Genomic DNA, 429,473 nt, shown 5'->3' on the forward strand with positions numbered 1-429,473 from the left:
GAGGCAAGCTTTGACATATAACGTATCAATTCTGGTTCAAATAATTGTTTCTCTACTTTCAGATCGCCTTTAAAACGTATGGATTCAGGAATATCTTCAAAAAGAGCCTGAACAGAGTCCACTCCTATCGTTTCAAGCATTTCTTTCCTGTCCTGATCAGTTGTTGGCAAGTAGCGATGTTTCATATGTTCTCTCCTCCTCAGTATCCGGTTATTTTTGACGTTTATAAAATGGTGATGGTACAACCTTTGCTTGTACACGTTTGTTGCGAATTTCTACCTCAATCTCAGTATCTATTTCTGTATACTCTATCTTAATGAGCGCTAGGCCAACGTTTTTCTTTAGGGTAGGAGACTGTGTCCCTGTTGTCACTACACCAATCATTTGGTCCCCTTTATAGACTGAATAGTTCGTCCGAGGGATTCCTCGCCCAATCATTTCAATCCCAACTAACTTTCTCTCCAGCCCTTTTTCACGCTGACGAATGAGAGCAGATTTGCCAATAAAATCGGCCTCTTTTTTCGTTTTAACAGCAAAACCGATGCCCGCTTCAAGGGGAGAGATATCCTTTGTTAATTCTTGCCCATAAAGAGCAAGCTTCGCTTCAAAGCGGAGCGTATCACGTGCGCCCAGTCCACACGGCAAAACACTTTCAGGTTCTCCCGCAGAAAGGATCGCTTTCCAAAGCGTTGGAGCATCTTCTGAAGCAGTATATAGCTCAAAACCGTCTTCGCCTGTATACCCTGTTCGAGAAACGAGTGTGTTAACATCTGCGATCAAGACATTACTTTGAAATTTAAAGAAGCCAATCGATGAAAGATCAGTATCAGTAAGTCGTTGCAAAATGATTTCGGCTTTCGGACCCTGAATAGCTAATTGAGCCATCTCATTTGAAATGTTGTTAATTGAAACTCCCTCAACGAGATGCTTTTCTAGCCAGTTAAAATCCTTTACCGTGTTAGCAGCATTTACGACTAATAAGTAATGTTCATCAGAGTGTTTGTAGACGAGGAGATCATCCACTGTACCACCATCTTCATAACACATTGCCGTATATTGAGCACTATTTTCTTTCAGTTTGCTTATATCATTCGTCATCATTTTCTGAAGGTAATCAAGCGCATGTTCACCTTGAACATCAATTTCTCCCATATGAGAGACATCAAATAAACCAGCTCTCGTTCTAACAGCTTCATGTTCCTCTTTAATACTAGAAAATTGAACCGGAAGTGCCCAACCACCAAAATCAATTGTTTTAGCACCCATTGACTTATACGTTTCAAACAACGGGGTTTTCAATAATTCGCTCATGTTATTCCCTCCTAAACATTCATTTCAACCTATGTCATCTCATAGGCACCTGTTTCAAAAACCAACCTTGTGATTTAAAGCATAAAAAAGGACAGAGAAACCCGCTATTAGTAGCGCGTTTTCTCTGTCCTTTTGACCTGAAAGTTTCTTCTCGCACCTTGCGAGAATTACATCTTTGGCGGCTTCAGAAGCTCTCTCCAGAGGTGCGTCTAGCAAGAGTCTTTTTGCCTGAGAGATTCACAAATTTGTTTGCTCCTTCGGCGCTGCATCTAGCAGTCTCTCCTCTTGCTTTCATTCGCCTATTTTCAGTTTTAAGGTATTGGATGATACCGATTGATTCATACTATTAATGCTTTCGATTTCAATCCTACCACTACCATAGTGGCGTTGGCAACAATCTTTTTAATAATAAAAGTATTTTAACTAATACACTAAACACGAACAATATTATACATTACTCAAACATCATTCGTAAATGACGTTTTTAAAGAAAGGGTTTTCAAATTGAGAACAGAACTACAATTCAGTCAAGAGTGGACAAATCACTTTCTTAAACAAATCGATGAGGATGGACCTTGGGCAAACTGGGAACTTTTCAAACTCGCCATTGAAGCTGAACATCATCGAGCCATCCCATCATTTACTGGTTTACAAGCTCCTTCTCACCTTCCTCATTTAACACCTCACCCCTACCAACTTGAAGCAGCCCGTCGAGTTGTAGAGGAGATGAATGGAAAAGCGATTCTAGCAGATGAAGTTGGTCTCGGAAAAACAATCGAAGCTGGTCTGATTATCAAAGAATATATGATTCGAGGATTAGTCAAAAAAGTACTTATTCTTGTCCCAGCTTCATTGGTGTCTCAATGGGCAATTGAGCTTAATACAAAATTTTATATTCCTGCCGTCGTCCAAAGAAAAAGCTATGTTTGGGATCAATGTGACGTTGTCGTTTCCTCAATTGATACAGCGAAAAGAGAGCCACATCGGTCCATTGTTTATGAACAACAATATGACATGGTCATTATTGATGAAGCACATCGTTTAAAAAACAGTCGAACAAAAAACTATGAATTTGTGCAACATCTACCAAAGAAATTCTGTCTTCTTTTAACAGCTACCCCCGTCCAAAATCGCCTTGATGAAGTCTTTAACCTTGTATCCTTACTTAAACCAGGTCATTTGGGTAGCTTTGAAAATTTTGAAAAGGATTACAAAAGCAAAGAAAAAAATCCAGAAGACGAGGAGAGACTTCGTTCTCTCATAAAGAAAGTAATGGTAAGAAACCGCCGTGAAGATACAGGAATGGAATGGCCAGAACGCATTGTAAGAACTGTCCCTATTACTTTTTCACCTGAAGAAGAAGATCTTTATCGTTCAGTTGAAGCGTTGAAAAAAGAACCAATTTCTACCCGAAGTCAATTTTCCATTATTACTTTATTAAGAGAAATTTGTTCAAGTCGTGAAGCTGCCTATATGACGTTAAAAAAAATGCTCGAAAAAGAGACTTTGGATGAAGTCACACAAACCTTCATTCATTCCTTGATTAAGAAAATTGAAAGTGTCCCTACAAATTCAAAAGCTGAAAAAGCGCTTGAATTAATTCAGTCGATTGAAGGGAAAGTCATTATTTTCACGGAATATCGTGCAACCCAGCTCTATTTACAATGGTTTTTGAAAGAGCATGGCATCACCTCTGTTCCTTTTCGAGGAGGATTTAAACGTGGAAAGAAAGATTGGATGAGAGAGCTATTTAAAAACCATGCAAAGGTCCTTATCGCTACAGAAGCTGGTGGAGAAGGAATCAACCTTCAATTTTGTCAGCATGTGATTAACTATGATCTTCCCTGGAATCCTATGAGGATTGAGCAGCGCATTGGTCGAATACACCGCCTTGGACAAGAAGGTGATGTTCACATTTATAATTTTGCTACCAAACATACCGTGGAAGAACATATCCTTACGTTGCTATATGAAAAAATCCAACTGTTTGAAAGTGTCATAGGGCAGTTAGATGAAATCTTAACACGACTTGGAATGAGGGATATCGAAAAACATATTTCTGATATTCTTCTTCACTCTGAAAGTGAGGGGGAGATTCGTATAAAGATGGATAACATGAAAGAACTTATTAATTATCAAAAGGAGGATTCAAATGCATCAAGAAAATATTCATAATTATTTACGTTCCTACTTTCTTGCAAATGACTGTCACATCCTACAAGAAAAACCGGGCCTCCTGAATGTTCAACTGACCATTGAACTTGATAAAGAGTTAATGAACCGACCGTTTTATTGGCACTATCTTGAAAAGACTGGTGGAACACCACGACCGATGAATCTCACGTTAATTACTAATCAAAACGTTGAAGAAAATGGGGAATTTGTTCATTTTGGGGCACCGAGACTTCATCAAATTTTTTCATCCACAAAAAAACTCGCCTCTTCCATTCGTCTTTATGAGGAGGTGCAAACGAGTTTTCAACAGCAGTACCCTCTTCATCCTTGGCTCGGTCTTAATATAAAGATTTCCTATCAATGTGATCGAAAAAAACACCGTCTTCTTTCACTTGGTCTCCACCTTGTTAGTGGAGCGGTAGTCGATGATTTCCACAATTTATTACTTAAAAAAGCACTTACCCCCAAAATCCCGGATTATGCTTTTACCGTCACGCCTATTATTAAGCCTGCAAGTGGCTTAAAAAGACTTGAAGGAGTCGTTGAAATGTTGCTTGCAAAGGAGGATGTACAATGGGCGGAAGAGGCACAAATGAGATGGGCTTCTGATCAACACCTTCTTGATCAATTTTACCTGGGTAATACAAATGATCAACGGTATGAAGTAGAAAAAGAGGCATTAAGGAAACAGTATGAACCAACCATTACTGCAGAAATCATTAATGGGGGTATTTTCCACCTTGTTCCTGGCATCGAATCACAACCATACCCCACTTAAAAAAGCTCGGACTCAACTGTCCGAGCTTTCACGTTTCTTTTTCTTCATGAACATGGATACTGACATTGGAATGATCCCAAACCACCGAAACAAAAATGGTTGCTTCTTTGCCTTTTTTACAGCGCGCTGCTGCTGTCTTTCTTCTTTTGGCTGATCGATATATGAGATAACTTGTTGTGTCATATATTTCACAAGATCATTTGATGACATTCTGATCACCCTTTTATAATGGACTTCTTCATAAAGGGTGCCCAATTATGATATGTTTTAACCAATTATGCTACAAATGTCGGCAACAATGTCTTTCACTGTACGATTCGTCGTTTCGATTTCGTATTCCGCTTCACGGTATAAGGGCAGTCGCTCAGCAAAGATCGTCTTCACTTTATTCTGTTTGTTACCTCCAGCAAGAATTGGCCTTGTCGTATCATCTTCTAATCGTTTCACAATTTCGTCAGGTTCACAATGTAAATAAATTAATGTCCCATTCTGTTTCATATAAGAACGATTTTTTTCGTTTAAGACAATTCCCCCACCTGTGCTAATAATAATATTTTTACACGGTAGATTTTCAAGAGATGCGGTTTCATAAGCTCGAAATGCTTTTTCGCCCTCCTCATCAAAAATAGCTGAAATGGTTTTGTCCTGCATTTTTGCAATATGCTCATCCGTATCAATAGCAGGGACACCTAACTCTTTCGATAACGCTTCAGCGACGGTTGTTTTACCTGAACCCATGAATCCTGTTAAGTAAATTGCTTTCATGTTTATCCTTCACTCCATTCTACGACTTCATGCAATGTTTGATTGTATTGGATCACCGCAAAAATATGCGTTTCATTTCGCGTTGTGCCACTTAATGTTATGTGAACAATTTCTGAGGGAGAAGACTGAATGGCAGCACGAACCGTGCCTTCTTCATAATTAAATGTTTTCTCAGTCGTTTTTGCACCTGCTTTCTGTATATATGAAATTGTATCTTTCATTCCTAGCACGAGCAAGGACTGCTTTTTGAACTGTTCCTCTTCACGGTCTAGAAATGCCCGTTCGTTTGCTGTTAATTGCCATAAATGAAAAACGAACCCAAGCAGAAGTGTACTGATTAGCATCATCATGGCAGTCATATATCCCTGCTCATTCAACGGCTCAAGACATTTGAAAACAAACCTGCTTTTCCTTTTTTCCATTATTCAATTCCACCTCGATCATGACTTTACTGCCTGTAATTTCGACCACAAATCCCCGAACTTCTTGTAACACAATTTCATGACCGGTGTTATTGACACGCCTGCGAATAGAAGAACCATACATTTCATACTTAACCATTGTTCCATCTTTTTTTGTTACATCTACACTCCCTCTACTATGCGCTACATTGGCCGCTTCTCTAACTTCTTTCGAAAACAAGTGAAAGAACAAGCTAGCTTCCTCCTGTTGAAAGTCTGCCCCTGCATCATGGAGCGCTGCGCTCATTAATAAAGGTATCACCCAAATAATAGACAATAGGATCGTCAATGTAAGCATTAGCTCAAGTAAGGTTAGCCCTTTTTCATTCTTCATGGGGCAAGCTTCTGCAGATCAGGTTATCATTCTTGTTCTGCTCCTTATAAGAGATGCATAACTCAGTTGGGGTTTCCATAATTGAGAAAGACACGCCTTCCACTATCTTTTCTCTTGGTGGTATACCCCGATTTAGAACGAGATCATTCCAACAGTTATCAAGAAGGATAACAGCATGCTTTCGCTTAAGAATTGCCATTCTTTCTTCATAAAGGTGCGTGTATATGGGTAATACACTAGAAGATAAAACTGTTAAAATTGAAAGGGCTATTAAAGCATCAAGCAAGGAATACCCATTACAACTTTTTAATATAGAAACGCCCTGCCCCCACCTGTACAACAAGCTTGTATTCCTCCTTACCCGTCTTCATATAAAGTGTTCCTGCTTTTTGAACATTTCCATTCCCGCCAAAAACAATTTGATACCCCATCGTTCCCTCATCAATCGTGATGTGTTTTGGAATTTTAGTTGTTTTTACAATCGAGGATGCAGTACTTTGAATGCTATAAATTCCTTTACTTGGTGAAATGGAGAAACGATAAGATGAACCATTTACATAAGCTAGTTCCTGCGTATACCTGAGATCTGATTGGATATCTTCAAGGAAATGTTTTGTGGAAGAAGCATTTTGCGTAGGTGTAATATGGAGAAAAACCAGAGTTAAAAGAAGGGATAAAATAGAAAGAACCATCATCATTTCAATAAGGGTATAGCCGAGTGAATTTAAGCAATAATGAAATTGTTTCATTCACTAGTAGCTAATGCTACTTTCCCATCAGTAATCGTTAACGTCTCTCCTCCGGGGCATGTCGTTTCTTCCATGTCAAGATAATCGCCTGCTACTAGGTCATCAATCGAAGCAGGAAGTTTATTTTCGTTTGCTTTGTATGCCGCTACTTGAGTTTGAGCCACTTTAATCGTTGCCTCACAACTTTTTTCTTCAACTACATCGTTATTTTTCGTTAGTCCAGGCACAGCAATTAAAAGAAGTACCGAAATAATCATAATCACAATCATCATTTCAATAAGTGTAAACCCTTTTTCTTGTTTAAGCATGCGCAACCACTTTCTTAATTTCATCAAACCAATTCCCCCTTAAATATTTTGCAAATAATAAAACATCGGCATAAGAATGGACATAAACATCAACATAACAACAAGCCCAACTCCGACAAAACTAATAGGTTGCAAAATCATAAACCCTTTTTTCACGAGTTCTTCAAATCGTTCACCGACCACCTCCCCATACAAAATAAGCTCTTTTCCAAGATTGCCACTTACCTGCCCATGCATTAAAATTTCTTTGAACTCAGGAACATATAAACTTGTTTGATCAAACAAAATTTCCAACTTCTCTCCACGCATTAACGATAGCGATACACGTTTCGCTTCTTCTTGAAAGAAAATGAAATGAGACTGCTTTGTTAATAGCGAAAAAGCCTCCGCAATAGAAAGACCACTTTGAAGTAAGAGACCTAAGTGAAGTGAAGTATGATGAGTGAGGTAGAGAGGGACAAAGAGGCGGACGAAGGGAATTTTACTAAAAATCAGCATTTTCTGTACCGCAGACGTTTTTTTGTTTTTAACTACAGTTGAAAGATAAATCGCAATGGAAAGCCCAGCACAACCGATCACAATAGCAGGCATAAAGCGAACAAGTTCCATGAAGAATCTCGAAATAAAAGGGAGAGGAACATCGAGGGTCTTATATAAAGCGTTAAATTGTGGCAATAGGTATTTTCCTACTACAAACAACATGATGGCTGTCATCCAAAACAAAAAGATCGGGTAAGCAAGGGTACTACGCAAGCGTTTTTGCCATTCACTTCTCGTCTTCATTAATTGTCCAGATGCAGATATACCTGTAGCGAAATCCCGCTGTTCAGACATATACAAGTAAGACAAGATATCAACTGGAAACTGAAAATCAGCTAGAACGTCATGAAAGGAATCCCCTCCTTTTAGCCTTACAATAATCATTTCAATATTTGTCCTGATATGATCATTCTGATATAAAGCATAAACTTCCAGACATTTCGAGAGCGTATACCCCTCTTCAAGCATCTTCCCTATTCGTGAAAGAAAATCTGCCTTTCGATCAAGCTTCCATTTGGATCGTCTCACGGTTAAATAATCCCAACTCCTTCTCAACGGTTTCCTTCTGAATATAGCCTAGTGCATAGGCTCTAAGAATATAGTCTTTGATAGTTGATTGACCCGGTATGGTTAAAAGTTCAGGGTAATCGAGGGCTTTCTGAAGATGGAGACCAGCGAGGATTTCGACCACAGCGAGCTTTCTACGAGTTCTCCTTTTAAGACATTCAAGAGAACATACATCACAGTAAGGACACTTTAAAGGTACTAACCGCTGAGTTGCAACCCCTCTTAGCGTCTGGGTGATGTTATGAAGAGGGATCCCGAACTCCAGTAATCTCGGAATACATTCCAAAGTACTACCCGTATGAAGAGTGGAAACAACCAAATGGCCTGTCATACTAGCTCGTATGGCGAGTTGAGCCGTTTGTTTATCGCGTATCTCACCCACCACAAGAATATCAGGGTCATGCCTTAAACTGGCTTTAAAACCTTCATAATAAGAAAGCCCAGCTTTTTCATTAACTTCCATTTGAATAAAATCTGGATTTCTCTTTTCAATTGGATCTTCGATCGTGAGAACACGTCGATGGCGCTTTACGCTTAACGTTTGAAGTAAGGAGTACATCGTTGTCGTTTTACCTGATCCAGTAGGACCTGTAATCATAAATAAACCGCTGTTACAGCTAACAATTTGAAGAAGTCGGTTTGCAATTGAGGGAAAAAGAAAAAGTTCTTTAAATGAGTGGGTTTCGTCTTGGGGCAAAATGCGAATAACGAGACTTTCGTGGTAGGGCGTTGGGATTGTAGAGAGACGGAGATGAAGTTTCCTTGGGTAAAGAATCATATCCATGGCACCATTTTGTGGACGACGTTTTTCACCAATGTCCATACCGCTCAGAAATTTAAAGTGCGACAACACCTTTTCAGCAACGACCATTGGCAACCATAATGCATCGTATAATCGGTTATCGACGCGAAATTGAATGGATGCTCCTTTCTCTTTAGGATGAAAATGAACATCTGATGCCCCTACCTCCATCGCTTGTTTAATAATGTCTTTGCCCTTTTCTTCTATATTTAGCAAAAACACACCTTCCTTTCGTCAAATTTCACGATTTATAAAATCGTAAAGAAAAGGATTCGCCAGGTTTCTGGTAAATCCTTCTTTGAAAATCATTTTTTAAACAATCCATTAATTTTCTAGAAACTTCTTTATGCTTTCTTTAAACAGCTGATTTTCTTCAAGAAAGGGATAATGATTGCTTTCTTCAAAAATAACTAATTGTGCATGAGGAATAAAATTGGCCATTTCTTCAGAAAAAGGAAGGGGACATTGCACATCATATCGCCCACACGCAATGAAAGTAGGTGTGTTCACGAGATGCAACTGTTTTGTTACATCAAATTGCAATATTTCTCTTGCAAAAAAATTCATTCGAGCTGCTGCCATCTTTTTATGTATTGATTTTGAAAAAAAAGACCTATAGTGATCTGGTTGATAGAGAGAAAGTTTTGTCCGCTCCTCAACAATTTTTCGCCGTTTGTTTTGCTCGAGATAAGGGTCTTTTAACCGTTCAATATAGTTTTGCATCAACTCATACTGAGGATGCCTATAATGATAGATACAAGCGGAAGAAGATGTTGCATATTCCCTCGCAGCAGCCCCTACAATCAACAGAGCGACGAGGGAATTGGATGCATGAATACCATAAAGGCAGCCAAGCATTCCTCCTGTTGAATGGCCCGCAAATATCCATCTTTTAATTTCAAGTGCTTCACGTATACTCTCAAGATCAAATACTGTTTCAAACATGAAGAATTCGTAAGGAAAGCTGACAGAATCAGAGTTACCCGATCCTTTTAAATTTACTAAATACACGGTATAGTCTTTTGTGAAAACATCGGCGAAATAGTCACCGCTTTCATTAAATTCAGAGTATAGGTGGGTCACACATAGCGGTGGGCCATTTCCTTTTACAAAAATCTCAAACCTACCTCGCTCTGTTTGGACAAAAAGTTGTTCCCACATTCTTATTCGCCTCCATCCCTAATATAGTTAAAGCTTAAATGCTGATATACTACTCAATGACAACTGCAGTACCATAAGCGATAATTTCTGACGCACTTGCCATAACGGCTGAAGATTGCAATCTAAAACCTACAATGGCATTTGCTCCCTTATCTTCAGCATCTTTTACCATTCTCGCTATTGCCCTCTGTCTGGCTTCTGTCATCATTTCTGTATATTCAGTAATTTCCCCACCGACAATTGTCCGAAGACTTGCAAGAATATCCTTCCCGACATGCTTCGATTGAACAGTACTTCCTCTAACATATCCAATGACTACTTTTATGTTTTTGTTGGCTACGTAATCAGTAGTGACGATCATCATCATTTTGTTCCTCCTTCTCTATTTTTCTTCGATCCTTTATTAATAAATAAATCAAACAACCAAGTGAAAGCGCGTATCCAATTATCACGAAAGGTACCCAGAAAGGTTTAATAAAAAACATGATAACAATCAACGCTTGAAAAATAGATGCTCCGATCAACAGAATAAATTTCAATGTGCTTATCACCTACTTCCTCACTTCAATAGAATAACGTAATTAGAACAAATCCCCCCACCTATTTTTAACAATTTACGCAATAAAAAAAAGCGATACGCAGAAACCTTTTCCGCATATCGCTGTGACATAGATTATGATGTTATCTTATTCACCTAAATGACTGGACATTCCATCCTTCTTTGAAAAATAAGTATAAATTCTTAAGGCGTCGCTCATACTACTAGTGCAAGAATTTAGTGGGCTATAGCCAAGCGGTAAGGCAACGGATTTTGATTCCGTCATGCGTTGGTTCGAATCCAGCTAGCCCAGTTAAGAAACAACGGCAAGTTTCTTTTTACGTTGTTTCAGATTTTGTAATCCTGACTTGTTATAACCAACAATTAATTTCTTTCCATTTGTAACAATTGGTCTTCTTAATAGCTTTGGTTCGTTATGCATGAGCTCAAGCATTTCACTAAGAGTAAGATCGTCAATTTCAACATCTAGTTTCTTGAACGAGCTACTTCTTCTTGCAAGAATTTCTTCAATACCATCAGTAGATAATGTAATAATTTCTTTCAACTCATCAATTGAAGGCGTATCTTTAAATAAATGGCGCTCTTCAAAATCAACACCATTCTCTTTTAACCATGCTTTTGTTTTTCTGCAAGATGTGCAACTTGGGTACGTATAAAACAATAATTTATCTTCCAATTTAAATCCTCCCCGATTCGTTTTCCGTTGATAACTAACTTTACCCACATTATACAACAGTTAAACAAATATTGTACAAGAAAAAGATTTGTATTTTTGTGAACGATTTGGGATAATAAATTGGAACCCTTTTCAGGGTAAATAAGGAAAGTCATTATTTTGCCATGAGACTAGCATTTACTTTTCCACAAGAACTCATATATAATACGTTATGTATGGGGAATGAACGAGCAAGGGAGGAACTTTTATGCCTAGAATGTACCGAGTTTTAGCTTTCTGGACTGGTATTTTCTCACTTATGGGCTTTATTGGTGAGATGCCTGTATTGGGATTGCTGTTCCTTGGCCAGGCCGGCATGTTTTTAGCGTTAAGTTATTTAAACTTAACAGAACGTACTTATTTGTATATTTTTGGTGTATACTTAACTTTGTTTATGGTCGGTTTTTCCTACTGGTCAGTGTTCATGATGACGCCTGGATCAGGTGGTCATTAATTGGAATGAAAAAAGACGATGCTTACACATCGTCTTTTTTCATTGGCGCTTTTCTTGTATCATGACGAGAAATTGATTTGACTCTGCAAGCCACCTTATTGCCCGATTTTGTTTGTATCCTTCGGAAAAGGGGTTACTAGGATTCGTTTGCTGAAGAAATCCAAGCAATCCTTCTTTTAAAAGAAACTCCCCTTGAGGCATACAGTTTACCCACTTCATTCCGTGACTCAGACCTATTTTTTTAATTGCATCAATGTGAACATGAGTGGTTATATCCATTTCCCCAGGGAACTGTAAGACGTTCTCAATCAATTGATGATTTCTATATCCCCTCAGGCTCCCTCTTCTTCGTTCAGGGGATTTCCACTCTTCGTTTGTATAACCGTAATCTACTGTAACAACCTTCCCATTAGCTAACCAGGCTCCAATTTCATCCAACCATTTCCCCATTGCAAGGGGGATTTCAATTCGCTGACCATCACTCAGTTGAAGCTCGTGACGAAGCATCCAATTCTTAATGGCAGGGTCTGTACAGGGAATGTACACCTCTGTAAAACAGTTACACTCATCCAAGCCAACACACACTTCAACAAGTTCCTGTTGTTTTTCAATGACACGAACAGGAAACGCATCTAGCAGTTCATTTGAGAAAAGGATGCCATTTAATTTCGGCAGCACTTTTTTAATTGAAGACAGCGAAGGATAGATTTTTACAGGATGTCGCTTTGTACGGTTTGTAATTAATTGCTGATGATATGGACTGGACTCCAATACAAAATAACGTAACTTTTCATAAAATTGATGGTCCAGAAATTTTACTTCATCAAGAAAGGAAGAAATGAATTTTCCATCACCTGAACCCGCATCAACAATGACCGGAGCATACTCGTTGCTCTGTATCTCATTTATGAGGACTCTGGCCATTACGCGCGAATAAACGTCATGAACACTGGTTGAGGTAAAGAAATCACCTCTTCTACCAACTTTGGGTACATCCTTCTGATAATAGCCAAGAAGTGGATGATAAAGAGAAAGGGTCATAAACCGCTCAAAGGTAATAAACGCTTCAGAGCTACACTCAATTTCACTAAGGATGACATTTTTTAATGACATTTTTTATAAAGAAAAGCCATTCAGAAATGGGTTTTCAGTCATCTCAGCTTCAATTGTTGTAGTTGGTCCATGTCCAGATGCCACAATTGTATGTTCTGGAAGTATCATAAGGCGATCATGTATGCTCTTTAGCAATTGTTTATGATTTCCACCCGGAAGATCTGTTCTTCCTATACTCCCTGCAAAAAGCGCGTCACCTGAAAAGACAATATTCGCATTCTTGAAATAAAACGATACGCTACCTGGTGAATGCCCCGGCGTCTCGAGTACTTTAAATTCGAATGATCCAATTTTCATATCCCCTTCGCCCTCAAAGAGGTGATCAGCAGACTTGCCTGAAATGTTTTCGACAACAGGGAAAAGCTTCGATCCATTTAAAGATGGGTCTGAAAGCCAGTTGGATTCGTATGTATGCACATAAACCGGTATCTTATAAGTTTCCCTTAATAAATCCACGGCTCCAATATGATCAAAATGAGCGTGCGTTAACAGAATGGCCAATGGTTTTAATTCAAGGCTCTCGACTTTCCTCTTAATCCTCCCGCCTTCAGCACCAGGATCAATGAGAAGGGCATCTTTACTTTCGTTCCATATAATTCCAGCATTTGCCTGCACAGGTCCGACAGCCATTTGTTTCCACTTCATTACGTTCGCCTCCATTGAAAGATTATGTTTCTTATTCTACACTAAACAAAAGATGGATTAAAAGGAGATGTTTCAACTGAATATTGTGTTTGGCGTTGAAATGAAACCACCTGTTGATAAACTCCCTGGTTTTATTGCCCAACTAGTCAAGAAAACAGCTGAATTAGCTAAAGTGTTGGATCGAGATAAACAGCTAGTCATCCTATCTACTGAAGAAGAAGCAAACGCGCTTCAGAACTATTATCAATCGAAAGGTGTACTTGAGGGTTTTTACCCACTAGTTTACCTATCTCAATCTTCGGAATTAAAGACCTCATTTGCAGATTACGGATTTATTTCTCAAAATAATGAACCCTATCTTTACAAAGAAATGGTTGCTTCCTTTATGATTCAAAAAGGAGAAAACCAGCAGAGGGAAATGGCTCTTCTTCAAATGGAAGAACATCTTATTTGCAAGGATGAAAATCTTTTTTTTATTGATCGAATGCACATTGAATTAATGGAAGGGATCGCTCGAGCATACAACGTTGAACTTACATTTTGGAGCGAATAACACCTCGACAAACGAAAAGAAAACGGTTAAAATAAGAAAGGACTTATTGTACATACCAGAAAGTTTAAAAAATTTACGATTCAACCATGCAACAGCCATTTTACGGGTATACTGATAAAGAGTGCATGGATAGGGAGGTATTCCAAATGGGATTAGCAGTTATTTTTGCAATCGTTACTTTATTTTGCGTTTGGGGCGTTTTTCGATCTCTTCGCGAAAAGAACTTTATGGGCCTTGCCTTTGCGGGATTAACAGTACTTGTATTCGGCGCCTTTACTGTTGCTACAATGATCGATATTCTTTTCGGTTCTGGTGGCGGCGGAGGCCACTAAAAAAACAGCCATTTTGGCTGTTTTTTTATATTCCGTCTTTTGGAATTGACCCTCTAAATACGTTCATTACACGGACATTTATTTTAAATGTCTTTTAACTGATTCGAGTTTATCATCCATTCTTACCTTTTTATCTCGTCGGTCATCAATTCGTAAATTAGTAGCTACACGCTCGATGCCAGCTTGAAAAGGCGCCTCATGGATCGCTTTAACGACATCAAGAAGATCAGAAATATCTCCTTCAATAAGAGTACTCATAGGTGTTAAACGATAGGTAATGCGATCAGAAAAGGATTCAAGAATCTCCTGTACATCGGCTACATACTTACTAACACTTGGTGTTTCTGTTCCAATTGGTATGACGGTAACATCTACAATTGCCACTATTTATTGCCTCCCTTTCATTCAAGTAACTGCATTTTTCGATTAAAGAAAAACCGATACGTTACTAACGAAATAATCATCGCACAGATGGAGACAGATGAAAAGATACTAATTGAAATCACGATCTGATAGCGAATGGCTTCAATAGGCGAAGCCCCTCCAAGGATTAATCCGGTCATCATCCCAGGTAATTGCACAAGACCGATTGTCTTTAAAGAATCCACGTTTGGAATCATTGCAGCGCGAATCGTTTTCCTAATAATCATTTGGGAAGCCTGTGAAGCATTCGCTCCAAGTGACAGTGCAGCAAGAATTTTTCCTTTACTATCGTGAAATTCATTCTTCATTCTTTCAAACGCAAGACCGGTTGCAACCATGCTATTACCAATAATCATTCCACTCATCGGAATGACCTGTTCAGATTGAAACGGAATAATATTAAATAGGATCCAGAGAGACAAAACAAACACTTCGATTAAAATAAGCGATGAAAGCGACAGGAGAAAAGCGTACGGAATTCCCTTCCCTCTCTTTGCTGCTTGAAGAGAAGCAATAACAAGCATAACAGCTACCCACAACCCTACTCCTTGCCAATCTGGCATTGAAAACAGAAATGTGAGAACATATCCTATCAAAAACAGTTGAACAACGCCTCGTATAGAAGACCAGATAGCTGACTTCCCAATCCCTAGTGAGAACAAATAAGATAGTGATACAGGAATCATGACAAATAAAATCATTGTAAGCAAAGAAAGGTTCGATATATTTGTCATAACTTATCCTTCAAAAAAGTGCTTTAAGGCAGCAGTTTTCGGGTGTTGAAATAAACTCGCGGTTTCGCCTTGCTCTTCAACCTTCCCCTCATTCATAAAAAGGGTATAGCTTCCGAGTCTTTTTGCTTGCTTAAGATCATGTGTAATCATTAAAATCGTCTTCCCTTCTTCTTTCACGAGCTTATGTAGCAATTCTTCCATTAACTCCACCGTCCGCATATCAAGTGCACTCGTTACTTCGTCTAATAATAATACCTCAGGATTATTAGCAAGTGTTCTTGCAAATGCCACTCGCTGCTGTTCACCACCAGATAAATTTTCTACTTCTTTCGTTAAAAACTCTTCAGATAACTGCACTTTTTCCAATAATTTCACACCGTCATTTTGCTCCCATTTTTTTCGAAGCGAAGGTCCAAATTTTAGATTCTCTTCTACAGTTCCATCAAATAAATGAGCCTGCTGAAACACCATACCAATGTTTCGACGCAGCTCAGAAATAGGAAAATCACTAATTTTTTTCCCTTTAAAGTGGATTTCTCCCTTATCCGGATCTTCTAGTCTATTTAGCAGAAGTAACAAACTACTCTTACCAGCACCTGAAGGTCCGATGATTGTCGTTAAACTTCCTTCCATTAATGAAAAGTGAACATTGCTAACCCGTTCATTAGATACATGATCTACTTCGATTAGTTTTTTCATTGAACTTCCTTTCTTATCAATCAATCGGATTGCTTTACCCTAAACATTTCACATCATTCTCGAAGTCCATTGCTTAGTCTATGTATTTTTCCCCTACTCATTCGAAAAGCAAACTTTTTCACACAAAAAAACCCTGCAAAGGCAGGGTTAAGGTTTCATAATCGGCGTCTGCTTTGTACGAAAAGCAGCATGGTTCGTAGGTCCAATTCCTTTTCCTATCGGAGTAGCGTGTGTAATCGCAGTTGTAATAAAATCTTTCGCAAAAGATATTGCTTCTGGGATAGAGTTCCCCTTTGCAAGCTCAGCTGCAATACAAGCGGAAAATGTACAACCTGTGCCATGTGTATGTTTCGTCTCAATACGCTTTGATTCATAATGATAAAAGCGATTATTTACGTACAGAACGTCGATTGAGCGTTCACCCGTCATATGACCTCCTTTTATCAGAACAGCCTTTGCCCCACTTCCGTGTAGAGCTTTCGCTGCTTCCTCCATTTCCTTCACAGAAGTAATGGTTCCACACTTTAGTAGCTCGGCTGCTTCAGGAAGATTCGGTGTAATGACAGTCCCAAGTGGAAGGAGCTTTTCCTTCATTGCTAATATCGCATCTTTTTGTAGAAGGGATGCCCCACCCTTAGCAATCATCACAGGATCAATGACAAGATTTGAAACGTGATATTCTTTTATTTTATTCGAAACCGTAAGAATAATTTCGCTCGAAAAAAGCATACCTGTCTTAGCAGCGTCCGTTCCAATATCGGAAAGGACAGCATCAAGCTGCGTCTGCACAGCTTCGGTCGATTGGGGGTATACATGATGGACCCCAAGTGTATTCTGAGCCGTAAGCGCTGTAATTGCACTCATGCCATACACATTGCGTTCTTGAAATGTTTTTAAATCAGCTTGTATACCAGCTCCCCCTCCACTATCTGAACCAGCAATCGTTAGCGCTTTATACATTAATAACCTCTCCTTATTGAATAGACTGAAATCGATTAGGATTAAACTGGCCAATCTCGATTCGCTGGGGAATCTGATCGATTTCATCAGCAACAATTTTAGCCGTAATTGGACTTAGCAAAATACCATTTCGATAGTGTCCAGTCGCCAAAATAATTCCTGTTTTCTCCACTACTCTTCCAATTAGCGGGAAACCATCCTGCGTAGCTGGTCTTAAACCAGCCCATTTATGAAAAGGTTCCATTTTTTCAAGAACTGGCATCACTTTCTTACTCCACTTTTCTAAGCGGCCAATTCCATGCATTGTTACGTTTGTATCGAAATCAGCTATATCCTCTGAAGCGCCAGCGACTACGGACCCATTCGCTTTCGCAACCAGGTAACCCTGACTTGTAAAAATAATGTGATTTAAAGTCGGCGCCTCATAGGCACAAATTTGTCCACGAATTGGAAAGATAGGTAATGTACAGCCAAGTTCGTTTTCCCAATACATTGACCATGCTCCTGCTGCAAGGACGACCTCATCACTCTCGATTCGTTCATTCTTCGTCACCACATCCCCATTCTCAAGTTTCGCCTCTCCAGCATTTTCAACGACGCGTACACCTAAACTTCGGCACGCTTGTAAAAGCGCAGCCACATAGCCAGGGGCATAGATATGTGCCTCTTCTGGACACCATAATGCCGCAACTACGTTTTCCGACAGTTCTGGTTCTTTTTCTCTCACTTCTTCTGCTGTTAAGAGCTTCGATTTAACATGAAACTTCTGTTGCCACGCTTGCTTTGTTTCAAGGGAAAGTCGATCGGCTTCATGATAAATGCAGTACAAACTACCACTTTCGTTATACTCAAAATCAATCTCTGAATGTTGTTTCACTTCTTCTTGCCATTCAGGAAAAAGTTGTAAACTTCTTTGACATAGTCTGAAGAAGTCATCTGGGTCTTCTTCAATTTCTGAATAAGGCGCAAGCATACCTGCAGCTGCACCAGAAGCCTGTCCACCACATCGCTGCGCTTCTACTACAGTAATCTCGTGCCCTCTCTTACGACATTCAAACGCAATGGATAAACCAATCACCCCGCCGCCAATAATTGTAATTCTGGCCATGATGCCCCTCCTTCACTAGTTTTGAACTGGACTACTAGCCGTCGCATACTTCTTTTTAGGGATTCGTCCCGCCATATATGACAATCTTCCTGCATGGATCGCATATTTAACGGCTTCTGCCATCATGACTGGATTTCTAGCTTTGGCTATCGCTGTATTTAACAATACTCCATCTGCGCCGAGTTCCATGGCTTGTGTAACATCAGCAGCACTTCCTAGGCCAGCATCTACAATTACTGGCACTGTAAGCTTCTCCGTTATCCGTTCAATATTATAAGGATTTAAAATGCCTAGACCTGTTCCAATGGGAGACCCACCTGGCATAACTGCCGCAGCACCAGCTTCCTGTAATCGATAACAAATGGCAGGATCATCTGATGTGTACGGCAACACAATAAACCCTTCCTCCGCTAAGATTTCCGTGGCTTTCAGTGTTTCGATTGGATCAGGAATGAGCATTTTTTCATCCTGGCTCACTTCGATCTTGATCCAATCACTTAGTCCAGAGGCTTTTGCTAAACGAGCGATTCGAATCGCTTCTTCAGCTGATGTTGCCCCCGAAGTATTCGGTAAATATTGAAAAGGCTTTTCAATATGTTGAAGAATAGCATCTTCGTCTGGCGCTGAAAGATTTACTCTTCGAATTGCGAATGTCAGCACTTCAGCTTCCGAAGCCTCAATTGCCTTATTTTGAATATAGGGATTCGGGTATCTTCCTGTGCCGAGAAAAAGCCTTGATGATAATTGTTTTCCAGCTATGGTGAGTGCATTCATCATTTCATTAACCCCCTCCTACAAAATGAACAAGTTCAATTCTCATGCCATCATGAACGTTTGTATCAATCCAGTGCAAACGATCAACGATTATTCCATCCACTTCTGTGACAACCAGTCCTTCTTGCAAACTAAAATGTTTCACCACATCCTTCAACGTAACGACATCCAGCTCGTGCTCTTCTCCATTTATTTGTAACCTCACTTCTCGATCACCTCACTTGTTATCGCCTGCTGGAATAGTTCACATGTGCCTTTCACATCATCACTTCCTACCACTTCGCTAATCACACAAATACGCTTTGCGCCAGCACGCAATACGTCAGAAACATTGTGCAGTTTTATACCTCCAATTGCTACAAATGGAATGGAAATTTCAGAATTCACTTCTTTGATATAATCCGTCGTAACAGGATCGACCACATCACTTTTGCTATTAGTCGGAAAAATTGGACCCGCACCGATGTAATCAGCCCCTCCTTTTTCTGCAGCATGTGCTTCCTCAATACGATGAGTAGAAATTCCGATTATTTTATCTGGTCCTATAACCTTTCTTGCCGTCTCTAGAGGCAAATCATCTTGCCCTAAATGGATCCCATCCGCATCAACAGCTAACGCGATATCAATATGATCATTCACAATGAAGAGGATCCTGTACTTTTTTGTTAATGCTCTTAACTTGAGTGCTTTTTCAAGCACAACTTTTTTTGGACTTGTTTTATCACGAAGCTGAATAATGTCCGCTCCACCCTGTATGGCTTCCTCCATTACCTCAACGACATCTCGACCTGGATGAAATTCTTCTCCTGTAATCACATATAGTTGAAACTGTTTCATGACTGTCTTCCTCCAATATCGTTATAACTTACTTCACATTTCTGTAAAACTGAGAAAAAGACGCTAGAACGTGAAAAAACCCCCATTCCGCGTATGGAATGGAGGTAGTATAAACTCACTGCTACCGACTTCCCTACGCTGGTATCAACCAGATCAGGTTCAAGGGTAAAAGAAATAACGGTTTCTTTTTCTCAGCCTTCCCTTACATGAAGGCACCCCTAGTCTTAGAAATTATGAAATTAGTTTTATTATGACAAAAAAAATCTTAGAATTCAAGCTCCCTACATATATAGGGAAGACAGAAAGATGCCTATCGTATTTTGGTATATCTCGTTAAATTGGCTAACTGGTAAAGGATTCTCTCCTTTTCCGATTTCAACGGTGAAACCCGGTTTTCTAAAATCCTGGATAAACCAATCCTTATAACCTGCAAAACTATCAACATACCGAATGGGGAGGTAGCCGCTTAACCGAGAAAATTCTGATACAAGAATTTCTGATTCAGGGGGTTCTAGTCCTTCAAATCCCCAAAAGATTACTTCTCCCTGTGAATGGAATGCTAGCGCTCTGTCAAAATTTTTTCTGGTAGTTAAATCAGCAATGGCAATGGCTTCCGGTTCAGTAAGTGGTGCCTTTCCCGGGTAATTTCTTGGAGAAGGCTTTGTTGGTTTACGGGCAGCTTCCACATCCCATTTAGCTGGGTATTGATTATTCAAATCCACGCCTCGAATGTTTGCTTTCCAACGACTAAATTGGTCATTTCCATTGTTTATTTCATTTGCTAAAGAGCGATATGGCTCCTCTTCTGGCAATCCATTAATAACGAGGTCAACGCCATCTGGATTAACCATAGGTACGAGTGACAAAGAAGTGGATTCATAAAGAACAGGAAGATAAACCCCACTAAGCTGCTGGCTACTTGTTAATTCTCGAGCATAATCATCGACAAATTTCATGATTAAAGTCGTTGTTAACCACTCATTTGCGTGAAAAGAGCCATTCATGTGAACTTTTTTCTCACCAGTTCCTACCACCAATTCAGGAATAGGTTTTCCCATCACTGTCTCACCGATAAGTCCTTGCTTAATAAATGGGTAGACACCAAGTATTTTGCGGATATCCTTAGCAAGCGTCCCGTAATCATAACTTTGATTGGGGTTTATCAGTGACCACGTGACACGAATGGGGATGTTCACTTTCTCCCCTGGCTTTAGCGAAAATGGATTTTGATCATTTAATAATAAAATTCCATCTAAAGGTGCTCCATACCAACTCGCTAATTTCCATAAGGTATCCCCTTTTTTAATCGTATAACTTTTTGTTACATATCCAGGGATCTGTATTTGCTCTCCAATCATTAATTGATCTGGATTTTCAAGATTATTACTGTCTAAAATAAGACGGAGCGGTATTTCAAAAACTCGACTGTATTTCCAAAGGCTGTCCCCACTCTTCACTCTTATCTTCATGTTTCACCCTCCCACATGGCATATCCTTCTTACAATGATATGTCCAAAGAAGGGACTCGTATGCTTCGTGAATAAAGGTTTTCTATTAGCATTGTCTATTTAGTTTGGAAAAGCAAAAAACCACACTTTTTAAAAGTATGGTTTTCCACATGTTCTATTTTCCCACTTCAGTTTGTTGTTCCCCATTATGCTTTCCTAAGAAACGAAGGAGATCGCCGTAAACAATTTTATCTGAATAAGCGAGGTCTGTCTTTGCCTTCTCCATGTATGGTTCACAAGTAGCTTTATCCGTTTCTTCTCCAGTTTCTTTATTATAACAAACATTTTTAGTATAAAGATTGTCTTCAGTGATAAAACTTCCATCACGAAGAATTGTAAAGTTATCTTGTTCTTCAGCAAACAAATCATTGCCGAACTTAATCATGTCTTTTGTCTCAATTCCAAGAAGGTGCATGATCGTAGGCTTTAAATCAATTTGGCCACCGACCTGTTCCATCACTTTCCCATCCTGGCCAGGGATATGAATAATGAGAGGCACTTTTTGTAATTCTGTCGATTCAAACGGAGTAATTTCTTTTCCTAGAAACTCACTCATTGCTTTGTTATGGTTTTCGGAGATTCCGTAATGGTCACCATACATAACGAAGATTGAATCTTCATAAAGTCCTTCTTCTTTCATACGCTCAAAGAATTTTTTAACCGCTTCATCTTGATAACGAACCGTTGTAAAATAACGATTTACAGTGCCGTCATCTGACGTCCACTCTGGAATGTACTCATCTTCTGATTCAAGAGTGAAAGGAAAATGATTTGTAAGGGTAATGTATTTCGCATAGTAAGGTTCAGGTAAGGTTTCTAAATATTTGATGGATTGATCAAAAAAGTATTCATCTTTCAATCCCCATCCGATTGAATTATCAGGGGTGACCGTAAAGTCATTGATGTCATAGAACTTATCGTATTTAAGAGAGTCATACATCACATCACGATTCCAGAAGCTTTTGTTATTCGCATGGAAAACTGCATTATAGTAGCCATTTTCACTTAAAATTTCTGGAGACGCGTTGTATTCATTTCCTGAATGCGTAAAGAACACCGCACCACTCGGTAGTCCATACAGAGAATTCTCAAGAATAAACTCAGAGTCAGAAGTTTTCCCCTGAGCTGTTTGATGATAGAAATTAGGGAAATAATAACTTTCATCAATTAGATCATTAAGGAATGGGGTTATTTCCTTCCCATCAACCTCTTCGTTTATCACGAAACTTTGCGTAGACTCTAGAGAGACAAGTATAAGGTTTTTGCCTTCTGCTTTACCAAACATTTCAGGGTTTGGTTCAACGTGGTTCGCTTTCACATAGTTTTCGATATCAACAATTTCACTACCGTCAGCAAAAGCTCGTTGTGCCTTCGCTTTCGATTGAAGAACAGCATCATAAACATGATAGTTGTAAGTACCGATATATTTGATAAGCATTTCACGATCAAACGTTCTCGTTAAAAGCTGAGGACGCTCGGTTTCAGCAAGGCCTACATTAATAGCAAACAGAGCAATTGCGCTTGCAAATACGATTGCTATTTCTTTTTTCTTAACAGTATATGTTTTAGATTTTCTTACAAACAAATAAACAGAAAGAAGAATAACATCTAGAAATAACAAGAAATCAAACCCGCTTACAAGCTCAGCAATACTGCCGCCAAGTTCGCCCATGTTATTTGTTTGAAAGAGCAACGGTATCGTGATGAAGTCAGTAAATTCACGGTAATAGACAACATTTGCAAACAAAATAAATGAACCAATGAAATCAATGACCAGTAACACTCTATTGCGGTATTTAGGTGAGGCAAATAATGCAAAACCGAGGAATAGTAGGACGGAACTAATTGGGTTTAAAAGTAAGATAAACCCTTCCATTTTATTTTCAGGTTCAATGTTAAATGCAAATTCATACACTAGATACGTTTTTAACCACAGCATAACTACTACTACGAGGAAAAACGAATACTTATTTTGTAGCTTTTTCATGATTTCTTAGTACCTCCTTAGTTGAATATAAGGAAAAGCTACCATATCTTTCTACGACCATACATAATCGCTATGATAGTATGCTTTCGAAATTTAATCAACTAACTTTTGTCCTTATTTTAGTATTTCGTTCAACAATATTTTGATTCTATTTAGCGCGTCCGTTATTAATAACGAATAAGTCGTCCAAAAAGTTTCATCTGTGCAAAAAAATCATAAAAAAAGAAGAGATCAGGCTCTAGTGATCTCTTCTTTACCCCTGTGACAATAGGAATAAACGCGAACAATTAGGACTAATTCACTATCTTTGTTTTCACTAACCATGCCCCACCGATCACACCAGCATCATTCCCAAGTGTTGCAATGGCAAAATCAGAGCCTTCCGTCACCCTAGGTAAGGCATATTTTTCAAATTGGTCTTTTAATGGGTTCAATAAAGCATCTCCCGCTTTTGAAACCCCTCCACCAATGACAATTTTCGATGGATTTAAAGCATTCGCTAAATTAGCAATGGCTAATCCAAGATAGAAGGTGACCTTGTTTACTACTTCTTCAGCATAACCATCACTTGCTTCAGCGGCTTCAAAAATGTCACGGGAAGTTAGTTGATTTTGTTCCTTATATGTACGATAAAGGATGCTATCTTGATTAGAGTTAAGGTTCTCCATCGCAATACGAACGATACCAGTGGCAGAAGCAACGGTTTCAAGGCAACCGGTTTTACCACAGTTACATGAAGCACCACCTTCAGGGATGGAGGTAATATGTCCGATTTCTCCAGCCATTCCGTTCGTACCATGAATGATTGTCCCATTTGTAATAATGCCACCGCCTACTCCAGTACCAAGCGTTACACAAAGCAAATCACGTGCACCATCGCCTGCGCCTCGCCACATTTCTCCGAGAGCTGCAATATTTGCATCATTATCAATGATAACAGGTAAACCTGTTTCAACTTCTAGCTTGTCTTTTAGAGGGAAATTTCGCCAGCCAATATTCACAGCATGGTAGATAAAGCCTGTTTCCATCTCAATAAATCCTGGTGCGCCCATTCCAATTCCAGCAAATTTTTCTTTGCTTAACCCCATCTCTTCCATTTTATCGTCAATTGCTTTAGCGATATGCATGGTAATGTGACGACCAGCTTCCGATTTATCTGTCGGGATTTCCCATTTCTCTTTAATTTCTCCGTAAAAATCCAGGAAGGCAAGCTTGATTGTTGTCCCTCCAAGATCAACACCTATCAACCATTTTTCTTCTTTCATCATCATTCACCTTTCTAGCTCTCGCCTTTATTTTAACGGAAAGCCTTTGTTTTCTAAAAATTTCTTCATATACGTACGAACAGGAGTCGTTAACTTATGAGCCATCATCGCTGTCCATCCACCTGTACGCTGCCCAGCAGTTCGATCGGTATAATATGCTGAAATGACATCATCATATTTCATTAATTCCTCTTTAAAAACTTCCTCATTCTGTTCATATTCATCAACATGGTAGATGTTCTCTAGAGGCAACCGTGGTTTCACGTCTGGCTCCTGATCCGGATACCCGACGCAGAGTCCAAATAGCGGTACAACATATTGAGGTAAGTTCAACAAATCATTTACTTTTTCAAGATCATTTCGAATACCACCGATATAACAAATACCTAGACCCATTGATTCAGCAGCTATACTTGCATTTTGAGCTGCAAGAGCCGCATCAATTAACCCTACCATAAACTTTTCAGTTGATTGAACTGTCTCCGTCACATCGGTTCCGTGCATTTGTGAAGTAGCTTGATGGCGATTATAATCAGCACAAAATACGAAGAAATGACCATTTTTTTCGACATAACTTTGTCCACCTGCTAACTCCGCTAATTGCTTTTTCTTCTTCTTATCTTTCACACCTATAATGGAATACGCCTGTATATAACTTGATGTAGAAGCAGATTGCGCTGCCTTAACCAGTGTATGAATTTGTTCTTCTGATAGGGGCTTATCCTTAAACGCTCGTATTGATCGATGAGCGAACATCGTTTCGATCGTTTCATTCATGTTTGTCTCTCTCCTTGTTGATTTCATTTCGTAAGATCATTCTGGCGACAAGGTAATCTTCTTTTTCAATCATTTTCATTTCATATAATTCTTGTACCTCATCTTCCATTAACTCAAGATCCCCGAGTCTACTACCCGTATAAATAATCATGCCATATCTTTTTAACAGTTGCTGAATATCGTAGAATGTTTTCATTTTCCTCACCATTGTTATTATAGCAAGCCAGAGCCTTAAAAAAAATCAATACGCACAAAAAGGACACATTCTTTACTAAAGAATGTGTCCTTTAACGATCCGGATCTTTCGGATGAAGTACGGTAGGTCTTCTATTTTTCAGAGGCATTGGCGAGCGAAAGATAACATCTCGAAACGCTCGATAGGAAAATGGGATAAACGGCCATAGGTATGGAATATGAAAAGACTTTGTACGCAATAACAACAGCATCCATAGTGTAAAACCAACTACAAATCCAATCACTCCGAAAGCGGCTGTTAAAACAAGTAACAGTAAACGGAATAGTCGATTGGCAAGGCTTAATTCATATGACGGCGTAGCAAAAGTTCCTAAAGCGGCAAGGGCGAGATATAAAATGACTTCATTAATGAATAACCCAACCTCTACCGCTACTTGGCCAATTAAGATAGCCGATACAAGGCCGAGCGCTGTTGCTAAAGAGGTAGGCGTATGAATCGTCGCCATTCTAAGAATGTCGATGCCTAGCTCAATCAGTAAAAATTGCACAAAAAGGGGTAAGGTTCCCCCTTGATCCACGCCAATGAATTGCATATTTGATCCCAATAACCTTGGATTTGTAGCAAATAAATACCATAGAGGTAAGATAAAAATACCAATCCATACAGCAATGAAGCGTACCAGCCTTAAGTAGGCACCTACAAGTGGCTTTTGGCGATATTCCTCTGCATGCTGCAAATGATGCCAGAACGTAGTTGGCGTGATAAGTACACTAGGAGATCCATCCACGTAAATGAGAACATGTCCTTCATATAAATGAATAGCAGCAGTATCTGGTCGTTCTGTATATCTTACAAGCGGATACGGGTTTAAATGCCTGCCGCAAATAAACTCCTCAATCGTTTTTTCACCCATCGGTAACCCATCAGTATCAATTTTACTAACAGAGTCCTTAATTCTTTTTACTATTTCAGGGTCTGCTATATCCTCAATGTAACTAATGCATATGTCTGTTTTAGACCTTCTACCAACTTGCATATACTCCATTCTTAACGTTTTATCTCTAACTCTTCTCCTCGTCAGCGAGGTGTTAAACACAATCGTTTCAACAAATCCATCTCTAGCCCCTCTAGTGACACGCTCTAAATCCGGCTCCTGAGGTCCACGAACAGGATATGTTCTTGCATCAATCATGATGACTTCACTCATGCCTTCCACTACAAGAGCTGTCGGGCCTGACAGAACAAGATCCATCACGACATCTAGATCTTTCTGTCGATCAATTTCAACGTATGGGATATGCACTTTCATAAGTTTTTCAAGCGGATCAGGCTCAAGCTGATCGGGCTCAAGTCTGGATAACAACTTCATTAAATAATGTAAAATGTCGTCCTTTACAAATCCATCAATTAAGAACATTGCCATTTTACGCCCAGCATAGTCTAAATCAAGTTGTATAACATCAAAGCTTTTACCGACTCCTAATTCTTTATGAAGAAAGTCTACATTTTTTTCAAATGAATGACTAACAGGATGAATAATTTCTTTTTGAGACATAGGTCCCCCTCCTCATTTCCATCATTCACCAATTCCATTCGATACATACCTATCAAATCATTAGGCATAAAAAAGCCAGCCTTCATTTGAAAAGGCTGGCTTTTACTTTAATCGATCATAGAGGATAACAGATAGCGATATATGAGATGAGCCGTATGAAGCATTGAATCTTGATGTGTACGTTCATAGGCATGAGAAGCATCGATCCCAGGTCCAATTAGTGCGTGACGAACATCAACTCCAGCACGGATCGCCGCAGATGCATCTGAACCGTAATAGGGATAAATATCAAGCTTGTACTCAATTTGATGTTCCTCTGCAAGGCCGACCAAGTGCTCTCTTAGACGAAAATGATATGGTCCGCTTGAATCTTTAGCACAAATGGAAACGGTATACTCATCTGATGATTGTCCATCGCCAAGCGCTCCCATATCAACTGCTATGTATTCCACCGTCTCTTCGGGAATATTTGAATTTCCTCCGTACCCTATTTCTTCGTTATTGGAAATTAGGAAATGCGTTGTATGAGGTAGCGTTTTGTTTTCTTGCTTCAATTTCTTAATATTTGCTAGAAGCAGAGCAACACTTGCTTTATCATCTAAATGCCTTGACTTAATAAATCCACTGTCTGTCAACTGTACCCGAGGATCAAAGGAAGTAAAATCTCCCACGCGAATTCCTAATTTCTTAACGTCTTCAGCGTTATTCACCCGTTCATCCAAGCGCACTTCCATATTTTGCTCATCTCGTTTAACCTCACCATTATTTTTGTAGACGTGAACAGACGTCTGATGTAAAAGGATTGTACCAGTAAAACGCTTACCATCTCCGGTAATGATTTCACAGTATTCGCCTTCAATCGCATTAAAGCGAAAGCCACCAATTAAAGATAAACGAAGACGACCATCGTTCTTAATTTCTTTCACCATAGCTCCCAGAGTATCGACGTGAGCTGTTAACATACGCTGTCGAGACGAATCAGCGCCTTCGATCGAAGCAATAAGTCCACCTTTATGATTTCGTTTCGTTTCTACCCCAAGCTCTTGCATCCTACCTTCCACCCAACTAATCACTTCATCTGTATATCCTGATGGACTTGGAATACTGACTAATTCTTTGGTTGTTTGGAGAAGTTCTTCTGCATGAAACAAGTCTTTCACTGCTACCATCCTCTCAAATTAGCTTTCTTTAGGAATAAAACGGTTTTCATATTTTGATTTTCTACCTCATACATATGATGACAAGCTTATTGAATCGGAGGGTTCCGGATGATCAAAAGAATTCACTACGTTATCATGCTTGGTATGATTGGTTTTTTTGCGCTCATCCTTGTTAATACTAGTGGCAATCCTGTGAGGGAATCATTTACTTACTTCCCTCCCGATCCGGTGGTCTCATTTGATTCAGCTAGTACATCTCTTACTATTTTAACGCAGGAAGATGAAGATGAATACACATTGAACTGGAAGACAGAGTCAACTCTTTCAGAAACTGCCTATCTTCGTCAAGATTTATCATTTCTTTATGAAGAGGGTCGTCTAATTGATTCCATGTCTACTTGGAAGGAAAATACTGCAACAATTCGTCAAAAAAAAGAAATTACAAGTGAAGACAGTGGTCATTACGAAGCCCTCACTTACCATTACGGAGAAATTCACTACCCAAATGATGTGATTAAAAGCGCTCAAAAAATGAGCTATAACCAGCTTTACGTGATTGATTCACCCATGACACCACTCGAATCCTTCACACAAGCTACAAGCGAAGAAGAGAAAGAGTGGCAATACATTCTTGATCATGCGATGGATCAGCAAGCGCAAATGGTTTTTAAATCAATGGTTGCAGAATACAATCTTCATCCCGAAGATTACACAATATTGCCACTCACCTCATTAAATCACTATCAAAACGAGCCACTACCTGGTTTATCTCGGAAACAAACCACCGATGCCATTGGAGGAATCTGGGAAGGCTTATATAAAAACTACTTTCTTGGCATCTTGCTTCCAAATGGTTCTACTGAAACGCCAATTGGAAGTACGATTCCAGTCATCCTACTTCATAAACAATCACCTTATCTGCTTATCCTTTTTCAAATGAAAAGCGGTAAAAACGTTGAGTTAATTCAATACCTTAATGAGCCTTTACTAGAACGGAAAAATAAAGATCCAGCAGTGCAATAAAATAACGTTTTTTCTTAAACAACTAATAATTGCATTAATTCATCATAAGTATCGATTTCGGGAACTTCATTTGGAAGCTCAACCTTTTCGTTGCGAGAATTGAAATAAATCGCATCAAACCCTGCTTCCAATGCAGGTTGGATGTCATGCTCGAAGGTATCACCTATGTAGAGATAGCGACCAGATTGATCGTGAACGTAGTGAAAAATAGACGTCCCCGGCTTTTCCATTCCTATAGCTTCAGAAATAAAGATGTTTTCACGTGGAATCCATTGAAACAACTGTAGAGCCTCTATCTTTGCTGTTTGAGTTTCTTTCCCACCGTTTGTAATTATCCCTAGTTCAATCCCTTTCTCCTTTAATAGTGTTAATAGAGACGCACTACCATTATATAGCTTTGCGAAAGAGGCAACTTTCGATTGGTATTCTTCTTGAAACGCTAATGCTTCTTTTTTAGAGCATGATAAATCAAAAAATTCGTTCGTTTTACAAAAGCGATTAACCTGGTATTCTTGTCTTGACCATTCTCCCTTTTCGTAATTCTCCCAAAATTGATCACAATGATATTTGAACACACTGAACCATTTATGAACAGAAAGAGAAGAGCTTTTTTGGTGTAACATGGACTCTGCACAATGTAAAATCGTTTTATGAAAAGCTTTTTCATGATCGTAAAGGGTATTATCTAAATCAAAATAAACGTGTGTATACTTCACTTTATTCGCCCCCAATCTGAGTAAATAATAATCGATCGTTTCTTCTTATTTTACTCTTTTCTATTTTTAGAAGAAAGAAAAAACCTCCACCCTATAAGGCAGAGGTTATGATAAAAACGAACTGAAAAGTTTGTTTCTTAAACCTGGGAATTTTAATGAGTTGCCGACAACAAAACGCCTAATAACTGCAACTCCCAGCAAACCGTTTAACAATCGATAGCGGTATTCATAAACGACGACGACTAGAGATAAAAGAACAAGTACCTTCGTTATTTTCATCATACGCCTCCTGAAACTGTACTTACTTCTACTGTTTGCAGGTTATCCCGTTTTTATCCGTTCATTTTTGGAACTGCAACTTCAATTTTCTTGTTATTCCAATAGCCGAGGATCACTGTAAAGATTGGTGATAGCCACAAGAATATCGCAAAAGGTAAGTAAGAAAGTACTGATACACCAAGTGTTTCTGCAAAAAAAGCTCCGGAAACACCCCAAGGTATTAGAGGGTTAATAAGTGTACCCGCATCTTCAAGAGTTCGGGATAAAAATTTACGATCAATGCCGGCTTTGTCATAAAAAGGCTCAAACGTCTGACCAGGAAGTAGAATAGATAAGTACTGTTCACCGGTTAACAAATTCACTCCAATAGCAGATGTTGCTGTGGCAGAGATTAAATGACCCCGCCTATTTAAAAGGTTGGTTAAACCACTCATAAGCGATTGAATAATTCCCATCACCTGAAGAACGCCTCCAAGTGCAAGTGCTAAGATAATAAGAGATACGCTCCACATCATCGATTGAAGTCCACCTCTATTGACAATTCCATTGACAAGATCACTAGATGTTTCGCTAGCAAATCCGTTTTGCATTGTTCCAATAATCGAAGTTGCTGAATATACCCCTTGGGTTAGCATTGCCACAATTATCCCTGCAAGTAGTCCAGCAAATAAAGTGACGAGAACTGGCACCCTTTTTACTGCAAGTACAAGCACGATGAGGGGGGGAACTAACGTCCATATTGATATGGTGAATTCACTTTGTAGAACCCTCATTGCTTCGTTAAGATCGTCTGGTTGCACGGAAGATGACAAATTTTTACTCATAATAAAAAAGAAAATAATCGTTACAATAATAGCTGGAATCGTTGTTTGCATCATATGTCGAATATGGGTGAATAGATCTACTCTTGCTACTGCTGGAGCGAAGTTAGTTGTATCAGAGAGTGGTGACATCTTATCACCGAAACATGCACCGGAAATCACTGCTCCAGCTGCAAGAGCAGGATTAACACCCATTGCCGCTCCTATCCCCATCATCGCCACGCCAATCGTACCAATGGTCGTAAATGAACTTCCTGTAAAAGTTGAAACAATAATTGTCACAATTAAGGCACTGATGAGAAACCACTCAGGTTTTATAAACTGAAGGCCGCCATACAGCAAGGTGGGAACCGTACCACTCTGCATCCACACAGCAATCATCATCCCTACTACAAAAAGAATAAGAATTGGTTTTAAGCCCGTCGTAATACTTTGTAGTAAAGCCTTCTCGATCTCTTCCCACTTCATACCAAGAAGCAATCCCAAAATCCCCATCCCTACTACGCCAGCAAGTAGAGGAATATGTGGTTCCACTTTTAACCCAATAATACTAAACAACATCCAACTCATTAATAGCGCTATAACAATCAGCGCTATTGGAAATGATATTTTTTTCATGATCTTTCTCTCCCTCGATCTATATTTTCTCATATCTTAGTTTTGCTCTATCTTTCTTTTCCCATTAAAAAAAGCCCTTCAACAATTGAAGGGACGAATTTCTTCGCGGTACCACCCTTATTGACAGCGTTAGCTGCCCACTTATATCCTCTTTAACGAGAGGATTCCGCGCACCTCGCTCATCAGATGTAATTTCACTTTTAGACGCTCTGGTTTACAGCGACCACCAGATCTCTACTGCTGCTCTTCTTAAAAAGCTACTTGTCTGAATCTTCACTTTTGTGCTTTTATGCTTTTGTGCGTTTAAGTAATATGGTTATTCTATAATTGAATCTGAGGGATGTCAAGGATAAGAATGAAGATGTAAAAAAGCACCAGCCACAGGGCTGATGCTTTTTTACATACCAATATACCTTGTATAGAGTGCTTTTGCTCGACCACGATCTTCTGTTCCTTGAATCAGTACCCGCCCATCTGGGAATAGCACGAGCTTTTCTCCTTCTTCAAGTTGCGCTTTTAGTAAGAAGGGGGTTTTCTTCACTTTTGAGGTTTTTTCTAGCTTTAATGCCCATTCTTTTAAGTCAAAGTGACTTTCCAACTGGATTTGAATCGTTTCTCTCCCACATAGTGAGGTGATATCCTGCTTTGCTCCACTTTTTAATGATGGATATTCATTTGTTTGACAAGTTGGACATCCTTTTTTGGGTGATGAAAATTTCATTGCATAATTGTGATTGTGCCATATATCCATTGTTACTAGGCTTCTATGAAGCTTCTCACGATTACCAGCTATATATTTCATAATCTCCGTTACCTGATACGATGCAATAATATCTACGATGGGAGAGATCACACCGATTGTATCGCAAGTCTCCCCTGTCGTTCCTTCACCTCCCTGAATAAAGCAACGAAGACAAGGTGTTTCTCCTGGAACAAATAGTGCTGTCATTCCTCTTGAACTAACTGCACCACCATAAACAAACGGAATATTATATTTGAAACAAGCGTCATTCAGAAGGAATCGTGTTGAAAAATTATCGGTGCCATCCATAACAAAGTCTACGTCTTCTATTAGCTTGCTGACATTGCTTGCATTAACGTCCACTACCATCGCTTCTATTTCAACAGAGGAGTTCATTTTTTCAAGTTTCTTTTTTGCAGCAATTGTTTTCGGTAGCGCTGAAGCCACATCCTCTTCATCAAATAACATCTGTCTTTGGAGATTACTTTGTTCAACATAATCACGATCAACAATCCTTATATAGCCAAATCCAGCACGAACAAGGTGATTGGCTATAGCGGTGCCAAGTGCCCCCATGCCAACAATAAGGGCGCGTGATTGACTGAAATTCTTTTGCCCTTCTTCGCCTATAGGGGTAAAAAGCATTTGTCTAGAATATCTTTTAAAGTCACCCATTTAATCTGTCTCCTTTTTTGACCAGGTTATATTCTTCTTTTGTATTTACATTTAAAAATTGATTTTTGTCATTCTCAACTTCGACATAAAGCGGATCAATGGAATCGAGTAAATCGTTCATTCTTTTTCTCCCTGATATAAGAAGTTGTTCGATAATTGGTTGACATGAAGAATGGTAAATTGCACAAAGAGGCTGACGTCTATCAGAACTGACAGGTACCACCGCCATAGCAGTAGGGTGTTTATTCAGTTCTTGTATTAGAAACGAAAATAAACCCTCTGTTACTAACGGCATATCACAAGCTACTGCAAAATAATAATCCCCACTCGTATGCATAATCCCAGAATAAATACCTGCTAGTGGCCCCATCCCCTGGAAAACGTCCTCATCTTTTATCACTTTCAGATCTCCAGCTGTTTCCAAAATGAATTTCTCTAATAAATTTGCTTTCGTAACAATGATCGCTTCATCTATTACGGGATAAAGTTGATTAAGAACCGCTTGATAAAAGGGTTTATTGTGAAAGGAAGCAAATGCTTTTGGAGATCCAAACCTTCGAGATTCTCCTCCTGCAAGCAATATACCTATTATTCTCATAATATCCATGCACCTCCTATAAGAGCACCAATAACGGAAGAAGCGAAATTAACTACATCATTATTAAAACCTTTTACGCCACTAAGTTTATCCGTCTGCTTTCCACAATGAGTGCGCCTCTCAGTTCTTGTTCCACAACGTAGACATTGAAACTCCTCCTGCATGGTAGCTCCAATCAGCGTATCGCTTAAACAACCGACAAAACCAGCAAACGTCACAACAGCTGCTGCTTGATAGGAGAGGTCAAAAACGAAAGAACCGACTACACCTATTAAAGCAGATCCAAGAAAAGATGCCACGACACCTAGCATACTTACTGCCCCAGAAGTCCCTGCAGGAACGATTTTCAAAGTTTTTATATGAAGTGGTTTTCGTGTTGAGAGAACACCAAGTTCAGAGGCCCACGTATCAGAATTAGAAGTGGCAATCGCACTTAAAAAAATGAACGTCCATACCTCTTTAGGAAAAATGACCATCATCACTCCAGCTAAAGCAGCCACCCCACCGTTAGCAAGAACCTGATACTGATCTCTCGATGCACCCTTTTCTACGATTTCTTCAATACCACCTTTTTGTTCAGATTGATATTTACTCCATACCGTGGAAGATAGAAAAAAGATCCCGAGAAGCAAAAGTCCTTTCCAGGCAAATCCAAGCGCAATCATACACCCAACACCTGTAGCCGCAAGTGCACCTTTTTTTGAAAGCGCTTGGACTTTGTAACCTAGAAAACCTGTCAGAGCACTAATAAAAATATAAATAATCATATTATGTTAACAATTTGTTCATTTGTAATAATGGCTTGTACGGGTAAATCAAACGATTCGGTTGGTACTTTTTCAACGAGTTGAAACTCATAAGCAAGCGAAACAGTTGCGTTTGAATACTTTTTCAAGTATCGATCATAATAGCCTCCGCCAAATCCGATTCTAAAGCCATGCCGATCAAAAATAAGCCCTGGTACAAGCAATAGGTTTATTTCCTCAGGAGGACATAGCGCTGTTTGATCTGGACGTGGTTCTTCCAGACCAAAATACACACTCTCTAACTGATCCCACTCTGTTAGATAATGAAAGGTCATCTGTTTTGTCTTAGGATCGCATTTTGGTACTGCTACTCTTTTGCCATCCTCCCATGCTTTTTCAATAATTTCTTTTGTATTAATTTCACCTTTCATTGCAACTGTTAACCCAATGGTTTCTGCTGTATTATAAGGTTCATATGTATAGAGGCGGTTTAAAATTTGTTGATCGAGAAGTGCTTTTTCTTCAGCACGAATTTCGTTTATTTTCAATTTCATATTCGTTCGCCACTCATGTTTTGATTGCATCATCATTCCTCCTCATTTCCTCTCTTACTAGTCTACGGGAAAATGTGCAAATAAAAAAGCAGTAGGATATCCTACTGCTTACTTAGTTTCGCGATGTAACGTCTGCTTTTTAAGTCTTGGGCTGTATTTTTTAAGTTCAAGACGATCAGGGTTAGTACGTTTGTTCTTCGTCGTGATGTAGTTACGATCGCCTGTTTCAGTGCAAGCCAATGTAATTTGTACGCGCATGAATATCCCTCCAAATCCTATCAAACTGTTCATTTAACAACATACTTTATTATGATAACAAACATATCTCATTCAATCAAGTTGTTTTTGTTGTGGAAAGTGCTACATATTTTTCAAGGTAGTCTTTCACCACATCCACAAACGTAGCATGCGACCATGTAAGCGGGGCAACGGATAGAGGTTTCCCTGAATAAGGATGGACCTGTTCTGGTAGTATACCACTTGAAAGGGCCTGCTTATATACCCAATCAATATGATGTTTCGCCTCACGTAATTGTTTAAGCGTTTGAGCACGAGAAATTTTCCATTTAGCCATCCACAGCGTACAGATAACCCATGGATTCCCCGGTACTTCTTCAACATTCTGCGATTGTTGGAAGTAATAATCACTAACATACCGTGCGATTCCACCAATGCTCGTTTTGACAGAAAGTTTTTTTTCGATTTGTTCCATCGTGCGAATTATTCGAGGATCATCAGCAGAAAAAACCCCAAATGCGAATAAACCAAACAGGCTGCTTTCAATCGTGTAATCTTTCGTTATTTCACCTGTTTCCTGATTACGATAAAGCCCTCTTAAAAAGCAGGAACTTTTTTCGTCATAAAGATGTGTCTCAATCCCCTTTTTAATCCGCTCTGCCCCTTCATAATAGCTCTCCGCACGATCATCCTCTCCAAACAACCTTGCGAACGAATGAGCTGCCATTAGCCCCCCATAGCAAGCTGATGCTGTAAAACTAAATACACCAAACCTTTCTTCCCAAAGATCATAAGAAGGGAGTGGAAGATCGAGCGTTTCATCCATAAACTGCAACAGAAACTTTGCACCTGGTCGAACTAAAAACTTATAAAGCGATTGTGCAAATTCAATATCACCAGTCGATTGATAATGTTCCCAGAACGCCCAAAGAACAAGAGCCGTCTCATCTTCTTGGATTGGAAGCTGAGGTTGCTTCAAACGATCGACATAAGGATGCCAACTCGATCCTACGGAACCATCAGGATTGTATTTATGATGTAAATAGCCATCTTTTGAAAGCAGTTCAGTACAGCAGCGATAAAAGTTCGTAACCATTCCATGGTACCCGGCTTTAGACATCGCAGAAGCAATTAGTGCCCCGTCCCTTGGCCACATATAACTATAGTGGTCTCGATTATAATGTAAGATATCTGAATCGTTCGCAGCAATAATCGTGCCATTTTGGTTTGTTTGCGTTCGGACTATTAACAAACTTCTTTTATAAAGAGCAAGGATATCTGGCTCTAAATCAGTCTCTGGTAGCACAGATTTATTTACCCAACGATTCCAATACATTCGGATTTTCTCAACCGTTAATTTGGTTCCAATCTCACTCACATACTCATGAATGCTACTTACTTCTTCTTTTGTCCTACCAACTGTCATCCAGTAATAAGCTGTTTTTTGCTCATGTGGTTCTAAGTTCGTTTCGAGTGAGAAAGTGCTATCGACTGACCCTTGCGCAATTGGATTGACGTGTAAATGTCCATCTTCTGCATCACGCCACGTGCCTTCAGCTGCCTGAAATCGTTTCACCCCAGTGGTGTACTGGTTAATTCCTTTCCCATCTAGCTCGCCATTAAAAAGAAAATACCTGTAGCGTTTATAATGAATCACAGACTTTGTATCTGGACAGAAGTAAGCTGTATCGCCTACTTCTGTTTCATAAATATTTAAATCTTGATGGAAGAAGAGTCTTACATCGCGACTTTGATTTTCAAAATTAACAATAGTAATTTTACGAATCATCAGCATCTCACGTTGATGCACGCCTTCTTCAAAAACTAATTTAATTCCAAGGTGAGGATGTACAGCAGTACTGTACGTAACGAGAGTATCTTGATCATAGTTAGGTTGGATCTCCCATTCCGATGAGTGAAGCCATGAGAATTTACCATCAACCCATACGCCAATTCGGTTAGCATGGCCTTGTACATGATTTTGTTGTCCCACATAAGGATAGTAAATATCTCGAATTTGAAGAAACTGATCCATATTAATGAGCAGTTGACCATTTCCAATGACTAAGTGTCTTGGCATCTTACTCCCCCCTATCCATCTCCTACACTAGTCTATTGCAGAAGTGGACAGGTCATTACTCATGGTTCTTATATAAAAATAAAAAACCGCTTTTAGCGGTTTTTTATTCAGCGTCTTCTTTGTATCCAATTGGTTTCTTGGCTTCTTCTTTTAAATCAAAATAAGCATCCAAGACACGCCCACCAATTTTTTTATTTACATAGCCAGAAGAAGAATCATTCACTTCTGGAATAACAACAGAGATCGCTACTTCTGGATTGTTATAAGGAGCATAACCTACAAGTGTTAAATTATAGCCATCGCCAATTTGTGCAGTACCAGTTTTTCCGGCTGCTTGATAATCATCACTTTGGAAATATGGATAATGTGTACCTGCAGTACCGTTTGCCGTATTCATTACCATCCACATACCCTTTTGAACATGCGCAACTTCATCTTCACTCATTTTAATTTTATTCAGTACTTCAGGGGTATTTTGAAAAAGAATGGTATTAGACAAACCATCTTTTTCAGAAGGCTCATGAACTTCTTTTAGAATATGAGGTTCAATTCGATATCCTCCATTAGCAAGAGTAGAAGTATATTGAGCCATTTGCATAGGTGTATAGGTATCGTACTGCCCTATGGCAAAATCAAGAATTTTCCCGAACTCACTCAGACCGCCATTCAATCCTGCACTTTCCCCAGGTAGGTCAACACCGGTTTTCACACCTAGACCAAACTGAGAGAAAGATTCTTTTAGTTCATCATAGGCTTTCGGGTCATAACTACTACTTTCGTATGGAGCATAATCATAACCAGCCATTTTCATGGCAACTTTCCACATATATACGTTTGATGATCGTTGTAATGCAACTAGGTCTGAAATTGGTCCCATTGCATTAGCTGTATAGGATGACTTTTTACCTTCGTCTTTAAAGTATAATACTTCGTCTACTAGGGTTGTATAAGGTTTAATAACCCCATACTGATAACCTGTTAACACCGTCGCTCCTTTAACAGTCGACCCCATCGCATACGAGTCCCCGATAACTCCAAAAGTACGGTCTTTGAATTCTCCATTGCTATATTCTTTACCTGCTAACGAAAGGATTTCACCGGTATTCGGATCCATCATGACAACATATCCTCTTTTTGCTCCATATTGCCTCGCATCGTTAAGCTCTTCATCAAGAATTTTTTCGACTTTCTTTTGAAGATCAATATCTAAGGAAAGGACCAAATCATTTCCTCTTTGTCCTTCAATCACATTCGGTTCACCTATTGGTTCACCAGATTTATCTGTTACATACGTTTGCTTTTCTTTTTGCCCTTTTAAATATTCTTCATATTCTTTTTCTAGATAGCTAATCCCAACTTTATCGTTTCGATCATAATCTCTCAAACCAAAATAATTTAGCTCATCTTTAGGGATCGGTCCTACTCTGCCAAAAATAGTTTGCAATGTATCTCCATAAGGGTATTCTCGCGTAGCATCCGCTTGGATTTCAATACCCGGTAACGATCCAAGATTTTCACTGATTTTTGCAATTTCATCCTCCGTCAAACCGATTTTGATTGTTTGAGATGATAACGCATATCCAGTATCCATCGCCCTTTTTATCGCTGCCACTTCTAACTCTTCCGGATTGTTTTTAATTTCATCTAGATCCTCATCAGTAATGCGGTCGATTTGAAGTTGATATGCTTCACTTGTCTCCAATTCTTCCCATTCTTTATCAGTTAATTTTTTCTTTGCCTTCTCTGGATTCGTTACGATCCAATAATCCTTAAGATCACGATCAATGACATCATCTGTATCTTTATCGATATAACCTGCTAATTTTCGGGCTAATTCAAGTCTTTCTGCTTGTTTCGTATTCTGTGTCCGAATATATGTAAGCGCAAATTCAGGATTATTATCGACAAGAACGCGTCCATAACGATCATACATTTTCCCACGAGGTGCAGTTGATTCTGCCGTCACGTTCTCTGTTTGTTCAGAAACACGCTCGTATTCTTCTCCATTAACAATCTGAATAACACCAAGCCGAAGAATTAAGGTAGAAAACAAAAGGAATACAGTTAAAAACAATATATTTAGCCTAAAAGGTACATGATTTTTCTTTTTCTTAGCTTTCACGATAGACTCCCTTCCCTCAAACAAATATAGACACCTGTTCCAGACAGGTGCCTCTGATCTCTCTTCTTCTTACTATACTTAGGGATAATAAAAAAGTAAAGGGACTAATGAGCTATTGTAATGGGTCTGGAGAAGGGTCGGCTACTGTAGCTGAAGTAGGTTGAAGCCTTCTCACAAAAAGGTAAATGAACGAATGTCCCGCCCCAACAATTAATAACAAGATGGGGATGCTTTTTTCATCGTTAAACAACTTCACCGCTGCTAAGAACAAGAGAATGGAAACAATTCGACCAAGGTTTAAGTAGACCTCACGAACAACAATATACTCAATGCGCATTTCAGCAGCATTCCACGCCTTGCCAATCACATCATACGTGAGAGAAATGTACGGAACAAGGAGAAGTGGATAAGCAAGAGAAATACACACTCCATACGTTAACAATCGCGCAAACGTTAAATCCGTAACGAGCAGAAAAACAGACGCATAGAGAATAAGGCCACCATATAAAATGGCTTTTTTGCGGAATCTCGGCTTTATTAGACGGGTGGCCAAGTAGTAAGCTAGAAAAGATACTGCAGAATTCACTAGCCCAAATGTTCCGATCGCTAGTTCACTTTCTGTCGTAATAAAAACAAGCACAACAATAATAAAAATGAAAGTTCCTTCACGTATGCCTTGAAAAAAATGAGCGTGCAAGATATTTAGCCAGTCAGCATTAATTTTCCTTTCTTGAAAAACTCGCGTAAAAGAAAAATTCCCTTTAGCCGATCGACGTTCAAGAAAAAAGCTTAAAATAACAGCGGCAAAAAACAAAGCAAGTGATACGCCAAAAATGACTTTATAACCCGTAAATGCTTCCAGACTTGAAATAATGACACCTGCAAATATCGGCCCAATCATACCGGCAAATGAAGTAAGTAAACCGAGAAAACCATTAAAAAAATCTCTTGTTTCCGGCTCCGTAATTTCGAATGTTAACACATTAAACGCCAGCCAATAAAAACCAAACCCAATTCCAAGTAATGCACCAAGTAAAACCAGTAAATGGCTCGCATTTTGACCTAAAGAAAGTACGGTTATATAAAAAAGAGCTAGAAAGATGACACCAATTCGTAAGACAATCACTCTGTCCATTTTCTTCGCCCATCTACCTGCAAGGATAAAGGTAAGTGGCTGGCTAATTACTGCAGCAAGGTTATATATCCCGATATCAGCAAATTCCCCGGACTGTTTCCACAAATACACATTCACAAACGTATTTGAAAGCGCAATGCTCAGAGCATATAAACCCCCGATTGTTAGCAATAACAATAAATCTTTTGTTACTTCTATCTCGCCAATCATATGTTTTATCACTTTCATCTGAAACTCCCCTTTTTTCATCCACCCTTATTTTGACTTAATTCCTGCTCGTTATGCGGACGAATCAAAAAGGATAAACTATGTTTAAAAGGGGACTGGTTATGTATTATTTTCTATATCGAACGGACGATCTTAATGAAATGCTTCGAGATCAATTATTTCAACACATTGAACTCCAGGTAAGTGAAGATAGAAATTCGTATTTTATCAATAAAATGACACACTATTTAAGGATCAACTATCGAAATCAAAAGATCTCATTAACCATATCAGATAAACAAATCCTTCTTTGTTCACCAAACGATTTTGAAAACGGGTGTAGTTTCACCGATTTTTTAATAAATTATATACTTGATCATTTTGGAGCAATTTATACAATGATCGAATGATATAAAAAACTCCCCTGGCAATTCTGCCAGGGGAGTTTCTTGAATAGCTTTATTTAGCTGCTTCGTAACGCTTAGCAACTTCATCCCAGTTTACAACATTCCAAAATGCACTAATGTAATCTGGACGTTTGTTTTGGTACTTAAGGTAGTAAGCATGCTCCCAAACATCTAGGCCTAGGATCGGTGTAACACCTTCCATAACTGGAGTATCCTGATTAGGTGTGCTTGTTACTTCAAGCTCTCCGCCTTTTACTACTAGCCAAGCCCAACCTGAACCAAATCGGCCGGCTGCAGCATTAGCAAATTCTTCTTTGAAGCTTTCAAAGCTGCCAAATTTCTTTTTAAGCGCTTCGCTTAGATCACCAGATGGCTCTCCGCCGCCGTTAGGGCTAAGAAGTTGCCAGAATAGTGAGTGGTTCGCGTGTCCGCCACCATTGTTACGTACAGCAGTGCGAATGCCTTCAGGAAGTGCATCTAGATTGCCAAGAAGATCTTCTAGACTTTTTGATGCGTGCTCCTCATGACCTTCAAGTGCACCATTTAATTTTGTTACATATGCGTTGTGGTGCTTGTCGTGGTGGATCTTCATTGTTTCTTCATCGATGTGTGGTTCTAGTGCATTGTAGTCGTAAGGTAGTTCTGGTAGTTCAAATTTAGCCATTGTGAATCTCCTCCTTAAATTAATATGTAACTTGCTGTCAGGGCAACGTTCATTGCCACTTGAACATGATGTCGTCACAAGTTTACACTAGCAGATTTTACATGCGTTTTCAAATAATAAACCTTTGAATTACCGCAACACAAGTAAATTTTCCCCACGAAGGATAGAATTAAACATACCTATGAAGAAAACACAAAAAAACTCGCCATATTATGACGAGTGGGATCTTTATTGAGTGGTGGCTCCGGACGGAATCGAACCGCCGACACGAGGATTTTCAGTCCTCTGCTCTACCGACTGAGCTACAGAGCCAAATATGTATAGCGATTTTGGTACTAGCCTTAAACTCTAGCGCAGAAGTAAATTTGACGCAGTCAAATTTATAATTGGTTGCGGGGGCAGGATTTGAACCTGCGACCTTTGGGTTATGAGCCCAACGAGCTACCGAACTGCTCCACCCCGCGATAATATGAATGTAATAATGCAACACTTGCTACACTATGCAGCGCACTGTTTCTTCCTCTACAAGGTTATGCTTCGAGGCTTATCCGTCGAAACAACTCGAAGTTGATTCTTAGATGTAACGCTCGTTGCTCCACCCCGCGACAATATGAATATGATGATATTGCATTCTTTTTACAAACCATTTAGAAAAAATGGAGGAGGAAGAGGGATTCGAACCCCCGCGGGCGACTAAGCCCCTGTCGGTTTTCAAGACCGATCCCTTCAGCCAGACTTGGGTATTCCTCCGATATGCATTTGGTGGACCCTGCAGGACTCGAACCTGCGACCGGACGGTTATGAGCCGTCAGCTCTAACCAGCTGAGCTAAGGGTCCTTATGTAATTAGTGGGGCGGCTGATGGGAATTGAACCCACGAATGCCGGAATCACAATCCGGTGCGTTAACCACTTCGCCACAACCGCCAAATTGTCTCGTTAAAATAATTGGTAGCGGCGGAGGGGATCGAACCCCCGACCTCACGGGTATGAACCGTACGCTCTAGCCAGCTGAGCTACACCGCCATATGGCTCCACAGGTAGGATTCGAACCTACGACCGATCGGTTAACAGCCGATAGCTCTACCACTGAGCTACTGTGGAATATCTCTTAACGACAAGAACTAATATACCATATATTTTAAAGAAGCGTCAATACGTTTTATAAATTAAATTGAAAAGTATTATAAAACAATGATAGGAACACTATATCACTCTTTTATTTTAGCATCAATAACTACAAGACATAGACTAAAAATACGATGATCATCCCTGCTTGTAGCACGCCTTTCATTACTGCTCCACCAAGAAAACCAAGCAATGATCCTACTCCAACTTGCACTGACTCTTTAAATGGTTTTCGATGAATCAATAACTCTGCTACTACTGCTCCTATAAATGGTCCAAGAATAATCCCAGCGAATGGAATAAGGAATGGGCCAATCAACAAACCGATTGTACTCCCCCAAATAGCGGCTTTCGATCCTCCATACTTTTTGACACCAAATAAATTACTCGCATAATCTGCCACGAATAATAAAAGAGTAAGTAGCACCTGAATGATCCAGAAAGAAAAGGTCAAGGAATTGAAATCATAATAGATTCCATACATGATAAAACCCACATAAATAAATAGGACTGCTGGAATGATTGGATAAATTAATCCGACAAACGCAATTGCAAAAGAGGCAATGACCAACCCCCATACTAGAATATCCATACCTTCATCCTCCTTCAACTTTAGTCTATTTTATCGAATTTTCTATTTACCTTCTATATAAGAATGTAAAAATTCTCTACAAAAATAAAAAGAAGCAGAGGCCATCCTCTGCTTCCAATGGTTATTCTTCTCCAATAACGGCTTCAGCGATATTCACCGCATGATCACCAATGCGCTCAAGGTTACTAATAATATCAACAAAAACAATTCCAGCACTTCCCGTGCACTCACCTTCATTTAGACGAAGGATATGCTGTTTACGAAGTGTTCTTTCCATTTTGTCAATCTTATCTTCGAGCTTCACAACTTCCTGCGCCTTAGCCACATCCCATTTATCGAGAGCATCAAAAGCTTCATTTAGTGCAGAAAGAGTCAGATTAAACATTTCATCAAGGTCTTTCATAGCAACGTCCGTCATTTTCACTTTGTTGCTAATTTGATAATCTACCAGTTCTACCACATTCTCCATGTGATCACCGATACGCTCAATATCACGAACAGAGTCCATTAACATCCCGTGACGTGTTGATTCATCTCCTGATAGAGAAGTTGCTGATAGCTGAATAAGGTAGTCTGTAATCTTATTATCAAGATTGTTAATCGCTTCTTCATACTGAGCCGTTTTTTCTGCGCTCTTTTGACTTTTCGATATTAGATAGTTAGAAGCTTCCTTAACACCTTTATAAGCAAATTCACTCATTCGAATTACTTCTTCTTTTGCCTGTCCTAAAGCGACAGAAGGTGAACGTTCAATGAATACTGGATCCAGGTGTTTTGGTTTATATTCAATCGTTGCATCATCACCAGGTATAATTTTCGTAACAAGAAATGCAAGCCCAGCAATGAATGGGAATTGTATCACCGTATTCGTAATATTAAAGATACCGTGTCCAAATGCAATTGTCATTTCTGGTGTCAAATTTAACGAATCTCTAAGATACTCAATAAATGGTGTATAGGCGAACAAGAAAATTAAGAATATCGCCGTTCCAATTAAATTAAAAATAACGTGAGTCAGTGCTGTACGTCTAGCCGCAACAGAGGCACCGATTGAAGCAAGAACTGCTGTAATAGTTGTTCCTATGTTATCTCCAAACAAAACTGGTAAAGCTGCTTGGATATCCATTGCATTCTGTGAATAAAGTCCTTGTAATACACCGATTGTGGCACTGGAACTTTGAACAATAACTGTAAATACTGTTCCAATTACAACGCCTAATAACGGGTTCGAACTCATGTTCAATGTGAGTTCATGGAAAGCTTCGAGACTACGAAGTGGTTTCATTCCTGTACTCATTAATTCAAGTCCAAAGAATAACGCTCCAAAACCAAAAACAATTTGTCCTGCATAATTAACTTTCTTGTTTTTAAAGAAGAAAATTAATAGTGAACCGATCGCAATAATTGGAAGGGCGTAATCTTTAATAGGAAAACCAATAATAAATGCTGTAACAGTTGTTCCAATGTTTGCTCCCATTACAACGCCAATTGCTTGCTTTAGAGTCATAAATCCTGCGTTAACAAGCCCGACTGTTAAAACTGTTGTTCCTGAACTACTTTGGATGAGAATCGTAACAATGACCCCGGCGAGTACACCCATAAATGGGTTCGTCGTAAAGCGATCAAGTATGTCTCTTAATCGATCCCCTGCTGATCGTTGAAGGCCATCTCCCATATACTTTAGTCCAAACAGGAAAATACCAAGACCTCCCACAAACTGAAAGATCATCTCCTGAACGTTGAGTTCCATCATTTCAACCCCTTGCACCATGTTTTATTTTTTTCGACAATACTCAACAAAGTCCCTTGTCTATTATCTACATCGCTCCCCTCTTTGTAAAGAGTTAATATAGAATTGTAAAGATATTATGATTTAATCAACTTTATTTCAAGAAAGTTTCAGCAAGTTTATTGTTCCCCTCTCCTTTTATAAGATAAACTGGTTTAGAGGATTAACCTCACTCACCCAGAAAGGAGATTCTTCATTTGAACATTTTTAAACAGCTATATTATAGCCTATTCTCGCCTAAAATGATGGCGCGTTTTCGGTTTCAAAAACTAGGAAAACCAATCTTATATGTCTTTCTCCTTATGTTTCTATCATCCGTACCGATAGGCGTCATGACTGCCGTTTCGTTTACAGATGCTTACGAAAATCTAAAAACACATATGTCGGAATTACCTGACTTCACGTTAGAGGACGGCTCCTTAACAAGCGACCAGTCCGAACCACTCATCAAAGGAGAAGATGAGAACACATTTATTTTTGATACGACAGATGGAATTAAACCCGATGATCTGGACTCATACGATTCAGCTATAGCCTTTCTAAAAGATCGGATTATCGTAATGGACAACGGAACGAGACAGGAGTTTAATTACAGTAATTTCAGCTCAATGACTTTTACGAAACAAGATGTTAGTGAACTCACTAAAAATGTGGATGATTTACTTCCTATTTTTGTCCCATTCTTAATCTTTTTGATTTATTTATTCCAGACTGGCCTTAAATTTATTGGAATTACGGTTTTAGCGACAATTGGGTTATCCCTAAAGTCCCTTGCCGGCAGAAAAGCCTCTTATAAACAGCTTTGGGTCCTATCTGTTTATTCGGTTACGATCCCAACCTTGTTTTTCACCATTATGGCTTTAATAAAAACATCCGTGCCTTTTGGATTTGTTCTCTATTGGTTTGTAGCAATATTGCTCCTTTACCTAACCATTAAAGAGATTCCTCTTCCCAAAAAGCGCGTAACAAATGAACGACCAAACAATCCTTCTGAAGAAAAATTTTGATTATTTCCTCAAATCACTTGCTTTTCGCTTTAAAGTGATGTAGATTATGAAAAAAGCGACTCAATAAAATTCCATATACTTTCAATTCTTATCAAGAGAAGCAGAGGGACTGGCCCAATGAAGCTTCAGCAACCACCGGATATTTTCTGGAAAGGTGCTAACTCCAGCAAGTTGAACTCAACTTGGAAGATAAGAAGAAGAGCAACCAAAGTCTTCTTCTTATAGAGGGCTTTTTTTTATTGCCCTTACTCACAGAAAAGGAGATTGATTATGTCAAATAGCCATTACAATACATTACTTGCACAGTTAGGTAATAAATCAGACCCCATAACAGGTGCTGTGAATCCCCCCGTTTATTTCTCTACTTCCTATAGGCATGAAGGGATTGGCGAATCTACTGGTTTTGACTATTCAAGGACGAAAAACCCAACTCGCTCGATTCTCGAGTCGGCAGTAGCTGAACTCGAACACGGGGATCAGGGCTTCGCATTTAGTTCTGGTATGTCAGCCATTCAAGCCATTATCTCACTTTTTAATAGCGGTGATCATATTCTCGTTTCAGATGATCTCTATGGAGGCACCTATCGATTATTCGCTCACGCTGAAAAGCATTTTAACTTATCGTTCACTTATTTCGATAGCCAACAAATAGAGACAATCTCACCATTAATAATGCAGTCAACAAGGGCCATCTTTATCGAAAACCCTTCAAATCCGCTAATGAAACTAACCGATGTTGAAAAAATCGTATCCATTGCCAAAACATACAATTTACTGTCTATCGTGGACAATACGTTATTCACTCCTCTTCTACAAAACCCTCTTTTACTAGGGGCAGATATTGTCATTCATAGCGCAACGAAATACCTTGGGGGTCACAATGATGTGCTTGCAGGTCTTGTCATTGCCAAAGGAAAGAGCCTTTGTGCTGAAATTGAACAGTATCAAAATGGTGCCGGAGCGGTTCTATCCCCGTTCGACTCATGGCTGCTCATTCGAGGTATGAAAACATTGCCTCTTCGACTAAAGCAACATGAGGAAAATGCGAAAGCTGTTGTAGCGTACTTAATTAAACATGAAGCCATCACAGAGGTTTTTTATCCTGAAAAAGGCGGAATGCTTTCATTTAGATTACAGTCTGAAGAATGGATCGATCCTTTTCTTAGGAACTTGAAGCTGATTACCTTCGCTGAAAGTCTCGGAGGCGTTGAAAGCTTTATTACTTATCCAGCCACACAAACACACGCCGATATTCCAGAAAAAATCAGACTGGAAAAAGGGGTTTGTAATCGGCTATTAAGATTTTCGGTTGGAATTGAAGAAATCAACGATTTAATTCGAGATCTGGCTCAGGCGCTAGTAATTTTCAAAGAGGATGGTGTGCGACATGACGACTAATTCATATACATTTCAAACAAAACTTCTTCACAATGAACATAAATTTGATAAAAGTACAGGAGCTGTCAGTGTTCCAATTCAACAAGCATCTACCTTTCATCAATTAGATTTTGATCAGCCAGGAAAATATGATTATAGCCGCTCTGGCAACCCGACCCGTGAAGCTCTAGAAGAAACGATTGCAGACCTTGAAGGTGGCGTTAGGGGGTTTGCATTTGCTTCTGGCATGGCTGCTATCGCTACTTCTTTTATGCTGCTTTCACAAAATGACCATGTTTTGATTTCAGAGGATGTTTATGGCGGTACTTATCGGATGATCCACGATGTTCTCTGCAGATTTGGCATTAGTCATACGTTTGTCGATATGACTGATTTAAATCAAGTTGCGAACGGGATTCAACCCAATACAAAAGTAATCTATATCGAGACACCTTCGAACCCATTGCTCAAAGTGACTGATATTCAAGCTGTCGTTAAGTTAGCGAAAGCGAATAATTGTTTAACATTCGTTGATAACACTTTTATGACGCCTGCCCTCCAAAGACCACTGGACTTCGGCGCTGATATCGTTCTTCATAGTGCAACAAAATTTATTGCAGGACATAGCGATGTCGTTGCGGGTCTTGCCGCAGTTAAAAATGAAAAGCTAGGTGAAAACCTTGCTTTTTTGCAAAACTCTTTCGGATCCATTTTAAGTGCTCATGATTCCTGGTTAGTTCTTCGCGGATTAAAAACGTTACATTGTCGGCTCGAGCAATCTTCAAGATCGGCTTTCAGACTAGCACACGCACTCCTTAAAGAGCCGCTTGTAGAAGAAGTTTATTATCCTGGATTCTCTTTCCACCAGGGCCATTCGACTCACCTTTACCAGGCAGCGGGTCCTGGGGCTGTTCTTTCTTTTCGGCTACCTGATGAAAACGCGGTTCGATTGTTTACAAAGAACGTACAACTCCCAGTTTACGCTGTTAGTCTTGGTGCGGTTGAATCGATTCTTTCTTATCCAGCGAGAATGTCTCACGCATCAATGTCAGCTGCCGAACGAAACAAACGCGGGATTACAGATGGCTTGTTACGCTTATCTGTTGGGCTTGAAAATGCGGATGATTTGCTTCAAGACTTTAAACAAGGGTTTGCTACCATTACTAAACTTTACGCCCCTACAGCCGGAGGTGCTAAAGGATGAGCTTGCTTAAAGATCTCGAACACAAACTTTTGATTGGTGACGGTGCGATGGGAACCCTTCTTTATTCATACGGCATTGACCAATGTTTTGAAGCGCTCAACCTTTCACATCCGGAGGAAGTATTAAATGTTCACCAAGCTTATGTTCATGCCGGTTCAGATGTGATTCAAACCAATACGTACGGCGCGAACTATAGCAAGCTATCACGATATGGCCTTGAAGACCTAGTAAAAGAGATCAATAAAGAAGGCGTTAAACTCGCTCGAAAGGCTGCGACAGACTCTACTTACGTTCTTGGGACAATAGGAGGAATACGAGGAATAAATACACGATCGACTCCCCTTGATGAAATTAAGCGTAGCTTTAGAGAACAGCTATATTGCCTTCTATTAGAAGGAGTCGATGGTCTTTTATTGGAAACATACTACGATCTAGAAGAGATCCTAACCGTACTTAAAATAGCTCGAAAGGAAACAGATTTGCCTTTAATTGCACAAGTTTCTATGCATGAGCCAGGCATTTTGCAAGATGGCACTTCACTTGCTACTGCCTTAAAACAGCTTGAGAATGCTGGAGCTGATGTAACAGGCGTTAACTGCCGACTTGGCCCTTATCATATGATTCAATCATTAGAACAGGTACCTCTTTCAGGTCGTTTTCTTTCTGCCTATCCTAACGCGAGTTTACCTGATTATGAAGAGGGGCGTCTTGTTTATCCTACCGCGCCAGATTATTTCAAACAAAGTGCAGAAGCCCTACGTCAACAAGGCGTTAGACTTATTGGTGGTTGTTGTGGAACAACTCCTGAGCATATCGCTGCTGCAGCTAATGCACTAAAGGGCTTAGAACCTATTACAACGAAAAAAGTGACTGTTAACGAAAAAGAGACTAGGATCATCAATTTTGAAGAAGATAGGTTGCCTCACTTACATGAAATAGCAAAAAAACAGCGATCTGTTATCGTTGAGCTCGACCCTCCAAAAAAATTATCGATTGATAAATATCTTGAGGGAACAAAGGCGCTACAAGAAGTTGGCGTTGATGCGATTACGCTGGCAGATAACTCTCTTGCCTCACCGCGAATTTGCAATACCGCCATGGCTTCTATGATTAAATCTCAGCATAATGTTCGACCACTTGTTCATGTTGCCTGTCGGGACCGGAATTTAATTGGGTTACAATCCCATTTAATGGGGCTTCATACCCTTGGAATTAATCAAGTGCTTGCCGTAACGGGTGACCCTACTAAAATCGGCGATTTCCCTGGCGCTACTTCAGTTTATGACGTCTCATCATTTGACCTCATTCGTTTAATGAAACAATTTAATCAAGGACGTTCATTTTCTGGTAAATCACTTGGAATTAAAACTTCATTTTCCATAGCAGCCGCCTTTAATCCAAATGTACGACATCTCGATCGAGCTGTCGAGCGACTCGAAAAAAAGCAGCAGTGTGGAGCGGATTACTTTATAAGTCAACCCATTTACAACGAAGAACAGTTACGTGAAGTCTATGAAGCGACGAAACATTTAACTTGTCCCATTTACATTGGCATCATGCCGCTTACAAGCTATCGAAACGCTGAATTTCTCCATAATGAAGTACCAGGAATTAAACTTTCTGATTCCATTCGCAATCATATGTTACACGCTAAAGATTCAACGCAATCAATTGAAGCAGGGCTTGCAATTGCGAAGTCGTTAATTGATGCTGCTTTTGATTTGTTTAATGGTATTTATTTAATTACCCCCTTCTTACGGTATGAATTAACCGTAGAATTGACGCGATACATTAACGAGAAAACTCGGCTTGAAGAAGAAAGGAAGAATCGAAATGGCCTACACCTCATTTGAAGATCTACTTACGAAGAGAATCCTTGTTCTAGATGGAGCTATGGGAACAATGATTCAACAAGCTAATCTGACTGCCACTGATTTTGGTGGTGAAGAATATGATGGCTGTAATGAATACTTATCCATAACTAGGCCAGAGCTCATCTCCTCTATTCATGATGAGTACTTAGCTTGTGGGGCAGATATTATTGAGACCAATACCTTTGGAGCAACGGATCTTGTTTTAGATGAATATGATCTCGGTCACCTTGCAGAAAAGCTAAACTACACATCTGCAGTGCTTGCAAAAGAGGCTGCTGCTAAAGTAACAACGACAGCTAAACCGCGGTTTGTTGCTGGTGCCATGGGACCAACTACCAAAACATTATCGGTTACCGGTGGAACGACTTTTGAATCACTTTCGAATTCATATGCCTTGCAAGCTAAGGGCTTACTAACCGGAGGCGTCGATCTTCTATTAATTGAAACAAGTCAGGATATGCTTAACGTTAAAGCTGCTTATATTGGTATTTCAAGAGCTTTTCAAGAATTAGAAAAGACTGTTCCTTTAATGATCTCTGGAACGATTGAACCGATGGGCACTACACTCGCTGGTCAAAGCATTGAGGCATTTTATTTATCGCTTGAACATATGAATCCAGCAGTCGTTGGGCTAAATTGTGCAACAGGACCAGAGTTTATGAGAGATCATCTCCGCTCCCTTTCTGATCTAGCTACAACTTCAGTAAGCTGCTATCCCAATGCGGGCCTTCCTGACGAAGAAGGAAATTACCACGAAACCCCCGAAAGCTTAGCAGCTAAAATTTATGGCTTTGCTGAAAAAGGGTGGCTTAACGTCGTTGGGGGCTGTTGTGGCACAACTCCTGCTCATATTAAAGCCATTTCCAAAGCTGTAAAAGGACTACATCCCAGAAAAGCTCCTGCGAGTCATCCTCATGCCATTTCTGGAATTGAACCCTTTGTTTACGATGAAAGTACCAGACCTATACTTGTTGGAGAACGAACAAATGTGATAGGTTCACGTAAATTCAAACGCCTTATCACAGAGGAAAAATTTGAAGAAGCGTCCGAGATTGCTCGTTCACAAGTAAAAAAGGGTGCACAGGTGATCGACATTTGCCTGGCAAATCCAGACAGTGATGAACTTAGAGATGTAGAGAATTTTATGAAATATGTTGTGAACAAGGTAAAAACCCCTCTCATCATTGATTCTACAGACGATGCGGTTATCGAAAAAGCCCTCTCTTACTCACAAGGGAAAGCAATCATTAATTCCATTAATCTTGAAGACGGTGAAGAACGTTTTGAAGCTGTCGTTCCACTCATCCATAAGTATGGCGCTGCTATAGTGGTTGGCACAATTGACGAAACCGGCATGGCGATAACAGCAGAGCGTAAGCTCGAAATCGCGAAACGCTCTCATGACTTACTCGTTTTTAAATATGGTCTTAACCCATCAGATATTATTTTTGACCCGCTTGTTTTTCCAATTGGTACTGGTGATGAACAATACATTGGTTCAGCTTCCGAAACGATCGAAGGAATACGACTCATTAAAACCCAATTGCCCGAATGCCAGACAATCCTTGGCATAAGCAATGTTTCATTCGGCCTTCCTCCAGTAGGAAGAGAAGTATTAAACGCTGCCTACTTGTACCACTGTACAAAAGCCGGATTAGATTATGCGATCGTGAATACTGAAAAGCTTGAAAGGTACGCTTCTATTTCTGAGAAAGAAGGACAGCTTGCAGATGACCTCCTTTTTCAAACAAATGATCAGACTTTAGCAGATTTCACTGCATTCTATCGAGGTAAAAAGAAAGAAAGTAAAGTGCAGACTTCCACGCTCACACTTCAAGAACGTCTTGCTTTATATGTTGTCGAAGGGACAAAAGAAGGACTTATACCAGATTTAGAAAAAGCGTTAATTGACTATCCTTCGCCTCTTCAAATTATTAATGGGCCATTAATGAAAGGGATGGCAGAGGTTGGGAAATTATTTAATGATAATCAATTAATTGTCGCCGAAGTACTTCAAAGTGCCGAAGTCATGAAAGCTTCTGTCGCTTTCCTTGAACCTCATATGGAAAAAGAAGATTCTTCAAGCTCTAAAGGAAAAGTACTTTTAGCGACTGTAAAAGGTGACGTGCACGATATTGGCAAGAACCTGGTCGAAATTATTTTAAGTAACAATGGTTTCGAAGTCGTTGATCTTGGCATCAAGGTTACACCAACAGACCTTATTAAACAGGTTCAAGACCACCAGCCAGACTTTGTAGGTCTTTCTGGTCTACTCGTCAAGTCTGCTCAGCAAATGGTGTTGACTGCTCAAGATATGAAACAAGCTAAAATCTCGATACCCATAATGGTAGGTGGTGCCGCCTTATCGCGAAAATTTACTGACAATAAAATTTCAGCTGAATATGACGGGCCTGTTTTCTATGCAAAGGACGCTATGGAAGGGTTAGCACTCTCCAACCAGTTAAGTAATGAAGAAGAAAAAAGAAAGCTCGTAGAAGAACACACGATTAAAAAAGCTTCAACTGAGTTGCAACCAAAACCAATTTCAAATGGGGGAACAGCGGTTGCTGTTAAACCAATCTCGACTGTGTCAACCGATATACAGGTTTATAAACCGTATGATCTAGAACCTCACATTTTAAGAAACTACTCGGTTGCACACATCGAACCATACATCAACATGCAAATGCTAATCGGTCATCATCTGGGACTTAAAGGAAAAGTATCAAGACTACTTGCAGAAAAAAACGAGAAAGCCGTGCATTTAAAAGAAGTGGTGGATCACCTTTTAACACGAGCCAAGATTGAAAGGTGGATACAACCTTCAGCTAAATATCAGTTCTTCCCAGCGCAATCTGATGGAAATGATATTATCATTTACTCTCCTCATGATCATGAAACGATCATTGAACGATTTTCATTTCCTCGTCAACAAAAAGAACCTTTCTTGTGTCTTGCTGATTACCTTCGTTCAGTATCAAGTGGCGAGATGGACTATGTTGGATTTTTTGCGGTTACAGCAGGAAAAGGCATTCGAGAACGTTCAGTAGTATTAAAAAATCAAGGGAGTTATCTCGAAAGTCATGCTTTACAAGCCCTTGCGCTAGAAACCGCTGAAGGTCTTGCCGAACACGTTCATCAATTGATGCGTGATAAATGGGGATTCCCTGACCCGACGGATTTCACAATGCAAAATCGCTTTTCAGCAAAGTACCAGGGCCAGCGTTTTTCATTTGGCTATCCCGCTTGTCCTGAACTTGATGATCAGAATAAACTTTTTAAACTTATCCATCCTGAAGATATTGGGGTAGAACTCACAGATGGATGCATGATGGAACCGGAAGCTTCTGTTACTGCTATGGTTTTTGCCCACCCAGAAGGAAGATACTTTAATGTTTTATAAGAAGGAAAAAGAGGAGCCAGGGCTCCTCTTTTTCCTTCTTATTACATCATCAATCCCATCATGACAAACCGTTTATGTATACATCGAGACTAATCCATTTCAGGTGCTCCGTTTAATGCATGATTCATAGCTCTTTCTAATACCCTTCTCTTTTCACTTCCGCTTATGTTTTTCCTCTTTATGGCCAACCGTTCTTCATATAAATACTCCAAACGTTGGCTATATGACTCATCATACTTATACGAGAGATCATCTCGTATTTTTCTTGCAAGAAGTGGACTTGCTCCACCAGTAAAAATAGAAATAATTAGTCTCCCTCGCTTTAGCGTAGCAGGCAATGACACGTTCCCTCGATCCGCCTGATGAGAAGCATTAACTAGCTGAGTGTCTTTTGCTTGATGAATGACAAATTCGTTCACTTCAATTGAATTTGTCGCTACAATAATTAAAAATGCGTCGATTAAATCACTCGCCCTAACTTCCCGTTCAACGAGAGAGATACTGTCGAAATTTACAAGTTTTTTGATGTCTTCATTCATTTCAGGACTTATTACTGTAAGAATCGCATCACACCCGAGTAAACCTCTAATTTTTCTTAACGCGATACGGCCTCCTCCCACTATAACGACACGTTTTCCTGTTAAATTCAAAGAGACGGGATACTCGCTCATACCGTTACCCTCGCCTCAAATGCTTCTGCCACTCTTTCTTTTAATACATCTTTTAATAATTCATGATAGCCAAGGTAATGACACAGATAAAAATCCGGACCATTCTTTTCTAGTCGACTTATGGTTTGTTCCATTTCCTTCATTAATATACCTGTAAATAAAAGATATGGTATGACAAATACCTGACCATTTGCACCTTCTTGAACCTGTTTAATACCTTCCTCAAATGTTGGTTTCGCCGCCGCAAGATAGCATACAGACACGTTTTGAAACGGCATCTTCTCACGAATCAAATTTGAGATTTCATGAAAATCGCTTAATGTATCCGGATCACTACTCCCTCTCCCCACAAGAAGCGCACTAGCATCATTTCGTAGAGCAACACCCGTTTCCATTACTCTTTCTTCAATAACAGAAATCAGCTTATCATGAACACCTAAAGGACGACCAAGGTAAAAAGTAACCCACGGAAATTCTTCAGAAATACGTTCTACTTCGTTTGGTATATCCTTTTTCACATGAGTTGCTGCTAAGAGTAAAACGGGCACTACGACAATTTCTTTCGCACCTTTATGAATGCATGTGGTGATACCTTCATATATATTAGGTTTTGAAAGCTCAAGAAAACAGGTTTCTTGAATGGGATAAGAAAGTTCTTCTTTGCATTTACTAACAAATTCGATCGCCTGATTTCTCCCCTCCTTCACTCGGCTTCCATGACAAATATAGAGAACAGCTTTCACGATTACTCACCTCCTATAGTTATAATGCGCTAACAACCGTCTTTGTCACTTGTTGATCTTCAAAGGACGTCTCAAACCATTTCAATTTCGATCTCATGTTTACAACTTCACCTACAACAATCATACTAGGATTTTGAATTTCCGATTTCTTGACATCTTCTACGATTGTTTCAAGTGTTCCCGTCACTGTTTGTTGAGTTTTTGTTGTCCCCCAATGAATGAGAGCAACAGGAGTCTCTTTATCCCTACCGTATTTCAAGAGCATTGAGCAGATATAGGGTAAATTTTTCACTCCCATATAAATAGCCAGGGTATCAATTCCCTTTGCGAGGCTTTCCCAGCGTAATTCTTCTTCCTCACCATTTTTACGGTGTCCTGTTACAAAAGCAAAGGTAGAACTTAATTCGCGATGAGTGACTGGGATGCCGGCATACGCTGGAGCTGCAATCCCTGAAGTGATACCCGGGATAACTTCAAACGGGATACCGTGTTTCGATAGGGCTTCAGCTTCTTCACCACCCCGACCATACACAAAGGGATCACCCCCTTTTAATCTTGTTACGATTTTTCCTTTTAGCGCATGTTTCACGAGAAAACGATTGATGGTTTCCTGCTTTAGAGTGTGGTAATCTGGTAGTTTCCCACAATAAATTAGCTCCACGCCTTCCCTAGCGTACGCTAATAGTTCTTTGTTAACGAGTCGATCATAAAGAATGACATCTGCTTCTTTAATGCATTTGACACCTTTTACTGTAATTAAATCAATGTCACCTGGTCCTGCTCCAACTAGGTATACTTTCCCCATTTCATTTCCTCCTCGACAACGCGTTTTATTTCACAAGATCTAACGATTTACGCTTGATTAAATCCTTCAGGTGTAATCAACTGATGGTTCTCTAAATAAGAAAGAACGATTTCTGCACATTTTTCTCTAGTTTCACTGTACGTATCAACGACCAGTTCAGGATTTATTGGTTCTTCATAGGGAGAAGACACACCTGTAAAATGAGGAATTTCTCCATTACGAGCTTTTTTGTATAAACCTTTAGGATCTCGAAGTTCACACTCATTTAAGGGACATTTGACGTACACTTCAATAAACTCATCTTTTGAAAGAAGTTCACGAACAACCTGTCGGTCACTCTGAAAAGGAGAAATAAAAGCAGTAATTGCAAATTGACCGCTATCAACAAGTAACTTGGACACCTCTCCGATGCGTCTTATATTTTCCTTTCGATCTTCTTCTTTAAAACCCAGGTCTTTATTTAATCCTTGTCTGATATTATCTCCGTCAAGTACATAACTTTGAACGTTTAATTCGTGTAGCTTTCTTGAAACATCATTCGCTAACGTTGATTTTCCTGATCCCGACAATCCTGTAAAGAAGAGAACAGCACTTTTGTGCTGGTTCCTCTTCTGTCTCATTTCTTTCGTTACTACTGTATCGTGCCATGTTAAATGATTGTTGACCGTCATCCCGAATCTCCTCCTTATGCTTTTACTGCCTTTTTACTCATTCCTTTAATAAGGATGTCAACTACCTCAGGACGACTGAACGTTGCAGGAGGTTGCTCTCCATTACGTAAAAGCGCCCGTACTTTCGTACCAGATAAAATCACGTGATGTTCCTTCCCATGAGGACACGTCTTCGCTGAAGCCATGCTATCGCACTTCTTGCAATAGAAACTATGTTCAAAAAAGAGAGGTGTGATTCCCAATTCTTCACTTGAAAATTGGCTGAAGATTTTCTGTGCATCATACGTGCCATAATAATCACCTACACCAGCATGATCTCTTCCTACAATAAAATGTGTGCACCCAAAGTTTTTGCGAACAAGTGCATGAAAAATGGCTTCTCTTGGTCCGGCATAGCGCATCGCAGCTGGAAAAACACCTAGGTGAACACGATCTGCAGGATAATAGTTTTCAAGCAAGACTTCATAACTTTCCATACGGATTTCAGCTGGAATATCATCTGACTTTGTTTCACCTACAAGTGGATTTAAGAACAGCCCATCTACCGTTTCAAGCGCGGTTTTTTGGATATATTCATGAGCACGGTGCACAGGATTTCGTGTTTGAAATCCAACTACCGTATTCCAGCCCTGATTTTCAAAATATGCTCTTGTTTCAGCTGGATCAAAATGATAGCGGTCGAATTGGCCTTTTTCACTTCTTTTAATGAGCGTAATAGGTCCACCAATGTATACATCTGGCCGATCAAAGACCTTTTTCACCCCAGGATGATCGCTGTCTTCTGTTAAATAAACTTGTTTTGCCTCTATCACCTTATTTGGTTTATAGATAGATTCTACGGTTACAGTTCCATACACCCTTCCTTCGCTAATCAGCTTCACTTCATCACCCAGGACTATTTCTCCAACCACCTCATCCCTCACTGGTAATGTGATCGGTATACTCCACGGTAATCCGTTTTCTAATTTAAGATTATGAACGACAGAAAGGTAATCATCCTCATTAAGGAATCCTGTTAATGGACTATAAGCCCCAGTTCCGATTAATTCGAGATCGCTTAAAGCGGTTTTATCTAATTCAATTTCTTTATGAATTTCATCTACCTTTTTATCCGGGTTAAATCGATTGATTAACTTACCACCGTGTGCATGAATTGTTGTCATAGGAATCCCTCCAAAATAAAATAAATTATAAACTTTCTTTTTCTTGTAACGTTCTTTTTTGCGTGCGAATCGATCGAATTAAACTTCCCGATCCCACTGTCGCAAGGATAACGCTTCCGATTGCAATTAACGTGTATAAATCACTTTCTAGAAAAAGTTTAATCATGCTGTAAGAAATGACTAATGAAAAAACCGGAGAAACAGCCCACACCTTTAACATCCTTGTAATGACATCTTTTTGCCAAAGTTGAAAACCATCTTTCGCCGTTCCGATCCCAATGATTGAAGAAGTGGTGATTTGTGTAAGTGGAACTGGAATTCCAAATAACGAAGCACCTATGACAAGTCCAGCGCTCGTACTCGATATCGCACACCCTTCACCTAAAGAAAAACGAGTAATGCGGTAGCCATTCGTTTCAAGAACACGTTTTCCAAATACAAGTGCACCAAGCGCCACAAATGCTCCTCCTAATAGAGCTCCATGCGAGAGAGATAGAACCCCCGCTCCGACAAGGGGACCAACCGCATTGGCAACGTTATTCATTCCAGCTGAGAAAGCCTCAAGAAAACCAGCTAAAATTAAAACGATGGTAAGGATTTTTTTCCATTGTGAAGTTAGTTTGCAATGCCTTCTTATAACGGCCAATCCTTTTCCTACTACTAAAGCTGCCACAAAGGCAATTACAGGGATGATGATCCACAAGAGCATAATGACCAAAATATTTTGAAAGAACAATGCACGATAAGCAATCCCTACTCCTACCACCGAACCAACAGTCACCTCGCTGGTTGATAAGGGGATTCCCATCATATTTGCTAAAAAGAGTGCCGTTGTAGCCGCTATGAAAATAATGAGGATTACTTTTAAACTAAGCACGGAAGATGGGATAATACCACTCCCCATCGTCTTAATGACATTTCCCCCACCAAAAGTTGCTCCGGCTACAATGCCAATTGCACATACTCCTAAAGCTGTATATCTATTTTTAATTGCTCCTGCTCCATAAGCCACACCCATCGATGCCGCAGCTCCACTTGCTCCAATATTCATAGCAAAAAATAGCGCCACGATAATAACGAAAGTCGTCATCGGCTTGATGCCGAATCAAGATGCAATCCGCATTCTGTTTTCTCCTGATTTGCCCATCTCCCAGCTCTAGAATCACTTCCATTCAATACACTCTCCGTGCATACAGCACAGCCAATACTCGGATATCCTCGATCATGAAGAGGGTTGTATGGTAAGTCTTTCTCGTACACATATCGCCAAATTTCTTTCCACGTCCAGTGAATCAGTGGACAAACTTTAATCGACTTGAATTTCTGATCACGATTTAAAAAATTCGTTTTTTGCCTAAGAGGGGACTGTTCTCTTCTTAAGCCTGATATCCAGGCGCTTACCCCATCAAGTTCTTCATGTAATGGAACAATTTTACGCAAGTTACAACATTGACCTGGATCACGCTCCCAAAGCGCTTCTCCTTTACTTAACGCCTGTTCCTGGACAGACTCTTCTGGCTGCTTCATTTTTATCTGAAGCTTTGGGTATTTTGCTTTGATTTTCTCAATCAACTCATACGTTTCTTCAAAATGGAGACCAGTATCTAAAAATACAATCTCCGCCGTCTCGTTCACTTGAGATATTAAATCAATGAGAACCACACCTTCCACACCGAAACTACACGCATAGACGATATCCTCTTTATAAGTTCGATAGGCCCAATCCAGAACTTCTAACGCACCTTTTGTATTTGAATGCTGATTGAATTCCGGCTCCTCGCCTGACCAGCTATCATATAACCACTCCATTACATAACCTCCTATTCCATTCACCTTATGCTAAAAAAGAGGCAGTCCTAACCAAACTGGTTAGAACCGCCTCTAGTTTCTCTAGTCAGCGCTACGATTAAAGTCGTTCTTTTTCATTTCTTTCAAGTTGAATGACCTTACCATCTTGTATAACGAGTGTAATCGATCCATACTTCAACGTACTCAGCATTCGTTCAATACGTGCTGCAACGTCTGAAAAGTTTTGCTCTTTGCTCCCCATCTTGCAACCTCCCTTACTTCATAATCTCTAGGAGAGGCTAAACAACTAAAAAAGCCTTCCCAAATTGGAAAGACAGACCAAGTTACCTTGATTCAGCTTATCTTCCAAAATGGACTCCATTTTGCTGGAAGTAGCACCTTGCCTCGCAGGCAGGTTGCTGGACGTCATAGGGCCAGTCCCTCGGTCTCTCTTGATAAGTTATTTTCTAAATCTTAACTATTATCAAACAATCTGTCAACCCTAGTTTAGAGATCGGGATAAACGGATTAGATAAATGTATGAAAAAAACCCCGAATCTATGACTCGAGGCTTACTTTTTATATTGGATGACGTCTGCTTTCCTTCTTTTCTTCTACAACAATTCGCGTTCCATCTACTGCTGTAACCACAACCACCGTATCTTTATCGATCCAACTTCCTGCTGAAATGGCACTATATTTTTTTTCGTTCATTTCAATCGTTCCGCTCGGTCGAAATGGCGTAATTGCGATGGCAGTTCCTCCTACCAAACCTTTATACTCTGCATTCATTGAATTGTATCCCATTTCACTGCTAAGGCGGTCCTTTAACGTCATCTTTGTCCACATGGATCTGGCAGGAAACACCTTCAAAAATAGGAATGCAGCTGCTGTACCAATTAAAAAGCCACACGATACAAGCAGTCCATACAGAAAAGTTGGTGAAGGGATTGCTACAGCCGTTACCATCATCGCTAAACCGATCAAGCCAAACGTTCCATCATTTAATAATTTGCCATCCAAGATGACCAACCCGAGTCCAACCGCAAATACAAGTCCCATCCAGAACATAGAAGATAGGGATGTTAAATGAAAACTAAAATAGAAAGTAAGCATTAGGATTCCAATCAATCCAAATATCCCTTTTACTCGAACAAGCAACTCTCCGAATAAGAAAAGCACGCTAAGTAGGACAACAAGAAAACCAACTGCCGGCAAAGATAGAATTTCCATCCTCGCTCCCTCCTTTTCCTTCCCTTTCTTATACGATTAAATAGGAAGAAAGTTTCAGCCCATTGTCACTTTACGATTGAAATACCCCTTTTATGCCATCTATAAGCGCAATAAAGAAATCAATAATTTTTTGAATAAAGGATTGTGTTTCTTCTTTGTTTAAGAATTCATCTAGATTCTCCCGGGCATTTTCAAGCTGACTTTTCATTTGGTCCCAATCAATATCCAGGTTCTTCATTCGATTAAACAGCGCCACCAGGCCGTCTAGCTCTTCTTGAGTTAGTTCAATTCCTGAATCACTTGCAATTTGTTTAATCCTCGTTCTCAAATCTTCTTCTGTTTCAGGAGGATTTGAAGCAATGTCATCTTTAATTTTCGTCATTAGCTCTGTTGCTTTATCTGCACCAATACTGTCACTTAATTTTGCTGTTGTTACCAGCTCTTCATTTGCGACTTGCTTTTGCTCTTCAGGAATGACTTCATCTGAGCTTAACTCATAAGCTTTGATTAAACCAGTTAAAGCTGCTGTACCAGATACTTCCGTTGGGGCTGTCACATAAATATCTGCATCTTTAACTCCTGCTGTAATTAAGGCATTGGCATACATTTCATCTGTAACCCAATTGATATTTTTCGTTTCAACGCTTAGTCCAGCATCTTTTTCACCAATTGTAATCGAAGAGGAAGATAAGGCACGAGTTCCAATTAAGGCTTTACTAATATAGTTACCAAGGTATTTATGCTCTTCTTCATTTGAAACAGTTACAGTCATAACATCTTCTGGCGCATTCATTTCTTCTAGTAACGTTTCCTTTTGCCCTTCTGACAAATCTTCACCAAGTGTGACAATGACATCACCAACGCTAGCATCGGCGAACGTTACAATAGGCACGATGGACATGATCAACAACATCGACAGAAAAAATGGCATTACTTTTTTAAACATGTTTTGATCTCCTTTTTAACATAAGGCTTGCTTGATGAGACTTTCAAACTTCTCATCTCCTTGTATTCTACTCGACACTGGTTCGAAAGAAAAGATCATTCATTAAGAAACCTGTCATATCATGGAAGGACAAGCATATCTTTATAGAAAGAAAAAGAAGCTGAAGGGGTGGTGAGCGCAATGAAAAAGTTGCTAATGGGAATCCTTTTTCTCCTTATTCTTCATACTACTTATTATGATTTAACTACCGGTACGCTCCCTCAACCAAACGTGGAGCCTGAAGCTGCAGAAGTCATCGCTCCCCAACAAGGTTCTGCTCCCTATGTGGTTTATCAGATCAAAGCCGGTGATACAGTTCTTTCTCTAGTGGAAGAAGCAAACGGCTCGGTTCCTGTGTCGATTGAAGATATTGTTCATGATTTTGAAACATTGAATCAAATTCCCCCTACAAAAATACAAATAGGGAAAAAATATAAAATACCAACTTATCCCAATACATCCGCTCAGTGATTATTTCTTGTCAATAGCTCTCTAAAGTTGCTACAATGAGATAGTATTATAGATGAGTCTTATTCCCTACTAAGGGAGCATATAAAAGCGATCTACATCATGAGGTAAGCAATCCTACATGTAAAAGGAGCGATTTTCGCATGAATGAAATTACACACCGTAGTAAAACAAGACCTGTTAAAGTAGGTCCTTTAACAATAGGCGGTAACGATGAAGTCATTATTCAAAGTATGACAACCACTAAAACTCACGACGTTGAAGCAACTGTTGCTGAAATTAACCGTTTAGAAGAAGCTGGATGTCAGATCGTACGTGTTGCTTGTCCTGATGACCGAGCAGCAGATGCGATCCCAGAAATCAAAAAAAGAATCAATATCCCTCTAGTCGTTGACATTCACTTCAACTACAAGTTAGCTCTTAAAGCTATTGAGGGTGGAGCTGACAAGATTCGAATCAACCCTGGTAACATTGGACGCCGTGAAAAAGTGGAAGCAGTAGTGAAAGCAGCTAAAGAAAAAGGGATTCCGATTCGCATTGGGGTAAATGCTGGTTCACTCGAGCGTAAAATTCTTGAGAAATATGGATATCCCACTGCTGAAGGCATGCTTGAAAGTGCCCTTCACCACATTAAGATCCTTGAAGATCTTGATTTCTACGATATTATTGTTTCCATGAAAGCTTCTGATGTACAACTTGCGACAGAAGCTTATGAGCTTGCAGCACGTTCGTTTGATTATCCACTTCACCTTGGAATTACAGAATCAGGTACACTGTTTGCAGGCACAGTCAAAAGTGCTGCTGGTCTAGGCGTTATCCTTTCAAAAGGTATTGGTAATACAGCGCGTATATCACTAAGTGCCGACCCAGTGGAAGAAGTGAAAGTGGCTAGAGAACTTCTTAAATCATTTGGTCTCGCTGCCAATGCCGCCACATTAATTTCTTGTCCAACGTGTGGGCGTATCGAAATTGACTTGATTTCAATTGCAAATGAAGTGGAAGAGTATATTTCAACAATTAAAGCACCGATTAAAGTAGCTGTGCTTGGCTGTGCAGTAAACGGTCCAGGAGAAGCACGTGAAGCAGACATTGGTATTGCCGGTGCCCGCGGAGAAGGTCTTCTTTTCCGCCACGGAGAGATTATCCGCAAAGTTCCTGAAGAAACAATGGTAGAGGAACTGAAAAAAGAAGTGGACAAAATAGCTGAAGAGCATTACAAAAAAATGGAAGAAGAAAAAGAAAAAGCGGAAGCTAAATCTTAATAAACTTCTATGATTGATAGGAAAAGCCAGGCACTCATGAGTGCCTGGCTTTTCTATAAAGGTTTTTCACTAAAAGAACGGTGCGAAGAATAAGCTGATAATCATTGAAGCGGCACCGACACCTATTGCCCATGACCCTAGCGTTGTCAGTCCCTTTCTCCTAGCAACAAATCCAACGACAATTCCCGCTGCTCCAAGAATGACGGGAAGGATAAACAGTGAAATAACGGATAAAGCAAGCGCTGCTACACCAATACCTACTCCCGTTTTCTCCTGTTCCTGTCTTTTAGCTTCAAAGTGTTCATGATGCTCTTCAGAAGTTGGACGTTCATTTTCAGGCGACTGTAAATAAGGACGGTCCATTACACCAGGAGCTACTTCAGCTGCTGCTTCTTCAGAATAATCCTCTTCATCAGCGCGTACTTCTCGCTCCTCAATTAGGTCCAGATCCTCATCTTGTCTGTCTTCTGTCATATACATCCCTCACTTTGCCTTGTTGTGGAGCATGCTTAGTATTCGTTAGGAAGGCAAAGAATATGTTTAAGATTTCAGTAAGATCCTTCCAAACCTTCCGTTACCTCATTACTTCTATGTTATGATAATAAAAGAGCTTTCAAAAAGGGGTTTTACCATGACAATTAAAAGACTCGGACTTGATATTGATGGTACAGTCACAAGTCCCAAAACGTTCCTACCTTATTTAAATTCATCGTTTAATAAGCAACTGTCTTTAGATGATCTCACAGAATATAACCTTGCGAATATTCTCGGCATTCATAAGGATGAATTTATCGAGTGGTTAAAAGCCAACGAACAAAACATTTACGCCAACGCGATGATCGCGGACAACGCACACCCAACTTTAGAAGCATGGAAAGGAAACTACGACCTTTTATACATTAGTGCACGTGGCAATCACCTTCTTGAAACAACAAGAGATTGGTTTAATGCAAATTCCATACCATACCATCACATTGAGCTAATTGGAAAACATGATAAAATTGATTCCATTAAGAAAAATCGTGTGGACGTATTTTTTGAAGACAAACATGACAATGCTTGTGCAATCGCAGAAGAGTGTCAGATACCCGTTATTCTTTTTAATACACCTTATAATCAGGGAACTGTTCCTGATCATGTTTCACGGTTAGATTCGTGGCCAGAAGCCCGTTATTGGCTTCAACAATATAATAAAAACGGTAGAGCGTAAGCTCTACCGTTTTTATTGCGATTGACATTCACCACAACGTCCATACACTTCAAATTTATGCCCAGTTACTTCAAAACCGGTGTCCCCTACTGGAATATCTTCCATAGGACACGACTCAATATGACTTGTTTTACCGCAATCCAAGCAAATGAGATGATGGTGATGGCTTTTAGTTGAACAGCTAAGACGATAGCGCTTTTCACCATTCCACTCCGTCTCTTCTAATATGTCTAAATCGGCAAATAATGTTAGATTCCGGTAAATTGTATCAACGCTCAATCCCGGATAATTTCTTTGCATATCATTTAGAACATCCCTCGCTGAGAGATACCTCTTCTCTTTCGCAAATAACGTAACAAGATCTTCTCGCTTCTCAGTATATTTATAGCCTTTTTCTTTAAGAATACGCAATGCTGTAGAGACATTCATATTTCCACCTCATCATGTTAAGATTTCCATTGTTTCATACGCTTGAACAACAGAACAACTAGCAAAATTAATGCTGATAATAATACAATTGTGCCACCTGGTGCTATATCAAGATAATAGGCCAGAATGAGGCCTCCTAGGACAGCTACTTCACCAAAAATAATTGAATACACAATCGTCTGCTTAAACCCTCTCGCTATACGAATGCTAGCCGCAACAGGAAGGGTCATTAGAGCCGAAACCAAGAGGACGCCTACAATTTGCATAGAAACCGCAATCACAAATGCCACGAGTAAAATAAAAATAAAATGAATCCATTTTGCTCTTACCCCTGATACGTTTGCTTGTTCTTCGTCAAAGGAGAGAAAGAACAATTCTTTATATAGAAGCGTTACTACAATAACAACAATAACCGTAATGACCGCAACAGCCGATAAATCACTTCGGCTGATCGCAATCACACTTCCAAATAAATAATTAAAAAGATCCGAATTAAAACCATCCGCTAATGATAAAAAAACAACACCAAGACCAATCCCGCCAGAAAGGGTAATTGGTATTGCTAGCTCTTCAAAATGCTTATAGACTTTTCGAAGCTGCTCAATAAATAACGAGCCAGCCGCTGAAAAACCCATCCCCATATAAACGGGGTTAATACCTTGCCAAAATGTGAAATACTTACCAAGAAGCAGACTAGCAGCAATCCCAGCAAGCGTGATATGTGATAAGGCATCAGCGATTAACGCTTGTCTTCTCACCACAATAAATACGCCGAGTAGTGGCGCAATAATTCCGATTAAGATTCCTGCCAGAAAGGCGTTTTGCAAAAACTCAAATTTCCATAAAGCTTGAATCATTTTCTAAATGCCTCCATGATCATGATCGTGACTTAGTACGTGAACATGATGGCCGTAAAATCCTGATACTTCACGTTCATTAAACTGTTCAAATTCATTTGTCTCTCCATGAAAATGAAGCGTTTTGTTTAAGCAAGCAACGTGCGTCACTTTATCCGTAATCGTTCCGATATCGTGTGTCACAAGAAGTAATGTAATCCCATTCTCCTTATTCAACTTGCCGAGAAGTTCATAAAAATCACTTGTAGAGTTTGCGTCTACTCCAACAGTTGGTTCATCAAGAATAAGAACCTCCGGCTGACTAACCAAAGCTCTTGCAATAAACACTCTCTGTTGCTGGCCACCTGAAAGCTCCCCAATGTTACTTGAAGAAAAGTCACTCATCCCTACTAATTGAAGGGCATCCATTACCGCTTTTCGATGAGGGGCCTTCATAAATTTAAATAAACCCAACTTGCTCGTTAATCCCATTGATACAACTTCAAACACAGAAGCAGGAAAACCAGAATTAAAGCTATTGGCTTTTTGTGAAACATAGCCAATCTTACTCCAATCGTGGAATTTATTTATCTTTTTTCCAAAAATTTGAACATTACCTTTTTGTGGTTTCAACAAGCCAAAAATCAGTTTAATTAATGTCGATTTTCCAGATCCATTTGGTCCAACTAGACCCACGAAGGCCCCTTCTGGAATCGAAAAAGAAATGTCTTCTAGAACATAACCATCTCCATAGTGGAAAGAAACGTTCTGAAGATCAATTAAATTATTCGGAGTACTCATTTTATTACCTACCATCTATAAGAATCATTACGATTTACATTATATAGTATACATGACATGAGGAGGGTTTGTAAATTTAAATCCTGATGTATCTCCCCGTTTCTCTCTTCAGGTATAATGAAAACAAAATTTATTTTCAGAAAGGAATTTCATCTTGTCTCAAAAACCTTACTATGCTGTTATTGACATGGGTTCAAATACGATTAGACTTATGATCTACTGTATAAACGCTTTCGGAGAATTAGAAGAAGAACAAAATTTGAAATACTCGGCACGGTTACGTACGTACCTCGAAGATGACTTAACCATTAACAAAAAAGGTATAGAGATTATTCTTAAAACGCTACGACATTTTCAAGTAATAACGAAATCATTTAAATTGAAAGATGTTCCTATTATTGCCACGGCAGCAGTTCGCCAAGCTAAGAACCAAAATGAAATTCGTCACATGATTGAAAATGAAACTGATTTTCAATTTAAGATATTAAGTGAAAAAGAAGAGGCCTATTATGGTTATCTTTCAGTCATTCAAACAACTAATCTTGAAAATGGATATACCATTGACATCGGGGGAGGTAGCACAGAAATTACTTATATGGAAAATCGGAAAATGATCCATTTTCACAGTTTTCCGTTTGGAGCACTTACACTTCAAAAAGAATTTATTATTAATGAGAAACCATCAAAAAAAGAATTAGCCAAACTTAGACAGTTTGTGATAGAACAATTTAAGCTTATTCCATGGATTAAAAATAGGAAGCTGCGAGTTGCCGGAATCGGCGGTAGCGCACGTAATTTATCCTTAATTCATCAAAAGAAGAACGACTACCCCCTCTCCGGTATTCATCATTATGAATTTCCTACTGAGCAAATTGGAACAATGATCGATTTCTTAAGCGAGATACCATTGAGTAGTCGAAAGAAAGTTGATGGATTATCTAAAGAACGAGCCGATATTATTATCCCCGCGGTTCAAGCAATTGAAGCCTTTACTTCATATGTAAATGCTCCTGAATTTCTCATGTGTAGAAAAGGATTGCGTGAAGGATTCATGTATGAAAAGCTCATTACAAGTAACATGAAAGATCGATACCCTAACATTACAGAGCGAAACATCGATGCATTGAAAGTAAAATACAACATAAATGACACCAAGGTTGAAGCAAACAAAAAGATCACTCTGATGCTCTCAAAGACACTTCTTGATGAAGGCTACCTAAGCTTTGAGGATGCTAATTGTATGGAGAGTATTCTTTTTCAAGCCTCTCAATTAAGTTATCTTGGGGACCATATTGAGAGTGAATCGGTAAGTCAACATACCTACTATATTTTATCTAATACTGCTCTAGATGGAATGAATCATAAGCAGCGAATCATTCTAGCGCTTCTGGCATCCTATAAAAATAAATCAACATTTGAACATTTTGCAGCTCCCTATTCATCCTGGTTTAAAGAAGGCGAATTAAATCAAATTGAGTTACTTGGAGCCATTTTAAAACTCGCATACTTTTTAAACACAACCAATCGAAATATCGTTGAACAAATAACGCTTGAAAATAAAAAACACGATTCCTTTACCCTAATGATTGGTTGCAATGATGAGTTTTTATTTGAGCAACAAAAATGTGAAAAGCACATTAAGCATCTTGAAAAAGCACTTTCCATAGAGGTGACCTTAAACTTCCGTCTTTTGTCATGATTTTTACATTATCCTTACAATTCAATTAAGTAGAACGGGTACTTTTTCTGATAAAATGGGCTTAACAGCTCTTGTAAAGGATGATTAGATGACAGACTACTTAGACCAAAGCTTAGAAAAAGTAGATATTGCTTCTTCCAATTATTACAACAATAGAGAGTTAAGCTGGCTTGGTTTTAATGAAAGGGTTTTAGAAGAAGCGATTGATATGCGCAATCCCCTTTTAGAACGTCTAAAATTCCTTTCCATTTTCAGCTCCAATTTAGACGAGTTTTTCATGGTTCGCGTCGCAGGTCTTAAGGACCAAGTGGCTGCTGGATTTGAAAAACCTGAGAACAAAGCTGGATTAACCCCTAAAGAACAGCTGGCCAAAATTTTCGAAATTAACCATAGGCTCGTTAATCATCAATATAAAACTTTCACCCATACACTTCTTCCTTTATTGCAAGAAGAAAACATTCATATGCTTAAATGCGAGGAGTTAACGGATGCTCAACTCACCTTCGTTAATGACCATTTTGAAAATCAAATTTATCCGAGTTTAACGCCTATGGCGATTGATGCGTATCGCCCATTCCCTGTTATCCCAAATAAAGCTTTAAATATTGCTGTCATGCTACACAAGGAAAATGAGGAAACGTCAGAAAACTACCTAGCTATTGTACGCATTCCACCTGCACTTGATCGTTTTATTGAGATTCCCTCTTCTGGATCAAAACGATGTTTTATCCTTTTAGAAGATGTGATCAGCCATAATTGTTATAAGCTTTTTGAAGGCTATCGAGTTATTTCTACTTCTCAATTTCGCATTACCCGTAATGGAGATTTATCCATTCACGAAGAAGGCGCTCGTGATCTCCTTGAAGTGATTGAAGAAGAATTGAAGAAACGCAAGTGGGGCTCTGCAGTTCGACTTGAAATTAGAAAGGATTGGAATGATAATGCTGCCACTCGTTTTCTAATTGAAAAGCTTGAGCTTCATGAGAAAGATGTATATATAGTAGATGGTCCAATTGACCTTTCATTTTTATTTGGGTTTTACAAGACGCTAAGCGATACCCACGCCCATTTACGTTTTGATAGTCTCGTTCCCAAAATTCCACGAGCCCTTCAAAACGAGCGATCCATATTTTTAACTTTATTAAAGAAAGATGTGTTCCTCCATCATCCCTTTGAATCATTTGATCCGATTGTTGATTTTATTAAACAAGCTTCAGTTGATCCTAAAGTTCTAGCGATCAAGCAAACCCTTTATAGAGTGAGTGATGACTCCCCCATTATTAACGCTCTTGCTAAAGCTTCAGAAAATGGAAAGCTTGTCACAGTTTTAGTAGAATTAAAAGCACGGTTTGATGAAGAGAACAACATTCAATGGGCAAAAAAGCTTGAAAAGTCAGGGGTAAATGTTATCTATGGCATGACTTCTTTAAAAACACATAGTAAAATTACCCTCGTAGTACGCAAAGAACGGAATGTCATTCAGCGTTTCGTTCATCTAGGTACTGGAAATTACAATGATGCGACGGCAAAAATTTACACGGATATGGGACTTTTAACTTCAAATCAACAATTAGGCATTGATGCTACAAATTTTTTCAATTATTTGAGTGGCTATCGTACCAAACCTGATTGGTATTATTTTTCCATCTCCCCTGGTGAAATAAAAGAAACATTTATAAAGCTGATCGAAAAAGAGATGGAGCATCATAAAAGAACTGGCCGAGGACGCATCATCGCTAAAATGAATTCACTTACAGATAAAGACCTTATTATGCAGTTCTATAAAGCTTCACAAGCTGGAGTGAAAATTGACCTTATCATAAGAGGGATATGTTGCCTTCGACCGGGAATAGAAGGTGTGAGCAGTCATATTACTGTTCGAAGTATTGTCGGACAATTTCTTGAACATACCCGTATTTTTTATTTTCACCATAGCGGAGAGGAAAACATCTATCTTTCATCAGCAGATATGATGACACGAAATATGGATAAACGAATCGAAATCCTATTTCCTATCCTTCAATCTAACCTTAAGCAAAAAGTAAGAGCTACATTAGATTTAATTCTAAAAGATAATGTAAAAGCCAGGATTCAGGATAGTAAAGGCATCTATCACTATGTAGAAAAAAAACCAAATGAACCCTTTATTAATAGTCAACAAAAATTAATGCAAAATCCCTTTTCTTATATGTAGCACAAAAAACCTCAGCTATCCTTGGATAGCTGAGGTTTTTTTGTGCTTCTTTAGATTGAAGCATAGGTGCTTTTTAGCTTTCATCACATTTCATGATGGCTAGCCATTTCTTTTATTTCTTCTGAGTAACTGCTTTTTGGTGTTCCTTTTTCTGCTACATAAGCTTTCAATCCACCGATGCCACGGTTATACGCTGTGAGAGCCTCATCCCAATTCTCATATTTGTCATAAAGATAATCAAGATACGTCACAGAAAGCGTAATTGAAAAATAAGGATCAAACAATTTTTCCTCCGAGTAGTCAACGCCAGCCATTTCAGCTATCCACGGAGCCGTATTTTTCATAAATTGAGCCATTCCATAGGCATGCCCGTATTTAGTTTCGGGGCCAATCAACTTAGGATCAAACGTATTACCTGTCTCAACCTTTAGAAGTTCATAAACTACTGCAGGGTCGATATCAGCTTTCATTGACTGGTAAGTTAAGAATAATCCCCACTTCTCGTTAAACTTTCCGCCACTATCGCGATAGAAATGCTCTGCGTAAGCTTTCGCCTGCTTCCACTCTTTTACACTCACGGATTCCATATCAAGTGAATAACCCGTTTCTTGCTCTAATTTACTTATTGCAGTCTGTGTTTTGATCTGATCGTTCTGAGATGATTTTTGATCCAATTCTCCCACTGTTGTTTTCGCATCGGCAACTTGCTCATTGAATAAATGAGATTGTACAAGAACGATTACTAAAACAAGTGCTAGAACAATTGCAGTGATCATTGACAGAGGTTTTTTTAGGTTGGTTTGAATAAAATTAATAGTGTTGCACTCCTTTTCAACTGGTATTAATAAAGCTGAAGAGCACCAGTTAAGGTTATACCCTATCATTTTTTTCTCAAACCTTTCTACTATTTTGCTCAATCCCTCCCTTTATTCTCTAAGAAAAAAGCCCCCGAATATGGAGGTCTAATGGATAGGTGATTTAAATTTAGCCCCTCGCGTTTCCTGGGTATTCATAATTGTAATAAACGCCTGCGGGTCAATATCATAAATAACGCTCTTTAACTTTGTTACTTCTAAGCGAGTAATCACAACATAAATCACTTCTTTCTCTTCGTCAGTATACCCGCCTTTACCAACTAGTTTTGTCGTTCCTCTTCCCAATCGATCAAGAATGGCATCAGAGATCTCTTCATACAAGTCAGAAACAATTAATACTGCTTTTGTTTCATCAAGACCTTGAATGACCGTATCAATCGTTTTAAAAGCAATATAGTATGCCATAACGGAATACATCGCATTTTCCCAACTGAATACAAAACCCGCCCATGTAAAAATAAAGATATTTGTAAACATAACAAATTCCCCAATGGAAAAAGGAATTTTTTTTGTCAATAAAATCCCTAATATTTCTGTCCCGTCCATTGAGCCCCCATGTCGAATAACAAGTCCAACACCAAGCCCTAAAGTCAGTCCTCCAAAAACAGTGCCTAAGATTGGTTCAGTTGTAAAAGGGGCCGTATGATGAAGAAACGTCTCGAAAGTTGCAAGCCCAATGATTCCAAATAGAGTTGAAAAAGCGAAAGTTTTCCCTATTTGCTTGTAGCCATAATACATAAACGGCAAATTTAAAACAACAACTAAAATCGCAAAATTAAAGGGTGTGAGATGATCGAGGATCAAAGAAACGCCGATTATTCCTCCGTCAATTAACTGATTAGGTACAAGAAATAATTCGATAGCGGCTGCAGCCAAAAAAGCGCCGATCATGATCATAAGTAACCTGTAAACTAAATGCGTTTTACTTTCTTTCCTATGCTGTTTTTTTTCCATTACACCCTCCAGAAAGTTCCAAAGTAAGGATCTTATAACTTATTATATTAAAATTCTGCTTGTACTAAAAGACAGGAAAGGTTCCGGCACGATTTTGAACACCTTCACAAGAAGGTTGCATAGTATGAGATAGGCAAAGGGGGCATCGTGATGAATCCTATACAACTTCAACTTGTAAATTTCAAATTAAATCGCATTACCACTGAAGAATTGCTTCAGCTATCTAAACAATATGGTATTACACTTACCGCAGATGATGCAAAGAAAATTGTCCAAATATTAAAACAAGAAAACATCGATATTGCGAATCAAACACAAAGAAAGCGGATTTTAATGAAAATCAGTCGTGAAGTGAGTCCTTCTGTTGCATCTCGCGTGAACAAATTGATTTCATCTTTTCTAAATCAATAACAAAAAACCGCTAAACAGCGGTTTTTTGTTAGACAGTCATTAACTTATTTTTCAGATCTTCATCAAACCTTTGATTACGAAGCATTTCAATTTCAAGTTTGTATGGGGCTTTCTTATTTTTCTTATCTTCCCCTACATATGGGGTTTCTAGAATTTTCGAAATCTCTTTTAATTGAGGATGATGAATCACTTTATTTAATGCTTTGAAACCAATGTAACCAAAACCTATATTCTCATGACGGTCTTTTGCTGCTCCACGTTCATTTTTACTATCGTTTACATGAAGAACTTTCAATCGTTCAATTCCAATAACGTGATCAAACTCATTTAAGACACCATCAAAATCTTCAACGATATTATACCCGGCATCATGTGTATGACACGTATCGAAGCAGACAGATAATTTGTCATTGTGGGTTACTCCGTCAATGATTTGAGCAAGCTCTTCGAAGTTTCTTCCACACTCAGAACCCTTCCCTGCCATTGTTTCTAAAGCAATCTGAACCTCTTGATCTGGTGTAAGCACTTCATTTAATCCTTCGATAATTTTCTTGATTCCTTTGTCTGCTCCAGCCCCTACATGGGCACCAGGGTGTAATACAATTTGACGGGCACCTAGAGCGTGAGTGCGCTCGATTTCAGAACGAAGAAAATCGACTCCAAGCTGAAACGTTTCTGGTTTTGTCGTATTTCCAATATTAATAATATATGGAGCATGAACAACAATATCTTGAATGTTATGTTCTTTCATATGAGCAGCACCTTTTTCGATGTTCAGCTTTTCAATTGCCTTTCTTCGTGTGTTTTGAGGGGCTCCAGTATAGATCATAAACGTTGTAGCTCCGTATTTAACTGCTTCTTCACTAGCTCCAAGTAGCATTTTATCACCGCTCATTGAAACGTGAGATCCTATTTTCAACATTCTCTTCAATCCTTTCTTTTTTGAATCGGTAAAATCATTTGATTTCAATAGATCCTGCAAAAGATAATAAAGCAGACAAAAACCCTCTGTATTAAGAGGGTTTTTTGAATTATTTCCTACCACGCTTTTGCTGAATTCTATCGCGCTCTTGCTGCATTTTCTTTTTGTATCCTGGTTTAACTTTCTTAGGCTTTGGTACAAAAACTTCTGGTTTTGATGACGTTGGTTTTTTACGAGGTGTTACTGGCTTCGCTTCAACCCATTCACCATTCTTAACCTCTTTGTATGAGATACTAATTCCTTTTGCTGATAGCTTTTGGATTGCCTGTTGATCAGAAGGTTCTGCTAGCGTATAAGCAATCCCGTCCTGGCCGGCACGTGCTGTTCGTCCTACACGGTGAATGTAGAAATCAAGATCCTTTGGCAATTCAAAATTAATAACGTGTGAGACGCCCTTAATGTCGATACCCCTTGAAGCAAGGTCTGTTGCAACAACATACTGACATTCTGCTTCTTGAATTTTCTTCATAATTTGCTTCCGCTGACGAGCTTGAACACCGCCATGAAGTCGCTCCACATTATGACCATTTTCAATTAAATAGTCAGCTACTTCATCTGCCGTTTGCTTCGTGTTTGTAAAGACAAGAGCGAGGTAAGGATTAATCGCTTTTGTAACATTAAGCAATAGCTCCTTCTTCTCACGATAACGCGCTGGGATAAAAATATTTTCTACTTTATCTGCCGTTACTTGTTCCGCATTCACTTCTACGAACTTGGGGTTGTCCATATACTTCTTCAAGAATGGTTGCAAACGCTTTGGAATCGTAGCAGAAAATACGAGCATTTGTAATTCTTTTGCCATACGGGAAGCAATATAATCTACATCTTCAATGAACCCCATGTCTAACATTTGATCTGCTTCATCTACAACAAGCATTGTAGCAGGAAAAACGCTTAATGCCTGTTCTTCTACGAGATCTTTAATTCTACCTGGCGTTCCAATAACGATATGAGGCGTATTTTTCATACGACTAATCATACGTTTACGATCCGTTCCACCCACGGCTTTCTTAATAGAAATAGCTTCTTCTTCAGGAAGTGGGGCAATTAATTTTAGTGCCTCATTGTATATTTGGTCAGCCAGTTCACGAGTTGGTGCTGTAATCACTGCCTGACACTCATTCTTCTCACGGTCAATTCGGTGAATAAGTGGGAGAAGAAAAGCGAGTGTTTTACCAGAGCCTGTTTGCGATTGCCCAATGGCGCTCTCACCATTACGTATAGCTGGCACTAACCTTTCTTGAATTTCAGTCGGTCTTGTGAATTTCTGAGCTACTAGCGCTTCAATTAAGAAAGGCTTCAGCCCTAATCTATCAAATTGTTTCATTATTATTGTTCCTCCATCCATTAATCCACTTTGTATTATAAAACAAATTCACTTAAAGTGCCATACGTTCAGGAAAGACCTTGCAGTCTGTTTGTGCGGACTATCCTTACAATGTATGGAACAATCGCGCTTTTTCTTTAAAAGGAAAAATCAATAAAACCTTATCTACTATTTATATTTCCTATTATAACCACTCTCACACGTTCAAATTATCAGCATATCTTAATAGTACCAACAGCTTATATTGGTCAAGTTATAAGAAGGAGGGTATGACATGAATCAATTTCCTCCCTCCCCTCAAAGTGGTCCTGGTCCTGGCATGGGCTTTCCATTTTCCGGCGGAGGGTTTCAAGGTCCTGGTCCAGGCTATCAACAGCCTCCACAATCTGGAGGACTATTATCTCGATTTTTAGGAGGCGGTGGAGGTCAGGCGAGCGGGGGGCTCCCGATGCCTCCAGGTTCATTTCCAGCAATGCGCGGGGCGGTTCCTGGCTTTCCTCAGCAGGCTGGAGGGATGCTATCAAGATTTCTTCCCGGTGCTGGTCAGGGTGGCATGGATATGATGGGGATGATCCAAAACGTACAAAAAGTAATGCAAGCAGCCGACACCATTAAACCGATGGTACAGCAATACGGCCCAATGGTTAAACAGCTTCCAGAGATGATTGCATTGTTTAAAGAATATCAAAAATCCTCCGGGGAAACAGAAGATGAAGACGATGATGCGGCAGAGGAACCAACTAAAAAAACGAAGAAATCTCCAACGAAAAAAAAAGGTAAAACCCCTCCAATAACGCGTGGTAAGAAAAAAGCGAAACCGAGTTCAAATGAAAAAAATATGAAATCAAAGCCTAAACTCTATGTGTAACAACGTGTTTCGTTGAGTTATCTCTGTATCTCCTTTATAATTGAGGAAGATCAGTTATACAACAATCCATACATGGATTGAGGAGGTACTCGATGAAAGTAACTAAAATTTCACCTAGAGGTTATTGCTATGGCGTTGTAGATGCAATGGTGATTGCACGTAATGCAGCCCTCGACAAAACTTTACCGCGTCCGATTTTCATTCTCGGGATGATCGTTCATAATAAACACGTGACAGATGCATTTGAAGATGATGGCATTATTACACTTGATGGGCCCAACCGGATGGAAATTCTTAAAAAGGTAGAATCCGGAACTGTTATTTTCACAGCTCATGGTGTTTCACCTCAAGTGCGTGAGCTTGCAGAAGAAAAGGGTCTTACCGTGCTTGATGCTACGTGTCCTGATGTGACGGTAACGCATGATTTAATTCGTGAAAAACAGCAGGAAGGCTACCACGTGATTTATATTGGTAAAAAAGGACACCCGGAGCCTGAAGGGGCAATGGGGATCGCTCCTGAAATTGTGCATCTTGTGGAAAAACCTGAAGAAGTCGATGATTTAGAAATTGATAGTGAAAAAATCATTATTACAAATCAAACCACAATGAGCCAATGGGATGTACAAGAAATTATGGAAAGAGCAACTGAACGCTATCCACATGCAGTTATCCATAATGAGATTTGTAACGCTACTCAGGTGCGCCAAGAAGCTGTCGCTGAACAAGCTGGCGATACAGATTTAGTTCTTGTCGTCGGAGATCCAAAAAGTAATAATTCGAATCGACTAGCACAAGTTTCGATTGAAGTGGCTGGAACACCCGCCTATCGAATTGCCGACATTTCGGAATTACAGCTTGAATGGCTTGAAGGCGTTGAAAAAGTAGGTGTAACTGCTGGCGCCTCTACACCAACTCCAATTACGAAAGAAGTTATCCGTTTTCTTGATCAATATGATCCCAATAACGAAGAAACCTGGACACGTGAACGAAATGTCCCATCGTCCAAGATTCTTCCAAAAGTAAAGGTGAAAAAATAACAAAATCCCGCCGGTACCGGCGGGATTTTGTTATCTAAATTGAAAGGGGTCTGTTCGTTCTTGAGAAGAGATAACGGTTGTATCGTAACGCTTCTCTTCTAGGAAAGTTTGTAACTTTTTTCGTACACCTTCAATCATAATTTTTTCAATGTTATGTCCCGCATCGATAATTTGAAGCCCCTCTATCATAGCATCGTGAGCTACATGGTAATATATATCGCCTGATACAAATACATCAGCGCCACTAAAACGAGCAGCATGGACAAACTTATTCCCATCTCCACCTAGAACAGCGACTTTTTTAATCGTCGATTGAAGATCACCAACAATTCGGACTCCTCCAGCACCGAGCTTTTCTTTCACGTAATCTGCAAAGCTTGCTAATGTCATCTCCTGTTCAAGATGACCAACTCTACCTAAACCTAACTTTTCTGGTTCATTATCTAATGGAAAAATATCATAGGCTATTTCTTCATAAGGGTGTGCCTTTTTTATAGCATTCATGATCTTAGATTGTTGATCTTCATAAAAAATACTTTCAATTTTCACTTCTTCCACAGATTCTATCGTCCCTGCTTCCCCAATAAACGGCTTCGCCTCATCTGTAGGTTTAAAACGACCTGTTCCTTGAGTGGTAAACGTACAATCACTATATTCCCCAATAGAACCCGCTCCTGCACTTGCAAGGGCCGTACGCACCTCTTCTTGATGGGATGCCGGTACGAACACAGCAACCTTTTTAAGCGTGCGTTGGAAGGTCTCTATGAGGACACTTGTATCCTTCAATTCCAACGCTTCTGCTAACATATCGTTCACTCCGCCTGGTGCTACATCCAAGTTCGTATGAGCAGCATATACGGTAATATCATGCTTGATGAGCGTTTCAATCATTTTACCCTGTTCAGTGTCTAAATTGATTTTCTTAAGTGGTCGATAAAGAATTGGATGATGAGCTATAATTAAATCGACCCCTTCACGCACCGCTTCTTCAACCACATTGGGAAGCACATCAAGGGCGGTCATCACCTTATTAATTTTTTTGTTCAAACTGCCGACCTGCAACCCAATTGGGTCCCCGTCTTCTGCATATTTCTTTTTAGACCATGCTTCAAATTCTTGAATAATCGCCTGACCTGAAACTAGCTTACTCATGAAAGAACCTCCTTAATGATGTCACGTTCGTTTCTCACCTGGGCTTCTTTATGTGAAACACCTTCTGTATTGGATAGCGACATTAAAATCCGTTCCCTCTTTGTTAATTCATTTTGCCATTTCTTTCGGAAAGCCTCATTTTGCTTTTTTAAAAGAAACGGGCCAACCAGCATACTTTTAAGCAATTCCTTAGGCCCCATACCTTCGTATGGTCGTTTACCATTTCCAGAATCAAATACAAGCACCTCGTACACTTTCTGATCTTCTTCAAGAATACATTCTTCAACCAATTCCCAATTTAAATCAGAAAGTCGTTCACGTAGAAGGTGGGCGGCAACATTAGGTTGTAAGACAAGCCTCTTTACATTGGTTAGCTTTTCTTGCCCCTCTAATAGTATATCTCGAATAAGCTGACCGCCCATTCCAGCAATTGTAATAACATCTACTTCACCAGGAAAAAGAACTTCAAGACCGTTCCCTTTACGTACTGCTATTTCTTCTGTAAACCCACTACGTTTAACCTGATTTATGGCTGATTGGTAAGGACCTTCGTTCACTTCCCCAGCCACAGCTGAAGCAATGATTTGTTTATTCATTAGATAGCAAGGTAAATAGGCATGGTCCGACCCTATATCCGCGATTCTACTCCCTTCAGGTACAAAACTTGCTACCGTCTTCAATCGTTCTGATAATAATTTATCGTTCATTTCTTCACCTTACCCAATTTTCTTCTTTATAGTTTACCCTTTTCACATACTTGATATCGATGTAAAAGGAAATCGTACTCCTTACAAATAGAAAAGCTTTCTGTTCACACAGAAAGCTTTTTTCACTTCTTATTTTTTCTCAGATAGCCACTGAGCTACTGCTTCAGCCTGTTCTCCTTGAATAACTCCCGCAGGCATGCCTCCACCTTTACCATTTTTAATGATGTCGAGAATTTCATCTTTGGAGTATTTACCTCCAACAGCGTTTAAAGCTGGGCCTACCTGACCGCCAAGATCGCCACCGTGACAAGATGCACAGTTTTGAGAGTAAATATCTTCTGGTGCTGATGCTTCAGCCTGCTCTTGCTTTTCGCCTTCGCCCTCAGCGCTCTCTTCGCCGCCCTGCTGCAATGCCCAGAAAGAAACACCAATAATGAGAATTAATCCGATAACGGCTGTCCATGCAAATGGAATGAGCGGATTCTTTTTCATTTCTTTTCCTCCTTGTACCGATTCGCTGATGTCGTTTTCCCCAATTATGTAAGAGTAAACAAATCATAACTTATTTTACTTGAAAACGCTATGAAAGAAAAGGGGAAGCGCGGCAAATCACATATTTGTCATAGTTATTATCTATCTCTATGATAGCAAATTTTTCAAATAAAACAAACGGCATCAGCACAATCGCTGATGCCAGGCTTTGTTACTTATTATTCTACTCCAGAATGTAAATTAGCCCATTTCACGACAGATTCACGTAGTTTATATTTCTGAATCTTTCCAGACGCAGTCATTGGATAATCTTCTACAAAAAAGACATGAGAAGGAATTTTATATCTTGCAATTTTCCCTTCACAAAATTGCACAATATCTGCTGGTGTAATCGTTTGATGATCGTTCAATTGAATACATGCCACGACAATCTCACCATACTTCTCATCTGGAACGCCGATAACTTGCACATCTTGTACAGCAGGATGTGTGTATAAAAATTCTTCAATCTCTCGAGGATATACGTTCTCTCCACCGCGAATAATCATATCTTTTAATCGCCCAGTAATTTGAACATACCCGTCTTCGTTCATTTTAGCTAAATCCCCAGTATGTAGCCAGCCATCTGAGTCCAGCACTTGTTTGGTAGCATCGGGCATTTGATAATACCCCTTCATAACGTGATATCCTTTTGTGCATAACTCACCTACTTGATTGTTTTGCACCTCTTCAGTTGTTATAGGATCCACTATTTTTACTTGGACGCCAGGCAAAGCTTGCCCCACTGTATTCACCCTAGCTTCAAGAGGGTCGTCAGTTCTTGTTTGGGTAATGACTGGAGATGCTTCCGTTTGACCATAAGCAATCGTAATTTCAGTCATATTCATTTTGTTCATTACTTTTTTCATGACTTCTATTGGACATGGACTGCCAGCCATAATTCCAGTGCGAAGAGAACTTAAATCGAACGAATGGAACTCGGGTAGATTTAGTTCAGAGATAAACATTGTAGGGACCCCATGAAGCGCTGTGCACTTTTCCTGCTCAACTGTCTTTAATACCAGTTTAGGTTCAAATTCGATGATAGGGACAATCGTGGCACCTGCAGAGAAAGCTGCTAAAGTACCAAGAACGCAACCAAAACAATGGAAAAAAGGGACAGGAATACAGAGACGATCTGCTTCCGTAAGCTTCATGCACTGACCAATTTGATACCCGTTATTTAGAATATTGTAATGAGTGAGCATAACACCTTTCGGGAAACCCGTTGTGCCTGATGTATATTGCATATTAATCACGTCGTCAGGATCTAGCTGACTACTTCTTTTCGCTAACTCCTCTTCGGTTATCGATGACCCACATTGAATAAATTCATCCCACGTCATCAAAGAAGGTGGAGGATTACTACCAATAAAAACAGCATTTTTTAGATGAGGAAGATCATGAATCGCACATTTCCCCTTGCTTATTTGATCACCGTCCTTCGTTAGGTTAAGAAAAGCTTTAGGATACGAAGTGCCTTTAAAACCATCTATCAAAAAAAGGTGTGTGGCATCCGATTGTTTAAGCACGTATTCAAGTTCAGTCGATTGATAATTTGTATTAACGGTAACCAATACAGCACCTATTTTAGCTGTAGCAAATTGCAAAAGGAGCCATTCGGGGACATTTGTTGCCCAAACCGCAACATGCTCACCTTTCGCCACCCCTAAGTCCAGTAGCGATTTTGCAACTCGATTAACTTCCTGATTAAATTCATAGAAAGTATAGCGAAGGTTTTCTTTTGCATACACGACAGCTTCTTTCGTGCCAAATTGAGCAACTTGTCTTTCAAGCATTGAACCAATTGTCTCATGAAGCAATCCTGTCATACCCGCACCTCTCTTCTCAATGTAAGTCATAATGGTCTCTTAAAGGACAAAAACCTTTCTAACCGAGCGCTCGTTCAGCTTAACAACCAATTTCCCGAGCAATAACCATGCGTTGTATCTCTGACGTTCCTTCTCCAATTTCAAGTAATTTCGCGTCTCTAAAATAGCGCTCTACGTGATAATCACGCATATATCCATTTCCCCCATGAATTTGCACAGCTTGATCACAAACTTCCATACATATCTCAGACGCATATAACTTACATATCGAAGCCTCTTTTGTGAATTTCTTGCCCTGGTCTTTTAACCAGGCAGCTTTATATACCATCGTCCGTGCCAACTCTATTTTCATTGCCATATCTGCTAACTTAAACTGAATCGCCTGAAAACGTGAAATCGACCGACCAAATTGCTTCCGTTCATTTGCATATTGCAAAGCCTTCTCATAAGCTGCCTGCGCAATTCCTACCCCCATTGCACCAATTCCGATCCGACCGCCGTCAAGCGTCATAAGGAATTGTCTAAAACCATCTCCACGCTTTCCAAGTAAGTTCTCTTCCGGCACTACGACATCTTCCATAACGAGTTCTGTCGTGTTAGAAGAATGCAATCCCATTTTCTCGTAGTTATCTATCACCTTAAAACCAGGTGCGGAAGTAGGTGCGATAATGGCACTTATTTCTTTATCACCGTCTTTTCGATTTGTTATTGCGGTTAAGGCAAGGTGATCGGCATAAGAAGCATTTGTAATGTAACATTTACTACCATTGATGGTCCATTCACCATCTTTAAGAGAAGCTTCTGTTTCCGTACCACCTGCATCTGACCCTGCATTTGGCTCAGTTAAACCAAAAGCACCTAACGATTCGCCGGAACAAATTGGCGTAAGGTATTTCTGCTTCTGTTCTTCTGTTCCAAACAGATGAAGTGGCGCACCACCAAGTGATACGTGTGCTGAATATGTAATTCCAGTTGAGCCACATGCTCGACTCAATTCCTCTACCACGATAGCAAAACTGATCGTATCTGCTCCCCCACCACCATATTCTTCTGGAAATGGAAGACCCATAATTCCTAGTTCGCCGAGCTGTTGGAAAATTTCTTTCGGAAACCTTTTTTCCTTATCTCTCTGTTCCGCACCTGGTGCAACCTTTTCATCTGCAAACTCTCGAATCATTTTTTGAATCATTTTTTGTTCTTTCGTTAAATCAAAATTCATGACCACTAACCTCCTGTAATAAAAATACTACCAATTTGAATGCGCTTACATTTCATTATCTCTTTTAAGTTCGATTTTTTCAACATTTTAGAAAATAAAAATAATTATATCTACTATTTATTTAATACTCTCCTTGCTAATCCACTACTCTGATAGGAAAGTCGGTTTCTAAATTTAAAAGGTCCATTTGCAAAACGAAAGAAAAGTCAGTAAAATAAATGACAAGAAATGTATTCTTACATCGCAATGAGAATTCTTATTTCATTCAGCTCAATAGGAATGCGAAAAAAGGGTAAAAAAAAACTCTCCAACTGCATAAGTAGTCAGAGAGTCATTCACTTTATTCCAGAAAATCTTTTAACCGTTTGCTGCGACTTGGATGGCGAAGCTTGCGTAAAGCTTTCGCTTCGATCTGACGAATACGCTCACGCGTCACACCAAAGACACGTCCTACTTCTTCTAGTGTTCTTGTTCGTCCATCATCTAGTCCGAACCGAAGTCTCAATACGTTTTCTTCGCGATCAGTCAGCGTATCTAACACATCTTCAAGCTGCTCTTTCAGTAATTCATAAGCGGCAGCGTCAGATGGGGCAAGAGCATCCTGATCTTCAATAAAGTCGCCAAGGTGAGAATCATCTTCTTCACCAATCGGGGTTTCTAATGAAACTGGTTCTTGTGCAATTTTTAATATTTCACGGACTTTTTCCGGCGATAGATCCATTTCTTTACCAATCTCTTCAGGAGAAGGTTCACGGCCAAGATCCTGAAGAAGTTGACGTTGAACTCGAATTAATTTATTTATTGTTTCGACCATGTGAACCGGAATACGAATTGTTCTTGCCTGGTCCGCAATGGCACGAGTTATCGCTTGACGAATCCACCACGTTGCATAGGTACTAAATTTGTACCCTTTACGATAATCGAATTTTTCAACTGCTTTAATAAGTCCCATATTACCTTCTTGAATTAAGTCTAAGAAGAGCATGCCTCGACCAACGTATCTTTTCGCAATACTAACAACAAGTCGAAGATTTGCTTCAGCGAGACGACGCTTAGCCTCTTCGTCGCCTTCTTCGATACGTTGTGCTAGACTAATCTCTTCCTTTGCAGAAAGAAGGTCTACACGGCCAATCTCTTTAAGGTACATACGAACCGGATCATTTATTTTGACACCCGGAGGAACACTTAAGTCGTTCAAATCAAATTCTTCTTCTTTATTAACTTCTTGAGGCGAAGGATTATCAGAAGTATCTTCGATAACTTCAACACCTTGTTCCTCTAGATATTCAAAGAATTCATCCATTTGATCGGAATCCTGTTCAAATGGGGACAACCGTTCTACGATCGTAGAGTAAGTAATTAAGCTCGTCTTCTTACCAAGCTCTACTAACTGCTCTTTCACTTGATCGATGGTTAATTCACCTTCTGCCGGCTGGCGAGTTGGTTTTTCAGCCATTCGATCCCCTCCTTCCATACATCTCAACAATAAAAATTAGTTGCATTCTTAAAATGAATTTTTTAAGTTCTTCTTCATTTCAAGAATTTCCATAGCGATCTTAGCTGCCTGGACAAAGTCTTGCTTCATTTCCGCTTCTTTTTTTTCTTTTTCTCTCTCTTCTATCTTTATCCATTCTGGATAATTTAACACCTGTCGAATATAATCATGAAGTTCTTTATCCGACACGTCATTATTTAAATCCATCATGGCCAGTTCAGAAGCAATTTTGACAAGGTTAGGATCAGTCAGCTGCTCCATGAATTGACTCACGTCAGCTTCATGGCCGTTAGCATAAAAGCTATACAGATATGCAGCGATCGCACTATGCTCGTCAATATTAAACGAACCGCCAACCTCTTCCTGTACTTTTTCTGCCACTTCCAGATCGCGCATCATATAAGCAAGTAGTATCCGCTCTGCATTCTGGAAAGCAGGCAAGAGTTTTTTCTTAACATAGAAATTTTTCCTAGCATTATTATCCCTTTTAGGAGGAGCATTATCCTTATTTTTCTTCCCCTCTTTAAAAAATTGGGAAACCTGCTGCTTTAAAGCATCGAGCGAAATTGAGAACTCATCCGATAGCTGCCGTAAATAGTGATCTCGTTCAACAGCATTAGGAAGACCGCTAATTTCTTTAAGTACTTCTTCGATATAACGGATTCGTTCTCCTTCATCCGATAGGTTTTTTCCTGATCGAAAAACCTCCATTTTGAAAGCCATTACTGTTGACGCTGCCCCTATTACATCCTTTTCAAACCGTTCTGCACCGTAAGTTCGGATATAGTCATCGGGATCTAGTCCTCCTGGCATTTTAGCGATTCTAACGTAACAACCCGCCTCCATTAATTCATCTGCGGCTCTAGTTGCAGCACTTATCCCAGCTTTATCTGAATCATAGCAAATCACAACCGACTCAGTTTGTCTTCGCAACAGCTTTGCTTGATCTTTAGTTAATGCTGTTCCAAGACTTGCTACAACGTTTTGTACCCCATTTCCGTATGCTGTAATCACATCAACATAGCCTTCCAACAGGATAGCCTGGTCTTTTAAGCGAATGGCTGAGCGAGTCAAATGAAAACCATAGAGAAACTTTCCTTTTTGAAAAAGCTTTGTCTCTGGACTATTTAAATATTTCGGTTCGCCTTCTCCTATGATTCTTCCCCCAAAAGCAACGGGTCTTCCTTTTGGATCCCAGATTGGAAACATAATGCGATTTCGAAAGCGATCGAAATATTTCCCATCAAATTCCCGTTTAGAGAGCAACCCTGCGTCAGCTACTTTTGAAAGAGGATACTTTCTTTTTTCCAAATAAGATGTGGCATAATCCCATGAGTCGGGTGCAAAGCCTAACTGGAATTTTTCAATCATCTCTTTTGAAAATCCTCGTTCATTAAGATAGGTCCGAGCTTGTTCGCCTTCAGGTGTCTTAACCATGCAGTGATTATATAGCTTCGCTAGAAAATCGTGGGCTTTATAAATAACCTCATTTTCAGAAGTAGCTTTTGCGCTGCTGTTCTGGTTCTCCTGTACTTCAGGCAAATCAATACCAGATTTTTGACCTAATGCTTGAACAGCCTCTATAAAATTATACCCTTCGATTTCCATTAGGAATGAAAAAGCGTTACCGCCAGCACCACATCCAAAACAATGGTATATTTGTTTATCAGGCGCTACTGAAAAGGAAGGCGTACTTTCCCCGTGAAAAGGGCAAAGGCCAAAGAAGTTTCTTCCTTGTTTCTTCAGTTGGACATAATCACTAATGACATCAACGATATCTGTCGAACGGCGAATCGCTTCAATTTTTTCTTCTGGAATTCTGCCACTCATGTTTTATCACCAACAGATTCTATAGTTTCGACAAATAAAAATAATCTCCTTCATAATTCGACAATATTTTAATTAAGGCTTCTCGAAATTGAACTCGATCATCCCCAGTGAACTTGCGTGGACCCTTTGTATGCTTACCAGCTCTTCTACTTTTAGAAGCTAAATATCGCGTATGTAAAAGAGTCGAGATGTTCTCTTCTGTATACCGTTTCCCTCTTGGAGATAGAACAAAAACACCTTTTGGAAGGAGCAAACTTGCAAGACCATAATCCTGGGTTATCGCAATATCCCCTTTTTTAGTATGGCGATGAATATAGAGATCTGCTTCTTCTTTTTCAGAGTCTACCATAACCCACTTCGCCTGACGGAACGTTGTGCTCATATGAGCATACGAAGCAACAAAAATCGTTTCAGCATCTGAAAGGGCTTTTTGAAAAGACATGATTTCTTCTTTAATCAATACAGGACATGCATCCGCATCGACAAAAAGCGTCAGTTTCTTTTTCGTCATAATTCTCTATTCTACATCTCCCTGAGTTATCCTTCTTTTGAAATTTATGTTTTAACTTTCAGAATTTTAGATTGAGCTATTTTAGATCGCTACTAAATTCTTCTAAAAGCCTTCTTTATTGATTATAGACAAATTTTATTGACAATATTTGATTATATACTAAAAATATTAAATTGACCAGATAAAAACGATAAAAAAACGCCATCATCAAGATCATTTTTGTCTCAATGATGGGCATTTTATTATAACCTGTGATTAAGATGTATGTTTCCCTTTATGCAAACTTAAAATTAAATTTGCTGTTTCTTCCACTGCCCGATTGGATACATCAATGACTTGGCAGTTCATTTTATTAATGATGGTATCAAAATATTCCAGCTCATCTTTAATTCTTGTCATGTTAGCATAGCTAGCTTCTGCATTTAAGCCTAGGGCAATAAGTCTTTCCTTACGAATGTTATTTAACTTTTCAGGACTAATCTTGAGTGCATAGCATTTGCCTTCTGCAACGGTAAACAATTCCTCTGGAGGATCCACTTCTGGAACTATTGGCACATTTGCCACCTTTAGTCTCTTATGGGCTAAATATTGAGATAATGGTGTCTTAGAAGTTCTAGAGACGCCTACCAGTACGATATCTGCGAGAGCAATTCCACGTGGGTCTCTTCCATCATCGTACTTAACTGCAAATTCAATCGCCTCTACTCGCCGAAAATAGTCTTCATCAAGTTTATGTACAAGCCCCGGTTCATTCCGTGGTTTTTTTCCTATAACAGCCTGCATGTGATCAATCATTGGACCAACTATATCGACCGCTTGAATGTTCTCTTTTGCTGCGACGTCAAGAAGAAATTCTCTTAATTCTGGAACTACCAGTGTAAAAGCGACAATGGCTTTTGTTTCTTTCGCAAGCGTCATCACTTCGTGAATGGTCGCCGTATCCTCAACATAAGGAACTCTTCTCACATCAAAATCGGTTGGATCAAATTGACTCGCGGCTGCTTTAACAACTAATTCTGCTGTTTCACCAACCGAATCAGAAATAACATATACGATGGCACGGTTCGTTGAATTCGTCATATAAACCCCCTAAGCTAAATAATTTCATCTTTGGCAAGATCCACTAGCGCTCGTGTAACATTTGTTTTTGTTATTCTTCCAACAACCTCAATACCGTTTTCAACTTCTTTCACAATTGGCAATGCATCAATCTGTTTCTCAATTAACTGATTGGCTACTTCAATTAAGAGATCTTCTTTTTGGCAAACAGTAATATTCGGCATTCTCGTCATAATGATGGTTACTGGAATACTTTCGAGATTTTGCTTACCCAGTGCAGCTCTTAAGAGATCTTTCCTAGATAAAACACCTACTAGATGTGCTAATTCATTTACTACAAACAATGTCCCAACATCTTCTAGAAACATTGAGCAGATGGCATCATACACACTTGCATTCTCTTGTACGACTACTGGTATTGATTTATACTCATCAACTTTGATCTTTCTAATCTTCTCCGTTAGAAGTTGCGAACCCGTTTTACCTGTATAAAAATACCCGACTCTTGGCCTTGCGTCAAGGTAGCCTGCCATTGTTAAGATTGCAAGGTCTGGTCTAAGCGTTGCTCTCGTTAAACTGAGCTTTTCAGCAATATGTTCGCCAGTAATCGGCCCTTCATTTTTTACGATCTGAAGGATTGTTTCCTGTCTATTATTTAATTGGATAAAAATCACCACCTTTAATAAGGTTATACTTTATTTTCATTATTATATACGATTATACCATTTTAACGAAAGTACCCCACATCATTTTATCTCATTGTAAATTGACTAGCTCACCAGACTAGAATGGCTAATCATTTTGCGTAAATAAAAAACCTGCGGATTTAAACTCCACAGGCTAATTATTCAAGATTGAACCGATCCAACTGATCCAAAAATCGTTTTGATTTTAAATAGAGTCCAGAATAAGCATCGAAATAAAGGTTAAGAATTTGTCTAATTTCTTTTTTCGTTTCTTTTTTTAAAGAGATATTTCCCAACCTTCCAAGATCAATATGAGCAAATAAATGAAGAAGCTCTGCTGTTCGCTTCATGATTGGTATGTGGTAAGGGTCAATTGAAAGGCAACGATGACAAAGCAATCCACCTTCGTTAATTGAAAAATAAAATTTTCCTTCAGGAAGCCCACAGTTTGCACAACGATCTAGCTGAGGAGTAATTCCTGCAACGCGAAGCATTTTTAGTTCAAATATAAACAGAATCACTTCAGGGTCCTTCTCTTCATCCAATTCATGAAGAACTTGATACAACATTTCAAACAAATAGGGATTCGGATTTCTTTCTTCCGTTAATTTATCAACTAACTCTGCTGCATAAGCAGCATAAGAAGTGAGAAATAAATCGTTTCGAATGGAGCGAAATGAGTCAATTATTTCTCCCTGGTTTAATCCGCCTAATCCAGTTGTATGCTGATAGAGATACTGGCCATATACAAAAAGTTGAGAAACAGCAGAAAGACGGCTTTTTGGTTTTTTTGCGCCTCGTGCCATGACGCCAACCTTACCCGTCTCTCTAGAATAAATCGTCAGTATTTTATTTGTTTCACCATAATCCACGGTTCGAATCACAATTCCTTCAACCTTCTTTAACAAGAACTTTCACCAACCGTTTCCTGTTACAATTCCAAAAGGTCAAGTGAGGCGAGTTACTTCCTCTACATCGGCGAGAGAATCATTTTCTTCATCATTCGGTGTTTCTATTTCCTTCAAAAGAAGATAAGTATCAATGTTTCCTGTTTCACAAAATATTTTCCAGGTAAACTCTAACACTTTAGATCCCACCTTTCATTTTGTAAAAAGTTTATCTCTTACCTCTAGCTTGACCTTACATAAGTCGGTTTATGTGATGGAATTTTTAACAAAATTTCACTTAATAGTCATCTTCACGGTAACCATAATCACGTAATGAAGACGGCTTGTTACGCCAGTCCTTTACAACCTTCACCCAAATTTCCATGAATACTCGGGAACCTAAAAGGGCTTCAATATCTTTTCTAGCGCGTTTTCCTACTTCTTTTAGCATCTTTCCTTGTTTTCCAATAATAATGCCTTTTTGAGAAGAACGTTCTACTACAACAGTCACGTGAATATCAATAACGTCAGAACCTTCTCGTTTTACCATTTGTTCGGTCACAACGGTAACCGAGTGAGGAATTTCTTCTCTCGTTAAATGAAGAACTTTCTCTCTTACAAGTTCTGCCACAATAAAGCGCTCAGGGTGGTCAGTTACGTGATCACTTGGGTAGTATTGTGGTCCTTCTTCAAGGTAATCAACCACTTGCTCTAGAAGGGTGTTTACATTATTTCCTTGTAAGGCAGAAATCGGTACAATTTCTGCAAATGAATATTTATCTTTGTAAAAATTGATCATTGGAAACAGTTGGTCTGGGTGAACCTGATCAATTTTATTAATCACTAAAAATACAGGACTTTCTACGTTTTGCAACCGATCAATAATATACTGATCACCAGCCCCATATCCTTCTTCTGCATTTATGACAAATAAAATTAAATCAACTTCATTTAACGAACTTTGAGCCATTTTGATCATAAAGTCACCAAGTTTGTGCTTAGGTTTATGAATACCCGGTGTATCAATGAATACTACCTGAGCATCGTCCCTTGAATAGACACCCTGTACTTTATTTCGAGTGGTTTGTGCTTTATCACTCATAATCGCTATTTTTTGTCCAATTACTTCATTTAACAAAGTCGATTTTCCTACGTTTGGTCTCCCGACGATTGATACAAATCCTGACTTAAACACTTCTTTACTCATTCAAATCCTCCGGTGAAAATGCGCCAGGAAGTAATTCACTGACGGTTAATTCCTGTATTTTTCCATCTAAGTTAGTTAAAATCACTTGCATTTCTGGGTCGCATAGTTCTGAGATAACTTGTCTACATGCTCCACAAGGTGGTACAGGACGCTTTGTATCAGCAACCACAGCTATAGCTTTATAGGATTTATGTCCTTCTGAGTAAGCTTTAAATAAAGCTGTACGCTCAGCACAGTTGCACATACTATAGGCCGCATTTTCAATGTTACATCCACCGAATACTGTGCCATCCTCTGAAAGCAGTGCCGCCCCTACTTTAAACTTTGAATAAGGAACATACGCCCTTTCTCTTGCCTTTTTAGCCTCATCAATCAACATTTGCTTATCCATTATTATTCCTCCTTATGACTGAAACATCTGTGCAATCGGTTCAAAAAACAGAAGGAAACCGATTATAACTGAAATAATTGCAAAAAGAAAGACAGCTGCAGCGGAAACATCTTTTGCCACTTTCGCTATAGGGTGTTCTTTTTCCGTAATTAAATCAATCGTTCGTTCAATGCCCGTATTTAGGGCTTCCAAACTTAACATAATACCGATTACGATTAGCAATAAACACATTTTAATGGCTGATAAATCCAATATGACCCCTGCTATAATGACCGCAGTACCTGCTAATAGATGGAAAAGAAAGTTTTGTTCATTTTTTATTAAGTAACGAAATCCTTGCGACGCATAGAGAAAACTTCGTAAAAACCGGATGTGACGGGAACGTTTATCTCGTGAGGCCATATTGCTCTAGTAGCACTTTTTGTTTACCGAACATTTCTTTCTCATCTTCTTCTGTCATATGGTCATAACCAAGTAAATGGAGGAACCCATGAACACATAAAAACCCGAGTTCGCGTTCAAAACTATGCCCATAATCAGCAGCCTGCTCTTTTATTTTCGGGACAGAAATGACAATTTCTCCAAGTAGGTGGGGGATCTGTTCATCAAATACGATCGGATCATCACCTTCTTCTTCATCATCAAGTGCAAAGGAAATAACATCAGTAGGCTGATCTTTCCCACGATAATCACGATTAATCTCCGTGATTCGCTCATTATTCACAAACATAATGGACACTTCGCTTCCTGCTTCAACCCCTTCTTCCTTTGCTGCATAGCTTAATAATTTTTTAAGCATTTCGAATTGCTCTTGTGTTAGTGTTTCTGTTTCGTCAATAAAATCGATTGTTAAATTCATGAAGTCACCTTCTTTTTTATTTCTGTCGGATATTCGATTCGACTGTGAAAAATGCCGTTTAACGTTTCAAGAATCGTTTTTGCAACGATATCAAGCTCTTTAAGCGATAAGTCACATTCATCAAATTGACCGTCTTCTAATCTTTCCGTAATGATTTTTCTTACAAGTGATTCAATGGTTTCTGGATTTGGTTTCGTCATCGATCTGACGGCTGCTTCAATGCAATCTGCAATACCTACAACGGCTGCTTCCTTCGTCTGGGCTCTTGGACCAGGATAGCGAAATTCCTTCTCTGAAACCGGCTGACTCACTTGTTCATTTGCTTTGTAATAAAAATATTTTAGAAGCGTCGTACCATGATGCTGTTCAGCAATATCTACAATTTCTTTTGGCAAACGATGCATCCTCAGCATCTCAGCTCCATCAGATGCATGGGAAACAATGATTGTTTTACTTAAATGTGGTGAAATTTTATCATGTGGATTTTCCATATTCATTTGATTTTCAATAAAGAAGTGAGGTCGTTTTGTTTTTCCTATATCATGATAATAAGCACCGACTCTCGCTAGTAGACCATTCGCTCCTATGGATTCACAGGCTGCTTCCGACAAATTGGCAACCATGACACTATGATGATACGTGCCAGGCGTCTCTACGAGAATTTTTCTAAGTAAGGGATGATTAGGATTTGATAACTCAATTAACCTTGTAGTCGAAATAATGCGGAAGCCAGCTTCAAAGAACGGCATTAATCCCAGCGTTAACATTGAAGATAGAAATCCAGATGAAAAGGCAAAAACAAAGTGATAGCTAAGTTCGATGCCACTATATTGTCCGTTCTTTAACATTAATAATATAGCCACAGTGACTATGTTTATTAATGAAACAAGTAAGCCTGCTTTAAGAATATTGGATCGATGATTTCTTTTACCAAGGAAAAATACGCCTGATAGCGAACTCATCAATACATAGAATCCAAGCGAAGCATTCATCGGTCCAGAAATTTCACCATTGAAAAACACGCCAGCACAAACACCAAAGAGGATACTTGAAGCAATGGCTAATTGTTCGTTAAAAAGCATTTTAATCAGCATGGAACCTACGGCTGCCGGAACGATATAAGCTATTCCAGGAACCTCTATGCCTTGTAATAAGCTTGATAACTTTAGCACCATAAGTGTGCTAAAGTAGATTAAAACAAGGATAAGTAGATTTGTATTTGAAGAACGCACGCGTGATTTAACATCTTGAAAGAAATAATACAAATATCCTGTGAGTAGCAACACAAGAAGGGCTAAACCTACATACGGAACAGCATCGAATCCTTCATCAAGTAACCCCGCAAGCCGAAGTTGTTCCATTACTTCCCGGTTAATCATTGCGCCTTCTTCTACGATGATTTGGCCTTCGCGTATCATGACAGGCTGAACAGCTTCAATCGCTTCTTGACGACTTTGTTCTGTTTGTTCTGGATCAAGAAAGTAATTTGGTACAATACTTTGCTGTGCTACGGTAATCATAGCTTTCTTTTGGTCAGTAGGGAGCGATGTGAGAGACAATCGATCTTCAACATCCGATTTAGATTGCTCTAAATTATCAATTGATACTCGATCTGTCATAACCTCCATTACTTCCGATAACGTTAGTTCCTTTATTAAACTAATTTGTGAAGGTTCCGCCTCAATTAACGGCTTCAAAGTATCCTCGGAAAGTTCGTCGGACATTGAAACTGAGATGATTGATTTGAGTTCTGACACTTTTTCTTGAGTGGTTTTTTTCTCTGGTTCATTTTTCTTTACCTTCTCAATTCCAGAAAACAAATCATTCAATTTATCAAACTGAGACTGAGAAACTTGATCACGGTAGACATATTTCGCATCAATTTGTGCAGCCTTTGACCGCTCATCTTCAGTAGCTGTTTTATTTTCGATCGTGATTGGTGAAGCGATATCATGATCCGCTCTAGAATAAAGGGAAACATTCAGTGACTCTGGTATTACATTGGAAAGCATCGTTAAATAAAAAATAAGCGCTACCAAACTATAAAGCGACCACTTGATCATTTTAATTCGTTCGATATTACGGAGATTATTCTGCAGCAGGTGCTTAATCTTCGCAATCATAGCTTCCTTCACCTCATAAGTTCTGGCCTTTACTACTCTTCTTCATATTTTATCAGAATTCCCTAATAAATGGAGCACAATCTTTTAAGAAGTACCTCCATCGTGCCTACTTCTTTTAAACACGCTTCAGCTTCTATCGAGTAAGGCCAAGTTAAGAGATAAGGCTCAAAAAAGGCCCGTTTTCAAACGGACCTTTCTACCTTATTTCGTTTCATGTTCATATGCATCAATAATGCGTTGAACGAGTGGATGCCGGACAACATCAGTCTGCTGAAGGTAAATAAATGAAACATCTTTGACTCGTTTAAGGATTTTTTCTGCTGCTGCTAGACCAGATTCTTTCCCTTTTGGTAGGTCAATCTGTGTAATATCACCAGTAATAATCATTTTTGAACCAAAACCTAATCGTGTTAAGAACATTTTCATTTGCTGAGATGTTGTATTTTGAGCTTCATCTAAAATAACATAGCTGTCGTCTAGCGTACGACCTCGCATATAAGCAAGCGGAGCAATTTCAATCGTACCTCTTTCAATAAGACGCGTAGTTTGTTCCACACCTAGTACGTCATGTAAGGCATCATACAAAGGACGTAAATAAGGATCAACCTTTTCTTTTAAATCTCCTGGCAGAAAGCCTAAACTTTCTCCAGCTTCAACTGCTGGACGAGTAAGAACAATTTTCTTCACTTGATTATACTTCAGTGCTGTTACGGCCATAACCACTGCAAGATACGTTTTTCCGGTTCCAGCAGGTCCAATACCAAACACCAAGTCAGTTTTCTTCATTGCCGATACATAATGGCGCTGACCAAGTGTCTTCACCTTAATCGGCTTTCCCTTCGCATTTGTAGTGATTTCTTCTTGATAAAGCTCTAGAAGTTGGTCAAGCATACCCTGTTGCACTAATTGGCACGCGTAAACAACGTCCCTTCCAGAGATACTCGCTCCTCGTTTAATAAGCGTGTGAAGAGTATGCACGACTTCTTTTACCATCGTAACATCTTCTTCATTCCCTCTGACAGATATGCCTTCTCCACGAGTCACAAGTGACACTTCAAGTGCTTCCTCGATTATCTTCAAATGCTCATCGCCAGGGCCAAATAAGCTCTGAGCCTCATTAGAATTTTCTAGCTGTAATGTAAGATCAACATATGATTCTGACAATAGACCTCAATCTCCTTGAATAATCGGTATGTTTTTCCCAATCTCTTCTATAATTTCATAGTGTATCTTTACGTTTACTTTACCATTCTCTACCTCATGGTGCAAAATCTTTTCCTCTTTAATTTCTGCATTTTCGGATGTTTTACTTAAAATATCTTCTCTACTAACCTGACTAGCTGCCAAAAGCGCTTCCTTTTCGGTATACTCTCTTGTTACTTCTTTGGTTTCAAGGAGCTCTTTTGTTTGAAAGGACAGAGGCATTTCCCATTTTAAGAAGCGTAAATTCGTTTCCTGAACGATTGTTTCATATTGAGAAAACTCCGGTTTTGAAAACCCCCATACTGGGAGGTGAAATCCAAAAATACCAAACGAATATTTCGCTTCTTTTTCACCAGTATTTGTTTCAAAAGTTGATTTTAAAGGGATGGATACATCTGTTACATACCATGTTTTCCCAAAAACTTCTCCTCTTGCAGGCACGAGCTCACTTTTATCTTCTTTTCCAATAAATCCCGAAATAAGGAGTTGACCTGGTTTAACATAATCATTTTCTTTTACTTGTACCTGGCCTTCCTCAACATAAATTTTAGTAATGATCGCTTTTTTATCCGCAACGATATGCCTTGCATTTAAGGGTGGTTGTTTTTCAGGCAATTGCTTTTGAACGACCTCAAAGTGATAGGTCGAACCACTCCTTTTCACACCTACCCATGTAATTTCTTCAAGACTCTCAGTCATTTTCTGCTGTAGCTCCTGGTTGGTTGGCAACTGAAATATAAACTCTCCTCTTTTTACTCCAAGTTCTTCAGCTACTTGCTTTAACTTATGCTCCACTTCAGGTGTAGCACCATTCACGGTGATCGACCATACCATGTTCGATAAGATCAATATGAGCAAAATACAGCTGATGACCCCACTCAAGAACCCTCTAGAATAGACCACTTTTTTCACTAAAAACGGAAACCCTTTTCGAGCAGTAATGCGAACTTTACATCTTGTCCTCTTTAAATGCGGTCTGATTCGTTTAATGTCACCCGTGTAGAGAGATAAAAGAATTGTGTCATTGTTCACACGTGAGATGTCCCAAATCGGAATGTGATATTCAATACAACGATTAATGAAAAGTTCGGTATACGATCCGACTACTTTGATTCTTACATATCCAGAAAAGAGTTCTTTAATATATTCCTTCATAACAGCCTCCCGTATAGTCAGCCCGAGAATATCGTAAGGCTTTTATCAGTTTTTAGGTTTATCTAAGTAGGAAACATGTTCAATTTTACCTTCAAGTAAGATTTCCTCGGGAAGGATGGTTTTCAACATAAAATCCTCTCCTCTAATAACCAATTGGCCATTTTTAAGAAGAAGGCGAACTTCATCATTAGAGAATTTGAGTACACCTTGATGGTTCTCTATGTAGATATGCAGTTGCCCAACCATTGTGATCCGCGGCAAATCCATGACCGCATCTGCAGGAAGCTCTAATCTCCTCGTTAACCAACCTTTTAGATTGTGCTTCCATTTTGCCATGGATACTCCCCCCTCTCCTCTAATCTTTATGACCGAAACCACAAAACTATCCCTCTTACATGAAAGAACAAATCCGTGAAATGTTTGGAAGATAAAAGATAGTTTAAACACAAAAATCCCCGCCAGAAATTTCTGACAGGGGAGTAACCTCTTTCATTTAGTCATTTAAATCGTACGAAACACCCTTAACTAAATAGAAGATGCTTTCACCAATATTCGTAATGTGATCTGCATATCGTTCGATATATCTCGAGGTAAAGGCCATTTGCATAATATGTTGAATTTGCTGAGGATTATTAGCTGTTTCTTCTAATAGCTCTCTCGTCACTTCACCATATTTCTCATCAATCTTATCATCATTTGAAGCCAATTCTTTCGCTAGTGAAATGTCCTCTGTTTCGTAGGCTTTTTTCGCAATATCCACCATACCCATAGCAAGATTCGCCATTTCTCTTATTTCAGGATTGATCGTGATATTATGATGAGCACCTAATCGTTTTGTCGATTTCGCAATATTTTTAGCATGATCAGCCATTCTTTCTAAATCTGCTGAAATTTTAATTGCAATAATCAATCGTCGTAAATCAGTTGCTACAGGCTGCTGTTTCGCAATTAAGATCATGGCTGTTTCATTGATCATTTGCTCTTTTTGATTAAAAAAGTGATCATTATCTATAATAGACTGGGCCGAATCGATATCTTTTTCAAATAGCGCATCAACGGATTTCTTTAAAACGTCCTTGGTATCTTCTGCTAATTCTGCGATTTTCACCTGTAATTCATTTAATTCCTCTGTAAAGAAACGTCTTGTCGTCATCTCTAATTCCTCCTATTAACCGAATTTACCACTAATGTAATCTTCTGTTCGTTTGTCCATTGGATTAGAGAAGATCTTATCCGTTTTATCAAATTCCACAAGATCACCATTTAAAAAGAAGGCTGTTTGATCAGAAATCCTTGAAGCCTGCTGCATGTTGTGCGTCACGACAACAATCGTGTATTTGTCCTTTAAATCATGGATTAATTCTTCTACTTTTAGAGTTGAGATTGGATCAAGAGCAGACGTAGGCTCATCCATTAAAATAACATCAGGCTCTACAGCTAGCGCACGAGCTATACATATACGTTGCTGTTGTCCACCTGACAAACCGGTTGCGCTTGTATGCAAACGATCCTTTACTTCATCCCAAATAGCGGCTTGCTTCAAACTCTTTTCCACTATTTCATCCAACTTTTTCTTATTTCTGATACCTTGAATTCGCACTCCATAAATCACATTCTCATAAATAGATTTTGGAAATGGATTGGGATGTTGAAAGACCATTCCTACATTTGTTCTTAGCTCTTCCGCTCGATAATTTTCTAATATATTATTACCATTATATTTTATTGTTCCAGAGACTCTTACTTTAGGGATCATTTCCACCATTCGATTAAGCATTTTAAGAAATGTTGATTTTCCACACCCTGAAGGTCCAATAATAGCCGTCACTTCACGATAAGGAATCTTCATACTCACTTCAAATAGTGCCTGGTTATCTCCATACCAGAGATTTAAATTCTCGACCTCATAAGAATAATTCCCCATATGATTTCATTCCTTTACATTTTCATAAGAATTTTTTCCAATTGCTTATATAATTAACGCAATGATTGCATTCTTTTTGAATTTAATAATGATACTATTCCCGATTCAGCTAAATTTCCCTGTTAAATATTCTTCCGTTCTTTGTTCTTTAGGATTTGTGAATAACTGAGAAGTTTCACCATACTCAATTAATTCTCCGTTGTACATAAAAGTAGTGTAATCAGAAATTCTAGCAGCCTGTTCCATATTATGAGTCACAATTGCAATCGTATAATGCTGTTTTAATTCAATAATCAAGTCTTCTACTTTCGCACTAGAAATAGGATCTAGAGCAGACGTTGGTTCATCTAATAAAAGCACCTGTGGCTTCAATGCAAGGGCTCTTGCAATACACAACCGTTGTTGTTGTCCACCTGATAAGGACTGTGCAGAGCTATTTAAACGATTTTTCACTTCATCCCATAAAGCCGCTTGTTTTAAAGCCGTCTCCACAATCCCCTGTATCTCGCTCTTTTTAGTACGATAAAACTTTAGAGCATGAGTTAAGTTTGTAATAATCGGTTTAGGGAATGGATTGGGTTCCTGAAAAACCATCCCAATTTCTTTTCTTAAAGAGACGACATCGATTTTTTTATCTAAAAGATTAACGCCATCATACATGATTTCGCCTTTGTAATGAGCACTATCAATTTGATCATTCATCCGATTAATCGTTCTTAATAAAGTCGATTTACCACAACCAGAAGGACCAATAAAAGCAGTCACTTTATTTCCTTCAATCGGCATTGAAACGTTTTTAACTGCTTCTTTATCTCCATAAAAAACACTTAGATTTTTAATATCCATTAAAGGGGAAACGGAATTTGCTTCCTTCTTCTCTTTACCTAGATCGCTTGCTTGCACGACGCTTCAACTCCTATTTTTTACCAGAAATTTTAGCGAAAATAACTCCGCCAATAATTCTTGCTGATAAATTAAATATTAATACAAAAATAATTAAAACTGCCGCGGATCCATTTGCAATCTCAAGAACATCTGGCATGATCCCCTGCGAGTTCACTTTCCAAATGTGAACAGACAGCGTTTCTGCTGAACGAAATGGATTAAGCGGAGATGTCGATTCAAATGGATTCCAATTTGTAAAATTTAAATTTGGTGTTGAAAGACCAGCTGTGAATAATAGTGCAGCTGCTTCCCCAAATACTCGTCCTGCTGAAAGGATAACACCAGTCAAAATTCCTGGAAAGGCCGCTGGTACTAGAACCGTTTTGACAGTGTGCCAGTGCGTGATACCTAAAGCCAAACTTGCATTTTTTTGTTTAAGTGGAATCGAACGAATCGAGTCCTCTGTTACACGGACAATAACTGGTAAATTAAAAACGGTTAATGCTAGAGCACCAGCAATAATGGAGTAACCTAACCCCATGTACTGTACAAATACGAGTAAACCAAACATACCTACTACTATTGAAGGAAGAGAAGAAAGAACCTCTACACTCGTTCTGATCACATTTGTAATTTTACCTGGCTTAGAATATTCTGCTAAATAGATCCCGCCGAGAACACCAAGTGGCACAGAAAATAGCATTGTCATCATTAGAATATAAAATGAATTCCACAGCTGATTCTTAATTCCTCCGCCTTCCTGAAATGAACTAGAATTTGAGCTTAGAAATGACCAATCTATTTCCGCAAAACCATTCGTAAGGATATAGCCTAATAAATAGACTAGAGTTGCTATCATAACGACAGCACATAAGATAAATACTGAAGTTGCAATGTTATTACTTATACGCCTGTTCATTTAAACTTTCCTCCTTGAGGATATAAAACGGATAATAATAATAAATACATAAGACATTACTAGTAAAATCAATCCTAAGGACCATAGTAGATTATTGTGTAAGCTACCATAGGTTGTATGTCCCATGCTTAGGGTGATAATTGATGTTAATGTTGCTGCCTGATCTGTAATCGATTCAGGTAAGGCTTTCGAGTTACCAATTACCATTTGTACAGCTAAAGCTTCACCAAACGCTCTCGCCATTCCAAGCACAACAGCTGTAGCAAGGGATGGCATTGCCGCTGGTAGAATCACTTTATAGATCGTTTGCCACCTTGTTGCGCCCAAACCGTACGATGCATCTTTAATATCCTGTGGGATAGATTTTAGTGCATCTGCAGAGATACTTGTGACAGTAGGTAGAATCATGACACCTACAACAATCATGCCTGCTAATAAACTAAAGCCTATTCCACTGGAGTGCTCTCTAATCAGCGGAACAATAACGGTTAACCCTATAAGCCCATAAACAACCGAAGGAATACCTACTAATATTTCAATAACGGGTTGTAATACTTTTTGACCCCATGTTTTCGCAATCTCTGTCATAAAAATCGCACTACCAATTCCAAGGGGAGCAGCAAATAAAGCAGCAAGGAATGTTACCGAGAAAGATCCGAATATAAATGGAAATGCGCCATAAGCGACGTCACCTTCTCCTGAAGGACTCCACGTTAAACCTGTTAAAAACTCACCTACATTCACGCCATTTACAATAAAGGATTGTAGCCCTTTTATTGTTAAAAACAACGTGATTGCGATCGTAGCGATAATAATTAAAACTGCGCAAGAATAGACTACAACTTTCCCTCTTAACTCATTTCTTTTAACTGACCCATTCTTATTTTTGATAAGTCGATGAGTTGAGCTGGAGGTTGAAGAATAATTACTGTTAGACATAGCGATCCTCCTATTTATCATGGGAAACGGGCTGACCCCCACACTGGTTTTTTAGAACCAGGATACAGAGCCAACCCTATTAATGTTTCCTATTTAAAACTTAATGCTATTTTCTTAAAGATCTGATTGATTACCTTCAGCGTCGCGTTCAACCTTCATTTCGCTTGCAGCGATGTAGCCTTGTTCAGGTACAAGTGAAGTTTGAATTTCGTCGCTCATCATGTAATCAAGGAATGCTTTTTCAAGACCTTCTGGCTCACCTTTTGTATACATGTGCTCGTACGCCCAAATTGGGAAGTCACCTGTTTTTACGTTTTCATCAGTTGCTTCAACGCCATCAATAGCCATTTTCTTTACATTTGAATCTGAGTCATCAAAGTAAGAGAAAGCAAGATAACCTACAGCCCCTGGAGTATCGTTAACGATTTTTTTAACAGTGTTTGAAGAATCTTCAGTAATACCTTCAGCTGGAGTAGCACCATCTAGACCAAATTCATTGAATGTTGCACGAGTACCAGAACCATCAGGACGGTTAACAAGTTGAATTTCCATATCTTCTCCGCCAACATCTTTCCAGTTAGTCACTTCACCAGTAAATACTTTAATAAGGTCTTCTTTAGAAATGTCAGTAACGCCAGCTTCAGCATTTACTGCTGCAGTCATACCTACAACTGCTACTTTGTGATCTACAAGCTCACTTGCTTCAATACCTTCTTTGGATTCAGCGAAGTAGTCCGCATTACCAATATCGAAATTACCAGCTGCAACTTCAGAAAGGCCAGTACCGCTACCGCCACCCTGAACGTCGATTTGAGCATCTGGGTTATTTTGTTGGAATTGTTCAACTGCAGCTGCTGCTAGAGGTTGAAGTGCACTTGATCCACCTACGATAATAGAACCTGATACAGCTTCTGATGATCCTTCTTCGCCACCGTTACCGTTAGAAGAATTATCATTTCCGCCGCCACAAGCAGCAAGTACTCCCATTACTAAAACGAAAGTAAACATAATTGCTAAGCTTTTGAACTTCTTCATTTCTTTGTAACCCCCATTTATTCTGAAATTATTATCAGCTGGCTTGACCAACTCACAAATACAATACTAACCGAAGATTTTTAACTCCATATGAATCGAATGTAAAGGTTTTGTAAATTGCGGAATTTGTAGTTTAAAAAAGAAATCCATCTAATTACATCCTTGTTAAAAGCATCTTCAGGTCATTATAGGTAGTATGCCTTTCATTTCACAGATTAACCATTACTCAATGATCATTATTTATCGGTACATGCTATAAAATGACATAAAAAAACAGGCTATAAAGGATTCACCTTTTAGCCTGTTAAAAACACTATTACCTTCTTTGAAATCTTGCACTGTTATTGAAAGGATGGGGCTTCTTAGATCTTGGTGGGCCCAGAATCTCTGACCAAAGCACACCATTTCGTACATCGTTTTTACTTAAAGATAAGCTTCGATGTTTCTGATTCCTTTGTTTCCGAACAGATCTCTGAACTTTCAAATCATACTTTGGTTTATCACGATCAGATATTCGCTCCAACGCCTCTTGGTATGCACTAACCCTATCAGCATTGTTCCCATGGCTTTCTTCGGTATGATTTTCAGAGCTTACAGATTCAGATTGCTGCTTATTCCCTTCTCCTGCGTGACGACGCGTTTGAGAGGGCTTCTTATTTTGATCTTCTTCATTTCCCATTCGCTTAAAGAAACTAACAATTCCTCCAATGGCGATAATAACAAATACAATATTATTAAGAAGCAACTCAATCAGATTATCCAATACTTTCACCACCCGAACAGAAGGTAATAAAAAATTTAGCGATCATCCTCATCTTCTTCCTGATTCGGCTTACCGATCATGTCTCTCATATCCGTATCCGCTTCAATATTCTTGAGATTCATATAATCCATCACACCGATGTTACCAGAACGAAGTGCTTCAGCCATTGCCATTGGTACTTCTGCCTCTGCCTCCACAACTTTTGCACGCATTTCTTCTACGCGAGCTCTCATTTCTTGTTCTTGTGCCACTGCCATCGCGCGACGTTCTTCTGCTTTTGCCTGCGCAATATTCTTATCTGCCTCAGCCTGATCCGTTTGTAGCACCGCACCAATATTTTTACCGATATCAATATCCGCAATATCAATAGATAGAATTTCAAATGCTGTCCCTGCATCCAGTCCTTTTGACAAAACCGTGTGAGAAATCATATCAGGATTTTCAAGAACTTTCTTGTGATTTTCAGAGGAACCAATCGTACTTACAATACCCTCACCTACACGAGCAATGACAGTATCTTCACCAGCACCCCCTACAAGACGATCGATGTTGGCACGTACGGTAATTCTTGCTTTTGCTTTTACTTCAATACCATCCATTGCAACACCTGCGATAAATGGTGTTTCGATCACTTTAGGATTTACACTCATTTGCACAGCATCTAAAACATCTCGACCTGCAAGATCAATTGCCGCACAGCGTTCAAAGCTAAGTTCAATATTAGCTCGATGCGCTGCTATTAGCGCATTTACAACCCGGTCAACGTTACCGCCAGCCAAATAATGACTTTCTAATTGATTTGTATTTAATTCAAGACCTGCTTTTACTGCTTTAATTAACGGGTTGATCACGCGCGATGGAATTACGCGACGAAGCCTCATACCTACTAGGTTAAATATACTCACACGAACTCCCGCTGCTAGTGCTGATATCCACAACATGACAGGTACAAACGTAAAGAGTATAGCTAAGCCGATAATCACTAACCCTACAATTACCAATAATCCTAATGTACTAGTGTCCATTATTTTCCTCCCTGTTACCCCTTATTTACTTGCTCTTACAACGACTCTAGAGCCATTGGTTTTCACAATTTTCACTTTTGTGCCAGATGGTAAATAACCACCTTCTGTCACAACATCCATTCGCTCATCTCCAAAATCTGCAATACCGGATGGTCTTAGCGGTGTAACAGCGGTGCCCTCCATACCAATCAACTCATTTCGAGTAGCATTCGAAACATACCCTAATTCTGTTTTTGTAGAATCAGAAAGAATGATTTTTTTGAAGAAACCTTGATAGCCGAAGATCCGAATAAACAGGTAGGAACCTCCAACTGTAACTGCAACTGCGATTAGAATCGCTAATAAGACGTATTGCATGGACTGCCCTGAAGCAAGAACGATACTTGCAACTACCCCAACTACACCAAGAATACCGAATATCCCAAAACCAGGAACAAACACTTCTACCACAATGAGTACAACGCCTATTATTAATAAAAGTAAGGATTCCCATCCAGCAAATCCGGCAATCATATGACCAAAGAAAAAGAGAAGTAAAGCACCTGCTCCCATAAATCCTGGTACACCAAATCCAGGCGAATACAGTTCCAATACTAGACCTAGGCTTCCAATTGATAATAAAATCGGGATAATAATTGGATTTGTTACGAATCGTGCAATCCTTTCTGCAATACTCACTTCAGCATCATTAATTTTGGCATCTTCAAGATCAAGCATGCTAAGTAATTCGGTACGATCCTCCGCTATCCCTTCTGCGTATCCCACCTTTACTGCTTCCTGGTCACCAAGTGTAAGCAGTTCTCCTTTTGGAGCGTTATAATCCGGTAGGTCAACGTCTGGATCAGCCATAGCTAATGCATATTTCGGATCGCGATCATTGAGCTCTGCAGCCGATTTCATTGCAGCGTGCCAAAAAGACTCCGCTTTTTTATCAGCTGCATTTCCTGCCTGGTCAATAATAGCAGCAGAACCCATTAAAGCACCGGGTTCCATAATGATTTGATCAGCATTTAAAGCAATGTAAGCGCCTGCTGAAAGGGCACGATTGGAAACATAGGCTGTGATTGGAACATCTGACCCTTTCATAATTTTAGCGATGTTGTCAGCAGCATTTACTGCTCCACCTGGTGTATTAATTTCTAATACAATATGATCAGTGCCCTGATCCTCCGCATCTTGAATTGATCGCTTTAGAAAGGCCTCTAATCCACGTTCCACTTCTTGTTCAACAGGAATGAATGTAACAAGATCGCCATCGCCCTTACTTAATACAATATTTCCTGCAAACGGAAGAATAACCATCACCATGAAGCAAACAGATACAAAGAAACGCATTGTATTTTTTATGATTGTGATCCCTCCCTCCAACTATTTAAATATACGGATGAGGCCAACATAAAGTTTCAGTCTTATGTAAAATAATTAAGTTTAGTATGACAAATTAAGTTACCAATTACTAGCTTATGAATAAAAATACGCTTCAATTATTGAAATGAAATTCGTACGAAACGCATTTTATATAGAAAAACACGCCCTGTTCATACAGGACGTGTTTGCGCTTCATCATATTTATCCCACTCTTAAGGTGAAGTTTTTTCATTTCCTTTTCTGTAAAAAAGAAAAATCATCTTCACCTTAAGGTCCGATTGTTTCAACTAGTCACCTTAAGGAAATACGTTATCTCCTAAGTTGAAAGTATCACTTTATGATAAGTTCTTTTGTACAAGACGATTAACAAGTCCGCCGTCCGCTTTGCCTTTGACACGAGGCATAAGCGCACCCATTACCTTACCCATATCTTTCTTAGAAGAAGCTCCAGTTTCAGAAATCACTTCCTGAACAATCTGTTCAACTTCATCTTCAGAGAGTTGTTTCGGCAGGTAGACAGATAAAATCGACAGCTCTTCATCGAGATTCTGCACAAGATCACTTCGACCAGCTTTTTCAAATTCAAGGAGGGAGTCTTTGCGTTGCTTGACTTCGCGAGTGAGAACGGTAAGTTCTTCCTCTTCAGTTAGTTCATGACCCAACTTAATGGACTCATTTTGAAGTGAAGATTTCACCATCCGAATAACAGATAGTTTGTGTTTCTCTTTGTTCTTCATCGCTACTTTCATATCTGCTGTTAAACGGTCATTTAGACTCACTGACCTAACACCCTCTCTTAGAACTTACGCTTTTTCCTTGCTGCCTCAGATTTCTTTTTACGCTTTACACTTGGCTTTTCATAGTGCTTGCGCTTCTTAACTTCAGCCAAAGTGCCTTCCTTAGAAACCGTTCTCTTGAAGCGACGCAGAGCATCATCGATCGACTCGTTCTTACGCACGCGAGTTTCCGCCATCTCTATCCCTCCCTCCAAAACATACACAATCATAACACATGACTTTCTATCAAAGACATGTCACCTGCAATTATAATACATCCCGTCCGTTTTATCAACATTTCTTTGATTAAATTTCTTTTTAAAACTTCTTTCCAATTTTTAAAAGAGAAGGCTCACTTGTTTCCATATTAAACGGAAATACCCTTAGTCAAAAAATAAGGAGCATGTAGATGGAATCTTGTCCATAAACTTTATAACGGAAAGGAGAATTTATTAAAAATGAGTCCATATCTCGCCTCTTTTATCGTCTTTATAAGTATCTTTCTTTTTGGAATGACCATACTTCGTATTGGATTAAATTCGATCTCTACTTCAAAGTTACAGAAGTGGCTTTATCTTGCCTCTTCTACACCAGTTCGTGGTTTACTAACAGGAGCACTTGTCACTGCGATCTTACAAAGTAGCTCTGCCGTTATGGTCCTAACCATCAGTTTAATTGCGGCTAGGCTACTTACATTTAGACAGTCCATCGGCATTATTCTCGGTACAAATATCGGCACAACACTAACTGCAGAATTAATGACGCTTAATCCAGAAAACCTAGTATTACCGTTATTACTTACCGGGTTTATATTGCTTCAAATGCGCCATCAGATCAGTTTTAGTATAGGAACTGTATGCTTTGGGCTAGGCTGTATTTTTGTATCGATGCATGGACTCGAAGCGCTAGCCCTCCCTTTATCTACCCTTTCCTTTTTTGAACATGTGATTTACGAAACAAATTCCAGTTTGCTATATGGAATTGGCATTGGAACGATACTTACTGCTCTTATTCAATCAAGTTCAGCCACGACAGGAATTACAATGGGATTTATTAATCAGGATCTCCTTTCCCTACCCGCGGCTATTGCTATTTTGTATGGTTCAAATGTTGGCACATGTATTACGGCGTTAATGGCTAGTATAGGTAGCACCAAGGAAGCAAAACTTGCCGCCTATGCGCACGTTTGGATCAACATCATAGGTGTTATCCTATTCTTTCCATTAATTGGATTGTTCGGCTCATTTGCAGCAAGCTTAACCTCTTTCCCGGACGTTCAACTTGCACACGTTTCCATTTTATTCAATGTACTTTCCGCGTTTTTATTTTTACCATTTACCGGGTTCTTCGCCTTATCGATTGAAAGGTTACACAATTATAGATTGAACTAAAAAACCATCACTTTTTATAAAAAAAGTGATGGTTTTTCAATTTAATTAATAATCTGTATCAGCCGTTTCACCTTGAACAATTTTCACTCCAGCACTCGCGCCAATACGTGTAGCACCAGCATCAATCATCGCTTGAGAACCTTCTAAATCACGAACGCCTCCAGATGCCTTTACGCCAATGTTTGGTCCAACGGTTTTTCTCATCAGCTTAATATCTTCTACTGTTGCTCCACCGGTTGAAAAACCTGTTGAAGTTTTTACATAATCAGCACCCGCTTTAACGGAAAGCTCACATGCACGTGTTTTTTCTTCATCTGTTAACAGACAAGTTTCGATAATAACTTTTACAAGTGCTTTGCCTTTTGCTGCTTCAACAACCGCTTTAATATCTTGCTCCACAAGTTCATTGTTACCGTCTTTAAGTGCGCCGATATTAATAACCATATCAACTTCAGTAGCACCTTTTTGAATGGCATCAGTTGTTTCAAATGCTTTTGTCTCAGTTGTAACGGCTCCTAATGGGAAACCAATAACGGTACAAACTTTCGCTTCTGCTCCTTCTAACTTCTCGGCAGCAAGCGACACCCATGTAGGATTTACACAGACAGAAGCAAAGTTAAATTCTCTTGCTTCTTCACAAAGTTTTTCAATTTGCTCTCGACTTGTATCTGGTTTAAGCGCAGTGTGGTCAATCATTTTTGCTAGTTCTTTATTCATGATCGTCATCCTTCCAATTCTGTTTAAATAACCTATTCTATTCTAATCTCTACATTAAAATGAGGCAACTGCAGCGGTGGGCTCATCCTCATTCATAACACGAACAAATTGTCCTTCGTTATAAGGATATCCTGCTTTTGTAATTTTCACTTTAACGATTTTTCCTATCATTGCTTCAGATGCTTTGAAAACCACTTTCATATAGTTCGCTGAATAGCCAACATATAAGTCTGAATTTGGATCATCCTTATATTTTTCTTCAGGAATGACCTCAAGAACTTCTCCTTCATAGTGAGAAGCATACTCTTTTGCAAGCTGATTGGATAACTCAATTAAATGATGAACTCGCTTGTTTTTAATTTCATCATCAACCTGATCTTCCATACGAGCAGCAGGGGTACCAGTGCGCCTTGAAAAAGGAAAAACGTGAAGTTCTGAGAATTTATGTTTGGCAATAAAGTTATATGTTTCTTGAAATTCTTCTTCTGTTTCACCTGGAAAACCTACAATAACATCTGAAGTAATCGCAAGTCCTGGAAGAGCTTTTTTCAAACGCTCCAAGCGCTCGCCAAACATTTCCATTGTATACTTTCTTCTCATGCGCTGAAGTACCGTGTTTGATCCTGATTGAAGAGGAATATGCAAATGCGGAACAACTTTTTCCGACTGGTTTAATACTTCAATCACTTCGTCCGTTACTTGACTTGCTTCTATCGATGAAATGCGAATTCGTTTCAAACCTTTTACTTTTTCATCAAGATCTCGAAGAAGCTGAGCAAAATTATAATCCTTTAAATCTTCTCCATATCCCGCTGTATGAATACCAGTAAGAACGATTTCTTTGTAGCCTGCATCAACAAGTTGCTGTGCTTGTGTAATGACAGCTTCAGGCTCACGAGATCTTAGAAGTCCTCTTGCCCATGGAATTATGCAGAAGGTACAAAAATTGTTACAGCCTTCCTGGATCTTAAGAGAGGCACGTGTACGATCTGTAAATGCAGGAACTTCAAGTTCTTCATACACACGGGCTTTCATAATATTTCCTACCCCATTCACAGGCTCTCGTTCGCGTTTGTATTGCTCAATGTAATCAAGCATTTTAACGCGATCCTGCGTACCTACTACCACATCAACACCAGGAATTGCCATAATTTCAGCAGGGGATGTTTGAGCATAACAGCCAGTCACGCAAATGACAGCATCAGGGTTTTTACGGATTGCTCGACGAATAACCTGTCGACTTTTTTTATCTCCCGTATTTGTTACAGTACAAGTATTTATAACGTATACATCAGATGCATGATCAAACTCTACTCGTTCGTAATCATGATCTTTAAACAACTGCCAAATCGCTTCCGTTTCATAGTGATTCACTTTACAACCTAATGTATGGAATGCAACTGAAGGCATATCATCACCTCATTAATTCAAAATGATAAGAAATTGCTGCTAGTACATACATAGCAGCCGTTTCTGTTCGTAATATTCTAGGACCAAGTCCACATGAAGAGAACCCAGCTTCTTTCAAAGTCGCGACTTCATTTTCTGATAGACCGCCTTCCGGACCAAAAACAACCATTATTCGATCGTTCCAATTTGCCTCGTGAAGCGTTTGAACGAGCTTAGCAGACTCTCCTGCTCTTGCATCTTCTTCGTAAGCAATTAATTTATAATCATATGATTCGCTTGTCTTAATCAATGAAGATAGAGAATGAGGCATATCAATAGCCGGTATCGTTGTGCGATGAGATTGCTCAGCCGCTTCTTTTGCAATCTTTTTTAATCTCTGCAACTTTTTTGCACTTTTTTGCTCATCCCATTTTACAACAGAACGTTCAGCTTTAAAAGGGATAAACTGATCTGCTCCAAGCTCTGTTCCTTTTTGTATGACCGTTTCAAGTTTGTCGCCCTTAGGTAACCCCTGTACAATTGTCACGTTAACAGGTAAGCGCTTTTGCTCGTCAAGCCACTCTTTTGGTGTTGCTTTGATGAATTCAGTTGAAAGCTCATCTATTTCGCAGATCGCTGATTCACCGTCTTCTGTACAACAAATAATCTGGTCTCCAGCGCTCATCCTCATTACTCTCGAAATATGCTTGACATCTTCCCCTTCAATCATAACATGATCCTGATGAAGCTGAGATTTAGAAATAAAATAGCGTTGCATCAATCTCTCTCCTTACTCGTGCGGCTTTCTCGCAATGAACGCAACCCAATCTTCCATTTGTAGCGTTTCTTCAATTTCCATCCCCTGATCCAAAATCGATTGTTTTACTTCTTGCTTCTTGGCCGTAATGATACCAGAAGTAATAAAAGCGCCACCCGGCTTTAGAACCCTTGCAACGTCATCAGTAAAACGAACGATAATTTCGGATAGTAAGTTCGCAACAATCACATCATAAGTTTGTTCCACACCTTCTAAAAGGTTGTTTTGACTCACATTAATTTTGTGATGAACTTTATTAAGTTTCGTATTGAGAGCAGCGCTTTTCACAGCTATTTCGTCCAAATCAAGAGCATCTACTGAATCTGCTCCCAAACTCGCTGCTGCTATACTTAAGACCCCAGAGCCAGTACCGACATCAATGACACGCTGTCCTGGCTGAATAATTTTCTCAAGTGCTTGTACGCATAAAACCGTTGTCGGATGTGTACCAGTTCCAAAAGCCATACCAGGATCTAACTCAATAATAATTTCATCTGTTTTCACCGGCTGATAGTCTTCCCAAGTGGGTGTAATGGTAATGCGTTCAGAGATTTTGACAGGTTTATAATATTTCTTCCATGCTGTAGCCCATTCTTCCTCATTCACTTCACTAATTTGAACCGTGTTATGACCTAAATCAATATCATAGACAAGCAATCCATTAATTGCTTCTTTAATTTGTTCAACCGTTTCACCAAGAAAACTATTGACAGGTAAGTACGCCTTTAAAATAACGCCTTCCTCAGGATAATCATCAGGATTAAGCTGATATACCTCTCCGAAAGTAGTATCCCATACTTTCACAAGATCCATCGGGTCTTCAATCACTACCCCACTGGCTCCTGCTTCATGTAGAATGTTTGATACCGCTTCAATTGCTTCGTTTGTTGTATGAATGCTAATTTCAGACCATTTCATTCATTGCCCACTCCTCTTTTGGATCCTTTTTTTCGGAAAGGAAACAGGCAGGCCATGTTGTACGGCCTGCTTGCTACCAGCTTTCATCTTGCTTATTCTCCCTTAAATGCCTTTTTAACTTTTGAGAAGAAATTCTCATGTTGTTCATCAGGCACCTGTCCGGAAATTTCACTAAATTCACGTAAAAGATCTTTTTGACGCTCAGTTAAGTTTTTAGGTGTAATCACCTGAATTTTAACATGCTGATCTCCCTGACCGTATCCTCTAACATTTTGAATCCCTTTACCCTTCAGACGGAAATTTGTACCGCTCTGGGTTCCAGCTGGAACTTTAAGCTTTACTTTTCCATGTAACGTCGGAACTTCAATCTCATCACCAAGACCCGCTTGAGAGAACGTAATTGGCATTTGACATAGTACATCATCACCGCTACGCTCGTAAAAATCATGTGATTTCACATAAACAACAACAAACAGATCTCCTGGAGGGCCACCATTTACGCCCGCTTCACCTTTACCAGTAATCCGAATTTGTTGACCTTCATCAATACCAGCAGGAATTTTAACGTGGATCTTTTTCTTCACTTCCACTTTTCCTTTACCGCGGCAAGTCTTACACTTTTCTTTAATAAGCTTACCTGTTCCTTCACAGTGGTGACAAACGCGACGATTCACAACGCGCCCAAACGGCGTGTTTTGTTCAACGTTTAACTGGCCTGCACCACCACAGTGATGACATGTTTCAGGCGAAGTTCCGGGCTTTGCACCAGAACCGTCACATGTCGAACATTCCTCTTCTTTTGGTATATAAATATCCGTTTCTTTACCAAAAGCCGCTTCCTCAAATGTTAATTCCATCGAATATTGAAGGTCAGCACCCTGTCTTGGTGCATTTGGATTGCGTCGGCCACCGCCACCAAAGAACATATCAAAGATGTCGCCAAAGCCACCAAAATCAGCTCCGCCTCCGCCAAAACCTTGGTTCGGATCCGCATGCCCAAACTGGTCGTATTGAGCTCTCTTTTGCGAGTCGCTTAATACTTCATATGCTTCTGTCACTTCTTTAAATTTTTCGTCTGCACCAGGTTCCTGATTAATATCAGGATGATATTGCTTGGCAAGCTTGCGATAAGCTTTTTTCATTTCAGCTTCCGAAGCATCTTTACTAACGCCAAGCACTTCATAATAATCTCGTTTACTCATCGTATCCACTCCCGATTCTCTTCACATAACGTTTATCATATCATTGAGTTTATACGCTCTGCAATACTATATCGTTAGCACCAGTGAACGTTAACAATTATTGGAAGGAGTTTTCAACTGAAACACTAAAAAAGTGACATCAGCATGTCTCTCCAATAACCTAAAAAGTCCAAACCTTCCTTGTATGGAAAAACGTGATTTGTGATTATTTCTATAAGATCTTTTATATGAACCTCTCAACATCAACGTCACTTTGTCAACAAGTAGTTAACAGTTTAAACGAAAAAAGTCAAAGTCAAGATACGCCTGACTTTGACTTTTTTTCGTATCATTTTCTTACTTTTTGTCGTCGTCTACCTCTTCGTATTCAGCATCAACAACGTTATCATCTGCTTGCTCTGCTCCGCCTTCTTCGCCAGCTTGAGCTTGTTGAGCTTGTGCAGCTTGCTCATATACTTTCATTGAAAGAGCTTGAACGATTTCTTGAAGCTCATCTTTCGCAGTGCGAATCGCTTCAATGTCGTCATTTTCAAGAGCTGCTTTCACTTTATCTTTCGCTTCATTAGCTTTTGTTACTTCTTCTTCCTCTACTTGACCTTCAAGGTCTTTTAGAGTCTTCTCAGTAGTAAATACTAGCTGATCAGCTTCATTGCGAGTTTCAACTTCTTCACGGCGTTTCTTGTCATCTTCCGCGTTCGCTTCAGCATCTTTCACCATGTTTTCAATCTCGTCATCAGAAAGACCGCTTGAAGACTTAATCGTGATTGACTGTTCTTTATTCGTGCCAAGATCCTTCGCACGAACATTCACAATACCGTTTTTGTCAATATCAAATGATACTTCGATTTGCGGCGTTCCTCGCGGAGCTGGAGGAATATCAGTCAACTGGAAACGACCAAGCGTTTTATTATACTGAGCCATTTCACGCTCACCTTGCAGGACGTGAATGTCTACTGAAGGCTGGTTATCTGCCGCTGTTGAAAACGTTTGTGACTTACTTGTAGGAATCGTAGTATTACGCTCAATGAGTTTTGTAAATACGCCACCCATTGTTTCAATACCAAGAGAAAGTGGTGTTACGTCAAGAAGAACAACGTCTTTTACGTCACCAGCGATGACACCAGCTTGAATAGCTGCACCAAGAGCAACCACTTCATCAGGATTTACCCCTTTGTGTGGATCTTGACCGGTTTCTTTCTTAATTGCTTCTTGAACTGCAGGAATACGAGTAGACCCACCAACAAGAATAACTTTGTCAAGTTCAGAAGGAGACATGCCAGCATCTTTAAGTGCTTGACGAGTAGGCGCCATTGTACGCTCTACCAAGCTTGCAGAAAGTTCTTCGAATTTAGCACGAGTTAGGTTTAGCTCAAGGTGTTTCGGTCCTGAAGCATCTGCTGTGATAAATGGAAGAGAAATTTGTGTTTGAGCAACTCCTGAAAGATCTTTTTTGGCTTTTTCAGCAGCGTCTTTCAAACGTTGTAGTGCCATCTTATCTTGACCAAGATCTACACCAGTATCTTTCTTAAATTCAGCAACTAAGTGATCGATGATCACCTGGTCAAAGTCGTCACCACCAAGACGATTGTCACCAGCAGTAGACTTAACTTCAAATACGCCTCCACCAAGTTCAAGGATTGATACGTCAAACGTACCACCACCAAGGTCAAATACTAAGATTGTTTGATCTTCGTCTTCCTTATCAAGACCATAAGCAAGTGCTGCAGCAGTTGGTTCGTTTACAATTCGCTCGACTTCAAGACCAGCGATTTTACCAGCATCTTTTGTTGCTTGGCGCTCAGCATCGTTAAAGTAAGCAGGCACTGTAATCACCGCTTTTTCAACACCTTCTCCAAGGTAATCTTCAGCATAAGATTTTAGCTTTTGAAGAATGATTGCAGAAATTTCTTGAGGAGAGAAAGATTTACCCTCTACATCTACTTTATGATCTGTACCCATATGACGCTTAATTGATTGAATTGTGTTCGGGTTTGTAATTGCTTGACGTTTTGCAACTTCACCTACAAGGCGTTCTTCATCTTTAAATGCAACGACAGATGGCGTTGTACGACTACCCTCTGGGTTCGGGATAACGGTAGCTTCTCCGCCTTCCATTACTGCAATACAAGAGTTTGTTGTACCTAAGTCAATACCGATAATTTTACTCATTACATTCTACCTCCTATTTCTTAATATGTAGTTAAGAGCTTACCTTTACCATTGCTGGTCGAAGGACGCGATCGTTTAATTGATAGCCTTTTTGTAAGACCTCTACAACCACATCTGAATCATGTTCATCAGATTCAACCTGCATAACAGCCTGATGGAGATGCGGGTTGAATGCTTCTCCTACAGTACCAATTTCTTCTACACCTTCATTTGCAAGTGCTTCTTTCAGTTGACGATACACCATTTCCATTCCAGTTAGCAATGACGTTACTTGCTCGTTATCACTTTGAACAGCTAACGCACGTTCAAAATTATCCATCGCTGGAAGTAACCCTTCTGCTAATTTCTGAGAACGGTATTTTGCATCTGCACTACGTTCTTCACGCGTTCTACGGCGGAAGTTATCGTATTCTGCCTGAGTGCGCATATATTTATTCTCAAGCTCTTCTACTTGCTGTTGCAAGTTCTCAAGCTCTTCATTTTCATTGGTTTCAGATACTTCAATCACTTCAGGTTCATCATTCTCTTCAGCATTTTGCTCAAGATTCTCTTCCTCTTCCGTTAGAAGTTCTTCTTCCTCTTGATGACTGTTTTGCTTTTCCACGAATTTCACCTCCCTATCGAAATATACCAAATCATTCGCTCATAGAAAAGGATGGAAGAAATGTTTCTCCCACCTTCTTCACTATTACCAAATTACCAGTGTTTGAAACTTTGATATCGATCTGTAAGTGTCTTAGTCAGATCATTTGCTAGGAAACCCAGAATACTCATAGAGCGTTGATACTCCATTCTAGTCGGTCCAAGTAAAGCGATAGAACCCATTCGTTTCCCTTCAATAAAATAATCTGCTGTCACAATACTGCAATGTTGCATCGCTTCAAGATCATTTTCTTGACCAATTTTAACTTCAATCCCGTTTTTCTCTGGACGAAGAATATTGTACATGACATCATCTTGTTCGAACGTATTAAGTAATAACCTGACTTTGTCTATGTCCTTAAACTCAGGCTGAGTAAGAATATTTGTCTTACCTCCGTAATAAACTTTTTCTGCATTCGTATAGAGGAAAAGACTTTCAAGCATAGTGTTTACTTGATTGTAATTCTCGATATGCTTCTTCAAAACAGTTGCCATTTCTTTCATCATGGTAGACTTCAAGGAAATAAGTGGAACATCCTTCAAGCGCTCATTCATAATGTTAACAACTTTTTCAATATCAGACATGCTAACCGAAGGCGGAATCTTCATCGTTCGATTCTCAACGTGTCCGCTGTCAGCTACTAAAATAACGACAGCTGTATCCTTGGATAGTGGAATGATTTGTATTTGGCGAAGTTTCGTTTCAAAAACTTCAGGTCCAAGAATGATTGACGTATATTGAGTAAGTTCAGAAAGAATACCCGCAGATTGCTGAATCACTTTTTCTACTTCCACCATTCTCTCAGCAAAAAGAGAATGAATGTTATTCACATCTTTCTTGGAAAGCACGGGTGGAGATAGAAGATGATCCACGTAAAAACGATAGCCTTTTTCGGATGGTACTCTGCCCGATGAACTATGCGTTTTCTCGATATAACCCATCTCTTCAAGATCTGCAAGTTCGTTGCGGATCGTTGCAGAGCTAAACGTAACGTCTTCACGTTTTGAAATAGTGCGTGAGCCAACGGGTTCAGCCGTCTGAATATAGTCGTTAATTAACAACTGCAAAATGAATAGTTGACGTTCTGTTAACATCTCCTCATCACCTCTGTTAGCACTCTAAGGTACTGAGTGCTAAATCTAATAATAAGGTAACAGAAACTTATTTTAGTTGTCAATCATTACGTTAATCATTATTCTCCCCAAACATTAGTTTATAGGAAAAGGGCATGAATTAGTCATCCTTACAACCAATAGGTGATAAGCGATACTACTAAATCGCAAGAAATTCTTGAAACACTTCGTTACCTAAAAAGAAGCCTTGTTCTGTTAAAGCAATATGTGTTCCCGTATCCTGGATAAGTTGATTTCGTACTAACTTATTGATTTGCTCACTAAATACTTCTTCGATTGATTGATTGAATTTCTTTTGAAATGTTGCTTTAGAGACCCCTTCTTTCATGCGAAGTCCCATGAACATCTCTTCCTCCATCCGCTCATTTTCCGTGAGCACATTGTCATCCATATATGGAAAGCCGCTTTCATCGATCTTCGTCATATATTGTTTGAGAGGACCGGCGTTTGCTCTTCTCACTCCATTGATATAGCTGTGAGCACCTGCCCCAATACCGTAATACTCATTATTTTTCCAGTACGTAATATTGTGTTGGCTTTCATAACCTGTTTTCGCAAAGTTACTTATTTCATATTGCATTAAACCGACTTCTTCAAGACGCTTGATTAGCAGCTCATACATATCAGCTTCCGCTTCTTCTGTAGGTAAGGGTAATTCCCCTTTACGCCACTTATTGTAGAAGACAGTTTTTTTCTCTACTTGTAACGAATAAGAAGAGATGTGTGTAATGCCCAATTCTATCGCTTTCGTAATTGACTCTGAGAACTGGTCAATCGTTTGATCTGGTAATCCGAACATAAGATCTAACGAGAGATTCACAAACCCCTCGCTCTGTGCCATTCGAACAATTTCTCCAATCTCTGCAACTGAATGGCCTCTACCAAGTTTATTTAGGAGAGAATCCTGGAATGCTTGTGCTCCTATACTTAAACGATTCACCCCATAAGCCTTCATAATTCTAAGCTTTTCTGGTGTAACGCTACCTGGATTTGCTTCCATTGAAAATTCAACAGTATTCGATAACAAAGAACCAAACCGATTCTGAACGTCTTTTAAAAATCGTTCAAGTTGTTGCTCATTTAGCGCTGTAGGCGTGCCTCCTCCGACAAAGATTGTCTCAATGCGATCTGTTGGAAACTGTTCAAGAGTATGCTTCATTTCCAAATCCATATGAGCCAAATAATCATCTACAGGCTGCCCCTGCATAAACACTTTATTAAAATCACAATAGTGACAAATATAATCGCAAAACGGAATGTGTAAATAAACAGCGTTAACCATTTCAATCACTGCTTTCTGACATAATGTAAAGACCGCAGAAACGCTCTGCGGTCTTCTAACCTACATAGTATAAAAATCAACTTAGCACTTCAACTAAAGCACCTTAATTATTTTTTGAGTTGTCTTGACGAAGAACAGCCATAAACGCTTCCTGTGGCACTTCGACTTTCCCTACTGTTTTCATTCGCTTTTTACCTTCTTTTTGTTTCTCAAGAAGCTTACGCTTACGGGAAATGTCCCCACCATAACATTTGGCAAGTACGTTCTTACGCATCGCCTTGATGGTTGAACGTGCCACAATCTTTTGTCCAATTGAAGCTTGAATTGGCACTTCGAATTGCTGTCTTGGGATTAGATCTTTCAAAGTTTCAGTGATATCTTTCCCACGATCGTAAGCAAAGTCTCTGTGTACAATTATAGAAAGCGCATCAATTTTCTCAGCGTTAAGAAGAATATCCATCTTAACTAAGTTTGATGCTCGGTAACCAATCAATTCATAGTCAAAGGAAGCATACCCTTTCGTGCTTGACTTCAATTGATCGAAGAAGTCATATACGATTTCAGAAAGAGGAATATGATAAACAATATTAACCCGACTTTCATCCATATACTGCATGTCAATGAAATCACCGCGTTTGCCCTGACACAATTCCATAATTGCTCCAACATAGTCGTTAGGCGCCATGATTGTTGCTTTTACATAAGGCTCTTGTACTTCTGCGATGGATTGCGCATCCGGCATCATAGCAGGGTTATCAATAATAATTTCTTCTCCATCAGTAAGTTTCACCTGGTAAATAACACTAGGTGCTGTCGTGATGAGGTCAATGTTAAACTCTCTTTCAATTCGCTCCTGAACGATTTCCATGTGAAGAAGACCGAGAAAACCACAGCGGAAACCAAAACCTAGTGCCTGAGACGTTTCTGCTTCATATTGAAGAGAAGAGTCATTAAGTTCAAGTCGTTCCAGGGCTTCACGTAAATCATTGTACTGTGCCGAATCTACTGGATACAGACCACAATACACCATTGGATTCATTCGACGGTAACCGGGAAGTGGGTTTGCAGCTGGATTTTTCACTGATGTAATGGTATCACCGACGCGAGAATCCCCAACATTCTTAATGGCAGCAGTGAGAAATCCTACATCACCAACAGAAAGTTCCTTCTTAGCGACTGGCTTCGGATTAAATACACCTAGCTCATTCACTTCAAATTCTTTTCCTGTAGCCATCATGCGAATTTTATCACCAACTTTTACAGACCCTTCTGTTATTCGAATATATGCAACAACTCCTCTATAAGGGTCATAGAGAGAGTCAAAGATAAGGGCTTGTAACGGACCTTCAGGATCTCCCTGAGGCGCTGGCACTTTTTCTACAATTTGTTCTAAAATGTCTTCGATACCAATTCCTGACTTAGCAGAAGCGAGTACAGCTTCAGAAGCATCCAATCCAATAACATCTTCTACTTCTTGGCGCACTCGTTCGGGCTCAGCGCTTGGCAAATCAATTTTATTAATAACTGGCAGGATTTCCAGATCATTATCGAGAGCCAGATAAACGTTTGCTAACGTCTGGGCTTCAATCCCTTGTGCTGCGTCGACAATTAACAGGGCTCCTTCACAAGCTGCAAGGCTTCTAGATACTTCATAAGAGAAGTCGACGTGACCTGGTGTATCGATTAAGTGAAAAATGTATTCTTCTCCATCTTTCGCTGTATAAGTAAGTTGAACGGAATTCAGTTTAATCGTAATGCCTCGTTCACGTTCAAGATCCATCGCATCAAGCGTCTGATCTTTCATTTCACGGTCAGTTAACGCACCTGTCCGTTCTAAAATACGGTCAGCAAGAGTCGATTTTCCATGGTCAATATGTGCGATAATGGAAAAATTTCGAATCCTGGACTGTCTTTTCAATTTTTCTTCAAGGTTCATCTACTAATCACTCCTAAGGCGAAACTACGCTATTATAGATTATAGCAATACCGCTGTCTAGATTCAATCCGCAATCCGCCTATATCTTAGAAGTTCAGCTTCCACACACCATTTATCCTTAGTGAGTAAAGGAAAAACGAACAAAAAAAGGGCGCAACTGCGCCCCCCTTTACTTTTGAAAAAATGATAATAGTGTTGTAATTACCGTAAATACAAATGCCAAAATCGCTTGAATTAGCGAAGAAACCCACTTGCTTAAAATGCTACCTAATTGTCCTAGCACATTAAATTCATTTGCATGTTCAATTGTTTTTTGCTTACTTTGTAAGTCATGAGGTGTAACAGAAGTGCCAAGGATTTCAGCCTCTACACCGTTCGAAGTATTAATCTGAAAAGCACCTGTACTTTCACTTGCTTGCATGCTATTCATATTTTTAGAAGCTTGCTCCATTCCAAGAAGTACTCCAAATAAAAGCAATGAAACAAGAAGAAAAGTTTTCAGAAAAAACGTCGCCATCTCTCCGGCTCCTTTCTGATTAAGCCTGTCCCTCTTATACGTATGCCTAATAATCATTCATATGACTAGTGAGTATACATACCACTATTCTGCTGATCCACATCTCCATGAAGGCAACTATTAAGCCCTCCCGAAATCACATTCGCCATATCCTCTATAAAGACGTCCACTTCTTTTGGAGTAACCATTAAGTTATGCCCCATTGGTGCAAGAACTTCACGTATTAAGTTTCTCTTTTCTTCCTCTTCAAGCGTACCAACCATCCCCATAAACGTTTGTCGTTTCCCTTCATCCGGCAAATCTTCTTCTGTAAACGTTTTTCTTTCTCCAAAAGTCATGCCAGCTGGTGCTAGAGATTTTGATGGTTTACCTTTTTCTTTCAGCTCTCTTCCGAAATGTTTTAAGATAAAATCGATTGTATCACTCGTAATGGAAACCGCATCGACAACAGTCGGAATGCCAATGGCGATGACAGGAATGCCTAGTGTATCAAAACTTAACTCTTTTCGTTTGTTCCCTACGCCAGATCCAGGATGAATACCTGTGTCGGATATTTGAATCGTAGTATTTACGCGTTCAATTGAACGTGATGCAAGAGCATCAATCGCTATGACGAAGTCTGGCTTCGCTTTTTCAATAACACCATGAATAATATCACTCGTCTCAATTCCAGTAATCCCCATTACACCAGGGGTAATGGCACTTACCGGTCGAAATCCATCTGAAACTGTTTCAGGTTGGAGCTCAAATAAATGGTTCGTTATAAGCAAGTTCGATACCACAAGTGGTCCAAGCGAATCTGGGGTAACATTCCAGTTCCCAAGCCCCACTATTAAACAGCTCGCTTCTTTGGTGATATTCTGTAGCTTTAAAAATGCAGCGAATTCATGGGCGAAAACATCTTGAACAGTCTGTTGAAGAGCTGAGTCTTTTTTTCGAATTCCTTGCACTTCAAAAGTTAAGTAGTGTCCAGCTTTTTTACCAATTTCTTTCTCGCCCTCTATTGTGACCTCTACTGTTGTAATATTTACACCTTGTTCATTTCTCTCTTTCACAACAACGCCCTTTAATCCGTCAGGCTCTTCCTTCATACTCTTCGCTTTTTTTTCTTTCACCATCTCTTGCGCTTCGACTGCAAGATCAGTTCGGACTTGATATTTTTCCAGTTCAATGCTTCCCATCAGATCACCTCTTGTTCTATCTGTTACCTGTTAGCGTATCCCCGAAAGAAGGTTTTCATTCTCTATTGCAATTCGTTGACCTATTTGATAGAATGTTTCTTGTTCTATGCACGGATATGACATGGAATTGTTAAGCCTTGCAAGGAGGTGAAAGGTATGCCAAACATTAAATCTGCGGTAAAACGCGTGAAAACTTCATCAGATCGTCGCGCTAATAACGTCGCTTTCAAATCTGAAATGCGTTCTGCAATCAAGAATTTTGAAGCGAAAGTAGAAGCGAAAGACGTTGAAGCTGCAAAGTCAGCTCTTAGCCAAGCTTCTAAGCGCATCGACAAAGCTGCTGACAAAGGAATCATTCATAAAAACACAGTAGCACGTAAAAAATCTCGTCTTACAAAAATGTACAACGAGATTTCTGCGTAATTCCTTTATAACGTTAAAAGCTGTTGGGATCTCCCAACAGCTTTTTTATGCATTCTTAATTTTCGTAACTAACAATTCAAGAATAAGCCTTTTATCCATTTTGCCTGTTTTCATTTCATAATCGGATTCTGCAATTTGATCTAGAATATAGCGTAGTTTTTCTTCTTCAAAACTGCGACTTTGTTGTTGAGCAATTTTCACCGCATACGGATGCAACTTAAGCGTAGAAGCCATTTGCTTCTGTCCATATCCTCTTTTTGAAAGTTCACTTACCTGATAGATGATTCGGAATTGCCTACCGATTAATGAAAGAATTTTGATGGGCTCTTCATTAATCTTTAATAAATCATATAGAATACGGAAAGCTTTGTTTAAATCTTGTCTGACGATACGATCGATGAGGGCAAAAATGTCATTTTCTAACGTTCTTGCCACAAGAAGGTCAACGACCTCCGCATTCACAATGCCACCTTCCCCCACGTACAGCGCCATTTTATCAATTTCCTGTCGCAATAACATTAAATGACTACCGGTTAATTGAACGAGCCTTTCTTCGCCTTCCTGATCAAGAGAAACACCTTGTTCCTTTGCACGTTGCTGAAGCCATTCCCCTAGATGACTTTCTTGAAGTGATTCTGCTTTTACAAAAGCTCCCGCTTTCTTAATCGTTTTTACCAATTTCTTTCGCTCATCAAGCTTTTCATAAGGTGCCTCTATAACAAGAATCGTAAAAGGAGATGGGTTTTCAGCATAGCGCTGAAGCGAATCGAGATCATGCTCAACTTTATTCTTATCCTTTACTGCTGTTAGAAATAAGGGGTTCTTTAATATAATGACGCGCTTTTCTCCTAGAAACGGCAGAGTTTCAGCATCTTCTACTGCTGCTTGTACTGGGGTTTCGTTCAAGTCATAATAAGCAAGTCCAAATTCTCTTTCTTCTTCTGGAAGCGCATGATCAATAATCATTTTTTGCAATTCATCAATCAAAAATGCTTCTGTTCCTGTTAACAGGTAAATGGAGTCTAACTGATCCTGTTTAATTTTTTTCTTTAAGTCTGAAATGGACATCTATGTACACCTCGTTTTCATTCGTCCATTTCTATCCTAATCCGTCAAAACGATGTTGGCAAGTAGAAAAGGGAAGCCGGCTGCTATAACCAGCCTCCCATTTATAGTAAACGCTCCTTCGTAAGGCCTAGGACTCTTACGAAGCAACGATGTTCGGTTTGTAGTAGATAGGATATCCTATGCAAACTCAAAGTATGGGTGACAACTCTTTACAGGAAAGGGAGTGATTCTTTCGCATAATTTTATTTCACTAACTCCTGATCAGTTGTTGAAGAATAAAGACATAAAGTGGAATACATGATACAATATTGTTTGAAATGTACCTTTTTAGGAAATCCCCTACATAACGACTACATAAGTAGTGAACAATGAATACGAAGGGGAAAGCAGGAGGGAAGGCAAATGAACGAGTTTGAAAAAGATGTTCAAGCTAAGGATAATGACGCTGTTCAGTCAGCTGTCGGCTTTGCAGTACCATTTTTATTCTTTTCCATCATTTTCTTCACGGCTGTAATCATTAAAGCTCTTGGCTAAATAGACTGCCTTCTGGCAGTCTATTTTCCATTTAGCATAACGGACCACTCTCCAGAGTTATGCCATTTATAAGTGTATCGAATTGTACCATAGACGTCTGTTCTAAGAATGGAAATACCGAGTTCTTTATACCGATTTACCACTTCTTCACTAGGGTGCCCGTAACGATTGTTTTCTCCCACTGAAATGATTGCTAACTTTGGGACGATTGTTTCTAGAAACTCCTTTGAACTAGAAGTGGAGCTTCCGTGATGCCCCACTTTTAGCACATCAATTTGAGAAAGAGATACTTTAGACAGTAGCTGCTGTTCCCCCGCCTCTTCAAGATCACCTGTAAACAGCCAGCTGTATCCACCAACATTGGCTTGCATTATGATACTCCCATCGTTCTCCTCCTCCGTTTGGAGCGCCTGAATAATCGTAAACTGCGCCTCCCCAACGGTCCACGATTGCCCCTCTTTTGCATTTGAGACAGATACCTTATTTGATTTTGCAGTTTGTAGTAACTTCTTTTCGATTTCTGTCTGTTCTTTACTTCGATCAAGCAACATTTTTTTTACAGATATTCCTTCTAAAACTTCAATCGCTCCACCTGCGTGATCAAAATCACCATGAGAAAGAATAAATAAATCAACCTCACGAATGCCCTTCGATTTTAAATAAGGAAGAACAATATCACGTCCAGTATCGAATATGGAATCCCTTTGCCTCCATTCTTCATCTTTTCCAAAACTCGGCTTTCCCCCTGTATCAATTAAGATAACCTGGCGTTTAAAAGGAAGTGTAATTAAGATGCTATCTCCTTGGCCAACATCAATGAACGTAATTTCCCCGGCTGGACTTAAATAGGGAGCAATATATAGAATCCCACAATAAAGCAACCAGATGACACCCGCTTTCATCATCCCTCCACGCTCCCATAACAGTGCTATAGAGAAACAGATTACAAAAGCAAGAATAAGTCCACCTTCTGACAAGGCTCCAAATATTACGTTCATATTTAACTCCGAAAGAAACAAAAAAAACTGATGAATAAAGCTGATCACCTTAGAAAGTAGTTCAGACACAACTGTAAAAAGGAATGTAAGAGAAAGAAAATCGAAGAAGAAAAGCAACAACAGTGTTGGTAATACAATAATTGAAATAAATGGAACGTACAGGAGGTTTAACCCTAAACTAAGAATAGAAATTTGAGAGAAGTGATAAATGACTAGTGGAAATGAAACAACTTGTGCGAGAACTGATAAAGCAAGAAGTTTAGTAAATGGATGGTGGTAACGCTTTAAAATTGTTTGAGAGGAAACGATTAAAGCAAATGCAATAAGAAAAGAAAGCTGAAACCCAATATGAAATGCATAGTAAGGATTTATTAACAGCGTCATTAAGCAAGCTACCGCAATGCCATCAAGAGGGTTAATCTTTAACTGATAACGCAAACTAAGAGCAACTGCCATAGCCATTATGGAAGCCCTTACTACCGATGGCGCACCGCCTGTAAAGATGAGATAAAAAGGATAAAAAAGGAGCAGTATACTATACGCTTTCTCTCTTGTCACGCCGATTCGTATTACGAACCAAAAAAATAGCCCTCCTATAACACCTACATGTAAACCAGATACAGCAAGTACATGACTAAGGCCCAATTCTTGATAAGCTTCAATCACATCTGTCGGTAATAAACTGCGATCTCCAACCAATAAAGACGCTGCAATACCTTGCAATTGAATTGGGTAATTTAATGCAATATCTGACACTACCTTTTGGCGATATTGATGGATTTTAGTAATAAAAGATGGAGATAAAGACTCACATGAAGGGCTTTCATTCAGTACATAAATCCAGTGAATTTTCTTATGATAAAGGTAACGTTCGTAGTTAAAAAGGGAAGGAACTCTTAGAGGTGATGGGGGTTTAAGTGATCCTGCCAATGAACAGGAGTCTCCAACTTGTAAAAGTTTCAATTCATTCTTTTCTTTTTCAGTTGCGAGGTAATACTGTACCTTTAATTTCTCCGAAGCTGTTGCCGCTTCGAAAGAAAGAGAATCGCCTTCCATTTGAGGAAGCGAGGTGATTTTTCCTGTTAAAGCTACTTCTCCTTCTTTTAATGATGTGAAATTAGCGTCATTCACAAAAGCTGTATAACTAAAAAACAGCAGGAAGGTAAGGCCAACAAATAGCATTAGCCTCTTCTTATCCCTCCATAACCAAAGCAACAAAACAATTCCTACGCAAACGGCATAGAAGGAATCGACACCGATCACGCCAAGTAGTGCAGAAAGAGCAAACAACCATATGTTTCCTTTCATTACATACCGTATAATTTGGAAGCTTTCTCATATAAAGGCTTTACTTCAGTTGCATCAACACCTGCAGCCGATAGCTTATCTAATAAATCAGCGGTTAAATCAAGTTTTTCTTGACTATTCGTATCAAGAATCATTTCTTCAAGTTCTACCTGCCTAACCACTACACCAGCATCTTCAAATAACTCTACAGCATAGGGATGATTTTTATAATCTTCGGCATAAATGACTGTTTTAATTCCCGCTTGAATAATCGCTTTACAACAATTAATACAAGGGAAATGAGTAACATATATCTCCGCGCCAGTAGTTTGTACACCAAATTTAGCACATTGGATAATGGCATTCATCTCGGCATGAATGGTTCGCACACAGTGATTATCAATGACATAACATCCTTCGTCTATACAATGAACCCCGCCAGAAACAGATCCATTGTATCCCCCGGCAATCATACGTTTGTCTCTTACAATTGTTGCGCCAACAGTTAAACGAGTACACGTGCTTCTAAGAGCAAGCAAATGGCTTTGAGCCATAAAATACTGATCCCACGAAATACGTTCCATGGTTTTCCCCCCAATGTTTTTATCTTCTATTAGTTTGATCGAAATAATCCTTCTCGTCAATCACTCATTGTACCGTGATTAAATCCTTTAATTTCTCAAAAGTTTTTTCGCCTATTCCACTTATATTCTGCAGATCCTCCACAACACCGAATGGCCCCTCTTCTTCTCTATACTGAATAATTGCCTCTGCTTTAGCAGGACCTATCCCAGGAAGTTGTTGAAGCTCGGTAAGATCAGCCGTATTAATTGAAATGAGAGAGGTTTCATTTTTAGCACTACTTGCCACCGGTGTTTCCCCTAGTAACGGAACGTAAATCATCATCTCGTCAGTTACTTTTCCAGCGAGATTAAGCTGGGTTTGATCTGCTTCTTTCAGAAATCCGCCGGCCTTTTGAATCACATCCTTTACACGCCCATTTGTATGTACTTCATATACACCGGGTGTAGTGACTGCTCCCTTTACATCTACTAGGACGATTGCACTCTCATTTCCTAAAGATGTAGGAGAAGCATCTTTTACTTGCTCTTGCTCCACCGATACCTCTTCTTCAAATGGAAATGGTTCTTCCTTGCCACGAGGCACATCATAATAAAAAAATAAACCAATTCCAACTGTGAGCAAAATAAGACAGAGAAGTACCTTTTCACGTGGGGTTAACGCTTTAAGATGGTTCATTACGCCTTCATACCTTTCGAATGTTTCTTCATCATAAACATATAATGAGACGTTCTTACATATGTTGTAGGAGAAATGTGTTTGGAAGGAGGGGGAGTTCATTGAAAATCGGTGTTATTGGTACCGGCAATATGGGGACCATACTTGTGTCTTCCTTTATTGATTCTTGCGCCGTAATACCTTCCCATCTCACAATTGTGAATCGTTCAAGTGAAAAGGCTATAAAATTGAAGCAACAATACCCGTCATTACAGGTCGTTAAGAGCGCAGATGAAGTGGTAAAAAAATCTGACATGATCTTTATTTGTGTGAAACCTCATGAATATTTCCCGCTGTTAAAAAAAATGCAGTCTAATCTAAAACAGCAACAATTAATTGTTTCAATTACAAGCCCGATAAAGGTTAGTGAGATTGAATCCTTTGTCGGTTGTGAAGTAGCTAGAGCCATTCCAAGCATTACGAACAGAGCACTTAGTGGTGCATCACTTGTCACGTTTGGAAGTCGTTGTTCCGAAGCCAACAAAGTGAAACTGCTTTATTTAATGTCACAAATTTCTACACCGATTGAAACAGAGGAAGAAATCACGAGAGTTTCCTCTGATATCGTGAGTTGTGGACCTGCTTTTTTAAGTTATTTGATCCAACAATTTATCGAAGGAGCAGTGACAGAAACGAACATATCAAATGAGCAAGCGACAATCCTAGCAACAGAAATGCTTATTGGCATGGGAAAACTTCTTGAAAAAGATTATTTTTCTTTGGAGACTTTACAACGAAAAGTGACCGTAAAAGGAGGCGTTACAGGAGAAGGATTGAAAGTTCTCGAAGCAGAAACAGGAGAAATGTTTCATCATTTGATTCAGAGCACTCATAAAAAATTCGAGGAAGATCGAGAAGGCATCAAGCAGCAAGTAAAGGAAGAATCAAAGCAGAAATAAAGTGGTCTGTAGTTTGATTCGCTACGAATATAAAAACTCCTTTAATTGAAATTAAAAAAGAGTGATTTCAGATGAAATCACTCTTTTTCTTACTTAACTGCTCTGAAGAATATGCGCTCAGATGTTGATTTGGGTGGATTTGAAGTGAAATCAGCCGTCACACAAATCATGTCAAAACCCGCTTCACTTAACCAATTTTTATATTCTTCAATTGAAAATGTTCTTTGATAATGCACTTCATCAAACCGTTCATATAATCCCTCTTCATTTTCAACAAAGAAGCTAAGTTCATGTTCAACGGCCCCTTTTTCTTCACCAGCAAAGCTGTTCCATATATAGGAGATGTCATCTTCACTACTTGAAAAAGTGTTCCCTACAAATAAGGATTGTATCTTATATAAGGAATGAACATCGAACAAAACAACACCACCAGGTTTTAGGTGTTGATATACCTTTGATAGAGTGGCTTGAACCCCTTCAATGTCACTTACATAATTTAAAGAATCACAAAAAATTGTAATGACATCATACAGCTCTCCCGTATCAAGCTCTCGCATATCTTGCTGTAAAAACTTGATAGGAAGTTTTGCTTGAATCGCTTTGTCTTGAGCAACCGAGAGCATATGTTCAGATAGATCAACCGCCGTCACTTCAAAACCAACTTGAGCAAGCAGAATGGAACATTCACCTGTTCCCGAACCCAAATCAAGAACTTTACCAGTATCAGCTTCCTTTTTTACCAGGTCTACCCACTCACCATATGGAGCTTCTTCCATTAAACGATCATAAACATAAGAAAAGCGTTCATATGATTGCATCTTAAGCTAGAATTTCCTCAAGTGGTAAATGCGGAGCATCTCCCCAAAGCTTCTCAAGGTTATAATAGTGACGTTCATCCTTATGAAAAATGTGAACAATCACGCTTCCTAAGTCTACAAGAACCCAGCGAGCCTGATCATAACCTTCAAGTCGTTTAATATCCATCCCTTGTTCTAATGCCTGATCTTTAATTTCTTTCGCAATTGCTTGAACTTGTTTTTCTGAATTCCCGTGGCATATTAAAAAGTAGTCCGCAATTAAGGAGATTCCATTCATATTAAGAGCTACGATATCTTCTGCTCTTTTATCGTCAGCTGCCCTGGCAGCAAGGTTAATCATTTGCTTTTCATTCATTTAGTTTCCTCCATTTCTTCTCAGGCGTTTAAAGAATTTACAATGCTGTTGTACGTTAAGAACGTCGCCGGGTAAACGGGCTGATTCTTCTTCATTAAAAACTGCACAGTATTCCTGAGAGACAACGCAATTGCTTGGTCAAGATCTTTTTGCACAACTTCTCTAACTTCATCTACCCCAGGAAATGACCTGCCTGGCTCAATGTAATCAGCAATAAACACACACTTTTCCATTAACGTCATATTCGGACGACCTGACGTATGGTATTTAATCGCATTTAGAATCTCTTCATCTTCTATGCCTATCTCACTACGCACTAAATAAGCTCCAACCGGAGCGTGCCAAAGTTCGGGTGAATACTCGAGTAGATCTTTTTTGAGCGGCTGCTCAAGTATAATTTGGCGCATTTCATCCTTCGGCCTAAACTTTGCGTAATCATGAAAAATAGCAGCAATTTCAGTTCTTTGACGATCTGCCCCGTATTTCTCTGCGAGCTCAACCGCTGTATCCGTTACCCCAATTGTATGAACATAGCGATGCTCTGTTAAATGGGGCTTAACAATTTTTAACGCTTCAGTTCGATTCATATAATCCCTCCTCTGCAATAAAAGTTCGGACGGATTCAGGAAGTAGATATCTTACGCTCTTCTTTTCGTATAAATTTCTTCTTAATTCACTTGACGAGATATCGATTTGCGGCACATCAATAACGAATACGTTGAACTGCTCCTTATCTGGATGATAACCCGGTCGATTCACTCCAATAAATGAAATCATACGAGACAATTCATCAATGCGATGCCAGTTTGGTAAATCCTCAATCATGTCTCCACCAATGATAAAATAAAAATCGATCGCGGGATAATTCTCTTTCAAAATTTCAATAGTATCAATCGTATAAGACCGGTCATTACGTTCAAATTCGATTAACGAAAGTTTGAACTGAGGATTCCCTTCAATTGCGAGTTGAACCATTTTAACTCTTTGATGATTATCAGTAATATCGTGACCATTTTTATGAGGGGGGCGATGGCTAGGCATAAACCATACTTCATCAAGCTTACATGTTTCAAGCACCCCTTGCGCAATCGTTAAATGTCCAAGATGAGGGGGGTCAAATGTTCCGCCAAGTATGCCGACTCTCAACCTTTTTTCCTCAGCCATTACGGAAGAATAATTTCTTTATTCTCTTCTGATTCTTTATAAAGCACAATCATATTACCAATAATTTGAACGAGCTCTGCTCCAGTTGCGGTGGATAATTGCTCTCCTACACTATTACGATCTTCCTCACAATTTTGAAGAATGCTTACTTTAATAAGCTCTCTCGCCTCTAACGCTTCTTCAATTTGCATTGTCATATTTTCATTAACGCCGCCTTTACCTACTTGAAAAATAGGATTAAGACGATTCGCTTTTGCACGTAAAAAACGTTTTTGTTTACCTGTTAACATGAATATCCTCCTAACTCTTTTAAAACCGCATTTCTCATTCTTTGTCGATCGGGAGTTATTCCTGTCCACTTTTCAAAAGCAAGAGCTCCCTGTTCTACAAACATGGAAATGCCATTATCTGTAACCGCGCCTTTTTGTTTGGAAAGCTTTAACCATTTGGTTTCAAGCGGATTATAGATTAAATCACTTACAACTGTACCCTCGTTTAACCTTTCTACAGATAGAGGCATCCGATCTAGATGTGGACTCATACCTATAGAAGTAGTATTAATCACAACATCAAAGTGATGAAGCTCGGCTTCCGCCTCTTGGAGTGTTATTGCATTCGCAGAGGTATACGAGTTGCAAACACTCGAGAGATTCTCTGCTTTCTCAAGTGTACGGTTTGCTAGTGATAATGAAAGTACACCAGCCCTAGCAATACTAACAGCAACAGCACGAGCAGCGCCACCCGCTCCAATCACAAGGACTTTTTTGTTTTCCAAATCGTTTTCTTGTAGAAGCGTAAGTAAGGAAAGTAAATAACCTTTCCCATCAGTGTTAGTGCCAATATATTTACCATCCTGCTTGTATACAGTATTGACAGCACCAATATCAAGAGCTTCTTGTTCCACCTCATCGAGTAATGGGATAATGGCAACTTTGTGAGGAATGGTCACATTGAATCCTTGGATATCAAGCATCTTCATTGCCTCCACGCCATCCTCTAACTGTTCTGGTGAAAGATCAAATGCCTGGTAATGATGTGATAAGCCAAGCTCTTTAAACTCACCGTTATGCATCATTGGTGACATCGAATGCGCGATCGGATGACCAATAAGTCCATATAGTTTTCCCATTACCTGCCTCCTAAATTAATGATTTTCGGATTGAAACGCCAACGCCTTCAGGAGCATAGGCCTTAACAGTCGTCCCATTACCGGATACTGTCACCCATCCAAGTCCTGAAAAGACGATATCCATTTTTTCTTCCTTAATTCGAAGCTCATGTCCTACTAATGCAGGAAGCTCCTTTTTGGTTTGATCACCAGGAGGATAAAGTAGTTCACCAAGATGGTCTCGATAGAGCTCATCAGCTTTCTCCATTTTCGTACGATGAATATATAGTTCATTCGATAAATGACAAATAAAGGACTGTCTTCCACCCTCCACAAAATCAAGACGTGAAAGTCCTCCAAAGAAAAGAGTTTGTCCTTCATTCAATTGAAATACCTTTGGTTTTATTTCTTTTTTCGGGCTGATTAACTTTAATTCTTCAGCATTTACATAGTGAGCCATCTGGTGGTGATTAATAATTCCGGGCGTATCATATAACGTATTCCCATCATCGAGCGGAATATCAATCAAGTCAAGCGTTGTACCTGGAAATTGGCTAGTCGTAATCATTTGTTCTTCATCGCCGCCAAATTCCTGTATTAGTCGGTTTACAAACGTTGATTTCCCTACATTCGTACACCCAATAATATAAACGTCTCTTCCGTCTCTCAGACGATCAATTTCAGCAGCAACGTCCATCACACCATCGCCTTTATCAGCGCTCATTAACCTAACATCCGCTGGCTTTAATCCGTTTTCTTTGGCACTCGATTGCATCCACTTGATAAGCTTTGACTTGTTCACAGATTTAGGTAGTAGGTCAACCTTGTTTCCAACTAATAAGACAGGGTTTCCGCCTGCAAAACGCTGAATACCCGGTAACCAGCTTCCATTGAAGTCAAAAATGTCTACAATTTTAACGATTAGAGCATCTGTTTGACTAATTTCATTAAGGATTTTCAAGAAGTCATCATCCGTTAAAGAAACATCTTGAATTTCATTGTAATGTTTCAAACGGAAACAACGCTGACAGATGATTACATCTCTCTTAAGCGCAGAAGGTGGGGCGTATCCAAGAGCGTTTTTATCTTCTGTTTGAATGTGTACCCCACATCCTGCACAAATGATTTGTTCATTATCCAAACCTATTCCTCCCAATTTATTTTCCCTTTACGCTTCATCCAAGCAAGGAAAACACTTTCCATTCTTCTATTAAATTTCGTGAAAAACCCATCCGTTTTAGCTACAGGAACAACAAGAATTGTATGAAGACCCATTCGATTTCCTCCAACAACATCTGTGAAAATCTGATCTCCTATGACAACTGTCTCTTCTGCTCTAAGCTTCATATCTTTTAAAGCTTTGCGAAACGCTTTTGTCATCGGCTTCCTAGCTTCATATATAAAGGGTACCTCTACAGGAGAAGCAAATTTCTCCACTCTGGTCCTATTATTATTCGAAACGATGGTAACAAGAATATCTTCATCACTCATTTGTTGAAACCATTTTAATAGTTCAGGGGTAGCATCTGCACGATCCCATTCCACAAGTGTGTTATCAAGGTCAGTGATAATGCCTTTTACACCCCGTTCTTTTAGTAGCTTCGGACTAATCTGAAAGATGTCTTGCACATGTTCATTTGGTAGAAACGTATTTAGCAAATTGCAACACTCCTAGTATTAGTGACATCCCTATTGTATCAATATTTTCATTACGCACAACTATTAACTTACAAACATATTCAATGAAAAATAACGATATGAAATCAAAATTTTTCGACAAATAATGTCATTTCCAAAAGTTGTGGATAACATTACTAACATCATTAAACCATTTAGCCATTGTAAATAAGTAAGATATAAACACTATACCCACAAATTATCCACTCTTAACTGTGGATAACGGAACGGTTGTTCTATAAATCGTTCCATGGTAAGCTAACTGCAAATAAAAGATCCACATACAAATTATGCGGAGTAATCGGAGAATAGAACCTTATTTTGGAGGTGCATAATCATGGAGAAGTTATCAGATGACTTGTTGATTGAATCCTTTTATAAGGCAAAGGAACTTAAACTTAGTAGCGAATTCATTCACCTTATTCAACGAGAGATCCAGAGACGTAGACTTGATAAACAAGTATCGCTCATAGGAATCTAACATTTGCCAACCTTGATTTTATCTAGGGTTGGCTTTTTGTTTATTTTCCTTAAAATAACTTCCCCACGTAGACTCCCACTCTTCACTACTAACTTCATTTTCTTCCTTCATTTTCTTTGCACTTCTATATTGATGAGGCTCTGTTAAGAAAACAGCGGCCACTCCTTCAGCCTGTAGTAAGTCATGGTACTTTGATAGCAAAGAATCAACATCTCTTCGCTTATAAGCAAAAGGTTTTATTGCAACAACTGTTTGCTTATCACGAGACAGAATAATGACATCATTAATAGCTGATTCATTTTTCATCGTTTTTCGTATAACTTCTATAGAACTCCTTGGACTATGTTCTTTCAATAACGCGGCTCCAAGTGGTTCAACTTCAATCGCCCTAAAATACTCTCTTGGTTCGAATGGTGACGGATCCTCGGATTTATATACGCTTTGACAGGCCGTCAATAACATAATAATAGGAAAAAGAATAGAAATGGATTTTATCATGTGTATTCCCCTTTCGCAAATAGAATCGGCGTTGTTTGGAAAACTTATACGAGAAAGTTGTATTTTCAAACATGAAAAGTTGATAAATGTGTCGGTTTTTGATTACAATTGAGTTATTGCAATATGAGTTCATTTGAACTTTTATCATATTGAGCATTAGTGGGGAGGTTTTTGTAGAATGCTTCATGCAGCTGTCTTGCTACCTTTTCTGGCAGCGTTTTTCATCCCGTTGATTTATCGGGGCGTGAAACAAGTCCATTTAGGATGGTTTGTTCTTTTAGTTCCGATTCTTTTGTTCGGGTATTTTCTAACATTTATAAAGGGAGTTATGCAGGGTGTACATACACTAAAGACGTTTGAGTGGATTCCTTCACTTGGCGTGAACGTTACATTCTATATTGATGGTCTTGGCCTATTTTTCGCGCTTTTGATCACTGGAATTGGGTCGCTCGTCGTCCTTTATTCCATCTATTATTTAAGTAAAGCGGAAAAGCTTGGCCATTTTTATGTTTATCTCCTATTGTTTATGGGAGCTATGCTCGGAGTTGTGTTATCAGACAATTTATTTGTCCTCTATACCTTCTGGGAACTAACGAGCATTTCATCATTTCTACTTATTGGCTACTGGTACCAAAGAGAAAAATCGACTTCAGGCGCCCTTAAGTCCATGATGATTACTGTATTCGGTGGGCTTGCCATGCTAGGTGGCTTTTTATTAATGGCCGACATTACAGGAACGGCAAGTATTCGAGGAATTATTGAAAATGGGGAAATGATTGTTAACTCTCCTCTCTTTCCATTCATCCTTATACTAGTTCTTCTTGGAGCCTTTACAAAATCGGCTCAATTTCCATTTCATACGTGGTTACCGGATGCTATGGAAGCACCTACGCCAGTCAGTGCCTTCTTACATTCGGCTACAATGGTTAAAGCAGGGATCTATCTCGTTGCCAGGTTAAGCCTTGTCTTTGCTGGAACGGATCTTTTCTTTTTAATTGTTAGTGGCTTTGGCCTACTTACACTTTGTTGGGGTTCCTATATGGCCGTTACACAAACCGATTTGAAAGCGATTCTTGCCTATTCCACGATCAGTCAACTTGGAATGATTATGGCGATGTTAGGTTTTGGAACCGAGTTAGCTATTCTTGCTGCCGTATTCCACATTTTAAACCATGCAACATTTAAAGGAAGTCTATTCATGGTCGCAGGTATCATTGATCATGAAACGGGTACGCGGGATATTAGAAAGCTGGGCGGGCTATTTACATTCATGCCGATTACCGCCTTATTAGCTTTCTTTGGTACATTTTCAATGGCCGGTTTCCCGCTTCCATTTTTAAACGGATTCTTAAGTAAAGAAATGTTTTTTGATTCATCACTTCATTTCGAAGATGCTTCCACAATTGTTGAAGCAGTATCACCTTTCTTCCCATATTTTGCTGTTGGTGGGAGTATTTTCACTTTTGTGTATTCCATCATGCTTTTCTTCCGTACGTTTACTGGAAAACAGCGTGGGACATTATCGAAGCAACCACATGAAGCACCGATCGGAATGCTTCTTTCACCTATGATTCTTGTTCTGCTAGTCGTTATCATTGCGTTTATTCCGGACGCATTTGGTCATGCACTTCTATCGCCTATGGTCGATGCTGTTAACGGATCAGTAGGAGAGACTCATATTAAATTCTGGCATGGCTTTGGACCAGCGCTTTATATGAGCCTTTCTGTCCTTATTCTAGGTACTGCTTTGTACCTTGCCCGAGAAAAGTGGCAGCACATCTATAAAGCTTTCCCTGGTAAATTATCGGCTGCAAAAGCTTATGACGGACTCATAAATGGGTTGCTCCGCGGCTCAAGAAAACTAACAAACGGATATATGACGGGTTCTCTTCGTCATTACATGATTTACATTTTCGTCTTCTTTATCGCATTAGTTGGTATCACTATGAGCGTAACTGGCGGCTTTCAAATAAACTACAATGATCTGGCACCAATCGCTGTACCGGAAGTAATGATTGCGATCGTCATGGCCGGTGCTGCTTTCGCTACGGTCTTTATGAAGAATCGCATTGCAGCCATTTTAGTTCTTGGAATCGTTGGATATGGACTTTCGCTTCTATTCGTCTTTTTCCGAGCACCAGATTTAGCCCTCACTCAGCTTATTGTTGAAACAGTCACTGTCGCTTTATTTTTACTTTGTTTTTATCACTTACCTAACTTTGATAAAAAGAAAGAATCCAAAAGAACCAATGCCGTTAACTGGGTTATTTCGATATCAGTCGGTGTTCTTGTCACAATGGTTGGTATCGCTTCTCATAGCACAAAGCTTTTTGAACCGATCTCCGATTATTTCCTAAAGAACTCTTATAAATTAGGCGGAGGAGACAACGTGGTTAACGTCATTCTTGTTGACTTCCGTGGACTTGATACGATGCTTGAAATCCTTGTACTTGGACTAGCCGCTCTTGGGATTTATACAATGATTAAACTTCGTCCGGGTAAGAAGGAGGGAAATGATTAATGGAAATCATCATGTCTATACTTGCAGGTATGCTTTTTACTGCAGGAGTGTATATGATTTTGCAGAAACAAATTCTTAAAATCATTATCGGTACGGCACTTTTGTCCCATGGGGCTCACCTATTTATTATTACAATGGGAAAATTGAATCGAGGAAAACCACCGATTCTATCTGAGGGAGTAACGAACTATGTTGATCCACTTCCACAGGCACTTATTCTAACTTCCATTGTTATTAGCTTCGGTGTGACTTCATTTCTTCTTGTGCTAGCGTATCGAACGTACCAAACGAATGGTACCGATAATATGGAGAAATTGAGGGGTAATGAAAATGAGTAACTTAGCAATACTTCCAATTTTATTGCCGCTCTTAACAGGGATTATTCTTGTATTCTTGAATAAGCGGTTACCACTTGTACGATTGATTACACGCATTATGGTTTTAGTCAATCTTGCTGTTGTTTCCATCATTGCCTTTAATGTTATTCAAAATGGTACCATCGTATTAAAAGCAGGTGATTGGACTGTGCCTTATGGCATCGTTCTTGTAGCTGACCCACTTGCTATGCTACTCGTCGTAACAGCGAATCTCATTTCGGTTGCATGTGCTTTCTATGCGTTTAAATCATTGGATGAACATCGTGAAAGATACTACTTCTATCCGCTTTTTCAGCTTCTAATCGCAGGGGTAAGCGGGGCCTTTTTAACAGGAGACTTGTTTAATTTATTCGTATTCTTTGAAGTTCTCCTGATTGCATCATATGGGTTGATTGTTCTTGGAGGTACAAAAGAGCAGTTTAGAGAATCATTTAAGTACATTATTATTAACTTGTTCTCTTCCATGCTCTTTGTTACAACCGTATCTTTTCTTTACGCAGTAGTTGGAACGGTAAATATGGCCCAATTGGCAGAACGGGTAGGAGAAGTTCAACAAGATGGCGTGTTAACTACCATCGCTATTCTCCTCCTTATCGTATTTGCTACTAAGGGTGCCCTCTTCCCACTCTATTTCTGGTTACCTAAGTCTTATACTGTTCCACCAACCGTAATATCAGCGTTATTTGGGGCGCTTCTCACAAAAGTAGGAGTTTACTCGATCCTCAGGGTATTCTCGTTAATTTTTGTCTACAACCTGTCTGTTACGCATCAGATTTTATTGATACTCGCAGGTTTTACGCTTGTTTTTGGTGTAATTGGTGCTTTGTCAACGAACAATGTCCAACTCATTATCGCCTACAACATTATTCCAGCGGTAGGCTATATGATTCTAGGCATTGGCGTTTTCTCAGCCACTGCACTCGCAGGCACGGTTTATTATCTTCTCCATGATATGATTATAAAAGCAGCGCTCTTCTTTCTTGTGGGTGCTATGGTTGCTTATTCCGGCACTTCAGATTTAAGAAAAATGGGCGGCATTATTAAAAATCAACCACTACTTGGTTGGCTCTTTTTCATTGCCGCTCTTGCACTTGCAGGTTTACCACCATTTAGTGGATTTATCGGTAAGCTTTTGATTCTAAGAGGAGCATTTGAAGAAGGTCATTATGTACTGGGCGTAATTGGTTTAGTGACAAGTCTATTAATTCTCCTATCTGTTATTCGAATCTTCATCAATGGATTCTGGGGCGAGCCTAAATCGGAATACGTATCAAATGGAAATCCCGTTCAAGGTAAAATCTTACCAGCGGCATTTTTATTGGTATTCACCGTATTACTTGGACTAGGGGCAGAGTTTGTGTATCCGACTGTCCAAACCATTGCAGATCAAATGATTGATCCAATAAACTACATTGATTCCGTTATGAAGGAGTAGATGGCATGCCTATACAAATTATAATCAACCTAATCATTGCCGTTCTCTGGATGTTCCTTTTTGAAAGCTATTCGTTTAGTACGTTTTTTATCGGCTATTTATTTGGTATCGGACTGCTTCTTTTAATGGAGCGGTTTATACCAGATCGCTTTTATTTTTATCGTCTCTGGGCGATTATCAAATTGTTATTCTTGTTTATTAAAGAATTGATTATGGCGAATATACAAGTCGTGAAACTTGTCTATAGTCCTAAGCATAAAATGAATCCTGGTATTATCGAAGTTCCTATTGACGTTCGCACAAACTGGGAAATTACTATGCTCGCCAATTTAATCACCCTAACTCCCGGTACGTTAACCGTATCCGTCGCGCCAGACAACATGCATATCTATATTCATGCGATGGATGCTCCTGATGCTGACGAAGTGATTAAAGAAATTAAAGGAACATTTGAGAAAGCCATTATGGAGGTGACAAGATGAGCTCCCTTCTATCTACTGTATCAACAATCTGTATCGTCATTATTGCGATTTCTACCTTGTTCTTACTATACCGTGCGATAAAAGGACCTTCTAATCCTGATCGGGCAGTTGCACTAGATACAATTGGAATCAACCTAATGGCAATAGCTGGAATTCTAGCGATTAAGCTAGAGACTGCCTATTTCAATGATATTATTCTTCTCATTGGAATACTTGCTTTTATAGGAACAGTAGCTATTGCTAAATTCTTGGAAAAGGGTGTTATCATTGAAAGAAGTCGTGATTAGCATTTTCATGCTTATCGGTACGTTTTTCCTTTTTTCTGGGGCGCTAGGAATATTTCGACTTCCTGACGTATACACTCGTCTACACGCTGCATCTAAAAGTGCAACGCTAGGAGTTGCAGGAATTCTTATTGCTGCTTTCCTTTATTTTATTTTCAAAGAACAAATGGTGAGCGGTAAGCTTATTTTGGGAATTATTTTCATCCTTATGACAGCACCGGTCTCTGGACATATGATTTCTAGAGCAGCCTATCAAAAAGGAGTCCCTTTATGGGAAAAAACGAAGAGAGATGACCTCGATACTGCACAACAAAAAAAAGCAAGCACAAACAAGGGATAACCCCTTTGCGTGCTTGCTTTTTTTAAAAGAGCAATTCTAACATCTGTAATTTGCATAATAATAGTATCCTCCGCCGATCACAAGCAATAAAACAAGTAGTACAACGATTAAAGCAAAGTACCCTCCTCCATAGCCTGGATATGGATATGGGTATGGCGGATAGGGATAACCACAGCCAGGATAGCCGTAACTCATACGCCCCCTCCTTTTCTCCCTTAGGCATTCTTCTGCTAGATAGTATAGTCTATGAATGACTCGAATAAGATGTATGGACATTGGCGGAGTTTTCTAAATTCATCACTACCGCTGTTCATCTCTTTCCTAATGCTCTACAATTAAGAGGGATATAAAGCCTTGGAATTACTAAAAGGGGTCGATACCAATGACAACATCAACGAAAACCATAACACCCAGCTATGACCCATGGGAAGCCTATATGGATGTTGAAGAATACGGAAGTATGGTTCTTTCCAATATTGAACTAACAACAACTACATTATGCAACATGCGGTGTGAGCACTGTGCAGTAGGTTATACTCTTCAACCCAAAGATCCTGATCCGCTTCCACTGGATCTTCTGACTAGTAGACTGGACGAAGTAGAAAAACTTCGTGCACTAAGCATTACAGGTGGCGAGCCTATGCTATCTATGAAATCGGTGAAGCAGTATGTGGCACCACTACTTAAATACGCACATGATCGAGGTGCTCGTACGCAAATCAATTCAAACTTAACGCTTGACCGCAAGCGATATGATTTGATTTTGCCTTATTTGGACGTCTTACATATTTCGCATAACTATGGAAGCATTGACGATTTTACGGATATTGGTTTTGCGGTAATGGATCGCAAACCTGCCCTCGCTCAGCGTGAAGCTTATTTTCATCGAATGGTTGAAAATGCAAAAGATTTAACCTCTAGAGGGGTTATCATTTCAGCAGAGACCATGATTAATCGAAGAACCCTTCCAAATATCGTAAGCATTCACAATCAAATTGCAGAGATGGGCTGTCAAAGGCATGAAATCCATCCAATGTACCCATCAGATTTTGCATCTGGTCTTGATATTGCTTCACTAGAAGAAATTCGTGAAGGGATACATCGCCTATTAGATGAACGCGATCCGGACGTCTGGTTATTATTTGGTACACTTCCGTTTTACCCATGTAGCTCAAATCCAGAAGATCTTAACCTTCTTGAAAGACTATACGCTGAGCCAAATGTAACTGTTCGAAATGACCCGGATGGTCGATCAAGATTAAATATGAATATTTTCGATGGAGAGATCATTGTGACAGATTTTGGTGACACTCCTACACTTGGTAACATTAAAAACACAAATTTAAATGACGCTTACCAAAAATGGCGGGATAGCAAGATCTCCAAAAGCATCAGCTGTCATTGTCCAGCAGTTAAATGTCTTGGACCAAATCTACTTGTAAAAGATGCTTATTACAAAAATGTTAATTTTTCACAAAAAGAAACGAATATCACCCTCTAAACCTCCACTTTTGGGGGTTTTTTTTCTCATTTTTTATTCTATAAGCAAAATCAGCTTTCACATTACGATAGATAGGGTATAATACCTATCGTAATCAATAGGAGTGTGATATTCGTGAGGAAAAAAGCATGGATTCTGGTTCTTGCTGCCGGATCTCTTATCGTTTTGCTTGCACTGGCTGAAAATCAAACTGATTTCCTTAGGACCAATGCAAATGAAATGCCTGAGAACGACTCAGAATCCAAGAAAAAAAACATTACGTACTACACAAAATATTATCAAACGAAAAAGAGTATCTACGACTCATACACTCACAAAGACAGTGAGACCATTTTTCTTGGTGATAGCTTAACGGATTATTATGAATGGGGAGAAGCCCTCAGTGATCATGAAGTTTTAAATCGAGGTATAGCTGGTGATACGACTACTGGCGTACTTAACCGAATTGATGAGGTGGTCAAAGCCAAACCGGATCGAGTGTATTTATTAATAGGGATTAACGATATGATTGCTGGACAACCCGTTAATAAAATTGAGACAAATTATAAACAGATACTCGATATTCTTAAAACCAGATCACCAAACACAAAGGTCTACGTCCAAAGTTTGTTCCCCGTTAATACGGCTTTAACTGGACATCCTTTAAATAATGGTACAATCCGCGATTTAAATAAGCGTTTAGAAGATCTCTCCAACCTGTATGACTATCAGTATATAGATATCTATCCTGAGCTAGTAGAGTTTGGACAGTTAAATAAAGACTATACATTCGATGGTCTTCATCTTAATGGAGAAGGCTATAAAATTTGGACTCGAAAAATTCTTTCTACCTATAATACCAATAAAGATACTCAAGAATAATTCATTTTAAAAACCTTATTGCTTTTTCGCTTTTGTGTGTTAAACTACAATAGACCAACCTTAAAATGCTTCGGAGGGAAACCTTCGGAGTTTCTTTTTTTTTCCAATTCAGCTTGGTTCTTTCATTCGGTACTTTTGCGAAGGGAACACCGCTAAAACTTGTTCCGTCTTAAACGTTCGCACAGTCCTCCTCAAGTAACAATATCCAGTTATACTTTGTTCGGTCACTGAATAGAGCTTAACAATTCTCTTACTAACTTTGTTATCCTTCGATAAGTAGATCATTTCTACATTTTTCTCATGTTCAAGGAATTTTTTCATTCTTTTAAACATAATCCATTTCCTTTCTGTACGATCGTTTGTTCTTATTATATGACGAACATATGTTCTTTACTACAATTTTGTTTTGATTTACCGTTATCAAAAGAAAAGCCCTGCCTATGAGCAGGGTTACGTACTACTTTCTTTTCGATTTCGATAAAATTCATGAAACAACTTCATTAACGCACGCTTTTCAATTCTTGAGACATAGCTCCTAGAAATACCAAGCTGTCTCGCGATTTCTCGTTGTGTTAATTCTTTTTCTAGATTTAAACCAAACCGACCTACTATTACTTCTTTTTCCCGATCATCTAAAATATGAATATACTCATAGATTTTCTTTTTCTCCATATTAAGCTGAATTAATTCTACAATATCTTCCGTTTCCGCTTTTAACACATCAATGAGAGAAATTTCATTTCCTTCCTTATCCTGACCGATCGGATCATGTAAAGACACATCTTTTTTTGTCTTTTTTAAAGCTCTTAGATGCATAAGGATTTCATTCTCAATACATCTGGCTGCATAGGTTGCTAACTTAGTTCCTTTATCTGTCGAATAGCTTTCAATTGCTTTGATTAAGCCAATTGTTCCTATAGAAATGAGATCTTCAGGATCTTCGCCCGTATTTTCAAACTTTTTCACAATATGGGCTACGAGACGGAGATTGTGTTCGATGAGGCGGTTTCTTGCATCTTCATCTCCTTCAGCCATTAATTCTAAATACTTTCTTTCATCTTTTCTTGAAAGAGGCTGAGGAAAAGCATTGTTTTTCACAAACGAGACAAAGAAAAGAACTTCCTTACACATGTAAGCAAGCGCTGCCAGTAAGGACACATACTCACCTCCCAATGATGGGCTGTTACTATATCTTAAGTTTATGTAATAGCCTACCCCAGTGTGTCTGTCCTTGTGGAATTCTCATTCAAAAAAAAGAAGACGTCCCCTTAAAAAGGAAACGTCTAGTCACTCGTTCTGATCTCTCTTCTTATCTCTTGCCCATTTCTCAGACATATACTCCTCACGTAAATAGCGATGATGGGTAGAATACCGCCCATACTTCATCCTGATTATCGCAAGAACTGCAACCACTCCTCCGACTCCCGTTAGCTCAAACCATTCCATACACTGCCACACTCCTCTTAAAACAGTGTATTCAAAATGCTCCCCTATTGGTTCCTCTCAAATAGTTGTCTAAGGGTTTCATCATTGACGATGAGATCAGCTAATTGATACTGATCCAAAACCTCAAAATAAGCAGACAAAGCCGTATGAAGTACGTGCTTTAGTCGACATGCTGGACTAATGACGCATGAATTGTTTTCTTTATCAAAACACTCCACTAAATTAAAATCTTCCTCCGTACTTCTTACCACTTCTCCGACATTGATTTTTTCAGGAATTCGGGCTAATCTTAACCCCCCGTTTCTTCCTCTAACCGTTTCTATATAACCTTTTTTTCCGAGCTCATGTGCTACTTTCATTAAATGATTTTTTGAAATTTGATAAGCATCTGCAATTTCTTGAATGCTTGCCAAGTTATTTTTTTTCATACTCCCAAGGTAAATCAGCATTCTTAAAGAGTAATCCGTATAATTTGTTAAACGCACGGCTATTCAACCTCTTTTCGCTCCAATGTTCATAGGTCTATTTTATCACATCTTGAGAAACTCCACTTTCCTTCATGCTTTGGTAAGATGTGAACATTTTATTAAAGATGCATTTTATATATTGCTTTTAAGTTAAGGAAGCGATAACATAAAGATATATTTAAAATGCATCTTTAAAACGGAGGTTATTTCCATGTTATCATCCCATACGATTGCAACAATTAAGTCCACTGTGCCTGTACTTGAAATCCATGGAACTGAGATTACAAAACGCTTTTATACTATGCTTTTCAACAACCATCCTGAACTGTTAAACATTTTCAATCATGCCAACCAAAAACAAGGAAAGCAGCAGCAGGCTCTCGCGAACGCAGTTTATGCTGCCGCTAAAAACATTGATCAATTAGAAGCTATTTTACCAGTTGTAAAACAGGTGGCTCATAAACATAGAAGCCTTGGTGTGCTACCGGAACATTACCCAATTGTTGGTGAATATTTATTAAAAGCCATTAAAGATGTTCTAAAAGATGATGCTACTGAAGAAATTCTTCAGGCATGGGAAGAAGCATACGGGGTTATTGCTAGCGTTTTCATAGACGTGGAGAAAGAAATGTACGAAGATGCTCTCAAACAGCCTGGCGGGTGGGAGCTGGAACGTGTTTTCGTTGTCGATCGTAAGGAACAAGAAAGTGACATTATCACATCTTTTTACTTAAAACCACTTGACGGAAAACCACTTGCATCATTTAAATCCGGGCAATACATTAGCGTAAAAGTCAGCATCCCAGGAGATGAATTCACCCACATTCGCCAATATAGCCTCTCAGATGTACCTGGAAAACCTTATTACAGAATTTCAGTAAAAAAAGAAGTGGGCACGTCCAATCCTGATGGTATTGTCTCAAATTATTTGCATGATTACGTAGAGGTAAATGATAAGCTTAGCATAACTGCCCCAGCAGGAGACTTTTATTTAGAAGAGGGATCATCGCCAATTGTTCTCTTAAGTGGAGGGGTAGGAATTACGCCGATGCTTAGTATGCTAAAGAGCAGTGCGCTTCAACATAGAAAGACGACATTTATTCATGCAGCAAGAAATGGAGATGTTCATGCTTTTCACAATGAAGTTCTTTCTCTAGAGCACCCTTCTCTTAAATATTATGTCTGTTACGAAGCACCTACAAACAATGATAACGATAAGAAAATCTTTGATAAACAAGGATTCATCACAACCGAATGGCTAAAAGAAGTATTACCACTTGAAACAGAATCAGAGTATTATTTCTGTGGACCCCTTCCGTTTATGAAAGCTGTAAAAGTTGCCTTAACAAGTCTGGGTGTTGAAGAAAAGAATATGCATTTTGAATTTTTCGGTCCTGCTGTTGCCCTTGAACCTGCCATGTCTTAATGAGTTATTGAAAGAATAAAGAAGCGCCTGAATGGCGCTTCTTTAAATAGTAATAATAACCTTTTGATTTCGCTCTTTAATAAATGACGTAATTTCTTCCCAATCGTTTTCGAACGGTATATAAGGAACAAAGATCGGTTTACGCGTATTCCCATTAATAATCGCAACTACTGGTGAACCGTTTACTTTCCCAAACATTACTTTTTTTACAGAAGAAAAAGCCACACTTCGACGACTCAATCCTAGTACTTTATGTTCTATACGATACTCGGTTAATTCAATTCGCTGTGTTCGAATGCACAAGCTAAGAAATATACAAAACGACACATAAATGAAGCCAATCAACATGAAGGTTTGCCAACGTTCGAATGATAAATCACCTTTGATCCACATCAGTAAGGTACCAAAAGAAACGACAATGCCATAAACGAGAACCATGAATAATTCAATGGCTTTTACTCTCGGGTAATACGATTTGATTACCTTCATGATCGTCACACCTTTACTTGGCTAGATTCATGATTTTTAATTATTTTAACAAGGGAAGTCGACTTTGTATATATTTTCTAAAAGCGAATAAATTTTATAGACTTCCGGCTCATTTATGCCCTTCTCCTACGTAAAGCTCCATGGACTTCACTCTTACAGTCGACAGGATAGGTGTTAGCTCTGGTAACAGCTTCTTTGCGAACCTCCAAGCATTGTCTTCTATTTTTAGTGAGATTTGCTTTTTTTTATTTGGAGACAATGCATTTGCCCTTTGTTTTGCTAAAACAGCAAGGGTCTTATCAGCGGCGTGCCCTAGTTCGTGCGCCACAATAACAGTAAAGTATTCAAACAAATAATCATCTGAACCGAATAAAAGAACACATTGCTTCTTTATCTCCTCTAAATAAATGGTAATCTTGTTCGTTTCTAACGAATATTTCCCTCCTATTAACCGTTCACCTGGGAATCGATCGGTTATGTGAATGGATACATTAATGTTAGACCTCTGCTGTAGTTTGCGTACGATTGAATGAAGTACAGCGTCATCTTCTCTCATGAGCGAAACTCCTTTATGATAAATATGACTCGTTCGCTCTATTCATACGCAAAAAAAAGAGACCTTATTCAGGTCTCGTTCCAATCTTATTTCCACCAGTTATCAAAAATGGTAGCTGCCATATTGCGCTTATGTTTTGTTTTGCTAAAATGATTTTCGATGGTTCTTGCTGCTTCTTCAGGTACTTCTTGACCTTCCAAATAATCATCAATGTGCTTATAACTTACTCCTAGTGCTTCTTCGTCTGGAAGAGCAGGTCGGTCATCTTCAAGGTCAGCTGTAGGTACTTTTTCAACAAGATGATCAGGCATTCCGATGTCTTCAAGAATTGCTCTACCTTGACGTTTATTTAAACCGAATAGCGGGGTAATATCACAGGCGCCGTCACCATGCTTCGTGTAGAAACCTGTTACGGCTTCAGCAGCATGGTCGGTTCCTATCACCAGCTTTTTCTCATCCCCAGCAATATTGTATTGAGCAATCATTCGTTCTCTTGCTTTATTATTGCCTTTTGTAAAATCCGTTAAGTCATTTCCCGTTGCTTCAAGATAGGATGAAACGGATGCATCTACAGCAGGTTTGATATTGATCGTAACCGTTTGATCTGGTTTAATAAATTTCAAAGCAGCTTGAGCATCGTCTTCATCTTTTTGTTCTCCGTAGGGTAATCTGACGGCAATGAAGGAAGCATCTGTTCCTTCCTCCCTTAGCTCTTCAACAGCCATCTGAGCGAACCTGCCAGCAAGTGATGAATCTTGTCCTCCAGAAATGCCCAAAACAAACCCTGTCGTCCCACTCTTCTTTAGATATTCCTTTAAGAATCCAACTCTTTTCGTCACTTCTTCTTTCACATCAATTGTTGGTTGCACACCAAGTTCTTGAATGATTTCTTTTTGCATCTCTCTCATCCTCAATCACTCCTTTGAAATACCACAACTTATATTTTTATACATTAAGGGCTAGTAATCAATACCCTTTCGATTCTTTTTAAAACTGTTTTCAGATATGTACTTTCCTATTGTGAATCGAAAGAATACATTTCATACAATACATTAAAATGCATAAAGAATTCATTAGCGATTTATCTCATTTTCTTACCATTGACGTTGGTTCATAACAAAAAAGGCAGGAACAGCTCCTGCCTTTGGAAATTAATAATGGATATAGAAGCTTTGCTTGTATCGGTTGTCTTCAATTAAATCCTGTCTTCTTTTATAGTCTAATGCATGATCAAGCGTTTGCCGATAACGATTGATCGAGACAGTAATGGTGACAAATACTAAGTTTACAGTCATTCTTATCCACTCCTTTCTTCATTGTTTGTTTCAGGTCAATCCTTTCTCTACCGTAATCCATTTTTGAATAGCGCATTTTCTTAAGGCGTATCTCATCTTTTCTCTCCCTTTCATTACGTTATTAGAACATCCAGAATTGTTTTTCGTGAACCTGATCCATTTTTCTTCTTACTTCCAAGTAACGTTTTTCTTCTTCTATCGTTCGCTCATGAACGCGTATACCAATCGTGACAAATACTAAATTAATCGTTAACATGATCATTTCTCCTTATTATTGGGAATTAGGATAACCACATCGAAGCTCGGTCTCGTTTTGCTTCAGCTTCTGAGATGTGTTGGTGAATGGAGCGCTGATGAAGTTCAGATGATAAACTTCGATCAAAAACGCTTTTCATTTTTGTTATGATCATTAGATGGAATGGCAACATGTTAACGACCTCCTTTCAAATTCATTTATTTCAGGGGACCCACTTTCTCCTTTTCTCAACCGGTACCATCAACAGGTTCTTGCTTATCATGCTTCTTCCTCCTCTCAAAATTTGGACACAAAAAACCGCAGGGTATGAGCCTGCGGCCAAAAAAGACATAGAAAAACCGCAGGCAACGACCTGCGGTTTTTCAATCCGTTAGTAAAAAAGGATTCCTCTTAATGAGGCGCTGGTCGAACAGAATATTCATATTTAGTTACAGCAGCTTTTACTTTTGAAATCTTCATCATTCTGTTCGACCTCCTTTTTTCATAATTGTTTACAAAGGTAAGTATATCCATCACTTCCTTTTTTGTAAACCTTTTTTACTAAATTACCTAAATTTTTTATAAAAAAGAATAGTTTCGACAATTTCCGCTACAGTTCTTCCCTTTTGTTTTTCCATAGAAAGCATGAAAGTTCTGGTAAAGAGGACATACATATATACAAAGTGGAGGTGAACATATGCTGAACGTAACAACAATCGTCCTCTTTATCATTGGATTCCTTGCTGTGTTTGGGGTAACGGCTACAATTCAAATTAGTTTTCAAATGAAAAAATGGCTAAGAGATATTGAAAATGCAGAAATACAAAGTGATTCCACTGCTTATACTGCCACATGGATTCAAAATGTCATCAAGGAATACAAAGCTTACCATCTAGCGGGCGTCTCGCAAGTTAATACCCAAGCTCTGATTGAAAAACATTTCTTCAAAGAATCAGTTCCTTTGTTTGGATTTGCCCGTGTTCCTGCAGGAGGTATGATGCGCTTTATGCAACAGCTCCCTCCTACTTCCATCATCATTGGAATTTTAGGAACATTTATAGGACTCACCCTCGCCATATCATCCATGCAAGAAACGCTGATGTTTCTTTCACAAAAGCCTGAAGATGCTAACTTAAATCTTGCTTCTGTCATTGAAGCCATTTCTAGTCCTTTTCAAGGGATGAGCGTTGCTTTTATTACGAGCATAGCTGGTATTGGAAATGCTCTTTTTTTAACGCTGATACAAAACGGAGTGTTAACGAATGGACGCACGACAGCTTATTATTTAGAAAAGATCATATCAGATTGTGAGTCGCTTCTTGATCATAATTTGAATGCGAGCTTAACGCAGGAAAAACCGCATGATGAAATGGAACGAATTTTAGATCGTTTAGCAGGAAGAATTCAAGAAAGTTTTCACGAAACGCTGGGAGACTTTTCAACGAGCATGGTACAGTTTACTTCTGGATTAGAAAAGGCCATGCAGGACGTTCAAGCAACATTATTATCGCAACGCGAATTTACGGAACAATTCTCAAATAGCACGACCACTTTAGAAGCCTTTAGTGCCAAACTTCAAGATTCATTTACACAACTTGATACCGTACAAGAAAAAACAACGAATGGGATTATTGAACTTGGCAATCGCCTAAAAGCACTTGAAAGCCAGCTACAGTCTTTGTCAAAGCATCATGAAGCAGGACAGCGTAAATTCGAGCAGCTCGTTCAACGTTCCGATCAATTAATCAAAGATACCCAGAAAAAATCAGAAGAGACGGGTCAGCATTATTTGAGAGGATTAGATGAGCAAATGCAGCGCTTTCAAGGCTCACAAGAGGAGCTTGAGCGGCGTGTTCATCAAATGCAGGACGAATGGTATTACCGCTACCAGGATAAGCAGAATCAATATGGAAGAGCATCTCAAGAGTTTGCTGATTCCGTATCCCAGCTTGAGAAGGCATGGTACAGTTCTCTCGATAAAATTAAACGTGAAGCCCTTGAACCCATTATTCATCGAATGGAACGAGATCAGCGTGATCAACCGCTTCAGCATGAATTAAGAGCCTTATCAAACAGCCTTGATTCCCTTTATCAGGGGCTAGCTCGAGAATTGAAAGATATTCAACATCAGCTAGCAGAGTCACATCAGCTACAGTTACGGCTTTATGAAGAACAAATGCGTCGCCAATCGATGACACAGCAGCCGATTCAATCAAGAATGATTGGTGACAATCGATGAAAAATAGAAAAAGACGATTTCAAATTCAGGGTGATGAAGAACACTATTGGCCCAGTTTTGCAGATATGATGGCGATGATCGTTCTTGTTATGCTTTTTATTGCGATTATCGCTTTCGTTCAAATGATCTACGACGCCTACGATCAAACCGTTATGAAACAAGAACTTGCGAAAGTAGCTGACGTAAAAAAACACATTAGTGATTTAATTGAGAAACAATTAGAAGAAAATGTTGGAAAAGACAAAGTTGTTCGTGGGCCAAATAATACGATTTCTGTGGAAGGAGATATTTTATTCGATACAGGAAGCGCTGAAATTAGCCCTAAGGGTAAAAAAGTTTTAAACGATCTAGCGGATGTTTTTGCAAATTTAATCGATGAAGAAGATATTAGTCAATATCTCTATATCATCTTAATAGAAGGGCACACTGACAAAGTTCCTTATGATAATTGGAAACTTTCTGCTGATCGGTCTGTAGCCGTTGTGAAAGAACTGATGAAGGCGAATCCAAAGCTCAATTCACCTGAATACGCAAAGTATTTAGCTGCAACTGGATATTCAGAATACAAGCCGATTGTCGAAGAAGACAGTAAAGAAGCCTATGAGAAAAACAGACGTATCTCGTTCCAAATTATTCTTGACGACGAGAAGTGGCAGGGGCGTTTGAAAGAAATTATGACGTACTAATCTTACTAGGTAGAATCTAAGAATAACAAAAGCCGCTTCCCAATTTGGAAACGGCTTGCTGCGATTCATTTATACATTAAGAGTTGATATTTTGCTCATTAATTTTTTTCTGTATAGCAATGGCACGGGAATAAAAGAAAATAGCAATTCCCACTAATAGAAATCCGCCACCCGTTAAAATAAGGGTTGCACCGTCTGTCTTCCCTTCAACAGGAAGAAAAGAACCGATATATAAGAAAACACTAAGACTAAGCAATACAAACGCAAAACGTTTATAATCTGTCATTTTGTCTTGAAGTTGCTTCATAGCGCTCACCTCTCTCGGCTTTTATTCTATCATACATGACCACATAACTAGAGATGTAAGTCTTTCCAATCGATTAAAAGAGCCCATATCTGGATAATCCAGATATGGGCTTACTCATGTTATGATAAAGCGTTTGAAAGATCTTCTATTAGATCTTCTGCATCTTCCAATCCAACGGAAATACGAACGAGACCTTCTGTAATGCCAAGCTCAGCTCGTCGATCTTTTGGAATAGAAGCGTGCGTCATTCGAGCTGGGACAGAAATCAAGCTTTCTACCGCCCCTAAACTTTCCGCTAACGTAAAATACTTCACTTTCCTTAATAGCTCATCTGCCTTTTCTGCGCTTCCAATATCAAAGGAAATCATTCCACCGAATCCACGTGATTGATTCACTGCAATATCATTTCCAGGATGTGTGCTTAGTCCAGGATAGTAGATTTTTTCAACGGAAGGGTGCTTGCTAAGGAATTGAACGATTTTTGCAGTGTTTTTCTCGTGTTCTTCCATCCGTACACCGAGTGTTTTCAATCCCCGAATCAGTAACCATGAATCTTGTGGTCCAAGAATAGCACCTGCTGAATTTTGAACAAAATGAACTTCCTCTGCAAGCTCCTTAGAATTAACAACCACAAGACCAGCCACAACATCACTATGTCCACCTAAATATTTCGTTGCTGAGTGAAGCACGATGTCAGCCCCGTGATCGATCGGGTTCTGCCAATATGGTGTATTGAACGTGTTATCAACGATCGTTAACAGGTTATTTTCTTTTGCAAGTTTCGAAATGGCTTGAATATTAGTAACCTTCAAGAGCGGATTCGTTGGTGTTTCAACGTAAATGGCTTTCGTATTATCTTTTATCGCCTCTTTTACAACTTCTAAGTCAGTTGTATCTACAAATGTAGATTCAATGCCAAGACGATTTAATACTTTTGTCATCACGCGATAAGTACCGCCATAAACATCATCTGTCATCACAACATGATCTCCAGAATTGAACATCATCATCACAGATGAAATGGCTGCCATACCAGATCCGAACGCAAACCCTGCAAAACCATTTTCAAGGTCTTTAATTAGCTCTTCAAGAGCGTGACGCGTTGGATTCCCTGTTCTAGAATATTCATAGCCGTTGAACTTGCCAACCGCTTCTTGTTTGTATGTGCTAACCTGGTAGATTGGTACTGAAACTGCACCAGTTTGCGGATCACCAGTAATCCCACCATGAATAAGTTTTGTTTTTGGCTTCATTTCTTAAATGCCTCCCTGATAAATCTTCTTACTTAAGTATCGTTCACTACTATCCGGAAAGATCGTAGCTATATTTGTTCCCGGACGAGCTTGCTGTGCTTCAATAAGAGCTGCTTCAAGGGCCGCACCGGAAGAACTACCTACTAAAAGACCTTCTTTTTCAGCTAGTTCTTTAACACGCCTAAAGGCCACTTCATCTGTCACAGTATGAATGCTATCGAAATATGCCGCATCCATGTACTCAGGAAGAAACTCCATACCAATCCCTTCCGTTTTATGAGGACCAGACTCTCCACCGTTTAGAATGGAGCCCTCAGGTTCAACGATGACGGTTTTAACGGTTGGGTCCTGCTCCTTTAAATAGCGAGCCGTGCCCATAAATGTTCCACCAGTACCTGCCCCAGCTACAAAAACGTTAAGTTCCCCATCAAGCTGCTTCCACAATTCTGGTCCAAGCGTTTTATAATAAGTAAGAGGATTAGCAGGATTTCCAAACTGACGTGGCATATATGAATTGGGTATTTCCTCAATTAGCTCTTCAGCTCGAGCAATTGCGCCTTTCATCCCTTTTTCAGTAGGGGTATTTACGATTTTAGCACCTAGTGCTCGCATTAAATCCTGCTTTTCCATACTGAACTTTTCTGGGACGACGAACATGACAGTATAACCCCGATTTACCGCTGCAAGAGCAAGGCCAATACCAGTATTACCTGCAGTAGGTTCGATAAATGTGCCTCCTGGAGCTATTCGGTTATGATCAATGGCTTCTTGTAATAATTCCTGACCAAGCCGATCTTTAATGCTGCCTCCTGGATTATAAAACTCAAGCTTCGCAAAAAGGCGAACGTCCTTGGGTAAATCAAAATGATGGAGCTCGATGACCGGGGTACGGCCGACGAGCTCATGGATATTTTGAAAGATTTCCATCATATGAAATCCTTTCTACTGAGCAAACACAATATGCCATTCATCACGATGTGTTAGCATTTCGTCTGCGATTTCTTTTGCTCCTTCTAAACTATGGTTAGCAGCCCAACCGCATTGCACTTCATTACATGCTGGTACTTCATCCGCATTTAGCACATCCTGCAATGTTTTCTCAAGAACTTCTAGGATTTCGTCATAGTTTGAGTGATTGAGAACCGCTAAATAAAATCCTGTTTGACATCCCATTGGTCCAATATCAACGACGTTTTCCATATGGTTACGAATATTTTCTGCCATTAAATGTTCAATGGAATGAAGACCTGCCATTTCCATATGTGCTTTATTTGGTTGCTTAAAGCGAATATCGTATTTATAAATTTCATCACCATTTGGTCCCTTTGTTACACCTACAAGGCGAACATATGGGGCGGCTACTTTTGTGTGATCAAGATTGAAACTTTCTACATTCATTTTTTTAGCCATTTTTACTCAACTCCTCCACTAGATTTAAAATTAAGTTTGCCGAATTAATTGAAGCTGTTTCAAGAAATTGATCGAAAGAAATATTTGATTCTTTTCCAGCAATGTCAGAAAGCGAGCGAATAATAACAAACGGTGTGCCGAATTGATAACAAACTTGTGCAATTGCTCCTGCTTCCATTTCAGCAGCATCAAGATTGGCAAGCTTGGACCTGACATATTCCACTCTTTCAGCATCATTCATAAATGAATCGCCTGTTGCGATCATTCCTTTTACTACTTGATGCTCCGTTACTTTCTCGGCACTTCTCTCAGCCGCTTCTACAAGCATACTGTTTGGTTCATAAAGAGCCGGCATTTGTGGAACCTGACCATATTCGTAACCAAAAATGGTGGCATCCACATCATGGTAGCGAACTTCTGAAGAAATCACGATGTCGCCTACTTTTAGTTCAGGGTTAAATCCACCTGCAGAGCCTGTATTTAGAATATAATCTGGTTTAAATAGTTGATTCATTAATGTTGTACCGATGGCCGCATTCACCTTACCAATGCCTGATTTTAAGAGAACAACCTCCTGGCCATCAATGCTTCCTGTAGTGAACTCAGATCCTGCAATCACCTGTTCTTCTCTGTGATCGAGACGGTCACGTAAAATTCTTACTTCTTCTTCCATTGCTCCAATAATACCGATCTTCATGACGTACTCCTTTACTTGTTCAGTTTTTAACGGCTTCCATCAGCCAAACAAAATCATTTAGCTGAGTAAACACAACTCGAAATCCGTTTTTTTGAAATAGTTCCTCTAAAACTGGAATGGTTGTGTAATATTCCGTTTGCAAGTCCTGTAGCAAATTGTAATATCCTTTTGCTTTCACTTTCTCATGCATCTTTATTCTAGCATTCTCATCTTTGAATGCTGTATCCGCAAATACAATTTTATCATTTTGCCCCAGTAGTTGGCTATATTTGTGAATGGCGCTCTCTTTCTCTTCATCAGTAAGATGGTGAAATGCATAGGTACTCACGATTGTTTGCACAGGTTTTGTTGGAGTTGGAAAAGCCATAAAATCGCCATCATGAAACGTGATGCCAGGTAGTCTTTCACTCGCTTTCTCTCTCATTGCTTTAGATGGTTCTACCCCAGTTACGTCCAGTCCTTCTTTGAGTAAAATAGACGTTAAATTCCCTGTTCCAACACCAAATTCTAATACGTGGCCAGAGGAAGCTTGAGCAACTGCAGATAAAATTCGATCGTACCCTATAAAAACGTCACGATATTCTTCATCCTGTCCCGCTACTGTTGTATCGTACGAATCAGCCCAGCGCTCAAATAAATCAATAAATTCTCTTCCCATTACTGTCACATCGCTTTCCGAAATTTAATTCATAGTATTAAGGTATGAATAATATGCATTATGGTTCTAACTTATCATATTCTTTTTTTAATTTCAATTTGTATGATTTAACAAAAATGTGTAGACTGTTAATGGATCGCATTTTAAGGAGGAGCAACATATGAGTTTTTCGCTTGAACGGATCGATGATAAAGTAGAATTCTTTGAGGGATTTTCACTTGAAGAAATAGAGAAAAAAATTCAAATCCAGATTGATAACAACCGGGCTTTGCTATTACAGGTTCACTCTGTTCAACATCACGCCATTACACATGAAAAAACGGGCAGACCTTACTATTCTGCTGTTGTTCATTTTAAAGCTAAATAAAAAAGCAGGAGCGTACGCTCCTGCTTTTTTGCTATTCTGGTTTAACACTAACTGGTTTCCAACCCTTTCCATCAACCCACTCAAGTTCGATGAAATAAACCTGATTTCCGGAGCCAGCTTTACTTACACGTGCAAATGACTGTTGAGGTCCGCCGTTGCCCCCTATTTTCCAAATCGTCATTTCATCTGCAGACATTCCCATAACAGATTCAACAGCTTTTAACTTTTCATTCCAATCAACTGAACCAAGATCATAGCTAGAAGTATGGGGGCCTGACTGTGTTGTACCTACAGGTTCCCAGGGGCCTTCAAGGTTTGGTTCGCCTGGTTCTTGATCAGTCTTTTCCTTTTCTTGCTCTTCTTTATCCTGATCCTCTTTATCTTTATCCTGATCTTTCTCTTCGTCAGCATTTTCTTCTTTCGTACTATCTTTATCAGTGGCGTTATTCGACTCTGAATCACTATCCTCTGAATCTTTCGCTTCATCAGAAGTAACGCTATCGTCACTGGTACTATTTGATTTTTCATTCGAATTCGTTTGTGCGGTTTGTTGTTCTTCACTTGCTGTTTGTTGAGAGTCGTCACCAGTGAAAACAATGTTGGCAACAAGTACAAGTATCACTGCGAGAACAATTCCAATTAAACTATTTAGGACGATATTTTGTTTTCTCTTTGAATGACGGTCCCCATATCGTGATCTCAAACCTATCCACTCCTCTATTTAGCTGTTGTTCTTATTTTACCATCTCTAAATGATTCGTAGAAGGCTTGACTTTTGTATCGTTTTTATCTTTTAAATTGGTGTAAATCCTTCACAATAGTAGCAAATGCTTTGTATGCACGGTATTGCTCTTCTTTTCGTTCGAAATCAACAACCACTAGAGCATACTGTGGATCATCATATGGAAAATATCCAGCAAACCACTGATGATCATACGGCACGTCTTCACCAAGTTCGGCCGTACCCGATTTTCCTGCTACTTGATAAGGTAAATCACTTAAAAAAGTGTTACCCGTCCCACTCACGACTACTTCTCGCAGTGATTCTTGCAGAGATTTAATGACGCTATTCGAAAGTTTTTTATCATGACTTATTTCCTTGAAGCTAAGGAATGTTGTTCCATTTCGATATAAAAGATCGCTAACGACTCTGACATCTTTCGATTCTCCCCCTCTCCCAATTGTGGCCATCATATTAGCGAGTGCAAGGGGACTTACTTTCACATTTAATTGACCAATAGCTGTTTGGTCGATTGCTTTACGTATCTTCTTATCTTTTTCATCCTTAAAAAAAATCGGGCTAGACTCATCAGGAAACTGCTTAAAATTCTCATAATGATAGAGCTTATCTTCCCATCCAACCGCTGTTGCTATTCCAAGTTTTTCTGCGGTTTTCTCAATGACTTCGGGATCTGTCTTTATCAGCTCTTCAGCAAGTTGTGTGAAGGTGGCATTACAGCTTTTAGCAAAACTCTCTTTAAGGTTAAGCATACCTAGCTTACGATTTGCAATGCCATCACGATACAAGTTTTGGTCACAATTAAACAGTCGCGTCTCTTTAACCCCGCTTTCATATGCAGCTGCAAGAATTAAAGTTTTAAATACAGATCCCGGGAAGTACCCTTTCACCATTTGATTCTCTGCGCCTTTTCCTAGAGGGTCTTCTGAATCAAATAATGGACGGCTCACCATGCCAATGACATTATTCGACTCGATATCGATGAGAACAGCGCCCCCATTCGTAATACCTGAGTTATCTACCGCTTTCTCAAGACTCTTTTGAATTTCTGTATCTAATGTGGTCTTTAATTGTAGTGGATAGAATGAATCTGTATTTGAGAAATATTTTACATCAAGTCCAAGAAGAGGGTTCCCCTGACGATCCGCATGGTAAAGAAGCGTTGTATCCCCTTCAGATAGTAAAAAAGGGTCAAAAGAAAGCTGAAGACCCGATATACCTACCTTTGTCTCTTTATCAATTGTACCCTCAGCCCATTTTTCTGGATATTTCGCCTGAATTAATTCCGGGTTTGGCCTTACAGTTCCAATAACATGAGTCGCTAACGGATTTTCATTTACCGGTTTATTCACAGCATAAACCCCGGGAATACTTTGTTCATTTATTTGTTTCATTTGTTCCATCGTTAATGTTTTCTCAAAAGTAAATGGCTGTATTTTCCCTTCAAATGAGCGTTCAATACGCTCAGGAGGTACGTTGATAATAGCGGCAACCTCTTCAATCGGCCAATCTCTTTCTTTTAGAAAAGGAAATAAAACGAGTGCCGGAATCGATTCACTCATAGGTATGCCGTTTCGATCCAGTATTGTTCCCCTTCCTTCATCTAACACGTAGGATTGAGTCCGTTGGTGAATACTTGACTCAATTAAATTCACGTGATGTTTTGAGTAAGATTCCGTTTCCACTAATTGAAGTTGAACCAATCTTCCGATCAACAAGATCATCCCACATAAAAGGAGGAGACCAGTACCGATCATCCTTCTCTTCATCATTCCTCTCACCTCTGTAAGAGTTTCGACGAATGTGCTCTATTTCAAACCTTTCAGAATGATTTGGTCAAATCCAGTAAAACGTGAAAAACATTCTCAAAAAATAAAAAAAAGACAGCCTGAGCGGCTGCCATTTCCTTCTTACATTTAGCTTACTTCTAGAATTTCTACGCGGATTTCTCCACCAGGAGTTTGAACATTCACTTTTTCTCCAATTTGACGGCCAAGAAGGCTTTTCGCCATTGGGGAATCATTTGAAATCTTTCCTTCAAAAGGATCGGCTTCTGCACTACCTACGATAAAGTATTCTTCTTCATCACCGTCTGGAATTTCAACGAATTTAACACGCTTACCTATTGATACTACATTAGATGAACTATTGTCTTCTTCAATAATTTCAGCGTTACGTATCATATTTTCAACTGTTTGAATACGTGCTTCTACAAACGCTTGCTCATCTTTCGCAGCATCGTATTCAGAATTCTCAGAGAGATCTCCAAAACTACGCGCTACTTTAATGCGTTCTACTACTTCTTTTCGTTTTTCTGTCTTTAGGAGGTCAAGTTCTTTTTCAAGCTTTTCTTTACCATCCTGTGTCATGTAATACTTTTTATCCTCTGCCATTTCATTCACTCCTTCTTCAATTAAGGGCATCAATCGTAATAAACTGTATGAAAAAAAGAGGTAAATATACCTCGTTTAATCGTTATAACATCGCTTTTTCTTCGAGTATCGTATGAATCTTCGTAACCATTAGGTCAATTGCAACCCGGTTTTGACCACCTTCAGGTACGATAATATCTGCGTAACGCTTCGTCGGTTCAATAAATTGAAGGTGCATTGGACGGACTACTGAAGTATACTGCTCAACTACTGAGTCAAGCGTTCGTCCTCTGTCACGAATGTCACGAACCATTCTTCTTAAAATACGCAGATCTGCGTCAGTATCAACAAATAGCTTAATATCCATTAAATCACGAAGTCGTTCATCTTCAAGAATTAGGATACCTTCCAAAATAATGACATCTTTCGGTTCGACAGGGATAATTTTATCAGATCTTGTGTGAACTGTATAGTCATAGACTGGTTTTTGGATCGGTTTATATAACATTAACTCTTTGACATGCTCAATCAAAAGGTCATTATCAAAAGCAAGTGGGTGGTCATAGTTTGTACCAAGTCGTTCAGGCATTGACTTTTCACTCTGATCTTTGTAATAAGAATCCTGTTCAATAACTAAAACGGACTGATCGGCAAACTGTTTGAAAATTTCTCGTGTTACAGTGGTTTTACCAGAGCCTGATCCTCCAGCAACACCAATTACTACGGGTCTATTAACCATAATTCTTCCCCTTCTATTATAGAAAAACCGCCCGTACATGTGTACGTCGGCTTTCCTTCTTCATGAGTTTTTACGCTGACTAACAGCTAAACCATCTCCAATAGGATAAATCGTTGTATCTAGATCGGGATGGGAAATTAAAAATTCATTATAATGTCGGAGCTTCTTAACCATTGATCTAAAGCGTTTTTCCTCAATTTCCTCTTCCGCTACCATGCCTCTAAAAAGGATATTATCAGAAAAAACGACTCCGCCTTTTTCTAACTCCTCATAAAATTCATCAAAAAAACGTTGATACTGACCTTTGGCAGCATCAATAAACAGAGCTTGATACGAACCATGGCTTTTTAGCTCATTAGCAAGATCGAAAGCATCACCATATAGAACAGTAATTCGATTTGAATAGCCTGCTTTATCAATGTTTGCGATCGCTTCATTATAACGAGTTTCATCACGTTCTACAGTAAGTATTTCAGTTTCCGGCAAACGTTCAGCCATACGAATCGCTGAGTAACCGATGGCTGTACCAATTTCCAATATTCGTTTCGGTTTTAAGAAGGAAAGAAGTTGAAGCATAACATCGAGGCTCGTTTGTTCCATAATAGGCACATGATTCTCTTCAGCATATTCTTCTATTTCTTTTGTTAAACCTTCTCGTTTCGGCCGTAAAGATTCCAGGTATTGTTCCACATGATCGGATATCATGATCGGTCCTCCTTCATGTAACCCGAATAATTTTATCATAATCGAAAGGGGAATGGTAGTCTTACTCCCCATTCCCCATAAATTTCTTATTCTTTTTTCGCTTCTTCTTCTTCTTTCTTTTTATAATACTCGTCCCATTCCTTTTTATACTTCGCTACTTTTTTATTGTGTTCTTCATTGGTCTCTGAAAACAACGTTTCACCACTTGGTCGAGCATAGAAATAAAGGGCATCAGTATCAGCCGGTTCTATCGCTGCTACAATTGAAGACTCACCAGGATTCGCAATTGGTCCAACTGGCAAACCTTTTTGCTTATACGTATTATATGGCGATTTTAAATCAAGATCGTCTTGAGTGATTTCACCGGATTGTTCTCCTCTTGCATAAACAACTGTAGGGTCTGTTTGTAAAATCATGTCCTGATCTAGGCGATTGTAGAACACTTTTGAAATCTTTGTTCGATCTGCTTTTGCAGAAGCTTCCTCTTCAATAATTGATGCGAGTGTCATCAATTCATGAATGGAGTCATCCCGCTCGTCTATCTCAGAACGATACTTATTTAGCACACTCTCCGTTTTGTCTAACATTTCTTTTACTACCGCTTCGACTGACGGCTCTTCTTCAAAATCATAAGTGGCAGGGAAAAGGTAACCTTCAAGCGGATGGCGAATCTCATCATTAAGAATATCATCTGTTAAAAACCAATATTCATTAATTAAAGCCTTAAGATACTTTTCATCATCTAACTGTTTTAGAACTTCTTCTTTCTTCATATCTAATTCCTTAGCAATACGTCCAGCAATGTCTTCCAACCAAATTCCTTCTGGTACAGAAATTTTAGCAACGGCATCCTTCATTACTTTCCCACTTTTCATAATCGCAATGATTTCATCCATCGTCATTGATGGAGATAGCTCATAATCTCCAGCTTGAAAGCCGCTCTCATTCTTATATTTCACATAATAACGAAAAGCTGTCCCGTCTTTAATAATTCCCTCTTCTTCGAGAGTTTGACCGATCGAAGAAGTTGAAGACCCAATCGGGATCGTCACAGCTGTTTTCGCATTGCTATTAGGATCCACTGGCTCAAGAATATTTTTTATGTAGAAATAACCGCCTGTTATAACGGCAGCCACCGTTATCGTTAGAAGCAATAAAATGATAAATACGATTTTTCTTACTGTTTGATTTTCAGTTTGGCGCTTCATAAGCTTCTCTTTATAAAGATCTTTAAAATCAGACACGCCGCAGCCCCCTTTCGTCTTCACCTATTATACTACAAGTCGACATATTGTCAGCGGTATTGCTAACGTTCGTCATATTTACTCCAACATGTATTATACAAGTTAACGATAAAGGTTTGTAGTCATTTCCAAAAATCAGTCACAAATCCTTCTCTTTAGTTGGCATTTATTTTTCCGCCCGCCAACGCTAACCATAAAAAAAAGCTACCGTCACCGGTAGCTTTTTTTTACTTTATTCGTTCTCTTCTTCTTCAGAGAATGTGTTGAGCATTTCTTCAACCATTTCCCATTCTTTATCTGATTCGATCGGGAAAAGCTTATAGTCACGTTCTTCGTTATCTTCTTCTTCATAACGGAAAGCGTAAACTTCAACTTCTTCTTCGCTATCAGCCTGATCAGCTGGAACAACAGTCATATAAGATTGTCCGTTCTCAGCTACATCAAAAGTAAAGAGAACTTCAAATAAATGTTCGTCTCCATTTTCATCTGGAATGATAATGCGTTCTTTTTCCTCCATGTTTTCACCTCATTAATTTTGCTTGCTGTCTAAGTATCCTTGCAGAATCATAACAGCAGCCATTTTGTCGATCACTTTTTTCCTTTTCTTACGACTCACATCAGCACTGATCAGCATGCGTTCAGCAGCAACAGTTGTTAATCTTTCATCCCACATTTCTACTGGCATATTGGTACTCGTTTGAATAAGCTCCGCAAATGCCTGGCAGGCTTCACCACTCGGACCAATTGAACCATTCATGTTTTTAGGAAGTCCAACAACAATCTTGCTGACATCATTCCCATTAATGATTTCCATTAAACGATCAGGAATCACATCCTGCTTATCTGGGTCGCGTTTCACTGTTTCTAATCCTTGTGCCGTCCAACCCATCGCATCGCTTAGCGCGACACCGATTGTTTTCGTACCGACATCCAATCCAAGTGTTTTCATGCTGTCTCCTTATCTCTGATGATGAGTAAGATACGATTTCACAAGCTCTTCAATTAATTCATCACGTTCAAGTTTCCGAATTAAGCTTCTCGCATCATTGTGTCTCGGAATGTAAGCCGGATCCCCAGAAAGGAGGTAACCCACAATCTGGTTAATCGGATTATAGCCCTTTTCTTGGAGAGCGCTATAGACTGTGAGCAACACTTCCTGGACATCGTGATTGTATGCGTCGTCTGGAAAATTAAATTTCATTGTTTTGTCCATCGAACTCATTCCTTACACCTCTTTCTCCGATCCCCATCTAGAATCGTAACTAGTCAACTAATTCTTATTGTACACTACTAAAACCAAATTAGGAAATGGATTTCACCCAATCTGTTGCATATGCCAGCGCCTCATCTAGCTTCTCAGGATTTTTTCCGCCTGCTTGAGCCATATCAGGGCGGCCACCTCCGCCACCACCACAGCGTGTCGCAAGCTCTTTAATTAACTTCCCAGCATGATAACCTTCTTTCACGAGATCATCAGTAATACCAGCAGCAAGCTGAACTTTCCCATCTGCTCCACTTCCTAGGACAACAATCACGCTACCAATCTGAGCTTTTAAATCATCGACAATGCTACGAAGGTTATTCATATCCGTATCAATTCGTTTCGCCACAACTTTCACACCATCAACTTCTTGTACATCCCCTGCCATTTGTTTCGCTTCCACATTCGCAAGTTTTGATGTTAGAGAATCATTTTGGCGCTGCAAATCACGTATTTGTCCAAGTAGCGCTTCTGTCCTTGATGGGACATCCTTCACATTTGATTTTAACAAGTCTGCTGTGTTTTTCAAAATCGATACTTGCTGATTCAGAACCTGGTAAGCACCTTCACTCGTTACGGCTTCAATACGACGAGTTCCAGCACCAATTCCGGATTCTGAAATAATTTTAAACAAACCTATTTCAGCTGTGTTTTGAACGTGTGTACCACCACATAATTCAAGGCTGTAGTCACCAACGCGTACAACACGTACAGTATCTCCATACTTCTCACCGAATAACGCCATTGCGCCCATCGCTTTTGCCTCATCAATCGGCTTAACCATCGTATTTACTGGAATGTTAGCCCAAATTTGATCGTTTACCTGCTTTTCGATCTCTTCAAGCTCCTCTGATGTGATTTGCCCAAAATGTGAGAAATCAAAACGAAGGCGCTCGGAACCGACTAGCGATCCAGCTTGATTGACATGGTCACCAAGGACATCTTTTAATGCCTGATGGAGCAAGTGCGTTGCCGTGTGGTTTTTCACAATAGCGGAACGGTTTGTGCGATTAATTTCAGCCGTTACTTTTGCACCTGTTTTTATGGAACCAGATTCGACAACAGCTGTATGGACGTGTTGTCCGTTCGGCGCTTTTTGGACATCTGTTACGCGAAGCTGAACATCTTCCCCACGAATAATGCCTGGATCTGCAACCTGTCCACCGCTTTCTGCATAAAATGGGGTGCTTTGTAAAATAACTTGAACTTCATCGCCTTCTGTTGCTACTTCCGTGAGCTCTTTCTCTTTCACAATGGCCACGACTTCCGTTTCAATAGTTCTTTCTTCATAACCAACAAAATCACTCGCAACGGAGATGTCACCTAGTGCACCACCTTGAACCTGCATGGATCCAACATCTTGGCGAGCTTCACGAGCTCGCTTACGTTGCATACTCATTTCCTGCTCAAAGCCTGTCCGGTCGATTTCCATACCTTCCTCTTCAGCATATTCTTCTGTTAGTTCAACAGGGAATCCGTAAGTGTCATAAAGTCTGAAGACATCGCTACCTGAAATGACACCATTGCCAGCTGCTTTTTCTTTCTTCATAATATCTGAAAGAATAGCAAGTCCCTCATTTAAGGTTTCGTAGAAGCGATCTTCTTCATTCTTAATCACCTTCTGTATAAATTCTTTTTTCTCATTTACTTCTGGATAGAATTCCACCATGATGTCTCCCACTACAGGGACAAGTTCGTACATGAATGGACGGTTAATGCCAATTTGCTTCGCAAAACGAACAGCTCTTCTAAGCAACCTTCTTAATACATACCCGCGACCTTCGTTGGATGGAAGGGCACCGTCACCTATAGCAAATGTCACTGTCCGAATATGATCAGCGACTACCTTAAATGCTGTATCCCCTTCTCTAGAATCTCCATACTTCACTTCAGCCATTTTTTCCGTTTCACGAATTGTCGGCATAAATAAATCTGTATCATAGTTCGTTTTTGCATCTTGAATAACGGATACCATTCGTTCAAGGCCCATTCCCGTATCAATGTTCTTCTTTGGTAACGGGGTATAAGTGCCATCCGGGTTATGGTTAAATTGAGAAAACACTAGGTTCCAGATTTCAAGATATCTCTCGTTCTCACCGCCAGGATAGAGTTCTTCTTCTGGATCTTCATAACCGTATTCTTCACCACGGTCATAGAATATCTCGGTATTTGGTCCACTTGGGCCTTCACCAATATCCCAAAAGTTTCCCTCTAAACGAATAATACGTTCTTCTGGGAGTCCAATCTTTTCACTCCAAATCGTATAAGCTTCCTCGTCTTCTGGATGAATGGTTACCGATAGTTTATCAGCTTCAAAACCGATCCAATCTTTACTCGTTAAAAATTCCCATCCCCATACGATCGCTTCTTCTTTAAAATAATCTCCGATTGAAAAGTTTCCAAGCATTTCAAAAAAAGTATGATGACGTGCCGTTTTCCCTACATTCTCAATGTCATTTGTACGAATGGATTTCTGGGCATTCACAATTCTTGGGTTATCAGGGGTGACGCGACCGTCAAAATATTTCTTTAATGTTGCAACTCCACTATTAATCCACAATAACGTTGGATCTTCATGAGGCACAAGTGATGCACTAGGTTCCACCGAGTGATTTTTTTCTTTAAAGAAATCGATAAACATCTGTCTAACATCAGCTGATGATAAATTTTTCATTCGAAACATCCTCCTTCAATTCTAATTGAAATCTAGCGCTATCTTTAGGTGGCGTTTTTTTACATACAAAAAAACTCCCATCCCTGAATAAATCAGGGACGAGAGTTGTGTTTTTCTACTCACGCGGTACCACCCTGGTTATAGGCAAGTTCGCCTATCACCTCAAGCGACCGTAACGAGGTCGAGACGGCGGGGATTAATCCGCACTCAGGATTAGCGTTCTGCTGATCTTATTCTAAAGCTCTTTCAGCCGGGGAGCTTCTCTCTAGTGAATACATCTTGTACTCAAGAATAGGGGTCAACATACTGGATCCGTCAATGTGTTTGTTTCTTAATCTCTGAAATAATTATAGTCAGAGCTTGAATCGTTTGTCAATTGCTTCGTTCATCTTCGTTACGATTGAGAATGAGCGCCTTTAATACCGCAAGAGCGGGAACTGCGAGTATTAGTCCAACCACTCCACCAATTTCTCCTCCTGCGAGCAGACCAAAGATGATAATAACAGGATGAATATGCAAACTTTTCCCTACAATATAAGGCGAAAGGATATTGCTTTCAATAAACTGCAAGACAACAATGACAACAATCGTAATGATCGTCATTTTCACTGAAACCGTCGATGCAATTAATAGGGCTGGTGCCGCACCTAAAAAAGGACCAAAATAGGGAATGATATCTGTTACACCAACAATAATACCAAGCAGGATGGCATATGGAAGCTTGATTAGCCAAAAACCGAGCGCTGCGAGAACACCAAGTACACTAATGACAAAAAATTGACCTCGAATATAATTTCCAAGAGATTCATCAATTCGAATCAATAAGTTTCTACCCGGCTTTCTCCACTTCGGAGGTGTCACTTTCCAAGCAGTTTTCTTTAACGTTTCAAAATCTTTTAGCAAATAGAACACAATAAAGGGGATGATCATGATAATAAAAAAAGAACTTAAAAGCTTTTTTGCTAATTCAATTCCAAGGGTTAACGTACGGTTAACAGCTTCCTCCACATCTTGAAATGTTTGATCCACTTTTTCTTGGAGCGCAGGCGGTAAGTTAGCTGTAAAATCATAAGTATGGTGCACCGCATCGCGATACATATCGATAAACATTGGTACGTTCTCCATTAACTCTTGTGACTGTTTCACAATATGGGGAATTCCTTTTACGATGGCGTACCCTGTTCCCCCAAAAAAGAGTACATAAATCAAAAGTACAGCTACTCCTCGTGGCAGCCCTTCTTTATGAATTTTTTCAACAATCGGATGAAGTAAATACGTAATAAGCGAAGCAATTAAAAATGGAACGATTAATACCGTTAGGACATTTAGGACCGGCTCCCAAATTGGTGCTAACTTTAATAGCAAATAAACACAAAGAAAAACAAGCAGAAGGGTAGTTAAATAAATGAGCCAATTAAGGTTCCATTCACGCTTCACACTCGATCCCTCCTGCTATCACGCCATCTACAGTTCCACTCGCATATCATAATCTTCAAATAAATCATCAAGGGATGTAAGGGAACCATCTTCTTCTACCTGATGAAGTGAAAGAACGCCTTTAATCACAGACATTTCCACAAAGCAGTTCCAACAGTAGAATTGATTGGCACCGATTTTCCCTATATTTTTACTTTTGCAATTTGGACAATGCATCTCCATATATGCCTCCTAATCCAGCTATTTAAGAAGATATACTCCATCCTGCCCATCCATCGACCATTCTATACAAAAGTCACTCCATACAAAAACACCCGGGAAGTTAGTTTTTTAACTCTAACTTCCCGGGTGCACTACCGAAGCTCTCTGAACTTTTTAAGTCGACTCTTCAGTAATCGTTTGTTCACCGATCATTTCCTGCAATTTCTCCGTTAGCTGTGTATTTCGAACCTGATCGTCTTCTGTGTTTATGGCAAGCTTAATCGCCTCTTCTTCACCACATAAAATCAGAAAGTCCTTGCTTCTTGTTACGGCAGTATAGAGAAGGTTCTTCCGTAACATTCGATAATACCCTTTTACAATAGGAAGGACCACAATTGGAAATTCACTACCCTGCGATTTATGGATGGAACAGCAATAAGCATGTGTTAGTTGATTAAAATCGGGTCGATCGTATACCACTTCCTGTCCATCAAAAGAGACAACAAGCTGATCCTGTTTTTCTACATTTTCTTTTGCAAAGAATACAGAAACAACTTCACCCATATCTCCGTTGTAGACGTGATCTTCTGGATTGTTTACCAGTTGAAGAATTTTATCTCCAACTCGATAAACGAGATCTCCATGTATAAGCTCTCTTCTCTGTTCTGTTGGTGGATTAAATAGCTTCTGAAGCTCCTGGTTCAATCGATCTACGCCAGCTGAACCTCGATACATGGGAGCAAGCACTTGAATATCTCGAGGGGAATACCCTTTTTTTAAGGCGTTTCCGCACACTTGAGAAACAACATCAATAATCTGTGTTTGTGTGCATGGAAAAAACCTTCGATCAGGAGTTGGTTTACGAAACTCTTCTGGAAGCTTTCCTTCTTTGATCGAGTGGGCAAGATCTATAATCGAAGAACCTTCAGCCTGTCGATAGATATCTGTGAGTTTACTAACTGGAAGGGCGTGAGAATCAATCATATCTTTTAGAACTTGCCCTGGTCCTACTGAAGGAAGCTGATCTTCATCACCCACAACGATCACCTGAATTTGAGAAGGTAACGATTTAAATAATTGATTGGCAAGCCACACGTCTACCATTGAAACCTCATCGACAATCAATAGCCTGCCTTCAATCGGATTATTTTCATCGTGCTCAAATCCAGCTTCTCCCTTCCAACCAAGTAATCTATGTATCGTAAAAGCTGGCAAACCTGTCGCTTCACTCATGCGCTTTGCTGCTCTTCCAGTTGGAGCGACAAGTAGAACAGGAAAGGGATTTTCCTTCGAATAATCTTTAGGCTCAAGAGAGAGTCCATTTAATTCGGCATAAAGCTCAACAATCCCTTTTATAACCGTTGTCTTTCCTGTACCCGGTCCTCCAGTTAAGATCATAAACGGAGACGCTATCGCTTTTTGTACAGCTTCTCGCTGTGACGGCGCATACTGAATGCCAAGTCGTTCTTCGAGATCTCCAAGTGCGCGATAAAATTCGGATTCAGGAAAAGAGTCCGCATACTCTGTTTGCGACATTACCTGATTTAATCCTGTTACGAGCCCTTTTTCTGCATAATAAAGAGAGTGCAAATAAATTCTTTCACGATCGAGAATGAGTTTATCGTTTTCGTAAAGAAAAATGAGTTCTCTTGAGATATCCGCTTCATCAGGTACATCCCCTAGCAGCTCATTCACAGAACGAATGAGAGCATCGTACTCAAGATAGACATGGCCTTCCTGTAACGTTTGTTCATTTAACGTATGAAGACATGCTGCTCGAATGCGATCGGGGTGCTTTCCTTCAATACCAATTGATCTACCCAAATCGTCTGCCCGTCGGAAACCAATCCCTTCTACATCTTGGATAAGCTGGTATGGATTTTTCTCAACGATTTCTAACGTTTCTTGCTTATACGCTTTAAATATTTTCATCGATAGCCTTGGCCCAAATCCTAATTCAGTTAAACGAATCATTATTTGATCAAGACCCTGATGTTCCATAAGAGAGTCGTATAATCCCTTCGCTTTTTCTTCAGATAGTTTTGGAACCCGGCTTAGTACTGAGGGATCACGCATGATCTTAGCAATCGCGCGTTCTCCAAGTACATCAACAATCGATTCAGCTGTCTTTTCACCAATTCCATGGAATAAATCACTTGATAAGTATTGGACGAGCCCTGGCTTTGATTCCGGCATCTGTCGCTCAAATGATTCCACAGCGTACTGTTTTCCATATCGAGGATGATCCGTAAACCGTCCGTAAAAGATATACGTCTCATCTTCAAGAAGTCGCGGAATCATGCCATTCACCACAACTTCTTTCTCATCGTAGGCTTCATTCGTATCTGATATTCGAAGTCTTGCCACCCCATACAAACTATCTTCATTGAAAAAAATCATCTGTATCGGTCTTCCTTTGATATAGCCCTTTTGTGGCTGATCCATAAGATCTTCTCTCCAATAACTAAAAATTTAATTGTTATTGTTCATCGCTTGCTCCATTTGCTTTTTACCGTTACCTGCTAGAAGATGATCTGGTTGAATGTCAAGGGCACGATCAAAACAAGTTAATGCTTTTGTGAGCTGTTCCTGATAGGCGTAGCTAACGCCAAGATTAAACCACGCATCGGCATGCTCCGGGTCCTCTTGCACAACTCTTTCAAACTGAGGAAGCGCTAAATCAACCGATCCTTGTTGTGCTAGACAAAGAGCATATTGAAAACGTGCTTCTGAGTCTTCTTCATTTAGTTCAACAGCACGTTGGAAGAACGGAAGCGCTAAACGAAGGGCATCCTGCATCATAAAGCATTGACCCATCATAAAGTGAACATCGCTTTGATCCAAACCCTGCTGAATCGCTTTTTGATACATGTCTGCAGCGTCTTTGTATTGTTCTAATTCAAAAAAAGCATTCCCCGCTCCGTAGTATGCTGTACCTTGCGTTTCATCTAAATCAATCGCTTTTTCAAAATACGCGACTGCCTGCTTTACTTCTCCAGCTTGCGCCAAAAGATTTCCAATATTTGTATAAGCAACCGGATCGTCCGGGTTTTCTTCAATCGCTTCGTAAAGTAACGTAACAGCTTTTTCTAATTCTCCATTATTCATTGCTTCAATCGCACGTTCATTTTTTTGACTCATCATAAAAACTCCTTATTTCTTTCGCTTATTATCTAGTTTAGCATAAGTTAGCTGTAGATTCTTCACCTCAAAAAACAGCCTCATTTCTTTTCGAAATGAGGCGTTTCTTTAAACGTATGTGAGTTCACTTGCGTTTTTAAATACTTGATCAATGGTAGCTCCACCGAGACATTCATCCCCATTGTAAAATACAACGGCTTGTCCTGGAGTGATCGCACGAACCGGCTCATCAAACGTTACTTTCAAACGATCATCATCAAGTTTTTCCACTTTAACACCTGAATCTTTTTGGCGATAGCGGAATTTTGCCGTGCATGTCATGACATCATCCATTGGCAAATTTGAAACCCAGCTTGAATTTACGGCAATAAGGGAATCAGAGTAGAGTAGTTCATTGTGGAATCCTTGATCTACATAGAGAACATTGTCTTCAAGGTTCTTTCCAACAACAAACCAAGGTTCACCGTCGCCACCAATCCCTAGACCATGTCGTTGACCAATTGTATAATACATCAGCCCGTCATGCTGACCTTTTTCTTCTCCTTCAAGCGTCATCATCTTGCCTGGTTGAGCTGGAAGGTATTGTCCAAGAAATTCTTTAAAATTACGCTCCCCTATAAAGCAAATTCCCGTACTATCTTTTTTCTTAGCTGTAGCAAGGCCTGCTTCTTCTGCAATTTCTCGCACCTTTTTCTTTTCGATGCCACCAAGCGGGAACATTACTTTCGAGAGCTGTTCTTGAGTAAGCTGGTTCAAGAAATATGTTTGATCCTTATTATCGTCTACACCACGAAGCATTTTCACTTCCCCATCACGTTCGACCACCTGTGCGTAGTGGCCCGTGGCTAGATAATCCGCACCAAGGGTAAGGGCATGTTCAAGAAATGCTTTGAATTTAATCTCTTTGTTGCACATGACATCAGGATTCGGTGTACGGCCACCTTTATATTCATCTAGGAAATAAGTAAAAACCTTATCCCAATATTGTTTCTCGAAGTTGACTGCGTAGTACGGAATGCCGATCTGGTTGCATACACGAATCACATCATTGTAATCTTCTGTTGCGGTGCATACCCCGTTTTCGTCGGTGTCGTCCCAGTTTTTCATGAAAATGCCGATTACATCATAGCCCTGCTCTTTTAACATTAGTGCAGCGACTGATGAATCAACACCTCCGGACATCCCAACCACGACTCGTGTTTCTTCATTCTTTTTTGTTGTCATGGTTGCACCTCCTCTTCTTTAACACATATTGTGCCCTGACTATTTTATAACTTCTTTAATCGATTGACAATCTTAACGACTTCACCGGCTGCTTTCTTCGCATCATCAATCGTATTTCCATATCCAAAACTAAAACGAATTGCGGTTTGAGTACGCTCGCTATCCCCATACATAGCGGTTAACACATGAGAAGGTTCATGCGATCCCGCTGTACAAGCCGAACCGCTTGAAACAGCAATTCCTGCAAGATCAAGGTTCATTAGCATAGGTTCTACCTTTGCATCCAGAAAGCTAACATTCAAAACATGAGGAAGCATGTGCTGCTCATCTCCGTTCACCTGATAGGAAAGAGATTCTTCTTTGAATGTATTTAGCATCACTTGCTTCATATTTTGATAAAGCTCAACTTTTGCTTCTCGGTCTATATGCATCAGCTCGGCTGCCTTCTCCATACCAACGATTCCAGCTACATTTTCCGTACCGGCACGACGCTTACGCTCCTGCTCTCCACCATAAGAATAGGGAACAAGTTTTGTACCATCTTTTACATAGAGAAAACCTACACCTTTTGGACCATTAATTTTATGAGAGGAAACAGAAAGCAGATCAACTCCTAAATCCTTCACATTCATGTTGATTAACCCATACGCCTGCACGGCATCTGTATGAAAGATAATGCCAGATTCATTTGCCATTCTAGCAATTTCTGAGATGGGCTGCACCGTACCTACTTCGTTATTTCCATACATTACCGTAATCAAAATCGTTTCAGGACGGATCGCCTTTTCAAGCTCAGCTATCGAAATTCTACCCTTCTCATCTACAGGTAAATACGTGATATCAAAGCCTTCTTTCTCAAGTCCTTTACACGCATTGAGTGCAGCATGATGCTCAATTACTGTTGTGATAATATGATTTCCTTTAGCAAGGTTTCCTTTAGCAGCTCCTATAATTGCTAGATTATCTGCTTCTGTCCCTCCGCTTGTGAAAATAATTTCATTAGCTTTTGCATGAATACTACTTGCAAGATTGTTTCTTGCTTCATCAAGCGCATGACGCGACTTACGACCGAACTGATGTATACTTGAAGGATTACCAAAGTCACTTTTTAGTGATGAAACCATCGCTTCAATCACATCGGGATGAACCGGTGATGTTGCAGCGTGATCCATATAAATTGCACTCATTATTAGTCACCTCTTACTACCAGCAACAAGCTGGCTACTAAATATAAAACATATAGCTGTCTTGCTCTCCTTCACCTTCATAAGTTGCAAGATCTTCTAGTGTTGTAGAATCGAGAACGTCTTTCACAGCATCTCTTATTTTTAACCACAAATCTCGTTTAGCAGGTTCTTCATCATCCATTACTTCTACGGGACTTATTGGTCCTTCTAGCACGCGAATAATATCCCCAGCTGTAATTGAGCTCGCTTCTTGAGCAAGAATATAGCCACCATACGCCCCACGCACACTTTTAACGAGACCAGCATTACGTAATGGGGCGACAAGCTGTTCGAGATAATGCTCTGATAAATCTTTACTTCTTGCAATGGATTTCAAGGAAATAGGTCCATCACCGTGCTTTTTTGCTAACTCCATCATAATGGTTAATCCGTATCTTCCTTTTGTCGATATTTTCATTTCTTCCACCTCTTTCTATCAATCGAGCGACAACCGCTTTACACTGTGGCAAGGAATAACCAACGATCGGACCAATCGTTATACAAAACAAAAGCGTCCCAATATTAACCGGCCCTTGCAATAACCACCCAAGAAAAAGAACCACCATTTCCATTGAAAGGCGAATGCGTTGTACTTTCCAACCCGTGCGCTCCGTTAAGACAAGCATTAAGCTATCTCTTGGTCCTGCTCCTCTATCTGCCGCAATATAGAGCCCAATCCCATAACCCATAATAAGAATACCACTAATCAGCATAACCAATTTTCCTGGTAAATGATCAGGGGTTTTAAGAAAAGGGAGCCATAAATAAATGTCAATAAAAACGCCAACTAAAAGCATATTAAGAAAAGCACCAAGTTTTGGCCATGACCGTTCCAATAAAGAAGTTGCTCCAATAATCACAAAACCTATGATAATGGACCACGTACCTATCGTTAATCCAAACTGCTGGTAAAGTCCGATGTGGAAGACATCCCACGGAGCACTTCCAGCTTGTGCACGAATCATGAGAGCAATTCCAAAAGCCATCACTAAAAGACCTGAAACAAAGATTCCCCAGCTCATCCAGAACCAGGATATGCCTCTATTCGCTTGTTTCATTTCATCCCTCTTATCTCCATCTAATCTCATCTATCTAGCTATTAATTCTGTTAGTAAACCTTCGCTATTATAGCACGAACCGCTTTTTCTTGCATTTCCAAAACCCGTATAGTATGTTTCAACTAACTAAGAAAGGACGGGTGTTTTATGGATTTATTTGATTATCCAAAAGATAAAAGCAACACTTCTTCAGGACCGCTCGCTAGCAGGATGCGACCGAGATCAATAGAAGAATTTATTGGACAGGACCATATTATTGGCGATGGAAAATTATTAAGACGAGCCATACAAGCTGATCAACTAACACCTATGATTTTCTTTGGTCCGCCTGGAACGGGTAAAACAACCCTTGCTCGCATTATTGCGAATACGACCTCCGCACATTTTGAACAGCTAAACGCCGTAACATCTGGCGTAGCTGACATTAGAAGATTAACCTCTGAAGCAAAGGATCGTTTAAAGCTTGATGATCAAAAAACCGTTCTCTTTATTGATGAAATTCATCGATTTAATAAATCACAGCAGGATGCACTTCTCCCTTTTGTTGAAGATGGAACAATCGTATTAATTGGGGCTACTACAGAAAGTCCAATGTTTGAAATTAACGCAGCATTGCTTTCGCGATCAAGATTATTTCGTTTTGAACATCTTAATGAAACAACGATTAAGAATATTCTTTTTCAGGCCATTCAAGATAAAGATCGTGGGTTTGGAAAATACAATATCGAAATAGAAGAGGATGCTATTAACCATCTGATTGATGTTTCAAATGGAGACGCTAGAACCGCGCTAAACGCACTGGAACTAGCCGTTCTTACCACGACACCAAATCAAGACGGGCAACTCATGATTACACTCGCCATTGCAGAAGAATCCATTCAACAGCGTGTACTTCAATATGATAAAGATAGCGACAATCACTACGATACCGTTTCAGCTTTTATTAAAAGTATACGAGGATCAGATCCGGATGCTACGCTATACTGGTTAGCTAAAATGATCTATGCAGGAGAAGACCCTCGCTTTATTGCGAGACGACTCTATGTTCATGCCGCCGAAGATATTGGACTTGCTGATCCGAACGCGCTTCTCGTGGCACATGCTGCCACCTATGCAGTTGAATTTATCGGCATGCCAGAAGCTAGAATTCCACTAGCTGAAGCCGCGTTATATCTTGCAACTGCTCCAAAAAGCAACGCTGTTATTTCAGGAATAGACGCAGCTCTTGCCGCAGTGAAAAAAGAAAAAAATGGAACAGTCCCCCTCCATTTACGTGATTCTCACTATAAAGGTGCTTCTGAACTCGGCCATGGGATTGACTATAAGTACCCACACAATTACCCAGGAGGCTATGTCCCTCAACAATACCTCCCAGATCATATGATTAGAAAAACATTCTACAAACCTACTGAGCGCGGACACGAAAGAACGATCCTAAAAAGATTGGATTATTTCGCAGAGCGTATCAAATCAGATAGCAAAAAATCGTAACAGCAGGCATTGTGCTCTGCTGTTTTTTCTTTATTCTTGCAATCTATCTCAAATTTACAAGACTTCTGTATAAATTCTTTCAGACTGGCAAAGCTATGATTACTTTCAAAACGCAAAATTGTTAATCATATAAAGGAGCTGAAAGAAATGAAAGTAAGACAAGATGCCTGGTCTCATGAAGATGATTTAATGCTTGCTGAAACAGTGCTGCGACACGTAAGAGAAGGTAGTACACAACTAAAAGCCTTTGATGAAGTAGGTGACCGACTTAGTCGCACTTCAGCAGCCGTTGGATTCAGATGGAACGCCATCGTGAGAGAGAGATACGAACAAGCTCTAAAACTGGCGAAAAAGCAGCGCAAAGAAATGAAGCGTGCAGAACGTAGACAACCTGAATATACAAAGAGAGAATTGCATAAGCCCGTTTCACACCAAGAGCAACGACTCTCACAGCCATTACTTGACACACCAGTTCAAACAACGGAACCTTCAGTAACTAAAAAGCAACTAACAATGAGAGAGGTAATCACATTCTTGTCTAACCTTGAACAGTCCGCATCCTCAACAAACAAACTAAGAACGAACCTTGAGAAACTAGAATCGGAGAATCAACATATAAAAGAAGAAAACACCCTGCTCCATCAGAGAATCAAAACACTCGAAAACGAACAACAAGTCATGAAAGAAGATTACCAATCCCTCATTCAAATCATGGACCGTGCCAGAAGAATGGTCGTCCTAAACGACAACGAAGACCAAAACGTCCCAACCTTCAAAATGGACAAGAATGGGAACTTAGAAAAAGTCGCGAGGTAAAAAGAAAAGCGGAGACGAGCGTTTAGAAACGGAGATATTGGAACTCTTGAACTAGAACACGCCCTTTGTGTTCTGGTGAAAGAGTGAAATATCGCAGTTTCTGCGAGTCGTAGCTGGATCTACGAAAAGCGAAAGTGGGCGTTTAGACACGGCAGGCACTGGAGCCTTTTCGTTTGAACACGCTCTTTGTGTTCGGATGAAAAGGTGAAGTGACCGAGTGTCTGCCCACTGCAGCTAGATCTACGAAAAGCGGAAGCGCCCGATTAGCCTCGACAAGCGCTGGAGCCCCACAAAAAGAACACGCTCTTTGTGTTCATTTTGTGGGGTGAAGCGATCGAGAGGCTGGGTGCTGCAGCTAGATCTACGAAAAGCGGAAGCGCCCGTTTAGACACGGCAGGCCTTCAATTCTATAAAAACAAAGAAAGCATCCACTCAAAACATGAGCGGATGCTTTATTAATTGTCATAAAAAAAGAAGAGCCCCAACTGTGCCGTCCTTTCCATAATTGTTGAACCTGCATTGGCAGGTGGGTGCCCTATTCCATTCTCCGTACGTCCTCAGCTACCGAGGCATGTACTTTGAACGGAAAGAATCAGGCTCCCGTTGTAAAAGTGTTGGCTCAAATTATTATGGAAGTAAACGTACACTTCAGGACTCTTCGTTAACTTGTAATTGAATTATAGCAGACCTTCAAACCGATTTCAATCTTCGTGCATTAGGTCCATTTTATTATTTTTTTATTCCTTTTCAGCAGCCACTGGCTTCTTAGCAAGCTCAAGGTGAAGCTCTTTTAACTGGTCTTCGCTAACTGGAGAAGGTGCTTCTGTTAACAAGCAACTAGCGCTTGCCGTTTTAGGGAATGCAATCGTGTCGCGAAGGTTAGTTCTACCAGCTAGCAACATCACAAGACGATCAAGACCGAATGCGATTCCGCCATGTGGGGGTGTTCCATATTCAAATGCTTCCAGTAGGAAACCAAACTCAGCCTCTGCTTCTTCTTTTGTAAAGCCTAGCGCTTTAAACATTTTCTCTTGAACATCCCGTTGGAAAATACGCTGTGAGCCTCCACCTAACTCATAACCGTTTAGAACAAGGTCATAGGCATCTGCACGAACTTTTCCAGGCTCTTCCTCGAGAAGATGAAGATCTTCTTTCAAAGGCATTGTAAATGGATGGTGTTCAGCAAAATAGCGATCTGCTTCCTCATCATAACTCATCAGCGGGAAGTCCATGACCCAAAGGAAATTAAACTTAGAATAGTCAATAAGATTAAGATCTTTTCCAAGTTTTGAACGAAGAGAACCGAGACTATCTGCTACGACAGATTTACTGTCAGCTACGAACAGAAGAAGGTCACCTGCTTCTGCATCAAAAGCTTCTTTCAGTTGCGCAGTAAGAGCTTCGTTAAAGAATTTAGAAATAGGTCCTTTCAAACCTTCTTCTTCCACTTTTAACCATGCGAGACCTTTTGCTTTGTATGTTTTCACATATTCTGTTAAAGCATCGATATCTTTACGTGAGTATTCGCTAGCAGCGCCTTTCGCATTAATTCCTTTAACAGCTCCTCCAGAAGCAACAGCTCCAGAGAACACTTTAAAATCAGAGTCTTTTACAAGTTCTGATACGTCCACAAATTCCATCTCAAAACGTGTATCAGGTTTATCAGAGCCATATCGATTCATCGCTTCGGCATGAGTCATACGCTGGAACGGGGCATTTATTTCTATCCCCTTCGTTTCTTTTAATACCGCGCTCATCATTTCTTCCATCATTTTAATCAAATCTTCTTTCGAAAGGAACGATGTTTCAATGTCGACTTGAGTAAATTCAGGTTGACGATCCGCTCGAAGGTCTTCATCACGGAAGCAGCGAACAACCTGGTAATATCGCTCAAAACCTGAAACCATCAATAGTTGCTTGAACAGCTGAGGAGACTGTGGAAGCGCGTAGAATTCACCTTCGTGAACACGGCTTGGAACAAGATAGTCACGAGCTCCCTCAGGGGTACTTTTCGTTAGCATTGGTGTTTCAATTTCAAGGAATTCATTTTGATCTAAAAAGTCACGTATTACCTTTGTTGTGCGATGACGAAGCTTGAACGTTTCTTGCATCACCGGACGGCGTAAATCCAAGTAACGATATTTCAATCGGATATCTTCGCCAACCTCTACGTCGTTTGCAATGCTAATGGGAGGATTTTTAGCTGCATTAAGAATTTCAAGTGATTCAGCATGTACTTCAATGGAGCCTGTTGGAAGATTTGGGTTTACTGTTCCTTCTCCACGTGCCACCACTTTCCCCGTTATGCCAAGAACATATTCATTTCTTACATTTTCCGCTAGTTCTAGAGCTTCTTTTGATAGATCCGGGTTAAAAACAACTTGTACGATCCCTGAACGGTCTCTAAAATCAATAAAGATCAACCCGCCAAGATCACGACGTTTTTGAACCCACCCTTTCAACTCGACTGTTTCTCCAATTTCATTTTCACGAATTGTTCCGCATGCATGGCTTCTTCCGATCATTCTCCAACTTCCTCCTTTAATTTCTTAACAAGATAGCGATCTACTTCTGAGAGGCTTATTGCTTCCTGCTCACCAGTGTTCATATCTTTTATATTAATTTCATTTTTCTCGATTTCTTCATCACCTAAGATGGCAACAAATTTTGAGTTTAGTCGATTAGCCGCTTTAAACTGTCCTTTCATCTTCTTATCAAGATAGTCACGCTCAGTGGAAAGTCCAGCTTTTCTAAGTGTTTGAACAAGACCGTTAGAAACTTTCTGTGCTTCCTCGCCCATTGTGACAACATAGCAATCAATCGTCTTTTCGATCGGTAGGTCTACGCCTTCTGCTTCTAACGCCATTAACAAGCGTTCAATACTCATCGCAAACCCAATTCCTGGCGTTGATGGGCCACCCATCTCTTCAACTAGGCCGTTATAACGACCACCACCGCTAAGTGTGGTAATCGCACCAAATCCGTCAGCGTCGCTCATAATCTCAAATGCCGTGTGATTATAATAATCCAGTCCACGTACAAGGCGATCATCAAGAACATATTCGATTCCCATTTGATCCAATGCTTCTTTGACTTTAGCAAAATAAGTGGAAGAATCTTCATTCAAGTAATCAATGATAGATGGTGCAGTCGCCATTAATTCATGATCACGATCCTTTTTACAATCCAAAATGCGGAGTGGGTTTTTCTCGAGACGACTTTGACAGTCACTACAAAACTCTCCAATTCTCGGTTCAAAATGGTTAATAAGTGCTTCTCGGTGAGCTTCACGACTTTCTTTATCGCCAAGACTATTCAAATAAAGCTTAAGTTTTTTAAGCCCCAATTCTTGATACAAGCTCATCGCAAGAGCAATTACCTCTGCATCAATAGAAGGATCATTACTACCAAGCGCCTCAATCCCGAACTGAACAAACTGTCTCATACGTCCTGATTGAGGCCGTTCATATCGAAACATAGGGCCGATATAATACAATTTAACGGGCTGCTCAGGTAAACCGTACATTTTGTTATTCACATATGCACGAACGGCTGAAGCCGTTCCCTCAGGACGAAGTGTTAAGCTACGATTTCCTCGATCTTCAAATGTATACATTTCTTTTTGAACGATATCTGTTGTATCGCCAACACCGCGTTGGAACAACTCGGTGTGTTCAAAAATGGGTGTGCGTAGTTCATGATAATTATATCTACGGCAAATATCTCTCGCCTTATTTTCAATGTATTGCCATAACTCTGAAGTTCCAGGAACAATATCCTGTGTACCTCTAGGAATTTGAAAACTCATTCTTTATCCTCCTTTAATCACTTACAAGAAGCTCTCCTCGACTAAACTGAAGCAGTAAAGCTATTTTTGGATACAAAAAAACTCCCATCCCTGAATCGAAATTCAGGGACGAGAGTTACCCGCGGTGCCACCCTAATGGAAGGACGAATCCTTCCTCTTAAAACAGTTAACGCCTGTTTACGTCATCCCCTACTGAGTGACCTGTTCGGAGACGATCCTTGGAAGTGTCTTTCAAAAAAGCGGTATCGAGAAATGCTCTCAGCCTAACGGCATTTCCTCTCTGCTCAACCCTGACTTTTTTTACTTTTCTTCCTCATCGGAGCTTCGTATCGATTTACTGAATTGTTTTCTATCATACGAGTCAGCGTTTTTTTTGTCAAGTGTATTAAGGGTAGTTTTACCTTTTCATTTTTTGTTTCATGATTTTAACACTTTTTAGCGAAAGACCAAATTCTTCTGCAAGTTCCATATTTGACAAACACTGTTCTTTTTGTAGAAAATCATGAAAGTCGACGCCAAATTCTGGTTGGGACATGTTGTAGCTCATCATTTCTTTATTCGTGGATCGCATGAAAGCTCACCCTCTTCGTATATTATTTTCTTAGTTTCACCAAAAATCAGTGGTTTTACAACTAAACGAAGGAATCTTTTCATCCGATAAAGAAATTATCTAAGCTAAGGTTTATTGAAAGGAGATTTCCATTGAAAAGAACGATTTTTATGGCCTTATTTTTCATAGCGATTCTTACTCCTCATACAGTATCAGCTAGCAGTGCTTTTTTCGAACAAACGGTTAATGTTCGATCACAAGCATCTATTTCGTCTACAATTATTGCTCAAGTGCATCAAGGCGACAAAGCAACGATCATGGAGAAGCAAGATGATTGGCTATATGTAGAGCTTGCTACGGGAGAAAAAGGTTGGGTAGCTAGCCGGTACGCAAGGTTAACGACAGATACAGAAAATGAGCAAACGATTCAATCGACTGTATCTGATTTACAAGTACGATCTGGTCCAGGCAAAGAATACAAAACTCTTGGAAGTATTTCTCAAGATAGCGAATGGAACGTTTTAAGGAGCGAAGGTGATTGGATTTCAATCGATTATAACGGACAAACAGGTTGGGTGGCTTCATGGTTAGTAAATTCAGCGTCTCAAGAGAATGAACAGCTCTCCGGTACAAATAAAGAAGTCATGACACGACTGTTAAATGTTCGAGAAATGCCTGGAACAGAAAATCGCATTTTATCTCAGCTTCCTTCAGGTTCAGTCGTCGAAGAAATGAAAACAGAGAATAATTGGAGTTTCATCCGATATGCCAATGGACAAACAGGTTGGGTGGACAGCACCTACTTAAAAAATACCGACAAGAAGGAAGAAGAAGGATTTGCAACGATCCTTTATCACGCAACGAACCTTAGAAGCGGTCCAGGGTTAAGCTATCGTGTGATTGAGCAAGCAGCGACCCATGAGCGCTACCAAATCGTCGAAATGGAAGGTAACTGGTATCGCATTCTCCTTTCTGATGGGCGTACAGCTTACGTAGCAGATTGGGTCGTTACCACCGCTTCAAAACTTTCAACTTCACCCGCATTCAATTCAGGAAAAACAGTCGTTCTCGATGCTGGGCACGGTGGCTTTGATAGTGGAGCCTTAGGAGTTACTACGCTAGAAAAAATTCTTACGCTTAAAACCACCACCTCTATTGCTGAAAAATTAAAAAATGCAGGTGTAGAGGTTATTTTAACAAGAAATGATGATACCTTTATTTCCCTTGCAGAACGAACGATGACATCCGAGCGCTATCAGGCAGATGCTTTTATTAGCATTCATTTTGATAGCACTGTCGATCCAACGGCAAATGGTACCACTACTTATTATTACGAGGACGGAGATATGCCACTTGCCACGGCGATCCACACTGAGATTGGCGACGATACTTCACTCCGAGATCGCGGCATACGGTTTGGAAATTACTATGTACTTCGAAATAATCAGCAGCCTTCCGTTCTTCTTGAGCTTGGCTTTCTTTCTAACCCATGGGAAGAGCAATTAGTAAATAGGGCAGCGTATCAAAATAACATAACAACAGAAATTTCAAATGGCATTCTTACTTTTTTGGAATGAGCGAAACATCGAGATTTCAACAATATAAGCTAATATAGCAAAAAAACAAATAGACAAATAGAGAAAAACCGCGCCCAAAAGGAACGCGGTTTTTCTCTATTCTTTACTTTCCATCACCAGAGTGACCGGACCATCATTCGTAAGCTGAACATCCATCATTTCTCCGAATATTCCAGTCTGTACGTCGAGGTCTTCTTTTCTAAGTAGCTCATTAAACTTCTCATAGAGAAGAATGGCATCAGAAGGCTTAGCTGCCTTCATAAAATTAGGACGCCTTCCTTTGCGACAATCCCCGTATAGAGTAAATTGTGAAATCGAAAGAATGGCCCCACCTTTATCTTTAACAGATAAATTCATGCGATCATTTTCATCTTCAAATATACGAAGGTTAGCAATCTTAGAAGCAAGATAAGCGGCATCTCCCTCTGTATCTTCGTGAGTGACGCCTAGAAGAACGACAAGTCCAGAATCAATCTGGCCTGTAGTCTCGCCTTTCACGGTGACTGAGGCATGCTTAGAACGTTGTATAACGGCTTTCATGAAGAACTTCCTTTCTACTTTACTGCATAATTCTGCGCACAGCATAAATATCTGGAATGCGCTTCACTCGCTCAACGACTTTCTGAAGATGAGCGGTATTCCGGATCGAAACGGTCATGCTGATCGTAGCCATTTTGTTGTTATCTGATCGACCAGAGACGGACGTCATATCCGTTTTAGTTTCAGCGACAGCTTGAAGAACTTCGTTCAAAAGCCCACGGCGATCAAATCCGCTGATTTCGATATCCACATTATAATTTTTGGGAGAGTCACTTTCCCATTCAACCTCTAAAAGACGCTCCTGCCCATTCTCTTCATTTACATTAGGGCAGTCTTTCCTGTGAATCGATACTCCTCTTCCCTTAGTAATGTATCCTACAATATCATCACCTGGAACAGGGTTACAGCATCGTGAAAGACGGATGAGCAGATTGTCGATCCCTTTCACTCGCACACCAGATTCTGCTCTCTTCGGAGGACGTGAAGGTGTATGTGTCTTACCTTCGATAATGGACTTCGCTAACTCTTCTTCCTGCTCTTTCGTCCGTTCTTTACGAGCTTTATCTGTCAGTCTTGTCGCAATTTGCGCAGCGGTAATTCCACCATAACCAACTGCTGCATACATATCTTCTTCACTTGTAAAGTTGAATTTTTTTGATACATTCGCTATGTTATCTGCTGTAAGAACAGCTTTTAACTCAAAACCATGGTTTTTAATTTCTTTTTCTACTAGTTCACGGCCCTTTTCTACATTTTCTTCACGCTTTTCTTTTTTAAACCACTGTTTAATTTTATTCTTAGCGTGAGAACTTTGACTAATTTTGAGCCAGTCTTTACTAGGACCATAAGAGTGCTTCGAAGTGAGAACTTCAACAATATCGCCGGTTTTTAATCGGTGATCGAGTGGTACCATTTTGCCATTCACTTTGGCACCAATACAATGATTACCGATTTCGGTATGAATACGGTAAGCGAAATCTAGAGGCACCGAGCCAGTTGGCAACTCAAAAACGTCTCCTTTAGGCGTAAAAACAAATACCATATCACTAAATAAATCAATCTTAAGTGATTCCATAAATTCTTCTGCATTAGATACATCATTTTGCCATTCAAGGATCTGTCTAAACCAAGAAAGCTTTTTCTCAAAAGAGCTATTCACTTGATTTTCGTCGCCTTCTTTGTAGGCCCAATGCGCAGCAATCCCGTATTCCGCAACTTTGTGCATATCAGAAGTTCGAATTTGCACCTCGAGCGGATCACCTTTTGGACCAATAACAGTCGTATGAAGCGATTGATACATATTTGCTTTTGGCATAGCGATGTAATCTTTGAAACGCCCTGGCATAGGCTTCCAGCAAGTATGAATAATACCTAGCACAGCATAACAATCTTTAATGCTGTTTACGACAATACGGACCGCTAGTAAATCGTAAATTTCATTAAATTGCTTATGTTGCTTAGCCATTTTGCGATAAATACTATAAATATGTTTGGGACGACCAGAAATTTCCGCGTCAATAGACACTTCTTTAACACGTTCTTGAATTTCATCCACTACTTCGTGCACAAATCCTTCACGCTCGGCTCGTTTTTTCTGCATTAAGTTCACAATACGGTAATATTGCTGTGGATTTAAATAGCGAAGTGCTGTATCCTCCAGCTCCCACTTAATGGTGGAAATCCCAAGACGATGCGCAAGCGGCGCAAAAATTTCAAGTGTCTCATTTGCCTTTTGCATCTGTTTTTCTTTTGGCATGTGCTTCAATGTCCGCATGTTATGAAGACGATCTGCCAGTTTAATGAGAATGCACCTGATATCTTGTGCCATGGCAATCATCATTTTACGATGATTTTCTGCTTGTTGCTCACGCTTTGATTTATACTTGATTTTTTTCAGTTTTGTTACGCCGTCGACAAGCATGGCGAGTTCAGGACTGAATTCATCAGAAATTTGCTCAAGCGTTACGTCAGTGTCTTCGACGACATCATGAAGAAAGCCCCCTGCAACTGTAACGGGGTCCACTTCAAGATTCACAAGAATGCCAGCAACCTCAATAGGATGAATAATATAGGGTTCACCCGATTTACGGTACTGGCCTTCATGTGCGTTTCGCGCGTATTCATATGCTCTATTAAGATAGGAGAGATCGTCTTCAGACAAATACTGCTCCGCTCTTTCCATCACTTCTTCTATCGTCATCAAATCACCTTGATTACTGTTGGTATATTGCTTCTATTATCGTTAAAAAAAGTCAGCATGTAAAGAGATTAAGAGAAAAATGTCGTTTTTCCCACTTGTTCATACCAAAATCACCTTGATAAAGGTTCATAAAGAGAAAGAGCGTCCGGTAATTCGGACACTCCAGTCTTTAGTATGTCATTAACGTAAAGATATCATGACGATCAAGATTTTTACGACCTTCAAGATAGGAAAGTTCAATCATGAAAGCAAGTCCTACTACGACTCCTCCAAGCATTTCTACAAGTTCAATTGTCGCATTAATCGTACCGCCTGTAGCAAGTAAATCATCCGTGATTAAGACTCTTTGCCCCGGTTTAATCGCATCCTTATGAATCGTAAGGACGTCTTTTCCGTATTCAAGACCATAGTCTACTTTAGCTACTTCACGTGGTAATTTGCCTTCTTTTCGAACAGGCACAAAACCAACACCCAGGATATATGAAACTGGGCATCCTACGATAAATCCTCTTGCTTCTGGTCCTACAATAACATCAACATTTTTATCTTTCGCGAAATCCGCAATATCATTTACGACTCCACGATAAGCTTCGCCGTTTTGCATTAACGGAGTGATGTCTTTAAAACGAATACCCTCTTTCGGATAATCTTCAACCACTGCGATATAATCTTTATAATTCATTTACTTAATGGCCTCCTCAGTGCTATTGAAACAATTAACTGATTGATCGAACCAACTTTTCAAAGCATGATAGGAGGAATAGCAAAAATCATTTTCGAGCTTTGCCTTTTCAAGCTTACTCCTATACGTTTTAGAAGAAGTTAATTCCGTTTTGACAGATTGTGGATTTAGTGAAATCAGTCCATTATCCATTGTAACAAAATCTAGCTCAAAAAACACCTCTGACATAAAAGGGACCGTTTCTTTTGACCATCCTTTATGTTTGGCGAGTTTTTCAGCATCCCGTAAATGGAAACTCCCTTTTTTCATTAAAAAAGCATAGAACCATTTGAAATCTTCCCGTGACGGTAGGGTTGAGAAAAAATGATCTTCCTCATGTTCAAATACTGCATACGTACGATCTGGTAAACCGCCTGAGCGAAATAGATTTACAAGCTCTTCTTCTAGGTCAGGAAGATCAAGCAGCATCACATACTTTTCCTCAAATGATAAGTCTTGTTCTGAAGGATTAGTCACAACATAATCCTTCCAGTTATCAAGACCAAGTTTTGTGACCGTGTTATTTTGAAAAGCCACCATAACGAGCTTATCAAGAGGAAGTGTTTCCAGGCGTTTCGTTAAATCGCGTATGCCTCGGTAATCAAAAAGCTGCCATTCATTGACTGCAATATCTTTCACAAAAATTTGTGGTTTTCGAAGTCCGTTCCACTCATTGACAGTGAGCTGACCAATCACACTTACAGCTGCTCTTGAGGCAATTTCTTCAAAAGCATAGCCAAAATGAAAGCCTACTCCGTCAAGCGTTGAGCCATTTTCCTCAAGTCCCACCTTTAAATGATTGTCCTGACTACCAATTCGTCGTATTTGCGATAAATGAACATCTTTAAGCATCACAACTGGTTTCGGATTACTCACACCGAAAGGCGCTAGAAGATTCATTTCTTCAATCGTTTCGAGCGTTACATCTTCTACATGACAGTGAAGATCAACTTTGGTAAGCGGAGTTAGATCTTCATCCGTTAATTTTTCCAAAGCCTGATTGTTTAATCTTGATCGCAATTGATCGAGGTATTCTAGGTCAATGGTCATTCCCGCCGCCATCGGATGTCCACCAAAATGGGGGAGGATATCTCTACATTCTGAAAGATTCGCAAACATATCGAACGCTTCGATACTACGAGCGGAACCTTTTGCCACACCTTTTTCTCGATCAATACTCATTACAATCGTTGGACGGTAATATTTCTCAACCAGTCGAGAGGCGACAATCCCTATGACGCCTGCGTTCCATCCTTCTCTCGCAATAATGAGAACGCGATTGTTTTCATCACTTAAATGATTCGTTTCAACTTCTTCGATCGCTTCTTTCGTCATCGTATTTACAAGCTCTTGACGGTTTTTATTCAGAGCATCGATATCAGTGGCAAGCTGTTCTGCTAGCAACGGATCATCTGTTGTAAGTAGTTCAACAGCGGGATCTGCACTATCCAAACGTCCTGCCGCGTTTAGCCTTGGGCCTATTCCAAAACCAAGGTGCTCTTCGTTTAACTCCTGACCTTTCAAGCCACACACGTCCAAAAGCGCTTTAATTCCAGGTTTGCTTGAATTTTGAAGTGCTCGGATCCCTTCACTTGCAAGAAGACGATTCTCATCTTGAAGAGGAACTAAATCCGCAATTGTACCCATAGCAGCAATTTCTAGTAAATGTCCTGGAATCCGACCAAGTAAGGCGTGGGATAGTTTAAAGGCAACACCTACACCTGCTAGTCCCTTAAAAGGATAAGGGCAACCAGGTTTCTTTGGATTAATCGTTGCATAAGCATCTGGAAGTGCAGGTGGTGGCTCATGGTGATCAGTAATGATGAGATCAACACCTATTTCCTTTGCAACTTCAGCCTCATGGACTCCTGAAATACCGGTATCTACCGTTACAATTAGCTCATAACCGTCTTCTTTCGCCTGCCTAAAGGCCGCTTCGTTCGGGCCGTATCCTTCTGTAAATCGATTGGGGATATAGTAATCGAAAGCCGCACCAAGCTCACGTAACGTGTAAACTAATACGGTTGTACTACTCACTCCATCTGCATCATAATCCCCAAAAATTAGAATGCGTTCTTCAGAAGCGATTGCACGTTGAATTCTCTCAACCGCTTCCTTCATCCCGTCCATTAAGAACGGGTCATGATAGGTTAAGTTCTCTTTATATAAAAATCTTCTTGCTTCCTCTTCTCCACTGATACCTCGATTCACTAAAAGCGAAGCAGCAAGTCGAGAAATACCAAGTTCACTCTGGAGCCGATCAATGCTTGTTTCATCTGTTTCAGCTAGTTTCCAGCGCGTTTTAGACCTTAACATCGAATCACCTCTTAACCTGTTCATTATATATAGTTTACAAAGGTTTGACCATAGTTCAAGAAGAGGAATCTTATTCAGGTGCGTTTATTCACACTAAAAAAAGCCCTGATACAATCAAGGCTTTCACATTTTTTTATTCCCCGTCAGTTCCTGTTCCTTCATCCATTGCTTCTCCATCAAGTGGCGTGTGCACCGCTTTTGTTTCGGAAGCAACCGGCTCAGATTTTAACTTCTCATTTTCTCTTTGCAGCTTTTTAAGTTCTCTTTTCATTTTATAATATTTTACCATCCCGAATCCAAGGACAAGAATGGCTCCCATCAATACTGATCCTAATATAACAAGCACAAGTGGCCAATCGGAAGTACCAAACACGTAATTGACTTGAACTGGATCTACGTTCACAACAGAAAAAACGGCAATAATAAGGGCAAATAAAAGTGCTACAACTAATCCCCACTGTCCCTTCATTTTAATCTACCTCCTCTACTTCAATAACTTAATCCGTTAGCTCTTTTTTTCCTTTGGTTCATATGGATTTATATGCACTAACACATCATGAACCTCTTCCTCTTTAAGAAGGCGTTCCTTTACTGCCTTACCAATGTCATGGCCATCTTTAACAGAAATATCAGGATCTACACCTAACTTAATATCAATAATAACATAGTGCCCATGCTCTCTAGCATAAAACTCGTCGAGATTAACAACGCCCGGCATACCATTAATAACTTCCTTATACTCTAACGTATCTTCCTCATGTAAAACATGATCTAGCGTTGTGTGGATGGAATCATATCCAAGCTTCACAGCCATTTTTGCAATCAATACTGAAACAAAAATCCCTGCTATTGGATCAGCGTAAATAAGCCATGGTAAGTGAAGCTTACTTCCTAAAATGGCTCCCGCTATCCCAATTAAAACCGCTATCGAAGAATAAACATCTGAGCGATGTTCGTATGCATTAACGATTAGCGCATCGCTATTTATCTTTTTACCCAATCGGAACTTATATTGAAACATTACTTCTTTCACTACGATTGAAATTAACGCACCATACAGCGCAAGTGTTCCTGGAGCCTCGATTGGATTAAAAATCGCTTTCCCAGAACTGATGCCAATTTCTACTCCAACGAGTAATAACAAAACAGCCACGATAATAGCTGCGATTGACTCCGCTTTTCCATGACCATAAGGATGATCTTTATCCGGAGGGAGTTTCGCTGCCCGCAAACCTATAAAAACCGCAAAAGAGCCAGCAACGTCGGATGCCGAGTGTGCCGCATCTGCGATAAGAGCTCGACTATTGGAAATGGAACCAATCACCCCTTTTAATACGGCTAGTAAGATATTTCCCAGAATACCAACGATGGCTGCAATTTCTGCTTTTCGAAATCGTTCTTCTTTATTCATTTCTCCACCTCTTACAAATCCATTCCATTCATATAGCTTTTCCCTGATCTTAGGATCTCACACCCTACTTTAACATGGAAAAGCCATGGCCTAGGCCATGGCTTTCCTTCCTAAAGTATCCTATATCTTATACTTCACTTTCAGCAGGAGTGAATTTTTTCTTTTTCAACTGTTTTCCTTTCCACACTGCCCAAAGTTGAGAGGCAATAAAGAGAGAAGAGTATGTTCCGGCAACGAGACCAATCAATAGTGCAATCGCGAATGGTCTAATTGCTTCTCCACCAAAAATTGTTAGAGCAGCGGCCGCAAACACAACCGTAAGAACGGTATTAATCGAACGAGCAAGCGTTTGAACGAGACTTTTGTTCACCACACGTGCCACATCTTCAAACGTCTTTACTTTTTTCTCGAATTTCATATTTTCACGAATGCGGTCGAATGTCACGATCGTATCGTTAATGGAATAACCAACAATGGTCAACACTGCCGCAATAAATGTAATGTTGACTTCAATCTGTAGAATGCTGAATACAGCAATAATGAAAAATGCGTCATGAAATAGCGCCACAATCGCTGCGACACCTTGCAGCCATTCAAAGCGAATCGCCACGTAGAGAATAATCCCAACAGATGCTATAGCAAGAGCGATGAAAGCATTCTTAGCTAAATCGACAGCTACATCCGGGGAAACGGTACTAATATTAGGTTCAGCTCCGTACAGTTCTGTGAAATGATCTTTAATTATGGCAATCTCATCTTTTCCAAGCTCATCTTTAAATGCAGCAACTGCCATATCACCGCCACCTGAAAGCGTGACGGATTCAGGAGCAAATCCAAGATCATCAAATTCTTGGCTCACTTCTTCTGTTGTGAGCTTGTTATCTGATTGGAGATCCACACGAGAACCACTTGAAAAATCAATACCAAGATTTAACCCAAAGATCGCAATTGCTAAACCACCAAGAACAATTAATGCAAGTGAAATCGCAAAAAATTTATTCCGATGTTTAACGAAATCAAACTTAGTGTCTCTTATTTTAGAGCTCATCGATTTCACTCTCCTTTACGCCAAAAAGTCCGGGCTTCTTATTCAGTGCCCTGCTCTTGACCCATAGGCCGAGAAGAATCCGAGAACCCCACACGGCAGTCAAAAAGCTAACGACGATACTTGTAATTAACATAACCGCAAATCCTTTAACTGAGCTTGTCCCGTATGCAAATAGAACACCAGCAGCAATTAAAGTGGTAATGTTCGCATCAAAAATCGTTGTAAAGGATCGTCTTCCTCCAGCTTTAAAAGCTGACATAACCGATTTACCTGAACGCAATTCTTCTTTAATCCGTTCATAAGTAATGATGTTAGCATCAACTGCCATCCCGACACCGAGTATTAATGCGGCAATTCCCGGCAGAGTTAACACAGCATGCATCCAGTTAAACACAACAAGAATGAGATAGATATAGACGCTTAACGTAACGACAGCGATTGCCCCAGGCAAACGATAGTAAAACAGCATAAATAAGAAAATCAAGCCGATTCCAATAAATCCAGCCATTACTGTTTTATCGAGAGATTGCTCCCCAAACTGCGCGCCAACTGACGTTGAATAAATTTCATCAAGCTTTACAGGTAACGAGCCTGCATTTAATAGGTCTTTTAAATTTTCAGCTTCTTCTAACTGAAATGGCGGTCCAGATATGATGACGGTATTTTGAGAAAGTACTTGATTAACAGCAGGATCTGAAATGAACTTCTGCTCATCAGCTGGTTTTGTTACTTCCTCTTTATATGAATCGCCTTCTTCATAATCAAGCCAGATGACAAGTCGATTATCTGGTGGAGGCAGCTGACTAATTTCTCGCGTAATGTTAGCAAATTGCTCAGGTTTTTTTAATGTTACTTGAACGACTGGCTGATTGTTATCAAATACAACCTTCGCCGCTCCTTCTTTTAGATCCGCACCACTCATCTGCTCTTTGTCGTCCGTCGTACGGAACGTTAACTCCGCCTGGGTAGACAATAGCTCACGTGCCTGATTCTGGTCTTTCACTCCAGCAAGCTGCACGCGAATGCGATCATCGCCTTCGATTGTAATGCGGGGTTCTGAAACCCCAAGTACATTAATACGTTTGTACAGGGCACTTACTGTACTGTTTAACAAATCCTGACTAAGTTCCTGTCCTTCTTGAGCTGGTTCTACTTCATAAAGAACTTCAAATCCACCTTGTAGGTCAAGCCCTAATTTAATGTCTTTTGTAACACCCATGACGGTTGTTCCAATTAACCCGCCTAGCAAAAGGACGATCAGAAAGAACGCTACGATCCGGCCTTTTTTCACCATAAAAAAACTCCTCTCTAAACCCCCAACATTCTTGCTTATGTAAATCGCTTAACACACAATACTAACTATTATATCGAATGATGAATTTTTCTGTCAATTTCAGTCTTTTTAAACCGTGTTTTCAAAGGTTTTTGTTCCCTTATAGGCGTGGATGGTTAACCAATTCATATATTCGTTGACGGATAAACGCATTATTTCGTTCACCAATTGATGCAATTTCATTTCTCCTAGTTCATTGTTTTTTTCAAAACGTGCAAGGAGACACTCCCAGATTTCATCCATCGTCGCACCACTGTATCCTAACAAAAGAAATTCATCTCGCTTACTTTCAAGTGCTGGGGATACTTCTTTCTTCCAATCATTCATCCCTTGGTCTCCTCTCTTATTATTCTCTTCCAATCATTAATAATCAACCAAGCGTTAGCCTATCCAACTTAAAAAATCGAATAAATTGCTGCTCCTACTCCAAGTCCTGCAATAATGACACCCGTTAGGATGGATAGAAAGGCATATTTAAAACGAATGGCAAACAGAGCTGCAGCAACACACGCACTATAGGCTCCTGTCGTCGGAAGCGGGACAGCGGTGAACAAAATCAGCCCAATTGCGCCATACTTATCAACGTTTTTACTTTTGTTAATCGTTCTGTGGTAGAGCCAATCATAAAACCGTTTATAGATCTTGAATTTCATCAACCAATTACTTAAAGGATGAAAAAGAAGAAGTAACGGAATAATCGGCAATGCATTTCCTAAAAGGCTCAGTGAGAAAGCCTTAAAAAATGAAAAGTCAAACGTATACGCAAGAGGTATTCCACCCCTTAACTCTAATATTGGAAGTGCAGAAATCACAACGACAATCACTTCCTGAGGTAGAAAACTAAGGTTCTCTACAACAAACTGTTTAATTTCTTCTTTCATTAAAACACTCCTATATGCCTGTCATGCTTTGTCCCCTAATAAGCATATACATAGTGATAAAAAATATCTAGACTTTTCTACAATTTCTCAGGTGTATTCTGGATAGAAAGTAGGGAGTATATGTCAAAGCAAACCTTTCTTAGAGGGACACTGTTTCTCATCTTAGCTGGCTTAATCACTAAGGTATTAGGATTTATTAACCGTATAGTGATGGTTCGTGTGATGGGAGAAGAAGGTGTCGGTCTATATATGATGGCCGTACCTACCTTAATTTTAACGATCACGTTAACACGAATGGGGCTTCCTGTGGCAATCTCAAAAATGGTAGCCGAAGCAGATGCGGAAGGGAATCGTCAGAAGATTAAACAGATATTAATTGTTTCCCTTTCCATTACAACCGTTCTTAGCGTTATCTTTACGACGATGATGATCGTTGCAGCTCCTTTTTTGTCAAAAGAGGTGTTCACAGATGAACGGACATTCTATCCCCTTGTTGCCATCGCTCCAGTTGTCTCCATCGTGGCCCTTTCATCAGTGTTAAGAGGATATTTCCAGGGGTTACAAAACATGAGGCCTTCTGCTTACTCTCAAGTCATTGAACAGATCGTACGCATTTGCCTCGTGGCAGTTCTTACAGGAGCCTTTTTACCATATGGGGTCGAATTTGCTGCTGCTGGTGCCATGATTTCTGTCGTTCTCGGAGAACTGGCTTCACTTCTTTTCATGTTTTCCATGTTCAAAATGAAGAAGCGAATTAAAGTAAGAAGCGGTTTTTTCACTTATTTAAAAGGCGGCAGAGAAACTTTTAACAACTTAATGAGTATATCTTTACCTACAACTGGAAGCCAGCTCATTGGTTCTTTATCTTATTTTTTCGAACCAATTATGGTAGCCAGAAGTCTAGCGATTGCAGGAGTTGCTACTACGCTTGCTACGAAACAGTATGGTCACTTAACCGGACTTGCGATCCCACTTTTGTTTCTTCCAACCTTTATCACCTATTCTCTACAAGTTTCTCTCGTACCTGCTATTAGTGAAGCACATGCTCAGAAGCAGTATAAACAAATTCAACATCGGTTAAGTCAAGCGATTAGACTTTCGATGGTGGCAGGTGGCCTTTCGGTTGTGATCACTTACATCTTTGCCGTTCCTCTAATGGATATCATGTACAACGCTCCTCATGTCGCCATTTATGTACAAGTTATGGCCCCTTTCTTTTTCTTCTATTATTTTCAAGGGCCGCTTGCAGCCGCTCTTCAAGCATTAGATTTAGCTAAGGCTGCTATGATCAATAGTTTTATTGGCGCTGGAGTTAAACTGCTCGCCATCTTCTTTCTTGCATCTCGACCTGAGTTAGGCATTATGGGAGCTGCACTTGCCATTGTTATTGGTATTCTTCTCGTCACCCTTCTCCACTTCGCTACTTTAGTAAAAGCAATCGGTTTTTCACTCGTAATAAGTGATTTTTTAAAAGGCGTGACATCTATTCTTGCAACTGGAATCGTCGGCCATTTTCTTTATCAAACTTTCTCTTCGTCTGACTTACCTGGAACGATTTTCGCAATCACTGTCACTTCAATCATTTATTTTGTGATTTTACTAGCGCTTGGACTTATTAATCGACATGATTTAAGAAGAATGCCTTTCGTTGGTAAATTTATTCGCTGAATGTTTAACTAAATTCACCTAGGAAAAGTAACCGTTACGGTTACTTTTTCTCATTCTTTAAATCAATAAAAAAACTTCCATTTTTATGGAGAGAACAAAATGAAATCCGCTTTATATCTTTATGGCCCACTTTTCTAAGTTCTTGTCTAAGCCATAGCGCTGTTTTTCCAATTCGTTCAAGATGTTCCTCTTGAACCTTGCCATCTAGAATGAGAGGGAGAGGCATTAAGGTTGCCGGCTCTTCTTTTTTGTTATCTTCTTCTTTTTTAATAACCGAGAGCTTCCCAGAAGGTTCTAGGATTGCAAACTCTACATCTGAGACAGATGCAATGTTGTTCTCCCTCAATTGAATCAGAAGATCATCAAAGTTATAGCGCTGTTTTTTCATTTCAGTTTCATCAATTTTGCCGCGATCGATTAACACGGAAGGTTTACCATCCACTATTTCACGTACTTTTTCACTTTTTAGCGACACAAAAGCCATAAAGATCTGTATTAATACAAGTACCACCATTGGAACCATTGTATTTAACATTGGTGTCTGTGGGTCTTCTATAGACATGACAGCAAGTTCAGCAATCATAATAGATACTACAAAGTCCAGAATACTTAACTGGCCGATCTCCCGTTTCCCCATCACTCTAAAAACGAAAATAATAACAAAATATAAGACGAGCGTTCTTAAAATAATTGTCATGTATTCCATCCTTAATCCCTCCCTTCGAGCTTGTTTTATATAGTTTAACCAGCTTTCCTTTCTACATGAGGGAATGTATTGGAAATGGATGAGACGTTCAGAAAACAAAAAAACTTCCCTAGTAATAAGGAAGTAAGTATCTGAAATAGATGTAGACAGTGCTAATAATAAGCGAAAGAAAAACAACCGGTAGTCCAATTTTAAGAAAATCAATAAACTTCACTTCTTGTTTATCTTTAAGCGCTAGCCCAGCTACAACGACATTTGCGGATGCTCCGATCAAGGTTCCATTCCCACCTAGGCAAGAGCCTAGAGCAAGCGACCACCACAACGGATCAAGATTTGTCATCCCATAGCCCGAAAACTCTGTAATGACAGGAATCATGGCTGCTACAAAAGGAATGTTGTCTAAAAAGGCAGAGAGAATACCAGCCCCCCATAAAATCACAAGAGAAGTCTTTGGCAAATCACCATCTGTATATAACAGGATGGCCCTGGCAACTTCATCAATTATCCCTACTTCCTCTAGTCCACCAATAAGAATGAAAAGTCCCATAAAGAAAAATAGCGTAACCCATTCAATCGATTCAAAAACTTCTTCCACCCTGTGTTCTTTTTGAGTGATCAATAATAAAAGAACAGCGCCAGCCATTGCTATATTTGTCAATTCAGTATGTAGGATGGGATGTAGGAGAAACCCTGCTATTGTCATTAGTAGAACAGCTGAAGACTTGTAAAGCAGCGGTCCTTTTTTTAAATACTGATTGGCGTCAATTTTCAATAAAGACTGACGATGCGCATCATCTACAGTTAGTCTCTTTCGAAAGAAAAACAGAAGTGCTGAAATAATGACCGCATAAATGACGACAACAACTGGGGCAAGGTTATAGAGGAAATCATTAAAATCAAGATGATCAACCGCTTGACCAATCATAATGTTTGGCGGGTCACCGATTAATGTCGCCGTGCCACCTATATTAGAGGCTAAGATGACAGTTACTAAAAATGGCGTGCTTGTAATTTTTAATATTTTTGTCAGAGTAAGTGTAATCGGAACAAGAAGAAGAACGGTTGTAACGTTATCTAATAGCGCAGATCCAATCGCGGTTAACGTGCCAATAACAGCAAGAAGTGGCAAGGGTTTTCCTTGGACTTGTTGTGCAAGATGAATCGCAATGTATTCAAATAACCCATTTTGACTCGTAATGGAAACGAGAATCATCATGGAAAACAACAGGGCAATTGTATTCCAATCGACGTGGTTCATAAACGCTGAATCCGTTGTTGTAATTCCCCCGAGTAACATAAGTAATCCGCCACCACAGGCCACGATCGCACGATTGATTTTTTCAGTAATAATCCCTATGTAAGCAAGAACAAATATGGTGAGCGCAATCATCATGTCCAATCCATACTGCCCCTTCCCTGTCCTGTTTCTAACATCGTATGACGGGCTGTCCGAATTCATGAATAGACTTCTATTTCATTCTTCGTCGAATACAATGTACAAACTATCTCGTTATAAGGGGGATGAAAATGAGATCCAAACATGCGCTCTCAAGTATGGGATCGGGCTTACTGACAATTATTGTTATTGTTCTTGCAACTAGCGTCCTTTTTTCATTAATTCTTCGTTTTACTTCGGTATCAGAGCAAGGAATGAATCCGCTCATTGTTGTGGCAACTGTGATTGCCTTCTTTATTGGAGGCTTTATTTCCGGCGGTAAAGGTGGCGAGCGCGGGTGGCTGCTTGGCGGCGGAACAGCTTGTATGTATATTATCCTACTCTTCCTCATTCAATATCTGGGATATCGTGTAAACATGAACCTCGAACAACTGCTTTACCATGCAGGCTATGGTCTCATTTGTGTCCTTGGAGGAATCATAGGGGTTAATGTTAAAGGAGGAAATCATCGCGAAGCATAGAAAAGGAGCGCCCTCTTCCTGAGGACGCTCTTCTTATTACTTGCTATACTCCGTAATTGACTCGCGGATAGCCGCTCGATCAAACACCATTTTTGTACCGTCAGTTGTACGGAGTGTAATTGTACCTTCGTCCATTGCATCGATAATACCGTGCATTCCTCCGATAGTTACAACTTTATTCCCTTTTTCTAGGCTTGCTTGCATTTCTTTTGTTTTCTTTTGACGCTTCTGTTGTGGGCGAATCAAAAGGAAATAGAAAATCGCAAACATTAATAGAAGCGGGACTAAATTCATTAACGTAGAACTCATAATCTTTTCACCCCTTTCTAGCAGTTACACAATCTATGGATTAAAAGTTTTTCGCATTTGGTTTATTAAACCCATACTGTTCAAAAAACTCAGCCTTAAAATCTAGAAGACGGTCATCCATAATCGCCTGTCTAACTTGCTTCATCAAGTTTAACAGAAAATAAAGGTTATGGTAAGTCGTTAAGCGAAAGCCGTACGTTTCGTTTGATTTCACAAGATGGCGAATATACGCTCTTGAGTAATTTCGACAAACGTGACAATCACAATTTTCATCAAGTGGACGGAAATCGCGTGCGTATTTTGCATTTCGAACCACAAGTCGACCGTTACTCGTCATCAGTGTTCCATTGCGCGCAATCCGCGTTGGAAGCACACAATCGAACATATCTACTCCTCGAATCGCACCATCTATAAGAGAATCGGGTGATCCAACACCCATGAGATAACGCGGCTTCTGAGATGGAAGATGAGGCGTCGTAAATTCGAGAACACGATTCATCACATCTTTTGGTTCCCCAACGGAAAGCCCGCCAATCGCATAACCTGGAAAATCAAGCGACACAAGATCTTCGGCGCTTTGCTTTCTTAATTCTTCATACTCCCCGCCTTGAACAATACCAAATAATCCTTGTATATCTTTACGTTCATGAGCTGTTAAACAACGCTCTGCCCATCGACTTGTCCGCTCAACAGAACTCTTCATATAGTCAAATTCGGCTGGATAGGGAGGGCACTCATCGAATGCCATCATAATATCAGAACCAAGGGCATTTTGAATTTCCATTGCTCCTTCTGGAGAAAGGAAAAGCTTTTCACCACTTAAATGATTACGGAAATGGACGCCTTTTTCTTCAATTTGTCTGAGATCACTTAAACTAAATACCTGGAAGCCACCGGAATCAGTCAGGATAGGCTGGTCCCAGTTCATAAACTTATGAAGACCGCCCGCTTCTTTGACGATATCGTGTCCTGGACGAAGCCAGAGGTGATAGGTATTACTAAGAATAACCCCCGCTCCCATTTCTTTCAACTCTTCCGGACTCATTGTTTTAACCGTTGCAAGCGTTCCAACTGGCATAAACATCGGCGTTTCGAATGTTCCATGTGGCGTATGCAGTTTACCAAGACGTGCACCACTTTGTTTACACGTTTTAATTAATTCATAGCGGATTGGTTCCGTCATTTCTTCGTGCTCCCTTCCAAAATCAACATGGCATCACCGAAACTAAAGAATCGGTACTCTTCTTCAACGGCCGTACGATAAGCGGAAAGCACAAAATCTCTTCCCGCAAGGGCGCTTACGAGCATGATCAATGTTGACTGAGGAAGGTGGAAGTTTGTAATCAGTCCATCAATTGCTTTAAACGTATAACCCGGGTAAATAAAAATTTCAGTCCAACCAGATGCTTCTTCAAAACGCCCATTATGAGCTGATGCTACGGTTTCAAGCGTTCTCGTTGAAGTAGTCCCTACCGAGATGATCCGACCACCCTCTTCTCGTACTCGGTTCAACAGGTCCGCCGTCCCCTTCGTCAGTTGATAAAATTCCCCATGCATTTCATGTTCAAGAATATTATCCACTGAAACTGGCCTGAACGTACCAAGCCCAACATGAAGGGTAATAAATGCTATATGAACGCCTTTGTTTTCGAGACGCTCAAGCATTTCCTCAGTAAAATGCAGGCCTGCAGTAGGGGCAGCAGCAGATCCCCTATGCTTTGCAAAAACAGTTTGATAACGCTCTTGATCATCCAACGTTTCTGTAATATATGGAGGAAGAGGCATTTCGCCAAGCTGATCAAGAATTTCATAAAAAACGCCTTCATACTTGAACTCCAATACTCGCCCACCATGTTCGAGTGACTCTTTACATACAGCTGTAAGACGTCCATCACCAAATGAAATCACAGTGCCTGGCTTCACTCGCTTGGCAGGTTTTACAAGCGTCTCCCATTCGTCTTCTTCCATTTGCTTAAGCAGGAGAACTTCAATTTTTGCACCAGTTTCTTCTTTTGATCCGTATAATCTTGCTGGCATGACACGCGTATCATTCAATACAAGACAATCACCCGGTTGGATATATTCCTCCAGGTTAGAGAATTCTTTATGATGAAGCTTTTGTTCCGCTGGATCTAAGATCATCAAGCGAGATTTTGTCCGTTCTTTTAACGGGGTCTGCGCTATCAAACGTTCGGGAAGTTCAAAATCAAAATCATTTACGTTCATTTTTTTCACCACTATTTCTAAAAAATGTTCAACTTTATTGATTTTACCACAGCTCAACAGGTCCGCGCACCCTTAAGGGGCAGTTCCCCACCCTACCAGTTCATTACTGGTAGGTGGACAGCTCCCCCTTATCTGAACTTACCTATAATAAAAAAGAGAAGTGACAGGACGATACTAACCACAATCGAAGTAACAATCGGAAAAAAGAAGGTAGTGTTTCCTCTCTTAAATACCAAATCACCCGGTAATTTACCGACAAAGGACCACAAAACTCCAATAGCTAAAAAAGCAAGCCCCAACACGATAAATAGCTTTGAAATGCCCATCGTTACTTGGGAGCCTCCAAGCCAAAGTGTTCATACACTTGATGTGTCACCATACGACCACGAGGGGTGCGCTGAAGAAAGCCAATTTGAAGAAGATAGGGCTCATATACATCTTCAATCGTATGACTTTCTTCTCCAATCGTAGCAGCAATCGTATCCACTCCCACTGGCCCGCCACGGAATTTTTCGATAATCGCTAACAAAAGCTTGTGATCGATATGATCGAGTCCAAGCGGGTCCACCTGCATCATCTCGAGGGCCTGTGCAGCAAGTGAAGATGAGATCACCCCATCCCCTTTTACTTGAGCAAAATCCCTTACCCGTTTTAACAGGCGATTGGCAATTCGAGGTGTGCCGCGAGAACGGCGAGATAGCTCCGCCGCTGCATCCGGGGCTATTTCCACATTAAAGATATCAGCTGTTCTTAAAATAATTGTTTGCAATTCATCTTCTAAATAATATTCTAGTCTGCTCAGAACACCAAAACGATCTCGTAAAGGAGCTGTTAATAACCCCGCTCTTGTTGTCGCCCCAACAAGTGTGAATGGTGGTAAATCTAGCCGAACCGACCTGGCTGTTTCTCCCTTACCAATGACAATATCCAAACAATAATCCTCCATAGCGGGATAGAGCACTTCCTCCACACTTCTCGGAAGTCGATGAATCTCATCAATAAACAACACATCTCCCGGTTCCAGCGCCGTTAAAATAGCCGCTAAGTCACCTGGACGTTCAATGGCAGGTCCTGATGTGGTGCGCAAGTTCACTTCCATTTCATTTGCAATGATGGCGGATAAAGTCGTTTTACCGAGACCTGGAGGACCATATAACAACACATGATCGAGAGGTTCTTCTCGCATTTTTGCCGCTTCAATAAACACTTCAAGATTTCGCTTTACTTTATCTTGTCCAATATACTGACTTAATCGCTGAGGACGGAGGCTATATTCCACGGATGAGTCGTCGCCGACCTGTTCTCCGGAAAGAATGCGATCTTCCACGTTACTCCCTCCTTATTGCTTCAGCATAAGCTGAAGAGCTTTCTTAATATACTGATCGGTTGTTAGCGTTTCTTCTAGGAGTTTCGGTTTAACCTTCTTAATTTCTCGTTCGGCGTATCCGAGAGCCTTCAAGGCTTCTAACGCTTCATCAAGTTCATGAGCGCCCTCTTCTGGCACCTCATCAATAGCAAATAACCCTTCGGTTGGGGCTCCAAAACCTTTTAGCTTCCCCTTTAAATCAAGGATAATTTGACGTGCGGTTTTCTTTCCTACACCTGGAAACTTGGTTAGGAATTTTTCATCTTCCATCTCAATCGCACTTACCACTTTATCAGGTTCACCAGTTGCTAAGATCGCAACAGCTCCTTTAGGACCAATACCTGATACATTTAAAAGCTTCTCAAACAAAAGGCGCTCTTCTCGCGTCGGAAAGCCATAAAGAGCAATTAAATCTTCTCTCACGTAATGATGGGTAAAAATTTGGATCGATTGATTTCGATATTTCTGAAACTCAAATGGGTTGCCACAATAGATTTTATAACCAATCGCATTGGACTCCACCACAATGTATTCTGTATCAATATATTCAACCGTGCCTTTAATATATTCAATCAAAGCTACTCTCTCCCCTTGTACATACGAACATGTATTTCTATCTCTCCATTCTACCATAAAAACATGAAAAGCGGAGCGGGCCGGTTAAAATCCGCAGGATGTTGGAACCCATGAGATTGAGACGGTTTTTGTCTCATTCGATTGGGTGAAACAGACAGAGGATTTGGCCCGCGCAGCTAGACATGAAAAGCGGAGATGAGCGTTTAGAAACGGAGAGATTGGAGCGCTTGACCAAGAGTTACTATTTAAATGCAAAAACCCGTCCTATTGGACAGGTTCGCTTTTAATTTTGGAAAAAGATTGAATAACATCTTCAAACTGGTACCATGACTCGACCGGAATGCCCTCCATAAGCTGTTCGCGCCTTTGACTTTCAAGCTTTCCAACGTCAATTTGGAAGAACGTCTGAATGACTTTTTCATCGGCAGGATCGCCATCAAAAATGGTTAAAATACCATCCTCCGTTAATCCAAAATGGCCATTTTGTTTACTAGCTGGCGAAATATCTTCAAAATTTCGCTCAAAAACCATTTTCCCTTCTTCCTGATCAAGAAGTTGCCAGTCTGCATATTCACTCCATAAATCTTCCATTGACCAAATCGTTTCATACACCGATCGTTTTGTAGTCACACCGTCTGCATAGTTTGTTCGTAACTCAACTTCAATAATTAAAGGACCATCCTCTTGCCCAACCTCTCTTTTTACCGCTAACCCGTTTTCAGGGTAGAAAGCCTCAACTGAGTTTCCTCCAAAGACTACTAGACAACCTAAGAGAATGAGTGGATAAAGGATTTTCATATGTTTCCAACACCTTTCTTCCATATACAAGAAGTTCATGCCGTTAGCGTTTCCAATTTAGCAAACTGTATGCATCAAAAAAGCTACAGATAATCTGTAGCTTACAGTTGCTCATAAACCTCATCATTTATTTCTGCATTGTGATAAACTTCTTGAACATCATCATTATCTTCAAGTTGGTCAATGAGTTTCACCATGTCAATGCCATCATTGTCTTCTAAAGGGGTATACGTTTCTGGAATCATCGTTATTTCAGCGGATGAAAAGGTCAAACCTTTCGCTTCTAACTGCTGTTTAACGTACCGGAAATCTTGCGGATCTGTATAGATTTCATAGGCTTCTTCCGTCGTTTCCATTTCTTCTGCACCGGCTTCAATAACCTGAAGCATTAATTCTTCTCCATCAAGTTCATTTTCAGAGCGATCTAGAATGAAAAGACCTTTCCGATTAAATAAAAAGGAGACGCATCCATTTTCACCCATATTCCCTTTATTTTTACTAAAAGCATGACGTACATCTGCCGCAGCACGATTTTTGTTATCTGTTAGCAATTGGACCATAATGGCGGCTCCTCCTGGTCCATAGCCCTCATAAGTCACATTCTCGTATTGGACGCCGTCTAGGTCGCCTGTCGCTTTTTTAATTGCACGATCAATGTTATCGTTCGGCATATTTGAGGATTTTGCTTTATCAATAGCAAGCCTTAAGGAAGGATTTGTTTCTGGATCGCCACCGCCTTGCTTTGCGGCGACAAAAATTTCTTTAGCTAACTTCATGAATACTTTTCCACGTTTCGCATCCTGGGCGTTTTTTCTACGCTGAATATTTTTCCATTTGGAATGTCCTGCCATCATTAAGAACTCCTTTCAAACGTACTGATTCCATTAAACGTAACATAAGAATCATTTAACCGAAAAGCGTTCTGCATATGTAAACGAGCAGGCTTCAGCCCGCTCGTTATTCTAATTACTTGTTGTTTTCAAAAGGTCGTTTTGCTGCATTGCCGATATCATTTAGAATCGCATTAACATCAGACTGAACTTCTTCAAAACCTTTGCCATCTGCCAGACGATTGTTCACATCACCCATTCGGCCAAACACATCTTCATCCGTTGAAATCGAAATATTTTTCTGCTTAGTCACTTTCGCTACTTCGCTACGGACTTTATCTTTTACATCCGCATCATTTTTGTCATTCGTATCGACGCCGATCATAATCTGATCTCCGTATACAATAACACGAGAGTCATCCACGTTTTTAAGCTTATTAATGCGCTTCGCAAGTCGTTTAGACAATTCATTGTCGTAACCTGAATAATTATCATCGGTTCGCATGTAACCTGGTCCATTCATCCCATTACGTTTATCAATTTGCTTTCTATCTGGGGCTTTAACACCATTTGCATAATCGCGATCCACCATGTCTGTAACGGGACCTTCTCGGTAGTCCCCGTTATTATTTTCACTAGTGTAGTATCCAATCGGACGTGTGGAATCATTATAACGCGTATCCATTGCCTCATTATCAGCCGTACATCCGATTAACCCACCAGCAAGCATCATTGTAGAAAGCGTCAGTATCGTTTTTCTCAAATTTATAACCTCCTTTCACCTTTAGAATGTGAGGAGGCTGATGTTTTTAATCTGTTAGTTCTAGGTAACAATGGTACTAATTAAAGTACAGTATGGACAAATTCGGCACGTTTTGAATGGTGTTCTTCAGTTTTTACTAACAATTCATTTCTTCCACTAGGATTCACTAACCATTCCCGGTAAAAATCGGCAGGATAGGCAAGCAGTTTTCTAAGATAAGGGGTTTCAATACATTGACGTAGCGGATAAATATACGATTCTTGCCATTCATCTAAGGACCAATTACAGTGAGGAAGCATTCGGTTTAATAGCTGTAAATAATCATATTCGCGTGGTGCATAGCTAATCAAATCGCCATCAATCAGTCGTAATTGATTCCTACTAAAGATGAAATTATGGTGTGCAGGGTCGCCGTGAACAATATAGCGGTAACGTAAAGCAGTTTCTTCAAGTCGTGCCACTTCTTTCATTTGCGAGACAACATGTTCACCTATTGACAAATAAAAATGGATAAGCTTTTCTTGCTGAGGAGGATACACATTGCCTTCGATATCTTGTTTAAAACGAACGAAGCGGTTCCTCCATTTTGGAATAAGCGCAAGCGTTGGAATATCATCACAACTCGTCCCTTGAACTTCTTCATGAAAATGTGCAATTTTCTCAACCGCAAGATGACGATCTTCCTTTAAAGCATAATTAAGCGCTCGTCCTTCTATTGTTTTCATGCATGCGAACGTAAGCCCACCACTTTCTTTTATCCATTCGCCATCCGAGAAAGGAAGATAAGAAACAAAGGATGATGCAACGGAAGAAATTTTAATTTGTTTAAAGACGGTCTCTTTTCTTGGTGCAGCTTTCAAAAAAACAGCTTCTCCATTGTTAGTTATAGCTCTCCAAACAAGTGGATTAATTGGATTTATTTGGATAAAAAAGGGGCGTATCCCTTTTAGGATAGCCCCCTCCCTATGACTAGCGTGATTCCGCATAGCTACTTTCCATTCCCATATAATCCATCATTGGAGCCTTATTAGCTCCCTGAACGTATCCAGGGTTTGCATATGGAGCCATTTGTTGATACGGAGAGACTTGACTCCCCCCACACCCGCAGTTATGCTGCTGATACATCGGCTGAGTTGGATAGCCAGGAGGCATCATCATTCCACCTACATTTTGATTCGGATAACCATATGCCCCCATCACAGCTTCTGGATATTCTTCATTGCCATACGGCGCCATTCCATTACCATACCCCATTGAGGCTCCGGCTACGTTCTCGTTTGGATTCCCCCATGATTGCATGCCCGCTACTGAGCCAGGGTAGCCTCCATTATTCCCTTTTTGACCGTAACCTTCATATGCTCCGGCCACGTTTTCGTTTGGATTCCCCCATGATTGCATGCCCGCTACTGAGCCAGGGTAGCCTCCATTATTTCCTTTTTGACCGTAGCCTTCATATGCTCCGGCCACATTTTCGTTTGGATTCCCCCATGATTGCATGCCTGCTACTGAGCCAGGGTAGCCTCCATTGTTCCCTTTTTGACCGTAGCCTTCATACGCGCCGGCTACGTTTTCGTTTGGATTCCCCCATGATTGCATGCCTGCTACTGAACCAGGGTAGCCTCCATTATTTCCTTTTTGACCGTAGCCTTCATACGCGCCGGCTACGTTTTCGTTTGGATTGCCCCATGATTGCATGCCTGCTACTGAGCCAGGGTAGCCTCCATTATTTCCTTTTTGACCGTAGCCTTCATATGCTCCAGCTACGTTTTCGTTTGGATTCCCCCATGATTGCATGCCTGCGACTGAGCCAGGGTAGCCTCCATTATTTCCTTTTTGACCGTAGCCTTCATACGCGCCGGCTACGTTTTCGTTTGGATTTCCCCATGACTGCATGCCTGCTACTGAGCCAGGGTAGCCTCCATTATTTCCTTTTTGACCGTAGCCTTCATATGCTCCTGCTACGTTTTCGTTTGGATTTCCCCATGACTGCATGCCTGCTACTGAACCATTGTTTCCTTTTTCACCATAGCTTTCATATGCTCCTGCTACTTCAGAGCTTTCTTCGCCCATTCCATAATTGTTCATGTTCGCTCCAGCTACGTTTTGGTTCGGATTGTTGTAAGCTCCAGCTACGTTTTGGTTATTAGGATAGCCCATGTGAGCTCCGCCTACTGATGTTGGGTAGCCTGGATAACCACCGTTATATTCTTTATTCGCATAGCTCATGGTCCCAGCTACGTTGTTATTAGGGTATCCTTGATTCATTGGTGGCGGTGGCATTTCCATTGATGATGATTCATACTCACTGAGCACTTCCTCATCATTCATTGGATAAAATAAATTCTCTGCTTTATTTGCTTTTTCAACAGGTTTTTTTTCAGCGATTTTCTTCGCTTTCTCAACCGTTTTTTTCTCCGGTGCTTTTTTCTCTTCAACTTTCTTTTCAGGCTTTGTTTCTTTTGGTTTCACTTTCTTAGGCTTTTCTTCCTGAGGCATCATATTCATGTTCATGTTCATATTTAACCCCATGTTTAACTCATTGTTAATCGGCATTGTCATGGACGGTTTTTCTTTCGGCTTCATCGGCGCTTCTTTTTTCATTGGCATTTCTTTTTTCATTTCTTTGATCGGCATTTCTTTCTTCTTAACCGGAACGCCACCTGATGGAACTTTCACTTTCATACCTGGCATAATCATATTAGGATTTTTAAGCTGTGTATTAACAGCTTTTAATTGCTCAAAATCAACACCATATTTTTTAGCGATTTTCCATAACGTATCGCCTTTTTGAACAACATGTATTTTCAACCTAAAAAACTCCCTCCTGTAATCAGTACAATGAAATTCAGTACAGTGTATGCATGACTGGGCAGATTGCTACCTTTTTGAAAGGATAAGATCATCACATTAATATGCAGGAGAGAGTGTGCCTATGAGTCAGGAGAGTTATTAATATTAAAAAAAGGAATCAAACCTATTGTCTGATTCCTTTTTTTCTATGCACGTTCGAGCATACGATCCAACGCTTGATTTGCGTAATAAGCTGCTTCTGCCTCTACTTTAATTTGATTGGTTTTCTTTCCTTGCTGAACTTCTTCAAGTGCCCAGAGGAGATGCGGTAAATCAATACGATTCATGGTTAGGCATGGGCACATGTTTGGGTTTAAGGAAACAATTGTTTTATTTTGATGTTGCTGTATGATGCGGTTAACCAGGTTCATTTCCGTACCAATCGCCCACTTTGAACCTGGTTTTGCCTGTTCGATTGTCTCAATAATCATTTTTGTAGAACCAGAGAAATCCGATCGTTCCACTACCTCAAAACTGCACTCAGGATGAACAATGACATTCATATCTGAAAAACGCTGTCTTACTTCTTCTATGTTTTCAACAGTAAATTTCTCATGCACTGAGCAATGACCTTTCCATAATATCACTTTTACTGCATCAACATCCCCTTCGTACTCTAGCGTATCGGTGATTGGATCCCATACAGCCATTGCTTCTAAAGGAACACCAAGTTCGTAAGCGGTATTTCTTCCGAGATGTTGATCTGGCAAAAACAATATACGTTCTTTCTGAGTAAAGCTCCAGTCTACCATCGCCATTGCATTAGATGATGTCACTGTTGCGCCTCCATTTTTCCCAACAAACGCTTTTATCGCAGCCGTTGAATTGACATACGTTAAAGGAAGAATCGTATCACCAAAACGTGATTGAAGCTTTGTCCAGGCGCGCTCTGTTTGATAAATATCAGCCATGTCTGCCATTGAACAACCTGCTCGCATATCAGGAAGAATCACTGTTTGATGGTCTTCTGTTAAAATATCAGCGGTTTCGGCCATGAAATGAACCCCACAAAACACGATTGCTTCTGCTTTTTTATTTCGCGCAGCTAACTGTGCCAGTTGAAGAGAATCTCCTGTATCATCTGCAAACTGAACAACTTCATCTTTTTGATAATGATGAGCTGGAAGATATAACCGATCTCCCATCTCTGCTTTAATTGCTTCGACCCTCTTTACCATCTCTTCTTCTGATAGGTTTTTATAGTGTTCGGGTAGTCCAGGCTTCGTTAAGGCATTTAAAATACTCATTTTATAATTCCCCTTTCATGCGTAAGCTAATATCAAGGCTTTGAACAGAATGAGTCAAACAACCTAGTGAAATCATGTTCACTCCTGTTTTCCGAAAAGATGCTAAGTTATCAAGCGTAATCCCCCCTGAAGCTTCCGAGATGAGCGGTTCAGGAACTAATTTCGTGTACGCCTCTACTTCTTTTGGTGAACAATTATCGAACATAATTACGTCAGCTTGAACCTTTACAGCTTCAAGCACTTCTTTTTCAGTTGATGTCTCAACTTCAATTTTAGTCATATGTCCAAGACGGCTCCTAACATGTGACACGGCCCCTTCAATACTCCCAAACTGTGCAATATGATTATCTTTTAGCATCACACCACCATCAAGTGTTATCCTGTGGTTAACCCCTCCTCCACACCTCACTGCATACTTTTCATACATGCGAAGGCCTGGGGTCGTTTTGCGCGTATCACAAATACGAATGGAAGTATCATCAAGAAGTTCAATTGCACGAGCTGTCATTGTAGCCACGCCGCTCATTCGTTGAATTAAATTTAATATAACGCGCTCCCCCGTCAGTATTGCTCGAATATTTCCTTTTATAGATGCAATAACATCTCCTTCTTCAACAAGATTACCGTCCGTTACGTTTACTTCAATGCGACTCGCTTCATCAAGCATTCGAAAGCCAATTTCAATGACTTCTTTACCACAAAAAACGCCGCTTTCCTTCGAAATCAAAACCGCTTCTGCTTGCTCATCTTCAGGAAATAGTAGCTCGCTCGACAAATCCGAAGTTCCCAAATCTTCAATAAAGAATTGTTCGAGATCTTTTCTGACTTTTAACCCAATCATCTTGATGAATCCTCCTAAGTATTCTTTTTTGCTTCCATTCTTGTAGCTGTAACGGAAAGTCGGCTCGATAATGAGCGCCCCTGCTTTCTTTACGTAAATAAGCGGAAGTCGCCATTAGCCAGCTGACCAGTCCCATATTCGCTCGTTCAAGTGACTGAAAATCTAACTTACTAACTTCATTCATCATATCCGGTTGGAGTAACTTTATCGCAAAATCTAGCCCTGCACTTGTTCGTTTCATACCTACATACTGAGCCATAACGTTTTTTAATTCCGATGTACTTACAGACGGCTCTTTCAACCTTGTTTCTTGCTCTTTTATTTCGCTTGTTGGCACATTTCGATGATGGTGCAATATCCACTCAGCTGCTTCATATGCAAAAACAATACCTTCTAGAAGAGAGTTACTTGCGAGACGATTGGCCCCGTGCACCCCTGTATGGGCAACTTCACCAAGAGCAAATAATCCATCAAGAGAAGTTCGCCCAAACTGATCTGTCATCACACCGCCCATAAGAAAATGCGCACCAGGCTTTACAGGAATCATCCTCTCGCCTAAATCTACGCCATGTTTTTGACACTGCAACGCAATTGTCGGAAATCTATCTTCAAACTGCAGTATGGTTGAAATATCGAGGTACACTTGGGAGTTTTCATCTTGAATCGCTCTCGCTACAATATCTCTTGGCGCAAGGTCGCATTGCTCGTGCTTTCCTTCCATGAGACGACTCCCACTTGATGTGATCAATGTGCCGCCTTCACCGCGAACCGCTTCAGAAATTAAAAATGACCGATCAGATATGCCTGCATACATCGTTGGATGAAATTGCATAAACTCAAGGTCTGTTAATTTAGCTCCAGCTCGATAAGCCATGGCAAGCCCATCCCCAGTAATCGCTGAATCATTTGAGGTGACGGGGTAAAGCTGCCCGGCTCCTCCCGTTGCAAGTATGGTATATGCCGCCTTCACTATTATGATTTCTCCGTTTTGATTTAGGACTTTGACGCCCGTGCATTTCCCTTCATCCATAAGGAAATCAATCGCCATGTGATCCTCAAGAATGGTACATCGTTTTTTTATCCGGTGTATGAGCGTATGAATGATTTCTTTTCCCGTAGCATCTCCACCAGCATGAAAAATTCGCGGTATACTATGGGCCCCTTCTTGACATCTTTTGTATTCTCCATCACTGCTTTTATCAAACTGTACTCCCAGATTAATAAGATGCCTGACTTGCATTGGACCCTTTTTAACGAGCAGCTCTGTTAGTTCTTCGTTATTATGAAAGACGCCTGCTCGGATCGTATCAAAGAAATGATTGGTCCAGCTGTCCTCTACAGTCATTGCTGCTGCAATTCCACCCTGTGCAAGCTTCGAATTGCTTTTACCAAGAGTCGACTTTGTGATAATCGTCACATTCTTTTCCAATGAAAGACGTTCAGCAGCCATCAACCCAGCTACGCCACTACCAATCACTAATACTTCCGTGCTAAACAGCTCCATGAAACCCCTTCTCTCACTATACGATATCAAAAACACCCACAAAACTTAACATGTGTCTTGACACCTATATTTACATATATTTTAATAAATAACAAGACTGAAAATGAGGAGACAATATGATTTATTTAGATTATGCCGCTTCAACCCCTATGTCCGATACAGCAATACACGCTTATACGCAATCCGCTAAACAATTCTTTGGAAATACTGAAAGTGCTCATAACGCTGGAACTGACGCCACTTATTTATTAGAAAATGCTCGGAGCTCTATCGCCTCGCTTATAAATGGCGACCCAAACGGTGTATATTTCACTTCTGGTGGAACGGAAGCTAATGTTTTAGCACTTCAAAGTATAATTAACTCTTTTACGAGAGGACATATCATTACAGCAAGTGCTGAACATTCTTCTGTACTGAATACCATTTCACAATTCAAACAAGCAGGATACGATGTCACATACGTTTCATATGACGAAAGCGGCCAAGTGTCTGTAGAGCGAATTCTAGAAGCCATACGGGAGGACACTATTTTAGTATCAATTGCTTTTGGAAACAGTGAAATTGGTACACTTCAACCTCTTAAAAAGATTGGTATGGAGTTAGCAAAACGCCGTATCCTTTTTCACACAGATGCTGTTCAAGCGTTTGGAAAAGTAAATTTAGACGTATCTGAAATGCACCTTTCTGCCGTATCTCTTTCTTCTCATAAAGTGTATGGACCAAAAGGCGTAGGCGCTTGCTATATCGATCCCTCAATCTCCTGGAAGCCAGTTATGCCAGGAACGGTTCATGAAAAAGGATTTCGTCCTGGCACTGTGAATGTTCCGGGCATCTTTTCTTTTGCAGCTGCAGCAGAGGAAGCGGTCCATCAATTAAACACGTATCAAAAAAAGCTTACAAATTTCCGCTCTCACCTCCTGAACCGATTGGCACATCCGAATATTGTCATCGAAGGGAAAGAGGGACTCCCCCATATTATTGGAATTCGATTAAAAGGGATTGAAGGACAATATGTGATGTTAGAGTTAAATCGGATTGGCATTGCAGTCTCAACTGGGTCAGCTTGCACCATAGGTCAACAGCAACCTTCCAAAACATTACGTGCGATGGGAAGAACAAATGATGAAGCAAGAGAGCTCGTTCGTATCAGTCTTGGATGCAACACAACTCTAGAAGAGATCGAAAAAACGGTAGACGGAATTTATGAAATCCTTACACGCTGTTCCGTAACAAAGATATAATAAGGGTGGAGAACATGTTCTTGGAAAGGGGTCTTCAGGTATGGGACAAGGAGAAAAAATATTAGGAGAGAAGCGAAGATCGCTCTTACTTCAGTGGTTAAAAGAGAGCGAAAAACCATTAACCGGAAGTGATTTATCTAGACGAACGAATGTTAGTCGACAAGTCATCGTTCAGGATATTTCGTTACTAAAGGCAAGAAATGAACCGATTATCGCGACATCGCAAGGGTATATAATGTTTAGTACAGATCATAAAGACATGAAACATGAACAAGTTATAGCGTGTAAACATTCACCAATCGATACAAAAAAAGAGCTTTATACCATTGTAGATCATGGAGGTACTGTGAAAGATGTTACAGTTGAACATCCATTGTATGGTCATTTAACGGCCTCCCTTTTCGTTGGTAATCGTTTGGAAGCAGACCAGTTTCTAGCCAAACTTTCGACGACAAACGCCTCCCTTTTGTCGGAACTCACTTCGGGGGTACACCTTCATACCATTGAGGCGAATTCCAAGCCGCAACTTGAAGCGGTCATTGACGCATTAAAAGAACAAGGATTATTGTTAGAACAAGATTAACTTAGCGATTCTCACGAAAAAAGAACGGCTCCTCAGCCGTTCTTTTATCTATTAGTCAGCTATTTTTTTGGTTCACAACAAAGCAAGGATATTCGCCAAGCACAGAGATGCCAATGCCAAGTGCTTGAATTTCCTCCATAACACCTTTTAACAGCACATCTCGATTAGGTCGCTCTACATCAATAATAAAGAAATAATTTCCAAGCCCTGTTTTCATCGGACGTGACTCGATTTTTGTTAAATTAAGATTGCGCCACGCAAATGCCGCAAGAACTTGATGGAGTGCCCCTGGATAATCTGAAGGAAGAATGATTTTGTATGTGACGCGATCTTCCCTGAACAAAGGTGTTCTCGGCAAGGCTTCAGCTGTTTTGTGCAATACAAGAAAACGCGTATCGTTGTCTTCGGTATCATGAATATCAGCTTGAGCAATCGTTAATCCGTATTTTTCAGCAGCGAGTTCATTTCCGATTGCAGCTTCATCAATCTTGCCTGAGTGCTGAACATATTCCGCAGCAGCACTTGTTGAAGCAGCATTACTCAGTTCAGCTTCAGGTAGCTCCTGTTGAAGAAAAACATGACATTGAGCAATCGCATGTGGATGGGAAAGGACATGCTTTACCTTTTTCCAATCCTGTTGGTTAGGATGAATAAGCAGGTGCTGTCGAATCGGTAAGACGAGTTCTCCGACGATTGGTAGGGAAACTTGTTGTGAAAGAAGATCAAGCGTCATATTAACAGAGCCTTCAATCGTATTTTCAAGGGGAACCACCCCATAATCAACGTCTTCGTTTTCTACCGCTTCAAGACAGGCGCGAATTGTTGGAAACGGCGTGCGTTCCTCCTCTTGGAATAGCGTTTTTGCTGCGATTTCAGTAAACGTTCCTTCTGGTCCAAGAAAACCTATCTTCTTTTGCATATCCACATTCTCCCCCTATGCTCCTGATCCAATAATTTCTGCATTGTTAACGGCTTCTATTTCTTTAATTTTCTCAAGTAAACTGTTTAAGCGAAGATTGGCTTCACCTATTTCCATTGTCAAGATAACCGTAGCATAGCCCTGTAGAGGGATCGTTTGATTGATCGTTAATAAGTTGCAACCAAGCTGCGCCACTGTACTGAGTACCCTTGAAAGTGCGCCTGAACGATCTTCTAGGTGAACAGAGAGCGTGACAATCTGTTCAATGATCATTGTATGAAACGGTAAGATGGTGTCGCGGTATTTATAAAAAGCACTTCGACTAACTCCTACTTCATCTATGGCCTCTCGTACAGATTCCACTGTTCCACTTTCAAGAAGAAGTTTCGCCTGTAGTGTTTTTAACATTGAATCAGATAACACATCTTCTCGAACGAGATAGAAATTCTTGTCTTCTTTGCTCATGCTTCCCCTCACCTCTATTTCGGCCAGCTACGGCCCATATTTGTAGTTACTATGTAAAAAAGACCGTCCATCGATCTGGACAGTCTTATCCGTTCATCAGTCTACGAACTCAAATTCGAATTCCAGAATTCGAACCGCATCTCCGTCTTGTGCTCCACGCTCACGTAGCGCTTCATCAATACCCATGCTACGCATTTGTTGTGCGAACCTGCGGACGTTATCTTCTCGGTTAAAGTCTGTCATCTTGAATAGTTTTTCAATACGAGGTCCATTCACGACGAACGTACCATCGCTATCACGCGTCACAAAGAACTCTGGTGCACCTTTTTCGTGACGATACATCACGCGCGTTTCTTCTTCCTTCTCTTCATCAAGAGGGAATTCAGGTGTTGTTTCAAGCTTATCTGCAATTTCAAACAGAACTTCTTGCACACCCTGACGCGTTACGGCAGAGATTGGATAGATAGGGAAATCTTCTTCCAGTTTTTCCTTGAAGATTTCGAGATTTTCCTGTGAATCTGGAAGATCCATTTTATTCGCAACGATAATTTGTGGACGTTCCATTAACCGCATTTTATACTGCTTTAATTCATCATTGATCTTGATATAATCTTCATACGGGTCTCTGCCTTCCATACCAGACATATCAATCACGTGTACGATTACGCGCGTACGTTCGATATGACGCAGAAACTGATGACCAAGGCCAACTCCTTCATGAGCTCCTTCAATTAGTCCAGGTAAATCAGCCATCACAAAACTGCGGCCATCTTTCGTATCAACAACGCCTAGATTCGGTGCAATTGTTGTAAAATGGTACGCTGCAATTTTCGGCTTTGCTGCAGACACTACAGATAAAAGAGTAGATTTACCAACACTTGGGAAGCCAACAAGTCCTACATCGGCTAACACCTTAAGTTCTAATGTGACATCTTTCTCTTCCCCAGGCTCTCCATTCTCAGAAAGCTCTGGAGCAGGATTAGATGGAGAAGCAAAACGTGAGTTACCGCGACCTCCGCGACCTCCGCGAGCCACTGTTGCACGCTGACCGTGTTCCGTTAAATCAGCAATCACTTCTCCAGTTTCCGCATTTGATACAATTGTACCAGGTGGAACTTTAACCACCATATCTTCTGCGTTACGACCATGTTGATTCTTTGAACGGCCGTGTTCACCGGTTTTCGCCTTAAAATGACGATTGTATCGAAAGTCCATCAGTGTACGAAGACCTTCTTCTACTTCAAAAATGACGCTAGCGCCTTTTCCTCCGTCGCCACCTGCAGGGCCACCATCCGGTACATATTTCTCACGACGGAAGGCAACCATACCATTTCCGCCATCGCCTGCTTTTACAAATACTTTGACCTGATCTACAAACATACTTTCACCTCATTTAATCAAAAACGTGCTAACTAGCTCCTGTTCCGTTTGCTCTAATTCAATCAATTTAGCGCTTTTAACCTCAGGATTCTCGAACGCCAGCTTGAGCTTGTTTTGATCGGAAACTTCACCCTGAAAGTCAAAAACAAGATGAATTTCTTCATGGTACAACTGAAGCGTTAATAACAAGTGGTGATCCGCAGGTACATTCACTTGGGAATCAAGCACTGCTGTACATTGAGCGATTAACTCAATGAGATCCGCTTCGTACGTGCAAATATCATACTCGTCTCCGATCACTTCAAAATCCAACTGAAATAAATGGTTACACCAGTTAAACGTTAATATATATTCTGCAAGTTTCGGAGCATTTAAATTCGATAATTTTGCTTCCTGTCTCGACTGGATAATAATTTCTTCGATAATTTCCTTTGCCCTGTCCACATGATCCAGTGCAAGGTTGCCTTTGATCAACTGCAAACGATTTAACCAATCATGACGAGAATGGCGCAGAACGTCAAAGGTATTCCACTTTTTAGACATAATTGCACTCCCAATGCTCTAACCATTTCCTTCATTATAACAATAGATCATTTCTGTATGTTACTTTGACTTAAAAGAAAACAATCTTACGCGAATTCATTGTGCATCGTCACTTATCTAGCTCATTTTCTTCATTATATCAAAAAACTCTAACCGTTCGGTTAGAGTTTTTCTTAAGCTGCTTATGCTTCTTTAGCAACTGGATATACACTTACTTGTTTACGGTCACGTCCAAGACGCTCGAATTTCACAACGCCGTCGATTTTCGCATATAGAGTGTCGTCTCCACCGCGGCCAACGTTTGTACCAGGGTAGATCTTAGTTCCGCGTTGACGGAAAAGAATCGAACCGCCGGATACGAACTCGCCGTCTGCGCTCTTCGCGCCAAGACGCTTGGAGATTGAATCACGGCCGTTTTTTGTACTACCTACACCCTTTTTCGATGCGAAAAACTGTAGATTCATTTTCAACATATTGTCCCACCTCCTATGTGTGAGTAATTTGAATGTGCTTGCCGTATTCCTCGGCAATAGCGGAAATGGATACTTCCATTCCTTGGAGAAGAAGTTGAACATTCTCACCAGTACGCTGATCCAGATGACCTGGAACGGTACAGCTAAGGTAGCCACCTTCATCCTCCATATCAACTATGAGAGTTACATCGCAAAGGGATTCAATCGCATTCACTGTCCCGATCGACACGGCAGAAACACCTGCACAGACTAAGTCATAGCCATAAGGGCCAGACTCAGCGTGTCCTGAAAGAGAAAATGAATGGATGCGATTGTCAGAATCTCGCTTCAGATTGAAACGTATCATCTTCGTGATCCTTAAGCGTTAATTTTGTCGATAACTACTTTAGTGTAAGGTTGACGGTGTCCTTGCTTACGACGGTAGTTTTTCTTAGGCTTATATTTATAAACCGTGATTTTCTTACCTTTACCGTGCTTGTCAACTTTACCAGTTACAGTAGCGCCATCTAGCATAGGAGAACCAACTTTAATATCGTCTCCACCAACCATTAGCACACGGTCAAAAGTAACCGTTTCACCAGCTTCAGTGTTTAGAAGCTCGATGTAGATTTCTTGACCTTCAGTAACCTTGATTTGTTTACCACCAGTTTCAATAATTGCGTACATACGTGCACCTCCTCTAATACTAAGACTCGCCATTGCAGGTGCTAAAAATAGCTTAAAAACCTGTTTTTGAGCGGTTGTAGCTCTTTGGGTGCTTCCAAACGAACTAACCACTAAATCATACCACAGCGAAAATTGCGGTGTCAATGCAAGAAATCCTACTTCTTACATTTCAACTTTAAATAAGCTTACTTAAGGGAAGACCTGCTTTCTTACGCTGCATCTCAAACAACCCAAGCCTCGTAAAGCCTCCAACCTTTAACCGTTTGTCCGCTTTTTCCTTCTTCTTCATCTGGATCAATAGTGCTTCGCGTTCTTTCTCATCAACCCTTAAAAAATCAACAATAATCATGCCACCAGTATTCCGAAGTCGTAGCTGCCTTGCAATTTCATCAATCGCCATCATGTTTACTTCAAGATGTGTCTGGTTTTTAGTACTTCTTCTTACGCCGCCACTATCTACATCAATGGCCGTTACTGCATTCGTTTCTTCAATATGAAGGGCTGCTTTCCCCATTTTGACTGTCTTCTCTATGCCCTGAATCGTTCGCTCAAGAAGCTGAATCACGTTCTCACTTTGCTCCTCCGACATCACTTTCGCACCTTTTGCCAACAAAGGCAGAAAGGTTTTCACAGCATCCACTTCATTTGTAGCAAGTTCAGTTACTCGATGAAGGGGATAGAGCTTGCTAATTCGTTCAGCAAGTCCACCAGCTTTCTTGATCACACTTGGAGCCCGCACCTCTTCGGTAGATTGAAGAATCCGTTGCCATTCTTCTCGAAGATGTTCGATCTCCTCTATAAGTGCTTCTTTACTCAAATAGGCGGCACTTGTCCGAAAAATAAGTCCTTCTTGTTCGAGACATTGTTCGTAAGCGATTTGCAGAAGTTCTTCTCGCATTGCTGGCAACTGCTTAGATACGGCGGAATAGCCAGCGTACGGCATATAAACAAGAGATGCTCCAGTTAATGAAACGAGTTCTGTCACTATCGGCCCTTTTCGATCCACACCAGGGTGTTTAACTTGAACAAGGATCGACTGTCCTTCTTGAATACAAGTAGAAACAGCCAGCATCCGTTCACCGGCTGTCTTTTTTTTCTGTGCGCAAATCAATTCATCCCCATTTAATAAACCAGGTTTTCCACTACCTAAGGAGACAAATGCAGCATTTTTATCATCTAAAATGGAAGAAACTTTCCCGAATATCAGATCTCCCTGATCCGGTTTTCTTTGACAGGAGGCTTCTCCCCAAATGTCAGTAATTTCTTGATTGTTTACGATAGCGGCTGCCTGCCACTCCTTTTTTTTAAAAACGATAAGTTCCATAGCCGCTCTCCTTTACGTCCTTTTCTTTAGTTTACCTAAATAGCGTTCCAACTGCACACCCAATTTGATTCTTTTTAAAAAAGGCATGAAGTAAAACTTTCTCATCTGCCTCAATGTTCAGATCTTCTATCACAATTTGATAGTGATAACCACGATAAAACGTGGCGAGAAGTTCAGTCAATTTCATGTCAGGGGCTACCGAAACAACCTTTTCCTTTCCCTTAATAGAAGTTGAATAACGTTCAAGCAAAAAGCGCAAATAAATATAATGATGATGTTTCCATTCTTTGAACTGTGATACTGAAAGAAAAATGATGACCATCCATAGATTTAAATGAAACGGAAAATAAGTCACCGTCGTAAGAACTAAGAGACATAAACAAATTAATGAAGAATGAAGCATCACCTTATGAGATACTTTAAACGGATAGCGAAGGGAGTAAAATAAAAAAAGAAGCTTACCACCATCAAGTGGCCATATGGGCAATAAATTAAAAAGGAGAATCATTAGGTTATGAAGAAGGAAGAGACTGAACATTTCATCCCATAATCCTAAATAGTAGAAAATGGCACCGCCCCCAATCATCCAGACATGTTGAAGGGGACCAGCAAGTATAACAATTAGTTCTTCTTTAAATGGACGATTTCCATGCTCATCTACGACAGCTACCCCACCAAATGGAAGAAGAACAATTTCTTTTAATCGCCATCCAAAAAAACGAGCTGCTCCCGCATGCCCTAACTCGTGAATCAGGACAACCACGAACAGCAGCAGCATTTCTCGAAAACGCCCTGTTAGAATAGAAAGACCTATAGTCATCCAGAAAAGCGGATGGATCGATATCTTTTTTAACATTATTCGATTGGGACAACTTGAAGCGGATCAATAAACGCTTCGTTTTTCTTTATGGCAAAATAAAACGTTCCAGTCTTTCCATCTTCAGAGTTTGAAACGCTCCCAAGTTGATCCTTTGTTTGAACAAAATCGTAAAGAGAAACATCAATTGAATCCAGCATTCCATACCATGACTCGCTTCCATCTGTATGCTGTAGAACAACGGTCTTCCCTATCCCATCTTTATCTCCTGCATAAGTGACAACCCCTGCATCAATCGCTTCAACTCCTGAACTGAGTACGGTTTCAACCATAATTCCTTTGCCGGTCGTTTCAAAATCCTCAAGTACCTGTACCTTTCCACTAGCAGGTAGCGCATAGACAGGGGCTTCAGCATTCAAGTTCGTTTCAGGAGTTGTCGGAAACAAAGCCACAGGATTTCCAAACTTTCCTTCATACCAATCTTTCACAGTGGCAAACTGGAATTCTTCCGCCATCATTTCAGTAACGTAATCCTGAGCTGGAACGAGACGATCACTTTCTGCTTTAAATAAAATGCCTGCCCCCAAAAATAAGCAGGCGGCAATCATCGCTCGCATTAAGAAACTTTGCTTATTAAATAGCGGGTGAAGCTTCATTTCGACATCTTGTTTCGAATACGAAGGTATATGATCATGATTTAGTCCTTGTCGAGAGACTGTACGCAACGGTTGACGTTGTTTCTTTCTCGAATGGAGTCGCCTTCTCACATCATCCAGATCTTTCCGCATTCCTCACCCATCCTTCCTATAAGTAGTATTCAGTTTATGACTTGTCCTGAGTGGATATGTCAGTTGAATACGTAGAAAAGAATGGTTTCCTTCATACCAAAGCACTTGTTTAGACCACCAATGCCGTGCTTTCTTCAATAAAAAAATCCCGGCCGCAGCCGAGATTTAAGAACGAATTCCAAAAAACTTTTTCACTTTATTAAACACGCCTTTTTCTTCTTGAAGAGAAAGAAGCGGAACTGATTCACCTAAAATGCGTCTAGCGATATTACGATAGGCAATAGAAGCTTTTGAGCTAGGATCGAGTGCAATCGGTTCACCTTTGTTTGAAGCGGTAATGACCGTATCATCATCTCCAACAATGCCTAATAGGTCAATTGCTAGAATCGAAACAATTTCATCGACATCAAGCATTTCGCCGCTTTCCATCATATGATTTCGAATCCGATTCACGACAAGCTTCGGCGCTTCAATGTTCTCTTCTTTTTCGAGTAGACCGATAATACGATCGGCATCTCTTACCGCTGACGTTTCAGGAGTCGTAACAACAACGGATTTATCTGCACCAGCAATCGCATTTTTAAAGCCCTGCTCAATACCCGCCGGGCAATCGATTAACACGTAATCGTAATCCTGCTTTAGTTCATCAATAATTTTTTTCATTTGCGCAGGCTGCACAGCGGATTTATCTTTCGTTTGTGCAGCTGGAAGCATGTAAAGCGCTTCAAAGCGCTTATCTTTAATTAAGGCTTGATGAAGCCGACACCTTTCTTCAGCTACATCGACGAGATCATAAATAATACGATTCTCAAGCCCCATCACTACATCAAGATTTCGAAGACCGATATCCGTATCAACCAGACATACTTTTTTCCCCGATAGTGCAAGAGCTGTTCCAATGTTTGCTGTCGTTGTGGTCTTACCCACACCACCTTTTCCGGAAGTAATGACGATAGCGTCTCCCACACAACATTCCCCTTTCTGTCTACAACCTAGTCAAATTCGGTCGTACTTTGGTCAGTATTTGAACGCGATCAACGCTAATTTCAGATTGACCGTCTTTGACAAAAGCACATTCTGCTTCATGAATGCTTGCGCTTACTTGATCAGGCGGCCTACTGATAAGATCAGCAATTTTAAGCTGGGAAGGTTTCATCACTGCAGCTGTAATAACCGCCTCGATATCCCCATAAGCTCCTGCATGGGCAATGCCACGAAGCGTTCCCATTACAAAAATATTGCCGAAGGCTTTTACGGTGCCACCTGGATTCACATCTCCGATAAGAAGCAAATCTCCATCTACTTCAAGAACTTGTCCGGAGCGAACCGTCCTCGCTACGGATGTAATCGTGGATCTTTTGCGCTCTTCTTCTGCTTCATCTCGTGAGATAACATTTGAATCAATGCGATCAATTTCAAGATTTTGCTTTGATTGGATCATGGCTCGAAGTTCTTTTTCCTGCTTTTCAGTTAAATACCGATTGCCAATTTTAAGCGTAACGGTAATCGTATGTCCTTCTGTTTGCTGAATATGTCGAGCGGAAAGTTTTTCATCAAGCTCATTTATAACATCACGAAAAGCGCAGGAATCATCTAAAATCAGATTCAGGCCGTCTTTCGTTCCTTTAATCGTTACAAAATGCTGCGTTTGCTTTTGTACCATAGACAATTTCATTCACCTCAACATAGAATAATTCAACGTTGCTAAAGGAAACTCCTTCTTTTGGCCTGATTTTCTTGTCTACGGCTTTCAGATAAATCTTCAAGCAACCGTTTTACAGGGTAGTAAACAATAAGCAAAAAGATTCCATTTAAAAGTAAGGAAGGTAGGTAGCGACTGTAGAAAAAGGAATGGAAAGATGCGTCCGTTACATTAATTAAAGAAAACAATTCATACACATAGAATTCCACCATCGTGACGCCTAATAAACCAAGTATAAGGGTCGTAAACCAGTTCAAGTGAAAAACTTTCGATAAATAACCGATTATGTAAGCTGCAACCGACATTCCAAACATATATACCCCAACAAGATCTGTGTAAATCAAATCATGTAGAAGACCAAAAACAACACCGTATAGAACGCCATAAGCTGGGGACAACACCATTCCAATCATGATGACAACCACCGTCACAAAACGTGGAATGAGTTGAAAGTCAAAACCGTATTGTTCAGGTGCAAACACCTGAAAAACAGTGCCTTCCAGAAGAAAAAGAATAAATAGCGTTCCGACTAGAAAAAAACGCCTCATTCTTCTTCACCTTCCCCCTCATCAGGATTTACGTTTTGTGCACCGCGATCGATAATCATGACGTTGTTAATATCATACAAGTCAGAAGCTGGTTTCACATAAGCAGTTTGCGTTGTCCCAACGTTATCCGTTTCAATATCAACAATTTCACCTATTACAATGCCGCGTGGGAAAATCCCCCCATTACCCGCCGTAATAACGGTTTGGCCTTTCTCCACTTTCGTATCTACTGGAATTTTTGAAAAAAGCAACACTTCTTTTTCCGTATCATATCCTTCGATTGTTCCGAAAACATTGTTATCTTCCTGCGTCATTGCGGCAATTCGATTCGTACGATCAACGTCACTAATAAGTTGAACAGTTGAAGAGAAGGGCTGAACGTTTTTCACTTTACCTATTAAACCATCTGGCGTCGCTACAGCCATATCTGCTTGTACCCCATCCTGTTCTCCCTTATCAATCGTTAACAAATCATTCCAGCGGTCAGGTGACCGGGCAATCATATTTGCATGAAACGTCTGATAGTTCGAGAGCCCAGTTGAAGAATCAATGTTTAACTCGCTTTTTAAATCTGCATTTTCTTTCTTAACAGTTTTAAGCTCTTCTGATACGGCAACAAATTCATTGAGCCTCGACTTAAGTAGCTCATTTTCTTCATACATGTCTTTCATATCTCCAATACTCTCAAATAAACCCGCTACTGAATTAGCGGGTTTATAGAAGATTGATTGAAGCCAACCAATGGAATCTTTGAAAAACTGCTCAGGCATTGTAAGCGCATCGCGTTCTTTCATGGATGTACCGATTAACGCAACTAAAATAATAATGCTCACAAGCAATACAATGAGACGTTTATTTGAAAAAAATTGTGGCATGCGTTACACCTTCCAACTACTTCTGTTTTGAGCGGGAAGTTATACCAGCTCTAGATTTGAACAAATGAATATTTTCAAGCGCACGCCCGGTACCAATCGCAACGCATTCAAGCGGATTCTCTGCAACAATAACAGGCATTTTTGTCTCGTCACTAATGACTTGATCCAAGTTCCGAAGTAGCGCTCCGCCTCCTGTAAGAACGATGCCACGATCCATAATATCCGCTGCAAGCTCAGGCGGTGTTTTCTCTAGCGTTACTTTTACAGCTTCCATAATACTATTAACTGTGTCACGTAGCGCCCCAGACACTTCATCAGCAGAAACGCTGATTGTTTTTGGAAGTCCTGTTACTAGGTCACGTCCGCGAATATCCATGGCATCAATGCCTTCTGTCGTTCCAGCAGAACCAATTTCAAGTTTAAGCTGTTCAGCCGTACGTTCACCTATCATCAAATTATACGTTTTCTTCACATACTGAATAATAGACTCGTCCATTTCATCTCCAGCAATGCGAATCGATTCACTCGTTACAATCCCTCCAAGAGAAATGATGGCAACTTCTGTTGTTCCCCCACCGATATCGACAACCATACTACCGGTCGGCTCCCAAACTGGTAGATCTGCCCCAATCGCTGCTGCAAAAGGCTCTTCAATCGTGTAAGGTTCACGTGCGCCTGCCTGACGCGTTGCATCTTCAACCGCTCTTTTTTCAACAGCTGTAATACCTGAGGGTACACAGACCATTACATTAGGCTTTCGTGCAAAAACAGAACGATTTTTCTGTGCTTGCTGAATGAAATATTTCAGCATCGTTGCCGTCGTTTCAAAATCAGCAATTACGCCATCTTTCATTGGACGTAGGGCCACAATATTCCCCGGCGTACGACCAATCATGTTTTTTGCATCGTTACCAACTGCTTCAATTGATCCTGTGTCTGTACGAAGTGCAACAACTGATGGTTCGCGAACAACGACACCTTTTCCTTTTACATATGCCAGCGTGTTAGCTGTACCTAAATCTATTCCCATATCTCTTGAAAATCCACCAAACATTTATGTTAAATCTCCCTTCAATTCAAGCAAAACTCATAAGTATGATTATACTGCATCAGTATTAAAAACGGTAGTGGGAAAACTATTCCACTGCCTATACGTATCCTTTTTCTTTTAAACTAATAAACTTCTGATCTCCGATAATAATATGATCAAGCATATCAATACCAAGCATTTTACCACACTCTGCGAGACGTTTTGTCACTTCAATATCTTCTCGACTTGGTGTCGGATCACCGCTTGGATGGTTATGAAAGCAAATTAATGATGCAGCCGATCGCCTGAAAGCCTCTCGAAAAACTTCTCGAGGATGCACGATAGACGCATTTAAGCTTCCGACGAATACCGTTTGACGATGTAAGACCTGATTCTTCGTGTTTAAGTATAAACAAACAAAATGCTCTTGTGATAAAAAGCGCATGTCTTCCATCACATAATTCGCACCATCTTCCGGTGAACGAATCGTATAGCGTTCCTCCATTTGAAGACGACTCACCCTTCTACCGAGCTCCATCGCTGCAATGAGTTGAACGGCTTTCGCCGTGCCTACGCCATTTAAAGAGGTTAATTCTTCGATACTTGCATCTTTAAGCAGTCGCAGCCCCTCAAAATATTGAATAATGCGGTAAGATAGCTGCAGGACAGACTCCTGCTTTGTCCCGGTCCTGAGAATAATCGCCAATAGCTCTTGATTAGACAATGTCTCAGGACCCTCCTTCACAAGACGCTCTCTCGGGCGCTCCTCTTCAGGATAATCGCGAATCATTAACGGTGTATTAAGCAACACGCTTCCTCCCTGGATTCATCTTCGTGTCTGACTAACGCTGAATCTCCGGAAAAATTCCAAACGCCTCAAGTTCTCGAAGCGTTTTGGAAATCGGAAGCCCTACCACACTATAATAATCTCCGTGAATACGTTTCACAAAGGCGGCACCGAAACCCTGTATACCATAACCTCCCGCTTTATCAAACGGCTCACCGGTATTGAGATAATTCTCAATATCCGCATCTGTTAAGTCCCAAAATTCTACTTCAGTTGCTTCATAGAACTGTGACCGTTGCTCGCTGGATAGAATGACCACACCTGAATAAACGATATGTGTTCGACCAGACAAAGCTTTCAGCATCTGCCTCGCATGCTGGCGACTTTCTGGCTTCCCAAGTACATCGTGATCAAGTGTGACAACCGTATCTGCTCCCAGGACAATCGCGTCCGAGGCATTCATAAAAACATCGTTCGCTTTCCCAAATGCAAGCTGTTTCACAAGTTCAGAAGGGGGCACAGATTGAGAGTGATGTTCTTCAAAGCGGCTAACAATAATCTCAAATTGGAGGTTCACTTGCTCTAGAAGTTCTTTTCTACGTGGAGACCCTGAGGCTAAAACGAGGCGCTTCATTTTACCACCCTTTTTGTAAAAGATTCACAAGTGGGAAAAGGGCTTGATAATAGCTTATCAAATCCCTTTTCTTTCCACAATTTAATTTTTTAACGTTTCTTTACATTTTTCGTTTCACTTCGATTCTGTATGTGCATACAGTTAAAATTTGTTTAATCTTATTATTAATTCGTTAAGAGCAACCCTTTCAGGAGGGTCGCTCTTAACACTCCTATCATATCGTACCGTTTATTCATTCACTCCGCAAATATCAGACTATTCCAATCCCTTTACAACTTCTTGATACGTTGCTAGCGCATCCAATAAATGTTGCTGAGCCACCCACAACGAAGGGACTGTTTCTTCCGCTGAATAATCTTCCATTTCTTTTGAAGCAGCATTAAGGGCTTCTGCTAATGCTTGTCCCTCACTTGCTTCCCAGTCCTTTATTCCACTCCCTTTTTCATTCCAGGTTTGGATCGCTTTCTTCACTTCCGTTACCTTTTTAGTTGAAACTTTTCCCTCTGATAAAGCAACAAGGTCAAGCGTCGTTAGCTGTTCAATTAACTCCTTACTCTCTTTCAAATGATTGGCCATCTCTACGCTCGCCACCGCTTTTTTTCCATCCACCGTCCATAACTTTTTATATACCTCTTGTCCATTGCTTTCAAAGTAGGATGCAAGGGCATCCTGACCTTCCACAGAAGGCGATACACCAATAATCAAGAAATATTTTTCTCCTTTAAAAATCGTCGCAGGTAAGCCTTTCTCTTTTAGTTTATCTTGAAATTCCTTCGCGGCCTCTTCCGTTTCATATGCACCGGACTGCACGACGTGTAGGTCAAGGGATAAGTCTGTTTCACTAGCTACCACGGATGCCGCTTCATTCGATTGATCGATAGGCGGCGTGGCGACACTCTCTCCACCAAAAACCATTAATAAACCGAATCCAAATAAAACCCCAAGCGCAATAGCAAAGACTGCTGAAGCGACAACTTTTTTATGGAAGGTGACCACCGACTTCTTATGAGCCACAAGATGCTTTTTCTTTTTGCGTCCTACTGGTAATCTCGAATTCTTCTTTGACTGCTCAAAAAATGAAGTTGCTTTTTTCTGACTATGTCGTTTTTTTAATTCTACGATTTTTTTAGCATCTCGTCGCTCAGGTAAAATCCATTCGAATTCTTTTTCCTCAGCCGCTGCGCTTTCTTTATGTGTTTCTGGAGTCTTATGGACCTCATCATTTAATCGAATCGAAATCGTTCGTTTCTCCTTATCCATTCCCATCCCCCTCAAGTACCGGCTTGTACTACAGTCTATGAAATCTCATGAAATGCTAGAACTGAAAATACTAGAGTTGGAGGACAGCATAAGAAAACTCATCCGTGAAAATATGTATCCATAAGAAGAATAAATTTGAAAAAAATGTGTCCTATAGAGCACATTTTCTTCTATCGAACACTATTCGGCGCCACTTAATCTCTTAAGAGGTATGGTTTAGACTAGTCTATGTCTAGAAAAGTACAGGTTTCAGTAGAAAAAAAGATGCCCCCTATTCAAAACAGGAACATCTTTTTAAAATTTGCCTTGTCTTTTTTAAATTCCCTTTAAACGTGATAAATCTTAATAAGTAAGGGTTTAAAGTTAAGCTAACTATTTTATTTGAGATCAGACAAGGCGAGTGCCCGCTATTCATTTTCATCAAAGAAAATTTAAATACAATTGTAAGAGTTGATCACCATAAAAATAAGTTATAAGTGATCCCAACGCCACAAAAGGACCAAAAGGAATATACTGCTTCCTTTTTACTTTTCCAATCACTATCCCAGTGACTCCAATAATCGTCCCAAATAAAGTAGAAAAGAAAAAAACGATAATTAATTCTTGAAAACCAAAAACAATGCCTAGCACGGCAAATAATTTAATGTCACCGCCTCCCATTCCGCCCTTACTAACCACAACGATTAAGAGGAGAAACAAAAAGCCTCCAACTGCTCCTATTAAGGGACTATACCAAGGATCCATTGGAACAATAATACGCCCCAAAACAAAGTAACCTGCAAAAAATATAAGAATGTGATCAGGTATTAACATATAAATAGTATCTGAAACAAAGATAATAACAACAAGCGAAATCAATCCATAGGAAATCAACAATTCTTTTGACCATCCTACCAAAAAAGGTGCGGTTGCAAAAAGAAGAGCTGTAACAAATTCAACCAAAGCATAGATAGGGGATATACTTGATGAACATCCCCTGCATTTTCCTCTTTGAAATAAATATGAAAAAACAGGAACAAGCTCGTATGGTGAAAGCTTACGGGCACATGTTGGACAGGATGAGCGAGGAGTAACAATTGATTGTTTAACAGGCACACGAAGACCAACAACATTGTAAAAAGAACCAAGGACAAGACCAATTAGAAATAAATAACCATGTAACAAAACTCCCATTTCTTTCATCCTTATTTAGATTATTTTTCAAAAAAATGATGGTAGTTTTAAACTTATTCTTCTACTTATCGCTAACAACCTTTAGAAATTTTATACAACTAACTCGTTATTAGCATCCTTGCTGTGCAACTGTCTAGTGCATGATTAAGGTAATACGAAATAAAAACCCCTATCCTCCGCATTGTGAAGAATAGGGTCTAACTCATCCAACATAGCTCGCAACACGGTTCCGTCCCTGCTGCTTTGCACCAGTATACATCGCCCGATCTGCATTTCGTATCAACGTTTGCGCATCCTCTCCCTGTTCAGGAGCGGTAGCAACTCCAATACTCGCCGTTACGTAAATGACCTGACGATTGCCATTATCAAGATCATTAAAGATTTCAAAAGGTTCATCTGCGATCTCACATCGTAAGTCTTCAGCAACTTGTAAACTCTCATTATGGGAATGGCTTTCTAGGAGAATTACAAATTCTTCTCCTCCAAACCGGGCAACGGTTCCTCTTTCTCCAATCTCTTCTTCAAGGCGACTTGCCACTCCACAAAGTACTTCATTACCGCTATGATGACCAAACGTATCATTTACTTTTTTGAAATGATCCAAGTCGAGCAAAATGATAGAAAATGGATCGGGATCGGTGTCAAAACGTTTGTATTTCTCATCCAATAATTCGCCAAAAAATCGGAAATTGTACAAATTGGTTAACGGACACCGTTCACTTCGTCTTTTCGTCTCTTCATAATGCCTCGCATTGTCAACCGCTACCGCTAAATAGTTCGCTAGAATTTGAAGAACAAGAATATGATGTTTTTCATATGACCGAACGCGATCGGTTGCAAGGGTAATGATGCCGACAACCTTCTTATTACGCTTCATCGGTACTGATATAACAGCGTTCGCTGTATGGGGGAGAATACCCGAAGTTAGATTTTTCCACTGAGCCCGTTTTGTATATAACCGACTGCGTCCACTCCGCCAGACTCTTGAGCTAATCCCTTCTTCAAAAAGACGATCATCTCCATTATCCCGAACGCCTCTCCCCTTTTCAAAGCTCTTAATAATCGTTAGCTTTTTTACCTGCTCCGCATCCATGATGTATGCATAATCCACGACAAACATATCCTTTACTTCATTCAAAAATAAATGCAGTATTTCGTCCGTATCAAGTGACTGCGTAATTTGCTGACCAATTTCACTCGTTTGTTGAAGCAAATCGTTCACTTTTCGACTCGAGTAGTACAACCTGAGCATAAGAGATGCCAGAACAAAAGGTACCCCGACAAAGAAGATCGCAATCGTGCCAAGATAGGTATGTAACATATACAAGAGGAAACCGACCGGAAGGGTTACCCCTGTCGATATCGCTTCCCAAAGCATATCTTTCCCAAAAAATTTCGTGTTAACATCTTTATAAATGTAAATACGTAAAAAATGAAGGAGGATTTGATTAACAATGATAAGTGAAAGAATATAGCCAATAGAAGGAACCAGCTGAGTAATTGCATCGCCAGAGAATTCACCCGTAGAACCTCCAAGTAAGTAGAAAAGTCCTCCTGATACGAGGGAGACAATCATAAACATGAGCATATTAACAGGATAGCGGTGACTATCTTTCCTCGTAACACGCAAATTCAACAAGAATACGAGAATCGCTAACTGAGTTAAAATCGTTTCCACAAATAAACCGTATCTTAGAAAGACTGCTAATGATATTCCCTGGATAAAAAAAAGGTCCGTTCCTTTCACATTGATTGGCATCATGGCAACAACGGCAAGAAGTACAAAGAGCGCAAAAATATCGGCCATGTTCCCTGTAAAATCCGGGGGAAAGAAATAGAACGTTGCAAAAATGAGTAGTGGCCAGCAAAAAAGCCATACAATCCAGACGTTACGTTTCATTGTTGCCGTCAATTATTTCCCCCTCCATCTTCCAGTTATAGAAAGAATATTTTTCCATTCGCATGTTGTTACGTTCCATTTTAGCAAAAAGTAGCGAAAAAGTCCTATTTTTTTGCATTAAAATTCTAATTTTTTAGAAAATAGCGGACTTCAGATACAAAGTAGAGAGAGCCTGTTATTAAAAGCAAGTCATTTGTACCCATTTGTTCGATGGTTGTTTCAATTGCTCTTCTCCAGTCTTCATCATAAGATTTGCGTGAGAAGGTTGCTCGTTGGAATAAATTCTCAGCTGAAATCGCCCTTGGGAAATCAAAGGTGGTAAAGGTAATCGCATGAATGTGCGGATAGAGCGGCTTTAACATAGATTCAATATCTTTATCTCCAAGTGCGCTGAAAATAACGTGAATTTTCGCCTTAGCGTAATGCTGTTGCAAGGTTCTTGCAAGACTTTCAACACCTTCAGGATTGTGTGCACCATCTACAATAATAGGTGGATTGGAATTAAGCTGTTCAAATCGTCCTGGCCACGCTGCTCTTGCAAGTCCACGCTGAACCATATCTTGTTCAATATGGAGTCCATAAAAAACACGCAAGTATTCAAGCGCCATGAGCGCTGCTCCTGCATTTTTCACCTGGTGCTCACCTTTCATCTGAATGTGTAGATCACCGAGTTTACGGTAAGGAGATTCGAAAGAGAAATGCTCTCCTTCATCATCACCCCTATGTTCAACTATAGAAAACTCTTCATTCAAACGATAAATTTTCGTTTTTTTAGATTTTGTTGTCTCATGCAAAAGCATTAACACTTCTTCTTTTTCAGCCGTCGTCACAAGCGGAACCCCTGACTTAATAATCCCCGCCTTTTCATAAGCAATTTGCATGAGATCACTACCGAGGATATGAGTGTGATCATAGCCCACATTTGTAATCACACTAACGAGTGGATGAATAATGTTCGTAGAATCAAGCCGTCCTCCTAGACCAACTTCCATTAATACAAGATCTGGGAAGGCAATTGTTCCAAAGTACATGAGTGCAATAACGGTTATTACTTCAAATTCAGTTGGAGAACCAAGTGGTGAAACGGATGCCACCTCAACGAGCGGCTGAACACGATTACAGAGAGCGATTATGTCTTCTTCATTAATTGGTTTCCCATTCACAGCAATGCGTTCTGTAAACGATTCAATATAAGGAGATGTAAACGTTCCTACTTCATAACCTGACTCTTCAAGCACCGTCCGCATGTAAGTTACGGTTGAACCTTTTCCATTCGTCCCACCAACGTGCACCGTTTTCAACCGTCTTTCTGGGTGATCAAGTTGTTCGAGCATCCATTCCATTCGCTCCAAACCGGGCTTAATGCCATGATTTAACAAACTATGTATCCAATCTATTGCCTCATCATATGACTGAAACATTCTTTCTCCCCCTTAAAAGAAGACGAATCTCTAAGAAGAGATTCGTCATTTTCTTATTTTTTTAGTTCATTAATGCGCGCTTCCACGTTACTTCTTCTTTCAAGATAGTCTTTTTCTTTCGCTCGTTCTTCTTCAACGACTTTCTCAGGCGCTTTACTGATAAAGCGTTCATTTGCGAGTTTTTTCTGTACACGATCAACTTCAGAATCGAGCTTTTTCATTTCTCCTTTTAGACGCTCAATTTCTTCATCAATGTTAATTAAGCCTTCAAGCGGAAGGAATAGCTCTGCACCAGATACAACAGCCGTCATTGATTTTTCAGGTGCCTGTAGATCTGCTGAAATGGTTAATGTTTCAGGATTACAGAACCGCTCAATGTATTGGCTATTTTGTTCAAGCTGCTTTTGGGCCTCTCCAGATTTTGGTTTAATACGAAGCTCAATCGGCTTGCTAGGTGCTACATTCATTTCAGCACGAATGTTTCGAACCGAACGAATAATCTCAGTTAGGAGCGCCATGTCAGCAGCTGCTTCAGGGAAGTGCAGCTCATCACTCTTCACAGGCCAGCTTGCAACAGTAATTGACTCTCCTTCATGCGGAAGGTGCTGCCAGATTTCTTCAGTAAGATACGGCATGAATGGATGAAGGAGGCGCATGGTTTGGTCTAGCACATAGGCGAGAACAGATCGCGTTGTTTTCTTCGCTGCTTCATCTTCACCATATAGCGGTAACTTCGCCATTTCAATATACCAGTCACAGAAGTCATCCCAGATGAAGTTATAAAGGTAGCGGCCAACCTCACCAAATTCATAGTTATTAATCAGGCGCGTTACTTGTTCGATCGTATCGTTTAAGCGAGTTAAAATCCATTTATCAGCTGTAGATTTCTCACCTGTTAGATCAAGCTCTTCATAGGTCATGCCATCCATATTCATTAAAGCAAAACGTGAAGCGTTCCAAATCTTATTCGCAAAGTTCCAAGTAGACTCTACCTTTTCCCAATAGAAGCGAAGATCCTGACCCGGAGATGAACCTGTGGATAGGAAGAAGCGAAGCGAATCTGCACCGTACTTCTCAATAACATCCATCGGATCAACACCGTTACCAAGCGATTTACTCATTTTACGTCCTTCAGAATCACGTACAAGACCATGAATCAATACATCATTAAATGGACGTTGCTCTGTAAATTCAATGCCCTGGAAGATCATACGCGCTACCCAGAAATAGATGATGTCATAACCCGTTACAAGAACGTTCGTTGGGTAGAAACGTTTAAAGTCTTCCGCGTCTTCATTCGGCCATCCCATCGTTGAAAATGGCCAAAGTGCCGAACTAAACCACGTATCAAGTACATCTTCGTCTTGCTGCCAGTTTTCAATATCTGTCGGTGCTTCCAGTCCAACGTGAATCTCACCCGTTTCTTTATGATGCCATGCAGGAATGCGATGCCCCCACCAGAGCTGTCTCGAAATACACCAGTCGCGAATATTTTCGATCCAATTCAAATACGTTTTTTCAAATCGTTCTGGAACAAAGTTAACCTTTTCCTCTGATTTTTGAAGCGCAATTGCCTGCTCGGCAAGAGGTCCCATTTTAACGAACCACTGAGTGGAAAGGTACGGTTCTACTACAGCACCGCTTCGTTCAGAATGTCCAACAGAATGAACGTGCTCTTCAATGTTGAAAAGAATGCCTTTTTCCTGCAAATCTTTTACTAACTGTTTACGACATTCAAAACGATCCATTCCTTGGTAGTCACCAGCATTCTCATTCATTGAACCATCTTCATTCATGACAAGGATACGCTCAAGGTTATGACGGTTACCGATTTCAAAGTCATTAGGGTCATGGGCTGGCGTGATTTTAACAGCTCCTGAACCAAATTCCATGTCCACGTAGTCATCTGCCACGATTTCAATTTCTCGCCCTACAATTGGTAAGATCGCTTTCTTTCCAACAAGGTGCTTGTAGCGCTCATCTTTAGGATGAACGGCAATTCCTGTGTCACCTAGCATCGTTTCAGGACGCGTTGTTGCAATTTCGATATGGCCTGAACCATCTGCTAGAGGATAGCGCATATGATAGAAGTGTCCTGTCACTTCCTGGTGAATCACTTCAATGTCAGAAAGAGCTGTTTTTGTTTGAGGGTCCCAGTTAATAATATATTCCCCTCGGTAAATTAAACCTTTTTCATAAAGCTTAACGAACACTTCGCCAACCGCATCAGAAAGACCATTATCAAGTGTAAAGCGTTCCCTTGAATAATCTAATGAAAGTCCAAGCTTTGCCCACTGACTCCTGATAAATTCTGCATATTCCTCTTTCCATTCCCAGGACTTCTCAAGGAACTTCTGACGACCAAGATCATAACGAGATGTTCCCTCTTCACGAAGCTTGCCTTCTACTTTTGCTTGGGTCGCAATCCCAGCATGGTCCATTCCAGGAAGCCAGAGAACATCGTAACCCTGCATCCGCTTTACTCGAGAAAGAATATCTTGAAGCGTTGTATCCCAGGCATGCCCTAAATGAAGTTTACCTGTAACGTTCGGCGGGGGAATTACAATTGTATAAGGCTCTTTGTCTTTATCACCTGTTGCCTCAAAAAATTTACCATCTACCCAATACGGGTACCATTTCTGCTCGGTTGCCTTCGGGTCGTACTTCGTCGGCATTGTTAGCTCTTTATTCACCATTGCCACTCTTCCTTTCCATTCAATAAGTCTCAGGCGGTTTGCATCGGATTTCTCATTCCGTTTTCAGCTAAAAGGATTTTTTGAACAACAAAAAAACTTCCTCCATCCTTAGAAAAAGGACGAAAGAAGTATTTTCGCGGTACCACCTTTATTTACAGCTAAATAAACGTTAGCTGTACGCTTCATTCGAATAACGGGATTACCGGATTCTCCTACTACTCGTTCAGAGAAACAGCTCAAGGGCGACTTCGAATGTTACAATCCTGAGAAATCTTTCAGCGGACGATTTCTCTCTCTGAAGGGTTCACATTCTACTACTCCCTATCTTTGCCTGTCGACTATTTGTATAAATAAGTTTACCGTGTAGATTCAAGATCGTCAAGATGCTAAGCGCCCTTTTTCATAGCTTTGCCAGTTCTCTCCCTTCTTAATCACCCCATCCGCTTTCGTACATAGACTGTTTGTAACGGCAGATGAAAAAAAAGGGGAATATGCTATGAAAAAACGTTTTGGGGGAATGAATCGCTATCAGCTTCCGCCGGCTGTTTATAAATTCAGGGACATCTGTGCTCAATTCGTTCCGCCTTTTATTGTGTTTCAGACAATTCGAACGATCCTTTTTCCAACTTCGGTCGATGTGCTTATCCTCATTATCCTTGTAGCACTAGAAGTGTGTTTTTATTTTGAATGGATCTAAAATGTTTGCAGAACATGGTCGATGCCATTCATCACTTCTATTTTTTTCGTGAATAACCGGACATGCTTAATATGGGGCCAGTGCTGGCGGTTCTCATTGAATCGGTAGACACTATTAAAAACGGATTCCGGGAAATATAAATAGCTTGCAAGGAGCTCTTTCTCTTCTTCTAATAGCGAAAATTGGGATTCATATCGTCCAATATGTGCCGTTGTTGTGGCAGGATTGAACTGAAATGGATGCACAGATGATCGAATAAAGTAGGCAAGATCCCGCACCGGTGTATCAATCACAGCTCTCTCGAAATTAATAAAGTAGCCTCGTCCCCCGTTCATCACATAATGTGATAGAGAGCATTTTCCATGGCAAAACACCGATCGGTATCGTTTCGCTTCTAGGACCTGCTCATACCATTGGTCTAATCTTGTTTTAGCAAGATCGCAATATTTCATTAATCGATGAAAATGAGTCACAAAAGTGAGTTCAAACGGCGAGAGATAGACACGTTTTTCGATTGAGTTTACGTATTTTTCCATTTCAAACTGTCTGCTCTCTCTCATTAAGATCATTTTTTGGTACGATTGTTTGATTACTTCTTCAGAGAAAGCTTGATCTCTGGCAGTGTACCCATGGAGTTCTGCAAGATTTAAAACGAATTGCTCTTCTTTTTGCGGAGCGTGTCCTTCGCCTCCGTCCACCCATGGAGTTAAATAAGCCACTCCATCTTCTGTAAAAACAAAAGCATCGCCGTATTTGGTTCGTTCAATAGGTACAAAACTGGCAAATTGAAGCTGTTTCAATCGTTCCTCAAGGTATAAAATACGATCCATCTGTTCTTTCCCTAGCTTTGTCTCCTTTAAAGCAAACGAGCCACGTTCTGTCTCAATCTTTGTCACTTTCCCCATTCTCACGACACGTTCAGGATATAAATCATATTGAAATAGAAGTGCTGGATCACTCATGAACCGCCATCCTCCCCTCCAAGATGGAGAGCTCCGCTAAACCCGTAATCACTTTCATCGCGTCCCACTTTTCAATAAACTCTTTCATCAGACGATCCACGTTGCTCCCCTCATTTTGTAGCGCCTGAATACACGTTTTCCATTCCCACGGCGCAACGATTGATTGGACAAATGCACTTCTACATTCTCGATCAATTTCACTTAATAAAGCTTTAAAACAGTGGTTAAAGTCATCTCGTTTTTTTCTTCTATACCACGTATACACTTCAGTTGAAAGGACTTCACACACAGAACGAGGTGCTTCGTCACTGCATTCAAAGTAAAGCTGACCCATCATTTCTTTTAAAGAATAGGATGAAAATGGAATGGTGCCATTTAAAATATCGTTATGATAGCAAAGTCGTTTTTTCACATCTGGAATTAAGCTAATAAGAAGTAGGTAAGAATCTGGATATCGTGACTTAATGGCTAATAACGATTTGACCGTTTCTCTGTAAGGAAAATGTGTATAATCGTGTCTTCCTATCCCACACCTGACGATGGAAGAAAGAAGATACCCTTCCATTTCTGGATATAGCTCCAAAGAAAAATCATCTTCCACAAAATCGTGAACTGTTAGATAACCTTGATCTATTGGAATAAACGCCTCTTGCTTCAGAGTGCGAATCATTCGATTACACAAAATCCCAGATGTAAAAAAAAGGCGGTCACGGAAGTTGAGATGATACTCAAGCAAATCCCGCTCCCGCCAGTATGATACCTTTCGCTTCCCTACATGGGTCATCATTACTTCAGGTCTACGCACCCACCTTAGTTCTCTTAAACCATACTTTTCTTCGATAAGCGTTAATAAGTCCATCTTCATTACTCCTTTTTACCCCGCCAATAACACAATGCATGAACAGTGGGGCAAGCGAAGTTATCGATTGATAGGTATATAGAGAATCTGACCTTCTTTTACTTCTTCTTCTTCAAGACGGTTTACACGAGCTAGATGACTTGGAAGAACACGGTATCGTTCAGCAATTTCAGTTAATGAATCACCAGGTTGGATGATGCACATTTTCATTCTTGAAAATTGCTCTTCTTCCTTTGTCAGCATGCTTGTTAAATAGAGAGCATTTTCTTCACGTGGCGCTTGTTTCTCTTCTTCGTAACTTTCTACCTCTTCATAATCAACGTATTCGTTGTGACTAGAGCGCGTTTCTTCTACGATCGGCTGATTGTTGTATTCAGTTGACCCATCTATTTGATGAGCCATTCGTCTCAGAAAGTCATATGTTGGTTCTTGATATGCTTCCTGCACTTCTTCTTCTTCGCTTGAATAATCAACTTCAAACTGAGTCAATTGAGCTCGCATATCTACCTGAGGTGATCGTAAATGAGAGGTCTGTTCAAGTGATTCTTCCTGATGATCGACATATTTTATATCATTCTCCCAAACATTCTCTTCCTGATCATATTCGCTTTCTTCATCCTCATACACTTCCGATGAATCACTGTCTATTTCTTCACGATTTAGATCACCCTGAATTCCACTAATGGATATATCAGCTTTCAACTGAAGGCAATTTTCGTCAACTAGCGTGTAATCAAACGTATCGACCGTAACAAAAATATCTTCAAGACTTCTTACCCGACTTGCCGGAATGGTAATATCTACAGGAAAGCGGTGGCCCATTGATGCCGTTCCATCTTCTCTTACATGTACTTCGTGAATCGAGCGATAAGGAGAGTCCTCATTCATTACTTCCTCGCCATTCTGATCACGCTGCAAGTATTCTCCCGTTAAATATAAACAGCCTTTTACTGCTACATAATCTTCATACTCTTCAATTGAAATTTCAGGATCAAGTGAGATAGATAGAACCTCTTCAACTTCCTGTCCTTTCTTTAACCAGACCTGCTCCTCTACGGAGAAATGCAAATATGAGCCTTCAGGCATGCTTTCTCCTCCTTTCAAACATTATCCATACATTACACATGTATGAGTAATTCACAGGAATATGTCTACTTTGAATAAGAATGAGAAAGTTATCGTTGTCTTTAGATTAGAAAAAGCTACTGACAAATATGCCAGTAGCTTTGGGTTAAACAAGCTTTGAGAAAGCTGCTTCTGCCGCAGCAATTGTTTCATCAATATCATGCTCAGTATGTGCTGTAGAAAGGAACATTCCCTCAAATTGAGATGGAGGAAGGGAAATTCCTTGAGCAAGCATCTCTTTAAAGTAGTTTGTAAAGTGATCAAGGTTAGAAGAAGATGCCGTTTCAAAGTTAATAACGTCCTCGTTAGTAAAGAAGAACCCAACCATAGATCCGGCACGGTTAACCGTGTGAGGGATGTTATATTTTGCAGCCGCTTTTGAAAGACCTTCTCCAAGTTTTTCTGCTTTACGTTCAAATTCCTGATAACTCTCTGGTGTCAGTTGTGAGAGCGTTTCGTAACCTGCTGTCATCGCAAGTGGGTTCCCACTCAGTGTACCTGCTTGATAAATCGGACCGCTTGGAGCAATTTGTTCCATAATTTCCTTTTTACCACCATAAGCGCCAACCGGTAAGCCGCCACCAATTACTTTCCCAAGACAAGTTAAATCAGGCGTAACATTATAGTACCCTTGCGCGCAGTTGTAACCTACGCGGAAACCAGTCATCACTTCATCAAAAATAAGAAGTGTGCCATTATCCTCTGTAATCTTACGAATTTCTTCAAGATATCCCTGCTGAGGCGGAACGACACCCATATTGCCAGCTACCGGCTCGATGATCACGCCAGCGATATCATCTCCGAACTCTTGGAAAGCATATCGAAGACTTTCGAGATCATTATATGGCACTGTAATCGTATTTTTAGCAATTCCTTCAGGCACACCCGGGCTATCTGGAAGGCCAAGCGTAGCGACGCCAGATCCCGCTTTAATTAACAAGGAGTCACCGTGACCATGGTAGCAACCTTCAAACTTAAGGATTTTATTACGACCCGTGTAACCTCTAGCCAAACGCAACGCACTCATCGTAGCCTCTGTTCCAGAGTTTACCATTCGCACAATCTCAATTGATGGCACTCGTTCAATCACAAGCTCAGCAAGTTTTGTTTCATATTGACTCGGTGCACCAAAGCTTGTTCCAAGCTCCGTCACCTCTTTCAGTCGATTCACAACCTGTTCATCAGCATGACCAAGGATGAGTGGACCATAAGAGAGTACGTAGTCAATATATTCATTCTGATCGATGTCGTAAATTTTAGAGCCTTTCCCTTTTTCCATAAAAATCGGATCCATGCCAACAGATTTAAACGCCCTTACAGGACTATTTACGCCACCAGGCATCACTTTAGATGCTTCTTTAAAAGCTTCTTTGGAACGATCATAATTACCCATTTTGTAGTCACTCTCTTTCAGTTCTATTGATCTAGCCAGCGAGCAGCGTCTTTTGCAAAATAAGTGATGATTAGATCTGCTCCAGCACGCTTCATGCTTGTAAGTTTCTCAAGAACAACCTCTTGTTCATTCAGCCATCCATTTTGACTGGCTGCTTTTATCATGGAATATTCCCCACTTACGTTATACGCAACCATCGGAAGCGGGAAGCGATCTTTGAGTTCACGAATGATATCAAGATAAGAAAGGGCCGGTTTCACCATCAAGAAATCTGCACCTTCTTCAATGTCGCTCTCTGCTTCTCGAATCGCTTCAAGTCGATTGGCAGGGTCCATTTGATACGTTTTCCGGTCTCCAAATTGTGGGGTACTGTGTGCAGCATCACGGAATGGGCCATAAAATGCAGATGAAAATTTCACAGCATAGCTCATAACAGGAACATCAACGAATCCAGCTTCATCAAGACCCTGACGAATCGCAGCCACAAAACCATCCATCATATTAGATGGAGCAATGATGTCAGCCCCCGCTTTTGCTTGAGAGATCGCTGTTTTAGTTAGTAGTTCAAGAGACTCATCGTTTTGCACGTAACCATTCTCAATAACACCACAATGCCCGTGATCGGTATACTGACAAAGACATGTATCTGCAATGACTGTTAACTCAGGAAACTCTTCTTTAACTTGGGCAATCGCTCTTTGTACAATGCCAGTATCGCAGTAGGCTTCTGATCCAACTGAATCTTTATGATTTGGAACGCCAAACATCATAATGGACTTTATTCCAAGATCCACTACTTCACGAACCTCTTCATTCAAACGGTCTAATGAATAGTGATAGACACCAGGCATTGAAGGAATTTCTCGTTTTACATCCTCTTCTTCAACTGCAAAAATCGGGTAAATCAAATCCTCTTTATGTAAATACGTTTCTCTAACAAGCGATCTCATTGATTCAGATCGTCTTAAGCGACGGTGACGGTGAAAGTTTGCTGTTTCCATTATCTTTTTACCTCCTAGTTATCAAAGAAATCCTCCAGGCTTTCAAGCATTCCTTCAATGGTATATTGTTCAGGAACGACGTGCGGTGCGATTCCATATGATCGCAACGTCTTCTCTGTAACCGGTCCTATAACTACTATTGTGATCCCTTTGAGCTGATCTTTCAAATTGTTCGCACCAAGAAGTTGCGCACAGTGATGGACTGTTGACGAAGAAGTGAACGTCATCACATCACACTCCCGATTTTCCACTACCTCTATTAATGCTGCCTTAGATTCAAATGGAATAACGGTGTCATAGATAGGTAAATCAGTGACGTCGTACCCTAATTCACTTAATTGCCCTGGTAATGCCGCTCGCCCGAGATTTCCTCTTGGTAGTAGTATCTTCTCCTTGGGCTTAGCTTGTTTAGCTAGCGCAGAAATAAGTCCTTCAGCTACAAAATCATCAGGCATGAGATCAATTTGGATTCCATACCGCTTAAGTGCTTTTGCTGTTTTGCTTCCAACCGCGCCAATTTTTACACCTTTAGGGATTTTTACCTGTCTTAAGAAAAAACGTACGCCATTGGCGCTCGTAAATAAAACCCAGCTATACTGGTTCAGTTGAAGCGAGTGTAATAATTGGTTTCGGGGTTCGAAAGAAATAAGAGGGATTTCAATCGAAATTCCCTCTTTTTCTTCAATTAATTTCGTAAATGTAGCTGCCTGCTCCCGAGCTCTCGTGACCAACACACGCTTTCCTGAGAGCGGAGAACTCATTGATCCAATTCCTCTTTCACACGATCAAGAATATCTTTAGCACCCTGTTCCTTCATTCGATTCGCTAGCGTATTCCCTACTTGGATTGGATCAATGCCCATTTCCATTTCTTTAATAATAACAGACCCATCAGGCTCTCCAACCAACCCGGTTACCGTGATCGTTTCACCGCTAAGTGTAGCATGACCAGCAATAGGGACCTGACAGCCTCCTTCGAGCGTATGGAGGAAAGCACGTTCTGCTAATACTGTTTTTGTCGTTTCTTTATCGCTAAACTTCTCTAGGATGCCTCTTAACTCTTCGTCGCTTTCTCGACACTCAATCGAGAGCGCCCCCTGTCCTACCGCTGGCACGCATAAATCAGGATCAAGATACTCTGTTACAACTTCTTTTGACCACCCCATGCGATGAAGGCCTGCAGCGGCTAGCACAATAGCATCGTAATCTTCATCTGTTAATTTACGGATACGCGTGTCGATATTTCCGCGAATCCACTTAATTTCAACATCTGGACGAATGGCTTTTAATTGTGCCCCACGTCTAAGACTACTTGTTCCGATTACGGCACCTTCTGGTAGTTCTCTAAACGTTTTTTTAGACTCAGAAATGATCACATCGCGGTGATCTTCACGTTCTGGAATACAACCAATCATGAGCCCCTCAGGAAGAACAGACGGCATATCTTTCATACTATGAACCGCCATATCGATTTCACCGTTTAACATGGCATCTTCAATTTCCTTCACGAACAATCCTTTTCCACCTACTTTGGAAAGAGTAACGTCAAGAATTTTGTCACCACGTGTGACGATCTCTTTTATTTCAAAGTCCACCCCAGGATTTAATTCTTTTAACTGGCTGATCACCCACTTGGTTTGTGTGATCGCTAATTTACTTCTTCTTGAGCCAACGACAATTTTACGCATGAACACTCCTCCAACCTTTCAGCTCTCCCTTACACATACCAGAAATGGAATTCTGAAAATGTTCCAGAAAGGAAGACATTAATTAATACAATTAGAAACGCCGCAACGTTCCATAAAGCGAGGGATCGCCCCTCCATCTCTCTAGCCACTTTCTGATATAAATACATACTGTAAGCGCCTAATACAAAAAAAGAAATAATCACCTTAGCATCAAATAAACTAAATTGGTCCACCTTTAGCATGGCCCAGACGATTCCTAATATAAGACTTAATAACAAAAGAGGGACGCCGAGAACGCTACATAAATAGGAGAGCTTCTCAAGTTGTGATAGGTCACCAAACCTTCTTAATCGCTTACTCCATTTTTTCCCTTTTAACATGTGATAAACAATCAAATACATGATTGAAAAAATAAATGAAAGTGAAAATGCCCCATAAGATAAAAACGCCATTGTAATATGGATAATCGATAGCTCAGACATGAGCTGTTCTGTTAACAAGCTAGAAGCCTGTTCGCGAGTAGCAAATAAATTAATGGCCATAATGCTGAAACCGAGTACATTTGCAAAAAAGACAAAAAAATCGACTCGAAAAAACCAATTAATCAAGAGCGATAGTGAGACAATTACCCACGCATAAAAAAATAACCCCTCAAAAGGTGTTAAAATCGGGAAACCGCCAATTTCAATAATCTGCGTTATAAGAAACGCACTTTGCAGCACCCAGACAATAGAAAGCAACCAGAAAGCAAACTGATTTACTTTCCGGTTGTTCTGCAGAAAATCAATAAAATAACCCAGTACACTAAGGGCATAAAGTAGTATGGTTATATCATAAAGCCAGCTGGCGTTCGTCACAAATCATGTCTCCTCTCCTAGGAGCGCAACTGCGATGCCTGTAATAAAGGGGAGTATTCAACGGATTCATGCTGCCTTTTTTCTTCGTTTTCTTTCACTCGTTGCTTATGGAGTTCTCTCTCAATTTCTTCTTCGATCGCAAAGATTTTCGTGAAGATCTCAAGCGACTCCTCTGCATTCGGCTCTGCGGCCATCTCCTTTACCCGAACAATAGGATCACGTAGCAGCTGGTTCACTATACTTTTCGTATGTTTACTCAACACTTTTCGTTCTCGATCAGTTAAATCAGGAAGCTTTCGCTCGATACTCTTCATTGTTTCAGCTTGAATCGAAAGCGCCTTCGTACGAAGAGCCGTAATCATCGGCACGACGCCAAGGGTATTGAGCCACTCTCGAAAGAGCACGAGGTCTTCTTCAATCATAAGCTCAATTTTCTCTGCTTCCTTCTTGCGCTCGGCAATGTTTGTCTCGACAATCCCTTCTAGATCATCAATATCGTAGAGAAAAACGGAATCCATATTATTGAGCGAAGGATCAAGATCTCTTGGAACCGCAATATCCACCATAAATAGTGGGCGACCTCTTCGCTTTTTAAGCAACGGTTTCACATTTTCTTCCGTTAATACATAGTTCTTAGATCCAGTAGAACTAATCAGGATATCAGCATCAGAAAGCGCAATTTCAACCTCATCCATCGAGCGAGCCTGTCCTTTAAATCGTGAAGCAAGTTCCGTTGCTTTCTCAAGCGTTCGATTTACTACCGTTACTTGATCCACCCCATTGCTTTGCAAGTTTTTCGCTGTTAGTTCACCCATCTTACCTGCACCAAGAATAACAACATGTTTATTTTGAAGTCCACCAAAAATTTTCTTAGCTAATTCAACGGCAGCATAACTAACCGAAACGGCATTTTCTCCAATTTCTGTTTCAGAATGAGATCGTTTCGCTAGCGTAATAGCCTGTTTAAATAGCTGATTAAAAATCGTTCCTGTTGTATCAGAACCCTGGGCAAGTAAAAACGCATCGCGTACTTGTCCTAAAATTTGCGTTTCTCCTATAACAAGCGAGTCGAGACCTGCTGCAACACGATAAAGATGTTCTGTCGCCGCATCGTTTTCACGAATCACAAGATAGGGGGAAAACTCATCTTTATCAATTCCGAACCATTCAGATAGAAAAGCTTTTGAATAATATCTCCCTGTATGAAGCTGATCGGCAACCACATATAACTCAGTACGGTTACATGTCGACAATATCACGGCTTCTAGAATACTTTTAGAGTGACGCAACTTATCTAACGCTTCAGGCAAATCGTTCTCCTGAAAGGAAAGTTTCTCTCGTATTTCCACAGGGGCTGTTTTGTGGTTCAACCCTACGACCAGGATGTGCATCGTTCCACCCCCAAAAAATTGTTAACCAAACCTAATCTTTTGCTATCATCTATCACTAGTATAACATGTGAGAAATTACACAGAGTTATGAAATGTGAACAGACTATGAAAGCAATTATGATATGATGAAGAAAGAATTATCTCTGCATATTATTAGTAATCATACAACTATTAATGTACCAGAAAATCAAATGTATAGCAAAACTTGCGTATTTCTTACAATAGGAGGATTTTCATTGAAACGTCAAAGTATTTTTCCCGGTGTTTTGTTTATTGGAATCGGACTTTTTTATTTATTTCAAACGCTAAACCTTCCTTTTTCTGATCAGCTTATGAACTGGCAAGTGATTTTAATCGTCATAGGTCTTGCCATGATTATTCAAGGTTCGATCACAAAAGAAGGAAATATGCTTTTTCCGGGAATTTTGCTTCTTGGACTTGGTGTACACTTCTATTTTGTTACGAAATTAGCTGTTTGGCCAGATAGCTGGGGAATGTATACACTAGTCTTAAGTGCGGCTTATTTGGTCACATACTATAAGACAAAAAAAAGCGGTCTCATTCCCGGCTTACTTTTACTTGCTATTTCCATTATCGAACTTCTTTATTCTGGCTTAGAACTGTGGCTCAATTCCACCTTTTCCTTTGTAGGAAAGTTCTGGCCACTTGTTCTGATTGCCATCGGAATTTACCTAGTTTCGAAAAAAAAGTAAGGAGCACTGGGCTCCTTACTTTTTTTATAGCTTCAGTTATAAAATAGAACTTAAAAAGTCCTGTGTTCTCTGTTCCTTTGGCTCACTAAATAATTCTTTAGGATGGCCTTTTTCTACAATTTTCCCATCATGCATATAGACAACCCAATCGCCTACCTCACGCGCAAAACCCATCTCATGAGTAACGACTACCATCGTCATCCCTTCTTTCGCCAGTTCTTTCATGGTTGAAAGTACCTCTCCCACTAGCTCGGGATCAAGTGCTGATGTCGGCTCATCAAACAGCATGATATCAGGTTTCATTGCAAGCGCCCTAGCAATCGCAACTCGCTGCTTCTGTCCGCCGGAAAGCTTATTAGGATAGACATTCGCTTTATCACCAAGGCCTACTTTCGCAAGTAGTTCTTTCCCTTCTTTTTCCGCCTGGGCTCGCTTTGTTTTCTTAACCGTTAACGGCGCCTCAATTACGTTTTCTAAGACGGATTTATGTGGGAAAAGGTTGAAATGTTGGAACACCATACCCACGCGCTGCCTGACTTTGTTTAAATCGTTTTTTTCAGGGTCAATGGTTTCCCCTTCAATAATGACATTACCACTGTTTTTGATCTCTAAAAAATTCATGCACCGAAGGAGCGTACTTTTTCCGGAGCCACTGGCGCCGATAAGTACCACAACGTCACTTTCATTTACTTCAAGATCAATGTCCTTTAAGACATGAAGATCTCCAAACGATTTATTCAATTTCTCGACACGGATCATTTCAGATTTCTCTACCACGGACAACACCTCTTTCGTTCTTAATCACTAGCTGATAAACGTTTTTCAAGGAGATTAACAAGAAGCGTGAAGATTAGTACAAGAACTAGATAGTAGACCGCTACGATCAGTAGATACGTCATCTCATCAAACGTTCTTGCCCCCTGAGTAGTTGCAACGCTAAATAATTCTGGAAGGGCTATAAATGCTGCTAGAGAGGAATCTTTTAATCCAATGATAAATTGATTACCAAGAGGCGGCAAAGCTCGTCTAAATGCCTGTGGAAGAATAATACGGCGCATCGCAAGCGTATGACTCATTCCAAGAGAGCGACCAGCCTCCATCTGACCTTTGTCAATGGATTGAATGGACCCACGAAAGATCTCTGCAATGTAAGCCCCGTTATGTAGGGCGAGTCCAATAGAAGCAGCCCAGAATTTTGGAATGTTAAACTCGGTTAACCCAAAATAAAAGATGAAAATTTGAACAATAAGTGGTGTACCTCGAATAACAGCAATGTACACATTTGCGATCCAATTCAAAATTTTTGATTGTGATATTTTAAATAAAGCAAAAAAGAGGCCAATAAATACAGCAATTAAAACAGATACGAACGTAACGCGAATCGTTAGCCAAAGACCTTCAAAAAATACAGGATAACTTTCTAGTAGCGTTTCAAAAAAATGAGCAAAAGTTGGCAAGTGCGATCAGCTCCTTAGAATTCAGTAACATTACAGGTGAAAAAAGGAATGTGCGCACCGCACACATTCCTCATACTTACTCACTTTCAGGATTCTGGGTGATATCGACTCCGATGTATTCCTCACTAAGTTTTTTTAACGTACCGTCTTCTTTTAGCTCTTCTACCGCTTTGTTAACAGCATCAAGAAGATTTGAGTTTTCTTTCTTAATTGCGACAGCTTGTTCACTTGTTCCAAGCTGCTCTACTTTTTCAATTTCAAATCCTTCTTCCATAGCCTGCTTGCCTGTAATATCATCTGTAATTACCGCGTCATGCTTTCCTTCGCTTAGTGCGCGTAAAGCAGTTTGGTCACTATCATAATTTGAAATCTTATCCGTGTATTCTTGTGCCGTTTTTTCATAAGTAGAACCTTTTGATACAGCTACGTCTTTGCCGTCAAGATCTTCTACGCTTTTAATATCGCTTCCAGGTTGTACATAAAGAACCGGTCCAGAATAATAGTAAGGCTCACTAAAATTCACGGCTTCCTTACGTTCATCTGTAATCGTATGGCTAGCCACCGCTGCGTCATAACGACCAGACTGAATGGCAGATACCATCCCGCTAAATTTAAACTTTTCTACTGCAGGTTCAAGATCGAGCTTTTCCGCAATGGCTTTACCCACTGCAACATCGAACCCATCAAGATCGCCATTTGCATCTACTGTACTAAATGGTGGGAATTCTCCTGAAACGACATAGCTAAACTTTCCATCTTCCGTTAATTCAAGTCCGTCGTCTCCTTCAGAGCTAGATGATCCATTACTTTCATCATTCCCTCCACACGCTGTTAAAACAAGAATAAACATTAACATTAGTGCGGTTAGAAAACTCCATTTTCTCTTCATCATCACGCGTCCCCCTAAAACGACTTTTTCTTATATGCAGTTCGAATTATGTAAACTGCAACACTTTTATGATACCAATTTTTAGACATTTCTTTCAATTCTGACTTGTACGGTCTACACCTCCTATTTTGGACTAAGACTTGATTAAAGCTAAAGAGCGTACTCATTCTTCTGTTTCCTCCATTATCATTCCATTCCCTTTCCAATTGATTGGAAAACATATTTTTCCTAATAATCAGAAAACGATTCGCGTATAAAAAGCCCGGTCTCTTGACCGAGCTTCACTTTATAAATATGATTTAATCGCACTCCAAACATCTTCTTTTCCTTGTCCAGTATGAGAAGAAAACGTAACAAGTCGATCTGTAGGTTCAATCTTTAATGTCTGACTTACCACTTTTAAATGTTTTTGCCATTTACCTTTAGGTATTTTATCAGACTTCGTTGCTACTACAATGACTGGAATTTCATAGTGCTTTAACCAATCATACATGACAACATCATCATTTGATGGTGCATGGCGTAAATCAACAATCTGAATGACCGCTTTTAACTGATCGCGATCTGTCAAATATGTTTCGATCATACGCCCCCAGGCATCTCTTTCTTTTTTAGATACCTTGGCAAATCCATAGCCAGGAACATCAACAAAGTATAATAATTCATTAATAAGATAGAAATTAAGTGTCTGAGTTTTCCCAGGCTTTTGTGATGTTCTAGCAAGGTTCTTACGATTAATCAGTGTATTAATAAGAGATGATTTCCCTACGTTTGATCGTCCAGCTAAGCCAATCTCTGGTAAGCCTTCAATAGGGTACTGCTCTGGTTTAACGGCACTGATAATAAAATCTGATTTTGTTACTTTCATTTATTCTCCCCCACAAGTGCGGTTTTTAACACTTCGTCCAGATGTGACACTGGAAGGAATGTTAAATCTTTGCGAATGCTTTCTGGAATATCATCCAGATCTTTCTCATTTTCTTTCGGCATAATAATGGTTGTTAATCCGGCACGGTGAGCACTTAACGATTTTTCCTTCAGTCCACCAATCGGAAGAACTCTGCCTCGTAGCGTAATCTCTCCAGTCATCCCAACGTCTCTACGAACAGCTTTACCTGTTAACGCAGATACGAGGGCTGTAGCGATTGTAATTCCTGCAGAAGGACCATCTTTAGGCGTGGCTCCCTCTGGAACATGAATGTGAATATCATTCGTTTCATGGAAGGTTGGATCAATCGACAGCTCTTCTGATTTTGAGCGAATGTAACTGAATGCAGCCTGCGCTGACTCTTTCATCACATCGCCAAGTTTTCCGGTTAAGATCAGCTTGCCTTTTCCTGGTGAGAGCGACACTTCGATGGCCAGTGTGTCGCCTCCTGCTGTTGTATAAGCAAGACCTGTTGCGGTACCAATCTGATCTTCTTTTTCCGCTTCGCCGTATCGGAATTTCGGATGACCGAGCAGCTCTTCTAGCATGGATTCAGTAACAATTACACGTTTCTTCTTGCCTGAAACGATCAACTTTGTTGCTTTACGACAAACTGTTGCGATTTGACGTTCCAAATTACGGACACCAGCTTCTCTTGTATAATGGCGGACAAGCTTATAAAGGCTCTCTTCTCTGATTTGAAGGTTCCCTTTTTTTAAGCCATGTTCTTCAAGCTGCCGTGGCACAAGATAATTCTTAGCTATGTTGACTTTCTCTATTTCGGTATAACCCGCAATTTGAATTACTTCCATTCGGTCTAGAAGTGGCTCTGGAATGGTAGCAAGGTTATTCGCCGTCGTCACAAACATAACCTTTGAAAGATCATATGGCTCCTCAATATAGTGATCACTAAACGTATTATTTTGCTGTGGATCCAAAACCTCCAACAATGCTGAAGATGGATCTCCACGAAAGTCATTTGACATTTTATCTATCTCATCCAAAAGAAAAACTGGATTAACTGTACCTGCTTTTTTCATGCCTCTAATAATACGTCCTGGCATCGCCCCTACATACGTCCTACGATGTCCACGAATTTCTGCTTCATCCCGCACACCACCAAGGGAAATACGAACAAACTCGCGACCGATTGATCGTGCAACGGATCTTGCAAGTGATGTTTTACCAACTCCTGGTGGTCCCACTAGACAAAGAATTGGTCCTTTTAATGATTTCGTAAGCTGCTGAACGGCAAGGTATTCAAGCACCCGCTCTTTCACTTTCTCAAGGCCATAATGATCCTCATCAAGAATTTTTTCTGCATGATTAATATCAAGGTTATCTGTTGTCTCTTTCGACCACGGTACTTGAATTAACCAATCGATATAATTCCGTATGACAGAACTTTCAGCTGAACTTTGGGGAATTTTTTCATAGCGATCGAGCTCTTTATAGGCCATCTCTTGAACGTTCTCAGGCATATTGGCTTCCTCAATCTTTTCTTTTAAAGAAGCAATTTCACCAGTTTTGCCTTCTTTTTCACCTAGTTCTTTTTGAATAGCTTTCATTTGTTCCCGAAGATAGTATTCTTTTTGGGTTTTTTCCATTGAGCGCTTCACTCGCTGGCCAATTTTCTTCTCAAGATCAATAACGTCTTTTTCATTTTGAAGAATTTCAATCAACTTATTTAATCTTTCATATGAACTATACGTTTCAAGGATGTCTTGTTTTTGACGAATCTTCAAAGATAAGTGAGAAGCAATAATATCAGCTAGTCGCCCCGGCTGTTCAATATCACTGACTGAGGCAAATGTTTCGGCCGTCACTTTTTTAGAAACTTTAATGTATTGTTCAAATAAATCAAGAACAGTACGCATTAACGCTTCTTCTTCCACGTTAACATCTGCACTTTCATCAATTTGTTCAATCTCCACTTCATAAAACTCTTCAGTATCTTTAAATTCAATGATCTTTCCTCGCTGAAGCCCTTCAACGAGTACACGAATTGTTCCATTTGGTAATTTCAACATCTGCTTAACAGTAGCAAGTGTTCCAATCTCATAAATATCGCTTACTTCAGGTGTTTCAATTTCGACTTCTTTTTGCGTAGATAGAAAGATCTTTTGATCATCCATCATAACCTTTTCAAGTGCTTGAACCGATTTATCTCGACCAACATCAAGATGCAGGACCATTGATGGATAGACGAGCAACCCTCTTAAAGGTAGCAACGGTAGTGTTTTATGTTCATTTTTCAATCATGGCACCTCCAGACAACAAACTATAAAAACGGGATATCATTCTTTTTGAGCCGACCTTATACTAGTGATAAGTTGTACTTCATTGTATCCTAAGTTTCTTCTACTTGTCTAATCATCCCTGCTCAAACGATAAAAAAACTTACTTATAATAGAATAATCGCTTTATTGCTGACTTTTTTCACAAAAATATGTTTAGAAACAGTTTCCTTAATAGAAAGCAGATCTTTTTATTTTATCATTTTTATCTGGTAAGGATGTACGAAGTGATCAGCATACAAAGAAAATCCCCGCCCTCTTAACTTCCGGGCTGGGATTTTCCAATAACGATGGAAGGGAACTCTTGTGGATGTTCTGCCATAAACGCCGCATCGAATACTTCTGAAAGGTGCGCGACGGGCACAACTTTAATACCTTTAATCACTTGGAGCATTTCCTCATCGTTTTCTTTTGGAATAAGCGCTATTTCAGCTCCAGCATCACGAGCAGCTGTCACTTTTGCAAAAACTCCGCCTACTGGTTTTACAAATCCATGAATACTAATTTCACCCGTCATGGCAATTTTATTGCTCACAGGACTCCCCTTAATTGCTGAGTAAATTCCTGTTGCAATGGCTACGCCAGCAGAAGGGCCATCTACTGGGACACCCCCAGGAAAATTGATATGTAACTGATAAGCATCAACGGGAATGCCCATGGACTGTAATACAGTCATCACATTTTCTACAGAAGATTTAGCCAAGCTCTTTCTACGAATGGACTTTGATTGATTACCAATGCTTTCTTCTTCTACAATTCCTGTTATCGTAACCGATCCTTCTTTTTCAATCTTCCCTTTTACAGCAGTTACCTCAATCTCAAGTAACGCACCAGTATTAGGGCCATAAACGGCTAACCCATTCACTACGCCAACCGCAGGATAAAGCGGGATTTTTCTTTCTGGTCGCGGGGTGAGTCGACTCGCATGGACGACCCATTCCATATCTGCAGCTGTTATTCGATCGCGTTTCTCAGTAATGGCTAGGCCAGCAGCAATTTGCATTAAATTAACAGCTTCACGACCATTTCTTGCATATCGACTGACACGTTCAATCCCGTCCTCATCAAGTGTGAGATTTAACTTTTTGGCTGCTCTTGTTGCAATGCGAGCAATCTCATCCTGACTTAACTCGCGGAAATAAACTTCCATACACCTTGATCGAATAGCAGGAGGAATATCATCAGGGGTTCTAGTTGTGGCTCCGATCATCCTAAAATCTGCCGGTAATCCATTTTGAAAAATATCGTGTATATGATTCGGAATCGTCGTATTTTCTTCATTATAATAAGCACTCTCAAGAAAAACTTTACGATCTTCCAACACCTTTAATAACTTGTTCATTTGAATCGGATGAAGCTCACCTATTTCATCAATAAACAGAATACCGCCATGTGCATTAGTAACGGCTCCCTGTTTTGGTTGAGGAATACCTGCTTGTCCCATTGCACCTGCCCCTTGATAAATGGGATCATGAACAGATCCAATTAACGGATCTGCTATTCCCCTTTCATCAAACCTTGCCGTTGTTGCATCCAATTCTACAAAAACAGCTGACTGCTTGAAAGGCGTTCCGAAATTACGTTTGGCTTCTTCAAGGACTAGTCGTGCTGCCGCCGTCTTTCCGACTCCAGGAGGACCATAAATGAGCACATGTTGGGGATTTGGACCACAGATCGCCGCTCTTAAGGTACGAATTCCTTCCTCCTGACCCACGATCTCTGAAAACCCTGTAGGTCGAATGCGTTCAGATAGCGGTTCGCTTAAAGAGATGCTTCTTAACCGTCTTAAGTGCTCCATTTCTTTTCGTGATTCCTTATCTATAGAAACTTTCTGAGTTCGCTGATTACGAAGTAAATTCCAGAAATATAATCCTATCACAATCCCGAAGAATAATTGTATTGCTAGTGCTATCCCTGTCCAATTCATACTTCTACCTCCTGAAGAATAATCAATAGCACTAGTATCTCCTGAGGTTTGGTTCCATAAACAGGAAAATATCAAAATGAACTGACGATCATCAAGAAAAGATAGAGATTTCAAATTCAGGCTCCTGCATGCAGTACCCCTTAAGCGTGGTCCAACAAGTAAAAGAAAAAAACCAACCACTTTAGCGTGGTTGGTTTTTTTATTAAGCACTTTCTTTTGGAGATTTCTTATCTTCATCGATGACAGAGCCATCTTCGAGTATTAATTTTGGTGTCGTTTTCTCGCTTACTGTAGAAGCAGATAATACACACTTTTTAATTTCTTCACGTGAAGGAAGATCGTACATGACATCAAGCATGATCCCTTCAATAATGGAACGAAGTCCACGTGCGCCTGTTTTTCTTTCAATTGCCTGTTTTGCAATCTCAACGAGGGCATCATCCTCGAATTCAAGCTCCACATCATCAAGCTCAAGAAGCTTTTGGTATTGCTTGACAAGAGCGTTCTTAGGTTTTGTAAGAATTTCTACTAAAGCTTCTTCATCAAGCGGCTCGAGGCTTCCAATAACAGGAAGGCGACCAATAAATTCAGGGATAAGTCCAAAACGAAGCAAATCTTCCGGAAGAACTTTACCTAGGTATTCACCTGGTTTAAGATCCTCTTGTTTCGCTTCACCGCTGAATCCAATAATTTTCTTACCTAGACGTCGCTTAATAATTTGCTCGATACCGTCAAATGCTCCTCCACATATAAAGAGGATATTTGTTGTATCAATTTGAATAAATTCTTGATGAGGATGCTTTCGGCCACCTTGAGGAGGAACGCTAGCTGTGGTACCTTCAAGAATTTTAAGAAGCGCTTGTTGCACACCTTCACCAGATACATCACGCGTAATCGACGGATTCTCAGACTTTCGAGCTACCTTATCAATTTCATCAATGTAGATAATGCCTTTTTCAGCTTTCTCTACATCGTAATCTGCTGCTTGAATTAGCTTAAGAAGGATGTTTTCAACATCTTCACCAACATATCCTGCTTCTGTTAATGACGTTGCATCTGCAATTGCAAAAGGTACGTTCAGAATTCTAGCAAGCGTTTGTGCAAGAAGTGTTTTACCACTACCTGTTGGCCCGATTAGCGCAATATTACTTTTCGCTAGCTCAACATCATCTGGTTTAGAAGATGCATTGATACGCTTATAGTGGTTGTAAACCGCTACTGATAGTGACTTCTTAGCCTTTTCCTGCCCAATGACATAGTCATCAAGAATCTGGCAAATTTCATGAGGTTTCGGTACTTCTTTGAAATCCACCTCTTCTTCAGTTCCAAGCTCTTCTTCAACGATTTCAGTGCAAAGTTCAATACACTCATCACAGATATAAACACCTGGTCCTGCAACTAACTTACGGACTTGATCCTGTGTTTTACCACAGAAAGAACACTTAAGTTGTCCTTTTTCATCGTTAAATTTAAACATGAATTCACCCCTAACCTTTGATCTCGATGAAACCCGAGTAGGTCTATCTGGAAAAGGAACTCCGTCTGTTCATTTGAACGTCGATTACAGTAATAGCAATCTAAACGGTTATCCACCACTGGTTTCTCATCCTATTTATGTATTGAAATTGTATCATATAACGCAAAAGGATACGAAGTAAAACGACTCTTTATAGCTTATTATGTAACGAGTAATTGTCCTACTACTATGTTTAGCAACTTTGTGTGATTTCATTACTACTTCTTTTTGTAAAAACAAGGCGCAGTAAGCGCCTTGTTTCAAATAAGCCAGTTTAATCGCTTCTATTATGCTTTTTTGCTGTTATCTACAAGAACGTCGATTGCTTTACGGATACGTAGGTCACCTTTTAGTGCATCAGTGCCACCTTGCATCATAAGCATTTGACGAATTTGTTCTTCTTCCATGTTGTACATGGCAGCCATCTTAGAAAGTTCTTCATTTACTTCTTCTTCAGAAACTTCCACGTTTTCAGCATCCGCAATTGCTTCAAGAGTTAGGTTTGTGCGCACGCGCTTTTCACCGTCTTCTTGCATTTGTTCACGAAGTGCTTTCTCATCTTGTCCAGAGAACTGGTAGTACATTTCAAGGTTCATACCTTGTTGCTGTAGACGCTGCTCAAATTCTTGAAGCATACGATCGACTTCTGCATCTACCATAGCGGATGGAAGATCAATTTCACTGTTTTCTGTAGCTTTTTCGATCAACGTGTCTTTCTTTTGAACATCAGCATCTTCTGCTTTTTGTTTCTCAAGATTATCTTTCGTTGTTTTCTTAAGCTCATCAAGTGTTTCAACTTCTTCGTTTACATCTTTAGCGAATTCATCGTCAAGTTCAGGAAGCTCTTTACGCTTAATGTCATGAATTTTCACTTTAAATGTAGCTTCTTGTCCAGCAAGATTTTCAGCATGGTACTCTTCAGGGAAAGTTACTTTAACTTCCTTCTCAGCGCCAGCTTTCTCACCAATCAATTGCTCTTCAAAACCTGGAATAAACGTGTTAGAACCGATTTCTAGTGAATAGTTATCGCCTTTTCCACCTTCAAATGGTTCTTCACCAAGGAAACCTTCGAAGTCAATAACAGCTGTATCACCTTCTTGAAGCTCGCCATCTTCAACAACTACAAGCTCAGCTTGCTTTTCTTGAAGTGACTTAAGCTCTGCTTCCACTTCTTCATCTGTAACATTTGTATCTTGTTCATCTACTTCAAGACCTTTGTATTCGCCAAGTTTCACTTCAGGCTTAACCGTTACAGTTGCTTTAAAGATCAAGTTTTGACCTTTTTCCATTTGCTCAACGTCAACTTCAGGACGATCAACTGGCTCGATACCAGATTCGTCAATTGCTTCTGAATAAGCTTTAGGTAGAATAATATCAAGAGCATCTTGGTAAAGAGATTCTACACCAAAACGTTTTTCAAAAAGAGAACGTGGCATTTTTCCTTTACGGAATCCAGGTACATTCACCTGTTTTACAACTTTTTTGAACGCTTCATCTAGCGCATTATTTACCTCAGCAGCGTCTACCTCAACAGTAAGAACGCCCTGGTTACCTTCAAGCTTTTCCCAATTTGCAGTCATTTACACATTACCTCCAACAATAAATATATTTCCACTAATCGAGCGTTTAAAAAAGATGACGCTTCTTGGAGTATAAAAGCGTCTACTGTCTTTTAAACGGTCTCTTTTACTAGTAAATATGGGTTTGCAACTATTGTATTATAACATAGAACAGCGAGTTTTCAACACATACAGCGTGAACGAAAACCGGCTAGCCATAGTACAGCTTAACGATAATGGAGCGTTAGCGCAAGCAAAACCATTTTCTTTCCATGTATTACTATTCGAACGGTCGATAAAACGGCTGATTTTCAATGTTCATGATTCGATTGGCAGCGACTTCAAATTCAGAAGGCTTCACTTCGTAATAGGTACGAAGTTCCTCATTCGACACATCTTCCCCATTCATTTCAGCTGCTACCTTATGAACAGCAGCTGCCCACACGGAACTATTTGAGGGCTCAGCTTCAAAGGGTGAGATTGCAAATAAATAATGCCACCAAATTTGCATGCACATTTCAAATAGAGCTGGGTTCCCCTGTTCAACAACGTCAGAGAGTTTAGCCTTTACACTTAGAGAGAAATCCTGTAAAAAGATATCCTTTAACGTAGCAGGATTTACTGTAATTTCTCTTCCGAACTTATGTACAACCACTTCTTGATCTAATTCCTTTTCTCTCAACACTTGTAAAACTAAACTTTTAAGAAGGGGATCTTTGTTTGTTGCATTTAAATATGTAAGGTATACGGGGAGAGACTTACTTTCATCTACAGTGCTTAACTTTTGAATGGCTAACCACTGTTTTTCCGTCTTATCGCTTTCAAGATAAGCAATAAGCTTGTCAACGTCTTCCTCCTGACCAGCATCATCATCAATCTCAGCATCAAGATCATAGCTTGTCATTTGTCTGCTAAAATGAAGCAGCTGGTAGAGCGACTCTGCAATGCTAGACGGAAGCTGATTTTCTTGTAATACCGCTTCAATCATCGTAACTACTTTCTGATACTTTCCAAGCTGAACTAAAATTGATATGTATACTTGAAAAATGTCGTAATAGTCTCCGATCCCCTGCTGCATCATTGTTTCGCAGCGTTCAGACGCTTCATTCAAATCGCCCATCTCTACCAGGCTTAAGACCATTCCAAAATGGCCCTGCGGATGATCCGGTTCGATTTCAAGTAGCTGACTAAAATGTTCGTGTGCTTCTTGTATTTCTTTAGCTTTAAGTGCTGCCATTCCTTTTTCGACAAGTTTGCCTGCCACGTTTGGAAAATAAACTATTTTCCTTTCATCCTTTTCTTTATCCATGACGTAATCGCTCCACTCTCTTATATTCTCTATGAAAAGAGTTTACAGCAGGAAAGGCGCAGCTACGATTAGGTATCAGTTTATCAGTATCCACCTGTAAACTCAAGCTGAAGCACGCTACTGGAATGTGAAATCCTTTTACCTCTCCATTTCTAGTTGCTGTACCAGCTTATTAGAGATAAATGATACACAAAAAAAGCCATTCTATCACATAGGATAAATGCCTTTACAAAATAGATATTATGGTGTCCCAGGCAGGATTCGAACCTGCGACCCACAGCTTAGAAGGCTGTTGCTCTATCCTGCTGAGCTACTGGGACTTGTTAATAATGAATAGAAATAGATCAAACTGTCTTTTTTGCTTTCGGTTTCTAGCGACATTTATTAATATAACGGACTGCCTTAGTAAAGTCAATAGAAAAGCCGAAAAACACAGCAAATGCTGTGTTTTTCTTTCTATGAAAGAGAAAATGTTTTGGAAATTTCCTCGACCTTTCTCCCATTTTCATCATAATAATCAACTTGAACCGCCTCATTTATCCACTCTACAATGGCATATGTTTGGATTGTCGGCCTTCTTGGAAGTTTAACGCTACCGGGATTAAGGAAAAGCGTCCCGTCTACAAACTCGGTTAGTACTTCGTGAGAATGCCCAAAACAAACAAGATCAGCATGCTCTTCTTGTGCTTTGTAGTGCAACTTCATTAATGTCATCTTCACATTATACAGATGACCATGTGTGGCGAAGATGGTTTTATTTCCTACTGTGTGGACGAGCTCATCAGGATATCGGTCATCAAAATCACAATTCCCTCTCACTCTTACCTCGAACGGAAGCATATCTGATGCATCATAATCAAATTCAGAATCTCCACAGTGAATCATGCATGCCACTTCATGCTGATGTCGCTCGACAAGATCCTGTAATTCTTCCTCAGAACCATGGTTATCGCTAACAATAAGGACTTTCATTTTACGCCACCTCTTTTCGTTAAAATAGCTCTTTGAACACCTCTTCTAAACGGTCTAGCGCTTGTCCTCTATGAGAAATCGCATCCTTCTCCTCAGGAGAAAGCTCAGCCATCGTTTTATCATAAGAAGGAACATAAAAGATTGGGTCATATCCAAACCCATAACTTCCAGATCGTTCATACGTAATCATGCCATTGCACGCCCCAGAGAATATCTCAGTATTTTGACCGGGAATCGCTACTGCCAGGAGACAATGAAAGGAAGCATTGCGCTTTTCTTTCGGCACATCCTTCATTTCTTTTAAAACTTTATCAATGTTCGCTTCATCATCTTTCTCAGGCCCTGCATAGCGTGCAGAATAGACGCCAGGATCTCCATCAAGCGCATCAATCACAAGTCCCGAATCATCAGCAATGACAGGATGATTTGTTAGTTTCATAATTGCTTCCGCTTTTAGAACGGCGTTTTCAGCAAAAGTGCTTCCAGTTTCAGCCACATCAGGAGCGCCTTCAATATCTAATAAAGAAAGGACACGTAGGTCATCAGATTCAAATCTACGCTTGAATTCTTTTACTTTTCCTTCATTTTGTGTAGCAATAAGAAGCTTACGCATTAGATGATGGAGCCTCCTTTATTTTCATCGCGAAGTCACCAATCACTTCAGCTTGAATCTTGATTAATTCCTCAACCCCTGCTTTTCCAAGGACCAGCATTTCATTCAGTTGATCCATATTGAATGTTGCTTCTTCTCCTGTTCCCTGTAATTCAACAAATTCTCCGCTACCTGTCAGTACAATATTCATGTCAACTTGAGCGGAAGAATCTTCTCTATAGCATAAATCCAATAACGCTGAGCCATTTTTGTCTATGCCAACCGATGTAGCAGCAAGAAAATTAGTAATTGGCATTTTCTTAATTTGCTTCCGAGCCATTCCTTTTTCAACGGCAATGGCGAGTGCCACGAACGCTCCAGTAATAGAGGCAGTACGTGTCCCACCGTCCGCTTGTATGACATCACAATCAATCCAGATGGTACGTTCTCCAAGTGCTTCAAGATCAACTACGGTGCGTAGCGCCCTTCCAATTAAACGCTGTATCTCCATTGTGCGACCAGCCACTTTCCCCTTACTTGATTCCCTTATGTTTCGCTGCTCTGTCGCACGTGGTAACATCGCGTATTCTGCTGCAATCCATCCCTTACCTTGTCCGCGCATAAATGGAGGAACTCGATCCTCAATAGAAGCTGAGCAAATTACTTTAGTATCGCCTACAGTTATCAAAACAGAACCTTCTGGATGCTTTATATAGTCTCTTTCAATATGTATCGCTCTCAATTCATTTTCCTGACGCCCATCTACTCTCATACTTGTCCTCCTAATAACAAATCGTTCACTTTTAGCCGAAGTCATTCTGTTCGATTATCCTTTACCTTTTTCCATTAACATGGAAAAGAGGCAGTTTCCCTGCCTCTACATCCTATCATATTCTATTTTAAAAACCCACTTTGTTAACGTCTTCTGGCCTTGAAACTGGTTCACTCAAAGCGTTTCCTGCTTCATCCATCACTTCAGGATGTCCATCTACTGTTATGGCTACTTCATTTATATCTGTTTGCTCAGTTAACGAAAGCACAAGGCTATTTAACAAGTCTTGCTGGAGAACCATTTCTTCTGATCCAGTTAATATGGCTTCATTAAAATCTAGAGTTAATAATCCGTCCTTTTCATTTGCACCAAGTAATTTAATATCTTTCGAAAACTGACTAAATAATCCAGATTGAACAGGTGGTCCTTCCATCAAACCTTTTAAAACACCTCTTACATCGTTCGATGCACCTTCCATACGCTTTGTTACCGGCACATAATAGGAATAGTCTTCGTTTTGAGCCATAAAGTAAACCGTAATATCTTCGCTATTGGAGACATCTACAACGTTACCCATTTCATGATTGATTCCGTTAGCTCTGCTCACACTTTCACCAATCGGCGTGCCATTAACTGGCATTTCTGTTTGATCATAGCCATTGATTTGAATTTTCACTTTCTTAACGCCATCAAATTGAGTAAGCGTCCAAGTGACAGCTTCAAGAATTTGTTTCTCATTTTCAGCTGCATAGTCTTTAAATTCGTTTGAAAAATCCACAACTAACGTCTCATCTACCTGATCAATACCCTGAACCACTGTTCCTGCAGGTAATACTGCTTTAAACCCGTTCGGAAGCATTTCAGTTACAGGACCATCAATCACTAGGTATTCAAGCACCTGTTTCGCAGCACTTTCCACTGCCGGAAGTTGGAAACTCTGAGGTACCACCATTCCATTTGCATCAAGTAGATAAAGCTGACGCGTTGTCATTCCCGTTGCTTCTTCCGAAGGTTCTTCTCCTGTCGCCTCTTCTACCTCTCCTTCCTTAGTTGCACCAGTCTCCTTATCCTGCATTTGCTTTCCGTCCTTAACATAATCAACTTTTGGAGGATCGATCTCCTTCAACGACTTCTCAAAACCGAAACCACAGCCAGATATTGTTAATATACATGAAAGCAACAATAGCACGAATCCAATTCCGCGTAAACGCATAGCTATCCCTCCCCGGATGGTTTGTACTATCATTTATACGAGTTATATTTCAATTTATACCTTCTTGGTCACAATAACTTGTATACCTTTCACGTTATAAGATAAGAATTGCGTGATCAGTTTTCTTTCATCAATTCCACCAATATGTATATAACGGCCACGCAATCTGTTAGTGATTCCTGCTAAGCTCTTATAATTGTAACAGCAGTATGAATAGAAATATAAAAAAACTCTAATCCAAAATGGATTAGAGTTCGATACGCTTCACATTTGTTACAGGATAATCTAGCCAGTGACTTGCAATTCTTGTGAAGTTGTCGATTGATCCTGTTGTTAAAAATGTGTGAGATGGGCGTTTATCTCCAGTGTATAAAAGCGAGCTATACTCTAAGATCCCACTCACTTCATAGGCCGTCTCATCCCCAGAACAAATTATCGCTGTCTTTTCTCCCATCACCGATTGGATAACCGGTTCTAATAATGGGTAATGGGTACAACCTAAAATTAATGTATCAATCCCTTTATTTAGTAAAGGAGATAGGGTATTTCTAACAGTCTGATACGTTTCTTCACTTGAGAGATTACCGGTTTCCACAAGTGGAACAAAAGGCGGACAAGCAAGGCTTTCAACCTTAACATCATCATCAATCGCTTTAAGTGAATATTCATATGCCCTGCTTTTAATTGTACCTGCTGTGCCAATGACCCCAATGTATTTACTCGTTGTTTCTTTTAGAGCGCTTCTTGCACCGGGATGAATCACGCCTCTAACTGGTATATTGAGTTCATCCTGAATTTCTTTCAATACTACCGCAGTGGCTGTATTACAGGCAATAATGAGCATTTTAATTTGATATTCTTCTAAAAGATAATTGGTCATTTCCCAAGTAAACTGCTTCACTTCACAAGCAGATCTAGGTCCATATGGACACCTTGCCGTATCACCTAAATAGACAATTTCTTCTTTGGGTAATTGACGCATAATTTCGCGAGCTACCGTTAAACCGCCAACCCCAGAATCGATAACCCCAATTGGTTTTTTCAAAACAATTCGCCTCTCTACTTACCGGTCCTATTCGCTCTTTTTCATTTCGTCATAAAGCAAATGCAAACTTTCTTCCAATGCTTTTACTTGATCACCTGAAAATTTCTGAGTAATCCTTTCCAAATAGACCTGTCTTTTATGAATAACCTTTTTGATAATGTCATTTCCCTTTTCAAGTATATGAATTCGTACAACGCGACGATCATGTGGGTCTTTGACACGTTTTACTAAATCCGTTTTTTCCATTCGATCTACTAGATCCGTCGTTGTGCTACAAGCAAGGTACATCTTATTTGATAGCTCACCAATGGTTAAGTCCCCATATTCTGAAAGCCATTGGAGTGCGAGAAATTGAGGAGGGGTAATGGAAAATTCACTTAAAAGTTCACGTCCATTTTGCTTAATGATTCCAGCCACCATTCGAAGTGATTTCTCTATATCAACAATTGAAGCTGGTTGTCTCGTTAATTCTTCAGACATCTAGTCTCCCCCTTACGGTATCTTATAATCTATTTTGATTGGAAGCGCCTTGAAATGCAAGAAGAGTGTATGATTTATTATGCAAGTTCCAACCATTAAAGCGAAACATCCAAATTTTCCGATCACGATCCAAAACATTCAAAACCCAAATCCCACGATTCGCCATTTGGACTCGTTTGCGGATGATAAACAAAAAAAGAGCTATAGTTTCCTATAGCTCTTCCGTTGCGAAATGTTCTTGTACGTAAGAGATCACTTCTTCATTTGTTGCTAGTGATAGAATATGATCAATATGAGAAGAAATTTCTTCTTTTGATAGCTTCGTCATTTGACTTCTAGCAGGCAAGATAGACGTTGCACTCATACTAAACTCATCCAGCCCAAGACCAAGAAGGATCGGAATCGCGATTTGGTCTCCTGCCATTTCTCCACACATACCTGCCCACTTGCCTTCTTTATGAGCGGCATCAATAACCATTTTCACAAGTCTAAGAATAGCAGGGTTATATGGTTGGTACAAGTAAGATACTTTTTGATTCATACGGTCAGCAGCCATCGTATATTGAATAAGATCATTTGTTCCAACACTAAAGAAATCAACTTCCTTAGCAAAAACGTCTGCCATAGCAGCAGTTGCTGGAATTTCAACCATCATTCCAATTTCGATGTCCTCTGAAACCTGAATCCCTTCACCAACTAGCTCCTCTTTAACAGTTAGAAGCATTTCTTTTGCTTGACGGAATTCACCCACAGTTGCAATCATAGGGAACATCACTTTCAAGTTTCCGTATACACTAGCACGTAGTAGTGCGCGGAGTTGTGTACGGAAAATCTCCGTTTCTTCCAAGCAAAGGCGAATCGCACGGAACCCAAGGAAAGGATTCATTTCTTTTGGAAGATTTAAGTAAGGTAGCTCTTTATCTCCACCGATATCAAGCGTACGGATGACAACTGGCTTGCCGTCCATTTTCTCTAGAACTTCTTTATACGCGTTAAACTGTTCTTCTTCTGATGGCAATTCATTACGTCCCATATAAAGAAACTCAGTACGGTAAAGACCAACACCTTCTCCACCATTTTCAAGAACCCCTTTAACGTCTTCAGGTGTTCCGATATTTGCTGCAAGTTCAACATGTTTCTCATCTTTTGTTGTTGTAGGCTCATTTACAAGCTTCGCCCATTCTTGCTTTTTGGCTTCGAAGTGTTCTTTTTTCTTCGTATATTGTGCGATTTCTTCCTCAGTAGGATCAACAATCACATTACCATCGATTCCATCAATGATCACAATCTTACCTTCTACATCTTCTGAAGTAATTGTTTTCGTTCCAACAACAGCCGGAATTTCCATTGAACGAGCCATGATGGCAGAGTGAGATGTTCTCCCACCAATATCAGTCGCAAATCCTTTAACAAACTGCTTGTTTAATTGAGCAGTGTCAGAAGGAGTTAGGTCTTCTGCTAACACAATCACTTCATCTGTAATCGCTCCAGGAGAAGTAAATGTCACGCCCAGCAAATGAGCAAGCACACGTTTAGATACGTCTCGAATATCTGCAGCACGTTCCTTCATGTACTCGTTATCCATATTCTCAAACATGCTAATAAACATATTAGATACGTCATTCATTGCACTTTCTGCGTTCACATTATCATTGTTCACTTTATCTTTAACCGCATTCAACAACTCTGGATCAGATAAAACGAGAAGATGAGCAGCGAAAATCGCTGCTTTATCTTCTCCGAGCTGTTCATTGGCGTGGTTTTTAATTACTTCGAGTTCTTCTTTAGCACGATGAACGGCCGCTTCAAAACGTTCGATTTCAGCACCTGCATCAGAAATTGAGGTTTGTTCAATTTCAAGAGCCGGGTTTTCGAGTACGAACGCTTTAGCAATAGCTATCCCCGCAGAAGCGCCAATTCCAGTCAACTGGTTAGACATTATTTGCCTAGACCTTCGTTTTCCATAACTTCAGTTAGTCCTGCAATCGCCTCATCAGCATCTGATCCTTCTGCTTTGATTGTGATTTCAGAGTTTTGTTGGATTCCAAGGCTCATAACACCCATAATGGATTTCAAGTTAACAGACTTCCCGTTATAATCAAGTGTTACGTCAGAGCTATATTGACCTGCTTTGTTTACTAGTGCAGTTGCTGGACGAGCGTGGATACCTGATTCGCTTGTTACTGTGAAATTTTTCTCTGCCATTTTTAATTCCCTCTTTCAATTTGTTATTTTTTATTTGGATATTGTAATAATATCTTTGTCTTCCCGAGAAACAGTGCCTTCTTTTGAAAGGTCAATCGTTTCCCCCTCTTCAAGGTTTGTGAACACAATAGGCGTAATGGTCGAAGTTGCATTTTCTTTAATATAAGGAAGGTCGACTTTCATAAGCTTTTGTCCCTGCTTGATTTCATCGCCTTCGCTAATAAACACCTCGAACCCTTCACCTTTGAGGTTAACTGTATCAATTCCAACATGAATGAGAATTTCACGACCATTAACTGACTCAATTCCAATTGCGTGCTTTGTTGGGAACACATTCATTATTTTGCCATCAACTGGTGCGACAATCAAGCCATCTGTCGGTTCAATTGCAAAACCGTCACCCATCATCTTACCAGAGAATACCTGATCAGGCACTTCGGTGATTGGCATGATTTTTCCTTCTATAGGAGCAATAAGATGATCTTTTCCTTTAACACCAGAAGGTTTTTCAGATTGTTCTTCTTTCTTCTGATCTTGAAGCGGTTTAGGGGTTTTTCCACTCATAATATCTCTGATTTGTCCCTTCAACCCATCGGACTGTGTACCAAAGATTGCCTGAATGTTATTCCCTACTTCCATAACACCTGATGCTCCAAGACGTTTCAAACGCTTCTTATCCACTTCGCCTTTGTCGGCAACAGAAACACGAAGTCGTGTAATACAAGCATCAAGACTTGTAATATTGCTTTCACCGCCGAGAGCTTGAAGCACATTATAAGCAAGAGCCGTATTTTCCTGTCCGTCGTCAGCAATTTCCTCTTCTTCATCTTCTTCGCGTCCAGGAGTCATGAGGTTAAACTTGCGAATCGCAAATCGGAATCCGAAGTAGTAGATTAAAGCGAATACCAACCCTACTGGAATAACGAGCCACCATGCGGTTCTTCCTTGTAAAACTCCAAATAGAAGGAAGTCAATGACACCACCGGAGAAAGTCATCCCAATTTTAACATCTAGCAGTGCCATAGTCATAAAGGAAAGTCCTGCAAAAATCGCATGAATTCCAAATAGAACTGGCGCAACGAATAGGAATGAGAATTCAAGTGGTTCTGTAATACCCGTCAAGAAAGATGTTAAGGCAGCAGATCCCATGATCCCAGCTACAACCGCTTTCTTTTCTGGTCTAGCTTCATGATACATGGCAAGGGCTGCCGCAGGAAGACCAAACATCATAAACGGGAATTTACCAGTCATGAATGTACCAGCTGTAAGTTCAGCACCATCTTTTAATTGTTCAAAGAAAATCTTTTGATCTCCTCGGATAATTTCACCAGCAGCATTAGTATACTGTCCAAACTCAAACCAGAATGGTGAGTAGAAGATATGGTGAAGTCCAAATGGAATTAATGAACGTTCGATAACACCGAATACAAATGCTGCGAGAGCAGGATTTGCATCAAGCATGTTGTGTGAAAATGCATTAAGACCTGATTGAATTGGTGGCCATACAAAAATCATAATTACACCAAGTATCAAAGCTGATACCGCGGTAGCGATTGGAACAAAACGTTTCCCAGCAAAGAAGCCAAGATATTGAGGAAGTTGAATATTATAATACCGTTTATACATATAGGAGGCAAGAATACCGACAATAATTCCTCCAAATACCCCTGTTTGAAGGGTAGGTATACCTAACACATTGGCATATGATGCGCTTTCAGCAACTTGATCAGCAGAAACACCTTCAAGTACGCCCATCGTGATATTCATAACAAGGAAACCGACAATTGCCGCAATACCTGCAACCCCGTCTCCATCAGATAAGCCAATTGCTACACCAACCGCGAATAAGAGAGCAAGGTTAGCAAATACAATCCCACCAGACTCTTCCATAACGGTAGCAAGTAATTGGAACCATTCTGCAGACATGAATGGTAACTTTTCTAGCAATGTTGGGTTTTGAAAAGCGTTACCAAACCCAAGTAGTAAACCTGCAGCAGGTAAAATCGCAACTGGTAGCATTAACGCTTTACCAACGCGTTGTAAAACCCCGAAAGCTTGTTTAAACATTTGTTTTCCTCCTTTTATTTTTCCCCCAAAAATTACATATAAAAAAGGCATGAGTGATGGAATGCCAATTCAATCAGGATATACTATACCCCAATTCAATATTGTCATTCCGGTTTCACTCATGCCTGATCGTATCAGTAACACGTTACCGTTAAGTATTAAGTTATTTAGGAGAAAGCCTTTGCAAGTGCATTGTTAAGTAAACTGCTTCTGCATCAGGAAAATTCGTACGAAGATCCTTTTGCATTATTTTAATCAACTTCCATGAAAGATTATAGCACATTGGATATTCTTCTTTCAATACTTTTTCTAAACGTTCATGTGCTTCAACCGGCTGATTTGATTCACTTCGTTCAATTGCATGTCTGAGGTGACGCACAAGCCGTAAGTAATCAACTCCCGTACGATCAATATCGATGTGAAGTGACTCTTCAATAACATTGACAAGCTGACTCATCAAAGCAGAATATTTGTTTAGCTCCCCTACACTACGGTTTGTTATAGCGCTATGAATATGCAACGCAACAAAGCCAATCTCTCCATCTGGTAGAGCAACGTCTAATTTATGATTAATATGCTGAATGACTTCTTCAGCAATCGTATATTCTTTCGGATACATCGTTTGTGTCTCCACTAGAAAAGGGTTTTTCACATCAAGCCCTTGACTTAGACGTTTAATCGCAAATGAAAGATGGTCTGTTAATGAAACATGGATATGCTCATCTAGTTCTGCATTTAACTTATCACTAATTAAAGAGATTGTCTCATTCATTATGCCAATAAATGATTCTGGAACATGCGGAAGCAATAACTTATACTGTTCCTGTTCATGTTTATCTATAAGAACAAAATACTTGTCCACTCTCGATTCATCTAGTCTTTCACCCTGTTTCTGATTAAAGCCGATGCCTTTTCCAGTCAAGATCACTTCATTACCTTGTTCAGATATGGCGATCACGACGTTGTTATTCAGAATTTTTTTTATTTCAAATCCACCATTCATGTTCAAGTTCCCCTCATTAAACCGGTTTCATTTGTGATTATGAACGTACTAATAATAGTAAATTACAAAGTTTACGTCAATGAGAAAACGTTCCAATCGACCACTTCCCCCCATATTAACTGTTTTAGAATCATATTTCACCATTATCGACCATATTTCTTAAACATTATTATTAATGGCCTTTCTTTATTTACCAAATACGCTAAGGTGTTATTCTAAAATACCATCGAAACGGTTTATACTCTCAACTATAATAAAAGGAAAAACCGGCTTTGCTAAGCCGGTTTCACTAAATTTCTAACTCTCCCAGTCGAAGCAATTCAACAACAGCCTGAGAACGCCCCTTTACTCCAAGCTTTTGCATCGTGTTCGAAATGTGGTTCCGAACTGTTTTTTCACTAATAAACAGTTCTTCTGCGATTTCTCTTGTTGTTTTGTCTTGAACAAGCAGTTCGAAAACTTCTCTTTCTCTTTTGGTTAATAGTGGCTTTGGTCGGTAGTGGTTCCCTTTCAACATTCCACCCTCCTCGATAGGGCAACAAAGCTACTTCAACTGAAATCATATAGTCCATACAATATATGAAATTCTTTCATACGTGTTACATCCATTCACATTTTTATCCAAAACAATTGTAGAAAACCATTTTGACAAGCTTCGTTCTTGTTCATCATTTCCTGAGAAATATCGAAAAAGTTTCCTTTTAAATTTGCACTCAAAAAAAAGACCCCCAGTGGGGGGCTTTTTTAGCGATCACTTCCAAAGAAGTTTTTAAATGTTTGAAGTGAGGTGGCACGATTCATTGCAGCGATTGACGTTGTCAAAGGAATTCCTTTCGGACAGGATTGGACACAGTTTTGTGAGTTACCACAGTTCGCAAGTCCTCCATCTCCCATTAATCCTTCAAGACGCTCTTCTTTATTCATTGCACCTGTAGGATGGGCATTAAATAAGCGAACTTGAGAAACAGCTGCAGGTCCAATGAATTCAGAACGACTATTTACGTTCGGACACGCTTCAAGACACACACCGCAGGTCATGCATTTTGATAGCTCGTAAGCCCACTGACGCTTATTCTCCGGCATTCTTGGTCCTGGCCCAAGATCATATGTTCCATCAATCGGAATCCAAGCTTTTACTTTCTTAAGCGCATCAAACATTCTGCTACGATCGACTGCCAAATCTCGAACGACAGGGAATGTTGTCATTGGAGCCAAACTGATCGGCTGTTCAAGTTGGTCCAATAGAGCTGTACAAGATTGACGAGGCTTCCCATTAATCACCATTGAACAAGCTCCACATACTTCTTCAAGACAACCCATTTCCCAAATAACCGGCGTTGTTTTTTCACCTTTCGCATTAACAGGGTTACGACGAATTTCCATGAGCGCAGAAATGACGTTCATGTTCTGGCGATATGGAATCGTAAATGTTTCTTCATACGGTGCTGACTCAGGTCCATCCTGCCTCTTTATTTTAAGAGTAACGGTTTTCTTTTCACTCATCATTTATTCCCCGCTTTCTTCTTAGAATAATCACGTTTACGAGGTTTAATTAATGATGTATCAACTTCTTCATAGTAGAACTCTGGTTTATTGTTAACTGCATCGTATTTTGCCATCGTAGTTTTGAGGAATTCTTCATCATTACGTTCAGGGAATTCAGGTTTATAATGCGCACCGCGACTTTCATTACGGTTTAAGGCTCCAATTGTAATCACTCTCGCCAACTGCAGCATGTTAGATAATTGCCGAGTAAATGAAGCCCCCTGATTACTCCACTTGGATGTATCATTAATATTAATGTTCTCGTAACGCTCCATCAACTCTTGGATTTTCTCATCTGTTTCCTTAAGCTTGTCGTTGTTTCTTACAACTGTAACGTTAGCAGTCATCCATTCGCCAAGCTCTTTATGAATTTGATAAGCATTTTCTGTTCCATTCATCTTCATAATGGCATCTTGTTTTGCCTGCTCTTCTTGCTGGTGCTTCTCAAATAGAGAAGAAGAGAGGTCTTCTACAGTAGATTCTAAACCATTAATGTAGTCCACCGCGTTTGGTCCTGCAACCATGCCACCATAAATTGATGATAAAAGAGAGTTTGCTCCCAGACGGTTACCACCATGTTGAGAGTAATCACACTCACCAGCTGCAAACAAGCCTGGAATATTCGTCTGCTGATTGAAATCAACCCAAAGGCCTCCCATTGAATAATGAACAGCAGGGAAAATTTTCATAGGTACCTTACGTGGATCATCACCCATGAACTTTTCATAGATTTCAATAATACCACCAAGTTTTACATCAAGCTCTTTTGAATCTTTGTGAGAAAGATCAAGGTATACCATGTTTTCTCCATTGATGCCAAGCTTCTGACTAACACATACATCAAAAATTTCTCTAGTCGCGATATCGCGCGGCACAAGATTTCCATATGCAGGATATTTCTCCTCAAGGAAGTACCAAGGCTTACCGTCTTTATAAGTCCATACGCGTCCACCTTCACCACGTGCTGATTCACTCATGAGGCGAAGCTTATCATCTCCAGGAATAGCGGTAGGGTGAATTTGAATAAATTCTCCATTTGAATAAATGGCTCCCTGCTGATAGAGAGCACCAGCAGCAGACCCCGTATTAATGACAGAGTTTGTACTCTTACCAAAGATAATACCAGGTCCACCTGTTGCCATAATAACCGCATCAGCTTCAAAGCTACGAATTTCAGAAGTGGTTAAATTTTCACCAACTACGCCTCGACAAACACCTTCATCATCAAGAATAGCTGATAAGAATTCCCATCCTTCATACTTCGTTACAAGACCTGCGACTTCATGGCGACGAACTTGCTCATCAAGTGCATAAAGAAGCTGCTGACCAGTTGTTGCACCTGCAAATGCAGTACGGTGGTGCTGTGTACCGCCAAAGCGTCTAAAATCAAGTAGACCTTCAGGTGTACGGTTGAACATAACGCCCATACGATCCATTAAGTGAATAATGCCAGGTGCAGCATCACACATCGCTTTTACTGGAGGCTGATTTGCAAGAAAGTCTCCTCCATAAACCGTGTCGTCAAAATGTTCCCAGGGAGAGTCACCTTCCCCTTTTGTATTAACAGCCCCATTAATTCCACCCTGTGCACATACAGAGTGAGATCGTTTCACCGGAACGATGGAAAGTAGATCCACATTCATTCCTGCTTCAGCAGCTTTGATGGTAGCCATCAACCCTGCCAGGCCGCCTCCAACTATTACTAATTTACCTTTACTCATAAGAACGGTTCCCCCTTAATTGCTGGCTCTGTCTGAAAAAGTATGTATCAGACGTGGTGAAGACAGGTCACTTTCTTAAACAAATGCAAACAATGCGCGCATGCCTACAACTGAAAGTGCAATAAAAATAATCATTGTGACATAAGTCATCGCACGCTGTGATTTAGGCGTTACTGTAAAGCCCCAGCTCACAAAGAACGACCATAGGCCATTAGCGAAGTGGAAGACAGTACCAAGTACACCGACAATGTATAAAATCATCATTGCAGGATTTGATAAGATATCAACCATCATTTGGTAGTTCACTTCAGCTCCCATTGCGGCCTGTATTCTCGTTTGCCAGACGTGCCATGTTACAAAGATTAATACGATTACGCCTGAGATCCGCTGCAAGTAAAACATCCAGTTACGTAGATAACCATATCGGCTTACGTTGTTTTTGGATTGAAATGCGATATACACACCGTAAATCGCATGAAATAAGAGCGGTAAAAAAATGACGAAAATTTCGAGCACATACCTGTAAGGAAGGCTCTCCATAAAGTGCGCTGCGTCATTAAATGCTTCGGGCCCTCTTGTTGCAAAATAGTTAACTGTTAAATGCTGAATAATGAAGAGTCCGAGTGGAATTACTCCTAGAAGCGAATGCAATTTTCGGCTTACAAAGTCTCGACTTGCGGCCATGTTTTGTGTGTCCCCCTTTTAAGTTGTTAAGCTACCATCTGCCAGTGCATTTTTTCTATTAAAGAAGTCTTTGCATGCACAGAAATCATCGCTTTCTGTCGATTATATTGTGACATACCCATTGTACTCCCATCATTTAGGACCGTCAAGAAAACGCGTACATTTTGACTTTTCGAAATTGGTTTGCAAGACTTGCATTTCTAATGATTGAATACGCTTCCTTTGTTGTAAATTCTATCGATTGTGCTATGGAGGATTTTACGTTTAAACGTTATAATTATTTTGTAGAAAAGCTGGGAGGAATTTATGTTTAAGAAGCGTACAAACTCGATTGATTATAGTCATGAACTAGAAACAACTGCTTTTGGGTATGAATTCTACAGAGAAATTCTTATTCCAGAACTTCTTGGGAGCGAGCAGCCTGCTGTTTTATATTGGACAGGAAAAGAAATGGCCAGACAGTTTCCGCTCTCCTCTCGAGAAGAAATCGAAGATTTTTTTCACCGTGCAGGCTGGGGGAAATTATCCCTTGCTCAAGAAAAAAAGAACGAAGCGACGTTTGACCTTCAGTCAGACCTGATTACTGAGCGAAAGAAAACGAGCCGTATAGGCTGTTATCAGTTAGAAGCAGGCTTTCTTGCTGAACAATATCAAAATATGCTTCAATGTATAGCAGAAGCCTATGAAACTGATAAAAAGAACGAAATTCAGTTTACAGTCAAATGGGACCCGAAAGATCAGATTAAATAGAAAGGAGACCACCGCGTGGTCTCCTTTTCCATTACATTTGATTAACTGGCGTTCTTTCATCCAGTTGAAATTTGTCATGAAGCGACTCAATGGCATAAATCATTTTCTCTTCAGGTACGATCGTAGACACTTTAATTTCTGAAGTACTAACCATCTTCATTTCAATTCCATGTTCAGCAAGAACTTCAAACATTTGTGCGGCGACACCTGGATTAGAAATCATGCCAGACCCTACAATTGAAACTTTAGCTAACTCTGATTCATGATAGATCTGTTCATACGGCAGCTTTATTTTAATACGACGAAGTACATCTAGCGTTAACTCAAGCGATGCTGTTTCAATTGAAAATGAAATACTCGTCGTATTCTTTTCTCCAGTACTTTGAATGATGACATCGACATTAATGCCGTTTGCGGCAAGTGATGAGAAAAGAGACGGGAGAGTTGTGATTTCATTTGGTAAGCCTGAAATCGTTATTTTTGTAACATTACTTTCAAAAGCAAGACCTCTAACGACTAAATTTTGTTCCATTGATACGACCTCCTCAATTAACGTTCCACGTTCATTCGTAAAGCTTGAGCGTACCTCAAGCAGGATATTGTAATTTTTTGCAAATTCGACTGCTCTAGGATGCAAGACACCAGCGCCAAGATTGGCTAGTTCCAGCATTTCATCATAAGAAATCGTCGAAAGCTTTCTTGCACCTTTCACATAACGAGGATCAGTCGTATACACGCCGTCTACATCTGTATAGATTTCACAGCGATCCGCTTTAAGAGCAGCTGCAATGGCAACAGCTGTTGTATCAGAGCCACCGCGTCCAAGCGTAGCAATGTCAGAGGTATCCGTTAGTCCCTGAAATCCTGCCACAATGACGATCTTCCCTTCAGCGAGGTGTTGATTCATCCGCGAAGCATCTATATCAAGGATTCTTGCATTGCCATGAAGCGTCTCCGTCTTAATTCCTGCTTGCCATCCAGTTAATGAAATAGCATCGTATCCCTCTTCATTCAAGGCCATTGATAATAGGGCAGTCGTCACCTGTTCTCCAGTCGTAAGAAGCATGTCAAGCTCTCTTGCAGATGGTTTAGCGGTAATTCCTTTGGATAACCCCACAAGTTCGTCCGTTGTTTTCCCCATTGCGGATACAACTGCTACAACCTCGTCTCCATTATTTACTGCTTCCATTAGTCTTTTGGAAACATTTTTAATTTTTTCTACATCCCCAACAGACGTACCTCCGAATTTCAATACACGTAATCCCACTCTCTCCATCCTTTCTTATACAGCTTGGTTATCCTTATGCGTTTTAATCGCATCTTACTTATACTCACGAATTTAAGAGTCGAAATGGATCAAACATCGGCAAAGATCAAAAACGATGCTTCCTATACTTTAATTAAGTAATACCAATATTAAAGTATAAAAAAACAACAATGAGAAAGATCTCACTGTTGTTTTCATAACAAATCCAAGAAAACGTCCCTTTGTGAGATAGTTCTCCATCCAATTCCCGGGAAGGTACTGGATGACAGCTCTGCACCTATTCAATACAGATCCAGCTTCAGACGGATAAGCGTCTTTCCACTTCGGCAAATTCCCCTTTCAACTACGATCAACGAGTCTTAACACTCTCCCGTAAGCTTACTAATGGTTTTTGCGCCTCTACCATCACTTCAACTTTCGAAGTGTGGAACTATTAAATTTCACTCATTATAACGAACTTAAGTAAATGCCGCAAGATGTTCTTACAAATTAATTTGATTGATTTTCAAATCGAGCTACGACTTCCTCTGCGACATTCATTGGTAACCCAGCGTTGTGAAGATCCTCCACACTCGCTTCTTTCATCTTTTTAATGGATCCAAAATGATTTAGTAGCTTCTTTTTTCTTTTCTCGCCGATGCCCGGTATATCATCAAGGCTAGATTTCAGCATTGATTTTCCCCGAAGTTGTCGGTGAAACGTTATCGCAAATCGGTGAACCTCATCCTGAATCCGCTGCAAAAGATAAAATTCCTGGCTATTCCTTGGTAAGAATACACCTTGTGGAGGATCACCAATAAGAAGATGAGACGTTTTATGTTTTTCATCTTTCGTAAGAGAGCAAACAGGGATATCAAGACCGAGCTCATTTTCTAGAACGTCCTTGGCTGCCTGAATTTGAGCAATCCCTCCGTCAATAATAATTAAATCAGGAAGTGGACCGCTTTCCTTTAACATCCTCGAATATCTTCTTCTCACCACTTCTTTCATCGAACCAACATCATTTGGACCATCGACCGTTTTTATTTTGTATTTTCGATATTCATTTTTCTTTGGTTTCCCATCCAGAAAAACAACCATTGCTGAGACGGGATTAGTTCCTTGAATGTTCGAGTTATCGAAAGCTTCAATTCGTAGTGGCGCATCAATCCCTAACTGATCACCTAAATTTTCTACCGCATCAATGGTTCTTTTCTCGTCGCGTTCAATTAACGAAAATTTTTCCTTAAGGGCAATGCTCGCATTTTTCATCGTCAGCTCAACTAGTTCTTTCTTCTTACCACGTTTTGGCTGAAGAACAGGAATTTGAAGAAGTTCTTCAACCATTTGCGCATTTACCTGTTGAGGTAGCAAAACTTCTTTTGGTTTAGGATGATTTTGCTGAAGATAGAACTGACCGATATAGGTTAAAAAATCTTCTTCAGCATCGTTATAGAAAGGAAATAGTGAAACATCCCTTTCAATTAACTTACCCTGTCTTACGAAGAAAACTTGAACACACATCCAGCCTTTATCGAAACTGTAGCCGAATATATCTCGATCAATTCCATCATTGGATTGGATTTTCTGAACTTCCATAACCTTATCGATATGAAACATTAAGTCTCGAAATTCCTTTGCACGCTCAAAATCCATATTTTCAGATGCCAGCATCATTTTTCGTTCAATGTCTTCTTTTACTTCTTGATGGCCACCATTTAAAAATCGGGTTATTCCATCAATCATCTCTTTATTTTGTTCCTTCGTTATGTCATTTACGCAAGGAGCAAGACATTGTCCAATATGATAGTAAAGACAAACTCGATCAGGCATCTTCCGACATTTTCGTAGCGGATAAAGACGGTCTAATAGCTTTTTCGTAGCACTAGCCGCATAGGCGTTTGGATATGGCCCAAAATACTTTCCTTTATCTTTTTTAATTTTGCGCGTCGTGATTAATCGGGGTTGTTCTTCAGCGGTTATTTTAATGTAAGGATAGCTTTTGTCATCTTTGAGCATGACATTATATTTAGGATCATGCTTTTTTATTAAGTTTAGCTCTAGAATAAGTGCTTCGAGGTCTGTTGATGTGACAATATATTCAAAATCTCGAATCTCGCTTACTAGGCGCTGGGTTTTTCCATCATGCGATCCGCTAAAATACGAACGCACTCTATTTTTTAACACTTTCGCTTTCCCGACATATATAATTGTTCCCTGGCGATCTTTCATTAAGTAACAACCAGGTTGATCAGGAAGGATCGCTAGCTTATTTTTTAGATGTTGTTCCATGTTGACTCACCTCTTTACTCCCTTTCAAGGCGTATCTATGTTCCCCTTTTATTGTAACACAACCACTCTTTTCTGATTACTTCAGAAACTCGTATAGCACAATATCATGATATACAGGATCAAATAGCGGAGAGGAGTGAAAGGTTTGGATTTGTTTTATTTGATCTCGAATGGCAACTCCCTGACTTTCAAACCCTTCAACTACTTGCTCGGTTAAAAACACGCGATGATCATCATAATAGTTAATATCTGCGAGAAATGTTGAGTAAGTGAAGATTTGTTCATGTTCAAAAGGTACACGGTTATAAGACATTACCCTTGTTTCTTCCCAAGTATACACAATAAGCGGTTCATTCTTTTCTTCAAGGTAGTCGATTAATTGATAAACAGCTGCTGGATTGTTCGCTTTACTGAGCGTTGTATAAGAGTACGTTGATTGCACACTGATTACGACAATTAACAACCAAATGATTCTTTTCGACACATCTCTTTGTTTGTTTACTCCCAACCATAAAAACCCAAGCAAAAACATTCCTGGAAGCGGAAGAATGTGGCGGGGCTTATCAATATTCTGTGCAAATAAAGCCCATACACCATAACTAATGGTCATGCTAACAAATGCCCATCCAAACCATGAAACTTCTTTACTCCACCTACTTCTTTTCATTCCATTTATGATTAAGTATACACAGAGTGTTAAAAGCGATAGCAGTACGAAGAGGTGTTGCCCCCCAACCCCTGTCCAAACAATATTATTTAGAACTAAATGAGATAGACGCCCAAAGAACGGGATAGATGCAGAAACAGCCGTTCCTCCCCATTCTTCAAAGTGACCTTCAGAGAATCCTAAAGCGAGCTGAAGAAATGCGGCGACCCCTCCTTCTGAAACAGCAAGACCCCCGATCCATATTAATTGAAAAATAGCTGCCAATAACATTTGGAATATCAAAAAAGAGACATACTGTTTTGTCGTGTAATTCTTTTTTCGGTGAATGAATAGCAACACGAGGCCAATTCCAAACGGAATATACGATAATCTTATCCCTAATAATAAACTAAAGATAAACGAAGAAATGATAACTCGAACAGCTGAATGCTTCTTAAAAGCTTGTTGTAGACTCCACATATACCACCAAAGGACAGCAACCGCTGAAGCTTCACTCATCGGTTGAACGGTTAGCACATTTGTAAACACCATAGATTGCATAAGAGCAACTGCTACAATGCTAAACGTCTTTGATAAAAACGATCGACTTATTTTATACATCGGGTATATGGCAAGGAACATAAGAAGAGAATTCCATGTGGCAAGAGCTTGAGCCGGGTTTGATATCCACTTATTTAGCCAAATACCTCCCAGAATGAAATAAGGATATCCAGGAAAATGCGGTTGCATTGCAAATAAATCAAAACGATTTAGGGCTAAAGTAAAATCAACCTGATCCCAGGAACGTGGGTACTCGATTGCATAAATGAATCTCGACCAAATGATAAAAATTAGGCTAATGAGTGACACAACCCATGCCACTATATACACAGCATGACGTTCCTTAGAATGATTAGGAGCTCGATTCATTTTGTATCATCCTTTACTTTTTTCAAAAGAGGGTGCGAATTTGAACAAGCACGATTTGCTTACTATTGAAGAAAAAAAGCACAAGACGATTGAATTCGCCTTGTACTTAGTGAGCTTATTTTATTGCAGATTCCTTCATCTCGTTCGTTGCTTTAAAAACGGCTTTATTATTCGATTCTTTCACTTCTGCTTTTACAGGCTCTTTCTGATGATTCACGAGCAAGTAAATCACAGCAAAATAACCGACATAGGCAATAATTTCTTCGATTGAAGGCATCGATGAATACCCAAACAATGCTTTAAAGAAAATACCGATATCACCTGAAAGCAATGGGGCAACTCCATGATCTCGAACATAATGGGCATAGTCGATGGGATGCTCTGGTAAAAACCAGGTTAAATCGTACACGTGAGGCATGACGCTTCCAATTAATTTAATATCTTGCATCATGGAAATTCCCTGTACAAACAGTCCACCGGCAATAAGAACTATGAATATGCCAGTAATTTTAAAGAAAGATTTAAGTGGAATGCGCATCGTACCTTTAAAGAAGAAGTATGAAACTGCGGAAGCAATCAAAATCCCGGTAATCGCTCCCCACCCTTGAAACCCTTTACCAATATCGCCTCCGGTAATCGCTGCGAAGAAGAAAACTGTTTCAACACCTTCTCGAAGAACAACTAAAAAGGAATGAATCACCATACCAATAACATTACCTGTGGTAATATATTCGGTCATTTTCCCCTCAGTTTTCCCTTTAAGGTTTCGACTATGTGAAGCCATCCAAAATACCATTTGCGTTAAGAGAACAGCTGAGATAAGCATAATGGAAATTTTCAGATAGATCTCGCTTCCCATTGCAGCGAATCCTGTGAAAACAACCTGAAACAGCATAGCAACGCCGACACTTGCTACAACAGCAAGACCAGCCCCTAACCAGACAAACTTGTTATACTGGCACTGTCCCATTCGTTTCATATAGGTTGTTATGATTCCAATAATGAGAAGTGCTTCAAGTACTTCCCTGAACATGATCAGTAATGCCTGAATTTCCATTAAACTTTCCCCTTTCTACAAACAAATGCTTAGCGGCGACGTTTTCTTGCAGTGTAAATTACAACTCCCACGATAATAACGACAAGAATAATGAGAGGAAGCCAATTTGATAGCTGACTTAAGTCAGTCCAATCAGTTTTTTCACCCGTAGTTTCCTCTTCTGTCGCACTTTCACCAAAGTGGCCAATCTCCACTGATTTCATATCAAAATGATCTTTTAGTCCGTCAAGTATGACTTTCTTACTTTCAGCAAATTGTTCTTCATTGGATTCTTTCTCCCCAACTCCAAATAGACCTGGATTACCGAGAGAATCAAGTAAAACTTCAAACTCATTTTTTATTGTGTCATCAAGTTCTGCGTTTGTTTCTTTGACTACTGGAGAGAGCGTTTTATATGTAGCATCTGCTTTTCCAACCAGTTTTCTCGTCGTATCATATTCTTCAAAATCACTTTCAGCGTTTTCAAGTCGTCTAGAAATATTAAGCACGAGAACTTGCTGCATGTTTGTGATCACAGCTTCTTTGTCCTCATTATCTATTTCATTTTGCACAGCTTGAACTGCATCATCACCCATATGTAATTGAATTTCGTCTTTGACAGAAGCGAATATTTTGTTCGCTTCTTCAAAATTTGGAGGAGATTCATTTAATTTAGCAGACATCTCGCTGTATGCTTCAGCTACTTTTTCTTCGGTAGGATCACCATATGAATAGGCTTGAGCAAGATCTGGTACAGCAAGTGTACAAATAAGAGTTAACAAAAAGACTGATGATAGAATGCGTTTTTTCATTTGAAATCCTCCTCATTGATAATGATAATGATTATCATCATTGAAGTCAATAACAGATTGGCGATTAGTGCGACTTTTCTGCCAAGATAGCTTCCACCCTATTTACGTCAAGTTCATGAGCACGTACATCAATCGCTACCTTCTTTACAGGTCGTGTCATTTCTTTGAAGATTGCAGGTAGAACCGAAGTCAAATAGGCTTTAAATTTAATATAAGATTCGCCTGTCGAACGAACTTGATACGTAATTGGTACTTCTTTCACCCTAAATCCTTTTCGCACAAGATTTAAAGTAAGCACCTGAGCATAGTTGTAATCATGTATAATTTCACTATGTTCCATTGCTTGTCTTGAAAAAACTCTCATCCCCGATTGACCGTCATAGATCCACTTCTGTAAAAGAAGCGATTGAAGGAAGGTAAAACAATAATTGCCTAGTCGTCGATGTAATCGCATACCATCAATCGTTCCTTTGAAACGTGACCCCATTACATAGTCTGCTTCCCCATTAAATACAGGTTGGAGAAGATCAGGTAATTGCCACGCTGGATATTCATTATCAGCATCAAGCATAACGCCGATATCTGCACCAAGTTCAACTGAGTAAGAAATTCCTTTTCGAACAGCTGCACCAAGCCCCTGATTCTTATCAAAGGAATAGATGTAGTCTGCACCGGCTGATTTTGAAACTTCTACCGTTCGGTCAGAGGACCCATCATCGATCACGAGTACACTTACGTGAACGGTGGGGTGAATATCTCTTGGGATTTGATTAATGACTTCCCCAATAGAGTCTTCTTCGTTGTGTGCAGGTAAAAAAACAATGACGTGTTGCTTCATTTCATAACTTCTTCCTTTCTATCTTGAAAAGCTTCATCTAAAATGACTCCTCTACTATGCGATGGAGTTGGAGCTCCAAGTAAATGCGCTACAGTCGGTGCTATGGACGTAAGGCTATGTTTTTCTTCAACGATTTTTCCTTTGGCAATCGATGGTCCATTTAAGAAAAATGGTACGAAACGTTCCCCTTCATCAAGATGCCCGTGTCCCCCGATGCCATCCGCCTGACCGTGATCTGCGCACACAATCAACGTTGTGTTTTCCATAAACCCATTTTCCTTTAGGAAGTGAACATACTCTTCTACTAATTTATCGGCTTCTTCAATTTTTTGAATATAATCGTCATAAAGTACACCTCGTGCATGTCCTGTTTGATCTGTCCCAATAAGCTGTACCGTAAAGAAGTCAGGATTTTTATCAAGCATGATTTGACGAGCACCCTCCATAATCTTCGTATCAGCTACGTCATTGTTCATGACAGCTGTTACAGTATCAACGTCAGTACCCATGGCATCAACCAAATGGGCAATACCAAGAAGCCTTCCTGTCTTACCTACCTTCCGTAGTGAATCAAAGATTGTTTCTACTTTCACCCCGAGATTCCAAACCATATTTGACTTAATACCGTGTTCAAGTGGATATGTACCTGTCATCATGGAAGAGAAACAGACAACTGTACGGGCTGGATAGACCGTTTCCATTTGACTGTATTCTGTCCCATTTTTCTTTAAAGAATCAAGGAATGGGGTGTTCGCTTCCTGAAATCGCTCTTTACGCATCCCATCAATGACAATCATAATAACGCGATCGTTTGTCACCGTAGCTTCAACTGGTTTGGTGTAATCTTGTTTCACTGCCGGCTTCCAATCAAACAGGTATCGGTGAAGGATAAAGCTAAACAACCAGACTCCTGCATAAAAGAACGCAAGTGTCATCCAATCAAACGAACCCCCGCTCGCTAAAGATGTGTCAATAACTGCTGTCCAAATCGACAGAATCAATAAAAATTTGGGTAGCTGTTCCTGTGCGTTACCGCTCGTAGAATCACTATTCTTAAGCACTAGCTTCCAGAAGCGAGTGAAATTAAGCCAGCTTGTTCCAATACGAAGGTGATAATAGAAGGTGCCCCAAAAAAAGATTGTAAAGAAAAAATAAAGACCGATTCCTAGCATAGCTGCTGGATATGAAAACTGATCAAAAATCAATAAATAGCCTACGAGTGGTAGCCACAAATAATTTCGTAAGAATAACGGATAGTCATAAACATAATAAAGTACGAGAAGTGGCAATACAGCCATAAACCCTAGTAAAAATGCTCCCCAAAACGTGGTGGAAGTCCAGTGGGTAATTGATAATAACACCATCGTACCCGTCACAAAAATGGGCGTAAACGGCTTCCCTTCATTCAGAAGATTCCAGCATCTTGCTGCTATTTTTTCAAATTTCGAAGCTTGTTTCATGATGTTTCCCCTTTCTTTTTCATAAACGATTTCAACTCTTGAATTCGAAGAGGGTAAAGATAGAATGCAACTAAACCGGCGATATAAGAATAAGCATATTTAAAAGCATGCGTAACTAGCGCAATTGAAAAGGCTTCTTCCCATCCAATACCAACCTGATGTAGTGAGAAGCTCATCACACTTTCATAAGTGGCTAAACCACCAGGAGCAAGCTGGAACACCCCTGACCCAACCGATAAAGCGGTTACCCACATAGCGTCTAAATAGGCAAAATGATGGTTAAAACCAGCAACGGAGTAAACGACGATTCCTTCAGCTATCCAGCTGAGACATGAAATGAGAACGATAAGAACCATGTAAGGGGAGCTTAATAGTTTCTTCAAAATAGCGAACTGTTTAGACAAAAAACCAGCATTCGTTTTTTTTCTTACATATAGGATTAAAGTGAATCCGCTCACTATAAAGAGCGTTAGCATTCCTAATAAAAACGTTGTGCTAACCGTTATCCCAAAAAGCTCTGCGCCAATAATGGCAAAAACACCAAGCCAGAAAAGATCGATCGCTCGTAGAATGACAACAGATTGAACAGAAGTCGTCCATTGTCCTTTTTGTTTATGGGCAAGAACCCCCATTCTTACAGCTTCTCCTCCCTTAAACGGTAAAAGATGATTAAAGAACAGGCTATAAAAAATTCCTGCCAAATAAACTCTCATGGAAATGGTCCTATCAACAAGTAACCTCCAACACAAACCCCGTAATAAAAAAGAGCACGTATACCCGATAACCATTGCAAATACTAAGCCTGGATGATTAGTCAAACCGTTCGTAAGTGCCGTTAGGCTAGACAAGTTAAATTCATTTAATAGTAAAAATCCAAAGAGATAGATTAGGAACAAGCCAAATACCCATTTTATTATTCGTGATAGCTTTTTGCCCATTCAATTGTCCTTCTTATCCCCTCTTCAAAGGTAACTTCAGGAGAATACCCCAGATCTTTTCGTGCCTTACTAATATCTCCCCACGTATGTCGAACATCTCCTCGTCGAAACGTGCCTTCTCTTACCTTTGCTTGTGGAAAATAGTTAGTAAGTAGATCAATTAGCTCAGTAAGAGAAACAGGTTCTCCTGAAGCCAAGTTATAAGTCTCAGTTATCCCCTTCTGGTTAAGAGCTAACTTTATCCCATTTGTAATATCATCAATGTATGTAAAATCTCTTGACTGATTCCGATCATATACTGTAATTTCCTCGCCTTTTAAGAATTTTTCAGTAAATAGCGGTATCGCCATATCCGGGCGTCCCCACGGTCCATATACTGTGAAAAATCTCAGTATTGTTAATTTGAAACCATAAAGTGATTGATAGGCGTGGCAAAAAGATTCCGCTCCAGCTTTCGCTGCTGCATAGGGTGATTTCACCTGTCCATTTGCTTGTTCTTCTCCCACAGGTCCTTCTTCTCGATTTCCATATACAGAAGAAGAGGAACCAAATAAAATATGAGGAACGCCTGTTTCTCCCGCTGCGCTTAACACATTAACAACTACTTTTATATCCTGATCAATATAGTCATGTGGGTGTTTCAGTGAGTACTGAACGCCAGGAAGAGCAGCAAGATGAATGACTTTATCATAACTGTGGACTTCAAAATGATTCATCGTCTCTTCAGCATCTAATAAATCAAATCTATGTAAGCTTATAGGACCAATTTTATTAATTTCATTGAGATGCTCTATCTTTCGTTCAATATGATAATAAGATGAAAAATGATCAATAATGGAAACATGATGACCTGCCATTAATAGCTTCTTTGCCAGGCTACTTCCTATAAATCCTGCTCCTCCGGTAATGACTACTTTCATTTTTATGCACTCCCGCTAAATTCAAATCGATGAACTGCTATCACAAGCGAAATGGCCGCAGTTAGCGGCCATTTCAATCTAAAGCTATTCTACTACACTTTTACATGCGCTCAAAATTTGTTCACTATCGTTGATTCATCAGCATTGTTACTGAAAAAAGCATCTTAATATTTCAGCTCTTCTTGTTCTCTATTTCTTTTACTTCAGACAATGTCTCCAATAAAGAATTACAAACTATTTTCAAAATGCCGGATTGTCCATGCTGATTATATCGAGAACGATTATCAGTGTCAATAGCTTTTCATTTCTATGAAGATACAAAAAACACCCGAATCTGGAAAACAGATTCGGGTGTTTTAATCACACATTCTTATTGATGCTTAGAAAGCGTTTGTGCTAGTGCTTCTTTCGGTTGGAAGCCGACAACCTGGTCAACAACCTCACCATTTTTGAAAACGAGTAGTGTCGGAATGCTCATTACACCGAATTTGCTTGCTGTTTCCTGATTTTCATCAACGTCAAGCTTTACAACTTTCACGTCGCTCATTTCAGAATCAAGCTCTTCTAGAACTGGAGCAATCATTTTACAAGGACCACACCATGGTGCCCAGAAGTCTGCAAGAACGAGACCTTCACTTGTTTCTTGTGCGAAACTTTGATCTGTTGCATGTACAATAGCCATACTGTATCTTCCTCCTTAAACATTTATCACTTGAGAATACCAGGTTAAGGCCGGTTGCCTCAGTGTGCTCTGCCATCATGATCTTTATCAAATGGCACAGAATGAGTATATCATTAATCCTCTTTATGATTCCATTCTTTTGACTTACATTCATTCTTCCCTAACTTTTATATAATAAAACGGTTAGTCCAAAACAGGACTTGATGAATCTTCATAAAAAAAGCGAGCTCGCAGCTCGCTTTTCTCTTAGCTTGTTTGTAACACTTTCTTAAATTCCTGCGTAAGCAGAGGAACGACTTCAAATAGATCACCAACAATGCCGTAATCTGCAACATTGAAGATACTTGCTTCAGGATCCTTATTAATAGCAACAATTACTTTTGAGTTAGACATACCTGCTAAGTGTTGGATCGCGCCCGAAATACCACAAGCAATATAAAGGTCTGGCGTTACAACTTTACCTGTTTGCCCAATTTGAAGGGAGTAATCACAATAGTCAGCATCACAAGCTCCACGAGACGCCCCTACAGCAGCTCCGAGAAGATCAGCAAGTTCTTGTAACGGTTCAAAACCTTCTTCACTTTTAACGCCACGGCCTCCAGCGACTATTACTTTTGCCTCAGAGAGATCAACACCAGAAGTGGACTTACGAACGACTTCTTTCACAATTGTTCGAAGGTCCTTAATTTCTACACTCTCTTCAAATACTTCCCCAGAGCGTGATTCATCGCTTTCAAGTGCTGTAATGTTATTCGGACGAATTGTAGCAATAACAATTCCTTCTTTTACTTTCTTCTTCTCAAATGCTTTACCAGAATAGATTGGTCGTGTAAATACAACTGTTTCTCCATCAAGTTCGATACCTGTCGCATCAGAAATTAATCCAGCGTCAAGCTTGCTCGCAAGTCGAGGTGCTAAGTCTTTACCCATTGAGGTATGAGGCATCAAAATTGCATCTGGATCAACGCTCTGAACAATTTGTAAGAATGCTTGTCCGTACCCATCACTTGTATAATTTTTCAGTTTTTCATCTTCTACTTTAATGACGCGGTCTGCCCCATAGTGGAAAAGTGGATCTGTTAAGGAACTCACGTTTTCTCCTGCTATTGCTGCTATTACTTCACCGCCAGCTGCAATTTCTTTTCCAGCCGCAATTGCTTCAAATGAGACATTTCGTAATTCATTGTCACGTGCTTCTGCAAATACAAGTACTTTTTTAGCCATAGTTGATCCCCTCCTATATAACTTTCGCTTCCTGGCGAAGTAATTTCACTAATTCTTCTACTTGATCTCCAATTTCACCTTCAAGAACTTTCCCTGCTTCTTTCTTTGGTGGCAGATAAACTTCAATTGTTTCTGTTTTCGCTTCAATTTCATCTTCATCAATATCAAGGTCATCATAATCAATTTCTTCTAGAGGCTTTTTCTTTGCTTTCATAATCCCCGGAAGCGAAGGATAACGTGGTTCATTGAGCCCTTGTTGCGCCGTAACAAGTAGAGGTAGTTGCGCTTCAACAACTTCCATATCACCTTCCACATCTCGTTCCATTGTTGCTGTTGTGCCATCGATATCAAGCTTCGTAATTGTTGTGACGTAAGCGATTCCAAGTTTTTCAGCAAGACGCGGACCGATTTGACCCGTGCTGTTGTCGTTTGATACATTCCCACCTAGGATAATATCGTATTCTTTGTCTTCAAAGTAAGCTGCAAGAAGGGCAGTCGTCGTATACTGATCACTGTCATCAAGTTCTTCATTGTTAATGAGAACTGCTTTATCTGCCCCCATTGCTAGTGCTGTGCGCAGCTCTTTTTCAACTTCTTCATCACCAATGCTAACCACAGTTACTTCTCCACCATGATCATCACGTAGCTGAATGGCTTCCTCAATCGCATACTCATCATATGGGTTGATAATAAACTCAACGCCTTCTTCGCTAATCTTTCCATTTTCAATCACGATTTTTTCCTCTGTATCGAAAGTTCTTTTCATAATGACATAAATGTTCATATCTTTATCCCTCCCTGAATTAATTTACCTTATTTATCTTGAAAGTTTGGCTGACGCTTCTCAATGAAAGCTTGAATTCCTTCTTGTCCATCCTCGGAAGCGAATGCCTTTCCAAAATACTCTCTTTCTTTTTGAACGCCTTCATCGAATTTTTCATTTTGTGAATAAGTAAGTAACTTAAGAGCATAAGAGACAGCTACTGCACTTTTTTTAGCAATTTTCTCTGCGAGTTCCTTTGCTTTTGGCAACAACTCTTCTTCGCTGAAAGCTTGATTGGCTAACCCAAATTCTACTGCATTACTTCCTGAAATAGGTTCACTCGTTAAGAGCATTTCAGCGGCTTTTGCTTTACCAACTAAAGCTGGAAGTCGTTGGGTTCCCGCAAATCCTGGAACTAAGCCAAGCTGCAGTTCAGGCAGCCCAAGTTTTGCATCTTTTGTGACATAGCGAATGTGACATGCCATCGCAAGCTCTAGTCCTCCACCAAGAGCAGCTCCATGTATAGCTGCAATGATCGGCTTTGAGAACGCTTCCATTTTGTCGAATAATTCTTGGCCATAACGACCCAGATCTGCAAATCCTTCTTCTGTACTGACCGTAGTGAATTCTTTGATGTCAGCACCTGCAGAGAAAAATCTTCCTTCACCAGAAATCAAAATTACCTTGGTATTAGGATCATCTTCAAATTGAGTGAATGCTTCTGACAATTCTCTCAAAACGTCTGAAGCAACCGCGTTAGCAGGCGGACGATTTAACGTGATATGTGCTACTTTGTTTTCATTCGAAATCTTAATGAACTCCACTTCTCCACTCCTCTCAGAACTTGCTACCCCGGTCTAAGCCGGGATATCTATTTATTTGCTTAAGCCGTTAATCAAAAGGTGATGAAGTGGCTTAGCAAGTGGTTCCAATTCAAATTTGTGGTCTTTCATAACCCAATTCGTAACGGTTTCATCAAGGGTTCCAAAAATCATTTGTCTCGCAAGGCGTATATCTAGCTCCTCAATAAATAATCCTGACTTAATCCCTTCATGTAAAATGTGATCTACGAGAGTTAAGTATTTTTTTAATACTTCGCCAATTTGTGCACGAAGGGCTTTATTTGTTTGTCTTAATTCTAGCTGTGTTACAATCGCAAGCTCATAGTCAGAGCCGAGGTGCTTAAAATGCATATCAATAAGTGTGAACAATTTGTCCATTGCATTTTCTTTCTTTGCAATTTGTTCCTCCGTCTTATCAATGAAGCTACCCATTTTTTTCTGAAATAACGAAATTAACAAATCCTCTTTATTTTTGAAATAAAGATAGATTGTACCATCTGCTACTCCGGCCTCTCGCGCAATTTTAGAAACCTGCGCCTGGTGGTAACCATTCTGGGCAATAACCACGACAGCTGCATCAATGATTTTATCGTATTTCGGACCCCTCTTTTTCCCCTTTTCAACCATATAAAGTTCTCCTTTGTTCATTATCCGGCACTCATTCAAAATGAATGAGCATTCATTCATAATCTTATTGTAGCGATAGGACTACCCTATTGTCAATATCTGATTTCTGAACGAGCGCTCGGTTGGAATTAGGAGCTTTTTGCAAATTAATCATATCACAAAAAAGCAGAAATGTGCGAATTTTTCCAGAATAACCTTTACTTTTCTTTATTTATTCACTAAAAAACCAACCCTATATGGATTGGTTTTCTTTTGCTCGTTCTTCATCAACAAGTACACGCCTTAAGATTTTTCCAACAGTAGTCTTAGGCAGTTCTTCTCTAAATTCATACAACCGAGGAACTTTATATGCAGCTAGATACCGACGACAATGCTGATTTAATTCCTCTTCTGTTACATTTTTATTGGTTTTTAACACTACAAACGCTTTGACAGTTTCACCCCGATAGGCATCTGGTACACCGATGATGACTGCTTCTTGAACAGCTGGGTGTTCATATATCACTTCTTCAACCTCTCTAGGATAAATGTTATAGCCTCCCGCAATGATCATATCCTTTTTCCGATCGACAATATAGAAATACCCTTTCTCATCACGGTAAGCCATATCTCCCGTATATAGCCATCCATTTTTTAATACTGCTGCTGTATCATCTGGACGATTCCAATATCCTTTCATAACTTGTGGACCTTTTATAATTAACTCTCCAATTTCCTTTATCTCTGCCTCCTGGTCTGAAGCATTAACAATTTTCGCATCTGTATCCGGCCACGGCACACCAATACTACCTACAACCGCCCCATCTAAAGGATTAGAATGTGTGACAGGGGATGACTCCGTTAAGCCGTAACCCTCAACAAGGCGCCCGCTTATTTTCTCTTGAAACTTCTGCTGAATTTCAACCGGAAGTGGAGCAGACCCGCTAATGCATGCTTTGATTGATGATAAGTCATAGCGATCAATATCTGGATGGTTTAGTAAAGAAATATAAATAGTAGGGGCGCCAGGGAAAAGAGTTGGTTTTTGCTTTTCGATTGTTTTTAAGGTATCCTTTGGATCAAATTTCGGTAGGATAATCATTTTTGCTGCGTACATAATTGATAAATTCATGACACATGTCATGCCGTATACGTGAAAAAAAGGTAGAATGCCAAGTACTCTTTCCTCTCCATACTTTGCATCATGTATCCAGTTTTTACATTGCATTGTGTTTACCACAAGATTGTAATGAGTTAGCATAACTCCTTTAGCAAGCCCGGTCGTCCCTCCCGTGTATTGAAGGAGAGCCAAATCTTCTCTCGCATCCACATCTACCTTGACCTCTTCATCCTTACCTGATGCGATCCATTCTTGGAAGGTATGAATTTGATCTGTTGCAGGCATTTCCACAAGTAGCCCCTGTTTTTTTTGTTTTTGTACCAGGGGATAAAGCATATTCTTAGGGAATGGTAAGTAGTCTTGAATCTTTGTTACCACGATATGTTGCAACCTTGTTTTATCTTTTACTTTTAAAACTTTAGGCAATACGAGATCAAGGCAAATCATCATGTTTGCCTGAGAATCAGCAAGTTGATGTTCAAGTTCTCTTTCCATATAAAGGGGATTTGTTTGGACAACGACCCCTCCTGCCATTAGCACTGCGTAGTAGCTAATAACTGCTTGTGGACAGTTTGGCAGCATGATTGATACTCTTCCACCCTTTTTAAGGCCATTAGTCTGAAGCGAATGTGCAAGCCGCCTCGATCGGGTAAAGAGTTCTTGAAACGTAAGTTCCTTCCCAAGAAAGTGAACGGCTTTTTTGTTAGGGTGCTTTGTAGCAGCATCGACAAGATAAGCATGAAGGGGCTTTTCTTCATATTGGATTGAAGTTGGGACACCTTCTTGATAAAATCTATACCATTCTTTTTCGGGCAATTGCGTCATTTTTCATCAACCTCCCTTTCACTTCTCCTCCCAAACCAAAACTCTCTCTATAAGATAATTATAATGAAACCGTTTCAATTATCCTATCTTTTTTTGATTTTTTTGAATACATTGGCACTTTTCGTCGTAAAAAGGAGACGAGCATAGTAGATAAGTAGGGACAATTCCATAAAAAAAGAACAGGCTCAGATGCCTGCTCTTTAGACTTAAACGAAATAAATCAAATATACGATTCCTGCAATAAAAAAGATTCCCGATACAACCATTAGTACTTTCCAAAGTGTCTCCATAAAGTGCTCCTCTTACGAAATCCCTGCCCCAATAACAAAAGACAGTCCAATTGAAATAACCATTGAAATAAATCCTACGGCACGATTATCAGCTGTTATTTCTTTATCAATTCGAAACTTCGGTGTTAAAAATTCAAATGTAAAATAACCAATTAATAAAAGGACAAATCCAAACACGCCCCAGCCCATCATGGTAACGAGGGAATCATTATGCTCAATCGAAAAACGAAAAATATTGGCGATCCCAAAGATCTTTCCGCCTGTTGCCATTGCTACGGCTAAATTCCCTCTTTGTATTTCCTCCCAGTTACGATAAGATGTCACAAATTCAAAGACTGCTAAAAACACGATCATACAAACAATCACAACGCTATAATTGGCTGCGGTTTGAAAAGCTACACTATCCCAAAGTTGTTCCATCGCGTAATATCCTTTCTCTACTTCAGTTCAACAACGGTAACTCCACCGCCACCTTCATTCATACCACCCATACGAAGGTTTTTCACTCGAGAATGTCGTTTCAACCACTCATGAACACCTTTTCTTAGCGCCCCAGTCCCTTTTCCGTGAATAATTGAAACCTGGTGATACCCTGCCAGTAAGGCATCGTCAATATAACGCTCTACTTCCATTTGAGCATCTTCGTATCTTTTCCCTCTTAAATCAAGCTCAGTTTTGACCTGACTACCTTTCCCACGTACTGTAACGAACGGTTTGCGTTCTACCGCTGGTTTAGATTTAATGGCTTCAAGGTCATTGGATTTTACTGTCATTTTCATAATACCTAGCTGAACCTGATATTCGTCTTTTCCTATTTTATCAACGATATGACCTTTTTGGTTAAAACTAATTACCTTTACTTCATCCCCAGGTTCATAAGCTTTCGCCTGAGCTTTCTTAGGTTTTGGCTTCGAGGTTTTTAATTCGGGTTTTGCATCCTCTAGTTGCTTCTGTGCATCAATTAGCTGATGCTCTTTGACGGCGCCTTTTTGGAAAGTACGCAGGTCATGAATGATTTTCTTTGCTTGCTCTTGAGCCTTTTCTACTTCTAGGGCTGCTTTGTGCTCTGCTTCTTCCAATAAACGATCACGTTGTTTTTCAAATTTTTCAAGTTGCGTCTCTAAATCTTTCTTTAATGACTCAGCTTCTTTTCTGAGCTCAGTGGCATTCTGACGATCTAATTCTGCCTGTTTTTGGCTATCTTCTAGAGAAGAAATCATCCGATCTACTTTGTTACTTTCACTAGAAATTTGAGACCGTGCATCGTCAATAATATCATCCATTAAGCCAAGGCGTCTGGAAATTTCAAAAGCATTACTTCGCCCCGGAACACCGATTAACAGCCGATAGGTCGGACGTAACGTCTCTACATCAAATTCAACACTGGCATTCATAACACCTTCACGATTATAAGCAAAAGCTTTTAATTCACTATAATGAGTTGTCGCAATCACCCTGGCCCCACGATTGTATACATAGTCAAGAATAGAGATGGCAAGTGCAGCGCCTTCCTGAGGATCAGTACCCGCTCCAAGCTCATCAAAAAGGACAAGGCTATTATGGTCGATATTCTTAAGAATCTGCACAATATTTGTCATGTGCGAGGAAAACGTACTTAAACTCTGTTCAATAGATTGTTCATCACCAATGTCTGCAAAAATATCCTGAAAAACAGCCATTGTCGAGCCCTCATCAGCTGGGATGTGTAAACCAGATTGCGCCATAAGCGTTAGCAGACCAGCTGTCTTTAACGTTACAGTCTTTCCTCCAGTATTTGGACCTGTAATGACTAACGAGGAATAATCCTTTCCAAGATAGAGGGAAGAAGGTACTACTTCGTCTTGAGGAAGAAGTGGATGACGTCCCTGTCTAATTTCTAGCTCTCCCTCAGCATTCATTGATGGATTAGTTGCTTTTAATTCGTTCGCATATAAAGCACGGGCAAAAATAAAATCAATGTCAGCAAGCACGTCCACATTATGTCGAAGCGTTTCAGATGACTCAGCTACGCGTCCAGTTAATTCAGTTAAAATCCTCTCAATTTCAAGCTTTTCTTTCACCTTTACTTCTTTTAACTGATTGTTAATCGAAACAACCGATTGCGGTTCAATAAATAACGTTGCGCCAGAAGAGGATTGATCGTGCACCATCCCACCAAATGAACCTCTATACTCCTGCTTAACTGGAATAACATAGCGCTCATTCCGGATGGTAACAAGCGCATCTGAAAGCATCTTTCTAGTACTTGAAGAGCGAATAAGGCTTTCTAATTTTTCGCGCACTCGTGATTCAAAACTTCGAAGCTGAGTTCTCAGGCGCCGGAGTGCATCGCTAGCCGAATCAAGCACTTCTCCATCTTGATCAATACATGCGTTTATTTCCCTTTCAAGCTCGCTTTCGGGCATAATTTGCTGAACTAAATTTCCAAAAAGGGGCAGCTCTACGCCATCATCTATCATATTTTCAAGAAACGTCTTAAATCTCCGCCCCCCATAGATCGTACTTGAAATATCGAGTAGCTCAGAAGGGTTTAACATACCCCCAATCTCCGCTCGCTTCACACTTTGTCTAATATCGCGGATACCACCTAGAGGAGCCTGTCCACGAAGGCGGATAACTTTTCTTCCTTCTTCTGTTCCTTCCAATTGATGGTTCACATCCTCTAGTGAAAACAAAGGAGTCAATTGCTCCACTTTCTGTTTTCCTAAGGATGATGACACATGTTTACCTAGTCGTTCTTTGACTTTATCGTACTCAAGTAGCCGTAACACTCTTTTCTGCAATGGTCGTTCCTCCTAAAAAACGGAATTATTTTAGTGATGCCGATGAAAGAAAGCTTCCAACTCTTTCGCTGTATAAGTATTTAACACGCTTTCTTTTCGCAGCCATCCCCTTCTTCCTGCCGCTACGCCAATCTTCATATGTTCAAGCATCTCCATATGGTGGGCATCTGTATTAATCATGATTTTAACATCATTTTCTTGAGCTTTTTGTAGCCATTCAGCTGCAAGATCTAAACGATTTGGATTTGCATTTAACTCGAGTGCAGTATCTGTTTCCCTGGCAAGTTTTATTAGCTTCTCGTGGTTCAAAGCGTATCCTTTTCTTCTTCCAAGTAACCTACCAGATGGATGGGCGATCAGATCAACGTGATGACTCCGAAGGGCATTTTCAAGTCTCATCATAATCTTATCCTCATCCTGAGAAAATGATGAATGGATCGAGGCAATAACAAAATCCATTTCCGAAAGCATTTGATCATCATAATCCAACGTTCCATCCGGAAGGATATCCATTTCCACTCCTGCAAAAATTTTAAAATCACTCCACTTTTCATTCAATCGGTTAATTTCCTCTCGTTGCTCTCTCAGCCTCTTAGGTGTTAGTCCGTTCGCTACTTTTAAATATTGTGAATGATCGGTGATCGCAATATAAGAATATCCCTTTTCACGTGCTCGTTCTGCCATATCTTCAATTGTATATGCACCATCACTCCATGTGGAGTGCATGTGCAAATCACCTTTAATATCTCTTAATTGCACAAGTTCGAATTCGCTATTCTCTGCCTCTTCAATTTCTCCACGATCTTCACGAATTTCTGGGGGAATATAAGAGAGTCCAAAGTGATTATAGAATTCTACTTCAGATTCAAAAGTTAACACCTCACCTGTTTCTACAGACTCTACCCCATACTCACTGATTTTTTCGCCTTTCCTTTTTGCTATTTGTCTCATTTTCACATTATGAGCTTGTGAGCCAGTGAAATGATGAAGTGTAGAAGCAAATTCCTTAGGTTTTACAAGTCTAAAATCTACCGAAACGCCATAATCATCATCTAGTTCAAGCGTAATTTTCGTATCCCCTTTGACAATCACTTTTGAAATACCATCAAGATTAAGGAGTTTCTCAGATACGTCTGCAGCTGCTGAAGTAGCAATGATAAAATCAAGATCTTTAATTGTCTCTCTGATCCTACGTAGGCTTCCAGCCCGAGCAAACTTTTCAATTTGATCAAATTCAGTTAATTGTCGTTCAATCTTCTCTGCGAGTGGTAACATGTAAGCGATTGATAGACGTTCAGGTCTTTTGCCGGATTCATCAATGGCCGCTAAAATCTTCTCTTCACTTTTCTTACCAAATCCAGGTAATTCTTGTATCTGATGAGCCTCACATGCTTTCTTTAATGTAGCCATATCTACCACACCAAGCTCTTTATATAACTTAGCAAGTTTCTTTCCACCAAGACCTGGTAATTTTAATAAGGGAACAAGTCCAGATGGTACTTCTTTTTTTAGAGCCTCTAGCGTTTCTGATTCACCATTTTCTAGAATTTCATTAATAACAGCTGCCGTTCCCTTTCCAATTCCATTAAGCTCTGCTGGATCATCAATTTGCTCCATGCTCCGATCGTCAGTCTCAAGCGCACGGGCAGCTTTACGAAAAGCAGAGATTTTAAAGGGATTCTCACCCTTAAGCTCCATATAAACTGCAATATCTTCAAGAAAGCGAATCACATTCTTTTTATTCATCCTGTCATCACCCTCCATTAAAAGTTCTTTACTACTATCGTATCCATTATCCCAAACAAATCCAATTATTTTATACCGAAAAGCGGAAGCGCCTGGTTTCCCCCGACAAGCATAAGACGAGCCTAACTGTGGCGCTTTTTGCCACAATTAGGATTGGCTTATGACCTCGAGGGGGAAGGCGCTGCAGCTAGACACCGAAAAGCGGAAGCGCCTGGTTTCCCCCCGACAAGCGCTGGAGCCTTTCGTGTTCTGACAAACAAATAACCCTTCTAGTTGAAGGGTTATGCGACATGAGTACTCCATAAATCTTTAATTTGCTCTGTTAGCACAGGGGTGTGCTTAACAATACTTTCTGCAAGAAACGAGTTTGAAATGGCAGTTTGGACCGATTCATTCGGGACAAGCGCTGCAAGAAATAGAAACAAGAATACAACAACGTATACTTCTACAAAACCTAATATGCCGCCAAGCCAACCATTCACTGTTCTTAAAATAGGGAGATCTGCAAGAAAATCGAGCATAGACCCAATAATCTGCATAATGATTTTAGTTCCAAAAAACAATAGCGCAAAGGCTATACCACTGTAATAGGTAGCTTCTAAATTAATCGCATCAAAAACCATTGCGGTTGAAGAAGCTTCATTTCCAAAGGACGGATATGGAATCCATAATTTCAAATGTGGAGCAAGATCTTTAAAATACATATACGCCACAATAAATGAAACAATGAATCCAGTTAAATGAACAACTTGTAGAATTAACCCTCTACGTAGACCAATAAGAAAGCCTCCTACAAGTACTATTAAAAGGATGAGATCAACCATCTATCGTTATTCCTCTTCTCTCAGTTTTTTCTTTAAATCTTCAAGTTCTTTCTTAATCATGACATAATCATTCACAATATTTACCGCTGTAAGCACAGCGAGTCGCTTTGTATCTAAATAAGTATTCATTCCTTTAATCTCATTCATCTTCTCATCGACCAATTTCGAGACCTCAAGAATATGTTGATGACTTTTATCACCGACGATTGTATATTTTTCACCATAGATTTCTACAGTTGTACGAACTTTTCCATGACTGTCTGTCACCCCATAAGCCTCCTATCACGAGAAAGAATCCTAACTTGTATCATAGCACGAAAATAAGTGTTTTTGAAATACAGCGCTCCTGAACCATTCTTCTTCGTTAACAGATTCTGATATAATAGGATGCAAGCATAGTTCAAAAAGGAGTTTTGTTATGTCACAGGTTGTCTTAACTGTATCACCTTCCATTATGAATGAAATGAAAAAGAAATACAACAGCCACTTAAGGGATAAACAACCGCCAGGGAGCGTTTTTGTTGCGAAAACTTCCAACTGTACTATTACAGGGTATAAATCTGGAAAGGTTATGTTTCAGGGGGGAGCGGCAGAACAAGAAGCAAAACGGTGGCAATCGAGTGGAACCCTGAGTCCAAAAAAGCCTGGAACAAAAAAGAAAACGGTTGGAGATCACCAATACGCACCTCCACCGACGATCTCAACGTTATCTGCCATTGGTAGTGACGAAGTAGGAACAGGGGATTTCTTTGGTCCAATGACTGTGGTTGCTGCTTATGTTGATAAGAAGCAAATGCCATTATTAAAAGAACTCGGTGTAAGAGATTCGAAGGGGATGAAAGATCCCGAGATCATTGAGATCGCCCGAAACCTCATCAAGACAATCCCTTATAGTCTTCTTATTCTTCCAAACGAAAAGTATAACAGCATGCAAAGAAAAGGAATGAACCAGGGGAAGATGAAGGCTCTTCTACATAATCAGGCCATTCATAATGTGGCTCGTAAAGTTGACGCATACGATGCGATCTTAATCGATCAGTTTGCAAAACCGGAAATTTATTTTAACTATTTGAAGGGTCAATCAACGGTCATTAAAGAAAACGTCTACTTCGCCACAAAAGCAGAAGAAATTCATTTAGCAGTTGCAGCAGCTTCAATTATTGCCAGATACTCTTTTGTCATGGAAATCGACCGTCTTGGAAAGGAAAACAATGTAAAACTTCCAAAAGGAGCTGGCCCTGCAGTAGATAGTGCAGCGGCGAAATTGATCCAGAAACACGGCGACCAGGTTCTCGAAAAAATAGCTAAAATGCATTTTGCGAACAGTATAAAAGCAAAGAAGATTGCGGATCAAGCGCGTAACTAAAGAATTACGATAAACCAAAAGCTGGCTCAATTTGAGCCAGCTTTTTGATCTTATAAATAGAGCTGTGGTCCTTCTAACCCATCTTCAGCTAATAACATGATAGAAGTAAAATAGTGAAAGAACAGATCGCGATCGACATCATCCACCACCGTAACTTCACGACCAGTATCCTCGAGAACGGTTCTTCCCTGACTTACGCCAGATTTCTCCACCCGACAGTTTACTTTTCTTGAAGAAATAAAGGATTGCGGAGTGACTGAAACAGTCGTAAGGACATCCCACAAGTAATAAGTCGAGTTGGTCTCAACGTGTACAAGAGGGGGACACATGGCATAACATTGCCCGATAAAATCGACCCCAATATTTTTTCGCTCTGCTGCCCACATGTTTCTGACGTCATTTGTTAGAGGTACCTGGTTCGTGCTTTCAAGCGCCACCATTTCAATCGTAATAGATGTATCAAAGACAGTTGCAACCGCTTCTGGATCCCAGAACGCATTCCATTCTGCCGTCCCATCATGTTCAGGTTCTTCTACATTACCAACCTCTAAAAATGTGCCACCCATCCATACTAACTTTTCAATTTTTTGTTCAACGGCTGGTGCTACCTCTAATGCTCTAGCAAGATCAGTTAAAGGGCCAGTAAAAAGAAGCGTTATTGGTTCTGAGCTATTCTCAAGTACATCAATTAGGTGCAAATGAGCAGGTCTTTGTGACATTGGTGTATTCACCTGATTTGCTTCATTTAGAATTGGTAAAGCATCAACGTAAAAAGCATGCATGCGCCAATCTTTAGGAAACGGATTAACCCCTCTTGAATTTGAAGCCGCTACATTTAAATCAATCCCTTTTCCAAAGCGATCAATGATTTTTCTACTAGCTGAAACAGCTGGTTCTAAATAGCAATCTGCTGGAATAACGGAAACCCCGGCAAGCTCAATTTCTTCCATGTTTAATAGCAGAAAGAGTGATGCTAAGTCATCTACACCGCCGTCATGATTAAAGTAAACCTTTGTTTTCTCCATGTACATCCTCCTGTGCTACACTCTCATGTCCTTTCCTACCGTCTCTACCAAACGCCATTTATATATTATCCATTTTACTCATAGTCCTGTTATTTCCGGTAACAGGGTAGAAACGTGCAGGCCAATTCCCGACATATATGAGTTTTTTATTAGTTAATCACTTTGTACTCTAGCAGAGGGCGAATAAGGAAGCAACATGTAATATTTTGTCGAACGCTTACATTTCAGATGGGAATATTCGAAACATTGTTACTTTAATAATAGGTCTTGCTACCCACTAATTCTTCTGATAGATTGATGACTACAACTTCACATTTATCTCTATATAATTTTGGAAATAGGGTCCAAAGAGTTTCTACCCGGCAACCGAGAATTGCTGGACTATAGGGAAAGTATGGCATCATCATTCAGACAAGTATGTTCTGTTTTTTTCGTGCCGAACTTCTTCCTGTAAACTCGGACTTTTCTATAAAGGACGGGTTTTTTATTTACCCGTTTGTGAAGGTACAATTCTTTTTCAGGGGGAATCAGACATCATGAGTATTTTAACAGGACTACTCTCTATTATTGGCGTTCTAGCCATCGCATGGTTAATGAGCAATAAGAAAAAATCAGTAAAGTGGAGAACGATCGGGGTCGGTATTCTTATTGAAGGTCTTTTCGTTCTATTCGTATTAAAAGTGAATGCCGGGAAGGTTATGCTAGAAAAGGCTTCCGCTGCTGTACAAAACGTGATCAATTATAGTAACGAAGGGATTCAATTTGTATTTGGAGGATTATACGAACAAACAGATTTAACGTTTGTTTTTGCGATCAACGTCCTCGCTGTCATTATTTTTATTTCAGCTCTTGTCTCAGCACTTTACTATATGCGTATCATTCCTTTGATCGTTCAAGTTATCGGAGTTACCATCGGGAAATTGATGGGTACTACAAAGGTGGAAACGTTCAATGCTGTCGGAAATTCGTTTCTAGGTCTAGCTGAAGCACCTTTACTTGTAAAACCATATTTAAAGATGCTAACTAGATCAGAAATCTTTGCCATCATGGTAGGGGGTACAGCATCTGCAAGTGGAGCGATTCTCGTCGGTTATTCGCTTATGGGAATCGAGCTAAAATATTTATTAATCTCTGTCTTTAGTGTTCCTTTCGTCTCGCTGGTTATTTCTAAAGTGATGGAGCCGGAGACTGAAGTATCTCAAACAAATGATAAAGTAAAAATGAAGAAATCAGAACACGCAAACGTTTTTGAAGCGATTGCGGAAGGTACGGTAAGTGGCGTTATGCTTGCCCTGAACATCGGTGGCCTTTTGATCGCTTTTATAAGTATCCTGGCTGTAGTTAACGGCATGTTAGGTGTAGTAGGAACTGACCTTAGTACTATATTAGGTTATATTTTCTATCCATTTTCACTTCTTGTTGGTATTCCAGCTGATGAAGCTTTTCGTGCCGCCTCCATTATCGGCACAAAAATGTCGATTAATGAATTTGTTGCCTTTCAAAATTTAACGACGATTCAGGATCAGCTCTCTGATAAAACAGTGGCCATTCTTTCTGTAGCGCTATGTAACTTTGCCAACTTCTCATCGATTGGTCAATTGATTATTGGACTTGGCTCACTAGAACCCTCAAAGCGTTCACAAGTATCAAAGCTTGGATTAAAAGCCATCATCGGCGGAACTCTCGCCTCCTTTATTACGGCTATATTTGTCGGAATGTTTATGTAAAGCTTGCATTAGAAAAGCCTCCCGATTGGGAGGCTTTTCTTACTATTGACGAAGGGCAGCTCCAAACTGTTCTTCTACTGCTTTAAGAACACGGTCATGTGCTTTCTTTACTTCTTCTTCCGTTAATGTTTGTTCAGGATTGTAATATCTAAGCGAGAAAGCGAGTGATTTTTGACCTTCATCAAGATGTTCCCCTTGATAAACATCAAATAATTGAATCTCAACTAACTTCGATCCACCCGCTTCTTTAATGACGCGCTTTACTTCACCTGCTTCAAGTGACTCGTTCACAACAAGTGCCACATCTCTAGTAACCGATGGGAAACGAGGAAGCTTCTTGTATTTAAGATGAGCAACATCCGCTTGAAGTAATTTCTCAAGGTTGATTTCAAATACGTATGTTTCACTTAAATCAAGTTCTTTCTCTACTTCAGGGTGTAGCTGACCGATATATCCGATTAGCTCTTCATCAAGATAAACAGCTGCAGTGCGACCCGGGTGAAGCTTAGGCTCTTCTGCACGAGCGAAAGTGAGACGGTCTTCCACACCAAATTCAACGGCAAGTTCTTCAAGAATTCCCTTTACAACAAAGAAATCTGCCGCTTTCTTTTCTTTTTGCCACAGATGCTCTTGCCATAGTCCTGACACCACGCCAGCAAGATGTTCTTGTTCAATCGGAAGTTCATCACCTGGTAAGAACACGGAAGCCGTTTCATAGAAAGCAATATTCTCTAACTGACGGTTACGGTTATACTGAGCGACTTCTAATAGATGTGGGATTAAACTCGTTCTAAGTTCACTTCTTTCTTCACTCATTGGCATCGCAAGTCGCACAGCTTCTACTGACTCATCCGAGAAGAAAAGGCGCTTGGATGGTGACGTCAGTGAATACGTTACCGTTTGGTATAGACCTGCACCTTCAAGAGTACGGCGAAGGTGGCGGCGTTTCACTTGATATTCAGACAGCTGTCCAGGTGTACTTTCGGTCATAGGTAACGTTGCAGGGACATTATCATATCCATAAAGACGTCCGACTTCTTCGATTAAGTCCTCAGAAATCGTAATATCCGGACGGCGTGGTGGTACTTGAACCGTAAACGTGCCACCAAAATTTTGATAAGAGAATTGCAAGCGCTCAAAAATAGCGGCAACTTCTGTTTCTGTAATTTCCGTTCCAAGAACTTGATTAATTCGATTGACTTCAATGCTAACGTCAAGCGCTTCAATTGTACGAGCTCCTTGTTCAGCAATGCCTTTTAGAACTGTGCCACCAGCAATTTCTTGAATAAGCTGGGCAGCACGTTCGCTTGCGCCGACAACTCGATTTCGGTCAATCCCTTTCTCGAAACGAGCACTTGAATCACTTCGAAGACCAAGATCTTTCGATGCTTTTCTCACAAGCTTACTATTAAAATAAGCTGCTTCAAGTAAGATCGTCTTCGTATCCTCTTTCACTTCAGAGTCAGCCCCACCCATAACACCAGCAACGGCCACAGGTTTTGAACCATTTGTTATGACAAGGTGTTCACTTGAAAGCGTACGTTCCACATCATCAAGCGTGATCATTTTCTCGCCATCAGTGGCTCGGCGAATAACGACTTCCTTTGATCCAAAACGATCATAATCAAATGCATGAAGCGGCTGTCCATATTCAAGTAAGACGTAGTTTGTAATATCAACAACGTTGTTAATTGGACGAATACCAGCAGAAACAAGACGATTGACAAGCCACTGTGGTGAAGGTTTTATCGTTACATCTTTAATCACAGTCGCACCGTAATAAGGATTATCTTCTTCATTCTCTACACGAACGGACACATAGTCTTCTACGTCTTCATCTGAACGAACAAGCTCTGGTGACGGGAGGTCAATCGAACGATTTAACACTGCCCCAACTTCATAAGCAACACCGATCATATTCATCGCATCCGCTCTGTTTGGCGTAAGACCAAGCTCAAGAACTTCATCATGAAGATTTAAGTATTCAAGTGCATCTTCACCAGGAGTCACATTTTCACTAAAAACAAAGATACCGTCAGCATATTCTTTTGCAACCAATTTACTTTCGATTCCAAGTTCTTGAAGCGAGCAAATCATACCGTGAGAAGCTTCTCCGCGCAGTTTTGCTTTCTTAATTTTAAAATTGCCTGGGAGTACGGCTCCAACTTTCGCAACGGCCACATATTGTCCCCGTGCAATGTTTGGCGCTCCGCAAATAATTTGGACTGGCTCTTCCTCACCGATCTCCACTTTACAAATATTGAGTTTGTCAGCATCAGGATGTTGCTGACATTCAAGAACGTGACCAATCACCACTCCGCTAATACCTTTGTTCAGCTGTTCCACTGTCTCAACCTCAATACCACCTTTAGTAATCAGGTCTGCCAGTTCATTAGCTGAGTAACTATCTAAATCTACATACTGCTTTAGCCAATTCATTGATACAAGCATTTTTTCTCCTCCTAACCAAGCGTTCTATAGTGAGTTAAATTGTTTAATAAATCGACTGTCATTTGTATAGAAGTGACGAATATCATCAATGCCATACTTCAACATTGCAATTCGTTCAGGTCCCATTCCAAACGCAAAACCAGTCACTTTCTCTGGATCAAACCCAGACATGCGAAGTACGTTAGGGTGTACCATACCTCCACCAAGAATTTCGATCCAACCCGTTCCCTTACAAACAGAACAGCCATCTCCACCGCAATTAAAGCAGGAAATATCCATTTCTACGGACGGCTCAGTAAATGGGAAAAAACTAGGACGAAGGCGAATTTCTCTCTCTTCTCCGAACATTTTCTTTGCAAAAGATTGAAGCACGCCTTTTAAATCACTCATGCGCACATTCTCACCAACCATTAATCCCTCAATTTGCATAAATTGATGAGAGTGTGTCGCATCATCAGTATCACGACGGTAAACTTTCCCCGGGACTATAATCTTAACTGGCCCTTCGCCATTTAATTTCTCCATTGTTCTAGCTTGCATCGGTGAAGTGTGCGTACGTAATAGCGTTTCTTCTGTAATGTAGAAAGAATCCTGCATATCACGCGCCGGATGATCTTTCGGAAGGTTTAGCGCTTCAAAATTATAATAGTCCGTTTCGACTTCTGGCCCTTCTGCAATCGAGAAGCCCATACCAAGAAACAGGTCTTCAATTTCTTCAATTACCCTTGTTAATGGATGATGGTTTCCTCTTTTCACTGGACGACCTGGTAGAGAAACATCGATCGTCTCCTTCTTTAATCTTTCTTCTACGGCTGCTTTTTCTAAACGAGCAATTTTCTCCTCAAGTTGATCCGAAATCGCATTTCGTATTTCATTTACGAGCTGCCCCATTTTAGGACGCTCTTCTTTTGACAATTTTCCCATCCCTTTGGAAATTTCGGTAATCGGTCCTTTTTTTCCTAGAAACTTCACTTTGATATCCTGTACTTCCTTCATAGAAGAAGCTTGCTGTATTTCCGACAGCGCTTCTTCTTTTAACGCTTGTAAACGTTCTTGCATCATTTCAACCTCCACTTCATAGTTAAGTTGCTTCCTTTAGGCAATAAAAAAATCCTCGCTCCCCAGCAAGGGGCGAAGATTTGATTTCGCGGTACCACCCTAATTCACCGATAGATTTACTCTACCAGCCTTAAGCAAAGAATAACGGCTTGTAAACCGATCCGCTTTCGTACGAACAAAGCGGCAACTCCAGAGTGAATTCGGCAACGTTCCTATAGAAATGCTTCCAGTCGCGGCATTTCCTCCCTAAATAGGCAGTGGTAGCTTACTACTCTCTATCATTGTTTTTATCATATATAAGATGCTTTTAATTATAGAAAAAAAATGCGGCCTCTGCAAGTACAATTATGAAGGTAGTAGCCCATACATTAAAATCCCTGCAGCGACAGCGACATTAAGCGACTCTGCTTTCCCATAAATCGGAATATACACCTTCTCATCAGCAAGGTTTTGAAGCTCTTTCGATACTCCGTTTGCTTCATTACCTAGAATAACCGCAAACTGAGATTGCCCTACTAACTCTTGGTAAGGAGTACCCCCGCTCACTTCAGTCGCATAGATCGGCATGTTAAGCGCTTTGAACTTTTGTACTTCTTCTACCAGGCTTCCCTTTTTCACTGGGAGATGATAAAGCGAACCCTGTGTGGAACGTAACACTTTACTATTATACGCATCTACTGTCCCCTGTCCGAGAAGAATCCCATCGTATCCTGCACTATCTGCTGTACGAATGATTGTCCCTAAATTACCTGGATCTTGAATGGCATCAAGTAATAAAAATTTCCCTGTACTTGGGAGTTGAGCTTCCGCTATTTTACATACTGCCATAATTCCCTGAGGCGTTTCGGTGTCCGTTAACTCCTGCATCACTTTCTCAGATACAGTATAGACAACAGGACGTTCTTTAAACGGATAAGCAGATAGATCTGTCTCTTCTGTAATAATCACTTCTATAATAGGCGCTTCAAACTTCGCTGCTTCTTCTACAATATGAGGTCCTTCAATGAGATAGCTTTGCGCTTTCTCTCTCCCCTTACGCGTATGGAGTTTCTTCCAATCTTTTACTTTTTGGTTTTTTGCGGATTCTATAATCATTTTGCTCTCCTTCAGTTTTCAATGTTTCTATTATAAAGGGTTAAAAGGGGAGATTCCAATAGGGACTCATGAAATTTATTGCATTTGCTCATACTAATGATGCTTGATCGAACAAGCGAATGAGAAAGGTGAGGTGGAAAGCATGGACCTTAACTTACGAAAAGCAATTCTCGCCAATATTAATGGCAACAATGAAGAGCAGATTGAAGCGACGATTCTTGATGCCATTCAAAGCGGTGAGGAGAAGATGCTCCCTGGACTAGGTGTTCTTTTTGAAATCCTCTGGAAAGAAGCACCTGAAAATGAACGAGAGCAAATGCTCTCTTACATGGCACAGGGTGTAAATTAACAAGCAAAATCCGGTGGCAAGGCCCACCGGATTTTGTATTTAATTAAAGATCATCTCTTTAACAGTATCAGCATCAAGCTTTTTAATCACTTCAACAATCAAATTCACCGCATTTTCAAAGTCATCACGGTGGAGAATCGCCGCATGTGTATGAATGTAACGAGTCGCAATTGTGATGGAAAGAGCAGGCACACCGTTTGCTGTTAAGTGAATTTTTCCTGAATCTGTTCCACCGCCAGCAATCGAGTCAAACTGATAAGGGATGTTGTTCTCGTCCGCTGTATCTGTTACAAAATCACGGAGACCTTTATGCCCAACCATTGACGCATCATACATAATAATTTGTGGACCTTTGCCCATTTTCGATTGCGCATCTTTATCACTTACTCCAGGAGTATCTCCAGCAATACCAACGTCAACCGCAAAGCCGATATCAGGCTTGATCATGTTTGTTGCAGTCGTTGCTCCACGAAGACCAACTTCTTCTTGGACGGTTCCAACCCCGTAGACCGTATTTGGATGCGCTTCTCCTTTTAGCTTACGAAGCACTTCAATAGCAATCGCACACCCAATACGGTTGTCCCATGCTTTTGCCATAAGCATTTTCTCATTATTCATAACAGTGAATTCGCAAACTGGAACAACCGAATCTCCCGGTTTAACGCCCCATTCCATCGCTTCTTCTCGACTTGATGCGCCGATATCAATAAACATATCTTTCTTATCAACTGATTTCTTACGTTGTTCAGCAGGAAGAATATGGGGTGGTTTCGAACCAATCACACCCATAATATTTCCATTACGAGTCATCACGTTCACACGTTGGGCAAGCATTACCTGTTCCCACCAGCCGCCAACGGTTTGGAAATAAAGGAATCCTTTGTCATCGATACGTGTCACCATAAAGCCAATTTCATCAAGATGTCCTGCAACCATGATTTTAGGACCTTCTGCACTACCTTTTTTAACAGCAATTAAACTGCCGAGGTTATCATACATGATTTCATCAGAAAGTGATTCGATGTGCTTCTTCATTACTTCGCGAGGTTCACGTTCGTTACCAGGTACACCATTCGCATCCGTAAGTTCTTTAAGCATTTGTAACGTTTCATCTAGCTTTGCCATATGTATTGCCCCCTTGATATGTATTCATGTTCATTATAACGGTTTCCGAAATATTTCACAATTCAGAGCACTCTTAAACTTAATATCCCTGATCTTGTCGATTATGATTCACTTTATTTTTTTTCAGATAGGCCTCATTTATTTCTTCATACTGAAGTCCAATCGTTTGCCCGAGCGTAAGGTAACTTTTCATTAATTCATGATAAGCTTCTGGTTTTTGAAGCCGATCAATCGCTCGATAGACTTCATGAAAAGCCTGAACTTCTGACTCTGCCACCTTTTCAGGCAAGTCTACAAAATTGGTCACGCCTAACTCTAGACCTAACGATAAGATAAAATGGATCCCGTCCACATATTCCTCTAAAATTGTCTCTTTAGGTGAAGGAGCTTTCTTGCTCCAGTATTTAAAGCAGCGCGTTTCATTAGCAAGCTCTCCTACTTCAACCTTAAGAGCAAGAAGCTTATTTTCAAACAAAGATACGTCCTCTAATTTGTGTTCTTTTACAATTCGATCGTCTAGCAGTTTTTGTAAAGTATATAGTCGCTCGAAATTCATTTCAATCGCCCTTTCAAAATCTTTTCATTTTATGAAACCTTTCTTTATCATATACGTATACAGAATAGAAGCATAGTGAAATGAGGTGCTGAATTATGATACTTATCCTTTTTCGTCTTGTCATCCTCGCAGCCATGGTATTAATCGCTTATTCCGTCATTCGCTTTTTTATGGATCCTAAACGCAAGCTCGAAAAAGCCCACGATCATAAAGAATACTATTTCTTCGATGACTCGTCCAATGTTCGAAAGAATTTTCTTGTCACTTACAAAGGTGCTCTCTTTGAAGGGGAAAAATACCTTGGGACAACCGAAAAATCCTTTGATATTATCACACTTTCCATTGGCGTTAAAAATGCATCAGAGCTTTATTTACTTGAGAAGGAAGATTTCTATTTTCTAGAAAAAGAAATGGATATCCGTTATCCAAGTGCTAAAATCGAATGGAAAAGTCCAGTAAAAGAATTCTTACGGCACCGCGAAGACTCATAACGGTAACAGCCCTCTCCAAGTTGGAGAGGGCTGTTTTTTGTCCTTGTTCAAACCATTTTTTATCTGACAGGTTGAAAGAAATCCTCCCATTTCATAATCCACTCTTTTCTTCTCAATAAAAAGAAGAGAATGGCAAGTGCTGACAACATCAAGATAATGAGTACCGGATCAAAACCACTGATTGCTGTTCCGAAGAAAGAATAAAACAGGGCAAGGGGTAGGTTTGAAATGAGAGAAGAGCGCAGATAATCGCGAAAGTCTTTTGATACTTCGATTAAGCAAAGCGAAATAAAATGGAAATGAACGAACGGCACTAACCTCAAGATTGCAATTTGACCCACTGACATCGGCATATGTTTTCGCGTCCATCTTTCCTTCATCCGAATAATTTTCTTAAACAACGTCGGCGTCCGTTTGACAACGAGATAAAATACAGTACTTACGACAGTGATGCCAATAACGGAATAAATGGTTCCATAGATCGCTCCAAATAGCACACCGCCTGCCACACATACGACGCTAACCGGGACAAAAACAAACTGACGAATAAAATGAAAAATAATGAAATAGAACGGGGCGTAAATTCCGCTATTCGACACAACTTCAACGAGCGGCAGGACGAGCTCATTCATGATGTTCCCCCCTTCCATTAACCCATATGACAAGAGACGAGCTATTATGTCATAAAACGAAAATCCTAAACGAGAATATTTTCTGGAAATACGTGGACAATAAGGGGAGATTTGATGAGAACGGTAAATGGAGGAGAAAGAAATGGATGAACTCGTTATTGCTCGTTCATTGTTTGGTATGACAATGGGCGTACATATTATTTACGCAACGCTCGGCGTAGGATTACCTCTGATGGTTCTCGTGGCTGAGCTTATGTATCAGAAAACGAAGGATAAAGATTATGCGCTCATGGCAAACCGATGGACCAAGGGCTTTGCCGTCTTACTTGGAGTAGCGATTCCAACAGGGACAATAGCAGGCGTACAGCTTTCTCTGTTGTGGCCTGGATTTATGGAAGTGGTCGGTAGAGTCATCGCCTTACCTTTTCAAATTGAAATTTATGCCTTTTTCCTTGAAGCACTCTTTATGTCGATTTATGTCTATGCAGCCGACCGGCTTTCACCACTTATGAGGATTGTAAGTGTCACACTTGTTGCCTTTGGGGCGAGTGCATCAGCTATTTTAATCACGAACGTCCATGCATTTGAAGGAACGCCAGCTGGCTTTGAAATTGTTGATGGCAAGTTTGTTAACGTGGATCCCTGGGAAGCATTTTTTAATCCATCTTTCCTCGTGACAGCCGGACACGTTACCGTATCCGCCCTTATGACTGGAGCTTTCGTCATTGCTTCCATTGCTGCATATAAAATGATTCGTCAACGAGGAAATACGCGCGAGTACAAGTTTCATCACAAAGCTTTAATGCTCGGACTTGTTATTGGAGGAATTTTTTCTATTTTCACTGCTTTGAATGGTCATGAATCTGCTCAGCAATTGTACCAATACCAACCTGAAAAATTAGCTGCAGCAGAAGGTTTATTTGAAACACAATCATACGCACCACTCGCCATCGGTGGCTATACCGATAAAGAGGAGCGAGAGGTAAAGTGGGCCATTGAAGTCCCCTGGGCGCTCAGTTTTCTATCAGATGACGCATTTGATACAGAGGTGTTAGGCCTTGAAGAATGGCCCGAAGAGGAGTGGCCACCATTGTTTGTCCATACGTTATTTAATGCAATGGTCGGTATCGGCTCCCTATTAATGCTTTTATCCATCGTAGGATTTACATGGTATAAAATCTTAAAACGAAAAGAGTTTCCACGCTGGCTAATGTGGGCTTTTATCGCTGCCGGACCTCTCGCCATCACGGCTATTGAATTTGGATGGATTTTTGCTTGTACGGGTAGACAGCCCTGGATCATTTATCACGTCATGAAAACGGAAGAGGCGGTTACAACTTCAGGAAATATTGGTCTCTTGTTTGTACTCTTCCTGATTGTCTATATCATTCTCATGATCTCAACTGTGCTCGTTCTTCGCTATTACTTTAACCGCAACCCCATTAGTGAAGAGCTTCATTAAACCAGGGGTTGTACGTCTCTCTTTGTTATTTTAAAAAAATTAGAGGTGAACGACATGTCAGAAGCATTCTACGCCATCACATTAATTTGGGGTCTTGTTTTCATCTATGCGGTTATGGCGACAATCGATTTTGGTGCTGGATTTTGGTCGATGATTTATTTAAATCGAAACAATACGAAAGCAACGAATATAGCTAACCGCTATCTTTCTCCATCATGGGAAGTAACGAATGTATTTATTGTAGCTATTGTTGTAGCACTCTTTAGCTTCTTCCCCGGAGCGACATTCACTTTAGGGACAGTGCTACTTATTCCTGGTAGCTTAATCATTTTATTACTTGCACTACGCAGTGCCTTCCTCGTCTTTTCCCATTCAGCATCAGAAAATTACAAACGAATCTTAACACTAATTTCGGGAATTACTGGCTTCCTTATTCCAGCACTTCTGATTTGTGTGTTACCAATTACGCATGGGGGGTTTATCCAGACTACAGACGGAGTAGAACGCTTGTTATTAAGTGAGCTATTTACAAGCCCAAGCGTCTATGCCTTCATGGCTTTTGCTATCTCCAGCACGCTCTTCCTGTCATCTCTATTACTCTCTGATTATGCAAATGTGTCTTCAGATCAGGAAGCTTATCAAACATATAGAAGAGATGCTATTCTCGTTGGACCAATCTCACTCGCGATGGCCGGTTTACTCGTTCTCACCATTCGTAACGAGGCACCATGGCTTTACGACGAACTAATGAACTATGTTCCCTGGCTTGTTGGTTCAATTGTCACTTTTGCTATTGGATACCTCGCGCTCTTTATTCCTAGAAAAACAGGAGTCGGTATTCCAAGACTCGCTATGATTAGCGTCGTAACGCAGTATCTACTCGCAAGCTATGCTTACGGTTCAGCCCATCTCCCATATATTGTTTATCCAAATGTCACCATTGAAACTGGATTTACAGACCCGGCTACCTTTCGCGCTTTAATCGTCACATATATTGTTGCTTTCTTCATCCTAACACCAGGATTTATTTACTTCTGGCGACTTTTTCTAAAAGATAAAAGGTACCTGAAGCAAAATGAATCGTAACAGCAAAAAACGCAGCCCACGCTGCGTTTTTTTAAAACATAAAATAAACATAACCAACCAGAACGATATGTAAAACGAGTATTGCTGGAATGCCATAAACAAATTGAGCATGTTTTGTTTTATGTCTAAAATGCTTCATACCGAAATAACTCCCAAGACTACCACCAATGACCGTAAACAGCCATAACGTCTTTTCCGGAATCCTTTGTTCCCGCTTCTTAGCTCTCCGTTTGTCTACTCCCATTATCATAAAACTCCAACCATTGATTAGGATCAAATAAATTAAAAATAAAACAAGACCACTCACAATGCACCGCCTCCTTACTTAACGTTTCCCTACAAAAAAACCATCCTCAACGAGTGAGAATGGTTTCTAAAAACTTATTTCAAGTTTTCTTTTGCTTTTGATGCTAGTTCAGCGAACGCTTTTTCGTCGTTGATTGCAAGCTCAGCAAGCATTTTACGGTTGATGTCGATACCAGCTGTTTTAAGACCAAACATCAAACGGCTGTAAGAAAGTCCGTTCAAACGAGCTGCCGCATTGATACGAGTGATCCAAAGCTTACGGAAGTCGCGTTTTTTCTGACGACGGTCACGGTAAGCGTACATGTTTGATTTCATAACTTGCTGATTAGCAACTTTGAAAAGCAAAGACTTCGATCCGTAATATCCTTTTGCGAGTTTTAACGTTCTTTTACGTCTACGACGTGTTACGTAGCCACCTTTTACTCTTGGCATACTAAACCCCTCCTAATTTCTGTGTCTAAATAATATAAAAACCGATTACTTTTTGTTGTAGATTAAAGTCTTAATGCGCTTGAAGTCACCTGCGGAAACAAGAGAAGCTTTACGAAGCTTACGCTTCTGCTTTTGAGACTTGTTACCGAACATATGGCTAGTGTAAGCACGGCTGCGCTTAAGTTTACCTGATCCAGTTTTCTTAAACCGTTTTGAAGCTCCACGGTGAGATTTCATTTTTGGCATGAGTGAGTTCCTCCTTCAAGAATTACTTTTCTGCGATAGGTGCCAAGATTAGGAACATGCTGCGTCCTTCCATTTTTGGTTTGGACTCAACAGTTGCGATATCTTTGCAATCTTCTGCTAGGTGCTCAAGCACCTTTTTACCGATTTCAGAGTGTGTAATCATACGACCGCGGAAGCGAATCGATGCTTTCACTTTATCGCCTTTTTCAAGAAACTTACGTGCGTTACGTAGCTTCGTATTGAAGTCATGTTCTTCAATATTCGGGCTCAAGCGAACTTCTTTAACGGTAATAATCTTTTGTTTCTTACGCGCTTCTTTCTCTTTCTTCTGCTGCTCATAGCGGAACTTTCCGTAGTCCATAATGCGACAAACTGGAGGTTTCGCGTTTGGAGCAACCATCACAAGATCAAGATTTGCATTACGAGCCATATCTAATGCCTCATTTTTGGATTTCACACCAATTTGGTTTCCGTCTGCACCAACAAGACGTACTTCCCGAGCACGAATGCCCTCATTGACGTTCATATCTCTACTAATAATCAGCCACCTCCATGGTTATTGTTCGATGATAATCATCTAACATGATGTCATTAAATGGTTTATATCCGGTTCAAAGCATAAAAAAAGCGTCGGCGCATACGACACCCACACATTACACAATTTAAGAACAGTGTACCTGCAAACTACCAATTACGGCGTCAATCAGGTGAGAAGCGGGCGCTTCTGCTTGCTTTGTTTCCGATATTTAATTACCTAAGACAGTATACCATGCTGACCAAATTTATGTCAAGGTGATAAGATTCGTTCGAAGTGCACTTGATTATCATAACGAATCTTTTCCTATGTGACAAGTGTTTTTTGTGAATTTGTTTCATCTTATATGAAAAAGCCGGCATCTACGCCGGCTTTTCATTACTTCTTGTCTTTGATTTCTTCTTCAATTCGAGCAGTAAATTCGTTTAGAGAAACAGTCTCTGAATCCTGCTGGCTGTAACGACGAACATTAACTGCTTCACCCTCAACCTCTTTATCCCCTACTACGAGCATATAAGGAATCTTCTGCATTTGTGCTTCACGAATTTTGTACCCAATCTTTTCATTGCGTTCATCTACCTCAACTCGAATACCTGCGCGTTGAAGTTTTTTCTGAACGTTCTTCGCATATTCCAGGTGCACTTCAGATACAGGAATAATTTCTGCCTGAATCGGAGCAAGCCATGTTGGGAATGCGCCTTTATACTCTTCAATTAAGAAAGCAACAAATCGTTCCATTGTCGATACAACGCCGCGGTGGATGACAACTGGACGATGGTGATTGCCATCTTCACCAATGTATGAAAGGTCAAAACGCTCTGGAAGTAGGAAATCAAGTTGAACAGTTGAAAGAGTCTCCTCTTTACCTAAAGCCGTTTTCACTTGAACATCCAATTTCGGACCGTAAAATGCCGCTTCGCCTTCAGCTTCAACATAGTCAACTTTAAGATCATCCATTGCTTCTTTCAACATGCTTTGCGCCTTTTCCCACATCTCGTCGTTGTCGATATACTTTTTCTTATCTGCAGGGTCGCGATAAGAGAGACGGAATGAATAGTCACTAATATTAAAGTCTTTATATACTTCCTGAATCAGCTCAACAACTTCAATAAACTCTTGTTTAATTTGATCGGGACGACAGAAAATATGAGCGTCATTTAGCGTCATTGATCGTACACGCTGAAGTCCTGCTAATGCACCAGACATTTCGTAACGATGCATTGTTCCTAGCTCAGCCACGCGGTATGGAAGACTGCGATAACTTTTTAGATCATTCTTGTAAATCATCATATGGTGTGGACAGTTCATCGGACGAAGAACCAATTCTTCTGTTTCATCCATTTTCATTGGAGGATACATATCATCCTGATAGTGATCCCAATGACCGCTTGTTTTATATAGTTCTACATTTGCAAGGTGTGGTGTATAGACATGGTTGTAACCTAGACGTTCCTCAAGGTCAACGATATATCGCTCAATTGTACGGCGAATGGTTGCTCCTCTTGGTAACCAAATCGGAAGCCCCTGACCTACTTCCTGAGAGATGGTAAATAGCTTCAGCTCTTTCCCTAGTTTACGGTGATCGCGCTCTTTCGCTTCTTCAAGAAGGTGAAGGTATTCTTCAACCTGTGATTGTTTCGGGAAAGCTGTCCCGTAAATACGCTGCAACATTTGGTTTTCACTATCTCCACGCCAGTAAGCTCCCGCGATCGATAGTAGTTTAAATGCTTTGATCTTACTAGTTGAAGGAACGTGCGGTCCACGACATAGATCAAAGAATTCTCCTTGCTCATAAATGGTCACTTGCTCATCGTCAGGTATTGCTTCAAGCAATTCTAACTTGAGATCATCACCAATTTCCTTAAACATTTTCTCAGCTTCAGCGCGACTTACAACGATACGCTTCACTTCGAGATTCTCATTAATGATTTTCTTCATTTCTTTCTCGATCTTCGGAAGATCTTCAGGAGTAATTGAGACAGGGCAATCAATATCGTAGTAGAACCCACTATCAATCACTGGGCCAACGCCAAGCTTCACATCGCTATAAAGACGTTTAATCGCCTGTGCCATTAAATGAGCTGTACTATGACGCATCACTTCAAGTCCGTCTTCACTATCAGGTGTTACGATTTCAATCGATGCATCTTCTTCTATTTCACGACGCAAGTCGAAAAGTACCCCATTCACCTTTCCAGCAAGGGCTTTTTTCTTTAAACCCGGACTGATTGAACTTGCAATTTCTTCTGTTGTTGTTCCTTTATCAAATTCCTTCACAGAACCGTCAGGAAACGTAATTTTTACCATTTCAGCCATGCTTCTTCACTCCTTTTTTGCATATAAAAAAACGCTCATCCCAAAAAGGGACGAGCGTTTATCTCGTGGTTCCACCCTGCTTCCCGTATAGAGAAATCCTATACGGCTCAGATTGCTGTAACGTAGCAGAAACGCCACCCTATTTCCAGGGCAGAGTTCAAAGGTGGTAAGAATGTTTGTCTCGCTAGGAAGTTCGCACCAATCCTTCCCTCTCTTAAAGCAGACAGAACATCTCATGTCCTTATCGTAACAATAACGTATATGCGTGTATGTAGGTATTATAAGTAGTGTACTTGTGAAAATCAAGCTTATTTTCATGATTGCCTCAAAAAAGTTTTTTAAACAACGGCAGCGGAAAAAAACATAATCGTTCTTCAAAAACATTTCGTATGGTTTGAGCTAGCCCTTCCTCAGGGTCCTCAGTATATAAATAAATTTCACTTGGTGCTAGAATCAGAAGTGGCAATAATATTTCAGGATCAATATCCTCCAAAGAAAGCCCATTTGGAATAGCATCAAGCGATTCATATAGGCCATTAAGCTTTTTCCCATTAAGATCATATAAGCTATAGCTACGATCAAACACAACCACAACTTTTTCTGTAATCGTTTCTCTTACCTTAAGAAGTTGCCTTAACGCTTCTACAAAGTTCTGATATTCTTGCTCAAGCTTATACTCATCAATCGCTTCACCAATCAATTCAGTTAAGAGAGCTCGGTAAGGACCGGTTCGAAACCTTAAGTAAGAGTCAAACATAATTGTTCCTCCCTGTTCGATACAAGACATCGTTGAACGAAGCAATAAATCCATCCGATTTGTGTAGCGAACAGCCCCAGGAAGTTCTTCTTTGTTTCCTTCTGCAATACTTTTAGCAATTGCTGTAATTTCACCAATTTCATCTTTATCTTGATAAAAGTACTTTTTCATTAGTATTTGTTTCATCCACTGCTTCTCATAGATTGTGCTAACACAGCGGACGATGCATTGGGAAATGTGATAACACAACTTTGTGTTATATGGTTCCACTTGTACAGAGAGAGTTAATTCCTCTTCATTAACGGAGATTTTTTGTTTATCGTTCATATCCTTTATCAAATCGGCATAAACAAATTGAAAATCGTCTTCTTGATTAAACGTTATTGAAACCAATGTTTTCCCCCCTGTCCACCTTCTTACTAAAATCTATATGGCTCGAGGTTGGAAATGATGTATAGAACAATAAAAAAGCCTTCCCTAAGGAAGACTTTAGATTCTTCTGTTTTTCCCCTGTAAAAAGACCGGAGTAGTAAAGTGCTTAATTCTTTCCATGATCCGCTTCGCTTTTGTTTCTTCTATTCCACTTTTATGAGAATAAGCGAGGTGATCTTCTAACAAGGTATAGTCTAAATTAGAAGAATAAAGCGTCGGCAATCCCTCTGTCATTCGATATTGGAGGAGAGCACCAAGTATATCGTCCCTTACCCAACTCGAGATATTTTCAGCCCCAATATCATCAAGGATTAATAAAGGTGTCTCTTTTAAGTAATCTAACTTTTCGTCAATCGTTTGATCTTGTATCGCACTTTTCATTTGTCGGAAGAAATCAGGGGTATAAATAAACTGTGAACGAACCCCTTTTTCCTTCGCTAACTGATTCGCAATAGCCCCTAAAATAAAGGTTTTGCCAACACCAAACCCGCCGTGAATATAGAGCCCTTTCTTCGTTTCCCCAGGGACAAATTCTTCAACGTATTGAATTGCCGTGCCAATTGCTTCAAGTCGAACAGGATCTTCGTCATCTAGATCTGCAAATGTCGCTTCAAGAATTTCTTTTGGAATATAATAGCTCTGAATCATTTCATTGCGCTTTTTATTCTTATCTTCTTCAACCCTTGTTGGGCATCGATTATAGCGGATATCAATGACGGAACGATTGATAAACAGCTCGGGCTCATATCCCTCCATCATATTGATGCAGTTTGATAGGCCCGGACAGCCTTCACAGCGCTTCGCCTGTGTCGTAAATTCATACAACCTAGCGAGACTTCGATCAATCATTTTCTCATCAACGTCATCTTGTTCCTGAATAAATGCTTGAATGTCTTCATCTGCCATGATCGCTTTTTTCATTTCTTGATATTGCTCCTGAAACTTTTTATTACCCGGCATTTTATTAAACGATTCCTGGATGGATTCCATACATTTCACCCCGCTTTATTTTTTGTATTTGCTTAGCATCTTTTTCAACTGATCTTGTTTTTCTGAGCGCTCTTCATGAGACATATCAGGTTCTTTTTGCTCCGATATCCATTCAGGAACTTTATCTTTTCGAGTGGAAGAATTTCCTTTTCCGCGAGTTGGTGCTTTTTTCTTAGGCTGCTGAAGTTCTTTAATGGCAAGGTTCATGGCTTCTCTTACAGTCTTTACCCTCGCTCTTGCCCAGTGACTCGCAAATTTTTCTACATAGTTTTTGGACAGCTTCTTATCCTGGGTTTCAATAATAAAATCAAGAAGAACGTTCATTACGCCAGGTGTCAGCTTCTGTTCATCCATAATTCGCTCCACTAATTTCATATCTGCTTCAGAAGGCTTTCCACCTTCTGCTGCACGTTGAAGAATATCATATGGGGTCATTTGTTCATAACGCTGTGCTGCCTTATCTTCTTCTGTTACAGGTTCTTTCGTATGAAATTCTTGAAGCTCAGCAGGCTGGCGCCTATATTGGAGCGCTGGTACTTTCCCTCGATTTTCAAGAGCAAACCAGCTGCTTACCTCCTTGCGCAAAAGATCATCCGATAGCTCGTCATGATGGATGGCGGCCTGCTCAACAATTCGTCCCATTTCGTAGGGCTCAATCTTATAAACAAAAGCAAGTCGCTCTATTGTTTTCTTAACCGAGTCAGTAAACATCTTATCTGTCACAATCATATCAGAAATGTGCTGTTTCATCACATCAAAGTCAAATTCTGAGGACGTAAAAACAAGACCCTTATTATCATTTCGACTTGCGATCTCCTGCACGTCGTCTTCCTCATAATCAGCCGTCATTTCGGAAGGGTGAAGTGAATCGTATACTTCATTAAATGAAGCCGTCATATCCTTATATTCAGAGAGATCCGGCTTTTCAACTGAAAAGTAATTTTTCAGATCATGGTAACGGTTACGCCCTAGTCGATTAAACAAGTAAATATTTAAAACACCGTCATTAAAAAAGCGATCAGGTGTTAGCGGGGGTTGAAGCTCATAAGTAAAGTGCCTCGGGTCATCTCCGTCTTTAAGGAAAGTTTTCAACAAACCGATGCCTTCTAACTTACGACGCTCTTCAAGCAATTTTTTTGTATCCCATCTCATCATCAGCAATAAATGGTGATGAGTCATTTTCGTAACAAGACTGTCCTGTTGTTCATGGGCGCTCCACATTGTCATATAGAGACTATAAGCACCAGCACCAATCAATGGCTGATATAACAGGGTTAAAACATTCCTATCATAATCATGCAATAATCCACACGCTTCAATTTGAAGCGTATCAACAGGAAGGAGTTCTTTCCAATGCATATGCTTCACCTTTACATTCCCTCTTAGATTTTCTAACTTACTTATAGCTTAAAACTGAACATCAAGCAAGGTTTTGCCCCGTACGATTTTAGGTTATTGACGTACAAAAAAAGAGCTTACACTAAGCTCCTTCTCGTTACTCTGCTCTGTTAATTAGTTCTTTAAGCTCACGAATAAACACATTGATGTCTTTAAACTGACGATAAACGGAAGCAAATCGAACATAAGCGACTTCATCAACTTTTGCAAGCTGATCCATCACAAGCTCCCCTACAGTATCACTACTGATCTCAGAAGCGCCCTGATTGCGAAGATCGCGTTCTATTTCGTTCACAATGGTTTCAAGTTTTTCGAGAGGCACCGGTCTTTTTTCACAGGCTTTTATTAAACCTCGAAGAATCTTTTCCCGGCTAAACTCTTCCCTAGCTCCATCTTTTTTTACTACAATAAGCGGTATTTCTTCAACTGTTTCAAACGTTGTAAACCGATAAGTACACGATTCACATTCACGGCGCCTGCGGATCGACCGGCCTTCGTGAACCGGTCTGGAGTCAAGCACTCTTGTACCATTATGATTGCAGTTGGGACAGCGCATTAGATCATCTCCACTAAACGAACAAGATTTCTATCTCTTATTTTAGCATAAAATGTGCGATGGCACACCTCTCACTAAAATTGCTCTGAAATGCCTGTTCCAATCAACGTTAATTTCTTCTTCAAATCTGTATAAATGGTTTCAATCACCTTTTTGCTAAAACCGAAATCTACCGGTAAGGGCGTTTCTGTTGAAACGGAAAAATCAACTGCTGTTTTATATGCACGCACGGTTACGACAGTACCAACGATTAACGCTTTTTTTGGACCCTTCACTTGAAAGACAAACTCTCCACGTTCGGGTGAATTGGTCACGATTTCACCTTTGTAGTGCTTTTGAAGAATGGCTTTTGCTTCTGTGAAAGCCTGTTCTTTTGTCGCTTTAAAATAGTGCGTTTTCAGAGCATCAATTTGATGTCTTTCCCCTGTTTCAGAACGGTTGCTGAAAAATTCTTTTAATCCCACCCCTAGTCCTCCTCTATTTTTTTTAAGGATAGCAATAAATGACTGATAAATCAACGAGATCGAGCAGAATCCCCTTTCATTCTGACCTGAAAGCCCCCCTAGGACAATTAAAAAAAGGGCACCCGAGGCACCCTTTCATTCGCTGTATAATTATGAAGTAAACGCTGATTGTTCTTCTCTTACTTTTGGTTTTACTGGTCCCATACCTCGCGGAAGTTCAATGTTTTCACGAGTATCCGCTCCAAGTGCATCTGCAATGTAATTTGCAGCTACGTTTGGATCAAGATCACCACATGTATACACATCGATACTGGCATAACCATGCTCAGGGAAACTGTGGATCGTTAAATGTGATTCAGAAATGATAACCACGCCACTTACACCCTGTGGTGCGAATTTATGAAATGCTACTTCACGAACCTCTGCACCTGACTTGAGAGCAGCTTCAACAAACGTTTCTTCAATAAATTTCATGTTGTTTAATTTTTCAGTGTCACAGCCCCATAATTCAGCAATGACGTGACGTCCCATTGTATCCATAGCAAAATTCCCCCTTTAAATTTACTCATGCCTAAAGCATGCGGTATTGAAAATCCACCACGGGGGAAAGTTAGTCCGATGAGGTCCTAACCCTTTAAGTAGTTTTCAATGCCAAATTGCTATAAAAGAAGTTCACGAAAAATAGTATAAGGCTTTTAAAATAGATTTGCAAGAATAAATTAAATGCAAACCTTCCTTCTCATCACTCACTTTCACAGAGTTAGCGAATCAGTACTAGTAAGAATATATCCCATTTATAAGAGAAATATCCTTCACCAGTCGTTTTTCTTCCAAATAAAAAGAAGCAGGATCGCTCCTACTTCTTTTTATTTCACCCTATACGCTCACTTTCAACCTCTCGGGAATTCGTTCTCCTACGTACTTTGCCATATCGACTACTCGACAAGAATAGCCCCATTCATTGTCATACCAGGCAAGCACCTTAACTTTTTTGCTTTCAACGACCATTGTTGATAGCCCATCAACGATAGAAGAATGCGCATTGCCGTTGTAGTCAATTGAAACTAATGGTTCATCAGAGTAACCAAGAATACCTCTTAGCGGTCCTTCCGAAGCAGCCTTTAAAGCATCATTCACCTGATCAATGGTTACTTCTTTCTTGAGATCCACCACAAGGTCTACTAAGGAAACATTCGGTGTCGGTACACGAAGCGACATTCCATTTAATTTCCCTTCTAAATGAGGCAAAACTTTCGAAATCGCTTTAGCTGCACCAGTGGAAGTTGGAATAATAGACTGGCCACAGGCGCGAGCTCTTCTTAAATCTTTGTGTGGATTATCGATGTTTTTTTGATCATTTGTGTAAGCGTGCACCGTTGTCATCATACCCGAAACAATTCCAAACGATTTATCAAGCACCTGAACCACTGGGGCAAGACAATTGGTTGTACAAGAAGCATTGGATAAAACGTGATGTTTCTTGTCATTGTATTCGCTTTCATTTATGCCCATTACGATTGTCAAATCTTCATTCTTACCAGGTGCGGTAATGATCACTTTCGTTGCTCCTGCTTCAATATGGTAACCGGCTTCTTCTTTCGTACGAAACTTTCCGGTAGCTTCAATGACAATGTCAATCCCCATCTCTTTCCAAGGAAGACTTTTGGGATCACGATTATTTAAAACAACTACTTTTTTATTGTTAATCTTTATTCCATTTTCAACTGGTGTAACCTCTCCATCAAATGTACCGTGAATGCTATCATATTTAATTAAATGGCTGAGCGTTTCTGGTGGATAGCTAGCGTTAATTGCTACAACTTCCAAACTATCTTCCATCATTGCCTTTCTAAATACCATTCGCCCAATTCTTCCAAAGCCATTAATCGCTACTCTTGATTTCATTCAGCGTTCCTCCCGCCACATATGTGTTATACTTATTTCCCCTATCACAAAATTAGTATAACATATAATATGCAAATGAAAAGATTAATTTACACTATTTTTGCAGATCCCCTTTATCTAAGCACTTGACTATAAAACACAAAAAACACGCCGTTTCAGACGTGTTTCCCCTCATATTACTCCCCATTTTTTTAGAATGTTGTTAAGCTGTTCTTCCGTCTCTTCACGTCCACCAGTGTTATCAATCACTTCATCAGCCAGTTCTTTCTTTTCTTCAATAGGCATTTGCGATTGAATACGTTCCAAAGCCTCTTCTTCGGTACTTTGGTCCCTTTCAACTAATCTCGATAGCTGGGTTTTGGCATCGACATATACGAGAAGGGTTTGATCGACCATATGAGTTAGCTCACTTTCAAACAACAGCGGAATATCGAATATAACATGCGCGCTTCCCTGCTCTTTAAAAGCTGCTGCTTGATCCAGCATTCCTTTTCGAATAGCAGGATGGAGTACTCGATTTAAAACATTGCGCTTCTCTTTATCCTTAAAGATGACGGAACCTAACTTCTTTCGATCAAGACCACCATCTTCCGCTTTCATGTCTTCTCCAAACAATTGAAAGATTTTTTCAAGTGCCGGCTCACCAGGTTCAACAACCTTTCGTGCCATCACATCTGCATCAACAATTGGTAAATCATAACGTTTAATCATTTCAGCTACAGTACTTTTTCCGCTAGCAATCCCACCGGTAAGTCCAATATCCATTCTTTTCCTCCTTCCCTACATCCTCATAAACCCTAAGATAATGAGTAGGCATCCTGGTAAAAATGATAATTTATCCATCCATTTGATGTTCGAAGTAAGGTTTCCAAACTTTAATCCCGAGAGTAAAAACAATGAACTCATACAGGCAATCAACAGAGATGTTTCTATTGGAGGGAATCCAACCATTGAAGCACCTATCCCAGCCCCAAACGCATCAAGGGATAACGCAGCTCCAAGCATGATTGCTTCAATGCCTGTAATTGTACCAGAATCATCAAAATCAGCCGTGGTTGGTTTTCTTAAAATACTGATAACCACTCCAAGCGAACGGATTTCATAATGAAGCAGAATTCGCTCGGAAACTGTTTTTTCAACGTCTTTATTGTTACGGATCATTTGATATAACACCCATACACCGAGCACGATAAGAATACCGCCACCAATTCGCTGAGCTACTATATCTGAAATCCATAACTGTAATAGTGAGCCAAATCCCATTGCGATTAACATGGAGATCGCCGAACAAATCGAAATGATAAGAATTGACTTAAACGGAATTTTCATCTTTCGTAGTCCATACGTTAAGCCAACTCCAAAACCATCTACACTTACTGCAAACGCTAAGAAAAAAAGAGAAACCCAGTACATAGGCGAGCTCCTTCCATACTAAAATCTTAAATAGTATATGAAAGGAGCCCATCCAACGCTACGAATCACTCATTTACTTGACAGGTTGGGCAAAAAGTCGTCCCTCTTCCCCCTACAACGATTTTCTCTAGCTCACGTTGACATTCTTTACAGCCTTCACCAGCACGTCCGTATACGAAGAGGCTCTCTTGATACGTCCCCACTTTCCCCTGGCTATTTACATAAGAGCGTATCGTACTTCCGCCCTTGTTTACCGCATCTGATAACGTACGAATGATCTCATCTCTAAGCTTATCAATTTCCTTCATTGTAAGTGTAGAAGCAATACGCTCTGGATGAATGCCAGCTTTAAACAACGCTTCATCTACGTAAATATTTCCTAGACCTACAACAAGAGTTTGATCTAACAACACTGTTTTTACTTTTCTTGATGTTTTTTGGAACCCTTTTTGTAATACTTCAGAGGTAAACTGTTTTGAAAAAGGTTCATGTCCCAGCTGCGCGAGTGGTAACTCGTTTTCCTCTAATCCAATAGGAAAAAGATGCATCGTACCAAACTTACGCACGTCGTGGTAACGAAGCTCTGTTCCATCTTCGAACGTAAAAAACACATGCGTATGATGATCAAATTCTTCATCGCTAGCAGATAACTTATATTTTCCTTCCATACGAAGGTGAGAAATGATTACGTCATCTTCCAGAATTAGTTTTAAAAACTTTCCTCTTCTTTCAACACCTGTAAAAGTCTGACCAATCACTTTCATTTTAAAGGCTTCAACATCATCTGGTTTTTTAATGATTTTAGGCCACTTTACAACCACATTTGTGACCTTCTTCCCAACAATCAGATCTTCTAGCGTGCGTTTAACCGTTTCTACTTCTGGTAATTCGGGCATATTTCCCTCTCCTTTGATGCCTACTTCGCATCATACCAGGTGGAGCCGTACTCATAATCAACTTTCAGTGGCACATCCAGTTTGATGGCAGATTCCATTACTTCAGGTACGATACGTTTTAACGTTTCAATCTCATCTTGTGGTGCCTCAAAAATCAATTCATCATGTACTTGAAGCAACATACGCGTTTCTAACTTCTCTTCTTTTAAGCGTGTCTCCATTTGAACCATGGCAAGCTTAATAATATCAGCAGCCGTCCCCTGTATGGGCGTGTTCATTGCTGTTCGTTCAGCGAAGCCACGTTGATTAAAGTTACGAGAATTAATTTCAGGTAGATATCTTCTTCTCTGTAACAAAGTTGAGACATACCCGTCTTCTTTTGCTTTTGTGACAACGTCTTCCATATAGTTTTTAACTCCTGGAAAGCTCTCTAAATAGCGGTCAATAAATTCTCCCGCTTCTTTTCTAGAAACGTCGATACTTTGTGATAACCCATAATCACTAATGCCGTAAACAATGCCAAAGTTAACGGCTTTCGCATGTCTTCTCATGTTAGATGTGACATCTTCTTTATCGACATTGAACACGTTCATTGCCGTTTTTGTATGAATATCTTCATCTTGTTGGAATGCTTCAATTAAGTTCTTATCCTGAGCAATATGGGCAAGAACTCGCAGCTCAATTTGAGAATAATCTGCTGCAAACATCACCCAGTCTTTTTGAGATGGAATAAACGCTTTTCTGATTTTGCGACCTTCTTCAAGACGAATCGGGATATTCTGCAAATTTGGATCAATTGAGCTAAGTCTTCCCGTTTGAGTAAGTGCTTGATTAAACCGTGTGTGTATTTTCCCTGTATCTGAATAGATGACTTTTAACAAACCTTCAACGTAGGTCGAATTTAATTTCCCGAGCTGACGATAAAGAAGAATTTCAGGAATAACCTCGTGCTTACTTTCAAGCTTTTCTAACACGTCTGCAGAGGTAGAGTATCCCGTTTTTGTTTTCTTCATCACCGGAAGCTCCAATTTTTCAAACAGGACTTCACCAAGCTGCTTCGGAGAGTTAATATTAAACTCAGTTCCTGCGAGTTCAAAAACCTTCGCTTCAATTTTACTCAGTTTTTCATTTAATTCTTCGCTCATTTTTTCTAGGAATTTAGTATCTACAGAAACGCCTTTTGTTTCCATTTCACCTAAAACCAGCGTTAGAGGCATTTCTAGGTCGTGGAACAGCTCATACTGCTCATTGTGCTTCAACTGTTCTTCAAGCTTCTCTTTTAACTGATAAACGGCATAGGCTTTTCGAACAAGGTGATCCGAAAACTCTTCTACTTCCGGAAGTTTACGTTTCGCGCCTTTTCCATAGATGCTCTCATCAGAAGACACAATAGAAAAGCCCTCTCGTCTTGAAATAGCAGATAGATCATGGGTTGATTCAGAGGGGTTTAAGAGATAAGAAGCAATCACTAAATCAAATGTAATCCCTTCTAAGGAAATCCCCTTCCAACCTAAAGCTACAACGGCTCTTTTCGCATCAAACACCCATTTTTTCTGAGTGCCATCTTCCAGAAAATCGCGGAACAATTCAGACTGTAACGCTAAATCTGTTGGAATGAAATAATTTCCATTTTCATTCACAAGTGAGATTCCTTGAATCTCTGCATTGTGGTAATTTTCTTCCATAACCTCGACAATCATCGCAGAAGGACTAACTAAGTGTTCAGACTGAATTTCGTTGATCGTCTCAAAAGGCAAGTCATCAATTTCTTCGTCCTCTACCTCAGCTTCTCCGATTCGATTCAATAGAGACTTGAATCCAAGCTCATTAAAAAGAGAGGCAACCGTTTTCTGATCATAACCACCATACCCAAGGTCATCTATTCCTAGCTCAAGCGGCGTTTCTTTAAAGATGGTCACAAGCTCTTTACTCATCATAGCCTGATCTTGATTTTCTTCTAACTTTTCTTTTAACTTTTTACCAGAAACCTCATCAAGTGATTCAAAAACAGCTTCTACCGTTCCAAACTGTTTTAACAATTTAAGAGCTGTTTTCTCTCCAACACCAGGTACACCAGGAATATTGTCTGAATTATCACCCATAAGTGCTTTCATATCAATAATTTGGTCTGCACTCAGCCCGTATTTTTCATGGAGAAAGGCTGGATCATATGTATCAATATCAGTGATTCCCTTTCTCGTTAAGGCTACGTGCACATTTTCAGAAACAAGTTGTAGTAAATCTTTGTCTCCAGAATAGATTTTCACTTCCCAATCTTCTTTACTCGCAAGATCCGATACCGTTCCGATAATATCATCTGCTTCATAGTTCTTAATTTCATATCGCTTAATATCAAATGCGTCCAGCACTTCACGAATGACAGGGAACTGTTCACTCAATTCTGAAGGGGTTTTTTGGCGACCACCTTTATACTCCGTATACGTTTGATGACGAAAAGTTGTTTTTCCCGCGTCGAACGCTACGAGCATGTGTGTCGGTGATTCGTTCTCAATAATTTTCAGTAACATCGTCGTAAACCCTAGTACGGCATTCGTATAAACACCTTTATCATTATTTAATAATGGTAATGCAAAAAACGCTCGATACGCAATGCTATTCCCATCGATTAACACTAACTTGTTCTTCAATAGAAGTCCTCCATCTCGTTCATATTATCGATCTTTGTCCATTATAAAAGACGCCTGCTTCATTTATTTTACCACGATGGGAAAAAGAATGAAAAACAAGCGTCCAATAAATCGCTCTTGTCCTGTTCCTAATAATAAAAAAAAAGGAGACGAGAAAGTCTCGTCTCAAAAATATGCTCTCGTCATGATGAAGGGGTCAACTATTACGTTACAGAAATAATTTGAAGGGCATATAAACTAACTGTAAAGAAAACGTAAAGATTAAGATCGTTTCTCTTTATTTAACGTAATCATAAACGTTGTCCCTTCACCAGGTTGACTATTTACTTCAATGTGCCCCTGATGGGCTTCGACAAGGTGTTTCACAATCGCAAGGCCAAGACCCGTGCCACCGGAATTCCTACTTCTTGCTCGATCGACTCGGTAAAATCGCTCAAAAATTCTCGGTAGCTCTTCTTGACGTATACCGATTCCATTATCTGAAATTGTAAACTTAACAGCATCGCTTTCTTCCTTTACGAATACCGTTACGCTCCCTCCTTCTGGAGTATACGTAATACTATTCGCTATTAAATTAAGAAACACTTGTTTTAAACGATTCGCATCGCCCTTGATTTGAAGATCTCCATCGTAGCGAATATCAACTTCAATGTTCTTCTTATCTGCCTTGCTTTTCGTCATTAAAAGGCAATCATCAATGACTTCTTTCAAGTCTACATCTTGCCAATTAAGCGAAAAATGCTTCTGTTCCATTTTTGAGAGGTCGAGTAGATCTTGAATAAGACTTTGAAGACGATCACTTTCATTTAAAATAATCGTTAGGAAACGAGTGCGGAAAGCTTTGTTTTCCATAGCTCCATCAAGTAGTGTCTCAGCAAAACCCTTCAACGAAGTGACTGGGGTTTTCAACTCATGTGAGACGTTTGCTACAAAATCTTTTCGCATTTGTTCAAGTTTTTTTAATTCTGTTATATCGTGAAAGACGAGAACGACACCCTTCAGCTTCTCGTCTTGATTTAAAATCGGTGCACCAGATACATCAAAATGTCGCATTTCAATCCCAACTGGCAGCTCAACTTGCTTTCGAACGGTTTGCTCAACTAATAGCGTCTCTTCCACTAATCGAATAATTTCCCTGTACGGAAGTGCTTCATAATAAAGCACATCTAAATAGTCTTCCGTTTTAATATGAAAAGTCTCTTTATAAAAGCGATTAACGAGGTTTATATGACCTTTTGAATCAATCAGAATTAGACCACTATCCATATTTTCAATCAATGTCATTAAACGGTTTTGTTGAATTTCATAAGAATTTGTCATGTTTTGTAAATTCCGTGCAAGAATGTTTAAAGCGTGACTAAGTTGTCCTGTCTCATCGAGCTTATATTCATAAGTTCGTGCTTTAAAATTCCCCGAAGCAAGCTCATTGGCAACATTCAATGCTCCCTCTAAAGGCTTGGTTAATTGATTTGAGATACGAAGACTAAGGTAAATAATAATGAAAAAAGCCCCAGCAAATGAAAATATCAAGATTAACCACATATTTGATAATGCCTCTTCACTAGCATTATCAAATAAAATTCCTTCAAATAAATTTCCTAAGAAAACAACCAAGATTGAAAAGACAAGAAAAAGAATAACAAATTGAGCATTTAAAAACCGCGAGCGAAAACGCTTCATTTACTGGATGGCTCCTCTAACTTATAGCCGAGCCCCCTGATTGTTTTGATGTATTCTGGTTTACGCGTATTCTCTTCAATTTTTTCTCTTAAATGACTAACGTGGACATCTACAATTCGTGTATCACCTACAAAGTCATAATTCCAAACTGCACTTAAAAGTTGTTCTCTTGTTAGCACGCGCCCTTTATGTCGTACGAGGTACACTAACAGTTCAAATTCTTTAGGTGTGACTTCCATCATTTCTCCTTGGAAAAATGATTCGTAATTGTTTGGATAAACCTCTAGTTCTCCAACCTGTATTTTCTCTGATTCTTCTTTCTCTGTTGCAACCTTTGATTCTTCAAGTTGTTTTACACGTCTAAGGATTGCTTTAACTCGGGCAACTACTTCTCTTGGACTAAACGGTTTTGTCATATAATCATCAGCACCCAGTTCAAGACCAAGTACTTTATCAAATTCATCATCTTTCGCTGTAAGCATTAACACAGGCGTATGAATGTGTCGCTGTCTTAATTCCTTACATACCTCTAATCCATCCATTTCAGGTAGCATCAGATCAAGAATAATGCAATTAGGATTCTCCGCCTCAACAACATCCAATGCTTGTGCACCATCTTCTGCCGTTACTACTTCATAACCTGCTTGTTCAAGGTTAAATTGTAGCAAAGTTAAAATCGACATTTCATCGTCAACAACTAGTATTTTTTGAGCCATTGTCATATCCCCCTAACGAATTTCCCCATTCATCAATGCCGACCACAGACGTTTTCTTTATTTTAGCCTGAATACCCTCATCATACTATTATTTTTACAAAGGCAAAAGAAAAACTTAAGTTTCTCTCCTTTATGAAGCGTTTTAATTACGCATTAGAAGGAATAACATAAAAAAAAGAGCCTTTAGCAGGCTCTAAAAATTATCGAAAGAAGTTGACTTCGTTAATGGTTTGGCAGAATAAGGTGGGCTAACAGTAAAAGTACCGTCTAAAATAGAATCTCCTGATTCGTTTACACCTTTCACACTTATTTCAACTTCGTGTGTTTCTGGGAGGACATCGACCACTTCAAACTGAAAGTGAAGCGTCTCATAATGATGAACAGGGGTTTCGTATATGACTTCTTGCTTTTTAATACTGCTTCCCGGTCCGGGCAAATACTTGGAAATAGCACCTGTAACAATAGCAAGTAGCATGATTTGCGGTACGATAGGTTTTTTAAAAGGTGTCATAGAGGCATAATCATGCTGAATGAAAAGAGGATTATTATCGTTTGAAAGACCAAGATATAAAAGAAGATCGCGATCTTCAATTTTTTCCGTTACTTCAAGCTTCTCACCTATTGATATTTCATCGATCATTCTTCCAAGCTTACGTTTTTTTCCTAATAGCATCGCTTCTCCCCCTTTAATGAAAGCGCTTTCTGAGGCGTTTTAAAAATAGATCCGGTTCTTACACCGGATCTATTCAATCGCCTTATTAACCTAAGACTGTCATAACTTTACGTACAGAGTTAGCTGATTTATCTAACTCTTTCTTCTCTTCCGCGGTTAAATCAAGCTCGATAATCTCTTCAATACCGCCTCCACCAAGAATTGTTGGTACGCCAAGGTAAAGACCGTCGTAACCATACTCACCTTCTAGATAAGCGATAGTTGGAAGGACACGACGCTGATCCTTAAGAATCGCTTCTGCCATCTCAACTAATGAGGCAGCAGGAGCATAATAAGCACTCCCATTTCCAAGGAGGCTTACAATTTCGCCTCCCCCTTTTCGCGTGCGTTCCACAATTTCAGCAAGGCGTTCTTCTGAGATTAATTTTTGAAGTGGAATACCCCCAGCAAACGAATAGCGAACAAGCGGTACCATATCATCGCCGTGCCCACCGAGGACAAAACCTGTAATATCTTTAACAGAAAGGTTCAACTCTTCAGCAATAAATGAACGAAAACGGGCAGAATCAAGAATTCCCGACTGACCTATAACGCGATTTTTAGGAAGGCCAGACTCCTTAAATACCGTATATGTCATTGCATCAACAGGATTCGTTAAGACTACAATAGTGGTTTCAGGAGAATATTTCACAATATCCTTCGTAACACTCTTCATGATTTTCGCATTTGTATTCACAAGATCATCTCGGCTCATCCCCGGCTTTCTTGCAATACCTGCTGTAATGACAACAATATCTGAATCTGCTGTATCTTCATAATTAGAAGTACCGGTGATTTTTGAATCAAATCCCTGAACGGGACTTGCTTCAAACATATCAAGTGCTTTTCCTTTTGTTGGTCCCTCTTGATTCGGAATGTCAACGAGCACAACATCAGCCAATTCTTTCTGAGCTAAAAGAAAAGCGGTGGTTGCACCAGTAAAGCCAGCACCAATTACAGAAACCTTTTTGCGTTTGATTGTCATTTACTAGCCACTCCTTTCATGCTTATAAGAATAGTGGTCCTTTGGTTTAGTCCATATTGTTGATAAGTTCATCACCAAATTCGGATGTTTTCACTTCCGTTGCACCGTCCATGAGACGAGCAAAGTCATAAGTAACCACTTTATTCGCAATTGTCTTTTCCATTGAATCTAGAACAAGCTTCGCTGCTTCATTCCATCCAATGTGTTCAAGCATAAGTACACCTGAAAGAATAACGGAAGAAGGGTTTACTTTATCAAGACCAGCGTATTTTGGAGCTGTGCCGTGTGTTGCTTCAAAAATCGCATGTCCTGTTTCATAATTAATGTTAGCTCCTGGAGCAATTCCAATTCCACCAACTTGAGCTGCTAAAGCGTCAGATACATAGTCACCGTTTAAGTTCATCGTTGCGACAACATCAAATTCAGCTGGACGAGTTAGAATTTGTTGTAAGAAAATATCTGCAATCGCATCTTTAACGATTAGCTTTCCTTCGCCTTCCGCCTTAGACTGAGCTTCGTTCGCAGCATCTTTCCCTTTCTCTTCTACGATACGATCATATTCAGACCACGTGAAGACTTTATCTCCAAATTCCTGCTCAGCTACTTCATAGCCCCAGTTTTTGAAAGCTCCTTCAGTGAATTTCATGATGTTACCTTTATGAACAAGCGTTACATTTCTACGTCCTTCATCAAGTGCATACTGAATAGCAGCACGAACAAGGCGCTTAGTTCCTTCTTCTGAAACGGGCTTAATACCAATACCAGAAGTTTCTGGGAAGCGAATGTTTTTTGCACCCATTTCATCCTGAAGGAATGAAATGACTTTCTTAACGTCATCTGTACCCTTCTGGAATTCGATTCCAGCATAAATATCTTCTGTATTTTCTCTGAAAATAACCATATCTGTATCTTCAGGACGCTTTACCGGTGAAGGAACACCTTTAAAATAACGAACTGGACGAAGACAAGTAAACAAATCAAGCTCTTGACGTAGAGCAACATTGAGAGAACGAATGCCCCCACCAACCGGTGTTGTAAGAGGTCCTTTAATCGCAATTATGTATTCACGAATAGCATCTAGTGTATCTCCTGGAAGCCATTCACCAGTTTTATCATAAGCTTTTTGACCTGCATAAACTTCTTTCCAGACGATTTTTTTCTTACCGCCATAAGCTTTATCAACTGCACCTTCTAGCACTTTAGAAGCAGCTGCCCATATATCAGGACCCGTACCATCGCCTTCAATGTATGGAATAATTGCATGATCTGGAACGTTTAGTACACCATTATTTACGGTAATCTTCTCTCCATTAGCCATTTTATATTCCTCCTAGTGAATGATTAACATTTAAAGTAAAAAGGGAAGAAGTCTCCCCTTTTTATTATCTATCTTCTACTTTGACATACGTTTGGTTTGTTGCTCCTACGTACTCAGCACGCGGGCGGATCAAACGATTGTTGCTATATTGTTCAAGAATATGAGCAATCCAACCAGATACACGGCTTACTGCGAAAAGTGGTGTGAATAAATCGTGATCGATTCCAAGACTATGATAAACAGAAGCTGAATAGAAATCGACATTAGGTGGAAGACCCTTTTCACTTGTCACAATTTCTTCCATCTTTGTTGACATCTCGTACCACTTGGTTTCACCAGTAAGATCAGTTAACTGACGAGACATTTCTCGAAGATGTTTTGCACGTGGATCACCAGTTTTGTAGACTCGGTGACCAAAGCCCATGATTTTCTCTTTATTTTCAAATGCTTTTTGCAAATAAGGTTCAACATTATCAACACGATCAATTTCACTTAGCATCGCCATTACACGCTCATTTGCTCCACCATGCAAAGGTCCTTTCAGTGCTCCAATCGCTGCTGTTACGCCTGAATACATATCTGAAAGTGTAGCAACACATACACGTGCTGTGAATGTTGACGCGTTTAACTCATGATCAGCATGCAGCACAAGAGCTTTATTAATTGCAGTAACAGCCACATCTTGAGGAAGTTCACCTGTTAACGTGTAAAGAAAGTTAGCAGCAAAACTCAGATCTTCTTTAGGCTCTACTGGCGCTTTTCCTTCACGAATCCGAGAAAAAGCGGTTACAACAGTTGGAATCTTTGCCTGGAGACGAATCGCTTTACGATAGTTTGCCTCTTCACTCATATCATCTGCTTCTTCATCATACAGTGCAAGAGTAGAAACAGCTGTACGAAGAGCAGCCATTGGGTGTACCTTCTCAATCGGATACGATTTCATCTGACTTACAATTTCTTCAGGAATGGAAGCATTCTTTGCAAAGTCGGCTGTAAATTCCTCAAGTTCAGTCTTATTTGGAAGTTTATCATTCCATAGTAAATAAATTACTTCTTCAAAACTAGCATTTTCAGCGAGGTCATCGATATTATACCCTCTGTATGTTAGGACATCATTTACGATAGAACTAATCGATGATGTTGTTGCAACTACGCCTTCTAATCCGCGAGTAGTCGTCATACGTTCCCCTCTCCTTTTCCATATTATTGGCTCTAGTATTTTCTAAAAATTCTGCTTTGATAACGCTTTTAAAACGCTCCAAAAAAATAAGAACCTATGTACAAGATGGTGCGTCAGTTCTCATTATAAACAATTCTCTGATATTTGTGAATGAATATGCATGATTTCGTCGATTCCTTTTTTTCTCAAATGTCGAAAAAATGATAAAAAAGACGTGGATGGTCTACAACTCATGCATTACTGAGCAGTCGTTCAGGTAAAAAATTCAACAACTTTCATCGCCATGTAAGCAATACCCGCTCCAATTAATGGACCTACGGCAATCCCTTGAAAAACCGCTACAGCAAGAATAGTACCAAAAACAAGGGCTGTCGTAATATGCGGATCATTTTGGAGCAAGATAATCCCTTTAGAGGCAATGATTGCAACAAATATACCCGCTCCCATTGCAATCCAAGCATAAGAAGATTTAACTGCTTCGCCAAGTTGCTTAAACCCTATATCTCCACTTGCAATTGGAACGAGCACTGCAATTGTAATGATTGTGACGCCCCAAGAAATTCCTTTAGATTGTACTAAAGGAAAGACTTTATCACCAAGTCCGATCGCTTTTACAACCAATAAAACAGCAACCGCAATCATAAGCGAGCTATTTTTCGCAATAAGTGCAATTCCAAGTAAGATGAGAAGAAATAGAGTAGGCTGAGAAATAATTGTCATAACGGTCCCTCTTTCACATTAGCAGAACTCTTTTAGCATAACAAACTTTTAGAAAATAAGCACGGAACAGCTTCACAACAATTGCTTGTTCTAAAGAAGGCGGTGTAAAATATAGGAAAGGTATCCTAGGGGGGTTGAAATGAACTGGACATACATACATAGAGTTTTACGTTTTCTCCTTGTGATTCTCCTTATTATGATTAGCTTAATCGCCTTTTATTATATTTGGCATCTTGCGTACCCTTTTGTGATTGCCTTACTACTAGCTTTTTTAATTAATCCGCTTGTTGACTTATTAGAAAGCAGAGGAAGGATACCAAGACCACTAGCTGTCGCTCTGTCTATCTTATTTCTAGTCGGTGTTCTTGCAGCTTTCATTGCTCTTCTTGTGAATGAAATCGTTCAGGGCATTGTTTACATCGCTGACGTATTACCTGGAAACTTTCAAGAAATCGTTCGTTTCGTAGAAGAACTATTCGTGTCACACGTCATGCCGCTTTATAATCAATTAGAAGATCTATTTAAAGACTTAAATAAAGATCAGCAAACAACTGTGCTTGATAATATTCAATCGGTCGGAACAACTGTCACTACAGCGCTAACCAATATCCTTCAATCTCTTGTGGAAGGAATACGCTCTATTATCGTTAGTTTACCAACCATATTAACCGTTCTTGTCTTCTCGATGTTAGCCACTTTCTTTATTAGTAAAGACTGGTATAAATTTATTAATTGGATAAAAAAGAAAGTGCGACCTGATATCCAAAAGAGCATAGGTACAGTCTATGTGGATTTAAGAAGGGCATTGTTTGGTTTTCTTAAGGCTCAGCTTACACTCATCTCTATGACAGCTGTGATCGTCCTTGTGGGACTACTCATTTTAAGAGTAGATTATGCCATCACAATAGCCATTATTATCGGTCTAGTGGACTTGTTACCTTACCTTGGTACTGGAGCTATTTTCGTACCGTGGATGATATACTCGTTTTTAACTGGGAATTATGGTCTAACAATTGGGCTTTCTATCCTTTATGGGGTCGTTGTAATTCAACGTCAGGTAATGGAGCCAAAAGTTCTTTCATCAAATATAGGACTTGATCCTCTTGCAACGTTAATTGCATTATTTGTAGGGTTTCAAGTATTTGGATTTATAGGACTAATTATTGGTCCAGTTCTTCTTGTCGTTCTTAAAACGCTTTATCATGCAAACGTATTTAAAGATATTTGGAGTTATATTAAAGGAACATCAGCTAAATAAAATAACATTGATCTCTAACCGACGTTGACAATCAGACACATGCAAAGTAAAAAGGGGAGTAACGTCTAATTCTCATGTTACTCCCCTTTTGCATTATAAAATGACTGGCAATAAATTATTTTTTTATTTCGGTAGCGTCATAAACTTTTACTTCTAATGGCGCAGTTAGATATTCTGGTGCTTTCCCAACAAAAGCTTGGAAATGAGCACTTTGGTTGTGTGCTTCGACCGAAGGCATATCTTTATAAGCTTCAATCATTTTATATGTGTTTTCTTTTTCAACATCTTTTGTAAGCGTGTAAGAAATGTTGCCTTCTTCATTTCTCGCCGCTTCAATTAAAGTTGTTACTTCTTTAAGAAAACCTTCTTCTTTAGCTGAGTTAATTTGTAATTCTGCATGGATGATAATCATCGTTCATTCCTCTTTTCATTTATTGTTTTTTTATTTCCAATCTGTAATGGATTCAACAGGTAAACGGACAGATTTATATCCTTCATTTGCTGCCTTACCAATTGAAATTAACATAACTGGGTAATAACGCTCTTTATCCATACCATAGGCTTCTGCGATTTGCGCTTTCTCATATCCACCAATTGGATTAGTGTCATAACCGTGTGCTTTTGCAGCTAACATCAACTGCATGGAAACCAATCCAGCATCAATAATATTCATTTCTCTAAACTGCTCAGTTGACATTCCCTCTAACAAACCTTTGATAGCAGGAAGTTGCTGATCTCTTACCTCTGCAGGCATATATCCTTTTTGTACAGCCGTGTCATAAATTTCATCGGCAAAGTCCAAGCTGTTCATATCGACAAATACAGCAATAACAGCAGCAGATGTTTCAACTTGTGATTGATTAAATTTTGCTAGCGGTGCTAGAGTTGCTTTTCCTCCTTCGCTATCAATTACCACGAAACGCCATGGTTGAAGGTTAACAGAAGATGGTGCAAGCGTAGCTTCTGTTAGAATTTCCGTCATCTCTTCTCTCGTAATTTTTACTGATGGATCATAATGACGAATAGAGCGTCGTCCTGTGATAATTTCGTTAAAGTCATTTATTTTCGTTGCATTCATGATTAAATCTCCTTATGTCCTTCTTGTTAGTATTGAATCTCTTCTATATTACTTTGAATACGATGAAGCATCGTCGATAATTGGGTTTGTTCCTGCTCACTAAAATCTTTTAGTACTTTCCCAATAAACTCTTCTTTTTCTTTTCGAAAGGCAGCAATTTTTTCTCTACCTTCTTCTGTTAGTTTCACAAAGGTAAAGCGGTTATCGTCCGGTTTCTTTCGGCGAGTAACCATCTCTTTTAATTCAAGCTGCTTTAAATGTCTAGTAACCGCGGCACTGTCAATATTCACTTCTTTCTGCAAAGCGGTTTGGCTAATTTCATCAACCTCAAATAATTTATGCAGGAGTTCTAAGCGCGATTGACTAATACCGGTGCACCTTTCAAATTTAGGACTCATTTGCTTGTATATTTCATTTAACTGAAATAAAATTTCCCCTTCATCTGAGCAAGAATTTTTCAACGCATCCTCCTCCTTAAATCGTTTGACGGGTCAATCATTGACTCATCAAACAATATACTAGATGTCTTTCTGAATGTCAATTAAATTACCTCTGTTGATTGATGGGTCATAGGTTGATCTCCTCATCATGCAACTTCAATATTTCTAAAGATTAAAATCCCATAAAAAAAGAAGCTTAGACATGTATCCAAGCTCCTTACGAACTCTTCTGCAAAAAATTATAAGGAATAGTTTATAACGTTTTTTACCTTCTAATAAACATAAATTGGCCATTATTTATTCGACGTTCAAGAAATTTTTTCATCCATCTTTTAAATGGTTTTCTAGTTGCTGGGATGAGAAGTAAAAAACCTACTGCATCAGTGATAAATCCTGGCGTCAGTAAAACAACGCCACCTACAAGTATACATAAACCATCCAGGATCGCTTCTCCGGGCATTTGGCCAGTCTGCATCTGCCTGTTAACCTTCTGGATCGTTTCTGCCCCTTCTTTACGCGCAAGCCACGCCCCAAGGATCCCTGTCCCAATAATCAATAAAACCGTTGGAAGAAGTCCAAGTGTTTTTCCTGATAGAAGTAACAGAGCAATCTCTAGAGCCGGAACGATAATAATAAAAAGCAACAAAATACGAAACATCACATAGCTCCCTCAATCATAATCGGGAATTTGTCCCGTTACATCTTATTATACGTGATTTAACATCATTTTCGAACTCAATTGCATTCATCACTTTATTAGGTTTGATGAATACTTATCAGAAATAATGAAAAAAGGCTGTCGATTTCTTCGACAGCCTTTTAAGAAGTTTAAAACTCGCTTATAAAATGCTAGCTTTTCCGTTGTAAATAATTCCTGTAGTGGCATCAAGGGTTACTTGCTGACCTTCTTCAAATAGTTGAGTTGCATTCTCTAGTCCAACTACTACTGGAAGACCAAGGCTAAGCCCAACAACCGCAGCATGGCAAGTTAGCCCGCCTTCTTCAGTGATAAGTCCAGCTGCTTTTTCAAGAGCAGGAACCATATCTTTATCTGAACCGATTGTTACAAGAATGGTATTAGCGTCTGCTTTTTGGATCGCTTCTTCAGCTGTTTTAGCAATCGCGATGCGCCCTGAAGTAGACGTTTTACCAATACCTTGGGCTTTGGCAAGGATATCTCCGATTACGTGAACTTTCATCAAGTTTGTTGTACCAGATTCTCCAACTGGAACTCCGGCAGTAATCACGACTGTGTCTCCGTGGTTAACAATTCCTGATTGGATTGAAGCATCAACAGCTACTTCTAGCATTTCATCCGTTGTCGACACCTTATGTCCTTCTTGTGCGTGAACGCCCCATACAAGAGCAAGCTTTCGGCACACGCTAGCCGTATTTGTTACAGCTACGATAGGGGCTTTCGGACGGTATTTAGAAATCATACGCGCGGTATGACCACTCTCAGTTGCTGTAATAATAGCTGGTACGTTTAAGTTATAAGCCGTGTGAGCTACTGATTCACTAATTGCATTCGTTGTATTTGTTTCCGTTTCTTTACTTCTTACCGAAAGAAGTTCACGGAAGTTTAATGACTTTTCAGTATAGGAAGCTATGTTATGCATCGTTTGAACAGCTTCTACAGGGTATGATCCTGCTGCTGTTTCACCTGAAAGCATGATTGCATCTGTGCCATCGAGAATCGCATTGGCAACGTCACTCGCTTCCGCACGTGTCGGACGAGGGTTACGCTGCATCGAATCAAGCATTTGCGTTGCTGTAATAACCGGTTTACCAAGTGCATTACATTTCTTAATAAGCTGCTTTTGTACTAAAGGTACTTCTTCAGCTGGAATTTCAACACCGAGGTCACCACGCGCAACCATTAAGCCATCAGAGATCTCAAGGATAGAATCGATATTATCGACACCTTCACGGTTCTCAATTTTAGGGATAATTTGAATATCCGTTGCTTTATGCTTTTCAAGAAGCTTACGAATGTCAAGTACATCAGATACACGACGAACAAATGAAGCAGCAATAAAGTCTACACCTTGCTCAATACCAAATTCAATATCAGCAGCGTCTTTATCTGTAATACCTGGAAGGTTTACGCTTACGTTAGGAACGTTAACCCCTTTTTTGTTTTTCAGCGTTCCATTGTTCAATACTTCTGTGTAAAGTTCGTTTTTCTCAATTTGCTTTACTTCAAGTTCGATTAATCCGTCATCCAGAAGAATTTTTGATCCAACATGAACGTCATTCACAAGGTCAGGATATGTGACAGAGATTTTCTCAGTTGTCCCAAGTACTTCTTCCATAGAAACGATAAGCTGTTGACCAGCTTCGAGATCGATTCCTCCATTTTCCATATTATTCGTACGGATTTCCGGACCTTTTGTATCTAAAAGAATCGCTACGTTTTTACCCAGCTTCTCAGCAACTGTACGAATCGATTTAATACGGCTACCGTGTTCTTCAAAATCACCGTGTGAGAAATTCAAACGGGCTACGTTCATCCCTGCATTAATCAACTTCTCTAGAGTTTGTTCATTTTCACTTGCTGGTCCAATCGTACAGACAATCTTAGTTTTGCGCATGGGTCTGTCTCCTCCTAAAAGCTATGCTTCAATTAGTTTTCTTCATAACAAAAAAGTTATGTAATCTTTTCAGACATTACGATACACCCCTTAGATAAAAAGGGGTGAACCAAATATCATCTTCTTAAATAGATAATTCTTTCGCAAGCTGACACATCTTCTGGTTAACTTCATGTGGAAGAGCGAGAGCTTCATTGATATCCAAGTCAACAATTTGGTTATTCTGAATGCCGACAGTTCTGCCTTCCGCTCCTTCAAGAAGAAGTTCCACTGCACGTGCCCCAAGACGACTTGCGAGAACGCGGTCGGATGCAGTGGGAGAGCCGCCACGTTGAACGTGACCAAGTACGGTTACACGCGTTTCCATATTCATCTCTTCTTGAATTTGCTTTCCAATTTCAACGCCGCTTCCAACACCTTCAGCAACAACAATAATGCTGTGACGTTTTCCACGATCATGGCCACGCTTTAGACGGTTTAAAATATCCGACATTTCAAATTTTTCTTCAGGAATAAGAATGGATTCAGCTCCATCAGCTAATCCAGACCATAAAGCGATATCTCCAGCGTCACGTCCCATAACTTCAATCACATATGTACGCTCGTGAGAAGTCGCCGTATCACGAATTTTATCAATGGCTTGAATAACAGTATTCAGAGCCGTGTCAAAGCCAATCGTGAAATCTGTACCAGGAATATCATTATCAATCGTTCCAGGAATTCCAATTGTAGGAAATCCGTGACCCGTCAATTTCTGAGCTCCTCGGTAAGACCCGTCTCCGCCAATAACGACAAGTCCTTCAATCCCAAATTTCTTTAAGTTCTCTACACCTTTCAATTGACCTTCAAGTGTTTTGAACTCTGGACAACGCGCAGAGTAAAGCATCGTTCCTCCACGATGAATGATATCAGCTACAGAGCCGATTTCCATTTTTTCTATATTTCCATTAATCAACCCGGTATACCCGTGGTAGATCCCATAAACTTCAATATCATGGTAAATTGCTTTTCGAACGACAGCACGAATAGCTGCGTTCATTCCTGGTGAGTCTCCTCCGCTGGTAAGTACACCAATACGTTTCATAACTGTTCACCTCATTAATTCTTTGTGTTATTAAAATATCAAATACAGCCTCTTAATACAATAGCTAAGGTCCAACGCAAAAAAGTGCTTTCTCTAAATTGAGAAAGCACTTCCCTTATTTTAAGCCAATGGTATCGGTTACAAACCTATATTGTCCGATATTTCTGTATTTTTCATAGCGGTGATTAACTAGCTCTTCTTTGGTAAGTTGTGTCAGTTCTTCAAGAGATTTAACAAGTGCAGCTTTGATTGCTTTTGACTGCTCTTCCACGTTGCGATGAGCTCCACCTCTTACTTCTGGAATAATCTCATCAATTACATTTAATTCTTTCAAATCTGGAGCTGTAATTTTCATTGTATCTGCAGCTTGTTGCGCAAGACTTGAATCCTTCCATAGAAGCGCTGCAGCACCTTCTGGTGAAATAACAGAATACCATGAATTCTCAAGCATATGCACATGATTTCCTACACCAATCGCAAGAGCTCCTCCACTTGCACCTTCACCAATAACAATACAAATAATGGGAACGGTTAATCCCGCCATTTCGATCAGGTTTCTTGCGATCGCTTCACTCTGTCCACGTTCCTCAGCCGCTTTACCGGGAAACGCCCCTTTCGTATCTAGCAGAAAGATGACCGGTCGCTGAAACTTTTCTGCTTGCTTCATTAAGCGAAGCGCTTTTCGATATCCCTCTGGGTGCGGCATTCCAAAGTTTCTTCTAAGGTTTTCTTTTGTATCCTTACCACGCTGATGACCAATAACCGTTACAGGTTGTCCTTCAAACGTAGCAATTCCACCTACAATCGCTTCATCGTCTCCAAAAAGACGGTCGCCGTGCAGTTCTAGAAAATCTTCAAAAATTCGCTCAATATAATCTGAGGTCGTTGGTCTCTCAGGGTGCCTTGCTAATTGAACACGATTCCACGCTGTTAAATTCTCGTAGATTTCACCTTCCATTTTTGAAAGTCTTTTTTGAAGTCGTGAAACTTCATCAGAAAGGTCAACATTTTTCTCTTCCATAAAAGCATGGAGTTCCGTAATTTTATCTTCTAATTCTTGAAGCGGACGCTCAAAATCAAGCCTCTGTCCCATCATTCTCCACCTCTATTTCCATGAATCATTAATACCTGACTAAGTGTCTTCTTCATATCCGCACGATGAATAACGCGATCCAGCTGACCATGATGAAGAAGAAATTCTGCTGTTTGAAAATCTTCAGGAAGATCTTCACGAATGGTTTGTTCAATAATCCTTCGACCAGCAAAACCAATTAATGCCTTAGGTTCAGCGAAATTAAAGTCCCCTACAGATGCAAAGCTCGCTGACACTCCTCCAGTTGTAGGGTGCGTCATAATAGAAATAAACAAACCACCATCATCGCTAAATCGTTTAAGTGCAACGCTGGTTTTCGCCATTTGCATTAAACTTAACACGCCTTCTTGCATCCGTGCACCACCGGAGGCAGTAAAAATGATAAATGGAATTTTTTCTTTATGAGCGTGCTCAATCGCTCTCGTGATTTTTTCTCCTACTACAGACCCCATGCTTCCCATTCGAAAACGAGCATCCATAACAGCGATGGCTGTTCGGTAACCGTCAATTGTTCCTTCACCAGTCACCACTGCTTCATTCAAAGAAGATTTCTTTTGATCCTTCTCGAGTCGTTCAACATAATCAGGGAATGAGAGCGGATTTTCTGAAATCATCTCAGCATCCAATTCTCTAAATGAACCATGATCGAGTGTATCTTTTAAACGTTCCGGCGCAGACATCTGGTGGTGGTAGCCACACTTCACACAAACTTTATGCGATTTTTCAAGTTCTTTTGTATAAATAATACTTTTACATCCCGGGCACTTTGTCATAATGCCTTCAGGGACATCTTGTTTTATTTTATCTGAGGGAACCGTCGCATACTTTTTCTTCTTGTTGAATAAATCTTTTAACAAAGTTGACCATCCCTTTCGCTTCTCCTAATGGCTATTCTTCCGTTTTTTTCATTTCATACTGATCTAAAAGATTAATCGCCGCTTCCTGGTTTCGAGAAGCAAGCGCATCAATCATCGCTTCATAATAATAAGTGGGGCGAAACGTCAACTGATGCCAAATCGTTTGGTGGTAATCTGCAAGCTCAGCCCATAAGCGCATGAGCAAATGATTACCAGAGGATGAAACAATGACTCGGAAGAATGCTGTATCAAACTCAGTCGATAAAATATCTCGATCTGAGGAGTTGTCCTTATGATCCATCATAGTTCTTAAACGAAAAATATATTCGTCTGATATTCGCTCACAAGCTACTCGTAAAATATCTTTCTCAATTAACTTCCTTGTTTCCAACAAATCCGCTTTCGACTTCGTATCTTTTAGAATAAAAGAGGCAATCACTTCAACAAGTCGATGATCTCTAGCATTAGCAATAAAAGTTCCTTCTCCGCGACGCGTTTCAATAAGACCAAGCATTTCCATTGATCGTAATGCTTCCCGTACAGAAGATCTTCCGGCATTTAAGCGCTCAGAAAGCTCCCTTTCCGAAGGGAGCTTATCACCGGTTTGTAAACCGTCATTATAGATAATCGCTTTTATCTTCTGAAGTATATTCTGATAGACTTTCCCCTGGGTTGTCATTCGAAATCAACACCCTTTCTTGGCAAAAGCATATGAAGGTTAGCGTATTTGGAAAATTCATCGGTCATTCTCGAAATCTCTTTTGAGTTCTGCTTTCGAACAGCATATAAATTGTTCTCCATCACTACATTCCAAGAAAAAAGTGAGAAAGTCAAGTTCTTCCCCACTTACTCGTTATCTGCTTCAATGATCGCAAGAGAACGCGTCTTATCTTTAACAGCTTCAGGGTCGACATTTATACGGGCTACGCCAGTTTCCATAGCAGCTTTTGCTACGCTTGCCGCCACAGCTGGCGCTACACGAGGATCAAACGGTGCAGGGATCACATAGTCTGCATTGAGAGCTTCCTCAGCAACTAATTCTGCAATGGCTTGTACAGCTGCTACTTTCATGTCTTCATTAATATGAGTAGCTCGAACATCAAGAGCCCCTCTAAAGATGCCAGGGAAGGCAAGTACATTATTAATTTGATTTGGGAAATCTGAACGGCCTGTACCAATCACTCTAGCTCCTGCTTCTCTCGCTTCGTCAGGCATGATCTCAGGATTAGGATTAGCCATAGCAAAAATGATAGGATCCTCATTCATTGACTCCACCATTTCTTTTGTAAGGGCGCCTTCAACCGAAACCCCAATGAAGACATCCGTGTTCACAATAACTTCTTTTAGCGAACCTTCTGCCTTATCACGGTTCGTATATTTGGCTACTTCCGCTTTTACATCATTCATTCCATAAGAACGACCTTCGTAAATCGCTCCCTTTGAATCGCACATGATAATATCCTTTACCCCAAAACGATTCAAAAGTTTGATGATCGCAATACCAGCTGCTCCTGCTCCATTAATCACAACTTTAATTTCACTCATCTTCTTGCCTGATAGTTTCAGAGCATTCACAAGTCCCGCTACTGTTACAATCGCTGTACCATGTTGATCATCATGGAAAATTGGGATGTTTGTTTCCTTTTTCAATCTCTCTTCGATAACAAAGCAATTTGGAGCTGCGATGTCTTCAAGATTAATGCCACCAAAGGTAGGCTCCATTAACTTAACAGTTTGCACGATTTGATCGACATCCGTTGTGTTTAAACAAATTGGAAATGCATCAACTCCGGCAAAACTTTTGAAAAGGACAGCTTTTCCTTCCATAACCGGAAGGGCAGCTTCAGGTCCAATGTTTCCAAGCCCAAGTACCGCAGTCCCATCTGATACAACCGCTACCATGTTACCTTTCATCGTATATTCATAAACTTTATTCTTATCATCATAAATTTCTTTACATGGCTCTGCTACTCCAGGTGAATAAGCTAGACTTAGATCCGTCGCATTTCGAACCGGTACTTTTGATTTGGATTCTAACTTTCCTTGCCTCACTCTGTGAATATGTAGAGCTTCTTCTCTTGTAATGGACAATCATTCCACTCTCCTTTTTTCAGAAGCATTAGACTATATTTAAAATTCCCCTAGTACATTTGGGCAGTGGTCAGACCACTCTATTTTCACCATTATAACAAATCACCATTTGCTGTAAAGATTTTCATCACGGCTTTTTCACCACGTTGCGCCCACCAAGCAGTTTTTTCAACGCATTAACACAGTCAGAATCAGGGTTTACTAGCCATTCATCGCCTAACTTCACCGTTCTTTCTGTTTTACTATAATAAATAACAACCTCGGTATTTCCCGTGTGTTGAAGAAGCACTTCCTTCACCTTACTTAATATGCTTTCGTGATGAGGCTCTATTTTAAGAAATAACGTTTGCTTTGGTTTCTTTGGCTTAATATCTGCTAACTTCATGACTCTCGATAGTATGATATTCGTTTGGTCATTTCGTTTTTGACCAACGCCATCAATATATAAGAATTGTCCTTTGCTCAACAAACTCTCCATCTTCTCCCAAACATCAGGAAAAGCTACTCCTTCCATTTCACCTGTTTCATCGCCAAGCGTAAGAAATGCCATCATTTGACCTTTCTTAGTTCGAATACTTCTAACCTTTAATACTTCCACAGCCAATCTAAGTGGCGCACGATCCTCAGCTGTAACCGCATCCTTCGTAACGTCCCTAACATACCCGTTTAACTTTTCTAAATAAGGTTCAAGTGGATGAGCTGTTAAGTAAAAACCAATCGCTTCTTTTTCAAAATCAAGCATTTCTTTTTCATCAAACGGCGGCACGGATTCGTAAGCTGGTTCCGTTTCTCCGTCTTGGAAAAAGCCTTCCTGACCACTTTGTTCAGATCCGTAATTCATAGCACCTTCTAAAGAGGCAAGCATCGAAGAACGACTTACACCAAATTCATCCATAGCACCAGCGAAGATCATTGATTCAAGTGCACGTTTGTTTACTACTTTCAGCGAAACTCTAGCACATAAATCAAATAGGCTTTTGTATGAATGCGTTCTTTTTTGCACGATCTCCTCAATGGCATTCTTTCCCACATTTTTTATAGGGAGAAGCCCAAATCGAACGGTATCTTTTTCCACAGTAAACATTTCCTGACTATGATTAATTGAAGGAGGCTGAATCTTCATACCCTTTTGCCTTGCTTCAGCTAAATACATCGCCAGTCGATCCTGGTTTCCAATTGCTGAATTTAGAAGACTCGAAAAGAAATAGCGCGAATAATTTGCTTTTAAATAGGCGAGTTGATAAGCAATGACACTATAGGCAACCGCATGGCTTCGGTTGAAGCCATAATCCGCAAACCGAACAATATACTCATACACTTTAAGAGCTGTATCTTGCGGATAACCATTCTCCAAGCATCCCTGAACAAAGTGCTCTCTTTCCGCTTCAAGAACCTCGCGCTTTTTTTTAGATACGGCTCTTCTCAATAAATCCGCCTCTCCTAAAGAAAATCCAGCCAACTTTGAAGCGATTTGCATAATTTGTTCTTGATAGACAATAACCCCATACGTAGATTTTAAAATAGGTTCAAGATCGGAATGAAGATACTCTATTTTTCTTTCATTATGTTTACCTGAAATGAAGAGAGGGATGTTTTCCATTGGACCTGGTCGATAAAGTGCATTAACAGCGACAATATCCTCAAACTCCGTCGGCTTTAACCTTCTAAGGACTTGACGCATACCGTCAGATTCAAGCTGAAACACCCCAGTCGTATCTGCTTTTTGTAGAAGCGAAAAGGTAGCTTGATCATTCATTGAGAAGTTCGAAAGAGAGGGCCGTTCACCTGTTTCGCCTTCAATGTCATTTAATATTCCTTCAATAAGAGTTAAATTACGAAGCCCAAGAAAATCCATTTTCAATAGACCAATCTCTTCTAAATCATTCATAGGAAATTGGGTTAGATTAATGTGATGACCACCAAGTAAAGGAACATGACGCGTAAGAGGCTCAGCTGAGATCACCACGCCAGCAGCATGGGTAGATGTATGACGTGGAAGCCCCTCAATTGTACTTGCAATCTCAAAAACACGTTGCCCGTCTTCAGATGAAGTAATGAGATCTTTAAGCGCCTTAGACTCCGCTTTTGCCTGCTTTAATGTCATGCCTGGTCTAGATGGAATGGCTTTTGACATGGCATCAAGAAGCTTGTTATCTACCTCCAATACTCGTCCTACGTCACGTATGGCAGCTTTTGCTGCTAGTGTACCGAAAGTAACGATTTGTGCGACATGATCATGACCATATTTGTCGTGCACATAGTCAATTACTTCATCTCTTCGAACGTCTGGAAAATCAATATCTATATCAGGCATGGTGACACGCTCGGGATTCAAAAACCTCTCAAATAAAAGATTATGTTCAATAGGGTCCACATCAGTAATATGCAATAAATAAGCAACGAGAGACCCTGCTGCAGAACCTCTCCCTGGCCCAGTAATCATGTGATGTTCATGGGCATATTTCATAAAATCCCAGACAATTAGAAAATAGTCATTAAATCCCATGTCGTTAATAACAGAAAGTTCATAATTTAATCGCTTTGTTAAACGTTCATCCTGATTCAGATAGCGCTCATTTAGGTTGTGGAAACAAATTTGTTGTAAATACTCAAATGCACTGAACTCATCTGGTACCGGATATCGGGGTAAGTGTGTTTGATCAAAGTTTAATTTCACTGAGCATTTAGCAGCAATTTCAAAGGTATTGGCAAGAGCAGTTTCATAACCCTTAAATCGACTCGTCATTTCGTCTTGCGATGTTAAATAGTACTCATGGTTAGGCAGTGCGACATGAGCTTTGTCCTCAAATCGTTGCCCAGTGTCTATACACCTCAAGCAATCATGGGCTACTCCATCTTCTCTGTTAATATAGTGAGCTGCATTCGTGATCGTTAATGGGAGATTTGCCTTTTTCGCAAATGCAGAAAGCAACAAGTTTAGCTGCCTTTCTTCACGCAGGGAATGATCCTGCATTTCAAGGTAGAACCCTTCCTTAAATACGCGGTGAAACTCCATCGCCATTTCAAACGCGGTCGTTTCTTCACCATGTAAAAGCTCTCGCCCTATTTTGCTAGAAAGAGAACCAGAAAGAGCGATTACACCGTTTGCGTTCTCATATAAGTCTTCTTTTTCTATGTAAGAAACATTTCCCGATGCACATTGCATATGTGTACTAATTTTCAATAAATTTTCGTAACCTTCTTGATTTACCGCAAGCAACACAAGGTTATCAAATTGATCGCGTGTTTGAAGAAAAGCGCGATTGCCCACTCGGACATCAAGACCAATAATCGGTTTAATCCCTTTTGCTATGCACGCCTTGTAGAAAGGGATTGTGCCAAACATTGTTCCTTTATCAGTCAGAGCAAGCGAGGAATACCCTTTTTGCTTTGCTGATTCAACGAGTGAATCAATCTGACTTGGACTGTCTAGAAGACTGTATTCACTGTAAACACGAAGATGCACAAATTCCATAACTAATCCCACTCTCAATTTGCTGTTACTTTCTATTATAGATACTTCAAGCTTCTCAAACAAACATTATCAAGCATAACATTCTCTCCTATTTGCATAGGCTGTACTAAAAGACTTCCCTATTTCTGAAACGTCACTGCAATTCCTTCGATTTTTCGATAAAGATATAAGCGTTTAAGAAATTGATACGAAAGAAGGAATCAAAATGGAGAGAGTAACACTTGTCACCTTAATTATTGCTTTTTTTGTAGCCTTTGGCGTAATTGTCGGGGGGTCTCTTATTGGAGGGATCGGAGCTTTCCTCTCCGGCGAACCTCCATTACACTGGATATTTATTGTGGCACAGCGATTAAAAATCTGGGCGATCGCTGCAGCGATCGGTGGGACATTCGATACAATTAATAATATGGAAAGGAGCTTTCTAAGCGGTTCACCAGACGAAATCATGCGACAATTCCTATGGATTTTCTGTGCTCTAGGTGGGGCTCAAGCTGGCATGGAAATCATTAACTGGCTAACCCAGGAGCGTTCATCGTTATGAGAGTCCCCCCTCTTTATGCTCGAAAAGGCTGGCAGCGATTTCTTGCTGGTCTTTCGGTAGGAGTAATTTTTGGATGGCTTTTCTTTCTTATGCTCTTTGGCATTATGTACGAAAAACAAATTACTACACTTAAAGAGCAGAAAATCGAAATTTCTGATTTGAAAATGCAAAATCAAACGTTACTTGACGATAAAGAAAATTCCAATAATACCGAGATCGAGAAAACACTTCTTGTCAAAAACATTGAGGTTACGTTTGAGAAAGATAAGGAATTACCACTTAATTCTTTAACTCGTCATGAGCTAAAAAAGGAAATTCAAAGTGAATTAAACGACCTTCTTAATAAAGATCTTGGAGCGATATCCCGTACAAGAAGCTTTATCATTTCCGCTCTAGAAAATAAAACCTTACTAATTGATGACGTGAAATATGGATTTGAAGTAAAGCAATTCATCCTTTGGACAACAGTTGAAGTGGAGCTTGCAATTAAGCTCGTCCAGTAGCGAAAATAAATCTATTTTGTGACCTTTTGTCAGACAAGTCGCAATTTTCATTGCGGTAGTATATGATAAAAATATAGAAAACTAGGAGGTGGCGCGATGGTTATTGATCGCAAACAAATCGCGAGATCAAAAATCGCTGATTTAATGAATGGCCGATCCGCTTACGCAGAGTCCCACGAAATGACTGCTCTGATTAAGAAGGAATTGCAATCTCTTAACATCGACGTACACGAAGACGTGACAAGCTTTGGTTCATGGTTTATACCCAAAACACAGGAACAAGGGTAAACAAAGAAGACCGGAAATCTCTTATTAAAGAAGATCCCGGTCTTTTTGTTTGGATTTTATTCGCTACACACTTTTTCTAGCTCAGCAAGAACCTCATCTGCTTCTTCCCAAGAATAAACGGTAGCCCCTGCAGCCATCGGATGACCACCGCCATTGAACTGAGCGGCGATCTGATTCACAATTGGCCCTTTCGAACGGAGACGTACACGAATTTGGTCTGCTTCTTCAATAAAGAATACCCATGCTTTCAAACCCGCTACATTTGAGAATGTATTCACAAGCTGAGATGCTTCACTAGCGGTTACTCCGTAAGAAGCGACTGTTTCTTTTGTAATCTTCATCCAGCCTGCACCTGTTTCTGATGTTTCAAAATGTTGCAGTACATAGCCATTTAAACGAGCGATGTGCTGCTCTGTCTTATATAACTCTTTATATAAAGAGCCTGTATCGATACCAAACTTTAAAAGCTCCCCAGCATACATAAAGGTACGTTGCGTTGTATTAGAAAACATAAATCGCCCTGTATCTCCTACAATTCCCGCATACAGAAGAAATGCACCTTTTTCAGAAAGCTCGTATCCTCTTTCCCTTGCTGTAAGATACAAATCAACAATCATTTCACTTACAGAACTTGAAGACGTATCGACCCATAGAAGATCACCATAAGGATCTTCGTTTGGATGATGATCAATTTTTATAAGAAACTTGCCATTTCGATAGCGCTCATCACTTACGCGTGGTTGATTGGCTGTATCACAGACAATTACTAGCGCGTTTTCATACGTCTCGTCCGAGATCTTGTCCATGCGATTTAAAAAGGTTAGTGACGGCTCTTCTTCTCCTACAGTAAATACGGTTTTCCTAGGAAAAGTCGTACGAATAAGCTCAGCAAGTCCCCCCTGCGATCCGAGCGCATCTGGATCTGGTCGAACGTGTCGATGAATAATGATCGTTTCATATTGTTCGATCACTTCTAATATTTTCTCTTTCATAAAGCTTCTCCTTTCAGCTGCATTCCCAATTGTTATTGTTCTGACATAGATTTTCAGGATTATCTTCTATACAATAGAAAAGAACCCTGAATATGGAGGAAAGCTGCTATGCCTATCTTTGTTATCTTAATAGTCTTTTCCATTGTTTTCTACTTATTTTATCGAGTGAAAGCTGTTCGCCATAATGGTGTAGCAACAACTCAATGGCTTCATTCAAAAGCCAGCATTGCACTAGGACTTTTTCTAATCTTTTTTGCGATCAATTCACTTACCGTTACATTATCAACAGTTACGTTTATTGTCGCTGCGGTTTTTCTATTACTTGGACTTGTTAACGTGGTGGTCGGCTACAAAAAATACCGTCATTACCTTCCTTTTGCCATTGAAGAGGCAAATATGATGAAACGAAACACCTTATGAATAATGAAACCGCCACTTCACTGGCGGTTTTCTTCATCGATCAATAAGTTGAGCCATCATAAGTGCTTTTCCCACAACTGAGCCATCATGATAGATTTCCACATCTACTTTACCGAATTTCCGCGAAACTTCAAGTACTTTTGGAACGATTTCAATGGTATGGTCGATTTGAACCGGTTTTATAAAGTAAAGCGTAATGTTTTCGACGACTAAATCACCTTTTTTGTATTTCTTCAATACTCTGCTACCCGCCTCGGTCACTAAGGTTGTCACTACCCCATAAGATAACGTCCCGAGGAGACTCGTCATTTGTGGTGTTATTTCACAGCTGTATCGACTTTCTGAACTCGTTGAGACATCTTTAATCTGACTCGTAATCAGGTCATCAAACGTTTCACCGATTTGAGGCTGCTGTTGAATCATTTGGAGCGCTTTTAAAACGTCTTGTCTACTAATAATCCCAATTAGACGATGGTACTGGTCGAGAACCGGTAACATCTCAATCCCTTCCCAGATCATCGTATGAGCCGCAGAAGCAACTGATGTTTGTTCATTTACGGTTAAAGGATGCTTCGTCATTACTTTTGATATCGGCGTTTCATGGCGCTCCCCAAGGATATCTTTTGAAGTAACGATTCCCTGCACTTTCATATTAGGATCGACAACTGGATAGCGACTATGAAGCGTTGTTTCATTTAATTCGTGCCAGCGACCTACGGATTCTGTCGTTACGAGAAAGCTTGTTTTCGTTAGAGGGGTTAAAATATCACTGACTAAAGCAATTTCTTTTTTTATCAATCGATCATAGATTGCTCGATTAATCATTGTTGCCACCGTAAACGAATCGTAGGTGGTAGAGATAATCGGTAAATCGTAGGCGTCTGCCATTCTTTTCACGTCATCCTGCGCGTCGAACCCTCCTGTAATGAGAACAGCAGCTCCAGCCTCAAGGGCGATTTTGTGAACATTGTCCCGATTACCAACAATCAGTAAACTCCCTGGATCTACGTAACGCATCATTGCTTCTAGCTTCATCGCCCCTATTACAAATTTATGAAGGGTTTTATGTAGTCCGTTCCTCCCTCCAAGCACTTGTCCATCCACGACATTGACCACTTCTGCGTAAGTGAGTTTTTCAATGTTTTCTTTTTCTTTTTTTGTAATTCGAATTGTCCCTACACGTTCAATAGTACTAACTGTTCCTTTATTCTCGGCATCCTTAATCGCTCGATAGGCTGTTCCTTCGCTCACTTTCAGCTCTCTTGCAATTTGACGCACAGATATCTTACTACCAACTTCTAACGTCTCAATGTATTCGAGAATCTGTTCATGTTTCGTTGTCAATTTCTTTCACCATACTTTCTCCGTTCACATCTGTATCAGTAGATAAACTACTTCTGTTATAGTGGTGTTTGAATTGACTTCATTATACATAACTCAGCCCTATAACTTCAACGACTGTATTGTTTTTTTCGTGATTCGACTTGCAAATCCTCTTCTGGCACGTGCCTGATTTCTCTTTTTCCAAAAAACAGTCCTGCCAAATTCCCGCCAAGAGCCATTACGGCAAAGAGAAGCCATAGACTAAAAAAAGCACCTTCAAGTGTTAAGTCAATTTGAAAACGTGGAATCGCATCATACATTAAAAAAAGGATACACAGCACAGATAGAAACAATCGTTGTTTCACACCAATCCCCCCTTATTGTCTTTCTAAAAGGGTATGATTGAAACAGCTAATTTAATACGCTTATCCAACACAAAAACCGATGCTGAGCATCGGTTTTTTGTTGGGTTATAATTCTATTGATCCGCCTGATTGCAGAACCTTACCCTCCCCTTCAAGACTGTCAACAAATGCCTGACCATCCTGTTCAATAAGTGGAAACGTATTATAATGAATTGGTACTGTAACATTAGCTTTGATCCATTTGGCTGCAATAGCCGCATCCTCTGGTCCCATTGTGAAATTATCACCAATTGGTAAGAATGCGAGATCGATTGACTTATCGGATAATAGTTTCATATCTGAAAATAGTCCAGTGTCACCAGCATGATAAATTGTCTTGCCTTCTACACTTAAAAGAATTCCCGATGGCATACCGGTGTAGATGATTTGCTGATTTTCTTCCTCTGTATAGCTCGAACCGTGGAATGCCTGTGTTAGCTTAACATGTCCAAATTCAAATTGATGCCCTCCACCAATAGCCATTGGATGAGCATTGACACCTTTAAATTCAAGGTATGTAGCCAGTTCAAATGGAGCCACGACTAAAGCGTTATTTCGTTTGGCAATATCGACTGTATCTCCGACGTGATCATTGTGTCCATGAGTAAGCAAGATAACGTCGCACGTCACTTCATTAGCGTCTAGCTTGCATTGACCATTTCCTGAAATAAAAGGATCAATTAAAATTTTAGCTTTATCCGTGACAACTTCAACAACTGAATGACCATGAAATGTAACATTCATTCACTATCGCTCCTTTAGCATTTGAAATGTCTATCCTCTCCCGAGAATTTTACAAAAAGGTTTACTTTAGTTAATCAGTTCCCTTTACAACATGATCTAAACTAATAATACAACCATGCCCTCTCATATTTTTCAATCAAATGAGGCTGAATGAGCGTGTTCGGTTCAAACCGAACCGTCTTACCTTCCCTTATCATCTGTTGATCTTCATCTTTTCCAAATACAGTAAGAGAGGGGATCATGTCACTGGATAGATAATCCGTTTGAACAGAGATTGTTAGCTCTGCTTGATCTACAGGCTCTCTCGTCCCCATGACAAATCCCCAGTTACCAAAACTCGGAATGTCGACATGGTAATTCGAAGTGACTAGACCAGTCTCTTCAATCGTTCGGGCAATTGTCCAGTATGCTTCTCTTGCAAACAACGGACTTGTTGCTTGAACCATTAACGCCCCATTCAATTCTAAATGATTTCGTAGTAACGAATAGAACTCCCACGTATATAGCTTGTTTAACGATTCATTATTTGGATCAGGAAGATCAGCAATAATGACATCAAATGCTTTTTCCTCTTTTTTGATATATTGAAAAGCATCTTCGTTCCGAACGTGAACACGTTTATCCTCAAGTGAATGCTCGTTTAGATCAGTTAATAAGTGATGTTCGCTAGCGAGTTTCACCATTTCAGGATCTAAATCCACTACAGTGATGGATTTTACGCTATCATATTTTAAAAGCTCTCGAACCGCAAGTCCATCTCCGCCCCCAAGCAATAGAACATTTTCCGCATTTTTCACAGTCGACATCGGTATATGAACTAATGTTTCGTGATAGCGATGTTCATCACTTGAGCTAAACTGAAGCTGTCCATTTAAGTAGAGTCTAAGATCTCCCTGTTCCCTCGTTAAAGTGATCTTTTGATAAGAAGTTTCCTCAGAGAAAATAATGGGATCGTTATAAAGGCGCTGTTCAAAGGAGAAAGCCATTTCTTCACCAAAAATAGCACCTGCAATCATAAGTAAAAATAAAAGAAAAGAAACCATCGTATAAATGATAGGGTAAACCATCTCTTTCCTAAATGAATATACCATCCAAAGTGCAACGAGTATGTTTACGATAGCGACTAGAAAGGCTGATTTGACTAACCCGAATTCCGGTCGTAAGAAAAAGGCGAATAACAAACCTCCTACCAGCCCTCCAGCGTAATCAGAGAAAAGTACTCTTGCTGTGCTTTTGTTCATTTCCACACCAATTTCGTTCGCTTTTCGAATCAATATTGGTAATTCTAGGCCCGTTAATCCACCAATCATAAGAATGATCGAATAAAGTACGATTGCAGTTGCTTCTTCTCCTGCAACAGCCATAATTCCAAACACTGTGAAACTAGAAAACCCACCTATTAACCCAATAAGAAGTTCAATTGTAATAAATCTTGTAATTAAGTTTTTGACCACTTTTTCACTCAGGGAGGCACCGATCCCCATTCCAGTTAGAAATAGAGAGATGGTTAACGTATATTGCTTAACCCCATCACCTAGTATGTAAGAACCTAATGCGCCAAACAGCACTTCAAATATAATACCGCAGATTGATACAATTCCTGAAGCCCAGTACAATTGACTGCTTTTACTAAACGTCCTGCTCATGACTTTCACCTTCAGCTGTTCATTTCTTTTTTACGTAATTGATGCCCCAATTACTAGTCCTAAACCAATTGAAACACACATGGAGAGGACACCTACTGATACAACACCTTCACTAAGCTTCTGCTCCACAGAGAAGCGCCTTGTAAGAAAGTCAAAAATATAATATGCCACCAGTTGCAGCACAACACCATAAGCTCCCCAAATAACGGTATCAATTACGTCTGCACTATGGTAAATAGCAAACGCCAATATAAGGCAGATCCCAATGATTTTACCACCGATCGAAAGTGCTACTGCTGTATTTCCATGCTCAACCTGTTCCCAATCTTTGTATTTCGTCGTAATGAATTCAAAAATAATTAACCCTACTGCTACAACCACAATTGCTGCAATAAAGTAAACAAAAGTTAATAAAAACGGTCCCATAGTAACCCTCCTACATTTATTTTCCTGTTCCTGGCCCGCCACCGCGACTCGATCCTCTAAAAGATGGGATTGTGGTTGGTCCTTTATAGGAACCTCCAGTAGACCCATATCCTCCATAACAATTCCCAGTGGCATTTAAACAGCGGTTTTTCTGTTTCTTCCCCCAATCATCTACATCAAGAATTTCATCTAGAATATAATAAGCTAGCAATCCATCAAAGAAGCTAGGGCGATAGTTATCGCGCACAAACCCAACTGTAGCGACTTCAACAAGTGTCTTTGATTCATCATTACGATCTTCTAACGTAACGATATAGTCATCATAAACGAGTATTTGCTTACCGTCTTTTAATTCACTGACTTCATTCGGCTTTATTTGCTCCTTTAAGTAAGAGGCGACAGAAGGAATATCTTCTTCAGCACTGTAGACCTTTGAGACATCGCTTGAATCAACGCTACTCTCTACAACATCTTCAAGTTGATAACGGTCTTCGACAATTTCTTGAATATCCTTCGTAATTCCACATGCCGATAAGAGCAGAATGAATGCTGCCAGTAACCCTGTGAGCCCTTTCATTCTTCCACCCCATTTAAGGGGAAAGTTTATTCTTTCCCCATTTTTTTCTTAAGTTCTGCTAATTCATCATCAATGTCGTCATTTTTGTCCAATGCATCTAACTCATCATCAAGAGAACGATTTTTAGAACGCATATCCTCACTTGTTTCAGCTTCTGCCTCATATTGAAGTACTTTTTCTTCCATTCGTTCAAATCCACGTCTCGAGTCATCCCCGCCAATATCAGACATCGCACGATTCATTTTCGTTTTTGTTTTTGCAGATTCCGCTCGAGCTTTTAGGCTATCTTTTTTCAGTTGCATTTGACGGTATTCTTCTTTCATCTCATCTAACTTTGAACGAAGAGAATCTGCATCTGTCTTCGCCCGTTCATAAGAGGTTTTTAGTGTTTCTGCTTTTGCTTCGTGATCTTTCTTATCCTGAAGCGCTCTTCTAGCTAATTCATCATTGTCAGATTCCAAAGCTTTCATCGCTTGATCCTGGCGCTTTGAAACCATTGCGTTCGCATCGTCCCATTTCTTTTTCAACATTTTTTCATTCGAAATTTGTTTTGCTACCGCTGTTTCTGCTTCACGGATGTCCGCTTCCATATCTCTCATAAACTGTTCTAGCATCTTAACCGGATCTTCCGCCTTATCAAGTGCCGCGTTTAACTCAGAAGACATAATTGTTTTAACTCGTTTAAACATATTAAACATTTACGATCATCCTCTCATTTGCTTCCTGCAAGAATTTTAATTTCATACTCTTCAATTGCATATCCTTTGCTCACTTCAACTTCTGAACCCCAAATTTCAATGGATAGAAAACTTGTTTCATCTTCATTTGAGAAATCGTGGTATTCGACTTCCTGCCCGTTTACATTACTTCCCCGTCCCACGCCAGTCACCTTGGCAATACCGTGTTCCTCTCTGTAATACGTAATGGAGTCAATGCTTATCTCTTTCTGAATTGGTTTTGAAATTTTTTCTTTAAGATTACGATAAATGCCTAGCTCAAGCTCATCATCCATTTCGGCACTCAACCAAATAGATGATGACCCCGATTTCAGCTGGTATGCGTACCATTTATACCCTTTATTCTGATACGTAAGCGTTCCGACAACTTCATAATCCTCAAGGTCATAAGTGACAATATCACCAACCTGAATTGAAAATACCGTCCTTTCTTTAATCGGTTCTTCTTCCTTCTTCCCAAAGATCTTTGATAAAAAACTCATCTCCTCGCCTCCCATCCTTCTACTTTTATACGAATGACATCTATAAATGTTCCCATTATTTATTCTGCTTTCGATGTGAAACCATTCCCTCTTGCTCGGTATAATAGAACTCCAATGGGGGGCGTTCCGTTAAAAGAGCTTTCTTTTCCAACTTAAAGAAGCTAATTTTCTGAAACGGATCTCCTTCAATAATCGGAACTTCCTTCTCAGAATGAATATAGGCATCTACCGCTCTCTGTACCTTATCAATCCAATATGGAATATGACGATGTTCTTCTTCAAAAAGCTCGAATGTCTCTTTTGACATGTAAAATGCTTTTGATGGAATCCCGCCAAGATGTGTAACGAGAAGAGAAGTATCAAGTTCATTGTTATCCTTCACAAGAACTTTTAACGAGATACCATCTCGCTTCTGTTCTGAGAAAGTACCGACTGCCTGTCGTATTTCATGAAGAGTTGCCTCGATGATTGTTGGCAGTTCTTCCTTATGTTGGTCATTCTTTTTTCTCCAAAAGGCCATGTTTTCACCTCCCAACTCTAATGTTCCGTACTCAATAAAGAAAATCCTCTCATGCAAGGATATTTTAAAAAAAATAAAGCAGCTACTGCTGCTTTATACACTTTTACTTTTCAAGGAGTGAGCGTGCGCTCTTATAATGAAGCTGATGAGCTTCAGCTACAGCTTCGTATGTGACAAACCCATCCATTGTATTGATTCCTTTTAACAATGGGTCATTTTCAAGACAAGCTTTTTTGTATCCTTTATTCGCTAACTGTACCGCATAAGGTACAGTGACATTTGTTAAGGCAATTGTGGAAGTACGTGGAACAGCCCCAGGCATATTCGCAACCGCGTAATGAACGACCCCGTGCTTCGTATAAGTAGGGTTGTCATGAGTAGTAATACGATCCGTGGTTTCGAAAATCCCCCCCTGATCAATCGCAACATCAACAATAACCGAACCTGGCTTCATTTGCTTAATCATCTCTTCCGTCACTAGTTTTGGTGCTTTTGCTCCCGGAATAAGAACGGCGCCAATAACGAGATCCGATTCTTTTACTGCTTCTGTTATATTCAGAGGATTGGACATCATCGTATTAATTTCAGTTCCAAAAATATCATCAAGCTGACGCATTCTTTCTGGACTTAAATCCATAATGGTGACATCTGCTCCAAGCCCCATTGCTATTTTGGCAGCATTCGTCCCAACAACACCACCACCTATGACGGTAACCTTCCCTCTCTTTACGCCAGGCACACCTCCAAGAAGAATACCGAGCCCTCCTTTGGGTTTTTCAAGGAACTGAGCACCGATCTGTGCGGACATGCGGCCGGCTACTTCACTCATAGGTGTTAAAAGAGGTAATGAGCCATTTGGAAGCTGAACCGTTTCATAAGCAATGCCAATCACTTTTTTTTCAACAAGCGCCCGTGTTAGCTCTGATTCAGCAGCTAGATGGAGATATGTAAATAAAATAAGGCCCTCACGGAAGTATTCATACTCCTCAGGAAGTGGCTCCTTCACTTTCATAACCATTTCTTTCGACCACGCTTCAGCCGCCGTCTCAACAAGATGAGCCCCTGCCTCTATGTACTGGTCATCCTCAAACCCTGATCCAATTCCAGCTCCTTTTTCAATATAAACTTCATGACCAAAGCGCGTTAAATTTAGTACTCCAGCAGGCGTCATTGCTACTCGGTTTTCATTATTTTTCACTTCAATAGGAATGCCAATATGCATGCATACTCCCCCTTAATTTCTAGTTCGCTTAAAACATGAATACGCTAAGTTGATTCATTAAAATAGAAGCCAAGAATATTTCCAGAATCTTCACACCATAATCATATACCCCACCGTCGTCATTAACAAGCCAAATACGACGCTTATCGCAATATAACTAACAGAAAGCCAGAGCTTTGTTGACGCTAGCTCAAAAGCTTCATACATAAAGGTTGAAAAGGTTGTTAATGCTCCAAGAAAACCAGTTGAGACAGCCGGCCCCCAATCTCCCCCTCCATATGCCAGCCCCATTAAAAAACTTCCTAAAAGGTTGACAATGAGAGTCGCAAGTGGGAAAGACAATTTGTTAAAGCGATTAACACCAAGTGCTGTAACATAGCGTAGCCATGCCCCAACACCACCACCAACAGCAATCATGAACCAGTCCATTACAACCTCCTCACTTTTTTGGCTAAGGATACTCCTAGGATGACGCCTAAAATGCCAGCTAGAATACTACCGCCTCCATATAGACCTAATGCTAAAATGCGCCCCTCTTTTAAATACACGAATAAGTCAAGAGAGTAGGTTGAAAAGGTTGTAAACGATCCTAGTAGGCCCGTCGCAATAAATTTCTTAGAAGGATCTGATAAACGCGTATTCGATTTCACATATTGATAGAAAAAACCAAGAAGAATGGAACCAAGGACATTGACTAAAAAAGTCGCGATCGGGCTCCCATCCAACAACGTACCTAACGCTCCTCGAAAGGAAGCACCAACGGCACCACCTAATATAACTGCGAGACTGTTTTTCACTTGAATACGGCTCCTTTCACGTCTTTTTTCATCTTATCGAAACCGCTATTCAAAGTCTACTGATCGTTTTCATCCCACACCCAGGTGTATAATCTTCCACTTGAATCCATCCACTTTACCTCAATCCGTTCAGCGTTTCGATACCCGTAACTCTCTATTTTTTCTACAAGCTCTTCTACGCGAACAATTTCCGTTACTTCTAAATGCTGAAACAAGGCTTCTACTTCTTCTTTTGCTCGCTCTCCTTTTTCAACAACTTTTCCATTCTCAACTTCAAATTCATCTGGACTGGAGAATTCCCATTCGTGTTCCACTCCATTTGTGACGACCATACATTTAAATGAAAAACTATTTTTGAGTGTTGACGCTTCTGCACGGATAGAAAATAGACATAGGTAAATAGCAAACGTTAGAATTGTAAGTTTTTTCATCATTCATCACCTCATCCTTATGCTGACTGAAAGTGATCAATATTATTCTTAAAAACACCATTACAATTGCTTCCTCTTACGCTCACCTCTAGAATAGAAGAAGAACCGATTTGTAAAAGGAGAATCTATGAACAGTTTACAAAAATCATCCAACGCGATCCAAATTGAACGATATGGTCTTGAATCTGTTCCAGAATCATCGCGCACAACTCGCTGGTACGAATATGCGATGATTCAAATGGCTGTTTCCGTGAACGCTGGGAATTTCCTTGTGCCTGCTCTCGCTGTTCTTGAGGGTGGACTTAGTTTTACTTGGGCCGTGCTTGCTACCGTGGTTGGAGCAACTTTCGCTTTTCTATTCGTTTCATTCTTATCCTTACCGGGAGCAAGGAGGGGAATTCCTTCCCAATATGCGGTACGCGCATTTGTTGGAGTGAAGGGAGCCCAATACTTTGCATCACCCGTAAGAACAATCACGTCGCTTTATTGGTTTTCTGTTCAAACCATCGGCGGGACGTATATGGTTGTTGAATTAATGAAACGCGCTTTTTCAATTAGTCTCTCATTTCTTCCGACGTCCCTTTTTCTTGCTACTGTAATGGCGTTACTTGCTTTAGTCGGATTCGATGCTGTAAAAAAAGCAACAAAATATTTTCTTCCACTCTTATTTGCAGGAGGCTTAGCGATGTTTTTTGTCTACTTCACTACCCCTGTAAATGGAAACCATTATTCAACGATCATCTCATTGAAAGGAGAGCCAAACGCCGCATTTTTTTTCTTTGCAAGCCTTGCTTTTGTTCAATATGTATCAGGAGTTAGTAGTTCTTCAGACATGGCTAGATATGCTAAATCTACTCAACATGCCTTTTGGGGTATATTTTCAGGAAATACACTTGGCTTTACGTTAACCGCACTTCTTGGAGCCTATACCGCTTCAGTTGCTGGAACATGGAATCCATTCTTAATTACAAGCCAACAGACAGAATCTCCCCTTCTATTAGTTCTTATTTTTGCGTCCGCACTTTGTTCTATGATTATGATCAACATTAGCAATGCGTACACAGGAGGATATAGTCTACTCAACACGTTTCCAGTTCTCGGAAGGATAAAGAGCGCCATTTTATTAGGTTGCGCCGCTATAGCGTTAAGTGCTTTTCCCACATTCGTGGATGAAGCAGAGTCGTTTATCTCACTTCTAGGTGCTTTGGTCATCCCTTTATCAGCTGTTATAGTGACAGATTTTATCGTTATCAAAAAAGGAAGCTTTACCTCTACCATGCTCGACACCTTATCAGAGAAAACGAACACATTGAATCGTCCAGGATTTATTGCCATTTTAGTAGGCGTTCTAGTTTACCTACTGCTACCTTCTGATTATTCACCAGGCTTTTTATCCTTTCTGTTAACAGGCGTACTTTACCATTCTTTCCAACGGTTCCAGTTAAGAAAGATGGAGTATAAGAAGCCATAAAGAAAAAGTTCATGCGATGAGCATGAACTTTTTCTTTATTAATAATAACTTTTACGCTCAGCTTTTCGAGGGAGTTTCTTTGTTTCTTTTTGTTCTTCCTGATCAACGACGCCACTCTGGTATGATTCACTCAGCTGTTGGTGTACAGCCATTTCACCATTTTCATCATAGATTATTTCCTTTTTCTTATCCGTCATCACGTAACCTCCTGTTATTTGATCTTTCTTTCGTATTCTTTCCAACAACAGAGTGGTTTACTTATCGATCGACGATTTCTTGTTAACGAACGGAATAAACCTTTAATTTAAGATTCGTTATGTATGAACCACATAGCAATTATTTGTGAAGCTCTCTAACAATGTGAGGCAGTTCTGGAATTAACAATTTAGTCATTGCTAGCTTCACTGCCCCTGAAGACCCTGGCATAGCAAAGATGGCCGTTTCCCCTGTGACTCCACCGATGGCTCTGCTTAGCAATGCAGGCGAACCTATATCCTCTGTATAGCTAATCATTCGAAACAATTCTCCAAACCCCTCTAGCTCCTTCTCAAGCATCCCTTCCACAACTTCGTAAGTGACATCCCTTTTTGATATACCAGTTCCTCCGTTTAATAAAACAGCATCAACGTCACTAGCCGTAATTCCTTGCTTAATAGCGGAATGAATTTCCTCTTGCTCATCCTTTACAATCATTCGTTTAATCACCTTATGACCTGTTTCTTCAAGTAAAGAAGAAATGATACTCCCACTCTTATCTGTCTCCGTTGATCTAGTGTCACTAACCGTTACAATCAAACAATTAATCACTGTAGGCGCATTGGATTTATGTTCATGAGAACTCATTTTCCATCTCCTCTCTTCGTTCATTTAGAAAGCGCTTCTCATAGAATTTATGAGCAACTTCACTTACAGACCTAGTAAATCGATAGTTCACAGCAGCGCCAATGGCTATGCCAAGAATCGGAATGCCTTGAATCATTTTTTTACGTAGCATCATAAGAACAGTACCTTTGATCACTTGTTTCATCGGTCCCTGTAGCCAATTAGCATCGGCAATTCCATCAGGGCCTTCATAAAAATAAGGATGTGTTTGTTCTTGTTTCACCTCTTCTTCTAGTTCTCGCCAGGCGCGCTCTTGTAACCCTTTAGGAAGGGTTGCCATGTGAAAAACTTTAAGCGCTATCATCATTTCAGAAGGATAATTTACAGGGTAGCCATACGTCATTGCGATGAGCTGTACCGTCCGTAAGTTAATGGCAAGAACGGCGGGTAAATCAAGACCTAATAATAAAAAGCTTCCTGTACCCGTAAGTCCCCCTTGCGCAAATGAAACCATACGCTGACGTGCAATTTGTTGATCAGCAATGTAAACAAGCTGGTCAATCGTTAGGTTTTTCATATCCTGTATTTGTTCAATGTCTGGATGGAACAAGCGCGCATCGGTTAACAGGCGATGACTAGCATCGACCTGTGACTGGGAATTTTGTATAAGTGAATGCATATGAAAAAGAACTGAGTCCATGACGGCATACAAACGCTTTTTTGTGTTAGACTCCAGCTGATTGAGCCGGTGTGTGTAGTATTTTTGAAATGTTCGTTCGATGTCAGTTGCTTCATGTGCAAAGTGCTGTTCTTCCCATAAATCGATAGAAGCCATTCTTTTTTGTTCTCTTTCGGTCCAAACCAATTGATATCGCTCCCTTCAATCCCTTTCTTATATTGTATCTTTTCCCTTCAAAAACTTCCAACAAAGCTGAAGGAACACAAAAAAGAGCACCCTTATCGGGTGCTCATGATTTATTTTGAAAGTCGAACAGTATCTCGTGCGATCACAACTTCTTCATTCGTCGGGATAATCATCACTTTTACAGGTGAGTGAGGGTAGTTAATGAAAGCTTCTTTCCCCTTCACCTTATTTAGAGCTGGATCCCAGTATACGCCCATAAATTCAAGACCGCGAAGTACACGTGCACGAACAGCGTCACTATTTTCACCGATACCAGCAGTGAAAATAATCGCGTCTAGGCCAGACATACGTGCAGCATAAGAACCAATGTATTTGTGAATACGAGAAGTAAAGACTTCAAGAGCCAATTCAGCACGTTCATTACCAGCTTCTGCTTTACTTGTAATATCACGCAAATCACTTGAAAAACCAGAAACGCCTAGAAGACCACTTTTCTTGTTCAACGTATTCATGACTTCTTCTGCTGTTTGACCTGTTTTTTCCATAATAAATGGAATCAAGGCAGGGTCGATATTTCCAGAACGAGTTCCCATCGTCACACCAGCTAGTGGTGTAAAGCCCATGGAAGTATCAATTGACTTTCCACCTTCGATCGCTGCAATACTTGCCCCGTTACCAAGGTGACAAGACAGAAGCCGCAGTTGGTCGAGCGGACGACCAAGCATTTCTGCAGCACGCTCTGACACATACTTATGAGAAGTACCATGGAAACCATATTTACGAACACCGTAGTCTTCATAATATTCATAAGGCAAGCTATATAAAAACGATTGTTCTGGCATTGACTGGTGGAATGCCGTATCAAATACGGCTACAGATGGAACGTCTGGCAAAATCTCTCGGAATGCACGAATACCTACAAGGTTAGCAGGGTTATGCAATGGAGCAAGTTCCGATACTTCTTCAATTCCAGCAAGGACTTCATCTGTAATCATTGCTGAGTCATTAAATTTCTCTCCACCGTGAACTACGCGGTGTCCTACACCTTCTATTTCATCGTAAGAAGAAATAATGGAGAAACTAATCAGCTTGTCCAATAGCATTTTCACTGCTACGGCATGATCAGGTATGTTTGTAATTTCTTCCTTCTTTTCACCGTTCACTTCTATTGTAAAAATGGCGTCATCAAGGCCGATTCTCTCCACGAGTCCTTTTGTGATAACAGTTTCTTCCGGCATATTTAAAAGTTGAAACTTCAACGAAGAACTACCGGCGTTGATTGCGATTATTTTCGCCATATGTGACAGCTCCTTTAATTCAGTAAAATTAGAATACGACACGAAAATAGAAGGGTGAGACCCTTCTATCTTTAGCACTCTTATTATTTAAACACCGACCACTACTTTATTCAAGGTGAAAACCGCTTACATCCAAGTATTCCGCCAATTCAGATTTGTAAACGTTTCACTTCTGTTAGGAAAGCTGCGAAAACCAGCCATTGATTTGTTGCATCATGTTTAGCATCGCTTCACGATTTGAAAATGAAGGGAATTTCGCCATCATAACTTGCTTTGGTTTCAAAGTCTGTTCCCCTTTTTTCTGAGTAACGAGGATACTTTTCGCCTGAGATTCATTCGCAAACAGGCTAGTTGGCAATTGAATAATTCCGTGGATAACAGAGCGATCGTTCAGCAAATTTCTCACTTGCTTTGCGCCATCATCACCGAAGAGGAAATTAGGGATCATTAAGAAAAGCATACCGGAATCTTCCGTCATGTTTAAACTTTGTTCAATCAAGAGATGATGAACATATGACATGCCTTCTGATGCTTTTAATTCATAATTTGCAGCTGCCTCTTCATGTGGATAATAACCAACTGGTAAATCCGTCACCACCGTGTTCACTTGAGGAATATAGAGTGGCTTCACACTATCCTGATGAAGGAATTCAACGTGGTGCTTTTGCAAATTAGCATTTACAAATCCGAGATGTAAGAGCAGATCGTCAGGTTCAGCACCGTACGCTTCAACTTTTTCACCTTCCAATTGATTTAAGACGGAAGTTAGCAGATTCCCTGTCCCAACGGCAGGATCTAAAATCTTAATGTGCTCAAGATTTAGAACCTCTTTATATTTTTTCACAAGATAACCAATTAAATGCGCAACACTATCAGGTGTCATCGCATGATGAGGTTGGATCCCCTTTTTCATTCCTTTAAGCAGAGCAAGTTGGATCCCTTTTCGTACTGTTTCTTGATTCGCTCCGTCAAGACCGCATGAGTCATACAAATTTTTTAGACGGACGATCGTATCAGCATTTAGTTCTTCTTGAAGGACTTTATTTTCAAATAAATTCAAACCTGTCTCGACAAGCGCTTCAAGATAAGAAATTTCTAACTTATTTTGAATGACAAGTGTTGATTCATCTAGCACGTTAAATAAATTTTCTACAGTTAATTCGGACATTAATTGACCTCCTATCAGTTCGTCCCTATTGTAAACAGTCTTGACTTCTTTCGCAACAATGGTGGATATAAAACCGCCATTGAATATGGGCTTCTCTTTCGATCATTACCCGCATAGATTCTAAACCAGTAAAAAAGGACTTCGTTGAAAATCACCGAAGTCCTTTTTCACTAGTTTATTCAGCTTTTTTTGCAGCATTTAGAGCGGCATCATAATCGGGATGGTTAGTCGCTTCACTCACATACTCAGTATAGACAACCTCACCTTTACTATTCACTACAAACACAGCTCTTGCTAGTAAGCGAAGTTCCTGCATCGCAACTCCGAATGCTTTACCAAAAGAAAGATCACGATGATCGGATAAGGTAATTGCATCTTCAATGCCAGTAGCCCCGCACCAGCGTTTTTGAGCAAATGGAAGATCTGCACTGATCGTTAATACCTTAACGTTATCTAGCTTTGCAGCTTCTTCATTGAATTTACGTGTTTGAGCATCACAAACACCTGTATCAAGAGATGGTACTACACTTATAAGGCGGATTCCCGCGAAGTCTTCAAGCGTCTTTTCAGATAAATCATTTGCTAGGACTGTAAACTCCGGAGCCTTTTCACCAACTTTTACTTCTTCTCCTAAAAGGGTCATTGGCGTTTCTTTAAATGTAATGTTAGCCATTGTTCATACCTCCTTTATAATTGGTCGTATGTACGACTGACTTCATCATATAGGTGAAACCACTAGATTTCAAGAAATCAGCAATAGTAACATAAAAAAGCTACCTTATGAAAAAGTAGCTTAAAAATCAAGATCTTGTTTATGATCGTCCTGCCGTTGCTGCCCCCGGAAGAGATGTTTTGATTGGGAGCTTTGTCTTGAGGAACCAGGCCCGTTTTGTTGGCTCTCACCCTTTTTACCATTTGCGTTCTGATTCATGTTTTGAAGAATACTTTGCACCTTTTCAATCGCCTGAGGGGCAAGGTCAAGTAATCTTTCGTATAGATGCGTTGTGTTGTCAAGGTGTATCATCTTTATGTCTCCGGAACTGACGATCAGAAAGGCAATGGGTGTAATCGAAACACCGCCACCACTTCCGCCTCCAAATGGTTCACCTTTACTTTGCCCTTGCTGACTCGACTGTTGTTTCAACATAAATTCACTTCCACCAGCAGCAAAGCCGAACCCAACCTTTGAAACCGTTAGTATAACACTTCCATCAGGAGTCTCGACCGGATCCCCGATAATCGTGTTTACATCGATCATGTCCTTCAAGTTCTCCATTGCCGTTTGCATTAACCCTTCAATTGGATGTTCAGGCATTTGTTTTCCTCCTTCACTTTCTAAACCGCTAAGCCTCCTGAACCTTTCTCTGAGACTTCATCAATTTAATTACCGCGATCATAGCATGCCCCAGTTTGAACGTAATCATGCATCTCATATAGGTTTGAATTGTTTTCATTTCATAAATTGGTGTGACAATGAGCTGTGGAATGGTATGAAGGTTTGAGTAGTGTGAAAGAAGCGTAAAAATCGCTACCTTCGTATTTAACACAAGCTCTGCAATGACAGCTGTATTTGCGGCATTCCCCATTCCAAAATTGGTCTCCCATTGAATCGTTTTAAACCTTACTTTTTTCAAGAAAAACAAGAAGGACTTTCGAGCATGGAATGCTTTTTTTATAACCTGAATTAACTCTTTTGCTCCCCCTTTAAATCCCTTTTCTTTCTCTTTCTTTTCTACCGCTTCTTCCCCATCTTCAAATAACTCAATGAGTGGAATAGTCGTTTCATAAACCACAAGTCCAAAAAGCGCTCTGACAGCTATTTGAAGTTCCTCCACCATTGAAGAATGTTCCATAATCACCGTTACTCTTACAGTAGAAAAAACGATAAGAGGTAAGGATGCAATGATTAAGACTAAAAGAATAGCAGCAATCGCAATAATCACAAAACATCTCTCCCCTTTTATTATTTGCAAGAGTAGAAAAAATTAGAGTATAAAATAAACCTGCCCAATATGGACAGGTTTATTCATCATGCCTATGCTTTATCTTCATGAATGACACTTGTATCGGCAAACAAATCATGTATTCCCTGTTTCTTATTCGTAAAGGCAACTACGAGAAACCCTACAAATAAAATAGTCTTGCTAATAAAGCGTCCTATTCCTTCTCTAAAAATAACAGTTCCCCATGTTAACTTTGCATTTTTAAGTGAAATGACTTTTAGCCCAAAAAGCATTTTCCCTAAGGTCTGGGACAAAAATTTTGTCATCAATATAAAATACGCATAGTAAACGATACCGGTCAACATTGCCTGTAAAGGTAAAATGGCCGGTTCCGTTCCAGGCAAATCAAACCCTCGTATGAGAGGTGTAATGAGAATGCCATTCAAACTTGCTACCACAATAACATCAATTATATATGCCCAAAAACGCATCCAGAAGCCCGCAAAACGTTCGTGCTTTACTTCTGTGCCGATCGATGCGGGAGAGGCAGTCATACTCATCGTTTCATCCATTCTGCCTACCCCCTTATTCAGAATATAAATACATTAACTCTGGTGATTGTGGAGTTGATAAAAGCTGTTGAATTCCCAGTAAATCTTTATCAGGTCCCATTAACTTAGCAGCCGACATTTCAAATAAGGAATTCAATCCAAGATTTTGCTTATATTGAACAACCTGTAGTTTATTATCACCGAGGTCTTTCTTCATGCCTTCAATCGTATCTTCTAAATTACCGAGATCATCTACCAGGTTTACCTCTTTCGCTTGTCTTCCATCGTAGATTCTACCATCAGCAAGTTCACGCACTTTGCTTTCATCTATTCCTCTGCCTTCGCTCACAACTCGAACGAACTCATCGTAAGAATTATCAATCATCGACTGTAAAATATCTCGCTCTTCTTCAGTCATTTCACGGCTAGGAGACATGATATCTTTATGGGGGCCGCTCTTAATCGTTTCCCACTTCACGCCTACTTTCTCGGCTAATTCTGCATAGTTCATTGATTGCATGATCACTCCAATTGACCCAGTGATTGTTGAAGGGCTTGCAACAATTTTATCTGTCGGAGCAGAAATATAATAACCTGCAGAAGCTGTCATACTGCCCATTGAAGCGTAGATCGGTTTATCTGTTTTCTCTTTAATCTCTAAAATTTTATCGTGAATCTCTTCGCTTTCTACAACTCCACCGCCAGGGGTATTCAACCTTAAAATAATCCCTTTTACACTTTTATCCTCTGCAGCATGCTCCAAACGCTTCATGAACACATGATGATTGTAGCCTGACTGAGGGAGAAAGCTAGTATTCGTGCCTGTATCTTGAATAACACCTTCCACATTAAGAACGGCGATTTTATTCGAGCTACTACCTTCTTCGATAACCGTCTCACCAAATTGGTCTGATGTATTCATTTCCTCCTGCCATCCGCCAAATGCCAAACTTGAAACAAAGTTAAAGCCTAGCGACACGATGATAAGAACAACTGTAATTCCTAGTGCAATCCATCGTTTACCATTCATTGTAAGCCTCCTCTATATCCTGATGCTTTCTTATGTACGATGAAACCGCCTGATAGGTTTCATATTTTTGAGAATACCATACAAAATAAGGAAGCGCACTTCTAAAAGCAACGAAAAAAAATTAGGATCGTGATGGGAGATGGAGTCTTATGCCGATTAGTGATAAAGTAAAGAGGACTAACAGTTGGACAGGGAGGAATTCAGATGCCAAATCGAAGAAATTTGTTTTTTTTCTATAAACAGACTGAAGAAATTCAGGAGAAAGTAGAACCCTTAAAAACTCTTGCGGAAAAGAACGATTTTCATATCGTAGAAAATCCTGAAGAGGCAAGCATTATCGCTAGCATCGGAGGAGACGGGGCTTTCCTTCAAGCCGTTCGAAAAACTGGGTTTCGTGAAGATTGCCTCTATGTAGGTATTTCTACTGGCGAACTCGGATTTTATTGTGATTTCCACATTGATAATATCCAGCATATGGTGGACGATATTTTATTAGAAGGTATTGAAGTTCGTCGCTATCCAACGATTGAAGTAAAAGTAAACAATGAATCCTCTTTCTTCTGCTTAAATGAATGTACAATTCGCTCGTCCATCATTAAAACCCTTGCGATGGAAGTCTATGTAGAAGATTTTCATTTTGAAACGTTTAGGGGAGACGGTCTCATTGTATCCACACCGACAGGTAGTACGGCATATAATAAATCCGTAAATGGTGCTGTTGTAGACCCCAAACTTGCTTGTATGCAAGTGAGTGAACTCGCCTCACTTAACAATAACCATTATCGTACGCTCGGCTCTCCATTTCTATTAAGTGATGAGAGAACGCTTACGCTTCAAGTGATTCAAGACGGGAACGACTACCCTGTCATCGGCATTGATAATGAAGCCATGAGCATTCAACACGCCAAAGAAATTCAAATTCACATCCCAGAAAAACGCATTAAAACGGTGAAACTTAAAAACAATTCTTTCTGGCATAAAGTACAAAGAAGTTTCCTTTAAACGAAAAGCGCCGCATCACGCGGCGCTTTTCTCCTTTATCCTTCTTTTTTGTATACAATTGTTTCATCAATAACCGTCATCACCGCATTTGTGTAAAGAAGAAGATCAGGATCACATTGGAAGATATCTCGATCTAAAACAGTAAAATCCGCATCAAAGTTTTCTTTAATTAGACCTCTTTCACATTCCCTTCCAATTGCGAACGCACTTCCTTTTGTGAACAGACAGACGCTCTCAAACATCGATAGCTTTTGCTCTGGATAATACCCACTATGGTTTTCATCTGGACGCTTACGTGTAACGGCCGCATGAATGCCCAACAAAGGGTTAACCGGTTCAATAGGCGCATCTGATCCACCAGCAATGGGCACTCCACTATCAAGAAGCGTTTTCCAGGCAAAAGAAAGACCCATTCTCTTTTCCCCAAGACGTTCCATTACCCAAGGAAAATCAGAGGCCACAAACCTTGGCTGAATATCAAGAACAACTGAAAGCTGCTGTAATCGTGTTAATAAATCTTCGCGCACCACTTGAGTATGGATGAGACGATCTCTTAAGCCATATGGAGCAGGATACTGTTCAATGGCTTCAATTGCATACTCAAGCGCCAGGTCACCAATAACATGAATCGCGACAGGCATATCATGAGCTCTTGCTTTCTTTACAAGTTCCGTGAGGCCTTCAATGCTATGAATCGCAACCCCTGAGGTGTCAGGAGAATCATTATATGGAAGGCTAAGCAAAGCGGTACGTCCCCCAAGGGCCCCATCAGCAAAAATTTTCATAGCTCCGAGCTCAACGTAGTTGGTTCCATCCCCAAACCCAAGTCCCTGTTTGCGCATCTCTTCAATAACTTCATGATGTACAAGTAAATTTGCTCTAAATTTTCTTTGTCCATTAATCACATTTAGGAAGGTTTCATACGTCCGAGTAAAGCCACCATAATAATTTAAGTCTTCCGTATGCCCCCCTGTTACCCCCTGAGCTACAAGATCATCCACTGAACGCGATAGTGCTTTTTCGAGGAATTCAATACTTACTTCTGGCATGGTATCTTTCACTAATTCCTGAGCACGGTCAAGTAAATATCCAGTGGCTCTACCATCATTATCGCGGATAATAACCCCACCTTCAGGGTCTGGTGTTTCATCTGTAATTCCCGCAAGAGTAAGGGCTATCGAGTTAGCCAAAATGGCATGTCGGCATACCCTCGTTAACATCATTGGATGGTGAGGTGCGATTTCATCCAATTCGTCACGATGAAATATTTTACGATCATGGAAGTTGTTTTCATTCCATCCTTCTCCGATGATCCATTCATTCGGCGCTGCCTCACTAACTTTACTTATAAGAAGTCTTTTCATTTCTTCAGCCGAATCAGCTTCTGATAAATCAAGTCGAAGTAGCTTTTCACCATGACCAATCATATGAAGATGACTATCTACAAAACCAGGAATCATAACATTGCCTTTTAAATCATGTTGGGTTGTCAGTTCTTTTCCGAACATTGATGTGAGTTCTGATTTAGACCCAACCTTTTTAATACGTCCGTTTTCTGTATAGACAGCTTCTACTGTTTCATGTTCATGTTCAAGCGTATAAATTTTGCCACCAAACCAAAGAGTTCCCACTGATGTTCTCCCCTTTATGCCAATTGTGAGCTTATTGTATCATTCCTATTATAAACTGTGAATCTTCTGGTTTTTCTTCAAACTCTTGGTTGATTTTTCAATCATGATACAATAAGAATAACTAAGAGAAAGTGCAAGACAATTGTTGAAGGTGAGGAAATCTCTTTGAAGAAGAAAATATTATTTACAGGCGGCGGCTCGGCCGGACACGTCACAGTTAACTTAGCTCTTATTCCGCGTTTTCTAGAAGACGATTGGGATATCCATTATATTGGATCAGAGAAAGGGATCGAACGGCAGCTTATTGAACCTGTTAAAGGCGTTACGTATCATCACGTGGCTACCGGTAAATTAAGAAGGTACTTTGATTGGAATAACTTTAAAGACCCTTTTAAAGTTGTTAAAGGCGTGGGAGAAGCTTTCTCCATTATAAAACGAGAAAAACCTTCTGTTATTTTCTCAAAAGGTGGGTTTGTTTCAGTCCCTGTAGTCATTGCAGGAAAAATGAATGGTGTACCTGTCATTATTCATGAATCTGATTTAACTCCTGGCCTCGCCAATAAAGTCGCCATACCTTTCGCATCAAAAGTGTGTACCACTTTCCCAGAAACGGTCAAGCATCTTCCTGAAAATAAAGCCGAATATATTGGAGCGGTTGTACGAGATGAACTTAAAAGTGGTGATCGTTCAAAAGGTTTGTCCTTTGCTGGATTTAGTGGAACAAAGCCAGTAATGCTCATTATGGGAGGTAGTCTTGGAGCCAAGCGAATTAACGAAGCTGTTCGCCACCAGCTTAATCAGTTGCTACAAACGTTCGATATTCTTCACCTTACCGGTAAAGGACAGGTTGATGAAACGCTACAAATGAACAGTTACAAGCAATTTGAATACGTCACAGATGAGCTTCCTGACTTGCTAGCAATGTCTGACTTAATTGTTTCGAGAGCTGGATCTAACTCCATCTTTGAGTTTCTTGCATTAAAGAAACCCATGTTGCTCATTCCTTTGTCAAGAGCCGCAAGTCGAGGAGACCAAATCTTAAATGCGCAATCATTCCAGAAATCAGGCTACGCGAATGTTTTGTTGGAGGAAGATTTAACCGACGCTTCTTTTTTAAGATTAGTTCGTGAAACCTACGAAAAGCGCACAACATACTTAAAAGCAATGGAACAAGACAATGCGGGGGATCAAGCAAATAAAATCGAAGCATTGATTAAGAGCCATGCAAAATAAGAAGAAGAGGACCAACAAATCGGTCCTCTTTTTTTCTTTTCTAAAGATCTTATTCTGTACTCTTTAAGACGCACCCTGCGTTTCTTTTTGACGGAGTTCAATCCTTCTTATCTTACCAGACGTTGTCTTTGGAAGTTCTTCAATAAATTCAATTTTACGAGGGTATTTATATGGAGCCGTCAACTCTTTCACATGATCTTGAAGCTCACGAGTTAATGCATCTCCTGCATGACTCGCATCTTTTAATACAATGTAAGCTTTGACGATATTTCCTCTTACTTCATCCGGACTTGCCACAACAGCACATTCTTGAACGGCTGGATGTTTCACGAGAGCATCTTCTACTTCAAAAGGGCCAATCGTATAGCCTGAACTAATGATGATGTCATCACCTCTGCCCTCAAACCAAAAATAGCCATCTTCATCTTTAGAAGCCTTATCTCCTGTTAAGTAATAGTCCCCTCTGTATGCCATTTGTGTGCGCTCTTGATCTTGATAGTACTTTTTGAAGAGAGCTGGCACATCTTTATGCACGGCAATATCTCCAACTTCCCCAACTTGGACCGGCTCTCCCTCTTCATTAATAATTTCCACCTGGTTTCCTGGGGTTGGTTTCCCCATCGATCCTGGTTTTACTTCCATCCCTTTTAAAATACCAACAAGCAACGTATTTTCTGTTTGACCATAGCCATCTCTTACATCAATTTGAAAATACTTTCTAAACGTATCAATCACTTCTCGATTAAGTGGCTCTCCTGCTGAGACTGCGCTTCGAAGCGCAGGTAGCTTAAAGCGTTCCAAACCATCTACTTTAGCCATTAGTCGGTATTCTGTTGGCGTACAACATAGCACATTAATATCGTATTGAGAAAGAAAACCTAAATACGCTTCAGGATCAAATTTACCGCTGTATAAAAATCCAGTAGCTCCACTACCTAACGTAGCAACAAATGGGCTCCAGATCCACTTTTGCCAGCCGGGGCCTGCGGTTGCCCAAACATGGTCCCCTTCCTGAATATCAAGCCAGGACGAAGAAGATGTTCTTAGATGAGCATACGCCCACCCATGGCTATGGACCACACCTTTAGGATTTCCGGTCGTGCCTGACGTATAGGAAAGAAACGCCATATCATCACGCAAAGTTTTCACACCTTCGAAAGAAGCGCTTTCATTTTCAGATTTCTGAAGTAGAGAAATCCACCCTTCCGCTTCCTCTCCAACACTATACTTCCATTTTAATGAGGGGGCATCGGCTTCTACACCTGCAAATGCTTCAGTCAACTGTGATTCACAGATAACTGCCTTCGCTTCTGAATGATTGATTCGATAGACCAAATCCTTCTTTCGCAGCATTTCCGAGGAGGGAATAACAACAAGACCTGCTTTTAGACAGGCAATGTAAACAGCGTATGTATCAATTAGTCTAGGCATCATAATAAGAACGCGATCCTGGGGTGCTAACCCTTCACTTGTTAAAGCGCCAGCAATGCGGTTCGCCTTTTCAAATAAATGCTTGTATGTGATTTCTTGCTCATGACCTTGATCACTTCGCCAGTGTAAAGCCACCTTGTCTCCGTTAGAAGCAAAGCGCTCCATTTCACTTGTTAAATTATAATATTCTGGTGCAATTAAGTCTTGCATAGTGTGCCTCCTCTATTATGTAATAGTTATATTATACACAAAAGTACGAAAGTTTTGAATCCATTCAAATTTAAAACAGAATCGACCGTAATGACTTAACCGAGGATGAACCAACTAAAAAAAGAGGAAGATGCTTATGCATCTTCCTCCGAGCCAATTTATTCAATTATTTGGAGTATCCTCCGAACTGCTGTTCAGACTGCTGAACAAGACGCTTTGTGATCTCGCCACCAACTGAACCATTTGAACGTGAAGTTGAGTCAGGTCCAAGATTCACACCAAATTCAGAAGCAATTTCATATTTCATTTGATCTAAAGCTTGTTGTACACCAGGTACTACAAGTTTGTTTGTGTTTGCCATAAGTTATTCACCTCCTTGTCAATATCATGTGATAGACAAGTAGGTGTTATCCTCATTAACTTATGGTAGCGTGGTAAAATGCTGGAAGTCTACAGCAACTCTCCAAAGGAATCGTCTTTTTCTTTAATAATAATTGTTTCAACCCCATTTACCGCTTCCTCGACAAGTTCCTCAACCGGTAGGTATTGTTCAAATTTATTAGCGTGCTCACGTTTAGGCTTTGTTTTCGGAGCTTCTGGTAAAAATACCGTACAACAATCTTCATATGGGCGAATGGAGATGTCATACAAATCAATTGCTCTAGAAATCCTCATAATTTCAATTTTATCCATCGAAATAAGCGGCCTTAATACCGGGTAATTTGTTACCTCGTTAATTGTATTCATACTTTGAATCGTTTGACTCGCAACCTGTCCAAGACTTTCTCCTGTTGCAATGGCCAATGCATTATTTTTCTCAGCAAGTTTTTCTGTAATGCGCATCATCATTCTTCTCATAATCGTCATGCTATAGTTATCTGGCATTTCTTTTTGAATCGCTTTTTGTGTGTTAGTAAACGGCACAATATGAAGGCGAATGTCGCCTCCAAAGCGGGAAAGAACTTTAACAAGGTCCTCCACTTTTTGTCTTGATCGTTCGCTCGTAAAGGGTGGACTATGAAAATGGACAGCCTCCAATTTCACACCTCGTTTCATCGTAAGATAGCCTGCAACAGGACTATCAATACCACCAGATAACATCAACATGACTTTATTCTCTTGCACAGTAGGCAATCCACCTGCACCTTCGGAATTGTTGCAGCTAAGATAAGCACCATCCTGCTTCACTTCCACTTTCAACTCCATATCAGGATGATGGACGTCCACTGTCAATTTCTCTGTGTGACTAAGGACAAAGCCACCTATATCGCGGTTCATGTCCTGGGAACGATGTGGAAACTGTTTAAATGGCCTTCTCACAGTAACCTTAAACGTCATACTCGCATCGCCCATTTGATCTTTTACTAACTGTAATGCTTTTTCTTTAATTAAGTTTAGATCGTGTTCTGTTTTAATAGCTACACTTAAAGAATGAATTCCAAAGATTGTTTTAAGTTTTTTTAGAATTGGTTCTGGATCTTCGCCATTAAGTTTTACAATCATCCGATCAAAAGATTGATGCACTTCAATTGATGGGTAATCAGATAATACTTGCTTCACTCTTTTTTTCAAAGATGTAATAAAGCCTTTTCTGTTTTTTCCTTTTAGAGAAATTTCACCGTAGCGAAGAATAATATGATCATACATAGCTATTACCTCATTACTTGTTTTAGTTTTGGTATTGCCCTTTGCAACTCTTTAAGAAACAGGTCGAGTTGATCTTTTGTTGTATCAAAAGAAAGACTAATTCGAATCGCAGATTTTGCTCGTATTTCGGATAAGCCAACCGCTGTTAAAACATGGCTTGCTTCGGCAACTTTTGATGAACACGCCGAACGCGTCGAAACATAAATATCTTTTTCCTCAAGCGTATGAATGAGTACTTCTGGTTTAATACCGGGGATGGAAAAATTCACGATATGTGGTGTCCCAGAGAGAGTACTATTCAACTCGACACCGTCTACTTTTAATAATTCATCTAACAATTCCCCTCTTAACGTTTCAAGCGTGTCTTTATGAACTTTTGCCTTATTTAAATACAAGCGAAGCGCTTTTGCCATTGCAACAATTCCCGGGCCATTTTCTGTACCTGAACGAATTTCATGTTCCTGTCCTCCACCTGAGAGGAGTGGAAATAAGACAACTTTCTCTCTCTTAAGGAGTAAGCCATTGCCTTTTAACCCGTGAAATTTATGGGCTGAGTATGAAATGAAGTCGGCATTCACATCCTCAAAGTCAAGCGGTACTTTTCCTATGCCTTGAACATCATCAATGTGAAATAGCGCACGTGATTTCTTTTTTATAAGCTGTCCTATTTCTTTAATCGGTTGGATCGATCCAAGCTCGTTATTCACATGCATGATGGATACTAGAATTGTTTCAGAAGTAAGGGCAGCTGCTAACTCGTCTAAAGAAACCTTCCCCTCTTGATCAACTGATAGATAAGTTACTTTAAAACCTAGGGATTCGAGCTGTCGAAATGCCTCTAAGGTAGATGCGTGCTCAATACTGCTAGTGATCAGATGTTTTCCCTGATTCAAATACTGTAATGCTGTCCCTTTTATCGCAAGGTTATTACTTTCAGTTCCACCTGATGTAAAGATGATTTCATTTATTTTAACGTTTAATAAATTTGCTATGCTTGACCTTGCTTGTCGAAGCAGCCTTTCTGCCTCTCCTCCTTTTCGATGTAGAGAAGAAGGATTTGCAAAAAACTGTTCAGAAGCTGTGCGAAAAGCAACGAGTGCTTCTTCGTAAGGTTTCGTCGTAGCACTATTATCCAAATAAATCATATTATGACACCTTCAGTCATCTTTTATTTCCAACTAATAATCCTACCATAGGTTAAAGCAATTACCAAATCAATTATTCCAACTTAAGGATTGAGATTCTATTATTTTAGAGGTCTTCTTCCATGGGGGATATTACCAAATTACTATTACCCCATGTATGAAACGGCGGAAAATAGTCAGAATAATTAATCATTAATAGAAACGTTATGATTCATCGCCCAATTGTGTTAATATGAAGTCCGAAAATTAGGACATGTTAAACAGTTGACTCAGGAGGCCATTATGAAACAAAAATTATCGAATAAGGATATATTTACAATTGGATTAATGCTCTTTGCGCTTTTCTTAGGAGCCGGTAATATGATCTTCCCTCCAGCGCTTGGACACTCTGCAGGTGAAAACATCTGGACGGCCACAGCCGGTTTTCTTATTACAGGTGTTGGACTCCCTCTTCTTGGCGTAACCGCTATTGGACTAACAGGTGGAAGTTTGAGAGATATCGCTTCAAAAGTTCATCCACTTTTCGGACTTATATTTACGGCAATTCTCTATCTGGCAATTGGCCCATTCTTTGGCATTCCACGAACAGGAACGGTTGCCTTTGAAATTGGCATTGTGCCATTTCTAAACGAATCAACAAATGTAAATGGACTACCTTTGTTTCTCTATACACTTATCTTTTTTGGATTAACATTCGGGTTATCACTAAATCCAACACGATTAGTGGACCGCGTTGGAAAAATACTTACTCCACTGTTGATTTTAGTGCTTGGCAGCTTAATCATCGGAGCATTTATTAACCCTCCTGGGCCATTATCAACGCCTTCTGCTAATTATGAAAGTGGCGTTTTCTTTAAAGGTTTTATTGAAGGTTATCTTACGATGGATGCAATTGCAGCTCTTGTATTCGGGATTGTCGTCATACAGGCAGTTAACAATAAAGGAATCACTGATCGTAGAACCGTTTCAATTGCTGTTCTTAAAGCTGGCATTCTTGCAGCGACTGGATTAACAGCGATTTATCTTTCACTTGCATACATCGGTGCCACAAGCACGTCTCTTGTCGGGTCTGCGAATAATGGAGGAGAGATTCTATCCAGTATTGCAAGCTATCTATTCGGTACATTTGGCGCTCTTTTACTTGGCGCAGCAATCACCTTCGCCTGTTTAACAACATCCGTTGGTCTCGTAACAGCGTGCGGAGAATATTTTTCTAAAACCTATTCCAAACTTTCTTATAAAACTGTCATTTTAATTGTGACGCTATTTAGTACATTGGTCGCTAATCTTGGTCTCACACAGCTAATTACGTTTACTTTGCCTGTTCTGATCGCCATTTATCCGATCGCCATTGTCTTAATTTTCCTCACCTTTATTAATAATGTCATTCCTATTCACAACTATGTGTATAGGGGAGCAATTATCTTAACGATCTTCATCAGTGTCCCAAATGCTTTAGAAGGAGCTGGGATCGTTCTACCCGGTATGAGAATGATGGCATCCTTACCTCTTTATAATGAGGGTGTTGGTTGGATTATTCCAGCCCTTATAGGTGCTGGAATTGGACTTCTACTCTCTAAAACAAGTAACAAAAAATCGTAATCCAAAAACGCAGGAGACTTTGCCTGCGTTTTTTCGTCGTCCTTTTTTGTATGAAGCTAAAAAAAGCCCTCCTCGAAAGGAGAGCTACGATTTCACAGGTTCTCTAACATCTTCTTTGAGCGATTGAAGTACCTGTGGGTCTACTTTTTCAATGGCTGCTTCCGCAGTGGATAGCGCATCATCATATTCATATTTCCTAAAGTGATCTTCTGCTTTTTGGAGCAGTTCATCTACACTTCGATATTTACCACGGTAACGATTTCCAAACTGGATTAATCGTTCCGTTAAAACAGCGTCTTCCACAAGCTTCTTCGTAATTTCTGTGCTATGTTCAACTGCACGTTCTGCGTCACCTAACACTTCATTAATTTGATAAATATCAAGCGGGACATCTGAAAGACGTTCGCTTAATTCAATAATAATATCCTCTGCTAATTCATAACCATCGAGATAGGAGGCAGGAATGCCTGGTAAGTTACTTAATTTCATCATCCTTCTCGATTCAATTAACTGCCGTTTCAAGTCTTTAATCGTCTCAAGTGCTTTCAACTCATCTCGCCTAAGCATATGCAAGTTTTCTTTCTGAATTTGCATTTCGTGATCAATCGTAGCAAGATCTTGTTTTAGAGAGAGGACGGTTTCAGCTAGTGTCGTGTATGCCTGCTGATTGCCTTCTACCGCTTCTTGAACAGCATTAAATCGGATATGCATATCTGAGATTTTCATTTCAATATCTTTTACCATATTTAATTCTTGTTCTTCTAACCGATAGCTTAGTTGCACCACATTCGTTTCTTCTTGTAAATCCTGAAGATGTGAATTTGTTTTGAACAACTCATGCTCTAATTCTTCTACCTTCTCTGTAACAAGATGCCTTGCATCAACCTCAGATTCTAATTGGTCATAAAGACCTTCAATGCTCCTTCGTACGGCATCGATTTCTGATTTCATATTTTCGACTTCAGTTTTTTCAATCGAAGATTCCCATCTAATTAGATCTGACTCTACCTGATCGATATGATCCTGAATTTCTAAGTGATCAAGAACATACCCTTCAGACGCCATTGCAGAAGTTCCATCTTCAAGTTCTTTTAATTGAGAAGGTATTTGTGTATGAACAAGAGCAATTAACTCTGGCGTTATAGCGATTTTATCCTGAACTGCCGTTAATCGCTCTTGAATATCGATTAACACGCTTCTAGCCTCAAGATAGTTTCCTTCTCCTGTTAATTGTTCATAATGCTTAAGGTTCTGTTTCAGCTCTTCAAGCTCTGTTTCAAGTGTTGGAAAAGCTTTTCCAAGGGAACGATTCTGCGACAGAAGACGCTGTTTTGCTTCTCTGAATAATTCTTGAACCGAGATAATATCCGTACGGTTTTGTTCTTCGCTTGAAACTAACTCATTAATATCTTCTAACATCAGTTCAATTCGCTTCTCAATTTGCTCTAACCGTTCTTGGGTTTCAACGAGTGTCGTTTTCGCTTTGCGAAAACGATATTTCTCAGCAGCTTCTTCTGTATCCATGAGCTGTTCTTCTAGATTTGGAAGTTTAACTGCAACAATTTCGTCCCACTCTTCCCGCCACTTTTCAAATTTCTCTTCCGTTTGACCTGACATCGTTAATCCCTTCACTTTTGAGATCTCATCAGTTACAGGTCTATTCAAAATATCAATCTTCCATTCTTCTAGACGATCGATTTCATTGTATATTTTTCTTCTCGCAAAAGTGCCATATAATATGACGGCAACCAGTAAAATAATCGCAATGACAATATACTCCAACGGAAGCACCCCTTCTTCCACATCATCAAATTATGTATGCATGCTCATTAAGCAGTCTAAATCATCAGATATAGATCGTTTGTAAACAACTATGTAGGAAATTCATTAATGTTTTTATGATACCATGTAATTACCTCTTTGACTAAATAAATTCAATATTCGACAGCTAAAATCCTTGATTCTATTATAAACTTTTTCATTTTTTGAAAGAAGGTGCTTTAGAATGAATATTTTATACGATGGACACATCCACTCTCCTTTTTGTCCACACGGGTCCAATGATCAATTTGATGAGTACGTAGAAGCAGCACTCCAAGCAGGTTATAAAGGAATGACCTTTACAGAACACGCGCCTCTGCCAAAAAGCTTCATTGACCCAGTTCCAAATAAGGACAGCGGGATGAAGTGGGAAGATGTCCACTGCTATTTAAATTCCATTCAACAACTGAAGGAAAAATATAGGGGGTCCATTGAAATTAATAGTGGACTAGAAGTCGATTATGTTGAAGGATTTGAGGAAGAAACAAAACAATTACTCGATTCAATTGGTCCATATTTAGATGATGCTATTCTTTCTGTCCACTTTATAAAACAAGGCGATAATTATACCTGTCTTGATTATAGTGCTGAGGCTTTTTATGACTTGGTTCACTCGTTAGGATCGGTTGAGAGAGTTCATAAGAAATATTATGAAACTGTATTAAAGTCCGTTCACTCAAATTTAGGAGCTTTTAAACCAACACGAATGGGACATATCACCCTCGTAAATAAATTCCAAAAAAAATACCCATTTCATAATAAATTTAATACAGAAATCATAAGCATTCTTGATGCAATTAAGGAGAGGGATTATGCCCTGGACTACAATGGTGCTGGAACAGTAAAGCCGCTTTGCGGTGAACCTTATCCAAGCGATCAAGTCGTTCAAGAAGCGGTAAAACGAGAAATCCCTCTCGTCTATGGCTCCGACGCCCATAGTGCAAAAGGGATTGGTCAAGGAGCAGATAGATTGATTACGCAACAGCTTCAAATGCCGAATAAATTTAACCGTTCATAACAAGCGGGCGCTCCTCCCACTTCTTGTCCTTACAAACAGTTAATTGAATCCATTCATTTAACTGTTTGTTATATTTCTCAATAAAATAACGTTCATTTGGTTGAATATGATGCACTTCAAGAATATATTGAGGGTGTAAAAAAGGCATCGAAAGCATCCCTTTCATTTGCATCACAAGATAATCAATTGGTTGAGGACGAAATTCCTTTCTTGCAAAACCCACTTCAAAAATCCTCGTGAAATAATACTTTTCTTTCGAAAGATACGTGGTCATAATTTCACGAATAAGAACGGAATCAAACGTAATTTCACGGTGGACAAATCGAGCTAACTGTCTATTCAAGTATTGATATTCCATCACGCGATGAATTGCTTCAATTAAACATGACTTCGCTGAACGCGTTTCTAGCTGTTGATAAGCCGTTTCGATCTCACTGACGTACCCTTCTAGAAAAGAAGTCATCAAAAACTCTGCCAATCCCTTTTTTCCATTAAAATAATAAGAGATCAACGCCACGTTTACATCAGCTTTACTCGCAATATCACGAACTGAAGTACCATGAAATCCTTTCGTATTAAAGAGTTGAATGGCGGCCTGGATGACACTTCGCTTCGATACTGTATCTCGCTCCTGTTTCACTAGGAACCACCTCCAAAGAGTTCGATCATAACTAACTGATTCGTTCATTTCCCGTCTATTCCTTTAATTATCGTGCGACAAAATATGTGTGTTAATCAACAAGATTTGATATGATATTCATAATTTCGAGTTAAGGAAGAGGTGTTTTGAGATGTTTGAAGTCGAATCCTATTCTGGAAAAAGAGAAAAAGACTATCAAATGGTAATTAAACAATTAAGAGCATTGCTTGATGGTGAAACAAATCAGCTTGCCAATCTTGCCAATGCTTCTGCATTATTAAATCAGTTTTTATCAGACGTGAACTGGGTTGGTTTTTATTTATACGAAAAAGAAACCGATCAACTTGTTTTAGGTCCGTTCCAGGGACTACCTGCTTGCGTTAGAATTCAGAATGGAAAAGGCGTATGCGGTACCGCCTCGAAAGAAGGCAAAACCATGAGAGTTGAAAATGTTCATGAGTTCCCTGGACACATCGCTTGTGATGCTGCATCACTATCCGAAATAGTTGTACCTATGTTTTCTAATGGTACCTTACTTGGAGTTCTTGACATTGATAGCCCTAAAGTGGGGAGATTTGATGACGTGGATCAAGAGTACTTAGAAAAATTCACTGTAGCATTGCAAGATTTCCTCTAAATAAAGAAATATATTTTCATTCACAGAACTTCCGAAATAAAATACGTCCGTTGAGAAGTTTATTCCAACGGACGTTTATTTTATTTTTCAAGAGCTTGTTCGATATCCTCCCATATGTCTTCCCAGGCTTCAAGCCCAATCGAAAGACGAATGAGCGATTCACTAATCCCCATTCTTTTTCTCTCTTCTATAGGAACAACTGCGTGTGTCATTGTAGCAGGATGCTGAATTAACGTCTCTGCATCACCAAGACTAACCGCAATTTTAATCATCTCTAAGTGATTCATAAAATGTTGCGCTTCTTGTTTACCACCCTTTATTTCAAAGCTTATTAACCCACCTGGGCTTTTCATCTGCTTTTGCGCAATCGAAAAAGAGGGTGATGCTTCTTGTCCTGGATACATCACGTTCGTTACTGCCGGATGATTAATCAACTTTTCAACTACCCGTCTAGCATTCGCACAGTGCCGATCCATTCGGATAGGGAGAGTCTTTAACCCTCGAAGAAGCAACCACGCGTCAAAAGGAGATAGAATGCCTCCAATATCTTTTTGCGTACTCTTTGCAATAGAAGTAATTGTTTCCTGATCGCTCACGACAAGTCCCGCTACCACATCTCCATGCCCTCCAATATATTTGGTAGCACTGTGTAATACGATATCACATCCAAACTCCATTGGACGTTGTAAATAAGGGGTTGAAAATGTGTTATCGACAACTACCGTAATTCCTTTCTCCTTTGCAACCGAAGAAATCATTTCTAGGTCAATTAATTTTAATGTCGGATTAATGGGTGTTTCGATATAGATCACTGTTGTATTCGGACGAATCGCCTGACGAATTTGTTCCATTGAATCGAGCGGAAGCAAGTCATGCTCAATCCCAAACTTATTTTCTATCATTTTGAGCAAGCCGAAAGTACAGCCATACACACCTTCAGAGCAAAGAATATGGTCACCTGACTTCACAAGATGCATAAGAACCGCGGATACAGCTGCCATGCCTGAACCAAAAGCTAATCCTGCCTCCGCATTTTCAAGAGAAGCCATTCTCTCTTCTAACATGCGAACAGTAGGATTACCTAATCTAGAATAAATGTATCCAGGCTCCTCACCAGCAAACCTTTTTTCACCGGCTTCAGCTGTTTCAAATGTAAAAGTGGATGTTTGGTAGATTGGTGATGCCAAACTATTATGATGTGATTTTGATTCGTATCCATCATGTATTGTTTTCGTTTCAAAGCGATGCTTTCCTTTCAAAGTCATAACCCCCTGTTATAAAATCGCACGTCACACTATTATTGTAAGCGTTTTCAATTATAAGGTGAAGAGGTATTTATCTATATTATAATAAAGGACAAGTTCTTCATGTTTCTTTCCTTCCTACTAAAGTTGACATCTTAACCCGAAAGAGTTACAATTGCATTTGTGTAAAATAAGAATGGGCAGCAGCGTGACGGGCTGCGATTTCATTGTGTTCCTTTTAATAGGTACGCCGCGTAACCTCCGGCTGTCGAGGTGAAGGCGTGTGAAAACACAATGTGCGCAATTCGGAATCACGACACTGTTTTTATTTTATACCAATAATAATGGTATAAAGGAGGAGCTAAATATGGCTCGTTATACAGGACCAAGTTGGAAAATTTCTCGTCGTCTTGGTATTTCTCTAAGTGGTACAGGTAAAGAATTGGAAAAGCGTCCTTACGCTCCAGGTCAACACGGACCTAACCAGCGTAGAAAGCTTTCTGAATATGGACTTCAGCTTCAAGAGAAGCAAAAGCTTCGTCACATGTATGGCATGACTGAGCGTCAATTCCGTCGTCTTTTCGATGATGCTGGTAAAATGAAAGGTGTTCACGGTGAGAACTTCATGATTCTTCTTGAAGCTCGTCTTGATAACCTCGTTTATCGTCTGGGTCTAGCTCGTACTCGCCGTCAGGCTCGTCAGCTAGTTAACCACGGCCACATCACTGTCGATGGCAAACGCGTTGATATCCCTTCTTACCGCGTAGCGACTGGTCAAGTGATCAGCGTTCGTGAGAAGTCTAACAACCTTGACATCATTAAAGAAGCAATCGAAGTAAACAACTTCGTTCCAGAATACCTTACTTTCGATGCAGATAAGCTTGAAGGTACGTTCTCTCGTCTTCCTGAGCGTTCTGAACTTCCTGCTGAAATCACTGAAGCTCTTATCGTTGAGTACTACTCTCGTTAAGCTGTTTCAGAAAACCCCGGAATTTATTCCGGGGTTTTTATTATGTCAACATAGCTAGAAAATATAAAAAAAGACGCTTAACGCGTCTCTTCTTTAAAGATTAATAAGTAAGGAGAAAGTATTTCTTTTTCCCTCTTCGAATAATCACGTACTGATTTTCAATTTGATCATTTTCTGAAATCACTTTGTCCATTTCCTGACAGCGTTCACCATTAATATATACAGCTCCATTCTTTACGTCTTCTCTTGCCTGACGCTTAGAAGGTGAAATACCTGCTTCGACTAATAAATCAATCAGTCCCTTTTCAAGATCCTCTACTTGGTAAGAAGGAACATCTTTAAACCCTAAACGAATTTCATCTGCCGTTAATTGCTTAATATCTCCACTGAAAAGAGCTTCCGAAATATTAATTGCCTGCTGAAGCTTTTCTTCTCCGTGCACAAGCTTCGTTACGTTTTCAGCTAACGTACGATGCGCTTCTCTTTTTTCTGGAGCTTCTAAGTGCTTCTTTTCAATTTCTTTAATTTCGTCAATGCTTAAGAACGTAAAGTAATAAAGAAACTTCACAACATCACGATCATCTGTATTGATCCAGAATTGATAGAACTCATAAGGAGAAGTTTTATCAGCATCTAACCAGATTGCGCCACCTTCAGATTTACCAAATTTAGATCCATCACTTTTCGTCACAAGTGGGAAGGTTGCACCAAAAGCTTTCGATGACTCTTCGCTTCCTTCTTCTTTACGAATCAATTCAAGCCCAGCTGTAATATTCCCCCACTGATCACTGCCTCCAATTTGCAGACGGCAATTCTCTTTCCGATACAGTTGAAGGAAGTCATACGATTGTAGAATCATGTACGTAAACTCAGTAAAAGAAATCCCTGCTTCAAGTCGTGATGTTACTGAATCTTTTGCAAGCATGTAGTTTAAACCAAAATTCTTACCTACATCGCGAAGAAATGGGATAACGTTCAATTCGCCGATCCAGTCATAGTTGTTTACAGCCTTGGCAGCATTCGTTTCTGTTTCGAAATCTAAAAAACGTGCAAGCTGTCCCTGTAATTTGTTCGTCCATTCCTTCACGATATCCTCGGAATTTAACGTACGTTCATTCGAGCGGCCACTAGGATCACCAATAAGTCCAGTTGCCCCACCAACAAGTGCAATCGGCGTATGACCAGCAAGTTGAAATCTACGAAGTGCCAATACCGGCAAAAGATGACCAATATGAAGACTATCTGCTGTTGGATCAAATCCTGAGTAAAGAGCAATTCGATTTTCAGTAAGCTCTTTTTCTAATCCTTCTCGATCTGTTACCTGGTTCAATAGGCCTCTTGCTTCTAATTCATCTAAAATGTGCATGTGATCGACTCCCTTTGTTAATCGTGTAGTATTTCCGTTTAATACAGTTATTAAAACACAAAAAAACCCATCCCTAAAAAGGGACGAGTTTGATCGCGGTACCACCCTTGTTGAAGAAAATAGATTTCTTCCACTCAGTCAGGATAACGGCCTGAACCGTCTAATGCTACACAGACATTGTCTTTCCCATTAGATGCTCATGGAGGTAATTCGCATTTTCCTTTATACTGGTTCGCACCGACCACCAGCTCTCTGAAAAAGGGAGAAAAAGGCTACTTCATCCAATCACCGCATATCGTTCATTAAAAACGCTATTTAAATTAATATCACAAACGAAAAACCATGTCAATTCTAAGCCTACTGAACTTCCTACCAGTTTATACAAATCTCGACGACATATGCTATAATAAATAGGATTAATTTGAGGGGGTATAGGAATGCGAGAGCTTTTTTCTTCTATCAGGCAGAAGTGGAACGCGTTCATTGATAGATTACAAGAATACAACATTTTAACTGGCTCAAGAATCGCCTATAAAGTCGTTTGGAATCTTTTTCTTATCTTTATAGTGCTTGGTCTAATGGGCGCATTTTTCGCCGGAGGTGTTGGTGCAGGCTATTTTGCATCGCTTGTAAAAGATGAACCGATTCGCTCTTACGATGAGATGAAGAGTGACGTTTATAACTATGAAGAAACCAGTGAGGTCTATTTTGCTGGAGACGTATTTCTTGGAAACTTCCGCTCTGATATTGAGCGAAAAGAAGTTGAGTTAAAAAACGTTTCTCCTCTTCTACAGAAGGCAGTCATTTCCACAGAAGATGAATATTTTTATGATCATGACGGTATTGTACCAAAAGCAATTGGACGAGCCGTATTACAAGAAGTCACGAATTCAGCTGATCGCAGTGGTGGGAGTACACTTACCCAGCAGCTCGTAAAAAACCAAATCTTAACGAGAGAAGTTTCATTTGAACGAAAAGCAAAAGAAATGTTGCTCGCGCTTCGGCTCGAAAATTTCTTCAATAAAGATGAAATTCTAGAAGCTTATCTTAACATTGTCCCTTATGGTCGAAACGCCTCTGGTAATAATATTGCTGGCGTTCAAGCTGCGTCACAGGGCATATTCGGCGTCAATGCAAGTGATTTAAACTTGCCACAGGCAGCCTTTATCGCAGGTATTCCTAAAAACCCTTATACATACACCCCTTTTACAAATTCGGGTGAGGTAAAAGATGATCTTTCAGCCGGAATTGAACGGATGGAATTTGTGCTCTACCGCATGTATGAAGAAGAAACGATTACCGAAGATGAGTACAACAAGGCGCTAGACTATGATATCGAAAAAAACCTGGCGAAATCTTCACCATCACCAGTTGAGAAATACCCATACCTTACATTTGAAATTGAAGATCGTGCGAAGCGCGTACTTGCCCAGCAGATCGCTGATGAAGAAGGATATGATGGAGAGAAGCTTGCGAAGAGTGTAGACTATTACAACCAAATAACTTATGATGCTAACGTTACTGGAAGATCTGCAACTGAAATAGCTAAGAAAATGGATTTGAAATGGGAAGAAGTTCAAGAAGATTCTGAAATTTTCCTTGAATTTATGAGTAATGCAGAGAAAGAGCTTCGAAAAAACGGATACAAAATTTACACGACAATCGACAAAGATATTTATGAATCTATGAATAGTGCTCGCGACAAAGTATTAGAAAATGGAAGCTACTTCCAAAGTTCTAAAACAATTTCTGTACAAAACTCTGAAACTGGAGAACTTGAAAGTAAAGAGTTTCCAATGCAAGTAGGTAGTATCTTAATCGAAAATAAAACAGGAAAAATTCTTTCCTTCGTTGGAGGGAGAGACTTCGCTGAAGAAGAGCTAAACCATGCTACAGATGCTTATCGTTCAAATGGTTCTACAATGAAACCCTTGCTTGACTATGCACCTGCTATGGAGCTTGGAAAGGTTCAACCTGGCTATATTGTCCCAGACTTACCAATTAAAGAGGGCTACAATCCAGGCAACTATTCATCGAACTATCATGGTCTTGTGACAGCACGTAAAGCGTTAGAAAGATCTTATAACGTTCCAGCGGTTCGAGTTTATAATAAGATGAACCCAGTTGAAGCAACAAACTATTTAGTGAAGATGGGCTTTAGTACAATGACACTTGATGACCGAACCAATCCGTCAATGGCAATTGGGGCCCTTCAACGTGGCGTTAGTGTAGAAGAAAATACGAATGCTTTTGGTACATTTGCTAATGGCGGAAAATTTGTCGATGCTTACTTAATTGATAAAATAGTGGATCGTGACGGAAACACAATTTTCGAACAAAAAACAAAGCCGGTGGATGTATTCAGTCCACAAACTGCTTACCTAACGATTGATATGATGCGAGACGTCGTTAATCAAGGGACCGCACAAGACATCCCAAACAAATTAAAATTCTCTTCGGATTGGGCAGGAAAAACCGGAACAGGTCAGAACTATTATGATTCTTGGTTTGTAGCCGTTAATCCTAATGTTTCACTAGGTGTTTGGACTGGATACGATAAACAAATCAGTATGGATAGTCAATATGCCAACAGAAACAAGAACTTATGGGCATTATTTGCTAATGCTGCTTATGATAAAAAGCCTGAAATAATGGACCCAGAAAAATCATTTAAAATGCCAACTGGTATTGTGCAGCGTTCGTTCTGTGGCATTTCAGGTAAGCTTGCATCTGACCTTTGTCAGAAAGCTGGCCTTGTTCAAACGGACCTCTTCAATGCAAAGTACGTACCAACAGAAGTTGATGACAGCTTGACTGAAGGACGTTACGTTGTCATCAATGGTACAACTTATCAGGCACTTAGTTCTACTCCAGCAGAGTTTGTGTCGAGCGGTGTGATGATTAAAGAAGATTACTTCTCGGGAGTCGATTTGGCATCACTTTTACCATCCGAATTTAAAAATCTAAATATTGTCTCAGAAGGTAAAACGGCTTCAGAGAACGGAAAAAAACCGGGAGCTGTTGGCGGCGTTTCGATTAGTGGGAAAACCCTGAATTGGAGTGCTTCAGGTGAGAGCGATATTGTTGGTTATCGCATTTATCGCGCTTCAAACGGTAGCAGTTCCTTTACGAAACTAGGAAGTATAAAAGCTTCTGATGGTAGCTCATTCAACATTCCTTCTGGTGCATATGCTTATTACGTTACAGCGGTTGATGTAGCTGGTAACGAATCAGGAGCTTCTGCTAAAGTAACAAGTGGAGATTGGTCAGAAAAACCAGAGCCAAAACCCGAGAAAAAACCAGCAACAGAGCCTTCAACCGATGAAGGTAATGATGATGCATCGGGTAACGAAGAAAACGAAAATGACACCACAAACAACGGGGGGGATGAATCGAACAATTCAGACGATTCATCTTCAACTGAAGAAACAACCAATAGCGATGGAAATACAAACAGTAATAACTCCAGTGATGGAAATAATTCTGGAAACAACAGTACTACAAATGGCGATGATAGTGGAAATAATTCTAATAGCACGAACAATACAAGCACTGACGAGTAATAAGAAAACAGCCTGCAGCAATCGCTGCAGGCTGTTTTTGATTAGTTAATCTTCCATTGTCGACAAGTCACCAGTTGGTAAATCAAGTTCCCAAGCTTTTAACACGCGACGCATAATTTTACCACTTCTAGTTTTCGGAAGCTTATCTCTAAATTCAATTTCTCTTGGTGCTGCATGAGCAGCGAGACCTTTTTTAACAAAATTACGAATCTCCTCCATTAGCTCATCAGATGGCTCATGACCATCTCTCAGTGCAATAAAGGCTTTAATGATTTCACCTCTAACTGGGTCTGGTTTACCAATTACCCCAGCTTCAGCAACGGCTCTGTGCTCAACAAGCTTACTTTCAACTTCAAATGGGCCAACTCTTTCACCTGAAGTCATAATTACATCATCGACTCGTCCCTGGAACCAGAAGTATCCGTCCTCATCTTTATAAGCTGAATCACCAGATACGTACCAGTCTCCTTTTAAGAAATAACTTTCATATTTCTCAGGACGATTCCAAATGGCCCGCATCATTGATGGCCATCCCTTTTTAATCGCAAGGTTACCCATTCGATTAGGAGGAAGTTCATTTCCTTGATCATCTACGATGGCTGCATGAACACCCGGAATCGGTTTTCCCATCGATCCTGGCTTTATTTCCATGGATGGATAGTTACTGATTAGCTGTGCACCCGTCTCAGTCATCCACCAGTTATCATGTATGCGAAGATCAAGAACTTGATTCCCCCACTTAATCACTTCTGGATTCAGTGGCTCCCCTACACTCAATACATGACGTAAAGAGGACAGATCATATTTCTTAACAATCTCATCGCCAGCGCCCATTAGCATGCGAAAAGCAGTTGGTGCACTATACCATACGGTAACCTCATACTTTTCAATTGTGCCATACCAATCTTCTGGGCTAAACCGTCCACCGCGAATGACGTTTGACGTTCCGGCAAGCCAAGGTGCAAAAATCCCATAAGACGTTCCTGTTACCCAGCCAGGATCCGCTGTACACCAGTAGACATCATCTTCTTTTAGATCAAGTACCCACTTCGCCGTTTGATAGTGTTGCACCATCGCATTATGAACATGGAGAACACCTTTTGGCTTACCTGTTGAACCTGAGGTATAATGAAGAATCATACCATCTTCCCGATCAACCCATTCAATTTTTAGTTTCTTTTCCGTTGACTCAAAATGCTTATAAAAATCTATATAGGGACCTTCTTCTTCTATATTCTCTCCTACTAGCACAACACTTTCGAGATTTGGAAGCTCATCGACCGGGACACGTTCAAGTAGCTCAGGTGTGGTAACGAGTACCTTCGCTTCACTATCCTCAAGTCGATCCCTTACTGCACCTTCCATAAAAGCTTCAAATAGTGGACCAGCTATTGCACCAAGTTTAAGTGTGCCTAGAAGAATAAAGTAAAGTTCTGGAGAGCGTGGCATGAATATAAAAACGCGATCCCCTTTTTCCACATTCACTTTTTTAAGAACATTCCCTGCCTTGTTACTCATTGCTTTCATTTCACTGTACGTATACTTCTCATCTCGAGTTGGGTCAGAAAAATAAAGAGCTACTTTGTTTTTACGATCGGACTCCGCGTGCCTATCAATAGCTTCATAGGCCATATTTACATTCCCTGTTTCACTCCAAGTAAATGTTTTCTCTACGTCTTTCCAATCAAAATTTTCGTATGTAGCTTCATAATCCTGCAAATTATGATTACCCAATGTAGCAGAAAGCGGTTTCAATTCCATAAGTAATCTCCTCCTTCTCCTTCATGTCTTTCCCTGTTAGTATAACATAAATTCCTAATTTTTTAACAAATGACAAAACTTCAAAAAATACGATTGAAACCCCTTACATTTAGTTTGTTTCATGTATAATAAGAATAGAGACCATTAGGAAAAGGTGGTGACTAGATGGAACATCAAAAAACGTATAATGCAATTGAGTGGAACACACCGCATGGAAAATTAATTATAGAAGGCCCAATCAGTCCCAATCGCCTGGCATCCTATCATTTACATAAGGATCTTGTCGCATTTCGTCCACCTGAACAACAGCATAAAGCACTGGTTGAAATAGCGGGTCTTCCTGAAGGCCGAATTATTGTAGCTAGAGAGAGAGAAACGATCGTGGGGTACGTTACCTTTCTTTATCCGGATCCACTTGAACGTTGGTCGGAAGGAAAAATGGAAGATTTGATTGAATTAGGAGCAATAGAAGTGATTCCCAAATACCGTAACGCAAAAGTCGGGAAAAGCCTCCTGAAAACTTCCTTTATGGACGATGCCATGAACGATTATATCGTGATTACGACTGAGTATTATTGGCATTGGGACCTTAAAGGGACAGGACTATCAGTCTGGGATTATCGTAAAGTAATGGAGAAAATGATGAATGCAGGAGGTCTTGAATGGTATGCAACAGATGACCCGGAAATCAGTTCTCATCCTGCAAACTGCCTAATGGCTAGGATTGGATCGAGAATTAATCAAGACTCCATTCAAGCATTTGATCGCCTACGTTTCCATAATCGCTTCATGTATTAAGATGGCAAAGGAGTGAGTGAAGTTGGTCATAGAAGAAATAATGAATCGAAATGTGTTTTCCCTTGAAGAAAACCAAACAATTGCGGATGCGATCATTCTTATGAGAGAGAAAAACATTCGTCACCTGCCAATTGTGAACAGTGTCGGAGAACTAGTAGGTATTGTTTCGGATCGTGATCTTAAAGATGCTAGTCCATCTATTCTTGACACAGATCCCAACAAAGAAGTGCTACAATCACATCTTTCCTCTATTATGAAGAAAAATGTGATTACAGCTACTCCTCTAGATTTCGTTGAAGAAATCTCTACCATTTTCTATGAAGAGCGGATTAGTTCCATTCCAATTGTGGAAAATCGAAAAGTGATTGGCATGGTAACTGAGACGGATATGTTACATACGCTTATCCTGCTTACAGGGGCACACCAGCCGAGCTCACATATTGAAGTTCAGGTAGCTAACGTATCTGGACAGCTCGCTGACATTACCCAAATTATAAAAAAACGTAATGTTAACATTATCAGCGTACTTGTTTATCCATGTAGTCATGATGAGAAATACAAAAATATTGTTTTTCGTATTCAGACAATGAATCCAACTTCGGTCGTAAATGACATTAAAAAGGAAGGTTATGAGGTTCTCTGGCCAAGCATGCCGGGTGTTCAAAGATGACATGCGATTCCGTTTTTGTTTACTCTACAGATTACCTTAACTATAAATTTAGTGATGACCATCCTTTTAACCACATTCGTGTAAAACTCACTCAAGATCTTTTAACTGAGATTAAAGCTTTACAAGAAACTGAGGTCATTGCTCCTCGAGTCGCGACTGATGATGAAATTTCTCTTATTCATGACCCAGCCTACATTGACGCAGTGAAAAAGGCAGGCAAAGGAAGTCTCGCTTCCTCCATCGCAGCGAATTATGGACTTGGTACTGAAGATACACCTATTTTTTCAAATATGCACGAAGCAAGCGCCCTCATTGTTGGAGGGACCCTTACAGCAGTTGACGCCGTTATGACAGGTAAATCTGATCATGCGCTCAATGTAGGTGGTGGCTTACATCACGGTTTTAGAGGTAAAGCATCTGGTTTTTGTATTTATAATGATAGCTCAATTGCGATTGAGTACATGAAAAAAAAATATGGTGCAAGAGTTCTTTATGTCGACACAGACGCTCATCACGGAGATGGCGTTCAATGGGCTTTCTATGACGATCCTGACGTTTGCACCCTATCCATTCATGAAACGGGTCGCTATCTATTTCCCGGAACAGGAAACATTAATGAAAAAGGACAGGGAAAAGGATATGGATTTTCGTTTAATGTTCCCATCGATGCATTTACAGAAGATGAGTCATTTCAGGAAGTTTACGAAGATTCTTTTAGGAAAGTAATCGATTTTTTTAAACCAGATGTAATTTTAACTCAAAATGGAGCTGATGCTCATTATTATGATCCACTAACCCACCTTTCTGTTTCAATGAATAGCTTTGAATTTATTCCTAAATTGGCCCATCAACTTGCTCATGAATACTGTAATGGAAAATGGATTGCTGTTGGTGGAGGCGGATATGACATTTGGCGCGTGGTCCCAAGAGCGTGGTCAAGGATTTGGCTTGAAATGAAAGGGCTATCAATGACGGGAAGACTGCCTCAGCAGTGGTTAGATCGATGGAACCCACTTTCTCCTCTTACTCTCCCTGAAAATTGGCATGACGAGCAAAATTTATATGAACCCATTCCGCGAAAACAAGAAATTACGGAAAAAAACAAACGAACTTGTGAGCGAGCGCTTTTTCAAATATCGAAGGAATAAAAAAACGAGCCAAAATGGCTCGTTTTACTATTCCTCATTATGAAAAGTTGAATTACGATGTTGCAATCGGTGTGGCAATACAACAGTTTGCTCTTCTACTGTTTCTTTGTTCATTAATTTTGTTAAGAGACGCATCGCAACAGCGCCGATATCGTACATTGGTTGTACTACCGTAGAAAGTGTTGGTCGAACCATAGTAGCGAGTCTTGTGTTGTCAAAACCAACTACCTCGAAATCTTCCGGTACGTTATATCCATTATCTTGAGCAGCATGAATGACGCCAAGAGCCATTTCATCTGTACCAGCAAAAATAGCGGTAGGTTTCTCATGTAGCTCAAGGAATCCTTCCATCGCTTCAATACCTGAATCATACGTATAGTCACCGATGGCAACACAGTTTTCATCCACATTCATGCCAGCATCTTCAAGTGCTGAGCGATATCCAAGGAACTTTTCTTCCCCGTTAATAGGATCTTCAAGTGGGCCACTAACAAGTCCGATTTTTTTATGTCCCTTTTCAATAAAGCTTGTAACGAGCTCATAAGCCGCCTTCTGATAGTTAATATTAACCGAAGGAATTTCCTGACTCTTTTCAAGTGTTGCTGCAAGTACAATTGGGACAGGGGAGCGCTTAAATTCTTCCACGTGCTCCTCAGTAATCTTACCACCCATGAAAACAATACCGTCCACCTGTTTTCCAAGCATTGTGTTCAATAAATGAATTTCTTTTTCTTTGTTTTGGTCGGAATTACTTAAAATGATGTTATATTTGTACATTGTCGCTATATCTTCAATACCTCGTGCAAGCTCTGCAAAGAAAATACTTGAGATATCAGGTATGATAACCCCTACGGTAGTCGTTTTCTTACTAGCAAGTCCCCTTGCCACAGCATTAGGACGATATCCAAGTCTTTCAATCGCTTCTAACACTTTCTTTCTAGTGGCCGGCTTTACATTGGGATTACCATTGACAACCCTTGATACCGTTGCCATCGATACTCCAGCTTCTTTCGCTACGTCATAAATCGTTGTATTCACGATGATCCTCCTTCATGCTCTTACGGACTTTAATTTACTTAATGATACGATACTATCCGATTGACTGCAAACCAAATCCCTATATCGGCTAACACTAATTCATTGTTTTATCTGTGTGAAACTGTCTACAATTGGTATGTAGGATATTTCACAAGTAGATACTGTATTAAAGATAGCATATTTACAGCGTTTTTGCTTCATATAAGCATAAATTTCACACATAAAATGATAACAGCACGCTATTTTACTTTGGTTATTACATATGATAACACGCTTACGCTCTTTTATTCCCATTCAATCCCACTCATTGAAATAGAGGCAACAAAAAACCTTCTACTTAAATAGTAGAAGGCGTAACTTTTGCTGGATTGAATAATCCACTAGCTTTTAAATCTTCAACAAATTGTTCGTATTGTGGAATGTCTAACTGTTGAGCTGCATCCGATAGGGCAACTGCAGGGTCTGGATGAACTTCAACCATAATGCCGTCAGCACCAATCGCAAGACCCGCTTTTGCTGCCGGGAATAAAAGATCTTTTCGCCCAGTCGAATGCGTTACATCAACTAGAACTGGCAAATGAGTTTCCTGCTTTAGAATTGGGACAGCCGTAATATCCAACGTGTTTCGCGTTGCTTTTTCGTAAGTTCTAATTCCTCGTTCACAAAGCATGACCTGGGTATTTCCGTTCGATACAATGTACTCTGCCGCATTAATGAATTCCTGAATTGTCGCGGATAACCCTCGCTTAAGGAGAACTGGCTTATCAACAGAACCTGCTGCTTTAAGCAGTTCAAAATTCTGCATGTTACGCGCTCCAATTTGAATCACATCAACGTATTTTACCGCTGTTTCAATATCAGCTGGATTTACAATTTCGCTTACGACTGCTAGATCGTACTCATCAGCAACTTGTTTAAGAATCTTTAAACCTTCTTCACCAAGACCCTGGAAATCGTATGGTGACGTACGTGGTTTGAACGCCCCTCCGCGTAGCATTTTAAATCCTTGCTTCTTAACTGCTTTCGCTACTTCTGCAACTTGTTCATAGCTTTCAACAGCACATGGACCTGAAATAAGAACCTGGCTACCATCTCCAACTTTTTCGCCTCTAATTTCAATAACTGTGTTATCTGGCTGACGTTTTCTTGAAACTAGCAACGCTTTCCGATGGTCGTCTTCCTGTAGCTCAAGGCTTGCCTTAAAAATTTCCTTGAAGATATGCTGAAGAGTGGAATTATCAAATGGCCCACCATTTTTCTCTGTAAGCATATCAAGCATCTTACGCTCTCGAACAGGGTCAAAACGATTAATCCCCTGCGCTTTCTTTACTCTACCTATCTCTTTCGCAACTTCAGCACGCTCATTAATTAAATCAAGCAGCTGCAAGTTAATCTCGTCTAATTTCTCTCTCAACTCATCAATCTGGATATTAGCCATAATATATCTCCACTCCTATCTGTTTAAGTGATTAGGGTTATTATATACGATGAAAAATAAAATGTCACTACTTTTCTTTTAATTCTTAAACGCTTTTAAGCATTAAACCATGTCAGTAAAAGAAAAACGGCTTTAGATCGCCGTTTTATTTTAGAAATTTCTTTTCAACATCTGTTAAAGAAGTATAAGTGATTCTCCAATGGGAATCATTCCAAACCACTTCATCTCCATCAAAAACAAGCGCCTGAGGTGACTGATGCTTCACTCCGTAGGCTTCTGCGATTTCAGTTGATAAAGGTCGAGATTCTTGGACATTTAAATAGTACACTTCTCTTGCCACATCATCAGAGAATTTTTCAAATTCCTCAAATGCTTGAGCACTGATTGGACAGGTTGTACTATTTTTAAATAATATAAATTGATCATTTTCTTCTTTAACCCGCTGAAAATCATCTGAGGTTGTTAGTTTTGTAATGGCCATCATTTCTCTCCTTTCATCTAGCTATATTCTCATTATAAAGAACTTGTGGCTAAATGAAAAAGAAGAAGCATTAAGCTTCTTCTTTTCTCTCTGATATTCTTCTTCAGATTAAGGCTTCGTTGGATTTTCCATTGAAGCTGGTTCTTCTTCAGAGAAGTGATCGTTAAGATCCTGCTGGAAGTTTTCTACATCAGCGTCTGCTTGAGTATGAAGTGCTTCATTCTCTTCTGACTCAAGATTACGATCTTTAATTTTTGAAACAAGGTTATTTGACTGATCAGATACCTGCTTGTAAATTGTTGATGATTTTTCTTTTGCGCGATTTGCAAAGTCTGTGCTACGCTCGACCGCAGATTCACGGAATTGTGAAGTTTTGTCTTTTACAACACCTGCTTGTTGGTTAAGGTCGCTTCTAAGCTCTTTACCAGATTTAGGCGCTGATAGTAGTGCAGCGGCGGCACCTACAATTCCACCAATTAATGTACCAATGATAAAATCTTTTGTGTTAATGTTGTTGTCAGACATTTACATTACCTCCTATGATTTTGAATCAACATATTGATCTGTTGCTTTCTTTTTCACTTGCCACTTTTGCCAAATTTGCATAGCAGCGTTACCCCATTGAACTACTTTTGTCACCTGTTCAGATTGGCGTTCAGCTTCATCCGTTACTTTACCGGTAATATTTTTTAAAGAATGATTCATCTTTCCTAGTGATGTTCCAACTTCTTTAACTTGCACAAAGACCGTGTCCAGAGCTTCAGATTTCCCCTGGATATCCTCGGCAAGTAAATTTGTCTTATGTAACAGTGCTGTAGTTTCAGTAGTTAAACCATTCATTTGTTTTTCCAAGCTATCAAGTGTTTTTGCCGTGTTACTTAGCGTATCTTTTAAAGACTTTAGGGTTTGGGCTACAAAATAAACTAAAACCGCAAACGCAATCGCAATAATAGCAACACTCAAATAAAGTATAATCTCCATGTACTGGCACCTCCCTTTTCTCCATCTGTTCCCTTCATTTGTCTTTAGTAAACACAAGTTTGTCATTTCACATAAGAATGTAAAATGAGTCTACTTTACTACCCTACACCTAATAAATTCGTTACAAGTCTCATTATTCCTTTTTAAATTTTTTTTATAACATAATCTCTTTTATCTATTGAGTGAAATTAGCAAACACAAAAAAGAAGAGGCTTATGAGCCTCTTCTTCTAGATGGATGCTTTCTCGGTTTCGTATGCTTCTTGATACTTTTGAATATCTCCTGCTCCCATGAAAAGTAGGACACCACTTTCATGTTCATTTAACTGCTGAATGGATTCTTCTGAGATCATATGAGCATTTGGGATTTTTTCAATTAGCTGATCAATTGATAATTGCCCAGCATCTTCTCGAGCCGATCCGAAAATATCGCAAAGATACACCACATCTGCTTCTTTTAGAACATCAGCAAATTCATTTAAAAACGTTTTTGTTCTTGTAAAAGTATGCGGCTGGAAAATGGCTACAACTTCACGGTTCGGGTATTTCTGATGAGCAGATTCAATCGTCGCTTTAATTTCAGTTGGATGATGCGCGTAATCATCAATGAGTACCTGACCATCGACTACTTTTTCTGTAAATCTTCTCTTTACACCTTTGAAGTTCGCTAGCTGAGCAGCCACTGCATCACCTGGTAGGTTTTCATAGTGACAAAGTGCAACTACCGCTAGAGCGTTCAGTACATTATGCTTACCATACATTGGAATTTGGAACGTACGATAATAATCATCACGAACATGAACGTCAAATGTGGTCCCGTTCTCATCAATTTTGATATTTGTTGCTTGAAAATCATTTTGATCATCAAAGCCATAGAAGACAACTGGCACCTTTGTTTGAATTTGCTGAAGATACGAATCATCACCGTATGCAATAATACCTTTCTTTACGAGCATCGCCATTTCTTGAAATGCTGAAAAGACATCATCGACATCTGCAAAATAATCTGGATGATCAAAATCAATATTAGTCATAATCGCATAATCCGGCTGATAAGCTAAAAAGTGTCGACGGTATTCACATGCTTCAAATACGAAGTATTGGCTATCCTTCACACCACTTCCAGTTCCATCTCCAATAAGATAAGATGTTGGTTCTGCCGCCCCAACAACGTGAGATAATAACCCAGTTGTAGATGTTTTACCATGGGAACCTGTTACAGCAATACTAGTGAACTTTTGAATAAAGTCGCCAAGAAATTTATGGTAACGATAGACAGGAAGGTTCATCTCTCTTGCTTTCACTAACTCCTCATGCTGATCATCAAAAGCATTACCAGCGATAATTGTCATGTCTTCTTTAATATTTTCTTCTCCAAACGGGAGAATAGTAATACCTTTTTGTTCTAAAGCCTCCTGGGTAAAGAATCTCTTCTCTACGTCTGAGCCTTGTACACGGTATCCAATATCACTGAGGATTTGTGCAAGAGCGCTCATCCCGGATCCCTTAATGCCAACAAAGTGATATATAGTCATTTCAGAACCTCCACACTTTCATTTCTTCTCCGCTTAACCTTTTTTTAGTATATGATGGTATTACAAGTATGCTCTGCATTTCTTTTCAATACTACATTATAGCAGAAAGGGAGACAGGTCTACAATATAATTCATTAAACTAAAAAAGTCGTACGGGCGCAAAAAAGACAGGATTGTGTTCCTGTCTTATATTGCTTATTCAACACGCTCTAAACGTGGGTTATGTCGATATTTTCTGCCAGCTTTTGCTTCAGGCTCATCATCTAGGATCACGTTATCACCAGTAAACCCAATATCCACTTTAAGCAAACTGCTACCTACGCCATAAATATCAACAGGAACATTCTGTGATTCGAACGTTCTGATTCTTTCTTCCGTAAAGCCTCCACTAACAACAATTTTGACATGATTGAACCCTTCATGATCAAGCGCATCTCTTAGTGCAAAGATTAGTTCTGCATTAACCCCTCTTGGATCAAACGTTCCTAGAACATCAGGGTTTCTCCAGAAATATTGATCAACCATTGTACGAGAAGTATCCACTCGTACGCCTTTTAAGGTTTCTCCGAATTCTCTTGCAACTTTTAATGAGTCTGTGATGACATCATTGTTGTAATCAACTAGTGCAATTAATTCATCTTCAGGGTATTTCGCATAATAGGCTTTCGAAGCTTCTACAACGTCCCCTTTGAATAGTTGAATGAGGGCATGAGGCATGGTTCCCATTCCTCTTTTCCCCCACCACTCATTCATTGCATGAGTAGCTTGTGCAGTTGAACCACCAATGTGCGAGGCATATCCATCACCGGCTTGTTGCGTATAGTGATCGTCTCGGTCACCCATGAAAATAACTGGTTTTTGTATTCCGGATGATCGCGCTGCCTTTACTACATGATAAACATTCGTCGCTACTGACGTTCTTCTGCCCAGAATACCATCAATAATTCCTTCTAGAAAACCAAAGTTTTGATAAGGGCCTTTAATTTTTAGAACGGTTTCGAAGGGAGAGATCTTATCGCCATCTTTAAGTGATTCAATTACTAAGGAATCAGGATCCTTCGCAAATGTTTTAATGAGGGCTATTGCTTCATCTGAACCACAAAGAACAGCATCATGTTTTTGAAAAAACTGCATTGTGACGATGTTATCTGGTTTGAACTCTTCCACGATTTCGCATGTTTTAAGAAAATAAACAGCAGAAAACCAGCCTTCTCCGACACGCTCATCAAATTTAAACGTCCGGTTCGTAAGTCTTTTTATTTTTCCTTGCATTTTAAGTTCAATTTCTTTCATAATGGGCTCCTTCAAGTAGTTTCGTCATTCGAATGTGAGCTCTCTATGTTCAACCATTCACTTATCTGACTATAATTTTCACCATTAGCTTAACACTATTTATCATATAGAACCAGGCTACATAAAACAAGTAGAAAAGATATGCACTACACGTGCATATCTTTTAAGAATGCTTCCTCAAAATCAGCTTTACTCATTAAAATACTTCGCGGCTTACTTCCCATTGCTTCAGAAACCAAACCACGCTCTTCCATCATTTCAATAAGTCTTGCTGCGCGATTAAATCCGATACGAAAACGACGCTGTAGGGCTGAGGATGATGCCTGACCTTGTTCAAGCGCCCACATGCATGCTTCCTCAAACAATTCATCTTCTTGATCATCGTACTGTTGTTTTTTCATTAAATCTTCTTTCTTAATTAGATAGTTAGGCTTCCGCTGTTTTCTTACATAAGAAGTGACTCGCTCTATTTCCTCATCTGATACAAAGTTCCCCTGTAAACGAACAGGTTTTGATGAGCCGTTCTCAAGACAAAGCATATCCCCTTTTCCAAGTAATTTTTCGGCACCACTTGTATCAAGAATGGTTCTTGAATCTATTTGAGAGGAAACGGAAAAAGCAATGCGAGTTGGAATATTTGCTTTAATTAGTCCAGTTATAACATCAACAGACGGTCTTTGTGTTGCGACAAGCAGGTGGATACCGCATGCTCTTGCCTTTTGAGCAATTCGGCAAATAGCATCTTCTACATCTTGTGGTGATACCATCATTAAATCGGCTAGTTCATCAATAACGATAACAATGTATGGAAGTTTGTGCTGAGGCTCGCCGTGATTAATTGCACGCTCATTATACCGCTTAATATCACGAACCCCTGCAGCAGCAAATTTCTCATAACGCTCTTCCATCTCGTCAACTGCCCATTTCAACGCTGTAGTCGCTTCTTTCACATCATTAATTACTGGTGTGACCAGATGCGGCAGGCCATTATAAGGCGCAAGTTCCACCATTTTCGGATCAATGAGCATCATTTTCACATCGTTCGGGTTTGCTTTTAGTAACAAACTAACCAATATGGAGTTAATGCATACACTTTTACCTGATCCTGTTGCACCGGCAATAAGACCATGCGGCATTTTCTGTATATCTGTAATTTTGGCTTCTCCCGCGATATCGAAACCAAGTGCAGCATTCAATAGAGAACCTTCCGATTGAAACGCTCCACTTCGGACAATCTCTCTAATAAATACCGGCTTACTTGTAGGATTAGGTACTTCAATTCCAATCGCATTTTTCCCTGGGATCGGCGCTTCCATCCGGATGTCTCGTGCAGCTAGGCTAAGTTTAATATCATCACTTAAATTCGTGATTTTGTTTACCTTAACACCTGGACTTGGCTGCACTTCGAAACGCGTAACCGTAGGTCCCATCGTTGCACCAACCACTTTAGCCTGTACATTAAAGTTAGCAAGTGTAGACTCCAATAGCTCTCGCTGGTCTTCCAACCACTGATCATCACTACCTTCATTCCTCGGGGGAATATCAAGAAGCGAGATCGGAGGAAGTTTATAGTCAGCACCTGTTCCAGTTTTTTTCGTGACATGGCGACGATCGTTTGAAAGCATCATCACATTATAAGGTACTTGTGGTTTAGGACGACTTTCCTCTCGAGGAGTTTGTTTATGAGACTGCTCTTGTAGAGAAGATGCTTTCTTTTCAGTTTCTTGTTTCTGTTCATCTACTACTTGTTGATGATCTTTCTCTTCCGTTTCCATGCTGTCATTATGCTGCTCGACAACGTCTTCTGCCGGTTCTAAATCTTCGTCCAATTGCGTGCCTTCTAACTCATCTACGTTTAATGCTTCATCATCTACTTCAGATTCGGTACGCTCATCTGATTCTTCGATAATAAGAGGGTTATCTTTTGCGCTTATTTCATTTTCAAACACGCTGACGCTCGACTCATCATTAATCTCTTTATCGTTATCTTCTTGGAACTGTTCTTCCCTATCATCATTTGTAAGGTTTTCAATTTGGCTCTTTTCATGTAATGGTAATTCCTCTAGCTCGTCATCTGATTTGTACAATAGTGGGAGATCCAGATCGTCGAAGCTCTCCTCTTCCACATCACGTTCATTATCTTGCCACCTTAGCCCATTTACTTCAAAAGCTTCTTGCTTCTCTTCCTTTTCAACTACCTCTTTATCTTCAAATGGCTCCTCATCGTTGGATGGTAATGACTCGATCAAGGAATTGGCTTCTAATTTGCTTGTTGATTCATCTGAGAAAGAGGGTACCTCTGGCTCTTCCGTTAGAGAAAACGGTGTTGGTTCCTGAATAAGTTTGTCGATCACATCACTTTTATCAAGTGGTGTATAACGCGGGCTAGCATTCGCTTTCTTTGCTGCGTCTTCCATCTTTTCAGCTACTGGTCGTTTGCTAAATCCATAAATAGGAGAAGGGATTTCAGACGGTTTAAAATTAACGCCCGAAAACTTTTTGTTACTTGAATCCTCTTTATCTGAAAGCCCATCTCTTACGCTTTTTCTTGAAGTATTTTCTTTTTTAGATTGCGTCATTTTTGGAGTCGAATTCTCTTGCCTTGTCCTATTTGAACCGTTCTTCTCTTTTTTCTTTTGATCTATCTCGTTTCTACCTTCGTTTTTGGTTTTGTTAGTTGTTTTGTTAGTTGATTGATCAGGAATTAATGGAAAACGAAAGTTCCCTTCTCTTGGATAGTGATGAACAATTCTTGCTTCATTCTTTCGATTTGCACTTTCCATCCGCCCAATTGAATGTTTACGATCTGTGCGGTCATTTAAAGACTTGGGTTCCTTTTCTTCTACTTCCCTTCGCGCTGTCTCGTCTTCCTCTTCAAGATCAAATAGTTTACTCCACACTTTCTTAAACCAATTATTATTCAATTACAATCACCTTTTCTAATTAGGCCCTTTTAGAGCGCGCTATTCTTCTATTTTATCGGAAACTCCCCTACCATTGTAAGGCTCTTTCTAAAATCTTTCGTAAAAAAAGGAAGTTCTTCGTCTAAATCAGTAAAAATAAGTTCAATATTCCCTATACCCGATTTTCTCGAAAGAAAAAACCTACTAGAAAATTTTCTAGTAGGCTTTGAATTCAGAACCAACTTCATAATCATCTGGAAGAATAAGAATCCCTTTTTCTTTCGGAGCATCTGGTAAATCAAGTTCTTTAGCAGAACAAATCATTCCCGTTGATTCGATTCCACGTAAGTTCGCATCTTTAATAATCATACCTGATGGCATAACAGCTCCAACCTTCGCCACAACAACTTTTTGACCTTGATCTACATTCGGTGCACCGCAAACAATTTGAAGCTTCTCTTCTCCAATATTCACCTGACAAATATTTAATTTATCAGCATTAGGGTGCTTCTCCATTTCTTCTACATAACCAACCACAAACTTGGGAGAAGCGTCATAAACGAGCTCATCATGAAAGCCGCTGTCTTTTATCGCACGATTAACTGTGGAGACAAGTTCCTCGCTTTCTTCTACAAGACCGTTGCTCGATAGCACATGAAGAGATGAAAAATGAAATAAATTATAGCCAATTGTCTCACTTGTTTCTTTACTATAGATCCGAGCCACATTTCCTTTGCGTTCTACTGCCTTATCTTCTCTTACTGTACTGCCTAAAGTTACGATTAAAGTATCCCCAACGCCTTCTTTATTGTAAAACATATTCATCTTACTAAACTCCTTTATTAAACAGTTATTATTTTTTTGGTTTGTTTTTCGCCATGATAAAGATAGGTTCTAGCTTTCCATCTTCATACATAAACGGTAAGCCCGTTACAGGGACGAGACCACTTGAAAAGAAATGCATCGTTAGCTGAGCAAGGGCATCATAACCTCGTTCATTTTCAATATCGGCAAATACAAGAACGTCTTGATGCGGAACAGCTACTGCCAATTCACCCTTGGCTTTTTTAGCCATACGTTCGAGTAAAGTGTCATTTAAAATCCGACTTGCATCATAGCCATCATTCGTATTTAGGAAATAGAATGTATTTCCGGCAACAGTATCTGCTTTTACATCGGTAGACAATCCTCTTAAATTGAACAACGAAATTTCATGCAAGGCTTCCTTCGTCCAACCTTCTTTCTCAAGCCACTCTTGATCAATGAGTCGATAGGAGTTCCCTAGATCAAGCGCATAATAAATTCGCGTCTCCGCAGTATGCTCCTCATATACAAACGGAACGCCATTTTCTGTCTCAGATGCAAATGAGCCTGAACGAATGACCGGAAAGATCTGGCTCTCCTTTCCGGTTAATTCTTGCTTTTCATTCATTACCTTTAAGGTTTCTTCAACGTGATGGACCACTTCATCAAGGATCTTCTCGCCTCGTTCCTCATATTTTGCAGCGAGTCCTTTTAGTCCAAGACTCATTCCTTTTCCGGTAGAACGATCTGCTACTCTTAGTTTTTCTTCTTTTTGATTGTATGTAAGCTCACGATCCTCTTGCTGAAGACGTTTTTCGAGCAATTTTTTCATATCTTTTGGTTCCATATTTTCACCACCCTATATGACGTCACTTTATCATACCATGAAACAACGGAATAAAAAAACAAAGCTATGCCAGGCATAGCTTTGTTCAATGAAATCCATTTCATTGTTTACTCAAATCCTTAAACAACGATCCTAATACGAATCAGTTAACGCTTGTAAGAAACTCTTCAATTTCTTCTTTACTTTTTCGCATCTTACTTACAAAACGTCCGGTTTCTTCTCCATCTTTAAATGCAACAAAGCTTGGTATGCCAAAAACATCCATTTCCTGACATAATTCAATGTGTTCATCACGATCAACGTAATAAAAATCGATCTCATTATATTCTTTTTCTAGTTCTGGAAGAAATGGTTCAATGATTCGACAATCAGGACACCAATCTGCTGAAAATAGCAGAACGGATTTTCCTTCTTTAATCGCATTTAAGTATTCTTCATATTTTTCAAATTTCTTCATAATGATCCTCCTCGATCTAATCTGTTTGTATCTTCATATCTCCGGGACGAATGAGTCCTTTTCGCCTCATTAACTCGGATATTAGCAGACTTATTATCGCTGGTCCAACAAAATGCAACATCAGAATCGCAAGCCATATATCTCCTCCCGTCCCCATCACGTTAAAGGTCATGATTTGTCCAACGAAACCACTAGTACCCATACCAGCACCGGAAGGGTTATTTAATAGGGAAAGCCAGCCACTCCCAATCGGAGCAAGAATCGCTCCTGCTACCGTTGGAGGAACCAGAATCCACGGATTACGTACAATGTTTGCAACCTGAAGCATAGACGTCCCAATTCCCTGGGCAATGAATCCTCCAACTCCATTTTCTCGATAGCTACTTACGGCAAAGCCCACCATCTGAGCAGCACAACCAATCGTCGCTGCACCTGCTGCGATGCCTTCTAATCCGAGCATAATGGCAATGGCAGCACTCGAAATGGGTGCCGTAAGGGCGAGTCCCATCAGTACGGCAACAATAATTCCCATTATGATCGGACGCTGTTCTGTTGCCCACATAATTAGCGAACCAAAGTTCGTTAGAAGGGATTCGATTCCAGGTCCAATCAGAGTAGCCGTTCCATACCCTGCGAAAATTGTCATTAGCGGGGTTACGATAATATCGAGTTTGGTTGACTTCGAGACAAGTTTACCCGCTTCAGATGCAACTAGGGCTGCCACATAGCTACCAGCAGGACCACCAAGTTCAGCCCCTGCTGCGCCTGCTAGAATAGTTGCAAACAAGACGAGTGGAGGTGCTCCCAGACCATATGCCACAGCAACACCAATGGCCGGCCCCATTAAACTCATCGCAAGCTCTCCAATTGGAATTAAGAAGGATAGCGCGGCAATCTGTGTGCCAATCGTTTTAACAATTAAACCTATGATTAATGATGAAAAAAGTCCGAGCGCCATATAGCTAAGCGCTGTTATAAAGTACACACGCGGAGAAAGCGTAATGCCTTTGTTCTGTAAAAATTCTTTCATCTGTTTCTCCCTTCAAACGGATTAGTCTATTTAAGTATACACATTATTTTTCCATAGCTAGGTAAGTGGTCAGAAGACTCCCTTAATCTCTTTACTGGGAATAAATGAAAAGGCCATGCTACAATAATTGCGTTAGCATTTTTAAGGAGGCGTTATGAATGGAATTGACGGTTTACCTTGCTGGACAAATTCACGATGACTGGCGAAATGAACTGAAAGAAAAGGCCATTAAGATGGAACTACCAATTCAATTTGTTGGTCCAATGGAGAATCATGATCGTTCCGACAATATCGGTGAAGAGATTAAAGGCGAACAGCCCAATAAGATTTTTAAAGATGAAGCGGCATCTGAAATCAACAATCTTCGAACTCATGTATTGCTTCAAAAGTCTGACGTAGTGATTGCTCTATTTGGCGAGAATTACAAGCAGTGGAATAGTGCAATGGATGCAGCTACAGCCATTGCTCTTCAAAAACCACTCATCCTTATTCGACCTGAATCCCTTCACCATCCATTAAAAGAACTCTCAAATAAAGCACAGGTTACTGTTGAAAACACAAAGCAGGCTTTAAAAGCACTCTCTTATATTTTTGAGACAAACTAACGCAGTTGAAATTGATATTGACCAAACAATAAAGAGACAAGATGATCATACATGTCTGTCCTTGAAACGGTGCCATTGGTAAAAATTCCAATGGCGCCTTCTTTTCTGCTTACATCCGCTCGACTTGCATACTCGGAAATAACTGGACCTAATACGTGTCCTTCCTCAAGCTTCTGTCTAATGATTTCTGGAAGGGGAAATCTTGCCCCTCCAGCGATGACTTCAATACCATTTCGATCAGCGAGAGCTCCCCAATTACAAACATATAAGCTACCGTTGATAACCTGAACGCCACCTTCAAGCCCGATCCCAATATCAGCATGGCTTTTATCTAATGCGGCTCTTGCTCGTTGTTTTGCGCCAAGAAGCGTTTCTTCGTCTCCCCATGGTTGCTCAGCGACACCTGAGTCAACTTCCATCCCGATTACTTCTCCATGAAAGTGAGCTTTAACGGCGTTAATCTTTACAGGGTTCTTAGATCCGACTACTAGTTGATTCATCAAGCATACCTCCATTTGTTTCAATTCAAATCGAATCATAAGAAAAGGAGCCTTTCCGGCCCCTTTTCCTTACACGTTGCTTTTAATGCTATCTACCGTTGCCTGATCTGTTGACTTCACTAATTTAATAAGCAATTCTTTTGCAGCTGCATAATCATCTACGTGAATCATAGATGAGGAGGTATGAATGTATCTCGAACAAATACCAACTACAGCAGATGGAACGCCGTTATTAGACAAATGAACACGGCCCGCATCCGTTCCTCCTTGAGAGATGAAATACTGATATGGAATTTCATTACTTTCAGCAGTATCAAGGATAAAATCTCTTAATCCTTGATGCGTTACCATCGAGCGATCATAAATGCGTAGAAGCGCTCCTTTTCCAAGCTGACCAAATTCATTCTTATCTCCAGTCATATCATTCGCAGGGCTTGCATCAAGCGCATAGAAGAGATCTGGATTAATCATATTTGCTGCAGTTTGGGCACCTCTTAGACCCACTTCTTCTTGAACTGTAGCCCCCGAGTATAGTTCATTCGGAACCTCTTCATTTTGAAGTTCTTTCAATAGTTCAATTGCTAAACCTACTCCATAACGATTGTCCCAGGCTTTTGCCATGATTTTTTTCTCATTAGCCATTGGAGTGAAAGGACATACAGGAACGATTTGTTGGCCTGGCTTTACACCAATTCGTTCGGCATCTTCTTTGTTGTCTGCACCAATATCAATAAGCATATTCTTAATTGCCATTGGTTTATTTCTAGTGGCATCATCCAGTAAATGCGGTGGGATTGAGCCAATCACTCCTGGGATTGGACCATTATTGGTCATTACCTGAACACGCTGAGCAAGGAGAACTTGGCTCCACCAACCTCCGAGTGTTTGAAAACGCAACATTCCATTTTCCGTGATGGATGTTACCATAAAACCAACTTCATCCATATGACCGGCTACCATTACACGTGGACCATTGTTTCGTTTAACGCCAAAAACACTTCCGAGATTATCTTGAATGATCTCATCTGTATACTTACTGATTTCATTTTTCACAAATTTTCTAACATCATGTTCAAAACCTGGAGCACCTTGTAGTTCCGTTAATGTTTTAAAAAGCGTCAACGTTTCTTTATTCATATGTATCCCCTTCCATCATTCGTCTCTTCCTATTCTATTGTATCGAATCTCGTCGAACGTTTCTAGTGCCATGGATTTTCAATAGAAACATTTGGTACGAGGGTAAAATTCAGATATACTATAGGTGGAAAACAAATTGGCCATTTGAAGAAGGGAGCATCTTAATCAATGAGAACGAAGGATTTGTTAATCGGGGCGTTAATTGGAGCAGGAGCTGCGGCACTTACAGCGTCGACCATCGCTTCAAAAAGAACGTACATTTCCCCTGAAAAAGCATTAAAAGCAGTTAAAGGTGCGGTTAAACCCGTTTATACGGTTAAAGGATCATGGATTCATATGAAAACGGATTCAGTTAAGAAGTTCAATCTTCCTTATACCGTTTATGCGGGAGGTCTCACTTGTGAAAAAGAAGGAAAGCTTCAGCAACTTGAATTTATGGTAGATGCTGAAACAGGTACATTAGTAGAATTACAAGCTCAGTAGAAAACAGTTCTTTTTTTTTGCAAGAACAGACGAGCGATTATCTGATTAAATAAACATCCCCGTGCACCAGGCACGGGGATGTTGTTGTCTTTATTTCATTAAAAAGTCGTATTTGTATCATAAACGTTATTTTGTAATTTAAAGCGTAGGGTTGAATATTTGTTTTTAGACCATAGATACGCAAGAAGCGCCGGACCAACGAGCATGATCGCACTTAGGAAAAGAATAACGCTCATGTGAAGATGCTCACCAGTAACGTCAGCATGACTATCTTTATATTCCTTCGCTTTTTCAATATCCAATACTTTCGAATCTGGGATGATTGCATTAGCTTCTGTATCATAGAAAAGGACCTGAGTATGATCTTCAAAGAAAATGTCGTCACGAACGGTTGTAAACTCAACAAGCATCATGGAAACTTTACTGAAATCCTTATCTGCTGAGCTATCGACTTCGAGATTTTCCGCTTCTACAACTTTAAGAGAACCTTTGTCATAGTCATAGTGTTCTTCCCCAAGGTAACCAGCTACGCCTTTCTTTACTTCATTACTGACATTCGCTTCAGCATGTACTGCTGTGCCTGCGAACGGAAATGCAATTAAAAATACAGCAAGAAGTGCAAAAATTCCTTTTTTCATCATTTTTTCCTCCTCTATCAAACAAATTATCCAATTCTTATCATATCATATTCCTACTATTATTCTACTAACATTTTGAAGAAAAGAACATCCAATACGAGGAAATAGGGGACAGATCATCCATCCTTGTTATGTTACCCCTCTTGAGTGGTTTCTTAACAAAAAGGGTTATGTGAATGAATGGTGTTATTTTTTGGCACATTTATGCCCTGTGATGCCCAAACGTTTCGAGCAAATTTATTTGCACAGACGATCGGGCATCACGGAGCGAGTCAAAAATCGAAAAACAAATAATATAAGCTAACTTACACAAAAAAAAGAACCGGTATACCCCGGTTCTTACTGCGTTACTGGCTTTTTATCAAATTGAGTGCTGATTTCTTTTGAACGTGTTGCCGCATTTTCAACAGCGGCTGCAAAAGCCTCTCCACCGCCATTATCATACAAAGCTTCAAGACCAGCTTGAGTTGTACCATTTGGAGAAGTCACTTTCTTTCTTAATGCTGAAGGAGAATCTTCTGATTGCTCGGCCATCATACCTGCGCCTAGCACTGTTTGAACAGCCATCTTTCGTGCTGTTTCCGTTTCAATTCCACCTTCAATTGCTGCTTTTTCAAGGCTTTCGATAACATAATAGATATAAGCCGGACCGCTACCCGCGACGCCTGTAAATACGTCCATTTGCTCTTCTTCGATAACTACTGTTTCTCCTATTGAACGTATGAGGGCACGAGCCATTGTAACCTGCTCATCACTTACATGTTTTCCTCCTGCCAGAGCAGAAATTGACTTACCAATCATACTTGATGTGTTCGGCATAACGCGAATGACTGGTTGTTCTCCATCCAATTGCTCCTCAATATAGGAGGATGGGACACCAGCTAGAACAGATAGGAGAAGTTGATCATTTGTGATAAAGTTCTCGATCCCCTCTAGTGCACGTTCAACATCTTTAGGTTTCATTGCAAGGATAACAACATCAGCCTCACGAACGGCGAATTCTATACTTTGCGTCGCCAATACGCCGTGGTTCTCCATAAGCTCCTGACGACGTTGTTCATTACTTCTGTTAGTCATTATAATACGTTCAGGTTCAATCGTACCTGACTCAATCATTCCTGCAGCCATAGCCTCTGCCATTGAACCCGCTCCGATAAACGTTACGGTTTTATTTTCTAGCATGATTGCCTCCTTTGGATTTCCGAAAAATCATCTACGGTCATTTATACTAACACTGCATTCTTTCCCCTTCAACCTTTAAACCACAAGAAATGAGCATAAGCTCAAGATACTTAGTGAAAACGCTATCATTCGAATCGCAACGTAAACTGCATGATTGAGAAGGACATATATCGCTTCTCACGCTCTCTCACCCCTTCTCATCGCAACTACACTTTTAACATAAAGTGGAAAAAATCACTGATAGCGGAAAATTCATACACGCTTATTTCCACGTTTTTTGTTTCCTAGCCTGAAAAAAGAGACTCCCTGGGAGCCTCTTTCATTTATTATACTTGTGGCTTTGATTTTTTTAGTAGACCAACCATCAAAGCCGTTATGACTGTTCCAATGACGATTGCAAGAATATAAAGAAGAATATGAGTTAATGAGATGTTGTTTACAGACCAGATTACAAATGCTCCGCCATGCGGTGCTGGTAGAGCAATATTAAACAGCATCGTTAATGCACCAGCAACAGATGAACCTACGATGATGGAAGGAATGACTCGCCCAGGATCTGCTGCTGCAAACGGAATTGCGCCTTCCGTTATGAAAGAAGCTCCCATCACATAAGCTACTTTTCCAGCTTCACGCTCGGTTTTGTTGAAACGATTTTTAAATAGTGTTGTTGCAAGAGCAAGACCAAGTGGTGGTGTCATACCGCCTGCCATGATCGCTGCATGATACGTAAGATTACCCGCGTCAATCATCGCAATACCGAAAGTAAATGCTGCCTTATTAATCGGTCCTCCCATATCTACTGCCATCATACCACCTAGAATTAAACCGAGAAGGAGCTTATTTGTTGTGCCCATACCATTTAACCAGTTTTCAAGTCCTGTATTAAGAGCCCCAACTGGTTCAATGACCACATACATCATAATAATTCCAGTAATAAAAATACCAAACAGCGGATAAAGTAGGACTGGTTTTAACCCTTCAAGCGATTGCGGAAGTCCAGAGAAAAGCTTTTTCAAAAGAAGAACAGCGTAACCAGCAAGGAAACCTGCAATAAGTCCCCCAAGGAAACCCGCGCCGTTCGTAGAGGCCATTAGACCACCAACGAGACCGGGAGCAAGACCAGGACGATCGGCAATACTCATTGCGATGAATCCTGCAAGGACTGGAATCATAAGTGCAAAGGCATTTCCACCGCCGATAGTGCTTAGTGCTGCTGCAAACGCATTGTAGCTGGGATCATCTGGATCTGCAGCATTGATTCCAAAGATAAATGAAAGGGCTATCAAAATACCGCCACCAACAACGAGCGGAAGCATATTCGAAACACCATTCATTAAGTGTTTGTAGAAAGCTGACTGCTTTCCTTTTCTTTCATTCTTCTTCTCACTAATTTGATCTTCGTATGATCCAGAAGATTTATAAACCGGCGCATCACCGTTTGCTGCCTGCTTTAGTAAATCAGCCGGCTTTCGAATCGCTTCTGCTACAGGAACTTCAATTACTTTCTTTCCTTTAAAACGCTCCATTTCAACCTTAGTGTCTGCGGCAACAATAATACCTGGTGCCTTTTCAATCTCTTCATCTGTCAGACGATTTTTCACGCCTCCTGAACCATTTGTTTCAACCTTGACACTATAGCCCATTTCTGCGGCTTTCGCTTTCAACGCATCTGCAGCCATATACGTATGAGCAATACCGGTAGGGCAAGCTGTAACAGCTAATATTTTTCCAGTAACTTCATTTGCTTCTTCTACTTCCTCTTCATCAGCATTCTCTTCTTCTTTCTGATCAAACGCTTGCAAAACTTCTTCTTCCGTTCTTGCTTCGAGAAGTCCTTTACGGAATTCGTTATCCATTAAAAAGGATGATAGTCTCGATAGCGCTTCAAGGTGCGTTTGATTCGCTCCTTCAGTCGCAGCAATCATAAAGAACAAGTGAGCAGGCTGGCCGTCAAGAGACTGATAGTCAATACCAGCATGAGAACGACCAAATACGATTGCTGGTGACTTTACTGCCGCAGTTTTGGCGTGAGGAATCGCAATACCTTCCCCGATTCCAGTTGTACTTTCTTTTTCACGCGCATGGATCGCTTTCTTAAATGCGTTAAGATCTTTTAATTTTCCAGCTCTCTCTAGCTTTTCAGACAGCTCATTAATAACACGATCTTTCGAATCTGCTTCTAAATTCAAAATCATGGTCTCTTTTGTTAATAATTCTGTGATTCTCATATACCCCGACCTCCCGTTTCTTCATAAGACTGAACCATAATTTGTTTTCTTAATTCTTGAACTTCTTCTGCTGTACAAAACCCAGCTGAAAATGCGCTCGCACTTCCTGCTGCAATTCCAGATTGAAATGCTTCCTTCAAATTTTCAGTTTCGATATATTTACTTAGGAAGCCAGCTACAACTGAATCCCCTGCTCCAACTGAATTCTGAACTTTTCCAACGGGCACATTCCCAAAAAGTACGTCTTCCGCTGTAATTAATACTGCTCCGTCGCCAGCCATGGAAACAATGACGTTTTTAGCTCCCATTTCGTGAACTTTCTTTCCATATTTAACTGCCTCATCAACTGATGTGATATCAACATCAAATAAATCGCCTAGTTCGTGGTGATTTGGTTTGACTAGAAATGGTTTTGCTTTCACTACCTCGGCTAGTGCTTTGCCTTTTGTGTCTACTATCGCTTGCACTCCATCAGGTAGTGATTGAAGAATTTGTGAATAGATCGTTTGATCTACACTTGAGGGCACGCTACCTGCCATGACGACAATATCACCTGGGACAGTTTGAGAAAGTTGAGTAAATAATTCCTCAACATTGGCATCAGAAATCAGTGGAGATAATCCGTTGATTTCTGTTTCTTCCCCGTTTTTTAATTTAATGTTAATTCGCGTGTCGCCTTTAACCTGAATAAAGTTCGAATGGAGACCTTCCTCTTTCAGCGACTGCTCTATAAACTGACCCGTAAATCCGCCAACAAAGCCTAGTGCGGTTGATTCATGTCCAAGACGCTTAAGAACTTTGGTTACATTGACACCTTTTCCACCTGCGTTTTTCATTTCTTCGTCCACTGTATTGACGAGACCAGTTTTAAGATTATCCAGTCGTACAATATAATCAACTGATGGATTTAACGTAATTGTATAAATCATATTTTCACCACTTCTACTGTTGTATGTTTACTGATGTGATCGTAATTCATTTCAGGGTGCTCGTTTGTAATCACCGTACACGCATTAATATCCGCTACTTTACTAAACGCTGCTTCATCAAACTTAGAATAATCAGCTAAAACATAAGCTTCCCTTGAGAGTTTAATGGCCGCCCTTTTAACAATGGCTTCATCAGGATCAGCGGTTGTATATCCTAATGATTCATGAATACCGTTAATTCCGATAAAACACTTATCGAAGCGATACGACTCAATATTTTCAAGTGCTTTAGCACCTGTCATAGCACCAGTTCTTGGTTTGAATTTCCCACCAATCACATATGTTGTAATGCCCTCTGCGAGCAGGTTCTCAATAACCTGGTAACCATTAGTGACAACAATTACCTCTTTATCTTGTAAGAACGGAGCCATCTTCTGGGTTGTAGTTCCAGCATCAACAAAGATACAATCACCATCTTTTACCAACTCCGCTGCATATGATGCAATTTTCTCTTTTTCTGTCATATTCTGAGTTGATTTCTCACCAAGTGAAGGCTCTGTCCATTTTGATCGAAACAATGAAGCTCCACCATGAACGCGCTTCAACTTATTTTCTTCTTCTAACTGAACAAGATCGCGTCGAATGGTTGATACAGATGCCCCAGTCGCTTCACTTAAATCATGAACAGTCGCTGTTTCCTTTTCCTTAAGAACTTGTAAAATGATGAAATGACGTTCAGCATTTAACAAATCATCACCTACTTTCTACTCACAGTATAATGAAAGCACTTTCACAAGTCAATCATTTTCATTCAAAAAAATTCAAAAGTGTTCAATTTCACTCAAACTCATTTCATTATTCTCAAAAAAAAGGAAGACTGCTCGGCAGTCTTCCTTACAATTAGCTATTCCGTTTTACTTCATTCGTTATTTCAAAAGACTCGTTCCATTTAAGCGCACGGTAAAGAGCATCATGATAAAAAAGAAACCAGGCGTTTTGAGATACAGCATCAGAAATCCACTTTTCTTTCGCATAAATGGATGTCATTGGATAATCATCGTATGCAAGTACCCAGAGAGGGTTTTTATGAGCATGAGTCGGCATAAGGTCTGCCATGTGGATGAGATACTCGTCCCCTTCTTTCATCGTGATAATCGCATGCCCATCACTATGTCCACCTGTATGATGCAAATTCAAACCAGGAAGCACTTCATAAGTTTCTTTAAATGTTTGTACTTGATGTTGAATCACTTCCCAGTTCTCTTTCCAATATGTATTTTTCGAACGAATATTAGGTTCTCTCATTTCGTTCCATTCTACTTCTGAGGCATAAATCACGGCATTTGGAAAAGTGGATTTATAACCATCTCCATCTGGTTCCGTTAAGCCACTTGCATGATCGAAATGCAGATGAGTCATAAGAATGATATCAATATCCTTTGCAGATAAGGAGAGTTCTTTAAGAGATGAGTGAATTTCAGACTCCTCTTCGACCCCATAATTTCTTTTCTGCTTGTCGGTTAATTTCCCCTTCCCAATACCTGACTCAATTAAGATATTCTTTCCTTGCCATTGAAGCAAAAGAGGATCTGTTCGAAGCTCGATCTGGTTCTTCTCATTGACAGGGTATTTCTTGCTCCAAAGCGGCTTAGGTACAACGCCAAACATGGCTCCACCGTCCATATGGGTAACACCACCTCTTAGCCACGTTACTGATAGTGTACCTACTTGTAACTGTTCCATGACAAAACCCCTTTCTACAATTATATTTATTTTCTCATTAAAAGAAATCGCTTTCAATAATAATAAAAAAAAAGAGCCGTACGTAACGACTCATGATCGGAATTTGGCTTCACACCGATAAATTCTGCTTCCTTTTGATGAAAATTTCTCCTCGTACTCGGTCATAACATTATCTCTCATATCACTTGCATGCAAATCAAGACTTACTTGATTTAACGTCATGCCATAGGCAGAAAAACTATGAAGAGAGTATTCAAATAACCCCTGGTTATCTGTTTTAAAATGAACTTCACCAGACGGGCTCATCACAATGCGATACAAGTCCAAAAACGTCTTATATGTTAACCTTCTTTTCTCATGGCGATTTTTTGGCCACGGATCAGAAAAGTTTAAATAAATTCGACTCACTTCATTTTCTTCAAAAAGGGATTGAAGATCCTGTGCATTTTCGTTCAATAACCGAACATTCGGCACATCCTCTTCGATTAATTTTTCAAGTGCTGACACCATCACACTCGACGATAACTCTAACCCAATAAAGTTCACATCAGGATTTTGCTTCGCCATGCCAATAATAAACTGACCTTTTCCAGTTCCAACTTCAAGATGAATGGGATGATCATTCCCGAAAACGTCTTTCCAATTCCCTTTCCTTTCAATCGGATTAGATGGAACGAACTGTGGGTTTTCAGCAAACATATCTGCTGCCCACGGCTTATTACGTTGACGCATACTTTCACTTCCTTATTGTCTATTCACCGTAGTCACACAAACGACATTTTACCATGAATTCTTAAGAATAGAAAGATAGGGGGATGGGTAAAAAAGTAGTCAGATTGTTAAAAAGGAAGTGGAGAAAATTCGTCCTAATCAGTTATGATAAAGAGAGAGGAGGGTGAAAAATGGAACATTTCCTTATCATGTGGGCACCTTGGATTGTGATCATTGTTTCCATTGTTGCGCTTTTCGGCTGGGGAGCAAAAGGCGATACAAAGTAATGAAAGTGAATTAAAAACACGGAGAAATCCGTGTTTTTTTCATGCGTTAAACAGCATAATTCCTCCTTACATGTACACGCTATTTAATAGTACAAATAAGGAGGAACACGCATGCCACTCTCACACCGAGAACAGCTTTTTATTCTAGCCGATATCCTTAAAAACCATCACATTGACTGCACAGGCACGTCTTCAGAATGTGAACAAGTTCAGCGTTTGGCAACAGCTTTACAGCAAAATGAAGGTGTTGCCCCAGAAATCAAGCAGGTCCTTAGTCAAATTCAACAATATAGTGCCACTGGAGCAACTAAATCGAATTTATTAAGTCATATTGAAACCCACCAGCCTCATCTAAGCCAGTGGGTTGAAACTATTGATCGGTATCAATGAGTCGATAGTGATTCAAATTTTCCAGGTCTTTTTTCCAAAATTCAACTTCCCCATCTAACCCTTTTAGATCATACCAATAAATAAACAATAGTGTCTGTGCTACCACATACCAATACATGCGGTGGCGCAGGCTTTCTGTATTCTCCAATCCATAATGAGTGAGCCACTCGCCCCACTCTTCTTTAGGAAGGTACCAATATAAGAGCATCCCGATATCTAATGCGGGATCAGCAACAACCGCTCCGTCCCAATCAATCAAGTAAAGATTTCCTTCCTCACTAAACATCCAATTATTATGATTAACATCACAATGACAAACAACCTTCTCTACGTTCTCAAGATCATTCTTATTGGCAGCGAGATAAGAAAGCGCTCGAATGACTTCAACATCTCTGCGATGGTGATTTTCAAACTTTTGTAGTAAATCTTGATAAATAATGTCTGGTGACAAGGGTTTTTTCCCGAGACGATTAAGCATCCTTCGAAGCTCTGAAGAACGATGAATCTTATAAAGCATTTGCGCCACTCGTGGCTGCTTCATTTCATGGGCCTTCAGTTCCCTCCCCGGCAACCACTTTTGGGCTGTAATAACGTCTCCATTCTCAAGTCGCTTGGTCCAGAGAAGTTTCGGTACAATTCCTTCCGCCGACAAAACAGCCAGAAAAGGCGAGGAGTTCCGTTTTAGGAATAATTTCTCGTCTCCATATTGAGCTAAGTATGCTTCGCCTGTCGCTCCGCCAGCAGGCGTCACCTGCCAGCCTTCGCCTAAAATGTTATCCAACAAATTCACCTTCGATTTCCGTTAGTTTGTAGATTCTGGAAGTTTTGCGTTTTTAGCGGTTTGTTCTCCGGACTTAGCTAAAAACCGTCTACGAATAAAAAATTATAACACACGTTGACGAAATCTTCATGTGTTAATCATTTGTTATTAAAATAATTGTGTTAAATGGCGCTACGGAGAGCAATTTTTCCCCCGTTTTTCTGATCGGCTCTACGCTTGCTTCTTCTCCATCTGCAAGAATCCACTTCTCTCCTTCTCCGATATCAATGATATCGTCATGGAATCCACCGTTATGAACGACTATAATGGATTCTGAGGAATGTTCTTGATGGATGCGATAAGCCAAAATTGGACCTGGTGAATCAATAAAAGAAATCCGATTCATCTCGTGTCTTTCAGCCATTCGAAAAGCATCAAAATGGTTTCTAATTGAAATTAACCCTCGAATATACTTGACGTTTCCTTGAACAGCCCTCATTCTCTGCCAATCAAACCGATTAATTTTATCAGGCGATTTATAGCTATCCTCCACTCCATTTTTAGTGCGGAAAAATTCCTGTCCTGCATGAATGAAAGGAATCCCCTGTGAAAGAATAGTGATGGCCGTCGCTAGACGATGCATACGCTGTTTAATATCCTCACTTACTCCTGGATGACTTCGATTTAAGCGATCCCACAGCGTATGGTTATCATGACATTCGACATAATTAATGGACTGAGATGCCGTAATAAATTTATCCTCAACACTCCCCATTATACACTTCTTTACCTCTTCTTTAACTGAAAAGTTTCCATTTGCGAAGCCAGTCGAACGTGTATCAAATAACTTACCTTTGACAGAATCACGAAAATGGTCGTTAAAATAGCCAATCCTAGGGGTTTCACGGGCATTCGCGCTCATCGCTTTTCGATCGTCGGGTAAAATCGTGTTCATATGCCATCCTTCACCAAAAACAAGGATCGTTGGGTCAATACAATCAAGAGCATATCGTACTTCATTCATCGTTTCTTTATCATGAATGCCCATTAAGTCAAAGCGGAAACCGTCAATTCCGTATTCCTTCGCCCAATAAACAACCGAATCAACAATTAGTTTCCTCATCATTTTTCTTTCTGATGCCGTATCGTTCCCAACCCCCGTTCCATTCGAAGGCTTCCCACCATGATCAAATCGAAAATAGTAACCAGGAACAATTTTTTCTAAAGGAGAAGCATGGAGCTGATAGACGTGATTAAAAACGACGTCCATAATAACCCTTAAGCCTTTTTCATGAAGGTTTTGAACCATTTCTTTCACTTCGCGAATACGAGTATATGGTTCATGAGAGTTTAGTGAATAGCTACCTTCAGGCACAAAGTAATGAATCGGATCATATCCCCAATTATAAGACGGAGGAACTTTCGTCTCATCGACACTCCCAAAATCCTGAATAGGAAGAAGTTCGAGATGTGTAACCCCAAGCCATTTGATATAGTTAATTCCTGATGGGATACAATCTTTATCACTCGGTTCTTCTGTAAACGCCTTATACTTCCCTCTATTTGTTAATCCGCTTTTTGCTTGTGCACTAAAGTCTCTCACATGTAATTCATATATGATCGCGTCTGAAGGTTTTGCGAAAGAAGGTTTACTATAAGGATTCCAGTTCTCTGGATTTGTATGAACAGGATTGATTACCATGCCAAACTTACAATTCGAAGTAGCCGCTTTCGCATAAGGATCAATGGTTTCGCGACATTCCCCATTTACATTCACACTGTAAGTATAAAGAGCCCCTTCCGATACTTCAGCTGATGATCCTTCATACACACCGCACTCTTTCTTCAACATAGGCAATTCCTTGATTTTTTGAAACGAATCATTATAGATATTAACAATAACCTCTGTAGCGGTTGGGGCCCAAACTCGAAAGATCGTGCCCTGCTCAGTTAATAGAGAGCCTAATTCTCCATCGTAATAATACCGTTCATCAAACAAATCTGTTCTGACAACTTTGCCTGTATAAACCAGACTGGTCTCTCCAGTAGAATGAAGAAGATAGTAGTTATTACCTGGAATATACTCATGATCGACGTGTAAGGAAATCAGTCTTTTTTTACCCATTTTTGAATTTTCTTTCACTTCAATTGGGATGTCTAAATGGCCATCAGTAAGGGTGTAGGCATCTTTTACATCTAACGAGATATTTGCCATTACCGTAATGGTATGAAATTCATCCCAATAGGCTGTAAAAGCCTGGCTCACTTTGTTATATGCAGAATAATCTCGTATCATCTGAATCCCATCCTTTGCTGAGATGCTTACAACCTTTTTCTTTACCTATCTTATTTATAAAAATGTTTTTTGACCTTTGTTTTATAAAATAATTCAAGAAATCCACTTGAGTAGAATCGGGCCGAGTATCGATACACATAAGGCACATAAACTTAACCCAATTGAGCTAATTGCCGCTTCTCTCTGACCATATTCTAGAGCTTTTGCGGTACCTATTGCATGGGATGCCCCCCCAAAAGCCATTCCCACTCCAAGAAAGTTTGATATGCCAAGGATTTGAAACAACCATGGCCCCGTTACCGCGCCACCAATCCCAGCAATCATCACAAAGATAACAGCAAAAGCGGGCTCTCCTCCGGTCATACTTGCCACTTCCATCGCAACAGGAGTTGTGACATTTTTAGAAATAATGGTCGACACGATCATCTGATTGTATCCACTGACAACGGCTAACCAATATCCCGACAATATGCCTAAAAGGCTTGCTGTTAAGACCGTTGCCAGGATCTCAATTTTAAACTTATTAAGTAATTTTCTTTGCTGGTATAATGGAAAAGCTAATGCAACAATAGCAGGTCCTAGTAAAGCATCGATCCATTTCCCTCCACTGAAGTAGGTGTCATATGAAACATCAAATGACGTTAATACAATAACCAGAACGACTGTACATGTTAATACAGGGATCATGAAAGGATATGGTAGTAATTGATAGAGGCGGCGAAAAACAACGTAAAGTAAGATTGTCATGAATAGCCAAAAAATCATTTGTAGTAGCATCATTTCCCCCACTCCTTTCGATTAGCAAGAAACTGTCCAAGCAGCCCAGTTGTCCCCATTACAATCCACGTACTGAGAAGGACAATTGGAACTAACCAGAGACTCTTACCACTGAAGAAGTCAAGGTGTTGCATAATGCCAACCGTCACTGGCACGAATAATAACGGCAAATGATTCAATAAGGCAGATGATCCTTGAGAAATCCATTGAACCGGAATCCATTTTAAATAAAGCCCAATGAGTAGAAGCAGCATACCCACGACACTCCCAGGCACAGGAAGGGCAAATGTTGTTTGGAGAAATCCCCCCACCAGATAAAAACCAAACAATAGAACAATTTGTAATACAATCAGCATGTATTTATTTAGTTGTGAACTCATAAGTCGCCACACCTTTATACCTTGGGGTTTCGCCGGGTGCTACTTGATACAATGTCACACTCGATACTTCCTGACATTCACAGTTAAGTGTTGGCCAGTTTAGTTGTATTTTTTTAGTAGGGTCGTGCCATTTCTTAGCTAGTGTCACATGAGGGGAATATTCCCTTTCCTTAAGTGAAAATCCTGCCAACTGACAAATTCGGACAATGTCTTCATGGAGCTTATCCAATTGATCGGATCGTTTAACATCAGCATAAAGGACGCGTGGTTGATCTTCTAAACCAAAATAATTTAGTCCTTCAACTTCTAATTTAAAAGGTTCCATGAATTGTGCCATCTTTTGTAATCCTTCTTGTAACTTAGTCAGTTGCTCTTCATCCGCTACACCTAGAAAAGCCACCGTAATATGAAAATCTTCAGGATAAACGATATGCTTGAATAAAGCTAACCGAGTCTTCATCTGAATCTCGAGAAGTGTCTTTCTAAGGTGTGGTTGGATGGGGAGGGCAATAAAGTAATGGGTATTCAACTTGTCCACTCCTTCTATCCTTTTTCTATTCTATCAAACAATCTGAATAATCTAATCTTTTTTCATTCATAAGCTTGATCTTATTACGAAAGATTTATCTTTTGCTATAATGGGGAACAGTATTAGAAAACATTGTCGAAAGGGAAGATTTCCCTACTACTACTTTCTATACTGACCAATAAACTAGGAAAGTTAACCTTACCTTGTATGAAAAGGATGTGCTTACATGATCTACGAAAATATGGCCGACCTTATTGGCGATACGCCTTTACTCAAATTAAATCGAGTTCCTAATCCAGATGGCGCCAAGATATACGCTAAGCTCGAATACTTTAATCCAAGTCGAAGCGTAAAGGACCGCGCGGCGTATAATATGATTGCAAAAGCAGAAGAAGACGGCTTACTTAACGCAGGCTCTACCATCATCGAGCCAACTTCCGGGAATACCGGCATCGGGCTTGCCATGAATGCTGCAGCAAAAGGATATCCAGCTATCATTGTTATGCCTGATAACGCAACACAAGAACGCATTAAGCTTCTAAAGGCCTACGGCGCGAAGGTTGTGCTTACACCATCTTCCGAGAAAATGCCTGGGGCAATCAAAAAAGCCAAAGAAATTGCTGAAACCATTGATAATAGCTTTATCCCAATGCAATTTGAAAATGCCGCTAATCCAGATGCCCATCGAACTTCAACAGCGCTTGAAATAGTAGAAGCCATGAAGCAACTTGGGGTCACTCCAGCCGCCTTTGTTTCCACTGCAGGGACTGGTGGAACTGTTACAGGAACAGGTGAAGTATTAAAAGAACACTTCCCTGATCTTACTGTACACGTTGTGGAACCAGAAGGCTCCCCGGTTCTATCAGGCGGAAAGCCCGGAAAACACAAGCTCGTTGGGACAAGTCCAGGTTTTATACCTGATATTCTGAACACATCGGTGTATGATGAAATTATTCAAATTACGGACGAACAAGCCTATGGAGTGACGCGTAAATTGGCTAGGGAAGAGGGATTGCTTGTAGGTCCATCTTCAGGTGCTGCCGTCTTTGCAGCAATGAAAGTGGCTGAGCGTCTATCGCCTAACCAGGTCGTCGTTACAATGACATGTGATTCTGGTGAACGTTATTTATCAAGTGATTTATTCAGCTCTTTATAAGGGGCCTCGAAAAACAACATAACCTGCTAGAATCCAACTAGTGAGCGCCATGCCAGTACTGGCATGGCGCTCACTCATTTATTTTGCAAGCTCATAGATCGCTTCCGCATAAATCGCTGCCGCTCGCAACAAATCATCGATCTCCACATACTCATCTTTTTGATGGGCTAACTGGGGCTTCCCTTCAAAAAGCGCACCGAATGCCACTCCAGCTTGTAAAGAACGTGCATACGTTCCTCCGCCTATTGACAGAAGCTTAGCTGGTTCGCCAGTTTGCTTCTCATAAACCTGTTGAAGTTTTTGAATTAATTCATGATCCTGTGGCACATGATGTGGCGTCATATGATCGATCATTTCCATTTTCACTGACATTGGAGCGGTTACCTTTTCAAACGTCTGCTTCACAGCATCAAAGTCACATGTGACAGGATAGCGAAGATTCATACCAACTTTACCCTGCTGATTCGCTTTGTACTCAAAAGTACCTGCATTCATGGTCAGCGCTCCAGTAAAGTGATCTCTGTAAGAAATCCCCAATCGATCTCCGGTGAAATCATCCATTAGCCATTTTGTGATAAAGCTAATATAAGCGTCTCCACTTTGATCGAGAATCAATTCACCCAAAAATTCAGCTAAACGAAATGCAGCATTCACGCCTTCATGAGGAACTGAACCATGAACCGATACTCCATGGATTTCTAAGGTTAAGTGCTTATCCAGCGTCGCTTTCCCTTTAAGATCTTTATCATTTAAAAATAGCTCGAATTCCTTTTTGACGTCAAGTAATTGGTCTTCACTACTTTGACATTCTGCTACCGCATAATCTGGCACCATATTCAACCGCTGACCAGAATGGAAAGAGTGGAGAATGAACGGTGCCTTTTTTTCTTCGTTTACAGGAAAAATCCACTCAAAGTCCGCAATTCCTTTTTCGGCATGGATAATTGGAAACACGGCATCAGGGGCAAAACCCATTGTTGGCATTTCTTCATGCTTAAAATACGAATCGACACATCGCCATGAGCTTTCTTCATCCGTACCAACGATCAGTCGAACCCTTTTTGATAGATCAGGATAAAGTTCCTTCACAATATTCATGGCCCAGTATGCCGCAATCGTTGGCCCTTTATCATCAATTGCTCCTCTAGCAAATATCTTTCCATCTCGGATCTCCGGCGTAAAAGGGGGTGACGACCAGCCTTTACCTGCTGGTACAACATCAACATGACATAAAATACCGATTACGTCTTCGCCTTGTCCGAACTCTAAATGGCCTGCTACCTGTTCAACATTTTTTGTTTCATACCCATCACGGTTTCCTAAACCAAGCATATAATCAAGTGCCTCTTTCACTTTAGGACCAAACGGAGCATCTTTCGTACTATTCTCTTCATCTAAAACACTCTCAATACGCAAAAGGCCTTTTAAGTCTTCGATTAACGATTCTTTTCGATTGAGTACTTCTTCCTTCCAGTTCACTTCACTCACTTTATTTCACTCCTTTTATTCCTTCATATACGGCTTGATCACAAATCACAAATAGCTTAGCATTTGCAGGTATCGTTTCATCTAAGCGCCGATTAATATCCATCCGATTTCCGTCAGCTATAAGTGTCGCCCCTTGTTGTAGTAGTGCATGAAAAGCATCTCGATATGTATTCCACTCTTGCTGTACGCCAATTTCATATAAATTCTCTCCGTGCCCCCTGCTCAATAGCTGTGAATACACTCCTGATATTCCCTTTGTAAAAGCAGACCTAACTGCCATTCGAGAAACTGCTTCATGTGAAAGAACAAACTCATCAACCTGAACATGTGTGAAATTCTTTATATGCTCTTCTTTCATCACCTCTACCGTTGTGTGAATATCTACTGAAAGTCTTTCAATTGAGCTAGCAATGATCAGTGACTTTCCATCTGCGAGAAGCGCATCGTGAATCGCATCATCAGAGAAGATAAGCACAGCTTTCGCTTTCATAATATCAGCTTTTTTCAACGTTGCTTCTTCTGCAGCATCCCCCTGGATATAATGAATATTCTCTTCGATTATTGGTGCTTTTGCTAAATTGTCAATAATGACAATCTCGCATTGATCTGAATCCATAATTTCTGATACCGCATAGGCAGCTTTTTGTGACCATCCTATAATAATGATATGATCGTGACCTTGATAAGGCATTTTCCCTTCCTCCTTTCGCTTCTTGATTTCTGAAAACCCATCAACAAACTTACCAATAACAACACCAATCAACCCAATTCCAACAATATAAAGGAACATTGCATAGATTCTTCCTGCTATCGTGATCGGGAAGTAATCTCCATAACCTACTGTCGTAACGGTGGTCATCACCCACCAGAGTGAATCAAACAGAGTTGGAAACGTCTCTGGCTCTAGGAAACGCATGACCAGGGTACTAACCAAAATAAGAATGAACGCTACAACTAACATAAATCGATTGTTTAATTTAATGGCATTTTTAAGAATGATACGAAAAAGCATAGGAATCCCCCTCCCTCTATCTAATCGTACTATAAGAATAGCAAAGGAATGTTTGTTAAGGAAGAATGAGCCAAAAGAAATGAAATTTTTTGCCGAAATAACAGAATTATTGTAAAATAAACTTTAAAGAGGGGGTGTACGTTGGCCCATAAAAGGGAAATGGCAGTAGGAGTGGAATTAAATAATAATGCCAATCAATCGCTTATCTTATGAAAGTGGTATAACCTATTCGTCAATACACCAAGTTGGGAAACCCAACACATCCAGAAATCACTTCCAGTCTTAATCGGAGCACTCAGCCAAACTTTCATGAAAAAATTGAAGGAAATGCTTGAAATTAAGTATATCTTAACGTTTTCTTCATATGGTTTTAATAGTCATTAATTATGCTAGGGATAAGGCATTGATTACATGTTAGGGAGTGGTTCTTTGAGTATTACTTCAACTGATCGTATGATGACCCGTATCAAGTCTATCTATTTATTTATTAGCAAGCATGGTACTGTCAGCACAAATGAGTTAGTTGAAGAGTTTGGGATTACCCAGCGAACAGTTCAAAGAGATTTGAATGTACTGGCCTATAATGAATTAGTCAAAAGCCCAAACCGAGGATTCTGGACAATCACAAGCAAGAGAGTTAAAGTTGGATAACACAAATAGATTTACCTGTATTTACGGGCTTTTCGTCTAAATTAATCTGACGAAAGCCTTTTTAATTTAGACGCTTGTCATATTTAATTACATGTTCATAGTAAAAGCCCTGCTTTAAAGCAGGGCTTTTATCCATTACGTTGATTTTAAGGAGTGATGATAGTCTTTTGGAACAATCACTTTATCGTGCTGATATTTTACTGTATTATCAACTTTTAAAAACGGCTGCTCGCTAGAAAGAAAATCAGATAAAAATCCTTCTGAAAGCTCAAAGCCCTCGATTCTTCCATCGGGATGAAGCACAACCTCCTTCACCTTACCAAGCTCTTCTCCATCTTCCGTTAATACTTCAGCTTTTATTAACGATCGATAAGAACATTGATCTGCTAAAACAGATGTGTGAACGTCTTCCACATTTTCTCCAAGCCTGAATCCATCTTTATACCAATTCAACTGAGCATATGAAACAATCATCATCCCGTTTGCTTCTTGTTCTTTTCGATCATCATCTGTCACTGGATAATTATCTGGTGTAAACTGTCCCCCAGATGCTTGTATCGAATGAAGCATCTCGCCCGCATGGTGATCAGGAATAGCATCTTTCTTATTAGATACCTCTTTTTTTTCAATTTCTATGAATGTTGCTTGACGAAGCTCTTGATCAAAGTAAACCTGTTTCACATTAAATTCAGCCGTTGATTCATTTTCCAACTTTTGACCGTGCATTTCTTTTCCAACCTTAATCATGAAAATCCTCTCCTTCGCAACTGACTACTCATGCTATTCCCCAGGTCAGTGAAAAGGAAACAATGGATCACTTATGGAGGATCGTTACTTCTTCTTCTGTTAATTCTCGGTATTCTCCAGGCTCCAAGTCTCGATCAAGATGAATATCTCCCATTTGAATTCGTTGTAAATAGATGACTTTCTTACCTACAGCTTCAAACATCCGCTTCACTTGATGAAACTTCCCTTCGTGAATCGTTAGCTCAATTTCTGATTCTTCACCAGCATGTAAAATGGCTAATTCACCTGGTTTTGTTTCGTAACCATCATCAAGCGTAACCCCTTTCTCAAAAGAACGAACATCTTCTTCGGTCACGACACCCTTAATTCGTGCAAAGTAGGTTTTAGGCACATGATGCTTTGGTGACGTTAAATGATGGGCAAGCTTTCCGTCATTTGTAATAATAAGTAGCCCTTCAGTATCTTTGTCTAAGCGACCTACCGGAAACGGCTCAAACACCTGATCCTCCGGAATAAGAATATCAATAACAGTCTCTTCTTCATCTTCCGTGGCTGAAATGACACCAGCTGGTTTATTCATCATGAGATAAATGAATTCCCGATATTCGACTGTCTCCTCATATACCGTTACATGATTAGCTTCTGGATCAACGTGCTGCTTTGCATCCTTGGTCACTTCTTCATCCACACGAACGACACCCGTTTTTAAAAGTTTTTTTACTTCTTTTCTTGTCCCGTAACCCATATTTGCTAACAATTTATCTAAACGCATTTCCATCTCTCCTTTTCCATATTTTTTCCACTATTTATTTGTTTTTTTAGCATACTTTTTGATTCGTAAGGGTATGTAAACGTTAAATGCCAAAATGCACGTTTGGAGTGAATCAAATGACTGTGAAAGTTGGACTTTTAGCAACAGCACGCAAGAAGAGCACGAAATCTGCACCTGTAACAGAGTTTTACCAAAGTCCGTTATTTCAAAAAACGCTTGAATACGCGTCCCAACATTATGATCGCATGTATTTCTATAATGCCAAAGATGGACTTTTATTACCAGAAGACATCATGGACCCGTATGATGTATCGATTAAAACATTCTCCCATCACCAACGAGAAGAGTGGGCGCAAAAAGTCATTGAGCAATTCTCTCGATATGAAACGTCTACAGATATTCTCGTTTGTTTGCACGGAGGCTCCGTCTATCGCAAACATCTTGAGCCTCAGCTAAACCGATTCGATTATGTGTATGAAGTGCCTTTAAAAGGACTTGGAATCGGAGAACAACTGAGTTGGTATCAGAAAAACTCAGTATAACACGGGATAGAAGCCCAGCAACACTGCCCAACCTTTACATACACTATCAAGTACCTATTAAAGGAGGCGTTTTGTGTGTATGATCGGCAACAAGGGCAGCAGTATCAACTATATCCAGGGTTTCCCGGATACCCTGGACAGCCGGAGTACCCCGGACAACCAGGATACCCTGGAAATATTGAACAACAGCTCAGACAAATTGAGCAGGAGCTAAGACGGCAAGATCGGAGAATCACAAGAATTGAAAGACAAATTGGGATACGCGATGAGGATTACGGCTATTAATTATCGCTACTCCCTCACAAAAAATGAAGGCCCCACGGGGGCCTTCATTTTTTTAACGTCTTTTAAGAAATGAAAATCGTTCGCCTAAGATTAATCCTGCAAGATTGGATCGGTACGATAGCCAAAGAAAAACGATTCCTCCTACCGTTATGCCAATTAGTAAGTTAATAATGGAGTACAGCATACTCCCACCTTCACTTTTAGAGAGATATAAATTTGGCATAACCGACTCTAATGGAAGAATAGCCAATTTAGAAGCAACTGCCATCACCGCTACAAATATCCCAATGAGTAGCAATCTTCTTACCAGGAATCCAAACTCGTAATCTGTATATTTCTTAATCACAACAATTGTCACGATTACAGAGGTTAACAAGCCAACATTTGTAGCCAGAACCGATCCTTTTCCCTCAAATATTGTGACGAATGGGTAAGTTAATCCAGCTTTAAGTGCAAGCCCAGCGAGTAGACTATAAACGGCATATTTCTGTTTATTGATTCCTTGTAAGATCGCAGCCGTTACAGAAAATAGGGCAAATAAGATAGCCGTTGGAGCATACCACATCAACAGCCAACTACCAAGCTCTTGATTTACTGTTGGGTAAAGCACCCTGAAAATTGGCTCAGATAAAACAGCTAGCCCGATTGCAGCAGGCGTCGTTAAGAACAATAAGATCTGGAATGTTTGGGTCAGCTGATTTTGCAATGCTCCCTCACGATTTGCCGTAAAAGATTTTGTAATAGCCGGGATAATCGTCATTGAAAGAGCAGTAGCAAGCGAAACAGGAATCATGATTAATTTATGAGCAAGTCCGGTTATAATCGCAAACACTTCTTCATAAGCAGGTTTATCGTACCCGATACTTTTTAATGCTGGATTAATGAGCAACGTATCAATTTGCAAATACAGAGGTATTGCTAAACCAACAACAACAAACGGAAGAGCATACGTAATAATTTCTTTATACATGTCCTTTAAGGATACGTTATGATCTACCGTGCTTTCAGCAAGGTGACGATCTAGCGTCGGCTTACGCTTTCGGTAATACCAGAAGACAACAAGCAATCCTCCAACTGCCCCAACAAATGCGCCAAAAGTGGCATATGTAGCGGCTGTAGCTGCATCGCCGTCCATGAATTTAATGATAATAACACTTGAAGCCAGGATAAATACGATTCTAAAAATTTGTTCAACAACTTGGGATACTGCGGTTGGCCCCATTGATTGAAGCCCCTGGAAAAATCCGCGCGTTAAACTCATGATGGGTACAATTAATAGCGCCATACTCACCACACGGATGACCAATGTGACATCCGCAATTGTATTCCCTTCTTTCCCCTCATCAATGACAATACGAGCAATTGGCTCAGCTAATAGAAAAAGCGCTAAGAATGCAACAAATCCAGTCAGCGACATTAAAAGAAGACCCGATTTAAAAAGTCTTCTTCCGGTTCGATAATCCCCCAGCGTATGATACTTCGACACGAACTTTGAAACAGCTAGTGGAATTCCAACCGTAGATAGGCTGAGCATAATGGTATACGGAGTATACGCGTATGTGTAAAGGGCAACACCTTGTGTACCAACAAGAGCTGTAAAAGGAAACATATAAATCATACCAATTATTCTAGAAAAAAGGGTTGCAGCTGACAGCAACATTGTCCCTCTAATCACATTTGAATCAGACATTTCTCCATCTCCTACTTCTAACCATTCAACTAAATCCATTCGTCATCTATCAACATTTTTCAACAGTTCTATAAATACACTTCTCCATTTTAAGCTATTTAGCTAGTAACAACAAATATAAATTTTTATGAAACTTTATTAAGAGGAGTGAATTGTGGTATGTTTGTGTGTAGCAAAATGAGAGAGGTGTAAGTATGAACTACGATGTCATTGTGATTGGCGGAGGTCCGTCTGGACTCATGGCGTCTGTATCAGCAGCGGAACATGGAGCAAAAGTGCTTCTTGTTGATAAAGGAAATAAGCTCGGGCGAAAACTAGCGATTTCTGGAGGCGGTCGTTGTAACGTGACAAACCGACTTCCACTTGATGAATTGATTAAATTCATTCCAGGTAACGGAAAATTCTTATACAGTGCGTTCAATATTTTTAATAACGAAGACATTATTGCATTTTTTGAAGATCTTGGCATTCAATTAAAAGAAGAAGACCATGGTAGAATGTTCCCTGTTACCGACGATGCAAAATCAGTTGTCAATGCGCTACTCGATAAAGTGCGACGATTAAACGTAACGATACAAGTAAACACACCCGTTGACAAGGTTCTATACAAAGATGGTGCTGTTTCAGGAGTAAGGCTTAAAACAAAAGAAGAAATATACTCCTCCAATGTGATTATTGCTGTAGGGGGGAAGTCTGTCCCTCATACAGGTTCAACTGGGGATGGTTATGCATGGGCGGAAGAAGGCGGTCATACGATTACTGACCTATACCCCACTGAAGTCCCTCTGACTTCTAGTGAAGCTTTTATTAAAAACAAGGAACTTCAAGGCTTGTCCCTTCGAGATGTAGCGCTATCTGTTCTCAATCCGAAAGGCAAAGTTATTAAAACACATCGTTGGGATATGATTTTCACACATATCGGGCTTTCTGGCCCCGCAGTGCTTCGCTGCAGTCAATATGTTGTCAAAGCAATGAAAAAATTCAACGCGCAGTACATTCCTTTGCAAATCGATGCAGCACCGGATCAAAACGAAGAAGATTTATTTCGGGAACATATGAAACTCTCAAAAGATGAGCCTAAAAAAGCGATAAAAAACATTTGGAAAAGTAAAGTCCCAGAACGATACATGCTTTTCTTATTAAATAAGGCAGACATTTCACCTGACACTACGTATGCTCACTTATCAAAAGAGAAAGTACGTGAATACGTCCGATTATTAAAGCAATTTCAAGTAGCAATCGATGGTACGCTCCCCATTGATAAAGCTTTCGTAACGGGCGGGGGCGTCTCATTAAAAGAAATCCATCCGAAAGAAATGGCTTCAAAATTCACAACAGGTCTTTACTTCTGTGGAGAAGTTCTCGACATTCACGGGTATACCGGCGGTTACAACATCACATCCGCCTTTGTAACAGGGTATACAGCAGGAAAAAGCGCTGCTGAAAGAATAGGAGCTACTACTACTTAAAGTAAACCGCATTTGTGAAGTATCCACGACATGAGAGGGGGCGTCCTATGGACGCCCCCTCTCTCTCTTTAACGCTTATTACTATTTATAACCCCCTGACGAAGGTTCTATGCCCCTCCCGTACGACCGGCATGA

General features: G+C 40.0%; 438 protein-coding genes, 9 tRNA genes, 1 other RNA gene, 1 pseudogene, 7 riboswitches and 8 other annotated features (1 of these 464 only partly in view). Of the genes and pseudogenes, 79 read left to right on the top strand and 370 right to left on the bottom strand.

The genetic code is table 11. The features are described from left to right. Window positions 1-185 carry the 5' portion of an aminomethyl-transferring glycine dehydrogenase subunit GcvPA gene (gcvPA, locus tag PQ511_RS04460; protein ID WP_273850733.1) on the bottom strand. It extends 1,159 nt beyond the left edge of the window, so only the first 185 of its 1,344 coding nucleotides appear in the window; it begins with the start codon at window positions 183-185; its stop codon lies off the left edge, out of view. Window positions 186-210: 25 nt separating this feature from the next. After that, window positions 211-1,311: a glycine cleavage system aminomethyltransferase GcvT gene (gene gcvT, locus PQ511_RS04465; RefSeq protein ID WP_273850734.1), complete on the bottom strand. Its 1,101-nt coding sequence runs from the start codon at window positions 1,309-1,311 to the stop codon at window positions 211-213. A 206-nt stretch (window positions 1,312-1,517) separates the two neighbouring features. Beyond that, window positions 1,518-1,606: riboswitch (glycine riboswitch) on the bottom strand. 209 nt (window positions 1,607-1,815) lie between these two features. On the opposite strand from gcvT, the gene PQ511_RS04470 reads away from it, so the two are divergent. Continuing rightward, entirely contained in the window at window positions 1,816-3,486 is a 1,671-nt protein-coding gene (locus PQ511_RS04470; RefSeq protein WP_273850735.1) for a DEAD/DEAH box helicase, read from the top strand. Further along, complete coding sequence (locus PQ511_RS04475; protein ID WP_273850736.1) at window positions 3,464-4,264, top strand: YqhG family protein; 801 nt, start codon at window positions 3,464-3,466, stop codon at window positions 4,262-4,264. Before PQ511_RS04470 ends, PQ511_RS04475 begins: the two co-directional genes overlap by 23 nt. A 12-nt stretch (window positions 4,265-4,276) precedes the next feature. On the opposite strand, the gene PQ511_RS04480 is transcribed toward PQ511_RS04475, so the two are convergent. From PQ511_RS04480 to PQ511_RS04530, 11 genes are all read right to left on the bottom strand, one after another. Further along, complete coding sequence (locus PQ511_RS04480) at window positions 4,277-4,474, bottom strand: YqzE family protein (RefSeq protein WP_273850737.1); 198 nt, start codon at window positions 4,472-4,474, stop codon at window positions 4,277-4,279. A 57-nt stretch (window positions 4,475-4,531) separates the two neighbouring features. Next, the gene (locus PQ511_RS04485; protein ID WP_273850738.1) at window positions 4,532-5,029 is read right to left on the bottom strand and encodes a shikimate kinase; all 498 of its coding nucleotides are present in this window, start codon (window positions 5,027-5,029) and stop codon (window positions 4,532-4,534) included. Window positions 5,030-5,031: 2 nt separating this feature from the next. Then, entirely contained in the window at window positions 5,032-5,451 is a 420-nt protein-coding gene (gene comGG / locus PQ511_RS04490; RefSeq protein ID WP_273850739.1) for a competence type IV pilus minor pilin ComGG, read from the bottom strand. Further along, window positions 5,411-5,824, bottom strand: a complete 414-nt coding sequence (gene comGF, locus PQ511_RS04495; protein ID WP_273850740.1) for a competence type IV pilus minor pilin ComGF — start codon at window positions 5,822-5,824, stop codon at window positions 5,411-5,413. Before comGF ends, comGG begins: the two co-directional genes overlap by 41 nt. A gap of 296 nt (window positions 5,825-6,120) precedes the next feature. Continuing rightward, entirely contained in the window at window positions 6,121-6,573 is a 453-nt protein-coding gene (comGD, locus tag PQ511_RS04500; RefSeq protein ID WP_273850741.1) for a competence type IV pilus minor pilin ComGD, read from the bottom strand. Then, window positions 6,570-6,905 carry a competence type IV pilus major pilin ComGC gene (gene comGC / locus PQ511_RS04505; RefSeq protein WP_273851130.1) on the bottom strand — a complete coding sequence of 112 codons (336 nt, stop codon included), beginning with the start codon at window positions 6,903-6,905 and terminating at the stop codon, window positions 6,570-6,572. Before comGC ends, comGD begins: the two co-directional genes overlap by 4 nt. 15 nt (window positions 6,906-6,920) lie before the next feature. After that, the gene (comGB, locus tag PQ511_RS04510; protein WP_273850742.1) at window positions 6,921-7,949 is read right to left on the bottom strand and encodes a competence type IV pilus assembly protein ComGB; all 1,029 of its coding nucleotides are present in this window, start codon (window positions 7,947-7,949) and stop codon (window positions 6,921-6,923) included. After that, the gene (gene comGA, locus PQ511_RS04515; RefSeq protein ID WP_273850743.1) at window positions 7,924-9,006 is read right to left on the bottom strand and encodes a competence type IV pilus ATPase ComGA; all 1,083 of its coding nucleotides are present in this window, start codon (window positions 9,004-9,006) and stop codon (window positions 7,924-7,926) included. The genes comGB and comGA overlap by 26 nt, the downstream gene beginning before the upstream one ends. Before the next feature lie 108 nt (window positions 9,007-9,114). Then, complete coding sequence (locus PQ511_RS04520) at window positions 9,115-9,951, bottom strand: alpha/beta fold hydrolase (RefSeq protein WP_273850744.1); 837 nt, start codon at window positions 9,949-9,951, stop codon at window positions 9,115-9,117. A gap of 49 nt (window positions 9,952-10,000) precedes the next feature. Beyond that, window positions 10,001-10,315 (bottom strand): YbjQ family protein, encoded by a 315-nt coding sequence (locus PQ511_RS04525; protein WP_273851131.1) that lies wholly within the window; start codon window positions 10,313-10,315, stop codon window positions 10,001-10,003. Further along, entirely contained in the window at window positions 10,296-10,490 is a 195-nt protein-coding gene (locus tag PQ511_RS04530) for a hypothetical protein (protein WP_273850745.1), read from the bottom strand. Before PQ511_RS04530 ends, PQ511_RS04525 begins: the two co-directional genes overlap by 20 nt. 240 nt (window positions 10,491-10,730) lie before the next feature. Between PQ511_RS04530 and PQ511_RS04535 the strand changes: the two genes are divergently transcribed. Beyond that, window positions 10,731-10,802: transfer RNA gene (locus tag PQ511_RS04535), tRNA-Gln, on the top strand. On the opposite strand, the gene PQ511_RS04540 is transcribed toward PQ511_RS04535, so the two are convergent. After that, complete coding sequence (locus tag PQ511_RS04540) at window positions 10,803-11,186, bottom strand: Spx/MgsR family RNA polymerase-binding regulatory protein (protein ID WP_273850746.1); 384 nt, start codon at window positions 11,184-11,186, stop codon at window positions 10,803-10,805. A 247-nt stretch (window positions 11,187-11,433) separates the two neighbouring features. Here PQ511_RS04540 and PQ511_RS04545 point away from each other — a divergent pair, with 247 nt between their 5' ends. Further along, a complete protein-coding gene (locus PQ511_RS04545; protein WP_224591974.1) occupies window positions 11,434-11,679 on the top strand; it encodes a DUF2626 domain-containing protein in 246 nt (81 codons plus the stop codon). Window positions 11,680-11,718: 39 nt separating this feature from the next. On the opposite strand, the gene PQ511_RS04550 is transcribed toward PQ511_RS04545, so the two are convergent. Together PQ511_RS04550 and PQ511_RS04555 are read right to left on the bottom strand one after the other, a co-directional pair. Then, window positions 11,719-12,792, bottom strand: a complete 1,074-nt coding sequence (locus tag PQ511_RS04550) for an SAM-dependent methyltransferase (RefSeq protein WP_273850747.1) — start codon at window positions 12,790-12,792, stop codon at window positions 11,719-11,721. A 3-nt stretch (window positions 12,793-12,795) separates the two neighbouring features. After that, window positions 12,796-13,437, bottom strand: coding sequence for an MBL fold metallo-hydrolase (locus PQ511_RS04555; RefSeq protein ID WP_273850748.1), 642 nt, complete (start codon window positions 13,435-13,437; stop codon window positions 12,796-12,798). Window positions 13,438-13,504: 67 nt separating this feature from the next. Between PQ511_RS04555 and PQ511_RS04560 the strand changes: the two genes are divergently transcribed. Both PQ511_RS04560 and PQ511_RS04565 read left to right on the top strand, forming a co-directional pair. Further along, on the top strand, window positions 13,505-13,990 hold the full coding sequence (locus PQ511_RS04560) for a hypothetical protein (RefSeq protein ID WP_273850749.1): 486 nt from the start codon (window positions 13,505-13,507) through the stop codon (window positions 13,988-13,990). A 146-nt stretch (window positions 13,991-14,136) separates the two neighbouring features. Then, complete coding sequence (locus PQ511_RS04565; RefSeq protein WP_224591960.1) at window positions 14,137-14,322, top strand: DUF2759 domain-containing protein; 186 nt, start codon at window positions 14,137-14,139, stop codon at window positions 14,320-14,322. A 78-nt stretch (window positions 14,323-14,400) separates the two neighbouring features. Here the strand turns inward: PQ511_RS04565 and PQ511_RS04570 are convergent, their stop codons facing one another. The 15 genes from PQ511_RS04570 to PQ511_RS04640 form a co-directional block, all read right to left on the bottom strand. Beyond that, window positions 14,401-14,706, bottom strand: a complete 306-nt coding sequence (locus PQ511_RS04570) for an MTH1187 family thiamine-binding protein (protein ID WP_226656950.1) — start codon at window positions 14,704-14,706, stop codon at window positions 14,401-14,403. Window positions 14,707-14,723: 17 nt separating this feature from the next. Further along, a complete protein-coding gene (locus PQ511_RS04575; RefSeq protein ID WP_273850750.1) occupies window positions 14,724-15,479 on the bottom strand; it encodes an ABC transporter permease in 756 nt (251 codons plus the stop codon). 3 nt (window positions 15,480-15,482) lie between these two features. Beyond that, window positions 15,483-16,178, bottom strand: coding sequence for an ABC transporter ATP-binding protein (locus PQ511_RS04580; protein WP_273850751.1), 696 nt, complete (start codon window positions 16,176-16,178; stop codon window positions 15,483-15,485). A 147-nt stretch (window positions 16,179-16,325) separates the two neighbouring features. Then, on the bottom strand, window positions 16,326-17,138 hold the full coding sequence (gene thiD, locus PQ511_RS04585) for a bifunctional hydroxymethylpyrimidine kinase/phosphomethylpyrimidine kinase (RefSeq protein WP_273850752.1): 813 nt from the start codon (window positions 17,136-17,138) through the stop codon (window positions 16,326-16,328). A gap of 13 nt (window positions 17,139-17,151) precedes the next feature. Continuing rightward, entirely contained in the window at window positions 17,152-18,246 is a 1,095-nt protein-coding gene (thiO, locus tag PQ511_RS04590) for a glycine oxidase ThiO (RefSeq protein WP_337957739.1), read from the bottom strand. A 15-nt stretch (window positions 18,247-18,261) separates the two neighbouring features. Then, window positions 18,262-19,023, bottom strand: a complete 762-nt coding sequence (locus tag PQ511_RS04595; protein ID WP_273850753.1) for a thiazole synthase — start codon at window positions 19,021-19,023, stop codon at window positions 18,262-18,264. Window positions 19,024-19,027: 4 nt separating this feature from the next. Next, window positions 19,028-19,225 carry a sulfur carrier protein ThiS gene (gene thiS / locus PQ511_RS04600; protein ID WP_273850754.1) on the bottom strand — a complete coding sequence of 66 codons (198 nt, stop codon included), beginning with the start codon at window positions 19,223-19,225 and terminating at the stop codon, window positions 19,028-19,030. Further along, window positions 19,222-19,857, bottom strand: a complete 636-nt coding sequence (thiE, locus tag PQ511_RS04605; protein WP_273850755.1) for a thiamine phosphate synthase — start codon at window positions 19,855-19,857, stop codon at window positions 19,222-19,224. Before thiE ends, thiS begins: the two co-directional genes overlap by 4 nt. A gap of 113 nt (window positions 19,858-19,970) precedes the next feature. Continuing rightward, window positions 19,971-20,087: riboswitch (TPP riboswitch) on the bottom strand. A gap of 51 nt (window positions 20,088-20,138) precedes the next feature. After that, on the bottom strand, window positions 20,139-21,326 hold the full coding sequence (locus PQ511_RS04610) for a M14 family metallopeptidase (protein WP_273850756.1): 1,188 nt from the start codon (window positions 21,324-21,326) through the stop codon (window positions 20,139-20,141). Between the two features lie 154 nt (window positions 21,327-21,480). Beyond that, on the bottom strand, window positions 21,481-23,352 hold the full coding sequence (locus tag PQ511_RS04615; protein ID WP_273850757.1) for an LTA synthase family protein: 1,872 nt from the start codon (window positions 23,350-23,352) through the stop codon (window positions 21,481-21,483). A gap of 293 nt (window positions 23,353-23,645) precedes the next feature. Next, entirely contained in the window at window positions 23,646-24,623 is a 978-nt protein-coding gene (locus PQ511_RS04620; protein ID WP_420541657.1) for an ROK family glucokinase, read from the bottom strand. Window positions 24,624-24,644: 21 nt separating this feature from the next. After that, entirely contained in the window at window positions 24,645-25,394 is a 750-nt protein-coding gene (nfsA, locus tag PQ511_RS04625) for an oxygen-insensitive NADPH nitroreductase (protein WP_273850759.1), read from the bottom strand. Further along, the gene (locus tag PQ511_RS04630) at window positions 25,387-25,590 is read right to left on the bottom strand and encodes a YqgQ family protein (RefSeq protein ID WP_273850760.1); all 204 of its coding nucleotides are present in this window, start codon (window positions 25,588-25,590) and stop codon (window positions 25,387-25,389) included. Before PQ511_RS04630 ends, nfsA begins: the two co-directional genes overlap by 8 nt. A gap of 91 nt (window positions 25,591-25,681) precedes the next feature. Next, window positions 25,682-27,145: a spore germination protein gene (locus PQ511_RS04635; RefSeq protein ID WP_273850761.1), complete on the bottom strand. Its 1,464-nt coding sequence runs from the start codon at window positions 27,143-27,145 to the stop codon at window positions 25,682-25,684. Between the two features lie 107 nt (window positions 27,146-27,252). Further along, complete coding sequence (locus PQ511_RS04640) at window positions 27,253-28,296, bottom strand: M42 family metallopeptidase (protein ID WP_273851133.1); 1,044 nt, start codon at window positions 28,294-28,296, stop codon at window positions 27,253-27,255. Window positions 28,297-28,413: 117 nt separating this feature from the next. Here PQ511_RS04640 and PQ511_RS04645 point away from each other — a divergent pair, with 117 nt between their 5' ends. Beyond that, window positions 28,414-29,328, top strand: a complete 915-nt coding sequence (locus tag PQ511_RS04645) for a hypothetical protein (protein ID WP_273850762.1) — start codon at window positions 28,414-28,416, stop codon at window positions 29,326-29,328. A 14-nt stretch (window positions 29,329-29,342) separates the two neighbouring features. On the opposite strand, the gene PQ511_RS04650 is transcribed toward PQ511_RS04645, so the two are convergent. The 11 genes from PQ511_RS04650 to PQ511_RS04700 form a co-directional block, all read right to left on the bottom strand. Further along, window positions 29,343-30,044, bottom strand: coding sequence for an HAD family hydrolase (locus PQ511_RS04650; RefSeq protein WP_273850763.1), 702 nt, complete (start codon window positions 30,042-30,044; stop codon window positions 29,343-29,345). 105 nt (window positions 30,045-30,149) lie between these two features. Continuing rightward, on the bottom strand, window positions 30,150-30,323 hold the full coding sequence (locus PQ511_RS04655) for a hypothetical protein (protein WP_273850764.1): 174 nt from the start codon (window positions 30,321-30,323) through the stop codon (window positions 30,150-30,152). Window positions 30,324-30,376: 53 nt separating this feature from the next. After that, window positions 30,377-31,762, bottom strand: coding sequence for a Na+/H+ antiporter NhaC (gene nhaC, locus PQ511_RS04660; protein WP_337957740.1), 1,386 nt, complete (start codon window positions 31,760-31,762; stop codon window positions 30,377-30,379). An 86-nt stretch (window positions 31,763-31,848) separates the two neighbouring features. Beyond that, window positions 31,849-32,045, bottom strand: a binding site (T-box leader). Between the two features lie 114 nt (window positions 32,046-32,159). Continuing rightward, on the bottom strand, window positions 32,160-33,179 hold the full coding sequence (locus PQ511_RS04665) for a ThiF family adenylyltransferase (RefSeq protein WP_273850765.1): 1,020 nt from the start codon (window positions 33,177-33,179) through the stop codon (window positions 32,160-32,162). Continuing rightward, window positions 33,172-33,777: a molybdenum cofactor guanylyltransferase gene (locus tag PQ511_RS04670; protein WP_273850766.1), complete on the bottom strand. Its 606-nt coding sequence runs from the start codon at window positions 33,775-33,777 to the stop codon at window positions 33,172-33,174. Before PQ511_RS04670 ends, PQ511_RS04665 begins: the two co-directional genes overlap by 8 nt. Continuing rightward, on the bottom strand, window positions 33,774-34,544 hold the full coding sequence (locus tag PQ511_RS04675; protein WP_273850767.1) for a DUF92 domain-containing protein: 771 nt from the start codon (window positions 34,542-34,544) through the stop codon (window positions 33,774-33,776). Before PQ511_RS04675 ends, PQ511_RS04670 begins: the two co-directional genes overlap by 4 nt. Continuing rightward, window positions 34,541-35,107, bottom strand: a complete 567-nt coding sequence (locus tag PQ511_RS04680) for a 5-formyltetrahydrofolate cyclo-ligase (RefSeq protein WP_273850768.1) — start codon at window positions 35,105-35,107, stop codon at window positions 34,541-34,543. The genes PQ511_RS04675 and PQ511_RS04680 overlap by 4 nt, the downstream gene beginning before the upstream one ends. Window positions 35,108-35,185: 78 nt before the next feature. Further along, window positions 35,186-35,335: a 50S ribosomal protein L33 gene (rpmG, locus tag PQ511_RS04685; RefSeq protein ID WP_048308894.1), complete on the bottom strand. Its 150-nt coding sequence runs from the start codon at window positions 35,333-35,335 to the stop codon at window positions 35,186-35,188. A gap of 76 nt (window positions 35,336-35,411) precedes the next feature. Then, a complete protein-coding gene (locus PQ511_RS04690) occupies window positions 35,412-37,394 on the bottom strand; it encodes a glycoside hydrolase family 15 protein (protein ID WP_273850769.1) in 1,983 nt (660 codons plus the stop codon). Window positions 37,395-37,497: 103 nt separating this feature from the next. Further along, window positions 37,498-39,516: a peptidoglycan D,D-transpeptidase FtsI family protein gene (locus PQ511_RS04695; protein ID WP_273850770.1), complete on the bottom strand. Its 2,019-nt coding sequence runs from the start codon at window positions 39,514-39,516 to the stop codon at window positions 37,498-37,500. Between the two features lie 112 nt (window positions 39,517-39,628). Beyond that, window positions 39,629-40,879, bottom strand: a complete 1,251-nt coding sequence (locus PQ511_RS04700; protein ID WP_273850771.1) for an MFS transporter — start codon at window positions 40,877-40,879, stop codon at window positions 39,629-39,631. A 101-nt stretch (window positions 40,880-40,980) separates the two neighbouring features. Here PQ511_RS04700 and PQ511_RS04705 point away from each other — a divergent pair, with 101 nt between their 5' ends. Continuing rightward, on the top strand, window positions 40,981-41,268 hold the full coding sequence (locus PQ511_RS04705) for a hypothetical protein (protein ID WP_273850772.1): 288 nt from the start codon (window positions 40,981-40,983) through the stop codon (window positions 41,266-41,268). A gap of 49 nt (window positions 41,269-41,317) precedes the next feature. Here PQ511_RS04705 and PQ511_RS04710 read toward each other — a convergent pair whose 3' ends face one another. The 10 genes from PQ511_RS04710 to PQ511_RS04755 all read right to left on the bottom strand — a co-directional run bounded on the left by PQ511_RS04710 (window position 41,318) and on the right by PQ511_RS04755 (window position 45,397). Next, on the bottom strand, window positions 41,318-41,929 hold the full coding sequence (locus PQ511_RS04710; RefSeq protein ID WP_226656911.1) for a superoxide dismutase: 612 nt from the start codon (window positions 41,927-41,929) through the stop codon (window positions 41,318-41,320). 236 nt (window positions 41,930-42,165) lie between these two features. After that, a tRNA-Phe gene (locus tag PQ511_RS04715) sits at window positions 42,166-42,241 on the bottom strand. A 75-nt stretch (window positions 42,242-42,316) separates the two neighbouring features. Further along, window positions 42,317-42,393 (bottom strand) — tRNA-Met (locus PQ511_RS04720). A gap of 193 nt (window positions 42,394-42,586) precedes the next feature. After that, window positions 42,587-42,679: transfer RNA gene (locus tag PQ511_RS04725), tRNA-Ser, on the bottom strand. 10 nt (window positions 42,680-42,689) lie between these two features. Further along, window positions 42,690-42,766, bottom strand: a tRNA-Ile gene (locus PQ511_RS04730). Window positions 42,767-42,778: 12 nt separating this feature from the next. Beyond that, window positions 42,779-42,854 (bottom strand) — tRNA-His (locus PQ511_RS04735). Window positions 42,855-42,876: 22 nt separating this feature from the next. Further along, window positions 42,877-42,953: transfer RNA gene (locus PQ511_RS04740), tRNA-Met, on the bottom strand. A gap of 3 nt (window positions 42,954-42,956) precedes the next feature. Next, window positions 42,957-43,031: transfer RNA gene (locus tag PQ511_RS04745), tRNA-Asn, on the bottom strand. A gap of 133 nt (window positions 43,032-43,164) precedes the next feature. After that, the gene (locus PQ511_RS04750) at window positions 43,165-43,647 is read right to left on the bottom strand and encodes a DUF456 domain-containing protein (protein ID WP_273850773.1); all 483 of its coding nucleotides are present in this window, start codon (window positions 43,645-43,647) and stop codon (window positions 43,165-43,167) included. A 121-nt stretch (window positions 43,648-43,768) separates the two neighbouring features. Beyond that, the gene (locus PQ511_RS04755) at window positions 43,769-45,397 is read right to left on the bottom strand and encodes a Na/Pi cotransporter family protein (protein ID WP_273850774.1); all 1,629 of its coding nucleotides are present in this window, start codon (window positions 45,395-45,397) and stop codon (window positions 43,769-43,771) included. A 236-nt stretch (window positions 45,398-45,633) separates the two neighbouring features. Between PQ511_RS04755 and PQ511_RS04760 the strand changes: the two genes are divergently transcribed. From PQ511_RS04760 to metH, 5 genes are all read left to right on the top strand, one after another. Continuing rightward, window positions 45,634-46,443: a DUF1189 domain-containing protein gene (locus PQ511_RS04760; protein ID WP_273850775.1), complete on the top strand. Its 810-nt coding sequence runs from the start codon at window positions 45,634-45,636 to the stop codon at window positions 46,441-46,443. A gap of 85 nt (window positions 46,444-46,528) precedes the next feature. After that, window positions 46,529-46,639: riboswitch (SAM riboswitch) on the top strand. Between the two features lie 74 nt (window positions 46,640-46,713). Then, window positions 46,714-47,841 (top strand): methionine biosynthesis PLP-dependent protein, encoded by a 1,128-nt coding sequence (locus tag PQ511_RS04765; protein WP_273850776.1) that lies wholly within the window; start codon window positions 46,714-46,716, stop codon window positions 47,839-47,841. Further along, window positions 47,831-49,024: a cystathionine beta-lyase gene (metC, locus tag PQ511_RS04770; RefSeq protein WP_273850777.1), complete on the top strand. Its 1,194-nt coding sequence runs from the start codon at window positions 47,831-47,833 to the stop codon at window positions 49,022-49,024. Before PQ511_RS04765 ends, metC begins: the two co-directional genes overlap by 11 nt. Next, the gene (locus PQ511_RS04775; protein ID WP_273850778.1) at window positions 49,021-50,877 is read left to right on the top strand and encodes a bifunctional homocysteine S-methyltransferase/methylenetetrahydrofolate reductase; all 1,857 of its coding nucleotides are present in this window, start codon (window positions 49,021-49,023) and stop codon (window positions 50,875-50,877) included. The genes metC and PQ511_RS04775 overlap by 4 nt, the downstream gene beginning before the upstream one ends. Further along, entirely contained in the window at window positions 50,858-54,301 is a 3,444-nt protein-coding gene (gene metH, locus PQ511_RS04780) for a methionine synthase (RefSeq protein ID WP_273850779.1), read from the top strand. The genes PQ511_RS04775 and metH overlap by 20 nt, the downstream gene beginning before the upstream one ends. Window positions 54,302-54,390: 89 nt before the next feature. On the opposite strand, the gene PQ511_RS04785 is transcribed toward metH, so the two are convergent. From PQ511_RS04785 to PQ511_RS04830, 10 genes are all read right to left on the bottom strand, one after another. Further along, complete coding sequence (locus PQ511_RS04785; protein WP_273850780.1) at window positions 54,391-54,972, bottom strand: NAD(P)-dependent oxidoreductase; 582 nt, start codon at window positions 54,970-54,972, stop codon at window positions 54,391-54,393. Then, window positions 54,969-55,715 carry a sirohydrochlorin chelatase gene (locus tag PQ511_RS04790; protein ID WP_273850781.1) on the bottom strand — a complete coding sequence of 249 codons (747 nt, stop codon included), beginning with the start codon at window positions 55,713-55,715 and terminating at the stop codon, window positions 54,969-54,971. Before PQ511_RS04790 ends, PQ511_RS04785 begins: the two co-directional genes overlap by 4 nt. Window positions 55,716-55,734: 19 nt before the next feature. After that, on the bottom strand, window positions 55,735-56,520 hold the full coding sequence (cobA, locus tag PQ511_RS04795; RefSeq protein WP_273850782.1) for a uroporphyrinogen-III C-methyltransferase: 786 nt from the start codon (window positions 56,518-56,520) through the stop codon (window positions 55,735-55,737). A 47-nt stretch (window positions 56,521-56,567) separates the two neighbouring features. Beyond that, window positions 56,568-57,191 (bottom strand): adenylyl-sulfate kinase, encoded by a 624-nt coding sequence (gene cysC / locus PQ511_RS04800; protein WP_273850783.1) that lies wholly within the window; start codon window positions 57,189-57,191, stop codon window positions 56,568-56,570. Between the two features lie 14 nt (window positions 57,192-57,205). Continuing rightward, window positions 57,206-58,354, bottom strand: coding sequence for a sulfate adenylyltransferase (gene sat / locus PQ511_RS04805; protein WP_273850784.1), 1,149 nt, complete (start codon window positions 58,352-58,354; stop codon window positions 57,206-57,208). Between the two features lie 25 nt (window positions 58,355-58,379). Beyond that, on the bottom strand, window positions 58,380-59,444 hold the full coding sequence (gene cysP / locus PQ511_RS04810) for a sulfate permease (protein ID WP_273850785.1): 1,065 nt from the start codon (window positions 59,442-59,444) through the stop codon (window positions 58,380-58,382). Then, window positions 59,441-60,163, bottom strand: coding sequence for a phosphoadenylyl-sulfate reductase (locus tag PQ511_RS04815; RefSeq protein WP_273850786.1), 723 nt, complete (start codon window positions 60,161-60,163; stop codon window positions 59,441-59,443). Before PQ511_RS04815 ends, cysP begins: the two co-directional genes overlap by 4 nt. A 97-nt stretch (window positions 60,164-60,260) precedes the next feature. Further along, a complete protein-coding gene (locus PQ511_RS04820; RefSeq protein ID WP_224591871.1) occupies window positions 60,261-60,404 on the bottom strand; it encodes a YezD family protein in 144 nt (47 codons plus the stop codon). A gap of 94 nt (window positions 60,405-60,498) precedes the next feature. Continuing rightward, window positions 60,499-60,604, bottom strand: a riboswitch (SAM riboswitch). Between the two features lie 117 nt (window positions 60,605-60,721). Continuing rightward, window positions 60,722-61,375: an NfeD family protein gene (locus PQ511_RS04825; protein ID WP_273850787.1), complete on the bottom strand. Its 654-nt coding sequence runs from the start codon at window positions 61,373-61,375 to the stop codon at window positions 60,722-60,724. A 70-nt stretch (window positions 61,376-61,445) separates the two neighbouring features. Continuing rightward, the gene (locus tag PQ511_RS04830; RefSeq protein ID WP_273850788.1) at window positions 61,446-62,321 is read right to left on the bottom strand and encodes a DUF1002 domain-containing protein; all 876 of its coding nucleotides are present in this window, start codon (window positions 62,319-62,321) and stop codon (window positions 61,446-61,448) included. Window positions 62,322-62,501: 180 nt separating this feature from the next. On the opposite strand from PQ511_RS04830, the gene PQ511_RS04835 reads away from it, so the two are divergent. Continuing rightward, window positions 62,502-62,831, top strand: coding sequence for a hypothetical protein (locus PQ511_RS04835; protein ID WP_273850790.1), 330 nt, complete (start codon window positions 62,502-62,504; stop codon window positions 62,829-62,831). A gap of 140 nt (window positions 62,832-62,971) precedes the next feature. After that, a complete protein-coding gene (gene ispG, locus PQ511_RS04840; protein WP_273850791.1) occupies window positions 62,972-64,090 on the top strand; it encodes a flavodoxin-dependent (E)-4-hydroxy-3-methylbut-2-enyl-diphosphate synthase in 1,119 nt (372 codons plus the stop codon). A gap of 69 nt (window positions 64,091-64,159) precedes the next feature. On the opposite strand, the gene PQ511_RS04845 is transcribed toward ispG, so the two are convergent. Beyond that, complete coding sequence (locus tag PQ511_RS04845; protein ID WP_224591856.1) at window positions 64,160-64,564, bottom strand: DUF4190 domain-containing protein; 405 nt, start codon at window positions 64,562-64,564, stop codon at window positions 64,160-64,162. Window positions 64,565-64,721: 157 nt separating this feature from the next. On the opposite strand from PQ511_RS04845, the gene PQ511_RS04850 reads away from it, so the two are divergent. Next, a complete protein-coding gene (locus PQ511_RS04850) occupies window positions 64,722-65,300 on the top strand; it encodes a hypothetical protein (RefSeq protein ID WP_273850792.1) in 579 nt (192 codons plus the stop codon). 12 nt (window positions 65,301-65,312) lie between these two features. Here PQ511_RS04850 and PQ511_RS04855 read toward each other — a convergent pair whose 3' ends face one another. The 3 genes from PQ511_RS04855 to PQ511_RS04865 are packed head-to-tail and all read right to left on the bottom strand — an operon-like array spanning window position 65,313 to window position 67,366. Continuing rightward, window positions 65,313-65,729: a Fur family transcriptional regulator gene (locus PQ511_RS04855; protein WP_273850793.1), complete on the bottom strand. Its 417-nt coding sequence runs from the start codon at window positions 65,727-65,729 to the stop codon at window positions 65,313-65,315. Between the two features lie 17 nt (window positions 65,730-65,746). After that, entirely contained in the window at window positions 65,747-66,586 is an 840-nt protein-coding gene (locus tag PQ511_RS04860) for a metal ABC transporter permease (protein WP_273850794.1), read from the bottom strand. Between the two features lie 3 nt (window positions 66,587-66,589). After that, on the bottom strand, window positions 66,590-67,366 hold the full coding sequence (locus PQ511_RS04865; protein ID WP_273850795.1) for a metal ABC transporter ATP-binding protein: 777 nt from the start codon (window positions 67,364-67,366) through the stop codon (window positions 66,590-66,592). Window positions 67,367-67,520: 154 nt separating this feature from the next. Here PQ511_RS04865 and PQ511_RS04870 point away from each other — a divergent pair, with 154 nt between their 5' ends. Together PQ511_RS04870 and PQ511_RS04875 are read left to right on the top strand one after the other, a co-directional pair. Further along, a complete protein-coding gene (locus PQ511_RS04870) occupies window positions 67,521-69,065 on the top strand; it encodes a Ppx/GppA family phosphatase (protein ID WP_273850796.1) in 1,545 nt (514 codons plus the stop codon). 88 nt (window positions 69,066-69,153) lie between these two features. Further along, on the top strand, window positions 69,154-71,259 hold the full coding sequence (locus PQ511_RS04875) for an RNA degradosome polyphosphate kinase (RefSeq protein ID WP_273850797.1): 2,106 nt from the start codon (window positions 69,154-69,156) through the stop codon (window positions 71,257-71,259). 83 nt (window positions 71,260-71,342) lie between these two features. On the opposite strand, the gene PQ511_RS04880 is transcribed toward PQ511_RS04875, so the two are convergent. Both PQ511_RS04880 and PQ511_RS04885 read right to left on the bottom strand, forming a co-directional pair. After that, window positions 71,343-72,176: a lytic transglycosylase domain-containing protein gene (locus tag PQ511_RS04880; protein ID WP_273850799.1), complete on the bottom strand. Its 834-nt coding sequence runs from the start codon at window positions 72,174-72,176 to the stop codon at window positions 71,343-71,345. Between the two features lie 45 nt (window positions 72,177-72,221). After that, entirely contained in the window at window positions 72,222-73,088 is an 867-nt protein-coding gene (locus PQ511_RS04885; protein WP_224593737.1) for a YitT family protein, read from the bottom strand. A 150-nt stretch (window positions 73,089-73,238) separates the two neighbouring features. Here PQ511_RS04885 and PQ511_RS04890 point away from each other — a divergent pair, with 150 nt between their 5' ends. Next, entirely contained in the window at window positions 73,239-73,499 is a 261-nt protein-coding gene (locus PQ511_RS04890; RefSeq protein ID WP_273850802.1) for a DUF2624 family protein, read from the top strand. 28 nt (window positions 73,500-73,527) lie between these two features. Here the strand turns inward: PQ511_RS04890 and PQ511_RS04895 are convergent, their stop codons facing one another. Then, on the bottom strand, window positions 73,528-74,421 hold the full coding sequence (locus PQ511_RS04895) for a deoxyribonuclease IV (protein WP_273850804.1): 894 nt from the start codon (window positions 74,419-74,421) through the stop codon (window positions 73,528-73,530). Window positions 74,422-74,530: 109 nt separating this feature from the next. Further along, complete coding sequence (locus PQ511_RS04900) at window positions 74,531-75,808, bottom strand: DEAD/DEAH box helicase (protein WP_273850806.1); 1,278 nt, start codon at window positions 75,806-75,808, stop codon at window positions 74,531-74,533. Between the two features lie 274 nt (window positions 75,809-76,082). Here PQ511_RS04900 and vrrA point away from each other — a divergent pair, with 274 nt between their 5' ends. After that, window positions 76,083-76,676, top strand: coding sequence for a VrrA/YqfQ family protein (gene vrrA / locus PQ511_RS04905; RefSeq protein WP_273850808.1), 594 nt, complete (start codon window positions 76,083-76,085; stop codon window positions 76,674-76,676). Window positions 76,677-76,768: 92 nt separating this feature from the next. Next, window positions 76,769-77,713, top strand: coding sequence for a 4-hydroxy-3-methylbut-2-enyl diphosphate reductase (locus PQ511_RS04910; RefSeq protein ID WP_273850810.1), 945 nt, complete (start codon window positions 76,769-76,771; stop codon window positions 77,711-77,713). A 30-nt stretch (window positions 77,714-77,743) separates the two neighbouring features. Here PQ511_RS04910 and PQ511_RS04915 read toward each other — a convergent pair whose 3' ends face one another. From PQ511_RS04915 to rpsU, 31 genes are all read right to left on the bottom strand, one after another. Further along, a complete protein-coding gene (locus tag PQ511_RS04915; RefSeq protein ID WP_273850812.1) occupies window positions 77,744-78,865 on the bottom strand; it encodes a Nif3-like dinuclear metal center hexameric protein in 1,122 nt (373 codons plus the stop codon). Next, window positions 78,862-79,572, bottom strand: coding sequence for a tRNA (adenine(22)-N(1))-methyltransferase (locus tag PQ511_RS04920; RefSeq protein WP_273850814.1), 711 nt, complete (start codon window positions 79,570-79,572; stop codon window positions 78,862-78,864). Before PQ511_RS04920 ends, PQ511_RS04915 begins: the two co-directional genes overlap by 4 nt. Window positions 79,573-79,701: 129 nt before the next feature. Beyond that, window positions 79,702-80,064 carry a cytochrome c550 gene (gene cccA / locus PQ511_RS04925; RefSeq protein WP_273850815.1) on the bottom strand — a complete coding sequence of 121 codons (363 nt, stop codon included), beginning with the start codon at window positions 80,062-80,064 and terminating at the stop codon, window positions 79,702-79,704. A gap of 218 nt (window positions 80,065-80,282) precedes the next feature. Beyond that, the gene (locus PQ511_RS04930) at window positions 80,283-81,935 is read right to left on the bottom strand and encodes an AMP-binding protein (RefSeq protein WP_273851135.1); all 1,653 of its coding nucleotides are present in this window, start codon (window positions 81,933-81,935) and stop codon (window positions 80,283-80,285) included. Window positions 81,936-82,014: 79 nt separating this feature from the next. Then, window positions 82,015-83,154 carry an acyl-CoA dehydrogenase family protein gene (locus PQ511_RS04935; protein WP_273850817.1) on the bottom strand — a complete coding sequence of 380 codons (1,140 nt, stop codon included), beginning with the start codon at window positions 83,152-83,154 and terminating at the stop codon, window positions 82,015-82,017. Window positions 83,155-83,494: 340 nt separating this feature from the next. Then, window positions 83,495-84,610 carry an RNA polymerase sigma factor RpoD gene (gene rpoD, locus PQ511_RS04940; protein WP_098444279.1) on the bottom strand — a complete coding sequence of 372 codons (1,116 nt, stop codon included), beginning with the start codon at window positions 84,608-84,610 and terminating at the stop codon, window positions 83,495-83,497. A 48-nt stretch (window positions 84,611-84,658) separates the two neighbouring features. Further along, entirely contained in the window at window positions 84,659-86,479 is a 1,821-nt protein-coding gene (gene dnaG, locus PQ511_RS04945) for a DNA primase (protein ID WP_273850819.1), read from the bottom strand. A 19-nt stretch (window positions 86,480-86,498) separates the two neighbouring features. Further along, a complete protein-coding gene (locus tag PQ511_RS04950) occupies window positions 86,499-86,990 on the bottom strand; it encodes a YaiI/YqxD family protein (RefSeq protein WP_273850821.1) in 492 nt (163 codons plus the stop codon). 255 nt (window positions 86,991-87,245) lie between these two features. Next, a complete protein-coding gene (locus PQ511_RS04955) occupies window positions 87,246-88,070 on the bottom strand; it encodes a pyruvate, water dikinase regulatory protein (RefSeq protein WP_273850823.1) in 825 nt (274 codons plus the stop codon). A gap of 14 nt (window positions 88,071-88,084) precedes the next feature. Continuing rightward, window positions 88,085-88,726: a transcriptional regulator CcpN gene (gene ccpN / locus PQ511_RS04960; protein ID WP_273850824.1), complete on the bottom strand. Its 642-nt coding sequence runs from the start codon at window positions 88,724-88,726 to the stop codon at window positions 88,085-88,087. A 167-nt stretch (window positions 88,727-88,893) separates the two neighbouring features. Then, complete coding sequence (gene recO / locus PQ511_RS04965; RefSeq protein ID WP_273850825.1) at window positions 88,894-89,643, bottom strand: DNA repair protein RecO; 750 nt, start codon at window positions 89,641-89,643, stop codon at window positions 88,894-88,896. Between the two features lie 39 nt (window positions 89,644-89,682). Next, a complete protein-coding gene (locus PQ511_RS04970; RefSeq protein ID WP_273850826.1) occupies window positions 89,683-89,820 on the bottom strand; it encodes a YqzL family protein in 138 nt (45 codons plus the stop codon). A 100-nt stretch (window positions 89,821-89,920) separates the two neighbouring features. After that, window positions 89,921-90,829, bottom strand: coding sequence for a GTPase Era (gene era, locus PQ511_RS04975; RefSeq protein ID WP_273850827.1), 909 nt, complete (start codon window positions 90,827-90,829; stop codon window positions 89,921-89,923). Further along, window positions 90,822-91,220: a cytidine deaminase gene (locus PQ511_RS04980; protein WP_273850828.1), complete on the bottom strand. Its 399-nt coding sequence runs from the start codon at window positions 91,218-91,220 to the stop codon at window positions 90,822-90,824. The genes era and PQ511_RS04980 overlap by 8 nt, the downstream gene beginning before the upstream one ends. A 12-nt stretch (window positions 91,221-91,232) precedes the next feature. Continuing rightward, on the bottom strand, window positions 91,233-91,622 hold the full coding sequence (locus tag PQ511_RS04985) for a diacylglycerol kinase family protein (RefSeq protein ID WP_273850829.1): 390 nt from the start codon (window positions 91,620-91,622) through the stop codon (window positions 91,233-91,235). Then, window positions 91,606-92,079: an rRNA maturation RNase YbeY gene (ybeY, locus tag PQ511_RS04990; protein ID WP_273850830.1), complete on the bottom strand. Its 474-nt coding sequence runs from the start codon at window positions 92,077-92,079 to the stop codon at window positions 91,606-91,608. Before ybeY ends, PQ511_RS04985 begins: the two co-directional genes overlap by 17 nt. Further along, window positions 92,076-94,202, bottom strand: coding sequence for an HD family phosphohydrolase (locus PQ511_RS04995; protein ID WP_273850831.1), 2,127 nt, complete (start codon window positions 94,200-94,202; stop codon window positions 92,076-92,078). Before PQ511_RS04995 ends, ybeY begins: the two co-directional genes overlap by 4 nt. Before the next feature lie 201 nt (window positions 94,203-94,403). Further along, a complete protein-coding gene (locus PQ511_RS05000; protein WP_273850832.1) occupies window positions 94,404-95,366 on the bottom strand; it encodes a PhoH family protein in 963 nt (320 codons plus the stop codon). A gap of 6 nt (window positions 95,367-95,372) precedes the next feature. Then, window positions 95,373-96,560, bottom strand: coding sequence for a sporulation protein YqfD (gene yqfD / locus PQ511_RS05005; protein WP_273850833.1), 1,188 nt, complete (start codon window positions 96,558-96,560; stop codon window positions 95,373-95,375). A gap of 45 nt (window positions 96,561-96,605) precedes the next feature. Further along, window positions 96,606-96,896: a sporulation protein YqfC gene (gene yqfC, locus PQ511_RS05010; RefSeq protein WP_273850834.1), complete on the bottom strand. Its 291-nt coding sequence runs from the start codon at window positions 96,894-96,896 to the stop codon at window positions 96,606-96,608. A gap of 157 nt (window positions 96,897-97,053) precedes the next feature. Beyond that, window positions 97,054-97,713: a phosphate signaling complex protein PhoU gene (phoU, locus tag PQ511_RS05015; protein WP_273850835.1), complete on the bottom strand. Its 660-nt coding sequence runs from the start codon at window positions 97,711-97,713 to the stop codon at window positions 97,054-97,056. A 15-nt stretch (window positions 97,714-97,728) separates the two neighbouring features. After that, window positions 97,729-98,484: a phosphate ABC transporter ATP-binding protein PstB gene (gene pstB, locus PQ511_RS05020; protein ID WP_273850836.1), complete on the bottom strand. Its 756-nt coding sequence runs from the start codon at window positions 98,482-98,484 to the stop codon at window positions 97,729-97,731. Between the two features lie 105 nt (window positions 98,485-98,589). Continuing rightward, entirely contained in the window at window positions 98,590-99,330 is a 741-nt protein-coding gene (gene pstB / locus PQ511_RS05025) for a phosphate ABC transporter ATP-binding protein PstB (RefSeq protein ID WP_273851136.1), read from the bottom strand. Window positions 99,331-99,400: 70 nt separating this feature from the next. After that, window positions 99,401-100,288, bottom strand: a complete 888-nt coding sequence (gene pstA / locus PQ511_RS05030; RefSeq protein ID WP_224593673.1) for a phosphate ABC transporter permease PstA — start codon at window positions 100,286-100,288, stop codon at window positions 99,401-99,403. Then, window positions 100,289-101,227 carry a phosphate ABC transporter permease subunit PstC gene (pstC, locus tag PQ511_RS05035; protein ID WP_273850837.1) on the bottom strand — a complete coding sequence of 313 codons (939 nt, stop codon included), beginning with the start codon at window positions 101,225-101,227 and terminating at the stop codon, window positions 100,289-100,291. Between the two features lie 114 nt (window positions 101,228-101,341). Continuing rightward, window positions 101,342-102,262, bottom strand: a complete 921-nt coding sequence (locus PQ511_RS05040) for a phosphate ABC transporter substrate-binding protein PstS family protein (protein ID WP_273850838.1) — start codon at window positions 102,260-102,262, stop codon at window positions 101,342-101,344. A 316-nt stretch (window positions 102,263-102,578) separates the two neighbouring features. Then, on the bottom strand, window positions 102,579-103,025 hold the full coding sequence (locus tag PQ511_RS05045; RefSeq protein ID WP_273850839.1) for a YqfB family membrane protein: 447 nt from the start codon (window positions 103,023-103,025) through the stop codon (window positions 102,579-102,581). A 35-nt stretch (window positions 103,026-103,060) separates the two neighbouring features. Beyond that, window positions 103,061-104,050, bottom strand: coding sequence for a flotillin-like protein FloA (gene floA / locus PQ511_RS05050; RefSeq protein WP_098444295.1), 990 nt, complete (start codon window positions 104,048-104,050; stop codon window positions 103,061-103,063). A 21-nt stretch (window positions 104,051-104,071) separates the two neighbouring features. Beyond that, a complete protein-coding gene (locus PQ511_RS05055) occupies window positions 104,072-105,358 on the bottom strand; it encodes an NfeD family protein (RefSeq protein WP_273850840.1) in 1,287 nt (428 codons plus the stop codon). Between the two features lie 395 nt (window positions 105,359-105,753). Beyond that, window positions 105,754-106,197, bottom strand: a complete 444-nt coding sequence (locus PQ511_RS05060) for a GatB/YqeY domain-containing protein (RefSeq protein ID WP_273850841.1) — start codon at window positions 106,195-106,197, stop codon at window positions 105,754-105,756. Window positions 106,198-106,214: 17 nt separating this feature from the next. Next, the gene (gene rpsU / locus PQ511_RS05065; protein ID WP_224593651.1) at window positions 106,215-106,391 is read right to left on the bottom strand and encodes a 30S ribosomal protein S21; all 177 of its coding nucleotides are present in this window, start codon (window positions 106,389-106,391) and stop codon (window positions 106,215-106,217) included. 261 nt (window positions 106,392-106,652) lie between these two features. Between rpsU and PQ511_RS05070 the strand changes: the two genes are divergently transcribed. Beyond that, the gene (locus tag PQ511_RS05070; protein WP_273850842.1) at window positions 106,653-107,585 is read left to right on the top strand and encodes a Na/Pi symporter; all 933 of its coding nucleotides are present in this window, start codon (window positions 106,653-106,655) and stop codon (window positions 107,583-107,585) included. Between the two features lie 45 nt (window positions 107,586-107,630). On the opposite strand, the gene deoC is transcribed toward PQ511_RS05070, so the two are convergent. From deoC to gpr, 12 genes are all read right to left on the bottom strand, one after another. Further along, entirely contained in the window at window positions 107,631-108,302 is a 672-nt protein-coding gene (gene deoC, locus PQ511_RS05075) for a deoxyribose-phosphate aldolase (RefSeq protein WP_273850843.1), read from the bottom strand. A 54-nt stretch (window positions 108,303-108,356) separates the two neighbouring features. Continuing rightward, on the bottom strand, window positions 108,357-109,712 hold the full coding sequence (mtaB, locus tag PQ511_RS05080) for a tRNA (N(6)-L-threonylcarbamoyladenosine(37)-C(2))-methylthiotransferase MtaB (RefSeq protein ID WP_273850844.1): 1,356 nt from the start codon (window positions 109,710-109,712) through the stop codon (window positions 108,357-108,359). Window positions 109,713-109,716: 4 nt separating this feature from the next. Continuing rightward, window positions 109,717-110,469 (bottom strand): 16S rRNA (uracil(1498)-N(3))-methyltransferase, encoded by a 753-nt coding sequence (locus PQ511_RS05085; protein WP_273850845.1) that lies wholly within the window; start codon window positions 110,467-110,469, stop codon window positions 109,717-109,719. A gap of 12 nt (window positions 110,470-110,481) precedes the next feature. Further along, complete coding sequence (gene prmA, locus PQ511_RS05090; RefSeq protein WP_273850846.1) at window positions 110,482-111,426, bottom strand: 50S ribosomal protein L11 methyltransferase; 945 nt, start codon at window positions 111,424-111,426, stop codon at window positions 110,482-110,484. A 92-nt stretch (window positions 111,427-111,518) separates the two neighbouring features. Continuing rightward, window positions 111,519-112,628 (bottom strand): molecular chaperone DnaJ, encoded by a 1,110-nt coding sequence (gene dnaJ / locus PQ511_RS05095; RefSeq protein ID WP_273850847.1) that lies wholly within the window; start codon window positions 112,626-112,628, stop codon window positions 111,519-111,521. A 336-nt stretch (window positions 112,629-112,964) separates the two neighbouring features. Further along, complete coding sequence (gene dnaK, locus PQ511_RS05100; RefSeq protein WP_273850848.1) at window positions 112,965-114,797, bottom strand: molecular chaperone DnaK; 1,833 nt, start codon at window positions 114,795-114,797, stop codon at window positions 112,965-112,967. Window positions 114,798-114,828: 31 nt separating this feature from the next. Then, window positions 114,829-115,401, bottom strand: a complete 573-nt coding sequence (gene grpE, locus PQ511_RS05105; protein ID WP_273850849.1) for a nucleotide exchange factor GrpE — start codon at window positions 115,399-115,401, stop codon at window positions 114,829-114,831. 92 nt (window positions 115,402-115,493) lie between these two features. Further along, the gene (gene hrcA / locus PQ511_RS05110) at window positions 115,494-116,534 is read right to left on the bottom strand and encodes a heat-inducible transcriptional repressor HrcA (RefSeq protein ID WP_273850850.1); all 1,041 of its coding nucleotides are present in this window, start codon (window positions 116,532-116,534) and stop codon (window positions 115,494-115,496) included. A 178-nt stretch (window positions 116,535-116,712) separates the two neighbouring features. Further along, window positions 116,713-117,855: a radical SAM family heme chaperone HemW gene (hemW, locus tag PQ511_RS05115; protein ID WP_273850851.1), complete on the bottom strand. Its 1,143-nt coding sequence runs from the start codon at window positions 117,853-117,855 to the stop codon at window positions 116,713-116,715. A 103-nt stretch (window positions 117,856-117,958) separates the two neighbouring features. Further along, the gene (gene lepA / locus PQ511_RS05120; protein WP_273850852.1) at window positions 117,959-119,791 is read right to left on the bottom strand and encodes a translation elongation factor 4; all 1,833 of its coding nucleotides are present in this window, start codon (window positions 119,789-119,791) and stop codon (window positions 117,959-117,961) included. Between the two features lie 169 nt (window positions 119,792-119,960). Next, window positions 119,961-120,308 (bottom strand): DUF3679 domain-containing protein, encoded by a 348-nt coding sequence (locus PQ511_RS05125; RefSeq protein WP_273850853.1) that lies wholly within the window; start codon window positions 120,306-120,308, stop codon window positions 119,961-119,963. A gap of 65 nt (window positions 120,309-120,373) precedes the next feature. After that, window positions 120,374-121,492, bottom strand: a complete 1,119-nt coding sequence (gene gpr / locus PQ511_RS05130; RefSeq protein ID WP_273851137.1) for a GPR endopeptidase — start codon at window positions 121,490-121,492, stop codon at window positions 120,374-120,376. A gap of 153 nt (window positions 121,493-121,645) precedes the next feature. On the opposite strand from gpr, the gene rpsT reads away from it, so the two are divergent. After that, window positions 121,646-121,912: a 30S ribosomal protein S20 gene (gene rpsT / locus PQ511_RS05135; RefSeq protein ID WP_224593615.1), complete on the top strand. Its 267-nt coding sequence runs from the start codon at window positions 121,646-121,648 to the stop codon at window positions 121,910-121,912. 45 nt (window positions 121,913-121,957) lie between these two features. Here the strand turns inward: rpsT and holA are convergent, their stop codons facing one another. Beyond that, complete coding sequence (gene holA / locus PQ511_RS05140) at window positions 121,958-122,980, bottom strand: DNA polymerase III subunit delta (protein WP_273850854.1); 1,023 nt, start codon at window positions 122,978-122,980, stop codon at window positions 121,958-121,960. 402 nt (window positions 122,981-123,382) lie between these two features. On the opposite strand from holA, the gene PQ511_RS05145 reads away from it, so the two are divergent. Continuing rightward, on the top strand, window positions 123,383-123,514 hold the full coding sequence (locus tag PQ511_RS05145) for a YqzM family protein (RefSeq protein WP_224593611.1): 132 nt from the start codon (window positions 123,383-123,385) through the stop codon (window positions 123,512-123,514). A gap of 20 nt (window positions 123,515-123,534) precedes the next feature. Here the strand turns inward: PQ511_RS05145 and PQ511_RS05150 are convergent, their stop codons facing one another. From PQ511_RS05150 to PQ511_RS05160, 3 genes are all read right to left on the bottom strand, one after another. After that, window positions 123,535-125,802, bottom strand: a complete 2,268-nt coding sequence (locus PQ511_RS05150) for a DNA internalization-related competence protein ComEC/Rec2 (RefSeq protein WP_273850855.1) — start codon at window positions 125,800-125,802, stop codon at window positions 123,535-123,537. 17 nt (window positions 125,803-125,819) lie between these two features. Beyond that, window positions 125,820-126,383 (bottom strand): ComE operon protein 2, encoded by a 564-nt coding sequence (locus tag PQ511_RS05155; RefSeq protein WP_273850856.1) that lies wholly within the window; start codon window positions 126,381-126,383, stop codon window positions 125,820-125,822. 64 nt (window positions 126,384-126,447) lie between these two features. After that, the gene (locus PQ511_RS05160; RefSeq protein WP_273850857.1) at window positions 126,448-127,059 is read right to left on the bottom strand and encodes a helix-hairpin-helix domain-containing protein; all 612 of its coding nucleotides are present in this window, start codon (window positions 127,057-127,059) and stop codon (window positions 126,448-126,450) included. A 101-nt stretch (window positions 127,060-127,160) separates the two neighbouring features. On the opposite strand from PQ511_RS05160, the gene comER reads away from it, so the two are divergent. Then, a complete protein-coding gene (gene comER, locus PQ511_RS05165) occupies window positions 127,161-127,997 on the top strand; it encodes a late competence protein ComER (protein ID WP_273850858.1) in 837 nt (278 codons plus the stop codon). 89 nt (window positions 127,998-128,086) lie between these two features. On the opposite strand, the gene PQ511_RS05170 is transcribed toward comER, so the two are convergent. From PQ511_RS05170 to PQ511_RS05205, 8 genes are read right to left on the bottom strand one after another with little or no spacing between them, the layout of a single operon-like run. Then, window positions 128,087-128,815 (bottom strand): class I SAM-dependent DNA methyltransferase, encoded by a 729-nt coding sequence (locus tag PQ511_RS05170; RefSeq protein WP_273850859.1) that lies wholly within the window; start codon window positions 128,813-128,815, stop codon window positions 128,087-128,089. 1 nt (window position 128,816) lies between these two features. Next, entirely contained in the window at window positions 128,817-129,170 is a 354-nt protein-coding gene (rsfS, locus tag PQ511_RS05175; protein WP_226656788.1) for a ribosome silencing factor, read from the bottom strand. Between the two features lie 20 nt (window positions 129,171-129,190). Next, window positions 129,191-129,757 (bottom strand): bis(5'-nucleosyl)-tetraphosphatase (symmetrical) YqeK, encoded by a 567-nt coding sequence (yqeK, locus tag PQ511_RS05180; RefSeq protein ID WP_273850860.1) that lies wholly within the window; start codon window positions 129,755-129,757, stop codon window positions 129,191-129,193. Beyond that, on the bottom strand, window positions 129,744-130,316 hold the full coding sequence (locus PQ511_RS05185) for a nicotinate-nucleotide adenylyltransferase (protein WP_420541658.1): 573 nt from the start codon (window positions 130,314-130,316) through the stop codon (window positions 129,744-129,746). The genes yqeK and PQ511_RS05185 overlap by 14 nt, the downstream gene beginning before the upstream one ends. Window positions 130,317-130,333: 17 nt before the next feature. Further along, window positions 130,334-130,624 (bottom strand): ribosome assembly RNA-binding protein YhbY, encoded by a 291-nt coding sequence (gene yhbY / locus PQ511_RS05190; protein WP_273850862.1) that lies wholly within the window; start codon window positions 130,622-130,624, stop codon window positions 130,334-130,336. After that, window positions 130,618-131,463, bottom strand: coding sequence for a shikimate dehydrogenase (gene aroE / locus PQ511_RS05195; protein WP_273850863.1), 846 nt, complete (start codon window positions 131,461-131,463; stop codon window positions 130,618-130,620). Before aroE ends, yhbY begins: the two co-directional genes overlap by 7 nt. Before the next feature lie 10 nt (window positions 131,464-131,473). After that, a complete protein-coding gene (gene yqeH, locus PQ511_RS05200; RefSeq protein WP_273850864.1) occupies window positions 131,474-132,583 on the bottom strand; it encodes a ribosome biogenesis GTPase YqeH in 1,110 nt (369 codons plus the stop codon). Window positions 132,584-132,585: 2 nt separating this feature from the next. Beyond that, on the bottom strand, window positions 132,586-133,101 hold the full coding sequence (locus PQ511_RS05205; RefSeq protein ID WP_273850865.1) for a YqeG family HAD IIIA-type phosphatase: 516 nt from the start codon (window positions 133,099-133,101) through the stop codon (window positions 132,586-132,588). A 355-nt stretch (window positions 133,102-133,456) separates the two neighbouring features. Between PQ511_RS05205 and PQ511_RS05210 the strand changes: the two genes are divergently transcribed. Next, the gene (locus PQ511_RS05210; protein WP_226656773.1) at window positions 133,457-133,600 is read left to right on the top strand and encodes a sporulation histidine kinase inhibitor Sda; all 144 of its coding nucleotides are present in this window, start codon (window positions 133,457-133,459) and stop codon (window positions 133,598-133,600) included. Between the two features lie 18 nt (window positions 133,601-133,618). Here the strand turns inward: PQ511_RS05210 and PQ511_RS05215 are convergent, their stop codons facing one another. Continuing rightward, entirely contained in the window at window positions 133,619-134,098 is a 480-nt protein-coding gene (locus PQ511_RS05215; RefSeq protein ID WP_273850866.1) for a hypothetical protein, read from the bottom strand. 178 nt (window positions 134,099-134,276) lie between these two features. Between PQ511_RS05215 and PQ511_RS05220 the strand changes: the two genes are divergently transcribed. From PQ511_RS05220 to mnhG, 6 genes are read left to right on the top strand one after another with little or no spacing between them, the layout of a single operon-like run. Then, a complete protein-coding gene (locus PQ511_RS05220) occupies window positions 134,277-136,619 on the top strand; it encodes a Na+/H+ antiporter subunit A (RefSeq protein WP_273850867.1) in 2,343 nt (780 codons plus the stop codon). Continuing rightward, entirely contained in the window at window positions 136,619-136,957 is a 339-nt protein-coding gene (locus PQ511_RS05225; RefSeq protein WP_273850868.1) for a Na(+)/H(+) antiporter subunit C, read from the top strand. Before PQ511_RS05220 ends, PQ511_RS05225 begins: the two co-directional genes overlap by 1 nt. Next, on the top strand, window positions 136,950-138,431 hold the full coding sequence (locus PQ511_RS05230) for a Na+/H+ antiporter subunit D (protein ID WP_273850869.1): 1,482 nt from the start codon (window positions 136,950-136,952) through the stop codon (window positions 138,429-138,431). The genes PQ511_RS05225 and PQ511_RS05230 overlap by 8 nt, the downstream gene beginning before the upstream one ends. Window positions 138,432-138,436: 5 nt before the next feature. Then, window positions 138,437-138,913 (top strand): Na+/H+ antiporter subunit E, encoded by a 477-nt coding sequence (locus PQ511_RS05235; protein WP_226656763.1) that lies wholly within the window; start codon window positions 138,437-138,439, stop codon window positions 138,911-138,913. Next, window positions 138,910-139,200 (top strand): Na(+)/H(+) antiporter subunit F1, encoded by a 291-nt coding sequence (locus tag PQ511_RS05240; RefSeq protein WP_224593558.1) that lies wholly within the window; start codon window positions 138,910-138,912, stop codon window positions 139,198-139,200. Before PQ511_RS05235 ends, PQ511_RS05240 begins: the two co-directional genes overlap by 4 nt. Then, on the top strand, window positions 139,172-139,537 hold the full coding sequence (gene mnhG / locus PQ511_RS05245) for a monovalent cation/H(+) antiporter subunit G (RefSeq protein WP_337957745.1): 366 nt from the start codon (window positions 139,172-139,174) through the stop codon (window positions 139,535-139,537). The genes PQ511_RS05240 and mnhG overlap by 29 nt, the downstream gene beginning before the upstream one ends. Before the next feature lie 36 nt (window positions 139,538-139,573). Here mnhG and PQ511_RS05250 read toward each other — a convergent pair whose 3' ends face one another. Then, window positions 139,574-139,732, bottom strand: coding sequence for a hypothetical protein (locus PQ511_RS05250; protein ID WP_273850871.1), 159 nt, complete (start codon window positions 139,730-139,732; stop codon window positions 139,574-139,576). A gap of 187 nt (window positions 139,733-139,919) precedes the next feature. Here PQ511_RS05250 and yfkAB point away from each other — a divergent pair, with 187 nt between their 5' ends. Together yfkAB and PQ511_RS05260 are read left to right on the top strand one after the other, a co-directional pair. Next, window positions 139,920-141,038 carry a radical SAM/CxCxxxxC motif protein YfkAB gene (gene yfkAB, locus PQ511_RS05255; RefSeq protein ID WP_273850872.1) on the top strand — a complete coding sequence of 373 codons (1,119 nt, stop codon included), beginning with the start codon at window positions 139,920-139,922 and terminating at the stop codon, window positions 141,036-141,038. 114 nt (window positions 141,039-141,152) lie between these two features. After that, a complete protein-coding gene (locus PQ511_RS05260; RefSeq protein ID WP_273850873.1) occupies window positions 141,153-141,899 on the top strand; it encodes a GDSL-type esterase/lipase family protein in 747 nt (248 codons plus the stop codon). Window positions 141,900-142,349: 450 nt separating this feature from the next. Here PQ511_RS05260 and sigK read toward each other — a convergent pair whose 3' ends face one another. The 3 genes from sigK to PQ511_RS05275 form a co-directional block, all read right to left on the bottom strand. Beyond that, entirely contained in the window at window positions 142,350-143,057 is a 708-nt protein-coding gene (sigK, locus tag PQ511_RS05265; RefSeq protein WP_273850874.1) for an RNA polymerase sporulation sigma factor SigK, read from the bottom strand. A gap of 129 nt (window positions 143,058-143,186) precedes the next feature. Continuing rightward, window positions 143,187-143,345 (bottom strand): hypothetical protein, encoded by a 159-nt coding sequence (locus PQ511_RS05270; RefSeq protein WP_273850875.1) that lies wholly within the window; start codon window positions 143,343-143,345, stop codon window positions 143,187-143,189. A 44-nt stretch (window positions 143,346-143,389) separates the two neighbouring features. Continuing rightward, on the bottom strand, window positions 143,390-143,830 hold the full coding sequence (locus PQ511_RS05275) for an Rrf2 family transcriptional regulator (RefSeq protein ID WP_273850876.1): 441 nt from the start codon (window positions 143,828-143,830) through the stop codon (window positions 143,390-143,392). 193 nt (window positions 143,831-144,023) lie between these two features. On the opposite strand from PQ511_RS05275, the gene hmpA reads away from it, so the two are divergent. Continuing rightward, window positions 144,024-145,238, top strand: a complete 1,215-nt coding sequence (gene hmpA / locus PQ511_RS05280) for an NO-inducible flavohemoprotein (protein WP_273850877.1) — start codon at window positions 144,024-144,026, stop codon at window positions 145,236-145,238. Between the two features lie 42 nt (window positions 145,239-145,280). On the opposite strand, the gene PQ511_RS05285 is transcribed toward hmpA, so the two are convergent. From PQ511_RS05285 to PQ511_RS05310, 6 genes are all read right to left on the bottom strand, one after another. Beyond that, window positions 145,281-145,727, bottom strand: coding sequence for a hypothetical protein (locus PQ511_RS05285; protein WP_273850878.1), 447 nt, complete (start codon window positions 145,725-145,727; stop codon window positions 145,281-145,283). Window positions 145,728-145,836: 109 nt separating this feature from the next. Beyond that, complete coding sequence (locus tag PQ511_RS05290) at window positions 145,837-146,283, bottom strand: hypothetical protein (RefSeq protein ID WP_273850879.1); 447 nt, start codon at window positions 146,281-146,283, stop codon at window positions 145,837-145,839. A gap of 86 nt (window positions 146,284-146,369) precedes the next feature. Next, window positions 146,370-147,182 (bottom strand): NAD(+) synthase, encoded by an 813-nt coding sequence (gene nadE / locus PQ511_RS05295; protein ID WP_273851138.1) that lies wholly within the window; start codon window positions 147,180-147,182, stop codon window positions 146,370-146,372. A 252-nt stretch (window positions 147,183-147,434) separates the two neighbouring features. Next, a complete protein-coding gene (locus PQ511_RS05300; RefSeq protein WP_273850880.1) occupies window positions 147,435-147,578 on the bottom strand; it encodes a hypothetical protein in 144 nt (47 codons plus the stop codon). A 121-nt stretch (window positions 147,579-147,699) separates the two neighbouring features. Further along, on the bottom strand, window positions 147,700-147,834 hold the full coding sequence (locus tag PQ511_RS05305; protein WP_273850881.1) for a hypothetical protein: 135 nt from the start codon (window positions 147,832-147,834) through the stop codon (window positions 147,700-147,702). A 25-nt stretch (window positions 147,835-147,859) separates the two neighbouring features. Further along, entirely contained in the window at window positions 147,860-148,006 is a 147-nt protein-coding gene (locus PQ511_RS05310) for a hypothetical protein (RefSeq protein ID WP_224593534.1), read from the bottom strand. Window positions 148,007-148,510: 504 nt separating this feature from the next. On the opposite strand from PQ511_RS05310, the gene PQ511_RS05315 reads away from it, so the two are divergent. Further along, entirely contained in the window at window positions 148,511-150,052 is a 1,542-nt protein-coding gene (locus PQ511_RS05315; RefSeq protein ID WP_273850882.1) for a hypothetical protein, read from the top strand. Then, on the top strand, window positions 150,049-150,738 hold the full coding sequence (locus tag PQ511_RS05320; protein ID WP_273850883.1) for an OmpA/MotB family protein: 690 nt from the start codon (window positions 150,049-150,051) through the stop codon (window positions 150,736-150,738). Before PQ511_RS05315 ends, PQ511_RS05320 begins: the two co-directional genes overlap by 4 nt. 76 nt (window positions 150,739-150,814) lie before the next feature. Here the strand turns inward: PQ511_RS05320 and PQ511_RS05325 are convergent, their stop codons facing one another. From PQ511_RS05325 to PQ511_RS05350, 6 genes are all read right to left on the bottom strand, one after another. Beyond that, window positions 150,815-151,045, bottom strand: coding sequence for a YrhC family protein (locus PQ511_RS05325; RefSeq protein WP_273850884.1), 231 nt, complete (start codon window positions 151,043-151,045; stop codon window positions 150,815-150,817). A 119-nt stretch (window positions 151,046-151,164) separates the two neighbouring features. Continuing rightward, complete coding sequence (locus PQ511_RS05330) at window positions 151,165-152,298, bottom strand: bifunctional cystathionine gamma-lyase/homocysteine desulfhydrase (protein ID WP_273850885.1); 1,134 nt, start codon at window positions 152,296-152,298, stop codon at window positions 151,165-151,167. Window positions 152,299-152,301: 3 nt separating this feature from the next. Then, window positions 152,302-153,225, bottom strand: a complete 924-nt coding sequence (locus tag PQ511_RS05335; protein WP_273850886.1) for a PLP-dependent cysteine synthase family protein — start codon at window positions 153,223-153,225, stop codon at window positions 152,302-152,304. Window positions 153,226-153,240: 15 nt separating this feature from the next. Beyond that, entirely contained in the window at window positions 153,241-153,708 is a 468-nt protein-coding gene (locus PQ511_RS05340; protein WP_273850887.1) for an S-ribosylhomocysteine lyase, read from the bottom strand. Beyond that, window positions 153,701-154,405 (bottom strand): 5'-methylthioadenosine/S-adenosylhomocysteine nucleosidase, encoded by a 705-nt coding sequence (gene mtnN / locus PQ511_RS05345; RefSeq protein WP_273850888.1) that lies wholly within the window; start codon window positions 154,403-154,405, stop codon window positions 153,701-153,703. The genes PQ511_RS05340 and mtnN overlap by 8 nt, the downstream gene beginning before the upstream one ends. Before the next feature lie 19 nt (window positions 154,406-154,424). Further along, window positions 154,425-155,063, bottom strand: coding sequence for a class I SAM-dependent DNA methyltransferase (locus tag PQ511_RS05350; RefSeq protein ID WP_273850889.1), 639 nt, complete (start codon window positions 155,061-155,063; stop codon window positions 154,425-154,427). A gap of 160 nt (window positions 155,064-155,223) precedes the next feature. Here PQ511_RS05350 and PQ511_RS05355 point away from each other — a divergent pair, with 160 nt between their 5' ends. Further along, on the top strand, window positions 155,224-155,430 hold the full coding sequence (locus PQ511_RS05355; protein WP_224593512.1) for a YrzA family protein: 207 nt from the start codon (window positions 155,224-155,226) through the stop codon (window positions 155,428-155,430). 31 nt (window positions 155,431-155,461) lie between these two features. Here the strand turns inward: PQ511_RS05355 and PQ511_RS05360 are convergent, their stop codons facing one another. The 18 genes from PQ511_RS05360 to PQ511_RS05445 all read right to left on the bottom strand — a co-directional run bounded on the left by PQ511_RS05360 (window position 155,462) and on the right by PQ511_RS05445 (window position 173,451). Further along, a complete protein-coding gene (locus PQ511_RS05360) occupies window positions 155,462-156,133 on the bottom strand; it encodes a YrrS family protein (protein ID WP_273850890.1) in 672 nt (223 codons plus the stop codon). Between the two features lie 83 nt (window positions 156,134-156,216). After that, window positions 156,217-157,938 carry a peptidoglycan D,D-transpeptidase FtsI family protein gene (locus tag PQ511_RS05365; protein ID WP_273850891.1) on the bottom strand — a complete coding sequence of 574 codons (1,722 nt, stop codon included), beginning with the start codon at window positions 157,936-157,938 and terminating at the stop codon, window positions 156,217-156,219. 147 nt (window positions 157,939-158,085) lie between these two features. Further along, window positions 158,086-158,562, bottom strand: a complete 477-nt coding sequence (gene greA, locus PQ511_RS05370) for a transcription elongation factor GreA (protein ID WP_273850892.1) — start codon at window positions 158,560-158,562, stop codon at window positions 158,086-158,088. Between the two features lie 82 nt (window positions 158,563-158,644). Continuing rightward, window positions 158,645-159,283 carry a uridine kinase gene (gene udk / locus PQ511_RS05375; RefSeq protein ID WP_179886333.1) on the bottom strand — a complete coding sequence of 213 codons (639 nt, stop codon included), beginning with the start codon at window positions 159,281-159,283 and terminating at the stop codon, window positions 158,645-158,647. A gap of 57 nt (window positions 159,284-159,340) precedes the next feature. Further along, window positions 159,341-159,985 (bottom strand): O-methyltransferase, encoded by a 645-nt coding sequence (locus tag PQ511_RS05380; protein ID WP_273850893.1) that lies wholly within the window; start codon window positions 159,983-159,985, stop codon window positions 159,341-159,343. An 86-nt stretch (window positions 159,986-160,071) separates the two neighbouring features. After that, window positions 160,072-161,229, bottom strand: coding sequence for an endolytic transglycosylase MltG (gene mltG, locus PQ511_RS05385; protein ID WP_273850894.1), 1,158 nt, complete (start codon window positions 161,227-161,229; stop codon window positions 160,072-160,074). Between the two features lie 232 nt (window positions 161,230-161,461). Further along, window positions 161,462-161,746 (bottom strand): DUF1292 domain-containing protein, encoded by a 285-nt coding sequence (locus tag PQ511_RS05390; protein ID WP_224593493.1) that lies wholly within the window; start codon window positions 161,744-161,746, stop codon window positions 161,462-161,464. Window positions 161,747-161,758: 12 nt separating this feature from the next. After that, complete coding sequence (ruvX, locus tag PQ511_RS05395; protein WP_273850895.1) at window positions 161,759-162,178, bottom strand: Holliday junction resolvase RuvX; 420 nt, start codon at window positions 162,176-162,178, stop codon at window positions 161,759-161,761. Window positions 162,179-162,187: 9 nt separating this feature from the next. Further along, on the bottom strand, window positions 162,188-162,451 hold the full coding sequence (locus tag PQ511_RS05400; protein ID WP_224593487.1) for an IreB family regulatory phosphoprotein: 264 nt from the start codon (window positions 162,449-162,451) through the stop codon (window positions 162,188-162,190). 79 nt (window positions 162,452-162,530) lie between these two features. Further along, entirely contained in the window at window positions 162,531-165,164 is a 2,634-nt protein-coding gene (gene alaS / locus PQ511_RS05405) for an alanine--tRNA ligase (RefSeq protein WP_273850896.1), read from the bottom strand. Between the two features lie 372 nt (window positions 165,165-165,536). Next, window positions 165,537-166,601, bottom strand: coding sequence for an AI-2E family transporter (locus tag PQ511_RS05410; protein ID WP_273850897.1), 1,065 nt, complete (start codon window positions 166,599-166,601; stop codon window positions 165,537-165,539). Between the two features lie 27 nt (window positions 166,602-166,628). Further along, a complete protein-coding gene (locus tag PQ511_RS05415; protein WP_224593810.1) occupies window positions 166,629-166,817 on the bottom strand; it encodes a hypothetical protein in 189 nt (62 codons plus the stop codon). A 159-nt stretch (window positions 166,818-166,976) separates the two neighbouring features. Next, a complete protein-coding gene (recD2, locus tag PQ511_RS05420) occupies window positions 166,977-169,247 on the bottom strand; it encodes an SF1B family DNA helicase RecD2 (protein WP_273850898.1) in 2,271 nt (756 codons plus the stop codon). A gap of 27 nt (window positions 169,248-169,274) precedes the next feature. Beyond that, a complete protein-coding gene (locus tag PQ511_RS05425) occupies window positions 169,275-169,943 on the bottom strand; it encodes a tetratricopeptide repeat protein (RefSeq protein ID WP_273850899.1) in 669 nt (222 codons plus the stop codon). 108 nt (window positions 169,944-170,051) lie between these two features. Then, complete coding sequence (gene mnmA, locus PQ511_RS05430; RefSeq protein ID WP_273850900.1) at window positions 170,052-171,167, bottom strand: tRNA 2-thiouridine(34) synthase MnmA; 1,116 nt, start codon at window positions 171,165-171,167, stop codon at window positions 170,052-170,054. A 44-nt stretch (window positions 171,168-171,211) separates the two neighbouring features. Further along, window positions 171,212-172,354: a cysteine desulfurase family protein gene (locus tag PQ511_RS05435; RefSeq protein WP_273850901.1), complete on the bottom strand. Its 1,143-nt coding sequence runs from the start codon at window positions 172,352-172,354 to the stop codon at window positions 171,212-171,214. A gap of 37 nt (window positions 172,355-172,391) precedes the next feature. After that, window positions 172,392-172,811 carry a cysteine metabolism transcriptional regulator CymR gene (gene cymR / locus PQ511_RS05440; protein WP_160918687.1) on the bottom strand — a complete coding sequence of 140 codons (420 nt, stop codon included), beginning with the start codon at window positions 172,809-172,811 and terminating at the stop codon, window positions 172,392-172,394. After that, window positions 172,744-173,451 carry a YczE/YyaS/YitT family protein gene (locus PQ511_RS05445; protein WP_273850902.1) on the bottom strand — a complete coding sequence of 236 codons (708 nt, stop codon included), beginning with the start codon at window positions 173,449-173,451 and terminating at the stop codon, window positions 172,744-172,746. Before PQ511_RS05445 ends, cymR begins: the two co-directional genes overlap by 68 nt. 147 nt (window positions 173,452-173,598) lie before the next feature. Here PQ511_RS05445 and PQ511_RS05450 point away from each other — a divergent pair, with 147 nt between their 5' ends. Then, window positions 173,599-174,942 carry an AAA family ATPase gene (locus PQ511_RS05450; RefSeq protein ID WP_273850903.1) on the top strand — a complete coding sequence of 448 codons (1,344 nt, stop codon included), beginning with the start codon at window positions 173,599-173,601 and terminating at the stop codon, window positions 174,940-174,942. A gap of 147 nt (window positions 174,943-175,089) precedes the next feature. After that, window positions 175,090-175,758, top strand: coding sequence for an RsfA family transcriptional regulator (locus tag PQ511_RS05455; RefSeq protein WP_273850904.1), 669 nt, complete (start codon window positions 175,090-175,092; stop codon window positions 175,756-175,758). A gap of 474 nt (window positions 175,759-176,232) precedes the next feature. On the opposite strand, the gene ssrS is transcribed toward PQ511_RS05455, so the two are convergent. The 4 genes from ssrS to PQ511_RS05475 form a co-directional block, all read right to left on the bottom strand. Next, a non-coding RNA gene (ssrS, locus tag PQ511_RS05460) (6S RNA) lies at window positions 176,233-176,416 on the bottom strand. Between the two features lie 79 nt (window positions 176,417-176,495). Beyond that, the gene (gene aspS / locus PQ511_RS05465; RefSeq protein ID WP_273850905.1) at window positions 176,496-178,283 is read right to left on the bottom strand and encodes an aspartate--tRNA ligase; all 1,788 of its coding nucleotides are present in this window, start codon (window positions 178,281-178,283) and stop codon (window positions 176,496-176,498) included. After that, on the bottom strand, window positions 178,280-179,566 hold the full coding sequence (hisS, locus tag PQ511_RS05470) for a histidine--tRNA ligase (protein WP_273850906.1): 1,287 nt from the start codon (window positions 179,564-179,566) through the stop codon (window positions 178,280-178,282). The genes aspS and hisS overlap by 4 nt, the downstream gene beginning before the upstream one ends. 101 nt (window positions 179,567-179,667) lie before the next feature. Continuing rightward, window positions 179,668-179,892, bottom strand: a binding site (T-box leader). Between the two features lie 71 nt (window positions 179,893-179,963). Beyond that, window positions 179,964-180,137, bottom strand: a complete 174-nt coding sequence (locus PQ511_RS05475; protein WP_098444369.1) for an RNA polymerase subunit sigma-70 — start codon at window positions 180,135-180,137, stop codon at window positions 179,964-179,966. A 131-nt stretch (window positions 180,138-180,268) separates the two neighbouring features. On the opposite strand from PQ511_RS05475, the gene PQ511_RS05480 reads away from it, so the two are divergent. Next, the gene (locus PQ511_RS05480) at window positions 180,269-181,693 is read left to right on the top strand and encodes an N-acetylmuramoyl-L-alanine amidase family protein (protein WP_273850907.1); all 1,425 of its coding nucleotides are present in this window, start codon (window positions 180,269-180,271) and stop codon (window positions 181,691-181,693) included. A 96-nt stretch (window positions 181,694-181,789) separates the two neighbouring features. Here PQ511_RS05480 and dtd read toward each other — a convergent pair whose 3' ends face one another. The 9 genes and pseudogenes from dtd to PQ511_RS05530 all read right to left on the bottom strand — a co-directional run bounded on the left by dtd (window position 181,790) and on the right by PQ511_RS05530 (window position 192,143). Then, window positions 181,790-182,233: a D-aminoacyl-tRNA deacylase gene (gene dtd / locus PQ511_RS05485; RefSeq protein ID WP_273850908.1), complete on the bottom strand. Its 444-nt coding sequence runs from the start codon at window positions 182,231-182,233 to the stop codon at window positions 181,790-181,792. A 19-nt stretch (window positions 182,234-182,252) separates the two neighbouring features. Then, complete coding sequence (locus PQ511_RS05490) at window positions 182,253-184,415, bottom strand: RelA/SpoT family protein (RefSeq protein WP_420541663.1); 2,163 nt, start codon at window positions 184,413-184,415, stop codon at window positions 182,253-182,255. Window positions 184,416-184,602: 187 nt separating this feature from the next. Continuing rightward, on the bottom strand, window positions 184,603-185,115 hold the full coding sequence (locus PQ511_RS05495; protein WP_273850910.1) for an adenine phosphoribosyltransferase: 513 nt from the start codon (window positions 185,113-185,115) through the stop codon (window positions 184,603-184,605). Further along, window positions 185,116-187,470, bottom strand: coding sequence for a single-stranded-DNA-specific exonuclease RecJ (gene recJ / locus PQ511_RS05500; RefSeq protein WP_273850911.1), 2,355 nt, complete (start codon window positions 187,468-187,470; stop codon window positions 185,116-185,118). Window positions 187,471-187,603: 133 nt separating this feature from the next. Beyond that, complete coding sequence (locus tag PQ511_RS05505; RefSeq protein WP_273850912.1) at window positions 187,604-187,939, bottom strand: LapA family protein; 336 nt, start codon at window positions 187,937-187,939, stop codon at window positions 187,604-187,606. 36 nt (window positions 187,940-187,975) lie between these two features. Further along, the gene (locus PQ511_RS05510) at window positions 187,976-188,881 is read right to left on the bottom strand and encodes a cation diffusion facilitator family transporter (RefSeq protein ID WP_273850913.1); all 906 of its coding nucleotides are present in this window, start codon (window positions 188,879-188,881) and stop codon (window positions 187,976-187,978) included. Between the two features lie 127 nt (window positions 188,882-189,008). Continuing rightward, window positions 189,009-191,223 (bottom strand): annotated as a pseudogene (secDF, locus tag PQ511_RS23645) (protein translocase subunit SecDF). A gap of 108 nt (window positions 191,224-191,331) precedes the next feature. After that, window positions 191,332-191,589, bottom strand: a complete 258-nt coding sequence (locus PQ511_RS05525; RefSeq protein ID WP_273850916.1) for a post-transcriptional regulator — start codon at window positions 191,587-191,589, stop codon at window positions 191,332-191,334. 68 nt (window positions 191,590-191,657) lie between these two features. Further along, window positions 191,658-192,143, bottom strand: coding sequence for a COG2426 family protein (locus PQ511_RS05530; RefSeq protein WP_273850917.1), 486 nt, complete (start codon window positions 192,141-192,143; stop codon window positions 191,658-191,660). A gap of 120 nt (window positions 192,144-192,263) precedes the next feature. Between PQ511_RS05530 and spoVB the strand changes: the two genes are divergently transcribed. Next, on the top strand, window positions 192,264-193,811 hold the full coding sequence (gene spoVB, locus PQ511_RS05535; protein WP_273850918.1) for a stage V sporulation protein B: 1,548 nt from the start codon (window positions 192,264-192,266) through the stop codon (window positions 193,809-193,811). A 40-nt stretch (window positions 193,812-193,851) separates the two neighbouring features. Here the strand turns inward: spoVB and PQ511_RS05540 are convergent, their stop codons facing one another. Together PQ511_RS05540 and PQ511_RS05545 are read right to left on the bottom strand one after the other, a co-directional pair. Then, a complete protein-coding gene (locus tag PQ511_RS05540) occupies window positions 193,852-194,517 on the bottom strand; it encodes a YetF domain-containing protein (RefSeq protein WP_273850919.1) in 666 nt (221 codons plus the stop codon). Between the two features lie 109 nt (window positions 194,518-194,626). After that, entirely contained in the window at window positions 194,627-195,916 is a 1,290-nt protein-coding gene (locus PQ511_RS05545) for an ArsB/NhaD family transporter (protein WP_273850920.1), read from the bottom strand. A 128-nt stretch (window positions 195,917-196,044) separates the two neighbouring features. Between PQ511_RS05545 and PQ511_RS05550 the strand changes: the two genes are divergently transcribed. Continuing rightward, window positions 196,045-196,434 (top strand): TIGR04086 family membrane protein, encoded by a 390-nt coding sequence (locus PQ511_RS05550; protein WP_273850921.1) that lies wholly within the window; start codon window positions 196,045-196,047, stop codon window positions 196,432-196,434. A gap of 36 nt (window positions 196,435-196,470) precedes the next feature. Here PQ511_RS05550 and yajC read toward each other — a convergent pair whose 3' ends face one another. The 14 genes from yajC to nadB all read right to left on the bottom strand — a co-directional run bounded on the left by yajC (window position 196,471) and on the right by nadB (window position 209,744). After that, window positions 196,471-196,743, bottom strand: a complete 273-nt coding sequence (gene yajC, locus PQ511_RS05555) for a preprotein translocase subunit YajC (protein WP_273850922.1) — start codon at window positions 196,741-196,743, stop codon at window positions 196,471-196,473. Between the two features lie 40 nt (window positions 196,744-196,783). Beyond that, a complete protein-coding gene (gene tgt / locus PQ511_RS05560; RefSeq protein ID WP_226656658.1) occupies window positions 196,784-197,926 on the bottom strand; it encodes a tRNA guanosine(34) transglycosylase Tgt in 1,143 nt (380 codons plus the stop codon). Beyond that, complete coding sequence (gene queA / locus PQ511_RS05565; RefSeq protein ID WP_273850923.1) at window positions 197,923-198,969, bottom strand: tRNA preQ1(34) S-adenosylmethionine ribosyltransferase-isomerase QueA; 1,047 nt, start codon at window positions 198,967-198,969, stop codon at window positions 197,923-197,925. Before queA ends, tgt begins: the two co-directional genes overlap by 4 nt. A 128-nt stretch (window positions 198,970-199,097) precedes the next feature. Next, window positions 199,098-199,295, bottom strand: a complete 198-nt coding sequence (locus PQ511_RS05570) for a DUF2905 domain-containing protein (RefSeq protein WP_273850924.1) — start codon at window positions 199,293-199,295, stop codon at window positions 199,098-199,100. 2 nt (window positions 199,296-199,297) lie between these two features. Beyond that, window positions 199,298-200,296 (bottom strand): Holliday junction branch migration DNA helicase RuvB, encoded by a 999-nt coding sequence (gene ruvB, locus PQ511_RS05575; RefSeq protein ID WP_273850925.1) that lies wholly within the window; start codon window positions 200,294-200,296, stop codon window positions 199,298-199,300. 12 nt (window positions 200,297-200,308) lie between these two features. Continuing rightward, the gene (gene ruvA / locus PQ511_RS05580; protein WP_273850926.1) at window positions 200,309-200,911 is read right to left on the bottom strand and encodes a Holliday junction branch migration protein RuvA; all 603 of its coding nucleotides are present in this window, start codon (window positions 200,909-200,911) and stop codon (window positions 200,309-200,311) included. Window positions 200,912-201,175: 264 nt separating this feature from the next. Then, on the bottom strand, window positions 201,176-201,709 hold the full coding sequence (locus PQ511_RS05585; protein ID WP_273850927.1) for a BofC C-terminal domain-containing protein: 534 nt from the start codon (window positions 201,707-201,709) through the stop codon (window positions 201,176-201,178). Between the two features lie 101 nt (window positions 201,710-201,810). Further along, on the bottom strand, window positions 201,811-202,560 hold the full coding sequence (locus PQ511_RS05590; RefSeq protein ID WP_273850928.1) for a YebC/PmpR family DNA-binding transcriptional regulator: 750 nt from the start codon (window positions 202,558-202,560) through the stop codon (window positions 201,811-201,813). A gap of 115 nt (window positions 202,561-202,675) precedes the next feature. Beyond that, window positions 202,676-203,302 carry a YhcN/YlaJ family sporulation lipoprotein gene (locus tag PQ511_RS05595; protein ID WP_273850929.1) on the bottom strand — a complete coding sequence of 209 codons (627 nt, stop codon included), beginning with the start codon at window positions 203,300-203,302 and terminating at the stop codon, window positions 202,676-202,678. A gap of 80 nt (window positions 203,303-203,382) precedes the next feature. Continuing rightward, window positions 203,383-204,162, bottom strand: a complete 780-nt coding sequence (locus tag PQ511_RS05600; RefSeq protein ID WP_273850930.1) for a phosphotransferase — start codon at window positions 204,160-204,162, stop codon at window positions 203,383-203,385. A gap of 109 nt (window positions 204,163-204,271) precedes the next feature. After that, window positions 204,272-206,110, bottom strand: a complete 1,839-nt coding sequence (gene safA / locus PQ511_RS05605) for a SafA/ExsA family spore coat assembly protein (RefSeq protein WP_273850931.1) — start codon at window positions 206,108-206,110, stop codon at window positions 204,272-204,274. Between the two features lie 188 nt (window positions 206,111-206,298). After that, the gene (gene nadA / locus PQ511_RS05610) at window positions 206,299-207,399 is read right to left on the bottom strand and encodes a quinolinate synthase NadA (protein ID WP_273850932.1); all 1,101 of its coding nucleotides are present in this window, start codon (window positions 207,397-207,399) and stop codon (window positions 206,299-206,301) included. A gap of 1 nt (window position 207,400) precedes the next feature. Beyond that, window positions 207,401-208,240 (bottom strand): carboxylating nicotinate-nucleotide diphosphorylase, encoded by an 840-nt coding sequence (gene nadC, locus PQ511_RS05615; protein ID WP_273850933.1) that lies wholly within the window; start codon window positions 208,238-208,240, stop codon window positions 207,401-207,403. Then, a complete protein-coding gene (nadB, locus tag PQ511_RS05620) occupies window positions 208,194-209,744 on the bottom strand; it encodes an L-aspartate oxidase (protein ID WP_273850934.1) in 1,551 nt (516 codons plus the stop codon). The genes nadC and nadB overlap by 47 nt, the downstream gene beginning before the upstream one ends. A 116-nt stretch (window positions 209,745-209,860) precedes the next feature. Between nadB and PQ511_RS05625 the strand changes: the two genes are divergently transcribed. Beyond that, on the top strand, window positions 209,861-210,985 hold the full coding sequence (locus tag PQ511_RS05625) for an IscS subfamily cysteine desulfurase (protein ID WP_273850935.1): 1,125 nt from the start codon (window positions 209,861-209,863) through the stop codon (window positions 210,983-210,985). A 40-nt stretch (window positions 210,986-211,025) separates the two neighbouring features. Next, complete coding sequence (locus tag PQ511_RS05630) at window positions 211,026-211,568, top strand: transcription repressor NadR (protein WP_273850936.1); 543 nt, start codon at window positions 211,026-211,028, stop codon at window positions 211,566-211,568. Between the two features lie 55 nt (window positions 211,569-211,623). On the opposite strand, the gene pheA is transcribed toward PQ511_RS05630, so the two are convergent. From pheA to PQ511_RS05740, 22 genes are all read right to left on the bottom strand, one after another. Further along, a complete protein-coding gene (gene pheA / locus PQ511_RS05635; RefSeq protein WP_273850937.1) occupies window positions 211,624-212,487 on the bottom strand; it encodes a prephenate dehydratase in 864 nt (287 codons plus the stop codon). A 15-nt stretch (window positions 212,488-212,502) separates the two neighbouring features. Next, complete coding sequence (locus PQ511_RS05640) at window positions 212,503-212,952, bottom strand: ACT domain-containing protein (protein ID WP_226656531.1); 450 nt, start codon at window positions 212,950-212,952, stop codon at window positions 212,503-212,505. A gap of 96 nt (window positions 212,953-213,048) precedes the next feature. Next, window positions 213,049-214,332, bottom strand: a complete 1,284-nt coding sequence (obgE, locus tag PQ511_RS05645) for a GTPase ObgE (RefSeq protein WP_273850938.1) — start codon at window positions 214,330-214,332, stop codon at window positions 213,049-213,051. Between the two features lie 9 nt (window positions 214,333-214,341). After that, a complete protein-coding gene (locus PQ511_RS05650) occupies window positions 214,342-214,875 on the bottom strand; it encodes a Spo0B C-terminal domain-containing protein (RefSeq protein ID WP_273850939.1) in 534 nt (177 codons plus the stop codon). Window positions 214,876-215,057: 182 nt separating this feature from the next. Further along, window positions 215,058-215,348 carry a 50S ribosomal protein L27 gene (gene rpmA, locus PQ511_RS05655; protein WP_098444403.1) on the bottom strand — a complete coding sequence of 97 codons (291 nt, stop codon included), beginning with the start codon at window positions 215,346-215,348 and terminating at the stop codon, window positions 215,058-215,060. Between the two features lie 13 nt (window positions 215,349-215,361). Beyond that, on the bottom strand, window positions 215,362-215,694 hold the full coding sequence (locus PQ511_RS05660) for a ribosomal-processing cysteine protease Prp (protein WP_273850940.1): 333 nt from the start codon (window positions 215,692-215,694) through the stop codon (window positions 215,362-215,364). A gap of 11 nt (window positions 215,695-215,705) precedes the next feature. Further along, window positions 215,706-216,014: a 50S ribosomal protein L21 gene (rplU, locus tag PQ511_RS05665; protein WP_048312605.1), complete on the bottom strand. Its 309-nt coding sequence runs from the start codon at window positions 216,012-216,014 to the stop codon at window positions 215,706-215,708. 12 nt (window positions 216,015-216,026) lie between these two features. Continuing rightward, window positions 216,027-216,100: a sequence feature (ribosomal protein L21 leader region), on the bottom strand. A gap of 89 nt (window positions 216,101-216,189) precedes the next feature. Further along, the gene (locus PQ511_RS05670; protein WP_273850941.1) at window positions 216,190-217,338 is read right to left on the bottom strand and encodes a ribonuclease E/G; all 1,149 of its coding nucleotides are present in this window, start codon (window positions 217,336-217,338) and stop codon (window positions 216,190-216,192) included. Window positions 217,339-217,369: 31 nt separating this feature from the next. Next, window positions 217,370-218,194: a M50 family metallopeptidase gene (locus tag PQ511_RS05675; protein WP_273850942.1), complete on the bottom strand. Its 825-nt coding sequence runs from the start codon at window positions 218,192-218,194 to the stop codon at window positions 217,370-217,372. Further along, entirely contained in the window at window positions 218,194-218,943 is a 750-nt protein-coding gene (locus PQ511_RS05680) for a M23 family metallopeptidase (protein WP_273850943.1), read from the bottom strand. Before PQ511_RS05680 ends, PQ511_RS05675 begins: the two co-directional genes overlap by 1 nt. Before the next feature lie 165 nt (window positions 218,944-219,108). Further along, entirely contained in the window at window positions 219,109-219,909 is an 801-nt protein-coding gene (gene minD / locus PQ511_RS05685) for a septum site-determining protein MinD (RefSeq protein WP_273850944.1), read from the bottom strand. Between the two features lie 19 nt (window positions 219,910-219,928). Then, window positions 219,929-220,618, bottom strand: a complete 690-nt coding sequence (gene minC, locus PQ511_RS05690) for a septum site-determining protein MinC (protein WP_273850945.1) — start codon at window positions 220,616-220,618, stop codon at window positions 219,929-219,931. Window positions 220,619-220,647: 29 nt separating this feature from the next. Further along, window positions 220,648-221,193 carry a rod shape-determining protein MreD gene (mreD, locus tag PQ511_RS05695; RefSeq protein ID WP_273850946.1) on the bottom strand — a complete coding sequence of 182 codons (546 nt, stop codon included), beginning with the start codon at window positions 221,191-221,193 and terminating at the stop codon, window positions 220,648-220,650. Continuing rightward, on the bottom strand, window positions 221,190-222,068 hold the full coding sequence (mreC, locus tag PQ511_RS05700; RefSeq protein WP_273850947.1) for a rod shape-determining protein MreC: 879 nt from the start codon (window positions 222,066-222,068) through the stop codon (window positions 221,190-221,192). Before mreC ends, mreD begins: the two co-directional genes overlap by 4 nt. Before the next feature lie 16 nt (window positions 222,069-222,084). Further along, a complete protein-coding gene (locus PQ511_RS05705) occupies window positions 222,085-223,122 on the bottom strand; it encodes a rod shape-determining protein (RefSeq protein WP_098444412.1) in 1,038 nt (345 codons plus the stop codon). Window positions 223,123-223,216: 94 nt separating this feature from the next. Beyond that, on the bottom strand, window positions 223,217-223,888 hold the full coding sequence (gene radC, locus PQ511_RS05710) for a RadC family protein (protein ID WP_273851139.1): 672 nt from the start codon (window positions 223,886-223,888) through the stop codon (window positions 223,217-223,219). Between the two features lie 52 nt (window positions 223,889-223,940). Further along, window positions 223,941-224,519, bottom strand: coding sequence for a Maf family protein (locus PQ511_RS05715; protein ID WP_273850948.1), 579 nt, complete (start codon window positions 224,517-224,519; stop codon window positions 223,941-223,943). A gap of 255 nt (window positions 224,520-224,774) precedes the next feature. Further along, window positions 224,775-225,779, bottom strand: coding sequence for an SPOR domain-containing protein (locus PQ511_RS05720; RefSeq protein WP_273850949.1), 1,005 nt, complete (start codon window positions 225,777-225,779; stop codon window positions 224,775-224,777). A 420-nt stretch (window positions 225,780-226,199) separates the two neighbouring features. Further along, window positions 226,200-226,952 carry a prepilin peptidase gene (locus PQ511_RS05725; RefSeq protein WP_273850950.1) on the bottom strand — a complete coding sequence of 251 codons (753 nt, stop codon included), beginning with the start codon at window positions 226,950-226,952 and terminating at the stop codon, window positions 226,200-226,202. Between the two features lie 202 nt (window positions 226,953-227,154). Further along, the gene (locus tag PQ511_RS05730; RefSeq protein WP_273850951.1) at window positions 227,155-228,864 is read right to left on the bottom strand and encodes a sensor domain-containing diguanylate cyclase; all 1,710 of its coding nucleotides are present in this window, start codon (window positions 228,862-228,864) and stop codon (window positions 227,155-227,157) included. A gap of 113 nt (window positions 228,865-228,977) precedes the next feature. Continuing rightward, the gene (locus tag PQ511_RS05735) at window positions 228,978-230,273 is read right to left on the bottom strand and encodes a bifunctional folylpolyglutamate synthase/dihydrofolate synthase (protein WP_273850952.1); all 1,296 of its coding nucleotides are present in this window, start codon (window positions 230,271-230,273) and stop codon (window positions 228,978-228,980) included. Window positions 230,274-230,326: 53 nt separating this feature from the next. Then, entirely contained in the window at window positions 230,327-232,969 is a 2,643-nt protein-coding gene (locus PQ511_RS05740) for a valine--tRNA ligase (protein ID WP_273850953.1), read from the bottom strand. Between the two features lie 112 nt (window positions 232,970-233,081). Then, window positions 233,082-233,306, bottom strand: a binding site (T-box leader). 159 nt (window positions 233,307-233,465) lie between these two features. Between PQ511_RS05740 and PQ511_RS05745 the strand changes: the two genes are divergently transcribed. Next, entirely contained in the window at window positions 233,466-233,666 is a 201-nt protein-coding gene (locus PQ511_RS05745) for a hypothetical protein (RefSeq protein WP_098444420.1), read from the top strand. On the opposite strand, the gene PQ511_RS05750 is transcribed toward PQ511_RS05745, so the two are convergent. The 9 genes from PQ511_RS05750 to hemA all read right to left on the bottom strand — a co-directional run bounded on the left by PQ511_RS05750 (window position 233,663) and on the right by hemA (window position 242,941). Further along, window positions 233,663-234,628, bottom strand: coding sequence for a phosphotransferase (locus PQ511_RS05750; RefSeq protein WP_273850954.1), 966 nt, complete (start codon window positions 234,626-234,628; stop codon window positions 233,663-233,665). The two genes, PQ511_RS05745 and PQ511_RS05750, sit on opposite strands and share 4 nt — an antisense overlap. Next, a complete protein-coding gene (locus tag PQ511_RS05755; protein WP_273850955.1) occupies window positions 234,621-235,487 on the bottom strand; it encodes a hypothetical protein in 867 nt (288 codons plus the stop codon). The genes PQ511_RS05750 and PQ511_RS05755 overlap by 8 nt, the downstream gene beginning before the upstream one ends. Window positions 235,488-235,547: 60 nt before the next feature. Then, a complete protein-coding gene (spoVID, locus tag PQ511_RS05760) occupies window positions 235,548-236,573 on the bottom strand; it encodes a stage VI sporulation protein D (protein ID WP_273850956.1) in 1,026 nt (341 codons plus the stop codon). Between the two features lie 145 nt (window positions 236,574-236,718). Further along, window positions 236,719-238,005, bottom strand: a complete 1,287-nt coding sequence (hemL, locus tag PQ511_RS05765; protein WP_273850957.1) for a glutamate-1-semialdehyde 2,1-aminomutase — start codon at window positions 238,003-238,005, stop codon at window positions 236,719-236,721. Between the two features lie 23 nt (window positions 238,006-238,028). Continuing rightward, complete coding sequence (hemB, locus tag PQ511_RS05770) at window positions 238,029-239,006, bottom strand: porphobilinogen synthase (RefSeq protein ID WP_273850958.1); 978 nt, start codon at window positions 239,004-239,006, stop codon at window positions 238,029-238,031. Between the two features lie 14 nt (window positions 239,007-239,020). Then, the gene (locus PQ511_RS05775; RefSeq protein WP_273850959.1) at window positions 239,021-239,767 is read right to left on the bottom strand and encodes a uroporphyrinogen-III synthase; all 747 of its coding nucleotides are present in this window, start codon (window positions 239,765-239,767) and stop codon (window positions 239,021-239,023) included. After that, window positions 239,764-240,693, bottom strand: coding sequence for a hydroxymethylbilane synthase (gene hemC, locus PQ511_RS05780; protein WP_273850960.1), 930 nt, complete (start codon window positions 240,691-240,693; stop codon window positions 239,764-239,766). The genes PQ511_RS05775 and hemC overlap by 4 nt, the downstream gene beginning before the upstream one ends. A gap of 29 nt (window positions 240,694-240,722) precedes the next feature. Next, window positions 240,723-241,550: a cytochrome C assembly family protein gene (locus PQ511_RS05785; protein WP_273850961.1), complete on the bottom strand. Its 828-nt coding sequence runs from the start codon at window positions 241,548-241,550 to the stop codon at window positions 240,723-240,725. 17 nt (window positions 241,551-241,567) lie between these two features. Further along, on the bottom strand, window positions 241,568-242,941 hold the full coding sequence (gene hemA, locus PQ511_RS05790) for a glutamyl-tRNA reductase (RefSeq protein WP_273850962.1): 1,374 nt from the start codon (window positions 242,939-242,941) through the stop codon (window positions 241,568-241,570). 236 nt (window positions 242,942-243,177) lie between these two features. Between hemA and PQ511_RS05795 the strand changes: the two genes are divergently transcribed. After that, window positions 243,178-243,654 carry a LiaI-LiaF-like domain-containing protein gene (locus tag PQ511_RS05795; protein WP_273850963.1) on the top strand — a complete coding sequence of 159 codons (477 nt, stop codon included), beginning with the start codon at window positions 243,178-243,180 and terminating at the stop codon, window positions 243,652-243,654. 36 nt (window positions 243,655-243,690) lie between these two features. On the opposite strand, the gene PQ511_RS05800 is transcribed toward PQ511_RS05795, so the two are convergent. The 24 genes from PQ511_RS05800 to PQ511_RS05915 form a co-directional block, all read right to left on the bottom strand. Further along, a complete protein-coding gene (locus PQ511_RS05800; RefSeq protein WP_420541664.1) occupies window positions 243,691-244,413 on the bottom strand; it encodes an amino acid ABC transporter ATP-binding protein in 723 nt (240 codons plus the stop codon). Between the two features lie 38 nt (window positions 244,414-244,451). Continuing rightward, complete coding sequence (locus tag PQ511_RS05805; protein ID WP_098444432.1) at window positions 244,452-245,111, bottom strand: amino acid ABC transporter permease; 660 nt, start codon at window positions 245,109-245,111, stop codon at window positions 244,452-244,454. Between the two features lie 76 nt (window positions 245,112-245,187). Then, the gene (locus PQ511_RS05810; protein ID WP_337957742.1) at window positions 245,188-246,003 is read right to left on the bottom strand and encodes a transporter substrate-binding domain-containing protein; all 816 of its coding nucleotides are present in this window, start codon (window positions 246,001-246,003) and stop codon (window positions 245,188-245,190) included. A gap of 283 nt (window positions 246,004-246,286) precedes the next feature. Further along, window positions 246,287-246,868, bottom strand: a complete 582-nt coding sequence (gene yihA / locus PQ511_RS05815) for a ribosome biogenesis GTP-binding protein YihA/YsxC (RefSeq protein ID WP_273850965.1) — start codon at window positions 246,866-246,868, stop codon at window positions 246,287-246,289. Then, window positions 246,865-249,186, bottom strand: a complete 2,322-nt coding sequence (lon, locus tag PQ511_RS05820) for an endopeptidase La (RefSeq protein WP_273850966.1) — start codon at window positions 249,184-249,186, stop codon at window positions 246,865-246,867. The genes yihA and lon overlap by 4 nt, the downstream gene beginning before the upstream one ends. A 298-nt stretch (window positions 249,187-249,484) precedes the next feature. Continuing rightward, window positions 249,485-251,152 carry an ATP-dependent protease LonB gene (gene lonB / locus PQ511_RS05825; RefSeq protein ID WP_273850967.1) on the bottom strand — a complete coding sequence of 556 codons (1,668 nt, stop codon included), beginning with the start codon at window positions 251,150-251,152 and terminating at the stop codon, window positions 249,485-249,487. Between the two features lie 202 nt (window positions 251,153-251,354). Further along, complete coding sequence (gene clpX / locus PQ511_RS05830) at window positions 251,355-252,629, bottom strand: ATP-dependent protease ATP-binding subunit ClpX (protein ID WP_224593308.1); 1,275 nt, start codon at window positions 252,627-252,629, stop codon at window positions 251,355-251,357. Window positions 252,630-252,955: 326 nt separating this feature from the next. Next, the gene (gene tig, locus PQ511_RS05835) at window positions 252,956-254,248 is read right to left on the bottom strand and encodes a trigger factor (RefSeq protein WP_273850968.1); all 1,293 of its coding nucleotides are present in this window, start codon (window positions 254,246-254,248) and stop codon (window positions 252,956-252,958) included. Window positions 254,249-254,507: 259 nt separating this feature from the next. Further along, window positions 254,508-255,536 (bottom strand): tetratricopeptide repeat protein, encoded by a 1,029-nt coding sequence (locus tag PQ511_RS05840; protein WP_273850969.1) that lies wholly within the window; start codon window positions 255,534-255,536, stop codon window positions 254,508-254,510. A gap of 243 nt (window positions 255,537-255,779) precedes the next feature. After that, window positions 255,780-255,856 (bottom strand) — tRNA-Arg (locus PQ511_RS05845). Between the two features lie 136 nt (window positions 255,857-255,992). Beyond that, a complete protein-coding gene (locus PQ511_RS05850; protein ID WP_273850970.1) occupies window positions 255,993-256,508 on the bottom strand; it encodes a metallophosphoesterase in 516 nt (171 codons plus the stop codon). Window positions 256,509-256,527: 19 nt separating this feature from the next. After that, window positions 256,528-257,121, bottom strand: coding sequence for an XTP/dITP diphosphatase (locus PQ511_RS05855; RefSeq protein ID WP_273850971.1), 594 nt, complete (start codon window positions 257,119-257,121; stop codon window positions 256,528-256,530). Beyond that, complete coding sequence (gene rph / locus PQ511_RS05860) at window positions 257,114-257,872, bottom strand: ribonuclease PH (RefSeq protein WP_273850972.1); 759 nt, start codon at window positions 257,870-257,872, stop codon at window positions 257,114-257,116. Before rph ends, PQ511_RS05855 begins: the two co-directional genes overlap by 8 nt. 127 nt (window positions 257,873-257,999) lie before the next feature. Next, window positions 258,000-259,085 carry a GerMN domain-containing protein gene (locus PQ511_RS05865; RefSeq protein ID WP_273850973.1) on the bottom strand — a complete coding sequence of 362 codons (1,086 nt, stop codon included), beginning with the start codon at window positions 259,083-259,085 and terminating at the stop codon, window positions 258,000-258,002. Between the two features lie 247 nt (window positions 259,086-259,332). Then, window positions 259,333-260,136 carry a glutamate racemase gene (gene racE, locus PQ511_RS05870; protein ID WP_273851141.1) on the bottom strand — a complete coding sequence of 268 codons (804 nt, stop codon included), beginning with the start codon at window positions 260,134-260,136 and terminating at the stop codon, window positions 259,333-259,335. 21 nt (window positions 260,137-260,157) lie between these two features. Then, on the bottom strand, window positions 260,158-260,610 hold the full coding sequence (locus PQ511_RS05875; protein ID WP_273850974.1) for a MarR family winged helix-turn-helix transcriptional regulator: 453 nt from the start codon (window positions 260,608-260,610) through the stop codon (window positions 260,158-260,160). A gap of 211 nt (window positions 260,611-260,821) precedes the next feature. Continuing rightward, on the bottom strand, window positions 260,822-262,549 hold the full coding sequence (ptsP, locus tag PQ511_RS05880; RefSeq protein ID WP_273850975.1) for a phosphoenolpyruvate--protein phosphotransferase: 1,728 nt from the start codon (window positions 262,547-262,549) through the stop codon (window positions 260,822-260,824). Then, entirely contained in the window at window positions 262,549-262,815 is a 267-nt protein-coding gene (locus tag PQ511_RS05885) for a phosphocarrier protein HPr (RefSeq protein WP_098444446.1), read from the bottom strand. Before PQ511_RS05885 ends, ptsP begins: the two co-directional genes overlap by 1 nt. A gap of 30 nt (window positions 262,816-262,845) precedes the next feature. After that, window positions 262,846-264,882: a glucose-specific PTS transporter subunit IIBC gene (ptsG, locus tag PQ511_RS05890; RefSeq protein WP_273850976.1), complete on the bottom strand. Its 2,037-nt coding sequence runs from the start codon at window positions 264,880-264,882 to the stop codon at window positions 262,846-262,848. A gap of 163 nt (window positions 264,883-265,045) precedes the next feature. Beyond that, window positions 265,046-265,885 (bottom strand): glucose PTS transporter transcription antiterminator GlcT, encoded by an 840-nt coding sequence (gene glcT, locus PQ511_RS05895; protein WP_273850977.1) that lies wholly within the window; start codon window positions 265,883-265,885, stop codon window positions 265,046-265,048. A gap of 289 nt (window positions 265,886-266,174) precedes the next feature. Beyond that, window positions 266,175-266,402: a helix-turn-helix domain-containing protein gene (locus PQ511_RS05900; protein WP_369810531.1), complete on the bottom strand. Its 228-nt coding sequence runs from the start codon at window positions 266,400-266,402 to the stop codon at window positions 266,175-266,177. Between the two features lie 227 nt (window positions 266,403-266,629). Beyond that, entirely contained in the window at window positions 266,630-267,388 is a 759-nt protein-coding gene (sdhB, locus tag PQ511_RS05905) for a succinate dehydrogenase iron-sulfur subunit (RefSeq protein ID WP_273850978.1), read from the bottom strand. Then, window positions 267,388-269,151 carry a succinate dehydrogenase flavoprotein subunit gene (sdhA, locus tag PQ511_RS05910; RefSeq protein WP_273850979.1) on the bottom strand — a complete coding sequence of 588 codons (1,764 nt, stop codon included), beginning with the start codon at window positions 269,149-269,151 and terminating at the stop codon, window positions 267,388-267,390. Before sdhA ends, sdhB begins: the two co-directional genes overlap by 1 nt. A gap of 75 nt (window positions 269,152-269,226) precedes the next feature. Further along, window positions 269,227-269,835, bottom strand: a complete 609-nt coding sequence (locus PQ511_RS05915; protein ID WP_273850980.1) for a succinate dehydrogenase cytochrome b558 subunit — start codon at window positions 269,833-269,835, stop codon at window positions 269,227-269,229. Window positions 269,836-270,141: 306 nt separating this feature from the next. On the opposite strand from PQ511_RS05915, the gene PQ511_RS05920 reads away from it, so the two are divergent. Further along, window positions 270,142-270,585 carry a YslB family protein gene (locus tag PQ511_RS05920; RefSeq protein ID WP_273850981.1) on the top strand — a complete coding sequence of 148 codons (444 nt, stop codon included), beginning with the start codon at window positions 270,142-270,144 and terminating at the stop codon, window positions 270,583-270,585. 31 nt (window positions 270,586-270,616) lie between these two features. Here the strand turns inward: PQ511_RS05920 and PQ511_RS05925 are convergent, their stop codons facing one another. From PQ511_RS05925 to zapA, 20 genes are all read right to left on the bottom strand, one after another. Continuing rightward, a complete protein-coding gene (locus tag PQ511_RS05925) occupies window positions 270,617-271,852 on the bottom strand; it encodes an aspartate kinase (protein ID WP_273850982.1) in 1,236 nt (411 codons plus the stop codon). 221 nt (window positions 271,853-272,073) lie between these two features. Next, a riboswitch (Lysine riboswitch) is annotated at window positions 272,074-272,262 on the bottom strand. 79 nt (window positions 272,263-272,341) lie between these two features. Then, a complete protein-coding gene (gene uvrC / locus PQ511_RS05930; RefSeq protein WP_273850983.1) occupies window positions 272,342-274,123 on the bottom strand; it encodes an excinuclease ABC subunit UvrC in 1,782 nt (593 codons plus the stop codon). Window positions 274,124-274,199: 76 nt separating this feature from the next. Further along, entirely contained in the window at window positions 274,200-275,699 is a 1,500-nt protein-coding gene (locus PQ511_RS05935) for a hypothetical protein (RefSeq protein ID WP_273850984.1), read from the bottom strand. A 115-nt stretch (window positions 275,700-275,814) separates the two neighbouring features. Further along, the gene (locus PQ511_RS05940) at window positions 275,815-276,756 is read right to left on the bottom strand and encodes an FTR1 family iron permease (RefSeq protein ID WP_273850985.1); all 942 of its coding nucleotides are present in this window, start codon (window positions 276,754-276,756) and stop codon (window positions 275,815-275,817) included. Between the two features lie 29 nt (window positions 276,757-276,785). After that, window positions 276,786-277,547, bottom strand: coding sequence for a hypothetical protein (locus PQ511_RS05945; protein ID WP_273850986.1), 762 nt, complete (start codon window positions 277,545-277,547; stop codon window positions 276,786-276,788). Window positions 277,548-277,611: 64 nt separating this feature from the next. Continuing rightward, on the bottom strand, window positions 277,612-278,385 hold the full coding sequence (locus tag PQ511_RS05950; RefSeq protein WP_273850987.1) for a glycosyltransferase family 2 protein: 774 nt from the start codon (window positions 278,383-278,385) through the stop codon (window positions 277,612-277,614). Beyond that, entirely contained in the window at window positions 278,382-279,845 is a 1,464-nt protein-coding gene (locus PQ511_RS05955; protein WP_273850988.1) for an alkaline phosphatase family protein, read from the bottom strand. Before PQ511_RS05955 ends, PQ511_RS05950 begins: the two co-directional genes overlap by 4 nt. Then, the gene (locus tag PQ511_RS05960; RefSeq protein ID WP_273850989.1) at window positions 279,842-280,783 is read right to left on the bottom strand and encodes a lysylphosphatidylglycerol synthase transmembrane domain-containing protein; all 942 of its coding nucleotides are present in this window, start codon (window positions 280,781-280,783) and stop codon (window positions 279,842-279,844) included. Before PQ511_RS05960 ends, PQ511_RS05955 begins: the two co-directional genes overlap by 4 nt. Further along, a complete protein-coding gene (locus PQ511_RS05965; protein WP_273850990.1) occupies window positions 280,759-281,703 on the bottom strand; it encodes a GDP-mannose 4,6-dehydratase in 945 nt (314 codons plus the stop codon). Before PQ511_RS05965 ends, PQ511_RS05960 begins: the two co-directional genes overlap by 25 nt. A 370-nt stretch (window positions 281,704-282,073) precedes the next feature. Then, window positions 282,074-282,385, bottom strand: coding sequence for a thioredoxin (gene trxA, locus PQ511_RS05970; protein ID WP_194219347.1), 312 nt, complete (start codon window positions 282,383-282,385; stop codon window positions 282,074-282,076). A 246-nt stretch (window positions 282,386-282,631) separates the two neighbouring features. Then, window positions 282,632-283,609: an electron transfer flavoprotein subunit alpha/FixB family protein gene (locus PQ511_RS05975; RefSeq protein WP_273850991.1), complete on the bottom strand. Its 978-nt coding sequence runs from the start codon at window positions 283,607-283,609 to the stop codon at window positions 282,632-282,634. 13 nt (window positions 283,610-283,622) lie between these two features. Then, window positions 283,623-284,393 (bottom strand): electron transfer flavoprotein subunit beta/FixA family protein, encoded by a 771-nt coding sequence (locus PQ511_RS05980; protein WP_273850992.1) that lies wholly within the window; start codon window positions 284,391-284,393, stop codon window positions 283,623-283,625. A 29-nt stretch (window positions 284,394-284,422) separates the two neighbouring features. Then, complete coding sequence (locus PQ511_RS05985; protein WP_273850993.1) at window positions 284,423-285,196, bottom strand: enoyl-CoA hydratase; 774 nt, start codon at window positions 285,194-285,196, stop codon at window positions 284,423-284,425. Between the two features lie 51 nt (window positions 285,197-285,247). Then, on the bottom strand, window positions 285,248-285,862 hold the full coding sequence (gene fadR, locus PQ511_RS05990) for a fatty acid metabolism transcriptional regulator FadR (RefSeq protein ID WP_273850994.1): 615 nt from the start codon (window positions 285,860-285,862) through the stop codon (window positions 285,248-285,250). A 211-nt stretch (window positions 285,863-286,073) separates the two neighbouring features. After that, complete coding sequence (locus PQ511_RS05995; protein WP_273850995.1) at window positions 286,074-287,765, bottom strand: long-chain-fatty-acid--CoA ligase; 1,692 nt, start codon at window positions 287,763-287,765, stop codon at window positions 286,074-286,076. 302 nt (window positions 287,766-288,067) lie between these two features. Next, the gene (locus tag PQ511_RS06000) at window positions 288,068-288,475 is read right to left on the bottom strand and encodes a DUF350 domain-containing protein (protein ID WP_224593260.1); all 408 of its coding nucleotides are present in this window, start codon (window positions 288,473-288,475) and stop codon (window positions 288,068-288,070) included. 17 nt (window positions 288,476-288,492) lie between these two features. Continuing rightward, complete coding sequence (locus tag PQ511_RS06005) at window positions 288,493-290,838, bottom strand: endonuclease MutS2 (protein WP_273850996.1); 2,346 nt, start codon at window positions 290,836-290,838, stop codon at window positions 288,493-288,495. Window positions 290,839-290,868: 30 nt separating this feature from the next. Next, window positions 290,869-292,584, bottom strand: coding sequence for a DNA polymerase/3'-5' exonuclease PolX (polX, locus tag PQ511_RS06010; protein WP_273850997.1), 1,716 nt, complete (start codon window positions 292,582-292,584; stop codon window positions 290,869-290,871). Between the two features lie 281 nt (window positions 292,585-292,865). Continuing rightward, entirely contained in the window at window positions 292,866-293,408 is a 543-nt protein-coding gene (locus PQ511_RS06015) for a CvpA family protein (RefSeq protein WP_273850998.1), read from the bottom strand. A 6-nt stretch (window positions 293,409-293,414) separates the two neighbouring features. Then, complete coding sequence (zapA, locus tag PQ511_RS06020) at window positions 293,415-293,675, bottom strand: cell division protein ZapA (RefSeq protein ID WP_224593248.1); 261 nt, start codon at window positions 293,673-293,675, stop codon at window positions 293,415-293,417. A 151-nt stretch (window positions 293,676-293,826) separates the two neighbouring features. Between zapA and rnhC the strand changes: the two genes are divergently transcribed. Next, complete coding sequence (rnhC, locus tag PQ511_RS06025) at window positions 293,827-294,774, top strand: ribonuclease HIII (RefSeq protein WP_273850999.1); 948 nt, start codon at window positions 293,827-293,829, stop codon at window positions 294,772-294,774. A 50-nt stretch (window positions 294,775-294,824) separates the two neighbouring features. On the opposite strand, the gene PQ511_RS06030 is transcribed toward rnhC, so the two are convergent. Then, window positions 294,825-295,799 (bottom strand): nucleoside hydrolase, encoded by a 975-nt coding sequence (locus PQ511_RS06030; RefSeq protein ID WP_273851000.1) that lies wholly within the window; start codon window positions 295,797-295,799, stop codon window positions 294,825-294,827. Between the two features lie 61 nt (window positions 295,800-295,860). Further along, window positions 295,861-295,960: riboswitch (purine riboswitch) on the bottom strand. A gap of 140 nt (window positions 295,961-296,100) precedes the next feature. Continuing rightward, a riboswitch (purine riboswitch) is annotated at window positions 296,101-296,203 on the top strand. A gap of 132 nt (window positions 296,204-296,335) precedes the next feature. Here PQ511_RS06030 and PQ511_RS06035 point away from each other — a divergent pair. Then, window positions 296,336-297,526: a NupC/NupG family nucleoside CNT transporter gene (locus PQ511_RS06035; RefSeq protein ID WP_273851001.1), complete on the top strand. Its 1,191-nt coding sequence runs from the start codon at window positions 296,336-296,338 to the stop codon at window positions 297,524-297,526. Window positions 297,527-297,568: 42 nt separating this feature from the next. Here the strand turns inward: PQ511_RS06035 and pheT are convergent, their stop codons facing one another. From pheT to PQ511_RS06050, 3 genes are all read right to left on the bottom strand, one after another. Continuing rightward, the gene (pheT, locus tag PQ511_RS06040; RefSeq protein WP_273851002.1) at window positions 297,569-299,977 is read right to left on the bottom strand and encodes a phenylalanine--tRNA ligase subunit beta; all 2,409 of its coding nucleotides are present in this window, start codon (window positions 299,975-299,977) and stop codon (window positions 297,569-297,571) included. Between the two features lie 24 nt (window positions 299,978-300,001). Continuing rightward, window positions 300,002-301,036: a phenylalanine--tRNA ligase subunit alpha gene (gene pheS, locus PQ511_RS06045; RefSeq protein WP_273851003.1), complete on the bottom strand. Its 1,035-nt coding sequence runs from the start codon at window positions 301,034-301,036 to the stop codon at window positions 300,002-300,004. Between the two features lie 65 nt (window positions 301,037-301,101). Further along, window positions 301,102-301,327, bottom strand: a binding site (T-box leader). A 54-nt stretch (window positions 301,328-301,381) separates the two neighbouring features. Then, on the bottom strand, window positions 301,382-302,131 hold the full coding sequence (locus PQ511_RS06050) for a TrmH family RNA methyltransferase (RefSeq protein WP_273851004.1): 750 nt from the start codon (window positions 302,129-302,131) through the stop codon (window positions 301,382-301,384). 142 nt (window positions 302,132-302,273) lie between these two features. Here PQ511_RS06050 and sspI point away from each other — a divergent pair, with 142 nt between their 5' ends. Further along, complete coding sequence (sspI, locus tag PQ511_RS06055; protein ID WP_098444479.1) at window positions 302,274-302,480, top strand: small acid-soluble spore protein SspI; 207 nt, start codon at window positions 302,274-302,276, stop codon at window positions 302,478-302,480. 39 nt (window positions 302,481-302,519) lie between these two features. On the opposite strand, the gene PQ511_RS06060 is transcribed toward sspI, so the two are convergent. Continuing rightward, window positions 302,520-303,605 carry a M42 family metallopeptidase gene (locus tag PQ511_RS06060; protein WP_273851005.1) on the bottom strand — a complete coding sequence of 362 codons (1,086 nt, stop codon included), beginning with the start codon at window positions 303,603-303,605 and terminating at the stop codon, window positions 302,520-302,522. Between the two features lie 79 nt (window positions 303,606-303,684). Further along, a complete protein-coding gene (locus PQ511_RS06065) occupies window positions 303,685-304,161 on the bottom strand; it encodes a dUTP diphosphatase (RefSeq protein ID WP_273851006.1) in 477 nt (158 codons plus the stop codon). A gap of 95 nt (window positions 304,162-304,256) precedes the next feature. Between PQ511_RS06065 and PQ511_RS06070 the strand changes: the two genes are divergently transcribed. Further along, window positions 304,257-304,652, top strand: a complete 396-nt coding sequence (locus tag PQ511_RS06070) for a sigma-w pathway protein ysdB (RefSeq protein ID WP_273851007.1) — start codon at window positions 304,257-304,259, stop codon at window positions 304,650-304,652. A gap of 59 nt (window positions 304,653-304,711) precedes the next feature. Here the strand turns inward: PQ511_RS06070 and PQ511_RS06075 are convergent, their stop codons facing one another. Beyond that, complete coding sequence (locus tag PQ511_RS06075; RefSeq protein WP_273851008.1) at window positions 304,712-305,284, bottom strand: TVP38/TMEM64 family protein; 573 nt, start codon at window positions 305,282-305,284, stop codon at window positions 304,712-304,714. 142 nt (window positions 305,285-305,426) lie between these two features. Between PQ511_RS06075 and PQ511_RS06080 the strand changes: the two genes are divergently transcribed. Further along, the gene (locus PQ511_RS06080; RefSeq protein WP_273851009.1) at window positions 305,427-306,746 is read left to right on the top strand and encodes a cytochrome ubiquinol oxidase subunit I; all 1,320 of its coding nucleotides are present in this window, start codon (window positions 305,427-305,429) and stop codon (window positions 306,744-306,746) included. A gap of 45 nt (window positions 306,747-306,791) precedes the next feature. After that, window positions 306,792-307,832, top strand: a complete 1,041-nt coding sequence (locus PQ511_RS06085) for a cytochrome d ubiquinol oxidase subunit II (protein WP_420541659.1) — start codon at window positions 306,792-306,794, stop codon at window positions 307,830-307,832. 31 nt (window positions 307,833-307,863) lie between these two features. Here the strand turns inward: PQ511_RS06085 and PQ511_RS06090 are convergent, their stop codons facing one another. The 23 genes from PQ511_RS06090 to PQ511_RS06200 all read right to left on the bottom strand — a co-directional run bounded on the left by PQ511_RS06090 (window position 307,864) and on the right by PQ511_RS06200 (window position 330,437). After that, window positions 307,864-308,139: a DUF1294 domain-containing protein gene (locus tag PQ511_RS06090; protein WP_273851011.1), complete on the bottom strand. Its 276-nt coding sequence runs from the start codon at window positions 308,137-308,139 to the stop codon at window positions 307,864-307,866. A gap of 74 nt (window positions 308,140-308,213) precedes the next feature. Then, window positions 308,214-308,570 (bottom strand): 50S ribosomal protein L20, encoded by a 357-nt coding sequence (gene rplT / locus PQ511_RS06095; protein ID WP_224593227.1) that lies wholly within the window; start codon window positions 308,568-308,570, stop codon window positions 308,214-308,216. Between the two features lie 45 nt (window positions 308,571-308,615). Continuing rightward, on the bottom strand, window positions 308,616-308,816 hold the full coding sequence (gene rpmI, locus PQ511_RS06100; protein ID WP_048312400.1) for a 50S ribosomal protein L35: 201 nt from the start codon (window positions 308,814-308,816) through the stop codon (window positions 308,616-308,618). A 22-nt stretch (window positions 308,817-308,838) separates the two neighbouring features. Next, the gene (gene infC, locus PQ511_RS06105) at window positions 308,839-309,342 is read right to left on the bottom strand and encodes a translation initiation factor IF-3 (protein WP_226656397.1); all 504 of its coding nucleotides are present in this window, start codon (window positions 309,340-309,342) and stop codon (window positions 308,839-308,841) included. An 89-nt stretch (window positions 309,343-309,431) separates the two neighbouring features. Further along, window positions 309,432-309,552: a sequence feature (ribosomal protein L20 leader region), on the bottom strand. A 177-nt stretch (window positions 309,553-309,729) separates the two neighbouring features. Next, complete coding sequence (gene thrS / locus PQ511_RS06110) at window positions 309,730-311,667, bottom strand: threonine--tRNA ligase (RefSeq protein ID WP_273851012.1); 1,938 nt, start codon at window positions 311,665-311,667, stop codon at window positions 309,730-309,732. A 43-nt stretch (window positions 311,668-311,710) separates the two neighbouring features. Then, window positions 311,711-311,924 (bottom strand) — a binding site (T-box leader). A gap of 68 nt (window positions 311,925-311,992) precedes the next feature. Continuing rightward, window positions 311,993-312,817 (bottom strand): putative sporulation protein YtxC, encoded by an 825-nt coding sequence (locus tag PQ511_RS06115; RefSeq protein ID WP_273851013.1) that lies wholly within the window; start codon window positions 312,815-312,817, stop codon window positions 311,993-311,995. Window positions 312,818-312,913: 96 nt separating this feature from the next. Beyond that, window positions 312,914-313,846, bottom strand: a complete 933-nt coding sequence (dnaI, locus tag PQ511_RS06120) for a primosomal protein DnaI (protein WP_273851014.1) — start codon at window positions 313,844-313,846, stop codon at window positions 312,914-312,916. 15 nt (window positions 313,847-313,861) lie between these two features. Further along, window positions 313,862-315,205 (bottom strand): replication initiation and membrane attachment family protein, encoded by a 1,344-nt coding sequence (locus tag PQ511_RS06125; protein ID WP_273851142.1) that lies wholly within the window; start codon window positions 315,203-315,205, stop codon window positions 313,862-313,864. 136 nt (window positions 315,206-315,341) lie between these two features. Then, window positions 315,342-315,800 carry a transcriptional regulator NrdR gene (nrdR, locus tag PQ511_RS06130; protein WP_098444492.1) on the bottom strand — a complete coding sequence of 153 codons (459 nt, stop codon included), beginning with the start codon at window positions 315,798-315,800 and terminating at the stop codon, window positions 315,342-315,344. 74 nt (window positions 315,801-315,874) lie between these two features. Then, a complete protein-coding gene (locus PQ511_RS06135) occupies window positions 315,875-316,264 on the bottom strand; it encodes a cytosolic protein (RefSeq protein ID WP_273851015.1) in 390 nt (129 codons plus the stop codon). Window positions 316,265-316,414: 150 nt separating this feature from the next. Beyond that, complete coding sequence (gene speD / locus PQ511_RS06140) at window positions 316,415-316,804, bottom strand: adenosylmethionine decarboxylase (protein WP_098444494.1); 390 nt, start codon at window positions 316,802-316,804, stop codon at window positions 316,415-316,417. A gap of 336 nt (window positions 316,805-317,140) precedes the next feature. Continuing rightward, window positions 317,141-318,169, bottom strand: a complete 1,029-nt coding sequence (locus PQ511_RS06145) for a glyceraldehyde-3-phosphate dehydrogenase (RefSeq protein WP_273851016.1) — start codon at window positions 318,167-318,169, stop codon at window positions 317,141-317,143. 171 nt (window positions 318,170-318,340) lie between these two features. Continuing rightward, on the bottom strand, window positions 318,341-318,934 hold the full coding sequence (gene coaE / locus PQ511_RS06150) for a dephospho-CoA kinase (RefSeq protein ID WP_273851017.1): 594 nt from the start codon (window positions 318,932-318,934) through the stop codon (window positions 318,341-318,343). A 15-nt stretch (window positions 318,935-318,949) separates the two neighbouring features. Then, window positions 318,950-319,582 carry a sporulation membrane protein YtaF gene (gene ytaF, locus PQ511_RS06155; RefSeq protein ID WP_273851018.1) on the bottom strand — a complete coding sequence of 211 codons (633 nt, stop codon included), beginning with the start codon at window positions 319,580-319,582 and terminating at the stop codon, window positions 318,950-318,952. A 65-nt stretch (window positions 319,583-319,647) separates the two neighbouring features. After that, the gene (gene mutM, locus PQ511_RS06160) at window positions 319,648-320,478 is read right to left on the bottom strand and encodes a DNA-formamidopyrimidine glycosylase (protein WP_273851019.1); all 831 of its coding nucleotides are present in this window, start codon (window positions 320,476-320,478) and stop codon (window positions 319,648-319,650) included. Window positions 320,479-320,498: 20 nt separating this feature from the next. Continuing rightward, the gene (gene polA, locus PQ511_RS06165) at window positions 320,499-323,126 is read right to left on the bottom strand and encodes a DNA polymerase I (RefSeq protein WP_273851020.1); all 2,628 of its coding nucleotides are present in this window, start codon (window positions 323,124-323,126) and stop codon (window positions 320,499-320,501) included. 261 nt (window positions 323,127-323,387) lie between these two features. Further along, window positions 323,388-324,806, bottom strand: a complete 1,419-nt coding sequence (pnpS, locus tag PQ511_RS06170; protein WP_273851021.1) for a two-component system histidine kinase PnpS — start codon at window positions 324,804-324,806, stop codon at window positions 323,388-323,390. Further along, window positions 324,803-325,522: a response regulator transcription factor gene (locus tag PQ511_RS06175; RefSeq protein ID WP_273851022.1), complete on the bottom strand. Its 720-nt coding sequence runs from the start codon at window positions 325,520-325,522 to the stop codon at window positions 324,803-324,805. The genes pnpS and PQ511_RS06175 overlap by 4 nt, the downstream gene beginning before the upstream one ends. Before the next feature lie 193 nt (window positions 325,523-325,715). After that, a complete protein-coding gene (locus PQ511_RS06180; RefSeq protein WP_273851023.1) occupies window positions 325,716-326,195 on the bottom strand; it encodes a MaoC family dehydratase in 480 nt (159 codons plus the stop codon). Window positions 326,196-326,280: 85 nt separating this feature from the next. Next, complete coding sequence (mdh, locus tag PQ511_RS06185) at window positions 326,281-327,219, bottom strand: malate dehydrogenase (protein ID WP_273851024.1); 939 nt, start codon at window positions 327,217-327,219, stop codon at window positions 326,281-326,283. A gap of 46 nt (window positions 327,220-327,265) precedes the next feature. Then, a complete protein-coding gene (gene icd / locus PQ511_RS06190; RefSeq protein WP_273851025.1) occupies window positions 327,266-328,537 on the bottom strand; it encodes an NADP-dependent isocitrate dehydrogenase in 1,272 nt (423 codons plus the stop codon). 64 nt (window positions 328,538-328,601) lie between these two features. Beyond that, entirely contained in the window at window positions 328,602-329,717 is a 1,116-nt protein-coding gene (gene citZ, locus PQ511_RS06195; RefSeq protein WP_273851026.1) for a citrate synthase, read from the bottom strand. 252 nt (window positions 329,718-329,969) lie between these two features. Beyond that, a complete protein-coding gene (locus tag PQ511_RS06200; protein WP_420541660.1) occupies window positions 329,970-330,437 on the bottom strand; it encodes a DUF441 domain-containing protein in 468 nt (155 codons plus the stop codon). Between the two features lie 139 nt (window positions 330,438-330,576). Here PQ511_RS06200 and ytvI point away from each other — a divergent pair, with 139 nt between their 5' ends. Beyond that, the gene (ytvI, locus tag PQ511_RS06205; protein WP_273851027.1) at window positions 330,577-331,695 is read left to right on the top strand and encodes a sporulation integral membrane protein YtvI; all 1,119 of its coding nucleotides are present in this window, start codon (window positions 330,577-330,579) and stop codon (window positions 331,693-331,695) included. Between the two features lie 115 nt (window positions 331,696-331,810). Here ytvI and PQ511_RS06210 read toward each other — a convergent pair whose 3' ends face one another. The 11 genes from PQ511_RS06210 to PQ511_RS06260 all read right to left on the bottom strand — a co-directional run bounded on the left by PQ511_RS06210 (window position 331,811) and on the right by PQ511_RS06260 (window position 344,407). Continuing rightward, window positions 331,811-332,107, bottom strand: coding sequence for a putative quinol monooxygenase (locus PQ511_RS06210; protein ID WP_273851028.1), 297 nt, complete (start codon window positions 332,105-332,107; stop codon window positions 331,811-331,813). A 30-nt stretch (window positions 332,108-332,137) separates the two neighbouring features. Continuing rightward, window positions 332,138-332,773: a nitroreductase family protein gene (locus tag PQ511_RS06215; RefSeq protein WP_273851029.1), complete on the bottom strand. Its 636-nt coding sequence runs from the start codon at window positions 332,771-332,773 to the stop codon at window positions 332,138-332,140. Window positions 332,774-332,799: 26 nt separating this feature from the next. Continuing rightward, a complete protein-coding gene (locus tag PQ511_RS06220; protein ID WP_273851030.1) occupies window positions 332,800-333,234 on the bottom strand; it encodes a MarR family winged helix-turn-helix transcriptional regulator in 435 nt (144 codons plus the stop codon). 244 nt (window positions 333,235-333,478) lie between these two features. Next, window positions 333,479-333,871, bottom strand: coding sequence for an FxsA family protein (locus PQ511_RS06225; protein ID WP_273851031.1), 393 nt, complete (start codon window positions 333,869-333,871; stop codon window positions 333,479-333,481). 181 nt (window positions 333,872-334,052) lie between these two features. After that, a complete protein-coding gene (pyk, locus tag PQ511_RS06230) occupies window positions 334,053-335,807 on the bottom strand; it encodes a pyruvate kinase (RefSeq protein WP_273851032.1) in 1,755 nt (584 codons plus the stop codon). 124 nt (window positions 335,808-335,931) lie between these two features. Further along, window positions 335,932-336,891 (bottom strand): 6-phosphofructokinase, encoded by a 960-nt coding sequence (gene pfkA / locus PQ511_RS06235; RefSeq protein ID WP_273851033.1) that lies wholly within the window; start codon window positions 336,889-336,891, stop codon window positions 335,932-335,934. Window positions 336,892-337,006: 115 nt separating this feature from the next. Further along, on the bottom strand, window positions 337,007-337,984 hold the full coding sequence (gene accA / locus PQ511_RS06240; RefSeq protein WP_273851034.1) for an acetyl-CoA carboxylase carboxyl transferase subunit alpha: 978 nt from the start codon (window positions 337,982-337,984) through the stop codon (window positions 337,007-337,009). Next, window positions 337,984-338,841, bottom strand: a complete 858-nt coding sequence (accD, locus tag PQ511_RS06245) for an acetyl-CoA carboxylase, carboxyltransferase subunit beta (protein ID WP_273851035.1) — start codon at window positions 338,839-338,841, stop codon at window positions 337,984-337,986. The genes accA and accD overlap by 1 nt, the downstream gene beginning before the upstream one ends. A 31-nt stretch (window positions 338,842-338,872) precedes the next feature. Next, window positions 338,873-339,520, bottom strand: a complete 648-nt coding sequence (locus PQ511_RS06250; RefSeq protein ID WP_273851036.1) for a FadR/GntR family transcriptional regulator — start codon at window positions 339,518-339,520, stop codon at window positions 338,873-338,875. A gap of 167 nt (window positions 339,521-339,687) precedes the next feature. After that, on the bottom strand, window positions 339,688-340,926 hold the full coding sequence (ystJ, locus tag PQ511_RS06255; RefSeq protein WP_420541666.1) for an NADP-dependent malic enzyme: 1,239 nt from the start codon (window positions 340,924-340,926) through the stop codon (window positions 339,688-339,690). Between the two features lie 133 nt (window positions 340,927-341,059). Then, the gene (locus PQ511_RS06260) at window positions 341,060-344,407 is read right to left on the bottom strand and encodes a DNA polymerase III subunit alpha (RefSeq protein WP_273851038.1); all 3,348 of its coding nucleotides are present in this window, start codon (window positions 344,405-344,407) and stop codon (window positions 341,060-341,062) included. A 205-nt stretch (window positions 344,408-344,612) separates the two neighbouring features. Here PQ511_RS06260 and PQ511_RS06265 point away from each other — a divergent pair, with 205 nt between their 5' ends. From PQ511_RS06265 to PQ511_RS06275, 3 genes are all read left to right on the top strand, one after another. Then, window positions 344,613-344,948 carry a YtrH family sporulation protein gene (locus PQ511_RS06265; protein WP_226656346.1) on the top strand — a complete coding sequence of 112 codons (336 nt, stop codon included), beginning with the start codon at window positions 344,613-344,615 and terminating at the stop codon, window positions 344,946-344,948. Next, window positions 344,945-345,451 (top strand): sporulation membrane protein YtrI, encoded by a 507-nt coding sequence (gene ytrI / locus PQ511_RS06270; RefSeq protein WP_273851039.1) that lies wholly within the window; start codon window positions 344,945-344,947, stop codon window positions 345,449-345,451. Before PQ511_RS06265 ends, ytrI begins: the two co-directional genes overlap by 4 nt. 96 nt (window positions 345,452-345,547) lie before the next feature. Beyond that, entirely contained in the window at window positions 345,548-345,739 is a 192-nt protein-coding gene (locus PQ511_RS06275) for a YtzJ family protein (protein ID WP_273851040.1), read from the top strand. Between the two features lie 56 nt (window positions 345,740-345,795). On the opposite strand, the gene PQ511_RS06280 is transcribed toward PQ511_RS06275, so the two are convergent. Beyond that, window positions 345,796-346,731, bottom strand: coding sequence for a DHH family phosphoesterase (locus PQ511_RS06280; protein WP_273851041.1), 936 nt, complete (start codon window positions 346,729-346,731; stop codon window positions 345,796-345,798). A gap of 108 nt (window positions 346,732-346,839) precedes the next feature. Here PQ511_RS06280 and PQ511_RS06285 point away from each other — a divergent pair, with 108 nt between their 5' ends. Next, the gene (locus PQ511_RS06285; protein WP_273851042.1) at window positions 346,840-347,151 is read left to right on the top strand and encodes a YtpI family protein; all 312 of its coding nucleotides are present in this window, start codon (window positions 346,840-346,842) and stop codon (window positions 347,149-347,151) included. Between the two features lie 33 nt (window positions 347,152-347,184). On the opposite strand, the gene PQ511_RS06290 is transcribed toward PQ511_RS06285, so the two are convergent. From PQ511_RS06290 to PQ511_RS06350, 13 genes are all read right to left on the bottom strand, one after another. Further along, window positions 347,185-348,495, bottom strand: coding sequence for a DRTGG domain-containing protein (locus PQ511_RS06290; RefSeq protein ID WP_273851043.1), 1,311 nt, complete (start codon window positions 348,493-348,495; stop codon window positions 347,185-347,187). A 107-nt stretch (window positions 348,496-348,602) separates the two neighbouring features. Further along, window positions 348,603-348,839 (bottom strand): hypothetical protein, encoded by a 237-nt coding sequence (locus tag PQ511_RS06295; RefSeq protein ID WP_273851044.1) that lies wholly within the window; start codon window positions 348,837-348,839, stop codon window positions 348,603-348,605. Between the two features lie 105 nt (window positions 348,840-348,944). After that, window positions 348,945-349,622 (bottom strand): metal-dependent hydrolase, encoded by a 678-nt coding sequence (locus PQ511_RS06300; protein WP_273851045.1) that lies wholly within the window; start codon window positions 349,620-349,622, stop codon window positions 348,945-348,947. Window positions 349,623-349,723: 101 nt separating this feature from the next. Continuing rightward, window positions 349,724-351,268 carry a polyamine aminopropyltransferase gene (locus PQ511_RS06305; RefSeq protein ID WP_273851046.1) on the bottom strand — a complete coding sequence of 515 codons (1,545 nt, stop codon included), beginning with the start codon at window positions 351,266-351,268 and terminating at the stop codon, window positions 349,724-349,726. A gap of 30 nt (window positions 351,269-351,298) precedes the next feature. Next, entirely contained in the window at window positions 351,299-351,694 is a 396-nt protein-coding gene (locus PQ511_RS06310) for a DUF350 domain-containing protein (RefSeq protein WP_273851047.1), read from the bottom strand. Between the two features lie 16 nt (window positions 351,695-351,710). Continuing rightward, the gene (locus tag PQ511_RS06315; protein ID WP_273851048.1) at window positions 351,711-352,271 is read right to left on the bottom strand and encodes a DUF4247 domain-containing protein; all 561 of its coding nucleotides are present in this window, start codon (window positions 352,269-352,271) and stop codon (window positions 351,711-351,713) included. A 26-nt stretch (window positions 352,272-352,297) separates the two neighbouring features. Beyond that, window positions 352,298-352,969 carry a PspA/IM30 family protein gene (locus PQ511_RS06320; protein ID WP_273851049.1) on the bottom strand — a complete coding sequence of 224 codons (672 nt, stop codon included), beginning with the start codon at window positions 352,967-352,969 and terminating at the stop codon, window positions 352,298-352,300. A 14-nt stretch (window positions 352,970-352,983) separates the two neighbouring features. Then, window positions 352,984-353,490, bottom strand: coding sequence for a DUF4178 domain-containing protein (locus PQ511_RS06325; protein ID WP_273851050.1), 507 nt, complete (start codon window positions 353,488-353,490; stop codon window positions 352,984-352,986). A 55-nt stretch (window positions 353,491-353,545) separates the two neighbouring features. Beyond that, complete coding sequence (locus tag PQ511_RS06330; RefSeq protein ID WP_273851051.1) at window positions 353,546-354,010, bottom strand: DUF3939 domain-containing protein; 465 nt, start codon at window positions 354,008-354,010, stop codon at window positions 353,546-353,548. Window positions 354,011-354,113: 103 nt separating this feature from the next. Then, window positions 354,114-355,232 carry an alanine dehydrogenase gene (gene ald, locus PQ511_RS06335; protein WP_273851052.1) on the bottom strand — a complete coding sequence of 373 codons (1,119 nt, stop codon included), beginning with the start codon at window positions 355,230-355,232 and terminating at the stop codon, window positions 354,114-354,116. 90 nt (window positions 355,233-355,322) lie between these two features. Then, window positions 355,323-355,661, bottom strand: a complete 339-nt coding sequence (locus PQ511_RS06340) for a fluoride efflux transporter FluC (RefSeq protein WP_273851053.1) — start codon at window positions 355,659-355,661, stop codon at window positions 355,323-355,325. Further along, window positions 355,661-356,029 carry a fluoride efflux transporter FluC gene (locus PQ511_RS06345; RefSeq protein ID WP_273851054.1) on the bottom strand — a complete coding sequence of 123 codons (369 nt, stop codon included), beginning with the start codon at window positions 356,027-356,029 and terminating at the stop codon, window positions 355,661-355,663. Before PQ511_RS06345 ends, PQ511_RS06340 begins: the two co-directional genes overlap by 1 nt. A 56-nt stretch (window positions 356,030-356,085) precedes the next feature. Then, complete coding sequence (locus tag PQ511_RS06350) at window positions 356,086-356,460, bottom strand: hypothetical protein (RefSeq protein ID WP_273851055.1); 375 nt, start codon at window positions 356,458-356,460, stop codon at window positions 356,086-356,088. A 127-nt stretch (window positions 356,461-356,587) separates the two neighbouring features. Between PQ511_RS06350 and PQ511_RS06355 the strand changes: the two genes are divergently transcribed. Then, window positions 356,588-357,931 carry a purine-cytosine permease family protein gene (locus PQ511_RS06355; RefSeq protein WP_273851056.1) on the top strand — a complete coding sequence of 448 codons (1,344 nt, stop codon included), beginning with the start codon at window positions 356,588-356,590 and terminating at the stop codon, window positions 357,929-357,931. A gap of 38 nt (window positions 357,932-357,969) precedes the next feature. On the opposite strand, the gene PQ511_RS06360 is transcribed toward PQ511_RS06355, so the two are convergent. The 10 genes from PQ511_RS06360 to sppA all read right to left on the bottom strand — a co-directional run bounded on the left by PQ511_RS06360 (window position 357,970) and on the right by sppA (window position 365,608). After that, on the bottom strand, window positions 357,970-358,128 hold the full coding sequence (locus PQ511_RS06360; RefSeq protein ID WP_273851057.1) for a hypothetical protein: 159 nt from the start codon (window positions 358,126-358,128) through the stop codon (window positions 357,970-357,972). A 139-nt stretch (window positions 358,129-358,267) separates the two neighbouring features. After that, the gene (locus PQ511_RS06365) at window positions 358,268-358,774 is read right to left on the bottom strand and encodes a MogA/MoaB family molybdenum cofactor biosynthesis protein (protein ID WP_273851058.1); all 507 of its coding nucleotides are present in this window, start codon (window positions 358,772-358,774) and stop codon (window positions 358,268-358,270) included. Then, window positions 358,761-359,618 carry an EcsC family protein gene (locus PQ511_RS06370; protein ID WP_273851059.1) on the bottom strand — a complete coding sequence of 286 codons (858 nt, stop codon included), beginning with the start codon at window positions 359,616-359,618 and terminating at the stop codon, window positions 358,761-358,763. Before PQ511_RS06370 ends, PQ511_RS06365 begins: the two co-directional genes overlap by 14 nt. 110 nt (window positions 359,619-359,728) lie before the next feature. Then, window positions 359,729-360,916, bottom strand: coding sequence for an acetate kinase (locus PQ511_RS06375; RefSeq protein ID WP_273851060.1), 1,188 nt, complete (start codon window positions 360,914-360,916; stop codon window positions 359,729-359,731). Between the two features lie 175 nt (window positions 360,917-361,091). Further along, window positions 361,092-362,084: a class I SAM-dependent methyltransferase gene (locus tag PQ511_RS06380; RefSeq protein ID WP_273851061.1), complete on the bottom strand. Its 993-nt coding sequence runs from the start codon at window positions 362,082-362,084 to the stop codon at window positions 361,092-361,094. Between the two features lie 175 nt (window positions 362,085-362,259). Beyond that, window positions 362,260-362,757: a thiol peroxidase gene (gene tpx / locus PQ511_RS06385; protein WP_273851062.1), complete on the bottom strand. Its 498-nt coding sequence runs from the start codon at window positions 362,755-362,757 to the stop codon at window positions 362,260-362,262. 120 nt (window positions 362,758-362,877) lie between these two features. Next, a complete protein-coding gene (gene ytfJ, locus PQ511_RS06390) occupies window positions 362,878-363,399 on the bottom strand; it encodes a GerW family sporulation protein (protein ID WP_273851063.1) in 522 nt (173 codons plus the stop codon). Window positions 363,400-363,427: 28 nt separating this feature from the next. Further along, on the bottom strand, window positions 363,428-364,027 hold the full coding sequence (locus PQ511_RS06395; protein WP_273851064.1) for a DUF2953 domain-containing protein: 600 nt from the start codon (window positions 364,025-364,027) through the stop codon (window positions 363,428-363,430). A 92-nt stretch (window positions 364,028-364,119) separates the two neighbouring features. Continuing rightward, the gene (locus tag PQ511_RS06400; RefSeq protein WP_273851065.1) at window positions 364,120-364,599 is read right to left on the bottom strand and encodes an RDD family protein; all 480 of its coding nucleotides are present in this window, start codon (window positions 364,597-364,599) and stop codon (window positions 364,120-364,122) included. Between the two features lie 13 nt (window positions 364,600-364,612). Further along, a complete protein-coding gene (gene sppA, locus PQ511_RS06405; protein ID WP_273851066.1) occupies window positions 364,613-365,608 on the bottom strand; it encodes a signal peptide peptidase SppA in 996 nt (331 codons plus the stop codon). Window positions 365,609-365,812: 204 nt separating this feature from the next. Between sppA and PQ511_RS06410 the strand changes: the two genes are divergently transcribed. Beyond that, entirely contained in the window at window positions 365,813-366,610 is a 798-nt protein-coding gene (locus tag PQ511_RS06410; RefSeq protein WP_273851067.1) for an NAD kinase, read from the top strand. 35 nt (window positions 366,611-366,645) lie between these two features. Here the strand turns inward: PQ511_RS06410 and PQ511_RS06415 are convergent, their stop codons facing one another. Then, on the bottom strand, window positions 366,646-368,241 hold the full coding sequence (locus PQ511_RS06415; protein WP_273851068.1) for an amidohydrolase: 1,596 nt from the start codon (window positions 368,239-368,241) through the stop codon (window positions 366,646-366,648). 165 nt (window positions 368,242-368,406) lie between these two features. Here PQ511_RS06415 and murG point away from each other — a divergent pair, with 165 nt between their 5' ends. Beyond that, a complete protein-coding gene (gene murG, locus PQ511_RS06420) occupies window positions 368,407-369,474 on the top strand; it encodes an undecaprenyldiphospho-muramoylpentapeptide beta-N-acetylglucosaminyltransferase (protein ID WP_273851069.1) in 1,068 nt (355 codons plus the stop codon). Between the two features lie 63 nt (window positions 369,475-369,537). On the opposite strand, the gene mbcS is transcribed toward murG, so the two are convergent. The 4 genes from mbcS to PQ511_RS06440 form a co-directional block, all read right to left on the bottom strand. Then, complete coding sequence (mbcS, locus tag PQ511_RS06425; protein ID WP_273851070.1) at window positions 369,538-371,115, bottom strand: acyl-CoA synthetase MbcS; 1,578 nt, start codon at window positions 371,113-371,115, stop codon at window positions 369,538-369,540. 166 nt (window positions 371,116-371,281) lie between these two features. Further along, window positions 371,282-371,476, bottom strand: a complete 195-nt coding sequence (locus PQ511_RS06430) for an alpha/beta-type small acid-soluble spore protein (protein ID WP_224593098.1) — start codon at window positions 371,474-371,476, stop codon at window positions 371,282-371,284. Window positions 371,477-371,565: 89 nt separating this feature from the next. After that, on the bottom strand, window positions 371,566-372,768 hold the full coding sequence (thiI, locus tag PQ511_RS06435) for a tRNA uracil 4-sulfurtransferase ThiI (RefSeq protein WP_273851144.1): 1,203 nt from the start codon (window positions 372,766-372,768) through the stop codon (window positions 371,566-371,568). Further along, window positions 372,768-373,907, bottom strand: coding sequence for a cysteine desulfurase family protein (locus tag PQ511_RS06440; protein ID WP_273851071.1), 1,140 nt, complete (start codon window positions 373,905-373,907; stop codon window positions 372,768-372,770). The genes thiI and PQ511_RS06440 overlap by 1 nt, the downstream gene beginning before the upstream one ends. 282 nt (window positions 373,908-374,189) lie before the next feature. On the opposite strand from PQ511_RS06440, the gene brnQ reads away from it, so the two are divergent. Continuing rightward, the gene (gene brnQ, locus PQ511_RS06445; protein WP_273851072.1) at window positions 374,190-375,509 is read left to right on the top strand and encodes a branched-chain amino acid transport system II carrier protein; all 1,320 of its coding nucleotides are present in this window, start codon (window positions 374,190-374,192) and stop codon (window positions 375,507-375,509) included. A gap of 84 nt (window positions 375,510-375,593) precedes the next feature. Here brnQ and ezrA read toward each other — a convergent pair whose 3' ends face one another. Next, complete coding sequence (gene ezrA / locus PQ511_RS06450) at window positions 375,594-377,291, bottom strand: septation ring formation regulator EzrA (protein WP_273851073.1); 1,698 nt, start codon at window positions 377,289-377,291, stop codon at window positions 375,594-375,596. Between the two features lie 223 nt (window positions 377,292-377,514). Between ezrA and hisJ the strand changes: the two genes are divergently transcribed. Next, window positions 377,515-378,348, top strand: a complete 834-nt coding sequence (gene hisJ / locus PQ511_RS06455; RefSeq protein ID WP_273851074.1) for a histidinol-phosphatase HisJ — start codon at window positions 377,515-377,517, stop codon at window positions 378,346-378,348. On the opposite strand, the gene refZ is transcribed toward hisJ, so the two are convergent. Next, window positions 378,335-378,988: a forespore capture DNA-binding protein RefZ gene (gene refZ / locus PQ511_RS06460; RefSeq protein WP_273851075.1), complete on the bottom strand. Its 654-nt coding sequence runs from the start codon at window positions 378,986-378,988 to the stop codon at window positions 378,335-378,337. The genes hisJ and refZ overlap by 14 nt on opposite strands. Before the next feature lie 151 nt (window positions 378,989-379,139). Here refZ and PQ511_RS06465 point away from each other — a divergent pair, with 151 nt between their 5' ends. Continuing rightward, the gene (locus PQ511_RS06465) at window positions 379,140-379,625 is read left to right on the top strand and encodes a GAF domain-containing protein (protein ID WP_273851076.1); all 486 of its coding nucleotides are present in this window, start codon (window positions 379,140-379,142) and stop codon (window positions 379,623-379,625) included. A gap of 80 nt (window positions 379,626-379,705) precedes the next feature. Here PQ511_RS06465 and megL read toward each other — a convergent pair whose 3' ends face one another. Then, window positions 379,706-380,890, bottom strand: coding sequence for a methionine gamma-lyase (megL, locus tag PQ511_RS06470; protein ID WP_273851077.1), 1,185 nt, complete (start codon window positions 380,888-380,890; stop codon window positions 379,706-379,708). A 346-nt stretch (window positions 380,891-381,236) separates the two neighbouring features. On the opposite strand from megL, the gene rpsD reads away from it, so the two are divergent. Continuing rightward, the gene (rpsD, locus tag PQ511_RS06475) at window positions 381,237-381,839 is read left to right on the top strand and encodes a 30S ribosomal protein S4 (RefSeq protein ID WP_136948553.1); all 603 of its coding nucleotides are present in this window, start codon (window positions 381,237-381,239) and stop codon (window positions 381,837-381,839) included. 100 nt (window positions 381,840-381,939) lie between these two features. Here rpsD and tyrS read toward each other — a convergent pair whose 3' ends face one another. Next, entirely contained in the window at window positions 381,940-383,205 is a 1,266-nt protein-coding gene (gene tyrS / locus PQ511_RS06480) for a tyrosine--tRNA ligase (protein ID WP_273851078.1), read from the bottom strand. A 76-nt stretch (window positions 383,206-383,281) separates the two neighbouring features. Next, window positions 383,282-383,503 (bottom strand) — a binding site (T-box leader). 139 nt (window positions 383,504-383,642) lie between these two features. Here tyrS and PQ511_RS06485 point away from each other — a divergent pair. Next, the gene (locus tag PQ511_RS06485; RefSeq protein ID WP_273851079.1) at window positions 383,643-386,768 is read left to right on the top strand and encodes a transglycosylase domain-containing protein; all 3,126 of its coding nucleotides are present in this window, start codon (window positions 383,643-383,645) and stop codon (window positions 386,766-386,768) included. 45 nt (window positions 386,769-386,813) lie between these two features. Here the strand turns inward: PQ511_RS06485 and acsA are convergent, their stop codons facing one another. Beyond that, a complete protein-coding gene (gene acsA, locus PQ511_RS06490) occupies window positions 386,814-388,529 on the bottom strand; it encodes an acetate--CoA ligase (RefSeq protein ID WP_273851080.1) in 1,716 nt (571 codons plus the stop codon). 165 nt (window positions 388,530-388,694) lie between these two features. Between acsA and PQ511_RS06495 the strand changes: the two genes are divergently transcribed. From PQ511_RS06495 to PQ511_RS06505, 3 genes are read left to right on the top strand one after another with little or no spacing between them, the layout of a single operon-like run. Then, window positions 388,695-389,327, top strand: a complete 633-nt coding sequence (locus PQ511_RS06495; RefSeq protein WP_273851081.1) for a GNAT family N-acetyltransferase — start codon at window positions 388,695-388,697, stop codon at window positions 389,325-389,327. Between the two features lie 22 nt (window positions 389,328-389,349). Continuing rightward, window positions 389,350-389,997, top strand: a complete 648-nt coding sequence (locus tag PQ511_RS06500) for an acetoin utilization AcuB family protein (protein WP_273851082.1) — start codon at window positions 389,350-389,352, stop codon at window positions 389,995-389,997. Next, on the top strand, window positions 389,994-391,145 hold the full coding sequence (locus PQ511_RS06505) for an acetoin utilization protein AcuC (RefSeq protein WP_273851083.1): 1,152 nt from the start codon (window positions 389,994-389,996) through the stop codon (window positions 391,143-391,145). The genes PQ511_RS06500 and PQ511_RS06505 overlap by 4 nt, the downstream gene beginning before the upstream one ends. A gap of 27 nt (window positions 391,146-391,172) precedes the next feature. Here PQ511_RS06505 and ccpA read toward each other — a convergent pair whose 3' ends face one another. From ccpA to PQ511_RS06565, 12 genes are all read right to left on the bottom strand, one after another. Next, window positions 391,173-392,183, bottom strand: coding sequence for a catabolite control protein A (ccpA, locus tag PQ511_RS06510; protein ID WP_273851084.1), 1,011 nt, complete (start codon window positions 392,181-392,183; stop codon window positions 391,173-391,175). A gap of 337 nt (window positions 392,184-392,520) precedes the next feature. Then, window positions 392,521-393,621, bottom strand: a complete 1,101-nt coding sequence (locus tag PQ511_RS06515) for a bifunctional 3-deoxy-7-phosphoheptulonate synthase/chorismate mutase (protein ID WP_273851085.1) — start codon at window positions 393,619-393,621, stop codon at window positions 392,521-392,523. 145 nt (window positions 393,622-393,766) lie between these two features. Next, the gene (gene ytxJ, locus PQ511_RS06520; RefSeq protein ID WP_273851086.1) at window positions 393,767-394,102 is read right to left on the bottom strand and encodes a bacillithiol system redox-active protein YtxJ; all 336 of its coding nucleotides are present in this window, start codon (window positions 394,100-394,102) and stop codon (window positions 393,767-393,769) included. Between the two features lie 108 nt (window positions 394,103-394,210). Further along, the gene (locus PQ511_RS06525; protein WP_273851087.1) at window positions 394,211-394,627 is read right to left on the bottom strand and encodes a YtxH domain-containing protein; all 417 of its coding nucleotides are present in this window, start codon (window positions 394,625-394,627) and stop codon (window positions 394,211-394,213) included. 12 nt (window positions 394,628-394,639) lie between these two features. Further along, window positions 394,640-395,083, bottom strand: a complete 444-nt coding sequence (locus tag PQ511_RS06530; protein WP_098444566.1) for a DUF948 domain-containing protein — start codon at window positions 395,081-395,083, stop codon at window positions 394,640-394,642. A gap of 229 nt (window positions 395,084-395,312) precedes the next feature. After that, on the bottom strand, window positions 395,313-396,617 hold the full coding sequence (gene murC / locus PQ511_RS06535) for a UDP-N-acetylmuramate--L-alanine ligase (protein WP_273851088.1): 1,305 nt from the start codon (window positions 396,615-396,617) through the stop codon (window positions 395,313-395,315). 195 nt (window positions 396,618-396,812) lie between these two features. Beyond that, a complete protein-coding gene (locus tag PQ511_RS06540; protein WP_273851089.1) occupies window positions 396,813-397,910 on the bottom strand; it encodes a nicotinate phosphoribosyltransferase in 1,098 nt (365 codons plus the stop codon). A 146-nt stretch (window positions 397,911-398,056) separates the two neighbouring features. Continuing rightward, window positions 398,057-400,834 carry a DNA translocase FtsK gene (locus PQ511_RS06545; RefSeq protein ID WP_273851090.1) on the bottom strand — a complete coding sequence of 926 codons (2,778 nt, stop codon included), beginning with the start codon at window positions 400,832-400,834 and terminating at the stop codon, window positions 398,057-398,059. A 195-nt stretch (window positions 400,835-401,029) separates the two neighbouring features. After that, the gene (gene ytpR / locus PQ511_RS06550) at window positions 401,030-401,638 is read right to left on the bottom strand and encodes a YtpR family tRNA-binding protein (RefSeq protein WP_273851091.1); all 609 of its coding nucleotides are present in this window, start codon (window positions 401,636-401,638) and stop codon (window positions 401,030-401,032) included. A gap of 28 nt (window positions 401,639-401,666) precedes the next feature. Continuing rightward, entirely contained in the window at window positions 401,667-402,464 is a 798-nt protein-coding gene (locus PQ511_RS06555; protein WP_273851092.1) for a DUF1444 domain-containing protein, read from the bottom strand. A gap of 142 nt (window positions 402,465-402,606) precedes the next feature. Further along, window positions 402,607-402,921: a thioredoxin family protein gene (locus PQ511_RS06560; RefSeq protein WP_273851093.1), complete on the bottom strand. Its 315-nt coding sequence runs from the start codon at window positions 402,919-402,921 to the stop codon at window positions 402,607-402,609. A 16-nt stretch (window positions 402,922-402,937) separates the two neighbouring features. Continuing rightward, window positions 402,938-403,951, bottom strand: a complete 1,014-nt coding sequence (locus tag PQ511_RS06565) for a PTS sugar transporter subunit IIC (protein ID WP_273851094.1) — start codon at window positions 403,949-403,951, stop codon at window positions 402,938-402,940. A gap of 158 nt (window positions 403,952-404,109) precedes the next feature. Here PQ511_RS06565 and PQ511_RS06570 point away from each other — a divergent pair, with 158 nt between their 5' ends. Then, window positions 404,110-404,556 carry a YtoQ family protein gene (locus tag PQ511_RS06570; protein ID WP_273851095.1) on the top strand — a complete coding sequence of 149 codons (447 nt, stop codon included), beginning with the start codon at window positions 404,110-404,112 and terminating at the stop codon, window positions 404,554-404,556. Here PQ511_RS06570 and PQ511_RS06575 read toward each other — a convergent pair. Beyond that, window positions 404,553-405,056, bottom strand: coding sequence for a DUF84 family protein (locus tag PQ511_RS06575; RefSeq protein WP_273851096.1), 504 nt, complete (start codon window positions 405,054-405,056; stop codon window positions 404,553-404,555). The two genes, PQ511_RS06570 and PQ511_RS06575, sit on opposite strands and share 4 nt — an antisense overlap. A gap of 69 nt (window positions 405,057-405,125) precedes the next feature. Beyond that, complete coding sequence (locus PQ511_RS06580; protein WP_273851097.1) at window positions 405,126-406,193, bottom strand: M42 family metallopeptidase; 1,068 nt, start codon at window positions 406,191-406,193, stop codon at window positions 405,126-405,128. 168 nt (window positions 406,194-406,361) lie between these two features. Here PQ511_RS06580 and PQ511_RS06585 point away from each other — a divergent pair, with 168 nt between their 5' ends. Then, window positions 406,362-406,676, top strand: coding sequence for a PepSY domain-containing protein (locus PQ511_RS06585; RefSeq protein WP_273851098.1), 315 nt, complete (start codon window positions 406,362-406,364; stop codon window positions 406,674-406,676). Window positions 406,677-406,774: 98 nt separating this feature from the next. Here PQ511_RS06585 and PQ511_RS06590 read toward each other — a convergent pair whose 3' ends face one another. From PQ511_RS06590 to trmB, 7 genes are all read right to left on the bottom strand, one after another. Continuing rightward, window positions 406,775-407,314 carry a hypothetical protein gene (locus tag PQ511_RS06590; protein ID WP_273851099.1) on the bottom strand — a complete coding sequence of 180 codons (540 nt, stop codon included), beginning with the start codon at window positions 407,312-407,314 and terminating at the stop codon, window positions 406,775-406,777. Between the two features lie 339 nt (window positions 407,315-407,653). Further along, the gene (gene proC, locus PQ511_RS06595; RefSeq protein ID WP_273851100.1) at window positions 407,654-408,496 is read right to left on the bottom strand and encodes a pyrroline-5-carboxylate reductase; all 843 of its coding nucleotides are present in this window, start codon (window positions 408,494-408,496) and stop codon (window positions 407,654-407,656) included. Window positions 408,497-408,822: 326 nt separating this feature from the next. After that, window positions 408,823-410,724, bottom strand: coding sequence for a PTS fructose transporter subunit IIABC (locus tag PQ511_RS06600; protein ID WP_273851101.1), 1,902 nt, complete (start codon window positions 410,722-410,724; stop codon window positions 408,823-408,825). Then, the gene (pfkB, locus tag PQ511_RS06605) at window positions 410,721-411,653 is read right to left on the bottom strand and encodes a 1-phosphofructokinase (RefSeq protein ID WP_273851102.1); all 933 of its coding nucleotides are present in this window, start codon (window positions 411,651-411,653) and stop codon (window positions 410,721-410,723) included. Before pfkB ends, PQ511_RS06600 begins: the two co-directional genes overlap by 4 nt. Next, window positions 411,650-412,402, bottom strand: coding sequence for a DeoR/GlpR family DNA-binding transcription regulator (locus tag PQ511_RS06610; protein ID WP_273851103.1), 753 nt, complete (start codon window positions 412,400-412,402; stop codon window positions 411,650-411,652). The genes pfkB and PQ511_RS06610 overlap by 4 nt, the downstream gene beginning before the upstream one ends. Window positions 412,403-412,553: 151 nt before the next feature. Further along, complete coding sequence (locus PQ511_RS06615; RefSeq protein ID WP_273851104.1) at window positions 412,554-413,396, bottom strand: YtnP family quorum-quenching lactonase; 843 nt, start codon at window positions 413,394-413,396, stop codon at window positions 412,554-412,556. A 90-nt stretch (window positions 413,397-413,486) separates the two neighbouring features. Next, entirely contained in the window at window positions 413,487-414,128 is a 642-nt protein-coding gene (gene trmB, locus PQ511_RS06620) for a tRNA (guanosine(46)-N7)-methyltransferase TrmB (RefSeq protein WP_273851105.1), read from the bottom strand. A gap of 170 nt (window positions 414,129-414,298) precedes the next feature. Between trmB and cydS the strand changes: the two genes are divergently transcribed. After that, complete coding sequence (gene cydS, locus PQ511_RS23705) at window positions 414,299-414,394, top strand: cytochrome bd oxidase small subunit CydS family protein (RefSeq protein ID WP_373560766.1); 96 nt, start codon at window positions 414,299-414,301, stop codon at window positions 414,392-414,394. Between the two features lie 111 nt (window positions 414,395-414,505). Beyond that, window positions 414,506-414,784: a YtzH-like family protein gene (locus tag PQ511_RS06625; protein WP_273851106.1), complete on the top strand. Its 279-nt coding sequence runs from the start codon at window positions 414,506-414,508 to the stop codon at window positions 414,782-414,784. Here the strand turns inward: PQ511_RS06625 and PQ511_RS06630 are convergent. From PQ511_RS06630 to thpR, 5 genes are all read right to left on the bottom strand, one after another. Further along, entirely contained in the window at window positions 414,765-415,574 is an 810-nt protein-coding gene (locus tag PQ511_RS06630) for a phosphotransferase family protein (protein ID WP_273851107.1), read from the bottom strand. The two genes, PQ511_RS06625 and PQ511_RS06630, sit on opposite strands and share 20 nt — an antisense overlap. Before the next feature lie 124 nt (window positions 415,575-415,698). After that, on the bottom strand, window positions 415,699-417,840 hold the full coding sequence (gene pulA / locus PQ511_RS06635) for a type I pullulanase (protein WP_273851108.1): 2,142 nt from the start codon (window positions 417,838-417,840) through the stop codon (window positions 415,699-415,701). A gap of 93 nt (window positions 417,841-417,933) precedes the next feature. After that, window positions 417,934-418,620: an LrgB family protein gene (locus tag PQ511_RS06640; RefSeq protein WP_273851109.1), complete on the bottom strand. Its 687-nt coding sequence runs from the start codon at window positions 418,618-418,620 to the stop codon at window positions 417,934-417,936. Beyond that, window positions 418,617-418,997, bottom strand: a complete 381-nt coding sequence (locus PQ511_RS06645) for a CidA/LrgA family protein (protein WP_273851110.1) — start codon at window positions 418,995-418,997, stop codon at window positions 418,617-418,619. Before PQ511_RS06645 ends, PQ511_RS06640 begins: the two co-directional genes overlap by 4 nt. After that, a complete protein-coding gene (thpR, locus tag PQ511_RS06650) occupies window positions 418,978-419,526 on the bottom strand; it encodes an RNA 2',3'-cyclic phosphodiesterase (RefSeq protein WP_273851111.1) in 549 nt (182 codons plus the stop codon). The genes PQ511_RS06645 and thpR overlap by 20 nt, the downstream gene beginning before the upstream one ends. A 226-nt stretch (window positions 419,527-419,752) precedes the next feature. On the opposite strand from thpR, the gene cysK reads away from it, so the two are divergent. Next, the gene (gene cysK / locus PQ511_RS06655) at window positions 419,753-420,682 is read left to right on the top strand and encodes a cysteine synthase A (RefSeq protein WP_273851112.1); all 930 of its coding nucleotides are present in this window, start codon (window positions 419,753-419,755) and stop codon (window positions 420,680-420,682) included. A 78-nt stretch (window positions 420,683-420,760) separates the two neighbouring features. Here cysK and pepV read toward each other — a convergent pair whose 3' ends face one another. Together pepV and PQ511_RS06665 are read right to left on the bottom strand one after the other, a co-directional pair. Next, entirely contained in the window at window positions 420,761-422,170 is a 1,410-nt protein-coding gene (gene pepV / locus PQ511_RS06660) for a dipeptidase PepV (RefSeq protein ID WP_273851113.1), read from the bottom strand. Window position 422,171: 1 nt separating this feature from the next. Further along, a complete protein-coding gene (locus tag PQ511_RS06665) occupies window positions 422,172-423,221 on the bottom strand; it encodes a potassium channel family protein (protein WP_337957747.1) in 1,050 nt (349 codons plus the stop codon). A gap of 372 nt (window positions 423,222-423,593) precedes the next feature. Between PQ511_RS06665 and PQ511_RS06670 the strand changes: the two genes are divergently transcribed. Next, entirely contained in the window at window positions 423,594-423,833 is a 240-nt protein-coding gene (locus tag PQ511_RS06670; protein WP_098444594.1) for a DeoR family transcriptional regulator, read from the top strand. 135 nt (window positions 423,834-423,968) lie between these two features. Here PQ511_RS06670 and PQ511_RS06675 read toward each other — a convergent pair whose 3' ends face one another. Both PQ511_RS06675 and PQ511_RS06680 read right to left on the bottom strand, forming a co-directional pair. Beyond that, the gene (locus PQ511_RS06675) at window positions 423,969-424,580 is read right to left on the bottom strand and encodes a PRC-barrel domain-containing protein (protein WP_273851115.1); all 612 of its coding nucleotides are present in this window, start codon (window positions 424,578-424,580) and stop codon (window positions 423,969-423,971) included. A gap of 67 nt (window positions 424,581-424,647) precedes the next feature. After that, complete coding sequence (locus PQ511_RS06680; RefSeq protein WP_273851116.1) at window positions 424,648-425,352, bottom strand: pseudouridine synthase; 705 nt, start codon at window positions 425,350-425,352, stop codon at window positions 424,648-424,650. Window positions 425,353-425,468: 116 nt separating this feature from the next. Between PQ511_RS06680 and PQ511_RS06685 the strand changes: the two genes are divergently transcribed. Further along, window positions 425,469-425,894, top strand: coding sequence for a DUF6884 domain-containing protein (locus PQ511_RS06685; protein ID WP_273851117.1), 426 nt, complete (start codon window positions 425,469-425,471; stop codon window positions 425,892-425,894). A 75-nt stretch (window positions 425,895-425,969) separates the two neighbouring features. Next, window positions 425,970-426,179 carry a hypothetical protein gene (locus tag PQ511_RS06690; protein WP_273851118.1) on the top strand — a complete coding sequence of 70 codons (210 nt, stop codon included), beginning with the start codon at window positions 425,970-425,972 and terminating at the stop codon, window positions 426,177-426,179. A 52-nt stretch (window positions 426,180-426,231) separates the two neighbouring features. On the opposite strand, the gene PQ511_RS06695 is transcribed toward PQ511_RS06690, so the two are convergent. Continuing rightward, a complete protein-coding gene (locus tag PQ511_RS06695) occupies window positions 426,232-427,869 on the bottom strand; it encodes a putative polysaccharide biosynthesis protein (RefSeq protein ID WP_273851119.1) in 1,638 nt (545 codons plus the stop codon). Window positions 427,870-428,063: 194 nt separating this feature from the next. Here PQ511_RS06695 and PQ511_RS06700 point away from each other — a divergent pair, with 194 nt between their 5' ends. After that, window positions 428,064-429,338 (top strand): BaiN/RdsA family NAD(P)/FAD-dependent oxidoreductase, encoded by a 1,275-nt coding sequence (locus PQ511_RS06700; protein WP_273851120.1) that lies wholly within the window; start codon window positions 428,064-428,066, stop codon window positions 429,336-429,338. Window positions 429,339-429,473: the final 135 nt, after the last annotated feature.

It is taken from the genome of Guptibacillus spartinae (genome assembly GCF_028610625.1).
In the GTDB taxonomy this organism is placed as follows: domain Bacteria; phylum Bacillota; class Bacilli; order Bacillales; family Guptibacillaceae; genus Guptibacillus; species Guptibacillus spartinae.

What these genes read in the sequence shown, in the direction of transcription:
- gcvT (WP_273850734.1), bottom strand. Translation starts at nt 1,311, where the DNA reads ATGAGCGAATTATTGAAAACCCCGTTGTTTGAAACGTATAAGTCAATG.
- PQ511_RS04475 (WP_273850736.1), top strand. Translation starts at nt 3,464, where the DNA reads ATGCATCAAGAAAATATTCATAATTATTTACGTTCCTACTTTCTTGCA.
- PQ511_RS04480 (WP_273850737.1), bottom strand. Translation starts at nt 4,474, where the DNA reads ATGTCATCAAATGATCTTGTGAAATATATGACACAACAAGTTATCTCA.
- PQ511_RS04485 (WP_273850738.1), bottom strand. Translation starts at nt 5,029, where the DNA reads ATGAAAGCAATTTACTTAACAGGATTCATGGGTTCAGGTAAAACAACC.
- comGG (WP_273850739.1), bottom strand. Translation starts at nt 5,451, where the DNA reads ATGGAAAAAAGGAAAAGCAGGTTTGTTTTCAAATGTCTTGAGCCGTTG.
- comGF (WP_273850740.1), bottom strand. Translation starts at nt 5,824, where the DNA reads ATGAAGAATGAAAAAGGGCTAACCTTACTTGAGCTAATGCTTACATTG.
- comGD (WP_273850741.1), bottom strand. Translation starts at nt 6,573, where the DNA reads ATGAAACAATTTCATTATTGCTTAAATTCACTCGGCTATACCCTTATT.
- comGC (WP_273851130.1), bottom strand. Translation starts at nt 6,905, where the DNA reads ATGAAATTAAGAAAGTGGTTGCGCATGCTTAAACAAGAAAAAGGGTTT.
- PQ511_RS04520 (WP_273850744.1), bottom strand. Translation starts at nt 9,951, where the DNA reads ATGTGGGAACAACTTTTTGTCCAAACAGAGCGAGGTAGGTTTGAGATT.
- PQ511_RS04525 (WP_273851131.1), bottom strand. Translation starts at nt 10,315, where the DNA reads ATGATGATCGTCACTACTGATTACGTAGCCAACAAAAACATAAAAGTA.
- PQ511_RS04545 (WP_224591974.1), top strand. Translation starts at nt 11,434, where the DNA reads ATGCCTAGAATGTACCGAGTTTTAGCTTTCTGGACTGGTATTTTCTCA.
- PQ511_RS04550 (WP_273850747.1), bottom strand. Translation starts at nt 12,792, where the DNA reads ATGTCATTAAAAAATGTCATCCTTAGTGAAATTGAGTGTAGCTCTGAA.
- PQ511_RS04555 (WP_273850748.1), bottom strand. Translation starts at nt 13,437, where the DNA reads ATGAAGTGGAAACAAATGGCTGTCGGACCTGTGCAGGCAAATGCTGGA.
- PQ511_RS04560 (WP_273850749.1), top strand. Translation starts at nt 13,505, where the DNA reads ATGTTTCAACTGAATATTGTGTTTGGCGTTGAAATGAAACCACCTGTT.
- PQ511_RS04565 (WP_224591960.1), top strand. Translation starts at nt 14,137, where the DNA reads ATGGGATTAGCAGTTATTTTTGCAATCGTTACTTTATTTTGCGTTTGG.
- PQ511_RS04575 (WP_273850750.1), bottom strand. Translation starts at nt 15,479, where the DNA reads ATGACAAATATATCGAACCTTTCTTTGCTTACAATGATTTTATTTGTC.
- PQ511_RS04580 (WP_273850751.1), bottom strand. Translation starts at nt 16,178, where the DNA reads ATGAAAAAACTAATCGAAGTAGATCATGTATCTAATGAACGGGTTAGC.
- thiD (WP_273850752.1), bottom strand. Translation starts at nt 17,138, where the DNA reads ATGTATAAAGCGCTAACGATTGCTGGTTCAGATAGTGGAGGGGGAGCT.
- thiO (WP_337957739.1), bottom strand. Translation starts at nt 18,246, where the DNA reads ATGGCCAGAATTACAATTATTGGCGGCGGGGTGATTGGTTTATCCATT.
- PQ511_RS04595 (WP_273850753.1), bottom strand. Translation starts at nt 19,023, where the DNA reads ATGATGAATGCACTCACCATAGCTGGAAAACAATTATCATCAAGGCTT.
- thiE (WP_273850755.1), bottom strand. Translation starts at nt 19,857, where the DNA reads ATGAAACAGTTTCAACTATATGTGATTACAGGAGAAGAATTTCATCCA.
- PQ511_RS04610 (WP_273850756.1), bottom strand. Translation starts at nt 21,326, where the DNA reads ATGAAGATAAGAGTGAAGAGTGGGGACAGCCTTTGGAAATACAGTCGA.
- PQ511_RS04615 (WP_273850757.1), bottom strand. Translation starts at nt 23,352, where the DNA reads ATGAAAAAGCTACAAAATAAGTATTCGTTTTTCCTCGTAGTAGTAGTT.
- PQ511_RS04620 (WP_420541657.1), bottom strand. Translation starts at nt 24,623, where the DNA reads ATGATGATGAAAGAAGAAAAATGGTTGATAGGTGTTGATCTTGGAGGG.
- nfsA (WP_273850759.1), bottom strand. Translation starts at nt 25,394, where the DNA reads ATGAATGAAACGATCGAAACGATGTTCGCTCATCGATCAATACGAGCG.
- PQ511_RS04630 (WP_273850760.1), bottom strand. Translation starts at nt 25,590, where the DNA reads ATGAAAACATTCTACGATATTCAGCAACTGTTAAAAAGATATGGCATG.
- PQ511_RS04635 (WP_273850761.1), bottom strand. Translation starts at nt 27,145, where the DNA reads ATGTCTCAAAAAGAAATTATTCATCCTGTTAGTCATTCATTTGAAAAA.
- PQ511_RS04645 (WP_273850762.1), top strand. Translation starts at nt 28,414, where the DNA reads ATGATCAAAAGAATTCACTACGTTATCATGCTTGGTATGATTGGTTTT.
- PQ511_RS04655 (WP_273850764.1), bottom strand. Translation starts at nt 30,323, where the DNA reads ATGAAAATAACGAAGGTACTTGTTCTTTTATCTCTAGTCGTCGTCGTT.
- nhaC (WP_337957740.1), bottom strand. Translation starts at nt 31,762, where the DNA reads ATGAAAAAAATATCATTTCCAATAGCGCTGATTGTTATAGCGCTATTA.
- PQ511_RS04665 (WP_273850765.1), bottom strand. Translation starts at nt 33,179, where the DNA reads ATGGGTGACTTTAAAAGATATTCTAGACAAATGCTTTTTACCCCTATA.
- PQ511_RS04670 (WP_273850766.1), bottom strand. Translation starts at nt 33,777, where the DNA reads ATGAGAATAATAGGTATATTGCTTGCAGGAGGAGAATCTCGAAGGTTT.
- PQ511_RS04675 (WP_273850767.1), bottom strand. Translation starts at nt 34,544, where the DNA reads ATGATTATTTATATTTTTATTAGTGCTCTGACAGGTTTTCTAGGTTAC.
- PQ511_RS04680 (WP_273850768.1), bottom strand. Translation starts at nt 35,107, where the DNA reads ATGCAATCAAAACATGAGTGGCGAACGAATATGAAATTGAAAATAAAC.
- rpmG (WP_048308894.1), bottom strand. Translation starts at nt 35,335, where the DNA reads ATGCGCGTACAAATTACATTGGCTTGCACTGAAACAGGCGATCGTAAC.
- PQ511_RS04690 (WP_273850769.1), bottom strand. Translation starts at nt 37,394, where the DNA reads ATGCCAAGACACTTAGTCATTGGAAATGGTCAACTGCTCATTAATATG.
- PQ511_RS04700 (WP_273850771.1), bottom strand. Translation starts at nt 40,879, where the DNA reads ATGAAAGTGATAAAACATATGATTGGCGAGATAGAAGTAACAAAAGAT.
- PQ511_RS04705 (WP_273850772.1), top strand. Translation starts at nt 40,981, where the DNA reads ATGTATTATTTTCTATATCGAACGGACGATCTTAATGAAATGCTTCGA.
- PQ511_RS04710 (WP_226656911.1), bottom strand. Translation starts at nt 41,929, where the DNA reads ATGGCTAAATTTGAACTACCAGAACTACCTTACGACTACAATGCACTA.
- PQ511_RS04750 (WP_273850773.1), bottom strand. Translation starts at nt 43,647, where the DNA reads ATGGATATTCTAGTATGGGGGTTGGTCATTGCCTCTTTTGCAATTGCG.
- PQ511_RS04755 (WP_273850774.1), bottom strand. Translation starts at nt 45,397, where the DNA reads ATGGAACTCAACGTTCAGGAGATGATCTTTCAGTTTGTGGGAGGTCTT.
- PQ511_RS04765 (WP_273850776.1), top strand. Translation starts at nt 46,714, where the DNA reads ATGTCAAATAGCCATTACAATACATTACTTGCACAGTTAGGTAATAAA.
- metC (WP_273850777.1), top strand. Translation starts at nt 47,831, where the DNA reads ATGACGACTAATTCATATACATTTCAAACAAAACTTCTTCACAATGAA.
- PQ511_RS04775 (WP_273850778.1), top strand. Translation starts at nt 49,021, where the DNA reads ATGAGCTTGCTTAAAGATCTCGAACACAAACTTTTGATTGGTGACGGT.
- metH (WP_273850779.1), top strand. Translation starts at nt 50,858, where the DNA reads ATGGCCTACACCTCATTTGAAGATCTACTTACGAAGAGAATCCTTGTT.
- PQ511_RS04785 (WP_273850780.1), bottom strand. Translation starts at nt 54,972, where the DNA reads ATGAGCGAGTATCCCGTCTCTTTGAATTTAACAGGAAAACGTGTCGTT.
- cobA (WP_273850782.1), bottom strand. Translation starts at nt 56,520, where the DNA reads ATGGGGAAAGTATACCTAGTTGGAGCAGGACCAGGTGACATTGATTTA.
- cysC (WP_273850783.1), bottom strand. Translation starts at nt 57,191, where the DNA reads ATGACGGTCAACAATCATTTAACATGGCACGATACAGTAGTAACGAAA.
- sat (WP_273850784.1), bottom strand. Translation starts at nt 58,354, where the DNA reads ATGACAACAATTCATGCACACGGTGGTAAGTTAATCAATCGATTTAAC.
- cysP (WP_273850785.1), bottom strand. Translation starts at nt 59,444, where the DNA reads ATGACGACTTTCGTTATTATCGTGGCGCTATTTTTTGCTATGAATATT.
- PQ511_RS04815 (WP_273850786.1), bottom strand. Translation starts at nt 60,163, where the DNA reads ATGGAGTGGTTATATGATAGCTGGTCAGGCGAGGAGCCGGAATTCAAT.
- PQ511_RS04820 (WP_224591871.1), bottom strand. Translation starts at nt 60,404, where the DNA reads ATGGGGAGCAAAGAGCAAAACTTTTCAGACGTTGCAGCACGTATTGAA.
- PQ511_RS04825 (WP_273850787.1), bottom strand. Translation starts at nt 61,375, where the DNA reads ATGGAAATTCTATCTTTGCCGGCAGTTGGTTTTCTTGTTGTCCTACTT.
- PQ511_RS04830 (WP_273850788.1), bottom strand. Translation starts at nt 62,321, where the DNA reads ATGTTTAAAAAAGTAATGCCATTTTTTCTGTCGATGTTGTTGATCATG.
- PQ511_RS04835 (WP_273850790.1), top strand. Translation starts at nt 62,502, where the DNA reads ATGAAAAAGTTGCTAATGGGAATCCTTTTTCTCCTTATTCTTCATACT.
- ispG (WP_273850791.1), top strand. Translation starts at nt 62,972, where the DNA reads ATGAATGAAATTACACACCGTAGTAAAACAAGACCTGTTAAAGTAGGT.
- PQ511_RS04845 (WP_224591856.1), bottom strand. Translation starts at nt 64,564, where the DNA reads ATGACAGAAGACAGACAAGATGAGGATCTGGACCTAATTGAGGAGCGA.
- PQ511_RS04850 (WP_273850792.1), top strand. Translation starts at nt 64,722, where the DNA reads ATGACAATTAAAAGACTCGGACTTGATATTGATGGTACAGTCACAAGT.
- PQ511_RS04855 (WP_273850793.1), bottom strand. Translation starts at nt 65,729, where the DNA reads ATGAATGTCTCTACAGCATTGCGTATTCTTAAAGAAAAAGGCTATAAA.
- PQ511_RS04860 (WP_273850794.1), bottom strand. Translation starts at nt 66,586, where the DNA reads ATGATTCAAGCTTTATGGAAATTTGAGTTTTTGCAAAACGCCTTTCTG.
- PQ511_RS04865 (WP_273850795.1), bottom strand. Translation starts at nt 67,366, where the DNA reads ATGAGTACTCCGAATAATTTAATTGATCTTCAGAACGTTTCTTTCCAC.
- PQ511_RS04875 (WP_273850797.1), top strand. Translation starts at nt 69,154, where the DNA reads ATGACAGACTACTTAGACCAAAGCTTAGAAAAAGTAGATATTGCTTCT.
- PQ511_RS04885 (WP_224593737.1), bottom strand. Translation starts at nt 73,088, where the DNA reads ATGGAAAAAAAACAGCATAGGAAAGAAAGTAAAACGCATTTAGTTTAC.
- PQ511_RS04890 (WP_273850802.1), top strand. Translation starts at nt 73,239, where the DNA reads ATGAATCCTATACAACTTCAACTTGTAAATTTCAAATTAAATCGCATT.
- PQ511_RS04895 (WP_273850804.1), bottom strand. Translation starts at nt 74,421, where the DNA reads ATGTTGAAAATAGGATCTCACGTTTCAATGAGCGGTGATAAAATGCTA.
- PQ511_RS04900 (WP_273850806.1), bottom strand. Translation starts at nt 75,808, where the DNA reads ATGAAACAATTTGATAGATTAGGGCTGAAGCCTTTCTTAATTGAAGCG.
- vrrA (WP_273850808.1), top strand. Translation starts at nt 76,083, where the DNA reads ATGAATCAATTTCCTCCCTCCCCTCAAAGTGGTCCTGGTCCTGGCATG.
- PQ511_RS04910 (WP_273850810.1), top strand. Translation starts at nt 76,769, where the DNA reads ATGAAAGTAACTAAAATTTCACCTAGAGGTTATTGCTATGGCGTTGTA.
- PQ511_RS04915 (WP_273850812.1), bottom strand. Translation starts at nt 78,865, where the DNA reads ATGAGTAAGCTAGTTTCAGGTCAGGCGATTATTCAAGAATTTGAAGCA.
- PQ511_RS04920 (WP_273850814.1), bottom strand. Translation starts at nt 79,572, where the DNA reads ATGAACGATAAATTATTATCAGAACGATTGAAGACGGTAGCAAGTTTT.
- cccA (WP_273850815.1), bottom strand. Translation starts at nt 80,064, where the DNA reads ATGAAAAAGAATCCGCTCATTCCATTTGCATGGACAGCCGTTATCGGA.
- PQ511_RS04930 (WP_273851135.1), bottom strand. Translation starts at nt 81,935, where the DNA reads ATGACAGGATTGCTTCATGAGACAATTGGTTCAATGCTTGAAAGACAA.
- PQ511_RS04935 (WP_273850817.1), bottom strand. Translation starts at nt 83,154, where the DNA reads ATGAATTTTGATTTAACGAAAGAACAAAAAATGATTCAAAAAATGATT.
- rpoD (WP_098444279.1), bottom strand. Translation starts at nt 84,610, where the DNA reads ATGGCTGAAAAACCAACTCGCCAGCCGGCAGAAGGTGAATTAACCATC.
- dnaG (WP_273850819.1), bottom strand. Translation starts at nt 86,479, where the DNA reads ATGAGTGGCAGAATTCCAGAAGAAAAAATTGAAGCGATTCGCCGTTCG.
- PQ511_RS04950 (WP_273850821.1), bottom strand. Translation starts at nt 86,990, where the DNA reads ATGACGAAAAAGAAACTGACGCTTTTTGTCGATGCGGATGCATGTCCT.
- PQ511_RS04955 (WP_273850823.1), bottom strand. Translation starts at nt 88,070, where the DNA reads ATGACGAATTCAACGAACCGTGCCATCGTATATGTTATTTCTGATTCG.
- era (WP_273850827.1), bottom strand. Translation starts at nt 90,829, where the DNA reads ATGAGTAAAGAAGTGTTTAAGTCAGGATTTGTATCAATCGTCGGGAGA.
- PQ511_RS04980 (WP_273850828.1), bottom strand. Translation starts at nt 91,220, where the DNA reads ATGGATAAGCAAATGTTGATTGATGAGGCTAAAAAGGCAAGAGAAAGG.
- PQ511_RS04985 (WP_273850829.1), bottom strand. Translation starts at nt 91,622, where the DNA reads ATGGCCTCACGAGATAAACGTTCCCGTCACATCCGGTTTTTACGAAGT.
- ybeY (WP_273850830.1), bottom strand. Translation starts at nt 92,079, where the DNA reads ATGAATTTAACAATCGATTTTATTGACGAAACAGAAACACTAACACAA.
- PQ511_RS04995 (WP_273850831.1), bottom strand. Translation starts at nt 94,202, where the DNA reads ATGATTGCGAAGATTAAGCACCTGCTGCAGAATAATCTCCGTAATATC.
- yqfD (WP_273850833.1), bottom strand. Translation starts at nt 96,560, where the DNA reads ATGAAGGAATATATTAAAGAACTCTTTTCTGGATATGTAAGAATCAAA.
- yqfC (WP_273850834.1), bottom strand. Translation starts at nt 96,896, where the DNA reads ATGGCAAAATGGAAGCACAATCTAAAAGGTTGGTTAACGAGGAGATTA.
- phoU (WP_273850835.1), bottom strand. Translation starts at nt 97,713, where the DNA reads ATGACGACAAGACGTTTCTTTACAGAGGAATTAAATGAATTACAGGTG.
- pstB (WP_273850836.1), bottom strand. Translation starts at nt 98,484, where the DNA reads ATGGGGAATTATTCTTATGAGGTCGAGAATTTAAATCTCTGGTATGGA.
- pstB (WP_273851136.1), bottom strand. Translation starts at nt 99,330, where the DNA reads ATGGATATTAAAAATCTAAGTGTTTTTTATGGAGATAAAGAAGCAGTT.
- pstA (WP_224593673.1), bottom strand. Translation starts at nt 100,288, where the DNA reads ATGAACAGGCGTATAAGTAATAACATTGCAACTTCAGTATTTATCTTA.
- pstC (WP_273850837.1), bottom strand. Translation starts at nt 101,227, where the DNA reads ATGTCTAACAGTAATTATTCTTCAACCTCCAGCTCAACTCATCGACTT.
- PQ511_RS05040 (WP_273850838.1), bottom strand. Translation starts at nt 102,262, where the DNA reads ATGAAGAAGTTCAAAAGCTTAGCAATTATGTTTACTTTCGTTTTAGTA.
- floA (WP_098444295.1), bottom strand. Translation starts at nt 104,050, where the DNA reads ATGGACACTAGTACATTAGGATTATTGGTAATTGTAGGGTTAGTGATT.
- PQ511_RS05055 (WP_273850840.1), bottom strand. Translation starts at nt 105,358, where the DNA reads ATGGTGATGGTTATTCTTCCGTTTGCAGGAAATATTGTATTAAGTAAG.
- rpsU (WP_224593651.1), bottom strand. Translation starts at nt 106,391, where the DNA reads ATGGCGGAAACTCGCGTGCGTAAGAACGAGTCGATCGATGATGCTCTG.
- PQ511_RS05070 (WP_273850842.1), top strand. Translation starts at nt 106,653, where the DNA reads ATGAGTCCATATCTCGCCTCTTTTATCGTCTTTATAAGTATCTTTCTT.
- deoC (WP_273850843.1), bottom strand. Translation starts at nt 108,302, where the DNA reads ATGAATAAAGAACTAGCAAAAATGATTGACCACACTGCGCTTAAACCA.
- mtaB (WP_273850844.1), bottom strand. Translation starts at nt 109,712, where the DNA reads ATGCCTTCAGTTGCATTCCATACATTAGGTTGTAAAGTGAATCACTAT.
- PQ511_RS05085 (WP_273850845.1), bottom strand. Translation starts at nt 110,469, where the DNA reads ATGCAACGCTATTTTATTTCTAAATCTCAGCTTCATCAGGATCATGTT.
- prmA (WP_273850846.1), bottom strand. Translation starts at nt 111,426, where the DNA reads ATGAAATGGTCTGAAATTAGCATTCATACAACAAACGAAGCAATTGAA.
- dnaJ (WP_273850847.1), bottom strand. Translation starts at nt 112,628, where the DNA reads ATGAGTAAACGAGATTATTATGAAGTGCTTGGCGTTAGTAAAGATGCT.
- dnaK (WP_273850848.1), bottom strand. Translation starts at nt 114,797, where the DNA reads ATGAGTAAAATTATCGGTATTGACTTAGGTACAACAAACTCTTGTATT.
- hrcA (WP_273850850.1), bottom strand. Translation starts at nt 116,534, where the DNA reads ATGTTAACAGAACGTCAACTATTCATTTTGCAGTTGTTAATTAACGAC.
- hemW (WP_273850851.1), bottom strand. Translation starts at nt 117,855, where the DNA reads ATGGTTAACGCTGTTTATTTACACATTCCGTTTTGCGATTATATTTGT.
- lepA (WP_273850852.1), bottom strand. Translation starts at nt 119,791, where the DNA reads ATGAACCTTGAAGAAAAATTGAAAAGACAGTCCAGGATTCGAAATTTT.
- PQ511_RS05125 (WP_273850853.1), bottom strand. Translation starts at nt 120,308, where the DNA reads ATGGCGACGTTTTTTCTGAAAACTTTTCTTCTTGTTTCATTGCTTTTA.
- rpsT (WP_224593615.1), top strand. Translation starts at nt 121,646, where the DNA reads ATGCCAAACATTAAATCTGCGGTAAAACGCGTGAAAACTTCATCAGAT.
- holA (WP_273850854.1), bottom strand. Translation starts at nt 122,980, where the DNA reads ATGTCCATTTCAGACTTAAAGAAAAAAATTAAACAGGATCAGTTAGAC.
- PQ511_RS05145 (WP_224593611.1), top strand. Translation starts at nt 123,383, where the DNA reads ATGAACGAGTTTGAAAAAGATGTTCAAGCTAAGGATAATGACGCTGTT.
- PQ511_RS05155 (WP_273850856.1), bottom strand. Translation starts at nt 126,383, where the DNA reads ATGGAACGTATTTCGTGGGATCAGTATTTTATGGCTCAAAGCCATTTG.
- PQ511_RS05160 (WP_273850857.1), bottom strand. Translation starts at nt 127,059, where the DNA reads ATGAACCATCTTAAAGCGTTAACCCCACGTGAAAAGGTACTTCTCTGT.
- PQ511_RS05170 (WP_273850859.1), bottom strand. Translation starts at nt 128,815, where the DNA reads ATGCAATCATATGAACGCTTTTCTTATGTTTATGATCGTTTAATGGAA.
- rsfS (WP_226656788.1), bottom strand. Translation starts at nt 129,170, where the DNA reads ATGAATGAAAAGCAAATGATTAACCTTGCTGCCAGGGCAGCTGACGAT.
- yqeK (WP_273850860.1), bottom strand. Translation starts at nt 129,757, where the DNA reads ATGAATCGAACTGAAGCGTTAAAAATTGTTAAGCCCCATTTAACAGAG.
- yhbY (WP_273850862.1), bottom strand. Translation starts at nt 130,624, where the DNA reads ATGTTAACAGGTAAACAAAAACGTTTTTTACGTGCAAAAGCGAATCGT.
- aroE (WP_273850863.1), bottom strand. Translation starts at nt 131,463, where the DNA reads ATGGGAAAACTATATGGACTTATTGGTCATCCGATCGCGCATTCGATG.
- PQ511_RS05210 (WP_226656773.1), top strand. Translation starts at nt 133,457, where the DNA reads ATGGAGAAGTTATCAGATGACTTGTTGATTGAATCCTTTTATAAGGCA.
- PQ511_RS05215 (WP_273850866.1), bottom strand. Translation starts at nt 134,098, where the DNA reads ATGATAAAATCCATTTCTATTCTTTTTCCTATTATTATGTTATTGACG.
- PQ511_RS05220 (WP_273850867.1), top strand. Translation starts at nt 134,277, where the DNA reads ATGCTTCATGCAGCTGTCTTGCTACCTTTTCTGGCAGCGTTTTTCATC.
- PQ511_RS05225 (WP_273850868.1), top strand. Translation starts at nt 136,619, where the DNA reads ATGGAAATCATCATGTCTATACTTGCAGGTATGCTTTTTACTGCAGGA.
- PQ511_RS05230 (WP_273850869.1), top strand. Translation starts at nt 136,950, where the DNA reads ATGAGTAACTTAGCAATACTTCCAATTTTATTGCCGCTCTTAACAGGG.
- PQ511_RS05235 (WP_226656763.1), top strand. Translation starts at nt 138,437, where the DNA reads ATGCCTATACAAATTATAATCAACCTAATCATTGCCGTTCTCTGGATG.
- PQ511_RS05240 (WP_224593558.1), top strand. Translation starts at nt 138,910, where the DNA reads ATGAGCTCCCTTCTATCTACTGTATCAACAATCTGTATCGTCATTATT.
- PQ511_RS05250 (WP_273850871.1), bottom strand. Translation starts at nt 139,732, where the DNA reads ATGAGTTACGGCTATCCTGGCTGTGGTTATCCCTATCCGCCATACCCA.
- yfkAB (WP_273850872.1), top strand. Translation starts at nt 139,920, where the DNA reads ATGACAACATCAACGAAAACCATAACACCCAGCTATGACCCATGGGAA.
- PQ511_RS05270 (WP_273850875.1), bottom strand. Translation starts at nt 143,345, where the DNA reads ATGGAATGGTTTGAGCTAACGGGAGTCGGAGGAGTGGTTGCAGTTCTT.
- hmpA (WP_273850877.1), top strand. Translation starts at nt 144,024, where the DNA reads ATGTTATCATCCCATACGATTGCAACAATTAAGTCCACTGTGCCTGTA.
- PQ511_RS05285 (WP_273850878.1), bottom strand. Translation starts at nt 145,727, where the DNA reads ATGAAGGTAATCAAATCGTATTACCCGAGAGTAAAAGCCATTGAATTA.
- PQ511_RS05290 (WP_273850879.1), bottom strand. Translation starts at nt 146,283, where the DNA reads ATGAGAGAAGATGACGCTGTACTTCATTCAATCGTACGCAAACTACAG.
- nadE (WP_273851138.1), bottom strand. Translation starts at nt 147,182, where the DNA reads ATGCAAAAAGAAATCATTCAAGAACTTGGTGTGCAACCAACAATTGAT.
- PQ511_RS05300 (WP_273850880.1), bottom strand. Translation starts at nt 147,578, where the DNA reads ATGACTGTAAACTTAGTATTTGTCACCATTACTGTCTCGATCAATCGT.
- PQ511_RS05305 (WP_273850881.1), bottom strand. Translation starts at nt 147,834, where the DNA reads ATGTTAACGATTAATTTAGTATTTGTCACGATTGGTATACGCGTTCAT.
- PQ511_RS05310 (WP_224593534.1), bottom strand. Translation starts at nt 148,006, where the DNA reads ATGTTGCCATTCCATCTAATGATCATAACAAAAATGAAAAGCGTTTTT.
- PQ511_RS05315 (WP_273850882.1), top strand. Translation starts at nt 148,511, where the DNA reads ATGCTGAACGTAACAACAATCGTCCTCTTTATCATTGGATTCCTTGCT.
- PQ511_RS05320 (WP_273850883.1), top strand. Translation starts at nt 150,049, where the DNA reads ATGAAAAATAGAAAAAGACGATTTCAAATTCAGGGTGATGAAGAACAC.
- PQ511_RS05325 (WP_273850884.1), bottom strand. Translation starts at nt 151,045, where the DNA reads ATGAAGCAACTTCAAGACAAAATGACAGATTATAAACGTTTTGCGTTT.
- PQ511_RS05330 (WP_273850885.1), bottom strand. Translation starts at nt 152,298, where the DNA reads ATGAAGCCAAAAACAAAACTTATTCATGGTGGGATTACTGGTGATCCG.
- PQ511_RS05335 (WP_273850886.1), bottom strand. Translation starts at nt 153,225, where the DNA reads ATGGAAATCTTTCAAAATATCCATGAGCTCGTCGGCCGTACCCCGGTC.
- PQ511_RS05340 (WP_273850887.1), bottom strand. Translation starts at nt 153,708, where the DNA reads ATGGCTAAAAAAATGAATGTAGAAAGTTTCAATCTTGATCACACAAAA.
- mtnN (WP_273850888.1), bottom strand. Translation starts at nt 154,405, where the DNA reads ATGAAGATCGGTATTATTGGAGCAATGGAAGAAGAAGTAAGAATTTTA.
- PQ511_RS05350 (WP_273850889.1), bottom strand. Translation starts at nt 155,063, where the DNA reads ATGGGAAGAGAATTTATTGATTTATTTGAGCGCTGGGCTGATTCGTAC.
- PQ511_RS05355 (WP_224593512.1), top strand. Translation starts at nt 155,224, where the DNA reads ATGAGTTTTTCGCTTGAACGGATCGATGATAAAGTAGAATTCTTTGAG.
- PQ511_RS05365 (WP_273850891.1), bottom strand. Translation starts at nt 157,938, where the DNA reads ATGAAGAGAAGGATGATCGGTACTGGTCTCCTCCTTTTATGTGGGATG.
- greA (WP_273850892.1), bottom strand. Translation starts at nt 158,562, where the DNA reads ATGGCAGAGGATAAAAAGTATTACATGACACAGGATGGTAAAGAAAAG.
- PQ511_RS05380 (WP_273850893.1), bottom strand. Translation starts at nt 159,985, where the DNA reads ATGATATCCGATCATGTGGAACAATACCTGGAATCTTTACGGCCGAAA.
- PQ511_RS05390 (WP_224593493.1), bottom strand. Translation starts at nt 161,746, where the DNA reads ATGGAGGAAAAAGAACGCATTATCATTCCAGATGAAAATGGAGACGAA.
- ruvX (WP_273850895.1), bottom strand. Translation starts at nt 162,178, where the DNA reads ATGAAAACACTTGGATTGGATGTCGGTACGAAAACAATCGGTGTCGCG.
- PQ511_RS05400 (WP_224593487.1), bottom strand. Translation starts at nt 162,451, where the DNA reads ATGAGTTCGATGGACAAAACAATGAAATTTAATTTTCCAGACGACGCA.
- alaS (WP_273850896.1), bottom strand. Translation starts at nt 165,164, where the DNA reads ATGAAAAATTTATCATCAGCTGATGTTAGACAGATGTTTATCGATTTC.
- PQ511_RS05415 (WP_224593810.1), bottom strand. Translation starts at nt 166,817, where the DNA reads ATGCATTGTCCAAATTGCAAAAGTAAAAATATAGGGAAAATCGGTGCC.
- recD2 (WP_273850898.1), bottom strand. Translation starts at nt 169,247, where the DNA reads ATGGATCAGCCACAAAAGGGCTATATCAAAGGAAGACCGATACAGATG.
- PQ511_RS05425 (WP_273850899.1), bottom strand. Translation starts at nt 169,943, where the DNA reads ATGAGTCAAAAAAATGAACGTGCGATTGAAGCAATGAATAATGGAGAA.
- mnmA (WP_273850900.1), bottom strand. Translation starts at nt 171,167, where the DNA reads ATGACAACAAAAAAGAATGAAGAAACACGAGTCGTGGTTGGGATGTCC.
- PQ511_RS05435 (WP_273850901.1), bottom strand. Translation starts at nt 172,354, where the DNA reads ATGAGTGCAATTTATATGGATCACGCTGCAACATCACCGGTTCATCCC.
- cymR (WP_160918687.1), bottom strand. Translation starts at nt 172,811, where the DNA reads ATGAAAATATCGACAAAAGGAAGATACGGATTAACCATTATGATGGAG.
- PQ511_RS05445 (WP_273850902.1), bottom strand. Translation starts at nt 173,451, where the DNA reads ATGAAACAAGCGAATAGAGGCATATCCTGGTTCTGGATGAGCTGGGGA.
- PQ511_RS05450 (WP_273850903.1), top strand. Translation starts at nt 173,599, where the DNA reads ATGGATTTATTTGATTATCCAAAAGATAAAAGCAACACTTCTTCAGGA.
- PQ511_RS05455 (WP_273850904.1), top strand. Translation starts at nt 175,090, where the DNA reads ATGAAAGTAAGACAAGATGCCTGGTCTCATGAAGATGATTTAATGCTT.
- aspS (WP_273850905.1), bottom strand. Translation starts at nt 178,283, where the DNA reads ATGATCGGAAGAAGCCATGCATGCGGAACAATTCGTGAAAATGAAATT.
- hisS (WP_273850906.1), bottom strand. Translation starts at nt 179,566, where the DNA reads ATGAGTTTTCAAATTCCTAGAGGTACACAGGATATTGTTCCTGGAACT.
- PQ511_RS05475 (WP_098444369.1), bottom strand. Translation starts at nt 180,137, where the DNA reads ATGCGATCCACGAATAAAGAAATGATGAGCTACAACATGTCCCAACCA.
- dtd (WP_273850908.1), bottom strand. Translation starts at nt 182,233, where the DNA reads ATGAAAGCCGTTATACAACGTTCTAAGCATGCCTCAGTCACCGTGAAA.
- PQ511_RS05490 (WP_420541663.1), bottom strand. Translation starts at nt 184,415, where the DNA reads ATGGAAAGAGCGGAGCAGTATTTGTCTGAAGACGATCTCTCCTATCTT.
- PQ511_RS05495 (WP_273850910.1), bottom strand. Translation starts at nt 185,115, where the DNA reads ATGAATTATAAAGATTATATCGCAGTGGTTGAAGATTATCCGAAAGAG.
- recJ (WP_273850911.1), bottom strand. Translation starts at nt 187,470, where the DNA reads ATGTTAAGGTCTAAAACGCGCTGGAAACTAGCTGAAACAGATGAAACA.
- PQ511_RS05505 (WP_273850912.1), bottom strand. Translation starts at nt 187,939, where the DNA reads ATGAAGGGACAGTGGGGATTAGTTGTAGCACTTTTATTTGCCCTTATT.
- PQ511_RS05510 (WP_273850913.1), bottom strand. Translation starts at nt 188,881, where the DNA reads ATGAATAAAGAAGAACGATTTCGAAAAGCAGAAATTGCAGCCATCGTT.
- PQ511_RS05525 (WP_273850916.1), bottom strand. Translation starts at nt 191,589, where the DNA reads ATGAATGATTGGAAGAAAGAAGTATCCCCAGCACTTGAAAGTAAGCGA.
- PQ511_RS05530 (WP_273850917.1), bottom strand. Translation starts at nt 192,143, where the DNA reads ATGAAAGAAGAAATTAAACAGTTTGTTGTAGAGAACCTTAGTTTTCTA.
- spoVB (WP_273850918.1), top strand. Translation starts at nt 192,264, where the DNA reads ATGTCAAAGCAAACCTTTCTTAGAGGGACACTGTTTCTCATCTTAGCT.
- PQ511_RS05540 (WP_273850919.1), bottom strand. Translation starts at nt 194,517, where the DNA reads ATGGAATACATGACAATTATTTTAAGAACGCTCGTCTTATATTTTGTT.
- PQ511_RS05550 (WP_273850921.1), top strand. Translation starts at nt 196,045, where the DNA reads ATGAGATCCAAACATGCGCTCTCAAGTATGGGATCGGGCTTACTGACA.
- yajC (WP_273850922.1), bottom strand. Translation starts at nt 196,743, where the DNA reads ATGAGTTCTACGTTAATGAATTTAGTCCCGCTTCTATTAATGTTTGCG.
- tgt (WP_226656658.1), bottom strand. Translation starts at nt 197,926, where the DNA reads ATGACGGAACCAATCCGCTATGAATTAATTAAAACGTGTAAACAAAGT.
- queA (WP_273850923.1), bottom strand. Translation starts at nt 198,969, where the DNA reads ATGAACGTAAATGATTTTGATTTTGAACTTCCCGAACGTTTGATAGCG.
- PQ511_RS05570 (WP_273850924.1), bottom strand. Translation starts at nt 199,295, where the DNA reads ATGGGCATTTCAAAGCTATTTATCGTGTTGGGGCTTGCTTTTTTAGCT.
- PQ511_RS05585 (WP_273850927.1), bottom strand. Translation starts at nt 201,709, where the DNA reads ATGAAAATCCTTTATCCACTCATTCTCTTAGGTTGTCTAGTAGTCTTT.
- PQ511_RS05590 (WP_273850928.1), bottom strand. Translation starts at nt 202,560, where the DNA reads ATGGCAGGACATTCCAAATGGAAAAATATTCAGCGTAGAAAAAACGCC.
- nadA (WP_273850932.1), bottom strand. Translation starts at nt 207,399, where the DNA reads ATGAGTATTTTAAATGCCTTAACGAAGCCTGGACTACCCGAACACTAT.
- nadC (WP_273850933.1), bottom strand. Translation starts at nt 208,240, where the DNA reads ATGATTGGGTTAAAAGTCAGAAAAGATCTCGAACAATTCTTTATTGAA.
- nadB (WP_273850934.1), bottom strand. Translation starts at nt 209,744, where the DNA reads ATGGAGCTGTTTAGCACGGAAGTATTAGTGATTGGTAGTGGCGTAGCT.
- PQ511_RS05625 (WP_273850935.1), top strand. Translation starts at nt 209,861, where the DNA reads ATGATTTATTTAGATTATGCCGCTTCAACCCCTATGTCCGATACAGCA.
- PQ511_RS05630 (WP_273850936.1), top strand. Translation starts at nt 211,026, where the DNA reads ATGGGACAAGGAGAAAAAATATTAGGAGAGAAGCGAAGATCGCTCTTA.
- pheA (WP_273850937.1), bottom strand. Translation starts at nt 212,487, where the DNA reads ATGCAAAAGAAGATAGGTTTTCTTGGACCAGAAGGAACGTTTACTGAA.
- PQ511_RS05640 (WP_226656531.1), bottom strand. Translation starts at nt 212,952, where the DNA reads ATGAGCAAAGAAGACAAGAATTTCTATCTCGTTCGAGAAGATGTGTTA.
- obgE (WP_273850938.1), bottom strand. Translation starts at nt 214,332, where the DNA reads ATGTTTGTAGATCAGGTCAAAGTATTTGTAAAAGCAGGCGATGGCGGA.
- PQ511_RS05650 (WP_273850939.1), bottom strand. Translation starts at nt 214,875, where the DNA reads ATGTCTAAAAAGTGGAATACCTTTGACGTTCTGCGCCATTCTCGTCAT.
- rpmA (WP_098444403.1), bottom strand. Translation starts at nt 215,348, where the DNA reads ATGTTGAAAATGAATCTACAGTTTTTCGCATCGAAAAAGGGTGTAGGT.
- PQ511_RS05660 (WP_273850940.1), bottom strand. Translation starts at nt 215,694, where the DNA reads ATGATACGTTTCAATCTGAAGCGAGATTCTGACAATCGCATCCATTCA.
- rplU (WP_048312605.1), bottom strand. Translation starts at nt 216,014, where the DNA reads ATGTACGCAATTATTGAAACTGGTGGTAAACAAATCAAGGTTACTGAA.
- PQ511_RS05670 (WP_273850941.1), bottom strand. Translation starts at nt 217,338, where the DNA reads ATGGAACTTATCGTTTTTAAAAAAAAGGAGTGGCAGGCAGCCGCTATC.
- PQ511_RS05675 (WP_273850942.1), bottom strand. Translation starts at nt 218,194, where the DNA reads ATGTTAAAAAAGATATCGATCCATCCGCTTTTCTGGATGACTATAGGT.
- PQ511_RS05680 (WP_273850943.1), bottom strand. Translation starts at nt 218,943, where the DNA reads ATGCGGAAAGATCTGGATGATGTGAGAAGGCGACTCCATTCGAGAAAG.
- minC (WP_273850945.1), bottom strand. Translation starts at nt 220,618, where the DNA reads ATGAAATTGTCTATGGTACAAAAGCAAACGCAGCATTTTGTAACGATT.
- mreD (WP_273850946.1), bottom strand. Translation starts at nt 221,193, where the DNA reads ATGAGGCGTTTTTTTCTAGTCGGAACGCTATTTATTCTTTTTCTTCTG.
- mreC (WP_273850947.1), bottom strand. Translation starts at nt 222,068, where the DNA reads ATGCCACAATTTTTTTCAAATAAACGTCTCATTGTATTGCTTGTGAGC.
- PQ511_RS05705 (WP_098444412.1), bottom strand. Translation starts at nt 223,122, where the DNA reads ATGTTTGGTGGATTTTCAAGAGATATGGGAATAGATTTAGGTACAGCT.
- radC (WP_273851139.1), bottom strand. Translation starts at nt 223,888, where the DNA reads ATGATTCGCGATTATCCTGAAGAGGAGCGCCCGAGAGAGCGTCTTGTG.
- PQ511_RS05715 (WP_273850948.1), bottom strand. Translation starts at nt 224,519, where the DNA reads ATGAAGCGCCTCGTTTTAGCCTCAGGGTCTCCACGTAGAAAAGAACTT.
- PQ511_RS05720 (WP_273850949.1), bottom strand. Translation starts at nt 225,779, where the DNA reads ATGGATAAGGAGAAACGAACGATTTCGATTCGATTAAATGATGAGGTC.
- PQ511_RS05725 (WP_273850950.1), bottom strand. Translation starts at nt 226,952, where the DNA reads ATGGGAGTTTTGTTACATGGTTATTTATTTCTAATTGGTCTTGTCCTT.
- PQ511_RS05735 (WP_273850952.1), bottom strand. Translation starts at nt 230,273, where the DNA reads ATGTTTCAGTCATATGATGAGGCAATAGATTGGATACATAGTTTGTTA.
- PQ511_RS05740 (WP_273850953.1), bottom strand. Translation starts at nt 232,969, where the DNA reads ATGGTGAATAAAGAGCTAACAATGCCGACGAAGTACGACCCGAAGGCA.
- PQ511_RS05745 (WP_098444420.1), top strand. Translation starts at nt 233,466, where the DNA reads ATGAAAAAACGTTTTGGGGGAATGAATCGCTATCAGCTTCCGCCGGCT.
- PQ511_RS05750 (WP_273850954.1), bottom strand. Translation starts at nt 234,628, where the DNA reads ATGAGTGATCCAGCACTTCTATTTCAATATGATTTATATCCTGAACGT.
- PQ511_RS05755 (WP_273850955.1), bottom strand. Translation starts at nt 235,487, where the DNA reads ATGGACTTATTAACGCTTATCGAAGAAAAGTATGGTTTAAGAGAACTA.
- spoVID (WP_273850956.1), bottom strand. Translation starts at nt 236,573, where the DNA reads ATGCCTGAAGGCTCATATTTGCATTTCTCCGTAGAGGAGCAGGTCTGG.
- hemL (WP_273850957.1), bottom strand. Translation starts at nt 238,005, where the DNA reads ATGGGTAATTATGATCGTTCCAAAGAAGCTTTTAAAGAAGCATCTAAA.
- hemB (WP_273850958.1), bottom strand. Translation starts at nt 239,006, where the DNA reads ATGGAAACAGCAAACTTTCACCGTCACCGTCGCTTAAGACGATCTGAA.
- PQ511_RS05775 (WP_273850959.1), bottom strand. Translation starts at nt 239,767, where the DNA reads ATGAGTTCTCCGCTCTCAGGAAAGCGTGTGTTGGTCACGAGAGCTCGG.
- hemC (WP_273850960.1), bottom strand. Translation starts at nt 240,693, where the DNA reads ATGCGTAAAATTGTCGTTGGCTCAAGAAGAAGTAAATTAGCGATCACA.
- hemA (WP_273850962.1), bottom strand. Translation starts at nt 242,941, where the DNA reads ATGCACATCCTGGTCGTAGGGTTGAACCACAAAACAGCCCCTGTGGAA.
- PQ511_RS05800 (WP_420541664.1), bottom strand. Translation starts at nt 244,413, where the DNA reads ATGATCCGTGTCGAGAAATTGAATAAATCGTTTGGAGATCTTCATGTC.
- PQ511_RS05810 (WP_337957742.1), bottom strand. Translation starts at nt 246,003, where the DNA reads ATGATGAAGAGAAAATGGAGTTTTCTAACCGCACTAATGTTAATGTTT.
- yihA (WP_273850965.1), bottom strand. Translation starts at nt 246,868, where the DNA reads ATGAAAGTAACAAAATCAGATTTTATTATCAGTGCCGTTAAACCAGAG.
- lonB (WP_273850967.1), bottom strand. Translation starts at nt 251,152, where the DNA reads ATGAATTGGACAGGGATAGCACTAGCAATACAATTATTCTTCGGGATT.
- clpX (WP_224593308.1), bottom strand. Translation starts at nt 252,629, where the DNA reads ATGTTTAAATTTAACGATGAAAAAGGACAACTTAAGTGTTCTTTCTGT.
- tig (WP_273850968.1), bottom strand. Translation starts at nt 254,248, where the DNA reads ATGACTGCAAATTGGGAAAAGCTTGAAGGTAACCAGGGCGTTCTTACT.
- PQ511_RS05840 (WP_273850969.1), bottom strand. Translation starts at nt 255,536, where the DNA reads ATGGATAAAGAAAAGGATGAAAGGAAAATAGTTTATTTTCCAAACGTG.
- PQ511_RS05850 (WP_273850970.1), bottom strand. Translation starts at nt 256,508, where the DNA reads ATGAAAGTCCTTATTGTTAGCGATAACCATGGTTCTGAGGAAGAATTA.
- PQ511_RS05855 (WP_273850971.1), bottom strand. Translation starts at nt 257,121, where the DNA reads ATGCGTAAGCTTCTTATTGCTACACAAAATGAAGGAAAAGTAAAAGAA.
- rph (WP_273850972.1), bottom strand. Translation starts at nt 257,872, where the DNA reads ATGAGAGTAGATGGGCGTCAGGAAAATGAATTGAGAGCGATACATATT.
- PQ511_RS05865 (WP_273850973.1), bottom strand. Translation starts at nt 259,085, where the DNA reads ATGCGTTTACGCGGAATTGGATTCGTGCTATTGTTGCTTTCATGTATA.
- PQ511_RS05875 (WP_273850974.1), bottom strand. Translation starts at nt 260,610, where the DNA reads ATGTCTGAAGAATTAACGAGACAACCAGCTTCAATTGTTGATATAGAG.
- ptsP (WP_273850975.1), bottom strand. Translation starts at nt 262,549, where the DNA reads ATGTCTAACCAGTTGACTGGAATTGGCGCTTCTGCGGGGATAGCTATT.
- PQ511_RS05885 (WP_098444446.1), bottom strand. Translation starts at nt 262,815, where the DNA reads ATGGCAGAGAAAAATTTCACAGTAACAAGCGAATCAGGTATCCACGCT.
- ptsG (WP_273850976.1), bottom strand. Translation starts at nt 264,882, where the DNA reads ATGTTTAAACAAGCTTTCGGGGTTTTACAACGCGTTGGTAAAGCGTTA.
- glcT (WP_273850977.1), bottom strand. Translation starts at nt 265,885, where the DNA reads ATGAATGGTGGATTTGAAATAAAAAAAATTCTGAATAACAACGTCGTG.
- PQ511_RS05900 (WP_369810531.1), bottom strand. Translation starts at nt 266,402, where the DNA reads ATGTTGAAAGGGAACCACTACCGACCAAAGCCACTATTAACCAAAAGA.
- sdhB (WP_273850978.1), bottom strand. Translation starts at nt 267,388, where the DNA reads ATGAGTGAAAAGAAAACCGTTACTCTTAAAATAAAGAGGCAGGATGGA.
- sdhA (WP_273850979.1), bottom strand. Translation starts at nt 269,151, where the DNA reads ATGAGTAAAGGTAAATTAGTAATAGTTGGAGGCGGCCTGGCAGGGTTG.
- PQ511_RS05915 (WP_273850980.1), bottom strand. Translation starts at nt 269,835, where the DNA reads ATGGCCGCAAGTCGAGACTTTGTAAGCCGAAAATTGCATTCGCTTCTA.
- PQ511_RS05920 (WP_273850981.1), top strand. Translation starts at nt 270,142, where the DNA reads ATGTTTAAGAAGCGTACAAACTCGATTGATTATAGTCATGAACTAGAA.
- uvrC (WP_273850983.1), bottom strand. Translation starts at nt 274,123, where the DNA reads ATGGAACAACATCTAAAAAATAAGCTAGCGATCCTTCCTGATCAACCT.
- PQ511_RS05935 (WP_273850984.1), bottom strand. Translation starts at nt 275,699, where the DNA reads ATGAATCGAGCTCCTAATCATTCTAAGGAACGTCATGCTGTGTATATA.
- PQ511_RS05940 (WP_273850985.1), bottom strand. Translation starts at nt 276,756, where the DNA reads ATGGAAATTCAGGCATTACTGATCATGTTCAGGGAAGTACTTGAAGCA.
- PQ511_RS05945 (WP_273850986.1), bottom strand. Translation starts at nt 277,547, where the DNA reads ATGAAAAAACGCATTCTATCATCAGTCTTTTTGTTAACTCTTATTTGT.
- PQ511_RS05950 (WP_273850987.1), bottom strand. Translation starts at nt 278,385, where the DNA reads ATGAAGCAACACGTCATTGTTTTTTTACCTGCACACAACGAAGAAGAC.
- PQ511_RS05955 (WP_273850988.1), bottom strand. Translation starts at nt 279,845, where the DNA reads ATGAAACAAGCTTCGAAATTTGAAAAAATAGCAGCAAGATGCTGGAAT.
- PQ511_RS05960 (WP_273850989.1), bottom strand. Translation starts at nt 280,783, where the DNA reads ATGGGCAAAAAGCTATCACGAATAATAAAATGGGTATTTGGCTTGTTC.
- PQ511_RS05965 (WP_273850990.1), bottom strand. Translation starts at nt 281,703, where the DNA reads ATGAAAGTAGTCATTACCGGAGGAGCAGGATTTATAGGAAGTAGCCTG.
- trxA (WP_194219347.1), bottom strand. Translation starts at nt 282,385, where the DNA reads ATGGCTATTGTACATGCAACAGATCAAAGTTTCGCACAAGAAACAAGT.
- PQ511_RS05975 (WP_273850991.1), bottom strand. Translation starts at nt 283,609, where the DNA reads ATGGCTAAAAAAGTACTTGTATTTGCAGAAGCACGTGACAATGAATTA.
- PQ511_RS05980 (WP_273850992.1), bottom strand. Translation starts at nt 284,393, where the DNA reads ATGAACATTTATGTCATTATGAAAAGAACTTTCGATACAGAGGAAAAA.
- fadR (WP_273850994.1), bottom strand. Translation starts at nt 285,862, where the DNA reads ATGAACAAAGGAGAACTTTATATGGTTGAAAAGGGGAAAAAGAGGGGT.
- PQ511_RS05995 (WP_273850995.1), bottom strand. Translation starts at nt 287,765, where the DNA reads ATGACGCAATTGCCCGAAAAAGAATGGTATAGATTTTATCAAGAAGGT.
- PQ511_RS06000 (WP_224593260.1), bottom strand. Translation starts at nt 288,475, where the DNA reads ATGGAACAACTTTGGGATAGTGTAGCTTTTCAAACCGCAGCCAATTAT.
- polX (WP_273850997.1), bottom strand. Translation starts at nt 292,584, where the DNA reads ATGAATAAAAAGAATGTGATTCGCTTTCTTGAAGATATTGCAGTTTAT.
- PQ511_RS06015 (WP_273850998.1), bottom strand. Translation starts at nt 293,408, where the DNA reads ATGGTTGATCTCATCCTTTTAATAGTACTTGTAGGAGGCTTTCTTATT.
- rnhC (WP_273850999.1), top strand. Translation starts at nt 293,827, where the DNA reads ATGTCACAGGTTGTCTTAACTGTATCACCTTCCATTATGAATGAAATG.
- PQ511_RS06030 (WP_273851000.1), bottom strand. Translation starts at nt 295,799, where the DNA reads ATGGAGAAAACAAAGGTTTACTTTAATCATGACGGCGGTGTAGATGAC.
- PQ511_RS06035 (WP_273851001.1), top strand. Translation starts at nt 296,336, where the DNA reads ATGAGTATTTTAACAGGACTACTCTCTATTATTGGCGTTCTAGCCATC.
- pheT (WP_273851002.1), bottom strand. Translation starts at nt 299,977, where the DNA reads ATGCTTGTATCAATGAATTGGCTAAAGCAGTATGTAGATTTAGATAGT.
- pheS (WP_273851003.1), bottom strand. Translation starts at nt 301,036, where the DNA reads ATGCAAGAACGTTTACAAGCGTTAAAAGAAGAAGCGCTGTCGGAAATA.
- PQ511_RS06050 (WP_273851004.1), bottom strand. Translation starts at nt 302,131, where the DNA reads ATGATTATAGAATCCGCAAAAAACCAAAAAGTAAAAGATTGGAAGAAA.
- sspI (WP_098444479.1), top strand. Translation starts at nt 302,274, where the DNA reads ATGGACCTTAACTTACGAAAAGCAATTCTCGCCAATATTAATGGCAAC.
- PQ511_RS06060 (WP_273851005.1), bottom strand. Translation starts at nt 303,605, where the DNA reads ATGGCAAAGCTAGATGAAACGTTACAAATGCTTAAAGAACTTACGGAT.
- PQ511_RS06065 (WP_273851006.1), bottom strand. Translation starts at nt 304,161, where the DNA reads ATGAATTTCGAGCGACTATATACTTTACAAAAACTGCTAGACGATCGA.
- PQ511_RS06070 (WP_273851007.1), top strand. Translation starts at nt 304,257, where the DNA reads ATGATACTTATCCTTTTTCGTCTTGTCATCCTCGCAGCCATGGTATTA.
- PQ511_RS06075 (WP_273851008.1), bottom strand. Translation starts at nt 305,284, where the DNA reads ATGAATGAGCTCGTCCTGCCGCTCGTTGAAGTTGTGTCGAATAGCGGA.
- PQ511_RS06080 (WP_273851009.1), top strand. Translation starts at nt 305,427, where the DNA reads ATGGATGAACTCGTTATTGCTCGTTCATTGTTTGGTATGACAATGGGC.
- rplT (WP_224593227.1), bottom strand. Translation starts at nt 308,570, where the DNA reads ATGCCAAGAGTAAAAGGTGGCTACGTAACACGTCGTAGACGTAAAAGA.
- rpmI (WP_048312400.1), bottom strand. Translation starts at nt 308,816, where the DNA reads ATGCCAAAAATGAAATCTCACCGTGGAGCTTCAAAACGGTTTAAGAAA.
- infC (WP_226656397.1), bottom strand. Translation starts at nt 309,342, where the DNA reads ATGAACGTCAATGAGGGCATTCGTGCTCGGGAAGTACGTCTTGTTGGT.
- thrS (WP_273851012.1), bottom strand. Translation starts at nt 311,667, where the DNA reads ATGGCTGAAATGGTAAAAATTACGTTTCCTGACGGTTCTGTGAAGGAA.
- dnaI (WP_273851014.1), bottom strand. Translation starts at nt 313,846, where the DNA reads ATGGAATCCATCCAGGAATCGTTTAATAAAATGCCGGGTAATAAAAAG.
- PQ511_RS06125 (WP_273851142.1), bottom strand. Translation starts at nt 315,205, where the DNA reads ATGCATTGGAAAGAACTCCTTCCTGTTGATACGCTTCAAATTGAAGCG.
- nrdR (WP_098444492.1), bottom strand. Translation starts at nt 315,800, where the DNA reads ATGCGCTGTCCCAACTGCAATCATAATGGTACAAGAGTGCTTGACTCC.
- speD (WP_098444494.1), bottom strand. Translation starts at nt 316,804, where the DNA reads ATGGATACAATGGGACGTCACGTCATTGCTGAATTATGGGGCTGTGAC.
- PQ511_RS06145 (WP_273851016.1), bottom strand. Translation starts at nt 318,169, where the DNA reads ATGAAATCAAGAGTAGCGATTAATGGCTTTGGAAGAATTGGGCGAATG.
- coaE (WP_273851017.1), bottom strand. Translation starts at nt 318,934, where the DNA reads ATGGATATTGGACTTACCGGTGGGATTGCTAGCGGAAAAAGTACTGTA.
- ytaF (WP_273851018.1), bottom strand. Translation starts at nt 319,582, where the DNA reads ATGTACTGGGTTTCTCTTTTTTTCTTAGCGTTTGCAGTAAGTGTAGAT.
- mutM (WP_273851019.1), bottom strand. Translation starts at nt 320,478, where the DNA reads ATGCCCGAATTACCAGAAGTAGAAACGGTTAAACGCACGCTAGAAGAT.
- pnpS (WP_273851021.1), bottom strand. Translation starts at nt 324,806, where the DNA reads ATGAAGCGTTTTCGCTCGCGGTTTTTAAATGCTCAATTTGTTATTCTT.
- PQ511_RS06175 (WP_273851022.1), bottom strand. Translation starts at nt 325,522, where the DNA reads ATGGCTCAAAAAATACTAGTTGTTGACGATGAAATGTCGATTTTAACT.
- PQ511_RS06180 (WP_273851023.1), bottom strand. Translation starts at nt 326,195, where the DNA reads ATGCTATTAGGAAAAAAACGTAAGCTTGGAAGAATGATCGATGAAATA.
- mdh (WP_273851024.1), bottom strand. Translation starts at nt 327,219, where the DNA reads ATGACAATCAAACGCAAAAAGGTTTCTGTAATTGGTGCTGGCTTTACT.
- icd (WP_273851025.1), bottom strand. Translation starts at nt 328,537, where the DNA reads ATGGCTAATGGAGAGAAGATTACCGTAAATAATGGTGTACTAAACGTT.
- citZ (WP_273851026.1), bottom strand. Translation starts at nt 329,717, where the DNA reads ATGACGACTACTCGCGGATTAGAAGGCGTAGTTGCAACAACATCATCG.
- PQ511_RS06200 (WP_420541660.1), bottom strand. Translation starts at nt 330,437, where the DNA reads ATGACAATTATTTCTCAGCCTACTCTATTTCTTCTCATCTTACTTGGA.
- ytvI (WP_273851027.1), top strand. Translation starts at nt 330,577, where the DNA reads ATGAACTGGACATACATACATAGAGTTTTACGTTTTCTCCTTGTGATT.
- PQ511_RS06210 (WP_273851028.1), bottom strand. Translation starts at nt 332,107, where the DNA reads ATGATTATCATCCATGCAGAATTACAAATTAACTCAGCTAAAGAAGAA.
- PQ511_RS06215 (WP_273851029.1), bottom strand. Translation starts at nt 332,773, where the DNA reads ATGAATGCAACGAAAATAAATGACTTTAACGAAATTATCACAGGACGA.
- PQ511_RS06225 (WP_273851031.1), bottom strand. Translation starts at nt 333,871, where the DNA reads ATGTTTCGTATTTTGTTGCTTTTTATTATTATCGTTCCGGCTCTAGAG.
- pyk (WP_273851032.1), bottom strand. Translation starts at nt 335,807, where the DNA reads ATGCGCAAAACTAAGATTGTCTGTACGATTGGACCAGCAAGTGAAAAT.
- pfkA (WP_273851033.1), bottom strand. Translation starts at nt 336,891, where the DNA reads ATGAAACGTATTGGTGTACTTACCAGCGGAGGAGACTCACCAGGAATG.
- accA (WP_273851034.1), bottom strand. Translation starts at nt 337,984, where the DNA reads ATGGGACAGAGGCTTGATTTTGAGCGTCCGCTTCAAGAATTAGAAGAT.
- PQ511_RS06250 (WP_273851036.1), bottom strand. Translation starts at nt 339,520, where the DNA reads ATGACAACCCAGGGGAAAGTCTATCAGAATATACTTCAGAAGATAAAA.
- PQ511_RS06260 (WP_273851038.1), bottom strand. Translation starts at nt 344,407, where the DNA reads ATGGAATTTGTGCATCTTCGTGTTTACAGTGAATACAGTCTTCTAGAC.
- PQ511_RS06265 (WP_226656346.1), top strand. Translation starts at nt 344,613, where the DNA reads ATGGAGAGAGTAACACTTGTCACCTTAATTATTGCTTTTTTTGTAGCC.
- ytrI (WP_273851039.1), top strand. Translation starts at nt 344,945, where the DNA reads ATGAGAGTCCCCCCTCTTTATGCTCGAAAAGGCTGGCAGCGATTTCTT.
- PQ511_RS06275 (WP_273851040.1), top strand. Translation starts at nt 345,548, where the DNA reads ATGGTTATTGATCGCAAACAAATCGCGAGATCAAAAATCGCTGATTTA.
- PQ511_RS06280 (WP_273851041.1), bottom strand. Translation starts at nt 346,731, where the DNA reads ATGAAAGAGAAAATATTAGAAGTGATCGAACAATATGAAACGATCATT.
- PQ511_RS06285 (WP_273851042.1), top strand. Translation starts at nt 346,840, where the DNA reads ATGCCTATCTTTGTTATCTTAATAGTCTTTTCCATTGTTTTCTACTTA.
- PQ511_RS06300 (WP_273851045.1), bottom strand. Translation starts at nt 349,622, where the DNA reads ATGAATGTTACATTTCATGGTCATTCAGTTGTTGAAGTTGTCACGGAT.
- PQ511_RS06305 (WP_273851046.1), bottom strand. Translation starts at nt 351,268, where the DNA reads ATGAGCAGGACGTTTAGTAAAAGCAGTCAATTGTACTGGGCTTCAGGA.
- PQ511_RS06310 (WP_273851047.1), bottom strand. Translation starts at nt 351,694, where the DNA reads ATGGGACCGTTTTTATTAACTTTTGTTTACTTTATTGCAGCAATTGTG.
- PQ511_RS06315 (WP_273851048.1), bottom strand. Translation starts at nt 352,271, where the DNA reads ATGAAAGGGCTCACAGGGTTACTGGCAGCATTCATTCTGCTCTTATCG.
- PQ511_RS06320 (WP_273851049.1), bottom strand. Translation starts at nt 352,969, where the DNA reads ATGTTTAATATGTTTAAACGAGTTAAAACAATTATGTCTTCTGAGTTA.
- PQ511_RS06325 (WP_273851050.1), bottom strand. Translation starts at nt 353,490, where the DNA reads ATGAGTTTTTTATCAAAGATCTTTGGGAAGAAGGAAGAAGAACCGATT.
- PQ511_RS06330 (WP_273851051.1), bottom strand. Translation starts at nt 354,010, where the DNA reads ATGGCCTTTTGGAGAAAAAAGAATGACCAACATAAGGAAGAACTGCCA.
- ald (WP_273851052.1), bottom strand. Translation starts at nt 355,232, where the DNA reads ATGCATATTGGCATTCCTATTGAAGTGAAAAATAATGAAAACCGAGTA.
- PQ511_RS06340 (WP_273851053.1), bottom strand. Translation starts at nt 355,661, where the DNA reads ATGGACTGGTTCATGATTGCTGTTGGTGGTGGTGTTGGGGCATGGCTA.
- PQ511_RS06350 (WP_273851055.1), bottom strand. Translation starts at nt 356,460, where the DNA reads ATGAAAAAACTTACAATTCTAACGTTTGCTATTTACCTATGTCTATTT.
- PQ511_RS06355 (WP_273851056.1), top strand. Translation starts at nt 356,588, where the DNA reads ATGAACAGTTTACAAAAATCATCCAACGCGATCCAAATTGAACGATAT.
- PQ511_RS06360 (WP_273851057.1), bottom strand. Translation starts at nt 358,128, where the DNA reads ATGACGGATAAGAAAAAGGAAATAATCTATGATGAAAATGGTGAAATG.
- PQ511_RS06365 (WP_273851058.1), bottom strand. Translation starts at nt 358,774, where the DNA reads ATGAGTTCTCATGAACATAAATCCAATGCGCCTACAGTGATTAATTGT.
- PQ511_RS06375 (WP_273851060.1), bottom strand. Translation starts at nt 360,916, where the DNA reads ATGGCGAAAATAATCGCAATCAACGCCGGTAGTTCTTCGTTGAAGTTT.
- PQ511_RS06380 (WP_273851061.1), bottom strand. Translation starts at nt 362,084, where the DNA reads ATGTCCGAATTAACTGTAGAAAATTTATTTAACGTGCTAGATGAATCA.
- tpx (WP_273851062.1), bottom strand. Translation starts at nt 362,757, where the DNA reads ATGGCTAACATTACATTTAAAGAAACGCCAATGACCCTTTTAGGAGAA.
- ytfJ (WP_273851063.1), bottom strand. Translation starts at nt 363,399, where the DNA reads ATGCCTGAACATCCAATTGAAGGGTTAATGCAAACGGCAATGGAGAAC.
- PQ511_RS06400 (WP_273851065.1), bottom strand. Translation starts at nt 364,599, where the DNA reads ATGGATGAAACGATGAGTATGACTGCCTCTCCCGCATCGATCGGCACA.
- sppA (WP_273851066.1), bottom strand. Translation starts at nt 365,608, where the DNA reads ATGAATGGTAAACGATGGATTGCACTAGGAATTACAGTTGTTCTTATC.
- PQ511_RS06410 (WP_273851067.1), top strand. Translation starts at nt 365,813, where the DNA reads ATGCCAAATCGAAGAAATTTGTTTTTTTTCTATAAACAGACTGAAGAA.
- mbcS (WP_273851070.1), bottom strand. Translation starts at nt 371,115, where the DNA reads ATGCAAGACTTAATTGCACCAGAATATTATAATTTAACAAGTGAAATG.
- PQ511_RS06430 (WP_224593098.1), bottom strand. Translation starts at nt 371,476, where the DNA reads ATGGCAAACACAAACAAACTTGTAGTACCTGGTGTACAACAAGCTTTA.
- PQ511_RS06440 (WP_273851071.1), bottom strand. Translation starts at nt 373,907, where the DNA reads ATGATTTATTTGGATAATAGTGCTACGACGAAACCTTACGAAGAAGCA.
- brnQ (WP_273851072.1), top strand. Translation starts at nt 374,190, where the DNA reads ATGAAACAAAAATTATCGAATAAGGATATATTTACAATTGGATTAATG.
- hisJ (WP_273851074.1), top strand. Translation starts at nt 377,515, where the DNA reads ATGAATATTTTATACGATGGACACATCCACTCTCCTTTTTGTCCACAC.
- PQ511_RS06465 (WP_273851076.1), top strand. Translation starts at nt 379,140, where the DNA reads ATGTTTGAAGTCGAATCCTATTCTGGAAAAAGAGAAAAAGACTATCAA.
- megL (WP_273851077.1), bottom strand. Translation starts at nt 380,890, where the DNA reads ATGACTTTGAAAGGAAAGCATCGCTTTGAAACGAAAACAATACATGAT.
- rpsD (WP_136948553.1), top strand. Translation starts at nt 381,237, where the DNA reads ATGGCTCGTTATACAGGACCAAGTTGGAAAATTTCTCGTCGTCTTGGT.
- tyrS (WP_273851078.1), bottom strand. Translation starts at nt 383,205, where the DNA reads ATGCACATTTTAGATGAATTAGAAGCAAGAGGCCTATTGAACCAGGTA.
- PQ511_RS06485 (WP_273851079.1), top strand. Translation starts at nt 383,643, where the DNA reads ATGCGAGAGCTTTTTTCTTCTATCAGGCAGAAGTGGAACGCGTTCATT.
- acsA (WP_273851080.1), bottom strand. Translation starts at nt 388,529, where the DNA reads ATGGAATTGAAACCGCTTTCTGCTACATTGGGTAATCATAATTTGCAG.
- PQ511_RS06495 (WP_273851081.1), top strand. Translation starts at nt 388,695, where the DNA reads ATGGAACATCAAAAAACGTATAATGCAATTGAGTGGAACACACCGCAT.
- PQ511_RS06505 (WP_273851083.1), top strand. Translation starts at nt 389,994, where the DNA reads ATGACATGCGATTCCGTTTTTGTTTACTCTACAGATTACCTTAACTAT.
- PQ511_RS06515 (WP_273851085.1), bottom strand. Translation starts at nt 393,621, where the DNA reads ATGGCTAATATCCAGATTGATGAGTTGAGAGAGAAATTAGACGAGATT.
- ytxJ (WP_273851086.1), bottom strand. Translation starts at nt 394,102, where the DNA reads ATGGCCATTACAAAACTAACAACCTCAGATGATTTTCAGCGGGTTAAA.
- PQ511_RS06525 (WP_273851087.1), bottom strand. Translation starts at nt 394,627, where the DNA reads ATGTCTGACAACAACATTAACACAAAAGATTTTATCATTGGTACATTA.
- PQ511_RS06530 (WP_098444566.1), bottom strand. Translation starts at nt 395,083, where the DNA reads ATGGAGATTATACTTTATTTGAGTGTTGCTATTATTGCGATTGCGTTT.
- murC (WP_273851088.1), bottom strand. Translation starts at nt 396,617, where the DNA reads ATGACTATATATCACTTTGTTGGCATTAAGGGATCCGGGATGAGCGCT.
- PQ511_RS06540 (WP_273851089.1), bottom strand. Translation starts at nt 397,910, where the DNA reads ATGAAAGAAATTGAACTTAAAATGCAAGGAAAAATAAAAAGACTTACG.
- ytpR (WP_273851091.1), bottom strand. Translation starts at nt 401,638, where the DNA reads ATGAATATGTTTTACAATAAAGAAGGCGTTGGGGATACTTTAATCGTA.
- PQ511_RS06555 (WP_273851092.1), bottom strand. Translation starts at nt 402,464, where the DNA reads ATGGAACCAAAAGATATGAAAAAATTGCTCGAAAAACGTCTTCAGCAA.
- PQ511_RS06560 (WP_273851093.1), bottom strand. Translation starts at nt 402,921, where the DNA reads ATGAAGAAATTTGAAAAATATGAAGAATACTTAAATGCGATTAAAGAA.
- PQ511_RS06565 (WP_273851094.1), bottom strand. Translation starts at nt 403,951, where the DNA reads ATGAAAGAATTTTTACAGAACAAAGGCATTACGCTTTCTCCGCGTGTG.
- PQ511_RS06570 (WP_273851095.1), top strand. Translation starts at nt 404,110, where the DNA reads ATGGAATTGACGGTTTACCTTGCTGGACAAATTCACGATGACTGGCGA.
- PQ511_RS06575 (WP_273851096.1), bottom strand. Translation starts at nt 405,056, where the DNA reads ATGAATCAACTAGTAGTCGGATCTAAGAACCCTGTAAAGATTAACGCC.
- PQ511_RS06580 (WP_273851097.1), bottom strand. Translation starts at nt 406,193, where the DNA reads ATGAATAAAGAAACGTTGACGCTTTTTAAAACATTAACGGAACTACAA.
- PQ511_RS06585 (WP_273851098.1), top strand. Translation starts at nt 406,362, where the DNA reads ATGAGAACGAAGGATTTGTTAATCGGGGCGTTAATTGGAGCAGGAGCT.
- PQ511_RS06590 (WP_273851099.1), bottom strand. Translation starts at nt 407,314, where the DNA reads ATGAAAAAAGGAATTTTTGCACTTCTTGCTGTATTTTTAATTGCATTT.
- proC (WP_273851100.1), bottom strand. Translation starts at nt 408,496, where the DNA reads ATGCTAGAAAATAAAACCGTAACGTTTATCGGAGCGGGTTCAATGGCA.
- PQ511_RS06600 (WP_273851101.1), bottom strand. Translation starts at nt 410,724, where the DNA reads ATGAGAATCACAGAATTATTAACAAAAGAGACCATGATTTTGAATTTA.
- pfkB (WP_273851102.1), bottom strand. Translation starts at nt 411,653, where the DNA reads ATGATTTATACAATTACGTTAAATCCATCAGTTGATTATATTGTACGA.
- PQ511_RS06615 (WP_273851104.1), bottom strand. Translation starts at nt 413,396, where the DNA reads ATGGAACAGTTACAAGTAGGTACACTATCAGTAACGTGGCTAAGAGGT.
- trmB (WP_273851105.1), bottom strand. Translation starts at nt 414,128, where the DNA reads ATGCGTCAACGTAATAAGCCGTGGGCAGCAGATATGTTTGCTGAAAAC.
- cydS (WP_373560766.1), top strand. Translation starts at nt 414,299, where the DNA reads ATGGAACATTTCCTTATCATGTGGGCACCTTGGATTGTGATCATTGTT.
- PQ511_RS06625 (WP_273851106.1), top strand. Translation starts at nt 414,506, where the DNA reads ATGCCACTCTCACACCGAGAACAGCTTTTTATTCTAGCCGATATCCTT.
- pulA (WP_273851108.1), bottom strand. Translation starts at nt 417,840, where the DNA reads ATGATACGAGATTATTCTGCATATAACAAAGTGAGCCAGGCTTTTACA.
- PQ511_RS06640 (WP_273851109.1), bottom strand. Translation starts at nt 418,620, where the DNA reads ATGATGCTACTACAAATGATTTTTTGGCTATTCATGACAATCTTACTT.
- PQ511_RS06645 (WP_273851110.1), bottom strand. Translation starts at nt 418,997, where the DNA reads ATGAGTTCACAACTAAATAAATACATGCTGATTGTATTACAAATTGTT.
- cysK (WP_273851112.1), top strand. Translation starts at nt 419,753, where the DNA reads ATGATCTACGAAAATATGGCCGACCTTATTGGCGATACGCCTTTACTC.
- PQ511_RS06670 (WP_098444594.1), top strand. Translation starts at nt 423,594, where the DNA reads ATGTTAGGGAGTGGTTCTTTGAGTATTACTTCAACTGATCGTATGATG.
- PQ511_RS06675 (WP_273851115.1), bottom strand. Translation starts at nt 424,580, where the DNA reads ATGATTAAGGTTGGAAAAGAAATGCACGGTCAAAAGTTGGAAAATGAA.
- PQ511_RS06680 (WP_273851116.1), bottom strand. Translation starts at nt 425,352, where the DNA reads ATGCGTTTAGATAAATTGTTAGCAAATATGGGTTACGGGACAAGAAAA.
- PQ511_RS06685 (WP_273851117.1), top strand. Translation starts at nt 425,469, where the DNA reads ATGACTGTGAAAGTTGGACTTTTAGCAACAGCACGCAAGAAGAGCACG.
- PQ511_RS06695 (WP_273851119.1), bottom strand. Translation starts at nt 427,869, where the DNA reads ATGTCTGATTCAAATGTGATTAGAGGGACAATGTTGCTGTCAGCTGCA.
- PQ511_RS06700 (WP_273851120.1), top strand. Translation starts at nt 428,064, where the DNA reads ATGAACTACGATGTCATTGTGATTGGCGGAGGTCCGTCTGGACTCATG.